Source organism: Streptomyces sp. 11x1 (assembly GCF_032598905.1).
GTDB lineage: Bacteria > Actinomycetota > Actinomycetes > Streptomycetales > Streptomycetaceae > Streptomyces.
In genome coordinates this window covers 1,998,098-2,459,470 of the sequence record NZ_CP122458.1, presented here as the reverse complement: position 1 = coordinate 2,459,470, position 461,373 = coordinate 1,998,098, and the positions used below count along the sequence as shown (strand labels likewise).

Sequence of the window (461,373 nt, the reverse complement as noted above, 5' to 3'; positions counted from 1 at the left end):
CTTGGACCGGGTGAAAATCATGGACCGGCCCGTCCGTACAGGACTGCCGCGGGCGACGAGGTGCGGACCAGGGCGAGCGGACTCGCCGCCGCTCGGCCGCGTCCGGGACAGCCCGCCGTCACCTCGCGAGAACGCATCGACCGGTCCCAGGGGCAACGGTCGACGCTGCGGGGTTCTCGCACATGGCCATGAGGCGCTCCGCACCCGAACCCCAAGACACTGCGACGCTCCGCGCCGCCACCACACGATGCGATTCTTCCCAGGTGTGAACGCCTGGGAAGAATCGCAAGAATCCCGCTGAAATCCTGAGCCGGGGGCAGTTCCGTGAAGGCGGGGACGCCCTGCCGAGGGCGGCGGCTCACCTCACCCTCCGCCGGCGGCATCTCAACGACGGGATCGTCCGGCTGGTCGATCAGTGTTCGAGCTGAACGGGACCCGCATCCGCGGTCGGTCTCCTCGGCCAGAGGCGTATCCGTCTCGGCCTGTGCTCGGTGAGGGATGAGGTGATCTCCTCCACGTCGTACAGGTCGCAGGCGGCCTCCAACTCACGCATGGAGATGTTCAGCGCGTGCAGAAGGGACAGCGTCTGAAGGAAATTCCCCGGCCACCGGTTCCACTCCTCGGCCTTCATGTATTCAGCGGAATCCATGCCGATGGCCCGAGTCAGCCTCGTCACGCTGAACTGTCGGGCGAGCCGATGCTCTGCCAGAGTACGAGGCTGAACAATGCCCATCAATTCGGTGGTCCGGCACCACAGCACATCCGCCAAAGCGAATAGTTGCGGCTCGGTGGGGAAGTGCGTACCGCTCTCCCAGGCGACAACCAATTCGGGATCGACAGGGGCGTCCAATACGTCCATCTGCCGTGCCACGTCATGCGGCGACAAACCCGTGCGCTCTCGTGCTGCCATGGCGTTGGCTGCGCAGAACGGCGGTCGATCCATAACTCGGTTCTTCCTTACTGTGGGGCATTTGTTCATGAGAGGAATGCAGGTGCCGCCCCAGGCGCGCCATCGATCACCACCCCGGACCGAGCGCCCTGAGCCGAGGAGCGGGCACAGGCCATCGCGGCAACGAGTGGGCGTCGGCCTCCGCCTCGCCGGGTCGGCCGAGCCGGGCGCCGAGCCGGGTCGCCTGTGCGCTCGGCTGGCGTCCGCCGCCTGACATGGGTCTGCTCCTCGGTCGTGGAACCAGTGGGGAGGAACAGCACGAGGTTATGGCCCAACTCCCATGAGAGCGCTTCCATTTGAGGTAGTCAGAGCTGTCCGGCCCTGGAAACCTGCCCTTTCGTGCACCCGCCCGGCACTACGAACACCCGCATCTCACCCATCGGCAGGCGATGGCGCCCCGCCCCGCCCACCGTGCACCTTGCCGCAGGCAGGAGGCGTGATCCCGGCGCTGCCGCCACCCGCGGCGGCTCGGGGGTCCAGGTCCGGCCCCGACCGCAGCATGGACAGCAGCGGCGAGGGCAGCGTCACCACGTCCCCGTTCCCGTACCCCAGCGCCTTCAGCGCGTCACCGGAAGGCACCCGGTACTTCACGCCGTCCTCGGCCACGAAGTACGTCGTGTTGCCCGCCTCCGTGCCGCCCGCACCCAGCACCCGCACCAGGGCACCACGGCCCGGCCGGACCACGACGGCGTCCACCGGCAGGCACGCCTCCGCCGACTCGCCGGGCGCCGACTGGGTCACCGGAGCCAGGGATTCGGGCGGCACCAGTACGGTGCTGACGCGGACCAGCCCTTTCACGGCCTGCACCCGGGCGCAGGCCGTCAGACCGTCCGGCACGCCGGCCGCCCGGGGCGGGGAGTCCGGCAGGCCCGCGGGGACGGCGGATCCGTCCTGGTCCTTGGGTGCCAGGTGGCCCTGGAGGGCGTCCGCGCCCAGCGGCTCGGGCTGCGGCGAGCGGCCGCCGTAGGCATTCTCCCGGGTGGCCGGGTCGCCGAGGACGAGCGTGGCCCCGGTGGTCGTCAGCGGGGCCAGGCCCTCCTTCCTCAGCAGGTAGTACTTGGGAGTGGAGCCGGGCACCTGGACCACGTACACCCGGCCCACCGTGCCGCGTGCGCCGCCCAGCGACGGCCCGGCGGCTCCGCGGCCCGGAACGGCGGGCGGGGCGAGGTCGGGACCGGGGGCCAGCGCGTCCAGGAACGCGGCGGACACCGGGCGAGGCGTGACGGAGCCGTAGCCGAGGGAGACGACCGCGCCGGAGGCCTTGTCGAGCCGGAGCCTGCTGCCGTGCCAGACCAGGTACGTCGCCTTGTCCGGACCGCTCACGACGAGCGCCTGGTCGTCGGCCATCGCCCGGGCCTCCACGGGAGCACCGGCGACAAGGGTGGTGGCCGCGGCTGCGGCGGTTGCCGTGGACCGGGCGGAGCCGAGGGCCGAGCAGACGTGCCAGGCGCCGCTGTCCAGGTCCTTCGCCGCCGGCACGGAGTCCGGGGCCCCGGGTATGCCGACCGGGGTCCCTACGGGCGTGCCGCGCAGCGTCGCGCCGCCCACATCGGTGGTCTTCAGTCGGCCCGCGCCGATCAGCAGGGCGGAGGCGTAGTTCCGCACCGGTCTGAGGCGGCCGTCGAGGTACAGGTAACGGCCTCCGGTGTCCCTGTTGACGATCAGGGTGTCCGAGGTCCGCCACGCGGTGTTGCCGCCGGGCGAGACGAGCCCGTACACCGCCGCGCCGGCCGCTACGAGCACGGCGACGACCGCACCGATGGCCGCGCCCCGGGTGGTGCGGGCCAGCGGGCTCTCCGGGGCGTCCGGGTCCGCGAGCAGCATGCCGGAGGTGAGCCTGCCGATCGCGAAGGAATGGGCCTGGACCTGGTCGCGCTTGGACTGCATGGGATGGCGTTCCCTTTCGGTTCTCCGTGCCGGTCGGCCCCGTCTTTGCCGGTCAGCCGCCGTCTGGGCCGGTCAGCCGTACTCCGTGCCCGTAGGCCGTACTCCCTGCCGGTCATCCGTTCTCTGCGCCGGTCAGCCGTTGATCGCCCGGAGGGCGCCGAAGACACCGAGCACCCACAGCGTCAGCGGCAGCAGGGCGATCGCCAGCAGCGACTGGAGCAGTTCCGCCGCGCGGCCCCAGTACGGCAGCATCCGCCGGCCCGGCACCGTCCAGGAGGCGACGGCCAGTGCGGCGGCCAGCGCCAGCAGTCCCACGACGAACACCGGGCGGTCGGCCGGGGACAACCGGGCCGCGGTGCCGACGGCCAGCAGGAAGGCTCCCCACAGACCCGGGACCACCAGGGCCAGCCGCTGCCACACATTGACCATGCCGCGTCCGTGCAGCAGCAGGAGCAGCGACAACGTGCCGGCGGTCAGCACCTCGGGAAGGCCGGGCTGCCGGACCAGGGCCGCCAGACAGCCGGCGCAGACGGCACCGGTCGCCCCGTACAGGGCCGTCATCCAGCTGCCGGCGAGCTCGGTCCGGGTTTCGACGTCGCTGCCGCTGTAGGGCTCGATGCCCTCCTGCAGCTGCTGGGCGCTGGTGGGCAACGGGGGCATCCGCATGCCGGCGAGCTTGAAGGACAGGGCCGGTACGAAGCCGCCCAGGACGACGGCCACCGCGGCCACCGCGGCGCCCGCGCCGTCCACCGGCACGTCGACGACGCTCATGAGGACCCCGGCGGAGACGGTGGCGATCGCCACCACGGCGGTGGCGATGAAGAGCGGGATGTAGACGGCCGCCGCGGCCACCGCCAGCGTCGCTCCGCCGGCGGCCGTCGCACCCGCGGCCAGCAGCCGCGCGCCGAGGACATGGTGGGAGTCGGGGCCGGAGAGGGCGCCACCGGGCAGCAGCCAGCCGGCCAGTGCCAGGCAGGGCACCGCCAGGAAGCCGAGGGTCGCGCCGGCTGCCGCGTCCCCCACCGCCCGGCTGGCCGAGGCCGCCCCGGCCAGCAGCAGCAGACCGGCCACGGCGGCGGTCACCGCACGGGGGACGACCGGGCCTCCGGGCCAGGCCAGCACCCCCAGGGCGGTCAGCACGCAGACCGCCACGGCCCCGCGGAGCAACCGGCGGCCGGCCTCGGGACTCCAGCCGTGCAGTCGTTCGCGCGTGTGGTTGGCGATCCCGTCGACGAGGTCGTCCAGCCGCACCTCGGGCAGCGCGTCGGAGTGCGGACGCAGATAGAGCACCTCGCCGTCCTTCAGGTCGAGCGACTCCAGGGTGCCTTCGTCGTCCAGGGGGCTCCCGCCCAGTCGTTGCAGCACCCAGCCTCCGTGGTCCAGGCCGTTCTCCTCCAGTTCCTCGCCGGAATAGCGCAGCACGGTCGGCAGGAGGTCCGCGACGGGAACGTCGGCGGGTACCGCCAGGTCCATGGTCTTGGCAGGGGCACGGACGGTGAGATGGCACAGGGCCGCCACCGAGTTTTCGGTCATTGGAGAGGCCACGCTTCCCAGGAATGTCATCCAGAGCTTGGTGTTGGGAGTTGAACGGATGCAGACTACTGACACCCCGAAGCATTCGTGAACGCCCTGGGGGTTTCCCGCTCTTGGCCCGACCCATGAGTCGCGCGCCACGGTTAGGAGTCCATTCTTGAGTGTCACCCTATTCCGCCGCCCTGCCCGCAGGCGCGGCCCGGAAATGCCCGAGGGTGAATTGACCCTCCAGGAGCCGCCGACCCTGCCGGAGACGGTTCCGGACAACTCGGCGGTATGGACCTATTTGCCAATGGGAATGATGTCCGTCGCCATGATGCTGGCCTTCATCCGGCCCGGCGGGAGCGGAGGCGTGCTGACCTACGTGGCGCTGGGCGTGATGGTCCTGGGATCCGTGGTCATGATCGTCGGTCAGGTGATGCGCAGGAACGGCGAGCGTAAACAGCGCCTCAGCGGCGAGCGCCGGGACTATCTGCGCCATCTGACGCAAAGCCGGCGGAAGGTCCACCGGGCCGTCATAGAGCAGCAGTTGGCACTCGCCTGGCGTCATCCCGCGCCTCAGACGCTGCGTTCGATCGTGCGGACCACACGGCTGTGGGAACGGCGCACCAAGGACGACGACTTCGCCGAGGTGCGGGTGGCCGTCGGGGACCAGCAGCTGGCGATGCAGCTGGCCCCGGTGTCCGCCAAGCCCGTGGAGGACCTCGACCCGATGTCCGCGCACGCACTGCGCCGGTTCATGCGTGCCTACAGCACGGTGCCCGATCAGCCGATCGCGCTGTACCTGCGGTCCTGGGCCCGGGTACTGCTGCGCGGCGACGAGGCGGCGGTACGCGGTCTGGTGCGGACCGTGCTGTGCCAGCTGGCGGTGTTCCACGCCCCGGAGGACCTGTGGATCGCCCTGTGTGTGAGTGACGAGCGCCGGGCGGAGTGGGACTGGGTCAAGTGGCTGCCGCACAACCTGCACCCGTACGAGCAGGACGGTGCCGGGCCCGCCCGTATGGTGGCCGGTGACCTCAACGGTCTGGAGGACCTGCTCGGCCCGGACTTCACCGAGCGGCCCGCCTTCGACCCCGAGGCCGTTCCCGACCGTAACGAGCCGTTCACCGTGCTCGTGGTGGACGGAGGCCGGGTTCCCGCCGGGCACCGGCTCGACGGCACGGGCTTGCGCAACGTCGTCGTGCTCGACCTGTCGGAAGCCCTGCGGTGGAGACCGGGACGCACCACGCTGCGGCTGGACGTGCGGCCGGACGGGATGCGGCTGGTGCGCACCGACCGCAGCCGCAAGGAGCAGTCGACGCTGTTGGGCCGCCCCGACACGGTCGGCCAGGCCGGCGCCCGGGCGCTGGCCAGGATGCTCGCGCCGTACCGGATGAGCCTGTCCGCCGACACCGCCGAGCCGCTGTCCACGGACGTGGAGCTGACCGCCCTGCTCGGCATCTCCGACCTGCACCGTCACGATCCGGCGACGTTGTGGAAGCGCGGCACGGGCACGGCTCGGCTGCGCGTTCCGGTCGCGGTGGGCGCCGACGGGGCCCCGGTCGAAGTGGACATCAAGGAGGCGGCGCAGGGCGGCATGGGCCCGCACGGCATGCTGATCGGCGCGACCGGATCGGGCAAGAGTGAGCTGCTACGCACCCTCGTGGTGGCCCTCGCGCTGACGAACTCCTCGGAGACCCTGAACTTCGTCCTGGTGGACTTCAAGGGCGGGGCCACGTTCCTCGGCCTGGACGAGCTGCCGCACACCTCGGCGGTGATCACCAACCTGGCGGACGAGGCGGCCCTGGTGGAGCGCATGCGTGACGCCGTCCACGGCGAGCTGATACGGCGTCAGGAGCTACTGAGGGCGGCCGGGAACTACTCCTCCGCGCTCGACTACGAGAAGGCCCGCGCCGCGGGAACACAACTGGCGCCGCTGCCGAGCCTGTTCATCGTGGTCGACGAGTTCAGCGAACTGCTCTCCGCCCACCGGGACTTCATGGACCTGTTCGTGATGATCGGCCGACTGGGCCGGTCCCTCGGTGTGCATCTGCTGCTGGCGTCGCAACGCCTGGACGAGGGACGCATGCACCAGTTGGAGAGCCATCTGTCGTACCGCATCGGTCTGCGCACCTTCTCGGCCATGGAGAGCCGCGGAGTGCTGGGTGTCCCGGACGCCTACCAGCTGCCGTCGCAGCCGGGCGCCGGTTTCCTCAAGAGCGGCGTGGAGGCGCTCACCAGGTTCCGGGCGGCGTATGTGTCGGGGGCGTACCGATCGCGCCGGGGCGCGGTGGTCCAGGCGCGGGTCGCCAGCCAGGTGGTGCCGTGGACGGCGGACTACGTGGTGCCGCGCTCCCCGGCCCAGCCGTCGGAGCCGGAGCCGGAGGTGGCGGAGGAGGAGGAGGAGAACGCGGCCTCCCTGCTGTCGGTGGCCGTGGAGCGGCTGCGTGACGCGGGGCCGACGGCCCTCCAGGTGTGGTTGCCGCCGCTCGGCCTGCCGCCCACCCTCGACGCACTGCTGCCCGGCCTGTCCGAGGACCCGCAGCACGGGCTGGTTGCCGCCGACTGGCCGGGACTCGGCCGGCTGAAGGTGCCGGTCGGCGTGGTGGACAAGCCGTTCGAACAGCGCCGTGACCCGCTCGTGGTGGATCTCTCCGGCAGCGGCGGGCACATCGCGGTCGCGGGCGGTTCGCAGAGCGGCAAGTCGACGGTGCTGCGCACCCTGATCGCCGCCCTCGCGCTCACCCACACCCCCCGCGAGGTGCAGTTCTACTGCCTTGACCTGGGTGGTGGAACGCTGGCCGGGCTCGCCGGACTGCCTCACGTCGGAGGTGTGGCGAACCGGCTCGACGCCGAGCGGGTCAGCCGTACGGTGGCCGAGGTGACCACCCTGCTCAACCAGCGTGAGCAGTTCTTCCTGAGCCACAACATCGACACCATGGCGACCTACCGCAGGCGCCGCGCGGCCGGTGAGTTCGAGGACGAGCCCCACGGTGATGTCTTCCTGGTGGTGGACGGATGGGGCACGCTGCGCCAGGACTTCGACGCGCTGGTCCCCACCTTCAACCAGATCGCCGCGCGGGGCCTGAACTACGGCATACACCTGGCCGTCGCCACGGCTCGCTGGATGGAGCTGTCCTCCCAGGTACGCGACCAGGTGGCGACCCGGCTGGAGTTGCGGCTGGGCGACGCCATGGATTCCGTCGTCGACATCCGCAAGGCGGGAACCGTGCCGCGCAGCCCGGGACGTGGCCTCACGACGGACGGCAAGCTGCACTTCCTGGCGGCACTGCCGCGCATCGACGGCCAGGAAAGCGCCGACGACCTCACCGAGGGAGTGGCCGGGCTGGTGGAGAGGGTCGCCGGATGCTGGTCGGGCCCTTCCGCACCGCCCGTGCGAACGCTGCCGCACCGGTTGTCCGTCTCCGAACTGCCGGAGGCGGAACTGGCCGACGGACTGCGGATTCCGCTGGGGCTCGACGAGGCGACCCTGTCGCCGGTGTGGCACGACTTCAGCCGTACGCCGCACCTGATCGCCGTCGGCGACACGGAGAGCGGGAAGACCAACCTGCTGCGGCTGGTCGCCTCGGCCATCACCGCCCGCCACACGCCCAGCGAGGCCCGCATCCTGGCGGTGGACTACCGTCGCACGCTGGTCGAGGCGGTGCCGGAGGAATACCGCCTCGGGCACGCGGTGTCGCTCGATGCCCTGCGGGAGCTGGTGAGCGGTTCGGCCCGGGCCATCAAGGCCCGCGTGCCCGGACCGGACATCACTCCGGCCCGGATGCGCCTCGCGGACTGGTGGACGGGGCCCAGACTGTTCGTGCTCGTCGACGACTACGACATGGTCGGCGGCGGCCTCGCCGTCGGCCACCCCTTCGACCCGTTGTTCGACCATCTGGCCCTGGGTCACGAGGTGGGGCTGCACCTGGTGGTGACACGGTCCGCGACCGGAGCGGGGAGGGGCCTGAACGACCAGTTGCTCAGGCGCCTGGACGAGGTCAACACGCCAGGACTGCTGATGTCCTGCCCGCCCTCGGAGGGGTACCTGTTCGGCAACATCAAGCCGCGCAACCTGCCGCCCGGCCGGGCACAGTACATCGCCCGCCGCAAGGCCGTCCTCATGCAGACCGCGCTGCTGGACGAGCCGACCGGGGAGGGCCAGGGCAAGGAATGACGCCCGGCCCGGCGAGGGGCGCCCGGGCAGGGCCCCTCGACCGGCCGCGGCGTCGCCGTCCGTCCCGGACGGATGGCGACGCCGCGGCCCCACCGGCACATCCCCGCCCCACAGCAACGATGCAGCAAGTCGGGGAAGCCCCGAGCGGGAAATGGCTCGGCCCGACGACGGTGGCAGTGGCGGTGGCCAACCAGTTCAGGCAGGCGGCGACGCCCCGTTCCCGGCCGGGCGCCACCGGCGGGCGCGGCCCTTCGGGGCGGCAACAGCGGCCCAGGCGACCACCAGAACCAGGCCGCCGCCCGCCCCCGCCACCATCAGGGCACGATGCGTCGCACGGGCGCCCGCCTCGTCCCTCTCCAGACGCACCGGCCGGGAACCGTCGGCCCTCGCGGCCCGGTCGCGAGACGCACCCGGCACGGAGGTGACAGCCCCGTAGGGGTCGAGCTGTGGTACGTCCGCCGGGTACGCGGTGGTGATCAGTCGGCGTGCTGTCCCGGCGGCGGTCAGGCCGGGGTGGGCGGACCGCACCAGGGCGGCTGTCGCGGCGGCGTAACCGGCGGCGAGTGACGGTCCGGAACCGATGAAGTGGCCCCGCCCCCGGGGACCGATGCCGAGGACGCCGTCGCCCGGTGCGGCGACGTCGGCATGCCTCGGTGTGAACGCGCCCTGCGGCCTTCGGCCCTGCACGTCGACGTCGACGACGGACAGCACACCGGTTGCGGCCGCCGGCCAGTAGTCGGCGGGCGGCGGGGCGGAGGACGTGCTGTCGCGTGAGGCGTCGGGAGCCGCGGCGGCCACGATCAGGGCGTCGTGGCCGGCGGCGTAGGAAACGGCGCTCCTGAGGGTGGCGGAATCGCGTGTCAGCGCCGGGGACACCGCGATGACCCGGGCCCCGGCGTCCACCGCCGCCCGGATGCCGGCTGCGACCGTGGTGTCCGTCGCCGTCCCGCGCTTGTCCGTGCCGCGCACGGCCACGATGCGTGCCTGCCGGGCCGCTCCGGCGAAATCGACGCCCTTCACGGGGGCGGCGGCTATCAACCCGGCCACGAACGTACCGTGGCCCACGCAGTCCTCCCCCGCCTCACCGACCGCGGTGACCCGGCCCGCCAGGGTGGGTGCCAGGAGCGAGACCCCGGTGTCGACGACGGCCACCGTCACCCCGGCGCCCGTACCGAACTCCCGTGTTCTGGTCAGCTGCAGGTTCTGCTGCTCCCAGGGCATGGCCTTGGCCACCGTGTCGGAGGCGCCGGTACAGGCGGCCCCGGCCGCCAGCCGGGACGGCATCACCGGCAGCCGTATGGGGTCCCCGGACGCCGCACCGACCGCGGCCATCGGCCCGACCACCATCGTGGACGCGGACAGAAGGCTGACGAGGACCGGCAGCGCGTGACGGCGCCTCTGGCGGCGCGTGATGTTGTGGCCGCCACCGCCACCGCCACCGGCGCCGCTCCCGGGCCGGGGCGGAAGGCCGGGCCATCCTGCGGTTCGGGTCATTCGGACACCGCCCTACCCGGCACCGCGTCCTGGGGAAGCAGCAGCCGCAGGTCCTCCAGCCCAGGGGCTGCCATCGTGCTCAGCCGACCGGCCTGACGTGTCATCATTCCCTCCAAAACCTGTCTGGCGAGCCGCGCGTTGCCGAAGGAGCGGTCACGCGGAAGCGACTCGAAGTACGAGCGCAGCACCTGGCCCGTGCCCGGCCCGCACTCGTACCCGGCGGCGGCCGCGTGCTGCCGCACGATGGTGACCAGTTCGTCCGAGGAGTAGTCGGCGAACTCCACCCGCCGGGAGAAGCGCGAGGAAAGGCCCGGGTTGGAGGACAGGAAGCGCTCCATCTCCGCGGTGTAGCCGGCGACGATGACCACGACCTCGTCCCGGTGGTCCTCCATGAGCTTCAGCAGGGTGTCCACCGCCTCCTGCCCGAAGTCCGACCCGGCACCCGCTCCGGTGGGGGTCAGGGCGTAGGCCTCGTCGACGAACAGCACGCCTCCCAGGGCCCGTTCGAATACCGCCCGGGTCAGCTGCGCCGTGTGACCGACGTACCGGCCGACGAGGTCGGCACGCGCCACCTCGACGAGCTGGCCCCGCGGCAGCACGCCCAGCGAGAGGAGCAGTTCGCCGTAGAGCCGCGCCACCGTGGTCTTTCCGGTGCCCGGCGGCCCGGTGAAGACCAGGTGGTGGCTGATGCGCGGCGCGGGCAGCCCCGCGGCTTCCCGCTGGCGGGTGACGGACAGCAGGTTGACCAGATCGGTGACGTCGCGTTTGACGGCTGCCAGGCCCACCAGGTCGCCCAGGCGGGCCAACGGGTCACCGTCCGGGCCTTCGCCTGCCCCGTCGGCGGCCGCGCGTGCGGCTTCCTCCCCGATGTCCTCGGGGAGGAGCAGTTGGAGGTCCTGGTCGGTCATGTCCGTCAGCGTGGCCAGGCGGGACGCCTGGCGGTCCACCATCCCCTCGAACACCTGGCGGGCGGCGCGGCCGTTGCCGAAGGTCGCATCCCTGGGCATGCGCTCGAAGTGCACGGCAAGGGCCTTGCGCGTGGTGTCGTCGAGCACGTACTGGTGCCCGGAACACATGCTCTCGACGATCGCCACCAGTTCGGGCACCGCGTAGTTCTCGAATTCCACAGTCCGGGAGAAACGCGAGGCCAGACCGGGATTGGAGGTCAGGAACGCCTCCATCTCGGCGGAGTACCCGGCGGCGACGACCACCACGTCGTCGCGATGGTCCTCCATGAGCTTGAGGAGGGTGTCGACCGCTTCCCTTCCGAAGTCGGCGCCGGAGCCACGGCTGTCGGAAAGCAGGGTGTAAGCCTCGTCGATGAACAGTACGCCGCCCAGGGCGCGGTTGAACGCCTCGGTGGCCTTGATGGCGGTGCCGCCGATGACCTGCGCCACCAGGTCGGCCCGCGAGACCTCGACGAGGTGTCCCGAACGCAGTGCGCCGAGTTCGGCGAGGACCGCCCCGTAGAGTCGGGCCACGGTGGTCTTGCCGGTACCGGGAGGGCCCGCGAACACGAGGTGACGGCCCATCGGCGGGGCGGGCATGCCGAGCTTGGCCCGGCGCTGGGCCAGACGGGTCAGGTTGACCAGCGTACGTACCTGGTGCTTGACGCTGCTCAGGCCGATGAGGGCGTCGAGGGTGCCGAGTGGCCCGTCCGCCCGCGTGAGCCGGGCGTCCGCGTCGGCGGCACCGTCCACCCCGGCGGAGCCGTAGGTTCCGTCGGAACCCCAGGCGTCCCGCTTGCCGTTGCCGGTGCTGGTCAGTCCGTCGACGGCGAGCCGCTCACCGGGCCTGGACTGGACGAGTCCGCCGCCGCCGTTGTCCCGGACGGTGCAGTTGACCACGGACACCGGGTCGGTGGACTCGACGCACAGACCGTCTTCCGTACTGCCGCTGATCTCACAGGAGTTGAACGAGCCGCGTCCGCCGTCGGCGACCAGGACCCCGTGCCTACCGCTGCCGGCCACCCGGAGCCGGGTCGCGGTCACCTCCCCGCCGCCCTCGACCACGACGCCGGACTCCTCGGCCTCGGTGATCTCCAGGTCCCGCACGGTCATGATGCCGTCGGCGCCGATCGACACGCCGGCGGCGGCGGGCGCGAGGACCGCTCCGCCCCCGATGTAGACGTTGCCGTCGTCCTCGGCCCTGACACCGCAGCGGCCTGCACGCTCGACGGTGCAGTCCTCCAGCCGGCCCCGGCCGTCTTTCAGGACTTCCACCCCGTGCCCTCGCGGCGCGTTGATACGGGCACGTCTGACCAGCGGGTTGGCACCCGTGCGTATGGAAATGCCGGATCCCAGGGCGTCGGTGGCATCGAGCCGGTCCAATTCGGCGGCCGAGTCCTCCTCCAGCAGCACCGCGGTCGCCGCGCAGTCCCTGACGGTCAGGCCGACCAGGACGGGAGAGGCGTGTCCGCTCACCCGGAGGGCGGGGGCCTGAGCCGCGTCCAGCCAGCAGTCCTCGTACGTGCCCCGGGAGCGTTCGGTGACCAGGAGCCCATGGCCCTTGGTCCGTGCCGTGCGGCATCGGCGGACGACGGGGTCGCTGCCACCGCTGACCACGATGCCGACGCCGGTGGTGCCGGTGACACGCACATCCTCGAGTTCCGTCCTGGCCCGGCTGGCGAGTTGAACCCCCGTGCTGGTGTCGTGCACCACGGTTCGCAGTACTCGCATGGTGCTGTTGCCTTCCAGGGCGACGGCGGGCTTGTCGGTCGAGGAGATGTCGCACTCCTCGACCGACCCCTGGGCCTCTCCGTTGGCGAGTACACCATTGCCGCGAGCATCACGAACTGTGCAGCCGCGCAGGGTCATCCGGCCGCTTTCACCGATGACCACCCCGGAGGTGCCGAGGTGCTCGATCGTGCAGGACTCGACGGAACTCTCCACCGTCGAAGTGACCACGACGCCGGCTCCCACAGGATTGCTGACCCGGCAGTCCCGTAGGGCGAGCGAGCCGGCGGCCCGGGCCACCAGGGCCGTCCAGGCGGAGCCGATGACCTCGCAGCCGTCCATGGCCACCTGTCCGCGCGGCGCGTCGATGACGGGCAGTTCCTCGTCGCGACCTCGCAGCACCAGGTCGGTGAGCATGACGGCTTCGGCCCTGAGTACCAGAGCGCTGCCGCGACGGGGCGATATCTGGACACTGCCGCGGGCCTGCTCCGCCACGATGGTGACCGGGGTGGTGATGGTGAGGTTCTCCCCGTACGTGCCGGGGGCTACGCTGACGACGGCACCGCTACGTGCCCTGGCCAAGGCCTCACCGATCGTCCGAAAGCCGTCGGATCCCTCAGGGCTGACCCTAAGTACCTGGCGTGACACGCGCATTCCTCCTTCTCGTGGCCTCGCAAGGCCACGAGCCCGCCCCCGAATTGCCTTGGGTCACCATCATGCCGGGTATCGCCCTGCCCAGCTGCCCCGATGCGGAGCAGGACTCCAGCTGCCTGAGGGTGACTTGAGCTTTATGACTACTTGGTCGCGGTCGGCTCCCCGTCGATCACACAGAGGCTGCTATGTCTTGTCAACCTGCTTGAGGATCTCCTCCTCGTTCGGCCGGTTCCTTCGTTCAGTGATCTTGAAAATCTGACGGCAGATGCTGTGCTTGAGGCACCGCTGCGCGTCGCGGGAACTCTAGCCTTCGCTGACAGGGCGGGCGACGTACGTCTTCGTGGCGCGGTCCAGTCGCGTCCTGATCAGGATGATGGTGTGCATGGCTCGGTTCAGCCGGCGGTCGCCGCCCCGGTTGAGCCGGTGTTTGTCGGTCAGACCCGAGGAGGCGGGGATCACTGTGACCTCTGCGAAGGAGGCGAAGGCCGCTTCGGAGCGGAATCGGCCCTGGTGCGGCCGGCTGACCAGGACCTGTGCCCCAGTGATCGCGCCGATGCCAGGCAACTCCAGCAGCTCCGGCGCATCTTCGTGAACGAGCTGGAGGAGCTCTTTCTCCCGTTCGCGTGCCTCGGCCTGCGGATGGCGCATGCGCTGAGCGGTGGAACGCAGTGCATGGATGGCTGTGCGGTGCTCGGCGGACAGCGCGGGGCGATCACGGAGGCCCGCGCAGTGCATCACGTGTGCCGAGGTGTCGACGGCCTCGACGCCAACCCCCGCTCGGGCTCCGCGGAGCAGATGAGCGGGTCGCATGGCCACCTCGGCCGGGCAATCCGCTGGCGCGGGGCGCGCCTTGAGCGAAGACTCGTCCCCATGGATGTCCCCCCGGACGCACCGATGTGCCGCCCCCGCCGCCCCCTGCCCTTCGTCGACGAGCACACGGTCCTCGTCGCGGCCGACGTCGAGGACGTCTGGTGGGCCCTGGCCGAGGCGCTCGACTGGGCCTTCTCCCGCCCCTCGGCGGTCCGTTACGCCAAGCTCGTCGGCTGCGCCGACCACACGGCGGGCGGACCACGCCCGCCCGTCGCGGGCGAGACGACCTTCCCCGGCTTCCGCACCGCGAGCGCGGTCCCGCCCCGGGAACTGACTCTCCTGGGCCGCCACCGCTTCTCCTCGTACACCTGGACCTTCCGCCTGGACGACGCGGAGCCGGGCGGCGGTGTCCGCCTCCGCGCCGAGACCCGCGCCACCTTCCCGGGCCCGGTCGGCGGCCTCTACCGGCTGCTCGTCCTCGGCACCGGCACCCATGTGAAGCTGACCCGCCGCCTCCTGACCACCGCCCGCCTCCTCGCCGAACGCCCCTGGAGAGGAGCACCGACAGAAGCACCGACAGAATCGCCGGGAGAATCGCCGGCATGACAACCCGTTCGACCCGTTCGGCCCGTTTCCACCTCGACCGGGTCCTCGGCGGCCGCCCGTCCGCCGAGATCGGTGATCCCGCCCTGGCCGTCGAGGGCGAGCCCCGTCGGCTGCTGGCGGTGGCGGGCACGACCGGGGCGTTCGCGGGCCTGCACGGGTTCGGCAGGATCACACCGGTCGGTGTCTACGGCGCCGACGACCTCGCGTGCCGTGCCCTTCTCCACGCCCGCCACCCCGTCCACGCGCTGGCTTTCCATCCCGCCTCCCGCTCCTCGCGGTGGGCACGGGGAACTACGACGGCGGCTACTTCTTCGAGGGCGAACTGCTCCTGCTGGACCTGGAGTCGGGCACGGCCACGTCGCTCATCGAGGACGGGCCGGGTCGTCAGGTCCTGGGCCTGGAGTGGCTCGACGACCAGCGACTACGCGTGCTGACGGCACCGCCCGACGACTGGGACGACGAGGACGCCTGGACCGAGGGGCACATCGCCGTGGTGCGCCGCGCCGACTGGAGGGCAGTACCGCCGCGATCGGTCCCCCGGACGAGGAGCTGGCCGGCCCACGGGTGGCGGCCCCGCGCCCGGACGGCCGGGAGCACACCCGCCGGACGCTCTCCGGGCTGAGCGCGGAGTGGGATCCGCGCCGCAACGTCCGCGCGGTGGAGGAACTGTCCGACGGCAGGATCCTGACGACGCTCGACGGGGTCCGACTGGAGTCCTGGCCGCCCGGGGCGGCCGCCAGTGGACGGTTCCGGACGACTCCGCCGACGGCGGCCGTGACGTCGTCGTGGTCGCCGACGAGCGATCGGCCTGGGTCGGGCTGAAGCAGGCCCGCGTGGGAGAGCCGTCCGCAGTCCGTGGTCCGGCTCGCGCTCGACGAGGGACACAGCTGGACCACCTCACCCCCTCCGCCCCGGTGGCCGTGGTGCGCGGCGCAGAAGGTCCGGCGACCCTCGCGCCCGCCGGCCCCCACGGGGAGCCGTGCACCCTTCGCGCGGGTCGCCGCGCGTCACCCGTTTACAAGCGCCGCGCTCCGCGCTAGCTTCCGAAGAAGGTGGGTGGGAGCGCTCCCATCAGGATGGCGGACCGGAACCCGTCACCCTTCGGATCTGCTCCCGCCCAACCCCCCACCTCCGCACCGCCCAACGCCCCCACCTCCGCGCCGGCAACCGCGCGGCGCCTCCGCACCGGCACCCGCACGTTCCCCACCTCCGAGCCGTACACGCAAGGAGTTCTTGTCATGCGCGTGACAATTCCACGATCGACGCTGCCCCGACGCCACCAGGCCCTCCTCCTCGTCCTGCTCGCCCTCGTGACCACGATCCCGGCGCTCGGTCTCGTCGTCACCGCCGGCAGCGGCAAGGCGGAGGCGCACGGCACTCCGATGAAGCCCGGCAGCCGTACGTTCCTGTGCTGGCAGGACGGGCTGACCGACACCGGGGAGATCGAACCGATCAACCCGGCCTGTCGTTCCGCGCAGCAGGTCAGCGGGACGACGCCGTTCTACAACTGGTTCTCCGTGCTCCGCTCGGACGGCGCCGGCCGGACCCGTGGCTTCGTCCCGGACGGTCAGCTGTGCAGCGGTGGCAACACCAACTTCACCGGGTTCAACACGCCCAGCGCCGACTGGCCGTTGACCCATCTCACCTCCGGAGCGACCGTCGACTTCTCGTACAACGCGTGGGCGGCGCACCCGGGTTGGTTCTACGTCTACATCACCAAGGACGGCTTCGACCCGACGAAGACGCTCACCTGGAACGACATGGAGGCACAGCCGTTCCTGAGCGTCGACCACCCGCCACTGAACGGCAGCCCGGGCACGGTCGAGGCCAACTATTCCTGGCGGGGCCAACTGCCCGCGAACAAGTCGGGCCGCCACATCATCTACATGGTCTGGCAGCGTTCGGACAGCCAGGAGACCTTCTACTCCTGCTCCGACGTCGTCTTCGACGGGGGCAACGGCGAGGTGACCGGGATCAAGCAGCCCGGCGACCCCACCGACCCGGTGCCGGGGGAGTGCGCCGCGACCCGGCGTACGACGGGCAGTTGGAACGGCGGCTACCAGTCCGAGGTCGTCGTCACCAACACCGGCGACGTGCCGATGCTCGGCTGGATGGTCAACTGGACACTGCCGGCCGGGCAGAAGGTCGACAGCCTTTGGAGCGGCAGCGCGACCTACACCGGACAGGACGTGATGGTGCACAACGCGAACTGGAACGGGTCGCTGGATCCCGGTGGAACCGCCACCTTCGGCTATGTGGTGCAAGGGCCGGGAGGTGATCCCGCGACCACGCTGCCCTGCCGGGTGGGCTGAGCCCGGCTCCCGTTCGCGGCACCGGCCCTGTGCGGGGGCGGATGTCGCGCTCGGGGCGGACCGGGTGGGCGGGCGGTGCGTGCCCACCCGGTCCGCGAGCCGCGACCCGGTACGGGGGAGACCGGGCGCGGGGGAGTGCGGCTGTGGGACCCCTCGGCAGGACAACGTTGTCGAGTGGTCTGGACAAGACTCTATCGTTCCAACGGGCAACCAAGTCAAGCCGGTTGGACCGAGGTGCCCGGCCGCCTCCGTCCAGGTGTCAGGACAGCAGCTCCACCTCCGCGAGCGTCGCCGTGTCGTCGAGGACGAGCCGGTAGTGGTCGTACGCCCTCGGGGCCGGTACGGAGAAGGCCCGGGTCTGGCGGTCCCAGGCGAAGGATTCGCCGGAGCGCCGGTCGAGGGTCTTCCAGGTCCTGCCGTCCGTGGACGCCTGGAGGGTCCAGCCGGCCGGGGCCTCGGTGCGGTCGGCGGAGGTCAGCGTGTACTGGACCGCCCTGGTCCGGGCGGGAGTCGGCAGCGTCACCGTCCCCACGGACGCCTTCGTCGACGAGGTGTCGTCGAACAGCTCCCCGTCGCCCTCGATCGCGTCGCTGCGCGGAGAGGGCACCTTGTCGTCCTTCGTGATCGACACCGGGGCCGCGCTCTCCCCCGTGCCCCAGCGGGAGGGCTCCGGTCCCATGTCGAACCTCAGCACACCCCCGCGTGAGAGGAGCGAGTGCGGCAGTGCGGTGGACGTCCAGGCCTTGCCGTTGACCTTCAGACCCTGCACGTACACGTTCCTGGCGCTGTTCCTCGGGGCCTCGACGACCAGGTCCCTGCCGTTCTCCAGGTGGACGGTCGCCTTGGTGAACAGCGGGGAGCCGACGGCGTACTCGCCGCTGCCCATCACCAGCGGGTAGAAGCCGAGCGCGGAGAAGAGGTACCAGGCGGACTGCTCGCCGTTGTCCTCGTCGCCGTGGTAGCCCTGGCCGATGTCGCTGCCGACGTAGAGGCGGGAGAGCACCTCGCGGACCTTCTCCTGGGTCTTCCAGGGCTGCCCGGCCGCGTCGTACATGTAGATCGCGTGGTGGGCGACCTGGTTGGAGTGGCCGTACATGCCCATCCGGACGTCACGGGCCTCGGTCATCTCGTGGATGACCCCGGGATAGGAGCCGACGAGCTCGGGGGAGGCCGTCTCCGGGGTGGAGAAGTAGGTGTCCAGCTTCCTCGCCAGCCCGCCGCGACCGCCGTACAGGTTGGCCAGGCCCTTGCTGTCCTGCGGTGCGGTGAAGGCGTACCCCCAGCCGTTGGTCTCGGTGTAGTCGTGGCCCCAGACCCGGGGGTCGTAGGACGCGGAGTCGACCCGCCAGGCACCGGTGCCGTCGCGGCCCTGGAAGAACCCGGCCTTCCCGTCGAACAGCTCGACGTAGTCGCGGGCCCTGTCGAGGAAGTACGCCGCCTCCTCCCGGTAGCGCTTCTCGCCGGTCTTCCGGTACAGCGCCTGGCCCATGCGCGCGATGCCGTAGTCGTTGAGGTAGCCCTCCAGCGCCCAGGACAGGCCCTCGTGGGTGTCGGTGCTGGTGTAGCCGAGGAAGGGGGAGGTGGCCATGCCCTTGCGGCCGACGCCCGCCGACGGCGGCACGACGGTGGCGTTCTTCAGGGCCGCCTCGTACGCCGACCGCGCGTCGAAGTCCACACCCTTGACGTATGCGTCCGCGAACGCCACGTCCGAGGAGGTGCCGGTCATCAGGTCCGCGTAGCCGGGGGAGGACCACCGGGAGGTCCAGCCCCCGTCCTTGTACTGCTGTACGAAACCGTCGACCATCTCGCCGGCCTTGTCGGGCGTCAGCAGCGCGTACGCGGGCCAGGTGGTCCGGTAGGTGTCCCAGAAGCCGTTGTTGACGTAGACCTTGCCGTCGACGATCTTCGCGCCGGTGCGGGTCGGGGTGTCCGGGCCGGTCATCGGGGAGAACGGCGAGGCGTACCGGTAGGTCGAACCCACCTTCTCGAAGCCGGAGTTGGGGTACAGATACAGCCGGTAGAGGTTCGAGTAGAGCGTGGTCAGCTGGTCGGGGGTCGCGCCCTCGACCTCCACCTTCCCGAGGACGCGGTCCCACTGCGCCCGCGCCCGGTTCTTCACCGTCGTGAAAGAGGTGCCCTCGGGGATCTCCTGGCGCAGGTTGTCCTTGGCCTGGTCCAGGCTGATGAGGGAGGTGGCGAGTCGCAGCGTCACCGTGCGGTCCGCGCCCGCGTCGAAGCGGAGGTGGCCCTTCACCCCGGTCGAGCCGCCGTCCGTGACCGGCGCGTCGAAGACTCCGTACACGAAGAGCCGGGTCGCGCCCGTGGACAGCCCGGACTTCACATCCGAAAACCCGGTGACGACCCCGGCGTCCTTGTCCAGGGTCAGCCCCGCCTGGTCGGTCACATTGTCGAAGATCACGCTCGCGTCGTCGCCGGGGTAGGTGAAGCGCAGCGCCGCCGCGTGGTCCGTGGGTGCCATCTCGGCCCTGACACCGTTCTCGAAGCGCACCCCGTAGTAGTAGGGCCGGGCCGTCTCGTTCTCGTGCCGGAAGGCCAACGCCCGGGATGTACGGCTCAGTTCGGGTGTCCCGGTGGCCGCCGAGGGCATCACCTGGAAGGTCTGCCGGTCGCCCATCCAGGGGCTCGGCTCATGACTGGCGCTGAACGCCTGGACGGTCGGCAGGTTGTCCGCGTTGTTGCCCCGCGCGTAGTCGTACAGCCAACTCAGGGAACCCGCGTTGGTCACCGGCGTCCAGAAGTTGAAGCCATGGGGCACCGCCGTCGCCGGGAAGTTGTTGCCGCGGGAGAAGCCGCCGCTGGAGTTCGTCCCCCGGGTGGTCACCGCGTAGTCGGAGAGATGCGCCTTCGGCCGCTCGGGCGCCCGGACCCGCAGCGTCACGTCGTCGAGCCAGCCGCGGAACCGCGCCGGGCCCTTCGGGGAGTCGTACGCCACCAGGATCCGGTCCACGGTCCGCCCGGCCGCGACCGACCCGATCCGCGCGACCACGTCGTTCCACTGGTTGACGTACAGCACCTTCGCCGCGCCCTGCCCGCGCGGCGACAGCGGAAAGCCGTGGCCGTCCACCGCTCCCAGCTCGCTGAGGGAGGTGCCGTCGGTGAAGACCAGGTCGACCGAGACGTTCGTGGCGTCGTAGTCCAGGTCGCCGTCCGCCAGCGACGGGAAGATCCGGTAGGCCAGCTCGGTGTCGCGCTCGACGGCCACGTCCACGTCGAAGATCTTGTTGTACGAGTGGGCCGGCCCGTCCGCGGTGTGGCGGCCCGCGTACCGCAGGGCCCGCTTGCCGGTGAAGCCCGCGCCGGCCTTCGCGGTCGCGGATCCGCTCGGGCCCCGGTCGACCAGCGACAGCATCTCCTTCGGCGGGGGCGCCTGCCCGCCGCCCGTGGAGAACCGCACATCGGCGAGCTGGGTGATCATCGAGGCGCCGTTGTTCCGGGTGATGTCGAGCCGGAAGTGCCGGTACCCGGCCACCGCGCCCTGGGGGATGTCGTACGACTTCGTCTGGAACCGTTCCGCGAAGCTCTCGCCGGAGCGGGTGTCGAGGGTCTTCCACTCCTTGCCGTCGGTGGAGCCCTTGAGGGTCCAGTCCCTCGGGTCGCGGGTCTCGAAGTCGTTCGCCGACGTGAGCGCGTAGGTCACCACCTCGGCCGGTCCGGCGAGGTCGAACTCGGCCCAGCCGGTGGGCTGGAAGGTGAGCCACTTGGTGGCGGACTCGCCGTCGACGAGGTTCTCCTTCACCTCACCGCCGTCGGTGTTCTCGCCGCTGGCCCGGACCTCGGTGACCCGGTCGGTGATGTCGCCCGGAATGCCGGTGGTGTAGCCGCCGTCGACGCCCGAGGCCCGGGGGGAGCCGTCCGGGGCGGTGTCGACCGTGCTGATCCAGTCCGGGGCCGGGTCGTCCGGTTCGAACGAGGAGCCGAACTCCCGCGCACCGGCCGCCGGCCGGTCCGGTAACGCCACGGCCGCCCCCTGCGAGGCCATCACCAGAGCGAACGCGACGGCGCCGAACACCGCCGTGGAACTCCTTCCGTGCCGCATCAGCAGCACCCTCCCTACGTCCAGCAGACTGTTTCCGATCAAGAAGTGACCGAAAGAGGACAACGTTGTCGACTGTGTAACGCGGGGACCAGTAGGGGTTGAAGTGACGAGTGATGTCAAGGGTGTTGACTGCGCCATCCGGACCGAATGGCGGGGATTTTTCGGTCAGGTGACGCAAGGCCGCTCATATTTCCGAGAGGTCTCAACTCGGAAAAGACCGAAGGTGAACCTTGCATTCGATCTTGCCCCTCTGGCGGGAAGTGGACTATACCTGTCGGCGTCCGCATAGTGGTCGCACGACGTGGACGGCACTACCTGGGGGGAATTACCGGTGGTCGCGGACGTGTCCGCGCTCCGACCGCCGTGTTGCCCCTGTTGAATCCTCACGCACGACCCCAGCTTGAACCGACCGCGGTGCCGGGAGGATCCGGTTCACCGCCTGAGTCCTGGAGAAGGCGAGGACTTGAGCATGGGATCCACTACCGCTGAGCCCGACCACGGCCCCGAGGGCACCGGCACCACCCACCCCGAGGGCGTCGGCCGCCGCGATCTGATCAAGCGGTCCGCCGCGCTGGGCCTGATCACCGTCCCCACGATGAGCTTCCTGTCGGCGTGTGCCAGCGGGGGCGGCGGGGACGACACCTCCGAGGACACCCAGGGCGAGTCCTCCGAGTCGAACCCCTTCGGCGTCAAGAAGGGCAGCAAGCTCGACGTCGTCATCTTCAAGGGCGGCTACGGCGACGCCTACGCCAAGGCCTGGGAGGCCTCCTTCCAGAAGAAGTGGGGGGTCACCTCCACCCACACCGGAACCCAGGAGATCACCGGCAAGCTCCAGCCCCGGTTCAACGCGGGCAACCCGCCGGACATCGTCGACGACTCCGGCGCCCAGCAGATCCCGATCGACGTCCTCTACAAGAACGACCAGCTCCTCGACCTCGCCGCGGTGCTGGACGCCCCCTCGATCGACGACCCGGCCAAGAAGGTCCGCGACACCCTCATCCCCGGCACGCTCGACGCGGGCATGCAGGAGGACAAGGTCGTCGCCCTCAACTACATCTACACGGTGTGGGGCCTGTGGTACTCCGGCAAGCTCTTCAAGGAGAACGGCTGGGAGGAGCCCAAGACCTGGGCGGACTTCCTCACCATCTGCAAGGAGGCCAAGGCCAAGGGCATCGGCGGCCTCGCCCACCAGGGCAAGTACCCGTACTACATCAACGTCGCCATCATGGACCTGATCGCCAAGACCGGCGGACTGGAGGCCATGAAGGCGATCGACAACCTCGACCCGAAGGCGTTCGTCGGCTCCGACGCCGCGAAGGCCGGCGTCGAGGCGATCTACGAGGTCGTCGAGAAGGGCTATCTGATGCCCGGCACGAACGGCCTCACCCACACCGAGTCCCAGACCCGCTGGAACCAGTACAAGGCCGTGTTCATCACCTCCGGCTCCTGGCTGGAGAACGAGCAGCTCAAGCAGACCCCGGACGACTTCGACATGACGTTCATGCCGATGCCGCTGCTGCCGGACAGCGTGATGCCGTTCGAGGCGATCCGGGCCGGCTCCGGCGAGCCGTTCATCATCCCGGCCAAGGCCAAGAACCTGCCGGCCGCCCAGGAGTTCATGCGGATGATGCTCTCCAAGGAATGGTCGACCCTGTTCGCCAAGGAGGCCAACTCGCTGACCATCCTCAAGGACGGCGTCGACGCCGGCGTGCAACTGCGGCCGGGCACGCAGTCGACGGTCGAGGCATCCAAGGCCGCCGGTGACAATACGTTCCGTTACCTGTACACCGAGTGGTACAGCGAGATGGACACGGCGATCCAGAACGCGTCGAACGAACTGATGGCGAAGCGGATCCAGCCGGCCGAGTGGTTGAAGCGGGCGCAGGCCGCGGTGGACAAGCAGGCGAAGGACCCGGATTCCAAGAAGAACCGCCGGGACTAGTGGGGCGTCGGAGCGCCGAGGGAGCTGCGCACTGTGGTGAGCTGCGGGTTCGTCGTGGCTCACCGCGCAGTTCCCCGCGCCCCTGAAAGGACGGGGCGCGCTTTTCGTCCCCTCGAACCCGAGGCAGGAAAACGCCAATGCGTAAAGGACAGAACCGGTTCGTCGCGGGGTTTCTCCTGGTCCCCGTGGCGCTTTATCTGATCTTCGTGATCTGGCCGTACATCCAGACGTTCGGCTATTCGCTGACGGATTGGAAGGGCCAGTCCCAGACCTTCTCCTTCATCGGCCTGGACAACTACACCGCGTTGTTCGAGGACGACATCTTCCTCCAGGCGATCTGGCACAACATCCTGTTCCTGGTGTTCATCCCGGTCATCACGATCCTGCTCGCGCTGTTCTTCGCCTTCATGCTGAACGCGGGAGGACGCGGCCGGGCCGGCGGGGTGTCCGGGGTCGCCGGGTCGGGCTTCTACAAGATCGTGTACTTCTTCCCACAGGTGCTGTCGCTGGCGATCCTCGCGGTGCTCTTCGGCGCCGTGTACCGCAGCGACAGCGGCGGCATGCTCAACGGCCTGCTGATGAAACTGGGACTGGTCGACGAGAGCAGTCCCGTCGAGTGGCTGAACGAGCCGAACATGGTGCTCTGGGCCCTCATCCTGGTCGTCGTCTGGCACGGCGTCGGCTTCTACCTGGTGCTGTTCTCCGCCGCCATGCAGGCCATCCCGAGGGACATCTACGAGGCCGCGCTGATCGACGGCGCCGGCCGCGCCCACACCTTCTTCCGCATCACCCTGCCGCTGCTGTGGGACTCCGTGCAGACCGCCTGGGTCTACCTCGGCATCGCGGCCATGGACATGTTCATCCTGGTCTCGACGATGACGGCGGGGGAGTACGGAGGCGGCCCCGACCATCACAGCGAGGTCATGGCGACCGTGATGATGCGGAACTTCCTGCTGTACGGCAGGAGCGGCTACGCCTGCGCGATGGGCGTCGTGATGTTGCTCCTCACCCTGATCGTGTCGGTGGTCATGCTGCGGGCCACCCGTCGCGAGCGCGTCGAGTTCTGAGCGGGAGAGACGACAGAAGATGAGTGCACCCCTCAAGACCGCCTCGCGCGGCGACTCGGTCCCCACCGGCCCGACCGTGACCAAGCGGGGGTCCGGTGGTCCCGGCGACGAGCGCGGGGAAGGCGTCGTCCTCAACGTCTTCTCGCACGGGTTCCTCGCCCTGTGGGCCCTACTGATCGTGCTGCCGCTGCTGTGGCTGGTGCTCAGCTCCTTCAAGACCGACGCCCAGATCGGCGGCTCGGCCTTCGGCTGGCCGCAGAACTGGTCCCTGGACGTCTTCTCCCGGGCCTGGGACAAGGGCATCGGCGACTACTTCGTCAACACGGTCATCGTGCTGGTCTTCTCCGTGCCGCTGACCATGCTGTTCGGCTCGATGGCCGCGTACGTCCTGGCCCGCTACCCGTTCCGGGGCAACCGGCTGCTGTACTACTTCTTCGTCGCCGGCGCGATGTTCCCCGTGTTCCTGGCCCTGGTGCCGTTGTTCTTCATGGTCAAACGGCTGGACATGCTGAACACCTACCAGGGGCTGATCCTGGTGTACGTCGCCTACTCGCTGCCGTTCACGGTGTTCTTCATGCACGCGTTCTTCCGGACGCTGCCCACCGCCGTCTTCGAGGCCGCCATCCTCGACGGAGCCTCGCACACCCGGACGTTCTTCCAGGTCATGCTGCCGATGGCCAAGCCCGGACTGATCAGCGTCGGGATCTTCAACACCTTGGGGCAGTGGAACCAGTTCATCCTGCCCACGGTCCTCATGCAGCCGCAGAGCGGCGACGATCCCGAGCGGTACGTCCTCACCCAGGGCCTCATCCAGCTCCAGCAGCAGCAGGGCTACGCCTCGGACCTGCCCGTCCTCTTCGCCGGGGTCACCATCGCCATGATCCCCATGCTCGTCGTCTATCTCTCCTTCCAGCGACAGGTCCAGGCCGGCCTCACCTCGGCCACCCTCAAGTAGCCGATCCCAGGACCCCAAGTAGCCGCAGAGTGACATCTAGTGGTCATTCGGCGGTCTCAGTTTCCGTCAAGGACTTGACTGCGGTAACCCGTTCAGCGGAGCTTGGAGTTCACAACTTGTAAGTGACCTGGGTTCCGTGGCTGTGACCCGGGTCACCCGGGCGGCGTGCGGGCCGCCCGGTCCGGGACGGGAGTGGATGAGTCGATGGAGACTCCGGGGTCGCAGTCGTCGCTGCACCGAGCAAATCTCGAGCGCGTCGTTCGGGCGGTGCGCCTCGCCGGGTCGCTCACGCAGGCGGAGATCGCGAGGACCACCGGCCTGTCCGCGGCCACGGTCTCCAACATCGTGCGCGAACTCAAGGACGGTGGAACCGTCGAGGTCACGCCCACGTCGGCGGGTGGCCGCCGGGCGCGCGCAGTCTCGCTGAGCGGGGACGCGGGCATCGTGATCGGCGTGGACTTCGGGCACACGCATTTGCGCGTCGCGATCGGAAATCTCGCCCATCAGGTCCTCGCCGAGGAGGCCGAGCCGCTGGACGTGGACGCCTCCTCGGCGCAGGGGTTCGACCGTGCGGAGCAGCTGGTCACCCGGCTGATCGAGGCCACCGGGGTGGATCGTACGAAGGTCGCGGGCGTGGGGCTGGGGGTGCCCGGCCCGATCGACGTGGAGTCCGGGACGCTCGGCTCCACCGCGATCCTGCCGGGCTGGACCGGCACCAAGCCCGCCGCCGAGATGCAGGACCGCCTGGGTGTCGCCGTGCACGTGGACAACGACGCCAACCTCGGTGCCCTCGGTGAGCTGGTCTGGGGCAGCGGCCGGGGTGTGCGGGACCTGGCCTACATCAAGGTCTCCAGCGGCGTTGGTGCCGGTCTGGTGATCGATGGCAAGATCTACAGGGGCCCGGGTGGCACAGCGGGCGAAATCGGGCATATTACTCTTGATGAATCCGGCCCGGTCTGCCGCTGTGGCAACCGCGGCTGCCTGGAGACCTTCGCTGCCGCGCGCTATGTGCTGCCGCTCCTCCAGTCCAGCCACGGCACCGATCTGACCATGGAAGGGGTCGTACGGCTGGCGAGGGACGGGGATCCGGGCTGCCGTCGGGTGATCGCCGACGTCGGCCGACACATCGGAAGTGGAGTCGCCAATCTCTGCAATCTGTTGAACCCGAGCCGCGTGGTCCTCGGTGGCGATCTCGCCGAGGCCGGAGAGCTGGTTCTCGGACCCATAAGGGAGTCGGTCGGCCGGTACGCGATCCCGAGTGCCGCACGTCAACTCTCAGTGCTGCCAGGGGCACTTGGTGGCCGTGCCGAGGTCCTCGGGGCCCTGGCGCTGGCCCTCAGTGAGATGGGTGATTCGACCCTTTTGGACGGGACCCTCTCCGCGGCAACCCCTGTCTTCACTTAGAGAACGAAACACGCCGTTGCCAACCCGTTAAGGATTTACTTCTTGACGTCGCACGTGTGGCCGAGTTGACTTCCAGCCACCTCGGCCGCAGCGTTGCGGCCCGTGTCAGGGAGGCACAACCCAAAATGAACGCAACGATGCGTAGAGTCGTGATCGGTGCCACCGCGGTTTCGCTGGCGCTCTCCGTGGCCGCCTGTGGCAAGGCCGGCGACGACAACGACTCGGACAGCGGCAGCACCGGTGGCGGCGACAGCAAGACGATCGGTCTGCTCCTGCCCGACAACGTCACCGCGCGCTACGAGAAGTTCGACCGTCCGTACTTCGAGGACAAGGTCAAGGAACTCTGCGACGACTGCACGGTCGAGTACGCGAACGCGGCCGCCGACCCCACCAAGCAGGCTCAGCAGATGAGCACCATGGTGACCAAGGGCGTCAAGGTCATCGTCGTCTCCGCCCAGGACTCCGCCGCCATCAAGTCCTCCATCCAGTCCGCGGTGGACAAGGGCGTGAAGGTCATCGCCTACGACCGTCTGGCCCAGGGCCCGGTCTCGGCCTACGTCTCCTTCGACAACGTGAAGGTCGGCGAGCTGCAGGGCGAGGCCCTCATCGCCGCCCTCGGCGACAAGGCGACCCCCAAGGCCAAGGTCGTCATGATCAACGGTGACGACGCCGACCCGAACGCCGGTCAGTTCAAGGAGGGCGCGCACAAGGCCCTCGACGGCAAGGTCGACATCGCCTACGAGCAGTCCGGCCTCTGGAAGGACACCGTCGCCGCCCAGAAGATGTCCGCGGCCATCACCCAGCTGGGCGCCAAGAACATCGCCGGCGTCTACGCCGCCAACGACGGCATGGCCGGTGGCATCGCCAACACCCTCAAGGGTGCGAAGATCAGCGGCATCCCGCTGACCGGCCAGGACGCCGAGCTCGCGGCCATCCAGCGGATCGTCGCCGGCACGCAGTCCTCCACGGTCTACAAGGCCTACAAGCCGGAGGCCGACACGGCCGCCGAGCTCGCGGTCAACCTGCTGGAGGGCAAGGACATCAAGTCCCTGGCCGACACCGAGGTGACCAGCGGTTCCGGTGACAAGGTCCAGGCGAAGCTGCTGGTCCCGGTCTCCGTGACCAAGGACAACATCAAGGACACGGTGGTCAAGGACGGCCTCTACACGGTCGCCGACATCTGCACCCCCGAGTTCGCGAAGGCCTGCAAGGAGGCCGGCCTCGAGTAGTCGCTCGGGCCCTCGGCCGCGCGGGGTCGTCCCTGGGACGACCCCCGCGGTCCCGTAGAACCTGTCCGGCGCCCGCCCCGACTTCAGACCCCGCTTCCGGGGCGGGCGTCGGACGGAACCGCTGCCGACAGAGCAGCGGACTTCACATGTTCACCTTGTAAGCCTTGTGCGTCGGTCCCCATCCCGGGGCCGGGCACATTCCTCCGCGCTGGTCCCAAGCGCGGCATCCCCGCCGGTCAGGCGGCGAAGGAGATGGTTCACGTGTCCGCTACGCCCGTGCTGGCGTTGCGCGGAGTCTCCAAGCGATTCGGTGCGGTGCAGGCACTCACCGACGTCGAGCTGGAGGTCCACGCCGGTGAAGTGGTCGCCCTGGTGGGCGACAACGGCGCAGGAAAGTCCACCCTGGTCAAGACCATCGCGGGTGTCCACCCCATCGATGAGGGCGTCATCGAGTGGCAGGGTGACCCGGTCAGGATCAACAAGCCGCACGACGCCCAGGGCCTCGGTGTCGCGACGGTCTACCAGGACCTCGCGCTCTGCGACAACCTCGACGTCGTCGGCAACCTCTACCTCGGCCGCGAGCTGCTGCACCGGGGCGTCATCGACGAGGTGACGATGGAGAAGAACTCCCGGGAGCTGCTGTCCACGCTCTCCATCCGGATCCCGAGCGTACGGATCCCGATCGCGAGCCTCTCCGGCGGTCAGCGCCAGGTCGTCGCCATCGCCCGCGCCCTCATCGGTGACCCCAAGCTCGTCATCCTGGACGAGCCCACCGCCGCCCTCGGCGTCGAGCAGACCGCGCAGGTCCTCGACCTGGTCGAACGGCTGCGTGAGCGCGACCTCGCCGTCATCCTCATCAGCCACAACATGGCCGATGTCAAGGCGGTCGCGGACACCGTCGCGGTTCTGCGCCTGGGCAAGAACAACGGCTCCTTCTCCGTGAAGGACACCAGCCACGAAGAGATCATCGCCGCGATCACCGGTGCCACGGACAACGCCGTGACCCGTCGCGCGGAGCGGCGCACCACGGAGGCGGCAAAGTGAGTGACACGTCCAAGACCGTGAAGAGCGATTCCGCGACCGTCGGCGAGGGCCAGACCACGGTCGCCCCCGCCGACGACCCCACGGCGGCGCCGGTCACCGTCGTCGACCCGCGTCTGCTGGTCCGCGAAGAGGGCCTCAAGGGCTATGTCACCGAGTTCAAGCGCAAGGTGAAGGGCGGCGAGCTGGGCTCGCTGCCGGTGGTCATCGGTCTGATCGTCATCTGGACGATCTTCCAGCTTCAGAACGATCGTTTCCTCAGTGCCGACAACCTCTCGAACATCAGCTACTTCCTCTCGGCCACCGGCATGCTCGCCATCGGCCTGGTGTTCGTGCTGCTGCTCGGCGAGATCGACCTGTCCGTGGGTTCGGTCAGCGGCCTGGCCTCGACCCTGTTCGCCGTGTTCGCGGTGAACGAGGGCATGAACTCCTGGTTGGCACTGGTCCTCGCGGTCATCACCGGTCTCGCCATCGGCGCGCTGCACGGCTGGTTCTTCGCCAAGATCGGCGTACCCGCGTTCGTCGTCACCCTGGCCGGCTTCCTCGGCTGGAACGGTCTGATGCTGTGGCTGCTGGGTGAGAGCGGCACCATCAACATCCCCTCCGACGAGGGCCCGGTCCGTCTGCTCGGCCAGAGCTCCTTCTTCATGGACCAGGCCATCATCGGCGCGTACATCCTGGCGGGCCTCGCCGTGGCGCTCTCCCTCGTCGGCAACGTCAACGAGCAGCGCCGTCGTCGGGCCGCGGGTGTGCCGTTCCGGCCGACCAGCGAGATCCTGCTGCGCGTCGGCGCGCTCGCGCTGGTCTCCTTCGCCGGCGCCGCCGTGCTCAACAACGCGTCCGGTGTCTCCAACGCGCTGGTGATCTTCCTCGCGGCGCTGGTGATCGTGGACTTCGTCCTGCGGCGTACGACGTACGGCCGTCAGGTGTTCGCGGTCGGCGGTGGCATCGAGGCGGCCCGCCGGGCCGGTATCAATGTGCCGATGATCCGGATCACCGTGTTCGCCATCTCCGGTGGCTTCGCGGCGATCGGCGGTATGTTCTTCGCCGGCCAGACCGCGAGCGCGACGCTGTCCGCCGGTGGCGGCAACACGCTGATGCTCGCGATCGCTGCGGCCGTCATCGGCGGCACCAGCCTCTTCGGCGGGCGCGGGTCGGTGTGGTCGGCGCTGCTGGGCATGCTGGTGATCCAGTCGATCCAGACCGGTCTCGACCTGCTGAACATGAACACCTCGATCCAGTACATGATCACGGGCGCGGTGCTGCTGGGTGCGGTGGTCATCGACTCCGTCAGCCGCAGGAGCCAGAAAGCGGCGGGGCGCGCGTAGCCGTTTTGCGGAGGGGCGCCGTTGGGGGGCCTGTCCGTTGCCGGCCGCGGGTCGTTCGTGGCTGGTCGCGCCCACGCGGCGGAGCCGCATATCGAAACAGCCCCGCGCCCCTTCGGGGCGCGAATGTGCCCGGTGCCTTCAAGGCGCCGGGCACTTCCGCTTGTTGTCGGACGTTTCGTACGGGTACGTCTGCGCAGGATGGTCTACGGCCGTTCGTGTGACACGGGACCCGACCGCCCGGCGGTCGGCCCGGTGCGCGGAAGATTAGACTTCGACGAGCCCGGTAACGCTCGAACAGCACTATCGCAAGGAGGCACGGGTGCCGCTGCTGACCCGCATCAGGGGACCGCGCGATCTGGACCGGCTCAGCCTGGAGGAGTTGGACCAGCTGGCGGAGGAGATCCGGACCTTCCTCGTCGAGGCGGTGTCGAAGACCGGCGGTCACCTCGGCCCCAACCTCGGCGTGGTCGAGCTCACCATCGCCCTGCACCGGGTCTTCGACTCGCCCAAGGACAAGGTGCTGTGGGACACGGGTCACCAGTCCTACGTCCACAAGCTGCTGACCGGCCGCCAGGACTTCTCCAAGCTGAAGATGAAGGGCGGCCTGTCCGGCTACCCCTCGCAGGCCGAGTCCGAGCACGACGTCATCGAGAACAGCCACGCCTCCACGGTGCTGGGCTGGGCCGACGGCCTCGCGAAGGCCAACCAGGTGCTCGAACGCGACGACCACGTGGTCGCGGTCATCGGTGACGGCGCGCTGACCGGCGGTATGGCCTGGGAGGCGCTCAACAACATCGCCGACGCCAAGGACCGCCCCCTGGTCATCGTCGTCAACGACAACGAGCGCTCGTACGCGCCTACCATCGGCGGCCTCGCCAACCACCTGGCCACGCTGCGGACGACGGACGGCTACGAGCGTTTCCTCGCCCGCGGCAAGGACCTGCTGGAGCGCACCCCGGTCGTCGGCCGGCCGCTCTACGAGACGCTGCACGGCGCCAAGAAGGGCCTGAAGGACTTCATCGCCCCCCAGGGCATGTTCGAGGACCTCGGCCTGAAGTACGTCGGTCCGATCGACGGGCACGACATCGAGGCCCTGGAGTCCGCGCTCTCCCGCGCCAAGCGCTTCGGCGGGCCGGTCATCGTGCACTGCCTCACCGAGAAGGGCCGCGGCTACCAGCCCGCCCTCCAGGACGAGGCCGACCGCTTCCACGCCGTCGGCAAGATCCACCCGGACACCGGTCTGCCCATCACCTCCTCCGGCGCCGACTGGACCTCGGTCTTCGGCGAGGAGATGGTGAAGCTCGGCAAGGAGCGCGAGGACATCGTCGCCATCACGGCGGCCATGCTCCAGCCGGTCGGACTCGACAAGTTCGCCAAGGCCTTCCCCGAACGGGTGTACGACGTCGGCATCGCCGAGCAGCACGGCGCCGTCTCGGCGGCGGGCCTCGCCACGGGCGGACTGCACCCCGTCTTCGCGGTGTACGCAACCTTCCTCAACCGCGCCTTCGACCAGGTCCTGATGGACGTCGCCCTCCACAAGTGCGGTGTGACGTTCGTCCTGGACCGGGCGGGTGTCACCGGCACCGACGGCGCCTCGCACAACGGCATGTGGGACATGTCGATCCTCCAGGTCGTCCCGGGGCTCAGGCTGGCCGCGCCGCGCGACGCCGACCAGGTCCGCGCCCAGCTGCGCGAGGCCGTCGAGGTCACCGACGCGCCGACCGTGGTGCGTTTCTCCAAGGGCGCCGTCGGCCCCGCCGTACCCGCGCTGCGCCGGGTCGGCGGCATGGACGTGCTGCGCGAGCCCGGCACCGACACCCCGGACGTGCTCCTCGTCTCCGTCGGCGCCCTCGCGCCGATGTGCCTGGAGATCGCCGACCTGCTCGACAAGCAGGGCATCACCACGACGGTCGTCGACCCCCGCTGGGTCAAGCCCGTCGACGAGCACATGGCGCCGCTCGCCGACAAGCACCGTGTGGTCGTCACCGTCGAGGACAACTCCCGCGTCGGCGGCGTCGGTTCGGCCGTCGCCCAGGCACTGCGCGACGCCGGCGTGGACATCCCGCTGCGCGACTTCGGCATCCCGCCGCGCTTCCTCGACCACGCCTCCCGCGCCGAGGTCATGGCCGAGATCGGGCTCACCGCGCCCGACATCGCCCGCCAGGTCACCGGGCTGGTCTCCAAGCTCGACGGCCGCCTCGACGGCGCGCCCGCCGAGGCGGAACCGGCGCGCGACTGACCCACCCGTTCAGCCCGAATGGGCCGGTTTCGCCATCCTTTACGGTGGTGAGACCGGCCCATTCGCGTGAAATCGCTCGCGCCGGGGCATACGCTCCCCCAGCTCTCGGCTTCGCTCGACCCGGGGGGACCCCCATCGCCCCCTCTCGATCAGGTCGAGGACGACAAGCGTGGGAGGTACGCCCGTGAGCAGCACACTCTTCCGGACGAAGAAGGTGGAGCAGTCCATCCTCGATACCGAGGAGCCAGAGCACGCGCTCAAGAAATCCCTGTCCGCGCTGGATCTGACCGTCTTCGGCGTCGGTGTCATCATCGGCACCGGCATCTTCGTCCTCACCGGCACGGTGGCCAAGAACAACGCCGGTCCCGCCGTCGCCCTCGCCTTCGTCGTGGCCGGCGTCGTCTGCGCGCTCGCCGCCCTGTGCTACGCGGAGTTCGCCTCCACGGTCCCGGTCGCCGGATCCGCGTACACCTTCTCGTACGCCTCCCTCGGGGAACTGCCCGCCTGGATCATCGGCTGGGACCTGGTCCTGGAGTTCGCGCTGGGGACGGCGGTGGTGGCCGTCGGCTGGTCCGGCTACATCCACTCGCTGATGGACAACGCCGGTTGGGACCTGCCGGCCGCGCTCGGCACGAGGGACGGGGCCGACGGCTTCGGCTTCGACATCCTCGCCGCCGCGCTCGTCCTGATCCTCACCGCCATCCTCGTGGCCGGCACCAAGCTCTCCGCGCGGGTCACCTCGGTCGTCGTCGCCATCAAGGTGACCGTCGTCCTCACCGTGATCATCGCGGGCGCCTTCTTCGTCACCGCCGACAACTACGACCCGTTCATCCCCAAGGCGCAGGAGGTACCGGCGGGCGACAGTCTCCAGTCCCCGCTGATCCAGCTGATGTTCGGCTGGGCGCCCGCCAACTTCGGGGTGATGGGCATCTTCACGGCCGCCTCCGTCGTCTTCTTCGCGTTCATCGGCTTCGACGTCGTCGCCACGGCCGCCGAGGAGACGAGGCACCCGCAGCGCGACATGCCCCGGGGCATCCTCGGCTCCCTGCTGATCTGCACCACGCTGTACGTGGCGGTCTCGATCGTCGTCACCGGCATGCAGCACTACACCGACCTGTCCGTGACCGCGCCGCTCGCCGACGCGTTCAAGGCCACCGGGCATCCGTGGTTCGCCGGCTTCATCAGTTTCGGCGCCGCCGTCGGTCTGACGACCGTGTGCATGATCCTGCTGCTCGGTCAGACCCGGGTGTTCTTCGCGATGAGCCGCGACGGACTGCTGCCGCGCTTCTTCTCCCACGTCCACCCCCGGTTCAAGACCCCGCACCGGCCGACCATCCTTCTCGGTGTGGTCATCGCGATCGTCGCGGGCTTCACCCCGCTGAGCGAGCTGGCCGAGCTGGTGAACATCGGCACGCTGTTCGCCTTCGTGGTCGTCGCGATCGGTGTCGTCATCCTCCGCCGGACCCGGCCCGACCTGCACCGCGCGTTCCGCACGCCCTGGGTGCCGGTCGTCCCGATCCTCTCGGTGTGCGCCTCGCTGTGGCTGATGCTCAACCTGCCCGCCGAGACCTGGCTCCGGTTCGTGGCCTGGATGGCCCTCGGCATCGTCGTCTACTTCGTCTACGGCCGCTCGCACAGCCGGCTCGCACGTCCCGAGAAGACGCCCGCGGGCGGGGTCGGGGGGCCGCCGGGAGGCGGCACCCCGTAGCGACCGCGCGGCCTCGATCCGCTCTCCGGCCTCGTACGTCCCGCTTCCGGCGGGAGGCACGAGGCCGGAGGCGTGCCGTACCAGGGGCGGTTCCTCGACCGACGGACCGACGGACCGACGGACCGACGGACGGCTTGGTCAGGCGTCCCCGCGCACCGTCCGCGGTCCGGCCACCTCGGCGCCCAACTCTCCCACCCTGCGCCGCAGTTCACGGTCGGCGGTGACCACGAGGCAGGGGCGGTCGCGCGCCTCCTCGGCGACGAGTTCCACGATGCGGTCGTCACCGTTGCCGGGCGCCGCCTCGACCCGTACACCGGGCACCGGCTCCACCCCCCGGGCGGCGCCCTCGACGACCATCACGAGCTCGACGGGCCCCTCCCGGCCGGGAACCCCGTCCCGGGCCAGACGGTCGCGCAGCCGCTCCGCCGCGCCGCGCCGGTCGTGCCACCAGCCGTCGGGGACGGAGCCGATGACATTGGCGGCGTCGACGATCACGAGCAGAGGCGCGTCCATGAGGGACAGGGTCGCATGCCGGGCGGCCGGGCCGGGTCGGCGAAACGTTGATCCTATGATGGGGTCCGCTCGGTCTTCCGCCTGTCGTGCGAGAAGGCGGCAGGGGAGCCGCGCCGAGCGTCATCGGAAGGGGCGGGTCACGTCATGCGGACCAGATCCGGGCGCGGTGCTGCCCAGGGGGCGGCGGCCGACAACTCGGCGAGCGGCGCGAGCGCGGGGCACCGGGCCGAGACCACGCTCGACGGTTCCTGGCTGGTCCTCGGCAAGGACGGCAGGCTCACCGCGTACGCCCGTGCCCGCACGGGGCTGTTGCGCTGGACGCAGACACGGCCCGGGGGCGCCGAGTGGACCGCGCCGGACCTCTTCCCCGTGTCGGGGCTGACCGACCTCCACGTCGTGCAGGGCAAGGACACCTATGTGCACTTCCTCGGCCGCCGTGAGGTGCCCAAGGCCGACGGGCCGCCCGCCGTGGACGTCGTGCATGCCATCCAGTACCAGACCGGACGACCCGTCACCGAGTGGCGTTCGCTGGGCAATCCGCACAAGGACGCGGCGAAGGCGGTGCGCTTCGGCAGGCCCACCGGCGCGGTGAGCGCCGGCGGCAACGTCCATGTCCTCGCCCGCAACGCGGGCGGCGGCGTCATGCTGCGCCGGGAGCTGGCGGGCGGCAAGTGGAGCGCCTGGACCGACCTCAAGGGCCGCCTGGTGCGGGACCCGGTGGCCGTGGTCGCGTACGCGTCCGGGCACGTCGAGGCGCTGGCCGGCGGCCAGGACCTGGTCATGCGCTGGACGCAGGAGAAGCCGGACGGGAACTTCGGCCAGGCGCCCACCGTGCCGCTGTCCGTGGCGCCCGGCAGCCTGGTGGGTCTGGAGACCGGGCCCGACCGGGCGACGTACTACTGGACCGACCCGGAGACCGGAGGCGTCGTCGCGTACCGGCCGGGCGGCCCGGTGATCCCGCTCGACGGGGCTCCGGCCGAGGGGCCGGTCGCCGTGCTGCGGGTGCCGCTCGACGGGTACGACTGCACGGTCCTGGCCCGTCGCGGCGGCGAGGGGCGGGCCCTGCTGGCGGCGTGCGGCACGGAGAACGAGGAGGCCGGGGTCTGGTGGGCGCCGACCCGCGAACACTGCATGGGGACGCCGGCGTTGGCCCGGGACGCCCATGGGCGGGTGGTGCTCGGGGTGATCGACCCGGGGGGCGCGTTGCGCATAGCCCGGCAGAACGACGAGACGGGCTTGGCGCTGGCGCCGTCGGTCGCGGTCTGACGGGGCGTTCGCGCCCGCGTATGCGCCCACGCGGTATTGCGACCACGCGTCTGCCGAGGGCGCTGGTTCGGCGGGTGCGGGTGCGGGTGCGGCTGCGGGTTCGTGGAGGGTTGCTCGCGCAGTTCCCCGCGCCCCTTACGGGGCCGGTACGGGAAGAGGGCCCCCGCCCGTAGGCGGAGGCCCTCAGCCGTGTCGATGGGTCACGCGGGGACCGAAGCCACCCCGGGCTCGAGGAACTTCTTGCCGTTGACCCGCTCGCTGACGCCCTCGCGGTCCAGGTACGGCGTGATGCCGCCCAGGTGGAAGGGCCAGCCGGCGCCGGTGATCAGGCAGAGGTCGATGTCCTGCGCCTCGGCGACGACACCCTCGTCGAGCATGAGCCCGATCTCCTGGGCGACGGCGTCGAGCACACGGGCCCGCACCTGCTCCTCGGACAGGACGGAGTCGCCCTGCTTGAGGAGGGCCGCGACCTCGGGGTCCAGCTCCGGCTTGCCGGAGTCGTAGACGTAGAAGCCGCGCTTGCCCCCCTTGACGACGGCCGCGAGGTTGGGGGAGACCGTGAAGCGGTCGGGGAAGGCCCGGTTGAGGGTCTCCGAGACGTGCAGGCCGATGGCCGGGCCGACCAGCTCCAGGAGCACCAGCGGCGACATCGGCAGGCCCAGCGGCTCGACCGCCTTCTCGGCGACCTCGACCGGCGTGCCCTCGTCGATGACGTTCTGGATCTCGCCCATGAAGCGGGTCAGGATGCGGTTCACGACGAACGCCGGGGCGTCCTTCACCAGGACCGCGGTCTTCTTCAGCTTCTTGGCGACGGCGAACGCCGTGGCCAGGGAGGCGTCGTCGGTCTGCTCGCCGCGGACGATCTCCAGGAGCGGGAGGATCGCGACCGGGTTGAAGAAGTGGAAGCCGACGACCCGCTCGGGGTTCTTCAGCTTCGACGCCATCTCGGTCACCGACAGCGAGGAGGTGTTGGTGGCGAGGATCGCGTGCGCCGGGGCGACCGCCTCGACCTCCGCGAACACCTGCTGCTTGACACCGATCTCCTCGAACACGGCCTCGATGATGAAGTCCGCGTCCGCGAAGCCCTCGGCCTTGTCCAGGACACCGGTGACCAGGGCCTTGAGGCGGTTGGCCTTGTCCTGGTTGACCCGGCCCTTGAGCAGCAGCTTGTCGATCTCGGCGTGGACGTAGCCCACACCCTTGTCGACGCGCTCCTGGTCGATGTCGGTCAGCACGACCGGCACCTCCAGGCGGCGCAGGAAGAGCAGCGCGAGCTGGGAGGCCATCAGACCGGCGCCCACGACACCGACCTTGGTGACCGGACGCGCGAGCGACTTGTCCGGGGCGCCGGCCGGGCGCTTGCCGCGCTTCTGCACCAGGTTGAAGGCGTAGATGCCGGCGCGCAGCTCGCCACCCATGATCAGGTCGGCGAGGGCGACGTCCTCGGCGTCGTAGCCCTGCTGGAGGTCGCCGTTCTTCGCGGCGGCGATGATGTCCAGCGCGCGGTACGCGGCCGGGGCCGCCCCGTGCACCTTGGAGTCCGCGATGAACCGGCCCCGGGCGACGGCCTGGTCCCAGGCCTCACCGCGGTCGATCACCGGGCGGTCGATGACGATCTCGCCCTTGAGGACGGACGCCGTCCAGAGGAGCGACTGCTCCAGGAAGTCCGCGCCCTCGAAGATCGCGTCCGCGATGCCGAGGTCGTAGACCTGCTCGCCCTTGAGCTGCTTGTTCTGGTTGAGGCTGTTCTCGATGATCACCGAGACGGCCTTGTCGGCACCGATCAGGTTCGGCAGGATCGTGCAGCCGCCCCAGCCCGGGACCAGGCCCAGGAACACCTCGGGGAGCGAGAACGCCGGGAGGGCCGCGGAGACGGTCCGGTAGGAGCAGTGCAGACCGACCTCGACGCCACCGCCCATGGCGGCACCGTTGTAGTACGCGAAGGTCGGCACGGCGAGCGCGGAGAGGCGCTTGAAGACCTCGTGGCCGCCCTTGCCGATGGCGAGCGCGTGCTCGTGCTCCTTGAGCAGCTCGACGCCCTTGAGGTCGGCGCCGACGGCGAAGATGAACGGCTTGCCGGTGACACCGACACCGACGATCTCGCCGGCCGCGGCCTCCTTCTCGACCTGGTCGATGGCGGTGTTCAGGTTCGCCAGCGACGCCGGGCCGAAGGTGGTCGGCTTGGTGTGGTCGAAGCCGTTGTCCAGCGTGATGAGCGCGAAGCGCCCGGCGCCGAACGGCAGGTCGAGGTGGCGTACGTGCGCGGACGTCACGACCTCGTCGGGGAACAGTTCGGCCGCGCCCTTGAGAAGCTCAGCGGTGGTGCTCACTTGTCGCCTCCGGCGTCCTTGTGGTGCGGGTTCTCCCAGATGACGGTGGCGCCCATGCCGAAGCCGACGCACATGGTGGTGAGGCCGTAGCGGACCTCCGGCTGCTCCTCGAACTGGCGGGCGAGCTGCGTCATCAGACGCACACCCGAGGAGGCCAGCGGGTGACCGAAGGCGATGGCGCCGCCGTACTGGTTGACGCGCGCGTCGTCGTCGGCGATGCCGTAATGCTCCAGGAAGGCCAGCACCTGGACGGCGAAGGCCTCGTTGATCTCGAACAGACCGATGTCGGAGATCGACAGGCCCGCCTGGGCGAGCGCCTTCTCGGTGGCCGGGATCGGGCCGTAGCCCATGACCTCCGGCTCCACACCCGCGAAGGAGTAGGAGACGAGGCGCATCTTCACCGGGAGGTTGTTCTCGCGGGCGAAGTCCTCGGACGCGATGAGCGAGGCGGTGGCGCCGTCGTTCAGACCGGCCGCGTTACCGGCGGTGACCCGGCCGTGGACCCGGAAAGGGGTCTTGAGGCCGGTCAGGTTCTCGATGGTCGTGCCGGGCCGCATCGGCTCGTCGGCGGTGACCAGGCCCCAGCCCGTCTCGCCGGCCTCCGCGTTGGTGCGGCGCACCGAGATCGGCACCAGGTCGGCCTGGATCTTGCCGTTGGCGTACGCCTTGGCGGCCTTCTCCTGCGAGCGCACGGCGTACTCGTCGGCGCGCTGCTTGGTGATCGTCGGGTACCGGTCGTGCAGGTTCTCGGCGGTCATGCCCATGAACAGGGCGGACTCGTCGACCAGCTTCTCGCTGACGAACCGCGGGTTCGGGTCGACGCCCTCACCCATCGGGTGGCGGCCCATGTGCTCGACACCACCGGCGATGGCGACGTCGTAGGCGCCGAAGGCGACGGAACCGGCGACCGAGGTGACGGCGGTCAGGGCGCCGGCGCACATGCGGTCGATGGAGTAACCGGGCACCGACTGCGGCAGACCGGCGAGGATGCCGGCCGTACGGCCGATGGTGAGGCCCTGGTCACCGATCTGCGTGGTCGCGGCGATGGCGACCTCGTCGATCTTCGCGGGCTCCAGACCGGGGTTGCGGCGCAGCAGCTCCCGGATCGCCTTCACGACGAGGTCGTCGGCGCGGGTCTCGTGGTAGATGCCCTTCGGGCCCGCCTTGCCGAACGGGGTGCGGACGCCGTCGACGAAGACGACTTCCTTGACGGTACGAGGCACGATGGCTCTCCTCCAGAGGTGCGGGACGGCACTGCTGCGACGCGCAACCGCTGAGCGCGCGCTCAGGCCCATGCTACTTGCGAGTAACAGTGCTGCCCACCCCTGGGGGAGGGAGCGGCGAAGGTCACACGTGTTCTCCATGTTACCGCCGGTTACATGGAGCGCCCTCAGAGGCGCGAGGCTGTATCGACATGCGGCTCCGCCGCGTGTGCGCGACCGGCCGAAACGAACCCGCGGTCCGTACGGCGCTCAGGGGGCAGTCGCGGTGGACCCTCTCGGAACCAGCACAGGCGTAGCCACCGGATGCGAATCCCCACCCCCACCGATCACCTCGAACAACGTCCGCGCCACCTCCGCCCCGAACCCGTGCACGTCATGACTCATCGCGGACAGCGTCGGCCGCGTCAGCCGGCACAACTGCGAGTCGTCCCACGCCAGCAACGACACCTCCTCCGGCACCCGCACCCCCATCTCCGCCGCCACCGACAACCCCGCCACCGCCATGATGTCGTTGTCGTAGACGATCGCCGTAGGACGATCACCCCCCGCCCCGGTCAGCAGCGACCGCGTCGCCCGCGCCCCCGCCTCCCCGGAGAAGTCGGTCGCCACCTGCCGTGCGCCGGCCAGCCGCAACTCCCGGGCCGCCTGGTCGAACGCCGCCGTACGAATGGCCGTGTGCCCCAGCGCGGCCGCGCCTCCCACCCGCGCGATCCGCCGGTGCCCCAGCGCCGCCAGATACCGCACCGCCTCCGTCACGGCGGTCGCGTCGTCCGTCCACACCGACGTGAGCCCGCCGGTCAGCGAGGGATGCCCGACGGCCACCGCAGGCACCCCCAGCCGCTCCACCGCGGCCACTCTGGGGTCGTCCGCGCGGAAGTCGACGAGGATCGACCCGCTGACCTGCCGCCCCCGCCACCACGCGTCCTGGAGCCCCACCTCCTCCTCCAGGTTCCGCACCAGCCGCAGCAGCAGCGAGCAGGACCGCTCGGTCAGCACGCTCTCCACACCGGAGACGAACTCCATGTAGAACGGTTCGAGCCCGAGCTGCCTGGCGGGCCGGCAGATCGCCAGCCCCACCACGTCGACCCGCTGACTCGACAGAGACCGCGCCGCCAGGTTGGGCGCCCAGCCGAGCTCCCGCGCCGCCGCGAAGATCCGGTCCCGCGTGGCGTCGGACAGCCCCGGCTTCCGGTTGAACGCGAGCGACACCGCCCCCTTGGACACCCCGGCGAGTGCCGCGACGTCCCTGATGGTCACGCGCGGGGTCGGTGCCGGCGGCGGACCGGGCGGCGGTGACGGTGGCGGAGTCGGCGAGGTGCTCATCGGGCGGGCTCCACGCAGTACAGGGCCCGCCGCGCGTCCTCCACGTCCGGCACGGCCTCCAGTCCGCGCACCCCGATGGTCACCCGCTCACCCGGCAGCAGGGTGACCAGTCCGGTGTCGGCCCGCGCCACGGGCCCCAGCCGGTCCGCCTGCAGCAGCAGGTCCCGCACCAGCGTCCGCGCCGTCACGGTCACCCAACCCGGCCCGACCTCGACCTCGAACTCCGGCCTCGCATAAGGCACTTCACGATCCGGCAGGGGGAAGTGCACCGCCCGCAGCGACTTCTCCCCGTCACGCCCGTCGGCCACCAGGAACTCCTTCGCCCCCACGGGCTCCACCTCGCGCGGCACCCGCACCTCGGCCACCGTACGCGCGGCGGCGGACACTTCCACCGCCGCCTCGGCGAGGACGTTCCCCTCCACGGTGATCCGCCGCAACCGCAGACCACCCGGGGCCCACGGCTCACCCGACTGGTTCACCACGGCCAACACCAGTCCCGTGCCTCGCACTTGAAGCGTCAGCAGCCGGTCCGCGTACAGCCGGCGCAGCTCGTGGTACAGCGGCTTCTCCCGCCCGTCCCCGTCGACCGCCGCCCACGAGGTCACCGGCCAGCAGTCGTTGAGCTGCCACACGACCGTGCCCGCGCACACCGGCCAGTGCGACCGCCAGTGCTCGATCCCGGCCGCGATCGCCCGCGCCTGGTTGACCTGCGTCAGATAGTGCCAGCGGTCGAAGTCCCCGTCCGGCACGACGAAATGACGCGCGAGCCCCCGCTGAAGCTTCCCGTTCCCGTCCTCGGCCTTCTGGTGGTGCAGCATGCCGGGGGAATCGGGCGCGAGTTCCTCACCCGGCAGCGCCCGCCGCAAGGTCGCGTACGCGGGCGGCGCCTGCCACCCGAACTCGGCGACGAACCGCGGCACCTCGGACCGGTACTCCGCGTAGTCCTCCCGGTTCCACACCTCCCAGGAGTGGTGCGTGCCGTGCGCCGGGTCGTTCGGATGCCGGTCCCACGACCCCGACCAGGGGCTGCCCGCCGTGTACGGCCGGGTCGGGTCCAGCTCCGCGACCACCCGCGGCAGCAGCCCCAGGTAGTACCCCTCGCCCCACGACTCCCCGGCGAGCCGCTCCTCCCAGCCCCAGTCCCGGAACCCCCACAGGTTCTCGTTGTTGCCGTTCCACAGCACCAGCGAGGGGTGCGGCATCAGCCGTACGACGTTCTCCCGCGCCTCGGCCTCCACCTCGCCCCGCAGCGGCTGCTCCTCCGGGTAGGCCGCGCACGCGAACGGGAAGTCCTGCCAGACCAGCAGCCCCAGCTCGTCGCAGACGTCGTAGAAGTCCTCGCTCTCGTAGATTCCGCCGCCCCAGATCCGTACGAGATCGACACCGGCTCCGGTCGCCTGGCCCAGCCGCTCCCGGTACCGCTCGCGCGTGACGCGGGAGGGAAAGACGTCGTCCGGGATCCAGTTCACCCCGCGCGCGAACAGCCGCTCCCCGTTGACGACGAGCGTGAACGCGGTCCCGTGCTCATCGGCGCCCCGGTCCAGCTCCACAGTCCGGAACCCGACCCGCCGCCGCCAGACATCGAGCGCGTCACTCTCGCCGTAGAGGGTCAACTCGACCTTGTACAGGGGTTGTTCACCGTAGCCGCGGGGCCACCACAGCTCCACGCCCGGCACCTCCAGCCGTACGGTGCCGCTCGTCCCCTCGACCTCCGCGACCGCGGCGACACCCCCCACCCGGGCCTCCAGCCGCAGCCCCGCCTCGACGGCCGCCCGCTCCACGTCGACGAGCAGCTCCACCCGGCCCGTCGTCCCCTCGACGGTCACCAGCGGCCGCACCCGGGCGATCCGGGCGGTGGACCACCGCTCCAGCCGAACGGGCCGCCAGATCCCCGCGGTCACCAGGGTCGGGCCCCAGTCCCAGCCGAAGGAGCAGGCCATCTTCCTGATGAACTGGAACGGCTGCGGATAGGCGTTCGGCCGGTCGCCGAGCCGTTCGCGCACCGCCTCGGCCTCGGCGTACGCGGAGGCGAAGCGCACCGAGAGCAGACCGCTCATACCGGTGACGTCGAAGCGGTACGAGCGATGCATGTTCCGTACCGAGCCGAGGAGCCGTCCGTCGAGCCGGATCTCGGCAGCGGTGTCGAGCCCGTCGAAGACCAGATCGGTCTGGTCGTGCCCGCCGGCCGCGCCGCCCCCGGGCAGCTCGACCTCGTACGTCCACTCGCGGCGCCCCACCCACGCCACCGCGTCCTCGTTCCGGCCGAGGAAGGGATCCGGGATCAGGCCCGCGGCCAGCAGATCCGTGTGCACGCACCCGGGCACCGCGGCGGGCAGTGGTCCCTGGTCGTGCCGGAGGATCCAGCCCTCGGCGAGCGGTGTGGCGTCCAGCATGCGCACTCCCTAAACCGGTCCAGTCAGTGAGCCGACACAGTCGCGAAATCTTTCGGCAGCCTTGGCGAAATAGGGACTTTACCGGTTCAGTGACGGGCTGCCAGAGTGCCGAACCAGCCATCCCACCCGTGCTCGTCCGTCCCGAACGGAGCTGGTGCACATGAACCACCGGAAGACGCTCACCGGAACACTGCTGGCGGCCGCGCTCCTCGCGTCGGGCTGCACCGGCGGCGGAGGAAGCGCGAAGGGCGCCGACGCCGAGGCGGCCGACGACCCGGCACAGGTGTCCGGATCCATCACGGTCCTCACCCACCGGACGGACCTCGTGCAGGACGGCACGATGAAGAAGTACGCCGAGGACTTCAACAAGACCTATCCGAAGGTGAAGGTCACGTTCGACGGGATCACCGACTACGAGGCCGAAGTCAAGATCCGGATGAACACCGACAACTACGGCGACGTCCTCATGATCCCGTCCGTGATCCAGAAGAACGACTACCCGAAGTTCTTCGCCTCGCTCGGTACCCAGAAGGAACTGAGCGAGAAGTACCGCTTCACCGGCTTCACCGCGGTCGACGGCAAGGTCTACGGACAGAGCCCGATGGGCGCGACCCCGGGCTTCCTCTACAACAAGCGGATCTGGACCGAGGCCGGAGTCACCGAATGGCCCACCACCCCGGCGGAGTTCCTCACCGCCCTGAAGGCCGTCAAGGCCAAGACCGACGCCGTCCCGTACTACACCAACTTCGCCGCCCAGTGGCCGCTGACCCAGTGGACGTACGTCAACGGCTCGGTCAGCTGCGACACCGAGGCCACCACCCGCCTCGCCGAGGGCAACCCCTGGGGTGAGGACGGCGAACTACGCGTGGCCGACCGGCTGTTGTACGACATCGTCGACCAGGGCCTGATCGAGAAGGACCCGGCGACCACCAACTGGGAGAACTCCAAACCCCAGTTGGCCAAGGGGGAGATCGCCACGGCCTGGCTCGGCAGCTGGGCGGTCATCCAGTTCCGGCAGGCGGCCGAGAAGGCCGGGGCCGACCCCGACGACATCGGCTTCATGCCCTTCCCCGCCCGGGTCGACGGCAAGGCCTGCGCGACCGCCAACCCCGACTACAACCAGGCCGTCAGCATCCACTCCGGGCACAAGGAGGCCGCCCGCGCCTGGGTCGACTGGTTCACCGAGAAGTCGGGCTACGCGGCGGACAACCTCTCCATCTCCACACTGAAGGACGCCCCGCTGCCCGAGGTGCTCAAGCCCTACGAGGAGCAGGGCGTCGAACTGATCGAACTGGACGACACCGCGGGCGGCAAGGTCAAGGCCATCGACAGCGCCTCCGAGGTCGGCATCAACGGCCCCGCCTACCGCCAGGAACTGGTCGACATCGCCCGCGACGCCAAGGACGGCGACATCGACGACTTCCTCGACGACCTCGGCAAGCGCTGGACCGAGGCAGCGAAGACCGTGGGGTCCTGATGCCCCAGGCGCGTACGACACACCCCTCGCACGCGACGGAGAGGGCGGCGCGGCCCCAGGCGGCTGCGCCCCGGCCCCCCACGCCCCGGCGCGCCCCTCGCGGGGCGCGCCTGCGGCGCGGGCTCACCCCCTGGCTCTTCCTGGCCGTCCCGCTGGCCCTGCTGATCACCTTCACCTACGCGCCGGTCGCCAACATGCTGGCGTACAGCTTCACCGACTGGGACGGCGTCAGCCCCGAGTTGCACTACACCGGCACCGACAACTACGTCGAGATCTTCACCCGCCCCGAGCTGTTCCGGGTCTTCCTCGTCAGCGGCTACTACCTGGCCGCGTCGGCCGTGCAGATAGCGCTCGCCCTGTACTTCGCGACGATCCTCAGCTTCGACGTCCGCTTCCGGAATCTCTTCAAGGGCGTCCTGTTCTTCCCGTACCTGATCAACGGCGTCGCGATCGGCTTCGTCTTCCTCTACTTCTTCCAGGACGGCGGCACCCTCGACTCGGTCCTCGCCCTCTTCGGCCACGAGCCGGACCGCGCCTGGCTGGGCACGGAGACCTCCGCGAACGTCTCCCTCGCCGGCGTCTCGGTGTGGCGCTACCTGGGCCTGAACTTCGTGCTCTTCCTCGGCGCGATCCAGTCGATCCCGGGGGAGCTGTACGAGGCGGCCGAACTCGACGGCGCGAGCCGCTGGCACCGGTTCCGGTACATCATCGCGCCCGGCATCCGACCGGTCCTGAGCCTGAGCGTGATCCTGTCGATCTCCGGCTCGCTCTCGGTCTTCGAGATCCCGTACATCATGACGGGCGGCGCCACCGGCACCGAGACGTTCGTGATCCAGACCGTCAAGCTCGCCTTCCAGTTCAACAAGACGGGCCTCGCGTCAGCCGCCGCGGTCGTCCTGCTGCTGATCATCCTGGCGGTGACGTGGCTGCAACGCCGACTGGTCCCCGATGACAGGGTGGACCTCGTATGACGACGCCGACACCCGTGCTGCGCAGGCGAGTCGCCCGCTCGCTCACCTATCTGTCCCTGGTCGGCGCGTCGGCCGTGGTCCTGCTGCCGCTGCTGGTGGTCCTGCTGACCTCGCTGAAGACGGAACGGGAGATGGCGGCCGGCGACGGCGCCCTCACCCTGCCGGACAACTTCCTGAACCTGGAGAACTACGTCACGGCCTTCCGCGACGGCGAGATGCTCGCCGCCTTCGGCAACACGGCCTTCATCCTCTTCTTCGCCATCACCGGAACGGTCCTCATCGGCTCGATGGCGGCCTACGCGATCGACCGTTTCACCTTCCGCTTCCGGAAACTGGTCGTCGCGCTCTTCCTGGTCGCCACCCTCGTCCCCGGTGTCACCACCCAGGTCGCCACCTTCCAGATCGTCGACAGCTTCGGCATGTTCGACACCCTCTGGGCGCCGATCGCCCTCTACATGGGCACCGACATCGTCTCGATCTACATCTTCCTGCAGTTCGTGCGGGCGATCCCGGTCTCCCTGGACGAGGCCGCCCGCCTGGACGGCGCCAACGCCTTCACGATCTACCGCAGGATCATCCTGCCCCTGCTCAAACCGGCGATCGCCACGGTCGTCATCGTCAAGGGGATCACGGTCTACAACGACTTCTACATCCCGTTCCTCTACCTGCCGTCCGACGACCGAGGCGTCATCTCCACGTCCCTGTTCCGCTTCAAGGGCCCCTTCGGAGCCCACTGGGAGACGATCTCGGCAGGAGCGGTCCTGGTGATCCTGCCGACCCTGATCGCCTTCCTGCTGCTCCAGAGATTCATCTACAACGGCTTCATGAGGGGAGCGACGAAGTAAGGGTGCCTGGACAGCCGCCGGAACCCCTGAGGGGCGCGGGGCTGTTTCGACATGCGGCTCCGCATGCGGCTCCGCCGCGTGGGCGCGACCAGCCACGGCGGCTCCGCATGCGGCTCCGCCGCGTGGGCGCGACCAGCCACGAATTACCCGCACCCGCCGAACAACGCAACCTCTACGGCGACTAGGCACCCTTGGTCTTCGCCACCGCCGCCATCGCCCCCACCAACACCGGCGTCACCAACTCCACCTGCCAGGCCCGAGCCCCGTATCCCGCCAGCGCCGCGGAGATCGACTCGGCGTCAGCCGTGGCCGGCGGCTCCCAGCACAACCGCCGCACCGTGTCCGGAGTGATCAGATTCTCCTGCGGCATGGTGAGCTGCTCCGCCAGCGCGGACACCCCGGCCCGCGCCGCGGACAGCCGCGCCGCCGCCGCAGGGTCCTTGTCGGCCCACGCCTTCGGCGGCGGCGGCCCCGTCACCGGCTGCCCGTGCGCCGGCAGCGCGGAGTCCGGCAGGGCCCTGGCCCGGTCCACCGCGGCCTGCCACTGCTCCAGCTGCCGTCGTCCCATCCGGTGTCCGAACCCGGGCAGCGCGGCCAGCGCGTGCGCGTTGACCGGCAGGGCCAGCGCCGCCTCGACGATCGCCGCGTCGCTCAGCACCTTCCCCGGCGACACGTCGCGCCGCCGGGCGATGCGGTCCCGCGCCTCCCACATCTCCCGGACGACCGCCATCTGCCGGCGCCGCCGCACCTTGTGCATGCCGGACGTCCGCCGCCAGGGGTCCTTGCGGGGTTCGGCGGGCGGCGCGGAGGCGATCGCGTCGAACTCCTGCCGCGCCCACTCCAGCTTCCCCTGCCGGTCCAGCTCCTTCTCCAGGGCGTCCCGCAGGTCCACCAGGAGTTCCACGTCGAGCGCGGCGTAGCGCAGCCACGGCTCGGGCAGCGGGCGGGTGGACCAGTCGACCGCGGAGTGGCCCTTCTCCAGGACGTAGCCGAGGACGCCCTCGACCATCGCGCCGAGACCGACCCGGGGGAAGCCCGCGAGCCGCCCGGCCAGCTCGGTGTCGAAGATCTGCGTCGGCACCATGTCTATCTCGCGCAGACAGGGCAGGTCCTGGGTGGCCGCGTGCAGCACCCACTCCACGCCGGAGAGCGCCTCGCCGAGGCCGGAGAGGTCGGGGCAGGCGACGGGGTCGATGAGCGCGGTGCCCGCGCCCTCGCGGCGCAGCTGCACCAGATAGGCCCGCTGACCATAGCGGTAACCGGACGCGCGTTCGGCGTCCACGGCGACGGGGCCGGAGCCGGCGGCGAAGGCGGCGATCACCGCGGCGAGCGAGGATTCGTCGGCGATCACGGCCGGAATGCCCTCCCTCGGCTCCAGCAAAGGGATCGGCGCCCCCGCTTCAGAGGATCCGCCGTCGTCCGGAGGGGCGCCTCCGGTGGTTCGCAGGGTCCTGTCTGCTGCGGTCTCTTGGGCGTCGGTCACCTGTCAAGGGTATCCGTGTATGGACATGGCCCGCCGACGGAACGTTCCGCCGACGGGCCTTGTGGGGTCGTAAACCAGTCACGTGTCACACGTGTCAGTGAATGTTCCCGGCGAACCGGGAGGGACTGGATATATGGGGGAAATGCCGTCCTCTCGCCGCTTCGGAGGTCCCGGTGTCAGTGGATGATCCCGGTGCGCAGGGCCACCGCCACCATTCCGGCACGGTCACCGGTGCCGAGCTTGCGTGCGATTCGGGCCAAGTGGCTCTTGACCGTGAGCGCGGACAGGCCCATGGAGACGCCGATCGCCTTGTTCGACTGGCCCTCCGCGACCAGGCGCAGCACCTCGACCTCGCGTCCCGACAGCTCCCGGTAGCCGCCCGGGTGGCTCGGGGCGCCCGGGGGGCGGCGGTGCATACGGGCGGCGGAGCCGATGGGGGCGGCACCGGGGCGGGTGGGCAGTCCGATGTTGGTGCGGGTGCCGGTGACGACGTATCCCTTGACGCCGCCGGCGAGGGCGTTGCGGACGGCGCCGATGTCGTCGGCGGCGGAGAGGGCGAGGCCGTTGGGCCACCCCGCCGCGCGGGTCTCGGAGAGGAGGGTGAGGCCGGAACCGTCCGGCAGGTGAACGTCTGCGACGCAGATGTCACGCGGGTTGCCGACGCGGGGACGGGCCTCGGCGATGGACGAGGCCTCGATCACGTCGCGGACCCCGAGGGCCCACAAGTGCCTGGTGACGGTGGACCGGACCCGGGGATCCGCCACCACCACCATGGCGGTCGGCTTGTTCGGACGGTAGGCGACCAGGCTTGCGGGCTGCTCGAGGAGAACGGACACCAGGCCTCCTGGGGTGCGGGACGGGGGCCGGCTCGCTGGGCTCGTGGGGTCGAAGCCGGGACGAACCGTGCTTTCAAGGTCACAGAGGTCTTCGGCATCAAACCTCTGCTCCTTTAGAGAATGATCACGATTTGGTGAGTAACAATACGTGCAATTAGGACAAATCTTCGATCATTCGAAGACCGAACGGTGTCGCTTCATGTCGATACAAGGCCGAAAGTGGCCGTATCGACAAAGTGATGGTTTCGATCGGCGTGGTGGCTCGCACGCGAAAGGACCGTGCTCCGGCGGAGCACGGTCCTTCGAGGCGGGAAGGGTTCAGCGGGACTGCGGGCCCCGCCGTTGCGGCAGCGACACCACCGCCGCGTCCCCGGGGTCGACCGCCGGAGGCAGGCCCGCGATCTGGGCGAGCAGGTCGCACCAGGAGGCGAGGTGCGCGGCGGTGTCGGGCACCCCGCCCAGGACCTCGCGCGGGGTCCACGACGCCCGGATCTCGATCTGCGACGCGGCCGGCCGCGTCGCCAGCCCGCCGAAGTAGTGCGAGCTCGCCCGCGTCACCGTCCCGCTCGGCTCCCCGTACGACAGCCCCCGGGACTGCAGCGCGCCGGTCAGCCACGACCAGCACACCTCCGGCAGCAGCGGATCGGCGGCCATCTCGGGCTCCAACTCCGCACGGACCAGGGTCACCAGGCGGAACGTGCCCTGCCAGGCGTCGTGGCCCGCCGGGTCGTGCAGCAGCACCAGCCGGCCGTCGGCCAGGTCCTCGTCGCCCTCGACGACCGCGGCCTCCAGGGCATACGCGTACGGCGCGAGCCGCTGGGGCGGCTTGGTCGACTCGATCTCGATCTCCGGCCGCAGCCGTGGGGCCCGCAGCGCTTCGACGGCGGAGCGGAACGGCAGCGGTGCCGTCTCCCTCGCATCGCGCTCCCCCTCCCTCGCGTCGTCCATCCCGCCAGCGTCGTCCGACAGTCGTCCCTGAGCCGCAGCCATGCCGGAACATTAAGGGGAACGGGGCCCGGGCGCAGGGCAAGACACCCGTGCGCTGGGTCACGGTCGCATCGCGCTGAGCGAACGCGGGCCGCGCCGACCCGTCGTCCACGGGGCGGGCCGTCGCTGTCAAGCGGGCGTGCGAGACTTTGCCTCGTGAGTGCCAACGCCAGCCCCTCGGGCCACCAGCCGACCGCCACGTACAACTCAGCCTTCCTGAAGGCGTGCAGGCGCGAGCCCGTGCCGCACACACCGGTGTGGTTCATGCGGCAGGCCGGGCGCTCGCTCCCCGAGTACCTGAAGGCGCGCGAGGGCATCCCGATGCTGGAGTCGTGCATGCGGCCCGAGCTGGTCACGGAGATCACCCTCCAGCCGGTCCGCCGGCACCGGGTGGACGCGGCGATCTACTTCAGCGACATCGTCGTCCCGCTCAAGGCCATCGGCATCGACCTCGACATCAAGCCCGGCGTCGGACCGGTCGTCGAGAAGCCGATCCGCAGCCGCGCCGACCTCGCCCAGCTGCGCGACCTGACCCCCGAGGACGTCTCCTACGTCACCGAGGCCATCGGGCTGCTCACCGCCGAACTCGGCGAGACCCCCCTCATCGGTTTCGCGGGGGCCCCGTTCACCCTCGCCAGCTACCTCGTCGAGGGCGGCCCGTCCCGCACGTACGAGAACGCCAAGGCGATGATGTACGGCGACCCCGAGCTCTGGGCCGACCTGCTGGACCGCCTCGCCGACATCACGTCCGCGTTCCTCAGGGTGCAGATCGAGGCGGGCGCCTCCGCCGTCCAGCTCTTCGACTCCTGGGCCGGAGCGCTGGCCCCGGCGGACTACCGCCGCTCGGTGCTGCCCGCCTCCGCGAAGGTCTTCCGGGCCGTCGAGTCCTACGGCGTCCCCCGCATCCACTTCGGCGTCGGCACCGGCGAACTGCTGGGCCTCATGGGCGAGGCCGGCGCGGACGTCGTCGGCGTCGACTGGCGCGTCCCGCTCGACGAGGCCGCCCGCCGCGTCGGCCCCGGCAAGGCGCTCCAGGGCAACCTCGACCCGACCGTCCTGTTCGCCGGCACGAAGGCCGTCGAGGCCAAGACCCGCGAGGTCCTCGACACCGCCGCCGGCCTGGAGGGCCACGTCTTCAACCTCGGCCACGGCGTCATGCCCAGCACCGACCCGGACGCCCTGACCCGCCTCGTGGAGTACGTCCACACGCGGACGGCCCGCTAGGCGGTCACCCCTCGCGCCCGGGCCTCACCACCCCGGCCGCGCCCGTCTGCCGAAGAGCAGGCCGCGTGGCTCGGGCGGGGGTGGGGTGCCGGGGCGCAGGGGCCAGGCGAGGAGCATGCCGGCGACGAAGCCGACCAGGTGGGCCGCGTAGGCCACCGTGCCGATGTCGGAGACGCTCTCGCCGGACGAGTACACGGCCTGGAGCACGAACCAGGAGCCCAGCACCAGCCACGCGGGCAGTCTCAGCGGCAGGAAGACCAGGAACGGGACGAGGACCCAGACCCTTGCCTTCGGGTAGAGGACGAGATAGGCGCCGAGGACCCCCGCGATCGCACCTGAGGCGCCGATCAGGGGCTCACCGGAGTCGGCGTTGAGGAGGGCGTAGCCGTACGACGCCGCGTACCCGCAGGCCACGTAGAACAGGGCGAACCGTATGTGGCCCAGCCGGTCCTCGATGTTGTTGCCGAAGATCAGCAGGAACAGCATGTTGCCCAGCAGGTGCAGCCAGCCGCCGTGCAGGAACAGGGCGGTGAGGACGGACAGCGCGGGCGACTTGTCGTAGCCCGGCGGGCCGAGCGCGCAGCCGCCCGACGGGGCGAGCTCGCCGGTGGGCACCAGCCGCGGCAGCTGATGGCGGATCAACTCCTGGGGTATCGCCGCGTACTGCTCCAGGAACGCCTGCGTATGGCACAGCCGGGCCACTTCGCTGTCGCCCGGCACGGAGCCGGCTAGACCCGGCATGAAGACGAAGACGAAGACGTTCGCGGCGATCAGGGCGTAGGTCACGTAGGGCGTGCGGCCCGCGGGGTTCACGTCATGGACGGGGATGACCACACCGGACTTGTGCCCCGGATATGCGGCCGGAATCAGCATCTCGGGGGTGGTGCGGGCCGGGCGTGGGATCGGTGTCGGCGCCGGTGAACATGCGGGGCGGGCGGTGCGTATGACTTCTCAACCGCGGATCTACGTATCTACGTGAGGAACAGGCGATGAACGACCGAGTTACTCCGCCGATGCACGCCACCCCCGATGGTGAGGCCGAGATCTCGTTGGTGGTGCGGCTGCCCTGGGAAGACGTGGCCGCGCTCGGCCAGGAGGCCGGGCGGCTGGCCGCGCGGATGCAACGGCCGGTGACGCTGGACGAGGCCGTGAGCCATCGGTTGCGGTCGGCCCGGCCGGCGGCGCACGCGAAGCCAGCCGCGGCCGCGGCCGCGGCGGCGCAGACGACGCCGGCTGCGGTGACCTCCGCTGTGACGTCGGCGGCGTCGGTGTCCTCGTTGCCCTCGCGTCCGCCGGCGGATCAGGCTCGGCAGGCCATAGATCGGATCACCGGTACGTCGGCCATGTGACGGGGGGTGGGAAGACGGGGGATCGCCGTAGGGGTGCTGTGTGTTGCCGGGTGCGGGCTCGTCGTGGCTGGTCGCGCAGTTCCCCGCGCCCCTCGAAGGCCTGCGGCTCGGCCCCTGATGCCAGGCGCCCATATCGTGGGGCAGTCCCTCATCAGGAGGCACCCCTCCTCACCGCCGTCGTCGCCTTTCTCGCCGCTACCAGGATCGGGTCCCAGACCGGGGAGAAGGGCGGCGCGTAGCCGAGGTCCAGTGCGGTCATCTGTTCCACCGTCATGCCCGCGGTGAGGGCCACCGCCGCGATGTCGACGCGCTTGCCCGCGCCCTCCCGGCCGACGATCTGGACGCCCAGGAGACGGCCGGTGCGGCGTTCTGCGAGCATCTTCACCGTCATGGGGGCGGCGCCGGGGTAGTAGCCCGCACGGCTCGTGGACTCGACGGTGACGCTGACGTACTGGAGGCCGGCCCGGTCGGCGTCCTTCTCCCGCAGGCCGGTGCGGGCGATCTCCAGGTCGCAGACCTTGCTGACGGCGGTGCCGACGACACCGGGGAACGTGGCGTAGCCGCCGCCGACGTTGGCGCCGATGATCTGGCCGTGCTTGTTGGCGTGGGTGCCGAGCGGGATGTGCCGCTCGCGGCCCGAGACCAGGTCCAGGACCTCCACGCAGTCGCCGCCGGCCCAGATGTTCGCGTGGCCCCGCACGCGCAGGGCGAGATCGGTGAGCAGCCCGCCGTGGTCGCCCAGGGGCAGTCCTGCCGCCTTCGCCAGGGTCGTCTCGGGGCGTACGCCGATGCCCAGCACCACCACGTCCGCCGGGTACTCGGCGTCCTCGGTGGCGACCGCGCGGACGCGGCCGTCGTCGTCGGTGCGCAGGGCGGTGACCTCGGCGTCGTCGACCATGGTGATGCCCAGGCCCTCCATGGCCTTGTGCACCAGCCGGCCCATGTCCGGGTCCAGGGTGGACATCGGCTCCTTGCCGCGGTTGACGACCGTGACCTCGTACCCCCGGTTGATGAGCGCCTCGGCCATCTCCACACCGATGTATCCCGCGCCGACGACCACCGCGCGACGGCCCTCGGTGGCGGTGAGCGTGTCCAGCAGGGCCTGACCGTCGTCCAGGGTCTGCACCCCGTGCACCCCGGTCGCGTCGACGCCGGGCAGGTCGGGGCGGATCGGGCGGGCGCCGGTCGCGATGACGAGCTTGTCGTACGCGGTCCAGGACTCGGTGCCCGTGTCGAGGTCCCGCGCCCGCACGCGGGAGCCCTCGACGTCGATCTCCACGACCTCCGTACGCATCCGCAGGTCGATGTCCCGGGCCCGGTGCTCCTCGGGCGAGCGGGCGATGAGCCGGTCGCGGTCGGGGACGTCACCGCCCACCCAGTAGGGGATGCCGCACGCCGAATAGGAGGTGAAGTGGCCCCGTTCGAACGCCACGATCTCCAGGGCGTCGGGGCCCTTCAGCCGGCGGGCCTGCGACGCGGCGGACATGCCCGCCGCGTCGCCTCCGACGACCACCAGGCGTTCCCTCGAACGTTCTTCAGCGCGGCTCGTGTTCATGGGAACAACGCTACGGGGGTCCCGCGTCCGGGGCCCGCGTCACCCCCGCTCCTGCCGCTCCTCGCGCTCCTCCTCGTCCGGCGCGGAGGCCGGGAGCGAGGCGGCCGCGCCGGCCGTGGCCGCCGCCGGCGCGGGCCGGCGGGAACGGGCGAGGCGGTACCACACGAGCAGCAGGAGCGCCGCGGCCACCGCGAAGGGCAGGACGGCGGCGAGCGCCAGGCCCAGCCAGCGGAAGACGGCGACGAACGCGTTCCACCCGCCGGCCAGGGCGTCCGCGAAGCCGGGGTCGTCGTCGACGGCGGCCTTCTTCACCGCGGTCTCGGACAGGGAGAGCGTGATCGTGGCCAGGCTGGTGCGGTCCTTCAGGGACTTCTGCTGGGCCAGCAGGGACTCCAGGTCGGCCTGACGAGTGCTCAACTCGCCCTCCAGGGTGACCACGTCGCCGAGTTTGGTCGCCTTGTCCATCAGTTCGCGGATCCGGGTCACACTCGCCCGCTGCGTCTTGATGCGGCTCTCCACGTCGACGACCTGGTCGGTGACGTCCTCGGCGTTCGTCCTCCGCTCGATCAGCTTGCCGGTGCCCTCCAGTTCGGTGAGGACCTCCTCGTACTTCTCGGCGGGCACCCTCAGGACGACCCTGGTGCGCTCGCGGTCCTTGCCGTCCCGGGTCGTGGACTCGCTGCCGACGAACCCGCCCGCGCCCTCGACGGCGGTGCGGGCCTCGTCCAGGGCCTTCGGCACGTCCTTGACCCGCACGGTCAGGGTGGCGGTACGGATGATGTGGCTCGGGCTGACGTTCGGTATGTCGGAGCCCTTGCCCTTGCCGGTGTAGTCGCTGCTGCCGCTCTGCTCGGAGAGGGCACCCTCCTGGCGGGCCGCGCCGTCGTCGGCCGCGGATTTGGCCTGGCCGCTCGTGGCGTCACCGCGGTCGCCGGAGCAGCCCGTCACTGCCAGGGCGGCGGCGAGGAACAAAGCCGCCAGGGCCGCCGCGGGCCGCCGGGAACGTCGTCCGTGTGCCTCTGCCATTGATCCGTGCGTCTCTGCCATTGAGATGTGCCCCCGAGGGTCGAGAAATCGCCTGTCTGCCTTGCTGACGGTCCTTTGACGCCGGAGCGGGCCGGAACGTTGGGCATGGGTCGTCGCGAAGCGGTCACGGTCGGGACTCGGCGGGGCCACGGCCGAGCCCCCGGTGGGCGGGACCGGCGCCATGGCTGTCGGTGACGTCTGAGAGGGTGGGAGCATGAGCGGATCACGTACGGACGTCGGGCGCGACGCCGGGCACGTCGTCGTCATCGGGGCGGGGATCGCGGGGCTGGCCGCCGCGCACGGGCTGCTGGACCGGGGCGCGAGAGTGACCGTCCTGGAGGCCTCGGACCGGGTCGGCGGCAAGCTGCTGCCGGGCGAGATCGCGGGCGCCCGCGTCGACCTCGGCGCCGAGTCGATCCTGGCCCGCCGGCCCGAGGCGGTCGCCCTCGCCCGGGAGGTCGGCCTCGCCGGCCGGCTCCAGCCGCCCGCCACCGCCACCGCCTCTCTGTGGACCCGGGGCGCCCTGCGCCCCATGCCCAAGGGGCACGTCATGGGCGTCCCCGGCACCGCGTCCGCCCTGGCCGGGGTCCTCTCCGAGGAGGGCCTGGCGCGCGTCGAGCGCGACGCCGACCTGCCGCGCACGGAGATCGGCGACGACGTGGCGGTGGGGGAGTACGTGGCCGCCCGCCTCGGCCGCGAGGTCGTCGACCGCCTCGTGGAGCCGCTGCTCGGCGGGGTCTACGCGGGCGACGCATACCGCATCTCGATGCGTTCGGCCGTCCCGCAGCTCTTCGAGGCCGCGCGGAACCACACCTCCCTGACCGAGGCCGTCCGGGGCATCCAGGAGCGGGCGGCCGCCGCCCGGCAGACCGGCCCGGTCTTCATGGGCATCGAGGGCGGCGTGGGGCAACTGCCGCTCGCGGTCGCCGAGTCGGTACGGGCCCGCGGCGCCGAGATCCTCACCCGCGCCCCCGTCACGGAACTGCGTCGGCGGTCATCGGGCGGCTGGCGCGTCGTCGCCGGAGGCGGCCCGGGCACGGGAGGCGCCGCGGACTCCGACGCCCGTGTCCTGCACGCCGACGCCGTCGTCGTGGCCGTCCCCGCGCCGGTCGCCGCCGGTCTGCTGCGCGCCGAGGCGCCCGAGGCCGCCACCGAGCTCGGGGCCGTCGAGTACGCCTCGATAGCCCTGGTCACCCTCGCCTACCGCCGCGCCGACGTCACCCTGCCCGAGGGCAGCGGCTTCCTGGTGCCGCCGGTCGACGGCCGCACCATCAAGGCGTCCACCTTCGCCTCCCAGAAGTGGGGCTGGATCGCCGACGAGAACCCGGACCTGCTGGTCCTGCGCACCTCGGTCGGTAGGTACGGCGAGACGGCGATCCTGGAGCACGACGACGCCCACCTGGTGGAGGTGTCGAGAACCGACCTGCGCGAGGCCACCGGCCTGACCGCCGCCCCCCTGGAGACCCGCGTCACCCGCTGGGACGACGGCCTGCCGCAGTACCCGGTCGGCCACCACGCGCGCGTGGCCCGCCTCCGCGAGCACCTCGGCAAGCTGCCCGGGCTCGCGGTCTGCGGCGCGGCGTACGACGGCGTCGGCATCCCGGCGTGCGTCGCGAGCGCCGCCGCCGCGGTCGACCAGATCCACGGTGACCTGCGGGCCGTGCGGCACCTCACGGCCCACCCGGTGCAGAGCCTGCACGGCGGAGCGGGAGAATGAGACCCATGAGCGACGACGCCCCCACCACCGAGTCCGGCCGGATCCCGAACAAGGGCAAGCTGGCCAAGGACCTCAACGAGGTCATCCGTTACACGCTGTGGTCCGTCTTCAAGCTGAAGGACGTGCTGCCGGAGGACCGCGCCGGTTACGCCGACGAGGTCCAGGAGCTGTTCGACCAGCTCGCCGCCAAGGACGTGACCATTCGCGGTACGTACGACGTGTCGGGTCTGCGCGCCGACGCCGACGTCATGATCTGGTGGCACGCCGAGACCAGCGACCAGCTCCAGGAGGCGTACAACCTCTTCCGCCGCACCCGGCTGGGCCGCGCGCTGACCCCGGTGTGGTCGAACATGGCGCTGCACCGCCCCGCCGAGTTCAACCGCTCGCACATTCCGGCGTTCCTCGCCGACGAGACGCCCCGCGACTACGTCAGCGTCTACCCCTTCGTGCGCTCCTACGACTGGTACCTGCTGCCCGACGAGGACCGCCGCCGGATGCTCGCCGACCACGGCAAGATGGCCCGCGGCTACCCCGACGTCCGGGCCAACACGGTCGCCTCGTTCTCGCTCGGCGACTACGAGTGGATCCTCGCCTTCGAGGCCGACGAGCTGTACCGCATCGTCGACCTGATGCGGCACCTGCGTGCCTCGGAGGCCCGGATGCACGTCCGCGAGGAGGTCCCGTTCTACACCGGCCGCCGCAAGTCGGTGGCGGAACTGGTCGCGGGCCTCGCGTAGCCCGGCCTCGTGCAGAAGACCGGCCTCGCGTGGACCGTCTCCCGCGCCCCTGCTCGTTCTCAGGGGCGCGGGGAACCGCGCGATCAGCCTCTGAGGGCCCGCAGCTCCGGGACGGCCGCTCCGCCCCGCACGGCTCTCGGCTCCTGTTCGGGCCGCGCGGCGCACGCCGCCCTCCGTTCCGGCAGCCGCCCCCGCAGCAGGTACGCCTCCAGGTACCGGTTGACGCAGGTGTTGGACCCGCCCGCGACGCCGTGGTTGCCCGCGTCCCGCTCGGTCACCAGCACCGCGCCCCACAGCCGCCGGTGCAGCTCGATCGCCCCGTCGTACGGCGCGGCGGCGTCCCGCTCGGCCGCCAGGATCAGCGTCGGCGGCAGCTCCCCGGGCCCGGTCCGTACGTCGAGCGGCTGCTGCCGTGGGCCCTCCCAGTAGGCGCACGGCAGGTTGGTCCACACGTTGTCCCAGGTCTCGAAGGGCGCGGTCCGCGCGAGCCGGGTGTTGTCGCGGTTCCAGTCCTTCCACCGCGTCGGCCAGGGCGCGTCGTTGCACTCCACGGCCGTGTAGACGGCCTTCGTGTTCTCCTGCTCGGCGGCGGCCTCCGGGTACGGACCGGCGATCTGGATCAGCGGCTTCGGGTCGCCCTTCAGATACGCGGAGAGCGCCAGGGCACGCTGCGGCCAGTGGTCGTCGTAGTACGCGGCCTGGAGGAACGCGCCCTGCAACTGGCCCGGGCCCACCGTGCCGCCGGCGGGCCGGGCGGCCAGCCGCGCCGACGCCCGCTCGTAGCTGCGCAGCACCTTCCGGGGGGTGTCGCCCAGCCCGTAGACCCGGTGGTGCTTGGCCACCCAGGCACGGAAGTCCGCCCAGCGCCCCTCGAACGCGGCCGACTGGTCGAGGTTGTTGCGGTACCAGATCTGCTCGGGGGCCGGGTTCACGGCCGAGTCGAAGACCATCCGGCGGACGTGCGAGGGGAAGAGGGAGGCGTACAGCGCCCCGAAGTACGTCCCGTACGACGCCCCCATGAACGTCAGGCGTGGCTCGCCGAGCGCGGCGCGCAGGACGTCCAGGTCACGGGCGTTGTTGAGGGAGTGGTAGTGCCGCAGCGCGCTCCCGCTCCGCCGCGCGCAGCCTCGCGCGTACGCCTTGGCACGCGCGACGCGTTCCTTCTTGTACGACTCCGAGGGGTGCGTCGGCGCCGGTGCGGGCCCCCGGTGCAGGTGCTTCGGGTCCTGGCAGGACAGCGGTGCCGAGCGGCCGACCCCGCGCGGGGCGTAGCCGACGAGGTCGTACGCGGCGCCGATGCGCTTCCAGTCCGGGAGGTGGCCGATCAGGGGGAAGAACATCCCGGAGGCGCCGGGCCCGCCCGGGTTGAACACGAGCGCTCCCTGCCGGGCGACCTTCCTCCCCTTGGCGTCCTTCCCCCGGGCCTCGATCCGGCTGACGGTCAGTGAGATCTGCCGTCCGTCGGGCCGTGCGTAGTCGAGCGGCACCTTGACCGTCCCGCACTGCACCGTGGTCGGCAGCCCCTCCGCCGCCGGGCACTTCCCGAACCGGATGCCCTCGTCCGCGGCCCGCTCGGCCGCGACGGCGACCGCGTCCGCCGCCGTCCGGGTCATGTCCCCCTCGGCGGGCGCGGCGCCGAGGCCGCTCAGCACCACCGCCCCGACAGTCCCGTAGAGCACGGCAGCCCGCATGGCGAATCCCTCCGAAGCACGACAGCGACAAAGGGATGTTTGGCGTTAAACAGGGCGAATGTAAAGGACTGTCAGGGAGTGTCGCCGTCGCTATCGCCGTCGCTATCGCCGTCGCTATCGCCGTCGCTGCTCGAAGGCGGCCCGCAGTTCCGGGGACCCGACCGCCCCCACGCCCCAGACGGCCACGGAGACGAGATCCGCCAGGTCTCCGCCGCCCCGGCCCGCGACGGTCCGCAGCACCCGCGCCCCCTCCGGGGTCGCCCAGCGCGTACCCGGCTGCCTCTCGACCCGCGCGATGACCAGACAGCTGAGCGTCAGCACCAGCGGCAGCGCGAACCACAGCGCGACCAGCACGCGGTGTTCCTCGAACCCCTGCGCGGGCAGCAGCAGTGCCAGCGCCCCGAGTCCGCACACGCTCAGCGCGGCGCCCCGTACCTGGGTGACCGCGTCGGCCACGCTCGTGCGCGCGGCGTCGGGCACGGCCAGCCCTGCCGCGACGAGCCGGTCGGAGAGGCGGCGTACGGAGTCCGCGGCCGCGGCGGTCCGCCGTACGGGCGCTATCCGGGCCTGCCCGCCGGGGCCTATCGCGCCGATGACGGAGCGCTCCAGGTCGTCCCGTCCGTCCGGGTCCACGACCGTCACCCAGCCGGTGTGGGCGAGCAGGAGTCTGCGGTGGCCGGCCATGGAGACCAGGATGAGGTCGGCGACGCGGGCCGGCCCGCCGGACAGGAACGCCGCCTCGTACAGGGTGAGCCGGTGGCAGTGGTGGGCGTGGTCGACGCTGACGTCGGACTCGGCCGCCGCCGCGCGCATCGAGGTCAGACAGAGTCGGGCACAGGACACGCCGGCGGCGGCCCAGGCCAGCAGGAGGAAGAGGACCCAGAGCATGGCGCGTTTCTATGCGGCGGCCCCGGGCCGCACCCCCCGATGTCCGCAATCCGCAAGGAAGACGCCCGCTCTCTTCCGTTTGTTCGCGGCCACGGCCCGCAATTGCCAGGACCGGGCGGTGGCGGGCGGATCGGCGGGAGCGGTGCCGGGGCTCCCGCCTGGCTCAGTCGTCGTCCACCGGGCCGTTGGCCGCAGGGGGCAGGCTGTAGGTCGGTGACGGGTTCGGGCGGGGTGGGGTGGGTGAGGGGGTCACCGGGACCGGGGCGCCGGGGTCGGTCAGCGGGGTCGGCGGTGGGGGGGAGTTGGTGAGGGGCGGGGCGCTCGCGGACGCGGCGTCGCGGGCGATCGCGTCGTAGTCGACGAGCCCGGTGGCCTCCAGGACCTTGATGTGGTCGAGGACGGTGGTGTTGGCGTCTTCGGCGAGGTCACGGACCAGCGAGTTGCGGGTGGTGGCCCGGACCTGGGCAACCACGGAGAAGACCTTGCCGTGCGCCAGACGCAGGATGTTGGCGAACTCGCGGTCGTAGGTCTCGCCCTGCGCCGCCGTCAGCGTCTCCAGCCACTGCTTCTGCTGGTCGCTCGGCTGGTTGGGCAGGGGCACGGCGAGGCGCCCGGCGACATTGCGGACCCGCGCGTCGAGGAAGGCGTGGCCCTCGACGAGATGCTCGCCGGCGGTGCGTACGGCCTGGGTGCCGCCCTTGGTCTGGGCCTGCTGCCCGGCCGGCAGCTCCCACAGCCCCGCCAGTCTGACCTTGGTGATGAAGTCCCGGTCCAGGGCGGACAACGGGCCGTACTGCGTCGTCACGGTGGACGCGTTGAGCACGCTCACGCCGGTCCCGGAGCGGTCCGCGTACGACCAGATCGGGAAGAGCAACGCGACGAGCGTCGCCGTCAGTCCGGCGACGATGAGTCCTGTGCCACTGAACAGTCCTCCTCTGCCGTTGGTGGTTCGCATGGTGCCTCCTGCTCGCGGCACCGCACGCTAGTGCGCAACGGGTGCTGATCGGCCTACACACCGGCATGTTACTGCCCGGTCTACGCCAACTGTCGTATGAGGAGGAACGGCTGAGGAGGGGACAAAGCGCGCTTGATGGGGTACGCGAAGGGGTGGATGAATCACACCAAACGCGACGCACGGGACGGTAAACCCGTGCCGGGGGCACGGGTCTGTTAATCGCAGCACATTCGGGGTCGAACGCCCCGGCTCATCGGCGTAGCAGCACCCTGCGGGTCGCGCGGGCCAGCCGGGCCGTCGGCCGCTGGGAGAGCGGTGTGGGGCCCGAGCGCTCCAGCCACCAGCGACGCACCTCGCGCAGCACGTCCGCGTCGTCGGGGCGGCCCGTGAGCAGCACGTGCTCGGCGAAGGAGAGGGCGTCCCGCCGATAGCCGTCGGTCATCGGGTGGCCCTGCGCGTACGCGACGAAGGTCGATCGGTACGACGATCCGAGAATCTCCGGGAGCTCCGGTGCCACCTTCGCCACCACGTCCGCCCGCTTGGCCGCGAGGGCCCTCGCCTGGACGCCCAGCCGCACCCGGTCGAACCCCTCGGGCACCGGGGTCCCGGCGACCAGCGCGGACAGCAGCGCCGCCTGCGCGAGGCCGAGCCGCTGCCGGGCGGCGGGTTCGGCCTCGGTGACGGGCGTGGTCTTGGTGACGGGCTCGGTCTCGGCGGCGGGCTCGGTCTCCGTGCCTGCCGCCGCCCCGAGCGCGCCCGACTTCCGCCCGGGGCCGCGTACCTCGGCCTTCTCCAGCACCCCCCGGATCGACCCCAGCTCGCGCTCCAGCTCGCCCGGCTCGGGGAAGTTGTCGTCGCGCTCCAGGAGTACGCCCGGCGGGGACACCCGGGAGGCGAGGTCGGCGAGGATGTCGAGGACCTGCTGCGGGACGGGGTGGGCGTGGCTGTCGTGCCAGACCCCGTCGCGCTCGAAGCCGCCCGCGACATGGACGTACGCGATCGCCTCGACCGGCAGCTCGTCGAGCGCCTTCGCGGGGTCCTCGCCCCGGTTGACGTGGTTGGTGTGCAGGTTCGCCACGTCGATGAGGAGCCGGACGCCGGTGCGGTCGACGAGGTCGTACAGGAACTGCCCCTCGGTCATCTCCTCGCCCGGCCAGTTGATGAGCGCCGCGATGTTCTCCAGCGCGAGCGGCACCGGCAGTGTGTCCTGGGCGATCCGGACGTTCTCGCACAGCACGTCCAGGGCGTCCCGGGTGCGCGGCACCGGCAGCAGGTGTCCGGCCTCCAGCAGCGGCGACGCGGTGAGGGCGCCGCCCGCCCGGACGAAGGCGACGTGCTCGGTGACGAGGGGGGCGCCCAGTGCCTCCGCGCGCTCGGCGAGGGAGCGCAGGCGCTGCTCGTCAGGGCGGTCGGCGCCGCCCAGACCGAGGGAGACACCGTGCGGCACGACCGTGACGCCCCGCTCGCGCAGGCGCAGCAACGATTCGGCGATGTGGCCGGGACAGACGTTCTCGGCGACGACCTCGACCCAGTCGACACCGCCGTCCGTACCGGCCATGCGTTCCACGGCGTCGGCGATCTCCGGCCGCCAGCCGATCCCCGTCCCCAACTGTGCGATCTGCTCCATCGTCCCGTCCCCTCCTCGGTCACGTCGGCCACGGCTTCACCAGGACCCTGTGTGTCTCCTTACGGCGGACCTGTGTTCCGGCGTGACGGAGTCATGGCCCCGTCAGCCGGGGCCGAACCCCGTGGAGGGGACCTTCAGAGCAACATTTGAGCTTTCTACTGGACCTGCGGCTGCCCCTGGTCCTTGTTGATCTCCTCCGGGTCCGGACGTCCGGTGGGGACGTTCCCGGACTCGAAGGGCGACGGCTTCGACTGCAGGTCCGGGTTGGTGGACGGCACCGCCGGGGGCGCGGCGGGCGGCACCCGGCCGGGAACGGGCGGCGGCGGGCCGGTGGGGCTCGCGGTACCGCTGACCGAGTTGTCGGCGATCGTCGCGAAGTCGACCTCGCCGGTCTTCTCCAGGATCGTGATGTGGTCCAGCACGGTCTGGTTGGCGTCGGAGGCCAGCTGGCGGATCAGCGTGTTGCGGGTGGAGTTCCGCACGGAGGCGATCGCCGGGAAGATCTTGCCGTGGGCGGCCCGCAACAGGTTCGCCCAGGTCTTGTTGTACTCGGCCTCGGTCTTGCTGGCGGTCATCTGGTCCAGCCAGCCCTGCTGCTCCGCCGTCGGCTGGTTGGGCAGCTCGACGCCCAGCTTCGCCGCGATGACCCGGGACCGCTTGTCGAGGTCGGTGTGGCCCACGATCAGGTGGTCGGCGGCCTCCCTGACGGACTGGCTGCCGCTGCGCTCCAGCGCCTGCTGCCCGGCGGGCAGCTCCCACAGGCCCGCCAGCCGCACACGGATGAGCAGGTCGCGGTCGCCGGGGGTGAGCGGCCCCCACTGCGTGGTCACCGTGTCGCCGGTGAGCGCGGCCGCGGCTGTCGCGTTGCGGTTGGGGTACGAGTAGAAGATGGGGTAGGCGACCGCGGTGAGCGTGCCGGCGATCGCCAGGGCGACGAGGACGGAGCCCTTGGAGCGTCGCAAATGAGCCTCCGGGAGGAAACCAACTGATCGTTGGGGACTGAACTGTTGCTTGGGCGCGGATGGTGTCCGCTGGGATACCGCTGATACCGTTGTGACTGTCCGGTCCCGGGCCGCCGCCCGGGGCGGGGCCGGGGCGGCGTCAGATCGTGCCGTTGGCGATCGCGTCGAAGTCGACCTGGCCGGTCTTCTCCAGCACCGTGATGTGGTCGAGCACGGTCTGGTTGGTGTCCGAGGCCAGCTGGCGCACCAGGGTGTTCTCGGTCTGGTTCCGGATCGCTCCGATGGCCGGGAAGATCTTGCCGTGCGCGGAGCGCAGCAGGTTGGCCCAGACCCGGTCGAACTGGTCGTCGGTCGCGTTGTCCATCTGCGCGAGGAAGCCCACCTGCTGCTCGTTCGGCACGTTCGGCAGCTCGACGCCCAGCTGCGAGGCGACGTTGCGCACCCGCTCGTCGAGGTCCTGGTGACCCACGATCAGGTGGTCGGCGGCCTCCCTGACCTCCGGGCTCTTCGACCGCGCCATCGCCTTCTCGGCGGCGGGCAGCTCCCACAGGCCGGCCAGCCGGACACGGATGATCAGGTCGCGGTCGGCGGCCGTCAGCGGTCCCCACTGGGTGTTCACCGTGCTGGCGGCCATGTTGGCCTGGGCGGTGCCCGAGCGGTCGGCGTAGGACCATACGGGGAACGCCAGCGCGCCGACGGTGACGACGAGAGCCAGGCTGGCGATGACCGAGCCGTTGAGACGCCGCAAAGTGATCCTCCCGGGTGATGCCAACTGGTCGTTGGAGCAGTTGCTTGGCCAGTACCGGGAAGTACGTGCGGGGTGCCTGTGGTGTTCAACGCCCTTTGAACCGGCTGAGGACGGGTGGGGCGCCGGGCGGTGGCCGATCGGCTGGGTGAGGCTTACCGGGGCGGCCCCCTCCGCCGCGCACCGGCGGCGGCCTGCCGCCCGGCGGACGGGGCCTCCCCGGCGGCGTGCCAGAGCGCCGCCGACCGGGCGATCCACGCCGACAGCGCCACCAGGAGCGCGCACAGCGCGAGGGACCACAGCACTGCCGCCGCTCCCGGGACGAGGGGACGATCCGTCAGGACGATGCCGCTCTGGGGCGCGAGCGGCACACCCCCGACCAGCCCGAGACCCAGGCCCACCGTCGGCAGCAGAACCGCCCGGGTGCCACCGCCGAACAGGGCGGCCCGCCAGACACCCAGTCCGATCACGGCGAGGGCGGCGGGCGCACACAGCAGCACGATCGTCCAGCGCGCGTCGAGGGCGTCGATCCGGTTGAACATCAGCCACAGAAGGGTGAGCAGTCCGCTCGCGGCGACCGAGACGGCCAGCCCCGCGGTGAAGCGTTCGGTGAAGCGGAGCCGGAACAACTCCCGCGGCCGGGCGATCTCGGCGGCCCGTGCGGCTGCCGACGGATGCACGGCCAGTGGCCCGAGGCGCCACCGGCAGGCGGGTCGGCCGCGCTCGGTACCGACCACGTCCAGCAGCCCTGGTCCGGCGCCCCAGGCTGCGGCCCGCACGTCGGCCCCGTAATCACGTGGTGGGTCAGGAACGCAACGCGGTGTGGTCCGCGACCACCGTGCAGGAGCCCGGGGCGATCTCCGTGAAGCCCGCGTCCCGTACGACCGGGAGGGCGGCGGTGGTGAGGGTCCGCCAGTGGGCGGGGGTGGCCGCGCGGACGGCGAGGGGGAAGCCCGCGTCACGCCAGGCGGTACGGGCCGCCTCGTCCAGGTCCCACCACGCGAGCTGCGCGCCGTGGCCCGCCTGGGCCATCGCCTTGCCCGCCGACATCGTCACCTCGGGGTTGAGCCACAGCACCGGGGCCGCGGGCTCCGGGCCGGCCGGCGGCTCCGGGTCGTCGAGGTCCGTGCCGGAGACCTGGAGGCGGGCCAGGTCCTTGGGCCAGCCGTCGAGCGGGACCGGTGGGAAGACGCGCACCTCGGCCGACTTGCCCGTCACCGTGATTCCCGGCAGCGCCTCGGCCCGTCGCCACTCCGCGCCGCGCGCCCGCCGGACCACCTTGCGGATCCGGGCGTCCTGCCAGCTCCGCATCGCCTCGGCCCACTCCCCGTCGCCCAACGACCGCGCGTCGCTCAGCATCACCAGCACTGCCCGCGCCGACGTCTCCAACGCGTCCGTACGCGCCGGGGGCGAGGCCTTCTCGATGCGCGCGACCAGCGGCAGCACGAACTGCGGCGCCTCGTCGCGGGAGGTCCGCTCGTCCCGGAAGGGGCTGTCCGGCGTGGGGCTGTCCTGAGGGGTGTCACTGGTGGTCACCCGCCCAGTCTGCCAGGCGGACATCTTGTTCCCGCGCCCCTGCTCGCCCGCCTGTACGGGGACTTGTACGAGGATGGGGGCATGGAACGTGAGTTACTGCTGAGGCTGGAGGGAGTCGGCCGACGGTACGGCTTCCGCGGCGACTGGATCCTGCGCGGCCTCGACCTGGAGATCGCCGCCGGCGCGCTGATCCGGGTGGAGGGCGCGAACGGCACCGGGAAGTCGACACTGCTCCGGGTCCTCGCCGGGCTCGACGCCCCCACCGAGGGCCGGGTGACGGGGCGCCCGCGCACGGCGTACGTCCCCGAGCGCTTCCCCGCCGCCCTGCCGTTCACTGCCGTCGAGTACCTCACCCACCTCGGTGCCGTGCACGGCCTGGACCGCCCCTCCGCCGCCCGGGCCGCCCATGCTTGGCTGGAGCGCTTCGGGGCCGCCGAGTACGCCCGTACGCCGATGGCGGAGCTCTCCAAGGGCAGCAGCCAGAAGGTCGCCGTGGCCCAGGCGCTGCTGGCCGAACCGGAGTTGCTCGTCCTCGACGAGGCGTGGACCGGCCTGGACTCCGACGCCCGCGAGGAGATGGAGCGGGTGGTGGTGGAGCGGACCGCCGCCGGTGCCGCGGTGGTCTTCGTCGACCACGACCCCCGGCGGCTGGTCGGGGCGCCGGACGCGACGTACGCGGTGGTGGGAGGGGCGCTCGAACCCCGGGTCCCGCAGGGCGCCGCCCCCTCGGTCTCCGTGGTCGTCGAGGGACGGAGCCCAGTGGACACACAAGTCCCGGAGGCCGTGGGGAAGTTGGCGACGGTCGTCGAGGAAATGGTCCACGGCACGCACCGGTTCACGGTCCCGCAAGCCCGATCCGACGAGCTGCTGCGGGCGTTGCTGGACGCCCGACCGCCGTGGCACGTGGTGAGCGTGACGCCGAAATCCGCACCCCTGCCCGAAGCGCGACCGGAAGCGACGCCGGAACCCGAACTGGAAAGCTCCTGATGACCGCCCTCCTCCGCTACCAGGCGGCCCTCCTCGTCCGCTCCCAGCGCTGGCTGCCGCCCGTCATCCTGTACGCGGCGTTCCTCGCCATCGGTGTGCAGCGCGGACAGCCCGTGCTCGACTCGCTCGGCTACACGGCCGCCGCGCTGCTGCCGGTATCCGCCTGGCTGATGCGGATCTGCGTCACCAACGAGCCGCCCGCGGCCCGCAGTTGTACCGGTGCGGCGGCCGGTCCCGGGCGCGCGCACCTGGCCTGTGTCCTGGTCGCGTTCTCGGCGGCCGCGCTCCTCGGGACGGCGGCCACGGTCCTCGTCACGTTCATCAGTGCCCCCACGAGCACGGACCACCAGACGCGGGTCGAGGCGCTCCCGGCGGGCGGCGCCGGACTCCTCGCGGCCCTCGTCTGCGCCCTCCTCGGCACGGCCGTCGGCGCCCTCACGAACTGGCCACTGCTGCGTTCACCGGGCCGGGCCGTCCCCGCGCTCCTGCTCGGCGCACTGCTCGCGCTGGTGATGGCCGGCTCCCCGGCCAGGGCGGCGGTCACGGCCCTGGTCGACGGCTCGCGGCACGCGACGATCCCGGTTCCCGTCCTGCCCCTGCTCGCGGCCGGGCTCCTCACGGCGGCCGCGACCGCCGTGGCGTGCGCCCTGACCAGACGCCGCTCAGCCTGAACAGGCGATCCGCTCGGCCTCCCGCCACTCGCAGACCGGGCACAGAGTGATCCCCTTGTGGGACTCCGGGTACTCGGTGGGCTTCCGGCACAGGACGCACTCGGCGAGGGCGCCGCTGTGGTCGTGGTCGCTCATGCGTCCAGCGTAGAGCGGCCTCGCCCGGACCCGAACAGACCTGTGCGGGCCTACGCGGGCCCGCTCAGGGCGCCGCCACCGCCTTCGCCGCCGTCGTCCCCACCAGCTCCGACACCTTCACGAACCGGAAACCGCGCTCCCGCAGCGCCGGCACGATCTTCCGCACGGCCCGCTCTGTGACCGGTGCGGCGCTGCGCGTGCAGTGCATGACCACGACGGACCCAGGCCGCACCCCGTCCAGCACCTCCCGCACCACCTCGTCCGCGTCCGTCGCGAACGCGTCGCCGCTCGCCACGTCCCACTGCACCGCCGTCACCCCGGACGCGCTGAGCCTGCGCAGCGCGCGGCTGTCGTAGCAGCCGCCGGGGAACCGGAAGTACGGCATCGGATCCCGGACCCCGGCCTCGCGGAACACCCGGTACGCCCGCTCCAGGTCCGCCCGCATGCGCGCGGGTGCCATGGTAGGCAGGCCGTAGCAGTTCTCCGTGAAGGCGTGATGGCTGTACGAGTGGTTCGCGACCTCGAACAGGGGGTCCCGTCCGATGGACCGCGCCTGGATCGGGTACTCCTCGACCCACCGCCCCGTCATGAACAGCGTGGCCGGGACCTTCAGCTGACGCAGCGCGGCGATCAGCTCCGGATTGTCGAACCGTTCGCCCGCGGCGGCTCGCCCGCCCTGATCCGCGGTCATGTCCGCGTCGAAGGTGAGCGCAACTGTCTTGTCAGTGCGGCTGCGCAGACCGTGCTCGAACACCGGGGTCAGCCCTGCCGGACCCGGCGCGAGTGTCGGCGGCCGGGACGCCGTCGCCACCGAGGGGCTGGCGGTGGCGTTGACGATGCGCGTCGAGGCGTGCGGGGTGCCGCAGGCGGCGAGGGCGGCACCGAGCGCGCCGAGTGCGCAGAGCGCGGTGATGCTACGTACGGGACTGATCACCGCACGAAAGTACGGCGATGGGGTCAGCGGACAGTCGTTTCAACTGCCCAACGCGGGGGAGTCCGCACCGAAGTCACCCGCCTGGGCGATGAAGGGGGCCCAGGCGGCGGCGGAGAGGGTGAGCGCGGGCCCGCCGGGCCGCGTGGAGTCCCGGACGCGGACGGCGGAGGGGAGGGGGGCGACTTCTACGCAGTCGTCGCCCTGATCGCTGCTGTAGCTGCTTTTGAACCAGGCCGGTGCGGCGGTGCTCATAGCGCTCCTCGCATTCGCTCCAACAGGCCCATGGAGTCCTGCGGAGAGAGGGCCTGCGAACGCAGTCTCGCATAGCGCATCCCGAGTGCGGCGACGTCTTTCCGGTCAGTGATCAGGCGTCCGGTCTCCTGCCCCTCGGAGTACGCGTAGCGCTTGCCGTCCGGGGTTTCGAGCAGGCGGATGGGGCCGGCCAGACCCGCGTGGTGCGTGCTGTTCGCAGGCATGATCTGGAGGGTGACGTTGCGGAGTTCGCCGACCGACAGCACGTGGTCGAACAGGCTGCGGGTGGCGTCCCGCCCACCCAGGCGCCGCATGAACACGGCCTCCTCGATGATGAAGTCGAAGGTGGTGTGCGGCCGTTCGCGGAGGAGCCGCTGCCTGTCCGTGCGGGCCGCCAGCCGACTCTCCAACTCGGTGTCGGAGAGCGGCGGGACACGGTTGCCGAAGAGATCGCGCGCGTACGTCTCCGTCTGCAGCAGTCCTGGGATCAGACGGCACTCGTACGTGCACAGGCTCACCGCGTGCCGCTCCAGCTGAGCCCAGCGGCGGAACCACGACGCCAGCCCCGGTTGTCGCGAGACGTGCTTCGCAGCCCTCAGCAACGCGCCCGTGTTGCCCAGCACACGATCCGCCCGCTCCACGAACACCTCATCCGCCATCCGCCTGCCCAGCTCGATGGAGGCCACGGTGTGCACGCTGAAGCTCACCAGCGGAGCGAACTGCTCCCGCGTGAAGCCGTGATGCTCGCGCAGCGCCTGCACGAACGCCCCGAACGTCTTCAGGCTGTCGGACGGGTCCGGCTCCCAGTCGACACCCATGCTCGGCCACCTCCAGATGAGTCGGATCTCCCCACGATCAACTCACCCAGAGTCACGAACGGTTACGCGTACTGCCCATCGAACAGGCGTGTACGGCCCGGAGCCGTACATGTTGGCCGCGCGCCACGTCTACCAGTCGGTGAGGTCCACCAGGAGATCGCAGTGCGGGTCGTCGGGGCTGGGCCGGTGCCGTTCCTCCTCCTCCACGAGTGAGGCGAGTGAGGCGATGAGGGCGGTGAGGGCGTCGGTGAGACGGATGTCGGCGCCGATGACACGCCGGCCGTCGGGGTGCCGCACGTAGAGCCGCAGCAGGCCGTCGCCCCGCATCAGGAAGCCGATCAGGAAGGGGTCCTCGTCGTCGCCGGGGTCCGACAGGGCGCGCAGCACGCCGAGAACCCGGTCCGGCTCGGACTCGGGGGCGGAGGTGATCCGCTCCGGGCGGAGGCGGATCAGCGTCATCCCCATGACGTCGCCGATGTCGTCGCTGCTGTAGAGCTGGGTTCCGGCCAGAGTGGTGCGCAGGATGCCGGGGATGTACGCGGGGGCCACGACATCGTGGGGGATCTCGTAGAGGAAGGTGATGCCGTCCTCGTCGTCGCCGGCGCGGACGGCGATCCGGACGGCGCCCGGGGCGGGCAGCACGCCGAGCAGGCGGCAGCCTTCGGAGAGGGGAGCGTTCAGGTAGTACAGCAGCAGACGACTGACAGCCGCCTGCTGCTCCCGGTCCTCATTTTCGGAGTGCGTCACCTCTTCAGCATGCGGGGTGGGACGAGCCGGCGGGTGTCGTCAGCGGCGCCACGGCCCCGTGACCGCGAAGGTCGTGCCCGGGGTGTAGCAGTTGACGTACATCGTGTCGCCGTCGGGGGAGAAGGTGACGCCCGCGAACTCGCCCCATTCGGGCTCTTCGGGGGTGCCGATGTCCTGGGCGTTGCGGGCCATGGCGTAGACCTCGCCGCGGCGCGTGACGCCGTAGACGTGCTGGGCGCCGTTGCCGTCCTCGCAGACCATGAGGCCGCCGGAGGGGGCGAGGCAGATGTTGTCCGGGGATTCGCCGGGGAGTTGGAGGTCGGTGTCGGGGCCGAAGGCGATGACCAGGGTCAGGGTGCGGTGGTCGGGGTCGTAACGCCAGATCTGGCCGTAGTGGTCGGCGGCCGAGCCGTCCGAGCTGCGGGCGAAGGAGGAGACGAAGTAGACGCAGCGACCGCCCCAGTAGCAGCCTTCCAGCTTCTGGGCGTGGGTGATGCCCTTGGGGCCGAAGTCCTGGTGGCGGATGGCGGTCTGGGCGGCCAGGGGGTCGGGGACGTCGACCCATTCGATGCCGTCGAAGCAGGCGCCGGGCTCTTGGACGGGGGAGAGGTCGGGGACGCCCGGGACGCGCATCGCCTGCAGTCGGCCGCCCGCGCGCAGTGAACCGAGGCCGCCCTTGGGCTTGTTGGGGAGGAAGCGGTAGAAGAGGCCGAAGGGGCGCTCGAAGGCGTCCTCCGTCTCGTAGACGACTCCCCGCTGCGGGTCCACCGCGATCGCCTCGTGCTGGAAGCGGCCCATCGCGGTGAGGGGCACGGCTCCCGAGCGCCGCGGGTCGGCCGCATCGACCTCGAAGATGAAGCCGTGGTCCTTGGTGTAGCCGTTGGTGCCGGCCTTGTCCTCGTTCTCCTCGCAGGTCAGCCAGGTGCCCCAAGGGGTGGGCCCGCCCGCGCAGTTGACCGCCGTGCCGGCGATGGCGACCTGCTCCGAGAGCACCTTGCCCCGGGCGTCGATCGTGAGGGACGTACAGCCGCCCTTGGCCGCCGGGTCGTAGGTGAGGCCCTGGATCGTGGGGACCGGGATACGGCCGTTGTGGCGGTTCTCGTGGTTGCGGACGAGGTGGACACGGCCGTGTCTGCCGGGGAAGGCGGACATGCCGTCGTGGTTGCTGGGCACCGGGCCCTCGCCCGACCTGAGGGGGTCGCCCTCACGGGAGAGGATCCGATAGCGGAAACCTTTCGGCAGGTCGAGCAGGCCGTTCGGGTCGGGGATCAGGGGGCCGTAGCCGGAGTGGCCGAGGGTGCTCTGCGCGGTGGCCGTGCCGACGAAGAGCTCGGAGAGGGCTCCGGTGAACGCGATGCCTGCGATACCGGCGCCCGAGCGGGCGAGGGCCTGACGGCGGGTCACTGACACGGGGGACAACCTTCCTGCTGGCGGACAGGATGTGACCCGCCCGTGTGTATCACGTGGTCAGCGCCACGTGAACCACGCGCGTAGAGGTCGAGCGCGGAGTCGTCCTTCGTGTCACTCGGTCGGAGGGGGTGGGAAAGGTGGGGCGGAGGGAGGTGGGGGAGGGGTCTGAGGGCGCGAGGGCGGGGGGGGGGGGGGGGGGGGTCGGCGAGGGGCCCGCCTGGGAGCGTTCCAGGAAGCGGAGGAGTTCCACGGGGAAGGGCAGGACCAGGGTGGAGTTCTTCTCGGCGGCCACCGCCACCACCGTCTGCAGCAGGCGGAGTTGGAGGGCGGAGGGGGTGTCGGCCATCTCCTTCGCCGCCTCGGCCAGCTTTCTCGACGCCTGCAGTTCCGCGTCCGCGTTGATGATGCGGGCGCGGCGTTCCCGGTCGGCCTCGGCCTGGCGGGCCATGGAGCGTTTCATGGTGTCGGGGAGGGAGACGTCCTTGATCTCGACGCGGTCGATGGTGACGCCCCACTCCACGGCGGGGCTGTCGATCATCAGTTCCAGGCCCTGGTTGAGCTTCTCGCGGTTGGAGAGGAGGTCGTCGAGGTCGCTCTTGCCGATGATGGAGCGCAGGGAGGTCTGGGCCATCTGGGAGACGGCGAAGCGGTAGTCCTCGACCCGTACGACCGCGTTCGCCGGGTCGACGACCTTGAAGTAGACGACCGCGTCGACACGGACGGTGACGTTGTCGCGGGTGATGCCCTCCTGGGCCGGGACCGGCATCGTCACGATCTGCATGTTGACCTTGCGGATGTGGTCGAGGCCGGGGACGACCATGGTGAAGCCGGGGGTTCTGGGGGCGCCGCGCAGTCGGCCCAGGCGGAAGACCACGCCTCGCTCGTACTGCTTGACGACTCGGGCGGCGGCGGCGACGTAGACGACCGCGGCGGAGCCGATCGCCGCGGCGGTGATGAGCAGCGTCTCGACCATGACGACCCCCTTGAGTCGTCCGGTGTGTGTGCGAGTACCACGATATGTCGGAGGCGGGGGGTGGGGCGACTGTCGGTCGGGAGCGGGGCGGGGCTGGAAGTGCTCCGGCGCTGGGGTCGGGCGGGGGTGGGAGTCGCTTGCCGCGCTTACAGGGTGCCGCCTGCGCCCACCCGTGCCGCCCCAGCGGCACGATTGCCCGCAGACGGGGTGAGCCGGTCGGAGCTTGTGGAGGGGGCGGGCCGGAGTCCGCAGGCGGGGTGAGCCGGTCGGAGTTTGTGGAGGGGGCGGGGCGGAGTTTGTGGGGAGGGCGAGTGTGTGGGGGACGAGTCGGCGCCCCGGCCGTCAGGCCGGGGCACCGGGGGCTGGCTGGGTCAGGGTGTGGCTGACGTGGCCTTTTCTGGTTCTGGGACTGTCATGCGTACCGGTTCCGTACCCGTCGCGCTGTGGCGGGCCGCCCAGTTCTCCAGGGCGGTGCGGCAGGCGTGGTCCAGGTGGTGGAGGCCGGTGAGGTGGAGTTCCACCGGGCGGTCCTGTGGGAGGGACTCCAGGTCGTCCAGTATCTTCGGCAGGCGGAGGAAGGTCGCGTTGCCGGAGAGGTAGGCCTGGACCGGGCCGGCGCCCTTGTCTATGACCTCCAGCTTGATGTGAGAGGCATCCCAGGCAGTCTTGGCCACGGAGAGGGCCAGACCGATCAGCACGCCCTCGAACATGTTGACCGCGACGATCGCCACGGCCGTGGCGACCAGGATCAGCGCCTCGCCCCGGTGGCCGCGCCACAGGGAGACGACCCCCCGGAAGGGGATCAGTTTCCAGCCCGCGTGGACGAGGATGCCGGCCAGGGCCGGCAGCGGGATCAGCGCGAGCGCCCCCGGCAGCGCGGCCACGAAGAGCAGCAGCCAGACGCCGTGCAGGACGCGGGACGCCTTCGTCTTCGCACCCGCCTGGAGGTTGGCGGAGCTGCGCACGATCACCGCCGTCATCGGCAGCGCGCCCAGCAGCCCGCACACGGTGTTGCCGGCGCCCTGGGCGATCAGCTCCTTGTCGTACTCGGTGCGCGGACCGTCGTGCATCCGGTCCACGGCCGCCGCGCTGAAGAGGCTCTCGGCGGAGGCGATGAGGGTGAAGGCGAGGATCGTGCCGAGAAGGGCCACGTCGGCGAGCCGGCCGAAGGCGTCCGGGCCGGGCGGCTGGATCACGTCCAGCAGGCCCTTCACCTCGACGTTCGCCACCGGGAGGCTGAAGGCCAGACTGGCGCCGGTGGCCAGCAGGACCGCGGCGAGCGCGCCGGGCACGAGCTGGACCTTCTTCGGCAGGCGCTTCCACAGCACCATCGCGGCGATGGTGCCCGCGCCGACCGCCAGCGAGGCGAGCGCGGTGGTGCTGCCGACGGCATCGACGAAGGCGCCGGGCAGGTCCGCGATCTTGTCGATGCCGGAGGCGGGGGCCTTCAGGCCGGCCGCCGCGTAGAGCTGGCCGGCGATGATCACCAGGCCGATGCCGGCGAGCATGCCCTCGACGACGGAGACGGATATCGCCCGGAACCAACGGCCCAGCTTCAGCGTGCCCATGGCGAGTTGGAGCAGACCGGCGGCGAGCACGATGACTCCGAGGGCGGGCAGCCCGAACTGGCGGACCGCCTCGAAGACCAGCACGGTCAGACCGGCGGCGGGGCCGGAGACCTGGAGGCTGCTGCCGGGCATCATTCCGGCGACGATGCCGCCCACGATGCCGGTGACCAGGCCGAGTTCGGCCGGTACCCCGGAGGCGACGGCGACGCCGACGCACAGCGGGAGGGCGACCAGGAACACGACGAGCGAGGCGCCGAAGTCCTGTCGCAGATGGGGAAACCTGGAGGACGGGGACGGGGGAGAGGTCGGGGAGTTCACCTCGGACACCTGGCCGCCGGTCACAGGGTCTCGAACTTGTCGGAGTCCACGCGGTGTTCGCGCACGGCACCCGTGTGGACCTCGTAGTACCAGCCGCGCAACCGCAGCCGACCGTCCGCGAGGCGCTTCTCCACGCACGGGTAGGAGCGCAGGCGCAGCAGCTGGCTGAGGACGTGGTTCTGCACGCCGTCGGCGACCGTCGGGTCCTCGACCGCCCCTGCCGGGCGGGGGGTGGCGCTGGTCAGCCAGTCGCGTACGGCCGGTACGGCGTCCAGGTCGTCGCCGCGCACCAGGGCGCCCACGGCGCCGCAGTGCGAGTGTCCGCAGACCACGATGTCGGTGACGCCGAGGACCTCCACGGCGTACTCGATGGTGGCCGTCTCGCCGGTGGGGCGGTCGGCGGTGTACGGGGGGACGATATTCCCGGCGGTGCGCAGTTCGAAGAGCTCGCCGGGGCGGGCGCCCGTGATCAGGGCCGGGACGACCCGCGAGTCGGAGCAGGTGATGAACAGGACCTCGGGGGACTGGCCTTCGGCCAGCCTGGCGAACTCCTCAGGGCGCTGTCCGAACGTACGGGCGTTGTCGATGAGGGGCTGCATGATGTGGTGACTCCTCCTGGCGCGCCTCGTGGCGCGTCGGGCTTGCACGACAGAGTGGGGGGAACAGGCGCTCCGCGGCTCAGCAGCGGAAGACCTGGAGAGCGGCCGGGGTGTGGGCCGTGAGGGGTCTCGACGCCCGGTGGTGCGGGGCCGAGGGCCGTTCGGGTGAGCTCGCGGCCGCCGGGTTCTCCCCCAGCGGCGGACGCGCGGGCGTTTCGGGAACGGTGTGCGTGGTGAGGCGATGCCGGTCGCGTGTGCGATGTGGACCGGTCGGGTCCTGTGAGGGTGCGCATGTGCGGTGGGTGGCCGCGGTGTCACGCAACGGCTTCGCGGTGGGGGTGTTTCCGGGCTCGGCTTTGGCCTTGGCGTGACCAGGTGTGTGCGCGGCTGCGAAGGATGTGGTGGGAGCGAAGAACGCCAGGGTGAGCAGGACGGCGGCTAGGGCCGAAAGGACGGTCCGGGTCGTCGCACCTCGCAATATGAGCCTCCTCGCTGGCAGTTCCGGGTGTCTCCCATGCGTCGACACTTGCTCGACTTGGTCAACCGATGGTCAACCACTGGTCAAGAAACACGTTAACCCTGCAAAGTTGTTTGCAGGGTTAACTTAACGTTGCGAGCTGAAGAGAGCCTGAAAAGCGAGGGCGGGTTGGCTGGAAACAGCCCTTGACCTGGGGGAGTTCCGCTGGGTCGGGCTACGGCCGTTGGTGGTGCGCTCAGTGCTTCACGAGTCGCTCGGCGTCGCGCGCGAGGGCGGTGAGGCGGGAGATGGCGCGGAAGTACTTCTTGCGGTAGCCGCCGTTCAGCATCTCCTCGCTGAACAGCCGGTCGAAGGGCAGCCCGGACGCGAGCACGGGTACCTCGCGGTCGTACAGCCGGTCGGCGAGCACCACCAGCCGCAGCGCCGTGGACTGGTCCGGCACCGGCTCGACGTCCGTCAGGCAGACCGCCTTCAGACCGTCCGTCAGGGCGCCGTACCGGCTGGGGTGGACGCGCGCGAGGTGGCCCAGCAGGTGCGGGAAGTCGTCGAGCGAGGCGCCCTCGGTGGCGTACGCCGCCTTGGTGACCTCCTCGTCGGAGTACGGAGCCGGGGCCTCGGGCAGACCGCGGTGGCGGTAGTCCTCGCCGTCGATGCGCAGGGAGCGGAAGTGGGCCGACAGGCCCTGGATCTCGCGCAGGAAGTCGACCGACGCGAACCGGCCCTCGCCGAGCTTGCCCGGCAGTGTGTTCGAGGTGGCGGCCAGTGCCACGCCCGCGACGACCAGCTTGCCGAGCAGGGTCGACACCAGGACCGTGTCGCCCGGGTCGTCCAGCTCGAACTCGTCGATGCACAGCAGGCGGTGCCCGGAGAGGGTCTGGACCGTCTTCTGGAAACCGAGGGCGCCGACCAGGTTCGTCAGCTCCACGAACGTGCCGAAGGCCTTCAGGGAGGGCTCGGCCGGGGTGGCGTGCCAGAGGGAGGCGAGCAGGTGCGTCTTGCCGACGCCGTATCCGCCGTCCAGATAGACGCCGCGGGGGCCCGCCGGGACCTTGGCCTTCGCCTTGCCGAGGCCGAAGAAGCCGCGTCGGCCGGCGCCGGTCGCGTGCGCGCCGCCGAGCCCCGCCGCGAAACCGCTCAGGACACGGACGGCCTCGGTCTGGCTGGGCTGGTTCGGGTCCGGGATGTAGGTGTCGAAGCGCACCGAGTCGAAGCGGGGCGGCGGCACCATCTCGGCGACGAGCCGGTCCGCGGGGACATGGGGCTCGCGGGTGCACAGGGACGCGGGAGCCGCTTCGGGTATCGAACCGAATCCGGACACGGTGGCTGAGGACGACGACACGGTTACCGAGTCTAAGGGTCGTGCCACACTGCACGACATGCGACGCCTGTTCCCTGTGACCGAAGAGACAGCGGCCCGGACACCGGAAGCGACCGGTGGGGCGATTGCGGCCGAGGCGCCGACGGCGGTCGGCGGTGAGGGCCCGGCGGGCGCCCGGACGCGGGGCGCGGGCGACGGCCGGCCCTCGGCGGCCGGGGCACCGGCGGACGGGGCGTCGGACCTCGTCGAGCGGGAGTGGAGCCTCGACGAACTGGCGGCCGCGTACGCCTACCCCGAGCCCGCGCCCGGCGGGCGGGAGCCCTGGCTGCGGGCCAACATGGTGTCCACCCTCGACGGCGCCGCCCAGCACGACGGGCGCTCGCAGCCGATCTCCAGCGAGGCCGACATGCGGATCTTCGGCACGCTGCGAGGGCTCGCGGACGTGGTGATCGTCGGCGCGGAAACGGTAAGGCAGGAGGGGTACCGTCCGGCACGCGCGCGGGAGGCGTTCGCCGAGGCGCGCCGGGCGGCCGGACAGACGCCCGCGCCCGCCGTCGCCGTGGTGAGCGCGAGCCTTGACCTGGACTTCTCGCTGCCGCTGTTCACCTCGCCGCTGACGCCCACGCTGCTGCTCACCGGTGCCGCCGCGGCCCCGGACCGGGTCGCCACCGCCGAGAAGGCGGGGGTCCGCGTGGTGGTCGCCGGGGACGGGATGGGCGTCGACCCGGCCCGTGCCGTACGCGCCCTCGCCGACCTGGGGCTGACCCGGCTGCTCACCGAGGGCGGCCCGCGGGTCCTGGGTCAGCTCGTCGCCGCCGACGTCCTCGACGAGCTCTGTCTGACGGTGTCGCCGATGCTCACGGCCGGGGACGCGCAACGGATCGCCGGGGGACCCTCGGTGGCGGTGCCCAAGCGCTTCGCCCTGGTGTCGCTGTTGGAGGAGTCCGGGTTCCTGTTCGGTCGTTACCGTCGTACGTGAACGTGGGTCGGTCGTACGTGAAAGCGGGCGGAATCTACCGTTCCGTTTAGCTTTCGCCGGGCACACTAGAACTCTGAGGAGTGAGGGCCCCCGGGGCCCTCCGAGGAGAAGGGCGCCTGTGGTGTCGTTCACGAGCGTATTGATGATCGAGAAGGCTCTGACGTCGGCGGACGTCGAGTTCGTCACGACCCTGCACGGCGACGAGCGGGCCTCCTTCCACGTGCTGCTCCAGCCGCGCGGAAATCAGGCCGACCGGTTGCTGCGGGCCATCGACGACCTCGCCCTCGGTGAGCTGGACGAGGCGGCGCGGGAGGGGGAGACGCCGGAGGGGGAGCAGGCGATGGACGCCGGGGAACGGGCCCTGGAAGTGTCCTTGCAGGCACTGCGGGGGGCCGGGAGCACGGCGCAGGGGCGGTTGATCGAGGATCATCCGCTGGACGCGTTGAAGTCGCTGGTGGAGGAGGTCTCGGCCGATGAGGTGTTGGTGCTGACCGATCCGCATTACGTGGAGGAGTTCTTTCACCGGGACTGGGCCTCGCGGGCTCGGCACAAGGTGGGGGTGCCGGTGTTGAAGTTGTTCTCTCATGCTCGGGTGTGAGGCCGGGGGTGCCGTAGGGGTTGCCGTGTTCTGTCGGGTGCGCGTGCGTCGTGGCTGGTCGCGCAGTTCCCCGCGCCCCTGGCTGCGCCGCCGGCCAGGGGCGCGGTCCGTGGGCGGCTGCTGTACGGGCCTCCGTACAGCAGGCAATAGGCTGGGGGCGTCCGTCGGCTTCGTACGTCACCTGGAGAACACGCATGGCACCCGGCCTTCCCAGCGCCATGGAACGACCGCACTTCATCGGGATCGGTGGGGCCGGGATGTCGGGGATCGCGAAGATCCTCGCGCAGCGAGGGGCGAAGGTCGCCGGGAGTGATGCCAAGGAGTCGGAGACGGCTCAGGCGTTGCGGGCGCTGGGGGCCACCGTGCACATCGGGCACGCGGCGGAGCATCTCGCGGACGACGCGACCTGCGTGGTCGTGTCCTCGGCGATCCGGGCCGACAATCCCGAGCTGGCCCGCGCCGCCGAGCTCGGGATCCCTGTCGTCCACCGGTCGGACGCGCTCGCCCGGCTGATGGACGGGCTGCGGCCGATCGCCGTCGCCGGGACGCACGGCAAGACCACGACGACGTCCATGCTGGCCGTGTCGCTCGGTGAGCTGGGGCTGCGGCCGTCGTACGCCATCGGCGGCGACCTCGACGTACCCGGGTCGAACGCGCTGCACGGCGACGGGGAGATCTTCGTCGCCGAGGCCGACGAGAGCGACCGGAGCTTCCACAAGTATGCGCCCGAGGTGGCGATCGTCCTCAACGTGGAGCTCGACCACCACGCCAACTACGCGTCCATGGACGAGATCTACGAGTCCTTCGAGACGTTCGCCGGGAAGATCGTGCCCGGGGGCACACTGGTGATCTCCGCCGACCACGAGGGCGCGCGGGAACTGACCTCCCGGCTGTCCGGGGTGCGCACGGTGACCTACGGCGAGCGCGAGGACGCGGACGTCCGCGTTCTGTCGGTCGTGGCGCAGGGGCTGAAGAGCGAGGTCACCGTTCTGCTCGACGGGCAGGAGATCGTCTTCACGGTGTCCGTGCCCGGGCGGCACTACGCCCACAACGCCGTCGCCGCGCTCGCGGCCGGTGTCGCGCTCGGTGTACCGGCGGACGCGCTGGCGCCCGCGCTGGCGGCGTACACCGGTGTGAAGCGGCGCCTGCAGCTGAAGGGCGAGGCGCGGGGCGTACAGATCATCGACTCCTACGCGCACCACCCGACCGAGATGACCGCCGACCTGGAGGCCATGCGGGCCGCCGCCGGGGACGCGCGGATCCTGGTCGTCTTCCAGCCGCACCTGTTCTCCCGCACCCAGGAACTGGGCACCGAGATGGGGCAGTCCCTGGCGCTCGCGGACGCGTCGGTCGTCCTCGACATCTACCCGGCCCGCGAGGACCCGATCCCGGGGGTCACCAGCGAGCTGATCATCGACGCGGCCCGGACCGCGGGCGCGGACGTCACCGCCCTGCACGACAAGGCCGAGGTGCCCGCCGCGATCGCGGGAATGGCGAGGCCCGGTGATCTCGTTCTCACCATGGGCGCGGGTGATGTGACGGACCTGGGCCCGCGGATCCTGGACCGTCTTTCGAGCTGAGGGGCTGAGGTGCATGTCGTACGACGTCGAGAAGCCGGACGAGCAGTGGCGTGCGGAGCTGACGCCGGCCGAGTACGCCGTGCTGCGGCAGGCCGGCACGGAGCCCGCGTTCGTCGGTGAGTACACCGACACCAAGACCAAGGGCGTCTACTCCTGTCGCGCCTGCGGTGCCGAACTCTTCACCTCCGACACGAAGTTCGAGTCGCACTGCGGCTGGCCGTCCTTCTACGACCCGAAGGACAGCGACGCGGTGGAGCTGCTGCAGGACCGGTCGCACGGGATGGTGCGCACGGAGGTGCGGTGCGCCCGGTGCGGGTCGCACCTCGGGCACGTCTTCGAGGGTGAGGGGTACGCCACCCCCACCGACCAGCGGTACTGCATCAACAGCATCTCGCTGAGGCTGACCGCCGACGAGAGCTGATCGTAGGCGGTACCGGGGTTGACTACGTGACTACTGTGTGAAGGGTGTTGACGCGAGAGGTCTCTCGGACCGAGCCGGGGGGCCTACCGTGAACGGACTGGTGTACTTTCTGGCGGCCGCCACCCTGTGGACCGGCTTCGCCGCCCAGATGCCCAGCCTGTGGCGCGACCGGCGTGATCCGATGAAACGCGCGCTCTGCGCCGTGATCTTCCTCGCCGGATTCTGCTTCGCCCTCGGCGCCCCGCCCACCGTCGGCCTCGTCAACCGCCTCGTCGGCGTCCCCAACGCCGCCGCCTGCCTCGCCTACGGCGCGGTGAACGCCTTCTCCGCCGCGTCCCTCGTACTGATCGTGCACTGGCGGGGTGCCGACGACCCCGCCCGGCTGCGACGGGTCTCCCGCCGGTGGCTGCTCGCCTATGCCGTGGTCATCGCGGCGCAGACGGCACTCTTCGCCGTCGGGGACGCGCCCGTCGAGCGCCTCGCCGACTTCGACACCTACTACGCGGACACTCCGTTCATCCGCGAGATGATCGTCCTCTATCTGGTGGCCCACCTGGCGGCCGCCCTCACCACCACGTTCCTCTGCTGGCGCTGGACCTTCCAGCTCAGCGGCTGGACACGGCGGGCTCTGGCCGTGCTGGCCGTCGGGTGGCTGTGCACCAGCGCGTACGGCGTGCTCAAGATGGTGGCCGTCGTGGGCCGCTGGACCGGGCAGCACTGGGACCCGCTGAGCACGCGGCTCGCGCCGATGCTGGTCACCGTCGGCGCGGTCCTCACCTCGGCCGGCTATGTCCTGCCGCTGCTCGGACCGCGCGTCGACAGCCTGGTCGCCTTCCTGCGGCTCGGGCCGCTGTTCCGGCTCGTCGGCTCCGGGAGCGCCAGCCGCATCGGGCGGAACGTGCTGCTGTCCTGGCGTTCCCTCGGCGACGTCGAACTGCGGCTGACGCACCGGACGACGGCCATACGGGACGGACTGCGGGACGTGTCCGTCCACTTCGACGAGGCGGTCCGTGAGCGGGCCTACCGGCAGGCGCTGTCCCTCGGCTCCAGTGCGGGTGAGGCGGAGGCCATCGGGGACGCGGCGATGGTGGCCGTGGCCGTGATGGCGGGGACGCGGGAACGGGTCGGGGGGCCGCGTCAGGGAGGCATTCAGGGGGGCTTGGATTTCGCCGCTCTGGACGTGCTCGTGGGGATCGCTGGGGGGCACGTGGGGCCTGCGGGTGCGGGTGCGGGTGCGACGGCCGGGGGGCAGGGGCTGGATACGGGACAGTCGGCGTTGATCCGGATGTCTCGGGCGGTGCGGGCGGGGGTTGTCGAGGGGGCGGTACGCGCGGAGCGGGCGAGGGGCTGGTAGAGAATTGTTCTTCGGCTGCGGGCCGGTGGGCCCTCTCGCGCCCACGCGGCGGAGCCGCATGTCGATACAGCCCCGCGCCCCTTACCGGGCGGGGGTGTTGAGGTTGTTCAGGATGTCCCGTTCCTTCGGGGTGAGAGGCGGGCCTGACAGCGGGGGGAGCAACGGGCCCAGGGCCGTGGACAGGAGGAGGGTGGGGTGGAGCAGGTGGAGGGCGTCCGCCTGGAGGGTGGTCACTCTGCACATCGCCGCCGAGACCCGGTACGAACCGGTGGCCACGCGCGTCATGCGGCCGGTGTAGGCGGACAGCAGACGGTCGGCGAGCGTGGGGGACTTGCCCCGCACCCCCGGGAACCACTGGTCCTGGCCGACCGACATGGTCCACGCCGCGTTCACCACCTTCGCGGCGGCCCGCTGCACCCGCCGGGCCAGACCGGCGGCCCCGACACCGGTCCGGTCCAGCTCCCGGCCCAGCTCGCGCGCGCCCAGCGCGGCCACCGACATGCCCTGCCCGTAGACCGGGTTGTAGGTGGCGACGGCGTCCCCGAGTGCCACCAGCCCCTCGGGCCACCGCTCGGACTTCTCGAAGTAGCGGCGTTCGTTGCGGGTGCTGCGGCTGAGGGTCACGTCGGTCAGGGGTTCGGCGCCCGCGATCAGCCGGCCCACGAGGGGGTGGCGCAGGCCCAGGGCGAAGGGGACGAAGTCCTCCGGTGAGGCGGTGGGTTCGCCGCCCCGCGTGCCGGCGAGGCTGACCAGCCAGCGGTCGCCCTCGATCGGCAGGAGCAGCCCCGACCGGCCGGGCCGGCCGCCCGCCGGGTCCGCCGTCACCTGTGCCGGAGGGAAGTCCGCAGCGCCGACGGGGGTGCGGTAGAGGCGGGTCGCGTAGACGAGCCCGGAGTCGACCACGTCCTTGCGGATGCCCGTGATGCCGAGGTCCGCGAGCCAGTGCTCGACACGGGTGCCGCGTCCGCTCGCGTCGACGACCAGGTCCGCGCGCAGACGCTCCTCGGGTGCGCTCGTCCGCGTGCCCCCGCTCCGCTCTCCCCCGGCCGTGAACCGGACGCCGGTGACGCGCTCGGCGGTGCCGAGGAGGCCGGTGGCCGAGGCGCGCCGGACGCCGACGCGGGTGGTGCTCGCGAGAACGGCCTCCCGTACGGTCCGGTCGATCAGGTCGCGGCCGGCGATGAGCAGGGGGTGGGTGTCGTGGTGGCGGGAGCGGCGGTACCAGCCCTGCGGGCCCAGGGCGACCAGGCCGGAGGTGAGACCGCGCTCCCGGGCACCCGCCGCCAGCAGCCGTTCGCGGACCTTGCCGCCCGGCACGAGTTCGTCGATGGCGTCACGGCCGCTGGGCAGGAGGATGTGGGCATGGCGGCCCTGCGGAAGCCCTCGGCGCGGTCGGGGTTCGTCCGGAAGCTCGTCGCGCTCCAGCACGATCACCTCGTCGACGGACCGGGCCAGAGCCGCGGCGGCGAGCATGCCGCCCATGCTCGCCCCGATGACGACCGCGGTACGCGGCATGGGGTCCCCCTGCCCTCGACTGTGCCTGCCCGCACTCGACGGAAGCCTCAGCGGGCGCCCGTGTCGCTGCGGGCCCTGGAAGCGTCCTGAAGATCTTGAAAATGCGCCCGGCTTGCCCTACTTGATGGCGATTGACGTTTACCGGCAATCCAGGGTGAGTCGGGCGGCCAGAGCAAGATCTTCAGGACGCTTCTAGGCCCTGTCGTCACATTCCCGCCTGCCCCGCGACGCCATGCACGTGCTTCTCGACGCACCGGGCACCGACCCGAGTACGTCCGGTACGCGGGTCAGTGCCCGGCACGCCGAGAGCACGCTCCCCCGGTCTCGGCTGCGCTCGACCGGGAGGTACCCCCACGACGCCGCCAGGCCGCCCTTCGGGCGACGGCGGGAATGTGACGACAGGGCCTAGAAGATCAGTCCAACCGTGCTCCGCACAAGGGGAGTCGATGTGCGGCAGGGCCCGCCCGCGGGTGTCCGTGGGCGGGCCCTGGTTCTGCGGGCCTGGCTGTTCCGCTCGTCAGGCGGTGGCGCGTACCGCCTCGCGGATCACCGCCGCGACCTCCTTGGGGCGGGAGACCGCCACGGCGTGCGAGGCGCCCTCCAGTTCGGTGACGGTGGCGCCGGCGCGCTTGGCGCCGAAGCGCTGCACGTCGGGGTTGATGGCCTCGTCCGCGTCGGCGACGACTGCCCAGGACGGCTTGGTCCGCCAGGCGGCGGTGGCGGCCGTCTCCGTGAACACCGAGGTCGAGAGCGGGCGTTGGGAGACGGCGAGGATCTCGGTGACCTCGGTCGGGACGTCGGCGGCGAAGATGCCGGGGAACGCCTCGGGCTTGATGGTGACCTCCACGGCGGGGTCCGCGCCCTCGACGGGGTAGGTCCGTTCGTCGAGGTTGGCGACCAGCGGGGACAGCGGGAAGCGGTCCTGCAACTCGCCGAGGCTCTCGCCCTGTTCGGGGACGTACGCGGCGACGTAGACCAGGCCGACGACGTTCTCCGCCGTGCCCGCCACGGTGATGATCGCGCCGCCGTAGGAGTGGCCGACGAGGACGACGGGGCCGTCGACCTGGGCCGCCGCCGACGCGACGTACGCGGCGTCCGAGGCCAGACCGCGCAGCGGGTTCGCCAGCGCGCGGACCGGGATGTCCTGGCCGCGCAGCTCCTCGACGACGCCGGCCCAGCTGGACGCGTCGGCGAAGGCGCCGTGCACGAGGAGGACGGTGGGGGTGGGGGACATGGGAGGGTCTCTCCGTTCTGTGGGCCCACCGGTCGACCGCGTGATGTCGGCTGTGTGCCGGGCGACCGTGGGCAGTTGGGCAGTGCAGCTGTCGGACTGCGAGGCTGAGGGCAGTCGGTCTGCGGTCCGCGGCCTGCGGACCGCGTGGCTACTTGGCGTGCAGGGCGGTGCGCAGGGTCGTCGTGGCCAGGGTGATCGCGGCCTCGGCGGCGTGGGTCTCGCGCAGCGCGTTCAGCATGACGAAGTCGTGGATGATCCCCTGGAAGCGCACGGCGGTCACCGCCACACCGGCCTCGCGCAGCTTGTTCGCGTAGGCTTCGCCCTCGTCGCGCAGGACGTCGGCCTCACCGGTGATCACGAGGGCCGGGGGCAGGTCCTTGAGCTGGTCGGCGCTCGCCCGCAGCGGGGACGCGGTGATCTGCGCGCGCTCGGCCTCGTCGGTCGTGTACTGGTCCCAGAACCACTGCATGCCGTCACGCCGCAGGAAGTAGCCCGTGGCGAACTGGTGGTAGGAGCCCGTGTCGAAGGCCGCGTCCGTCACCGGGTAGAACAGCACCTGCTGGACCAGCGGGACGTCACCGCGCTGCTTGGCCATCAGGGTCAGCGCGGCGGTCATGTTGCCGCCGACCGAGTCACCGGCCACCGCCAGCCGGGCCCCGTCCAGGTCCTTGGAGGAGCCCTGCTCGACGACCCACTTCGCGACCGCGTAGTTCTGCTCGACGGCGACCGGGTAGCGGGCCTCGGGGGAGAGGTCGTACTCGGGGAAGACGACCGCGGCCCCCGCGCCCACGGCCAGCTCGCGCACCAGCCGGTCGTGGGTGTGGGCGTTGCCGAACACCCAGCCCGCGCCGTGGATGTAGAGGATCACGGGCAGGACGCCCTCGGCCCCGGCGGGCCGGACGATCCGGGCCCGGACACTGCCCGTGGGACCGCCGGAGACGGTGATCCACTCCTCGTCGATCTCCGGCTTTGCGATCTCGCCCGACTGCACCTCGTCGACCGCCTTCCGGCCTTCGGCGGGCGGCAGTTCGAAGAGGAAGGGCGGGTTGGCGGTGGCCTCGGCGAAGGCGGCGGCCGCCGGTTCCAGGACCGGGCGGGTCGGTTCGGGGGTGTCGGACATGTGGTTCTCCCGATGGGTCGTGATGACGTGCGGGCGCGCTCGCTTCGAGGCGTCGTACGGGCTGCGCTCGGTTCGGTGGCGCACGCCGGCGGCGCGCGGTCGTGGGTCGCACGGGCGGCGCCACGGCCAGCACGCTAGGCCGGGAGGCGGCCGCGGAATGGCCCGCCAGCGCACCGAAGTCGGTCCGGGAGCGCACGACATGGGCGGTCTCGGGGCCCCGTGCGCTGTGAGGACGAACGAGGTGCGCCGCCGGACCAGGGGGAGACGACCGACCCGCCTAGCTTTCCGGCATCGCCCGGCGATCCGCGTCGGCGGACGCCCTTTTCGGAAGGCATGCCCATGGCTCACATCGACACTGGCACTGGCATCGACATCGATGCCGTCACCGCCACTCCCGGTCCCGACCTGCTCACCCCCGACAACTGCGCGGTCCTGTTCGTGGACCACCAGCCGCAGATGTTCTTCGGCACCGGCAGCGGTGACCGCACCGCGATCATCAACGCGACCGTGGGGCTGGCCAAGGCCGCCAAGGTCTTCGACGTGCCGGTGGTGCTGAGCACGGTGGCCGCCGAGTCCTTCTCCGGGCCGCTCCTCCCGCAGCTCGCGGACGCCTTCCCCGACCGCAAGACCGTCGACCGCACGACGATGAACGCCTGGGAGGACGTCGCCTTCGTCGAGGCGGTGAAGGCGACGGGCCGCCGGAAACTCGTCATCGCCGGTCTGTGGACCGAGGTCTGCGTGGTCATGCCCGCCCTGTCCGCACTCGCCCAGGGCTATGAGGTCTACGTCGTCACCGACGCGTCCGGCGGTGTCAGCCCGCAGGCCCACGAGCACGCCGTGCAGCGGATGATCCAGGCCGGCGCCGTACCGGTCACCTGGGTGCAGGTGCTCCTGGAGTTCCAGCGCGACTGGGCCCGTACGGAGACGTACGGGCCCACCACCGAGGTGGTCAAGGAGCACGGTGGCGCCTACGGCCTCGGGATCGTCTACGCCCAGGCCGTCATCGGCGAGCACGCGGCGGGCTGAGCCAGGTCCGGTCCCGTCGGCGCGGGCGGGGCTAACGGTCGTGGAGCCGTGTGCCCCGCCGAGTCCCGCCACTCGCTCGGCGACATGCCGTACGCCGCCCGGAACACCCGGCTGAAGTGGGTCGCGCTGAGGAAGCCCCAGCGGCCGGCGACCGAGGCGATGGTCCGGCGGTTGCGGACGCCGAGCACGAGGTCGCGCCGGCACTCCTCCAGGCGGCGGCGCTGGACCCAGCGGCCCACGGACATCCCCTCGTCCTGGAAGAGCCGGTGCAGATAGCGCACCGAGATGTGGTGGGCCCCCGCGATCACCTCGGGCGACAGGTCCGCGTCGGCGAGATGCGCGTCGATGTACCGCAGGACTCGCGCCATCAGCGGCGAACGGCCGACCGGTGTGTCCCCCCGGTCGCCGCCTTGCGCACCGGTGCGGGCCCGGCCCAACTGCTCCGCTGCCAGCGTGGCCAACAGGTTCACGGCGTTCCGGGCGAGCATCTCGCCGACCGGGGGCTCCGCCGAGATCGCCGAGACCGCCGTGTCGGCCAGCTCGGACAGGAACGGCGACAGCAGGGTTCCCAGCCGGGTGGACCGGGCCACCGGTTGCGCGACGACGCGCCGCAGGTCGTCGCCGCCGTCCTCCAGCCCGAGCTCCTCGCGCGCGACCAGGAAGACCTTGAGGCGGCAGTGCTCGGGGAAGTCCAGCAACGGCGGGTGGTTCGCGTCGTAGAAGCAGATGTCGCCCGGGTGGAGCGAGAGGTCCGGGATCCGGGCGGCCGACGGCTCCCGGGTCCCGCGCAGCCCCACGAACAGGTACGTGCCCCCGGCCCGCGCGGTCAGCCGGTACGCCCCGGCTTCCGGCCGTCCCTCCCCGGGCAGCTCGGCGGCGTTCCCGCCGAGGATGCTGATGCGGAGACCCGCCGGGGTGATGGTGCGGAGACTGGTCGGGGCGATGGTGCCGATGTCGGACCTCGTCATCTGTGCCTACCTCCAAGGCCGTTCGAGCACACCGTGCAGTGACTTCACCCGGAGCCTAGGAAGGGGGATGTGAAAAAAGAGTGACCGTGAAGTGACGGCGGTCGGCACCGGTTGCTAGGGACTGCCGTACGCGTCGGTCAACTCGGCGGAGAGGGCGCGCAGCAGCTCGTGCTGGGTGTAGCGGCCGGGCGTGCGTTCTACGACGAGGTGCGCGTCGGCCAGGCCGTCAAGGATCTGCCGGGCCGACCGGATCGGGAGTCCGGCCAGAGCCGCCGCCGTCTCGGCGTCCAGATCGGGGCCCGGGTGCAGGGACAGCAGACGGAACAGGCGGGCGTGCTCCGGCGGTAGGCGACGGTAGGAGCGGGTGAGGACGGCGCGGAGGTCGGGTGTGCCGCCGGGTGAGATGAACGCGTCGAGTCCGCGCGGGGTTTGTCGTAGTTCGGCGACGAGGTTCGTGAGGTTCGCGAGGGGGAGGACGGGTGCGGATTCGGGGGAAGGGCGCGGCCGGTGGGTGGCGCGGGCCGCGATGATTGCCAGGGCGAGTGGCAGTCGGCCGCACCGGCTCACGATCTCGTCGACCGCCTCCGCCTCCGCCTCCGCCCCCGCCCCCGTCTCCGTCTCCGGTTCCGGTCCGGCCGGTGGGCCGGTGGGGCCGAGGTGGGCCGTCAAGGCGGTTCGGGCGTCCGCTGTCGGCGGCAGGTCCAGGCGGAGGGGGTGGGCGCCCGAAGCGATGAGGCCGGAGAGGCCGTTGCGGCTGGTGACCAGGGTCAGCGAGCCGGGCGACGCGGGCAGCAGCGGCCGTACCTGCTCGGTGTCGGCCGCGTCGTCCAGCACCACCAGCAGGCGCCGGCCGGTCAGCAGGCTCCGGTACAGCCCGGCGAGCGAGTCCGTGCCGCTCGGCAGACGCGCGGGCGGCACCCCGAGCGCGGTGAGGAGCGCGCGCAGTGCCGCGGCCGGCTCCAGCGGGGGCTCCACCGGGTCGAAGCCCCGCAGCCCGAGGTGGAGTCGGCCGTCCGGGAAGCGCTCGGCGACCGTGTGTGCCCAGCGCACCGCGAGTGCCGTCTTGCCGATCCCGGGCATCCCGCTGATCAGCACGGTGGTCGGCGCCCTTCCGGAAGGTCCGGCCGGTCGTGTGGTTTCCTCGCCGGTCTCCTCAACGGCCGTGAGTTCCGCCAGACGACGGAGTTCTGCCCGTCTGCCGACGAAGACGGGGGGAGGGGGCGGCAGTCGCGTGAGTGGTACGTCCGGATCGGCCGGCGGCGATCCGGCTGCCGACCATGGTGGGGCGGGCGGTTCAGGCTGCGTGGTAGGTGGTGGAGGTGTGGGGGAGTGAGGCGGAGGCCGGTCTGGCGTGGTCCACTCCTGTCGGAGCATCCTCGTGTGGGCCGAGGTCAGGTGCGTGCCCGGTGTCACGCCCAACTCCTCGGCCAGCAGGCGTCGTACGCGCTCGTAGGCGGCCAGTGCCTCCGCCTGGAGACCCGACGCGGCCAGGGCCATGACGAGCGCGGCGTGCAACGACTCGTCCAGGGGGTCCAGTTCGAGGGCCTGGCGCAGTCGGGGCAGCACCTGCTCGCTCCTCCCGCACAGGAGCGCCGCGTCGGCGGCCATCCTGGTCGTGCGGAGCAACTCGCGTTCCACTTCGCCGAACACGGCATGCTCCCGGACGGCGGCCGGGATCCCTCTGGCCACCGGCCCCCGCCACTCGCGCAGCGCGTCCACGAAGTACCCCGCCGCAGCCTCCGACCGCCCGGTGGCCGCGGCCCGCTTGCCCCGATTGGTGAGCGCGCGGAAACGCAGCAGGTCGACGGCGTCCTCGTCGGCCTCCAGCAGATAGCCCCCGGCGCGGCGCAGCAATCGCCGTCCGGGTGCGCGGGGCGGCAGCCCGGGTTCGAGCAGGCGCCGCAGCGAACCGGCGTACCGGCGCACCACGTTCCGCGCACTCGTCGGCGCCCGTCGCGGCCACAGGACGTCGACCGCGTCATGCAAAGGCACCACTTGGCCCACGCGTACGACCAACAGGCCGAGCAACGCTCGCTGTTGGGGGAATCCGAGGTCGAGTTCCTCCTCACCTCGACGCACCCGGAGCGGCCCCAGCACGTCGAACCTCAGCGATCCGGCCTGTGGGCCGAGGGGGCGGTGTCGCACGGCGTCGGTCACGTGGTGCGCTCGCTCGTGGTGAGCAGGGCCCGGACCTGGTCGGCGTCCGGGTGGCCGAGGGTGATGAGGACGGTGAGAGCCTGCTGCCGTACCTCGAAGGCGCCGGCGTGGTCGCCCATCGCGGCATGGGTGTCACCGATGTGGACGAGCGTGCAGGCCTCCAGGTAGGGCACACCCAACTCCCGGTAGAGGGCGAGCGCGTGGCCGTAGCCGAGGAGGGCGTTCGGGTGGCGCCCCAGGTGGTGGTGGGCGTACGCGATGGTGTGCCAGGTCGCGGCCTCGCCGTAGCGGTCGCCGAGTTCCTGGAGCAGGGCCAGGGCCCGATGGCAGTGGCTCAGCGCCTCCTGGTGCTCGCCGAGCAGCGCGTGGTACCAGCCGACGGAGTTGAGGACGCTCGCGTACGCGGCGCGGCGGCCGCTGTCCCGGAAGAGCTCCATGGCCAGCCGGTTGTGACGGAGGGCGCCGGGCAGGTCCCCCTCCTGGTCGTGGGTCCAGCCGAGGCTGCGATGGGTGTCGGCCCGCCCGACGGTGTCGCCCGCGTCGGTGAAGAGCGCCAGCGCGCGGTCCAGACGGAGCCGGGCCGACCCGTGCAGACCGAGCCGGCTCTCCGCCCGGGCCAGCGCGCGCAGACCCCTGGCCTCCCACACGGGGTCCGCCGTCCGCAGCGCCGCGTCGAGCGCGATCCGTTGGACGGTCGTCCAGTCGTGCCAGTGCCCTCGCCGGTCGAAGTACGGCTCCAGCGACCAGGCGAGCAGGCACGCCACCTGGTCGCGGCCGGACCTGGCCGCCGCCCCGACGACGGCCAGCAGCGTCGGGTACTCGGCCGTCAGCCAGGCCAGCGCCTGCGGATGGTCGGCCAGCGGTTCGGCGCGGACGCCGGGCGGCGGCGGACCCGGCGGCATGGGATCCGCGTGCGGGGCGAGCAGCGGCTCGGCGGCGTGCGCGGTGTGCAGGTAGTACGCGTACAGTCGCTCGGTGGCCGCCTCCCGCGTGTCCGCCGGGTGCCCGGCCTGGGCATCTTCCTCCGACTGCACGGCCTGGTGAGGTACCTCCGGGTGTCCGGCCGGGTGAGGTGCCTCCGAGAGTTCGGTCGGGTGCTGCTCCTCCAGGAGTTCGGTCGCGTGGGCCCGCAGCAGGTCGTGCAGGGCGTAACGGCCTGGCGCGGGCTCACCCACGAGGTGGACGTCGGCCAGTTCGGCGAGGAGCGACCGGGCGCGGCGCACGGACAGCCGGGCGAGCGACGCCGTCGCCGCCGCCGAGAAGTCCGGGCCGGGATGCAGCGCGAGCAGCGGGAAGAGGAGCGCCGCCTCGGCCGACACTGCTCCCAACGACCACGAGAACACCGCCCCGACGTTCGCGGCCGCGTCCGTCCGGCTGAACGCGTCCAGACTGCCGTGCGCCGCGCGCAGCTCCGCCGCGATCGCCGACAGCGGGAAGTCCGGGTGCGTGGCGGCCCGTGCCGCGACACAGGCCAGCGCCAGCGGCAGTCCTCCGCACAGTGCCGCGATCTCCGCCGCCGCCCGTGTCTCGCCCGCGAGGCGCCCGGCCCCCAGCCTGCGTTCGAGGAACGACCGGGCCTGCGTGGCGTCCAGCGGACGCAACGCCAGCGTGTGCGCGCCGTGCGCGGAGACCAGGCCCGTGAGCTGGTTGCGGCTGGTCACGATGGTCAGGCAGCCGGGCGTCCCGGGCAGCAACGGCCGTACCTGCTCGGTGTCGCGGGCGTTGTCCAGCAGTACCAGGAACCGCCGTCCCGCCAACAGGCCCCGGTACAGCGCCGCCTGGGCGTCGACACCGTGCGGCACGCGTTCCGGCGGTACGCCCAACGCGTCGAGGAAGATCCGCACGGCTTCCCCGGCGCTCATCACCCCGCCCGAGGGCGCGAACCCCCTGAGGTTGACGTAGAGCTGCCCGTCCGGGAAACGGTCCGCGACCCGATGGGCCCAGTGCACGGCGAGCGTGGTCTTCCCGATGCCGGCCATCCCGCCGATGGCGCTGATCACGACGGTGCCGGCGGGGTGCGCGTGACCACCGCCGGTGCCGCTGTCGCCGCCGGCGCCGCCCCCGCTGTCGGTACCGTTGTCACTGTCGGCGGTTCTGTCGCTGTCGGTACCGCTGTCGCCGTCCCCCGTGAGGAGTGCCAGGACCTGGTCCAGCTCGGCGCGACGGCCGGTGAATGTCGGTAGATCGTGGGGGAGTTGGGCGGGGACGGTGGTCGGGGCCGTCTGTGGGGCCGAGGTCGAGGTCGGCGTCTGGGTCGGGGGCGCGGCTGGGACTGGGGTGGGGGCCTGGGCCACGGGTGCGGGGGAGGGCGACGGCTGGGGGCCGGTGAGGGCGGCGGCGCCCTCGGCGCCGGAGGAAGGGGGAGCTGCCTTCGGCGAACTACCGCCGTGCGCAACGGAGTTGTTCTGACCGTCGCCTTCGCGTGGCACCTCCTCGCCGGGCTCGTCCTCCGGCCGCGCAGCGGCGTGCGGACCGTCCGCGTCCCCGCCCCCGGCACGCCGACGGCCGCCGTACGACGCCTCCTCCCGCCGAGGTCCCACGTACGACGTGCCCTCGACCAGCCCGGTGCCGTCCAGGACGGCCCGGTGTGCGTCGCGGAGTTCGGGCCCCGGGTCGATGCCCAACTCCTCGGCGAGCTTCGCGCGGGCGGCCCGATAGGTGCTCAGCGCCCGCTCCTCGTACCCGGTGGCGGCCAGCGTGCGGACGAGTCGGGCCAGCAGCGGTTCGTCCAGCGGTGCGTCGCGCACGGCCTCCTGGAGCAGGGGCAGTACGACGGCCGGGGTGCCGGCCCGGAGCGCCGCGTCGGCCGCCTCCCGCACGGCCACCGTCCGTTCACGGTCGACCGCCGCGAAACCGGCGCGCTCCCGGACCTCGGCGGGCAGCCCGACTCCGGCCGGTCCCCGCCACAGTGCCAGGGCATCCGTGAGCAGTTCCACGACGCGTGCCGCCGACCCACGCGGGTCGGCCGCGACCCGACGGGCCTCGTCCCGCAGTTCGCGGAACCGCAGCAGATCGAGGGAGTCGGCGTCGACCAGGAGCCGGTATCCGCCGGCGTCCCGTATCAGCCACCGCCCGGCGGCACGGTTGGGCAGCCCCGGCTCCAACAGTCGCCGCAGCGACCCCACATGACGGCGGACCACGTTCACCGCGCTGGCCGGCGGTCGACCGCCCCACAGCACGTCGACGATCTCACTCACCGTGACCGGCTGTCCCGCCCGCACGAGCAACAGCCCCAGCAGCGCCCGCTCTTGAGGAGGGCCCAGTGCCGGTTCCACCCCCGCCCGCTCCACGCGGACCGACCCCAGCACCGCGAACCGGACCGGCTCCAGCGCCAACTGCCCCTCCCGATATCTCGTATCTCGTATCTTTTCTTTCTCGCGCCCCATGACCATACGTGAGGCCGCGAGTTACCTAGAGTTGCACGAGAGTTCCGGCTTCGACTCGACCCTTGACTCCCGTGGAAAGCGCTTGCCACACTCGCGGCCCGCCCTAGGAATCGCCTGCCGAAACGAGTTCGACGAGAAGGACGCGACGGACGGTGAGCGCGTGGCAGGCGGGCCGAACCCCCCACAGGAGAAGCCGAGATGGGACGCAGAGCCGTAGCCCCCACGACCACGCCCACGCCCACGCCCACGCCCACGACCACGCCCACAGCCCCCACCGCCGTCGGCGCTTTCGGTGACGCCGCACGTCCGACCCCCCGCCGCACCCACACTCGCACCCGATCCCGCGCCCTCGTCACCGCCGCGTGTGCGACCGCCCTGCTCACCGGTGCCGCCGCGCTGGCCGGGCCCGCGAGTCCGGCCCAGGAACTGGAGGCGGCCCCGGCCGCCGAGGCGCGGGTCGCGGCGGCGTGCGGCGAGGGTTCGTACCAGGCCGAGGCCGTGCTCAGCGGCGGTACCTGGACCGCTCGGCGCGGCAGCACGGTCACGTACACCGGAACCGACATGCGCGCGGCGATGCAGGCCGCCGTCAACAGCCTCACCTCCGGGCGCACTTCGAAGGAACGGGTCGTCGTGCGCGGCTCCGGGTCCATCGGGGCGGGCTCCCGGGTCTCGCTGCCGAGCTACACCGTGCTCGACGTGTGCGGCACGATCAACGTCACGGGCACGGGCTCGGGCGACCAGGCGCCGGTCTACTCCCGGGGCACCCGTGACATCGAGGTCCAGCACCTCAACCTCACCGGTACCCCGCTGTACGGGATCTTCCTGCGCAACGTCCAGAACGTCGTCCTCGGCCAGCTCGACATGCGTCTATCGCGCGGCCTCGGCGTACGGATCGACAACCGGGGCGACACCAGCCAGTGGACGCGCAACGTCAGGATCGACAACGTGTACGTGGCGGGCGCGAGCAGCCACGCGGTCGAGACGTATGGCGTCGACGGGCTCACCGTCGGGACGGTGACCGCCCGGAACGTGGGCGAGTCCGGGCTGCTCCTCAACCAGACGATCAACGCCACGGTCACCAAGGTGGACGCGGACGGGGCGGGCGCCGGCACCGGGTACGCGGCGTTCCGCATGGCCAACCGCAACGGCCGGGTGGGCAGCGCGTATCCGACCAACATCCGGGTCGGTGAGGTGGTCGCGCGCGGCGGCGGACGCGGTGTCTTCTGTGTCTCCGAGAGCGGTGGCGCGGTCATCGACCGGATCAACCTCACCAACACCGGCAACAACGCGATCCTGATCGAGAACTGCTACAACGTGAACCTCGTGGCCCAGAGCGGCACGGTCTCCGGCGGGGGTGAGATCCGGCTCGCGGCACGGTCGGAGTTCGCCAACAACCGTGACATCACCGTGCAGAACCTGACGGTCACCAACTCGTCCATCAGGGAGAGCCCCTGCGGCGAGAACACCACCTTCCGCAACAACCGCCTGGTCAACAGCGCCCAGACGATCTGCTGACCGGCCCCACCGCAGGGCGCGCCCGGCACCCGCTCCCGGGCGCGTCCACCCCTCCGCTCCGGGCCGACGGGAGCGGGGGGAGTGCAGGGACGAGGGCGCGATCAGGGTGCCGCCGCGTAACAGCGGACGGCCACCGTCTGGTCCGGGCCCCACCGCTGTTCGACCGTGGCCAGCAGTCGCCAGCCGAGCCGTTCGTACAGGGCCGCCGCCGCGGTGTCGGACGCCACCACGTCGAGCACCGGGTGCAGTCCGCGCTCCCGCGCCTCGGAGGCCGCGCGGGTGAGGAGCGTCGCCCCGAGCCCCCGGCCACGGGCCGACGGCGCGACGAAGAGACGGCTGATCACGGCGATCCGGTCGGCTCCCGTCCCCGTCCGGGCACTCCACAGCCCTGGCGCGGCATCGCCCGCGTCGCTCCGGGACAGACCGACGTGACCGGCGATCCGGCCGCCCTGTTCCACCACCCAGGAGGCGACGAGCGAGGGCGGCGACAGCCACTCGGCGGGTCGTTCGGGCCAGTTCACCGGGTAGCCGTCGCGTGCGTGGACCTCCGCGAGCACACGGACACAGTCCCCGAGGTCGCCACCGGCGCGAAGTCGCACACGCCGGTCCGGATTCTGGGGGCGCGCGTCAGCGTCGGACGCGTTCTCGGCGGGTGCGTCGGCGCTGGGCGTGCGCTCGGCGGATGTGTCGGCGTCGGATGCGTTCGCGGTCAGTGGGTCGGCGCCGGGTGAGTCGTCACCGGACACGTTCCCGTCGGCCGCGTCGCCGCCGGGCACCTTCTCGCCGGACACGTTCTCCCCAACTGCCTTCTCGCTCTTCACCGCGGCATGGAAGCACGTGGCCGACTCCGGCGACCACCCGCTTTTACTCGGGCCCCGGCGGAACGCGCGTGCGTCCCGCCTCGCTACCACCGGCCTCCCTCAGGCCCCGCCCGATGCGCCCGCACCGCTCGTCACCCAGGCTCGCGGGCAATCTTGACGTTGGTGATGTTACCGGTAACACTGCCAGTGGCCCAGTCACGGAGAGGCGGAGTCCCGCGTGCCCGACACACCGACCGCGCGAGAGGTGAAGCACATCCGACCGGCCCCGGAGACGAGGGTGTTCAACCCTGCGGCCGTGGTCGCGTCCTGTGTCGGCTTCGTCCTCATCGGCGCGCTGCAGGCGCTGTACGGCCCCGCCATCCCCGCCTTCCGCGACGCCCACGACCTGTCGCCGTCGGCTGCCGGGCTGGGGCTGAGCGCCCACTTCATCGGCGGTGTCGTCGGCGTGCTGCTCTTCGACCGGCTCTTCGGCCGCATGGGCAACCGCCGGATCCTCGGCGCCTCCTACCTGCTGATGGCCCTCGGCGCGGCGGGCTTCGCGCTCGCCCCGAACTGGCCCGCCGGACTGGTGGCCGCCCTGCTCGCCGGACTCGGGTTCGGCGGCATCGACTACGGCCTCAACCAGCTCTTCGCCGTCGGCTTCGGCCACCGCTCGACCGCCATGCTGAACATCCTCAACGCCCACTTCGGCATCGGCGCGATCCTCGGCCCCGCCCTGATCGCCGCCGTCGGCGCCGAGCACTACCCGGCGCTCTTCCTCGCCTTCGCCGCCGCCAACCTGCCCCTCCTGCTCTGCCTGCGCGGCGTACGCGACCAGGTGTCCCCGCCCGCCTCCGCCGCACCCGCCACGACCACCGCACCCGACGCGGCCCGCGCTCCCGCCACGGCGGCGGGCGGCTCGGTGCTCGGCCGCAGCCTGGGCTCGGTGCTCGCGGTGTTCGTCGCCCTCTACGTCCTGCACGTCGGCATCGAGGCGGGCGTCGGCGGCTGGGAACCCACCCACCTGGAGACGGTCGGATACGGCGCCGGGGCCGCCGCGACCGCCACCGCCGTGTACTGGCTGATGATGACGGTCGGCCGTTTCCTGGTCGCCCCCATCGCCCTGCGCCACTCCCCCCAGACGATCATCACCGTCTCCTGCGCCGGTATGACGGTCTGCCTGCTGCTGGCCTCGGTGCCCTCACTCGCCCCCTACGCCTACGCCGGCGTCGGCCTGTTCATCGCGCCGATCTTCCCCACCGGCCTGCCCTGGCTGAACGCTGCCGCACCCCGCGCCCGCCGGGCCGGAGCGCTCGTCATCGCAGCCTCCATGATCGGCGGAGTGGCGGCCGGCCCGGCGCTCGGCAAGGCCATCGAGTGGTCCGGCGTCCGCGCGGTCCCCCTGCTGCTCGGCGCGGTCTCGGCCGTGTGCCTGGCGGCCACCCTCTGGCTCATCCGGGCCACCCGCTCCAGCTCCGGTTCGCCGTAGCCCAGTCGCTTCCCGCCACCCTGCCCGCACGTCCCAGCCGAAGGGAAACAGCCTTGCGCTCGCCCGCTCTGACCACGTCGTCCGACGGTTTCCTCCTCGACGGTGAACCGTTCCGGATCATCTCCGGCGCGATGCACTACTTCCGCATCCACCCCGACCTGTGGGCGGACCGGCTGCGCAAGGCCCGCCTGATGGGCCTCAACACCGTGGAGACGTACGTCCCCTGGAACCTCCACCAGCCCGACCCCGACAGCGCCCTCGTCCTGGACGGCCTGCTGGACCTGCCCCGCTATCTGCGGCTCGCCCGCGAGGAGGGCCTGCACGTCCTGCTGCGCCCCGGCCCGTACATCTGCGCCGAGTGGGACGGCGGCGGTCTGCCCTCGTGGCTCACCTCGGACACGGACATTCGGCTGCGCTCCAGCGACCCCCGCTTCACCGACGCCCTCGACCGCTACCTCGACATCCTGCTGCCCCCGCTGCTGCCGTACATGGCCGCGAACGGCGGCCCGGTCATCGCCGTCCAGGTGGAGAACGAGTACGGGGCGTACGGCGACGACACCGCCTACCTCAAGCACGTGCACCAGGCGCTGCGGTCGCGCGGGGTCGAGGAACTGCTGTTCACGTGTGACCAGGCGGGCTCCGCCCACCACCTGGCCGCCGGGAGCCTGCCCGGCGTCCTGTCCACCGCCACCTTCGGCGGCAGGATCGACGAGAACCTGAAGGCGCTGCGGGCCCACATGCCCGAAGGGCCGCTGATGTGCTCGGAGTTCTGGATCGGCTGGTTCGACCACTGGGGCGAGGAGCACCACGTGCGGGACGCGGAGAGCGCCGCCGCCGACCTCGACAAGCTGCTGGCCGCCGGGGCCTCCGTCAACATCTACATGTTCCACGGCGGCACCAACTTCGGTTTCACCAACGGCGCCAACCACGACCAGTGCTACGCCCCGATCGTCACCTCCTACGACTACGACGCCGCCCTCACCGAGTCCGGCGACCCGGGCCGCAAGTACCACGCCTTCCGCGAGGTGATCTCCCGCCACGCGCCGGTCCCGGACGAGCCGGTCCCGGCACCCGCGCCCAGACTCTCCGGCCTCACCGTGGAGCTGGACCGCCGGGCACCCCTGCTGCCGTACGCGACCACCCTCGCGGGCGCCGCCGTGGCGCGCAGCGAACACCCGCTCACCATGGAGGAGTTCGGCCAGCGCTCCGGTTACGCCCTGTACCGCACCACGCTCCCCGAGGCGGGCGACGGCCTGCTGCACTTCGCCGGCGGGGTCGGCGACCGTGCCCAGGTCTTCGTGGACGGCGCCCCCGTCGGCGTGCTGGAACGCGAACGGCATGACGAGACGCTGCCGCTGCGCGTCCCGCGCCCCGGCGCCACGCTCGACGTACTGGTCGAGAACATGGGCGGCGTCAACTACGGCCCCCGCATCGGCGCCGCCAAGGGACTCCTCGGCCCGGTCACCTTCAACGGCACCTCCCTGCTCGGCTGGGACACCCACCGCCTCCCGCTGACCGACCTGTCCACGGTCCCCTTCGCAGCCGCCGACGCGACCCCGGTCACCGTCCCCGCCTTCCACCACGGCACCTTCGACGTCGACACCCCCGCCGACACCTTCCTGTCGCTGCCCGGCTGGACCAAGGGCCAGGCCTGGATCAACGGCTTCCACCTCGGCCGCTACTGGAACCGGGGCCCCCAGCGCACCCTGTACGTCCCCGGCCCCGTCCTGCGCCCGGGCAGCAACGACCTGGTCCTGCTGGAGCTCAACGCCACGACCAGCACGCGCGCGGAGTTCACGGACACGCCCGACCTGGGCCCGGTGAAGCCCTGATGACGCGGCCGCACCGCGTGCGCCTCCGAGGGAGCGGCGCCCCCTCGCGGCGGGGCCACCTGCCCTTCGCCGACGCGCCCGGCGTGCCCGACCCCATCGAGGTCGGCAGCCGGGTGCTCACGCGGGGCGGCCGCCCCTGGTTCCCCGTCTCCGGCGAGTTCCACTACTCCCGCTACCCGGCGGGGGAGTGGGAGGAGGAACTGCTGAAGATGAAGGCGGGCGGGGTGACGGTCGTCGCCGCGTACGTCATCTGGATCCACCACGAGGAGCGCGAGGGCCGCGTCCGCTTCGACGGCGATCGTGACCTGCGCCGCTTCGCCGAACTCTGCGCCCGCCACGGCCTGGACTTCGTCCCCCGTATCGGCCCGTGGGTCCACGCCGAGGTACGCAACGGAGGCCTGCCCGACTGGGTGCTGGTCCGCACGGACTCCCCGCGCACCGACGATCCGGCCTACCTCGCCCCCGTCCGCACCTGGTACGCGGCCGTCGCCGAGCAGCTCCGGGGCCTGGGCCGGGCCGACGGCGGCCCGATCGTCGCCATCCAGATCGAGAACGAGCTGTACGACCAGCCGGACCATCTGCTCACCCTGAAGCGCATGGCCCAGGAGGCCGGTCTGGCGGCACCCCTGTGGACGTCGACCGCCTGGGGTGGGGTGCGGCTGCCGCCGGACGAACTCGTCCCCCTCTACGGCGGCTACCCCGAGGCCTTCTGGACCGAGGCGGACGGCGGCTGGCCCGACACCTGCCGCAAGCACTTCTTCTTCACCCACCAGCGGGACGACGAGGGCATCGGCGCGGACCTGCGCCCGACGACGGTGCGGGGCGGCGACCCGGAGGCTTCGGCGGACCGATTCCCCTGGGCCACCTGCGAGTTGGGCGGCGGCATGGCGGTGGCGTACCACCGTCGTCCGCGTGTCGAGGCCGCCGACGTCGGCGCCCTCGGCCTCACCAAGATCGGCTGCGGCTCGGTCTGGCAGGGCTACTACATGTTCCACGGCGGCACCAACCCGCCGGGCGACCTCACCCCCCTTCAGGAATCCCACGCCACCGGCTACCCCAACGACCTCCCCCGCCTCAGCTACGACTTCCAGGCCCCCCTCGGCGAGTACGGCCAGTACCGCCCCTCCTACGACGAACTCCGCCTCCAGCACCTGATGCTGGCGGACTTCGGCGCGCTGATCGCCCCCATGGAGTCCGTCCTGCCCGAGTCGCTCCCCGTGGGCCAGGACGACCGGGGGACACTGCGCTGGGCGGTCCGCGCCGACGACCGCTCCGGCTTCCTCTTCGTCAACAACCACCAGCCGCACGAGCCGCTGCCGGACCACCCGGACACGTCCTTCGAGGTGGAGTTCCCCGGGGACGGTGAGGTGCTGTCGCTGCCGAGCGCACCCGTCACCATCCCCCAAGGGGCCTATTTCTGCTGGCCGTTGCGGCTGGAGGTGGCTGGGCTGCGGCTCGACTGGGCCACCGCGCAACCCGTCTGCACGGTCGACGACGGCCGTGGCCGTACGATCCTGGTCCTGGCCGCGACCGACGGCATCGCCCCCGAACTCGCCCTGGACCTGCGCACCGTGACGACCGTGTCCGCGCCGCCGGGCGCCGAGGTCACGACCGCGGGCGACCGGGCCCTGGTGACGGGGCTGCGCCCCGGCACGGACGCGCTGGTGGAGGTCGACACCGCCGACGGCCGCCGGGTCGGCCTGCTGGTCCTGGACGCGGCGACGGCCCGCACCGCCTACCGGGGGCCCGCCTGGGGTGCCGAGCGGCTGGTCCTGTCGGCCGACGGCGGTGTGGTCTTCGACGCCCACGCGGACGAGATACGCCTCCACTCCGCGGTCGGGGAGCCGTCGTTCGCCGTCCTGCCCGCACCGGAGCGGGCGCCGGTGATGACCGGGGCGACGGTGAAGGAGGCAGTGGACGGGGTGTTCGTCCGCTACACGCTGGTGGTGGCGGAGGAGGACGGGCGACGCGGCTCCGGTGGGGCGGACGGTGCGCTGCCGGTCACGCTGGTCCGCCCTCCCGGTGCGGCACCTCCGGTCACGACGGGTGTACTGGGGCGGGCGAGTGTGCCTGCCGACGAGCATTTCGACACGGTGGCCGCCGAGTACGAGGTCGTCCTGCCGGACGATCCGCCGCCCGGCGCCCTCCTTCGTCTGCACTGGACCGGTGATGTGGCGCGGGCGTACGCGGGGGAGCGTCTCGTCGCCGACCAGTTCTTCTCGGGGCGGGTCTGGGAGATCGGTCTCGACCGGTTGCCCGCGGGGGCGTTGCGGCTGCGGGTGCTGCCGCTGGGGGAGGGGGCGCCGGTGTATGTGCCCGGTCGGGTGGGTGGTTCGCTGGTGCCGGCGGAGGTGCTGGGGGCGGAGTGCGTCACGCCCCGAACCTGGCCCCTCGGCCCGGGCTGACCCCCGGGATTCCCTCGCCCCCGCCGCCCCTACCCGTCCCATCCCCAGGGGCTGCGCCCCTATGACCCCCATCTGCGGGTCCGGTGGGGGCTGGTCGCGCAGTTCCCCGCGCCCCTGCCAAAGCGGGGCTGCGCCCCGGCTCCTCCAGGCCCGCAGGGCCTGGAGTTTTTAGGGGCGCGGGGAACTGCGCGAGAAGCCCCACCGGGCGGACGTCTGGGGGTCGAAGGGGCGCAGCCCCTGGGGATGGGACGGGTAGGGGCGGCGGGGGCGAAACCCTCGGACCTATCCTGTGGCCCCAAACCCCACCCCACCCCGCCCAACCCCCACCCCCCGTCGAAAAGGAAGCAGCCGCATGCCACCAGGCACCACGGACGGCGGTGCGGCCGGAGGCCCCGGCGGAGCCCGCCGCAGCCGCCGTAACTTCGCCGGCTCCCGCCCGGTGATGGACGACGTCGCCCGTCTCGCCGGTGTCTCCAAACAGACTGTCTCCCGCGTCCTCAACGACAACCCGGCGGTCCGGGCGGAGACCCGCGAGGCCGTGCTGGAGGCCATGCGGACGCTCGGCTACCGCCCCAGCCGCAGTGCCCGCTCACTGGCCAGCGGCCGCACCCGAATGCTCGGCGTGATCTCCTTCGACGCGGCCCGCTTCGGCCCCGCCTCCACCCTGACCGCGATCAACACGGCCGCCCAGAGGGCGGGGTACCTCGTCAGCTCCATCGCCCTCGACACGGCCGACCGGGACACCGTCGTGCAGGCGGTGGACCGGCTGTCGGCCGAGGGCGCGGACGGGATCATCGTCATCGCCCCCCAGCGGCCCGTCGCCACCGCGCTCGCGCGGGCCCGCCCGGACACCCCGCTGGTGATGCTGGACAACGGCCTCGGCGACGGCACCCCCGTGGTCTCCTCAGACTTCACGGCGGGCGCCCGGCTGGCGACCCGGCATCTGCTGGACCTCGGCCACCGCACCGTCTGGCACATCGCGGGCCCCACCGGCTGGACGTCCGCCGACCGACGCGCCGCGAGCTGGCGCGAGACCCTGCGGGACGCCGGCGCACGCGTCCACGAGCCCCTGGTCGGGGACTGGAGCGCCGACTCCGGCTACGCGCTGGGCCGGAGCCTCGCGGCCCGCCCGGACGTCACGGCCGTGTTCGTCTCCAACGACCAGATGGCGCTGGGTCTGCTGCGCGCCCTGCACGAGGCGGGACGCCGGGTGCCGGACGACGTGAGCGTGGTCGGCTACGACGACATCCCGGAGGCGGCGCACCTGTTGCCGCCGCTGACGACGATCCGTACGGACTTCTCCGAGATCGGCAGGCGGGCGCTGCGGCTGCTGCTGGCGCAGTTGGACGATCCGGAGGACGTGGGGGAGGGGTTGGAGAGGGAGACGGTGATTCCGGTCGAGCTGATCGTTCGTGACAGTACGGGGACGGCGGGATAGGTTCCGGGCGCCTACGGGGCTGCCATGGTGGGTTTTCGGGCGACCGCGGGTTCGGTGGGGGCTGGTCGCGCAGTTCCCCGCGCCCCGTCAGGGGCCCCTGGCGGGCCCCTGACGGGGCGCGCCCTGGCCCGGGGTGAGAGAGCAGGGCCAGGCGCACGCCGTCCTAGCTCACGGCTTTCTCGCGATCGCGCCGTACATCGCGATGTCCTCGTCGCGGATGTTCTGCTCGCCCGTGCCGTCCGGGTGCCACTTGTGGATCTGGACGATGCCCGGCTCGACGAGTTCCAGGCCCTCGAAGAACTCGTGGGCCTCGTCGATGGTGCGCAGCCGCATCGGCATGTCGCGGGCCGCGTACTCGCGGGCGACCCGGCCCACCTCCTCGGGGGCGAACTCGGCGGTGCCGATCGTCATCGCCAGATAGCTGCCCGAGGGGAGGGGTTCGAGGAGCCGGCGGACGATGCCGACCGCGTCGTCCTCGTCCAGCACGAAGTGGACGATCGCGATCACGGTGAGCGCGACCGGCTCGTTCAGGTCGAGGGTCTCCCGGAACTCGGGAGAGCCGAGGACGGTCTCCGGGTCCTGGAAGTCCGCCTCGATGTAAGCGGTCCTGCCCTCGGGGGTGCTGGCCAGTAACCCCTGGGACAGCGTAAGGACGATCGGGTCGTTGTCCACGTAGACGACCCGGGACTCGGGGGCCACCGACTGGGCTATCTCGTGGAGGTTGGGGGAGGTGGGGATGCCGGTTCCGATGTCGAGGAACTGGCGCATGCCCGCCTTCTCGGCGAGCCAGCGCACCGCGCGGTTCATCCAGTCGCGGTTGGCGCGCATGTGGACCGGCAGCGCCGGCCACTCGTGCGCCATCGCGTCACCGGCCTCCTTGTCGGCCGGGTAGTAGTCCTTGCCGCCGAGGATGTAGTCGTAGATACGCGCGGAGTGCGCGTGCTCGGTGTCGATCCGGTCGGCCGGCCATCCGTTGTCGGGCAACGCCGTCCCTCCCATCAAGTTGTTCTGTCCAGGTGCACGATCGGGCAGGCCCCGGGGGTTCGACAAGTGCCGGAACCCCCGGATCCACAAACAGGTGGTGCGTCAACGAGGCGTGAGAGCAAGAAAGTTGTGCGGTTCAGAGCAGGAAGTCGGCCTCGCCCGCCTTCACGCCGGCCAGGAAGGTGGTCATCTCACGGGGGGTGAAGAGCAGCGCGGGGCCGTCCGGGTCGGTCGACTGGCGTACGGCGACCCGGCCGTCGGCGAGCTTCTTCACCTCGACGCAGGCGCCGCCCGCGTCGTCGCTCCACGGCCGGTGCCAGTCCTGGGCGCCGAGGTCGCGGGCGGGCATGCCGTTGCGGACGTCGTTGTGTACTCCGGGGGTCGTTGCCTGGGATATGCGGTGGTGCACGTCAGAGCTCCTTGCGTAGCGCGCCGAGGAGGGCCTCGGTCTTGCGGGCGGGCGCCGACTGGGCGCCCAGCCGGTCCATGGCCTCTCGGTAGACGACGACGTCGTCCCCCTTGTCGAGATACACCGCGCCCACCAGACCGCTGAGGTAGACGATGTCGGGCAACTCGGGAGCCCTGAACCGGAAGAGATGGAACGCACCGGCCCGCATCGCCGGGTGCGGGCCGTTGTGGAACGGCATGAGCTGGACCGTGACATGCGGCAGCCGGTTCAGCTCGATCAGATGGTCGATCTGGGCGCGCATCACGTCCGGTCCGCCGACCGGCCATCTGAGCACCGTCTCGTCCATCACCACCCACAGCCGCGGCGGCCCCGCACGGGTGAGCAGTTCCTGTCGGCGCATCCGCAGCGCCACCCGCCGTTCGGTGTCCTCCGTCGCCGCGTGCGGGTTGCCGGCGCCGAGCAGGGCACGGGCGTACTCCTCGGTCTGGAGCAGGCCGTGCACGAACTGTGCCTCGTACGCGCGGATCTGGAGCGCGGCCTGCTCCAGGCTGAGGTAGGCGGCGAACCAGTCGGGCAGGACGTCGCGGTAGGTGTGCCACCAGCCGCGTTTGTTGGCCTCGCGGACCGACTTCAGGAAGGTCTCGATCTCCTGCTGGTCCCGTACCCCGTAGACCTGGAGCAGTTTCTCGACATCCGGCAGGCGCAACCGGGCGACCTTGGCGGACTCCAGACGTCGGATCGTGGAATGGCTGACACCGATCGCCTCACCCGCCTGCTCGAAGGTCAGGCCGGCGCGCGTGCGCAACTCCTCCAGCTGTCTGCCGAGGATCATGCGTAGGACGGAGGGGGCGCCGCCCCAGTCCGTTTCCGCGGTCACGCCCACCACCCCTCACACCGTGCCACAGAGGTCATGTCGAACTCGATTACGGGTCCTGCGCGCTTTCGTTCAAAGAATGCGCGTTGTTGTGCGAGTCGCTTCGAGAGCGCAGTCTGACACGATCTTGGCTCGATCGGGGGCAGCATGCGACCCACAACTTGCAAATTTCAACTTGCTGGTTGCGAGGTGTTGTTCACGGATGCCACAGTGGACGTACCGTCACGGCCTTGGCGAACACTCGGGCCGCGCGGCCAGGTTGGGGGAGATGTGGCCGCAACTCAGCGCTGTTCGACGCGAGTTGCCAGAGCTCGTGCCGAGTGGCGAGACGGCCGTGGCACCGGCACTCCACCGGTGCGAAGGGCCAACGAAAGGCATACGGCGATGGCTCCGCCCACCCTCCCCCAGTCCCCGGACCGGTTAGCCCCGACCATGTACCCACCCCTTGGCACAGAGGCGTACGAACCCCACCGCGCGGGCGTGTTCGGACTGCCCGCGGTGCCCGCCTCCGCGGGCGAGGCGCGCAGAATCGTGCGCGAGCTGCTCGACGAGTGGGAGGTGCGTCCGGAGATCCGTGAGGACGTGCTCCTGATCACCTCCGAGTTGGTCACCAACGCGTTGACCCACACGGACAGCGAGTGGATCGTGTGCCGGCTGCACTTCACCGGCCGTCGGCTGCGGATCGAGGTGGAGGATCAGAACAGCGGTCACGCACAGCCTGCCCGGCGCCGTCCGGGCCCCGACGACCAGAATGGGCGCGGACTCATGCTGGTCGGCATGCTCAGCAGCGACTGGGGGGTGCGCGACACCCCACAACGGTCCGGTCGTGTCGTCTGGGCGGAACTGCCGTCGGAGGGCCGGGAAACCGCCGAGCCCGCCCCTCCGACGGCCTCGCACGAGAGCGGAGGGTTTCCGTTGACCGACCCGTCCTGGACGTAGACGCTCCGCCGGGAGAGTCGGATACGGCGCCCTGGGCCCCGCCCTGCCGTCCGCCGAGGCGCGCTGTCCGGGCTAGCTGCCACGCGTCCGCGGGGGCGCGCGTGTCGCCGTTGGTCTGTGGCGTCGTCGTGGCGGGTCGCGTAGTTCCCCGCGCCCCTTTCGGGCGCGGGAGTCCGTCGGACGTACGCTGCCTTCACGTCAGACCGTCGTCGCTGGAGGCGCCGTGCGCAGCGAGTCCGAGATCGATGTTCTTGTGCTGGGCGGGGCGGGCGTGGACACCATCGTCTACGTGCCCGAGCTGCCGCTCCCGTTCGCCGACAGCCATCCGGTGCCGGCCGTCGAGACCCGGGCCCGACAGACCGGCGACTTCATGGCGGTGGCCACGCACGCGCTCGGGCTGCGCACGCACCACTTCGACCTGCTCGGTGACGACCTCCCTCTCGACTGCGCTCGAACCGGGGGGACCCCCATGGAGACCTGGTCCGCGCCCTCCACCGCGACCGGGGCATCCCGCTCACCGAGGCGCCCCTGCCGGGCGGCACCCGGAGCGCGGTGAACCTGGTCGGCCCGGACGGACGCCGCTGCTCGCTCTACGACGGCAGCCGCAGCCAGGAGGTGAACGAGCTGCCCCCGGACACGGTCCGCGCGCTGGCCGGGGCCAGCCACCACGTCCACGTCTCCATCAGCCGGCCGTGCGCGGCCTCGCTGCCCGTTCTGCGCGAGCTGGGGGTCACCGTCTCGACGGATCTGCACGACTGGGACGGCGTCAACCCGTACCACGAGCCGTTCGCCCTCGCCGCCGACCTCGTCTTCCTGTCGGCGGCCGCGCTCCCCGACCCGGAGAAGACCATGCGCCGCGTCAGCGAGCGGGGTCGGGCCCGGACCGTCGTCGCCACGGACGGGGCACGGGGCGGGTACCACCTCGTCGACGGCGAGCTGAGCCATGTTCCGTCGGTGGCCCCGCCGACCCCGGTCGAGGACTCCAACGGGGCGGGCGACGCCTTCGCGGCGGGCTACCTCTTCGGCCGCGTCACCGGCGAACCACCGAGTCGGTGAGCCCTCTTCGGCGCCATCGCGGGCGCGTACGCCTGCACCGTCCCCTCGACCCGCACCGATGCGATCCGCCGGTCCGAACTCCTGTCCAGAGCACCCAAGTTGACCGCCTGACCCGCCGTGCGGGGGTTCAGCCCGGGCGGAGCCCCGCCGCCACCAGGCGGGCCTCCATCCTGCGGCGGGCCGCGCCGAGCACCGCCAGCAGGAGTTCCTTGCTGGAGTGGCGCTGCCGTACGTCGCAGAGCAGGACCGGGACCTCGGGCGACAGGTCGAGTGCCCGGCGGACCTGTTCGACGTCCACCTCACGCTTCCCGTCGAAGCAGTTGACGCCGACCGCGAAGGGGATGTCGCGGGACTCGAAGAAGTCGACCGCGGGGAAACAGGCGTCGAGCTTACGGGTGTCGGCGAGGACGACGGCCCCGAGGGCACCGCTGCACAGGTCGTCCCACATGAACCAGAAGCGGTCCTGTCCCGGCGTGCCGAAGAGATACAGCACCAGCTCGGGGGAGAACGTGATGCGGCCGAAGTCCAGGGCGACGGTGGTCGAGACCTTCTTCTCGACGCCCCTCATGTCGTCCACGCGTCTGCCCGCCGCGGTGATGTGCTCCTCGGTCGCCAGCGGGGTCACCTCGCTCACCGAGCCGACCATCGTGGTCTTGCCGACGCCGAAACCGCCCGCGATGAGGATCTTCAGGGCGGTGGGTACGACCGGCCCGGAGCTGACGGACACCATCCATCACCCTTTCGACGAGTTCCAGGCCCGGCCGCTCGCGCGGTTCACGCGTCCTGCACGTAAGCGGAGGGGGTTTCCGAACGGGGCGCCGCGCTCAGGTATTTGCCGACCTGTTTGACCAAGGTGCCCATCTCGAATGCCATCATGCCGACGTCCACCTCCTCCGAGGCGATCGCGGCGAGCCGCGCGCCCCGCCCCGCGGCGGTGACGAAGAGGAACGCCCGCTCCATCTGGATGACGGTCTGCTGGACCTCGCCGCCCTGGAAGTGACGGGCCACGCCCCTGGCGAGACTGTGCATGCCCGAGCCGACGGCCGACAGGTGCTCCGCGTCGTCGAACCGGATGTCCTTCGACTTGCCGATGAGAAGGCCGTCCCCGGAGAGCACGATGGCACAGTGGATCTCGGGTATGCGTTCCACGAGTCCGTCCAGCAGCCAGTCCAGTTGGGGACCGGGTCGTTCCTGCTCAGTCATGTCGTGCGTGTTCCTCACGGTCGGTCGGCGCCAGGGGCGGCGCCGGGTCGTCGGGGCGCCGGGGCAGCGCCCGTCAGGAGGCCTCGGGACCTGGTCGGGGTGCCGGTCGGCCGTCGGTGCTGTGGATGCCGTGGTCGTCGCGCGGTTCGGCGAGGCGGGCCCGCGTCGAGCCCCGCTGGATCGCCACCATGACGCGGGCCAGGTCCTCGGGGCTGAGCGTGTCCTCGGCGTCGTCGCCGTCGGCTGCGGAGGGGACCTCGGGTGCGTTCTCGTTGGGCCGTGGCGCGGGCGGGGCGTTCCGGGCCCGCCGGGGCAGGCCCTGCGGGAGGGGCGCGGCGCCGGTCCCGCCGCGGGGCGTGTCACCGCTCATCGGGGCCGCCGGTTCGCAGCGCGTGTGGTGCCGGTGGGGGTCCCGCCGCGCGACTCGGTGCGAGCGCGGGGGAGGGTGCCTGGCATCTGATTCCTCGTACGACAGTGAACGTCCGACGGCGGTGGGGGTGCGCCCGCGAGCCGCCCGGCATCCTCTGTGCCCGGCTTGACACACCGTCGGCGGAAGTCGGCGGGCGACGGAACGGTATCAGGACCCGGGGCCCGTCGTCAGCACTTGTCCGGTCCCGGGCCCGCTCGACGGCCCGACCGTAACTCGTCGCGGGGCGGGCGCACTTGGCGCGGGCCCCGAGACGGCCGGAGGGTGCCGGGGACGGAACGGCGGAGCAGAAGGTTCCGGAGGGCTCGGGGAAAGCGGACTTGTCGACACGACAGCCCCGCAGGATCGGCACTTCGTGGCCACAACCACCCTCCCGGGGGGTGGCTTGAAATCTATGATGACCTGCTCAAACCCCCACGCGGGGCGCCGCGGTTTGGTATTTGGCGGTGCACAGTGCGAACACGCCTTGCGCTGTAAGGGGTTTGGCTGGTCGCCAGGTCTGCCGTCGCCTGGTCCCGAGTTGAGGCAGTCGTGCAAGTTCGGCTCGGAAAGTATCAAAATGTGGACATCGCTGTACTCGTATCTCACATTTGGGCTCATAATTCAACTGTCAATGTTTCGGCCAAACCCCCTAAACGATCTTGGCGTAAGAGGTTGATTTGTAGACCATGTTCCAGTCGGTCAGACTCGCAACCGAACCATGATCGGCGCACAGCCACCGCGTCTCCCCCGGGCGCGGGTAAACGCCTAGAAGGGCTTGGCGTGGAACACGTCTTCACAACCCAGGATCACGAAGATCTGCGGCATCGCGTACGCGAGTTCGCCGAGCGGGTGGTACGCCCCCTGATACCCGAGATGGAGGCATCCCGCACCGCGCTGGTGGGGCTCTCCCGTCTGATCGCCCAACAGGGCTGGATCGGTGCCACGATCGACCCCGTTCACGGCGGCATGGGCGCGGGCCACCTCGCCAAGACCATCATCATCGAGGAACTGTCCCGGGTGAGCGGCGCGATGGGGGCCATGGTCCAGGCCTCCCAGTTGGGCGTCGCCAAGATCATCCACTTCGGCGACGACAGCCAGAAGCGGCACTGGCTGCCGAAGATCGCCGCGGGAGAGGTGCTGCCCACCATCGCCGTCACCGAGCCGGGGTCGGGGGGCCACGTGGCCGGCATGGAGAGCAGCGCGGTACGGGACGGCGACGACTACATCCTCAACGGCCGCAAGGTCTTCGTCGGCAACAGCCATGTGGGCGACGTGCACGGGGTCGTGGTGCGCACCGGACCGGGCTCGAAGGGCATGACGGCCTTCCTGGTGGAGTCCGACCGTCCCGGCTTCTCCCTGGCGCCCCAGGTGCCCTCCATGGGCCTGCACGGGTTCAGCTTCGGGGAGCTCATCTTCGACAACTGCCGGGTACCGGCCGCCAACCGGCTCGGCGAGGAGGGCGAGGGGCTGGCCGTCGCCTACTCCTCGTCGGTGCTCTACGGCCGCCTCAACCTGACCGCGGTGTCCCTGGGCATCCACCAGGCGGTGTTCGAGGAGACCGCGCGGTACTGCGGGGAGACCCAGCGCTACGGCAAGCCGCTCGGGCACCTGCCCAACATCAAGATCGAGCTGGGGCGGATGCTGCAACGCCTCACTCTCGCCCGGCAGAGCGCCTATCTCGCCGCGCACCTGCTGGACAACGGGCGGCCCTGCGACGTCGAGTTGATGTCCGCGAAGCTCTACAACGTCGAGGCGTCCATCGAGTCGGCCCAGGAGTCCGTCAAGATGCACGCCGCGTGCGGCCTGTTCACCGACCGCCCGTTGGAGCGCTATCTGCGCGACGCCTTCCACATCTACGCGCCCGCCGGCACCTCCGAGATCCAGGGCCTGCGGCTGGGCGAGTTCGCGCTCGGCGAGAACAAGGGCGAGTGGTCCGAACGGCTCGCCGAGCTGGTCCGTACGCCACAGGCCGATGAGCGGCAACAGGAACCGGTCCCGGTCGGAGAACTGGTCTGAGAACCGGCCGAAACGATTTCCGCGGGTCCGGGCGCGGCACCGCGCCCCGCAAGGGGCGCGGGGAACCGCGCGAGAAGCTCCACCGACCCGCAGGTCGTGACGGCGGTCACACCCGGCGTGCGGAAACGCAGAGAACCGCGGACACGACGACGTGTCCGCGGCTTTCGTCTCCCGGGGGCCGGAACCCCCCGGCCCGTCTCTCCTCGACCGGGACGGACCGGCGGCGCCGGATCGGCCTCAGTGGCCGCCGGCGATGGCCTGGATCCGGTCGGACATCTCCTGGGCCATGTGCTTGATGATCTCCAGTCGCTGCCGTCCCCACGTACGGGAGTCGGTGTCGACGACGCAGATCGTGCCGAGGTTCATGCCGCCCAGCGTGTCGACCAGCGGCGCCCCCATGTAGGAGCGGATGCCGATCTCGTCGACGACCGGGTTGCCCGCGAACCGCGGGTAGTCGCAGACGTCGTCGAGCACCAGGGCCGCCGTCCGCTTGACGGTGTGCGGGCAGAAACCGTGGTCCAGGCGCATCTCCCGGCTCATCGAGGTCTCGGCCGCCTGCCCCTGCGCGATGTTCACGGGGCCGGCGTCCGGCGTGTAGAGCCCGGCGAAGAACTGACGCCGGTCGTCGACGAAGTTGACCATCGCGTACGGTGCGTCCAGCTCCAGGGCCAGCCGGCGCGCGAACGCGTCGAACTCGGCCCGGGGGGTGTCGGCGAGCCCCAGCTGGGCGAGCCTCGCGGCACGCTGCGGCGCCCCCGGATCCTCGGGGGTGAGGAGCAGGCGGTCGAGCGGTGGCTCATAGGCGGAATAGGGGCTGTTCATCAGAACTCCGTTCGAGATCGGCCGAGTTGAGCGGGTGTCAACGCAGCGCGGGCGGCTGGTGCGAAGCCACGGGTGGGGTCATGGCGAGCAGATGCTGCACGAGTTCGACGAGCACGCCCGTACCGGAGCTGCAGTGCCGGGCGTCGCAGAACACGATCGGTGCATGGGACTTCAGGCCGATGGCGTCCCGGACCTCCTCGACGGAGTACTGGTAGGCGCCGTCGAACTCGTTCACCCCCACGACGAACGGGATGCCGCGCACCTCGAAGAAGTCCACCGCGGGGAAGCACGCGTCGAGCCGACGGGTGTCGGCGAGCACCACCGCGCCCAGCGCCCCGTCGGAGAGCTCGTCCCACATGAACCAGAAGCGTTCCTGCCCCGGCGTGCCGAACAGGTACAGGACATGGTCCGAGCCGAGGGTGATCCGGCCGAAGTCGAGGGCCACCGTGGTGGTGGACTTCTCCTCGATCCCGGCGAGGCTGTCCGTGCCGGCGCTGGCCGTGGTGATGACCTCCTCGGTGCTCAGCGGCGCGATCTCGCTGACCGCCCCCACGAAGGTCGTTTTGCCCACCCCGAATCCGCCCGCCACGAGGATCTTCAGGGCGGTCGGGAACGGGTCAGAGTCGTGCGCGTAGGCCATCAAGCACCGCCTCCAGAACTTCTCGGTTGGCGGCGGAGGCCGCCTCTACGGCACGGGGCGCCCGTGCGGTGAGCGCCTCGTGCTGCACCAGGTCGGACAACAGGACTTTGGTGACCGCGATCGGCAGGTTCATCCGCGCGGCCACCTCGACCACCGGCACTGGCCTGACGCACAGCCCGAGCACCATGTCGTGATCGGGGCCGAGGTCTGCGAGCGGCCGGACACCGGTGGCCATCACCAGAGTGAGCAGGTCGAAGGATGTCGAGGGTCGAGTGCGCCCGTTGCTGACGGTGAACGGCCGGACTAAGCGTCCGGCCTCCTCGTCCAGGAACAGCTCGTCCGTCATCGCGTCACATCCCCGCGCCGGACGGCGCGATGGTCGAGCGGCGGGCAGGCGTGGCCAGGAACGGCTGCACGGCCCGGATGAGCATGCCCATCTCGTAGCCGAGCGTCTCGGTGTGCGTCGACGCGTCCGCGGTGACCGCCAGCACGGCGCCGTGGCCCGCGGAGGCCACGATGAGGATGCCGTTGTGCAGCTCCACGATGACCTGGCGCACGGTGCCGCCGTTGCCCAGCACCCTGTCGTGACCGAAGGAACGGCCCAGGGAGTTGAGCCCGGAGGCTATCGCGGCCAGCCGGTCGGCGTCGTCGGTGCTCAGATCCACATGTGCCTTGCTCAAGCCGTCGGACGAGAGCAACAGGACCTGCCGGGTACCGGGAACGGTCTTCTTGAGGTTGTCCAGCAGCCAGTCGATGTTCTGCCCGGTGGGGTGGCTATCGCTCACCATGGTGGGGTTCTTCTCCTTGCGGTTGGGGCGAGGCCCAGCGCGCGTCGTCGACGGGGATCGCGTCGGAGGTCGCGCCGGCGAGACCGAAGCCTCGATTGATTCCGGCCAGGAGGCCGGGGCTGAAGTTCAGCTCCTGCTCGGTGGTGTCGGGACGTGGCAGGGGGCCCTGGCGGAGTTCGGGCGCCAGGTGCTCCATCGCACGCCGCTTGGGCAGGTTCGGCCTGCCGGACCCGCCGGATCCGCGCGGTGCGGCCGCCGGGCGGTCGTACCCGGAGGGGCGGTACTCCGACCGTACGTCGGAGACGGGCTGGGCCCGCTCGTGCCGGGCGGCCGCCGGGGGCGGCGCGGGCGCGGCCGACCGCTGCGGCATGCCCGGCGGGGGACCGGCCTGGGAGGCGGTGTGGGCCGGGGGAGCCGCGTGCGCGTGCGACGGTGCGGCGGCCGGAGGAGCCGCGTGCGGTGGTGAGGGCTGCCAGGCGGGCGGGGGCGTCTGAGCCGGCCGGGGGGCGGCGGGCGGCCGTGCCTGGACCGGGGCCTGCACGGGTGCCTGCCCCTCCTCGTCGCCCAGCAGCCCCTGCGGGAGCACCAGGATCGCCTGCACACCGCCGTAGATGTTGCCCTGCAGCTGGACCGCGATGCCGTGCCGACGGGCCAGCGAGGAGACCACGAACAGACCGATCCGGCCGTCGGCGAGCAGCTTGGCGACGTCGATGCGGGCCGGGTCGGCGAGCAGGGTGTTGATCCGGTCCTGGTCCTCCTGGGGTATGCCCAGGCCGCGGTCCTCCACCTCGATGGCGATGCCGGCGGTCACCCGGCGGGAGCGCAGGAGGATCTGGGTGTCGGGGTGGGAGAACATCGTGGCGTTCTCGACCAGCTCGGCCAGCAGGTGGATGACGTCGGCGACCGCGTGGCCGCGCAGCGTGCCCTCGATGGGCGGCACCAGTTTGACGCGGGAGTACTGCTCGACCTCGGCGATGGAGGAGCGCAGCACCTCGGTCAGGGTCACCGGGTTCGTCCACTGGCGCCGGGAGACCGCCCCGCCGAGCACCGCGAGGTTCTCGGCGTGCCGGCGTATTCGGGTGGCCAGGTGGTCGATGCCGAAGATCCGGCGGAGCAGGTCCGGGTCCTCGACCTGGTTCTCCAGGTCGTCCAGTTCACGGATGGTGCGGTGCACCAGCGACTGGAGCCTGCGGGCCAGGTTGACGAAGACCTCGACCTTGTCGCTGTTGTCGTCGGAGGCCGCCTGGAAGTAGCTCGCCGCCCAGACGAGGGCCTCCCGGGCCCGGTGCTGGGCCTCGGTGACGTCGTACTCCAGCTTCTGGTACGGGTCCTCGCCACGTGGGGCCTGGTAGGCGAAGCCGCGCGAGAGCAGCTGTTCGCCGCGCTTGAGGCGGGTCAGGTCCTCGTCGAGCGCCCAGTTGCCGTTGGTGATGGCCTGGCGCAGCGACTCGGCGCGCCGTGCGTCCGACCTCGCCCGCTTCCTGGCCGACAGCACGGCTCCGGCCAGACAGCCGCAGCCCAGGACCGCACCGCCCGCCAGCACTCCCCAGGTGGCGGCGTCGGCCGTACCGTCCTGGAGCCGCAGGACCGTGCCCGTGACGGCGGTGGATATTCCGGCCATGAATGCGGCCGGAAGAACGGCGAGCCGTGTCAGTCGGGACTGTGCTGCGGAGGAGTTCGCGGAATCCGACACCCCGGGCTTTCCGTGCCGGTGACGGGACGGGGGAGTGGTGGTGTCCCGCCGACCGTGATCCGGGGTCGTTGCGAAGGGTGGGGGTTCAGGCATCGGAGTCCTCTCGATCAGCCAGTACGCGACAGAGTAGCGAAGAACGTCAACTATCTGACCAGCGGTCCTAGACCCTCAGGGGAGGCCTGCCACCTGAGGTGCCGTCAGCGCGGCAAGGGTCCGCGACGCCTTTCTACCGTCTCCGCGCAAGGCGGCGCCGGTGCAGTTCTTCACACCTCCGTCACGACGTCGCGCCAGCTGTGAAAGAGGGGCTGCCGGGAGGGGGGTCACCTGCGGATTCGGCCGTTCCTGGCGTCGTTCCCGGCTGTGGCGAACGCATGATTCTCGCCATCAGGCGGTGCGTTGCCTCGTGTCAACGACCGCCCGGACGAGCGGAGTCGGGCGCGAAAGAGGCGAGGTCGCACACCGTGGGCACGACGCACTCCAGGAACATTCACACCACGAGGGCCGGAAAGCGACCAGGGGTCGATGGTCGGCCATGCTTTGATCAAAATTTAGACTTCAACGGAACGATACGGAAGTCCGGTGTGAGAACCTACTCACACGTGGCTCCAGTTGTCCCGATCCCGTCCGAACTCCCTGATCACGACGCGAAGTTGAGTCAGCGTATGCTCTGGCGCATCTCCCGGGGGCTGACGCCGTAGCGTCGCCGGAAGGCCGTGCTCAAGGCGCTCGCCGAGGAGAATCCCGCGGCGTAGGCGAGGTCGGTTATCGTCAGGTGCTCGCACTCCGCGCACAGCAAGCGGTCCCGGACCAGGCGCAGCCGCTCCTCCCGGATCAGCTCACGGGGCGTGGTGCCCGCTTGCTGCAGGGCCAGTTGGATCTGGCGCAGCGACCAGCCGAGGGCGCGCGCCACCGCCGTACCCGTGAGATTCGGATCCGCCGCGTGGTCGCGCACATAGCGGCGGACCATCGTCTCCACCTCGCCCAGCTGCCCGGGGACGTCGGGGCGGTCGTCGCCTGCGGCCAGCATGCACACCAGCTCCACCACCCGGTCGGAGACGGCGTTGAACTCCGGGTCGGTGAGGTGCTCGCGCTCCTCGTGCAGCTCCGTCAGCATCGAGCCGACGATACGGCCGAGACCGGTCGCGAGGTTCAGTCCGCTGGCCACCGGCGACCTGGTGTTGAGCCGGCCGTCCACCTCACGGGCCGGGATGGTGAAGATGAACGCGTCGATGGCGTCGCTCTGCAGGCACTGGAACGGTGAGGCGAAGGTGACCAGCGCGGCCGTGCCCGGGGTCAGCCGGGCCTCCTCGCCCTCCTGCCGCAGCACGATCTCACCGCTCATCGGCAGCAGCAGCCGGTAGTCCTCGTCGGGATCCTGGCGTACCTGACGCATCGTGCGGGTGTACTCGATCTCGTCGGACCGGTACTTCACCAACTGATACGTGTCGGTGCGCTGCCGGAGCGTCTCGCCGCGGAAGTTCTCCGCCCGCGCGTATCTGAAGCCCATCCGGGACTGGTACGAGCCGATCTGCTCGGTCCAGAAGTCGGCACGCTCGCGCGGGGCCAGCTCCTCGGTGGTCAGCGCCTCGACGCTGTAACTTCCCGCGGGCAACGCTCTCCCTCCTTGGTGCCGGGCACCCGACGATGTCCTCGTTGTCTTTCACGGTCCCCCGTACGAAAATCTTCAACTTCTGCTTGATCAAAGACAGTTACCGTACGGTCGGACACGGAGGGCACCCTAGCGTGGCAAGCGGTTGCCGTGCCGCCCGGCCGATTGGCTGAATATGCCTTTGGGAACCTCTCCCTGCGCATCACGCCCCTTGCGCCACTCCTGCGCCCTGTGACAACTTCCCTGCGCGTCACGGAAAGTGCCCGTGCGGTGGCGCCGCTAGCGTCGTGCGCTCCGTCAACTCCCGCCGGCGTCCCGGGACCCTCCGACGCCGGGGGACTTGAGGACGTTAGGACTCGTACTTCATGACCGAACCGATATCGCAGGCGGTGATCTGGGCCCTCGCGGCAGCCCTGTTCGCCACCGCCGTACTCCTGCTGCGCCAGCACGGGATCACCAGGCGACAGCGCGGAAGGAACGCCGATCTGGCCGATGACGTGCGGGCCCGGGACGAGGAGCTGCGCCATCTGGTCACGGTCCGCCTGCCGGCCCTCGCCGACCACCCCGGCCAGAGCGTGCCCGGCGTCGGACCGCTCGACGGCCGTCTGGCCGGTACGGACTTCGGCAAGGGCCTCGACGAGGTGCTCGCCCGCTTCTCCGGCGCCGTCGAGCACGCGCAGCACCGGGCCGACCAGTCCGCCAAGGCCGCGCTCAAGGCGTCCATGCGCTCCATCCAGGCCCTCGCCAACGAGCAGCAGATGTCCATCTCCGAGATGCAGGAGCGGCACGACGACCCCGACGTGCTGCGCGACCTCCTCGAAGTCGACCACACCAACGCGCAGTTCGGGCGGCGCGCCCAGGCCATCGCCGTCCTCTGCGGCTCCTGGCCGGGCCGGCAGCGGGCCACCTCCCCGCTCGTCGAGGTCGTCCGGGGCGCCACCTCGCGCATCCGCGACTACCGGCGCGTCCGCGTCCACGGCCAGGTCGACCTCGCGGTGGAGAGCCGCGCCGTGGAACCGGTCGTCCTCGCGCTCGCCGAGCTCCTCGACAACGCCGCCCGGCACTCCCAGCCCAACACCACCGTCGAGGTCAACGTCCAGACCGTGCACAACGGCGCCTGCGTGATCGTCGACGACGCCGGTGTCGGTATGGACGCCCACGGCGTGCGGCGCGCCACCCTGCTGCTCTCCGGCGACGCCGAGGTGGACGTCACCCGCCTCGACGACCCGCCCCAGTTCGGCTTCGCCGTCATCGGGATGCTCGCCCGGCGCTACGGATTCACCGTCTCCGTGGACACGCGCTCCCCGTACGGCGGTGTCCGCGCCGTTGCCTTCCTGCCCACCGCGCTGCTCACCCACGTGGAGGCCCCCGCCCCGGAGCCGCGACTCGCCCGTACGCCCGTGACCGAGGCCGCCCCCGGCCCCCGCCAATCGACCGTCGAGACCGCCCCCGCCGCGACCACCGAGGGCGGACTGCCCAAGCGCCGTCGACGCACCCCCAGGCGGACCGCCGCCCCTGAACCGGAGCCCGTGGCACGGCCCGAGGAGCCCCCCGGCCGCTCTCCCGAGGAGAACGCCCGCCTCATGGGCGCCTTCGCCCGCGGCACCCGGTTCGGCCGCGCGGCGGGACGCATCCTCGACGAGGAGGAGTACGTGCCGGACCGCGACGGTGACCACGACCGCGACGGTGACCGCGACGGTGACCGTGACCGAGACGGTGATCGCGCCGCGGCGCCCACCTCCCACCAGAACGAAGGGACCCCCCACGCATGATCGAGCCCACGAACAACGAGCTGGGCTGGATGCTCGACGACGTGCTGAAGGTTCCCGAGGCGCGGCACGCCATCCTGCTCTCCGCCGACGGCATGCTCCGTGCCCACTCCGCCGACATCGACCGCGACGACGCCGAGCGCCTCGCCGCCGGGCTCTCGGGGCTGCAGTCCATCAGCCGCAGCACCTCCGAGTTCTGCGGGCCCGCCGACCGCCCGTGGCGACAGACCCTGATCGAGTTCGGACACGGTTTCGTCTTCCTCGTCGCGGCCGGCGAGGGCGCCTATCTCGCGGTCTCCACCGGCGACGAGGTCGACATGGAGGCGGTGACGTACCGCATGCACAAGCTCGTCGACCGCCTCGGCAAGGAACTGACCAGCCCGGCACGGCTGGACACGGGCAGCAGGGCATGACCCCCCGCCGGCCACGGGGGCGGCTGGTGCGGTCGTACGTCGTCACCGACGGCCGCGCCCATCCGACCCGCAACACCCTGGACCTGGTCACGCTGCTGGTCGCCGCGACCGATCTGCCGCTGACCGGGCTCAGTCCGGAGAAGCGCCGGGTGATGGACCTGTGCCGGCCCGGCTCGCTCTCCCTGGCCGAGGTGGCGAGCCGTCTGGAACTGCCGGTCAGCGTGACCAAGGTGCTGGTCGCCGACCTCATGGACAGCGGTCACGTCGCCACCCGCGCCTCGTCCCCCGCGCTCGAACAGGCTCGCGCGGGTGCCTCCCTCTCGGCCGCCCGGCCGTCCGACGCGAAAATCCTCCAGGAGGTCCTCGATGGGCTCCGCGCCCGCCTCTGACGACGTCTATCTGCGACCCACGGTGAGAACGGCGGCCAAGCTGCTGGTCGTCGGTCACTTCGCGGTCGGCAAGACCACGTTCGTCGGCACGCTCTCCGAGATCCGGCCGCTGCGCACCGAGGAGGTCATGACCGAGGCCGGCGCGCTCGTCGACGACCTCGCCGGCACCCGTGACAAGACCACCACCACGGTCGCCATGGACTTCGGCCGGCTCACCCTCGACGACTCCCTGGTGCTCTACCTGTTCGGCACCCCCGGACAGCAGCGCTTCACCAGGCTCTGGCAGGACATGACCCGCGGCGCCCTCGGCGCGCTGGTCCTCGCCGACACCCGCAGGCTGTCCCACTCCTTCGAGGTGATGGGCGTCCTGGAGGAGCTCGACCTGCCGTACGCCGTCGCCGTCAACGACTTCGACGGCGCGCCCGTGCACGGCCTGGACGAGGTGCGCGAAGCGCTCGACCTGCTGGACGAGACGCCGCTGGTGCGCTGCGACGCCCGTGACCCGGACTCCTCCACCCGGGCGCTGATCGCCCTCGTCGCATACCTCCTGGACCGCAAGACCGAACTGGAGCCCGCGTGACCCCCGCACCGCAGTCCGGTCCCTCCGACCCCCTCGGTCCATCCGGCACATCCGGCCCGTCAGGTCCGTCCGGTCCGCCGCCGGGTTGTCCGGCCCACCAGCCCATGTACGGGCCGGAGTTCGCCGCCGACCCAGCCGCGTTCTACAGGAGGGTGCGCGCGACCGGCCCGACCGCACCCGTCGAGCTGGCCCCCGGCGTACGGGCCACGCTGGTCACCTCCTACGACGCCGCCCTGCACGTGCTGCGCAGCACGGAGACCTTCTCCAAGGACCCACGCCGCTGGAACGACCTCGCGGACGGAACCGTCCCCCCGGACAGCCCTGTCGTCCCGATGATGATGTACCGGCCCAACGCCCTGTTCTCCGACGGGGAGGAGCACCGGCGGCTGCGCGGTGCCATCACCGACAGTCTCGCCCGCGTCGAGCCCAACACCCTGCGCGGCTATGTCGAACGCAGCGCCGACACCCTCATCGACCGGTTCGCGCCCACGGGCGAGGCGGACCTCCTGGGGGAGTACGCCCAGGTGCTGCCCCTGCTGGTCTTCAACCACCTCTTCGGCTGTCCGGCCGAGCTGGGGCTGAAGCTGGTCGAGGGCATGTCCGGCATCTTCGACGGGGTGGACGCCGAGCGCGCGAACGAGCTGCTCACCACCACGCTCTTCGAGCTGGTCACGCTCAAGCGGAAGCAGCCCGGGGCCGACGTGACGTCCTGGCTCACCCTGCACCCGGCGGGACTCACCGACGAGGAGATGATCCACACCCTCGTCGTGCTCATGGGCGCGGGCACCGAGCCGCAGCAGAACCTCATCGCCAACGCGCTGCGGCTGCTGCTCTCCGACGACCGGTTCGCCGGTGATCTGTCCGGGGGCAGCCTCCCCGTGGAGGACGCGCTCGACGAGGTGCTGTGGACCGATCCGCCGATGGCCAACTACGCCGTGCACTACCCGAAGCGGGACGTGGTGTACGAGGGCGCGCTGCTGAGGGCCGGCGATCCGCTGGTCGTCTCGCTGGCGGCGGCCAACACCGACCCGGCTCTGACGAGCAATCAGCGGACGGGCAACCGGGCCCACTTGGCGTGGAGCGCGGGCCCGCACAACTGCCCCGCGCAGAGCGAGGCCCGGCTGATCGCGTCGGTGGCGGTGGAGAAGCTCCTGGACCGGCTGCCCGACGTCGATCTCGCCGCGCCCGTGGAGGCGTTGGAATGGCGTCCGGGCCCCTTCCACCGGGCCCTGGCGGCACTGCCGGTGACCTTCCCGCCGACGACGACGGTGGTCACGCAGCCCCCACGCCCCAGGCCGGCCACCCCGAACCGCCCCCAGGGCCCGAACGGCACCCCCCGCCCCCCCGCCCCCGCCCGCCCGAGAAGCGGCTGGTCCCGCCTACTGGCCTGGTGGCGCGGAGAGTAGGGGGCCGCGCCCCCGGCGGTGGCTCCGGGAAGAGGCGGCAGGGCCGGCGCCGGGCTTCGTCAGGTGCGGCGGACCGGTAGGTGGCGGTGACCGTTGGAGATGAAGGACTCCACGTGACCCAACTGGTCCTCCGTGGCCACCAGTTCCAGTGCCGGGAAGCGGGCGAAGAGTGCCGGGAGTGCGATGCGGGCCTCCAGGCGGCCGAGCGGGGCGCCCAGGCAGTGGTGGACCCCGTGGCCGAAGGCGAGGTGTTCCTTGTCGGCCCGGGTGACGTCGAAGGCGTCGGCCTCCTTCCCGTGCCGCTCGGGGTCGCGTCCGGCGGCGGCGTACGCGGCCAGGATCGGCTCGCCCTTGGCGATCACCACCCCCTCGGGCCCGCCCAGCTCGGCGAGGGCGAGGTCCTCCACGGCGTAGCGCAGCGGCAGGCTCGCCACCGGCGCCTGCGTCCTTAGCGTCTCCTCGATCACGTCGTCCCAGGTCGCCCGGCCCTCCCGGACATGGGCGAGCTGCTCGGGGTGGGCCAGCAGGGCGTGGACGGCCTGGTCGAGGAGGTTGACGGTGGTCTCGTGCCCGGCACTGATCATCAGCACCAGCGTGTCGATGAGTTCCTGCTCGCTGAGCCGGGTCTCGTCCTCGTCGCGGGCGGAGATCAGCCCGGAGGTGAGGTCGTCGCCGGGCGACTCCCGCTTGGCGGCGACGAGTTCGGCCAGCACGGCCTGCAACCGCCCGAACGCGGCGGTCATCTCACCGGGATCGGCGGAGGTGTCGAAGATCCTGTCCACCAACTCGCGCAGTTCCAGGCCCCGTTCCTCGGGCAGCCCGAAGAGTTCGGTGATCACCTGGATCGGCAGCGGATAGCAGAACTCCTCCCGCAGATCGACGGTCCCGGCGCGCAGGAAGCCCTCCTCGATCCGGTCCAGCAGCCCCTTGGTGATCTCCTCGATACGCGGCTGCAGGGCGTTGGTGCGGCGCGCGGTGAACGCCTTGGCGACCAGCGTGCGCAGCCGTTTGTGGTCCCCGCCGTACGCGGTGAACATGTTCTGCACGGCGACCCAGGTGAACAGCGGCCACTCCGGCGTGATCTCACCGGCGGCGAACCGCGGCCAGTGCTGCCGCGCGTCCTTCGACACCCGGGGGTCGGTGAGCAGCCGCTTGAGCAGCTCAGGGCTGCTGACGGCCCAGGCCTCGACGGCCGGCGGCCCCGGCAGCACGACCCGGGTCGCCGGACCCGTCTCGCGGATACGGGCGGCCTCGCCGTGGATGTCACGGCCGGTCGGGTCGATCACTAAGGGGCTCGGGTGGCCCATGGGGGTCCTCCTGGGTCGAAGACGGTCCAACAGCGCAACGTGCAAGCCCGGTCACGCTACGGCTCGACGGCACGGCCGGGCGAGATCGTGTCCCGCGCGCTGCGTACGACGGCAACTTCCCTGCGCGTACTCGCAAGTCGGCCGCGGAGACCGCTCCTAGGATCGGGCCCACCTCCCCCATGAAGAGCCGGTGAGTTCCATGATGGTCAGCAGGGCCCCGCGCTGGATGTGTGCCTACAGTCCCGAAGTACGCACCGTGCCCGCCGGGCGGTGGTGGAACGCCGTACGGGTGCCGGTGGCCCTCGGCGCGCGGGCCCTCGCGTCCCTCGGGGACGAGAGCGGCGCCGTCATCAAGGACGGCTACGGCGGCATCATGTACTGGCTGGTCCCGCCGGGCGACGCGTCCGCCTGGCACCTGCCCGACGTCCAGGTCCTCGGCCGGGGCAGTCACGTGGCCGTCCCGCCGCTACGCCGTACCGCCGGCCCCGGCCTCTACTGGTGCGTCCCGCTCACCCACGACACCTACTGGACGAACACGGCCCGGCTGCACCGGGCGCTGACGACAGCGTCGGCTCCCCTGTAAACGCCGAACCCCGCACCCCCCAGGGGGCACGGGGAACCGCGCGAACCACCACAACGGCCGGTACTCGCCGAACTACCGCGACTACCCGAGCTCTGCGGCGTGCTTCTCCGACTTCTCCGAAGCCGAAGCCGAAGCCGGCGCCTGCGCCGAAGCCCGCGCCGCCTTCTCCGCCCGCTTCGCCGACCGCTTCTGCCTGGGTTCCTGATCGGGCAGCCAGCCGAAGGCCAGCGTGCTGCCCACCGCCCCCATCAGCAGTCCGACGACGAACCCGCCGATGTTGGACGTGAGCCACGTGCCCAGCGAGAGCATGATCCCGAGGATGGAGTAGAACAGGCGCTGAGCGGGATTGAAGATGATCAGCAACCCGCACACGATCATCAGCGAGGGCAGGAGATAGCCCGCCAGCCCCTGCATGCCGATCTTCAGGATGACCGGGAGCGGCGCCTTCATCGTCAGCAGGATCTCGGCGCCGCCCAACGCCAGCAGCAGGCCACCGGCGAACGGCCGGTGACCTCTCCATTCCCGGAAGTCGCTCACTAGTCGCAGCCCTCGCTCCGGAAGTTCATGTGCAGGTCGGGGAGCTTGAAGACGGCAGCCGTGGCGGCGTAGTTGTGCTGGTACAGGTCGGTGATCGTGACCGTGTCGGCCTGCTGGCCGTAGACGCCGGGCTGACCCTTCTGGTCCACCTTGTCGAACGTGCTGGAGTCACGGCCGATCTCGATGTTGTTGAACGAGGCGTCACCCGAGATGTCGTCGGAGTCGATCGCCAGGTTCTTCACGCTCACCGGCGTGCCCTTGTTGCCGGCGGTGAGGACCAGCTGGATGCCGCCGAGGTCCACGCTCTGGCAGAGGTTCGTCAGCTTGCCGTTCTTCACGACCGAGGTCACGACCAGCACCTGACCGCCGGTGTCACCCTCGTTCGGGCTGTTCTCGATCATGTGGTCCAGCGCGCCGAACTGGGCGAAGCCCTCGCCGTCGAGCTTGTCGGCGGTGACGACGAACGGCATGCCCGAGATGGCGAACTGGACACCCAGAGCGCCCTGCGCGGTCATGATCATCAGACCGGCGGCGACCGCCGTGGCCGGCACCGCCATCACCGCGGCGCGCTTCAGGCGGACCCGCCCGCGTCTGCCGGACGCTTCGGGACCCTCGGGTCTTTCATTGGTGGACGCCGTGACGTCCGAGGACGAGGCCATGTGTGCTCCCTGGACTTCCAAGTCATTGCAGTTGGGGCAACGGCACGTTGTCCTGGCGCGGACAGCGGTTGCGGCGCACGCCCGAGAGCACCTCCCGTGGTGCAAGGGCTTACTTGCTACGCCGCAGTAGCCATTCGGGAAGTTACCGGTGGTTACTTTCAAGGGTCAAGGTGCTTGTGGCAAAAGGATGTTGGTTGTGCCGTCCCTGTGAAAGCTGAACATCTCTCACCTTTGGTTTTGTCTCCGGAGGCCACTGATCTCGGCCAACTCCGAACCGCTGCTTGGCCATCAACTTGCTTGCGATGCCTTGACGTTGACTCTTCTTCAGGTCTACAACTCTCCCGGGTTTCCCCCACGGATCCGTGGCGCCGGATCCGACGCGCAGCGCCTGTCACCGTCCCGAACGCCCCGTCGTCGACGGGGCGTGGTGACCCACCTGAACGCGCTGCGCGGCCCACGCAGCACCACCCCTCGCCGCGGTGCCGGGCACGGTCGCCTTCCCTCCACTGGGCCGTGTCCCGGTCCCCGGCTGTCGCTGCCGGTCCGTCACGTACGGAGAAGGCGTGCCACGGATCGGCGGCGACCGTACGGCGCCGTGCGGCATCGCCGCGTTCCCCCGCGCGAACGGTGACCACTCGCGCGCCATCACCGCAGTCCACGCACCGTCGAGGGCTGTCACCCGCACTTGCCGAGGGCCCGACCGGCCCTCGCTTCCCGAGAAGAGGCACCCCCATGCGTACGCGATCCCTCCTTGCCCTCGCCGCCGGCACCGCCGCCCTGCTGGTGTCGGCCGTCAGCCCCGCCTCCGCCGCGGACACCGTGCTCACCACCGGCGGCCCCGCCGGTGACGCGGTCGCGGTCGGCGACGTCCTGAGCGCCTCGCTGGCCTCCGGCACGGCCGCCACGTTCCGCTCCAGCGCGACCGGGACGAGCGGCGTCTCCTGTGCCGCGTCGACCTTCACCGCCACGGTCACCGACAACCCGGCGGCGCCCGGCACGGCCACCGAGGCCGTGGACGCCCACACCTTCGGCAGCTGCACCAGCAACGTCTTCGGTGTGACCGGCGTCACCAGTGTCACCGTCAACAACCTGCCCTACACCACCTCCGTGACCTCCGACGGTGTCGTCACGGTCAGCCCGGCCTCGGGCTCGGTCATCCAGACCACCGTCGTGCTGCGCACGCTGCTGGGCACCATCAACTGCGTCTACCAGGCCCCCAGCATCACCGGCACCTCCAACAACACCGACAACAGCATCAACTTCACCGCCCAGGCCTTCACCAAGACCTCGGGCTCCTCGCTGTGCTTCGCCAGCGGCTACTTCACGGCGAAGTACGCGCCCGTCGCGGACACCGCCCAGGGCGGCGCGACGGTCTTCACCAACTGACCGCACCAGCAGGTCGGTCACCGGTCCGGCGGTCGGTGACCGGCCCGAGGCGCTGACCGGTCGTCCGGTCAGTCGCCTCGATCGGCGGCCCGGTCGCTTGCCCGATCAGCCGTCGACGCGAGAGCGGCGCCCTCGTCCGCGGAGATGGAGGGCGGCGCCCACGGTGAGCACCAGGATCGTGGCGCCGCCCGCCACCAGCGGTACGGAGGTGCCGCTCTCGTCGGTCGTGGAGGCAACGGGACTGCCGGCGTCGGCCGCCCGCGCCTCGCCCCCGGCGTCGTCGGGGCCGGCGGCCGGTGTCTCGGTGAACGGCGTCGGCGCTGTCGTCGCGGGCCGGGGCTTCTCCTCGCTCGCCTTCCCGGTGGTCGGCTTCCCGGCCGCGGTCTTCTCGTCCTCGGCCGGCGTCCCGTCCGAACTCCCGCCGTCCGAACCGGAGTCGGCCTGTTTCGCCTTCGGGAACACCACGTCCGAGCACGAGTAGTAGGTGTCGACCGTGCTCGTGTTCTGCCAGATCGTGTAGAGCACATGGTGCCCGGCCCGATCGGCCGGCAGCTTCGCCGAGAACCGGTACGAGCCGTTCCGCAGCGGCGGGTCGGTGATCGAGGCGAACGGCTCCTCGGGCAGGTCGGACCACTTCAGCGGCTTCGTGGGGTCGTACCCCGGCTTCGTCAGGAACAGCTTGAAGGTGCCGGTGTGCGGGATCGTCGACCGGTACGTCAGATCCAGCGTGGCCCCGGGGGAGAGGCGGGTCGAGGGCCAGTCGGCGCGGGCCAGGTCGAGCCCCCGGTAGGCCGCGAGCCCTCCGCTGCACAGCCGCCCGTCGGGGACGACCTCCCGGTCCCGCCCGTTCACACCGGCGATCCGCATGTTGTCCCACGCGGTGAAAGGCGCCCCGTTCGCGGCGACGGCGGCCTTGCACGCCGCCGTGCCCTGACTGTCCCCCTCCGGCGAGCACGCCGAGACCCGGCTCACCGGATCCGTCGGCGCACCGTGCGCAAGAGCCGGTCCGGCGGCGCCCACGGTGAGAAGCAGAGGGGCCACCGCGGTGGCCGCGGCGGCCATGACGACGGCGCGGCGGCCGGTGGCCCGACGGGTGGTCGCGGGGCGGCCGGTGCCACGACGGGCGGTCGCGCGGTGGGCGGACAAGCGGTACATCCGGTACGTCCGATCCATGGAGGTCGAGGGCTGACGGTCGGTGCACCGTGTCGTACGAGACCCATGAGCGCCGCGTTCAACGCCCCGAGCCTGTTCGACCGGTCGGATCCGGCCAGCGGGCCGTGCGGCGGCAGAGCGACGGCAAAACCGGCGAAGCGGCACATCGAGCCACGACTCCCGGGCGGCGTAGGGGAGTTCCCCAGGGGTCGAGGGTTTTCCCCGTATCCCCATGACCTGGGCTTTGCCTAATGTCATCGCACAGCCGAACCATAGGTAACCCCTGGTGGGACGGCCCGCGCTTGGCCGGTTTCTGCGCCAACCCTTTCCGGACCCCCCGCCGCTTCGATGAAGAAGCGCTTCACCGCCGCTCCTCCCCTGACATGAGCAGGCCACGAAAGGCGAAGCCCTTGCGTACTTCTCCCTCTCGTACCGCAGGACGGAAGCTCATCTCCGTCGCCGCGGTCTCCGTCGCCCTGGTGGCGGGCATGACCTCCTCGGTCGCCGTCGCCCAGGCCCCGTCCGCGAAGGCAGGCACCGCCGCCCCCGCCGTGGCCGGCGCCACCGAGGCCGCGCCCGGCACCGTCGCCGAGCGCCTGATCGTCGGCTACAAGTCCGGCGCCGCCGAGGCCACTTCGAACAAGGCTGCCGACGCCGATGCCATCGCCAAGGGCAAGGAGGCCGGCGAGAGCCTCGACTTCCAGCGCCGGCTCGGCAGCGGTGCCGCCCTGGTCGACCTGGGCGACGACCTCACCAAGACGGACGTCGCCGACGTCATCTCCGAGTACCAGGCCGACCCGCAGGTCGCCTATGTCGTCCCGGACCGCCTGAACAAGGCGCTGGCCACCCCGAACGACACCGAGTACACCAAGCAGTGGGACCTCTACGAGTCCACGGCTGGCATGAACCTGCCAGGCGCCTGGGACAAGACCACCGGTTCCGGTGTGACGGTCGCCGTCATCGACACCGGTTACGTCGCCCACTCGGACCTCGCCGCGAACATCGTCGGCGGCTACGACTTCATCGCCGACACCACCGTTGCCAACGACGGAAACGGCCGTGACAGCAACCCGGCCGACCCCGGCGACTGGACGGCGGCGGGCGAGTGCGCCGCGGGCGACCCGGCCAGCACCTCCTCCTGGCACGGCACTCACGTGGCCGGCACCATCGCCGCCGTCACCAACAACAGCAAGGGTGTGGCCGGTGTCGCCTACGGCGCCAAGGTCTCCCCGCTGCGGGTCCTCGGCAAGTGTGGCGGCTACGACTCCGACATCATCGACGCCATCACCTGGGCGTCCGGCGGCACCGTCTCCGGCGTGCCCGCCAACACCAACGTCGCCAAGGTCATCAACATGAGCCTCGGCGGGGGCGGCGCCTGCACCTCCGCGACCCAGACCGCGATCAACGCCGCCGTCAACCGCGGCACCACGGTCGTCGTCGCGGCCGGCAACAGCAACGCCAACGCGGCCAACTACTCGCCGGCCAGCTGCAACAACGTGATCTCGGTGGCGGCCACCAACCGCGCCGGCTCCCGCTCGTACTACTCGAACTTCGGCTCGGTCGTCGACATCGCGGCCCCCGGCGGCGAGACCCGCACCGTCGAGACCGGCGGCATCCTGTCCACGCTGAACGCGGGCGCCTCGACCCCCGGCAGCGAGTCGTACGACTACTACCAGGGCACCAGCATGGCCGCCCCGCACATCGCGGGCCTCGCCGCGCTGGTGAAGTCGGCGAGCTCCGCGCTGACCCCGGCCCAGATCGAGTCCGCGATCAAGACCAACTCGCGTGCTCTGCCGGGTACCTGCTCGGGCGGTTGTGGCGCCGGCCTCGCCGACGCGGCCAAGACGGTGCAGGCGGTGACCGGTGGAGGTTCCACGGGGGGCACCACCTTCACCAACACCACGTCCCTGTCCATCCCGGACAACGGCGCGGCGGTCGAGTCCTCGATCTCCGTCACCGGCCGCACGGGCAACGCCCCCTCGGCCCTCCAGGTCGGCGTGGACATCACCCACACCTACCGCGGTGACCTGGTCCTGGACCTGGTGGCCCCCGACGGCTCGACCTACCGTCTGAAGAGCTCCAGCTCGGACTCCGCGGACAACCTGGTCACCACCTACTCGGTGAACGCCTCCAGCGAGGTCGCCAACGGCACCTGGAAGCTGCGCGTCCAGGACGTCGCCGCAGTGGACACCGGCCGGCTGAACAGCTGGCAGCTGACCTTCTGAGTCCCGGGCCGTCAGGCCCGTGATTCCGGCCGAACGGCCGGACCCGATGGACCGCCACCCCCCACTGCCGGCGGCCGACCGATGCGAGCGGGCATCGGTCGGCCGCCGGCGCATGCACGCCGGGCGTTAGCGTATGCGCATGGCGACAGAGAAGTCCGAGGAAGCGAAGCAGACGTCGGCCGGGGGATTCGGTGCGGCCCCGGTCATGACGGTGTGCCCCCGCTGCGGTGCCTCGGGGTCGTCGGTGCGCACGGTTCCCGATGCCTGCGCCGCCCCCGACTCCCCGGGCTCCGGCCTCTCCGACCGGCTGGCGAAGGCCCCGGGCGTGGAGTCGAGGTTCGACAGCTTCACGCACTTCCTGGAAGGCATGGTCCTGGCCTTCGTCTGCGCGGGCCTCGCCCGGCACGGAGTCCAGAACGACAAACCCCTCTTCACGACCGGCGGCGCCGCCCTCGCCGTCCTCCTCTTCGTCGGCACCCTCTGGGTGGTCCGGGGCGAGGCCCGCGAACGCGCCACCGTCGCCGCGGGCAGGCCCCGCGCCGAGGAGCTCTGGGCCGCCGCCTGCTTCTGCGCGTCCTGCGAGTCCGTCTTCTACCCCACCGGCAGCCCGTGGCCGGGTCCGCTGACGACGGACCAGTTCCGCAAGTACGTCTGGACCGAGGCCGGCTTCACCAAGCAACTCGACGAGAAACTGAAGCAGGTGGAACTGCCGCCCCGCACACCCGCCGGCCCCACCGCCCCCGGAGGAGCCCACGGCCATGCCTGAAGCCCCCGCCTCCGCCCCGGTGGTCCGCGGCGACGACCCGGCCTCCTTCCCGCACAGCGTCCTCGCCGAACGGCACCCCGCCCTCATCCGCAAGGTCCAGGACGCCACGCCCTACGGTCCCCAACAGCGCCGCGCGCTGGACGAGTTGCTGCACGACACGCTCCACGGCACCGTCGCGCCACCGGCCGACGACGACTGGTGGGACACCTGGGACGCCCGCCGCTATGCCGGCAGCTCCTGGTTCTCCCTCCCCTTCCTGGCCGCCGAGAGCTGTTTCTACCGCCAACTCCTGCGCGCCGTCGGCTACTTCGACCCCGGCCCCTGGCAGGGAGTCGACCCGTTCCGCCCCTTCAAACTGGCCGAACTGGAGACCCCCGAGGCCGCCGCCGAACTCACCGCCCTCGGCCCCCTGGCGGAACGCCCCCTGCCCGACCAGCTCGACGCCCTCCTCCACGGCTCCCTCTGGGGCAACCGGGCGGACCTCGGCTTCCGTCTCCAGAGCACCGAGGAGAAGGCGACCGACTCCCCGTTGGTCGCGGACGACAGCGACGCGCTCCTCTCCCTGCTGTCCGGCTCCGCCGGCCGCACGCTCTGCCTGGTGGCCGACAACGCGGGCCGCGAACTCATCCCCGACCTGCTGCTCGTCGACCTCCTCCTCACCCACGGCCACTTCGACCGCGCCCTGCTGCACCTGAAGCCGTACCCGTACTTCGTCTCGGACGCCACCACCGCCGACACCCTGGACGCGGTGCGCCACCTGATCACGGCGAAGACCGACGCAGGGCACCGACTGCACGCGGCGCTCCGCGAAGGCCGCCTGATCCTGCGCACCCACCCCTTCTCCTGCGCCCCGCTGCCCTACGCGGACATGCCCGCCGACCTGCGCGCGGACTTCGCCTCCGCCGACCTGACCGTGATGAAGGGCGACCTCAACTACCGCCGCCTGGTGGGCGACCGCCTCTGGCCCCCCACCACCCCCTTCGCGGAGGTCACTTCCTATTTCCCGGCCCCCGTGGCGGCCCTGCGCACCCTCAAGTCGGACGTCATCACAGGCCTGACCCCAGAAACGGAAACCACCCTCACGACAACGGAGGGCCACCACTGGCGCACGAGCGGCACGAGGGCCGTGATCCAGCTGCGCATGTGACGGGGAGCGGGGCACAGCCCCAGCTCCTCAAGGGGCGCGGGGAACTGCGCGAGAACCCCCACCGGACGGACGTGTGGGGGTGGAGGGGCGCAGCCCCTGAGGACGGGACGGGTAGGGGCGGCGGGGGCGAGAACCCCCCAGGTTCACGCGATGGTGTGATCATGTGCCCCCATCCGGATGCCGGCCGGAGGCCACGGGTAGGGCCCGCCCATGACGCAGCCCTTCGAACTCCCGCACTTCTACCTGCCGTATCCCGCACGGCTGAACCCCCACCTCGAAGAGGCCCGCACACATTCCTCCGCGTGGGCCCGGCAGATGGGCATGCTGGAGGGCTCCGGCGTCTGGTGCCAGGCGGACCTCGACGCGCACGACTACGGTCTGCTGTGCGCGTACACCCACCCCGACTGCGACGGTCCGGCGCTCTCGCTCATCACCGACTGGTACGTGTGGGTCTTCTTCTTCGACGACCACTTCCTGGAGCTGTTCAAACGGTCCCAGGACCGCCCCGGCGGCAAGGCCCACCTCGACCGACTCCCGCTCTTCATGCCGCTGGACCTCGCGACTCCCGTACCGGAGCCACGGAACCCCGTGGAGGCGGGCCTCGCCGACCTCTGGGCGCGGACGGTTCCGTCGATGTCGATGGACTGGCGTCGCCGCTTCGCCGTTGCCACCGAGCACCTGCTCAACGAGTCGCTGTGGGAGCTGTCCAACATCAACGAGGGCCGGATCGCGAACCCGGTCGAGTACATCGAGATGCGCCGCAAGGTCGGCGGCGCGCCCTGGTCGGCCGGTCTCGTCGAGTACGCGACCGCCGAGGTCCCCGCGTCGGTCGCGGGATCGAGGCCGCTCAGGGTCCTGATGGAGACGTTCTCCGACGCCGTCCATCTGCGCAACGACCTGTTCTCGTACCAGCGCGAGGTCGAGGACGAGGGCGAGAACAGCAACGGCGTCCTCGTCCTGGAGACCTTCTTCGGCTGCGGCACCCAGCAGGCCGCCGAGACCGTCAACGACATCCTGACCTCCCGGCTCCACCAGTTCGAGAACACCGCGCTCACCGAAGTTCCCGCCCTGGCACTGGAGCAGGGCCTCACCCCGGCCGAGGCCGCCGCCGTCGCGGCGTACACGAAGGGGCTGCAGGACTGGCAGTCCGGCGGCCACGAATGGCACATGCGGTCCAGCCGGTACATGAACCAGGGCGCCGAGTCCGCGCGCGGCCCGCTCGACCTCGGCGGCGCGGTCCTCTCCGGCCCCGCCCTCCTCGCCCAGCCCGGCTTCGGCACGTCCGCCGCCGGCGTCGGCGCCCTGCTGGCGACCGCCGCCGCGGAACGGCTGCGCGCCCACACCCATGTGCCGTACCAGAAGGTCGGGCCCTCACGACTGCCCGACTTCCAGCTGCCGTTCCAGGTCGAGCTCTGCCCGCACCTGGACGGCGCCCGCCCCCGCCTCACCGCGTGGACGCACGCGATGGGCATGCTGAGCGAGGGCGTCTGGGACGAGGAACGGCTCGCCGCGGCCGACCTGCCGCTCTGCTCGGCCGGCCTCGACCCGGACGCCACCCCCGAGCAACTCGACCTCAGCTCCGCCTGGCTGGCCTGGGGCACCTACGGCGACGACTACTACCCCCTCGTCTTCGGCCACCGCCGCGACCTCGCCGCCGCCCGTCTGACCACGGCCCGGCTCTCCGACTGCATGCCTGTCGACGGGGAGCCGGTCCCCGTCCCGGTCAACGGCATGGAACGGGGCCTCATCGATCTCTGGGCCCGTACGACGGCGACGATGACCCCCGACGAGCGGCGTGGCCTGAAGGAGTCAGTCGACAGGATGACGGAGAGCTGGGTGTGGGAGGTGTTCAACCAGATCCAGAACCGCGTCCCCGACCCCGTCGACTACCTGGAGATGCGGCGCGCCACCTTCGGCTCCGACCTGACCCTCAGCATGTGCCGGATGGGCCACGGCCCGCAGATCCCGCCCGAGGTCTACCGCAGCGGCCCCGTCCGCTCCCTGGAGAACGCGGCCATCGACTACGGCTGCCTCATCAACGACGTCTTCTCGTACCAGAAGGAGATCGAGTACGAGGGCGAGGTCCACAACGCGATTCTCGTCGTGCAGAACTTCTTCGGCTGCGACTACCCGACCGCGCTCGGCGTGATCCATGACCTGATGACCCAGCGGATGCTGCAGTTCCAGCATGTCGTCGCCCATGAACTCCCGGTCGTCTACGACGACTTCGCGCTCTCGCGGGAAGCGCGCGCCATCATGGACGGCTATGTGGCCGACCTGCGGAACTGGCTGGCCGGCATCCTCAACTGGCACCGTCAGGTCGACCGCTACAAGCCCGAGTTCCTCGCCCGCCGGGCCCACGGCTTCGTCCCGGACCGGCCACCGGTTCTCTCCTTCACCCCGGCTCACGCGGGCTGACGCGCCGCCGCCCTGGTCGCGTGTTCGACCGCGGCCCGGGCGAACGCGCGCACGATCGGGTGCGGGCGGCTGCCGTCGCCGGCCAGCTCCGGCTGGAAGAGCGTCGCCAGGAAGAAGGGGTGGCCCGGGAGTTCGGCGATCCGGACGTGGCCGTCCTCGTCGTGCCCCGAGAACCGCAGACCGTGGGCGCGCAGGGTGTCGAGGTGACGGGTCGGGCCGTACGCGCAGAAGTACCGCTCGACCGACTGCTCGGCGTTCATCACGGACTGCGCGAGCGAGCCGGGTTCGATGACGACCGTCCCCTCGTGCCCGACCAGGGAACAGGCGAGCGGCTCGATCAGGAAGTCCTCGGCGTCCGGCTCGCTCTCGGCGTGCGCGACCCGGGTGAGCCCGCACACGTTCCGGGCGTACTCCAGCAGCGCGTGCTGGAAGCCACCGCACGTGCCGAGGAACGGGACGCCCTCCTCCCGCGCGGTACGGATGGCGGAGAGCACCCCGGCCTCACTGCGGTAGGGGCTGCCCGGCACCACCCACACCGCGTCGAACCCCCGTACGGCCGCCGCGTCGGCGGCGGCGTCCTCGGAGGGGATCCAGTACGCGTCGAGGACGAGCCGGTCCTGGCCGGTGAGGGCGTCGAGGAGGAGTGGGATCCGGCTGTGCGAGACGACGTCGGGGGACCGGTCGCCGACGACGGCCAGCCGGGCGGACGGGTTGGACGGGGCGGACGCGGACGGGGCGGTTGGGGAAGAGGCGGGCCGGGAAGGGGCGGGCTGCGCCGCGTTGTTCGTCATGCACGTCATCCTGGGCGCGGCCCCGACTTCACGTCCAACGATGATTTACGCATCCCCGATAAGTAGTCCTGATGAGCAGTCCTGGTGAGGGCCGCCGACGAACCCGCGGCCGGCCGGTGCGCGATCCTTTCCGCCATGGACCCGCATCTGCTGCGTACGTATGTCACCGTGGCCCGACTCGCCTCCTTCTCCGAGGCCGCGCGCGAGCTGGGCTACACCCAGTCCGCGGTGTCCCAGCACATCGCCGCGCTGGAGCAGGACCTCGGTGCCCCGCTGCTGACCCGGCGCCCCGTGCTGCCCACGGCGGCGGGCGAGCGGCTCCTCGAACACGCCGGGCCCCTGCTGCTGCGTCTGGAGGCGGCCCGCGCCGACGTCGTCCGGATCGCGTCCGCACCCGAGCACGGGCTCACCCTCGCGGTGACCCCGACGGCTCTCGGCCCCCGTGTCCTCGCCGTGCTGCCCGCAGCCGGCGTGACCCTGCGGACCCTCGCCCGCGACGAGATCCCGGCGGCCGTCGCCACGGGCGCCGCCGACCTCGGTCTGGTCGACGGGCTCGCCGCCCCCAGTGACCCTCTCCGACTCCCCGACGTGGCACCCCTGACCACCCGGGGCGTCGGCGAGGAACCCGTCTGCGTCCTGCTGCCCGCCGACCACCCCTTCGCACGCCGCCCCGGCCTCCGCCTCACCGACCTCGTCGACGCCCGCTGGCTCGACGCCCCGGGCGCCGGCCTCCCGCTGGACCGGCTCCGCACCGCGAGCGGCACCGGCGGTGTCCGCACCGCCCTCCGGTACGAGGGCACCGACCTGCGCACCCTCACCACCCTCGCCGCCGCCGGACACGGACTGACCGTCCTGCCGCGCGGCTTCGCCGTCGACGTCCCCGGCGCGGTCGCCGTGCCCCTCGTCGCACCACGCCTCGTGCACCGTACGGAGATCGTCCACGGCGGAACGCCCGGCGGGGCGGCGGCGGCACTGGTGCGGGAGCTGACCGGCGCCAAGCGGCTCTAGACACCCGATGTGACGGGGCGTCAGTCTCACTCTTTCGTGGCTCGTCGTGCCATGGCGCCCCGGGTAGGTCTCCGGCCGGAGGTGGCCACCATGGAACAGACAGCGTTGCGGCCCAAACCCATGCCCGGCGGGGAGCCCTGCGGCGACCGCCCGTCCGGCCCGACCCGGCGTCCGCACGCCGCGCCCCGCCGCGCCCGGCAGCGACTCGTCACCCTGCTGCTCGCCCTGGCCGCTTGCGCCGCCCTCGTCCTGTCGGGCGTCGGGCTGGGCACGATGGGCGCCACGGTGATCGGCATGAGCAGACTTGCGGAGCTGCGGGAGCGGGCCGCAGGCGAGCGAGGAGCCGTCGGCCGCCCCGGCGCCGGGGCCGACGCTGGCCACCGGGCGCGGGGCGGCCTGCCCAAGTCGGCGCCGGGGCAGGGGAGTTCGGTGTCACCCGGCATCGGCGCGCCCACCCGCCCCACGCTCGGCGTCGAAGCCGTCGATGCACCCGCGCCCGCGCCTGCATCCGCCCCCGCATCCGCACCCTCCATCGCTCCCACGTCCGCGGGGCCGGCGGGTCGCGGCGCGCTCGTCGTCGGTGTCCACGTACCCGGCCCCGGCCACGCGGCCGGCCTGGTCCGTGGTGACACCGTCCTCGCCCTGGGCCACACCCGGACCGGCTCGGCCTCCGACCTGGCGCGGGCCGTCGCCGCCGCGCGCCCCGGGGTGGCCCTGAAACTCCTCGTGCGCCACGCGAACGGCACCCGGCGGTACCTGGTCGCGGTCCCGGGCGTCGTGACCTGAGCGGCCCCGCCGCCCCCTACGCGGCCACCCTGAAGTGACTGGTCAGCCGCCCCTCGTCGTCCAGGACATGGAAGGCGAACCCGGGCGGTGCCTCCCGGTCCGCGACCGCGTCGCCCTCCCAGGGCAGCCGCAGCGTCCAGGTGACCCCGGGTCCTACGACCAGCGGACGCCCGGCGAAGGTGGTCGCTGCCGGTGTGTGGGCGTGACCGGTGATGATCCCCGCGATCTCCGGCCGGCGTTCCAGCAGTCGGCCGAGCTTCGCGGACCGGCCCAGCCGGTACCGGTCCGGGAGTGGGTGGTGGAGCGCCACCGGCGGGTGGTGGAAGGCGAGCAGGACGGGCCGGTCGCCGTCGAGCCCGTCCAGGGTCTCCTCGATCCAGGCGTGGGTCTGCGCGTCCAGTGCGCCCTCGTCCTGCCCCGGGACGCTGGTGTCGCACATCAGGACGGCCGCGTCCGGGAAGACGTGCACGCTGTTGACCGGCCCGTCGGTCGGCGGCTCCCCGAGCAGCGCCTTGCGGTAGGGGGCCCGGCTGTCGTGGTTGCCCGGGCAGGTCAGCACCGGGAAGGGCGCCCCGCCCCCGCGCAGCCCCAGCAGACGGGCCGCCTCCTCGTACTCGGCCTCCGTGCCGTGGTCCGCGATGTCCCCCGTCACCAGCAGCGCGTCCACCGGGCCCGGCAGCCCCCACAGCAGATCCCGCACCCGCTCGGCCCGCCGGCTGGCTCGGTCGCTCCCGTCCAGATGCAGATCACTGATGTGCGCGAGTACGAGCATCGTCGTACGCCTCCCTCGGGCGTCGCCTTAATGGAACACTCGAATCCAAGCATTAGTGCTAATGGGAAGGCAACACGCAAGCATTAGTGGGGGTTGGTGGGGGAGAGCTCGGCCGCGGTGTGGAACGCACTGGCCGGAGCCGCCGCGCGGGCCGTACGACAGTTGACGCCACGTGCCAATCGGCTCGCGTGCGGTGCGGCGGAGGGGCAGGATGCTGCCCGTAGCCCCAGGGAACTCCGAGCACGCGGAGGCATGGATGAGCGCCCCCTTCACCACCGACGACCACCGGGCCCGGATGCGGCGCGCGGCGCGGGCCGCGGCGGACGCCGGGCTCGACGGGCTGCTGGTCGCGCCCGGCCCGGACCTGGTGTGGCTAACGGGGCACCGGCCGCCCGAGACCGAGCGGCTGACGATGCTGGTGCTGCGCGACGGTGAGGACCCGGTGCTGGTGGTGCCCACCCTGGAGGCCCCCGACGCCGCCGGGGCACCCGGCGGACCCGCGCTGACCCTGCGCGACTGGGCCGACGGCCAGGACCCCTACGAGGCGGCCGTCTCCGTCCTCGGGCCCCGCGGCCGCTTCGGCATCAGCGACAACGCCTGGACCCTGCACCTGCTGGGCCTTCAGCGTCGGCTGCCGGGCACGGCGTTCGTCGCGCTCACCGAGGCGCTGCCCATGCTCCGGGCCGTGAAGGACGCGGCGGAGCTGGAGCTGATGGCGGCGGCCGGCGCGGCGGCCGACCGGGCGTACGACGAGATCCGGCAGGTGCCCTTCGCCGGGCGCCGCGAGAGCGACGTCGCCGCCGACCTCGCCGACCTGCTGCGGCGGTTCGGGCACTCCCAGGTGGACTTCAGCATCGTCGCCTCGGGCCCGAACGGCGCCAACCCGCACCACGAGGCGGGCGACCGGGTCATCGGGCACGGCGACATGGTCGTCCTCGACTTCGGCGGCCTCAGGGACGGCTACGGCTCCGACACCTCCCGTACGGTCCACGTCGGCGAACCGGCCGCCGAGGAACGCGAGGTGCACGACCTCGTGCGGGCCGCCCAGGAGGCGGGGTTCCGAGCCGTGCGTCCCGGCGCGGCCTGCCAGGACGTCGACCGGGCCGCCCGCGCGGTCATCGTCGAGGCCGGGTACGGCGACCGCTTCATCCACCGCACCGGGCACGGCATCGGTGTCACCACCCACGAGCCGCCGTACATGATCGAGGGGGAGGAACAGCCCCTGGTGCCCGGCATGTGCTTCTCGGTCGAACCCGGTGTCTATCTGCCGGGCCGTTTCGGCGTCCGCATCGAGGACATCGTGACGGTCACGGAGGACGGCGGCCGGCGCCTCAACAACACATCCCGGGAGATGGCGGTGGTCGAGTGACCCTTCCCGTACCCCCGCTCCCCTGACCCCCGGACGACGGCGCGACCATGACCCAGGCACCGACACCCACCGCGGACAGCGTCCGCAGGCTGGTCCGTTCCCTGCTGAAGAACGGGGCGGGCAGGACCGGCGGCAAGGGCGCGGGCGGCCCCGACGTGCGACCCGTCGCCGGGGACGACACGCACGGCACCTGGTGGGTCGGCACCCGCCATGTCCTTCGCCTCGTGACCGACCGGCACGGCGTCGGACCGCAACGACGCGAACTGCGGCTGCGGGACCTGGTCCGCCCGCACATCGGCGTCGCCGTGCCGGTGAGCGTCGCGCACGGCGAGTGGTCCGGAGGGCTCACCTACACACTGGACACGCGGCTGGCCGGGGGCACGGCCGAGGAGCACGAGGTGTCCGCCGTGGGCGAGGCCGACCTGGCGGCGCTCCTCACGGGGCTGCGCGAGGTGCCGCCGCGGCAGGCCGAGGCGCTCGGGGTGCCGCGGCTTGCCGCGCGCCCGCTGGAGGCGCTGCGGGCGGCGGCGGGACGGGCGGCGCGCCTGCTCGCCGAGGCCGACGAGTTCGACGCGCGGCGGCTCGGGCAGCTGACGTCGGCGACGGCGGCGCAGCTGACGGCGCCGGCCGCCGTCCTGGTCCACCACGGGCTCACCGGCGACCACCTCGTCGTCAGCGCCGACGGCCGGGTCCGGGGGGTGCTCGGCTGGACCGACGCGGCCGTCGGCGACCCCGCCGAGGACATCGCCGGCCTCGCCGCGGCCGTCGGCTCACCGGCCGCCGTCCGTGCCGCGACGCTGGCCGGCTACGGCGTCCGCCCCTGTCTGCGCGGACTCTGGCTGGCCCGCTGCGACACGGTCGTCATCCTCGCGGAGGGCCTTCAGGGGCGTGCCGCCGTGCCCCTCCCCGTCCTCCGTCACCGGCTGCGTCGCGCGTGGGAGCCGATCCTGCTGGAGAGGGTGACGGATCTGCGCGGTGAGGACTGACGAAGCAGCGCCTCAGGGCTCGGGGGCGCGCGTCACAGGGCGACCGCGGGTCGGACGTGGCTGATCGCGCGGTTCCCCGCGCTCCTGAAGGGGCCTGCGGCCCCTGGTCGCCTCACGCCACCGTCAGCACCACGCACGACTCCCCGCCCAGGGTCAGCACCCCATCGGCCCCCGGCGCCTCCACCGGATCCCACGCCGCGAGGACGCGCGCGTGGGGCACCCCGACCGGGACCTCGGCCGTCTCCTTGCCCAGGTTCAGTGCCACGAGGACATCGCCCCGGCGGAAGCCGAACCACCGGGCCTCCTCGTCGAAGGCGACCTTGACGTCGGAGAGGTCGGGGTCGGAGAGATCGGGCAGGGAGTGGCGCAGGGCGATGAGAACGCGGTACCAGGACAGCATCCGGGCGTGGGGCTCGCGCGCGGGCTCGGACCAGTCGAGGCAGGAGCGGTCGCGCGTCGCGGGATCCTGGGGGTCGGGGACGTCCTCCTCGGCCCAGCCGTGCTCGGCGAACTCCCGGCGCCGGCCCCGCCGTACGGCCTCCGCGAGCTCCGGATCGGTGTGGTCGGTGAAGAACTGCCAGGGCGTGGACGCGGCCCATTCCTCGCCCATGAAGAGCATGGGCGTGAAGGGGCCGGTGAGGACGAGCGCCGCCGCGCAGGCCAGCAGGCCGGGGGAGAGGGTCGCCGCGAGCCGGTCGCCCTGGGCGCGGTTGCCGATCTGGTCGTGGGTCTGGGTGTAGCCCAGCAGCCGGTGCGCCGAGACGCTCGTACGGTCCAGGGGGCGGCCGTGGCGGCGCTCCCGGAAGGACGAGTATGTGCCGTCGTGGAAGAAGCCACCCGTCAGGGTCTTCGCCAGGCCCGCCGGGCCCGCGTGCGCGAAGTCCGCGTAGTAGCCCTGGGACTCCCCGGTCAGCGTGGTGTGCAGGGCGTGGTGGAAGTCGTCGTTCCACTGGGCGTGCAGGCCCAGCCCGCCGTGTGCGCGCGGGGTGATGAGGCGCGGGTCGTTGAGGTCCGACTCGGCGATCAGGAACAGCGGCCGACGCACCTCCTCGGCGAGCGCGTCCACCGCCGTCGCCAGCTCCTCCAGGAAGTGCAGGGCCCGGGTGTCCTTCAGCGCGTGGACCGCGTCCAGCCGCAGCCCGTCGAGACGGTAGTCGCGCAGCCAGGCCAGCGCGCTCCCCCGGAAGTACGCCCGCACCTCGTCCGAGCCCGGCGCGTCCAGATTCACCGCCGCGCCCCACGGCGTGTGGTGCCGCTCGGTGAAGTACGGCCCGAAGACGGGCAGGTAGTTGCCGGAGGGGCCCAGATGGTTGTGCACGACGTCGAGCACCACCCCGAGGCCCAGTCCGTGGGCCGCGTCCACGAACCGCTTCAGCGCCTCGGGACCGCCGTACGGTTCGTGCACGGCCCACAGCGAGACGCCCTCGTAACCCCAGCCGTGCGTCCCGGGGAAGGGGCACAGCGGCATCAACTCGACGTGGGTGACGCCCAGTTCGGCGAGGTGCCCGAGACGTTCGGCCGCCGCGTCCAGGGTGCCCTCGGGTGTGTACGTGCCGACGTGCAGCTCGTAGAGGACCGCGCCCGGCAGCCCGCGTCCGCGCCACTGCGAACGCCAGGTGTACCGCCCCTGGTCGACGACCGCGCTGAGTCCGTCGGGGCCGTCCGGCTGCCGGCGCGAGCGCGGGTCGGGGCGCACCGGACCGTCGTCGACGGCGAATCCGTAGCGCGTGCCGTCCGGCGCCTCCGCCTCGGCCGTCCACCAGCCCGGCCGCTCCGGATCGCGCTCCATGGCGTGCGTGGCGCCCGCCCGGTGGAGGGTCAGACGGTCGGCCTGCGGTGCCCACACCTCGAACTGCACGGAACGGTTCTCCCTCGGCTGCCGGTCGTGGTCCTGGGTAGTCAGGGGGTTGCTCGTCCATCGTGGAGCAAACGAGATCGTCGCGCGCCGGGATCGGTGCTTTTGTTCTCGCGAGTCGTACCGTCCTCCCGCATGTCCGCGGATGGTCACCGTTCACGGGTTGTCTGGACACCTCCCACCTCGCTGACCGACAATCACACGCGTGACGTCGTCCTTCGAGTTCCACACGTACCCCGCGCGGCTGTCGGACGCGGAGCGCGACCGCGCGCTGAGGGTGCTCCGTGACGGCGTCGCGCTCGGCCGTCTGTCGCACGACACGTTCATCCGGCGGATGGAGCTGGCCCTCACCGCCCGCCGCTCCGACGAACTCGTCGCGCTCACCGCCGACCTGCCCGTCGAGAACCGCTGGTCCCGGCTGGTGCTCGGCACCGTGGGCGCGGTCTCCGGCTTCGGCGTGAAACTGCGCAGGGCCTGGCAGGCCGAGCGGCTCCCCAAGCTCCAGCTGCCGCACCCGGCGGGCGGCCACGCCCTGCGCATAGGCCGCGACCCGGCGAATGGGCTCCGGCTCAGCCACGAGACGGTCTCCCGGGTGCACGCCGAACTGAGCCGGCAGGGCGGCATGTGGATCCTGCGCGACCTCGGCTCCACCAACGGCACCACCGTCAACGGCCGTCGGGTGATCGGCGCGGCCGTCGTCCGCGACGGCGACCAGGTGAGTTTCGGCCGGATGGTCTTCCGCCTCTCCTCCGAATGACCTTGTGACCGACCCCACGGCAAAGCTCTGGCCTGGGATTTACGCAGCGAGTTTGTCAACTGCCCTTCCGTTCCAGGGTGTTGACGTACCTTCTCAGTCATGACTGACTGTGCTTACACCATGCACACCAGGTGAACCGACGGCACCACATTCGTGGAGGTGTGCCCTGCCGCCACTCCTCCGCTACCCGACCGTCGACGAGTTGTCCGCCCGCGCCGCCGCCCTCGTCGCCCGCCATCCGCACCGCGCCCGACTCCGCCGCGTGGGCATCTCACGGGCGGGCACCCCGATGTGGCTGCTCTCCGTCGGACACGGCAGCCGCCACACCCTGATCGTCGCCGGCCCGCACGCCAACGAGCCCGTGGGCGGCGCCACCGTCCTCCGGCTCGCCGAACGGGCCCTGGCCGAACCCCGGTTGAGCGACGCCGCCGACACCACCTGGAACCTGCTGCTGAGCCTCGACCCCGACGGCTCCCGCCGCAACGAGGGCTGGCTCCGCGGCCCGTACACCCTCGGCCACCACTTCCGGCACTTCTTCCGCCCCGGCTTCCTGGAACAGCCCGAATGGCTGCCCGACGGCGCGGCCGGCGCCGTGCTGCCGGAGACCCGCGCCCTGCTCGACCTCCAGGACGAACTGCGGCCCTTCTTCCAGTGCTCGCTGCACGGCGTCGACGTCGGCGGCGGATTCGTCGAACTCACCCGGGAACTGCCGGGCCTCGCCGAGCGCGTCGCCCGCATCGCCGCCCGCCTCGGCATCCCCCGCGAGCTGAGACCGTACGACACCCTGTACTGGCCCTGCCTCGGCCCCGCCGTCTACCGCATCCCGCCCCCGCGCCGGGGCGACCTGGCCGCCGCCATCACCGAGGCGGCCGTCGAGTCCACCTGGTTCCACCCGCACCGCCACGGCACGGTCACCGCCGTCGTCGAGGCGCCGATGTGGGGCGTGGCCGCCGTCGAGGACGCCTGCCCGGCGCCGGACGCCGACGCCGTACTGCGCACCGTCAGCCGTGCCCTGCGCCAGGACACCCGGCTCCTGGAGGATCTCCTCACCCGCGTCCGCCCCTCGGTGAGCGGTACCCCGGACGCGGCCCGGCTGCTCGCCCCGGTCGACGACTACGTCCTGGTCGGGCCGGGCGTCGCCGACTCCTGGGACCCCGACGTCCACACCACCGCCCGGCCGCTGCCCCCGCTCGACATCGCCCGGCTCACCACCCTCGCCCTCTCCGGCCGTCGGGTCGCCCTGCGCACCGCCGGGCTGCTGCACCAGCTGGTGACCCGTGCCGGTCACGACCCGGCCGGCGTGCTGCCCGAGCTGGACCGCCTGATCGACAAGTGGTGCGCCGACTACCGCGACGGATACGGGGCCCGCTGGATCCCCGTGGCCCACCAGGCGGAGTACCAGGCCCGCGTGGTCCTCGCCGCGTTCGAGCTGGCGGCCGGGCGCCCGCACCAGCCGGGGCCCGCCCCGCAGGGGCCCTGCCCGGACGCCCACGCGGACTCCCGTTCGGGTGGGCCGGATTGGAGTTCCGAGCCGGCCGTGCCGATGCACCGGGAATGACGAACCGTTCCTAGGGGCTGAGCGGGGGTGAGTCCGTTCAGCCGCGCGCTCCGAACGGTCTTGGGCGAGCTCGTCCCCGGCGTACTCGACCCCGGGTGGCGACACGCATCCTGTGCGTGGTCCGGGCCCGGGAGGCCAGTTCCCTGCGCGACCTGGCCAGAAGGGTATGGCCAGAGGCGACGGGGAGGCCCTGAACCATCACACCGGTGAAACAGGGGCCCCGCACACTGACGCCATACCTCGCGTCCCAGATCGCACGATCACGCTAACCCAAACGGCCCAGGACACCGCAAGCCCGGAAACCGGCCATCACACGATCGAGGTAATTCGACCTCGGACGCACTCCTTGGCCAGCAGCTCGTACCCCTGCGTGATGGCGGCCCGAACGGGAGCGGTTTTCGCCTCGGACTGACGGCCGCCTCCGAGGGGCGCGGGCAACCGCGCGACCAGCCACTGACGGCCCGCGGTCGCCTGACCGCACGACGGGGCACAGCGGTGGGCGCGCTCAGCGCAGCCCCACCGCGTCCCGCGCACACGCCGCCGCCGCCAACACCGTCCGCACCTGGTGCTCGACCTGGTCGCCCACCGGCACCCACCGCGCACGGAACCGCTCGGTGAAGGACTCGCACCACTCGGCGACGAGCGCTTCCAGGAGCGGCGCCCCCGGGTCGTCGGCCTCCCTCAGCACCCGCAGCAGCATCGCCGCCGCCCGCAGCGGAAGCCGCCGCCCGAACGCGTCCACACTGCCCACGTACGCCGTCGACAGATCCGCCGGCGGACCGTCCCTCCAGTCCCGGGCCAGCCCCGGTACCAGCGCCAGCGCCCACCGGGCGGCCCGCAGCAGCGGCCCCTCGGGCCCCGGCAGCCGGGGCAGCGCCTCGGCGAGGACCCCTTCCACCCGGCCCGCGTCCGTCAGCAGCCGCCGGGACAGGTGCCGCAGCGCCGCCGCCGGGGCCGGGTGCGGGGCGGTGTCGTCCACCAGGTCGCTCGCCCACATCGGCACCTCGACGACCGCCGTCAGACCGCCGTACCGGTGGGTGTGGTACCAGGTGCTGCGCCGGGCGTCGTCCGGCATGCTCGGGTATGCCGCGAGGCCGCCGGGCCGGGGCATCACGAACACCCCGGGCCCGGACACGGGCCAGCCGGCGGCGTCCGACGCGCTCCTCTCCACCGGTATCCCCAGCTCGGCCGCGGACTTGGCGAACGGCTCGGCGAGCCCCGGCACGTCCTTCGTCAACTGCACCCAGCTGCCGCCCAGATCGGTGCCGTGCAGGGTCACCTGGAGGTAGGGCCGCAACTCGTCCAGCACACCCATCAGGGCGTACGTCTCCGGCGGCAGCCGGTCCGGCGGCAGCACGGACGGCGACCACTCCGGCTGCTCGGGACCGGCCGGCCGGAAGAACCCGAGGTGGTAGTCGAGCAGGGTGCGCGGCAAGGGAGTGGTGTGCAGGCTCGCCCCGTCCGGGTCCGCGCAGAGCACGAAGTGCCAGGACACACCGGACCGCAACCGCCCGTCCCGCGCCACCCGTTCGGCCAGGGCGAGCACCGTGGAGCCGCCGGTCGGCTCATTGGCGTGGGCGCCCGCGACGACCAGGACAGCGCGTCTCGCACGCCCCACGGACAGCAGACACAGCGGGCGGCCGGCACGCGAGGAGCCGATGCTCCGCAGTGCGCACAGCGTCGGCCGACGGGCCGTCAGGGCTCTCGCCGCCGACTCCAGTTCAGCCACCGTGGGATATCCGAGCTCCGACAGCAGACCCACCCCCGTCCCGACCGCCTGGCACCCAAGTCCGCGCGCCCGACCGGGCCGGGCGGGGGACATGACCAGTTTCCCCGCATGGCAGGGGCGGCTCCCAGGGGCGCCCAGTCGCATTCACCGTCATCCGGTACGAGGTTCACCGCTACCCGACATGAGGTGCACCGCTACCCGGCACGGGGTCCCCGCCACCCGGCCCGGACCCACCGAACCCGGTCCGGGCCGACGCAACCCGGTCCGGGCCGACCGCAACCCGGTCCGGAGTCGCCGTAGCGGGTTCGGGTCCACCGTCGCCTGGTTCGGAGTCGCCGTAGCCGGTTCGGGGCCGCCGTCACCCGGTTCGGGGTTTCCGCCCCCGGTTCGGGCCCACCGCGGGCCCGGTTCGGACCGACCACAACCCGGTTCGGGCCCACCGCCAGCCGGTACGCGCGTCACGCGCCGACCCGCTCCAGCAGCGCGACCGGCAGGGCTTCGAAGAGGTCCGCCAGCCGCACCTCACCCGAGAACTCCCGCTCCCCGCCCAGCACTTCGCCCCACCGTCCCTCGGGCAGCGTCAGCCGGGTGTCGCCCCAGCCTCCGGCCTGGGCCAACCGCAGCGACAAGCGGGTCACCGCCGTGACCACCTCGCCCGAGCGGCTGAAGGCGACACAGTGGCCGGCGCCCGCCCCCTCCGCCGCCAGCGGCACGTACGTCGCCGTCTCCCCGAAGACCTCCGGCCGCCGCCCGCGCAGCCGCAGCGCCGCCCCGGTGAGCCGGAACTTCTCCGACCCCTCCTCGTGCGGAGCGAAGGCCCGCCGGTTGTCCGGGTCCACCAGGGCCCGGTACTCGGCCTCCGTCCCCTGGTACACATCCGGCACCCCTGGCATCGTCAGCTGCACCAGGGCCGCGCCGAGAACGTTCGCCCGCACATGGGGCGCCAACTCCTCGCGCAGCGCGGCGACCCGGGCGTCCAGGGCCGGTCCCCGCGCGACGAACTCCGCCACCTCCTGTTCGTAGGCAGGGTTCTGCTCGGTCCAGGAGGTGTGCAGCCCCGCCTCCCGCACATGCTTCAGCAGGGCCCCCTGAAGCCGCTCCTCGGCGGCGGGGCCGAGCCCGAACGCCGTCTGCCAGGCCGCCCACGCCAGCTGCGGATCCGGGACCCCCGGGCCGTCCCGCGTCACCTCCGCCAGCAGTTCGGCCCACCGCCCGGGGCACTCCGCGAGCACCGCGATCGCCGCCCGTACGTCCGCGCTGCGCTTGGTGTCGTGGGTCGACAGCACGGTCCCCGTGGCCGGCCAGTCGCGCTGCACCCGCGCGCAGTAGGCGTGGAAGTCCTGGGGCGACACGGCCGGACTCCCCGGATCGCCCCCCACCTCGTTCACCGACAGCAGCGGCACATAGCGGTAGAACGCCGTGTCCTCCACCGACTTGGCCCGCAGCGCCGACGAGGTCTGCGCGAACCGCGCCCGGAACTCCACCTCGTCCGACCCGTCCCCCCGGCCCAGCACCAGGTCCCGTACGGCGTCCACCGACCGGGCCTCCTCGGGCACCACGAACAGCGCGCGCGCCTCGGCCGCGGCCTCCTCGGTGACGACGAGGGAGGCGTCCTGGGAGGTGTACGGCCGGTACACCTCCATCCGTGCGAGCAGCTCGCACAGCGCGGTGCGCAGCGCCCACGGCGCCTGGTCGCGCAGCGAGAGGTCCAGGGAGCGCTCGCACAGCCGGTGCGCCACCCCGGTGAGCCGCTCCACCTCCGCGACCAGTTCGTGCGTGAGCACCCGGTACGCGGCCCGCCGCACGGTCGCGTCCCACTTCCCGCCCCGGTCGGACTGCGCGGCCGTGAAACGCCGGTACTGACCCAGCAGTTCACCCGCCCCCGCCGGATCGGTGAAGAGCCCGTCGATGTGCCGCAGCGCGTCGTAGCCGGTGGTCCCCGCGACCGGCCAGGCCCCGGGCAGCGCCTCCCCGTCGGCCAGGATCTTCTCGACGACGGTCCACCGTCCGCCGGTCGCCTCGTGCAGCCGCCGCAGATAGGCGTCGGGATCGGCGAGCCCGTCGGGGTGGTCGACCCGCAGCCCGTCGACGACCCCCTCGTCCAGCAGCCGCAGTACCTTCGCATGGGTCGCGTCGAAGACCTCCGGCTCCTCGACCCGCACCCCGATCAGCTCGGAGATGCTGAAGAACCGCCGGTAGTTCAGCTCCGTACGGGCCAGCCGCCACCACACCGGCCGGTACCACTGCGCGTCCAGCAGCTGAGGCAGCGGCAGCTTCTCGGTGCCCTCCCGCAGCGGGAACACATGGTCGTAGTACCGCAGCTCCCGCCCGTCCACCACGAACTGCTCGATCTCCGCGCCCAGCGGCCCGCCGAGCACCGGCAGCAGCACCCGGCCGCCCTGCGCCTCCCAGTCGATGTCGAACCACCGCGCGTACGCCGATTCCGGCCCCTCCCGCAGCACCTCCCACAGGGCCCGGTTGTGCCGGGGCGCCATGGCCATGTGGTTGGGGACGATGTCCAGGACGAGCCCGAGCCCGTGGCCGCGCGCGGTCCGGGCCAGCTCCCGCAGCCCCTCCTCGCCCCCGAGCTCCTCCCGCACCTGCCCGTGATCGACCACGTCGTACCCGTGCGACGACCCGGGAACGGCCTCCAGCACGGGGGAGAGATGCAGGTGGGACACACCGAGCGAGGCGATGTACGGCACGGCGGCCGCGGCGGCGGAGAAGGGAAAGCCGGGCTGAAGCTGAAGCCGGTAGGTGGCGGCAGGCACGACAGAGGTCATGGGTTCCTACGTACCCGCCACACCGGACTTGGAGCACCCTGACACGCGAGGCCATGCTTTTGAGGGGCGCGGGGCTGTATCCATGTGCGGCTCCGCCGAGTGGGCGCGATCAGCCACGCACGACCCTGGTGTCGGCAACGGTGATCAACCCCTACGGCGAATCCCCCTACGCCGGCCTCCGGAACACCACCAGACTCCGGTCCACCAACTCCACCCGCTCCCCGGCCGCCACCTTCGGCCCGTCCACCGGCACCGCGTCCTCCCGCCCCGTGTCCACCACCATCTGCCACTGCGGCCCGTGGTTCACCGGCACCACGAACTCCAGCGGCTGCGCGGACGCGTTGACCATCAACAGGAACGAGGCGTCGCTGATCCGCTCGCCTCGCGGACCCGGCTCGGAGATCGCGTTCCCGTTCAGGAACACGCTCAGCGCCCCGGCCTGCGAGGAGTCCCAGTCCCGCTGCACCATCTCCCGCCCCTCGGGCGTGAACCAGGCGATGTCCGACAGCTCGTCGTGCGTGCCCTCCACCGGCCGTCCGTGGAAGAACCGCCGCCGCCGGAAGACGGGGTGGTCCTTCCGCAGCCACACCATCGCCCGGGTGAACTCCAGCAGATCCCCGAAGACCCCACCGTCACCGTCACCCTCGTCCCCGTCCGCACCGGAGGGCCACGGCACCCAGGACACCTCGTTGTCCTGGCAGTACGCGTTGTTGTTGCCGCCCTGGGTCCGCGCGAACTCGTCGCCGTGGCTGAGCATCGGCACCCCCTGCGACAGCATCAGCGTCGCGATGAGGTTCCGCATCTGCCGGAACCGCAGGGCCGTCACCCCGGGGTCGTCCGTCTCGCCCTCGGCCCCGCAGTTCCAGGACCGGTTGTGGCTCTCCCCGTCCCGGTTGTCCTCGCCGTTCGCGTCGTTGTGCTTCTCGTTGTAGGAGACGAGGTCCCGCATGGTGAACCCGTCGTGGCAGGTCACGAAGTTGATCGAGGCCAGCGGGCGGCGCCCGTCGTCCTGGTAGAGGTCGGAGGAGCCGGTCAGCCGGGACGCGAACTCCGCGAGCGTACGCGGCTCGCCCCGCCACAGGTCGCGCACCGTGTCCCGGTACTTGCCGTTCCACTCGGTCCACAGCGGCGGGAAGTTCCCCACCTGGTAGCCGCCCTCGCCGACGTCCCAGGGCTCGGCGATCAGCTTCACCTGGGAGACCACCGGGTCCTGCTGGACGAGGTCGAAGAACGACGACAGCCGGTCCACCTCGTGGAACTGCCGGGCCAGGGTCGCCGCGAGGTCGAAGCGGAACCCGTCGACGTGCATCTCGGTGACCCAGTACCGCAACGAGTCCATGATCAGCTGCAGCACGTGCGGGGACCGCATGAGCAGGGAGTTGCCCGTGCCCGTCGTGTCCATGTAGTAGCGGGGGTCGTCCGTCAGCCGGTAGTAGGACGGGTTGTCGAGGCCCTTGAAGGAGAGCGTGGGACCCAGGTGGTTGCCCTCGGCGGTGTGGTTGTAGACCACGTCGAGGATGACCTCGATGCCGGCGTCGTGCAGGGCCCGGACCGCCGACTTGAACTCCAGCACCTGCTGACCCCGGTCGCCCCAGGAGGCGTAGGCGTTGTGCGGGGCGAAGAAGCCGATGGTGTTGTAGCCCCAGTAGTTGCTGAGGCCCATGTCGGCCAGCCGGTGGTCGTTCACGAACTGGTGTACGGGCATCAGCTCCAGCGCTGTGACGCCCAGTTCGGTCAGATGTTCGATGATCGCCGGGTGGGCGAGCGCCGCGTAGGTGCCGCGCAGCTCCTCGGGCAGCCCCGGGTGCCGCATGGTGAGGCCCTTCACATGGGCCTCGTAGATCACCGTGTGGTGGTACTCGGTCCGGGGCCGCCGGTCGTCGCCCCAGTCGAAGTACGGGTTGACCACGACCGAGGTCATCATGTGCGGTGCCGAGTCGAGGTCGTTGCGCTTCTCGGGCGCCCCGAAGTGATAGCCGTACACCTCCTCCCCCCACGTGACCGAGCCGCTGATGGCACGTGCGTACGGGTCGAGCAGCAGCTTCGCGGAGTTGCAGCGCAGCCCCCGCTCCGGCGCGTACGGGCCGTGCGCACGGAAGCCGTACCGTTGCCCCGGCATCACACCGGGCAGGTACGCGTGCCGCACGAACGCGTCCGTCTCGCGCAGTTCCACCGCCGTCTCGGAGCCGTCGTCGTCCAGCAGACACAGCTCTACTCGGTGCGCGGCCTCCGTGAAGACCGCGAAGTTGGTACCGGCGCCGTCGTACGTGGCGCCGAGCGGATACGCCTGTCCAGGCCAGACCTGCATGGATACGACTCTTCCAGTTGTCGCGCGCCGCTGGGAGCGACTCCGGATGGAGTCTCCCCCAATCTGATGGAACCTCCTAGGACATACGTCCCTCCTGCCCAGAGTGGACACATCGTGACGCCCCGAGGGGCCCCCGGAGTCGCGCCCCGGTGGCCCGATCGCTATGAATCGGCTCACTCCTCGCGCGGTAGCGCCCCGGAACGACCAAGTCACGTGCGGTAGTTGAGAAACGACCTGTCCATCCGGCTGTATCGTCACCCGCTACCGGAGTACCCTTCCTTGATCGTTGCGTAGGGGTGAGCTCGGGGGAGCGGAAGGCGGTGCGTGGGTGGGCTCGGGAGGGCTGGAGTTGCCTCCTGGTGACGCGGGCGACACGGGTCACGAGGGGGACCCCACGGATGTCCCACCCGGCGCGGTGTCCCTGGCGCGGCCGATGGAGCGGGGCTCCATCGGCCCTGAACTGGACTGGAACGCCGACGCCTGGCTCGAAGTGCGCACGCGCGCCCAGCGGGCCGGCCGTGCCTACATCTGGCTGAACCTCGTCGAGCAGCGGCTGCGCGCCGTGGTGGCCGCCGTGCTGCGGCCCATCTACGAGCCCGTCCACGGCGACGACTGGGTGGTCGCCGCCGCCGGACCCGCCGGACAGGAGTGGGTGCAGCGAGCCGTAGCGGTCCGCGAGGTCAGCCGCCGCAAGGGCTATCTGCTCGACCCGGCCGACGACAACGTGCTGAGCTTCCTCACCCTGCCGCAGCTGCGTGAGCTGATGGTGCAGCACTGGCCCTGCTTCGAGCCGTACGTCGACGAGCGGCGCGACGTGGAACTGGCCCTGGACGAGCTGGAGGTCACCCGCAACGTCGTCTCCCGCAACCGGGCCCTGTCCGAGGCCGTCCTCGCCCAGGCCGAGCGTGCCTCCGCGAAGCTGCTGGAGATCCTGGGCGCCGGCAGCGACGTGCCCTCCGCGCGCCGGCTGCCCGTCGACGCGGTCGAGGACCTCGTCGGCGACCGGTACGCGGACGTCGTCGGCGTCCACCCCGACCGGGTGCGGCTGCTGCGACAGTTCCCCGCCGAGGACCTCTTCGGCGGGGCCCGCCGCCTGGACGCCATCGGCATAGGCCTGAACCTCCTCGTGCAGAACTTCTCCGGGCGGCGGCTGGTCCGGCTCGCCGAGTCCGGCTGCCGCGTGCGGTTGCTCTTCCTCAACCCCGCCTCCAGCGCCGTGAAGCGGCGTGAGCGTGAACTCGGCATAAAGCGCGGCGAGTTGAGCCGTGCCGTGGAGATGAACATCCTCCATATGCGCCGGGTCCGCTCCCGGCTGCGCGACCCCGGCGCCTTCGAGATCCAGGTCTTCGACGAGACCCCGCGCTTCACCGCGTACCTCGTCGACGGCGACGGCACGGACGGGGTCGCGGTCGTCCAGACCTATCTGCGGCGCACCCGGGGCATGGAGGCGCCCGTCCTCGTCCTGCGCGGCGGCAACCGGGTCCTCAAGGCGGACGAGAACGGCGAAGTCGGCCTTTTCGATACATACCGCGAGGAGTTCGAAGTGGCGTGGGCGGACTCCCGACCGGTGTCGTGACGGCCGCGACAGAGGTCGTGCGCAAGGCCGCGACGCAGTGCCCGCACGCCCGGGGCACGGCGAAGCGGAATGCGCGCCTCGGATTGTCAGTGGCCCGTGCGATGGTGGTGGTCACTGGGGGAAAGCACCACCAAGGAGGGGGGCCAGCATGGGTTGGCACCGGCAGCTGCTGATCGGCTTCGACCTGGAGACCACCGGGACGGACCCGCGCGAGGCGCGCATCGTCACGGGCGCGGTCATCGAGGTCAAGGACGGGGAGCCGGTCGGACACCGGGAATGGCTCGCCGACCCGGGCATGGAGATCCCGGAGGAGGCGGTGGCGGTGCACGGCATCACCAACGCCCGTGCGACGGCCGAGGGCAGACCCGCCGACCAGGTCGCCGACGCCATCGCCGACGTCCTCGTCTCCTACTGGAGGACGGGCGTCCCGGTCGTGGCGTACAACGCGGCCTTCGATCTGACCCTGCTCTCCGCCGAACTGCGCCGGTACGCCCTGCCGTCCCTGCGCGACCGGCTCGGCGGACTCGACCCGGCGCCCGTCGTCGACCCCTACACGATCGACCGCTCCGTCGAGCGCTACCGCCGGGGCAAGCGCAACCTCGAAGCGGTCTGCGGCGAGTACGGCGTCCCCCTGGACGCCGCGCACAACGCCTGCGCCGACGCCCTGGCCGCCGCCCGCCTCGCCCGTGCGATAGCCCAGCGCCACCCGAAGGTCGCCGCCCTCGGCCCGGCCGAGCTGCACCGCCGCCAGATCGAGTGGTACGCGGAGTGGGCCGCCGATTTCCAGGCGTTCCTCCGCCGCAAGGGCAACCCGGAAGCGGTCGTGGACGCGCTCTGGCCGCTGCGCGAACTGGAGGACGAAACGGTATGAACGCCGACGAGATCTCCCTGCGCGAAGTACGCGACAGCGACCTGCCGTTCTTCTGGAGCCACGCCCGTGACCCCGAGGCGCAGCGGATCGCCGCTTTCACCGGTGAGTACCACTCCGACCGGGAGCTGTTCGACGGTCACTGGGCGAAGATCCGTGCCAACCCCGACATCCTGGCGCGCACGGTGGTCGCCGGTGGCGAGGTCGTCGGCAACGCGGCGGTCTACGGCCCGCCGGACGAACGCGAGGTCACCTACTGGATCGACCGCGCCCACTGGGGCCGAGGTATCGCCACCGCCGCCCTCGCCGCGCTGATCGCCCTCGACCCGACCCGTCCGCTGTACGCCCGCGCCGCCGCCGACAACACGGGCTCGGTCCGCGTCCTCCAGAAGTGCGGCTTCGTCGTCACGGGCCATGAGCGCGGCTTCGCCCTGGCCCGCGACGCCGAGATCGACGAGGTGGAGCTCATACTCCGGGCCGGCTAGGCACCGCGCGGCGGTCAGGAAGGACACCAGCGGGCCGCGCAGGCACCGCCCGGGTCAGAACGGATACCAGCGAACCGTCTCGTCCCCGTCGCGCAGCGAGGCGACGCGGCGTTCGAACTCGGCCAGCGCCTTGGGGTCGCTCGGCGCGTGCTGCGCGACCCAGGCGCAGCTGGCCGTCTCACGGGCACTCCGCAGCACTGAGCAGCCGTCCCACTCCCGTACGTCCCAGCCGTAGGCGGCCGTGAAGGCGTCGTACTCCTGCGTCGGCAGGCCGTAGCGGTCGTGGGAGAGGGCCATGACGACGAGGTCGTGCTCGCGGAGGTCACCGGAGAAGGTCTCCAGATCGACGAGGACCGGGCCGTCCGGGCCGATGTGCACGTTGCGGGGGAGCGCGTCGCCGTGGATCGGGCCCCGGGGCAGACGCGGGGTGAGAGCGGCCGCGGCCGCCTCGAAGCCGTCCCGACGTTCCCGGAGATACGCCGCGTCCGCCGGGTCGATCGCGTCACCGGCGAGCCGCAGCCAGCGCTCCACACCGCCCAGCAGTTCACGGCGGGGAAGGGCGAAGGCGGGGGTGGGGAGGGCGTGGACCGGGCGAAGGAGTTCAGCCAAATCACGCGGCCCCGCGGGGCGTACGGGATCGGGCAGGCGGTGCCACACCGTCACCGGGTGTCCCTCGACGAGCAGGGCATCCGGCTCGGCGGGCCGCACCGCCGGGACACCCTGCGCGGCCAGCCACTCCGCGATGCGCACCTCGCGCCGGGCCCGGTCGAGGAGTTCGGCGTCACGGCCCACCTTCACCACCAGGTCACCGGCGGCGAACACCGCGTTCTCGCCCAGCGCGAGCAGCCGCGCCTTTCCGGCCGCACCGGGCAGCACGCCGGCCGCGACCACCACGTCCCGGGCCCGAGCCTCGTCCATCCGTCGCCTCCCTGTCCGTACCGCCGACGCGCGCTCGTGGCGTCGGCTTCACGCCATCCGGCGGCCAGTCTCGCATTCGCACAGGTCGGACCGTGTGCGCGGTGTCTTGACGCCCTGTCATGCCCTCAGCACCATGACGGACATGACCTTGGCGACCGCGAAGCCGCAACGCCCGCGACCGGCCAAGCGGCGCACCCCGGCGGACGGCCGGGACCGGCGCCTGATCGACCACGGTGCCTGGTTCCTGGTGCTGCCCGCGCTGATCCCCATCCTGGTGCTGAGCGTCGGACCGCTGCTGTACGGGATCGCGCTGGCGTTCACCGACGCCCAGTCCGGCCGCACCGAGCCCACCCGGTGGATCGGCACCCTCAACTTCCGGGACCTGCTGCACGACACCCTCTTCTGGGACTCGTTCCGCATCGGGCTGCTGTGGGCGGTCGGGGTCACCGTCCCGCAGTTCCTGCTGGCCCTCGGCCTCGCGCTCCTCCTGAACCAGCCCCTGCGGCTGCGCTGGCTGGCCCGCGCGCTGGCGATCATCCCCTGGGCCATGCCCGAGGTGGTCGTCGGGATCATTTGACATCCTCCCCCTCTTAAAATAGGGGGATTCCAGCTCATATGGGCTGAGGTTCACGGGCGCTCGAACGGCTGGTGGCCGTTGTCACCCCTCCGGCACCGGCTGTGCGCCGGGGGCGGGGGATTCCGCCCTGTCCTGCCGCGATGTTGATACTGGCGTTGGTGTCCGCGTTGCAGGTGAAGCCGCAGGAGGAACAGACGAACCCGGCTTGGCTCTTGCGCGAGTTCTTGTCGATCCATCCACAGGCACTGCACCGCAGGCTGGTGTAGGGGGCGGGAACGTCCTCGACCCGGCCGGGGGCCTTGTGCCCGGTGCGCTGCCGCAGCAGCCCCCAGCCCTGGGCCAGGATCGCCCGGTTCAGGCCGGACTTCTGCGCCACCTGCCGGCCGGGCCGCTCCACGGTCCCCTTCGCGGAGCGGGTCATCGTCTTGATGTTCAGCTTCTCGAACCGGATAAGGCCGTAGGAGCGGGCGAGCATGGTGCTGGTCTTCTCGCACCAGTCCTTGCGCCGGTTCGTCTCCCGTGCCTTGAGCCTGGCCACCTTCGCGTACTCGGCCGCCTTCTCCGAGCTGCCCTTGGGCGCGCGGGTCGCCCGCCGCTGGTGTTTGCGGATCTGTGCGCCTTCCTTGACGGTGAGCTGGGGGCAGTTCAGCTTCCGTCCGTCGGAGAGGGCGGCGGTGATCGTGACGCCCCGGTCGATGCCGGTCACCCCGCCCGTGCCCGGCCCCTCGACCGGGCCGGGGATCACGGCGAACGCGATGTGCCACTGGCCGTTGCGGAAGGTGACCCGGAACGTCTTGGCGTCGGGCAGCTTCGCGCCTTTGCCCTTTGCGCTGAGGCGGAAGCGGACCCAGCCGCAGCCGGGCACCCTGACCTGCGCCCACCGCCGGTTCAGCCTCTGCACGACCACTGAGCGGCCCATGACCTGCTTGCCGGTCTTCGCGTTCAGCCTGGGCGACCCGTCCGCGTGGTGTTTCGGTACGCGGTCGGTGCCGATGCCCCGGAAGCCCTCGTGGACGTGCTTCCTGCGCCAGGTCGGCTCACCGAACCCCGAAGTGAACCGGGCGTTCTTGGCCCGGGCGAAATCCTTCAACGCCTGCTGCTGCACAGCCACGTTCCCCGACCCCAGCCACTCGTTCTCCCGCCGGGCCTCGGTCAGCTGACGGCACTGCTCCGCGAAACCCGGCGCGCTCTTACGCCACCGCCGCCAGTGCGCATGCTGCTCGACAGCGAGATTCCACACGTACCGGGCGTGCGCGCAGTGCGTGAGCATCCGCTCGGCCTGCGCGCGCGACGGATACATCCGGAATCGTGACATGCCACGAACCTAGACACCCCGTTCCCCTCCCGCCCACGCCTTCGACCGGCATCACTCGTGAGAGTGACCGGCAACGCTTTCGTCTACCTGGGAAACCCTGACCCCAGTGCCCAACCGCCGACACCGCGAGCAGCCGAGGCCAGCGCCACCGCCGTCCTTCCGAGACGTCGAATCGTATTGGCGGCGATTCAGCTGGACCTGTCCATCCATGCGGGAGCGGGCATTCCCCCCGGCGCTGAAGGACCGGACGCGGTGCGATCGGTCTGGGTGAGCTGAGGAGACGTTCGGAGCCGGACGGGACCTGGTGTCGGCCCGCTGTCAGCGCTAGGGCGAGAGGGTGCGTCGTCGGGTGCGGCTCCGGTAGGGGGCTGGTCGCGCAGTTCCCGCGCCCCTCAAAAGACCACCTCCACTCACCCGCACCCGACAACCCACCCACAAACCAGTTGCACGATACGTCTCGTCTCGCGTACCGTCACCTTCATGACCTCCCATATCGCCATGTTCTCCATCGCCGCCCACGGTCACGTGAACCCGAGCCTCGAAGTGGTCCGCGAGCTGGTGGCCCGCGGCCACCGGGTCACGTACGCGATCCCGCCGGCCTTCGCGGAGAAGGTCGCCGAGACCGGTGCCGAGCCGAGGCCCTGGCACTCCACGCTGCCCGGCCCCGACGCCGACCCGGAGGCGTGGGGGAGCACGCTCCTCGACAACGTCGAGCCCTTCCTGGAGGACGCGATCCAGGCCCTGCCGCAGCTCGTCGCGGCCTACGAGGGTGACGAGCCCGACCTCGTGCTGCACGACATCACCTCGTACCCGGCACGCGTCCTCGCCCACCGCTGGGGCGTCAAGGCGATCTCCCTCTCCCCGAACCTGGTCGCCTGGGACGGCTACGAGGAGGAGGTCGCCGAGCCCATGTGGGCCGAACCCAGGAAGACGGAACGCGGCAAGGCGTACTACGCCCGGTTCCGGGCCTGGCTGGAGGAGAACGGGATCACCGAGCACCCCGACCCGTTCGTCGGCAGGCCCGCCCGCTCCCTCGTCCTCATCCCGAAGGTGCTCCAGCCGAACGCCGACCGGGTCGACGAGAGCCGCCACACCTTCGTCGGCGCCTGCCAGGGCGACCCCTCGGCGCAGGGCGACTGGCAGCGGCCGGCCGGCGCGGAGAAGGTGTTGCTCGTCTCGCTCGGGTCGGCCTTCACCAAGCAGCCGGACTTCTACCGCGCGTGCGTGCGGGCCTTCGGTGAGCTGCCCGGCTGGCACATGGTGCTCCAGGTCGGCCGACACGTCGACCCGGCGGAGCTGGGGGAGATCCCGGACCGGGTGGAGGTGCGGGACTGGGTGCCGCAGTTGGCGGTCCTCCGGCAGGCCGACGCGTTCATCACCCATGCGGGTGCCGGTGGCAGCCAGGAAGGGCTCGCCACCGCCACCCCGATGGTCGCCGTGCCGCAGGCCGTCGACCAGTTCGGCAACGCCGAGATGCTCCAGTCGTTGGGTGTCGCCCGCCATCTGCCCGGAAAGGAGGCGACCGCCGAGGCCCTGCGCGAGGCGGTCCTCTCCCTCGTCGACGACCCCGACGTGGCGCGCCGACTCAAGGAGATCCAGCGGGAGATGGCGGGCGAGGGCGGCACCCGGCGGGCCGCCGACCTCATCGAGGCGGAACTCGGAACCCCGTGACAGGGGAACTCGGTAACCACCTGATAGCCGGGCAAGCCGGTTGGTTCCACGCCTGTCGTGAAATCACGGCACTTATTAGGTCACGATCAGGTCACTCAGTAACGCTCAGATAACGTCCGGTCCGCGCGGAACGCGCACTGACTCTGTTGCCGGGTTCGACCGTTACCCCCTCCGAAAGGTTGTGTTCGGCGCTTCTTGTGCCTCGGGTGAACGACTTCCAAGCTGATGATGAACTCATTTCGAACGCCAGGAAGTTGACCCATGCGCCGAGACATACCCGACCTCGCGGAAGTGCGCCGCGTCACCCAGAAGAGGCGGGACGCCTGGTGGACCGTGCTGCTCGTGGACCCGGTCGCCACCCCCCTGGTGCGGCTGACCGCGAAGTACACGAGGATCACGCCCAACCAGCTGACGTGGGGCGCCTTCCTGCTGGGTCTGGTCTCGGCCGCCTTCTTCGCGCTGGGCGACTGGCGCTGGCTGATCGCCGGCGCCGTCGTCTACCACCTGAGCTTCATCCTCGACTGCATGGACGGCAAGGTCGCCCGGCTCACCGGCCAGGGTTCCGTGTTCGGTGCCTGGCTCGACTTCGTCTTCGACCGCGTCCGGGTCGCGGCGTGCTCGGTGGCCCTGATGGCCGGGCAGTACCAGCGCACGGGGGAGACCTTCTACATCTGGCTCGCCGCCGCCGTCATCGGCTGCGACGCGCTCCGCTACATCAACTCCCTGGAGACCTTCAAGGTCCGCCACACCATGCGCAAGCAGATCAAGGCCCGGCTCCGCGAGGCCCGCCGTGCCGAGAACGAGCGGGAACTCGCCTTCATGGAGGACCTGCTGCGCGAGAACCCCGAGGCCGACATCGAGCAGGACCTGCGCACGGCCGCCGCCGAGGTCACCCAGGCGGCGCCGCAGGCCCAGGTCGTCGACCTGCACCAGGAGTTCCGTCGCCGCTTCCCCTTCTACCTGCGCGTCCGGTCCTTCCTGCTGCGCCACCGGGTCCGCCCGCATCTGATCAGCGGCATCGAGTTCCAGATGGGCGTCTTCATGATCGGCCCGATCGTCGACTCGGTGATGACGGCGACCATCGTCTCCGGTGTCCTGCTGCTCGTCTTCGAACTGGCCATCGTCTACAAGCTGTTGCTCTCCACCCGCGACTTCACCCGGACCCTCGACTCCTTCGACCGGGGTGACGTCGCCACGGCGGCCTGAGCCACCGGGCACGGACAGGTGCACGGACACGGACGTGGGCCGGGGCGGCGATGCCACCCCGGCCCACGACCGCGCTCAGGACCCGATCAGACCCGTACCCGCTGGTCCCGGGCCGGCGGGGTCGACTCCGGCCCCGTTCCCGTTCCCGGCTCCGGGGACTCGTCGTGGGTGAGGTCCGGCAGTCGGTTCAGCCACTTCGGCAGGTACCAGTTGCGCTCGCCCAGCAGGGCCATCACGGCCGGCAGGAGCACGCCGCGGATGACCGTCGCGTCGATGAGGACGGCGGCCGCGAGGCCCACACCCATCTGCTTCATCGACTGCATGGACAGCGTCCCGAAGATCGAGAAGACGGCGACCATGATGACGGCCGCGCTGGTCACGACCCCGGCCGTGGTGACCACTCCGTGCCGGATCGCCTCCTTCGTCGTACGACCGCGCAGCCGCGCCTCACGGATCCGCGAGACCACGAACACGTGGTAGTCCATCGACAGCCCGAACAGGATCACGAACAGGAACAGCGGCAGCCAGGTGATGATGGCGCCCACACCCTCCGCGCCCACCAGCGAGGCACCCCAACCGTGCTGGAAGACCGCGACGAGGATGCCGTACGCGGCGCCCACCGACAGCAGGTTGAGCACGATCGACGTCGCCGCGATCGTCAGCGAGCGGAACGACAGCAGCATCAGCAGGAAGGCGAAGACCACGACGAAGGCGAAGACCGGGACCACGGAACCGACCAGCTGGTCGTTGAAGTCCTGGTTGCCCGCGACCTGTCCGGTGACAGGCGCCTCGACGCCCTCGACCTTGCCGAGCGTGGCGGGCCGTACCTCGTCGCGCAGCTTGTCCAGGCTGGCGCCCGCCTTGTCCTGGTCGGAGCCGCCGACCAGCGGCACGTACACGAACGCCACGTTCCGCTCGTCGTGCACCTTGATCTCCACCGGGCCGCGCGAGGCACCCGAGGCGACGGCCTCCGCCTTGAAGTCGGCCAGCGCCGCCCGCACCTCGGGAGCGTTGATGTCCTTCGCCTTGACGACCACCTCGGCCGGCTCGGAACCGCCGGGGAAGGCTTCGTTGACCCGGTTGTAGGTCTGCACGATCGGCAGCGAGTCGCCGAACTCCTGGTCCAGGGTCAGGTTCTGCGTCTTCATCCCGAGCGCGGGCGCGGCCACGGCGAGCAGCGCGCCGGTCGCCACGACCAGCGACAGCGTCGGCTTGGCGAGCACGACCCGCAGGACGGCGTTCCAGAAGCGGCTCTCCGCACCGGCGCCGGAGCGGCCGCTCTTGCGCCGCTTGTCCGGGTGCAGGAACGGGATACGGCCCTTCTCGACCCGACCGCCCAGCAGCGACAGCAGCGCGGGCAGCACCGTGACCGAGCCGACCATGGCGACGGCCACGACCATCAGGGATGCCAGGCCCATCGCCTCGAACTCGGCGAGCCCGGTGAACAGCATGCCCGCCATGGCCACGCACACCGTGACACCGGAGACGATGATGGCGCGGCCACTGGTCGCGGCGGCCACCCGCAGCGCGGTCCGCGCGTCCCGGCCCGCCGCCCGCTCCTCGCGTTCACGGCGCAGATAGAACAGGCAGTAGTCGACACCGACGGCCAGACCCACCAGCAGCATCACGGAGTTGGCGGTGTCGCTCATCGGGATCACATGGCTGACGATGGCCATGAGCCCCATCGTCGCGATGATCGCGGTGATCGCCAGCGCCACCGGCACCAGCGCCGCGACGACCGCGCCGAACGCGATCAGCAGGATGCCGAGCGCCACCGGTACGGCCGAGTACTCGGCCTTCTGGAAGTCGTCCCCGAAGGCGTCGTCGAACGTCTTCATCATCGAGGCGCCGCCGATCTCCTCGATCCGCAGCGTCCCGTGCTCCTTCTGGACGTCCGCGACGGCCTTCAGCACCGGCTCGATCCGCTCGCCCGCCGTGTCCGACGCGCCCCGCACGTCGAACTGCACCAGCGCGCTGCGGCCGTCCTTCGAGATCGTCCCCGTGTCGTACGGGGAGGTCACGTCGGCGACCTCCCCGGTCTTCCCGACGGCCTTCATCACGTCGTCGACGGCGGCCCGGAACGCGGGGTCCGTGGCCCGGGTACGGTCGTCCTTCGCCTGGATCAGGACCGTCTCGCCGGCGGGCTCCTCGATGCCCGCCTCCTCGACGATGTGCGCCGCCGTGCTGGTCTCCCCCTTGAGCTGATCGCTGTCCTTGACCTCGACCGAGCCCATCGCCGAGCCGATCCCCATGGTCAGCACCACGAACAGCAGCCAGATCCCGACGGCCGCCCAGCGGTGTTGGGCGCTCCAGCCGCCCGCCCGGGCGGCGATTCCCCGCACCCGTACCTCTCCGTTCGCCATGACGGGCCAGCCCCCTCGTATGCGATGGCGACCCCCTGCCGCCACCTTTCGATTCGAAGGTATGAGCTGGATAAGGGCATCTCGTCGTGCTCTCCGGTGAACCCCATCGCCCCCGGGTCCTCCGCTCGGACCCCGCTCCCTCCCCATCAGGGAGGACAGCGGCCCCTTACACCCATCCCGGCTTCTCGGGGCCGCTCCTCAGGGTGTCCCGCCGTACGGTGCTTAGGGTGAGTCCATGACGACGTACGCGGCGCTTCTGCGCGGGATCAACGTGGGCGGCAGCAAGAAGGTCCCGATGGCCGACCTTCGCACCCTGCTGACCGGCCTCGGCCACGAGGGCGTGGCCACCTACCTCCAGAGCGGCAACGCGGTCTTCACCAGCGACCACGGCGACGAGGAGTCCCTGGCCACCGAGATCACGACCGCCATCGAGGGACACTTCGGCTTCACCGTGGACGTCCTGGTGCGCGCCCACACGTATCTGGAGGCCGTCCGGGAGGCGTGCCCGTTCCCGGCGGCGGAGCTGGAGGGCAAGCAGCTCCATGTGACGTACCTGTCGGAGACGGTGGACGCGGGCCGCTTCGAGGGGATCGACCAACCGGCCTTCCTGCCCGAGGAGTTCAGGATCGGGGACCGGGCGCTGTACCTGTACGCCCCCGAGGGCCTCGGCCGCTCCAAGCTCGCGGAGACCCTGTCGAAGCCCCGCCTCCTGAAGGGCCTGACCGCCACGACCCGCAACTGGAACACGGTGGTGAAACTGGCGGAGCTGACACGGGCCGGCTGACGACGCCGACTCAGGCGGCGGTGAGCTGCCCCTGCCGGAGCGCCTCCGCGTACCGGCGCAGCAGCAGCGCGGCCAGTTCGGGGGCTGGGCCGAGCACCTCGGACAGGACGTCCGCGCCCGCCACGTCCGCGCCGGCGGCGATCCGGTCGGGCAGCCGTCCCGGCGCGATGACGTACGGCGCCACGGCCACCCGTGCGCAGCCGAGCGCCCGCAGCTCCCGTACGGCGTCCTCCGTACGAGGAAGGGACGCGGAGGCGAACGCGGGTCGCACGGCGCACCAGCCGGTGTGCCGCCACTCCCGCGCGATTTCTGCGATCACCGCGATCGCCTCCGGGTCGGTGGACCCCGCCGAGGCCAGCACGACCCCGGTCGAGGACTTGTCGGCGGGGCTCAGCCCCGCCTCGTACAGCCGGCGTTCGAGGGCCGACAGCAGCAGCGGCGACGGGCCGAGCACCTCCGCCTGGCGGACACGCAGGGACGGCGGCGCCTCGCGCAGGACCGCCGGGATGTCGGCCTTGGCGTGGAAGGCACGGGTCAGCAGCAGCGGCAGGGCCACCACATCCCGTACGCCCTCCGCCGCGAGCGACTCCAGCACCCCGTGGACCGAGGGGAGGTTGAAGTCCAGGAAGCCGGTCTCCACCCGCAGCCCGGGGCGCAGCGCCCGCACCCGCCGCACCAGGGCGTGCACGGTCGCGGCGTGCCGCGGGTCGCGGCTGCCGTGGGCGACGACGAGGAGGACCGGCTTCCTGACCATGTGGATCAGCTCTTCACCAGCAGGCCGCGGCCGCGCAGGACCCGCCGCTCCAGCGGGCTGAAGATCAGCAGGTCGATGGCGATACCGACCAGCAGGATCAGGAAGATGGCGAGGAACACCGTGGCCATGTCGATGTTGGTGCGGCCGTTCTCCAGCAACTGGCCGAGGCCGACCCCGAGATCGGGGTGGCTGGCGATGATCTCGGCCGCCATCAGCGAACGCCACGAGAACGCCCAGCCCTGCTTCAGACCCGCCAGATAGCCGGGCAGCGCGGCCGGCATCACGATGTGCCAGGCGCCCTGCAGTCCGGTGGCGCCCATGGTGCGGCCCGCCCGCAGATACAGCGGGGGCACCTGGTCGATGCCGGAGACCAGCCCGTTGGCGATCGAGGGGACCGCACCGAGCAGGATCACCGCGTACATCATCTGGTCGGTCAGACCCAGCCAGACCACGGCCGGCGGCACCCACGCCACCGACGGCAGCGACTGCAGCCCCGAGAGGATCGGACCGATCGCCGACCGCACGAACCGCACCCGGGCGACCAGGATGCCGAGCGGCGTGCCGATCGCCAGTGCGATCAGGAAGCCGAACAGGCCGCGCGAGACACTCGTCCAGACATAGCCGAGCAGTTTGCCTTCCAGCCAGGCCTGCTCCGCCGCGTCCCACACGGCGGACGGCGGGGGCAGCTTGCCCGGGTCGGTGACGACGCCGAACGACACCAGTCCCTGCCACACCGCGAGCACCAGCACGATCGCGGTGATCGGTGGCACGATCTTCTGCCGGAACGTCTGGCTGAACGGAGGCCGGCCGGTGCCGGGCGTCTCCAGGGCGTCGAGGCCCGCCTCCACCGCCCCGAGCCGGTCCTTGTCGGCGACCGGGGCGTCGATCGTGTCCGTCGCCCTCGTCTCACTGCTGGCCATGACGGCGGATCTCCTCACGAAGGACATCGGTGATCTCCAAGGACAGCTCCGCCACCGGAGCGTCCTCGATACGGCGGGGCTGGGGGATGTCGACCCGCCACTCCCGGGCGATCCGCCCCGGGCGCGAGGACAGCAGCACCACGCGCTGCGCGAGCCGCACCGCCTCGCGCACGTTGTGCGTGACGAACAGGACGGAGAGCTGGGTCTCCTCCCAGATCCGGGTCAGCTCGTCGTGCAGCACGTCCCGGGTGATGGCGTCGAGCGCCGCGAACGGCTCGTCCATCAGCAGGAGCTTGCTCTCCTGGCCGAGGGCCCGCGCCAGCGCCACCCGCTGCCGCATACCGCCGGACAGCTCGTGCACCCGCTTGCCGTACGCGCCCTTCAGCCGGACCAGGGAGAGCAGGTCCTCGGCGCGCTCGCGCCGTTCGTTCTTCGGAACTCCCCTGAGCTTCAGGGCGAGTTCGATGTTCTTGCCCGCGGTCAGCCACGGGAACAGGGCGTGCTCCTGGAACATCAGAGCGGGGCGCCCGTCGGTCGAGATGCTGCCCTGGGACGGGGCGTCGAGACCCGCCACCAGGTTCAGCAGGGTGGACTTGCCACAGCCCGAGGCCCCCAGGAGGGTGACGAACTCGCCCGGAGCGACATCGAGCGTGATGTCGTCGAGCACGAGCTGTTGCCCGGTCGGTCCGGCGAAGGACTTCGATACATGCTCGATGCGGGCTGCGTGCTCCACTGCCTCGGTGTCCTCGGCCTTGGCGAGGGTGGTGGCCATGGTCGTCACCTCCTGGGGACTCGTCGGTCTACCGCGTTACTTGGCGCCGAGACCGGCGTCGTCGACCTCGGACTCGCCCTCGGACTTCAGGACCTTGTTGAGGATCGACAGGTCGTAGATGCCGTCGAGCAGCGGGTCCTTGAGCAGACCGGCCTTGACCGCGTGGTCCGCCTCGATCTGCAGGGTGGACGCCAGCGGGTCGTCGGTGAACTGGATGGACGTCCACGCCGGGTCGAGGACCTTGGCGTCCAGTGCCTTGCCGGAGTCCTCCTTCAGCCGGGCGTTGGCCGCCTCCTTCGCCTTCTCCGTGTCGGAGTTGATGAAGGCGTTCGTCCTGACCGCGCCCCGCAGCACGGCCTCGACGACCTTGGGGTGCTCCTTCAGGAAGTCCTGCCGCACGATGATGTTCGTGATCACGAACTTCTTGTCCGGCCACAGGTCGGCCTCGTCCAGCAGCACCTTCGCGCCCTCGGCGACCAGCTTGGACGCGGTCGGCTCCGGCACCCAGGCACCGTCGATCGAACCCGACTTGTAGGCGTCCGGGACGATCTTGTTGTCCGTGCGGACCACGGAGACGTCGCCCTTGCCGCTCTCGGCGTCGACCTTCCAGCCCTGCTCGGCGATCCAGTTGAGGAACGCCACGTCCTGCGTGTTGCCCAGCTGCGGCGTCGCGATGTTCTTGCCCTTGACGTCCTTGAGGGACTTGATCTTGTCCGGGTCGACGACGAGCTTCACACCACCGGAGGCCGAACCGCCGATGATGCGCAGGCCCTTGCCCGCGGACTTGGTGTAGCCGTTGATCGCCGGGGAGGGGCCGATCCAGCCGATGTCGATCGACTTCGAGTTCAGCGCCTCGATCTCGGAGGGACCGGCGTTGAAGATCGCGTACTCGGCCTTGGTGGCGCCGAGCTCCTTCTGGAAGATGCCCTCCTGCCGCCCGACCAGGGCGGTGGCGTGCGTGAGGTTGCCGAAGTAGCCGATCCTGACCGTGTCGAGGCCCTCGATCTTCTTGGCGCCGGCGGCGACCTGGGCGGTCTCGTCGTCCTTGGCCTGGGAGCCGTAACCGCAGGCGGCGAGCGCCAGCAGGGGCAGCGCGGCGGCCACGGCGACGCCACGGCGGAGAAGAGCTGAGCGGTGTGCAGGCACGGGAGGTGGTCCTCTCGGAGGCCCGGCGGTCACGAACTCGACGGTCGTGGCCGGGAAATCAGGAAAAGGGTCTTCGTCGCAACCGGGACGTCGGGTGGGGGGACGGGGCGCGCATGCGGTGCGCGTACGTCATCGCACACATCGCGCCACGCCGCCCTGCCCGCTCCCGAGGGCGCCGCTGCCCACACGGCCGCCCTCCTTCGCGAACATCGCGTAGAAGTCCTGGGGGTTCATGTCAGAAGTCCCACCCGTCGTCCTCGGCCTCGTCCTTGACGGGCTCCGGGGAGGCGAACGACTCGCCGACCATGCCGGCCGTCAGGGTCGTGCCGTCGGCGGGGTCGATCAGGATGAACGAGCCGGTGCGGCGGGAGTCGGCGTAGGAGTCGACCGGCAGCGCCTCGGCCGTGCGGACCTTCACCCGGCCGATGTCGTTGGCGACGAGCTGTCCCGGGTGCGGGTGCAGGGACAGGTCGTCGAGCGTCAGCCGGGACGGGATGTCCTTGACGATCGCCTTGACCGTACGGGTGCCGTGCTTGAGCAGCACCCGGTGGCCCACCGTGAGCGGCTGGTCAGCCACGTGGCAGACGGTCGCCTCGATGTCCTGCGTGGTCGCGGGGGCGTCCTTGCTGGGCACCAGCAGGTCGCCGCGCGAGATGTCGATGTCGTCCGCCAGCAGCAGGGTCACCGACTGCGGGGTGTGGGCCGAGTCGACCGGCTTGCCGAGCAGGTCGATGCCGGTGACCTTCGTGGTCCGGCCGGAGGGCAGCACCGTCACCGAGTCGCCGACGCGGAAGGTGCCGGCCGCGATCTGGCCCGCGTAGCCCCGGTAGTCCGGGTGCTCGGCGGTCTGCGGACGGATCACGTACTGCACGGGCAGCCGGGCGTGGCAGTGCGCCAGGTCGTGGCTGACCGGCACGGTCTCCAGGTGTTCCAGGACCGTGGGGCCGCCGTACCAGTCCATGTTCGCGGACGGCTCCACCACGTTGTCGCCGACGAGCGCCGAGATCGGGATCGCGGTGATCTCCGGGACGCCCAGCTCGGACGCGTACGCCGTGAACTCCTCGGCGATCCGCGCGAAGACCTGCTCCTCGTAGGCGACGAGGTCCATCTTGTTCACCGCGAGGACCACGTGCGGGACCCGCAGGAGCGCGGCGATCGCGGCGTGCCGACGGGTCTGCTCGACGACCCCGTTGCGGGCGTCGACGAGGATCACCGTCAGTTCGGCGGTGGAGGCGCCGGTGACCATGTTGCGGGTGTACTGCACGTGGCCGGGGGTGTCGGCGAGGATGAAGCGGCGGCGGGTGGTGGCGAAGTAGCGGTAGGCCACGTCGATGGTGATGCCCTGTTCGCGCTCGGCGCGCAGGCCGTCGGTGAGGAGGGCGAGGTCGGGGCCCTCCTGGCCGCGGCTCGCGGAGACCCGTTCCACGGCTTCCAGTTGGTCGGTGAGGACCGACTTGGAGTCGTGCAGCAGGCGGCCCACCAGGGTGGACTTGCCGTCGTCGACGGAACCGGCGGTCGCGAACCGCAGCAGCGTGGTGGCCGAGAGCTCCTCGGCGGTGATCGTGCTCATGCCTAGAAGTACCCCTCGCGCTTACGGTCTTCCATCGCGGCCTCGGACATCTTGTCGTCGGCGCGGGTCGCGCCCCGCTCGGTGAGCCGGGAGGCGGCGATCTCGGTGATCACGGCGTCCAGCGTGGTCGCGTCGGAGTCGACCGCGCCCGTGCAGGACATGTCGCCGACGGTGCGGTAGCGGACGAGACGCTTCTCGACGGTCTCGCCGTCCTTGGGGCCGCCCCACTCGCCGGCGGTCAGCCACATCCCGGCCCGCTGGAACACCTCACGCTCGTGCGCGAAGTAGATCTCCGGCAGGTCGATGCCCTCGCGGGCGATGTACTGCCAGACGTCCAGCTCGGTCCAGTTGGACAGGGGGAAGACGCGGACGTGTTCGCCGGGTGCGTGGCGGCCGTTGTAGAGGTTCCACAGCTCGGGGCGCTGGCGTCGCGGGTCCCACTGGGAGAACTCGTCGCGCAGTGAGAACACCCGCTCCTTGGCCCGTGCCTTCTCCTCGTCGCGGCGGCCGCCGCCGAAGACGGCGTCGAACTTCTCCGCCTGGATCCTCTCGGTGAGCGGCACGGTCTGCAGGGGGTTGCGGGTGCCGTCGGGGCGTTCGCGCAGCACTCCGCGGTCGATGTAGTCCTGGACGGAGGCCACGTGCAGCCGCAGCCCGTGGCGGGCCACCGTGCGGTCGCGGTACTCCAGCACCTCGGGGAAGTTGTGTCCGGTGTCGACGTGCAGCAGGGAGAAGGGGACCGCGGCGGGGGCGAAGGCCTTCAGCGCCAGGTGCAGCATGACGATGGAGTCCTTGCCGCCGGAGAAGAGGATCACCGGCCGCTCGAACTCGCCCGCGACCTCGCGGAAGATGTGGACCGCCTCGGACTCCAGCGCGTCCAGGTGCGACAGCGTGTACGGGGTGCCGGTCTCCCCGGAGACGGCGGCGACGGTCGTCGTCATGCCAGACCCCTCTCCGTGAGCAGCTTGTGGACCAGCGCCGCGGACTCCTGGACCGTCTGGTCCTGCGACTCGATGCGCAGGTCCGGGGTCTCGGGAGCCTCGTACGGGTCGTCGACACCGGTCAGCCCGGAGATCTCACCGGCCGCCTGCTTGGCGTACAGACCCTTCACATCGCGTTCGGAGCACACCTCGACCGGCGTCGCCACGTGCACCTCGACATACGCGGCACCGCTCGCCGCGTGGCGCCCCCGGACCGCCTCGCGGCTGTCGGCGTAGGGCGCGATGACCGGCACGAGCGCCTTGACGCCGTTCCGGGCGAGCAGCTCGGCGAGGAAGCCGATGCGCTGCACGTTGGTGTGGCGGTCGGCGCGGGTGAAGCCGAGGTCAGCGGTGAGGAACTCGCGGATCTCGTCGCCGTCGAGGACCTCCACGAGGTGGCCCTCCTCGCGCAGGCGGCCCGCGAGTTCGTAGGCGATGGTGGTCTTGCCGGCGCTCGGCAGACCCGTGAGCCAGACGGTGGCTCCGGTGGCTCCGGTCGTCACTGGGTTCTCCTGGTTCGTCGCGGGAGCACGGCCCGTCCCGGGGCCTGCGTTCCCGACGGTGTCGGCGGTCTCGGCTGTCGCGGTCACAGGTGCAGCCCGCACTCGGTCTTGGCGTTGCCGGCCCAGCGGCCGGCCCGCGCGTCCTCGCCGGGGGCGACCCGCCGGGTGCAGGGGGCGCAGCCCACCGAGGTGTAGCCGTCCATCAGCAGGGGGTTGGTGAGCACGCCGTGCTCGGCCACGTACGCGTCCACATCGTCCTGCGTCCAGCGGGCGATCGGGGAGACCTTGACCTTGCCGCGCTTCTCGTCCCAGCCGACGACCGGGGTGTTGGCCCGGCTCGCGGACTCGTCGCGGCGCAGTCCGGTCGCCCAGGCGTCGAAGCGGGTCAGGCCCTCTTCGAGCGGCTTGACCTTCCGCAGGAAGCAGCACAGGTCGGGGTCGCGGTCGTGCAGCTTGGGGCCGTACTCGGCGTCCTGCTCGGCGACCGTCTGCCGCGGGGTGATCGTGATGACGTTGACGTCCATCACGGCCTCGACGGCGTCCCGGGTGCCGATGGTCTCCGGGAAGTGGTAGCCGGTGTCCAGGAACACGACGTCGACACCGGGCCTGGCGCGGGAGGCGAGGTGCGCGACGACCGCGTCCTCCATGGAGGAGGTCACGCAGAAGCGGTTGCCGAAGGTGTCCACGGCCCACTGGAGGATCTCCAGGGCCGAGGCGTCCTCCAGATCGCGGCCGGCCTGCTCGGCGAGCGCCTTGAGCTCGGCGCGCTTCGCCGCGTCCGGGTCGGTCGCCTCCTGGTCGGCCGCGTCCGCCTGGGACGTGGATGTGTCGGAATCCGCCTTCACGGCAGTCATATGTGATCCCCTCCGCTGTCGGCTCGCCGAAGCCCCCGGGTCAACAACCCGAGGAACTTCAACTGGAAGGCTCGATTGCAGGCTCCGCATTCCCACGCCCCGTGACCTTCTTCGTGGGGGCGCAGGTCCTCGTCACCGCAGTAGGGGCAGTAGAAGGGGGCGGCTCGCTCGCTCATAGGTCGCGCCCCCCGTCCGTGCGTACGCGGGTGACGACGGCACCGATCACCGCGCCGGCGCCGGCACACAGGAGGATGCCCATGACCGAGGCCATGAAGAAGCTCATGACAGGGCCTCCTCGGAAGCGCGGGCGACCCACGTGGCGAAGCGCTCGCCGTCCTCGCGCTCCTCCTGGAAGCGCTTGAGCACGCGCTCGACGTAGTCGGGCAGGTCGTCGGCGGTGACCTTCAGACCCCGCACCTTGCGGCCGAAGCCGGCCTCCAGACCGAGCGCGCCACCCAGGTGCACCTGGTAGCCCTCGACCTGCTCGCCCGCGTCGTTGAGGACCAGCTGGCCCTTGAGACCGATGTCCGCTACCTGGATACGCGCACACGCGTTCGGGCAGCCGTTGATGTTGATGGTGATCGGCTCGTCGAACTCCGGGATCCGGCGCTCCAGTTCGTCGATCAACAGGGAGCCGCGCGCCTTCGTCTCGACGATGGCGAGCTTGCAGTACTCGATGCCGGTGCAGGCCATCGTGCCGCGCCGGAACGGCGACGGGTTCACCGTGAGGTCCAGGGCCTCCAGGCCCGCGACCAGCGAGTCGACCTGCTCCTCGGTGACGTCGAGCACGATCATCTTCTGCTCGACAGTGGTCCGGACCCGGCCGGAGCCGTGCGCCTCGGCGAGGTCGGCGATCTTCGTCAGCGTGGTGCCGTCCACCCGGCCCACGCGCGGGGCGAACCCGACGTAGTAGCGGCCGTCCTTCTGCTGGTGGACACCCACGTGGTCGCGCCACCGGGCCACCGGCTGGTCCGGCGCCGGGCCGTCGATCAGCTTGCGCTTGAGGTACCCGTCCTCCAGGACCTGGCGGAACTTCTCCGTGCCCCAGTCGGCGAGCAGGAACTTCAGCCGGGCGCGGGTGCGCAGCCGCCGGTAGCCGTAGTCACGGAAGATCGAGATGACGCCCTCGTACACGTCCGCGACCTCGTCCAGCGGCACCCAGGCGCCGAGCCGCTGCCCGATCTTGGGGTTGGTGGACAGGCCGCCGCCGACCCAGAGGTCGAAGCCGGGGCCGTGCTCGGGGTGGCGGACACCGACGAAGGCGATGTCGTTGATCTCGTGCGCCACGTCGAGCAGCGGCGAGCCGGAGATCGCGGACTTGAACTTGCGGGGCAGGTTCGAGAAGTCGGGGTTGCCGATGATCCGCCGGCCGATCTCCTCCATTGCGGGCGTGCCGTCGATGATCTCGTCGGCGGCGATCCCGGCGACGGGTGAGCCGATGATCACACGGGGGGTGTCACCGCAGGCCTCCGTGGTGGACAGCCCGACGGCCTCCAGCCGCTCCCAGATCTCGGGCACGTCCTCGACGCGGATCCAGTGGTACTGCACGTTCTGCCGGTCGGTGATGTCGGCCGTGCCCCGCGCGAACTCCTGCGAGATCTCGCCGATCACCCGCAGTTGCTGGGTGGTCAGGCGTCCGCCGTCGATCCGCACCCGCAGCATGAAGTACTTGTCGTCCAGCTCCTCCGGCTCCAGGATCGCGGTCTTGCCGCCGTCGATCCCGGGCTTGCGCTGGGTGTAGAGGCCCCACCAGCGCATGCGGCCGCGCAGGTCGTTGGGGTCGATCGAGTCGAAGCCACGCTTGGAGTAGATCGTCTCAATGCGTGTCCGCACATTGAGACCGTCGTCGTCCTTCTTGAACTGCTCGTTGCCGTTCAGCGGGGTGAAGTGACCCGCGGCCCACTGTCCCTCGCCACGGTGACGGCTCACCTTGCGGCGGGGCGTGGCAGGGTTCTGCGGGGTGGCGGCCATGGTGTGTATGTCCTTCGGGAAAGGCGTGGGAATCGGCTCTGACCCGCGCTTGCGCGCGCATGCGGGCACACGCGGGCAGCGTGTGCGGCGCCTGCGCGTCCTTGCGCGGGCTGAAACAGAGGAGGGTGTGCGGCGCTGTATGCCCGGGGTCGTCCAACCCCTCGCGGTCGGGCTCAGCTCACCGGACAGATGGCGCTGGACATGCGGCCGAGGTCGACGTGCCGCCGACTCACCAAGGCAATTCCAGTTCCAGACATGACGGAAGCGTGGCACGCCTCTTTAGACCGAGTCCACCGTCATCCACATTCCGGACAAGGATGTCTCGTATCGCGAGACAATGTGATGTGGGTCATGGTGTGGACGGGGTCGCGCCGGGCCAGGGCCCCGGCGCCGCGGCGTCGGCTTCCTCGGTCACTTTGGTGTCGAACAGGGTGAAACCACGCCGCAGATAGTTCGCCATCGCGTGCTCGCCGTCCCGGGAGCAGGTGTGCAGCCAGACCCGCTTGGTGGGCGGCAGCCCCGGCCACCGCTCCGCGAGGTCCCAGGCCCGGGCCGTGGCGTACGACAGCAGGTGCCCGCCGATGCGCCGCCCCCGGAACCCGGGGATCAGCCCGAAGTAGACGATCTCCACGACCCCGCCGTCCTGCGGCTCCATCTCCACATAACCGGCGGGGGTGCCCCGGTCGTAGGCGACCCAGGTCTCCACGCCCGGCCGCTCCAGGTGCTCCTGCCACCGCGCGTACGACCACGACAGCCGGTCGATCCACAGGACGTCCCCGCCGACCGAGGCGTACAGGAAGCGGCTGAACTCGGGGGAGGGGACCTCGGCACGCACGATACGCACGTCGTCGCCCTCGGGCGCCGCGGCGGGAAGCAGATCGCTCGGCGAGGTCTGCTCCAGGGACCAGGTGGTGACGGGACTGCTGCTCATGGGCCCAGGGAACCACGCGCGCCGACCCATTTCCAAGGCCGGGCCGGGTCCCTCCGGGGCGGACCCGGCCCGCGGTGGCGCGGGACCAGGGCCTGTGCGATGTCGTGTTCACTTTCGGGTTCCGGTCCCGGCCGGGGGCAGTCCGAGGGGTCTTCTCTGCTCTTGTGGAAGGCGACGATCGATCCGGCGGGGGGCCTCCGAGCCGTCCATGCGGAACCCCATGAGTTGCGGGGGGCTGGTCGCCGGCGATCGGAACAGTGGTCACGGCAGCGGCTCTCGGCTGCGAACACGGCTTCACGGCTTCGGCGGTGATGACCTTCACGCCCGAGCCGCCGGCGTGGGAGCCTCGTCGGCTCCGGATTCTGCCGCACTCGGATCTCTCCGCGTCCCGGTCGAGTGGGTCACCACGCTCATCGCGGCGCCGACGCGTCGCCGTCCCGCACCACGTGCTTGGCGTCCGGGAGGTGGCCCTTCCGACTGCTCGGCCCAGTACAGGTCGGTGTCTGCCGGCGACCGCATGCCAGCGCGAGCAGTTCACTTCGTGGACATCTCAAGTACTCCTGGAATTACCTCGCAATTCTCGGCAGCTTCTCACGTCCCGCCGGTTTCGTGTGCCGTGTCGCCCGATGGGGCCGTACGACGAAGGAGGCGCATGGTGGCGCTACCGGTGACCACACAGCGGAAGTCCACGAGCCGGGAGGAGGACCGAGACCTGGCGGAGGAACAGTCGTTGCACGTGGCCAGCAGGTTGCATGCGTTCAATTCGGTGCGAGCTGAAGTACCTCGTGCCGGTCGAGGAGGCGGCCGACATCCGGGACGAGCTGGCCGAGCGGATGGACCGTGATCTGAACAGCCCGGTCGGCGGTCACGGCGTGTGGAGTCTGTACTACGACACCCCGCAACTGCGCTTCTGCTGGGAGAAGATCGAGGGTCTGAAGTTCCGGCGAAAGCTGCGTATCCGCCACTACGGGAACCTGGACGGAATCACCGACGAGTCCCCGGTGTGCGTGGAGATCAAGCAACGCGTCAACCGAGTCACGCAGAAGCGCCGCATCACCCTTCCGTACGGCGTCGCCCGCCGATTGTGCGACAACCGGGAGATGGTGGAGCACTCGGCCGGTGAGAGCGCCTTCATCCAGGAGGTGGCGGACCTCGTCGTACGGCTGAACCCGCGGCCCACCGCGATCACTGGGTACCAGCGTGAGGCGCTGGTCGGCCGCGCCGCGGACACCGGACTGCGGGTGACCTTCGACCGCCGCATCCGCGGCCGGGACCGGGACTTCCACTTCGGCACACCGAGCCCGGAGAACCGTTTCACCATTCCGCCGCACCTGTCGGTGATGGAGATCAAGGTCAATGAACGCACGCCGTCTGCGCATCCGTGCGATCCTGCGGCGCAGTGACATGCCACGGGGCGGCGGGGTCAGACGGTCGCCCCTGCGGTACGCCGATCTGGTGCTGGACGAGCAGACCCACGAGGTGTGGCGGGCGGGCCTGCCGATCCAGCTGTCGCCCACCGAGTTCCGGCTGCTGGTCTGTCTGCTGGCGCAGCCGGAACGTGTCGTGGGCAAGAAGGAGATTCTGTCCGAGGTCTGGCACTACGACTTCGCCGGAGACGCCCGCATCGTCGATACGTACGTACGCAATCTGCGACGCAAGATGGACCGGTTCGGACCGCAGCTCATCCAGACGATCCGCGGTGTCGGCTACTGTCTGCGGACCGCCCGCCCCGGATCGGGAGCGGCGGCGCCGTGAGGCAGCGGCTGACACGGCTGAAACCGCGCTCTTCGCGGGCACGGCTGGTTCTCGGCGTCACGTTGCCGGCCACGTCGGCGGTCCTGCTCTGCCAGGCGGCGGGACTCGCCTTGCCGCACACCTGGCTCACGGACCAGGTCGACGGTCGGCTCGGCCGTTTCCAGCCGGTGGCCGAGCTCTCCCCGGACGTGCTGGACGGACGGACGAGGGCAGGGGTGACCACCGGGAACGTCACCCTCCGGCCAGTCTGTGTCCGTCACTGTCGTAGAAGTACACCCGGTAGTCCGAGGGGGAATGGCGAGGGGGAAGGCGCCGGCCCGCGGCTGCCCCGGTCGGAGTGGGGCTGCGGTCGCTCCTCGGGGTCGAGCGCACGGCCCGGCGCATCGCCGACGGCGAGTTGCGACTGAGTGTTCCGGACCGGCATGTGGTCACCGAGGTCGGTCACCTCGGCCGTGCCTTCAACACCATGCTCGACCTGCTGTCACTGGCCGCCGACTGCATCGCAGCCGTCGCCGTGGAGTACCCCGATCGCAGCATCGGCCTGGGCGCCCTATCCGCACCAACGGTCAGGGCACGGATGTGCCCGGCCGTCCCAGCACCAATCCGCCCCTGCCCCCTGGCGCTCTCGCCTGTGCCGTCGAGGTGGCCGATGGAGGGACCGGCCTCGCCGCATCGGACGCGCGGCGAGTGTTCGATCGCTTCTACCGCGCCGGTTCCGCCCTGCCCGCCGCGGCTGGTTCCGGTCTGGGACTGGCGATCGCCTGCCGTGCCGCGGAGGCCAATGGCGGGCGTCTGGAGCTCGACACCCGGCCGGGGGACAGCTGCACATTCCACTTGCTTCTGCCGAACCGGCCCACTGCCGCATCCATGGTGGCCGCCGCCCGTCTGGAGAAGAAGCACTGCGTGCTGCTGCCGTACCCGGACGTCGGGGCGCTGGGTGAAGCGTGGGAGCGCTTTCGGCCATTGATCTGACTATCCGTCAGTTCTCGGTATTCTCCCCCTACCCCCACAGGCGGGGCGGCAACAGTGAGGCCGCGGCCCTGACCAGGGCCTGTGAGCCGCAGTCTGCCGTCCCCTCATGCCTGAGGAAGCCATGACTCCCACCCCCCACCTCACCCGACTCGCCGCCCGCACGGAGCGGCCCGCCCCGTTCCAGCCGGTCGACCGTTCGCTTCTTCCGGACGCCGGGACCACGACGGTGGACATCGTCGTGCCGGTCCACAACGAGGAGCGCGCCCTGCCCGGGTGCCTGCGCACCCTCCACGGACGTCTGTCCGAGGGCTTCCCGTTCCCCTGGCGGATCACCGTCGTCGACAACGCCAGCACCGACGAGACCCTCGCCACCGCCGGCCGTCTCGCCGACGAACTGCCCGGGGTGGGCGTCGTCCACCTGGACCGCAAGGGCCGCGGGCTGGCTCTGCGCACCGTCTGGGGCGCCAGCGACGCGGACATCGTCGCGTACATGGACGTGGACCTGTCCACCGGCCTCGACGGGCTGCTCCCGTTGGTCGCCCCGCTGGCCAGCGGTCACTCCGACATCGCGATCGGATCCCGGCTGGCGCCCGGCGCGCGTACGGTGCGCGGGCCGCGGCGCGAGTTCATCTCCCGTTGTTACAACGGCATCATCCGGCTCACCCATGGCGTCCGCTTCTCCGACGCCCAGTGCGGGTTCAAGGCGGCCCGCACCGAGGTACTCCAGCCGCTGCTGAAGGTGACCCGCGACGACGCGTGGTTCTTCGACACCGAGTTGCTCCTGCTCGCCGAGCACAACGGACTGCGCGTCCACGAGGTCCCGGTCGACTGGGTCGAGGACGTCGACACCCGGGTGGACGTGGTGCGCACCGCCACGGACGACCTGCGGGGCCTGTGGCGCATGGCGCGCCTCAAGGCCTCCGGCGATGCCCGCGTCGACATACGGCCGCGCCCCGCACCGGCCGCCGAGCACCCCGACGCCGTCCTCGCACCCCCCACGGGACGTGGCGTGCTGTCGTGGGAGGTCGGCTGCTTCATCGCGGTCGGTGTTTTTTCCACGGCCGGGCAGGCCCTGCTGTACTGGCTGTTGCGCGGTTGGTGGACTCCGGCCGTCGCCAACCTGGTCTCACTGTCCGTCCTCACCGTCCTCAACACCGAGGCGAACCGGCGTCTCACCTTCCGGCACTCCACCACCCCGCCCGCCCGTGCCCACCTCGGTGCCGGGGGCCTGTTCGTCCTCGGCTACCTGGTCACCTCCGGGGCGGTGCTGTGGTTCAAGTGGATCGATCCCGGTGCCTCACCGGCCGCCGAGACCGCGGTCCTCGCCGCGGCGTCCGTCGCGGTCACCGGCGTGCGCTTCGTCGTGCTGCGGCTGGCAGTCTTCGTCGGCCCCCGTGGCCGTACCCGATGACGAGAGCGAATCCCGACATGAGCAACTCCGGGCACCTCCGGTCCGTATCGGCGACCCCGACACCCGACAGGACGAGTCCGTCCGTCCGCCCGCTGCCGGCCTGGGCTCCCCCCGCGGCACTCGGCGCGGTCCTCGTGCTCGCGACCGTCCTGTACGGATGGGCGCTGGGCTCCCTTGGCTGGGGCAACAGCTACTACTCGGCGGCCGTGAAATCGATGGGGACGAGCTGGACCGACTTCCTCTTCGGCTCCTTCGACCCGGCGGGCGTGGTCACGGTCGACAAGCCGCCGGCCGCTCTGTGGCCACAGGTGATCAGCAGCAAGATCTTCGGGATGCACGGTTGGGCACTGCTCCTGCCACAGGTGATCGAGGGCGTGGCCACGGTCTTCGTCCTGCACCGCACCGTGCGCCGTTGGGCGGGGGAGGCGGCGGGCCTGGTCGCGGCCCTGGTGCTGACGCTCACCCCCATCACGGTGGCCATCAACCGGGACAACAACCCCGATACCCTGCTGGTCCTGCTGCTGGTGTCCGCGGCGTACGCGCTCACCCGCGCACTGCGGACGGAGGGCAGGGCCGCGACCTGGTGGCTGTGCGCGAGCGGCTTCCTGATCGGGTGCGGATTCCTCACCAAGATGCTCGCCGCCTGGATGGTCGTCCCCGCGTTCGCCGTCGCCTGGCTCGTGGGAGGAAGCGGCGCCTGGATACCGCGTGTGCGGCGTCTGCTGGGCGCGGGAGCCATCCTGGCGGCGTCCTCCTTGTGGTGGGTCGCCATGGTCGCCCTGTGGCCCGGCGAGCGCCCGTACATCGGCGGCAGCAAGGACGGCTCGGCCTGGGACCTCGTGGTCGGCTACAACGGGCTGGGACGGGTCTTCGGCTCCGGTGACGGCACGCCCCAGGGCCTGGGGGGCGGAGGCGGGTTCGCCGGCGGATTCGGCGGTGCGCCCGGCATTGGCCGGATGTTCGACACACAGGTGGGCGGTCAGATCAGCTGGCTGCTGCCCCTCTGCGCGCTGGCTCTGGCCGTCGCCGTCGGGGTGGCGGTACTCCACCGACGCGGGAAGTCGCCCGCCTCCGCCCTGCTGCCCGCCTCCGGCTGGCTGCTGTGGGGAACCTGGCTGGTGGTCTGCGCTGCCGTGTTCTCGACTCAGAAGGGCATCTTCCACCCCTACTACACCACCCAACTCGCCCCGGCCATCGCCGCCTTGTGCGGCGGGCTGACGGTCGGCCTGGTCCGCGTGCACGGTGCGGGTCTGCGCCAGGCGCCCCTGGTCGGCGTGGCGGGGGTCGTGGTGAGCGTGGCCTGGGCGGTGGCGCTGGTCCGCCGCGAACCCGACTGGAACGGCTGGCTGGTGTGGCCGGTGCTGCTCGTGGGCTGCGCCGCCGTCGTCCTGCTGGTGCTGTCCCGACGGCACAGTCGGCTGCTGACGGTGGCCGTGGGCGCGGCGGTCGCGTCGGTTCTGGTGGCTCCGGGAGCCTGGGCGGTGAGCGTGCCCGGCACCACCGGCATGGGCGGCTCCAACCCGACGGCCGGTCCGCAGACGTTCGGCCTCGGCGGAGGTGGCGGCATGCCCCGGCCGGGCGGGAACGGCGGAGGGCCTCCGCCGGGCATGCCGTCCGGGACGTCGTCGAACATGCCGGGCCTCCCCGGCGCTGACGGGTCCTCAGACCGGTCCGATGACCCCTCGTCCGGCGGAATGCCTTCCGGAATGCCTTCCGGAATGCCCGCGGGGGGAGCGAACGGTATGCCCGGTGGTCGCTCGGCGGGTGCCCCGGGCGGGCCCGGCGGTTTCGGCGGCGGGGAACTCACCGCCGACCAGCGCAAGATCCTTCAGTACGCCGTCGAGCACGCACCCGACGCACGGATCAAGCTCGCCGTCGAGGGCGGCGCCCTGTCCGCCAGCGCCTTCATCCTGGACACCGACGAGACCGTCATCGCCATGGGCGGCTTCACGAACAGCGACAACGTGCCGTCGGTGGCCCAGCTGAAGGAGTGGACCGAGAACGGCGAACTACGCTACATCCTGGGTTCCGACACCGGCCGCGGTCGGCCGGGCCTGTCGGGCGGATACGCCGAGCGGCGCGCCGACTGGATCGCCGACAACTGCACGAAGGTTCCGGAGTCGTCGTACGGCGGCACGTCCTCCCCGGCGGACGACGACGGTGTGACGGGATTCGTGGGAGGCAACGTGCTCCACGACTGCGCCGCCAAGTAGTCCGGGGCCGGAGCGAGCGCCGCCAGACGGCAGAACGGACCAGCAGCGTCATGACCGACCAGCCCGCGGCAGCGAGGCCGCGGTACCGGCTCCTCGTGGTCGAGGACGAGCCCAGCATCCGCACCCTGCTGGAGGCGACGCTTCGCCTGACCGGATACGAGGTGAGCAGTACCGACACCGGACAGTCGGCCCTCCTGGAGGTCGAACGCCTGGACCCGCACCTGGTGCTGCTCGACGTGATGCTGCCCGACCTGGACGGCTTCGAAGTGACCCGCAGACTGCGGGCGGCGGGCAACGACTGTCCGATCCTGTTCCTGACCGCCCGCACCGGCACCGACGACCGCATCAGCGGCCTGAGTGCCGGCGGAGACGACTATGTCTCCAAACCCTTCAACATCGAGGAGGTGTTGCTGCGCATCGAGGCCATCCTGCGCCGGACGGCGCCGGCCATCACAGCGCAGCCCCCGCTGCGTGTCCTGAGCTACGCCGACCTGGAACTCGACGAGGGTGCCCACGAGGTGCACCGCGCGGGGCGGTACATCGCACTGTCACCCACCGAGTTCAAGCTCCTGGCCTACCTCCTGGCGAACGCCGGGCAGGTGGTGAGCAAGATCCAGATCCTCGACCACGTCTGGAGCTACGACTTCGCGGGGGACGTCCGGATCATCGAGACGTACATCCGCTACCTGCGCAAGAAGATCGACTGCTTCGATCCGCCGCTCATCCAGACCGTGCGCGGCGTCGGCTACAGCCTCCGTCTTCCCCGTGGCCACGGAGGGGCCCCGGAGCAGTGATCCGCCTCCCGACCCGGCCGCCCGGATCACTGAGACGACGGCTTGTCCTCGGCGTCACCGTCCTCGCCACCGCGGCCGTCCTGGCCTCCCAGGCCATCGGCTACGTGGTGCTGCGATCCTGGCTGCTGGACCGCGTCGACGAGGAGCTCGTCGAGTTCCACCCGCCGGCGCCGGCCTTCTACGACTCTCTCGACGGGACACTCCCGGCGCCGGGCGAACACCCGGACGTGCTGCCGTCGGACTTCCGCGTCTACTTCTACGACGCCTCCGGGCACCGACTGAACGACTCCCTCGGCTCCGAAACGAAGCCGGGACCGCAGTTGGCCGACGACGTGCAGAACCTCGGTCTGCGGGACGGGCATCCGGAAACCGTGCCTGCCACGAGCGGTGACGGCCGGTGGCGAGCGCTGCTCAACCCTGGCCCGGACGGTATGAAAGCGGTGGTCACCCTGCCGCTCGACACCGTCGACGGCGCCGCCTCGAAGATCTTGTGGCTGAACGCCGTCCTGCTCGCCGTCACGATCGTCGCCCTGCTCGCGCTGGGCAGGTGGGTGGTCCGGCTGGGCCTGATGCCCCTGACCAGAATGGAAAGCACCGCCCAGGACATCACCGAAGGCCGGCTCAACCTGCGGTTGCCCGATACCGATCCGCGTACCGAGATCGGACGGCTCGGCCGGGTCCTGAACTCTATGCTCGACCGCCTCCAGAAGGCCTTGCTGGCCCGCGAGGCCTCCGAGGCCCGGATGCGTCGGTTCGTCGCCGACGCGGGGCACGAACTGCGTACCCCGCTCACCGCCATCCAGGGCTTCGCCCAACTCGCACTGCGCCCCGAGCACCGCCCGGCGCAGGAACTGCAGGAGGCCAACCGGTTCATCGCGCAGAACGCGGAACGCATGAGCCTGCTCGTCGACGACCTTCAGCTGCTCGCCACCCTGGACAGGGAACCGTCCTACCTGAGGGAACGGGTGGACCTGTTGTCGCTGGCGGCGGACGCCGTCACCGCGTCCGCCGTCCACAGCGCGTCCCACCCCGTCGATCTCGGCCCGCTGCACACCGCGGCGGATCCCACCGGTACCGAGGAACTCGATGTTGCCGAGACTCTCGGCGACCCACACCGGTTGCGGCAGATCCTCGAGAACCTGCTCTCCAACGCCCGCGTCCACACCCCGCCCGGCACCCGCGTCCACGTCCGTGTCGGCACGACCGAGGCGGGTCCCGGAACCGGCGGCACGGACCGGCCTGGACGCACCACCGCGTCACCGCCCCTGCCGGAGCACCTGCCGATCAGTGTGATCGAGGTGGCGGACGAAGGGCCGGGCCTCGAACCCGTCGACGCCGAGCTCGTCTTCGAGCGCTTCTACCGCGCCGACCGCGCCCGCTCTCGCATCCATGGCGGCAGCGGACTCGGCCTGGCCATCGCCGCCACCATCGCCGAGGGCCACGGCGGCCGCCTCGAACTCGAAACGGCTCCCGGCCGCGGCTGCACCTTCCGTCTGGTCCTGCCCGCAGCCGACCGCGGTCCTGAACCCCGCTGATCCCGCGCGTACGGGGTGCGGCCCTCAAGGACCGAGAACGACAGCGGCTTCCCGAACGTATGGCCGGGACCGGGAGCGCCACCCGAGGTCGATGCGGCCGGAGGAAGGGCTGCCGGGGCGGCCGCCCCGCACGCCACGACGGCGATCTCCGTAGAGCGCGGAACGCCGTCGAGCGGCTCGTCAACACGTCGAAGGCATGCCGAGGCGTCGCGACTCGATAGGACGACACCCGAGAGCCACCTCGCCGACCTCCACCTCCGCGCCTCGATGACCTGGATCAACGACCTCCTGAAGGCCGGCTGATCACAACGTCACACCCGCCCTAGTCGAGCGTGCCGGTGACGTCCGACAGCCTCACCGCGTACAGCACCCGTTCCGGGATGGGGTCGGTCAAGGTCCAGACTTCGTCGCTCTCCGGCGAGTAGGAGAGGGACGCGGTGTGCCGTCCCCAGCAGGCGTACGAGCGGATGCCCGACTTCTCGTCGGCCTCGTCCGCCGCGCACCTCGCCGCCTCGGCGCCTTCGTCGTCCTGCCGCCAGAGCGTGCCGTGGCCCTCGCGCTTCTCGGCGGCCTGGTCGACGTACCAGTCACCCTGGTGGGCGAGGACACCCCGGACACCGGAGGCCTCGGTCTCGTACGCCTCGGTGGGGACCGCCCTGCTCGCGCGTCCCGTGGCCAGCAGGCCGGTGCGGTCGGCGGTGACGTCGAGGGCGTAGCGCCAGACCCGGGCGGGCCGCTCACCGCCCGGCGCGGGCCGCTCGCTCGCGACGACGCCGGGCGGGGTCGACGTCCGGTCGAGGGAGAGCGAGCCCAGGCATGGCACGCCCTCGTCTTCCCGCGCGTCGCAGCCGCGGCCCCTCGGCGGGCTGTACGAGGCGACCGCCGGCAGCGCGTACCGGTAGTGGTGGGCCGACCAGCCGTCGCCGGACCTGCCGATGGTCTCGCTGTCGGTCACGTCGGCGCGGAGGAAACGGGCCAGGTCGAACACGTACAGGGAGTCGTCCTGGCCGCCCCGGCTCCGCGGGCCCCGCGCGGTGACGATCAGCTTGTCCTGGTACCAGGCCATGCCGCCGAGCCTGGCGCGCAACCCCTCGAAGCCCCGTTCCCCGGCCGTCGGCACGACCAGCAGGACCCAGCGGTACCTGAGGTTCGACGGATCACCGGCGTCGACGAACGCGACCCTGGCGAGCCCCTCGTCGTCGGCACCGCCGGTCCGCGTGCCGGCGCCGGACGCGGCGCCGTCGGGTGTGACGCGCTCGGCGCCGCTGTGCGTCCAGCCGGACGCGATCACCCGGTTGTCCCGGGACGTGGTGACCGAGCGGGGGATCCACCGGTCGTCGACCGCGTCACCGGGCTCCCAGCAGTACGCCCGCGCGGCAACCGGCTCGACGGGGAGATTGTCCTTCTCGGTGCTGAAGCAGTCGGCCTCGCCGCGCATCACGTGGTTCGCGCTGCCCAGCACCTCGTCCAGACCGACCCCGCCGCCCATCTCCGCGGTGAGGGTGCGCAGCCCGACGCCGTCGGCCGACGTCTCCCGGAGCTGGAGCGCGCGCAGCCCACCGGCCGACGTGATCGAGGAGAGGGCGCCCGGCGTCTCGCCGCCCGCCGCCTGCGACGTGCTGATCAGGGTGGCCGCCGCCGTGAGCGCCAGCGCGGTCCCCGCCAGGGACGCGCGGAGCGCACGCCCCCTTCTGTGTCGTCGGTGCCTGCCGCGGTGCTTCATGAAACCTCCCGGGGTCGGCCAACTGCCTACCCAGAACAAGATCTTGACGGAGAGGCAGGTGGGGCGGCCTGGCAGCGATGCTACGTCAGTGGGACACGTGTCACGCCGAGGTCCCGGGAAATACAGGGAGATCCCTCACTCCGAGACCATGATCCGTTCACCGGTACGAGGGCGGGGATGTTCGGCGAGGCGCTCAGAGGTTCGGCCCGGCTCGCTCGTGCCCCGCGGGCCCGTCCACCCGGAGGAGGCCACCCGGCGCACCACCGCGCGACCGCACCACCCCCGGCGCCACCGAATGCGGCAACAGGTCCAACGGGGTCTCGGGCAGCAGGACTTCGACATCGGCGCGCTCGGTGAATCGGTACGGCCGGTGGTCGAGGAAGGCGCCGAGATAGCGGCGCACCCGGGACATCTCGGCGCGGACCGTGACGGTGCGCCCGGGATCGCCGAACATGTCGTCGGCGAGCGCGGAGGCGCTGCGTCCGCCCCGGTGGAGGGCGAGCAGGTACAGGAGTTCGGCGTGGCGGGGCGTGAGCTCGTGGGTCCAGGAGCCCGCGCTGACGGTGACGGTGACGGTCCATCCGCGCGGGTGGGAGACGTCCAGCGTGATGTGCGTGGCGGTCGGGGCGGACGCGGGCTCCGCCACGGGCCGTATCAACCAGCCCGCCGGCAGCGGCTCGACGACGCACGCGCCGAGCGCCGGCAGCCGACAACGGCCCGGGGAAAGGGACTTCGGCAGCGCGACCCGGCTGGTGTACGGCATCCCGGTGACGGCGGCCGTCCACCCGTCCCGGTCCACGGCGATCGCGCGGCCGCCGATCCGGGCCAGCACCGGAGCCGCCACCGCGCGCAGCTGTTCGAGCGAGGCGAGGTGCAGCTCCCGCAGGTGCGCCTGGGCGAGTTTGGCGACCGAGTCGACCAGCGCGAGCGTGGACGGGTGCAGCGTCTCCAGGGGGCCGCTGATGTCGACCGCGCCGAGCAGTCGGCCGTCGCGTGGATCGATGACGGGGGCGCCGGTGCAGGTCCAGGGGTGCAGGGCGCGCACGAAGTGCTCGGCGGAGAACACCTGGACGGCACGGCGGGAGACCAGGGGCGTGCCGACGCCGTTCGTGCCGACGATCTCCTCGCGCCAGTCCGAGCCGATCCCGAGTCCCTGCCCGTCCGCCTTGCGGAGCACGGCCGCGCTGCCCTCGCGCCACAGCACCCGGGCGTCCGCGTCCGCGACCATCATGATGTGCTGCGTGGTGTCCGCCAGGGAGAGCAGTCCCTCGCGGAGCACCGGCAGGACATGGCGCAGCCGCGAGGTCCGACGACGGCGCTCGACCTCGTCGCGGCCCAGCAGATCGGACCGGAAATCATGGTCGGGGTCCACGCCACCGCGCTCCGTGCGGCCCCAGGACTCCCGGATCACGGGGCGCGGGGCGGGTTTCGAGGTCCGCCCGTCGAGGGTGGTGGCACGCACCTCTCCGAGGACCCGGGCCGCCCGGGCGGCGTCCGTGGCGGTCAGCCGCGTGACATCGGTCGGCGAATGCGGCACACGTTCCTCCCCGGCAGGCCGTCCGCTCCGCGGCCCCTGGTGGCCGCGGAAGTCCGGATCCGCACGACGGCGTCGACTGCGGGTCTCCCAGTGTGCCGCTCTTCGGCCACGGAGGGGCGGCCTCCGGCCACAGAGAGGAAGAGTTGCAACCCCCTGCAACCCTGGCGGACCGGCCCGTGCTCCTTGAAACTTGTTCAACGCCGCCCGGTGCGGCGTCTGCGCTCCGCTCCGAGGGGCCACAGAAGCGGGGGTGGTGCCGTGTCGGCGCAGCACCACCCCCGCCTCGGACGGCCCGGCCGCACCACTCGAAAGAGGGGGCGCCCGACGCGAGAACGGGCCTAACCCGTACGGCTGCTCAGCTCACCGGCCGCGCCCGGTCCACCACCGAGGCCAGATCCAGGGTGTGCGGCAGCGTGCCGAACGCCGAGCCCCAGTCCCCGCCGAGCCGGGAGGCGCAGAAGGCGTCGGCGACCGCCGGGGGCGCGTACCGCGTGAGCAACGCCCCCTGGAGGACGAGCGCGAGCCGCTCCACGAGCCGGCGGGCGCGGGCCTCGATGCCGTCCAGATCGGCGAGTTCGGTCAACAGGCCCTTGATCGCGCCGTCGAGACGGTGGTCGGCGCCGCGCGCCCGGCCCACTTCCCGCAAGTAGGCGTCGAGGGCCCGCGGTTCGCGCTGCAGGGCCCGCAGCACATCGAGCGCCTGTACGTTCCCGGCGCCCTCCCAGATGGAGTTGAGCGGGGACTCGCGCAGCAGGCGCGGCATGCCGGACTCCTCGACGTAGCCGTTCCCGCCCAGACACTCGGACGCCTCCACCACCAGCGGGGCGCACCGCTTGGTGATCCAGTACTTGGCGACCGGCACCGCGAGCCGCAAGAAGGAGCGTTCGCTGTCGTCGCCCGCCTCGGCCGCGTCGTACGCGGAGGCCAGCCGCATCGCCAGCGTCGTCGCCGCCTCCGACTCCAGCGCCAGATCGGCCAGCACATTGCGCATCAGCGGCTTGTCGACCAACCGCCCGCCGAACGCCTCCCGATACGTGCAGTGATGCACCGCCTGCGCGACCGCCTGCCGCATCAACGAGGCCGCGCCCAGCGCACAGTCCAGCCGGGTGGCCGCCACCATCCCGATGATCGTGCGCACCCCCGCACCCTCGTCGCCGACCCGGCGCGCCCACGTCCCGTCGAACTCGACCTCGGCGGAGGCGTTCGACCGGTTGCCAAGCTTCTCCTTCAGCCGCTGGATGCGGAACACGTTCCGTGAACCGTCCGCCAGCACCCGGGGCACCAGGAAGCACGTCAGCCCGCCAGGCGCCCGCGCGAGCACCAGGAACCCGTCCGACATCGGCGCCGAGCAGAACCACTTGTGGCCCGTCAGCTCGTACGTCCCGTCCTCCGCCAGCGGTCGCGCCGCGGTCGTGTTCGCGCGTACGTCGCTGCCGCCCTGCTTCTCGGTCATGCCCATCCCGAAGAGGGCGCCGGCCTTCTGGTCGGCGGGCCGCAGGTCCCAGTCGTAGAGCAGCGACGTCAGCCGCGGCTCCCATTCGGCGGCGAGCGCCGGGTCCGTCCGCAGGGCGGGCACCGCCGCGTGCGTCATGGACAGCGGGCAGCCGTTGCCGGCCTCGACCTGTGTCCACACGACGAACGCCGCCGCCCGCCGCACATGACCGCCGGGCCGGGTCCAGGCCGCCGTCAGCCCCGCCGAGACCCCCTTGCCGAGCAGCCGGTGCCAGGACGGATGGAACTCGACCTCGTCCACCCGGTTCCCGTACCGGTCGTACGCCCGCAGCTTCGGCGGGTTCTCGTTCGCGAGCCGCCCCCACTCCTGCACCTGCGCGGAGCCCGCCGTACGGCCGAACCCCGTCAGTTCGTCCCGCGCCTCCTCCAGGACCTCCGGCGCCAGATGCCGCTCGACCGCCTCCGTCAGGACCTCGTCGGCGGCGAAGACGTCGTAGTCCACCAGGGGCGGAGCCTGATTGGTCACTTCGTGCGTGCTGGATGCCATGTCCGGAACCTACCCGTCGGTATCGCGTCGTCACGGCGACGCTCACCAGTATCCGGCGGGCAGGTGTCCGGTGCCGGACCGGGACCGCTCCGGCGCCGGAGCGCGGAGGCCGGCTCAGACGGGCGCCGCGAGCTCGCCCGTCCCCAGGCCGCCCGTTCCGAACTCCTCCTCCCGTTCGAGCACGGCCTCGCCGTACTGCTCCAGCGGCCAGCCCGGCCGGTAGACGGTGTCCAGGTAGCGTTCGCCGAGGTCGGGCGAGATCGCCACCGCCGTGGTGTCGGGCGAGCCGTTGCGGGCCAGCCACTCACCGGCGCCGCTGACGACCGTGCCCGTGGAGCCCCCGAAGAGGAAGCCCCGGCGGGCCAGGCGGTGGCAGGCCCGTACGGTGTCGACCTCCTCCACCCGGACGACGTCGTCGACGTACGACGCGTCGAGGAGGGCCGGCGTCACGCTCGTGCCGAGCCCCGGGATCATCCGGCGGCCCGGCGCCCCGCCGAACGCGACCGACCCCACACTGTCCACGGCCACGATCCGCACCCGGCGCCGCCGCTCCCAGAACCACTGGGCGCAGCCCATCAGCGTCCCGGAGGTGCCGACCCCCACGAACAGCACGTCCAGGCGCGGGAACTGCCGGGCGATCGCGGGCGCGGTGGTGCGGTAGTGCGCCCGCCGGTTCGCCTCGTTGGTGTACTGGTCGAGCCACACGTACCGAGGATCGGTGGCGCACAGCGCGCGGACGTACGAGATCCGCGCCCCCAGGAAGCCGCCGTGCGGGTCCGGCTCGGAGATGACGTGCACCCGGCTGCCCAGCGCCTCGATCACGCGCCGGGTCTGCGGATTGCACCGGGAATCGGTCACGCACAGGAACCGGTAGCCCCGGCTGGCCGCGATCATGCTCAGCGCGACGCCCAGATTGCCGGACGACGACTCGACGAGCGTCGAGCCCGGCCCGAGACGTCCCTCCCGTTCGGCGGCCCGCACCATCTCGGACGCGGCCTTGAGCTTGATCGAGCCGGCGAAGTTGAACCCCTCGCACTTCAGGAAGAGCTGCTGCCCGACGACCTGGCGCAGATCGACGTACAGCTCCTCCTCGTTGAAGTCCGTGGGAACGGATATGACTGGCACCGCTGCCCCCCCTGGTTGTGCATGTCGTACTCGCTGCGCCCCGCGGTCAGCCGTGGCGGCGCAGCTCGTGGAAGAAGTCGTCCACGATCCGCAGTCCGCCGGAGCGGGCCACCTCCTCGTGGACCTGAGCGCCGACCGCGAGGTCCAGGACCCCCAGGCCGAAGGGTGAGAAGACCACCGGACGGTCCGCCGGCACGGTCGCCCGGCCGGTGAGGACGTCGTGGAGCGTCCCGTCGAGGAAGTCCCGCGCTCCGGTGAGCTGTTCGGTCAGATGCGGCGACGTGTTCGCCTTGAGGCAGTGCTCGACGTCGTCGACGAAGTTCGCCGACGCGAGGATCACCTCGGGCGCGAGATCGCGCAGCGACACGTGCAGCACCAGCGGATCGTGGGCGAACCACTTCGGTTCACGGATGTGTGGCTCGCCCGCGATCGTCGCGAAGACCACCAGGTCGCTCGCCCGGATCACGTCCTCGGCGCCGTCGTACACGGTCACCCGCCCGGCCGCGCCGGACCGCTCCAGGTACCCCCGGAAGCCGGCCGCGCTGTCCGCGGCCAGGTCGTGCACCCCCACCTCCTCGAACGCGAAGCCGGTCGCCGCGAGGAACGTGTGGATGTACCGGGCGATCAGCCCCGTGCCGACGAAGCCGACCCGCGTGGGACGCGGCGCCCCCCGGCGCGCGGCGCTCAGCCGGTCGGCCGCCAGCGTCGCCGAGGCCGCCGTCCGGGTCGCGCTGATGACCGAGGCCTCCAGACATGCGAACGGATAGCCGGTGGCGTGGTCGTTGAGGATCAGCACGGCGGAGGCGCGCGGCAGCCCGGACGCCGTGTTCTCCGGAAAGCTGGAGATCCATTTCAACCCGTCGACCTGGAACTTCCCGCCCAGCGAGGCGGGCAGCGCGATGATCCGCGAGGAGGGGCGGTCGGGGAAGCGGAGGAAGTACGACGGCGGGTTGACCGTGTCGCCCGTTCCCCCGTCGCCGTGCAACAGATAGGCGGACTCGACCAGTTCGACGATCTCCCGTTCCCGGCCCCGCAGGGCCTGCTGCACCTGGGCGCCGGAGATCACGGCGAAACCCGGAACCTCGGTCATCGGAAGCTCGGTCATCGGAAGCTCACCTCGTCCTTCGCGTCGAAGCCGCTGGCAGGGGATTGCGGCAGCCGTACCGGATCGGCCAGGCCCACCAGCACCTCGCGCGGCCCCTCGAAGGGCTCACGGCTGTGGGCGCAGCGGATGTTGTCGACGAGCAGCAGGTCGCCCGGTCGCCACGGGGTGCGGACGGTGTGCCTGTCGTAGACCTCGTTGAGCGTCGCGACGACATCGGCGCCGATCGGATCGCCGCCGCCGTAGCGGGTGTTGAAGGGCAGCCCGGCGGGCCCGTACAGGTCCACGAGGTACTCGCGGACCTCGGGGTCCATGGTCCATTCGCTGAGGAACGCGATCTGGTTGAACCAGCAGCGGCGGCCGGTCACCGGATGCCGGAGCACGGCGGCCCGCCGCTGCCGGGTGTGCAGTGAGCCGTCGGGCTGCCAGGCGAACTCGATGGAGTGCGCCCGGCAGTACGCCTCGACGACCGTCCGGTCGGCGGTGCCGAACGCCTCGGCGACCGACGCGCCGATCTCGTCGTTGTACGAACGCGTGAGCAGCCAGCCCTCCCGCTCGAACCGCTCGGTCACCTCGCGCGGCAGCGCCGCGTGTACGGCCTCGGCGTCCGCGATCCCGGTCGCCCCGCCCCGCTCGGCCGCCTGCAGACAGGCGAAGAGCAGCAGGCCGGGGAACTCCAGCGCGTAGCTCGACTCGTGGTGCATGCACATCGGCTGGTTCGACGGCCAGGTTGTCGAGGAGTGCACGCCGTCCGCGTACGACCGGCGCGGCGCGAAGGCCTCCCGCTCGGCCGTCAGGGTGCCGGCCAGCTCGTGGAAGACCGCGCCGGTCTCGGCCGCGTCCCGTAGCCCGAGGCCGCGCACCAGCAGCGAGCCGTGCTCGGCGACGGCGGCCCGCAGGGCACCGTGGTGAACGGCGGCCCAGTGGGCGGCGGGTTCGGCGGGGGAGACGGTGAGGAGCGGCGGCTTGTCGGTGGAGAGTTCGATGTCGGGCAGGGCGACGGCAGCCGGGGACGGCGTCGGCGTCGGCGTCGATGCGTTCTCCGTCTCCGTCTCCGTGTCCCCGCGGCCGCGGCGCGCTCCGCCGCGTCGACGGCTCAGAAACCTCATGACGACCTTCCTGTGGTGTCGGCGGCGGAGCGGGGCGCGGAGCGTGGTGTCCCGTCGACGGTGTCGGCGCCGGTCCTCGTGTCGAGCAGCCCGGCCAGCCCGGCCAGGGTCGGATGGGCGGCCACGTCCTTGGGGGACACCGCCCGGTCCAGGGCGATCGCCAGCTTCACCGCCGACAGCGAGGTGCCGCCCCGGTCGAAGAAGTGGTCGTGCCGGCCGATCCGGTCCCGCGGTACCCCGAGCACCTCGGCCCACACGGCGGCCAGCCGCTGCTCGGTCGAGGTGAAAGGAGGCTCGCCCGACCCGCCGCGCGCCGCGTCGAGTTCCTCGGCCAGCGCGGTCAGTGTCCGCCGGTCGGTCTTGCCGTTGGCGGTCAGCGGCAGGCTCTCCCGCCAGTGGAACACCGACGGCACCATGTACGCCGGCAGCGTCGCGGCCAGCCGGTCCCGCAGCTCCTCGGCCGCGAGCGGCCGGCCCGAGTGGAAGGCGACCAGGTGTGCGCCCCTGGCGACCACCACCGCGCCGTCCCGGACGCCCGCCACCTTGAGCAGCGCGTTCTCCACCTCGCCGATCTCGATGCGGAAGCCGCGGACCTTGACCTGGGTGTCCCGGCGGCCCAGGAACTCCAGCTTGCCGTCGGGCCGCCAGCGCCCGTGGTCCCCGCTGCGGTAGAGCCGCTCACCGGGCCGGTACGGATCGGTGGTGAAGGCCCGCGCGGTGCGCTCGGGATCGTTGACGTACCCGCGCCCCACGCACACCCCGGAGAAGACGATCTCCCCGGGGGCGCCCAGCGGCACGAGGGAGAGGTGCTCGTCGACGACGTACACGCGGACGTTGCGGACGGGACGGCCCAGCGGCACCCGGTCCCCCTCCGGAGCGCGGTCCATCACCTCGTGGTTGGTGTCGTCCGAGGTCTCGGTCAGCCCGTAGGCGTTGACGAGCGGTATTCCCGGCTCGGTGGCGAACCAGCGCTGCGCCAGCTCCTTCTTCAGCGCCTCGCCGGTGACCGACACCCGGCGCAGGTCGGGCAGTTCACGGGGATGCTGCTCCAGATGGGCGAGGACCGCTTCGAGGTACGACGGCACCACTTGGACCACGTTCGCCCGGCCGTCCGCGATCCGGTCGACGAACCGCCCGACGTCCAGGATCACCTGCTGCTCCACGAGCAGGGTCCGCCCGCCGGCCAGGGGAGCGGCCAGCAGCTGCCACAGGGAGATGTCGAAGCACTGGGGCGCGGTCTGCGCGACCACGTCCCCCTCGCGGACGTCGAGGTCGTCGAGCTTGGCGTGGAGGTGGTTGACCATCCCGGCGTGCTCGCACATCGCGCCCTTGGGCTCGCCCGTGGAACCGGACGTGAAGTAGATGTACGCCAGCCGGTCCGGTCCGATGTCCAGGCCGAGATCGGAGTCCGGGTGGGCCTCGTCGTAGGCGTCCTCGACCAGCAGCCGCCGTATCCCGGGCAGGCCGGCCAGGGCCCGGTCCAGCGTGTCCGTGCTGCCCCGTTCGGTGAGCACCAGCTCGCAGCCGGCGCGGGCGAGGACGGTGGCGACGCGTTCGGCGGGGAAGTGCGGTTCGACGGGCAGATAGGCGCCGCCCGCCTTGAACACCGCGAGGACGGCCGCCATCCAGTCCAGGTTGCGTTCGGTCACCACGGCGACGACGCCCTCGTGGCCGAGGCCCCGGACCAGCAGGGCCCGACTGAGCTGGTTGGCGCGGGAGTTGAGCTCGCGGTAGGTCCAGCGCCGGTCGCGGTGGACGGCGGTGACCGCGTCCGGGTGCGCCACCACCCGCTGCTCGAACAGCTCGTGCACCCGGCGGTCGGGCAGTTCGCGTCGTGGCCCGGCCAGTCCGTCGAGCTGGAAGCGGAGTTCGTCGTCCGCCACCAGGCTCCGCCGCCCGTGCTCGGCGTCCGGTTCGGTGGCGATCCGGGTGAGCGCGGTGACGTGGTACCCGGCGATCCGGGCGGCGGCCTCCTCGTCGAGCACGTCCGTGCGGTACCGCAGCCGCAGCGCGGGACCGTCGTCCCGGTGCACCAGCCCGACCCGGAGGACCACGTCCGCGGCGAGGTCGCCGTCGCCCCCGCTCGTGTCGAGCACGGTCTCGAACGACGGTTCGTCGAGGCCGAGTTCGTGCCGCAGGGCGGCCACCGGGAAGGCGGCGTGCGTCAGCAGCTCGGCGGTGGTCCGGTGGGTGTGCGCCAGCAGGGCCCGCCAGGTGTCGCCGGGTACGGCGGTGAGCCGGCAGGGCAGCAGCCGGCCGTCCTCCAGCCAGCCGGTGGTGATCTCGGCCTCGCCCGACAGCGTGGCGAGCACCCTGGCGTGCGCGGCGAGCAGTGCGGCCGTACCGTCCGCAGCGGTCAACAACCTGTCTTCAAGGGGCACTTCGTAGGCGGCGACCCGTTTCGCCGGGTCGGTGCTCCACCGCGGTATCGCGGTCCGCCCCCCGGTGGTGAGCACCTCGTGCCAGTACTTCCGGGCAGCGTCGCCCGGCTCCGACCGTTCCATGTTCTTCCCCCGATTACCGTGTTCCGGTGGTCTCCGTCGCCGGGTTCCCGCCCCAGCGCGCGTGCGGCGGCACCTGCTCGCCCTTCATCAGGAAGGAGTCGGGTGCCAGCACGGCTCCCTCGCCCAGCGTCACGCCGTAGTGGACGAACGCCTGGACCTCCAGCGTGCTGCCGGCGCCGATGGTGATGTGGTCGGACTTGTAGGTGCCGTCCTCCTGTGAGTGCGCCTGGATCTTGCTGCCTGCGGCGAGGGTGCAGTCGTCCCCGATCTCCGTCAGCGTCCGTTCGGTGATGTACGCCCCGTCGTCGAACACCCGGCATCCGATGCGGACCCCGAGCAGCCGCCAGACGAGGTTCTTGTACGGGGTGCCGTTGAGGATCTTCAGATGCCCGTCGGGCAGCTTCCACAGCCGCTCCTGCCGCCAGAAGACGGGGTCGTAGATGGAGCACAGCCGTGGGCGCAGCGGGCGGAAGCCGGTCAGGGTCCGTTCGACCAGCGCGTAGTAGAGGGCGTTGAAGACCAGTGCCGTCGGGGGCAGCGCGGCGAGGGCGAGCGGTGCGGCCGGGCCGTCCACGTGGCCGTACAGGTCGAAGGCCGCGAAGCCGAGGACGGTGAGCGCGAAGGTGTGCAGCCAGCGCAGGAACAGGAACAGGGCCATCGAGCGCAGGTTGAAGCGGTTCTTCGCGGCGAGCCGGCGCCCCAGCTCCGCGCCCTCGCGCAGATGGTCGAAGCGGCTGTCGCGCTCGACCGAGCGGGGTATCTCGAAGGGAGGTGAGCCGAGCAGCCCGACCCCTTCGCGTACCTCGCCGTCGAGGGGCACCAGCACCTTGGTCGCCAGCAGACAGTTCTCGCCGGTCCGGCCGCCGACCGGGTAGGCGATGGCGTTGCCCAGGAAGTTGTGCCCGCCGATCGCCGTCCGGGAGACCCGGAACGAGGTGCTGGAGTAGTCCGCGTTCATGACCGAGAGGCCGTCGGCGACCATCGTGCCGCTGCCGACCTTCACCAGGTACGGCGTCTCGTGCTGCATCGCGGTGCCGAAGTTGGACCCGGTCTGTTCGACCCGCGAGAGGTCGTATCCGAGGGCCTTGAGGTAGGGGACGATGTACGAGCTGTCGCCGCACAGCCACGTGAAGAACCTGAGGTTGGTCAGGCGGGTGATCGCGCGGTGCGTGGAGTAGTGGAAGCCGTACAGCGGATAGACGCGGTCGGGTTTCACCAGCGGGCGCAGCAGCCTCGGCACGACGAACACCAGGACGGCCCCGGCGAGGATCGAGCACGCGAACAGCGTGAGTGACAGGGCCATCGCCTCGATGTAGAAGCGGCCCGAGCCGGCGTGCAGTGATGCCGGGTCGAGCAGGGTGTGCAGCTCGGGTGCGGCGGTGAGCAGCAGATAGGTGCTGCCGACGGTCAGCGGCACGTACAGCAGCAGGGTCTGGAGCAGGGCGGCGAGTGCGTAGCCGGCCCGGCGCAGGGGGCGGCGGGGGAGCGGGGGGACCCGGATGTGGTCCACGTCCGTGGGGCGGGCCGGTGAGCCGTGCCAGCTCTCTCCGGCCGGGACGGACTCGCCGGCCCGCAGCGCGGAGGAGTGGCCGAGCTGGGAGCCGTCGCCGAGGGCGGTGCCGATGTCGAGGACGGTGTGCTCGCCGACGAAGGTGTCCCGGCCGAGGGTGACGGTGCCGGTGCGGATGCGCCCGGCGCGCGCCCGGTAGCAGAGGAAGTAGGAGTCCTTGCGGATGACGGTGCCCGCGCCGATGGTCAGCAGGTCGGTGCAGACCGGCAGGGTGCGGCTGAGGATGGTGACGCCCGGTCCGATGCGGGCGCCGAGGGCCCGCAGATACAGCACGTACAGCGGGTTGCCGACGAACAGGGCCATCGGGCTGGTGCGCAGCAGGGTCCTGACGAGCCAGAACCGCAGATACGCCGGGCCCCACACGGGGAACTCCCGGGGCTTCCACCGCCCGACCAGCAGCCACTTGGCGGCGACCGGCAGGACGCACAGGGCGAGGAAGGCGAGCGCCCCGAAGACGGCCGAACGCACATAGACCTCGACCGCTCCGGAGGCGTCCGCCACCCACTCGTATCCCTGTGCGTATCCGGAGGCGGCGAGCAGGCAGTAGCCACCGAAGAGGAGTAACTGCAGGACACCGCACAGGACGTAGCGGAACGTGCTGCCCGGGTGCACGGGCTCGGCGGGCTCGGGCGGGGCGGCCGGCGGGGCCGGTGCCTCGGTCAGCGCGGCGGCGAGGCCGCGGATCGTCGGGTGGCCGTAGACGTCCCGGATGGACACTGACGGCAGATCGGGGTGCTTCCTGACGCGGGCACAGAAATGGGCCATCGTCAGCGAATTGGCACCGAGGTCGTCGAAGAAATGGCTTTCTGCGGGCACGTGTTCGATGCGTGCGACTCCGGCGAGAATTTCGGCGAGGAGTCGCTCGACGGCGGTGTACGATTCCGCCGCGTCCGGCTCGGCCCCCTGGACCTCGCCCGGTATTTCCGCCACGGGTCGTGGCGCTGGCAATGTCATTGAATTTCTCCGCGACAGGTATTGCGATGGAAGGCGCCCGGGGGTGAACGGGACGGCGCGCGGAATGACAGAAGGAGGGGGGAGGGTTGCGGGAACGGAGAGCGGTGACGGCTGTGGCGGAATAGATCAGGCCTGTTCGGAGCCTTGACTGGGCCCCCGGTGTGCGCTGTGCCGGCATCTGGTCCGGAGGGGCGCAGCGGAATGCAATCCGGATTCTTTCGGTACATTCGCGAACGGGTCAAGGGAGGTCGGGTAATTGACGCTTTCCCGCCCCTTCCCCGATCTCGTCCGACCTGTTGGATCCGGGTCCCCGCCCTGTTCCAGCGGGGAACTTTCCAAAGGGGCGGTACAAACACACCCGCGCGTTCCACTTCCGTCCCCTCGTCGATTCGGCCAGCACGTTCATGACAGAAAAGGCGATTCGGAATCACCTTTGATTTCTGCTGGGTTTCCCTTTGTTTGCTGCCCCGTGACGCGACCGGAGGGGACCGTGCGCCGCATGCGGACCGCGGCGCGGCAGGCGGCACCGGGAGGTGAGGGCGGCACGCGCAGGCGGATACCGTTAGGGCGTGCAGCCAGCAAGTCAGTCACCCCCACCGCCGGAGAGCCCCCAGGGGCGTCTCCACCGCGCCCGTGCCCTCTACCGGGACGTCTCCAAGCGCAGGACCGCCTGGCTGCTCCTGAAGGACACCGTCAACTCCTGCATCGAGTACCGCATCCTGGGCCTCGCGGCCGAGGCGGCGTTCTTCACGCTGCTCTCCGTGCCGCCGCTGCTGCTCAGCATGATCGGCCTGCTCGGCTACGTCGACGACTGGACCGGCGCCGACACCATCGCCAGCCTGGAGCTCAACCTCCTGGAGGCGTCGCGCACCGTCCTGTCCGAGAAGGGCGTCGCGCAGATCGCGCAGCCGATCCTGGACGACGTGATGAAGGGCGGTCGCCCCGACGTCATCTCCATAGGCTTCCTGTTCGCCCTGTGGTCCGGCTCCCGCGCGGTCAACGTCTTCATCGACACCATCACCGTCATGTACGGCCTCGACGGAGTCCGCGGCATCGTCAAGACCCGCCTCATGGCGTTCCTGCTCTTCCTCGTGGCGCTGCTGATCGGCTCGATCGCGCTCCCGCTGATGGTGGCCGGCCCCGACGCCGTCGTCCGGATCGTGCCGTGGTCGGCGACCGTCGTCCAGGTCCTCTACTGGCCCGTTGTGATCGTCCTGTCCATCGTCTTCCTCACCACGCTCTACCACGTGTCGGTGCCGGTCCGTTCCCCCTGGGTCGAGGACGTCCCCGGCGCCCTGGTCGCCCTCGGCATGTGGGTGCTGGGCAGCTTCCTGCTCCGCATCTACCTGACGAACACGGTCGAGGGGGCGACGATCTACGGCTCCCTGGCGGCCGCCGTAGCCGTCCTCCTGTGGATCGGCGTGGGCGCCTTCGCCGTGCTGGTCGGCGCCGCCGTCAACGCCGCGATCGACCGTGTCTGGCCCGCCGCGGCCACGGCCGCCGCCCGCGCCGCGAACGAGCGCCTCCGCGAGGAACAGGCCGCCGAGTACGTCGCCCGCGCGGCCGCCGCCCGCTCCCACGACCCGGAGGACCCCGACATGCCCTCCGAGTTCCCCGAACGCTGGTCCCGCTTCCTTCCACCGGAGGACGTGACGTCGCGATTGCGGCCGCCGGCGAAGAAGGGGGAGGAATAGGGCCCGCGGCAGGGGGCCGTGGCCGGGCTTGGGCGGGCGGTGCGTCGTCAAGCGCCGGGTGACCCCAGTCTCTTTAGGGGCGCGGGGAACTGCGCGGGCAACCCAGCACGGTCCGCAGTCCGTGACGGTCCGCAGCCCCGTGACGGTCCGCCCCGCCCGTGACGGTCCGCAGCCTGCGACCGGCCGTGGGGCTTCGTTGGGGCCGAGGCGCTCCGACATCCACGGGCCGGCCGTGGTTCCTTACGCAGTTCCCCGCGCCCCCGGGTCGGCCGGGCGTAGCCATTGGCCACAGGGCTAGCCTTTTCGTTGTGTATGTCGAAAGGACCTCTCGGCTGGGTGGGGCCGTGGTGTGGACCGACAGCCCGAGTCGGCCGGGTGCGGGGCGGGTCCTGCCCGACGGGTGCATGGACCTGCTCTGGAACGAAGGGCGGCTGATGGTCGCCGGGCCCGACACCCGGGCGTACGTCACCGAAGGGGTGTCCGGCAGTTGGGCGGGGCTCCGGTTCTTCCCCGGCCAGGCGCCCGGCTTCCTGGGGGTGCCGGCCCACGAGCTGCGGGACCGGCGGGTGGACCTGGCCGAGCTGTGGTCACCGGCGGTCGTGCGGCGGCTCACGGCCCGGGTGAACGCGGCAGACGATCCGGCGAGCGGCCTCGAAGAGGTGGTCCTGGAGCGGGCGGCCGAGGTGGGCCGGACCGATCCGGTGCTGCGGCAGGTCGTGGAAGCGCTGGAGGCGGGCCGCGCGGTCGCAGTGACAGCCGACGAACTCGGTCTCGGGGCACGGCAGTTGCACCGGAAGTCGCTCGCCGCCTTCGGATATGGACCCAAGACGCTGGCCCGGGTGCTGCGGCTGCAACGGGCGCTCGCGCTCGCCCGGGACGGTGTGCCCTTCGCCGAGACGGCGGCCCGGACCGGCTACTCCGACCAGGCGCATCTCGCCCGCGACGTAAGGGATTTGGCGGGGCTGTCCCTCGGCGAACTGCTCGGCGGGCGGTAGCCGCGACGGGCGGCCGCCCGTGGGTGGGTGGCCGCCCGTGGGTGGGAGGCCCCCGTTCGCGGAAGGCCACCCGTTCGCGGGTGGCTACCCGTCGGTGGGCGTCGGCAGGGGCGCGAAGAGGTCGACGCCGTTGCCGTCGGGGTCCAGCACCACGGCGTAGCGCTGGCCCCACACCGCGTCCCACGGCTTGAGTTCCCCGTGGTACCCGGCACCGGTCAACTCCTCGTACGCCGCGTCGACTTCGGCCGGGCTGTCGCACAGCAGGGCGAGCCCGGCGCCGCCGCCCGACCCCGGGCGGTACGCCGGATGGAAGGAGCGGACAGTTTCCTCGGTGTCGAGCAACAGCCGTAGCCCGCCCGGCAGTCGGGCCTCGGCGTGCGGCAGGTTCTCGGCACCCTCGGGGAAGTCGAAACCGAGCCGGCGGTAGAAGGTGACGGAGGCGGCCATGTCCGAGGCCACCATCCCGATCGCGTCGAGTCGTGGAGTCATGCGGCCACCGTAGGGCGAGGGGTGACGCCCGGTCTTGAAGGAATCGGACACGTGGGCAAGCGCTCTCACGGAACGGATCCTTTGGCTCACCTGTGGAACATCTGTGCGGCAGGATGGTGGGCATGTCCATGCTCCGTACCGCGCGGGTTCTGCTGCCGTTGGCGCTCCTGCCGACGCTGCTCGCCGCCTGCGGGACCGAGGAGGTCGTGGTCGGGGACAGGGAGCCCCTGAAGCCGCTCCCCGACCGGGCCGAACTGCACGCCCGTGCCGAGGCGCTGGGCCTCGCGCCGGGGCTCGTCTACGTCACCGAGTCCCCCGGGTTCACGCTGGCCCGCCAGTCCGTCGGCGTGTACGGCGACGACGGGTTCTCCGCCGCCTACTGGTCCCACGAGAACAGTGCCCAGCTCCTGCTCCTCGTCGACCGGGGCGGGATGACCGCCGCCGGCTGTCCCGAGGAGCCGGTGGGCCAGGGCACGGGCGAGGCGGTCCACTGCGAGCGGGACGGGGACGCCTGGTACCGCACCTCGGCGGGACAGCACGAGTACGCCGTACCGGAGGACGGGCACCTCCTTCGGATCAGCGCCGCCGAGACCGCCGTCGAGCGCGAGGCCCTGCGGGCCGCCGCGCTCGCCGCCCACCACGCCACCGACGCCGAACTGGCCTTCCTCCTCCCGCCCCGCCACCGCGACAAGCCCCCGCCCCACGGCAGGCCGGTCGAACGCGGAGACCTGCCCCCGGAGGGCGACGGGGCCCCGCGCGAGAACGTGGGCGCCTCGGGCTGAGCCCCCGCCGACACGGGATGCCCGCCGGGCCCTGCCCGGTGTCGGGGGCCGACCGCCCGGCGGTGTGGCCTCAACCCCGGGGCCGCTTGTCGGAAGGATCGGCCCTCCGACCTGGCGTGTCGGTGATCAGGGCGTGCCGCCCGGCTGCTGCGGCCCGAACGCCGTCATGAAGCGGTCACGGAACTTGTCCATCCGCCAGGTCGGCGTGGAGTCGGCGGGCTTGAGCCCGTCCGTCCAGCCCCAGTCGGAGATCTTCTCCAGCACTTCGGGGTCCTTGGCGACGATCGACACCGGTACGTCGTGGCTGGGGTTGTCGCCGGTGACCGTCTTGTTGGGCTGGTGGTCGCCGAGGAAGACCAGCACGGTGTCCTCGGAGCCGTACTTCGCGACGAAGTCGACGAGGCTGGTCACCGAGTACTGGATGGACTTGCGGTACTCGTCCCGGACGGCCAGCGGATCCTTCCAGACCTCCGTCGGGTTCTTGCCCTCGGCCTTCTGGAGGGAGTGGTAGACCGAGCCGTCACCGATCCGCTCCTCGGGGATGGTGCTCGGGATCGGCGCCCACGGGTTGTGGCTGGAGGTCAGGATGATCTCCGCCATCATCGGCTCCCGGTCCTCCTTGCCGTGCTCCAGCTCCTGGAAGGCCTTCAGCGTGTACTGGTCGGGCATCGTGGACCAGCTGAACTTCGGCCCCTGGTAGCCCAGTTGGTCGGAGTCGTAGATGTGGTCCAGCCCGAAGTACTTGCCCTCGGGCCACGCCTTCTGGGTGCCGGGCACGATGCCGACCGTGCGCCAGGCGCCGGTGCGGCGGAACGCCTCGGTGAGGGTGAGCCGGTCGCTCGCGACGAGGTGGTTGTACCGCGACTGGTTCTTGATCCACAGACCGGACAGGAACGTGGAGTGCCCCAGCCAGCTGCCGGCGCCCGTGATCGGGGAGCGCAGCCAGCCGCTCTGCGAGGCGTATCCGGCGTCCTTCAGCTCCTGTGTCTTCTGCGCGAGGGTCTCACCGAGCGGTTCGCCCATCCGCGGGTCGTCGATCGCGGAACGGCCGTAGCTCTCGATGAACGTGATCAGTACGTCCTTGCCGCGCAGCCCCGTCAGCAACCGGTCCGGCGGTACGTCGGCGAAGGCGTCCACCGCGGCCTGCTTGCGGAACGCCTCGCCGTCCTTCAGGCCGTTGCTGACCGCCTCGATCCGGTTCTCGACGAGGGTGGCCGCGCTGTGCGAGGCGACGGGGACGTCGGATATCTCCAGCGTCAGCGTCGAGCAGGTGATCCACGCGGTCCCCAGGACGAGGAGCGTACGGCTCGCCGTGTGCCGGTTGCGCACCATCAGCCGGCTCAGTCGTACGACCGCGAGCGTCATCAGCACGGGCAGCGCCAGCGCGAGCGCGATCACCCCGACGGTCGCGGCCTGGGCGGCGGCCCCACCGAGCGAGTCCTTCATGAACGACAGCGCGTCGTCCAGCAGGATCCAGTCCAGCACCAGGTCGAAGGGGCGGTCCAGGGTCCAGTACGAGCCCATGTCCAGCACCTTGACGATGGTCAGCAGGCCGAGCACCACGCCGACCACCACGACCGCCACGCGGCGCGCCTTCGCGGGGAGGACGAGCAGCAGGCCCGCCACGAGGATGCCCTCCGCCGGGATCCGCAGGAACCGGCCGGGGTCGAGCTCGGTGATGTCGTTCGGCACGACGAGCGCGAACAGCACGAGCACGACGGCCAGCCCCGTGGCGGCCCAGGCGAGCCCACGCGCGGCCCGGGGGTGCCGCACGCGCCAGCCGGGGGAGGGGGCTGCGGTGGGGGCGGGGTCCGCGTCGGAGGCCGAGTCCGGGTCGGGGGCCGGGTCGGGGGCCGGGTCGGGAGTGGCTGCCTCGGGTGCGGAAGCGTCTGCGGCGGGTGCGGGTGCGGGTGCGGGTGCGGGGGCGTCCGTGTCGGGGCCTGCGGCGGCCGTCTCGGGTGCGGTGGACTCCGCCGCGGGTGCGGGGATGTCCGTCTTGGGCTCGGCGGTGGCCTCGGAGTGCTCCCGATCTGCCTTGGGGGTGGGCGCGGACTCCTCGGACTTCTCGGGTGTCTCCGCCTTGTCGGCCGGTGTCTCCGCCCGCGTCTCCGCCGTCGGCTCGGTCTCCGCGACCGTGTCCACCTGCGGAGGAGCGGCGTCCTCCGGGGCCTTGTCGTCGTCCGGTGTCGGCGTCGGTCCCGGAAGCTGCGGAGAGCGTATGTGCGACAACCCGAAGGTCCTTCCCTGTGGAGCATGTGGAGCTCGGTGCTGGTGGAGCGGAGTGGGCCGGTGCCTCGGGACCGCCGGGACACCCGATTGGCCATCCCTATCCGTACGGTCCCACGACGCCCACCGTTCACCCGAACCGAGGTCCCCCGCAACCACTTGACCGAACCGCGACGCACCCCGCCCCATCGGCTCAGACCGAGCGCGGCGCCCCCGTACTGGCCCGCTCCACCAGCCGCGTCGACAACTCGGTACGGGTGCCCTCCGGTTGGTGGCCCTCCATCATCCGCACCAGCAGCCGTAGCGCGGTCTGGGCCATCTCCGAGAGCGGCTGGCGGACGGTGGTCAGACGTGGGGACGCCCAGCGGGCCTCGGGAAGGTCGTCGAATCCGACCACGCTGATGTCGTCCGGCACCTGCAACCCCCGCTCGGCCAGTGCCTCGTAGACGCCGAGGGCCATCTTGTCCGAGCAGACGAAGACGGCTGTCGGGGGCTCGGGGAGGTCGAGCAGCTGGAGCATCCGGTGCCGGGCGGTGGTCTCCATGAAGTTGCCGTAACGGACGTACTCCGGGCGGTACGGCAGGCCCGCGGTCGTGAGTGCCGAGCGGTAGCCCGCGACCCGGGCGCTGCTGCACATCTTGCGCCGGTAGCCGGCGATCACGGCGATCCGCTCGTGCCCCAGGGACAGCAGATGGTCGGTGGCGGTCGTTCCGCCCTGCCAGTTGGCCGCGCCCACGGACAGGACGCCGGGCGGTGGCTCGAGAACCGGGTCGATCAGCACGAACGGGATGCGGTGCTGGGTGAGCCAGGAGTACTGGGCGGGGGACAGTTCGGCCAGGTTGAAGAGCACTCCGGCGGAGCCGCGGGCGGTCAGCTTGTCGAACCAGCCGTGTTCGGGGCGGGCGCCCCGGGTGCGGGTCAGGTCGGCCGAGACGACGACCTCCAGGCCTGCGTCGTGGGCGGCCTGTTCGACGCCGTGCAGTACGGCGCCCGACCAGGAGCTCTCCAAGGAGTGCACCACCAGGTCGACCATGCGGGGCGGCTTGGACGCCTCGAACCGGGGTCTGCGGACATAGCCGAGCCGGTCCAACGCCTCGGTGACCCGGCGCCTGGTCTCGGGGGCCACGTCCTCGCGGCCGTTGACCACCTTCGAGGCCGTGGGTACGGACACCCCGGCCTCGCGCGCCACCACCGCCAGCGTCGGCCCGGCCGTCGCGCTCCCGCCACGCACCATCGCGACTCCACCTCTCAGGGCCCGTCCCGAGGGCCGGTGAAATTTTCGAACAGGGCTCCGTCCACGGCCGATCCCGAGCCGCTTAGCAAGCGCTCTCTACGTTAAGCCCAACTCAACACGGCGGGAAGAAGCAGGAATTCAGAGGACCACCTCAGCCAAAACTTTCGAAACCTCGAACAAGTGGAGCCTTGTTGGCGCGCCGCTCGGAGCGCCGCAGTGGTAGCGGAGTGGCCGGACCGCACCATCTGGGCGCATCGTTTCGTGACGCCTGGCCGTCCTCTGCGAGACGGTGAGTGTGGGACGCGCGGGCGGCCGCTTCGGTCACTGCCGTCGGCGTCACGCGGCGGGCGGAGGTGCGACCACTGGTGGGTTGAGGCGGGCGAAGCCTTCCTGGCGGTGGTAGGGGAAGTGCGGGTAGGGCGCCGTCTTGTCGGTCGCCGCACCCGCCCAGCTGGTCTCCCGCTCCGGCGCCACGGCCGACCGGGTCGGGTTGTTGAGGTCAGCGGCCTCGGTACTGGTGAGCTCGCGTAATCAACTGTCGTGAGTTCCTTCGCGAGGCGAGCCAACTGATCACGCTCGGTGGCCGCGAGCCGCCCCGTCCGCTTGGGCACTCGAGGGGCCCCGTCCGGAACCGCGAGGGACGCGGCCGTCAGGGGTTGGCGCTCGAGCTACTCCTCCCACCGCTGGCCTGCTGGTCCGCCAAGGGTGGGCATCCTGAAGCGCACGCGCGCGGTGAGATCGTGGATGCGATCTCTATCTGCTCACTCAATTATGCGCAACGAAAGGTTGCATGTTCGGCCCATCCGCCTTAGAGTTATGTGCAACCAAAGGTTGCATTAGGGCGGGAGAGACGCGATGGAGTACGGCAGTATCTCGCGGGAGATCCACATCGAGGCGACGCCCGAGGTGGTCTACCAGGTGATCAGCAGGCCGGAGCACCTGCGGGAGTGGTGGCCCGACGAGGCCAAGCTGGAGACGCCGGTACCGGGTGGCACTGGGACGGTGAGCTTCGGGAGTGGGCCGGAGGTCAAGGTCGAGCCGCTGACCGTCGTGGAGGCCGACCCGCCGCGGCGGTTCGCCTTCCGGTGGGTCTGCGAGGACGGCGAGACCGCCGCCCCCGGCAACTCGCTGCTGGTGGCCTTTGATCTCGTGCCCGTCGGCAACGGCACGCTGCTGCGGTTCTCCGAGGCCGGCTTCCGCGAGAAAGGCTGGGAGGCCGCCGTGCTGGAGGAGGCGTACCAGGACCACGTCCGCGGCTGGGACTACTTCCTGCCCCGGCTCGTCGGCTACGCCGCCAAGGTGGCGACGCGATGAACATCACCGTCGTCGACGACGAGCTGTGGTCGGCCGTCGGAGACCCGATACGTCGACAGATGCTCGACCTGCTGCTCGCCGAGAACGGCGGAACCGCCACCACGCTCAGCGAGCACCTCCCTGTGACCCGCCAGGCGGTGGCCAAGCACCTCGGCGTGCTCGACCGCGTCGGACTTGTCCACGCCACGCCCTCCGGGCGCGAGCGCCGCTACGAGGTGGACGAGGCCCAGCTCTCCCGCGCCGTCGCGCAACTGTCCTCGGTCGGGGCCGCTTGGGACGCCCGACTGCACCGCATCAAGCGGATCGCCGAGGCGATCCAGCGCGGGCAGGGCTGACCAGCCCGCCTCGCGCGGAAGGAGACATCGAAAATGGCAGACATCCTGCACCGCATCGGCATCACCGTCGCCCCCGAGGACGTCTACACGGCGCTCACCACCGTCGACGGCCTCTCCCGCTGGTGGACCGAGGAGACGGACGGGGACACCTCCCTCGGCGGCGTGGTCCGGTTCCGCTTCGTGCCCGGCGGCTTCGACATGAAGGTCCTGGAGACGAGCCCAGCGGAGCGTGTGCTCTGGGAGGTCGTCGACGGGCCCGAGGAGTGGATCGGCACGCAGATCAGCTTCGACCTCAAGCAGGAGGGCGAGTACACCATCGTCCTGTTCAGGCACGAGGGCTGGCGCGAGCCGGTGGAGTTCATGTCCCACTGCAGCACCAAGTGGGCGACCTTCTTGATGAGCCTCAAGCGTCTGCTGGAGACCGGCGCCGGTGAACCCGCCCCGCACGACGTCCAGATCAGCAACTGGCACTGAGTGCAGCAGAACAGCAAAGGGGCGCGGACCCTACCGACAAGGCAGGAGCCGCGCCCCTCGTGCGTTCTGTTGCGGCGTCAGCCGCCCAGCTGGATGCCCGCCATGCGGCGTCGGTCACCCGGCTGTGGCTGATTCACCATCCCTGACGGCCTCGCGAACTGGAGTGACAGAGACGGGGTTGATACTGGTGAGCTCTCCAATTCAGCTGTCGTCAGTTAGTCGGGGTGTCCAGCCGGATGGTGACCGTAGGTGGTCCCCGGCGGCCTACCGGCTCCAGGCGCCTCCGGATTGGGCGGCCAACTTGGCGGTGGTGACTTGGTGGTAGCCGAGGGCGTCGGCGACGACAGGGACGGGCATCTCCAGGACGTGCTCGCGGATGGCAGAGACCCGGCTGGCGATGGTGGGGATGCCGAGGTCGTTGACCAGAGCCGAGAGGGCGTCGGGGTGCATCGGCTGCCCGGCCCGGCGTCCGGGGAACAGCCAGCGCGAGTCGCGGTTCGTCGCGGTGTTCATGTTGTCCCGGTTGGGGATCCAGCTGAGCAGGAGATCGGCGACTGGGGCGGGGACCGGGGAGGGTGGTTCGCCGAGTCGTGGGAGGACCTGGTTGTCATCGTGGATCACGGCGTCGATGGTGAGGCGGACGACGCGGCTGAGCGGTTGCGCGTAGAGCAGGACGATGGCGGCCGCGACCCGGGGCCGCAGCGGCAGGTCATGGTCGGTCAGGACGCGGCCGAGCAGGTCCACGCGCTTGTGCTGTGAGAGTGGCGAAGCCTGGCGGATCACCGCGGTGGGCAGTCGGAAGCGCCGGGTGAGTTTGCTGGCCATGCACCACAGTAGGAAGGGCCGGATGGTGTTGCGGCCGTGTTCGTTGTGTTCGACGTGCGCGGGACGAGTTCGGGGCGGATCCGGCCGGTGCCGTCGTCCAGTCAGCATCGCCGTGAAGACCTGTTCCTCCGGTCGCAGCAGTGCGCCCCCGTCGACAGGTGCAGTCTCGCCGCCCCCGGTATCGACCCGTTGTAACCCACCGATCCACCACTCTCCGTGACTCGCATCAGATGCGAGAAAATCGCATCCTATGCGAGTCGCCAGAGAAGCCCCAGGTCAGCCCCTCCGCAACTGGCAGCGGGCCCCAGTGGGCCGGTATCGTCACCGTCGGGAATGCTACCCAAGTTCCTTAGACCGCCCCGTGGTTGGCACCTCCACCCGGGCCGATTCGCCAACCGTCGCGAGTTCGCATCCGATGCAATTGCCGGCAGATGGAACATCGGTACAGCGGTTGACGCCAAGCCGGTGATCTTGGTCAGGCCGGGGCTTCGAGAGCGGTGACGCGGTTCGTGTACTCGCGGCGGGCCATGCGCTGGGCCGGGATCACGGCGGTCCCGGGGGCTCTTCGATCGCGGCGACGATCGCCGCGTGCTCCTCGGCCTGGTGGCGGATCGGATCGGCCAGAGGCGAATCGGCCACCGCCTGCTGATGGCGTGAGCATCGCCGTCACTGCGAGGCTCAGCCGGCCACATACGGGACAAGCTTCAGAGAAAAGAGGAAAGACCGTCGAGGAGCCTGTCCACGTCGTCGGCGGTGTTGTACGGCGCCAGGCCAACCCGCAGGGCGGGGTCCTCCAGCTTCAAGGCGGCGAAGGGCTCGTACGCGTAGAACGACCCGGCGGGGGCCAGGACGTCGCGTGCGGCCAGATGTACCTGGGCCTCGCGGGCGTCGCGGCCTTCGAGGGTCATCAGGAGGGTCGGGGTGCGGTCGGCCGCCTTCGAGTGCAGGGTGACGGCGTCGCCCAGAGCGCGCAGACCCTCTTCCAGCCTCGTGCGCAGCGCCTGCTCGTGTTCGTGCAGGGAGCCCAGCGAATGCGCGAGCTGCTCCCTGCGCGTGGCCCGCGTGCCCGGGTCGATCGCGGCGAGGAAGTCCACGGCGGCGGCGGCACCCGCCAGGATCTCGTAGGGCAGTGTGCCGAACTCGAAGCGCTCCGGCACGGTGTCGGGGGAAGGCAGGAGCTTGTCCGGGTGGATGGTTTCGAGGAGTCCGGGCGCTCCCGCGAGCACACCGCAGTGCGGTCCGAGGAACTTGTACGGGGAACAGACGAACAGGTCCGCGCCCAGGGAGGGCACGTCCACCAGGTGGTGGGCGGCGTAGTGCACCCCATCCACGTACACCAGGGCACCGACCTCGTGCGCCAGGTCGGCGATCCGGCGGACGGGCGGCTTGGTGCCCAGCACGTTCGAGGCTGCCGTGACCGCGACCAGCCGCGTCCGAGGCGACAGCGCCCGCTCGAACGAATCGAGGTCGAGCTCCGCGGTCTCGCTGTCGATCTCGATCCAGCGGACCGTCACGCCGGCGCGCTCGGCCGCCTGGATCCAGGGGCGGACGTTGCAGTCGTGATCCAGGCGGCTGAGCACGATTTCGTCGCCGGCCTTCCAGCTCTTGGCCACGTGACGGGAGAAGTCGTACGTGAGCTGGGTGGCGCTGCGACCGTGGATGACACCGCCGGCGGGCACATTGAGCAGGTCGGCATAGGCGGCGCGGAACTCCGCGACGGCGCGCTCGGCGTTGAGCTCGGACGGGCTGACAACCCCCCGGTTGGAGAGGGGGCCGGTCAGCGTCGCGGCGATGGCGTCGGCGACGGGGCGGGGGGTCTGGGTCCCACCCGGGCCGTCGAAGAAGGCGAGGCCGTGGTCGAGGGAGGGGAAGTGGGCCCGGAGGGCGGTCAGGTCGATGGCCATGGCCTCGGCTTTCGGCAGAAGTGCGGCGGTCATGCGGACGGCTGGGGGCGGCGGGCGACAGCGCAGGTGAGGCGCGTTCTTCCGGCAGGTTGCCTAGACTCTGGCACCCGGCTGCAGAACACGTAAAGCGATGGATCGAGAAGAGAAAGTTCACAATCCATGAAGCCCCAGCCCGACCTGAAGCTCCTGTCCACCTTCATGGCCGTGGTGAACCGTGGCTCCATGGCCGAAGCCGCGGCAGCCCTCGGTTACGTGCCCTCCGCGGTGTCCCAGCACATCGCCGTGCTGGAGCGCGACATGGGCATCGAGCTGCTCGTCCGCCGCCCTGGCAGCCGACTGATCCTGACCGCGGCCGGCCGCTCCCTCGCGCAAGCGACCGAGGTGCTCTTCGAGGCGACTGCCCGGTTCCAGGACGCCGCCGACGGCATCTCGAACCGTGAAATCGCCGAATTGCGTGTCGGTGCCTATCCCAGCGCGATGAGCCACCTGTTCCCCGGGATTCTGTCTGCTCTCAAGCCCCGTGGCCGCGGCGCCCGCATCCGCCTCGTGATCGTGGAGACACACGAAGGGTTGCCCAAGGTCAAGTCGGGGGACCTGGATCTGCTCATTGCCTACCGATACCTGCCCGAGGACCCACCGACCACCTCTGGTGAGTGGACCATCACCTCTCTGGGGCACGAGCCGCTGGTCCTCGTCGCGGGCCCACGGTCGGGCCGTCGCCCGTTGGAACTGGCGGAATGCCTTGAGATGGAATGGACCTCCGGCCATGCGCACAGTCCCGATCGGCGTTTGCTGCATCGGTGGGCCGGAGAACTGGGGATCTCTCTCGACGTAACGCTGGAAACCGAGGACCTGCACAGCATGCTGGCCATGATCAGAGCCGGATTGGCGGTGGGCCTGATCCCGGCCACTCTCATCAGCGGAGAGAGCGACCAGCCCGGAGTCGAACGGGTTGTCCTGCCGTCCGGGGCCGTACCGCTCCACCGTGAGGTCCTCGCCGTGAGCAGACCCGGCATCCGCCCCCCGATCATCAACGAGTTGGTCACGCTGCTGGTCGAGGCTTTGAAGAGCGTCCAGTCGTAGTACCGGCGAGGAACGCGGAGCCGATACACCCCCCGGCGACGACACACGGTCACCATCTTGCTGGAACCCACCGAGAACTGGCGACAGTTGAACAGGCGTCCTCACCAGTACCCGAGGCCTGCAGAGTCGCTGTCGCCGTTCGACCGGGCGGCCGGGGCGATCGTCAGCGGTGGGGCGAGCGCCCAGCTGATGCTCCGGACGACCGTGGCCGGACGCCAGGTAGCCGCCGCCCCGCGCACGGCGGTCGCCCCGGCGCGGTCGCCCGGCGCGCCCGCTGTCGCCCGAACGGCCGCTCAGGACCCCGCACGACCGGAATACCGCGCAGGGATGTGGTGCTCTGAGGAGGACGACGGTTGTCACGAGCGGGCGGCGTGAGGAGCTGGTGCGCGATGACGGCAGACCGGCAGGACCCCGTGGTCAGGACGCCGTACGGCGACGTGCGCGGCACGTACGAGTACGGGGACGGCCACGGGGAGCCGATCGCGGTGTTCCGGGGCGTCCCGTACGCGGCCCCGCCCTTCGGCCCCCGCCGGTTCCTCCCGCCTTCCCCGCCCGAGCCCTGGTCGGGGGTGCGGGACGCCTTCGTCTTCGGGCCGACGCCTCCGAAACCGCCGTACTCGGAGGCGTTTGCCCGCTATCTGTCGGACCCCGTCGTCCCGGGTGACGACTGCCTCAACCTGAACGTGTGGACACCTGAGCCGGGCCCCGGGGCACGGCTGCCGGTGCTGGTCTGGATCCACGGCGGCGCCCTCACCCGGGGTTCGTCGGCGGTCCCGGTCTACGACGGCGCCGCCTTCGCCCGGGACGGGGTGGTGCTGGTCTCCCTCAACTACCGCCTGGGCGTGGAGGGTTACGGCCTCTTCCCGGACGCCCCACCCAACCTCGGGCTGCGTGACCAGCTGGCCGCGCTGGAGTGGGTGCGGGACTCGATCGCGGCGTTCGGCGGTGATCCGGACCGGGTGACCCTGGCCGGCCAGTCGGCGGGCGCCATCAGCGTCGGCGCGCTGCTGGCGATGCCCCGCGCCCGAGGCCTGTTCCGGCGGGCAGTGCTGCAGAGCGGGCCGCCGGAGGCCCTGGACCGCGACAAGGTGCGCCGGATGGTCCGCCGGATGGCGAACCGGCTCAAGGTGCAGGCGACCGCCGCGGCCTTCGCCGCCGTGGACCGGGCCGCGCTCGCCGAGGCGCAGGCCGAGGTCGGCCGCCTCAGCAGCCCGGTGCTCGGCGGCCCCGCCTTCGGCATCGTCGTCGACGGCGACCTGCTGCCCACCGACCCGCTCCAGGCGCTGACCGAGCACCGCGCGGCTCCGGCCATCGACCTCCTCATGGGCTGGACCCGCGACGAGCACCGCCTCTGGCTCGTCCCCGGCGGCCTCCAGGAACGCGTCGACCGCCTTGGGACGGTCGCGCTGGCCGGCGCCCGCGCCCGCTGCCACTGCGGCCCCGAGGTCCCGCGCGCCTACCGCGACCTCCACCCTGACAAGGGCACCGCCGACCTGGTGGGTCAGCTGGTCACCGACCACCTGCTCCGGGTCCCCCTGCACCGGGTGGCGGACGCCCGCGTCGACCACGCCCGGTCCTACGTCTACGAGTTCGCCTGGTCCTCCGGCATCCCCGCCCTCGGCTCCTGCCACGCCCTCGAACTCGGCTTCGTCTTCGACACCGGCGACACCGCCGCCTCCGCCAAGCTCGCCGGCGAGCACGTCCCCCGCGACCTCGCCACCGCCCTGCACGGCGCCTGGGTTCGCTTCGCGACGGCGGGCGACCCGGCCTGGCCGGTCTGGGACCACACCCATCCGGTCCGTGTCTTCGACTCCCCGGAGGCGGGGACCGTCGTCCACGGCCCCTACGACCCCGAGCTCGCCCTCTGGACCGCGGACGCCCGGCGGCCGCGCAGAGTCCAGGGTGGCGGCACCTTCGTCACCTCCAGCGGAGGTCCGCTGCCGGCCCTGCGCCGCTTCCGCCGCAGCCCCTGAGACCGGCCCCGTCCACGGAGGGCCGCCGCTACCCGTGGTCCGCGGCCGGTTCGGCGGTGCCGTCCGTGGGCATCCGGGGTTTGGTGTGCAGGATCTCGCGGGCCTGCTCGGCGGCGCGGGTGGTGTTCTCGCTGACGAAGTCGAGGAAGCGGGCGACGTTCTCCAGACGGGCGCCGGCGGGAGTGCCGGGGCCGAGGACGCCGACGCCCTGGCGGGCGGTCTCGACGACCTGGGCGATGCCGCGGGCGCTGGCGATCATCGACTGGTACCAGACGTCGTCATCGACGATGTAGCGCTCCCGGCGGCGTTCGCCCTGCTCCCGGCGGACCATGCCCTGGCTGTCGAGGAACGCGATCGCCTTCGAGATGGAGGCCGGGCTGACCTGGAGCCGCTGGGCCAGTTCCGCCGCGGTGAGGCTGCCGCTGTCGGTGAGGGTGAGGCAGGCCATCACCCGGGCCATCATCGTGGGCATGCCCGAGGCCATCATGACGTGGGTGAACGTCTCCTCGTACTCGCGTACGGCCTCGGTGTCGCGGCCGGGAACCTGCTCGGGGGTCTGTGCCGCCCGGGGCGTGGTCCGGCGGCGCCGGTGGGCGCGGCGTTCGGTGGCGCGGTGGGCCAGGTCGGCGCGGTAGGCGGTGGGGCCGCCGTTGCGCATCACCTCACGTGTGATCGTCGAGGTGGGGCGCTCCAGGCGTCGGGCGATCTCCGCGTAGGCGAGGCCGTCGGCCAGACCTAGAGCGATCTGCTGGCGTTCCTGCTGGGTGAGCCTGCCTCCCGGCATCGCTGTCTCCTTCGTGCTCCGTGGTGCGCCGACGCCGACTATAGCGTTCACGCCCAATTCATTGCAACGTTTCGAGTGAGTATGTTGCGTTACTAGCGAGCCCGTTGCAATGAAATTGCTGCTTTGGCCTGCGAAAACACTCTATCTGTGCAACAAGAGTGTTGCTGGAAGATCGAACGCAACGTAGCTTTTCCGTTGTCGGAAACGAAGCGCGAACGGCGAGAGCCGAAGAGCGAGAGCCGAAGTGCGAAAGCTGAAGGAGAGCACCATGCAGAAGTTCGAGACCCCCGCCCCGATCTCCGCCGTCCTGAACATCCCCGCCGGGCGCGTGCGGCTCATCGCCGCCGACCGGGCCGACACCACCGTCGACGTCCGGCCCACCGACGCCGCCAAGGGCCGGGACGTCAGGGCCGCCGAACGGACCACGGTCGACTACCGCGACGGAGTGCTGCGGATCCAGGCCCCGGCGGCGAAGAGCGAACTCCTCGGCCCCTCCGGAAGTCTGGAGGTGACCGTCCAACTGCCCGCCGGCTCCCATGTCGAGGCCCAGGCGGCCGCCGCCGAGTTCCGCGGCGTCGGGCGGCTGGGCGACGTCGCCATCGACGGCGCGCACGGCCAGGTCAAGCTCGACGAGGCGGCCAGCGCCCGCCTGAACATCCTGGCCGGCGACGCACTGGTCGGCCGCCTGGACGGCTCCGCCGACATCACCAGCGGCAAGGGCGACCTGCGCATCACCGAGGCCGCCGGCGGCACCGTCACCCTGCACACCGGGTACGGCGAGATCTCCGTCGGCGCCGCCACCGGCGCCTCGGCCTCCCTGGACGCCGGCACCTCCTACGGCCGGATCCACAACTCGCTCCGGAACAGCGGGGGCACCGGCGCCCGCCTCGACATCCACGCGACCACCGGCTACGGCGACATCACCGCCCGCAGCCTCTGACGACCCCGGAAAGGGCGACACCCACCATGACGAACCAGGCCATCGCGGCACACGGGCTGCGCAAGGCGTACGGCGAGAAGACCGTCCTCGACGGTGTCGACCTGACCGTCCCCGAGGGAACGATCTTCTCCCTGCTCGGCCCGAACGGCGCCGGCAAGACCACGGCCGTCAAGATCCTCTCCACGCTCGTCACCCCGGACGCCGGCGAGATCCGGGTCGGCGGCCACCAGCACCCCCAGGCCATCCGCTCCGTGATCGGGGTGACCGGACAGTTCTCCGCCGTCGACGGGCTGATCACCGGTGAGGAGAACATGCTCCTCATGGCGGACCTGCACCACCTGTCAAGGAAGGAGGGACGCCGGGTCGCCGCCGATCTGCTGGAGCGCTTCGACCTCACCGAGGCCGCGCGCAAGCCCGCCTCCACCTACTCGGGCGGCATGAAGCGCCGGCTCGACATCGCCATGACCCTGGTCGGCGGCCCGCGAATCATCTTCCTCGACGAGCCGACCACCGGCCTCGACCCACGCAGCCGCCACAACATGTGGCAGATCATCCGCGAGTTGGTCTCCGACGGCGTCACCGTCTTCCTCACCACCCAGTACCTGGAGGAGGCCGACGAACTCGCCGACCGCATCGCGGTGTTGAACGGCGGCCGGATCGTGGCCGAGGGCACCGCCGACGAACTGAAGCGGCAGATACCCGGGGGCCACGTCCGCCTCCGCTTCACCGACCCGGCCGCCTACCGCTCCGCCGCCTCCACGCTGCGCGAGGTCACCCGGGACGACGAGGCCCTCGCCCTGCAGCTCCCCAGCGGCGGCACCCAGCGCGAACTGCGAGCCGTGCTCGACCGGTTGGACGCCGCAGGCGTCGAGGCCGACGAACTCACCGTGCACACCCCCGACCTCGACGACGTGTTCTTCGCCCTGACCGGCACCGACGTCCCCACCCCGCAGAACCAGTCCAAGGAGACCGTCCGATGAGCGCCCCCCTGGCCCCCGCCCGCCCGAACCCCGTCGCCCTCGCCGTCCGTGACTCCTCGACGATGCTGCGCCGCAACCTCCTGCACGCGCGGCGCTACCCCTCCCTCACGCTCAACCTGCTGCTGACCCCGATCATGCTGCTGCTCCTCTTCGTCTACATCTTCGGCGACGTGATGAGCGCGGGCATCGGCGGCAGCGACCGCTCCGACTACATCGCCTACATCGTCCCGGGCATCCTGATGATGACCATCGGCGGCACCGTCGTCGGGACCGCGGTGTCGGTCGCCACCGACATGAACGAGGGCATCATCGCCCGCTTCCGCACCATGGCGATCCACCGCGGTTCCGTCCTCGTCGGGCATGTCGCCGGCAGCGTGCTGCAGTGCGTCGCCAGTGTGGTGCTCGTCGGTGGCGTGGGTGTCGCCATCGGCTTCCGTTCCGCGGACGCCTCCGTCCTGGAGTGGCTGGCGGCGTTCGGGCTGCTCGCGCTGTTCTCCCTGGCGCTCACCTGGATCGCGGTCGGTATGGGTCTGTCCAGCCCGAACGCAGAGGCGGCCGCCAACAGCGCGCAGCCGCTGGTCCTGCTGCCGCTGATCTCCAGCGCGTTCATCCCGGCCGACACGATGCCGGGCTGGTTCCGGCCCATCGCCGAGTACCAGCCCTTCACCCCCGCCATCGAGACCCTGCGCGGACTGCTCCTCGGCACCGAGATCGGCCACAACGGCTGGCTCGCCGTGGCCTGGTGCCTGGGCCTCGCGGTTCTCGGCTACTTCTGGTCGACCTCGAAGTACGACAGCGAGGCGAAGTAGACCCCGGAGCCCGCCCGCCCCGCGCCCCGTAAGGGGCGCGGGGAACTGCGCGTTCAACCCCCACACACCCCCACACACCCCCACACACCCGCACGCGGCCACGCACGGCGGACGCCCCGGCCGGTCAGCCCAGGGACTTCGCGATGGTCGCGATCGCCTCGGGACCCACCCGGCAGCACCCGCCGATCAGCCGGGCCCCGGCCGCCCGCCACGCCTCCACCTGCTCGGTCGTGAACGTCGACCGCCCGGTCCAGGCCCTGGCCGACGCGTCCCAGGTCTCGCCGCTGTTCGGGTACACCACCACCGGCTTGCCGGTGACCCGCGCGGCCGTCTCGATCGCGCCGTCCACATCGTCGGGCGAGCAGCAGTTCACGCCCACGGCGACGATCTCCTCGGCGTCGGCGGCGAGCGCGAAGGCCTCCTCCAGCGGCTGACCGGCGCGGGTGCGGTCACCGGCGACGGTGTACGACAGCCAGGCGGGCACGTCCAGACCCCGGACCGCCCGCAGCAGCGCCTCGGCCTCGTCGGAGTCCGGGATCGTCTCCAGCGCGAGGACGTCAGGGTGGGCGGCGGCCAGCGCCTCCAGCCGGGGCCGGTGGAACCGCTCCAGCTCGGCCACGCTCAGCCCGTACCGTCCCCGGTACTCGGAGCCGTCCGCCAGCATGGCCCCGTACGGGCCGACCGAGGCGGCCGTCAGGAGCGGGCGCGTGATGCCCCGCGCCTGGGCCTCCACCGCCGCGTCCACGGCCAACTCGACGCTCAGTTCCATGAGTTCGGCAGCCCGCTCGCGTCCGATGCCACGCCCCGCGAAACCCTCGAAGGTGGCCTGGTAGCTGGAGGTGATCGCGACGCTCGCGCCTGCCTCGAAGTAGGCGAGGTGGGCCTCGGTGATCGCCTCCGGCCGCTCCGCGAGCAGCCGCGCCGACCACAGCGCGTCGCTCAGGTCGTGCCCGGCCGACTCCAACTGGTTGGACATGCCGCCGTCCAGGACGAGGACGTCGGCGGCGAGGGCCGAGGCGAAGGCGCCGACGCGGGGACCGGGGACGTGGGCGAAGCTGCCGGGTGCGTTGCTGGTCATGCCGTCGACGGTAGTCGAGGTGCCTGGACTGCCCCCGAGTGTGTCCAATACATGAACAGATTGACCACCATGTGGACCACGGCGGTACGATCACGCCCTCCCCGTCCCCACCCCGCCCCATCCCCCGGGAACCGCCATGACCACGACCAGCACCCCCGAGGCCACCGAGCCCGAACCGACCTCGACCCCCGGCGCGACCGCCCCGGGCCGCAAGTTCGGGCTCGCCGCCGCCACCGCCCTCGTCATGGGCAACATCATCGGCGGCGGCATCTTCACCCTCCCCGCCGCCGTCGCCCCGTACGGCACGGTCAGCCTGCTCGCCTTCGTCATCCTCTCCGTGGCCGCCGTCCTGCTGGCGCTGCTCTTCGGCAGGCTGGCCCGCCGCAGCCCGGTCACCGGCGGCCTCTACGTCTACCCGCGCGACGCCTTCGGCCCCTTCGCGGGCTTCCTGTCGGCCTGGTCGTACTGGACGATGTGCTGGGTCAGCATCGCCGCGCTCGCCGTCGGTGTCGTCGGCTACGTCGACGTGCTGATACCGCTGGGCGACAGCAAGGCGGTCCTGGCGCTGGTGGCCCTGGCCGCCCTGTGGCTGCCGGCCGCCGCGAACTTCGCGGGCACCCGCTATGTGGGCGCCGTGCAGATCGTCTCCACCGTGCTGAAGTTCGTGCCGTTGCTGCTGGTGGCCACCGTCGGCCTGTTCTTCGTCGACACCGACAACTTCGGTCCGTTCAACGCCTCCGACGAGAGCGCCCCCGGCGCGGTCGCCGGCGCGGCCGCGCTCCTCCTCTACAGCTTCCTGGGCGTGGAGTCGGCCGCCGTCAGTGCCGGCGAGGTCAAGGACCCCGAACGCACCGTGGGCCGCGCCAGCGTTCTCGGCACCCTCGCCTCCGCCGTGGTCTACATCCTCGGTACGGTCGCCGTGTTCGGACTGGTCCCGCACGAGGAACTGGTCGAGTCCGGGGCGCCCTTCGCCGACGCCGTGAACTCGATGGCGGGCGGCAGTTGGGGCGGCACGGTGATCGCGCTGGTCGCCGTGACCTCGATCGTGGGCTGCCTCAACGGCTGGGTCCTGCTCAGCGCCCAGATGCCCTACGCCGCCGCCCGTGACGGCCTCTTCCCGAAGCCGTTCGCCCGGGTCGGCAAGGGCGGTGTCCCCGGCTTCGGCGTCCTCGCCACCGCCGTCCTCGGCACGCTGCTCATCGTCGTCAACTACGCGGACGACCCGGACACCGCGTTCCGTGTCCTCGTCCTCATCACCACGTTCACCGGCTGCGTCCCCTATCTGCTCTCCGCCGCCGCCCAGTTGTACTGGCTGGCGCGCGGCACGCGGGAGCGGGTCCGCCCCGCCGGCCTGGCCCGCGACCTGATCGTCGCCGCCCTCTCCTTCGCCTTCTCCTTCTGGCTGATCGCCGGCGCCGGCTACGCGGCCGTCTACCAGGGCGCGCTGTTCCTCTTCGCGGGCATCCCGGTGTACGTGTGGCTGCGGGGGCGGCAGGAGGGGGTCGAAGGCGAGATCTAGGTTCGGCCCCCCCCGAGCCGCCCCGCGTCAGGCGTGGGTCAGGCGTGGGTCAGCAGGTGGCGGAGGCCACCCACTTGTGCGAGCGCACCCTGACGTTGGCCTGTCCGTCCCGCTCGCCGTTCTGCCGAAGGCAACCGACGAGGGTGCCGGTGTAGTTGGCGCCGGAGTAGAAGGCGACCGCCCTGTACGCGGACGACGTGCCGCGGTTGATACCGGACCTGACGTTCTGGGTGTCGGACCACGAGCACTGCACGGAACCACTCCACCAGTCCGGGTCGGCGTTGGTCCACGAACACCGGTTGCCCGTTCCGTTGGTGGCGTTCCAGACACACACGTCTCCGCTGTCGCACTCGAAGGCCAGCGGTGCGGCACTGGCGGAGTTCGGGGCGACGAGCCCGACGGCGGCCGTGACGAGAGCGAGGGCCGCCGTGGCGATGCCCCGGCGGACGCGGCGGGGGCGGCGGCTGGACTTCCGGTCATTCTCCTGCTGGTGCGAGGACATCCCCGGTCCCTTCTCCTGCTGGATCGTGCCGGTGGGCACGGCTGGCGGGAATTCATGTTTCCCGCCCCACGCGTCGCTGTCATGCTCATGTGAGGGGAGTGCAAACACGCAGGTCGGAGTCTGACGACCATGGGGAACGGGATGCTCCGCTTTCACTTCGGACCCGAAGACCTCACCAAGGTGCGCGTGGCGACCGAGCCCCACGCGCTCTGGGAGATAGCCGTCAGCCTGCACCGGCTCCAGACGCGCGAAGGCCGCTGGGCCTACGCCTCCTGGTTCCGTGACGCCCGGGCCGCGCTGCGTCAGGCCGGGCTCGACCGGACCGTGAAGAGCTTCCTGCTGCCGCTCTTCCCGCGTGCCGGATACTTCCCCGACTTCCTGACTCCGCCGGAGGGCACGCAGGGGCTGGACGCCGGGCTGGAAGCCGTCCTGGCGACCCCGGACGAGAGGGTGGACGGCGAGGTCGAGCTGCTCCACCGGGCCGTCGGCGCCCCGGCGTGGACCCGCCGGCTCGGCGAGCGGGGCATGCGGCAACAACTCGTGGACGCCCTGCGCGCCTACCACCGTGCCGTGATCGCCCCGCACGAGGAGCACATCGAGCAACGGCTGCGGGCCGAACGCGCCCGGCACACACGCACCCTGTTCCACGCGGGGACCGAGGGGATGCTCGACCAGCTGGGCCCCACGATCCGCTGGCGGCCGCCGGTCCTGGAGATCGACCCGTACCCGGACCACCGCGACGTGCTCCTCGCGGGGCGGGGGCTGCTGCTGATCCCCTCCCACTTCTGCTGGCACGCGCCCATCGCTCTGGCCGACCCCGGGCTCCCGCCCGTGCTGCTCTACCCCCTGCACCACCAGCCGGCGACGACCCGTTCCGTCGGCTCGCCGCCGCTGAACGCCCTGCTCGGCACCACCCGCGCCGCCATCCTGCGGGCCGGCGCGACCGGCTGCACCACCACGGAGGCCGCCCGCCGGGCCGGTGTGACCCCCACGACGGCGAGTCACCACACCGCCGTCCTGCGCGAAGCCGGCCTGATGGCCAGTCACCGCCACGCCAACACGGTCCTGCACACCCTGACCCCACTCGGAGCCGCCCTGCTGGAGCAGAAGCCCCGGCAGGACGGCTGAGGACAGCCGCCGGGCTCAGCCGGTGGCCGCGTGCCGCCCGCCCCGGCGCCGGTTGCTCCCGCGGCGCCTGGCCACCGGCACCAGCAGCCCGACGAGACCGCCGAGGGCGAGGGCGTACGGCCACCAGCCGAAGCCGCTGTCGGCGGAGGCGCTCGCGTTCTGTGTACGGGGGTCCCGCGCCTCGGAGCCGGAGCCCGCGTCGGCGGCCTTCACGGACGGCGACGGGCTGCCCTTCACCCGAGTGAGGACGACGTCGTTCCCGTCACCGCCCTTGTACCCGATCCGGTAGGTGCTGTCGGCCAGCTTCACCTCGGCGCCCTCGCGCAGACCGGTGAACGTACCGACGTTCTTGCCCTTGCCCGTGCGGTTGATCACGGTGATCTTCTCTCCGGGGCCGCCGACCGCGCCCAGGGCCGCGAAGTCCAGCCCACCGGCGAGCCTCACCGCCCCGTTCACCTTCAACGGCTTCTCGCGCAGCACCAGTTCGCCCTGCTCGGTCTGGGTGTAGCCCCCGGTCACCGTGAGGCCGGCCACGACGGCGCCCGCGTTGGTCACCGAGCCCTTCACCGTGCCCTTGCCCGACAGCGAACGGGTCACCCGCAGGCCGGCCGTGCCCACGTCGAGCTTCGCCCCGGGCGTCGTGAGCCGTATCGCCTCGCTGCGCGCCAGGGTCGCTCCCGAGCGGAGCGCGAGCGTGCCCTTGGTGACGGTCGTCCTCCCGGTGTACGTCACCCCGCCGCCCGTCAGGGTCGTCGTCGCGGCGCCCGACTGGGTGAGCGAGCCGCTGCCGCTCACCTTGGGCAGCGTTACGGGCTTGGAGACGTTCCGGACCACCAGCCGACCGTTGTTGACCACCTTGTACAGGTCGCCCTTGGTGTAGAGCCCGCCGTCGCCGCCCGACCTGCCGCTGCCCAGCCGCAGCACCGCGCCCTTCTCGACCGTGGTGGAGCCGTTGTAGTACTGCACGGCGGCGAAGGTGACGTCGTTGCCCTTCGTCCCCTTGATGACGATGTCCCCGGCGCCGGGAGCGGAGAGCGTGTCGTGGAACACGCCGCCGCCGATGGGGGCGCCCAGGGTGACCGGCCCGTTGTAGTCGAAGGTGAGCAGCGAACGGGACCGGGCGGCGAGGAGGTTGATGTAGACCGTCTCGGCGGTGCCCGGCATGAAGATCTTGTTCGTCGTGCCGTCGCCCCACTGGACGTTCGCGCCCTTGATGTTGGTGCCGCGCTTGTTGACGTTCTTGCGCGCGGGCGTCCAGTTCAGGGCGGGGTCGCTGAGCGAGGGGTTGGTGTCGCCGCCCCGGTCCGACCAGCTGTACTGGCCGGTGAGGACCACCTTGCTGCCCGGCCGGGACTGGACGTTGATGTCGCTGCCGTACTCGCGCTGGTAGAAGTCCATCTGCTGGGTGACGGTCCGGCCCAGTGGGGTGTCCACGGTCCAGGTGCCCTGGTTGAGGACCTTGCGGGCGTTCGGCAGCGAGGTCGCGAACTCGGGGCGTCCGGCGTTCACCTGGGTGCCGTTGTCGATGACCCCGGTGAAGGGGTGGGTGCCCGACAGGTCCCAGGTGGCCCAGAGGAACCTCGGCTGGCTGACCAGGCCCGAGCCGCTGATGGTGCCCAGGTTGTATGCGACGTCCTTCAGGGCGAGCCGCAGGGTGCCGTCGACCCGGATGTTGTTCTGGTTGAGCCGGAACGCCGGGGTGCCGTACGGGTAGTGGCCGATCACCCCGGTCGAGCCGCTGTTGCCGTACTGCAGGGTCGCGCCCTTCGCGACGGTCACGGCGGGCGGATCCGGGTGGGTGACGGTGACGTACGGGTGGTTGCCGCCGAGGACGCGCACGCGCTGCCGCTGCCGGGACTTCGGCAGGGTGAAGTCGCTGTCCCGGGTGAGGACCAGCGTCCCGGTGCCGCGCACGGTGAGGGTGCCGGTGCCGCTGAACACCCCCTCGTACGTGGTCGTCCCGGACGGCACGGTGACCACCGTGTCCCCGGCGAGTGTGACGTCCCGCCCGGCCAGGACGTCGGCGGTCGCGTCGCGCGGGCCGGCGGCGGTCGCCGTCGGGGCGCCGAGCAGCAGGGCGGTGACCGCCAGGGCTCCGGCGGCCGACGCTGTCTTGTGGATATGGGTGCGCACGTCATGGGGACGGTCCGGGGCCCGCGCCGATAACAGAAATCTCGAAGAGAAACCTCGAACAAGAATCCCGCCATCCCCCGGTTCCGTTCCTGTGAGCCTGTGTTGGTCTCGCGCAACCCGTTGACCTCCCCGTAACACGCCTTTACCTTTTCGGCGTTCGGAATGAAAGATCTTGTGCGATATGTCGAACATTTCTGTTTCCTTTTGTTCCCCCCTCCGAGAGGAAGCCACAGCCCCATGGGCCGCGACCACACCGTTCCCGAACCCCCGAACCGCCGACTGCTCCTGAAGGGCGCCCTGGCCGTCGGCGCCCTCACGGCGGTGCCCACGACCGACGCCCACGCGGCCGGTTCCCGGCACGCGGCAGCGCCGCCGTACGTCAACCCGCTGGTCCGCAACCGCGCCGACCCGCACATCAACCGGCACACCGACGGCTTCTACTACTTCACGGCGACCGCTCCCGAGTACGACCGGATCATCCTGCGCAGGTCCCGCACCCTGCGCGGTCTGTCGACGGCCGCCGAGTCCGTGATCTGGCGCAAGCACGCCACGGGCGTGATGGGCGCGCACATCTGGGCGCCCGAGATCCACCGCGTCGACGGCAAGTGGTACATCTACTTCGCCTCCGCGCCCGCCGAGGACATCTGGGCGATCCGCATCTGGGTGCTGGAGAACTCCCACCCGAACCCCTTCAAGGGCACCTGGGTCGAGCGCGGGCAGCTGAAGACGGCCTGGGAGACCTTCTCCCTGGACGCCACCACCTTCACCCACCGGGGCTCCCGCTATCTCGCGTGGGCGCAGCACGAGCCCGGGATGAACAACAACACGGCGGTCTGGCTGTCGAGGATGGCCGACCCGCTGACGCTGACCGGACCTCAGGTGCGCCTGACCACACCGGAGTTGGACTGGGAGGTCATCGGCTTCAAGGTCAACGAGGGTCCGTCGGTCATCAAGCGCAACGGCCGGCTCTTCATGACCTACTCGGCGAGCGCGACCGACGCGAACTACTGCATGGGCCTGCTCACCGTCGACGCGGACGCCGACCTCATGAACCCCGCCAACTGGTCGAAGTCCCCCACACCGGTCTTCACCAGTAGCGACACCACGCAGCAGTACGGGCCGGGCCACAACAGCTTCACCGTCGCCGAGGACGGCCGCACCGACGTCCTCGTCTACCACGCACGCCAGTACAAGGACATCGTCGGTGACCCGCTCAACGACCCCAACCGGCACACCCGGACCCAGCGCCTCGGCTGGAAGCCCGACGGCACCCCCGACTTCGGCGTCCCCGTGGCCGACTCACCCACCCCGAACACCCGGTAAGGAGAGCTGAGATGAGACGTGCGTACGCGATGCTCCTCGCGCTCTGTCTGGCGCTGGCCGGCGCCCTCGTGACCGCCGGCCCCGCCCAGGCGGCACCGCAGACCGTCCCCAACGGCACCCAGTTCAGGGACACCTCGGGCAACCCCCTGCACGCCCACGGCGGCGGAGTCATCAAGGTCGGCTCGTACTACTACTGGTTCGGCGAGAACCGCAACACCGACAACACCTTCCGGTACGTCTCGGCCTATCGCTCCACGGACCTCAAGACCTGGGAGTTCCGCAACCACGTCCTGTCCGAGGCCACCGACCCCGAGCTGGCAACCGCCAACATCGAGCGGCCGAAGGTCATGTACAACGCGGCCACCGGCAAGTACGTGATGTGGATGCACAAGGAGAACGGCGTCGACTACAGCGAGGCCCGCGCGGCCGTCGCCGTCTCCGACACCGTCGACGGCAACTACACCTGGCAGGGCAGCTTCCGCCCGCTCGGCACCCACATGTCCCGTGACATCACCACCTTCGTGGACACCGACGGCACCGGCTACATGATCTCCGCCGCCCGCGAGAACTACGACCTCCAGATCTACCGGCTCACCGCCGACTACACCGGCATCGCCGCCCTCGTCGCCGACCCCTGGCACGGCGGCCACCGCGAGGCCCCCGCCCTGTTCAAGCGCTATGGTGTCTACTTCATGCTCACGTCGGGCGCCACGGGCTGGAACCCCAACCAGCAGCAGTACGCCACCGCCACCAGCATCGCGGGCCCCTGGACCGCCATGGCCAACGTCGGCGACTCCACGACCTTCGGCTCGCAGACCGCGTACGTGCTGCCCGTGCAGGGCACCTCGACCACCTCGTACCTCTACCTGGGCGACCGCTGGGGCAACTCCTTCGGCGGCACGGTCAACGACTCCCGCTACGTCTGGCTGCCGCTGACCTTCCCGACCTCGACCACGATGTCCATGTCCTGGTCGCCGGAGCTCACCGTCGACACGGCCACCGGCACGATCAGCGGCACGAGCGCCACGTACAACACGCTGATCGCCCGCCACTCGTCCAAGTGCGCCGACGTCACCAGCCAGTCGCAGTGGCCGGGGGCCCAGATCAAGCAGTACACCTGCAACGGCGGCACCAACCAGAAGTACTGGTTCAAGTCCGTCGGCAGCGGCTACTACCAGCTGACGACCCGGCACAGCTCCCTGTGCTTGCAGGAGAACGCCAACACGGTCACCCTGGAGAACTGCGACTCCTCGAACACCGCCCAGCAGTTCTCGCTCACCACCACCGGCTCCTACGTGAACGTCAAGTCCCGCGCGACCGGCGAGTGCCTGGACGTCAACGGCGCGTCCACCGCGGACGGCGCCGCCGTCATCACGTACACGTGCAACGGGGGCACCAACCAGCAGTGGACGCGGAGAACATGACGATACGTCAGTTCTGTGGAAACGGTCAGCTCAGCAGGTCGATCGCGTCGATCGCCGTGCCCGCACTGAGGTAGGAGGTCGTCCCCGAACCGCTCACCACGTTGATCCGCAGCACGTTGTACCGACTCGTGTCCGTCAGCCAGGCGGACGCCGGCACGCTGTAGGTGAACGTGTGGTTGTTGCCCCGGTAGGACCCGTTCGTCAGGGAGCGGGTGTTCGGCTGGGTGGGCGGCGAGGGGATCGCCGAGGTCCAGGTGTCGTTCACGACGACCTGCGGCCGACCGTTGGCGTAAGCCGTCGTCACCCCGATGCGCAGGGTGTGGGCGGCTGCGGCCTGCGCCGCGGTCAGCCGGAAGTAGACGAGGAGTCCGCTGTTCACGTCCTTCCAGAGGTAGCAGGGGAAGGCCGAGGTCTCGGTCCCGCTGCCGATCACCACGTTGCCGGTCCAGGCGGCGGCCCGGGTGTCCGACGGGTGCGCGTACGTCATCAGGTCGGCGTTCTTGAAGCCGCTCGGCGTGCCGTTCCAGTCGTTGATCCGCCAGATCGCGGACGCGTTCGACGGGTCGTTGGTGGACGGGATCGCGATCGAGTTCAGCGTCGTCGTACCGCCTGCCGTGACCGTCACCGAGGTCGTGTACACCGCCAGTTCACCCTTGAAGACCGTGAGGGTGTACGTCCCCGGGAGCACCCCGGGGATGGAGTAGTAGCCGTCCGACGCGCGGGCCGAACCCCAGTACTGGGCCGCCGAGTTGGCGAGCCCCACCGTGTACGCGTACGCCGTGTTCCGGCCGGTGATGCCGACGCCCGCCACGCGGCCCCGCCCGCTCGCAGAGACGTACCCGGACAGGCCGAGCGAGTCCGCCCACGAGGTGGTCAGGGTGCCCGGGAACAGCGACGAGGAGGGCGCCCCGCCGTCCGTGAAGGCGATGACGTACGGACCCTGGAGGCCGAACCGCTGCTCCTCGGTCTGGTTCTGGCCGTAGTACAGGATCTCGTAGAGGCCGCCGCCGTCCGCGCTCTGGTGGCGCAGCAGCGAGCGGTAGAAGGGGCCGCCGGAGGCCTTCTCGTGGTTGCTGCGGACCATCCACAGGCCGACGCCGTTCGCCGACCAGCCGACGTAGTCGTAGTCCATGACCCGCAGTCTGGAGAAGTGCTTCGAGCGGGTCTGGCCGTCGGACTTCCTGAACACGTCCGAGGCCTCGATGGTGGTGCGCGCGTAGGTGTAGGAGTCGGGCTGGTCGTTGAGGAACAGGCCCGCCTTCACACGCACGATGAAGCGGGTCGCGGAGACCGAGGTGTCGGCCTTGTTGGTCCACAGGTACACGTTGTTCTCGCCGCTGCGGGCCACGTAGTAGTGCCTCAGAGTGCCGTAGGCGACGGAGACGAGGATCGTCGAGCCGGACTGCCTGATGGTGACGGTGGAGGCGCCGAGGCCGGACTCGATGTGCGAGTTCATGCCGCCGTAGCCCTGGTACTCCACGCCCCGGTAGACCAGCGACGACAGGTCGCCGTTGCTCTTCCTGACCTTGAACACGAGGTTCGCGCCGGTGTCGATCACATAGTTGGTGCCGTCGTCGGTGTAACCGAAGGCCGCCGCGCGGGCGGTGCCGGCCAGCGGCCCGGCGAGCGTGACGCCGGCGGCGGTGGCTGCGGTACCGACGACGAAGCCGCGTCGGCCGAGCGTCGTGCGGTCGGGGGATCCGGACATGGGGGGTGCCTCCTCGGAGGTGCGTGGGGGGAGTGCGGGTGATTCGGAAGGGTGACAGTTGAATCGTTTTCGCGAAAGGGCTTTCACATTGGGGAAGTTGACAATCTAGTGAAAGTGGCCGGATACCTAGAAAGCGCTTGCCAAACGATGTAGCGTCCAGCCGCCGGGTCATGTCACCCCTTCGAGGAGCCGCAATGAGACGTTTCACCGTCGCCGCGCTGACGGCGGCCGCGACCCTGGGCACCGTCCTGGCGGCCGCACCGGCCGAGGCGCACCGGGGCCGCCCCGCACCGGGCCTGGAGAACTGCGCCGCGAACGCCTGCCACTTCGACGTCCCGGCCGGCACGTACGACGTGACGGTCCGCCTCGGCGGGCAGAGCGCGGCGAGCACGAAGGTCACCGGCGAGACCCGCCGCACGCTGCTCGCCGAGACGGCCACGGAGGCCGGCGAGCCCGTCTCCCGCAGCTTCACCGTGGAGGTCCGCACCCCCGAGGGCGAGCCCACGGGCCCTGACGGCACCCCCGGCCTCGACCTCGTCATCGGCGGTACGGCGCCCGCGCTGGCCGACATCCGGGTGACCCCGGCCAAGCGCGCTCGCCAGATCTTCCTCGTCGGCGACTCCACGGTCTGCGACCAGCCCGGCGACCCCTACTCCGGCTGGGGCCAGCAGCTCCCGCAGTACCTGCGCAAGGGCGTCTCGGTCGCCAACTACGCCGACTCCGGCGAGAGCACGGTGTCCTACCTCGCCGACTCCCGGCTCTGGGCCACCGTCCAGCCGCAGATCCGCCGGGGCGACCTGGTCCTGATCCAGCTGGCCCACAACGACAAGCAGACCGACGGGGCGACCTACCGGGCCAACCTGGAGACCCTGGTCGCGGGCGTCCGCGAGAAGGGCGGCCGGCCGGTCCTGGTCACCCCGATCGTCCGCCGCTGGTTCAACACCGACGGCACGCTGAACAACGGCACCGCCCTGCTGGTCAACGGCCTCGGCGTCGACCATCCGGCAGTCACGCGCGAGGTCGCCGCGGCGGGCGGTGTGCCGCTGATCGACCTCACCGCCGCCACGAAGGCGCTCGTGGAGTCGCTGGGGACGGAAGGGTCCAAGGCGCTGTACCTGTACAACGAGAAGCGGGACAACACCCACACGTCCGTGCACGGGGCGACGGTCTACGCCGGCCTGGTCCGTGACGGACTCGTCGCCCAGGGGCTGGTGCCCGAGGGGCGGACCAGGGTGGGGTAGAGACGCCTGGGGCGTCCCGACCGGAACCGGGGCGCCCCAGGTCTGGGGGGTGGGTGGGTGTGGGGAGCGTGGGGTGCGTGGTCGGGTGCGGGTCGTCGGGTTTGCTCGCACAGTTCCCCGCGGCCTCTGAAGGACCAGGCCCCTGCGGGCCTGAAAAGCACAGGGCGCAGCCCACGCTCTTCAGGGGCGCGGGGAACTGCGCGAGAAGCCCGACCGACCCGCACCCGCCCCACGCACCCGTACTCCCGAGCTATCAGGCGCCCCCGGCCCACAGCAGAAAGCGCAGCGCATGCCCTCCCCGCAGCAGCCCCACGACGACCGCACCCTCAGCCCGTACACCGGCTACACCCGAGCCCACTGGGAGGCGGCGGCCGACTCACTGCTGGCCGCCGTGGAGCCGTACGCGACGGCCGACGGCGCCCTCTACCACCTGCCCGGCGACCGCACCAGCTGGTCCGGCCGGCTCTCCGACGGCCTGGAGGGCTACGCCCGCACCCTCCTGCTCGCAGCCTTCCGCCGGGACGAGACCGCGCTCGCCCGCTACGCCGACGGCCTGGCCGCGGGCGTCTCGGGCGTCTGGCCGCGCATCGAGGACCGGGGCCAGCCCCTCGTCGAGGCCGCGTCGATCGCCTTCGCGCTGCGCGTGACACGCGAGGAACTCTGGGACCGCCTCGACGACGGCGTCCGCCGGCGCGCGGCGGCCTGGCTCGGCGACGCGCTCACCGCCGAACCCTGGCCCTGCAACTGGGAGTTGTTCCCGGTGACCGTCGGCGGTTTCCTCGAAGAGGTCGGGTACGAACCGGAGCTGTCCCGCCGGGTCGTCGAGCAGCGCCTCGACCGGATCGAGCAGTGGTACCTCGGCGAGGGCTGGTACACCGACGGCGACGGCCGCAAGTTCGACTACTACAACGGCTGGGCCATGCACCTCTACCCGGTGCTGCACGCCTGGCTCGCCAACGACGACCACCTCCTCGCCCGCTACGGCGACCGCCTCGCTGCCCATCTCGGCGACTACGCCCGCCTGTTCGGCGGCGACGGCGCCCCGCTCCACCAGGGCCGTTCCCTCACCTACCGCTTCGCGACGACCGTCCCGCTCTGGCTGGGCGCCCTCACCGGCCGCACGCCCCTGTCGCCCGGCGAGACACGGCGGCTGGCCTCGGGCGCGCTGAAGTACTTCCTCGACCGGGGCGCCGTGGACGACCGGGGCCTGCTGTCCCTGGGCTGGCACGGCCCTAACCCCGCTGTCCTGCAAGGCTATTCGGGACCGGCGTCCCCGTACTGGGCCAGCAAGGGCTTCCTCGGCCTGCTCCTGCCGCCGGACCACGAGGTATGGACGGCGACCGAGGAACCGGGCCCCGTGGAGCGCGAGGACGAGCTGCGCCCCGTGGGCCCGCCCAACTGGCTGCTGCAGTCCACACGTTCGGACGGCCTGGTCCGCCTCCACAACCACGGCAGCGAGGACGTCCGCTACGACCCCTTCTACACCCGCCTCGCGTACTCGACCGTGACGGAGCCCGTGCCCCCGGCGCAGCCGGCTGGGACGTACGACAACAGCGTGATCGTCGACGGCGACGCCGGACGTGTCGACATCGAGCCGCTGGGCGTGGGGCGGGGGTGGGCCGCGTCCCGGCACGCGGTCGGCGACAGCGGTGTGCGGGTCACCAGCCTCGTCGTGGCCCGGGGCGCGGTCGAGGTGCGTGCCCATCTGGTGAGCGGCGCGGCACCCGGCACCCCGGTGCGGGTCACGGGCTGGGCGGCGGCGAAGGGCGTACGGGCCGAACTCGCGCCCGTGCACGGCCTGAGCCTGGAGGAGGCGGACGGGTCCGGACATGCCGGCCGGACGACGGAGGACCCCACCCTCCTCGTCGCTCTCGCCCGGCTCACCGCCGACCCCGACCCCCTGCCGTTCACGGACCTGGTGTCCGTGGCGGTGGAGGGGCCGCACGACGTGGTCGTGACGTGGGCCGACGGCGAGCGGGCGGCGTTCCGGTTCGACCGCGCGGCTGGGGCGTCGGACGGGCGAACCTCAGAGTCTTCGTGGTCGGTGAAGCCCCGTTGAGAGGTCGGGCTACGCCCGTTCCCGGTCGTCCCCGGGCCAGTGGGTCAGGGCCACGTGCAACGCCTCCACGGCCTTGTCCCAGGACAGGCCCACGTCCCGTGCCGCGCCGAAACCGCCGCCGGCCTCCAGGGCGCAGTAGCCGTGGAAGGTGCTGCGCAGCAGGCGTACGGCGTCGGTCAGGTCGGGTTCGTCGAGGCCGTAGGCGCGGAGCATGCCGTAGGTGATCTCGGCGGTGCGGCGCAGGGCGGGGGAGTCGGTGACGAGGACCTGGTCGACGGGGAGCTGTGTGGCCGCGTACCGGCCGGGGTGGTCGAGGGCGTACTCCCGGTAGGCCCCGGCGAAGGCGGCCAGCGCATCCCTGCCCGCGCGCCCGGCCACGGCCTCGGCGATCCGGTCGATCATCTCGCCGCCGGCCAGCAGGGCGACCCGAGTCCGCAGGTCCTGGAGGTTCTTGACGTGCGAGTACAGACTCGCGTCCTTCACCCCGAAGTGCCGCGCCAGGGCGGACAGGGTCACCTTCTCGAACCCGATCTCGTCCGCGAGATCGGCCGCGGCCTCCACGACCCGGTCGACGGTGAGCCCGGCACGGGCCATGGAGACCACCTCTTCACCTCGGGGACCCGGAACGCCAAGGCTACCGCCCGCCGATCAAGGGTCTGGAGGGCCGTGCGACGGCTGGAGCGCAGGTCAGCCGATCGGCGCGTACAGGACGCCCAGCTTGTCGATCTCGTCGCCCGCGCGGCCGGTGAAGCCCACGATCTGCCAGCCGGACGGGGCCGTGAAGGTCTTCGTGGCCGAGGTGGCCGTGCCGGCGGCGAGGGTGCGGCCCTTGTCGGTGCCGAAGGAGGCGGAGAAGATCCGGGTGCGGCCGTTCTTCTGGCCCTGTGTCAGCTTCACGGAGGTGAGGTGCTCGCCGGAGGCCAGGGTGAGTGAGGTCGCCGTGCCGCCGGTGCCGCCGTGGGTCAGCGTCGTACCGCCGTCGTGCGTGAGCGAGACCGCGTCGAGGCGGGAGGCGCCGCGCAGTGTCAGGGTGCGGGGCGAGAGGGTCGACGGGAGGTTGTCGGCGTCGTTGTACGCGGTGCCGTGCGGGCCGCCGAAGAAGTCGCTGGCCCGGAGCCTGGAGTTGACGGTCCAGGAGAAGTCGACCGCGTGCGGGAAGTGGTCGGAGAGGTTGGCGCCCGCGGAGTCGAGGAACTTGGCCCAGTCGTTGTTGTAGCGGGTGGCGGTCAGGTCGACCACGTTGCTGTCCCGGTAGAAGACCTTGTCGACGACCTCGCAGTCGTTGGTGGGGGCGGTCGTCGGGCAGACCAGCGCGTCGGCGCCCAGAGCGGGGGCGACACCGCCCTTGACCAGCTGCACCCACGGGTCCGTGAGTCCGTTCTCCGACACGAGGGAGCGGATGTTGTCGCCGGTGCGCGTGTAGCGGGTGTTGGTGTCGCCCATCACGATCACCGCGTTGCCCGCCGAGTTCGCCTTGATGAACTCGGAGAGCTGGGTGACGTTGGCGCGGCGGGCGGCGAGGGCCGCGTCGTCGGAGTCGGCGTTGGTGTGCACGTTGTAGAGGTCGACGAACACGCCTTCGGCGAGCCGGACCCGGGCCAGCGAGAAGCCCTTCGGGGTCAGGCAGTTGGTGCCGGTGCAGTTGTTCCACTTCACGCGCTGGAAGTCCTCGAACGCGTAGTCCGACAGCGTGTTGAGACCGTCGCCGAAGGGCACGCCGCCACTCGTGGCGGTGCGGTACGGGTGGTCGTCGCCCGCGTACAGCGCCGCGTGGTAGTTGAAGTCCTCCTGCACGTTGACGATGTCGTACGCCCCGAGGCGCGGGGAGATCAGCGGGGTGTTCGTCGCCGGCTTGCCGGAGCTCAGCCCCTCCGGGAGGCCCGCGACGTTGTAGGTGAGCACGTTGAACGTGCCGGTGGTGGCGGCCGCGGCGGGGGTCGCGCCGGTGGTCGCGAGGCCGGTGACGGCGAGCGCGGCGGCCGCGAGGGTGCCGATCAGTCTTCTCATGGGGACTCTCCGAGGGCGGGGCAGGGGTGAGGGGAAGATGAACGGTGTTCAGGTTCGATGTCAACCAGTGTGACGTGCAAGGTAAGTTGGGGAAATAGTGAGGGGCGTGGCGATTCGCCGTATCCCGGGAACCGGACGGCAACTCTCTGATCGTTTAACGTTCACTTTTCGCCTCGATCCTCCACAGACGGCGCGATCGCGTCGCAGAAGGCGGCCGCGGAAGGCAGCGGCATCCAGGAGGCGTTTCATGGGACACGGGCACGCGCACCACGGCCACGGGCATCACCACCACGGGCACGACCACGATCACGAGCACGAGGCGGCGGCCGCCCTCCCCGCCGCCTTCGACACCTCCGTGCCCGACGAGGCGCTGACCCCCGAGCAGCAGTCGCGCCGCACCCTGCTGCGCCGTGCCGGTCTGCTGGGCGCGGGCCTGACCGCCGCGAGCGTCCTCGCCCCGGCGGCGACGGCCCCCGCGTACGCCGCCCCGAACAGCCGCAGGCGCGGCGGCTTCCTGTGGCTGGCCGGCGACCACCACATCCACACCCAGTACAGCAACGACGGCAAGTACCGCGTCGTCGACCAGGTCCGCCAGGGCGCCAGGCACGGCATGGACTGGCTGGTCATCACCGACCACGGCAACGAGACGCACGCCAAGATCGGTGTGGAGAAGGTCAACCCGGACATCAAGGAGGCCCGGGCCGCGTACGAGGACACCCTCGTCTTCCAGGGCCTGGAGTGGAACATCCCGGCCGCCGAGCACGGCACCGTCTTCGTGCACCCCGGCAGGAACGAGGTCTCGGTCCTCAAGCAGTTCGAGACCGACTACGACGGCGGTGTGAAGAAGGCCACCGACTCGACGCCCGCCAACGAGGCCCTCGCCATCGCGGGCCTCGACTTCCTCGCGGAGCAGGTCCGGCGGCGCAAGGTCAAGGACATCCTGATGCTCGCGAACCACCCCGCACGCAAGGGCATCGACTCACCGCACGAGATCCGCGCCTGGCGCGACGCCACGTCCGCCCGCCACCGGATCGCCGTCGGCATGGAGGGCGCGCCCGGCCACCAGGCCGCCGGCATCGAGAAGTCCGTCGGCATGGGCCGCGCCCGCGGTCTCTACGACGGCAGCCCGGGCGCCAACTCCTTCGCCGGATATCCCCTGGAGAGCTACCGCACCTGGGGCGGCTTCGACTGGATGACCGCCACCGTCGGCGGCCTGTGGGACAGCCTCCTCGCCGAGGGCAAGCCCTGGTGGATCACCGCCAACTCCGACTCCCACAACGTCTACACGGACACCGCCGAGCGTGGCGGTCCCGACAGCGACTACACCGCCAACGGCAAGCACACCGACCCCGTCTACAGCGGCAGGATCGACCTCACCGAGGGCGACTACTGGCCCGGCCAGTACAGCCGCACCCACGTCGGCGCCGACGGCTTCACCTACGCCGCCGTCATGGAGGGCATCCGCGCCGGCCGCATCTGGGTCGACCACGGCCAGCTCATCAGCGGCCTCGACGTCCGCGTCCTGGGTGGCAGCCGCTGGGCCACCCTCGGCGGCGCCCTGCACGTCAAGAAGGGCACCAAGGTCACCCTGAGCATCGACGTGGCGCTCGCCGGTGGCCCCAACTGGGCCGGTTTCGTCCCCAAGCTGGCTCGCGTCGACGTCATCCAGGGCGATGTGACGGGCGCGGCCGCCGACAAGGACACCTTCACAGCGCCGACCGCGAAGGTCGTGAAGTCCTACGAGGTGAACAGGTCCACCGGCACGGTCCGGCTCACCTACGAACTCGGCCGGGTCGACCGCCCGCTCTACGTCCGCCTGCGCGGTAGCGACGGCAACCGCTCGGCCGTGGGCCCGATGGGTGCGGCCGTCGACCCGGCGGGCCCCGCGATCGACGTCGTAGGCGACGCCGACCCGTGGCGCGACCTGTGGTTCTACTCCAACCCGGTATGGGTCCTGCCCTCATGATCGTCACGATGGACGTCCTGACCGTGGACGCCGGGATCAGGGACCTGCGCGCGGCTGACCACCTGCTCCACACACTGGCTGCCGAACTCGGCCTCCCCGAGGAAGCGTTCGGCTGCACGCACCTGGTGCGCGGAGACCGGCCACGCGTCGCCCTGTCCCTCGCGCTCCCGTCGGAGCCGCTCCTGCGCACCGCCCAGGAGCGGCTCACGGCCCGGGGGTACGAGGTGACACCCGGCATCCCCGACCCGATGGGGCGCGCGGTGCTCTACCCGGGCGTCTCCTCCCTCACCGGCACGCTGACGATCGCGGAACTGCGCTCCCGCTCCGCGATCACCCGCGTGACCGTCCTGGGTTCTCCGGCCCGACCCGCCCCGGACACCCGCTTGGTGACACAGGATCACGTACGCCCGCACTGGCACGACGGCGAACTCGTCCTCACCGCCATGCCCGCCGTCGGCGGCACCCTGGTCCCGTTCGAGGTACCGGACCCGACACCGTGCTGCGCGGACCACTGAGAGCGTCTCTCCGGACGGGAAATGCGTATAAAGGGGTGCCCGAAGGCCGGTGGGAGAACTGTGCAACCATTCTCTCCCTTGTGATCCATGTGAGGACAGGGCGCTTTGTGCCGGCTCCATGGCTTTCATTCCGATTCGGGTGTTTTTTCGGAGTGTTTGAATTGATAACCCTTGACAAGAGCAGGCGTGTTCGCCGGAGTGCGGGCGCACGAAGATCCGGTGCGATGACGCTGCGCAAGGCCGCGGCGATCGCCGTGACTGCGGGCACCGTGCTGCTGGCCACGCCCGTGGCCTCGCCCGCGCAGGCGGTCACCGCGCCCACGGTCAGCGCCAAGGGCGCCTACCTGCTGGACAACGCCACCGGCACCAAGCTGTTCGGCAAGTACGCCGACCACGAGCGGCCGATGGCCAGCACTACCAAGATCATGACGGCCCGCGTGGTCCTCAGCCAGACCGGTCTCGACCTCGACCGCAAGGTCACCATCAGGCAGGCCTACCGCGACTACGTCACGGCCAAGGGCGCGAGCACCGCCGATCTGCGGACGGGCGACCGCGTGACGGTCCGGCAGCTGCTGTACGCGATGATGCTGCCCTCGGGCTGCGACGCCGCGTACGCCCTCGCCGACACCTTCGGCACCGGTGACACCCGGTCCGCGCGGGTGAAGTCGTTCATCGGCAAGATGAACAAGAAGGCCGCCGACCTCGGGCTGACCAACACCCACTTCGACTCGTTCGACGGCATCTCGACGACCGGCGCGAACTACACCACCCCGCGGGACCTGGCGAAGCTGGCCCGCAGCGCGATGAAGTACTCGACGTTCCGCAGCGTCGTGAAGACGACGAAAACCGTCCGCTACGCGACCACGAGCACCGGCGGCACGCGTACCTACACCTGGTACAACACCAACCAGCTGCTCGGCTCCTACTCCGGCGCCAACGGCATCAAGACCGGCACCAGCACACCCGCGGGACCGTGTCTGGTCTTCTCCGCCACCCGCGGTGACAAGACCGTCATCGGTGTCGTCCTGAACGCCACCAGCCGCTACAGCGACGCCGCGAAGATGCTGGACTACGGCTTCGGCACCAGCACCGCCCCGACCATGCAACTGCGCCGGCTGCCCGCGGACGCACAGCGGGACTGACCGGGGCGAACCGGCCGGGACGGCAGACGGGGCCCCGGGAACGGCACGCCGTTCCCGGGGCCCCGCGCCGTGCGGGTGCCCACGCCCCCGTCCGGCTCGCCGTCCTCGAACACCTGCGGCGACACGGGCCCGCCACGGCCACGCGACCCATGTCCGCGCGGCAGCATGCCGGTACCGGTGCGGGTGCGGCTGAGGAGGATGCGTGAACGGCCTGATCTCGCTGGTCGGCATGGCGGTGGTGCTGATCATCCTGCGGGACGTGTTCCACACCCTGTGGCACCCGACCCGCCACGGAGGACTGAGCCGGATCGTCATGACGGTGCTGTGACGACTGTCCTCCCGCACCACTACCCGTCGGCGCGCCGCGGGAGTCGCCGGGCCGCTCGGCGTGGCGAGCGTGGTCGCGATGTGGACATGCGGGGTGGCCCTGGGCTGGGCGGTGGTGTACTGGCCGCACATGCCGGAGGGCTTCGCCTTCTCGAACGCCCTGGAGCCGACCCAGCACTCCCGTCCGGTGGACGCCCTCTACGTCTCCCTGGTGATCGTGGGCACCCTCGGCCTCGGCGACATCGCCCCCGCCGAGGCCTGGCTGCGGGTCGTGGCACCCCTGGAGGCGCTGGTCGGATTCGCGCTGCTGACCGCCACCGTCTCCTGGGTCCTCGGCATCTTTCCCGCACTCGCCCGGCGCCGGACGCTGGCGCTGCGCATCTGCCGTCTGTGCCGGGCCGGGATCACCGACGAACAGCTCGACTCCGAGGCGGGAGCCGCCGTGCTGGACGCGCTGGCCGCCGAGATCGCCCGTGTCCGCGTGGACTTCGCCCAGTACCCGGAGTCGTACTACTTCCACGACGGGACCGGCGACACCTCGCTGGCGCTGACCATCCGCCACGCCGCCGAACTCGCCGAGCGGACCCGGCGGGCACAGCACCCCGGTGCCCGAATCGCGTCCCTCGTCCTCGCCGCCGCAATCGATGACTTCGCCACCGTGCTCGACGAGCGCTTCCTGCACACGAGGAAGCCCCGAACGGAGATCCTCGACGCCTACGCCCGCGACCACGGTGCCTGACACCACGCTCACGGGCCGGCGCCGACCACCGCCGAGAGGGGCCGGGCCGGAGTCCTGGGTGCGGCCTGTCTCCTCGTGGGCCTCGGCATCACGCTGTTCGACGTCAGCCGCTGCCGCCGTCGCCGATATCGGGCGTCCGCCCGCTGAACCGGAACCTGCCGGACACGGCAGGGTTCCGGCCGACCTCGCTCCCTCTCACACCACGTTAGGCACGCGCACGCCGGCCGAGTCTCCGATTCCTGCCCGCGGTGTCGCCGATTCCCGCCACGGAGCCGGACGATTGCCAGTCTCGTCAACGGAGATGAGGTTCTGGCGCACGACGGGCGAAGGGACAGTTCCTTACGTGGGGGTGCTGTACATGTGCATGGCATCAATGTCGCCGAGTTGCAGGCCGCGGCCTCCTCGATCCTCGCCCCGCCCGCCGTGACGGCACCGGACGCGGATGAGTTCCGGGCCGACGTCGACGCGGCGGCGGTGGGACGTCTGGCCGTGGCCCGGATCCGTGGCTTGGGGCATCTGGTCTCGCGTACCGGCCGGGCCATCACCTCCTCCGACCCCCGAGCTGCTGAAGGTGACGCTGCACCGGTCGCGGCCCGCCGTGGCGGACCAGGGCGGGCGTCAGACCCGGGTGGGCAGCGGCGACTTCGTGGTCTTCGACATGACCCGTCCGTACCGGGTCGAAGTCGTCGACGGGTGCGACGCCATGACCGTCGGCATCCCGCGCACGGAACTGGGCCGCCACTCCGACACCGTCGCCCGGCAGGCGGCCAGGAGGCTGCCCGCCGACACGGGTGCCCAGGCGGTCCTCTCCGCATTCCTGCTGGGCCTCGGCCGCCACCTCGACGAACTGACGGGTCCGGCGGACGCCTATGTGGGCGACGCGCTGATCTCCCTGCTGATCGCCGCGTTCACCGAACGTGCGCCCGGCCTGATGGACACGGCCACGAAGCTGGTGGACCGTATCCGCGTCTACGCCCTGGCGAACATCTCGGACCCGTCCTTGTGCGTCAGGTCGGTCGCCGCGGCCCATGGCATCTCGGAACGCCGGCTCCACCGCCTGTTCCGTGCCACCGGCATCTCGTTCTCGGCCTGGATCCGCCACAAACGGTTCGCACGCATCCGCCGGGACCTGCTGGACCCCGCCCACGACGGCAGCACCATCGCGTCCGTGGCCGCCCAGTGGGGCATCCACGACCCGCGCCACCTGGGGCGCGGGCTCAGGGAACAGTACGGGCAGACAGCGCGCGAGCTGCGCCAGGGGCGGGGCCCGAGCGTCAGCTGAGGCGAACTCGGTATCAGCCGAGCACCTTCCTGTACCTTCCTACTCGGTCGTCGAGAACACGAACGAGAACTCCGCCGGCTCCGCGAGCAGGTGGTACTGCGGCAGGGGGCCCGGGCCGCAGGACTGGGAGCCGATGCCCATCTGGGCGTGGTCGAGTGTGACCCAGACCGTGTCGCCTGCCTGAAGGTCCGTCAGGTGCGCGGCGGTGTCCAGCTGTTCGGTGGTCCAGCGGCGGGCCGTGAACCCGAACTCCGGGTCGCCGTCGATCCGCAGACCGCCCAGCTCCGCCCAGCGGACGTCGGGCCGGACGCCATTCTCCTGCGGACGCACGTACGGCGTCTGCAACTCATCGACCGAGGAGTGGTAACGGCTCACCATGGACGCCGACTTGGTGTCGGGGTAGCCCTCGCCGGGGCCACCGCCGTACCAGGTCACCGCGTTCGCCGACGACAGCCCGAAGCGGATGCCGAGCCTCGGCAGCGGAACGGTCCAGTCACCGTCCGGCTCCACCGACACGGTCAGCTTCAGACGGGTGTCGTCGGCGGTCCACCGGTACGTCGCGCGCAGGCCGACCTCCCGGGCGGCCGGCGCCACCCGCGTCCGTACCGTCAGCGCGTCGGCGCCCAACTCCACACCGTCCAGGCGCTGTTGCATGCGATGCAGGCCGAGTTCCCGCCACAGCCTGCTGTAGCAGGTGTTGCCGTTCCAGGCGCCCTCGTCGTTGTCGGTGGTCGCCCGCCACACGTCCAGCCGCAGCCCCGTCATTTCGACGCCGCCGATGGTCTTCAGCGCACCCGTGCGCACGTCGAAGGAGGCCGGGCCGAGATAGATCAACTTCTCGCTCGCCGTAGGACCGTCACCCGGCGTCATCGACGGCAACGGCCGTTCCGCCGCTGGGAGTTGGATCCACGCCACCTGGTGGTCCTTCTTCCCCCAGGCGGTGTCCTCGGCCAGCAGCGCCCGGACGGTCCACAGCGCCTCGCCCGCCGGTCCGCCGGCCGGCGGCTGCGGCAGCTTCACCTCGGCCGACTCGCCGGGCCGGAGGTCGGGCACGGACAGGGTGCCCGCCTCCACCGTCTTGCCGTCCACCTCGTACGCCCACTCGAAGGCCAGCGAGGACAGGTCCTGGAAGTCGTACGCGTTGCGCACCCGGACCGTACCCGCCGTACCGTCGCCCTCGATGCGGACCGGCTCGATGACCTTCTTGAACTCGATCAGGCCGGGGGAGGGCGTCCGGTCCGGGAAGACCAGGCCGTCGCAGACGAAGTTGCCGTCGTGCAACTCCTCGCCGAAGTCACCGCCGTAGGCGTAGCCCAGCGTCGGGTGCTTGATGCCGTGGTCGATCCACTCCCAGATGAAGCCGCCCTGGAGGCGCTCGTGCGCCTCGAAGACGCGCTGGTAGTCGGCGATGCCGCCGGGGCCGTTGCCCATGGCGTGCCCGTACTCGCACTGGATGAAGGGGAGTTCGCGGCGCTTGTGGGTGCCGCCGTCCAGGCGCTTGCCGATGCGCTCGACCTCGGCGTGGTCGGCGTACATGCGGGAGTAGACGTCGGTGTCCCGGCAGTCCCAGTCGCCCTCGTAGTGCACCAGGCGCGAGCCGTCGCGGCCGTGGATCCACTCGGCCATGGCGGTCAGGCCCCGGCCGGTGCCGGCCTCGTTGCCGAGGGACCACATGACCACCGAGGGGTGGTTCTTGTCGCGCTCGACCATGCGGGCCGCGCGGTCCAGCAGGGCCGGGGTCCAGCGGTCGTCGTCGACGGGGTTGTCCCGCCAGTTCTGCTCGGTGAAGCCGTGGGTCTCCAGGTCGCACTCGTCGATCACCCAGAGGCCGTACTCGTCGCAAAGGTCGAGGAAGGCGGGGTGCGGCGGGTAGTGCGAGGTGCGCACGGCGTTGAGGTTGTGCCGCTTCATCAGCAGCACGTCCTCGCGCATGGTCTCCAGGTCCAGCGCGCGGCCCTTGACGGGGTGCCACTCGTGCCGGTTGACGCCCTTGAAGAGGATCGCCTTCCCGTTGACCTTCAGCAGGCCGTCCTCCAGCACCACGGTACGGAAGCCGATCCGCAGCGGGACGCGCTCGCCCGCCGTGACCAGCTCACCGTCGTACAACCGGGGCGTCTCGGCGGTCCACGGCTCGACCGGGACCGTCACCGGCTCGCCGGTGGCGACATCGATGTCGAGGGCGGGCACGAGGACCCGGCCGTCGACGTCGGAGTCGACGCGCAGGGTCCCGATGCCGCCGACGTGGTCGTAGGAGGCGTGCACGAAGAAGTCGAGGGCGCTGCCCGCCGGGCGGTGCAGCAGGGTGACGTCCCGGAAGATACCGGGCAGCCACCACTGGTCCTGGTCCTCCAGATAGGAGCCCGCGGACCACTGGTGGACCCGGACGGCGAGGACGTTCCCCGCCGGCTTCAGCAGGTGCCCGACCGCGAACTCGTGCGGCAGCCGGGAGCCCTTGAACTCACCGATGTCCGTGCCGTTCAGCCACACCCGGGCGCACGACTCCACACCATCGAAGCGGATCACGGCGCCACCGTCCGAAGGCCACCCGTCCGGCAGGTCGAAGTACCGCAGATGGTCACCGGTGGGGTTCTCCGTCGGCACCCTCGGCGGGTCCACCGGGAACGGGTACAGGTGGTTGGTGTAGATCGGCGCCCCGAAGGCGCCGTCGCCCTGCATCACCCAGTGACCCGGGACGGCCACCCGGGCCCAGCCCTCGGCGTCGTACCCCTCGGCGGCGAACGAGTCGTCCTCCGCGTCGGCGGTCGGCGACAGCCTGAAGCTCCAGTCGCCGTTCAGCGACAGGGTCCGGGCGTCGGAGGACGCGTACCAGGCGCGGGGCGGAAGGGCCCCGCGGCCCGGTGAGACGTCCTCGACGTAGTCGGCGGACGGGGTGGCGCCGGTCGTGGCGGTGGTGCGGAAAGACATCGGTCTCCTTGCTGATTCCCTAGCCCTTGATGCCAGTCTGCGCGATGCCCTGCACCAGCCAGCGCTGGAGGAAGAGGAAGACGAACACCAGGGGCAGGATGGAAATGGCCGTGGCCATGAAGATCAGGTGGAAGTTGACGGTCTGGCCGGTCATGTAGTTCGACAGCGCGACCTGCACGGTCCACGCGCTCGGGTCCTGGCCGATGACCAGGGGCCACAGGAAGGAGTTCCACCCGCTGATGAACGTGATCGTCGCCATCGCGGCGAAGAAGTTCAGCGAGTTGGGTACGACGACCCGCCAGTACGCGCCCATGTAACCGAGCCCGTCCACCCGTGCCGCCTCCTCCAGCTCCTTGGGGAACCCCAGGAAGTACTGCCGGAACAGGAAGCAGGTGAAACCACTGAAGAGACCCGGAATGATCAGACCCCGGTAGGTGTCGATCCAGCCCAGGGACGACACCAGCACGAAGCTGGGTACGAAGGTCACGGCGGTCGGGACCATCAGGGTGCCGAGGACGGCGTAGAAGACCTTGTTGGCGTGCTTGTACGGGATGCGGGCCAGGCCGTAGCCGGCCAGCGAGCACACGAGCAGCGTGCCGACGGTGTGCAGGACACCGACGACCGCCGAGTTCCACAGCGAGCGCGCGAAGTCGACCGACGGGTCGTCGAACGGCTCGCTGATGTTGCCCCACTGGATGTCGGTGGGGAACCACTTCCATTCCTCGCCCGTGATCTCCGGGTCCGTCATCAGCGCGTTGCGGACGATCAGATAGAACGGGATGAGGAAGAGGAGCGCGGCGAATCCGGTGGCGAGGTACAGCCCGGCCGAGCCGATCACGCTGCCGCTCCGGACGCGACGTGGCTTGGCGGAGACGTCCACCCGCTCCACTCGGTCCGCCGGAGGTGTCGTGGTGGTGGTCACTTGGACTCCTCACCCCTTCCGAATCCCATGAACTTGCCCTGGAGCAGCGTCACGAGGCAGATCAGTACGGTGAGGATCAGCGCGCCCGCGCTGCCCGCGCCGTAGTCCTGGCTCTCGCCGAGGGCCTTGTGGTACAGCTCGACCAGTGGTGGTCTGCCCCAGGTGGTCTTCGACAACAGGTTGAAGAACTCGTCGAACGCCTGGTACGCCGCCACGAGCAGCAGCAGGATCACGGCGGTGGAGGTCGCCCGCAGCTGCGGCAGGGTGATGTACCAGAACGTCTGCCAGCCGGGCTTGGCGCCGTCGATCGCGGCGGCCTCGTACATCTCCTGCGGGATGTTCTGCAGGGCCGCGATGAAGAGGATCATGTAGAAGCCGGCCTGCAGCCACAGACGCACGGTCAGGATGACCAGCCAGTACCACGGCGGGTCGGGGCTGGCCAGCCACGCGGTGTTGTCGATGCCGAAGAGACCCAGGAAGGTGTTCGCGAGACCGAAGCGGACACCGTTGAAGATGGACATCTTCCAGACCAGCGAGGCGGCGACATAGCTGACCGCCGTGGGCAGGAAGAACACCGAGCGGAAGAAAGCCCGCATGAACCGCAGCCGGTTCACCATCAGCGCGAGACCCAGCGAGGTGCCCCAGGTCAGCGGCACGATGAAGGCGGCGAAGATCGTGAAGGTGACGAGGGACCCCATGAAGTCCTCGTCGGTCAGCATCGTCACGTAGTTGTCGACGCCGATGAACTCGCTCGGCGTGACCGTGAAGCGGGCCTCGAAGAACGACAGGTAGAGGCTCCACAGGATCGGCAGATAGACGAAGATCGCCAGGCCGATCAGGAACGGCCCGGTGAAGAGCCAGAAGTTGAAGGTGGGGGAGCCCCGCAGCCCCCGCCGCGGCTTGGCCGGGGAGGCCTTCGCCGGGGCGGGGCTGGAGACGCCGTCCTTGGTGATGGTCGACATGTCGTGAGTACCTGTCCGCCGGCCTATCCGAAGAGCTTCTTCAGTTCCTTGTTGACCTTCGCGTCGGCCTTGGTGAGTTCCTTGTCCGGGTCGCCGCCCTTGCGCACGCAGTTGGCGAGGACGTCATCCAGGGCGGTGATGCTCGCCTGGGTCCAGCCGATGTTGTCGAAGTGGCCGAACTCGTTGAAGAGCTTGACGCCCTCAGCGGGCAGGCCCGACTTCAGCTTGTCGGCGGACTCCGCGATCGAGGTGCGCGGCGGGATGTGGAAGCCGTAGGAGAGCGCCCAGTCCTCCTGGTACTCCTTCTGGTCGATCCACAGCCACTTCACGTACTCCTTGGTGGCTTCGAGGTTCTTGCTCTTGGCGTTGACGAACATCGACCAGCCGCCGTTGTAGACGGACTGCTTGCCGGCGCTGCCGACCTTCGGGAACGGGAAGATGCCGAGGTCGTCGCCGAGCGCCTCCTGCATCTGCGGCATCGCCCACATGCCGCACCACTGCATGGCGGTCAGGCCCTGGTTGAGCGCGGACGGGTCCCAGAAGTCGGTCGGGGCGTCGAGCAGCAGGTCACCGCTGGTGAACAGCTTGCGCAGCTGCTTGAAGCCGTCGACGACCGCGTCCGTGTGGTAGGCGATCTGGTTCTTCTCGTCGAGGTGCTGCGCGCCGGCCGACCAGATCAGCGGGTTGATCATCGAGTGCAGGGTGTTGCCGAGGTAGGCGCCCTTGACCTTGTCCGTGGTCAGCTTGGCGGCGGCCTCGGCCAGCTCCTCCAGCGTCTGCGGAACCTCCACACCGGCCTTCTCGAACAGCGACGGGCGGTAGAAGAAGAACTGCGGGTCGTCGATCATCCGGATGCCGTAGATCTTGCCGTCGACCGTGTGCGACTGGATGTCGGCCGGGTTGAAGTCGTCCTTGACCGGGTCTATCAGGTCGGTCAGGTCCGCGACCTGCCCGCTCTCGATCATCTGCAGCTGCGGGTGGAACTCGAAGCAGTCGGGGGCCTTGTCCGTGAGCAGCGAGGCGAACAGCTTGCTCTCGAAGTTGGAGCCGGTGATCCACTGCGTGGTCACGTTGGTTTCCTTGTAGGCCTTCGCGTACCGCTTGATGGCCTGCTCGGTGCCCGCCTCGCCGTACGCGTGGAAGTACTGCGTGAGACCGGCACCCCCGCCGCTGCTTCGACCGGTGTTGCCGCCGCACGCGGCCAGTCCGCCGGCCGCGGCCAGACCCAGCGCGGCCCGCAAAGCGGTACGGCGGTCGAAGTTGCTGTTCCTGAATGCCGACATGCTGACGTCCTTGTCTCGAGTACGGCTGCGGCTCTGCGCCCATGACTCGGCGGCTCAGTGCCGAATGGCTCAGTGGCTCAAAGAGGCTTGCGGTGCGGGACGTTAACCTTCGGCTAAGGCTTCGGCAAGGGGTTGGACGAAGTCTGTTCGAAGCGTTGTATTCGGTTCGGTGGTCCGAACGTCCATGCGACGCAAAGGGGTTGACGTGGGGGGAGAGGGCCGCCGGGTCAGGGTCCGGCGGCCCTCGGCTCAGGGGTGTTCGGGCAGGCGGGAGCGCTCTTCGGGCCGCCCTCGGCGGCGCACGGCGGGCCTGCTCCGCGACGCGACCGGCGCCGCCCGGGTGCCCGGTTTCTGCCCGACCGGCTGCAGCGCGCCCTCCAGCGCGAACGTCGCCGCGCCCAGGCACGCCGGATCGCTCGGGATCGGGGAGAGCACGATCTCGGTGGCCGCCATCGGACGCGGCAGCGCGTGCCGGGCGACGGCCTCGCGCACCTCCGCGACCAGCGGCTCGCCCAGGGCGGCCGCGACCCAGCTGCTGAGCACGACCACCTCGGGATTGAAGAGGTTGACCAGGTCGGCGATGCCCGCCCCGAGATACCGGGCGGTGTCCCGCACCACCTTGACCGCCACCGGGTCGCGCCGGGCCACGCCGCGGGCCAGGGCCGCGATGGTGGCCGTCTGGTCCTCGGGGTGCAGCAGCGTACTGCGCGGACTCAGCTCCCGGAGGTTCAGCATGATCCCCGGGGCGCCCACGTACGTCTCCACGCAGCCGTGGTTGCCGCAGTGGCACAGCCGCCCGTCCAGCACGATCGTCGTATGGCCCCACTCGCCCGCGCTGTTGCTCACCCCCCGGTGCAGCCCGCCGTCCAGGACGAGCCCGGCGCCCACGCCGGTGCCGAGGGTGATCACCGCGGCGTCCCCGCGTCCGCGGGCGGCCCCGAACCACAGCTCGGCCACCGCGACCGCGCGCAGCGGATTGTCCAGGTGCAGGGGGTAGGCGATGTGCTCGGTCAGCAGATCGAGCAGCGGCACGTCGTGCCAGTCCCAGTTGGGCGCGTACTCCGAGATGCCGGTGGCGCGGTCGACCTGCCCCGGCACGCTCACCCCGACGCCGAGCACCCGGGCGCCCTCGGTGCCGGCCTGCGCGACCACGGAGCCGACGGCGGCGGCCACGTGCCCCACCATCTGCTCGGGCAGGCTCTCACCGGGACGGACGTTCTCCTCGGCGCGGGCCAGCACGTTCAGCGCCAGGTCGAACAGCTCGACACGGACGTAGGTCTCCGCGATGTCGACGCCGATCAACGCGCCCCCCGACGCGTTGACGGCCACCAGTCCACGGGGGCGCCCGCCCGCCGAGTCCTCGAACCCGACCTCGGTGATCATGCGGAGGTCGAGCAGTTCGCCGACGAGCGTGGCGACCGTGGCCAGGCTCAGCCCGGTGGCCGCCGCCAGCTCCTGCCGGGAGGTGGGAGACTTGGCGATGATCTGGCGCAGCACCTCGTAGCGGTTCGCGGTGCGGATGTCGCGTGAGGTGCGCTTCACCGACGACATGATCCCCTCGATCCCTCCAGGCCATGACGAGGCCTAGTGCCCCGGCGCGGCGCCAAGGTTATGGCGAGGAGGGACTTTCTACAAGGGGTTAAGAAAGGGGGTTTACAAAGTCCCTCGGTGACTCGCTCGACTCACTCGCCGAGCACCTCCCGTACGAAGGCGTTGCGGAACTTGCCCGCCGGGTCCAGGACTTCGGCCGACGCCCGGAAATCACCCAGCCGGGGGTACAGCGCCCGCAGCTCCGCCGCCGGGACCGTGAACACCTTGCCCCAGTGCGGCCGGGCCTCGAACGGCGCGAGCACCTCCTCGACCCGCCGGACCACGGGCAGCACGGGCGCCGGGTCCGCGATCCAGGTGAAGTGGAGCGCGACCGTGTCCCGGCCGTGGGCGGGACTCAGCCACTGCTCGTCGGCGGCGACCGTACGCACCTCGCACACCTGGAGCACCGGCGCGACGACATGCCGGATCCCGTCCAGCGCCCGCAGCGCCTCCCCGGCGAACGAGCGCGGCAGCAGATACTCGGACTGCAACTCGTCCCCGCTGCTCGGCGTGAACTCGGCCCGGAAGTGCGGCAGCCGCTCGTGCCACGGGCCGGGCACCCCGAACTGCTCGGTGCAGTTCACCGCCGGCATCCCCGGCACCGGATGCATCGCCTCCGTCGCGGGCGCCGCCCACGGGAAGTCCGTGGCGGCCCGGTCCATGCGCTGCTTGACCCATGCCTGGTCGAAGCCGGAGTGCCGCCAGCGGGTGAAGAGACTGACGCTGTACGCCGCCCCCGACACGGCCGCGAAGTCCAGCCCCGCCAGCGGGAGTTCACCGTAGACCCGCTGGCCGACCTCGAAGGCCGGTTCCAGGTCGAGGGTGAGTGCGGTGACCACGCCGAGCGCTCCGAGCGAGGTCACCGCCCCGCCGAAACGGTCGTCGCCGCGCGCGAGCGTCAGCGTGGTGCCGTCCGCCGTGACCAGCTCGACCGCGCGCACCGCCGACGCGAGCGGGCCGTTCGCGTCGCCCGAGCCGTGCGTACCGGTGGCCACCGAGCCCGCGACGGAGATGTGCGGCAGGGAGGCCATGTTGTGCAGGGCGAGACCGTGGGCGTGCACCGCGCGGGCCAGCTCCGCGTAGCGGACACCGCCGCCGACGCGTACGGTCCGGGCCGCCGTGTCCACCTCGATCTCCGGGGCCAGCCCGGTCAGGGACAGCAGTACGCCCCCGGGTCCCGGCTCCGCGATCTCGTTGAACGAGTGGCCGCTGCCCAGCACCCGCACCTTTTCGCTGCCCGCGACCAGGGCCCGCAGCGCGTCCACGGACCCGGGCCGGTGCAGCTCCCCGGCGGTGTACGTGATGTTCCCGGCCCAGTTCGTGATGGTCTCGGTCGTCATGCCTGATGTCCTCCGCTGGCCGTAGCTGTCGAGGCCATCCTCTCCGCCCCGCGCCGCTGCCGGTTCATTGACCTCCCCACGACCCCCTGCCTACCGTAGAGACCGCTTACTGTCCCCTGACCTCGCCCTCTCCCAGCGCCTCCCGGCCCCTCCCGGCCCTCCCAGTCCGCCCAGCCCTCCCAGCCGGAAGGTCCTTCCTTGCCCGAGCGTCCCCGCGCACTGTTCGCCATGACGGCCGAGAACGTTCCGCAGGTCTTCCCGCCGGACGTGCTGGCCCGGCTGAGGGCGACCGTGGACATCGACCCGGCCCTGATCGCCGAGGACTTCGCCGATCCCCAGGTCCGGTCGGCGCTGGCGGAGGCCGAGGCGCTGGTCACCGGCTGGGGCTGCCCCCGCATCGACGCGACGGTCCTCGACGCGGCGCCGAAGCTCCGCGCGGTGCTGCACTCGGCGGGCTCGGTGAAGGGATTCGTCACCCCGGCCGTCTGGGAACGCGGCATCACCGTCTCCACGGCCGCCACCGCCAACGCCCTGCCCGTCGCCGAATACACGCTGGCCATGATCCTGCTCGCCGGCAAGGACATCCTCGGCAGCCGCGAACGCCTGCGCGCCGAGCGCGTCTCGCCGGGCTGGGGGTTCGTCCCCGGCATCGGCAACCACGGCCGCCGCGTCGGCGTCATCGGCGCCTCCCGCATCGGCCGCCGCGTCATCGAACTGCTCCGCCCCTTCGACCTGCGGGTGAGCCTCACCGACCCCTACGTCGACGAGGCCGGGGCCACCGCCCTCGGCGTCCCCCTGCTCCCGCTCGACGACCTGCTGCGCACCTCGGACATCGTCACCGTGCACGCCCCCGACACCCCGGAGACCCACCGCCTGATCGACCGCCGCGCCCTGTCCCTGATGCCCGACGGGGCCGCCCTGATCAACACCGCGCGCGGCGCCCTCGTCGACCACGACGCCCTCGTCGACGAGCTGCGCGCCGGCCGCCTCTCCGCGATCCTCGACGTCACCGACCCCGAGCCGCTGCCCGCCGACTCGCCCCTGCTCGACCTCCCGAACGCCTTCGTCACCCCGCACCTGGCGGGCTCCCAGGGCAACGAGGTCGCCCGCCTCGGCCTCGCGGTCACGGAGGAGGCGGAACGACTGGCCGCCGGGGAGGAGTTGGCGCACGCGCTCGACCGGGGGGTGCTGGAGCGGACGGCGTGAGCGCCGGCCCCTGGGGCCGCGTCACTGAGTGGCGCGGCCAGGCCCCGGCTGGTGGCCACAAAGCTCTCACCAGCGGCTTTCGACCCTGGTCGAAAGGGGGCGCGACCGTTCCTCGTGAGTTGGCAGGCTTCGGTGCGGGACACGCACGTGCTGAGGAAAGGACCACGTCCATGAGGTTTCGATGGCTGGTCGTCACCGCCGGCCTGGCCGCCGCGCTCGGCACCACCCTCGCGGCGCCGTCCGCGTCCGCCGCGACCAACTGCCGGCGGCACGAGGACTGCATCAGGTGGTGGTGCAACAACGTCTCCGGTGCCCCGGTGTACGGATCGGTCGGCAGCAACCGCCTCTACCCCAACCCGAACCAGGCCGTCGGGACCATGAACACCAACCCGAGCTGGTTCTACTGCAAGCTCGACAACCAGGCCTGGGCGGGCGGGCCGCACCCGACCCGCTGGCTCAGGACCGTCACCGACAACGGCCAGCCCGGCTGGATGAAGGACACCGCCATCTACAGCGAGACGAACCCGCTGCGCGACTGCTGACCCACGCGAGGCGCACCCGAGCCTTCGAGCCTCCGCTCCAGTGGGGGCTTGTCGCGTAGTTCCCCGCGCCCCTATGACTCCGGGCGCGCCCCTTGACCCCGGGTGTGAGTAGTTGAGGTACAGGAAATCCCGGTGAGATTGATCTTGCTGGGCTTCTCCTGCCGGTCGTCGTTCCGGGCCTGTGCGAGCAGCTGGGCCACCATGTCGTCGGACCCGTCCTCGGCCTGGCGGGCCAGGTCGTCCAGCACGGTGTCGCCGTCGAGGACCTGCGCGGTGAGCCGTTCCATCAGCGCCGGGTCGGTGTCGCTGCCGGGCCCGGTGATGCGGGCGCGGACCGGACGGCGCGGGCCGATGACCTGTGCATCGTCGGACCCGGCGGTGTCTTCGGGCCCTCGCACCGCACGGCATGTTCGTCCCCGAATCCTGCGTGGGGACACCGAGTTGGCCGTAGAGCCACAGCACACGGGATGGGCGGGCCGGATGCGCATGACGAATCCGGAGCCGAGGCGGTGCGCCCGTTCCTCGTACGGAGAGGTCAACTCGGTGGGTGCGCATGTGGCCGCCGGGCATGTTGCGGGACCGGCGGTCGGGCAGAGCCCGCCGACGCGGTCACCGGCGGGCTGCACTCGTTCTGGGAATGGACGTCAGTGGGCCCGAATCGCCTCCGCGGGTGCCGTCCGCAACGCCTGGCGGGTCGGGAGTTCGATGGTCAGGAAGGCGGTGGCGGTGACCATGACGGCGAGGGCGGGCAGCAGCCAGACAGGGCCCGCGGGCCAGGGGCGGCCGAGGAAGCCCTGGCCCAGGAGGGCCAAGGGGACCGCGGAGAGCAGCAGGGCGGTGGTGAGTGCGGTCGCGGCGGTCACCGCGGCCTCGCGCCGCATCATCGCGCGGATCTGCCGGGGTGTGGTGCCGTTGAGGCGGAGGGCGCCCAGTTCGACCCGGCGCTGGGCGGTGGCTGCGACCAGCTTGTTGGCGATGCTCATCAGGAGGTAGACGAGCAGGACGACGATGGTGGCGAGGTTGATCCACACCTCGGGCGGGGCGTCCTTGAGGCTGCCTGTGGAAGGAAGGCTCGCGGGTGCGAGAACCAGGCCGGGACGGGATGCGGCGAGATCCGTCACATTCTGTCGGGCCGTCGCCGTGCCGTCCGTGCGAATCAGGAGGGACTGGTCGAGTGCCGTCGTGGTGTGCCCGGCGACCAGGTCGTGGGAGAGCACGACCGTCCCGAAACCGAGCCCACGGCCGTACACGGCGACTACCTCGGCGACGACCCGTGCCCCGTCGCCGAGGACCAGGCTCACCCGGTGGCCCACCGTCGCGGAGCGCGAACGGGCGACATCACTGCTGACGGCGACTGTCGCGCCGGTCAGACGGTCCAGGTCGCCCTCCCGCACATCGAGGTCGAGGACGCCCGCCGCGTCCGGGGTGAGGATCGTCGCTGAACCTGCCTCGGCCACCTTGTCGCCGAATGCCTCGTACTCCCACACCGCGGTCGTCGTGTTGACGGGGGCGGCGGCCCGTACACCGGCCGTCTTCTGTACAGCGGCGAGCGTGTCGGCATGCAGTCCACCCAACCCCGGTGCGGTCAGGCGCAGTTCGGCCAGGGTTCCGGTGCGGGTGTCATGGTCGGTGGCGGCCAGCACGGTGGTCTGGGTGAAGGTGTATGTCAGCACGAACACGACCGCCATCGCCAGGGCGGACACGATCCCCGCGTTGCGCAGGGCGTAGGCGCGGAGGTTGGCCATCGCCAGCCAGGTCGGCGCGTATCTGCCGTGGCGCGTCGCCCGCGCCGCCACGGCACCGACACCCCGCACCAGCGCCGGGCCCGCCAGGGCCAGGCCGATCGCCCCGACGATGCCGGCGATCGAGGTGGCTGCGGCGCCGACGACCGTGCGCAGGAACAGCGGCAGGGCCGACATGGCCGTCGCTGCGACGATGAGGAGCACTCCGATGCGCGTCCGGGTCCGTGACGGCTCACGCGGCTCGCTGCGCGATTCCGCGACCGCCTCGGTGGCCGGCATCCGCGAGGTGCGCCAGGCCGAGCAGCGGGCCGACGCCTGGACAGTCAGGAGTAGCAGGAGGACCGCCGCGAGAGCGGGCAACGGGCTGAAGACGAGGGGGAGTTCGTCCGGTACGACCCCGCGGTCCGCGAGGAGCTCACGGAACTGCCCGGCGAGCAGATAGCCGAGTCCCGCGCCGGGTGCCACGGCCACGGCGGTGACAAGGGTGGACTGCGTGGCGGCCAGCCTGCGTATCTGCCCCGGGGCTGCGCCGACGGCCCGCATCAGCGCGAGGTCGCGACGCTGCCCGGCGATCGACACGGCCAGCGCGCTCGCCATCACGAACCCGGTGATCAGCACGACGATCCCGGAGAGCGAACCGGCGAGCAGCACGAGCAACGCACGGGACGCGCCGACGCCGGGCGCGACCGTGTCGCCCCGCTCGGCACCTGTGACGGTGAGGAGTCCGGTGCCCTTCAGCTTCGTACGGACCTCGGAGGCCACCTTCTCCTCGGCGCCGGGCGCGGTGCGCAGGCCCACCAGGTCGACGCGACCGGACAGACCGGACACGACTACGGCCGTCTCGTCCGCGAAGTAGACGCCCGCGCCCGGCGCGTCGATCACCGCCGAGACGCGATAGCCGGTGGCCGGGCGGGCCTGGACGGCGACCTGGACCGTGTCGCCCGGCTCGACGCCCGCCGCCGCGGCGAGGGCACCGCCCACGGCGATCTCGTCGGAGGCGTTCGGTTCGCTGCCGGTGACGCGCACGTTCGCCAGCAGCTTCGTCGAGGACCAGCCGTGCCCCGCCGCCTGGGGATCGTCGCCTGGTACGACCTGTCCGCGGGCGTCGAGGAGGGCGGCGGGAAAACCGATGTCGCCGACCGCCGCGGTGACGCCGGGCAGCCGGCCCAGTTCGCCGACCAGCTCGGCCGGTATCCTGCGGCGTTCCGGGAGCGCGAGCGGCAGGGCTCCGGCCGGGTGGAACTCCTGGTCGGCCGCGACCACGACGGACGCGGCCGCCAGCCGTCCGGCGGGCAGGTGGGAGCGGAGGCCGGACTCGGCCAGGACACCGGTGGCGGTGATCAGTGCCGCACCCCCGAGGACCGCGCAGGCCACGGCGATCAGCGCCGTGACGCGGTGTCCGACCATCTGTAGCGCGAGACGCAACACGGTTCAGACCTCTCCCAAAGCGACCATGCGGCTCGCCAGTTCGGGGGCGGTCGGTGCCTTCAGGGCCTCGACCGCCCGGCCGTCCGCCATCACCAGCACCTGATGCGCACGGGCCGCGGCGGCCGGATCGTGGGTGACCATCACCACCGTCTGGCGCAGGTCGGCGACGAGATCGCGCAGCAGGTCGAGAACCCCGTGCGCGCTGCGCAGGTCGAGCGCGCCGGTCGGTTCGTCGGCGAACACGACGGCGGGTCTCGCCACCAACGCCCGCACCACGGCCGCTCGTTGCTGCTGGCCGCCGGAGAGCTCCGCAGGCCGGTGGTTCAGCCGGTCGGCCAGACCGACCCGCTCCACCAGCGTCCGCAGCCAGTCGCCGTCCGCCTTACGTCCGGCCAGCCGCAGCGGCAGCGTGATGTTGTCCTCGACGGAGAGGGAGGGGATCAGGTTGTACGCCTGGAACACGAACCCGACGCGATCCCGGCGGAGTCGGGTACGGCGGGTTTCGTCCAGCCCCGCGATCTCGTGACCGTCGATGCGGACGCTGCCCGACGTCGGGGAGTCGAGCCCGGCGGCGCAGTGCATCAGTGTGCTCTTGCCGGAGCCCGAGGGCCCCATCACGGCCAGGAAGGTGCCGTGTTCCACGGTCAACGAAACGTCGTTGAGTGCGCGTACGCCGCCCGGATACGCCTTGCTGACGCCCTCCAGGGCGATGGCGGGGGCGGTGTTCATCGCCGGCCCCGCAGGTTCCGTACGACGAGCGTGCCCACGCACAGGACGGTGACCGCGCCGCACACCAGGTGCACCCAGGTGTCGGCGTCACCGAAGGAGGCCGCCATGTTGGCGAGCGCACTGGCCACCAACACCGTCCACAGGAGAGCGCGGGCGATGTCCCCGGAGCCGAGCCGGTCGGCGGGATCGGGGGTTGTCGTGTGCTGCATGGGCTGCTCCCGGTGTCTCGTGGGGTGGTTCCGTCGTTGTCACCGACGCTATGGATCAGCACCCCCGGCGGCCGATCCCGCAGCCCGCCCGGTTCGGGGTACAGCAGGCTGTACTTCCTCGCCGCCCGGATGCCGTCGAACTCGGCGACGGCATAGGGTCGTTCGTATGACGACGGGCACGAGCGGGGCAGGCGGTGGAGCGGTGGAGCGACTCGACAGCCGCGAGAGCCTCAAGGACATCGCGCTACGGACCCTGAGCGCCGCCGGCCAGGCGATCGCCCAGCTCGCGTCCGGGCTCAACACGGCGCTGCTCGCCCTGCTGTTGCTGCTGTGCCTGACGCTCGCCGCAGCGACCGGCGTCGTGGGTGTCGGCCTGGTGACGGCGCCCGCGCTCCTGCGCACCCTGCATGCCCTGGCGGGCCGGGAACGGGCTCGACTCAACCGCTGGGGGCCCGAGGTCGCCGCCCCCGAGCCCCCGCCCGAGCGGCTGCGGGCCGCGCTCGTCGACCCCACCACCCGCCGCGAACTGGGTTGGCTGGTACGGCACTCGACTGTAGGGACGCTGCTCGGACTGCTTGGCGTCGTGCTGCCGGTCCTCGCCGTGCGGGACACCGGGTTCCCGCTGTACTGGACGCTCATGCCCGACGGCGCGACCGCCACCTCCGTGGGCATCGGGCACGCGCGCACCTGGCTGGATGCCTTCGCCGTGATGCTCCTGGGGGTGGGCTGGGTCGCCATCATTCTGGGCCTGGGGCCCGGTATGGCACGGCTCCAGTCGGGCCCCGGCCGGCGGCTCCTGTCAGCCGGCCCTGACGCGGACCTCTCCCTGCGTGTCGCGGAACTGACCGCCACTCGTGCCGCCGCCCTGGACGCCCACGCCACCGAACTGCGCCGCATCGAACGCTCGTTGCACGACGGCGCGCAGAACCGGCTCGTCTCCGTCGCCGTACTGATCGGGGCGTCCCGTCGCATGGTGGCCCGCGACCCGGCGGGCGCCGACGAACTCCTCGAACGTGCCCAGTCCGCAGCCGAACAGGCGCTGGCCGAACTGCGTACCGTCGCCCGCGGCATCCTGCCGCCGGTGCTGGCCGACCGGGGCCTCGCGGGTGCGCTCTCCGGGCTCGCCGCGGACTGCGCTGTGCCCTGCCGGATCGACGTGGACGTGCCCGAGCGCTGCGCCGCCTCCGTCGAGGCGACCGCCTACTTCGTCGTCGCCGAGGCCCTCACCAACATCGCCAAGCACAGCGGCGCCCGGCACGCCGTCGTCACGGCACGCGGCGGCCGGGGCCGGCTCCGGCTTTCGGTCGAGGACGACGGAAAGGGCGGCGCCGGGGTCACCCCCCGGGCCGTCGGCGCCGGTGAAGGGATCGGCGGCTCCGGGCTCGCCGGCATCCGTCGCCGGATTGCCGCGCACGACGGCGCCCTGACCGTGACCAGTCCGCCCGGTGGCCCGACCGTCCTGACTGTGGATCTTCCCTGTGGAATGTGACGGCCGAAGCCCGACCTGCGGAATCCGAGCTGTGGAGCCTGACGTGCGGATTGTGATAGCTGAGGACGACGCCCTGCTCCGCGAGGGGCTCGGCCTGCTGCTGCGTGCCGAGGGGCTCGACGTGGTGGCCACTGCGGGGAACCCCGACGAGGCGCTGGATGCCATCGACGTACACAAGCCGGACGTCGCCATCCTGGACGTACGGATGCCGCCGACCCATACCGACGAGGGGATCGTCGCCGCGGTCGAGGCCCGGCGCCGACGGCCCGACCTCGCCGTGCTCGTGCTGTCCGCGTACGTCGAGCAGAGCTTCGCCACCGAACTGCTCGGCAACGGGGTGAACGGCCTCGGCTACCTGCTCAAGGAACGTGTCGGCCGCGTCGAGGAGTTCATGGATGCGCTCCGCCGCGTCGCCGGTGGCGGCACCGCCATCGACCCGGAGGTCGTCTCCCAGCTCTTCACCCGCTCCCGCCAGGACACCCGCTTGGAACGGCTCAGCCCTCGCGAACGGGACGTACTCGCCCTGATGGCCGAAGGGCTGGGCAACTCTGCCATCGCCGAGAGGCTCGTCGTCACCGACGGCGCCGTCCACAAGCACATCCGCAGCATTTTCGCGAAACTCGACCTGTCCCCGATGGACCAGGTGGACCGCCGTGTCGCGGCCGTCCTGCGGTATCTGGAGGATCTGCGGCGGTTGGCCTGAGGCGGTGGGCGGGTACGGCCACGATACCAACGTTCAACGGCTTCGGGTCAGGCCGGCAGGTCGGGGGGGGGGGGTACCTGGCGAGCATGGTCTGGACGGTCTGTTCGACGGCGTCGTGGATGTCGGAGGCTGCGGGGTTGCAGTCGGTCAGCAGCATGCGGGGCCACAGGACGCAGTTGGCGATCATGCCGAGGAACTCGTTCGCGGCGCTCGCCGCGTCCGGCAGCGATCGAGGATCTTCCTCCGAACCCCCGCACCTGCCGATCGCGTGTGCTAGACGACCATGATCGTTCTCACCGGGATTCCTGTACCTCACCTACTCGCACCCCCACCCCCACCCGCCGACGCACCCCTACCTCCCCGAGCTGGAAGGCGCCACGCCCCGAACCACCCCCCACCCCCTCCGCCCGACCGCCGGAGGCATACCGTGGGGAATGCGCGCGGGCGACCCCCGCGCGTCGTCGGGAGCGAGGAGACAACGGGATGGATGGCAGCCGCACCGCACTGGTGGAGGACCTGATGGAGAGGTTCCCGCACGTGCCACGGGAAGCCGTCTTCAAGGAGGACCTGCTCAGGGGCGGCGTGGCCTTCGACGCCTCCGCGCTGAGCGACAACGAGAAGGGCGAGGTCAAGCCGAAGTCGTACTTCATCTTCTCCTTCGACCACGGCACCCTCCCCGAGCTCGGCGAGGCCGCCCTGCGCCGCCCGCCGGAGGAGATCATCCTCACCGGCGGCCCGTACGACCTGCGGCGCACGGTCGTCTCCGTACGGGTCAACCCGTCCTCGCCCTACCGGGTGGCGTCCGACGAGGACGGCCTCCTCGGCCTGTACCTCGACGGCAAGCGCATTGCGGACGTCGGCGTCCCGCCCATGCCGGAGTACTACAAGCACACCCTCTCCAACGGAAAGTCCGTGATGGAGGTGGCCCCCACCATCCAGTGGGGCTACCTGATCTATCTCACCGTCTTCCGCGTCTGCCAGTACTTCGGCGCCAAGGAGGAGTGCCAGTACTGCGACATCAACCACAACTGGCGCCAGCACAAGGCGGCGGGCCGGCCGTACACGGGTGTGAAGGACGTCGACGAGGTCCTCGAAGCCCTGGAGATCATCGACCGGTACGACACGGCGAAGACGTCCACCGCGTACACGCTCACCGGCGGCGCCATCACCAAGACGGTCGCGGGCCGCGACGAGGCCGACTTCTACGGCCACTACGCCAAGGCCATCGAGGAGCGCTTCCCGGACCGCTGGATCGGGAAGGTCGTCGCGCAGGCGCTGCCGCTGGACGACGTCAAGCGTTTCCACGACTACGGCGTGAAGATCTACCACCCCAACTACGAGGTGTGGGACGAGTACCTGTTCAAGATGTACTGCCCCGGCAAGGAGCGGTACGTCGGCCGCGACGAGTGGCACAAGCGGATCCTGGACTCGGCCGGTGTCTTCGGCGCGCGCAACGTGATCCCCAACTTCGTGGCGGGCGTGGAGATGGCCGAGCCCTTCGGGTTCAAGACGGTCGACGAGGCGATCGCCTCGACCACCGAGGGTCTGCGTTTCTTCATGTCGCAGGGCATCACGCCCCGCTTCACCACGTGGTGCCCGGAGCCCACCACCCCGCTCGGCAAGGCCAACCCGCAGGGCGCGCCGCTGGAGTACCACATCCGGCTGCTGCAGGCCTACCGCGCCACGATGGACGAGTTCGGGCTGTCGTCGCCGCCCGGATACGGCCCGCCCGGACCCGGCCGTGCCGTCTTCTCCGTCAGCTCCTTCATGGACAGCCTCCCGGCCGTCGAGGAGGTTTCCGCCGAGTAACTACTGGTAATTCCTGAGGCGGTTGAGTCGATCGGGGACGGCGTGCGTACAACTCAACAGTGTGACCACTGGTAACCACGTTTGAAGACGTAGCTTGTCAGTTGTGTGGGAAGCGTGAAAAGCTCTGGGCCATCGCAAGGTGGTCCCCCCAACTCCCTTGGATTTAAAGGGCAGTTGACTACTTTTGCCCACTTCCCCCCTCGCTCTGTTGGATGCAGGAGACCCATGCCCGACCTGCCGAAGCCCCAGGACGCCGCCGAGGCCGCGCTGTTCTCGGAGTGCTGGGACGCGGTCCTGTCGTACGCCGACCTGTGCACGTCCGGGTCGGCCGCGGCGACCCAACTGGCCACCGAGGCCTTCACGAACGGCATGCACGAGGCACACGCCCTGGAGCACGAGGCGGGGGCCGACCGCGGTGCCGGTCGGCGTGCCCTGCGCCTGCCTCGAATACCGTTCCTCCTGACCTGGGTCAGGACCAGCGCCGCCGCCTGGGAGGCGGGCGGCCAGGGCCACCGGCTCGACCCCGAGCTGCGCCTCTGGCTCAACTCGGACAAGGCCGCCCGGTACACCGGCCCGCCGCTGTACCGGCCTCTCGCCCTGCGTGCCCTGCGGGACATGCAGGAACCAGACGCGGCCCTGCTGTGGCTCGCCGAGGTCGAGTCGCTGCCGCTGGGCTCGGTGGCCCGCCGGCTCGGCCTCGACCCGGCGGTCGCGAGCACCGAACTCGACCAGGTGCGGGCGCTGTTCCGGGACCGCTGCCACCGCGGTCAGCTCGACGCGCCCCTGCACGCCGACTGCCGCACCTACGCCCGGCTGCTGGACGCGGTCACCCGCTCGCCCGGCACCGACACCCCCGAGGACCTCTCCCGCCACCTCGCCACCTGCGTGCAGTGCGCCGAGGCCGCGGCCTGCCTCGGCCTGCACGGCGGCGGACTGCCCGCCGCCCTCGCCAACGGTGTGATCGGCTGGAGCGGACTCGCCTACCTGGAGCGCCGCCGCCGCGCTGCCGATGCCGGACTGCTCCCCGGGCGCGCGGACTCCACCGGCACCGACCGGGGACTCTCACCGGGCAGGGAGGCGAAGCCCCGGTTCAGCCGCAACGGGGTGCTCGTCGGAGCCGGCCTCGTATCCTTGCTGGCGCTCGCGGTCTCCCTCATGCCGTTCGGCGACGACGAGACCGTCGCCGAGGGCTCGTCCGCCCGGGACTCGTCGGTGGTGCAGCAGGACCCGAGGTTCCCGGTGACCGGCGCCCCGTCCGACGGCGGGTCGTCGGAGCTGCAGAGCACGTCGCGGCCCGGCGAGACCGGTTCCGGCGACACGGACGACGAGAAGGGCGAGGGCAAGGGCGGCGGCAACAGCAACGAGGAACCCCAGGGCGACGCCTCGACGCCCGCCCGGGTCACCCATCAGCCCGTGGACCCCGGCAAGTCCTCCGAGGCCACCTGCCACGTCCGCTACCAGGTCGTCAACGAATGGCCCGGCGGCTTCCAGGGCACCGTCACCGTCACCTCCACCGAGGCCCTCGACGGCTGGCACATCGCCTGGACCTACGCGGCCGACCAGCGCGTCACCCAGATGTGGGACGGCACCTTCGACCAGGAGGGCACCAAGGTCACCGCCACCTCCGCCGACTACAACAAGACCGTCGCCGCCGGCGGCACCTTCGGCGTCGGCTTCCTCGGAATCTGGGAGGGCTACGACAACCCCGCCCCCGTGGACTTCACGCTCAACGGGAAGAAGTGCGACCGGGCGGGCTGAGCGCGGAACGCGACGCACGAGGCACGGAACGCGGCGCGGAAATTCGATTGACGGGGGCCCACGGGCCCCCGCTAGGGTGAGATCACCGAGCACGGCGGCTGTTCCGGCCGCCGTCGCCACAACGAGTGAGACAGGAGGTGTCGACCGATGGCTGTCACTGCGATGGGCGCTACCCGCATCCAGGAATCCATCCAGTCCACCTCCGTGGCCGCCGGCTGACTTCTCTCTTCTCTCGCGTCCGCGGACGCCGCCGGGCCACCCCTGTGAAGGGTCACCCTTGTCTCTCTCCTCTTTCCCGGGCTCGTCCCTGTCGTCCTCCTCCTCCCACCCCCTCGTCCCGTACGGCTGGGACACCTCCTGGGCGGACGCCTTCGCCCCGTACGACGCCGAGGGCCTGATCGCCGGGCGGGTCGTGCGTGTCGACCGCGGGCAGTGCGACGTCGTCACCGCGGACGGTCCGCTGCGGGCCGACACGGCGTTCGTCACCCCCCACGACCCCATGCGGGTCGTCTGCACGGGCGACTGGGTCGCCGTGGAACCCGCGGGCGACCCCCGGTACGTCCGCACGTACCTGCCGCGCCGCAGCGCCTTCGTCCGCTCCACCTCCTCCAAGCGCGCCGAGGGACAGATCCTCGCCGCCAACGTCGACCACGCGGTCGTCGCGGTGTCGCTCGCCGTGGAACTCGACCTCGGCCGTGTCGAACGGTTCCTCGCGCTGGCCTGGGAGTCCGGGGCCCAGCCCGTGGTCGTGCTCACCAAGGCCGACCTCGTGCCGGACGCCGTCACACTGGGGCACCTCGTGCAGGACGTGGAGACCACCGCGCCCGGCGTTCCCGTGCTGACGGTCAGCTCCACCCACGGCGAGGGCCTCGACGTCCTAGCGGCGGTGATCTCCGGCGGCACCTCCGTGCTCCTCGGACAGTCCGGCGCCGGCAAGTCGACCCTCGCCAACGCCCTGCTCGGCGACGACGTCATGGACGTCCAGGCCACCCGCGACGTGGACGGCAAGGGACGGCACACCACGACCACCCGCAACCTGCTCGCCCTGCCCGGCGGCGGAGTCCTCATCGACACCCCCGGACTGCGCGGGGTCGGCCTCTGGGACGCCGAGACCGGGGTCGGGCAGGTCTTCGCCGAGATCGAGGAACTGGCCGCGGACTGCCGCTTCCACGACTGCGCGCACCTCGCCGAGCCCGGCTGCGCGGTCCTCGGCGCCGTCGAGTCCGGTGAACTGCCCGAGCGGCGGCTCGACAGCTACCGCAAGCTGCTCCGCGAGAATCAGCGCATCGTCGCCAAGAGCGACGCGCGGCTGCGGGCGGAGATCCGCAAGGAGTGGAAGCGGCGGGGTGCGCAGGGGCGCGCGGCGATGGAGGCGAAGAGGGGTGGGCACCGCTGATCTTCGGCCGCGGGTGAGTGGGGGCTGATCGCGCTGTTCCCCGCGCCCCCTTGGGCGCGGGGAACAGCGCCGTGTCCGAAATTCGCCAGCCCGGCGCGTGCGCGTCGTCGACACTTGAGGGCATGAAGGACGAAGACACCAGGTACGAGGCCGTGCGGAGCAGGGACGGCCGGTTCGACGGGGAGTTCTTCTTCGCCGTCGGGACGACCGGGATCTACTGCCGGCCGAGCTGCCCGGCGGTGACGCCGAAACGGGAGAACGTCCGCTTCTACGCGACCGCGGCCGCCGCGCAGGCCGCCGGATTCCGTGCCTGCCGACGCTGCCGGCCGGACGCCGTGCCCGGTTCGGCCGAGTGGAACGTGCGCGCGGACTCGGTGGGCCGCGCCATGCGGCTCATCGGGGACGGCGTCGTGGACCGGGAGGGCGTCGCCGGGCTGGCCGTGCGGCTGGGCTACAGCGCACGGCAGGTCCAGCGGCAGCTCACCGCCGAGGTCGGCGCCGGGCCCGTCGCCCTGGCCCGCGCCCAGCGGGCGCACACCGCCCGCGTCCTGCTGCGGACCACCACCCTCCCGGTCACCGAGATCGCCTTCGCGTCCGGCTTCGCCAGCGTGCGCCAGTTCAACGACACGATCAGGGCGGTCTACGCCATGACACCCAGCGCCCTGCGCGCCGGCGCACCCCGGAGGCCCGCCGGCCCGCGGACGGCCGGAATACCGCTCCGGCTCGCGTACCGGGGCCCGTACCAGTCCACCGCCCTCTTTGACGTCCTGGCCGCCGAAGCCGTCACCGGCGTCGAGGAGACGACCGGCGAACCAGGCCACCGCACGTACCGGCGCACCCTCCGTCTCCCGTACGGCACCGGGATCGCCGAGGTCGACGAACGACCGGGGGGCCGCCCCACCGGCCGTTCCGGCGGCTGGCTCGACGCCCGGCTCCATCTCACCGACCCCCGCGACCTCACCACCGCCGTGCAGCGGCTGCGGCGGCTGTTCGACCTGGACGCCGACCCGTACGCCGTGGACGAGCGCCTCGGCGAGGACCCCCGCCTCGCCCCGCTCGTCGCCGCCAGACCGGGGCTGCGCTCGCCGGGCACGGCCGACCCGGAGGAGTACGCCGTACGCGCGCTCGTGGGCCACGCCGATGCGGCACCGCTCGTACAGGCGTACGGCAAGCGGCTGGACGCCCCGCAGGGGACGCTGACGCACCTGTTCCCCGAACCCGCGGCACTGGCCGACGCGGGCGGTCCGCTCGGCGCCCTCGCCACCGCCCTCACCGACGGCACCTGCCGCCTCGACGTCGGCGCCGACCGGGACGCCGCCGCGACGGCCCTGCTCGCGCTGCCGGGCCTGGACGCCCGTACCGCCGCCGTGATCCGCACCCGCGCGCTCGGCGACCCCGACGTGGGACCCCCGGGCGAGACCGTGCCGGACACCTGGCGGCCCTGGCGGTCGTACGCCCTCAGACATCTTCGGACACAGGAACCGGGAGATCAGTCGTGAGCACCGAGCAGCGGACCTACTACACCGTCGTCGACAGTCCCGTCGGGCGACTCCTCCTCACCGCCGACGAGTCCGGCGCCCTCACCTCCCTCTCCGTACCGGAGCAGAAGGGCGGCAGGGTCCCGCTGCCGGGCTGGCTGCGCGACCCGGCCCCCTTCCGGGCGGCCGAGGAACAGCTCGCCGCCTACTTCGCCGGTGAGCGGAAGGAATTCCAGCTGGAGTTGCGCGGGGAAGGCACCGAGTTCCGGCGCCGGGTCTGGGCCGCGCTCGACGACGTCCCCTACGGCGCGACCATCACGTACGGGGCCGTCGCCGCCCGGATCGGCGCACCCCGCGCGGCCGTGCGGGCCGTGGGCGGCGCGATCGGCGCGAACCCCCTCCTCATCGTCCGCCCCTGCCACCGGGTGATCGGCTCGGACGGCACCCTCACCGGCTACGCCGGCGGCCTCGACCGCAAGCGTCTCCTCCTCGGTCTGGAGGGCGTGCCGGGCGTCGCGGGGCGGACGGGAATGTGACGACAGGCCCTGGCCGCGGCGGCCCGACCCGTCGCTGCCAGGATCAGCCGGTTCAGCCGCCGAACACCGTGCCCACCCACGCCCCCGTCACCACCAGGCAGGCGAAGAGCTCCGCCAGGACGCTCGAACCGCCCGAGCGCATCGCCGTACGGGTCGCGGCCCGCGCCGCGCCGGGGTGACCCAGGCGGAGCCGTTCGGAGAGGTAGATGCCGCCGACGAAACCGGGGATCGCGCCGAGCACGGGGACCAGGACGAAACCGAGGAAGGCCCCGGCCCCCGCGTACACGCCCATCCGGGGGGTCGCGCCGCTCTCCGCCAGGCGCCGGGGCGGCAGGCTCCAGCGGACCGCCCGGGACAGGAGCAGCACGGTGGTCGCGCCCACCAGCACCCACCACGCGATGGGCCGCGGGTCCTCCAGCGCCCACCACATGACCCCGGCCCAGACGAGCCAGGACCCCGGAATCCCGGGCACCAGCACTCCGCACAGGCCGAGCAGCAGTACGACCCCGACCAGCAGGAGTTCCCACGCTCCCATCTGCCCAGAGTGCCGGACCGCGGGAGAAGGCGCAGGCCAGTGCTGTCAGTCCCGGGTCACCCAGGCCCGCTCGTACGCGTGCCAGCCCAGCTGCAGCCGGGTCGTCACCCCGGCGAGCTCCATCAGGCGCTTCACCCGGCGCTGTACCGTCCGCAGGCCCAGCTCCAGCTGTTTGGCGACGCTCGCGTCGGTCATGCCGGCCAGCAGCAGGGAGAGGATCTCCAGATCGGTGTCGTCGGGAGCGTCCGGGACGTCCTCGGTGACCCGGCCGGAGCCCAGGCGCAGGGGGAGTGCCTGCCGCCAGACCGACTCGAACAGGCCCGACAGCAGCTCCAGCAGACCGCTCGCGTGGACGACGAGCGCGGCGGGCTCGGCGGTGTGCGTGGTGAGCGGGACCATGGCGAGCGTCCGGTCGGCGATGACGAGCTTCGTGGGCACCTCGTCCATGACCCGCACCCGCTCCTCCCGGTCCAGCGCGGCCGACAGCTCGGTGAGGCCGGCGTCCTCGTCCAGGACGGCCCGCTCCACCACCACGCGGTAACCGACGCCGCGACCGGTCGTCTGTTCCTCGGCGGGGTTGTTCTCCGGCCCCGAGACCGCGATGGGAGCGCCGGTGACCATCGCGCAGACCTCCTCCGTGGCCCCGAGCTGGAGTTGCAGGAAGCGCTGCGCTATGGCCGCCGAGCCGATCACCACCTCGACCAGGTCGTGCGCCGCGGGCTCGGCCGCGCTCGCCCGGTACTCCTCGGCGAGCAGGGCCGCCGTCAGTTCGGCCTTCTCCAGCTCGTGCCGCCGCTGGGTGAGCAGGGCGCCCAGGGCCACACCAGGGGGCGCGGCGACCCACCGGCCTGGGCGCGCGGACGACTGGGCGGCGAGACCGTGCCGCTCCAGTCGGCGCAGCGCGCGCTCGGTGTCGTGCTCCCCGAGCGTGAGCCGGCGCGCCAGGTCCGGTACGTCGGCGGCGCCCACGGACACCAGGGCCCGGTACGCCGACTCGTGGGTCTCGTCGAGACCGATCGCTCCCAGCATCCGGCGACCCCGCCCCTCACTCGCCGCGCCCCTTGGGCACACTTCCGCGTCGGCCCATCATCACCGCACCGCGCGTCCCGTCGGCAGGCGGGGTCCCACAGCGGAATCCCAACAACGTGCCGCACACTCGGGCCGACCGGCCGACCGGCCGACGCGCCCGCACCGCGCCCCGGTCCACCCGGCGCCGCCGGGCGGTTTCTCCTGTGGGGGGTGGCACCGCCCGGCGGTCCCGAACGCGAAGTGCTCCGAAGCGCGCGTGAAATGGTCCGCGGCGCGCTCCTGGACGCCGCACTCCCCTCCGGTTCCGGCATCCCCCGCATTTCCGTTTCCCCTATCCCCCTAATGTCCCCTGTCTCCCGCACTCCTCCCGGCTCCCTTGTCTCGCACCGGAGTTCGGCATGTAGTCCGACACGCCGACGGGCCGTCGGCTGCGCGGCCCGATTTTCCGGATGCCCCGTTTTCATACGGCTCCCGAGGTGGACAATTAGGGGCATGAGCCAGCAGGGGGAGAGGCCGACCGGTCACGAGGACGACTGGTGGCGGCAGTTGTACGACGACGCGAGCGGGGACACGGGCCCCTCGGTGGCGGCCGATTCCCTCGACGACCGCTTCGCCTCCGCGGCGAACACGGTCGGGGACGGGATGCCGGGTGAACCGGGTGAACCGGGTGAACCGGGTGCGTCGACGCCGACGGGTCCGGCGGACGCGTCGAGCGCCTCGGGTGCGCCGCCGAATGCGCGGGGAGCCTGGGGAGCGGTCCCGGGGACGTCGGGAGCCTGGGCGGCTGTGCCGGGCACGGCGGCTGCCAGAGGGGAGCCGGGAGGAGGGCCGAGCCGGACGGCCGGCTCGGGGAGTGGGCCGAGCGGGGGCGGTTCCGAAGGCCGGCCGGGCAGGGAGGGCGCCTCGGACACCGGGACGGCCCCGCCGGGCGTCCCTCGCACCGACACGTACGGCTCGAACCGCCCCCCGGGCGTCCTCTCGGACCGGGTGCCGCCTCAAGGCTCCCCCGGCGCGCCGTCGCACCGGGTGCCGCCCCAGGAGTCGCCGGGCGGCCTCGACGGGCGCGAAGGCCAAGGCCGACGCGATGCCCCGGGCGGGCGTGACGGCCGAGGCGGGCGTGACCTGAGCGGTCGGGACGCCCCGGCCTTCGGACCGGTCACCCCTCCCGACCCCGTACCCGCACCGCCCGCAGTCCCTCCGCGCCCTTCGTCGAGCCCTGCTGCCGCATCGCCGATGGATGCCGGCTCCCGCGGCTCGTCCGGGGCCGATGCCGTGCCGCCCACAGAACCTCCGCGTCCGCCGTCCGGTTCTGGGGGCGCGTCGTCTGTGGACGATGGCGGCTCACGTGGGCCGGCCGGTCCCGGTGCCGGGCCGTCCGATGTTCCGCCGCGACCTGCGTCGGTTTCCGGTCCCGACGGTGCTGCCGATGCCGGGCCTCGCCGGCCGTCCGGCACCGGCTCCGCTTCCTCTGTGGGACCCCGCTCCGCCTCGTCCGCGGAGCCCCTTTTGCGGGCGTCCTTCCCCTCCGTCCCGCGTCAGCCCCTCGACCCGTCGGCCTCCGTGCCCGTGCGGGACCCCCGGCTCGGTGGGCTCACTCCGCAGCCCGCGCCCTGGGAGCCGCCGTCGGTCCAGCCCTCGGGTCCCCTGACCTTCCCAGCCAGGCCCACACCACCGGGCTTCCGCGCGGCCATGCCATGGCGCCGGCCGCCCGCCCGGAGCCCCCAGCAGCCACAGCCTCAGCCGCCCATCCCTGCGCAGCCACCCTCCGGCCCCGGCGAAAGGCTCTCCCCGGCTCCCGAACCGGCCGACGCCCGGCCCTCCACCCAGCTCGACCTCCCCACCCCCCAGGCGGACGAGGTGTCGCTCGTCGGGGAGAGCGGGCGGGTGCGGGTCGAGTACGTGGGGTCCGGCCCGCCCACCTACGACGCGGAGCCGACCGCGTTGCCACCCGCGGACCCGGAGGACCTGGGGGACCTGGTGGCGGACACGGTGCTGGACGGCGCGCGCTACGGGGCGTGCACGCTGCGCGCCGCGTCGCTGCGCGGGGACTCCGCCCGCTACCGGGGCGAGCCGCGCCGCGACGCGCTTCTCACCGCCCGCTTCGGCCTCGGCGAACAGGCGCTCGTCCTGGTCGCCATGGCCACCGGTGCCCGGGCCACCCCGGGAGCCCACCGCGCGGCGGCCGAGGCGTGCCGTTGGATCGGCCGGGCCGTCGGGCTGAGCCATGTGCGGCTGGTGGAGGACATCCGGGCCGCCCGGCGAGGCGATCTGAAGTCGGGGCTGCACCGCCTCACCGACCGCAGCCTCGGCAAGCTCCGCGCCAGCGCCGTGGAACAGGGGCTCGACCCGGACGAGTACACGGCGAGCCTGCGCTGTCTGCTGCTTCCGGCCGACCCGGGGTGCCGTACACGCGTGTTCTTCGGGGTGGGCGCGGGTGGCCTGTTCCGGCTGCGGGGCGGCGAGTGGCAGGACATAGAGCCCCGGGTCGCCGACACGCCCGGGGCCCCGGTGGTCGGCTTCGGCTCGCTGCCGCACGAGACCCCCGACGGCGACCGCCTCACCATGGACCTCGGCATCACGACACCCCCGAGCCCGTACGAACCCGCTCCCGCCCCGCCCCGCGAACCCTTCCGCTTCCGCGCCTCCGTGGCCCGCGAGGACGACGTCCTGCTGCTGTGCACCGGCGGTCTGGCCGAACCGTTGCGCGGGGAGCCACCGCTCGCCGAGCATCTGGCGGCCCGCTGGACAGCCGCCGAGCCGCCCGGACTCGCCGCCTTCCTCGCCGACGCCCAGGTCAGGGTCAAGGGGTACACGGACGACCGTACGGCCGCCGCCGTGTGGGAGACCTGACGGTGTCCACCGGCGGGCCGGGAGGGGCGTCAATCAGCCGTGCCGGGCCGCGAGTTGGCCTGTACCAGCGCTCGATTCCGGCCAATCAACATCATCGAAGGGAATGGTCCGGCCCGGCCGGGGTATGCGGCGCTCCCACGCCAGTCGTGTCCCGCTGGCATCCGGCTGGATCGGCAGTCCCGCATGGGCAGTTGGGGTCCATGGGCGGGGTCGCGCCGGGTTGCCCGGAGAAGGGCGGGGCGACGGGTTCGTAGGGCTGTGCGGTGGTTTCACGAGACGGGAAGCGCTGTCACACGGTACCGGCAGCTGGCTTGACTCTGTGCGTTTGAAAGCGTACGGACGGTCGTTGACGATTCGACATGAGTGCCGCGATCCGGACGGGGCATGGATCCCCGTGTACGTGTTCGAGCAGGAGGGGATCAGTCATCGGGGCGTGGGCGGGGGTCATGAAGAGGCAGGCGCGAGGGGGCGGTCCCACGGCGGCAGGGGCCTTCTCGGCAGAGGTGGAGGAGACGGTCGGCGACGCGGCGGACAAGGCCGGCGCCGAACAGCTCAGGCACAGACTCGGGCGGGCCGACCTGAGGGCGGTGCCCGAGGCCCGCAGGGCACTGCGGGAACTGCTGCGGCAATGGGGGCGGCCGGGAAAATCGGAGATAGCGGAGCTGCTGACGAGCGAGCTGGTCACCAACGCGATCATCCACACCGACCATGACGCGGTGCTGACCGCGACCGTCTCGTCCGACGGACTGCACGTGGAGGTACGGGACTTCGTGGGACGCAGGCCTAGGCCGAGGGTGCCGCCCGCCGACGACAGCACGAACGGCCGCGGCCTTCTTCTCGTCCAGTCCCTCGCCGACGCCTGGGGCGTCCGGGCGCACGGGGTGGGCAAGGCGGTGTGGTTCGACCTCGACGGCGGGCTGACCTGACCCGACCTCGACATCGGACAGGGGCGCGGCTCGATGCCGCGCCCCTGTCCGATGTGTCGCTCGTACCGCGCATCCGGCTCAGCCGAACTGCTGCTCCAGGTCCTTGAGCTTGCGCTCCAGGGAGTCGAGCCGCGGCAGGGCCATGGTGTCGTCCTCCGCGGTGAGGTCGACCGTGATCGACTTGTCAGCGCCGTTGCGGACCGGCTGGAGGGAGGGACGCGTACGCACGGGCAGTTGCTCGGGCGTGGATATGGCGGAGTCCGAGGCCACCTGGGCCGCCGGGACACGCTCCACCGTGGTGTCGACCTGGCGTCCGCCACCGCCGCCACCGCCGCCGCCACGACCGGGCAGACCCCGGTGGCCCCGGCTGATCGCCTTGAGGTGGGCGCGCTCCAGACGCTCCTGCTCGCGCTTGCGCGTCCTGGTCTCTTCCTTGATCCGCTTGTCCTCGCGCACCTCGTCCACGGCCTCGTCGAGGCTGCGCACGCCCTCCAGGAGCATCAGCGACCACGCCCTGTACGTCTCACGCGGGGCCCGCAGCCAGCGCACGACACGGATCTGGGGCAGCGGACGCGGTACGAGGCCCTGCTCGCGCAGCGCGGCACGGCGGGTCTGCTTCAGCGCGCGGTCGAAGAGCACCGCGGCAGACAGGGACATGCCGGCGAAGAACTGCGGGGCGCCGTCGTGGCCGAGACCCCTGGGCGCGTGCACCCAGTTGAACCAGGCGGCCGCACCGGCGAACGTCCACACGAGTATGCGGGAACCGAGGGCGGCGTCACCGTGGCTGGCCTCGCGCACCGCGAGGACCGAGCAGAACATGGCGGCACCGTCCAGGCCGAACGGAACCAGGTACTGCCACCCGTCGGTCAGGCCCAGGTTCTGCTCACCGAAGCCGACCAGGCCGCGGAAGGAGAGCGCGGCGGCGACCGCGGCACAGCAGAAGAGGAGGATGTAGGAGGCGGTGCCGTAGAGGGCCTCCTTGCGCCGGCGGCGCTCCTCGCTGCGTTCCCACGAATCCTCTGTCTTGGCGTGCTCCCCGGAGCGCTTGCCGCGCGCGAGCACCGCAACCGCCGCCAGCATGCCCAGGAGCAGTACGGCGCCCGGAAGCAGCCAGTTCAGCGATATGTCGGTCAATCTCATCAGGGGTCCCTTGCATTGGGATAGGGCGTAACGCCCGCCATAGTGGCCCAATCCTCGCGGCCCTCAGGGGGTTTCGGGGCAAGAGACCGCCAAAGAAGTGCAATGAGTGACGCAAGGCGGCATTCTGCTCGAACTACCGCGCGAGGGACGGGAGTTGAGTGCGAGTGAGGTTACCCGTTCGAGTGGTTCCACGGAAAGTTCCTGCGACAAGTGAGGAATTTGTGAACCACCTGTAACCCAACGAGGCTCCCACCCGCAGTGAATCTTACGACACATGCCGCGGGCGATCGCCGGGGGGTGCCCGACGGGGCGCCGCCCGGCGGCGGTGAGGGGCCGTCAACCGGTGACGGCGGCCGCCAGTTTGGAGGTCCGCTCCGACTCGCAGGTGCGCGGGCAGGTGACGCAGGTGTCCTCCGGGGCCAGCGTGTAGAACATGCAGCAGCTCGCCCGGTCCCGGGTGGGCAGCGACTCGCCGCCCGGACCGGTCAGTTCACGGAAGCCCGCGGCGCCCACGTACGGCCGGGTCGCGCCGGGGAGCAGCAGTTCCAGCTCGCGGCGGCAGCGCTCCTGCTCGCCGGGGCCGAGGAGTTCGGCGACGTACCAGATGCCCTCGACGACCTCGTCGGTCGCCATGCCCCACAGCGCGCGCCCGCGCCGCCGCATCCGTGGACCGAAGCCGCCGAGGACCGGTTCTATGTGCGCGGCGAACGCGGCGCGCACCTCGGCCCGCAGTGCCTCCTCGTCCGCGACCACCCGGGCGCCGGGGTCACCGGCCGCCGGATCGTCCGGCAGGCAGCTGAACGTTTCACCGCGCACCACCAGCCGGCTCTGCTCGCGCTGGAACGCCACGTGCTCGGCGGGGAAGCGCGGCACCCGGCGCTGGAGGAACCAGGGGACCGTGAAGAGCAGGCATGCGTACCAGGAATAGCGGTGCAGTCCGAAGGCCGCCACCACGTCCGGGCGGCCCTTTCGGCCGTGGTCCCGGAGTATCTGGGCCTCGTCCCACGCCAGGAACGCGTCCAGCTCGGCTCCCGCCGCCGCGAGTCCGGCGGCGGAGACCCACCCCTCGCCCTCGGGCAATGGATCGGCGAGGGAGAGTTCTGTCACGCTGATCATGGGCAGGACCTCGGCGAGACGTGCGTACGCCGCCGCCACGGGCGACCTGCGTGAAGTGGGTGCCGGTGCCGGTGCTGACTGGGGCATACGGGGACCGCCGTTTCACCATCGCTGCCAAGTAAGGCTTACCTTACCCGAGGTGGTCGAGGTTTGAACTGAGGGCATGTGCGCCTATGGTGCTTTACGACCGGTAACAACCCGAGTAGTGACCTAACCGCCCCCATGTACCCCGTCGGCCGCACTGTTCGGCCCACCCGACACTCGACTCGGCTCGGAGGAGGACCCGTGGAGCAGGCCGGACCGCGCCCGCGCGAGGCCACGGCCGTGAGTGCGCCGGACCCCGCCGCCGCTCGTCCGGCGTCGGCCTATCGCGTGCCCGCGCAGCCCGGAGTCGCGGACGTCGACCGGGAGCGGGGCATCGCGGCGGACGGCACGGCGGCCGCGGTGCGCGGCGACAGCGGGCCCGGCGCCGACGCCGCCCGGGGAGAGCACACGCACAGCGAGGTCCCGATCCCGCTGCCGCGCGGCCAGGGGCGTCCGGTTGTCCAGCGGGCCTCCGTACGGGGGCAGATCCTCGACGCGCTGCGGGCCGCGCTCGCCGGCGGGGAGCTGAGGCCGGGTGAGGTCTACTCCGCGCCCGCACTGGGCGAGCGGTTCGGGGTCTCCGCGACCCCCGTGCGCGAGGCGATGCAGCAACTGGCCATCGAGGGCGCGGTCGAGGTCGTGCCCAACCGGGGCTTCCGGGTCGTACGGCGGGGCGCCCGGGAGCTGGCCGAACTGGCGGAGGTGCGCGCGCTGCTCCAAGTGCCGGTGATCATGCGGCTCGCGCGCACCGTGCCGGCGGACCGCTGGGGTGAACTACGGCCCCTCGCCGACGAGACGGCCCGAGCGGCGTCCTCCGGGTGCCGCGCGACGTACGGCGAGGCGGACCGGGCCTTCCACCGGGGGGTCCTGGGGCTGTCCGGCAACGAGCAGCTGCTGCAGATCACGGACGACCTCCACCGGCGTACGCAGCTGCCGTTGGGCGGCGGTCACGTGGGGGTCGCCGGGGGCGGTGGCCGGGTGGAGCTGATGGCGGACGCGGCGGAGCACATCGCGTTGCTGGACGCGTTGGTGGCACAGGACCTGGAAGCGGCGTGCTGTCTGGTGGAGAGGCATTTCGGGGTGGGGGGCTGAGGGGACGCCGGCGGGTGCGGGTGAGTGGGGGGCTTCTCGCGCAGTTCCCCGCGCCCCTAAGGGCCTACGGCCCTTCGGGCCGAAGAGCACGGGGCGCAGCGCCTGCTTTTCAGGGGCGCGGGGAACTGCGCGAGCAACCACGACGGACCGCACCCGACAACGCACCCACACACACCCCATGCCGGTCACGGCCCGTCACGCCGTCGCCGCCGGTGGTGGGGCCAACTGCCGTGCCAGCCACGTCGGTACACCCCCCAGCAGCCGGAACAACCGTCCCGCCTCCTCCCGCAGCCGTGACGCCTCCGGCTCCGTCTCGGTCTCGGCGAGGGAGACGAGCGCCGGGGCCGTACCCACGAGGTAACCCAACTCCTCCCGGATGCGCAGCGATTCGGCGAAACCGTGCCGCGCCTCGGCCAACTCCCCCTCCCGCAGCGCGAGTCCGGCGAGATGCCGCCAGGTGAAGGACTGCAGGAGCAGGTCGTCATGGGCGGTGGCACCCGCATGGGCCCGGCGATAGGCGGCGCGCGCGGCCTGCGGCGAGCGGGCGAGGTTCTCGGCGATGAGACCCCGCCGGAAGTCGAGCAGCGCCCGGCCGGGCGCGCCGGGGGCGATCAGGGCCGCCGCCCGGCCGAGTGCGGCCCGCGCCTCGTCGGAGCGGTCCCGGATCCCGAGCAGCGTGGCCGCGTACGCCAGTTGGCCGCGTTCGCAGGCCGCCGCGCCGCGCTCGTCGCCGGTGCGGGCCTGCGCCTCCGCCGTGCGCAGCGCGTCCTCGGCGTCCTCCCAGCCCTGCTCGGTGTAGAGGCAGCGCTCGACGAGCAGCGCGGTCCGCTGCAGGGACGCCCGTGGGCCGTCGGGTTCGATCAGGGCGGCGGCGTCGGCCCAGCAGGCGCGTGAGCGCAGCCGCCATACCGCGGTCTGGAGTGGATCGTCACCGGCTGTCGTTCCGTCACCAGACATGGCGGTATGCGCCACGTTGCCCTCCCCGAGCACGCCCTTGAGCTTTGAGTGGTGGCGGCATCTCAGCACGAATCCCGGGGCCCGGCCAAGGGGGTGGGTGAAGGAATTCACAAAGTCATGGGGCGCGGACGGCGCACTTCGATCTTCGTCCACCACCCCCTGGCCTCAACTCATGCGCAAGGCCAGGAAGAAGTCCAGTTTGTCCTCCAGGCGGGAGAGGTCCCGGCCCGTCAACTGCTCGATGCGGCCCACCCGGTACCGCAGCGTGTTGACGTGCAGATGGAGGCGCGTGGCGCAGCGCGTCCAGGAGCCGTCGCACTCCAGGAACGCCTCCAGGGTGGGGATCAGCTCGGCGCGGTGCCGCCGGTCGTAGTCGCGCAGCGGGTCGAGGAGCCGGGCCGTGAAGGCGCGTCGCACGTCGTCGGGGACGAAGGGGAGCAGCAACACGTGCGAGGCCAGTTCCTGGTGGCCGGCCGCGCACACCCGGCCGGAGCGGGCCGCCGCCACCCGGCGGGCGTGCCGGGCCTCCTCCAGGGCGCCGCGCAGCCCCTCGGCGGAGTGCACGGCCGCACTGACGCCGAGGGTGAGCCGTCCGTCGTCGTCGAGGCCGGCGCCCAGCGGGTTCCGTACGGCCGCGAGGAGGGCGTCGGCGTGGATGCCGGACTCGGAACCGTCGTGCTCGGAGGAGACCGCCGGGAGGGGGACGAGGGCGATGGCCTCCTCACCCGTATGGGCGACCGCGATGCGGTCGGAGGGCTCGGGGCCCGTGGACAGCGGGTCGACGAGGATCTCCTCCAGGAGCGCCTGGGTGACCGGGCCGCTGTCGACCTCGGCGCCCTCCCACTCCACCCGGGCCACGACGACCTGCCAGTGCGGCGCCGCCCCGAGACCGGGCAGCAGTACCGGCGCGGCCACCCGCAGCCGGGCCGCGATCTCGGCCGGGGCCGCCCCCGCCTGCACCAGCTCCAGGACCTCCTGGGCGAGCCGGCGCCGTACCGTACGGGCCGCGTCGCGGCGATCGCGCTCGACCGCGATCAGCTGGGTGACGCCGTGCAGCAGGTCGAGCCGTTCGGCGGGCCAGTCCCCGGCGTCGGCCTCGACCGCGAGGAGCCAGTCCGACAGCAGGGTCTCGCGCACGTCGTGGGCGCCGGAGCCCGTGCCCCGGCCCGTGCCGCTGATCGGGAAGAGCGAGTACGTGGTGGTGCCGACGGCCACGCGGTGCGGTCCGCGCCGCCCGGAACGCGTCGCCGCCAGATGCTCGGCGGACAGCCGCGCCCGCAGCTCGGCGGGGAGGGTGCCCCCGGCGTCCTCGGGGCCCGCCACGAGCCGCCCGGCGGGGGAGAGTACCCAGGCGCGCAGGTCCAGGTCGGAGCCGAGCAGGTCCAGGACCACGTCCGGGCCGCCGCCCGCCGGGCCCGAGGTCATCATCCGGCGGTGCCGGTCCACCACGGCCGCGAGGTCCCCGGCGCGCTCGCCGGAGACCTGCCGTACGACGTGTTCGGTGATGGTCGCGAAGGCGACCGACTCGTTGACCGCGAAGAGCGGCAGCCGGTGGCGAGCGCAGGCCACGACGAGGTCCTCGGGGACGTTGCCCAGCTCGGCCTCCCCGGCGGCCAGCGCGGCGACCCCGGCGCCGACCAGGATCCGGACGAAGGGCTCGGAGTCGGCGGCGTCGCGGCGCCAGGCGAGGCCCGTGAGCACCAGCTCGCCGCCGGAGAGATAGCGGCTGGGATCTCTGAGGTCGGTGGTCATCACACCGCGCACGGCGCGGTCCAGCTCGTCCTCGCCGCCGAGCAGCCTGAGGCCCAGCGCGTCGGTGTCCAGCAGTGCGCGCAGGCGCATTCTCGTCGCCGCCGTTCCTGTGTCGAGACCTGTCGGGAACAAGGATGTTTCCGGGGGAATACCAAGAGGTTGCAGAGGGCCTCTGTTCATACGAATCTACAAGATGTGGGCCCTGGCCAGCCAACTCCTTCAGAGATTCCGTGACTGACCGGGGTGGAGGAGGGCGCTGTGTACTGAGTTCCAGAACACATGAACAGCACATGAACGAGCCGGGCCCGCCGCACACGATCTGGCTCAAACAGAACGACTCGAGACGAAGAAGAGAGCCGGTCAGATGGACTTCCTTCGCCCCGCCAGCTGGGAGGAGGCGCTCGCCGCGAAGGCCGAGCACCCCACGGCTGTGCCGATCGCCGGCGGCACCGACGTCATGGTCGAGATCAACTTCGACCACCGTCGGCCCGAGTATCTGCTCGACCTGAACCGCATCGGCGAACTCTCCGAATGGGAGGTCGGCGAGGGGACGGTGCGCCTCGGCGCGTCCGTCCCGTACACCCGGATCATGGAGGACCTCCGTACCGAGCTGCCCGGCCTCGCCCTGGCCTCGCACACGGTCGCCTCCCCGCAGATCCGCAACCGCGGCGGCGTCGGCGGCAACCTCGGCACCGCCTCCCCGGCCGGCGACGCCCACCCGGCCCTCCTCGCGGCGGGAGCCCAGGTAGAGGCCGAGTCCGTACGGGGCACACGGCTCATCCCCATCGACGACTTCTACACCGGCGTCAAGCGCAACGCCCTCGCGCCGGACGAGCTGATCCGCGCGGTGCACATCGACAAGGCGGACGGGCCCCAGCAGTACTCGAAGGTCGGCACCCGCAACGCCATGGTCATCGCCGTGTGCGCCTTCGGGCTCGCCCTGCATCCGTCGTCGCGCACCGTCCGTACCGGCATCGGCTCGGCCGCGCCGACCCCCGTCCGGGCCCGGGCCGCCGAGGAGTTCCTGAACGCGGCCCTCGACGAGGGCGGTTTCTGGGACAACGGCCGGATCATCACCCCGTCGGTCGCCAAGCAGTTCGCGGACCTGTGCGCCGGCGCCTGCAACCCGATCGACGACGTACGCGGCACCGCGAGCTACCGCCGCCACGCGGTCGGTGTCATGGCCCGCCGCACGCTCATGTGGACCTGGGAGTCGTACCGCGGCACCGCCCGCGCCACGGAGGGAGTCGCGTAATGCGCGTCAGTTTCACGGTCAACGGCCGTCCGCAGGAAGCCGACGACGTGTGGGAGGGCGAGTCCCTGCTGTACGTGCTGCGGGAGCGGATGGGGCTGCCGGGCTCCAAGAACGCCTGTGAGCAGGGCGAGTGCGGGTCCTGCACGGTCCGCCTCGACGGCGTCCCGGTGTGTTCGTGCCTGGTGGCCGCCGGACAGGTCGAGGGCCGCGAGGTCGTCACGGTCGAGGGGCTCGCGGACTTCGCCAAGCAGCGGGCCGCGCACGGTGGTTGCGCGTCCGGCGCGTGCGGTACGCCCGCCACGGGAGGGACCCCGCTCGACGAGGCCAAGCGGTGGGCGGCCCAGGGGCAGGACTCGCACACCGGAGAAGGCACCGGCGAATCCCCGCGTGTGACGCTCTCTCCGATCCAGCAGGCGTTCATCGACGCCGGAGCCGTCCAGTGCGGCTTCTGCACACCGGGTCTGCTGGTCGCGGCCGACGAGATGCTGGAACGCCACCCGAACCCGAGCGACGCGGACATCCGCGAGGCGCTCTCGGGCAACCTGTGCCGTTGCACCGGCTACGAGAAGATCATGGACGCGGTCCGCCTCGCGGCCGCCCGGCAGTCCGAAGGGGTCTGATCATGGGAACCACCGGCCTGCCCACCCACCTCACCCAGGGCTCCCGCACCAGGGGCGGCATCGGCGAGTCCACGCTCCGCCCGGACGGCACCCTCAAGGTCACCGGCGAGTTCGCGTACTCCTCCGACATGTGGCACGAGGACATGCTCTGGGGCCAGATCCTGCGCTCCACGGTCGCCCACGCCGAGATCCTCTCCATCGACACGGCCGAGGCGCTGGCCACCCCCGGCGTCCACGCCGTGATGACCTACGACGACCTTCCCACCGACGTCAGGAACTACGGCCTGGAGATCCAGGACACCCCGGTCCTCGCCCACGGCAAGGTCCGCCACCACGGCGAGCCCGTCGCGATCGTCGCCGCCGACCACCCGGAGACCGCGCGCCGCGCCGCCGCCAAGATCAAGGTGGAGTACCGCGAACTGCCGGTCATCACCGACGAGGCCTCCGCAACCGCGCCGGACGCCGTCCTCGTCCACGAGGGCCGCGACGACCACCACGTCGCGCATGTCGCGCACCCGAACATCGTCCACCGCCAGCCGATCATCCGCGGCGACGTGGCGGCGGCCCGCGAGCGCGCCGACGTGATCGTCGAGGGCGAGTACGTCTTCGGCATGCAGGACCAGGCATTCCTCGGCCCCGAGTCAGGCCTCGCCGTGCCCGCCGAGGACGGCGGTGTCGACCTCTACATCGCCACCCAGTGGCTCCACTCCGACCTGCGCCAGATCGCGCCCGTGCTCGGCCTGCCCGAGGACAAGGTCCGCATGACCCTGGCCGGCGTCGGCGGCGCCTTCGGCGGCCGCGAGGACCTGTCGATGCAGATCCACGCCTGCCTGCTGGCCCTGCGCACCGGCAAACCGGTCAAGATCGTCTACAACCGCTTCGAGTCCTTCTTCGGGCACGTCCACCGCCACCCCGCGAAGCTGCACTACGAGCACGGGGCCACGCGCGACGGCAGGCTCACCCACCTCAAGGCCCGCATCGTCCTCGACGGCGGCGCCTACGCCTCCGCCTCCCCGGCCGTCGTCGGCAACGCGGCCTCCCTCGGCGCCGGCCCGTACGTCATCGAGGACGTCGACATCGAGGCCCTCGCCCTCTACACCAACAACCCGCCCTGCGGCGCGATGCGCGGCTTCGGCGCGGTCCAGGCGTGCTTCGCCTACGAGGCACAGATGGACAAGCTGGCGGCGGAGCTCGGCATGGACCCGGTGGAGTTCCGGCAGATCAACGCCATGGAGCAGGGCACCGCCCTGCCGACCGGCCAGGTCGTCGACTCCCCGGCCCCGGTCGCCGAACTCCTGCGCCGCGTCAAGGCGATGCCCCTGCCGCCCGAGCAGCAGTGGCTCACGGCGGGCGAGGCGGCGGACGTACGACAGCTGCCGGGCGGCCTGTCCAACACCACGCACGGCGAGGGCGTCGTCCGGGGCGTCGGCTACGCGGTCGGCATCAAGAACGTCGGCTTCTCCGAGGGCTTCGACGACTACTCGACCGCGCGGGTCCGGATGGAGGTCGTCGGCGGTGAACCCGTCGCCACCGTCCACACGGCCATGGCGGAGGTCGGCCAGGGCGGCATCACCGTACACGCGCAGATCGCCCGCACGGAGCTGGGCGTCACCCAGGTGACGATCAACCCGGCGGACACCCAGGTGGGTTCGGCCGGATCGACCTCCGCGTCCCGCCAGACGTACGTCACGGGCGGCGCCGTCCGGAACAGCTGCGAGCTGGTGCGGGAGAAGGTATTGGAGCTGGGGCGCCGCAAGTTCGGTACGTACCACCCCGCGTGGGCGACGGCCGAGTTGCTGCTGGAGGGCGGCAAGGTCGTCACCGATGCAGGCGAGGTCCTGGCCGACCTGGTGGACGTCCTCGGGGACGAGGCCGTCGAGGTCGAGGCGGAGTGGCGGCACCGGCCGACCGAACCGTTCGACCTGCGCACCGGGGAGGGCTTCGGGCACGTCCAGTACTCCTTCGCCGCGCACCGCGCCGTCGTCGAGGTCGACACCGAGCTGGGCATGGTCAAGGTCGTCGAACTGGCCTGCGCGCAGGACGTCGGCAAGGCGCTCAACCCGCTCTCCGTGGTGGGCCAGATCCAGGGCGGCACGACCCAGGGGCTGGGCATCGCGGTCATGGAGGAGATCGTCGTCGACCCGAAGACCGCGAAGGTGCGCAACCCCTCCTTCACGGACTACCTCATCCCCACGATCCTCGACACGCCGACCATCCCCGTCGACGTGCTCGAACTCGCCGACGACCACGCGCCGTACGGGCTGCGTGGGGTGGGCGAGGCGCCGACCCTGTCGTCGACTCCGGCCGTGCTCGCGGCGATTCGCTCCGCGACGGGGCTGGAGCTGAACAGGACGCCGGTACGGCCGGAGCATCTGACCGGCACGGCGTAGGGGCCGCCGGGCGCCTACGAGCTCGGGGGTGCGGGATCTTTGGCGACCGCTGGTCCGGTGGGGGCTGGTCGCGCAGTTCCCCGCGCCCCTGAAAAAGCAGGGGCTGCGCCCGTGCTTTTTCAACGGCCCGCAGGGGCCGTTGCTCTTAGGGGCGCGGGGAACTGCGCGAGAAGCCCCCACCGGACCAGCACCCGACAACGCACCCCACAAGCACACCCACCACGTTCGTCTCGGGCCGTCCCCCGCGTCGGGCGCACCTTCCCAAATCCCGCCGAAGCCCAGTGCAACGGCCGGGTGTCCCTGTGAACCTTGGGAGAACGCCCCCATGACCCAGCAGTCGCTCAAGCCGAGGACGGCCCCCGACGGCACCCCCGACCCGCCCGGCCGGTCCCGCCTCGACCGGTACTTCCACATCACCCACCGAGGATCCACGCTCGCCCGAGAGGTCCGCGGCGGCGTCACCACCTTCATGGCGATGGCGTACATCCTCCTGCTCAACCCGCTCATCCTCTCCGGCCCGGACGCCGCCGGCGCCACCCTCGGCCAGAAGGCCCTGATCACGGCGACCGCGCTCGCCGCGGCCGTCAGCACGCTCCTCATGGGCGTCGTCGGCCGGGTCCCGCTCGCGCTCGCCGCCGGCCTCTCCGTCTCCGGCGTCATCGCCTCGCAGGTCGCCCCGCAGATGACCTGGCCGCAGGCGATGGGCATGTGTGTGATGTACGGAGTGGTCATCATGCTTCTGGTCGTCACCGGCCTCCGCGAGATGATCATGAACGCCATCCCGCTGGCCCTGAAGCACGCGATCACCATGGGGATCGGTCTGTTCGTCGCGCTGATCGGGTTCTACAAGGCCGGATTCGTGCACCAGGGCAAGGCGACCCCGGTCAGCCTCGGCCCCACCGGCGAACTCGCCGGCTGGCCCGTCCTCCTCTTCGCGGTCACCCTTCTCACGATCTTCATGCTCCAGGCCCGGGGCGTCCCCGGCGCGATCCTGCTCGGGATCGTCGGCGGGACGGTCGTAGCCGTGCTCCTCAACGCCCTCGACGTCATCGACCCGAAGCAATGGGCGGGCGGCGCACCCGAGTTGCACGGCAGCGCGGTCTCGATGCCGGACTTCTCGCTCTTCGGGCACGTCGAGTTCGGCGGCTGGGGCGACGTCGGCGCGATGACGGTCGGCATGATCGTCTTCACGCTCGTCCTCGCCGGGTTCTTCGACGCGATGGCCACCATCATCGGCGTCGGCACGGAGGCGGGGCTCGCCGACGACAAGGGCCGGATGCCCGGACTGTCCAAGGCGCTGTTCATCGACGGTGCGGGCGGCGCGATCGGCGGTGTGGCCGGCGGCTCCGGTCAGACGGTGTTCGTCGAGTCGGCGACCGGGGTCGGCGAGGGCGCCCGCACGGGCCTCTCCTCCGTCGTCACCGGCCTGTTCTTCGCGGCCTGTCTGTTCTTCACCCCGCTCACGGCGATCGTGCCCGGCGAGGTCGCCGCGGCCGCGCTCGTCGTCATCGGCGCCATGATGATGACGAACGCCCGGCACGTCGACTGGTCCGACCGCGCCACCGCGATCCCGGTCTTCCTGACCGTCGTGATCATGCCGTTCACGTACTCCATCACCGCGGGCGTCGCCGCCGGCGTCGTCTCCTACGTCGCCATCAAGCTCGCCCAGGGCCGGGCGAGGGAGATCGGCGCGTTCATGTGGGGCCTGACGGCGGTGTTCGTCGTCTTCTTCGCCCTCGACCCGATCGAGAGCTGGCTGGGCGTGCACTAGGGGGCCGGGCCTCGCGGCCCCCCGCCGAGTACCGTCCGCGCAACCGTTGCCTGTGAGGAGACCGAGAGATGCTGGACATCGCCGAAGAGCTGTACCGGTGGGTCGGGCAGGGGCGTGACTTCGCCGTGGCCACCGTGGTGGCCGTCGGCGGCAGCGCCCCCCGGCAGCCGGGCGCCGCCCTCGCGGTGGACGCCGACGGCACGGCGATCGGCTCGGTCTCCGGCGGCTGCGTCGAGGGCGCCGTCTACGACCTGTGCCGCCAGGCGCTGGAGGACGGCGAACCCGTCCTCGAACGCTTCGGCTACAGCGACGAGGACGCCTTCGCCGTCGGTCTCACCTGTGGCGGGATCATCGACATCCTGGTGACACCGGTGCGGGCCGGCGACCCCGTCCGCCCGGTGGCCGGCGCCGCGCTCGCCTCGGCGGCGGGCGGGGAGGCGGCGGCCCTCGCCCGGATCGTCTCCGGCCCGGCGGAACTGCGGGGCCGGGCGCTGCTGGTCCGCCCGGACGGCTCGTACGACGGCGGGTACGGGGCCCACCCCGAACTGGACCGTACGGTCGCCGCCGAGGCCCGCGCCCTCCTGGATGCCGGCCGCACCGGCACCCTGGAGATCGGAGAGCAGGGCTCACGCTGCGGAGCGCCGCTCACGATCCTGGTCGAGTCCTCGGTCCCGCCGCCCCGGATGATCGTCTTCGGTGCGATCGACTTCGCGTCGGCGCTCGTCCGGATCGGCAAGTTCCTCGGCTGCCACGTGACCGTCTGCGACGCCCGGCCCGTCTTCGCCACCCACACCCGCTTCCCCGAGGCGGACGAGATCGTCGTCGACTGGCCCCACAGGTACCTGGAGCGCACCTCCGTCGACGCCCGCACGGTCCTCTGCGTCCTCACCCACGACGCCAAGTTCGACGTCCCGCTCCTGCGCCTCGCCCTGCGGCTCCCCGTCGCCTACGTCGGCGCCATGGGCTCCCGCCGCACCCACCTCGACCGCAACCAACGCCTCCGCGAAGTCGGCGTCACCGAGCTGGAGTTGGCCCGGCTCAGGTCCCCGATCGGGCTCGACCTCGGCGCACGCACGCCGGAGGAGACGGCCCTGTCGATCGCCGCCGAGATCGTCGCCGACCGGCGGGGCGGCAGCGGCGTCTCCCTGACCGGCGCGCACACCCCGATCCACCACGACACCCCACGCGCCCTCACGGAACTGCCGAGCCTCCGCGTCTCCTGACCCCGGCCGGCGTCTCCTGACTCCGACCCGTGCCGCCGACTTGACCCCCGGGACGACAGGCCCGACCGTTGCGAAGGGACAACAGCACGACGGGGGCGGACAGTTGACCACGATGACCGGTGGGGGGCGCCCGCACGGGGGCGGGGCCGAGGGGCAGGACGGCGGGCTCGCGACGGGCGCGGAGACGGAGGCGGAGGCGGACGAGCGGAGGCGGGGCGCCGCCACCGGGCCCGCCGCGGATGACGGCACGCGGTCGGGCGGCAGCACGGCCGGGAACGCCGGCACCAGGACCGCCGGGGACGGCGACGACGGCGACGCGCCCTCGGACCGTGACGCCGATGGCGGCGATGCCCCGAGCACGAATGGTGACGCCCTCAGCGGTGACGAGCCTCGCACCGCTGAGCGCGACGGGGCTGGCGGAGGCTCGGAGGGCGACGACGGCTCGGGTGGCGACGCCGACGCCGCCGCCCCCGGCAGCGACGGCACCGCTGACGACCGCCGACTCTCGACCGTCTCGACGGCGCTCCTGGGCCTCTTCCTCCTCACCGACGTCGTCTTCGTCTGCGGAGCCCTGGTGACCCTCTGGCCGGCGGTGCTGGCGACGGTGGAGCCCGGGGCGGAGCCCACGGCCACCGCGCGCTGGTCGCCGTTCGGGCTGGGGGACTGGTCGCTGACCGCCGACACCGCGATGCTGCTGGCCGTGGTCGTGTGCAGCGCGCTCGGCAGCTTCGTCCACGCGGCCACGTCGTTCGCGACGTACGTCGGCAACCGGCGGCTCTACGCGAGCTGGCTGTGGTGGTACCTCCTGCGGGCCGGCATCGGGGTGGCCCTGGCGCTCCTGGTCTATCTCCTGCTGCGCGGCGGATTGTTCGCCGGCAGCTCCGGAGCCGGGGCGCCCAACCCGTACGGCTTCTCCGGCATCGCCGGGCTCTGCGGACTCTTCTCCAAACAGGCCACCGACAAGCTCCGCGAGATCTGCGACACCCTCCTCAGCACGACGGGCGACGGCGACCGCGACCGCCGCGACGGCCTGTCCACGTCCCACAACGGCGACCCGGGCCCGTCCTGACTACGTTCCGCGTCAGGTACCCGGCCCCAGGGGCTCACCCCGGCTTGCGCGCCAGCACGTACGCCTGAGGGGTGTTCGCCGTGGTGCCCGGCCCGTCGGCCTCCCGCACGAGCCGGGCCGACTCCACGAACCCGGCGTCCCCCAGCATCCCGGCGATCCGTTCGGGCGGGAAACGGTAGACGTCGAGGTCGAGGGGGTGCCCGTAGGCATGAGTCAGGTGGGCGGACCCGTCGCCCACCTTGTACGCCATCGCGAGGAGCCCGCCGGGGGCGAGGACGCGATGTAACTCGCGGAACACAAGCGGGAGTTCGTCGGGCGGGGTGTGCACCGTGGAGTACCAGGCGAGTGCTCCCGCCAGGCAGCCGTCCTCGAAGTCGAGCGCGGTCATCGTGCCCACGTCGAACCGGAGTCGCGGATGGGCCCAGCGGGCCACGGCGACCATCTGCGGCGAGAGGTCCATGCCACAGATGTCGAGCCCCAGCGAGGCCAGATGCCCGGTGATCCGCCCCGGCCCGCATCCCAGATCCGCGACGCGTCCGCCCCCGGCACCCAGCACCCGTTCGGCGAACACTCCGAGCATGGCTCGCTCGAACGGGCTCTGCGCCAACTCGTCTCTCAGCAGCTTCTCGTAGTCGGTGGCAACCGTGTCGTAGGACTCCCGGGTGGTGGTGTGGCGGTGTGTGCTCATGCTTCGGACATTAGACGGAAGGTCTGACAACGATGCCCAACGGCGGGCCACGAAGGGCTCGTCGGAACGAGTGGCTCAGTGCGGCCGTCGGCCGTCGTCCCCGAGCAGTCCGTCCATGGCGCGGCCGAACATTCGTCTCGCCGTCCACGCCAGCGGGCCGTCGAAGAGACCCGGCAGCCATCGCACCCGCAGGTCCTCGCGCCAGACCGTGCGGGAGGCGCCGTCACCGTACGGATGGACCTCGATCTCGGCCCAGCCGGTGACGAACGAACCACGCTTGACCAGACGGCACTTACCGGGAGCTCCGGCCTCCGGTGGCTGCCAGAGAGCGACCTCCATCGAGTCGTCGAAGGCGAGCGGCCCCACACCGCTGCGGGCCACGAAGACCGTGCCCTCTCCGGTCGGCGGAGGCGTGCGCACGGTGACGCGGGTCAGCGGTACGACGTCCGCGTGCCGGGGCCAGTCGGTCAGGAGCCGCCAGGCGCGGTCCACGGGAAGCGGAGTGAGGCGTTCCAGGAGGAAGAGAACCACGGGGCGAGCGTAAGCGAACAGCCGAGGCGGAGGCGGGTGCCGGGGCACGCGGAGGGTCGCGTCGCGCCCGGATGCCCCGACGCCCACCCGGTTCTCCCGGCGCCTTCGGCTTCGGCACCCACACCTGCGCCGGCTCGCCAGTCGCCCGCGAACAACTCCGCCTGACTTGGGAGGTGTTGACCAGCCGCCTGCCGGGCCTGCGCCTGGCGGACGGCCAACGGATCACCATGCGGCCGACCTTGATCCACCGCTCCCCGGAGCGCCTCCAACTCCTCTGGTGACCCGCTGCGCCTTCTGAACGGCTCGCCACGCCCGGCCGGTCGAGGGCGAGACACTCGTGCCGCCCCGCGCCGACCGCCCCGGCGCGGGCTCACACGTCCAGCAGATCCCGCGCCGTCACCGGCACCCCCGTCTCCAGCGACCGGTTCGCCGCCAGGCCCGTCACCAGGGACCGTGCCCCGTCCGCCGCGTCGGCCGCCCGCCCCAGTGCGTCCGGCACCCGCTCCCCGAACAGGTCGGCCAGCATGCGGACATCGCCACCGCCGTGCCCTCCCTCGGCCGTCTCGACCTTCACTTCACGAGGCGGCTCCCAGAACCGGCGTACGAGCAGCTGTGTCCTGCCCGGCTCCTCGCCCGCCTCGGCGCCGTGCAGCACCGGGCTCGCCCCGGTCACGGGGACGTGCGGCCGGGTCCACGTCGACTCCTCCACCAGCAGCTCCACGCGCCCCTCGCTGCCGTTGAAGGCGATGCGGTAGCCCTCCCAGGGGGAGTAGGCCGTCAGGTGGTAGGTCAGGGTGGCGCCGGACGCGTAGCGCACCAGGACGGCCATGTCGTCCTCGATGGTCACGCCGGGGCCGAAGACGTTCTGGTCGCGGTGATAGCCGTCCGCCTCCTCGGCGTCCAGGTAGAGCGCGCTGAGGACGGGGGAGTCCGCCAGACGCAACGCGAAGGGGTCGTCCTCGGCGGCGGGGGAGCCGTGGGCGCGGGCGTAGTCGCGGGCGAGGCCCCGGCGCCGGCCCGCCTCGTCGCCGTAGAAGAAGAGGCCGCCCTGGGCGAACACGCTCTCGGGGCGGGTGCCGAGCCACCAGTTGACCAGGTCGAAGTGGTGGCTCGACTTGTGGACCAGCAGCCCACCGGAGTTGGCCTTGGCGCGGTGCCAGCGGCGGAAGTAGTCCGCGCCGTGCCGTAGATCCAGCAGCCACTCGAAGTGCACCGAGCCGACCTCGCCGATCTCCCCACTCGCGAGCAGCTCCCGCACGGCGCAGTGGAGGGGGTTGTAGCGGTAGTTGAAGGCCACCCGCACCTCGCGGCCCGTCCGGCGACACGCGTCCAGGACGCGGCGGGCGCGCTCGGCGTCGGTCGTCATCGGCTTCTCCGTGACGACGTCGCAGCCTGCCTCCAGGGCCCGCACGATGTAGTGGTCGTGGGTCCGGTCCACCCCGCACACCACCACCAGGTCGACCCGCTCGCGCCGCAGCATCTCCTCGAACTCCCCGGCGGCGTAGGCGGGTACGGGTGCGCGGCCCGGGTGGTCGGCGGCGATCCAGGCGTTGTGGACGGCCATCCGGTGCGCGTTCGGGTCGCAGAGGCCGACCAGTTCGATCCGCTCCGCGAAGCGACCCGTCAGGGCCTCGGTGAACATCCGTGCCCGGGCACCGAGACCCACCACGGCCGCACGGCGGGGTTGTAGGGAGGTGGTGCAGGGGTCTTGTTGTGACATCCGGACCTTCCCTAGGGTCACTACGGGGGGTGGAAGCGCTTTCTAGTGAAAGAGGTGACCCACTCATGCCCCGAATCAGGACGAAGGAGTCCTGGAAACCCCGTGCGGCGGCCACCGTGCTGGCGCTCTGCGCGCTGCTCACCGGCTGCTCCGGACCGGACGGGTCGGGCGGTGCCGGCGGCGAGGTCGTCCTGCGCTACACCTGGTGGGGCAACCCCGACCGGGCCGCCAGAACCCAGGCGGCCGTCGAGCTCTTCGAGAAGAAGAACCCGGGGATCGACGTCCAGACCTCCTTCGCCGGCTACGAGGCGTACAAGCAGAAACTCGCCACCCAGGCGGCCGGCGGCGACGCCCCGGACGTGATGCAGCTCGACTACCGGATGATCGACCAGTACGCGTCCGGTGGCGTCCTCCTCGACCTCGCAGAACAGCGACGCGCCCTGGACACCGCCGAGTTCGAACCGGGACTGCTCGCCACCGGCAGGGTGAACGGCAGGCAGTACGCCGTACCGCAGGGCCGCGGCACCGAGACCATGGTCTACGACACCGAGAAATGGCGGGCGGCCGGACTCGCACCGCCCCGGGTCGGCTGGACCTGGAGCGAATGGGCCGACGCCATGCGGACGGTGGCCGAGAAGACGGGGGAGCCGGGCGGCACCGACCCTGGCCAGAGCGAGGACGCCTTCGAGATCTGGCTGCGCGGCCAGGGCAGGGCCCTGTACACCGAGGACCGCCGACTGGGTTTCGACGTCGATGACTTGACCCGCTGGTGGACCTTCACCGACCGGCTGCGCAGAGAGGGCGCCGTCTCGCCGGCCGAGCAGACGACCCAGCTCGACGGCTCGGTCGAGAACACCCCGCTCGGCCGGGGCAAGGCCGCCTCCGACGTCAACTGGGACGCCCCGGCCAGCGGATACCTGGCGCTCGTCCCCACCGGGATCTCCCTCGCCCCCATGCCGGCGGGCGAGGACGGCACTGCGGGCCAGTACTTCAAGCCCTCCATGTTCATGGGGGTCGCCGCCGACTCCGGCCACCCGGAGGAGTCCGCCCGGCTCGTCGACTTCCTCCTCAACGACGACGAGGCCGCGCAGATCCTCGGCGCCACCCGGGGCATCCCCGTCAACGAGTCGATCCGCGAGGACATCGCGGCCGACCTCAAGGACTTCGACAGGACCATCTACGAGTACCAGGCCACGGTCGAAGGAAGGCTCGCCCCGCCGCCCCAGGCGCCCCCGTCGGGCGACAGCGCCCTGCAGACCACGTTCCAGCGCGACTACGACCAGGTGTCCTACGAGCGGATGTCCCCCCGTGAGGCCGCCGAGAACTACCTCATCGAGGCGAAGGCGGAGCTGAGGTCATGACCACCACACAACTGCCGACGACCGTACGGAAGAAGGGAGTTCGCCCGCCGGACCGGCCCGGACGCCCCCGTCGGCGCGAGGGCGCGGCCTGGGTCTTCCTGTCCCCCTGGGTGCTCGGGGCCTGTGTCCTGACCCTGCTCCCGATGGCCGTCTCGCTCTACCTCTCCTTCACCGACTACGACCTCTTCAGCGCCCCGAACTGGGTGGGCCTGCGCAACTACACCCAGATGTTCACCGAGGACCCGCGTTATTGGCGCTCGGTGGCGACGACCCTGATGTACGTCGTCATCGCCGTCCCGCTCCAACTGGCCCTCGCCCTCCTGGTCGCCCTGGCCCTGAGGAACATGAAACGCGGGCGGGGCTTCTACCGCTCCGCCTTCTACGCCCCCTCCCTGCTCGGCGCCTCCATGTCCATCGCCCTGGTCTGGCGGGCGATCTTCAACGACGGCGGCACCGTCGACAACCTCCTCGGCACCGGCGGCTGGGTCAACCGGCCGGGCTGGGCGCTGTTCGCGGTGGCCCTGCTGACGGTGTGGCAGTTCGGCGCCCCCATGGTCATCTTCCTCGCCGGACTCCAGCAGATCCCGGGGGAGTTGTACGAGGCGGCCGAGGTGGACGGCGCGAGTGTCTGGCGCCGCTTCCTGTCGATCACGGTCCCGATGCTGTCGCCCGTGATCTTCTTCAACCTGGTCCTCCAGACCATCCAGGCCTTCCAGGTCTTCACGCCGGCCTTCGCGATCAGTGCGGGCAAGGGCGGCCCCGCCGACTCCACCCTCTTCTACACGCTCTACCTCTACGACCGAGGCTTCGTCGCCTCCCACATGGGCTACGCCTCCGCCATGGCCTGGGTGCTGCTGTTCGCCATCGGCGCGGTCACCGCGATCCTCTTCCGCACCTCCCGCTCCTGGGTCTTCTACGCCTCCGAGGGGGACCGATGACCAGCACCACATCCGCAACGCCCCTGCTGCGCAAGCCCGTTGCCTGGCGGCGGGTGGCGCTGCACGCCGGCTGTCTGGCCGCGCTCCTCGTCATGCTCTACCCGCTGGCCTGGCTGCTGGCGACCTCCGTGAAGCCCGCCGACGAGGTCATCGCCAGTCTCGACCTGCTCCCGAGCCGACTTCAGTGGTCCAACTACGAGACCGCGCTCGACGGCGTCAACGACGTGTCGGTGGGCCGACTGCTCGGCAACTCCCTGCTGATCGCCGGTGGCGCGGTCGTCGGGAACGTCCTGTCGTGCTCCCTGGCCGCGTACGCCTTCGCCCGGCTGCGCTTCCGCTTCCGGGGGCCGCTCTTCGCCTTCATGATCGCGACGATCATGCTGCCGCACCACGCCGTGCTGATCCCGCAGTACATCATCTTCAACCAGCTCGGCATGGTGAACACCTACTGGCCGCTGATCCTGCCGAAGTTCCTCGCCACGGAGGCCTTCTTCGTCTTCCTCATCGTGCAGTTCATGCGCGGACTGCCGAGGGAGCTGGAGGAGGCGGCCCGTATCGACGGATGCGGCCCGTTCCGGAGTTTCCTCTCGGTGATCCTGCCCCTCACCCGGCCCGCCCTGATCACCACCGCGATCTTCACCTTCATCTGGACCTGGAACGACTTCTTCACCCAGCTGATCTATCTCTTCTCGCCCGAGAAGTTCACCCTGACCCTGGCCCTGAGGTCCTTCGTGGACGCGTCCAGCACCTCCGCGTTCGGCCCGATGTTCGCCATGTCCGTCATCGCCCTCCTCCCGATCGTGCTGTTCTTCCTCGCCTTCCAGCGGTTCCTGGTGGAGGGCATGGCCAACTCCGGGATCAAGGGGTGACGAGGGTGCGCCCCGTGCGGACGAAGAGGGAGCCGGGCGAGATCTTCGGCCCCCGGATGACGCTGTTCGCGGACGTACTGAGCCTGGGCGTCGCGGTGGCGGTGGTGAGCCTCCCGCTGGTGACCCTGCCGGCCGCGCTCTCCACCGCCTGCGCGGTCCTGCGGGGCGTACGGGAGGACCGCCCGGTCACGGCCGCCCGGTTCCTCGGGGCGCTGTGCCGGCGGCTGCGGCCGGGCGACCTGGCCGCCGGGTTCCTCGCCCTCGCGGGCCTGGCCCTCGCCCTGGTCGACCTGGCCCTGGCCGGTGCCGGGCTCCCCGGTGGCCGGGCCTTCGCCCTCCTCGCCGCCGCGCTCGGCACCGGCGCCGCCGTGATCGGTCTGCGGGCCTGCGCCCGTTCCGAGTCGGTCGACGACTGGCCCGGGGCGGTACGGGGCGCGGCCCGCGACGCGGTGCGCGATCCGGGCGGCAGCGCCCTGGTCGTCCTCGCCGTGGCCACGGCGGTGGCGAGCGCCTGGATGCTGCTGCCGCTCGTGTTCCTCGTACCGGGACTGCTGGCGCTGGCGCTCACGGCCGTCGACGTACGAGGAGAGGTACGAGGAGAGGTGCACGGACCAGTCGACGTGTGCGAAAAATCGGTCGCCACACGGGAGGGCGTGTGATGGGCTGACCCCCTTGACGGGCCGACGCCGTGTGACGTGTCGACGCTCCGGGCGTATCGCGAAGGGACAGGGCGAGGGTGAACAGACGGCGGCGGAAGAAACTGTCGCACCGGCTGGTGGGGGCCGCATCGATCGGTGACACCGCCGGTGTCGCCGCGTTGCTGCGCGCCGGAGCCCCCGCCGAGACGACGGACGCCGAGGGGACGACGCCCCTGTACGCGGCCGCCGTCCACGGGGCCGCCGACACCGTGCGCCTGCTGCTCGCAGCCGGGGCCTCGCCCGACACCGAGAGCGGACACGGCGCGGAGGGCACCCCGCTGTGCGGCGCCGCGTGCTGGGGGCACATCGAGGCGGTGCGCGAACTCCTCGCCCACGGCGCCGATCCCGACCTCCGCGAGGACCACGGCACGGGCCGCTCCCCGCTCGACTGGGCGGCCGCCGGCTTCCACACCGAGACGGCGGCCGTGTTGCTCACGGCGGGGGCCGTTCCTGAGGCGGAGTAGGACTCAGAACGCGTACGGCCCGAACCGGCCCCAGGCCACCACGATCGCCAGGACCAGCAGCACCAGGCTCGGTGCCGTCTCCTTGGTCTCGCCCCGGCGGAGGTGGAAGACGACCGCGCCGAGCATCGTGACGGCGAGACCGGTCGCCGCGAGCGGGACGAACACCGTGGCCATGTCGAGGAGCGCCGGAAGGATCAGTCCGATGGCGCCCAGGGCCTCCAGCGCGCCGATGGTCTTCACCATGCCCGGGGAGAAGGAGTCGACCCACGTCATGCCGGAGGCCGACAGCTTCTCCTTGGACTGGGCGGTCTTCATCAGGCCGGCGGCGAGGAAGGCGGCCGCGAGCAGGCCCGCGATGATCCAGAGAGTGACGTTCATGGCAGGTTCTTCCTCAGGAGGGACGAGAACGGGTGGGTTGAATGTTCAAGAGAAGTGGAGGCTCAAAACGTAGGCTGATCGACTTGAAGCGTCAAGTCATTCGGCGGGCCGGAACGGGCCTGGTCGATGGTGGCCGCACGTAGAGTGGGCGCCATGGAGACACCGCAGCAGTCGCGTTGGCTGACCGACGAGGAGATGGAGACCTGGCACGCGCTGGCGGGCGTGATGGTCAGGCTGCCGAGCGCGCTGGACGCGGAGCTGCAGCGGGACGCGGGTGTCAGTCACGTCGAGTACGTGGTGATGGCGATGCTGTCCCAGACCGAGGGGCGCACGCTGCGGATGAGTGACCTGGCCGGGTACGTCGGTTCGTCGCTGTCCCGGCTCTCCCACCTCGTGAAGCGGCTGGAGAAGAGCGACTGGGTGCGCCGCGTTCCGGATCCCTCCGACGGGCGCTACACCCTGGCCGTCCTCACGGATGCCGGACACGCCAAGCTCGTCGCGAGCGCGCCGGGCCACGCCGCCGCCGTACGCCGCTATGTGTTCGACGCGCTCACCCGGGCCCAGCAGCGGCAGCTGAGGGACATCGGCCGGCGCATCTGGCAGACCGTCGCGCCCGACGACCACTGCCTGCCGCCACCCAGCTGACGGCTCGTCACCCTGCCCCGGGCGCGCGCTCGACACCGACGAGCCCGGACGGCCTTTCAGCGGCCGCCCGGCGGGCCCGTGGTCCCCCGGACCTCCAGCGTCGGCGTGGTGAGGACGACCTTGGCGGGGCGTGTCGGATCGGCGATGCGGTCCAGCAGGCACTGCGCGGCGGTGCGGCCCACGTCGTGGCTGGCGTTGTCCACGGTGGTGAGCCAGAGGTGGCGCAGCCGGGAGACGTACGTGTTGTCGTAGCCGACGAGGGAGAGGTCGCGCGGCACCCTCAGGCCCAGTTCCTCGGCGGCGGAGAGCGCGCCCACACAGGCCATGTCGTTGAACGCCACGACGGCGGTGGGGCGTTCGGGGCGGTTCAGCAGCCGGACCGTGGCGCGGTAGCCGCCCTCCTCGGTCAGGTCGCCCCGTTCGACGGCCGCCAGATCGCCCAGCCCGTGCTCGCGCATCACCGTCTCGAAACTGCGACGGCGCAGCGCCCCGACCACACCGTCCCCCGCGATGTGCGCGATGCGCCGGTGGCCGAGGCCGATGAGGTGCTCGGTGGCGAGACGGGCGCCTTGCTGGTCGTCGCCCGCGACGACATCCACCTGGGGGAGCGCCGGCTCGCGGGCACCCGCCACCACCGTCGGGACGAGCCCGGCCGCCGTGCGCAGCGCCTCGGAGGGCGGCAGGGTGCCGACCGCGATCAGCCCGTCGACCCGCAGCTCGGTGAAGGTGCGGGTGAGGTCCTCCCCGAGCCGCCGGTTGAGATGGCCGTCGGCCAGCAGCATGCGCAGACCGTTGTCGTGCAGCCGGGAGTTGAGGCCGTCGAGCAGCTCCACGAACCAGGGGTTGCGCATGTCGTTGAGGAGGACGCCGACCGTGCGGGTCCGGCGCTCGCTCAGGCTGCGCGCGGCGGCGTTCGGCCGGTACCCCAGCTCGTCCACGGCGGCCAGCACCGCCTGCCGCTTCTCCTCGCGCACCTGCTGCGAGCCGCGCAGCACCAGCGAGACCAGCGACTTGGACACGCCGGCCCGCTCGGCGACGTCGCGGATCGTCGGGCTCGCGGGTCCAGGTCTCATGGCCTGGACCGTTCCACAGCGGGGTGTCCGTGTCAAAGGGCTTGACAGTGCCCGAGCATGCCCGCAGTGTGAGCGGCGTACGCTTTTGGAACGGTCCAAAGAAGGGCAGTCATGGTGCGTGGGCTCGGTGTCGCCGTCGTGGGGTTCGGCTGGATGGGACGGGTGCACACCCAGGCCTACGCACGGGTGGCCCACCACTTCCCACAGCTGGACCTGCGGCCCGAGCTGGTCACCGTCGTCGAGGAGGTCCCCGGGCGCGCCGAGGAGGCGGCCCGGCAGTTCGGGTTCGCCGGCACTGCCCGGGACTGGCGGGAGGTGCTCGACGACCCGCGGATCCAGGCGGTCAGCATCACCGCGCCGAACTTCCTGCACCGCGAGATCGGCGTCGCCATGGCCGAGGCGGGCAAGCACATCTGGATCGAGAAGCCGGTCGGGCTCACCGCCGCCGACGCCCGCGCCGTCGCCGACGCGGTCGCGAAGGCCGGCGTCCAGGGCACCGTCGGCTTCAACTACCGCAACGCGCCCGCCGTGGAAGCCGCCCGCGAACTGATCGTCGCCGGGGAGATCGGCACCGTCACCCATGTCCGCGTCCGCCTCTTCAGCGACTACGCGGCCCACCCGGAGGGGGCCCTGACCTGGCGGTACGAGCGGCAGCGCGGGGGCAGCGGGGTCCTCGGCGACCTCGCCTCGCACGGGGTGGACCTGGCGCGCTTCCTGCTCGGCGACATCGCCTCGCTGACCGCCGACACGGCGATCTTCGTCCCCGAGCGGGCCCGGCCCGCCGGTGCCACCGCCGGCCACACCCGTGCCTCGGGCGGCGAACTCGGCCCCGTCGAGAACGAGGACTACGTCAACTGCCTGCTCCGTTTCACCTCCGGCGCCCGGGGGGTGCTGGAGGCCTGCCGGGTCTCCGTCGGCGAGCAGAACAACTACGGTTTCGAGATCCACGGCACCGAGGGCGCCCTCTTCTGGGACTTCCGCCGCATGGGCGAGCTGGGCGTCAGCAAGGGCGACGCCTACCAGGACCAGTCCGTCCACACCCTCTACGTCGGTCCCGGCCACGGCACGTACGCCGCGTTCCAGCCGGGCTCCGCCAACGCCATGGGCTACGACGACCTCAAGGTGATCGAGGCGTACAACTTCCTGAGCTCCATCGCCGACGGCACCCCGCACGGCACCACCCTCGCCGACGCCGTGCACAGCGCCACCGCGCTGGACGCGATGAGCCGCTCCGCCGAGTCGGGGGCCTGGGTGAACCTCTGAGAACGGTTGAACCGCCCCGGTCTCGACGTCAGTTGCGGACGAGCAGCTGGAAGTCGAAGGAGTAGCGGGAGGCCCGGTAGACATGGGCGCCGTACTCGACGGCGCGCCCGGTGTCGTCGTACGCCGTGCGCTGCATGGTCAGCAGTGCGGCGCCCTCCGGCTCGCCGAGGCGGTCGGCCTCCTCGGCCGTGGCGATACGGGCGCCGACGCTCTGGTGGGCGCTGTGCAGGGTGATACCGGCGTTGCGCATCATCCTGTACAGGCCCGTCGACTCCAGGCGTTCGGTGTCCAGCTCCAGCAGCCCGGCCGGGACGAAGTTGGAGAGGAACGCCACCGGCTGACCGTGGGTGAGGCGCAGCCGCTCGAAGAGGTGCACATCGGCGCCTTCGGCGATGCCCAGGGCGGCCGCGACCTCGGCGGAGGCCGGCCGGATCTCGCTCAGCGACACCTTGGTCGTGGGCTGCTGGCCGGCCGCCTCCAGGTCGTCGTACAGGCTGCTCAGTTCCAGCGGCCGTTTGACCTGGCTGTGCACCACCTGCGTGCCGACGCCCCGGCGGCGTACGAGCAGGCCCTTGTCGACGAGCGACTGGATGGCCTGCCGTACCGTCGGCCGGGACAGGCCGAGACGGCCGGCGAGCTCGATCTCGTTGCCCAGGAGGCTGCCCGGGCCGAGCGCACCGCGCTCGATCGCCGACTCCAGCTGGCGGGCCAGCTGGTAGTACAGCGGCACCGGGCTGCTCCGGTCGACGCTGAGGCCGAGACTCCCTGTACTCCCCGTAGTCGCGCTGGTCACGCCCATGAGGGTATCCGTCCGTCCGGATGACAGGAACCCCTGTCAACGCATTGTCCTTACATGACCCGCGGATGCGGCTGGGGAGAAGCCGCCCCGGAGGGCGGCGCTCCGTCAGAGGTGGCGGCGCCGCTGGGCCACCTCGCGGTCGTAGGTGGTGCGCGCCTCCACGGCCGCGGGCCGCGAGGCGGTCTCCGCGACCGGGACGTCCCACCAGGCCTCGGCCGGGGGAGCCGTGGGCGTCGGGTCGGTCTCGACGTACACACAGGTGGGCCGGTCCGAGGCGCGGGCCGCCGCCAGCGCGTCGCGCAGCTCCTTGACGGTCTTGGCGCGGATGACGTCCATGCCGAGGCTGGCCGCGTTGGCGGCGAGGTCCACCGGGAGCGGGGGGCCGGAGAATGTGCCGTCGGCGGCGCGGTAGCGGTAGGCGGTGCCGAAGCGCTCGCCGCCGACCGACTCGGAGAGGCCGCCGATGGAGGCGTAGCCGTGGTTCTGGACGAGGACCAGATTGACCGGCAGGCCCTCCTGGACGGCCGTGACGATCTCCGTGGGCATCATCAGATAGGTGCCGTCCCCGACCAGCGACCAGACGGCCGTGCCGGGTGCCGCCTGCTGGACGCCGATCCCGGCGGGGATCTCGTAGCCCATGCAGGAGTAGCCGTACTCCAGGTGGTACTGGCGGGGGCCCCGGGCCCGCCACAGCTTGTGCAGGTCGCCGGGGAGCGAGCCGGCCGCGTTGATGACCACGTCCTCGTCGCCGACGACCGAGTCCAGGGCGCCGAGCACCTGGGTCTGGGTGGGCACGGCGTGCTCGTCGGCGGCGGTGCAGGCGGCCTCGACGACCCGCTCCCAGTGCTCCTTGCCGGCCCGGTACTCGGCCTCGTACGCCTCGTCCACCCGGTGGCCGGCGAGCGCGTCCGTGAGCGCTGCGAGCCCCGCCCGCGCATCGCAGACCACCGTCCGGGCGGCCAGCTTGTGGGCGTCGAACGCGGCGATGTTGAGGTTGACGAAACGGACGTCCGGGTCCTGGAAGAGTGTGTGGGAGGCGGTGGTGAAGTCCGTGTACCGGGTGCCGACACCGACGATCAGGTCGGCCGTCCGGGCCAGGTCGTCGCAGACCGCCGTGCCGGTGTGGCCGATGCCGCCGAGATCGGCCGGGTGGTCGTGGCGCAGCGAGCCCTTGCCCGCCTGGGTGGAGGCGACCGGGATGCCCGTGGCGTCGACCAGTGCCTTCAACGCCTCCTCGGCCTCGCTGTGGTGGACGCCGCCGCCCGCGACGATCAGCGGCCGTCGCGCGGCACGGATCGCCCGCACCGCCTCCGCCAGCTCGACCGGGTCGGGCAGGGGACGGCGTACGTTCCACACGCGGTCGGCGAAGAACTCCTCCGGCCAGTCGTACGCCTCGGCCTGGACGTCCTGCGGCAGCGCGAGCGTGACGGCGCCGGTGTCGACGGGGTCGGCGAGCACCCGCATGGCGTTCAGGGCGGCCGGGATCAGCGCCTCGGGGCGGGTGATCCGGTCGAAGTACCGGGAGACCGGGCGCAGGGTGTCGTTGACCGAGACATCGGCCTCCGTGGGGTGCTCCAACTGCTGGAGCAGCGGGTCGGCGGTGCGGGTCGCGAAGTAGTCGCCGGGCAGCAGCAGTACGGGCAGCCGGTTGATGGTGGCGAGGGCGGCGCCGGTGACCAGGTTGGTGGCGCCGGGGCCGATGGAGGTGGTGACCGCCTGCGCGGAGAGCCGGTTCAGCTGGCGGGCGTACCCGACGGCGGCGTGCACCATGGACTGCTCGTTGCGGCCCTGGTGGAACGGCATCGTCTCCTCACCGGCCTCGAGCAGCGCCTGACCCAGGCCCGCGACGTTGCCGTGGCCGAAGATGCCCCAGGTTCCGGCGATCAGCCGGTGGCGCACACCGTCGCGCTCGGTGTACTGCGCGGACAGGAACCGCACCAGCGCCTGGGCGACGGTCAGCCGGCGGGTGGGGGACTGGGACATCGGGACCTCACGGGTTGGGGTGGTGGTGGGGGTTTCGTACGGGTGGGCTCAGCTCGACACGCGCGACGGGGACGCCGGTCTGCAACGGATGGAGATCGATTCCGATACGGCCGTCGTGATCGGATCGAGGGATTCGGCGGGCTCGGGCATGCGCGTCGCTCCTCAGGTGGGGGATGCGGGCCGGCGGAGACCCGCCGCGCGTGGGGGTGCGCACGCCCGGGTCCGGATGTATCCCAGGTTTAGGACCCGAACCGACCCCCTGTCAAGGCTTTGTACTGACATCCTGACCTGCTCGTGAAATGATGTCTTAACAAAGTCTTGACAGGGGGGTCCGGCAGGGGTTTGTATCCCGTCCCAACGAAACAGCGCAGTCGGCCTACCGGCACAATGATCCGGACTTCGAACGTCCGGGCCTGCGCGGGCATCCGCCCGACGCTGTCCCGTTCCCTTTCCCCCTGTCGCACAGTGAGGTGCAGGAAAGATGGACCGCACGTACTCCCGCTCGCGCAGAGTGGCCCCCTTCTTCGCCATGGCAGCGGCCTCCGCGCTGCTGATAGCCGGCTGCTCCAGCGACTCCGGCGGCAAGGAGGCCGAGGAGGGCGGGTCGAACGCCGCCGCGGGCAAGGCCGACACTCCGCAGATGACGGTCGCGATGGTGACCCACGCGGGTCAGGGCGACACCTTCTGGGACATCGTCCGCAAGGGTGCCCAGACGGCCGCCGACAAGGACAACGTCAAGCTCGTCTACTCGAACGACCCGAACGCGGCCAACCAAGCCAACCTCGTGCAGAACGCGATCGACCAGAAGGTCGACGGCATCGCCGTCACCCTCGCCAAGCCGGATGCGATGAAGGACGTCATCGCCAAGGCGGAGAAGGCCGGAATCCCCGTCGTGGGTCTCAACTCCGGTATGGAGGTGTGGCAGGAGCAGGGGCTGCTCTCCTTCTTCGGTCAGGACGAGCAGGTCTCGGGCGAGGCCTTCGGCAAGAAGCTCAACGAGACCGGCGCGAAGCACGCGGTCTGCGTCATCCACGAGCAGGGCAATGTCTCCCTGGAGGCGCGCTGCGCCGGCGTGAAGAAGACGTTCAAGGGCAAGACCGAGAACCTCTACGTCAACGGCACGGACATGCCGTCGGTGAAGTCGACCGTCACGGCGAAGCTCAAGCAGGACACCTCCATCGACGAGGTCGTCACGCTCGGCGCCCCGATCGCCCTGACCTCCGTGCAGTCCGTGGACGACGCGGGCAGCAAGGCAAAGGTGGCGACGTTCGACCTGAACAAGGAGCTGACGGACGCGATCAAGGCGGGTGACATCGAGTTCGCCGTGGACCAGCAGCCCTACCTCCAGGGCTACCTGGCCGTGGACTCGCTGTGGCTCTACAAGAACAACGGCAACTACAGCGGCGGTGGCGAGGCTCCCGTGCTGACCGGTCCGGCGTTCGTGGACAAGGACAACGTGGACCAGATCGCCAAGTTCGCCGCGAAGGGCACCCGGTGATCCGATCATGACCCAAGCAACGGCACCGGCGACGGGTTCCTCCTCGTCGCCGGCTCCGCCGGCCGCCCAGAAGGACGGCCGTACCGCACAGCGTTCCCTGGGCCGGCGTCTGCTGGCCCGCCCCGAGGTCGGCGCGCTGATCGCCGCGATCGGTGTCTACGTCTTCTTCTTCGCCGTCGCCCCCTCCTTCCGTGAGGCGAGCTCGCTGGCGACGGTGCTGTACCAGGCCTCGGTGATGGGCATCATGGCCCTGCCGGTGGCGCTGCTGATGATCGGCGGCGAGTTCGACCTGTCCGCCGGTGTCGCGGTGACGACCTCCGCGCTGACGGCGGCGATCCTGAGCTTCCAGCTGACGGTGAACGTGTGGACCGGCGTGCTCGTCGCCCTGGTCGTCTCCCTGGCAGTCGGCGCGTTCAACGGCTGGCTGCTGATCAGGACGGGCCTGCCGAGCTTCCTGGTCACCCTGGGCTCGTTCCTGATCCTCCAGGGCTCCAACCTCGCGGTGACGAAGATCTTCACCGGCAACGTGGCCTCCGACTCGATCGCCGACATGGACGGCTTCGACCAGGCCAAGAGCGTCTTCGCCTCCGAGATCTCCATCGGCGGCGTCGACTTCAAGATCACGATCTTCTACTGGCTGGTCTTCGCCGCGATCGCGACCTGGCTGCTGCTGCGCACCAAGTTCGGCAACTGGATCTTCGCCGTCGGCGGCAACAAGGACAGTGCGCGGGCCGTCGGCGTGCCCGTGAACTTCACCAAGGTCGCCCTGTTCATGGGCGTGGGCGCGGGCGCCTGGTTCGTCGGCATGCACCTGCTGTTCTCGTTCAACACGGTGCAGTCCAACGAGGGCGTGGGCAACGAGTTCCTCTACATCATCGCCGCGGTGATCGGCGGCTGCCTGCTGACCGGCGGCTACGGCTCCGCGATCGGCCCGGTCATCGGCGCCTTCATCTTCGGCATGGTCAACCAGGGCATCGTCTACGCCAACTGGAACCCCGACTGGTTCAAGGCCTTCCTCGGCGTGATGCTCCTGATCGCCGCCCTCGTCAACTTGTGGGTCCGCGCCCAGGCCACCCGGAGGTGAACCACCCCATGACCACCAGCAACACCACCAGCACCCCCGAAGCGGCGGCCGACGACCAGTCGCCCGTGGTCGAACTGCGCGACACCGGCAAGGCCTACGGCAACGTCCGCGCCCTGCACGGGGTGAACCTCGCCGTCCACCCCGGCCGCGTCACCTGCGTCCTGGGCGACAACGGTGCCGGCAAGTCCACCCTGATCAAGATCATCTCCGGTCTGCACCAGCACACCGAGGGCGAGGTCCTCGTCGACGGGAACCCGGTGCGGTTCACCACCCCGCGCGAGGCCCTGGACGCCGGCATCGCCACCGTCTACCAGGACCTGGCGACCGTGCCCCTGATGCCGGTCTGGCGCAACTTCTTCCTCGGCTCCGAGTTCACCAAGGGCCCCTGGCCGATCCGCCGCCTCGACATCGAGAAGATGAAGAAGACCGCGGACGAGGAACTGCGGAACATGGGCATAGTCCTGGACGACCTCGACCAGCCCATCGGCACCCTCTCCGGCGGTCAGCGCCAGTGCGTGGCCATCGCCCGCGCCGTCTACTTCGGTGCCCGCGTCCTCATCCTGGACGAGCCCACCGCCGCGCTCGGGGTCAAGCAGTCCGGTGTGGTGCTGAAGTACATCGCCGCCGCCCGCGACCGCGGCCTCGGCGTCATCTTCATCACCCACAACCCCCACCACGCCTACATGGTCGGCGACCACTTCAGCGTCCTGCGCCTGGGCACCCTCGAACTGAGCGCCCCCCGCGACCGGGTCAGCCTGGAGGAACTCACCAACCACATGGCGGGCGGCACCGAACTGGCCGCGCTCAAGCACGAGTTGGCCCAAGTCCGCGGCGTCGACGTCGAAGAGCTTCCCGAGGAGGACGATCTCACCGCACCCGCGGGCTCCTCGAAGGACGGGGCTGCCTGACCCCGGCCGCTCCTCGTGAGCGGCCACGCGGCCGACGACATGGCGAGGGCGCCTCTCATCACGAAGGCCCCCTCGCCGGTCGGCGAACGACTTCCCGCCGGTCAGCGGACTTGGCTTGCGATCGCCTTGCTGTTCGGTTACCGGGCCGTCACTATGAGGTGTGCCGCCCGGAGCCGTACGCCCGAGGAGACGACGCCTATGGACAGGTACGAGCAGCCCTTCGCCACGAGCGTGGTCAGGGACCTGCACGACACCTCACTGGACGAGGTGCCCGAGTCCGCGCAGGAGTCCGCCATGGCAAGGATGCTCGCAGGTGGCGGAGAGCCGGTGGCCGCCTTCCAGTCGTCGCTCTGACCGGCCTGGCCGGAACGACGAGGGATCGTACCGGTGACGGTGGCGGCGCGGCCCTTCCGCCAGTTTGTGATCAAGGTGCACAGCCGTTGCGATCTGGCCTGTGACCACTGCTACGTCTACCAGCACGCCGACCAGAGCTGGCGCGGGCGTCCGGTGACGATGTCCGACGAAACGTTCCGTCATGTGGCCGGGCGGATCGCCGAGCACGCGGCCGCGCACCGGCTCACCCGGGTGCACGTCGTCCTGCACGGCGGTGAGCCCCTGCTCGCCGGCCGGGAACGACTGCGCGGCTTCGCCCGCTCGCTCCGCTCGGCGCTGCACGGCGTGGCCGAACTCGACCTGCGCATGCAGACCAACGGCCTCCGCCTGGACGACGAGTTCTGCGCGATGCTCGTCGACGAGTCCATCGTCACCAGCATCTCGCTCGACGGCGACGAGGCGTCCAACGACCGCCACCGGATCAGACGGGACGGCTCCGGCTCCTACCGTGATGCGGTCCGCGCCGTACGTCTCCTCGGCACACCGCCCCACCGAGCAGCCTTCGGCGGACTGCTCTGCACCATCGACGTCGAGAACGACCCGGTGGAGGTGTACCGGGCGCTGGCCGAACTCCGCCCGCCGGCTGTGGACTTCCTGCTGCCGCACGCCACCTGGGAGTTCCCGCCACCCCGCCCCGGCGGCGAGACCGACTACGCGGACTGGCTGATCGCCGTGCACAAGCGGTGGATCGCCGACGGCATGCCGATGCGCATCCGCATGTTCGAGTCCATCGGCCGGCTGACCCGGGGCCGTGGCAGCCTCACCGAGGCACTGGGACTGGGCAGTTCGGACCTGCTCGTGATCGAGACCGACGGTGCCCTCGAACAGGCGGACTGGCTGAAGACGGCCTACCCGGGAGCCCCGGCGACCGGCATGCACCTCGCCACCCACCGCTTGGAGGAGGCCGCCGAGCACCGGGGCATCCAGGCCCGCCGCGCCGGGCTGGACGGACTGAGCGCACAGTGCCGCGCCTGCCCCGTCGTCTCGGTCTGCGGCGGCGGCCTCTACGGACACCGCCACCGCGCCTCCAACGGGTTCGACAACCCCTCCGTCTACTGCGCCGACCTGCTGAAGATCATCGAGTACGTCCAGGCCACGGAGCGCAACGACGCCGACGTCCGCCACGGCTGGCACGGCCTGTCCTGGACCCACTTCGACGAACTGGCCGCCGGATACGGCGGCGCGGCGGCCGTCCGCTCCCTGGCGGCGGCCCAGAACAGCCAGCGCAGGGCACTGCTGGCGGCGGCCCGCCGCGCGGACACCCAGGGTCCGGATCCGGGCCGGGCCATGGCTCCCGGCCGAGGGCCGGCCCCCGGCACCCGCTCCCGCCCGGGACTGACCGCCGGGCCGACTCCGGCGGATGCGGGCGTGGTTGCGGGTGTGGACGGGACCGCAGGCATGGCTGCGGGTGCGGGTGCGGGCCCGGGAATCGGCGATCCGGTCGACTCGGGACCCGGCTGGGAGGCGATCCTGGCCCTGCCCGCAGCCGCGCTGGACGTCCTGCTGGCCGACCCGTACCTGCGCGTGTGGGCCCTCGCGTGCGGGCAGCCGGTGCGTCGGCGGGCCGAGGGGCGGCCGGCGGAGGCCGCGCTGTCGGCCGTCGCGCGCGCCGGCGGTCGGCTGACCCTGTCCGTCCCGCTGCGGCACGAGCCCGAGGGGTCGGCGATCCATCTCCCGGGGCTGGGGCGGCTGTCGCTGGGTGCCGACAGTCGTCGTCGCCCCTCCGGAACGCTCACCGTGACGGCCGCCGACACCGCGCTCACCGTCGAAGGACGGACCCTGGGCCAGGAACTGCCCCCCGACGGGATGCGCTGGCAGCCCCTGCGCCATCTGTCCGCCGACGGACTGGAAGTGGCCCTCGACGACCTCGACCCCTCCCGTGACTGCTACGGCTACAAGCCCCTGCCCCGGCTGTCCGAGGCCGAATTCCGACGGTGGGAGACGATGTTCGGGGAGGCCTGGCAGTTGATCAGGACCGAGTACCCCGAGTACGCGCAGGGGATAGCCGCCGGGCTGACCACGGTGACCCCGCTCGTGCCGGCCGCGTCCGGTGACGACGTCAGCGCCACCTCCCGGCACGCCTTCGGGGCGGTCGGCATCGCGCTGCCCCGTTCGGCCGAGGATCTGGCCATGCTGATCGTCCACGAGTACCAGCACGTCAAACTGGGCGCGATGCTCGACATGTTCGACCTGCTCGACGGTCTCGACGACCGCCGCTACCGCGTGCTGTGGCGTCCCGACGCCCGGCCCCTCGACGCCATCGTGCAGGGCGCGTATGCCCACCTCGCGGTCGCCGACATCTGGCGGCTCAGGGTCCGCCGCGGTGTGGCCGGGGTCGGCCCGGCCCTGTACGAACGCTCCCGCGTCGAGGCGGACAAGTGGCGCACGGCGGTACTGGACGCCCTCGACACGGTGGCCGGAACCGGCTCCCTGACCGCCCTGGGACACCGGTTCGTGCGTGGGCTCCGGGGCGAGGCCGAGAGCTTGGGCGGAGTGGCCGAATCCGGCCCGATCGCCGTCTGACCTCCGGTCAACTCCCCTTTTCGGCACGGGTTTGGCACGGGTGTCCGGTACAACTTGCTCGGGCCGACCCCTGGCACCCACAGCGGGTTTCGCGTTCCAATGGATCCTGGAGGAGATTCAGCTGTGATGCTCGGGGCGGGGAGACCCGAGGTGGGCGACGGGGGAGGGGAAAGGCGAGTCCATGATTCATCCGGCTTCTCAGGTGACACCGGCGTCGGATTCCTCCGATCCGTACGTGTTCTTCATGAGTTACGCACGGTTGCCGATAACGGGCACGAGGGCGAAGAAAGACCCGTCGGACATGGCTCTGGAGCAGTTTCACGCCCACTTATGCAGCGACATCATGCAGCTGACGGATCACGATGGCGAGGAATCGCCGGGATTCCTCGACCAGAGCATCGATCTCGGCGAGGACTGGCAGAGCAGACTCAAACACGCCCTGGCCACCTGCCGGGTCTTCGTGCCCATCTACACCAGTCGGTACTTCAAGAGGGAATGGTGCGGAAAGGAATGGGACGCCTTCGCCCGGCGTCAGGAGGAACAGCTTCGGACCCGGCCGTACACGGGCAACGCGATCATTCCCGTCCTCTGGGTGGGACAGCAGCATCTGACACTGCCGCCGGTCGCGGCGAAGGTGCAGTACGCCCACCCCGTTCTGGGTAAGGACTACCTGCAGTCGGGCCTCTACGGACTGAAGCAGGCGGGCCGCCACGCCAAGTACCGCAGTTCTGTGTGGGCGCTCGCCCAGATGATCGTCAAGGTGGCCCAGCAGACCAGCCTGGAACCGTGCGACACGGAGCTGTTCAAAGACCTCCGGAACGTCTTCGAGGGGGAGTAGCAGGATGCCGATGTTCTTCATGAGCTATGCGCGGGTTCCTGTTCCCCGACACCGGGACGCCTCACAGGATCCGAATCGTCTGGTCTTCCAGTTCTTCGACGAACTGTGCGGCAAAGTGGCGCGGCGCGCGAGAGTGACGCGGGAGGAGGCCGGTTTCGTAGAACGGCCGGGGACGCCGGGGGAGAAGTCGGTCCAGGCGCTTCTCGACTGCCAGGTCTTCGTTCCGCTGTACTCCAAGAGGTACTTCAGCAATCCCCAGTGCGGCCGGCAGTGGACCGCCGTCACCCAGGGGGCCACCCCGGAGGGCCGGCCGAGCATCGTGCCGGTGCTGTGGACGCCGTACTCGCCCACGTCGCTGCCGAAGAAGGTCAAGGAGCAGTACCCGCAGGTGCCGGACGGCATCGGCGAGGCAGCCGAGAACTACGAGTCCATGGGGCTGCACCAGCTGCTCCACCAGGTGCTCGAGCTGTCCGAGCGGCCGGACCCGGAGGACGAGGGCGCGGCGGACCGGGTCTCCGCCCAGGTCGCCCAGGTGACCGACTGGCTGGCCCAGCGCATCGTCGACCTGGCGGCCACGGGGCCCACCCGGCCGCGGCCGGCGGGCGGCGCGGGGAGGGCGCCGCAGCCGGAGACGCTGGCGGGCCTGGACGACGCGTTCGCCGATCCGCCCTTCGCCTCTCCGCTGCACATCACCGTGCTCGCCCCGGCCGAGGAGGGACTACCGGTCGGCCGCGACAGCACGCGCTACGGTCCGCGGGTGGACGACTGGCGCCCCTACGGCCCGGCCGTGGGACCTCTGGTCGAACTGCTGGAGGCGCTGGCCCGCAACCTGGGCTTCGAGCCCACCGTGAAGCCCTTCGACAAGTTCCAGACGGAGCTTCAGGACACCGAACTCCCCACCGCCCCATGGATCCTGGTGGTGGACCCCTGGGCGTTGGAGAACTCCCAAATGGCTCGCGAGGCAAGGGAGTTCGACCGGGCCCGGCGTCCGTGGACAGCGGTGCTGAGTACTCTGGCGGGGGACGACCTCCAGACGAAGGAGCAGTCCGACCGGCTGCGTGGGCTGCTGGCGGCCAACTTCCCCCGGTTCATCAGCGAGGGCCGGGTGGGGGAGCAGGAAGCCGTACGGGGGCTGGCCGGGGCGGATGTCTTCACCCGGTGGTTCGGCGAACTGGCCGAGGCAACCAAGATCCGGTACTTGCGGTACATTCACTCACAATTACCCCGGGGTGACAGTCGCGTGGAGGGCAGGCCATGACCGGCGAGGACGCGCGCAGGATCATCACGTTCTACTCGTACAAGGGCGGTACGGGGCGGACGATGGCGCTCGCCAACACGGCCTGGATCCTCTCCTCGGCGGGCAATCGCGTCCTGGTGGTCGACTGGGACCTCGACGCCCCCGGTCTGGACCGTTTCCTGCACCCCTTCCTGAGCGACAGTCAGCTGCGGACCACGCCGGGTGTGCTCGAACTGGTCAGCAGATCCACCCAGTTCGCGCGCTCGATGCAGAGCAGGGGCGAGACCTTCCCGCAGTTCGAGCTGGGTTCCGACTACGCGAGCGCGTCCGACCTGGAGACGGCCGACGGGATCACCCTCAACAGCTGCCTCATCCAGGTCGACTGGAACTTCCCCTCGGGCGGTCAGCTCTACTACATGCCGGCGGGCACCAAGAACAAGGGCTATCTCTCGGCGTTCTCCCAGTTCGACTGGAAGGACTTCATGGACGGGCCCCTGGCCACCAGGTTCCTGGAGGGGCTCAAGCGCGAGTTCGTCGAGAACTTCGACTACGTCCTGATCGACAGCCGCACCGGACTCAACGACATCTCCGACATCTGCACGGTCAATCTGCCGCACACCGTGGTCACCTGCTTCACCCCGAGCAGCCAGAGCATCGAGGGCGCCGCCGGGGTCGCCGAGCGCATCGACGGAATGCTGTACGGCAACCGGGACATCCGCATCCTGCCCGTCCCCATGCGGGTGGAGAACGCCGAGGCCGACCGGCTCGACGCCGCCCGGGGACAGATCCAGTACCGCTTCGACCGCATCGTGCGCAAGCACATCCCCGACCGGGACCCGGAGAGCTACTGGGGGAGCGTGGAGATCCCCTACCGGCCCATCTACTCCTACGAGGAGACCCTCGCCCCGTTCAGGGAGAAGCCTGGGGACCCCAAGAGCCTGCTCGCGGCCTACGAGAGACTCACCGAGGTCATCACCGACGGCCAGGTCGAGTCGATGCCCCGCATCGACGAGTCGCTGCGCCACAAGACCCTCGACCGGTACACCCGCCACCGCCCGCCGCGGATCTCCGACGTGTACGTCAGCTTCGTCCCGCAGGACCGCAGTTGGGCCAACTGGGCGGGTGCCGTGCTGGAGCAGGCGGGCTTCAAGGTCCACCTGGCGCAGGAAGGCACCACGGAGAGCTCACAGGTGCGGGAGGAGATCGAACGGGGCGTCGAGTCGGCCTCGCACACCCTGGTCATCTTCTCCGAGGCCTATCTCAGGTCGTCCCGTTTCCGCACCACCTGGGAGGCGGTCTACGCGGAGAGCGACCGGCGGGCGCACCAGCTGGTCTCGATGCAGGTCGACGACCAGGTGTCCCTGGAGGCCCCCTTCACGGAGCAGCTCGCCGACATGACGGGCTGCGAGGACGGTGAGGAGGGTCGTGACGCTCTGCTGACCTGGTTCGGCCGGAGCGCCGATTCCCTGTCACGCAGCCACTTCACCGGCGACGAGCCGAAACTGCCCCGCTTCCCGAAGACCGAGCCCTCGGTCTTCGGCGTCCCGCTGCGCACGTCGTCCTTCACGGGTCGTACGGAAATCCTGGAGAGCATCCGGGAGAAGCTCTGGAAGGGCGACACCCGGGCGCTGGTGCTGAAGGGCATGGGCGGGGTGGGGAAGACCCTGCTGGCCGAGGAGTTCGCCAAGCGCTACAAGAGCGACTACGACGTGGTCTGGCACATCCAGGCCGAGCAGAAGATCCTGGCCGTCGAGCAGTACGCGGGCATGGCCGAGGCGCTGGGCCTGCCCGCGCGTACCAACCCCACCGACACGGCCAAGATGGTGTACGAGGCCCTCAACCACGGTGACCGGTACGACAGTTGGCTGCTGATCCTGGACAACGTCCCGGAGGCGGACCACCTGCCCGAGTACATGATGGACGGCCGCAGAGGCCACATCCTGGTCACCAGTCAGCGCGCCGAGGGCTGGGGACGGTTCGTGGAAACCGTGGACATCCCGGTGTTCGAGCGGAACGAGAGCATCGCCCACCTGCACAGCCGGCTGCCCGACTGCGGCTGGACGGAGGCCGACCAGATCGCGGAGGCCCTGGGCGACCTGCCGATCGCGATCGAACGGGCCGCGGCCTTCATCGAGCAGACCCGGGCCGACGTACGCGACTACATCAAGAAGCTCCAGCCGCAGGCCACCGGAGCCCCCGACGACAACTCGGTGGGCGCGGTCGTCAAGTCCGGTACCAACACCTGGGAGTTCGGCCTGAGGCAGCTGCGGGAGAGCTTCCCGCCGGCGGTGAAGCTGCTGCAGATCTGCTCGTACTACAGCCCCGAGGAGATCTCCATGGATCTCCTGGAGGGCTACGAGGTCTCCCGCGCCCTGGGCGGGGTGCGCACGGTCTCCCGCGCCTACAAGGAACTCAGCAAGTTCTCCCTGGTCACGCTGGACCGCAAGGCCCGGAGCGTGACGGTGCACCGGATGATGCAGAGCGCGATGCGGGAGGCGATGACCGCCGAGGAGCGCGACGCGGCACAGGAGGTCGTCTACCGCTCACTGATCGCCGCCCGGCCGAGCGGGGACGACCCGGAGAACCCCAACACCTGGGAGAAGTACCGCATCATCTGGCCCCACCTCGGCACCCCCTGGGCCGAGATGGCCCCCGACGAGGGCATCAAGGAACTCTATGTGGACCGGGTCCGTCAGCTGCGCCGCCGGGGCGAGCTGAGTCAGGCCATGGACTACAGCCTGCGGCGGGTGGCCGCCTGGTCGGCGGAGGAGTCGCCCGACGAACGCTGGACGCTGCACATGCGCTTCCAGGTCGCCAACATCCTGCGCGCCCAGGGCAAGTACGAGGAGTCCCTCGCCCTGGACCAGGAGGTGCTGGAGCGGCAGCTGGAGGTGCTGGACGACATCGACGACCAGCACATCCTGATGACCACCAGCAGCATCGCCGCCGACCTGCGCGGCCTGGGCCGCCTGACCGAGGCCCTGCAGTACGACGAGGAGACCTACCGCAGATACGACCAGAACTACGGCGAGGACAACGCGCGCACGCTCAGCGCGGCCAACAACCTCGCCGTCGCCCTGCGGCTCTCCGGCAACTACTACCGGGCCCGCGATCTCGACCGCAGAACACTGGAACTCCGCGAGGCGATCCAGCTCCACGACCACCCTCTGACCATCGAGTCGGCGGTGAACCTCGGCCGTGACCTGCGTGACTGCGGTGACTACGACGAGTCCGTCGCGCTGCTCAGGCGCGCCTACGAGCGCTGTCTGCGCAATCCCCGTCTCACCCAGGGCTCTCCGACCGTGCTGAACACGGCCAAGGGGCTGGCCGGTTCCCTGCGCAGGGCGGGCCGGGCGGCGGAGGCCGAGGAGCTCGTACGGCACGTGCTCAGAAGCACGCCGGACGGTGAGAAGTCGACCTCGGAGGAACTGCTGCTGGAGATGAGCCTGGCCGGTGACATGGCCGCCCAGGGCCGGGTCGACGAAGGACTCGACCTGATCCGCAGGGTCCAGGAGAACCTGAGGGACAAGCTGGGGGAAGGCCATTCCCACACGGTGGCCTGCTCGGTCAACCACGCGGTGCTGCTCCTCCACGACATCGGGTCCATCCACCCGGAAGCCGCCACCGAGGCACGGGAGTTGCTCCGCGCGGCCCAGTCCAGGTTCACCGAACTCAACGGCGCGGACCACCCGTTCGCGCTCATCTGCCACGCGAACCTGGCCGTCGCCGAGGCGGCGCTCGGCCGCTGGGACGAGGCCCGCGGGATCAGCGTCGCGTCGTTCGAGATGCTCAAGGAGGTTCTCGACCCGCTGCACCCGTCGACCTTGACCTGTGCCGGGAACCTCGCCGTCGTCCTCAGCCATCTGGGCCAGGCGGAGAAGGCCCGCACCACCCATCACGACGCGCTGGCCGCGCTCAGCAAGCGCATCGGCAGGGATCACCCCCGGGTGGTGGCCCTGAAGGACTGGAAACTCAGCTGTCTCGACCTGGAGCCGCACCCGATCTGACCCGCGGGGCGGGCGCGACAGGCCCTAGGAGGGCCCGGCCTCGTCCCGGGCCCAGGCCAGCACCTGGGGCAGGGCGGGCAGCGCCGCGAAGTGCGCCGCGGAGGGCTGCAACTTGGGCGTGGCCGAGGGGATCTTCTTGGCCAGCCAGTGGAAATGGGCGACGGGGGCGAAGACGTCGTGTTCGCCGTGCCACAGCATCACGGGCACGGAACGGTCGATGTCCTTGAGATCGAAGCCCCAGGGCCGCTGGAACGCGACCAGGTCGTCCACCCAGCCCATCGGCGCGCGGGGGTCGACAGCCTCCCCCTCGCCCACCGCCGACAGGTAGTTCCTGAGGAGGGCCTGGCGGATCCCGGCGTCCTCGACGATCACCCGGTCCACGCTCGGCATCTCGCCGCGGAGGGAGGCGAGGAACACGGTGGGGTCGCGCCGGATGGTCTCGGCGTTGCGGGCCAGCAGTGCACCCAGCTCGGTCACATCGGGTGCGTGGCGCCGCAGCAGCTCGTAGGTCGACACATTGGACTCGGACATGTCCCTGTGCCACTCGGGCCAGTCGAGTCCGTCGGTGGCAGCGTCACCCGGGCTGTCGTCCTCGTTGTCGGGCTTCGGCGGAGCGAGCGAGACCAACGCGGCGACACTCGCCACCTGGCTGCCGATGTTCCGGGCCGCGCAGGCCAGGGCGTGGGGAGCGCCGCCCGATCTACCCACCACCGAGTACTTCTTGAGATCCAGTTTCTCGGCGATCGCCGCGACGTCCTCGGCGGCGTGGACCACTCTGCGATGCTCATGACGGTCGGAACCGCCGTACCCCGGTCGGTCGTACGCGATGAGGCGCACCCCGAGCTTGTGCAGGTCGAAGGTGCGCAGTCGGGGCCCGAGTCGGCTTCCGGGAGTTCCGTGCAGCAGAAACACCGGGTGTGCGTCCGGATCGCCCCAGGTCTCGAAGGCGATCGTCCGTTCGCCGAACAGCGACTTCACTGTCTTGACCACCCGATGCCCTCCCGTGCCAGCGGCTGTGGAGTGAAGCGCGGGACCTCCCAGCATTACGCATGGGAAGCCCCGCTCCTAGTAGCTGCTCAGCCGTTCTGGCTTCATGTGGCAAGAATTGGGTAAACGTGGGCCGCTCGGCTGTTCACGGCCCAAGGTAGTGCACAGGAACACGGGTCGCCGGACGAGGGGGGAATTCGTGGTGACCGAGCGAGTCATGGGGTATGCCTCCTCACCGTGCTCCCGAGGTCCTTTCCGCCCCCGAGCGCTGCCCGCACCCGGGTGAAGGAGCGACCACCCGTAAGGAGCAGTACGGACGCTGACGTTCCGGGAAGTGGTGCGACTCACGCCCCGGCGGCCATCTCGGTCCCCTGCAGCTCTGGCTCCGGGCCCCGACCCCCGCCGTCACCACCGCCCCTGCCCCTCGACTGCCGTGCGCACGGCCACAAGGGATGGGCGACGTCCGCCGTTCCCGATATGGGCGAGTACCCCGAACGGTGTTAAGGAACCCCGGGTGAGCCGGTAGTAGCCGTTGCGAGTTGAATAGTCGTCATATCGCCTATTGCGTACACCGGTTGGGGGACCGGACCAGCGCTCGCGCTGCGGTGCCCCGGGGCGGGCCTGTTGCGCCGGGCGGGTGAGGGCGGGGCACGGGACGTCCGCCGGGGCGCCGCCCCGTGACGGGCGGCTCATCCGTTTATCCCTTTAAATGCATGTATCACGTTAGATGAATGTATTTGTCGGGTCAGGAATCTGTCGGTGTCGCCCCGGGATGGGTCCATGCGCATGAGTTCGAATGCCGCTCCGGTCGTCGCGCCCGTCGCCGTCCGGGCGGCCGCGCCGTCGAGGCCCGGCCCCGTCGCCGTGGTCGCCGGAGCCTTCACGCTGGCCCAACTCCTGCTCGTGCCACCGGGGATGGGGCTCGGGTGGGACGAGACGGTGTACGTCAGCCAGGTCAGCCCGCACGCGCCGGCGGCGTTCTTCAGCGCCCCGCGCACGCGGGGCGTGCCGTTGCTGGTGGCGCCGGTGGTCGTCTGGACGTCCTCCACCGTGGTGCTGAGGGTGTATCTGGCGGTGCTGTCGGGGGTGGGGCTCTACCTCGCCCTGCGCGCCTGGCGAGGACTCTTCCCGGCGCGTGCGCTGGCGCTCGCCGGGGCGCTGTTCGCCTCTCTGTGGGTGACCCTCTTCTACGGACCGCAGGCCATGCCCAACCACTGGGTCGCGCTCGGCGCGCTCGGCTGTGTGGGGTGCTTCCTGCGGGCGCGGAACGATCCGGAGGACCGGGCGGCGTTGTGGGGCGCGGGCGCGGCCACGGCCCTGATGGCGTGGATGCGGCCCACCGACACCGTATGGGTGACCCTCCCGCTGTTCACGCTGCTGGTCCTCGTACGGCGGTGGCGCCGGCCGCGGCTCCTGGGGGTGATGGCGGCCGGCCTCGCCACCGGCGCGCTCGCGTGGGTCGTGGAGGCGTACGCCCAGTTCGGCGGGCCCGCCCGGCGGCTGGCCGACGCGTCACGGATCCAGGGCGGGCTGGGCTGGAACATCGCGGTCGACGACCAGGTGCGCAGCCTGGTGGGCCGTACGCTGTGCCGGCCGTGCACCGGCGAGCTGCCGCACCCCGCGGTCATCGCCTGGTGGTTCGTCCTGCCGGTGCTGGCCGCTCTCGGCCTGGCCGTCGCGGTCCGGGCCGGACGGGCGACGCCCACGGTGATCCCGCTGGTCTGCGCCGCCACGGCCGCCGTTCCGTACCTGTTCCTGATCGGGTACGCCGCCCCCCGCTTCCTGCTGCCCGCGTACGCCCTGCTGGCGATCCCGGTCGCCGACGCGCTGTGGGACCTCGTCAGAGGGCCGGGCGGGGCCTGGCGGCCGGTTGTGGGGGCCGTGGTGGCGCTCGGGCTCGTCGGGCATCTGGCGGTGCAGTACGCGGTGCTGGAGCGCACGGTCACCCGCACCACGGCCTTCCACCGCGACTGGGACCGTGTCGCCGCCGAACTGCGGCGCCTCGGTGTACGGCCCCCTTGTCTGCTGACCGGCGACTACGCCATCCCCATCGCCTACTACGCGGGCTGCTCCTCAGGCCACACCAGCGGCAACAACGCCAACATCACCCGCGACGGCATCCTGCGCACCGCCGACCGTATGCCCGTGGCGGCGCTCGTCGCAGCGGGCGGCGGACCACCGGAGTACGCGCGGGGGTGGCCGGCGCGCGAGGTCGCGGGGTTCCGGCTGCATGTGGCGCCGCCGGGAGGCCGGGTGCTCACGGGGCCCTGACCGCGGCGCCCGTGACGAAGCCGCCCTTGGCCGTGTCGAAGACGGGGCGGTAGGTGTCCCAGTCCAGGGCCGGGGCCGAGAGGTAGATGTCGTACTCGCGTTCGCCCTCGCGGCCGTATCCGAGGTCGATGGCGCGGAAGGCTCGGGCCCGGCCCTGGAAGGTGAACTCCCAGATGGCCGCCGGCTCCCCGCGGAAGGAGGTCCGCTGCATCCGCAGCCGCCGGTACGAGCCCGGGTAGTTGACCTTGGTGTTGGCCTCGATGTCCTCGAAGTGGGCCATGGGGTGCGAGCCGGCGGGGTCCACGATGCCGACCGTGAGTTCGGCGAGTCCGGTCTCGTCGGTGTACGTGAGCGACTCGGACGTCCGCTTGCCGGCCTTCCAGCCGTCCGGGACGGGGAAGGAGATGCCGAGGGTCTCGTCCGTGACCAGGTGGAAGCCGTCGGGTACGGGCGAGGCGGAGGGGGAAGGGGTGGCGGAGTTGCGGCCGCTCGGGGGCGCGGACTGCCGGGCCGGGTCCCCGGTCACGTAGAGCGCGGGGCCGACGACCGTCGCGGCCACGGTCACCGCGACGGCGACCGTGACGAGCAGTCGGCGCTTCTTCCGACCCGCGCCGACGGGCCGCCCACCGTCCGCGGCGCTTCCGTCACCAGTGGCGAGGCTCCCTGGGCCGGTGTGCCGACCCCCGGCCCGGTCACCGCCGGTGTCGTGCACACGGGTCGCGCGGACCCCGGCCTCGGCAGCGCCGGTCCCGAACCCGTCGTGCCCGCCTCCGTCGTGCGCGAGCCCGTACGAGGGTCCGGTGGGCGAGCCGCCGGTGGACGTGCCTCCTCCGGCCAGGGCTCCGGCCCCCGGCGTCGGCAACGGCAGCGCGACGGTCGGCTGGCCGGAGACCACGGCGCGGAGGGCTCGTTCGGTCTGTTCGGTGGTGGGCCGGTCGGCGGGTTCCTTGGCCAGGAGTGCCTCGATGAGGGGACCCAGGGCGCCGCCCCGCTTCAGGGGCTCCAGGGGGTCCACGGCGATGGCGTACGCGGCCTCCATCGCGGTGAGGCGGCGGAACGGCGGCCGGCCCTCGACCGCCTGGTAGAGCGTGGCCCCGAGGGCCCACAGGTCCGAGGCCGGGCCGGGCTTCTGGCCGCGGATGCGCTCCGGGGCCATGTAGTGGATGGAGCCGACCATCTCGCCGGTCTTGGTGAGGGTCGAGGCGTCCGCCGTCATCGCGATGCCGAAGTCGGTGAGGACGACCCGGCCCTCGGCCCCGAGCAGGACGTTGCCGGGTTTGACGTCGCGGTGCAGCACACCCGCGGCGTGCGCGGCGCGCAGCGCGGCGACCATGCCCAGACCGATACGGGCCGCCTCCTCGGGCAGGAGGGTCCGGCCGTCGGCGAGGAGATCGGCGAGGGTGGGCGCCGGGACGTACTCCATGACGATGCAGGGCCGGCCGTCAGCGTTCATGTCCAGGTGGTCGTCCACCACGTCATGGACGACGATCACGTTCGGGTGCGCGATCCGGGCCGCGCTGCGGGCCTCGCGGCGCGTGCGCTCGTACAGGGTGAGGAGGTCGTCCGGCGACAGATGCGGCTGCACGTGCAGCCGCTTCAGCACGACCTGACGGTCGAGGACCTCGTCCCCGGCCCGCCACACCGTGCCCATGCCGCCACGGCCTATCTGCTCCGTGAGCCGGTAGCGCCCGGCGACGAGCCGCCCTACGTCCGACACCACGTGCCCTCCGCCAGCCCTGCGTACGTTCGATTCGCGACGTCACAATATCCGGACCCGGGTAAGGAGCAGGGAGGAGGACCGCTCCGGAGCGGCCGGGGCGCACGCGGGGTGGGAGGGCGCGCGGTGGGGCGTGAGCGGTTGTTCGGCGTACCGTCGTGACTGTGGACTCCACGGCTGACGGTCTCGTGGCCTGTGTCGCGCGTGAGCTCCTCCCCAGAGCGGAGGAGCTGACCGCCGAGGTGGAGCAGTGCCTGCGCCGCGAGATGCCCGAACTATGGGCGCACCCCGACGCCATGGCGTCGGACAATGTCGCCGACCACGTCGTCGCGGTGCTGTCCGCCCTGCAGTACGGCCTCGGCCCGGGCGGCATCGAGGTGTCGTCCGACGAACTGGAGCGCGTACGCCGTGTCGCCCGGCACGGTGTCCCCGTGAGCGCGGTCCTGCGGGCCTTCCGGCTCGGCGAGGGAATCATCCTCGACCACCTGCTGGCGGAGATGCCCCGGTGCACCGACGACGCGGCCCTGGTCAGCGAGGCCGCGCGCCGCCTGGTCGTGGCGGCGACCGGGTACGTGGACCGTACCTCCGAGCAGGGCGTCGTCGCCTACGAGCAGGAGCGGGACCGGCGGCTGCGCTGGCGGCTGTCCATGGTGAACGAGTCGAGCGTCCGCATCGGCACCACGCTGGACATCGCCCGCACCACGCAGGAGCTGGCGGACTTCGCCACCGAGCACTTCGCCGACCTCGCCACCGTCGACCTGCTCGACTCCGCTCTCGGTGCCCACGGCGCCTCGCCGGACGACCCGCCCGCGTCACCCGTGCTCCACCGGGTCGCCCAGCGGTCCGTGGCGCACCCCGGCCCGGCGCCCACGTCCGCTCCCGGACCGCCCCACACCTTCCCGCCCGGGTCCCCGCCGTCCCGCGCCCTGGCCACGGGCCAGCCGTCCAGGCACCGCCTCGACGGCGGCAACCGGGCGCCGTACGGGGCCGCCGGGTTCGCGGGCGAGGACGGCGCTGAGGGTGGCTGCGGGGCGGTGGACGGTGAGGGCGCGGTGGAGACCGACGGCGACGGGGGCGGCGACGGCGACGGCGGGGATGGCCGGCGTGGACGGGTCCACTCCACGCTGGTGGTGCCGTTGCGGGCGCGCGGTGTCACGCTCGGGGTCGCGCAGTTCTGCCGGGACCGCAACCGGGACGCCTTCGACGACGAGGACCTGCTCCTCGCGCAGGAGATCGCGGCGAGGGCGACGATCGCCGTCGACAACGCCCGCCGGTACACCCATGCCCGCGCCACCGCCCTCACCCTGCAACGCAGCCTGCTCCCGCGCCGCACGCCGAAGCAGTCCGCCGTCGATGTCGCCTTCCGCTACCTCCCCGCCGACGCGCAGGGCGGCGTGGGCGGGGACTGGTACGACGTCATCCCCCTCTCCGGGGCCAGGGTCGCGCTCGTCGTCGGCGACGTGGTGGGGCACGGCATCCACGCCGCCGCCACCATGGGGCGCCTCAGGACCGCCGTACGCACCCTGGCCGACATCGATCTGCCACCCGACGAACTCCTCACCCACCTGGACGACGTCGTGCTCCGCCTCGCCGCCGAGGTGGACGAGAACGACGAGAACGACGAGAACGACGAGAAGAGCGAGAAGAGCGAGAAGGACGAGAAGGGCGAGAAGGGCGAGAACAGCGCGGACGGCGAGGGCGGCGAGGGCGGGACTGTCCGGGGCACCTCCGCCGGGCCCATGTCCCCCGGTCGGACCGCGCCCGGTCGGACCGCGCCCGCAGCCCCCGCTGCGACGGGTGCCGTCGCGGGAGGCGGGGACATCGGGGCCACCTGCCTGTACGCCGTGTACGACCCCGTATCGCGCCGCTGCACCGCCGCTCGTGCGGGGCACGTGCTGCCCGCCGTGGTCGGCCGGGACGGCACCGTCGACATCCTGGAGCTGCCACCGGGCCCGCCGCTCGGTTTGGGCGGGCTGCCGTTCGAGGCGGCGGAGTTCGAGCTGCCGGAGGGCAGTCTGCTCGCGCTCTACACCGACGGTCTGATCGAGGCACGGGACCACGACATCGACGCGGGCCTCACCCGGCTCCGTGACGCCCTCGCCCGGCCGGCCCCCTCCCTGGAGGCCACCTGCGACGCCGTGCTCGAAGCGCTGCTCCCGGCCAGACCGCCCGACGACGTCGCCCTGCTCCTGGCCCGGACCCACGCCCTCGGCGCGGGCCAGGTCGCCACCTGGGACCTGGACGCCGAGCCCGCGGCCGTCGCCCGCGCCAGGGCGCACGTCACCCGGCAGCTGGGCGAGTGGGGCCTGGAGGAGCTGGAGTTCACCGCCGAGCTGGTGGTCAGCGAACTGGTCACCAATGCCATCCGCTACGGCCGGCCCCCCGTCCGGCTGCGGCTCATCCACGACCGCACCCTCATCTGCGAGGTCTCCGACTCCGGTGGTACCACCCCGCACCTGCGCCGCGCCCGGGTCTTCGACGAGGGCGGCCGGGGCCTCCTCCTGGTCGCCCAGCTGGCCGAGCACTGGGGCACCCGCCGCGCCCGCCGGGGCAAGACGGTCTGGGCCGAACTGAACGACTCCGCCGTCCTCGCCTTCCCGGAGCCGGCCGCCCTCCAGGACAGGGCCGACGGCCACCCCGCATGAAGCGGCCCGCCGGTCGTCCGGCGGGCCGCTTCGCGGAGGTCGGGGCGCGGGGGGAAGTCGCCCCGACCGGGCCCGCGGAGCCGTCGGCTCACATGTGCACCGCGGGGACGGCCTCGGGGTCGTGCACGGGGGCGCCGCGCCGGTAGAGCAGGAAGCTGACGGCGACACCGGCCACGAAGAAGACGGCGGACCACCAGCACGCGGTCGAGTAGGCCTCCAGACCGGCCTGGGCGGCGACGGCGGGGTCCTTCGGGTTCCGGCCGACCAGATAGTCCGCGGCGGCACTGGTGGAGAGCGTGTTGAGCAGGGCGCGGCCTTCGCGTCGTCCGGCGCCCGGGGTGTCACTCCGAGCGGGTCGGGAGGCGCAGCTCCACCTCGTGGCCGCCGTCGGCAGTCGGGCCCGACTCCAGGGTGCCGCCCCAAACGGGGTGGCGCGGTCGCACCGTGTCGAGCAGGTCGCCGGCCGCTCGCCGTGCCGGTGCCGCCGTCAGCTCGGCGAGGCGGCGGAAGGTCTCCTCGGCCGGGCGGGCGGGCCACTCGGGGGGCAGGTGCCGGGCGGGGAGCCGGGGGTCGGTGCGGATGGTCCACAGCCACTCGCTGACCAGCCGCAACCGGGTGCCGATGGGGTCGTCGCCCGAGCCGCCCCCCGAGCCCAGGAGGGCCGTCCAGCGTTTGTCGAAGGTGACGTAGCGGGCGGCGATGCGCTCCAGGTCCCAGGTGTCGCGGATCATCAGCTCGATGTCGGTGGCCACGTTGGCCTGTGCGTGGAAGATCTTGAGGTGCTCGGCGAGCCCGAGCTCGGTGACCTCCCCGGCGATGTCGACCTGCCCGGGGGCGATCCAGAGCCCGCTGTAGAGGGCGCCGAACCCGGACCAGGTCAGCCGGGAACGCAGGTCGTGCCGCTGGCGTTTCCACGAGTCGGGGAGGGAGAAGCCGAGGAGGGTCCAGGTGCCGTCCCAGTCGTCGTTGACCGCGCCCTGCTGCCAGATGCGGACGCGGCCGTCCCGCAGGACGCGCGTCGCCTGAGGGGTGAGGCCGAAGTACATCTTGCGGCCCTCGCGTTGGCGCCGCAGCAGTCCGCGGTTGACCATCCGGGTCAGGGTGGACCGTACGGCCTGTTCACCGACGCCGACCCGGCCGAGCACGTCGATGATGCTGCCCGAGTACACGCACAGATCGCCGTCGCCCTCCTCCAGCACGTGGTTGCCGAAGAAGGCGAGCATGAGCGACTGGGGGCGAGGCTGCGGACCGGCCGAGGTGGCGCTGTCCGGGCCGTCGCTGTCCGGGGTGTCCAGGATGTCGTAGTCCTCCACGGGGGCAAGCGTACGGCCGCCCGCCGGAGCTCCGGCGGGCGGCCGTACCAGGTCACGGGCGCCCCGTGAGGGATGCGGGAGCCGTGCGCGCGCTGGTCGGGCGCGGGCCTGTGGGGCTTCTCGCGCAGTTCCCCGGGCCCCTGACGGGGTGCGGTCCGCCCCGCCCGGTCCCTGGCCCCCGCCATGCGTCGTTCAGGAGGCCACCTCTTCCTTCGCGGCGCCCCTGGGCGCGGCCTCGGCCTCGCCCAGCGACTCCCGGTGCGTCTCGCGCACGAACCACACCGTCACCGCCGTGATCGCCGCGCCTCCGCAGATCAACAGCGACACCGGCGTGCTGGAACCCCCGTTCGCGGCCACCAGGCTCCCCGCGATCATCGGCGAGAACCCCGCCCCGATCAGCGTCGCGAGCTGATAGCCGAGCGACGCTCCCGTGTAGCGGACCCGCGTCCCGAACATCTCCGTCAGCAACGCCCCCAGCGGTCCGTACATCACCGACTGCGCGATGCCGTGCCCCAGCACCACCGCCATGATCAGCAGTCCGGGTGAGCGTGAGTCCACCAGCGCCAGCACCGGAAACGCCAGTGCCGCCGAGGCCAGCGCACCCGCCAGGACCACCGGGCGGCGCCCCACCCGGTCCGACAGCGCCGACGCGCACGGCAGCACCACCAGCGCCACCGCCGCCGACACCGTCAGCGCCCTGAGCACCTCCGGCCGCGGATATCCGATCCCCGTCGCGTACGCGATCAGATAGCTCGTGAGCAGCGACTGTGCCGTGAACGCGCCGATCCCCACGCACGCCGCCAGCACCAGCGCCCGCGGCCGGCGCATCACATCCAGCAACGGCAACCGCGCCCGGTCCTTCTTCACCTGGGTGAACAGCGGACTCTCCACGACCTTGAGCCGCACGAACAGCCCGACCCCCAGCAGCACCACACTCAGCAGGAACGGCACCCGCCACCCCCACGCCGCGAACTCGTCCCGCGGCATCGCCACCACCAGCGTGACCACCAGCGACGACAGCAGCGAACCCAGGGGCGCACCCATCTGGGTGAAGCTCGACCACAACCCGCGCCGCTTCTCCCCGGCGTGCTCGACGACCATCAGCGTCGCACCGCCCCACTCGCCGCCGATCGCGATGCCCTGCAGCACCCGCAGCGCGATCAGCAACACAGGCGCCCACACCCCGATGGTGTCGTAGGTGGGCAGCAGACCGATCAGGAAACTCGCACCGCCCATCAGCCCCATCGTCAGCAGCAGCATCGACTTGCGGCCCAGCCGGTCACCGAAGTGCCCGAACACGATCCCGCCCAGCGGCCGGGCCACGTACCCCGCCGCGAACGTGCCGAACGCGGCGATCGTGCCCACCGCCGGATCCGCGCCGGGAAAGAACAACTCGCCGAACACCAGCGCGGCGACCGTGCCGTAGACGAGGAAGTCGTAGAACTCCACAGCGGTACCCAGCAGCCCGGACAACGCCACACGGCGCAACTGCCGCGTGCGCTCCGCCTGTTCGGTCTGCTCGGGGTTCGGGGGCGGTGGAGCGACGGGGGACGAAGGCATCGCGGTCTCCCTAGAGCGGGGGGAAGGACACCGTGAACTTAGGTGCATGCCTGACTGTCGTCAATAAAGTGCACAACATTGAGCGGCGGGGGCGGCTCCGGGACAGTGGGGGCCGTCAGTCCGTCACGCCAGGGAGGCACACACGTCATGACCGTCATCGCCGTCATCGGAGCCGGGCCGGGTCTCGGCGCGGCCGTCGCCCGTCGCTTCGGCCGTGAGGGGTTCGCCGTGGCGCTCGTCGCCCGCGATCCGGAGCGCACGAAGGCGCTCGCCGCCGGCCTCGCCGACGAGGGTGTCACCGCGCAGGGGTTCGCCGCCGACGTGCGCGACCCGGAGGCCCTGACCGCCGCACTCGACGCGGCGCACTCGGCGCTGGGGCCGATCGAGGTCCTCCAGTACAGCCCCCTGCCGCACCCGGACTTCATGCTGCCGGTGCTGGAGACGAGCCACACCGACCTGGTCGGCCCGATCGAGTTCTCCGTCTACGGCGCGGTCGCCGCCGTACGGCAGGTGCTGCCCGGTATGCGCGCCCTCGGCCGGGGCACGATCCTGTTCGTCAACGGCGGTACGGCCGTGGTCCCGCACCCCGACCGGGCGGGGACGTCCGTCGCGTTCGCTGCCGAGAGCGCGTACGGCCACCTGCTGCACGACACCCTCGGGGCCGAGGGCATCCATGTCGCGCAGCTGGTGGTGCCCGGCGCGATCGTTCCCGGGCACCACCGCAAGGACCCGGCCGTCCTCGCCGACACCCTCTGGGGCATCCACCGCGACCGCCACGGCTTCCGGCACTTCGCCGACGACCTCGACGCCTGACGGTCGGCGCGCGGACGCCCGGGGGCGGTGTCAGGCTGAAGGCACAGCATCGAGAACGCGAAGGGGAATCTTGTGATCACCACTGACCTGACGCCCGGCTCCCCCTGCTGGCTGGACCTCGGCGTCCGCGACCTGCCGGCCGCGGCGGCCTTCTACCGGGCGGTGCTTGGCTGGGAGTACGAGCCCATGGGCGGGGGTGAGGGGGAGGAGACGGAGGGCGCGGGCGGAGTCTTCCGCAAGGACGGCAAGGTGGTCGGCGGGCTCGGTGAACTCACCGAGCAGGGCGCGCGTTCGGCCTGGATGATCTACTACACGGTCACCGACGCGGACGCCACGACGCGGGCCGTGGAGAGCGCCGGCGGCACGGTGCGGGTGCCGTCGAGGGACCTCGGCGACTGGGGGCGGATGGCCCAGTACAGCGACCCGCTCGGCGGCCAGTTCGCCGTCTGGCAGCCGGGCACGAACGCGGGCTTCGAACTCGCGGACGAGCCGGGCTCGCTGACCTGGACGGAGCTTTACACGACCGACGCCTCGGCGGCCAAGGAGTTCTACGGCGGTGTCCTCGGCTGGCAGTTCGGCGAGATGCCCATGCCGGGCGACGCGGGCGCGTACACGCTCATCACGCCCGCCGGGCTTCCCGAGGAGCGGATGCAGGGCGGCCTCATGCAGCTGCGGGCCGAGGACCTCGCCCTGAACGACGGACGGCCGTACTGGCACCCCGTCTTCGCCGTCGCCGACTGCGACACGGCCGTGGCGGCGGTCACCGGGCACGGCGGCAGCGTGCAGATGGGCCCCGAGGACATGCCGGGCGTCGGCCGGCTCGCCGTCTGCCTCGACCCGTCGAACGCGGACTTCGTCCTCCTCGCCGCCGAGAGCTGACTCCTCGCGGCCCTTCTGCGCCTCCCGCGCCACCGTCCTCAAGGCGGTGGCGTGCTCACCGTTGCGGAAATCGCGATCGGCATCCATCATCCCATCAACAGGAATCCTGTTGATTCAATGTTGGAGCGATGGGTGGGTGCGATCATGTCGTTCGGTGCCAGAATCCAGGCCAGAGGGGTGCAGCTGCTGCTCAGTGGCGTCATGACCCGTGTCCACCAGGACCTGCGCTTCACCGACGTCCCGAAGCGGACGGAAGCCCTCCGGGTGGAGACAGGCGCCGGGCCGGTCGACTGCACCGTCTACCGCCCGCCGACGACCGCCCCCGCGCCCGCTCCCGTGTACGTCAACTTCCACGGCGGCGGCTTCATCGTGGCCCGCCCCGAACAGGACGACCACATCTGCCGTTACATCGCCGCCACGGCCGGCTGTGTCGTCGTCAACGTGGACTACGCCGTCGCCCCGCAGCGCGTCTTCCCCACCGCCGTCACCCAGGCCTACGACGTCGTCGAGTGGATCGCGGAGAACGGCGAGGCTCATGACTGGGACGGCTCGCGGATCGCCGTCGGCGGACACAGCGCGGGGGCCAACCTGACCGCCGGGGTCTGCCGGACGGCCCGCGCCCGGGGCACCTTCACACCCCGCCTCCAGATCATCGACTCCGCGCCGCTCGACATGGTCGCCGACCCGGCCACCAAGCGGTCCCGCATCGCCAAACCGCTGCTCAGCCCGCAGCTGATGCGGATCTTCACCGCCGCCTACGTCCCGGATCCGGCGGATCTCGCCGACCCGCTGGCCTCGCCCGGACTCGCCGACGACCTCGCCGGACTGCCGCCCGCCCTGGTCATCACCGCCGAGAACGACCGCCTGCGCGACGAGGGCGACGCCTACGCCGAGGCCCTGACAGCCGCCGGGGTCCCGGTCACCCACCGTGTCTTCGAGGGCGTCGACCACTACTTCACCCACACCGGCCCGGTGCCGGCGGGCAAGGCAGCGATCGACCTGATGGCCACGACCCTGCGCACTGCCCTCGACGCGACGGTCCCCGACGCGGCCTGACGACGGTTCGCATGCGGCGACGGCTCGCGCCGGACGGCGGCCGCTTCCGAGGGCCGCGCGTCCTCGGGAGCGAATACGCTCGACTGCGCGCCCCATGGGCGGGGAAGCGATCACCACGCGGAACCGGGCCCGTCGGCGACCCGGCCCGAACGACGGCGTCCATCTGGGACCGGCCGAACCGACGCCGAATCGACGAAAGGCATGATGTGCGGCTGCACACCCGGGAATGGGGCGCCGGTGAGCGGATCGCCCTGCTTGTTCACGGCATCATGTCCGACTCCCGCACCTGGCGCCGGGTCGCCCCGGCGCTCGCGGACCTCGGCTACCGGGTGATCGCCGTGGACCTGCGCGGCCACGGGCTGTCAGCGCGCGGCGAGTACAGTCCGCGGCTCTTCGCCGACGACCTCGTCGACACCCTGCCCCGACAGGCCGACCTGGCCCTCGGGCACTCCCTGGGCGGGCTCGCCCTCTCCCTCGCCGTCGAACGGCTGCGGCCCCGGCGGGCGGTCTACTCGGACCCCGCCTGGTCGTCCGCCGACCCCGACCGCCGCGTCGGCCCCGAGGTGTTCGCCTCCTTCAAACGAGCCACCCGCGCACAGACGGCCGCGCTCAACCCGCGCTGGGACCCCGAGGACGTCGACATCGAGATGGCCACCCTGGCCGCCTGGGACGCCGGCTCCGCCCACTTCCTCGGCGGCCGCCCGCTCAGCGGCTTCGTACCCGACCGCCTCGTCGTCCCCTCCCTCCTCCAACTCGCCGACCCCAGCTACCTGGTCGGCCCCGAGGACGCCGAGCGGCTCAGGTCCGACGGCTTCGCGGTCCGGACGGTCCCCGGAGCGGGCCACACCATCCACCGGGACGACTTCGACGGCTTCATGACGTCCCTCGACGGCTGGATCTGACGGTCGCGCGCCCTCTCCACTGCGGCCACCGGGGCGGCCTCTGCAGTGCCGTGGCCAGGCCCTGTCGTCACATTCCCGCCTGCCCCGCGACGCCATGCACGCGCTCTCGACGCACCGGGCACTGACCCGAGTACGTCCGGTACGCCGGTCAGTGCCCGGCACGCCGAGAGCACGCTCCCCCGGTCTCGGCTGCGCTCGACCGGGAGGTACCCCCACGACGCCGCCAGGCCGCCCTCCGGGCGACGACGGGAATGTGACGACAGGGCCCAGAAGCGTCCTGAAGATCTTGAAAATGCGCCCGGCTTGCCCTACTTGATGGCGATTGGCATTTACCGGAAATCCAGGGTGAGTCGGGCGGCCAGAGCAAGATCTTCAGCGGTCTCCTAGGGAGCGGTGCGGGCGCGCTCGTACAGGACGGGGTCGTGCGCGTTGACGACGGTCAGATCGGCGTCACGGCGGCGGTGCAGTTCGACGAGGCGGGCGTGGTTGGCGCGCACCTGCTTCAGGTCATGCGCCAGCAGGTTCTCCACGGCGCGCAGGGCACGGGGGACGGGGGCGCGTCCGTCGATCGTCCCCCGGTGGAAGAACGCGTCGCCGGCGTGCAGGATCCAGCGGCTTCCGGTGTCGACCGCGACGCAGGCGTGGCCGCGGGTGTGCCCCGGAAGGGACACCAGGACGACGCCCGGGGCGACGGCGTCGAGCTCCTTGGCGGCGGCGAAGCCGCGCCACGCCTCGCCGTCCGGCGTGTGCTCGACGATCTTCGGCCCGTGGGCCCACTGCGCCGACCGGTACCGGGACCGCTCCCGCCGGGACGGGGAGACCATCGCCCCCAGGGCCTCGGCCGCGGTCGTGTGGACCTGGGCACCGGGGAAGTCGGAGATGCCGCCGATGTGGTCGTGGTCGAAGTGGGTGACCACGATGTGCCGTACGTCCTCCCGCCGGAACCCGAGGGCCTCGACCTGACGCGCCGCCGTCTCCTCGGCCCTGAGTACGGGCCTGATCAGACGCCGGGAGGGCCCCAGCCGACGGCCGGGCTCGGCGATGTCGCTCAGCCCGAACCCGGAGTCCACCAGCACCAGTCCGCCCGGTGCCTCGACCAGCAGGACGTGGCACACCAGCGCGCCGGTGAGCGGGAGCATCGTCCCGCAGTTGAGGTGGTGCACCTTCACGGCCGTACCGCCTTCGGGGTGTCGGGGAGAGGCGAGCATGCGCGCGGGGCGCGGCTCGCTCCACGGCCTCCGGGGGAGGCCCGGCGACAGCGTACGGGCCGCGTCCGGGCCTGCGTACGGCGAGTCCCCTGGCCGTTGACGGCCCGGCAGACGACATCGCTGCCCTGCCGGTAGGGGACCCGCAGCGCGGCGGAGCGCGGCATCGCCGGGTCCAGCCGACCCGGGCCGGCAGCGGCCGCGGGTCCACGCCGTACGCGTCGACGACCAGGACGAGGTGGCGCAGGACGTTCGGCGCGACCGGCGCCCCCGCCCGTCGCGGCAGCGGCCGCGACGGCCTCCCCGGCCCTCACCAGCCCCCGGCCTCATCCCTCGTCGGCGGGCGGCGGGCCCCAGGCCGCCCCGGTGCGCAGGCGGTACGCGGCCACGGCGGACTCCACGGTGGGGTAGAAGTGCCGGGGGTCGATGGTGCGGGTCAGGCCGTAGCGTTCGATCTTGCGGCGTACGGGGTCCTTGAGCTCGGCGAACACCAGGTGCACATGCCGGGCGTTGAGCTCCTCGTCGAGTTCCTCCAGCACGTCGGCGGCGGTGGTGTCCACGTCGGTCATGGGCTCCGCCGCGATCACGATCCAGCTCGGCCGCGGCTCGGCGGCGGCCAGGCGTCTGACCTCGTCGCGGAAGGCCTTGGCGTTGGCGAAGAAGAGCGGCGCGTCGAACCGGTAGATCACCAGCCCCGGCAGCTGCCGGGCCCGCGGGTAGGAGCGGACGTCGTGGTAGCCCTCCAGGTCGGGCACCCGCCCCAGTACGGTGTTGTACGGCCACCAGGCGCGGCGGAAGACGTTGAGGACGGACAGCGCCACGGCGACGGCGATCCCGGGCAGTACACCCAGCAGCGCCACGCCCACGAAGGCCGCGAGGCAGAGCAGGAACTCCGCCGGGCGCTGGCGCCACAGCCGTACCGCCCCCGGCAGGTCGGCCAGGGAGAGCGACGCGGTGATGACCACGGCCGCCAGCGCCGGCTGCGGCAGATCGCGGAACAGCCCCGGGACCAGCACCAGCATGAGGACGATCAGCGCCGCGCCGACGACCCCGGTGAGCTGGCTCCTGGCCCCCGCGCGCTCCGCCACGGCCGTCCGGGACCCGCTCGTGCTGACCGGGAAGCCCTGGAAGAGGCCGGCCGCCAGATTCGCGACCCCGACCCCGGTCATCTCCAGGTTGCCGCGGACCTCCTGCCCCGTGCGGGCCGCGAAGGCCGACGCGTTGGAGATCGTGTCGGCCAGGGACACCAGGGCGATGCCCAGTGCTCCGCCGAGGAGCGGTACGAGGTCGGAGAGCCGGATCTCGGGGATCGTGAACGGCGGGAAACCCTCGGGCAGTTCGCCGACCAGGCTGACGTCGCGGGCGCCGAGGTCGAAGGCCGTGGCCGCGGCGATCGCCAGGACCACCATCACGAGCACCGCGGGGACCTTCGGCAGGAAGCGCTGGAGCACCAGGATGACGGCGATCCCGCCGCAGCCGACCGCGGCGGCGGCCGGCACCACCGCCCCGTCGGCGAGTTCCCGGACGAAGCCGGCGCCCTCGCCGATCAGACCGTCCGCCTCCACCTTGAAGCCGAGCAGCTTGGGCAGCTGACCGATCAGGATGGTCAGCGCCAGGCCGTTCATATAGCCGATCATCGTCGGCTTGGAGATCAGGTCGGCGATGAAACCGAGCTTCGCCACCGACGCCAGGATCATGACGGCCGCCACCATGAGCGCGAGCATCGACGCCAGCGCGACGGCTCGGTCCGGATCCCCGTCCGCCGCCACCAGGGGCAGCACGGTGGCGGCGATCATCGGCCCGAGTGAGGAGTCCGGGCCCAGCACCAGGATCCGGGACGGCCCGCACACCGCGTACCCGAGCAGGCAGAGCACCGTCGTGTAGAGGCCGGTGATCGGCGGCAGGCCCGCCAGCTCGGCGTACGCCATCCCCTGGGGGACCAGCAGTGTGGTCAGGACGACCCCCGCGACCAGGTCCTTGACCAGCCACTCGCGCCGGTAGGACGCCACCGCTTCGACCCCGGGGACCGCCCGTACCCGGGCGAGCAGCCCTCGACTCTCGCGCTGCGTTGTCACAGACCGCCCCGTCCTTCCGTCCCGGCACCGCGCACAGCGTGGCACGCGAACGGCCGGGACCCCGGCGCGGACGGTGAGGTGTCGGCCTGCCGGACGGCGACGTCAGCCGAGGTCGAAGAGGTTCGGCAGCCGCAGGAGGTACCGGGTCCGGTCGTGGCGCTTGAGCGCCTCGAACTCGGGTGCCCGGTACAGCGGGGTGACGGTGCACCGCTCGGCGGACGAACCGATCCGGTCCAGCAGGGCGTTGACGGCCTGCCGGGCGGAGGTGTTGGCGCCCTCCATGGTCGCCAGGTCGATGGGTACGGCCACGTAGTCGCCGGACAGGAAGAGGTTGGGGATCCTCGTGGCCGAGCGCGGGCGGTGGTGGAAGGTCCCCGTCGGATGGATCAGCAACTGCTCCTCGTTGACCGGGTTCGGGGTGCCGAGTCCGTCCACGGCCGGGTCGAGGAACCAGGAGTGGAGCACGGAGTCCTTCAGGACCGTACGGCCGGTGTCGTTGAGCGCGGCCTTCAGCTGCGCCCACACCTCGCGGGCGACCTCGGCGCGGGTGCACTGCTTGGCCGTCTTCCCGTACAGGATGCCGGGCCGGTCCCACTCGGAGACGTCCACGGAGAGGCAGTCCGCGACCGTGCCGTCCCCGAAGTCGGCGGGGAAGTCGTGGCCCGGCCAGTGCTGCGCCTGCGCGATCGCCGTCAGCGACCAGGGGGAGTCGATGAGGTCGAGATGGCCGTGCAGGATCGGCGTGCGTTCGGTCAGATAGAACTGGATGCCGGTCATCCAGTCGGTCTGCAGCCGGTCGCACGCGGCGAGTTGGGGGTCGGCGGCGCGCACGGCCGGGTTCCAGGTGCGCCGGGCGTGCTCGACCGGCATGGCCGAGATGTAGTGGTCGGCGGTGATGGTCCGCCGGGTGCCCGTCGGATCCTCGATGACGGCCGAGCCGATCCGGCCACCGTCCGGGGTCAGGTCACGTACGGTCCAGCCGATCCGGAACTCGACCCCGAGGGACCGCAGATGGGTCACCCACGGGTCGATCCAGGCCTCGTTGGTGGGCGCGTCGAGGATCCGGTCCAGCGGGCCGTCCGCGCCCCGCCCCAGCAGGTTGAAGGCGAAGGCCTCCAGCAGGGTGGCGACGGTACGGGTGCTGGCCTCCTCCGCCTTGGTGGCCACGATGTTGCGGGTGATGCCGACCGCGAGGATCCGCTGGTAGTCGTACGACATCTGCCCGGCGCGGACGAACTCCCACCACGGTGTCCGCTCCCAGGTCTCGTCGCGGCGTTCGTCGCAGCTGGTGAGGAAGACCAGGAAGCGGTTGGCGAAGTAGAGGGCCTCGTGCAGGGGAAGTTTGAAGGCGGTGTCCAGCAACGCGGTGACGGCTCGGCGGATCTCGTCGGGGGTGAGGTCGGCGGGGCTGTTGTCCGGCCAGGGGAGCGGGATCCTGATGTCCTCGCGGCCGCTGGACCGGGCGAACAGCATCTCCTTGGGGGCGACGAGGTTGTCGTGCACGCCATGGGCGTTGCCCGGGAAGGGGATGCGGCGCATGGTGTCGGGCAGGTTGTGATAGATCCCCGGGATGAAGCGGAAGCCGTGCTCCCCGGGCAACGGGGCACGGCCGCCCGTACCGCTGCCCGGTACGTCCATGCTGCGGGCCTTGCCGCCGAGCGCCTTGCGTTCGTACACCGTCACCCGGAAGCCGCGCTCGGCGAGTTCGTGCGCCGCCGTGAGACCGGCGACGCCCCCGCCCAGGACCGCCACGGTGTGTGGAGCGGCCTCTTGCCGCGCCTCATCCCGTGCCTCCGCCCGCGGCGCGGTGCCGAGGGCGACGGCACCACCGGCGGCCGTCGCCGTACCCAGGAAACCTCTGCGTGTGGTGCCGCCCAGCGTGTCCATCGCCCACCCCTTACCGTCGGTAACCATTGGCGTACGAAGATAGGAGCGCCACAGCGATCCCGAAAGACGACCGACACCGCCGGCGTCACTTTGGCTTGATGCCGCGTCAGGCCACCGCAGCCGTCCCTCGCCGGCCCCTGCCCCGCCACCCCCTACGCGGCCGGTGTGGTGTGCGTCACCGCGGCCGGATTGAGTGGCAGGCCAGGGGCGTGCACGTACCCTCCCGTGACGCGTGGGACCAGGACTGCGAGGATGGGGCGCGATGACCGCTGGGGGGTGTTCCCGCATGCTCAGGGCCGCCGTGTTCGCGGCCGTCTGCGTGTTGCTCACCTCCCTCGGGCACGTCCTGATGTCGGGGGCCGCGGTGCCCTGGTGGGCCATGGTCGCGGGGACGGCGGTGACCGGCGGCGCGGCCTGGTGGTCGGGCGCCCGGGAGCGCGGCCCGCTCCTGGTCGGCTCCGCCACGGTCGCCGCGCAGGCGTTCCTCCACGCGATGTTCTCGCTCGCCCACACGGTGGTGCGGTATCCCCGGGGCGCCACGGGCCCGGCCACGGACGCGTTCGGCCACGCGACGGGTGCCCCGCCCGTCCGGTCCGCCATGGCGACGATGGACCACACGACGGGAACCCCGCCCGTCTCACCTTCGACGGAGCACCTGGTCGCGGCGGTCACGCACGGGCTGGAGCACATCATGGGCGGCCTGCCCTCGACGGGCATGCTCGCCGCCCATCTGCTGGCCGCGCTGCTGTGTGGCCTCTGGCTCGCCCACGGTGAGCGTGCCGCCTTCCGTATCCTGCGGGCGCTCGCCGGATGGCTGACCGCGCCCCTCCGCCCGCTCCTCGGACCGTCCGCGCCGGCGTACCGTCCGCCGACCCGCGCCCGCCGCGCCCGTACGGACGGTGCGCCGCGCCGCCATCTCCTCATCCACGCGATCACCTCCCGGGGGCCACCGGCCGGGGCCGCTGTCGCCGTCTGACGACAGCCGGTTTCCCGGGGCGTCCGCGAGCACGACGCGCTGTCGGCTCCACGCCCCGGACACAGGCCGCACCCCCGAGCGCGCCGATCGGCACCGGCCGATCCGCGCGCGCCGGGGCTGCCCCGTGTCCCACCACGCCAACAGCTCACCCATTCAAGGGAGTTCCCCGTGCACCGCTCCACCCTGCTGCGTACCCTGCGTCGATCCGGCGCGCTCACCGCGGTCGCCCTCGCGGCCGTCGTCGCCGTCGCGGGGCCCGCCGCGGCCCATGCGGACGTCGAGGCGAAGGGTGCCCGCGCCCTCGACCAGAACGTCGAACTGACCTTCTCCGCCGCGTCGGAGTCCACCACGGCCGGCATCACCAAGCTGGAGGTGATCCTGCCCGAGGGCATCGCCCCCGCCGGCATCACCTACGAGAAGGGCCCCGACGGCTGGAAGCTCAGCCCCACCAGCCGGGGCTACACCGTCTCGGGCGAGAAGCAGGCGGTGGGGGAGGACGTCGAATACGTCGTCACCGTACGGCAGTTGCCCGACGCGAAGTCACTGGTCTTCAAGACCCTGCAGTCCTACAGCGACGGCAAGGTGGACCGCTGGATCGAACTGGAGGAGGAGTCCGGAGACGGCCACCACGGCCACCCGGCACCCCGGCTGGACCTGAAGGCCGCCGCGCCCGGCGCGAAGCCCGTCAGCCCCACGCCCACCCCCTCCGAGGAGCCCACGACGGCGGCCCCCACGAAGGAGGCCACGAAGGAGCCGGACGCCGAGAAGCCGTCGGCGGAGCCCGCGGCGGCCGGCACGGACGGCGACGACGGTCTCTCCCCGGCCGTGCCGCTGGGCATCGGCGCGGCCGTCCTCGTCGCGGTCGGCGGCGGAGTGTGGTGGCTGCGCGGCCGCCGCGGCGGAACCGCCTGATCGCGGACCCACGCGAGCCTGGCTCCGGGACGAGCCCGGCCTCGGGGGATCCCCGTCCGCGGGCGAGCCCCTTCCCGGAGCGGGCCGTGGCCGCGACCGGCCGCGGACGCCCGCGGCGCCGGACGGTGAATCGGCCGGGAGGGGGTATGCGGATGTCGGTCAACAGCCGTGGGGAAAGGATCGAGGATGACCGACGACGCCTATCTGTTCCTGCTCGACGACGAGTCCGTACCGCTCGGCGTGGCCCCCGCCGCCGTCCAGGACCTCGCGTGCATGGAGACGCCCGCGGTCCGCGCGTGGCTGGACGCCCACGGGACCACGCCGACCTCCGCGCGCCTGCGCCTGCTGCCGCCGGAGGAGACGGCCGCCATCCCCGAGGGGGCGGAGCGGGTGCCCGTCCCGCTGAGCGACGAGGAACTGAGCCGGGTCCGCCACCGGTTGGCGCCGGAGCCGCTGGCCCGGATCGAGGAGGAACTGCTCGCCTACCGCGACTGCGCGGACGGCCGGGACGGCCTGATCGGCCGCGCCCTGGCCGCGGGAGTGCCGCCGCACCGCATCGCCGAGCTGACGGGGATGGACCCCGCCACGGTGACGGCCGCGGCGAACGGCTGAGCTGCCGCGATGGGAACCGTGGTCCATGTCCCGCAGACGCGGGACATGATCGGGGAGGAGCTCTCCGGCGACGAGGCGCTGACCGCGCTCAGGCGCTACGGGGGCCGCCGGCTGCTCCTCGACGCATTCGCCCGGTTCCGCTACGCGGACGGTTTCAGCCACTCCCGTTCGCTCGCGTTCCAGGTGGTGCTGGGCCTGGTGCCGTTCACCATCGCGCTGGTCGGTGTGGCCACCACCGTGCACACGGAGAGCGTGGGGCGGATCATCGAACTCACCGTGGGCCGGATCGTGCCGGGCGCCAGCGCGAGCCTGGTCGAGGACGCGCTGGACACCACCGCCCGCAGCGCCGGTTCGGGTGTCTGGAACGCCGTCGCCATGTGGCTGGGGCTCGCCTTCGCCCTGCTCAACCTCGCCTCGGCGATGGGGCAGGTGGAGCGGGGCGCCAACCGCATCTACGGCATCGAACGCGACCGGCCCTTCCTCGCCAAGTACGGGCGGGCCCTGCTCCTCGCGCTCGCCGCGGGCATGCCGATGATCCTGGGCTTCCTCGTGCTCGTGGCCGGGGACGCCGTGGGGAACGCGGTGGTGGAGGCCCTCGGCTGGTCGCGGGCGTGGCTCGGCCGGTGGGGCCCGCTCGAAGTGCCGCTGGGCGTCCTGCTCGCCTGGGCCGCGTCGGCGGTGATCTTCCGCTGGGCCCCGCGCAGGGACCAGCCGGGCTACACCTGGCTCGCGTTCGGCTCGGCGGTCCACCTGGTCCTGTGGGTCACGGCCACCTGGCTGCTGGCGCTCTACGTCGCGAAGAGCGGGTCCTTCGGCGCCGTGTACGGGCCGCTGACGGCGTTCGTCGCCCTGTTGCTGTGGGCCAACCTGACGGGCGTGGCGCTCTTCCTGGGCATCGCGTTCGCCGCCCAGCTCGAAGCGGCCCGCGCCGGCATCACCGAAGCCGTACGACCGGATCCCGGGCCGGGGCTGTGATGCCCGGCTCGGGACCCGGCAGGCCCTCCGGCGGCCGACTCGGGAGGCATGCATGGGACCATCGCGGGTACGGGCGCGTATGTGAGGGGGGAATGAGGGCGGGACACGTGGGATCGAATGCCGACGGCGACGGCTGTAGCGGGCCGGACACCTATCTGATGCGCGCCGGATACGCCTTGGGCGGCGAGGACGGCTGCATCGCCGATGCCCGCCACCACGCCCTCGCCTTCCTCGACCGTGCCCACGCCCAACACCACCTGCCCGTCTCAGCACGGGTACGGGACCTCACGCAGCTGGTGGTCAGCGAACTGGTCACCAACGCCCGCAAGTACGCCCCCGGGCCGGTGCTCCTGGAGCTGCGGGTCACCGCCGACAGCGTGGACATCGTCGTGTGGGACAGCGATCCCACGGTGCCCGCCGCGCAGGCCGCCGACCCCGACCGGATCGGACAGCACGGGCTGGAGATCGTCAAGGCCGTCACCGAGGACCTCTTCGTCGAGCGGGAGCCGGTCGGCAAGCGCATCACGGCACGTATAGCCCTGGCCGATCCGTCCGGTGGCGGCCGGTAGCGCACGGGCCGCGGTGGTTCGCGGGGCGGACGCCGGAGGGGCTCGGCGGACGTCAGAGGACCACGGCCATACCGACGAGTCCGATCACCATCAGCGCTGCCAGCACCAGGATCAGGACGAGGGACATCGAACCCCACCCCCTGCGCGGTTCGGGCGGCTCCGGGTGGGAGATGCCGTAGGTCCCCCCTTCGCCCGGCGGAGTCTCACCGGGCGGCACACCACGGGGGGCGTCGGCTCCCGGCATCCGTCGGGGGCACCGGGATCAGGGGTCGTCATGGCACACGCTCCTTCGGTGGCACTACTTGTTGGGCTTCGTGGAGCTGATGTCGCCGAGGGCCGACTCGGGGTCGCGCTCGATGGCCAGGTCCCCGAGGGAGACGATGCCCACCGCGTGCTGCTCCTCGTCGACGACCGGCATCCGGCGGACCGAGTGCTCACGCATCAGTTCCACCGCGCGGCGCACGTCGTCGTCCGGGCCGACCGTGACGAGGTCGTCGCTGCACGCGTCCGCCACGGTCGTCCGGTTCGGGTCGCCGCCCTCGGCCACCGTGCGGACCACCAGGTCGCGGTCGCTGACCAGCCCTCGCAGCCGATCGCCCTCGGTGACCAGGACGGCGCCGATGTCCTCGTCCCGCATCATCCGGGCCACGGTCGCCACCGGCGTCCGCGGCTCGACGGTCACCGGGGCGCTTGTCATCAGGTCGCTGACATGCGGAGTCATGGGAACCCATCCCACCGTGGAGTGGGACGGCACCTTTACCGCCGCTCGGTCTCGCGAGTACCCGTAACCGACAAAACCCCACGCGGTTGCTTCGGATGCCTCCCCATGGGCACCCATCCGTCTCGAACACCCCTGAAGTGAGCTCGACCACCCGGAAGTGAGCGAGGTGTCAGAGATGTCCAATCCGCAGCAGCCGGAACAGCGGCGCAGTGACAAGGGCGGTGCCACACCGCAGGACAGCGCCGAGCTGAAGGCGCGGCAGTCGGACGCGAAGCGCGGCGGCCATGCCCACGGCACGGACAAGGGCGACAAGGGCGGAGGCAAGGGAGGGGGAGTGCCGCCGGGTCAGCAGCCCGATCACCCGTAGTCGCTGTGTGCTCCTCGGATCCCTGGGCACTCGGGTGAGGCCCGTGTACGGGTGATGCGGGTGGTGCAGGTGATACCCGAGATGCGAGCGAGACGGAGGTGACCGATGGCGGCGCTCACGCTGGTGTCGACGTCGACGCTGTTCCTCACCCCGCCGGGTGTGTACGCACCGCAGTGGGACACGGAGTTGCTCACACGCGCCCTGTGCCGAGAGAGTGTCGACTCGTCCACCGACGTGCTCGACCTGGGGACCGGCAGTGGCGCCGTCGCCGTACAGGCCGCGCGTCTGGGTGCCCGGGTGACCGCCGTCGACATCTCCTGGCTCTCCGTGTTCACGGCACGCGTCAACGCGCTGCTCGCCCGGCGGCGCGTGCGCGTCCGGCACGGTGACCTCACCACGGCGGCCACGGGGCGCACGTACGACCTGGTGATCAGCAATCCGCCCTATGTGCCCTCGCCCGCCGACCGGATACCGCGCGGAGGCCGGGCCCGGGCATGGGAGGCCGGCCGGGACGGCCGTGTCTTCGTCGACCGCCTCTGCGCGGCGGCACCCGGGATGCTCCGCCCGGGTGGGGCTCTGCTGGTCGTCCACTCAGGCCTGTGCGGCAGCGACGCCACGCTGCGAAGCCTGGAGGGCGGCGGGCTGCGTGCCTCGGTCGTCGACCGCGCCGAGGTGCCCTACGGCCCGGTACTGCGTTCCCGCCGCCCCTGGCTCGTCCGCCAGGGTCTGATCGGCGAGGGCGACGACCAGGAGGAACTGGTGGTCATCCGTGCGGAACGCCCCTGACCGAGCAGTACGCCCCTGACCGAGCAGTACGCCCCTGGCCGTGCGGTACGCCCCTGGCGGCCTGTACGCGCCTTCGGCGCCCATCGGCATCCCCTCGGCCCTTGACCTCTTCTTCGCTCCCCGGCTCCCGTCGCGTACGACGGGAGCCGGTCACGTCCTGTTCTGGCGCTGGTCGCTGCTGGCGCGGCGGAGCCGGTCGGTGTGGCGGGTGACGTCGTCGACGCGGGCTGCGATGTCGGGGTGGCCCGGCGTCAGATAGGTGTGCGTGTCAGCCAGGGGGGCGATGAGGGCGGCGGCGTCGTCGGCGGCGAGGGCGGCGGTGAGTTCGACGAGGGGGGTGCGGGCGGCGGCGGGGAGGTCGGTCAGCGCGGTGATCCGCCCAGCGAGCCCGCGCAGGTCCGCGGCGTTGGCGCGGGCCCAGGTGGTGACGGTGCGGTCGGCGGCGCGGCGGTCGCGGGTGGCCTGTACGCGCTGTTCCCCGGTGGAACCGGGACGTCCGGGCCGTACCCGAAGGTAGCGGCGCTCGGCCGCCTGACGGCTGGAGACGCCGAGGGGGTGGGCGAGGTCGGCCCAGCTGGCGCCCGCCTCCCGGGCCGCCTCGATCAGACCCGCTTCCCACTCGGCGAGTTGATCCCGGGCCTCGCGGAGCATCAGAAGCGCCGCGAGGGCCTGCTGCGAGCTGGCCGGGTCGGGTTCGGGCCGGTCCCCGTCCTGGGGTGTCCGGGCCGAGTGCAGGGCCTCGTGGATCGTGTCCAGGGCCGCGGCGGCCGCGAGGAAGGACGTGGGTGTGAGACCGCCGGGGCTGCCGTGGTCGGAGGCGGGCTGATCGGCGCTGTTCATGGGCCCTCCGGTGCGGTGTCTTCCGAGGTGTCGGCTGAGGTGATGGTGGGTTATGTCGTCGCCTCGACGACTTTCTACTTGTCATCACTTGGATGACATGTTACAACGAAGGCAGGTGAAACGCATTGGCAGGAACGTGCCTGACCCGAACACTGGAGGTGTTTGCGATGTTGATGCGCACCGATCCGTTCCGTGAGCTGGACCGCCTCACCCAGCAGCTCCTGAACACGACCGGCACCTGGTCACGCCCGTCGGCGATGCCGATGGACGCCTACCGCGAGGGCGAGGAGTATGTGATCGCCCTCGATCTGCCCGGTGTCTCCCCGGACGCGATCGATGTCGACGTCGAGCGGAACATGCTGACCGTCAAGGCCGAGCGGCGCCCCGTCACCAAGGCGGACGACGTGCAGATGGAGCTCTCCGAGCGACCCCTGGGTGTCTTCTCCCGCCAGGTCGTGCTGGCCGACACCCTGGACACCGAGCACATCAAGGCGGACTACGACGCGGGTGTGCTGACCCTGCGGATCCCGATCGCCGAGCGCGCCAAGCCCCGCAAGGTTGCCATCGGCGGCGGCACCACGCACCGGGAGATCAGCGGCTGAGTCCCCTGTCGGCGGCCCGGACGAGCGCCCCGGGCCGCCGCGCCTCGCCCGCGACCCCCACCACGCTCACCCTCCTGCGACCCCCCCCTCGACCCTCCCGGACGAGAAAGGCGACCGCTTCACGATGTTCACCCTGCAAGAGCCGTGCCGGCACACCGTGGGCATGACGTTCGAGCAGATGCTGGAAAGAGTGCGCTACGAAGGCGCCTACCCCACCCGCGCCCGGGCCGAGGAGGCCGTGCGCACCGTCCTGGCCGCCTTCGGCCGACGGCTCACCGGCGACGAGCGCGTGGAACTCGCGGCCAGGCTGCCGCACGAGGCCGCTCGCTGCTTCACGGCGGAGATCCCCGACACCGAACCCGTCACCGGCTGGGGCTTCGTCAAGGACCTGGCGACCCGCACGGGTGGTACGCCGGCCACGACCCGCTGGGACACCGGCACCGTCCTGCGGATCGTCGCCCAGCTCGCGGGCGACGACCTCCTCGACCGCATCCTCGCCCAACTCCCACCCGGCTACGCCCTGCTCTTCGGCCGGGCCGAACTGCCCCCGGCACCCACGCCCTCCCTGGCCTCCGCAGGAGCCCCGACCGGCACGACGACCCTCTGAAGCCCGACGACCCTCCGAACAGCGGCGGGCCGGCCCCTCGTGGACGTGTGCAGGCCCCGCCGCTCTGGGAGGCTGAGGGGCATGACGGCGCAGAGCGTCGGGCACGTGCCGGTCTCGGTGGCCGAACTCGACGTGGACTTCGTGGTCTTCTCCGGCCACAAGACGATGGCCCTGCCCGGTTCCGGCGCGGTCTGGGCGCGCGGCCGGCACGGACCGCCGTTGCGGCCCGGCGGCTGGAACGGCATCCCCAACACGGTCGGAGTGGCGGGACTCGCGGCCGCGCTCGACTGGCTGACCGCCGCCGACCCGGCCCGCATCGAACGCTGGACCGTGGCGCTGACCACGCTGCTGACCGACCGCCTGGCCCGGATGGACGCCTACGAGGTGCTCGGCTGCCGGACGAGCCTCAGGGCCGACAGCGAGGTGCAGCGGCGCCGCAGCCTCGTCACCTTCCGGCATCGCGGGATCGGCTCGCAGGACCTCGGCTTCATCCTCTCCAGCCGAGGGTTCATGGTGCGCTCCGACGGCCACTGGCAGGCGGGCCGCGACCCGGAGGACGGTTCGGTACGGGTGAGCCTGCATGTGCACAACACCCCTGAAGAGATGGAAGAACTGCTCACCACCCTCGCCAGTCTGCAATGATTTCCATTAACAGGAACGGTTTCCGGAGACGGGGGCAGTGCGACAGGTATGGGTCTGAGTACGACGACGGCGGCGCGCTGGGTGGAGCGCTGGGAACGCCAGCAGCAGTTGTACGCGGTCGACCGTGAGGAACGGTTCGAGGTCATCGCGGATCTGGTCGAGCATGTGACCCGCGACCGGGCCGTGCCGCTCGTCCTCGATCTGGGCAGCGGCCCGGGGTGTCTGGCGGCGCGGCTCGCCGCCCGACTGCCGACCGCCGACGTGCTCGCCGTCGACGCGGACCCGCTCCTCCTGGAACTGGGCAGCGCCCACTACGGGCCCACTCTGCGCTACGTCAGAGCCGTGATCGGTGAACCCGGCTGGCTCGACGCGCTCGCCCTGGAGCGCCCGGTGGACGCGGTGGTGTCGACCACCGCCCTGCACTACCTCGGCACGGGGACCCTGCGGGGCGTCTACCGGGAACTCGCCGGGCTGCTGCGGCCCGGCGGCATCCTCATCAACGGCGACCACATCAGCCCCGACTCCACGAAGGTCTCCGAGCTCGCCCTCGACATCGGCCGCCGCCGGAGCGAACGCTCCGCCCTGCCCCTCGTCGAGGACTGGGACTCCTGGTGGGCCGGCGCCGCCGCCGACCCCGAACTCGCCCGGCTCCTCTCACACCGCGCGGACGCCGGACGCCCCCACTGCGAGGGCAACGACCTGACCCTCTCCGGTCACGTCGCCCTCCTGCGCGACGCGGGCTTCGAACACGTCGGGCCCGTCTGGCAGGTGGGCCCCAGCCACGTCCTGGCGGCCCTGCGGTGACGGCCGCCTAGACGGTCGCGAGGGAGACCTCCGTCGACTTGAACAGCGCGGTGACGGCGGAGCCCGCCGCCAGACCGAGTTCGGTGACCGCGTCCTTCGTGATCGCGGCGGTCAGTTCGCCGCCCTCGACCGCGACCCTCACCGCCGCCATGGCGGAGCCCGCGGTCACCTCGCGCACGGTGCCGGGGAGCCGGTTGCGGATGGACAGCCCGTCCACGGGGCCGGTGGCCAGCGACACCTCCGTGGCCTTGACCAGGGTGCGCACGGCCGTGCCCGCGGTCAGGCCGAGGGCTTCCACGGCGTCGAGGGTGATCGCGGCGGTGACCTCCTGTCCGCCGTCGAGGCGGACCCTGACGGTCGCCATGGCCTCCCCCGGGGTGACGGTGGTGATGGTGCCGTGCAGTTGATTGCGGATGCTCAGGCTCATGAGGGAACGCCTCGCAGCGGGTGACGGATCCGACCGGTGCGGACGGCCGGCCTCTGGACGGCCGTGCGGCCCACCGTAGCCCCGGGAGGCGCCTCGCGCCCGCGAGGCGACACCCGCGCCGTCCCTCGTCAGGCGGGGTAGGCGTGCGTCTGGCTCGCCTTGACCGTCGCCCAGATCTCCGTGCCCGGGTGGATGCCGAGCTCCGCCGCCGCGACGGTCGTCAGATCGACGGCCAGGGCGAGTTCACCGGCGAGGGAGGCCCGGATCTGGTCGCCGTGGGCGTCCATGCCGGTGACCTCGCAGTGCCAGAGGTTGCGGGCGCTGGAGCCGGTGGGCCGGTCCCGGTGGAGGGTGACGGCGCTGGGCGGAAAGGCGACGAAGACCGGGCCGGTCAGGTCCTCCGTCGTAGTGATCGCCGGTCCGTCGGGGAGGTGGACGGTGTGGCCGCGCGCCTCACCCCGGTAGAGGTTGAGGCCGACGAGGTGGGCGATGTAGTCCGTACGGGGATGGCGGGCGATGTGGGAGGGGGTGCCCTCCTGGACGACGTGGCCGTCCTCGATGACGACGAGACGGTCCGCCAGGACCATGGCGTCCAGCGGGTCGTGGGTGACGAGCACGGCGACGGCCTCGAAGTCGGCCAGGTGGCGCCGGAGTTGGGCGCGGACGTCGAGGCGGGTGCGGGCGTCGAGGGCGGCGAGGGGCTCGTCGAGGAGGAGCAGCCGGGGGTGGGTGGCCAGGGCGCGGGCGAGGGCCACGCGCTGCGCCTGGCCGCCGGAGAGCCGCCGGGGCTTGTTTCCGGCCTGGGCGGCGAGGCCCATCCGCTCCAGCCACTTCGCTGCCCGCGCCCGCGCCTCCGCCTTGCTCGCGCCGTGGCAGCGGGGGCCGAAGGCCACGTTGTCGAGGGCGGTGAGGTGCGGGAAGAGGAGATAGTCCTGGAAGACCACGCCGACCGGGCGCGACTCCGGTGGTCGGCCGTCCAGCTCGGCGCCGTCCAGTCGCAGCCGGCCACCGTCCGACAGCGGCACGAGCCCGGCGAGGGCCCGTAGCGCCGTCGTCTTGCCGGCGCCGTTGGGGCCGAGCAGCGCCACCACGTCACCGGGCGCGGCGGTCAGTGTCACATCGAGACGGAACGACGCGCCGCGTACGACCACCAGCCGGGCGTCGAGACCCTCGCCGGGTTTCCCGTCGTCGGTCATGAGGCGGTCATCCATCGGTCACGCAGCCCCCCGAGCACCGCGATCGACACGGCCAGCAGGACCAGGCTGAGGGCGATCGCCGCCTCCGGATCGTTCTGGAGGGCGAGGTAGACGGCGAGGGGCATGGTCTGGGTACGGCCGGGGAAGTTGCCGGCGAAGGTGATGGTCGCTCCGAACTCGCCCAGCGCGCGGGCCCACGCCAGTACGGCGCCCGCCGCGACCCCGGGCGCGATCAGCGGCAGCGTGACCCGGCGGAACGCCGTGAACCGGGAGGCCCCCAGCGTGGCCGCGGCCTCCTCGTACCGGGGGTCGGCGGCCCGTAGCGTGCCCTCCACGCTGATGACCAGGAACGGCATCGCCACGAACGCCTCGGCCACCACGACCCCGGCCGTGGTGAACGGCAGGGTGATCCCGAGCCAGTCGTCCAGCCACTGCCCGACGACCCCGTTGCGGCCGAGCGCCATCAGCAGTGCCACACCGCCGACCACCGGCGGCAGGACGAGGGGGAGGGTGACGAGGGCCCGTACGAGACCGCGTCCGGGGAAGTCCACCCGGGCCAGCAGCCAGGCCAGCGGCACCCCGAGGACCAGACTCACGGCCGTGGCCGCCGTGGCGCACACGAGCGACAGCCGCAGCGCCTGCCACACCTCGGGGCTGGTGAGCAGGTCGGGCATGCTGCGCCAGGGCGCCCGGATCAGGAGGGCGACGAGCGGGAGGACGAGGAGGACGAGGCCGATCAGCGCGGGCAGGAGCAGGGGGAGCGGGACACCCCCGTGGCGCCCGGGGAACCCTCCGCGTCCGGGAAGCCACCCGCGTCCGGGGACACGCCGGCGCCGCGGACCCCCGCCCAGGGTGTCCGCGGTGCCGGCCCCCTCCGGAGAGGAAGAGGCGGAAGGAGAAGGGGACGTCACGGCTCCAGGAACCCGGCCTCGGTCAGGACCTTCTGGCCCTCGGTGGACCGCACGAGCGCGATGAACGCCTTGGCGGCGTCGGTGTTCTCCGACTCCTTGAGCAGGGTGATGGGGTAGTCGTTGATGGCGTCGGCGGACTCGGGGAACTCCACGCCCCGCACCTTCTCACCGGCCGCCCGCACATCGGTCTTGTAGACGACCGCCGCGTCGGCCTCCTTCAGCACCACCTTGTTGAGCGCGGACCTCACGTCCTCCTCGTACGACACCGGCGTGAGCTTCAGCTTGCTCGCGTCGAGGGCCTTCCGCGCCGCGGCGCCGCAGGGCACGGCCTCGTCGCAGAGCACGACCTTCAGATCGGAGCCGGTCAGATCCTCGAGGGAGGAGATCCTGTCGGGGTTGCCGGGGAGGGTGGCGATCTCCAGCTGGTTGCGGGCGAAGGTCTCGGGGGTGCCGGAGGCGTCACCGGCATCGGTCACGACGGCCATCGTCCTGGGGCTGGCGGAGGCGAACACGTCCGCCGGGGCGCCGCCGGTGATGCCGGCGGCGAGCGCGTCGCTGCCGCCGAAGTTGAACGTCACCTTCGTCCCGGGGTGCTCCTTCTCGAACTGCTCGCCCAGCGTCGTGAAGCTCTCCTTGAGCGAGGCGGCGGCGAAGACGGTCACCTCCCCGGACAGCTCGTCCGAGCCGGAGGAGTCCGGCTTCGCGGAGGAGTCGGAGTCGGAGGAACCACAGGCGCTCAGGGCCAGCAGGGCGGCGCCACCGACCCCGACTGCCCGCAGGGTCAGCCTGGTCGTACGGGTCCGGCGTACGGCACGGGTCGTCACGGGTCCACTCCCTCTGGTCCTGCACGGACTGAACGGACTCGGCGACGGTCAACGCCCCTGATCAACTGGTCGACGCTCGCCGTCCCCGATTCCGTAGCCAGGTCTGCGCAGATGATAATGCCGCAAGTGCCAGGTGTAAGCCATCAGTGTCATCGCATGAGCCGGGCTTTCTGATGCTAGGCATGGCATGTGCGTTCGCACGAGAGGGCTGGGCGGCCGACGGGGTCAGCGGCGGGACATGTAGAGGTCGAAGGCCTTGTGCAGGACCTTGTTGAGCGGGAAGTCCCACTCGCCGAGGTACTCGACGGCCTCGCCGCCGCTGCCGGACTTGAACCGCAGGAGTCCCAGCAGGTGGTTGCTCTCCTCCAGCGTGTCGGTGATGCCGCGGAAGTCGTAGACGCCGGCGCCGAGCGCGTGGGCGTCGGTCATCATCCGCCACTGGACGGCGTTGTTGGGCTGCACCTCGCGCTTGCGGCTGGTGGAGGCGCCGTAGGAGTACCAGGTGTGTGTGCCGACGGTCAGCATCGTGGCCGCCGCGAGTACCTCGCCCTCGTGATGGGCGAGGTACAGGCGCATACGGTCGGTGTCCTCCGAGGTCAACGCGGTCCACATGCGCTGGAAGTACGCCAGGGGACGGGGAATGAACCGGTCCCGCCCGGCGGTCTCCACGTAGATCTCGTGGAAGGCGGGCAGATCCTCGTACGTGCCCCGCACGACCGTGACGCCTGCCTTCTCCGCCTTCTTGATGTTGCGGCGCCACTGCTGGTTGAGACCCTGCTGGATCTCCGCCAACGACCGCCCCGCGAACGGGACTTGGAAGACGTAGCGCGGCTGGCCGGCGGCGAAGCCGTCCTCGCCTCCGGGCTCGGCCGTCCGCCAGCCCATGCGGCGCAACCGGTCGGCGATGCCGGCGGCCCCCGGCTCGTGCACGGTGGCCTCCACGTCCCCCAGCCGCCTCGCCCCCGGGTCGGCGATCGCCGCCTTGACCGCCTCGGCACTCCAGCGACGGGTCACCACCGGCGGCCCCATCTTCACCGAGAACGCGCCCTGCTCCTTCAGATACCCGAGCATCGGCTCCAGCCAGCGCTGAAGATCCGGCGCGGTCCAGTCGATGACCGGCCCCTCGGGCAGGTAGGCGAGGTACCGTCGCAACTTCGGCAAGGGCCGCAGCAGCACCAGGCCCACGCCGACCAGCCGGTCGCTCTCGTCGAACCAGCCGAGGCTCCGCGCCCGCCAGTCCGGCTTCACATCGCCCCACGAGGGCACCTGCATGTGGCTGACCGAGGGCCGGGCCCGGACGAAGTCCAGATGATCCTCACGGGTGATCGCCTTCAGGCGCAGGCTCATACGCGGCGCTCCTTCGCTCGGCGCACCAGCCTACTGAAGGCGCGGGGCTCGTCCGGGTCTGCGCACGTACGCGAGTCGCCGTCACGCCCGGAGCAGGCATGGGCCGCCCCCGCGCGGTCACCGCCGTGCCCTCGTTGTCCACCGTGGGCATGGGCCAGGGCCCTCCGGTGCGAAGGGCCCTCAAGGCGGTGCCGGCGTCAGTTCTGGCAACCGCATCCCGAGGTGGTCTTGGCCTCGATCACGGTGAGGCCGGGGTCGACGGCGGTCTCGGCCGGCGTGCAGCAGGCCTCGACGCCGCAGCACGCGGCACTCGACTCGGCGGCCGGACGGCCGCTTTCGGCGGTCACCGGCTTCGTGGCGCGGACGATCGCGGAGTGCATGCCGTCGGCGACCGGGTGGGTCGGGGTGATCTCGACGTCGGTGAACCCGGCGGCTTCGAGTCCGGCGCGGTATTCGGCGAACGAGAGGGCGCCGGCGATGCAGCCGACGTGGTCGCCGCGCTCGGCCCGCTGGTCGGGCGTGAGGGTGTCGTCGGCGACGACGTCGGAGACGCCGATCCGGCCGCCGGGCCTGAGGATGCGGAAGGTCTCGGCGAAGACGGCGGGCTTGTCGGTGGACAGGTTGATCACGCAGTTGGAGATGACGACGTCGATCGTGTGCGCGGGCAGCGGGATCGCCTCGATGGTGCCCTTGAGGAACTCGACGTTCGTCGCGCCGGCCTTCGCCGCGTTGGCGAGAGCCAGGGCGAGCATCTCCTCGGTCATGTCCAGCCCGTACGCCTTGCCGGTGGGGCCGACGCGGCGGGCGGAGAGCAGGACGTCGATGCCACCGCCGGAACCGAGGTCCAGGACGCGTTCGCCTTCGCGGAGTTCGGCGACGGCGGTGGGGTTGCCGCAGCCGAGGGAGGCGGCCACGGCCTCGGCGGGCAGGGCGTCGCGCTCGTCGGCGGCGTAGAGGGTGGAGCCGAAGTTCTCGTCGACCTCGACGGGCTCGGGTCCGCAGCAGGCGGTGCCGCCTTCGGTGACCTGCACGGCTGCGGCGGCGTACCGCCGGCGGACGGCTTCGCGCAGGTCGGTGGTGGTCTGCTCGCTCATGACTTCACTCCTGGATGACGGGCATGGCGGTGCACGGAACGGCTTGAACGGCTTGTATTGACGTTCATTGATACAACCGTGCGCCTTGAATCGAAAAACGTCAACATAGAGGCATGTCGAAACAAGGGATTGCGGTGATCGGCCAGGACGCCGCCTGCTGCCCAGGGCTGTCCGCCGCGCCGCTGGACGAGGACCAGGCGGCCGACCTCGCGAAGATCTTCAAGGCGCTGGGCGACCCGGTGCGGCCGCGGCTGATGTCGATGATCGCCTCGCGCGGTGAGGGCGGGGAGGTCTGCGTGTGCGAGCTGACCCCGGCCTTCGACCTGTCCCAGCCGACGATCTCCCACCACCTCAAGCTCCTGCGCCAGGCGGGTCTGATCGACTGCGAGCGCCGCGGGACCTGGGTGTATTACTGGGTGCTGCCCAACGTCCTGGACCGGCTCGCCGCGTTCCTGACCACCACGCGGCCCGCCGGGGCCGCCGCGTGAGCGCGCCGCTCGGCCGCCGGGTTGCCGCCGAGGCGATCGGGACCGGGCTTCTGGTGGTGGCGGTGGTGGTCGGCTCCGCCATCCAGGCCACCGAGCTGTCCCGCGACGTCGGCGTGCAGCTGCTCGCCAACTCCCTGGCCACCGTCTTCGGTCTGGGCGTGCTCATCCTGCTGCTGGGGCCGGTCTCCGGCGCGCACTTCAACCCCGCTGTGACCCTGGCCGCCTGGTTCACCGGTCGTCGCACCCCCGGCGGTCTCGCTCTGCGGGACGTCGCGGCGTACGTGGCCGCCCAGATCACGGGAGCGGTCGGCGGGGCGGTCCTGGCCGACGCGATGTTCGCCGAGCCGCTGGTGAGGTTCTCCACCCACGACCGGTCCGCCGGTCACCTTCTCTGTGCTCGATGCCGGGGCGGCCTCAGGGGAGAAGGGCACGGGACACGTCCGGGCCACCGACGAAACGCACTGATCAGGCCCCACGAGACCGACGCACGCGCCAGACGTCCGTCACCGGTGACCGCAGAGCGCCTGTCGATCCGGCAGCGCGCCGCCGGTGGTGTCGCGCCGCCGGTGGTGTCGCCGGCGTGGGCGGCCACGGGTCCGGTTACGGCTGGTCGCGTGGTTCGCCGCGCCCCTGACTCGGCGTTGTTCCCGCCGTCTGCGAAGAGAGGCCCGCGCGCAGCTGCAACGGTGCCATGCCGTGCCAGCGGCGGACGGCCCGGCGCAGGGCGCGTTCGTCGGAGAAGCCCGCCTGGCGGGCCACCTCGCGGAGGGTGAGGTGAGGGCGGTGCAGGAGCAGTTCGACGCGCTCCCGGCGGACGCCCTCGACGATCGCCTCGTAGGAGGTGCCGCAGTCGGCCAGGCGGCGGCGCAGCGTCCGCTCGCTCGACGCGTGTCGGCGGGCCTGCTCGGAGAAGGAGGGGACGAACGGGAGGCTCTGCGCGACGGAGATCTCCAGGATCTCCAGCAGGTCCTGCTGACGACGGCGGGAGGCCATCTGCCCTTCGAGGAGTTCGAGGGTCGCGGCGTAGGTGACCGGATCGCGGCCCGGCATCGGCCGGTTGATCCATGCCTGCGGTACCACCAGCCGGTTGTGGGAGGCGCCGAAGTGCAGGGGGCAGCGGAAGAGGTCGCGGAAGGGCTGGACGTCGCGCGGGGCGGCGAAGGCGAAGTGGACCTCCTGGGGTGCGAGGTCGGCGTCGGCGGCGAGGCGGCCGAGGGTGACGACGCTCGAAAACGCCTCCTCGACGAGGAAGACGGCGACGTTCGGGTCGATCATCGGGTCCGGGAGGTCGGCCCGGATCACGTAGTCGGAGCCCTCCCGGCCCGCCGACCAGACCGTCATCGCCCCGGACACGTTCTGGAAGCGGACCCCCGCCTCGATCGCGACCTGGAGGGTGTCGCTGGCGAGCATGGCGAAGCCCACCAGACCCCAGGCGGTGAGGTGCTGCGCGGCTCCGACCCGCAGGCCCAGGTTCTCGTCCCCGGTGAGTTCGACAGCGCGCCGGATGACGGCACTGCCCTGGCGGTAGGAGACGCGCAGGGCCGCCGAGCGCATCAGGGTCTCGGTGAGACCGACCTGGGACAGTTCCGGCTGTAGGTCGACTCCGTACTCCTCGGTGATCTGGTCCAGATAGCGCAGAATGTTCGGGGAGATCGTCGCCGACGTGCTACGGGTGGTGCCGTTCTCCGGACGGGTTGCCTCGGTCATGGCTTCTCTCCAGGGCCGTACTCGCGACCACCTTAGGCATCTGCGTCCGGTTTCGGCCGCGCTAGCGGGTACGGATCCAGACGGTCTTCTCCCTTGTCCACTGCGCGAAGGCGTCGGTGGACCGCTCCGCCCCGCCGAATCCGGACTGTTTCCAGCCACCGAAGGGGGCGGTGATGTCGCCCTCGCTGTAGGAGTTGACGGAGACCACTCCGGCCTGGATGCCGCGGGCGAGGCGGAAGGCGGTGTCGAGGTCGTGGGTCCACAGTGAGGCGGCAAGGCCGTAGGGGGTGGCGTTCGCCGTCCGGATCGCCTCCCGCTCGGAGGCGAAGGTCTGGACGGTGACCACGGGGCCGAACAGTTCCTCGGTGAGGACCCCGCTGCCGTCGGGGGCGCCGACGACGACGGTGGGTGGGTAGTACGCCCCGTGCGGGTGCAGGCCCGCCGGCAACCCGGCGGTGTGGGCCACGGCTCCGGCGGCGACCGCCTCGTCCACGGCGCGGGCGACCCGGTCTCGCGCCGCAGTGCTGATCAGCGGACCCGTGCGGGTGTCCGGCTTGGCCGGGTCGCCGATGACCAGGGCCCCGGCGGCGGCCGTGAACCGTGCGACGACCTCGGAGGCGATGTCCTCGTGGACCAGGATCCGGGAGCCGGCCGTGCAGTTCTGTCCCATCGTCAGGAACGCGGCTTCGATCATGTCGTCGATGAGGTCGACGCCGAAATCGAGCGCGTCCGGCATCAGCACCTGGGGGCTCTTGCCGCCCATCTCCAGGGAGACCCGCTTGAAGTTGGTCTCCGCGGCGTCGGCCAGGATCCGCCGTCCGGTCGCCGTCGAGCCGGTGAACGAGAGCGTGCCGATCCCGGGGTGGCGGGCGAGCGCCCGGCCGGCTTCCGCGCCGTAGCCGGGCAGCACGGCGAGGGTGCCGTCCGGCAGCCCCGCCTCCGTCGCCAGCCGGGCCACGTGGAGGGCCGAACGCGGGGTCGCCTCGGCAGGCTTGAGCAGCAGGCTGTTGCCCGCGGCGAGCGCGGGCCCGATCTTCCAGGCGGCCATGGCGAGCGGGTAGTTCCAGGGGAGGACGGCGGCGACCGCTCCGACGGGTTCCCGGCTCATCAGACCCAGGTGGTCGTGGCTGGTGGGGGCGGTGCGGCCGAAGACCTTGTCGGCCGCCTCCGCGAACCAGCGGATCGACTCGATCGCGCCCGGCACATCGCCGGTACGGCACTCCGTGATGGGTTTGCCCGCGTCCTCGCAGTCCAGGCGGGCCAGGATCTCGGCATCGCGTTCCATCAGCTCGGCGAGGCGCAGCAGGACCGCGGCCCGCTCCCGGGGCGGCCGAGCCGCCCACACCCCGCTGTCGAAGACGCGGTGCGCCTGGTCCACGGCCGTGTCCACCTCGCCCGCGGTGGCGGCGGGCAGGGTGTCGAGGATCTCCCCGGTGGCCGGGTTGATGACGGTGAGCAGGCGGTCGTCCGGGCGGGTGTTCGTGTCGGTGTTCATGTCGGCGTTCGTGTCGGTGTTCATGGTCATGCCTCCTGCACCAGTTCCCAGCGGCCGTCGACCTGCCGGGCCAGTCCTCTGCGCCGCAGGTCCTCCAGGTACCGGGCAAGGCCGCGTTCGCCGCGCTTGCGGAAGAGCGGGAGAAGGCTGGGGAGAAGGTTCGGCACCAGCATGGAGAAGCGGACCAGGAGCGCCTCGCCGACGCGTGGATACGCCTCGAGCCGCGGCCGGTCGAGCAGGCTCACCACCGCGGCGACGACGTCGGACGGCTGCTGCGGCGGGTCCTGGAACTGCAGGGAGTTGCCGCCGTCGACGGCCTCCCGGCGCAGCATCGGGGTGTCGGTGGCCGACGGCAGCACCGAGCCGACGCGAATGCCCTTGGCGCCCAGGTCGAGGGCGATGGACAGCATCGCGCCGCGCAGCCCGAACTTCGACGCCGCGTAGATCGGAGTCTCCCCCTGGGGGAAGATGCCGGCGAGGGACACCGTGGTGACGACGCGGGGATCGGCGGAGGCCTTCAGCAGGGGAATGGCCAGCCGGGTGGCCACCAGCGGGGAGATCATGTTGAGGTCGATCTCCCGCTCGATGGTCTCCACCGGGCGCACGTCGAACCGCTCGGTGCTGGTCATGCCGACGTTGTTGACCAGCACATCGAGGCGGCCGAAGGCGGCGGCGACCTGTTCGAAGAGGTCCGCGACCCCGGCCCGGTCCAGCAGGTCGCAGCCGAGGCCCAGGTGACCGGCGCCGGGCAGGGTGTCCGCGACCCGCCGCGCGCGCTCACCGTCGATGTCGACGACGACGCACACCGCGCCGCCGATCGCGAACCGCCGGCACAGCGCGCTGCCGATGCCACCCGCGCCGCCGGTCACCAGCATCACCTTGCCGGCGTAGTCGTAGCCGCTCATGCCACCGTCTCCTTGCTGCGGACCACCGGCACCGCCGGAGCGCGTCCCTCGGTGGGCCAGCCCATGGCGGCGGCGACCTTGGTCAGGTACTTGGCGTACGCGGCGCTGTCGACGTAGCCGGTGTGGCGCGGGGAGTCCACGAACCGCAGACCGCCGGTCAGGTCCGGACGGTCGCTGCGAATCATGCGGGCGAACCGGGTGGCGTTCGGCAGGCCCTGGCGGGTGTCCTGGACGAAGCCGGCGATCAGCTGCGCCTGGGCGTCGAAGAGCTGGTAGGCGCCGGAGTTGGTCTCGATGAAGCCGACGCCGAACAGCCCCTCGTGCTCGCGGGAGAACGACGACAGGTACAGGTCGGGGTGCTGCTCGTCGCCGAAGTAGGCCTGCGCGACGGGCACCTTGTGCACATAGCCGGTCGCCAGCAGGATCAGGTCGAAGTCGTTGCTGCTGCCGTCGGTGAAGTGGACGGTGCGGCCCTCGGCGCGGAGGACGCCCGGCCGCGCGGTGATGTCGCCGTGCTGCAGGTGGTGCAGGAGCATCGAGTTGACCGTGGGGTGGGTCTCGAAGAGCTTGTGGTCCGGCTTCTGCAGACCGAGGCGGGTCGGGTCGCCGTTGACGATCCGCAGGAGCGCGCCGAACAGCCTCTGCTCCAGCCACTTCGGCATCCGGGGACCGACGCCTTCGAGCGTGTCCACGGGCCTGCCGAACAGGTGCTTGGGGATGAACCAGTAACCGCGGCGCATGCTGATCTCCGCATGGTCGGCGGCACGGGCCGCGTCGCAGGCGATGTCGCAGCCGGAGTTGCCCCCGCCGACCACCAGGACCCGCTTGCCGCGCAGTTCGTCGCTGCTGCGGTAACCGACCGAGTGCCGGATCTCGCCGCTGAAGTCACCCGGGATCTCGGGAATGTTGGGGTGCCACTGCGAGCCGGTGCAGACCACCACCTGCGCGTGTCGGCTGGGGCGCCCGTCGGCACGGGTGACCGTCCAGGTGCCGTCCGCGTTCTTCGCCACGTCGCGCACCGCGGTGCCGAACTCGATGCGTTCCGACAGCCCGTACGCGTCGGCGAACGACGTCAGATACGACAGGATCTGCCGCTGCGGCGGGTAGTCGGCGAAGTGGTCGGGCATCGGCCAGCCGCCGAAGCCCGAGAGCGTCTTGCTGGAGATGAAATGGGCCGACTCGTACATCGGGCTGCCCGGGTTGTCGATGTCCCACAGGCCACCCGGACCGGTGTGCCGCTCGATGTGCGTGTAGGGAAGCCGTCGCTCACCGAGCGCCCGTGCCACTGCCAGCCCAGCGGGACCGGCACCGATGACACACGTGTCGAATTCGGACTCCTTCACGAGTCCACCTCCTCTCGTCGCCACTGTCGGCGTGGGAGGAACTTAGGCAGCACGCAAGCACCGGCGGACTGGCCCGTGCGGCCACAAAGGGGGCCGCAGCGGCCAGCCCACTGACCGCCCCGGCGCGCCACAGACCGATGCCCCTGCCGCCCAGCCGACGGCGAACCCGCCCCGTGGGACACTCCCAGCCCGTCCGCTTCATGACCGCCGGGCTGTCGGGCTGTCGGGCTGTCGGCTCCCGGCCCCCAGCCCCCGGCCGTTCGTTTCCGGTCGCGCGCCCTCGGTCCCTGACCCTGGGCCTTTCGCTCTTGGCCATGGGGCTGTTGGCTCCTGGTTGCCCGGGGCCGTCGGTTCCTCTGCACGGGCCCTTCGCTCCTGGCTCCTGGGCTGTCGACTTCCGGCCACCCGAGCCATCGGCTCCCGGCCGCCCGAACCGTCGGCTCCTCGGCACCAGCCGCCGTGGGCTCTTGCCTCCGAAGTCATCGGCTACCGGCCCCGGGCCGTCCGCTGCTGGCCGCCAGGGCCCCCCATGTGGCCGCCGGTGTCCTCCGGCGGGGCGGCCCGGATTTCTACGGTTGCTCCCATTCGCGCACGCCGACCCATCCACGGTCGTGACAGGAAGAGGGTCCCCCGTGAACGCATCCGTCGGAGCGACGGCTCCGCCCCGGTCCGCGAGCGGCGGCTCGCTCGCGGGGGCCCGTCGGGTCACGACCACCGTGTTCGCCGCCCAGGGCGTGGCAGTGGCCGCCGTGTCCACCACCGTGCCCGCCGTGGCGAGCCGTCTGGGGCTGTCGTCCCTGGCGATGACCGCCCTCACGATCGCCCTGACCCTGGCTGCGGGCGCCGGCAGCTTCGCGGGTCTGGCCGCCGTACGTCGCTCGGGTCCCGTCGCCGTCATGCGCGCGGCGGTGCTGACCGCGGTCGCGGCCCTGCTGTCCGTGGCGTGGGCACCCGGCCCGGCCGCCGCCTCGGCGGCCTACGTCCTCTTCGGGCTGGCGCTGGGCGCCATCGACGTGTCCGTCAACACCCGCGCGGCCACCGTCGAACGCCACTACGGGCGCAGCATCCTCTCCTCCTTCTACGCCGCATGGAGCGCCGCGGGCGTGGCTGCCGCGCTGCTGACGGCGGGCGCCTCCCGGCTGGGCTGGCCTGTCCAGTACGTCCTGACCGCGCACGCCGTACTCGTGGCACTCCTGGCGCTGACCGTCCGGCCCCACGCCCTCGCGCCCGTGCCCTCCTCGTCCAGCGACCGACCGGCGCCGGACGAGGAGGGCACGGGGCGGCGGGTGTGGGCGCGGCTCGTCCCGTTCGGTGTCGTTCTGCTCGTCGCCTACGTCGTCGACTCCGCGGTCTCGGCCTGGTCGACGGCCTACCTTCACCAGACGCTCGCCGCGTCCCTGGCCACCGCGCCGCTCGCGTACGCGGCCTACCAGGCGGGCACGGTGACCGGTCGGGCGGGCGCCGACCTCATGGTGCGCCGGGTCGGGCCGGTGGCGGTGGTCCGCGCCGCGGCCCTGCTCACGGCCGTCGCCCTGGCCGGTCTGGCGGTGGCCCCGAGCTGGCCGTACGCGGTCGTCGCGGCATGCTGTGCGGGCCTCGGAGTCGCCGCCCTGATCCCGTTGTGCGTCGCCGCGGCCGGCCGGCTGCGCCCCGGTGGCCCCGAGACGGTGCTGGCCCGGCTCAACGTCTTCAACTACGTCGGCGTGCTCGTCGGAGCCGGCGCGAGCGGGGCGCTGGGGGCTACGGGCCACTTCCGCATCGCCTACGCGATACCCGCTGCCCTCGCCGTGGCGCTGGTGGCCACGGCGCGCTTCTTCCGTCCGACGGCACCCGAGCCGGCTGCATGCTGGACAACCCGTCGCCCGGGCACGGCCCACGTCCTTCCCGTGGCCGTGGACAGAGGTCGTAGGCCCTGACCGCGGTTTCCCGCCCGACTTGCCGTTCAACTGCCCCTCGGGGGTGGCCTGCGGGGGGACTGGCACGAGCCTGCGTCCGCCCGGTGTCCGATGTCCGGCGTCACGCGGTGCGCGGTGGCCGACGGGGGTCGGAACCGGCGCAGCGGACGCATGTGGTCGACGCCGGGCGGATCTCCAGGCGCTCGGGCGGGATCGTCGTCCCGCAGTTCTCGCACTGCCCGTACTCGCCGCGTTCGAGGCGTTCCAGAGCCCGGTCCAGCTCCGCCAGGTGCTCGCGGGCCTGCGCCATCAGGGAGGCTACGTGGGCCCGCTCGAATGCGGTGGTGCCTCCCTCGGGGTCGTGCTCGTCGTCCACCGCGATCAGGGCGTTCGCCGCGACGATCCCGTCGAAGTCGCGGCTCAGCGCTGCCGCGCGGGCGAGGGTCTCGGCGTGGGCGGCCGCGAGGCGTGCGCGGGCGGCCGAGAAGGTGGACGGGCCGGGGTCGTCAGGACGGTGGTGGGATGCGTCGCCCATGCTGCGAGAACGTCGATACGCGGTGCACGATTCCCAGGCGACGGGCGACAGGCGACAGGCGACAGGCGACAGGCGACAGGCGACTGAATCGCACCGGCTTGACTGGAGACTCCATTCGGACCGGTGCTGTTCAGTCTGGCGGGCAGGAGCCTTTCCAGTAGGTCCTCTCGGAGGTCCTGGCCGAGCTCGCCGTCGCACGGGCGGACGAGACGGACGCCGACACCGTCAACCGGGAGCGGCTGGTGGCAGCGTCCTTACCAGGATCTCTGCTTCTGCGCTGCGGCGAATTGTCGTTGAGCTCGGCCTGGAACTCCGACAGGCCCCGGAGGAACTTGAACAGTCCGAGACCGTCACCCGTCTACCCGCCTCAAGCCGATGGATGCACCCGTTCGAATCCATGGTGCGCGGGTCGGCGGGGCCATCGGGCGGGACGATCACCGACGAGGGGCGACTTGTTGGGATCGCACCTTGCAGGGGCCTTCGGTCACTGTCGGGGCGAGGGTGCGCACTGTCCCGTTGTTCAGGCCGTCTTCTGCTTGTCCGTGGGTTCGCGGTCGTCCCGGTCCACGACGCCGGATTCCATGATGGCGGTGCTGCTGTAGAGGGTGGAGGGCTTGGTCCCGGCTGTGTGCGTGAGGTAGGAGCGCGAGCCGAGAAGTGTGAAACTGTTTCGGTCGAAGATCCACTCGTCTCGAGTTGCGGTGCCGGTCTCCTCGCGGGTGATTCCGATCCCGTGGCGCCCGGCAGCGTCGGTGGCGTCGGGAGTCACGCTCACGCCTGGGATCGTAGCGACGGTCTTGTACAGGGCCGCTGCATTGGCCGGCGGCATGACTGTTTCGTTCAGGAGATCGCCGATCTTCCTGAAGACGGCCTGGTCCTTCGATTCGTTTTCGAGGGGTCGAGTCTGGGCGTAGAGCAGTTTGCGCAGAGCGTCGGTGTCAGTGGGCAGCTTGGCCAGCCACTGGTAGGTGGGCCGGTCGATTCCGGCTGGGAATCCCTGCTCGGCACTGCCGTCAGGGGCGGCCATCTCGATGGGAATCCGCTGCCCAGACATAGGAACACCCTTTCCGGACTCACGGATCACCCCGGTGCGAGTGATCGGTGCGGAGTCCTGCGACACCCAGATTTCGCGGCGGTGTGGAGCGCCGAGCTTCACTGGGCCGTCGAAGGTGCCTTCGTTGCTGCGGACCAGGCTTCGGACGTAGACGAATTGGTCGTCGCGGACCGGTTTGACGTCGACTTCCATGGACGCGGCGGCGATGCGGTCGAGCGTGAGCACTACGCCGTTCGCTGCGGCGTGCTTCGCGTCGGTCGCCTCTGCCTTGACGCCAGGTTCCTGCTCCGTGCCGGGAAGCGTGAGGATCAGAGCGCCGGCGAGGACCATGGCAGTGGCGGGCAGCAGGAAGACCGGACGCAGCCACCGCCGCTGAAGCGCAGGCGTCGCCGGGGTGGGGGCGGCCATCTGCTCCCGGTCGATCTCGCGCAGCAGCACGTTCCGGTGGTGGAGGTGGCGGGTGGGCGTGAGGTCCCATTCGGGTGCGTCCGGCAACAGCCCGCGCAGATGTGCGGCGTCGTCGCCGGAACCGGCATGGCGGTTTGAGGCAGTCATCGGTATTCCTCCTGTGAGCGCGCGGCCGCGAATGCGGCCTGCTTCTTGACCTCTCCGCGGGGGCCGTGCAGTTCCATGTTCTGTACGCTGAGCCGATCGAGCCGGCGGCGGGCGCGCGCGAGCCGGGAGCGCACGGTGCCCAGGGGAATATCCAGTGCCTCGGCGCATTCCTGGTAGGTGAGGCCGGACCACACGCACAGGACGAGAACTTCACGGTCCTGGCTGCGCAGTCCGCTCAGGGCACTGCGGACCGCGGCCAGCCTGCGAGCGTCGTCGATCCGGCCCGCGCTCTCCTCGGCGAAGTCCGTCACCGCAGGTGGAGCCGGTTGGCGTGAGAGGAACAGGCGCTGTCGGCGCAGGCGGCGTGTGGCATTGTGCGTCTTATGAGTGGCGATCCCCAGGAGCCACGGTCTGAGCGACCCGCCCTCGAGGTTCAGGGAAGCTCGGGTCCGCCACGCGGCGAGGAACGTCTCGGACATGATGTCCTCCGCCAGCGACCAGTCCCCGGTCAGCCGCAGCCCATGGTTGTACACCGCACGCGCGTGTGCGTCGTACAGGGTGCCGAACGCATCGCGGTCCCCGGCTCTTATGCGCGCACGTAGCTCATCATCTCGATCTGTGTCTCTCACACCATGTACTCTCCGCAGCCCGGCCGGGGTTTCCATGGCCTGCGTCACACCCCTTCCGAGCCAACCGTTCCCGAACGATGTCATCGCTATCCCGGGCGGCTGAGAGTTCCGGACCGTGTGGTACTCGCCGGCGTCCTGTACGTGCTGCGGACCGGTGTCGCCTGGCGCGACGTTCCCGCGGAGATCGTGGGGTGCTCCGGGGTGACGGCCTGGCGTCGGCTGCGGGACTGGACCGAGGCCGGGGTCTGGCCGCGCCTGCACGCGACCCTGCTGACCGAGCTGCGCCGCGCGGGCTCGTTGGACCTGGACGACTGCGCCGCGGACGGGTCGCACGTCCGGGCCCTCAAAGGGGGGATCACGTCGGCCCCTCGCCCGTGCCCGTCCCAGCTCCAGGCACCACCTGATCGTCGACCGCCACGGAACCCCGCTCGCCGTCACCCTCACCGGCGGCAACCGGCACGACGTCACCCGACTCCTGCCGCTGCGCAACGCCATCCCGCCGATCCGGGGAGCTCGGGGACACCCCCGCTGCAAGCCCCGGCGCCTGGAATCCGCCGTACGCCGACCGGGGCTACGACTTCGACAGGTACCACCGCCTGCTGTGGAAGCGGGGCATCAAACCCATGATCGCCCGACGCGGGGTCGCCCACGGTTCCGGACTGGGCAAGGTGCGCTGAAACGATCAGTAAGTCGGCCGATCAGCCCGCAAGTCGGTCGGCAGGCCGGCCGCCACGTCGGTTGGCCATGCGGCCACTCCACCCCGTCCGAACCCTCCCGTCCCTCCCATCCCTCCTGTCCCTCCTGTCCCTCCTGTCCCTCCTGTCCCTCCCTTCCCTCCCAATCGATCACGGTCGTCGGTGGCACCCTCTAGGATCCGGAGCATGGCGCTGACGACGCACGACGTGGATCGGTTCGAGGCGACGAGGCCCCGTCTGGAGGCGATTGCCTACCGCCTCCTCGGCTCGGCGGGCGAGGCGGAGGACGCCGTGCAGGAGACGTTCCTGCGCTGGCAGGCGGCCGACGTCGACCGGGTCGAGGTGCCCGAGGCCTGGCTGACGAAGGTGCTCACCAACCTGTGCCTCAACCAGCTCACCTCGGCCCGCGCACGCCGGGAGACCTACGTGGGCCAGTGGCTGCCCGAGCCGCTGCTCGCCGGCGACCCGATGCTCGGTCCCGCCGACACCGTCGAGCAGCGCGAGTCCGTCTCGTACGCAGTCCTGACCCTGCTGGAGCGCCTCACCCCCAACGAGCGGGCGGTGTACGTGCTGAAGGAGGCCTTCGACTACCCGCACCGGGAGATCGCCGAGATCCTCGACGTCAGCGAGGCGGCCAGCCAGCAGATCTTCCACCGCGCGAAGAAGCACGTGGCGGCGGGCAAGACCCGTACGGAGATCGACGAGGCGGCGGCCAGGCGGATCGTCGAGGAGTTCCTCGCGGCGGCCACCAGCGGGAAGACCGAACCGCTGGTGGCGCTGCTGACCTCGGACGCCATCGCGGTCGGCGACGGCGGCGGAAAGGTCCCGGCCCGCGCCAGGGCGTTCGAGGGCGCCCTCGCGGTCGCGAAGTTCATGCGGGGCCTGTTCAAGCCGGCCCCGCAGAAGCGGTCCCTGGTCGGCGGCTCGCCCGAGATCCACATCTCGACGGCCAACGGCGGTCCCGCGGTCCTCGCGGTCGTCGAGGGCCGCGTCGTCGGGGTCATCTGTCTGGAGATCGGTACGGACGGCATCGTCGCGTTCCGCAGTCAGGTCAACCCCGACAAGCTGGAGCGCGCGACCGAGGTGTGGGCGGCCACCGACCACGGAGAGCCGCTGTTCCACGCGTTCTGAGCCTCTGCGCGCCTGCCCGCCCGCGTCGTCCTGAGCCCTCACAGCGGGATATGACCTGCTTCACATTCTCTTTCTGTCAGGAAAACGCGGGCTGCCCGGTTCAAGGGGCGAGACCGAGCAACGGCAAGCCTCTGACCCGCGCAGACAGGAGCAAGAAATGCAGCAGCACCGCATCATCGTCCTCGGAGCCGGCTACACCGGAGCCTCCGCCGCCGGTCGCCTCGCCAAGCGGCTGCACCGCGCGGACGTCGCGATCACCCTCGTCAACGCCGAGCCCGACTTCGTCGAGCGCGTCCGGATGCACCAGCTCGCAGTCGGCCAGGAGCTCAAGCCCCGCCCCTTCGACGAGCTGTTCGAGGGCACAGGCGTCGAGGTGAAGCTCGCCGAGGTCGCCGGTGTCGACGCCGACCGCAGGACCGTCACCGTGGTCGACGCGCAGGGCGCCGCGCGGCAGGAACTGGAGTACGACACCCTCGTCTACGCCCTCGGCAGCGGCTGGAACCCCCAGGGCGTCCCCGGCACCGCCGAGCACGCCCACGAGATCTCCAGCCGGCCCGGCGCGCTCCGGCTGCGCGAGCGGCTGGCCCGGCTGGACGCGGGACAGCCCGTGGTGATCGTCGGCGGCGGGCTCACCGGCGTGGAGGCCGCCACCGAGATCGCCGAGGCCCGCCCCGACCTGGATGTCGCCCTCGTGGCCCGCGGCGGCTTCGGCGACTGGCTCTCCGACAAGGGGCGAGGGCATCTGCGGAAGGTCTTCGCCGGGCTCGGCATCACCGTGCACGAGCACACCGCCGTCACCGCCGTCGAAGCCGACCGCGTCCTGACCGATGGGACGACCGTCCCGGCCGCGGTCACCGTCTGGGCCACCGGCTTCGCCGTCCACCCGATCGCCGAGGCCAGCACCCTGGAGGTCTCCGGCACGGGCCGGATCGTGGTCGACGGGACCATGCGTTCGGTCTCGCACCCCGAGGTGTACGCCATCGGTGACGCGGCCCTGGTGATGGGCCCCGGCGACAAGCCGCTGCGGATGTCGTGCGCCTCCGGCGTTCCCACCTCGTGGCAGGCCGCCGACACCATCGCGGCCCGCCTGACCGGCGGAAAGCTCCCGAAGATCGGGATCCGCTACTACCAGCAGTGTGTCTCGCTCGGCCGCAAGGAGGGCCTGATCCAGTTCGTCACCGCGGACGACCGGGCCGTCCCGAAGGCCCTCACCGGCCGCCTCGCCGCCGTCTACAAGGAGCTCATCTGCAAGGGCGCGGCCTGGAGCGTCGCCAACCCGACGGTGGGCATGCCGGTCCGCCGCCGCCGCACGGTACAGCCGACCGGCAGGGTGGACCAGGCGGCCCGGGCGGGCCGCACGGACGCGGGGGGCCCGGCAGGGCAGGGGGACTCGACGGAGAAGGTCGCGGCCTGAGCCGGACGGCCCGGCCCACCCGGCCGCACGACGGAACGGGGCCCTCGACCAGAGGGCCCCGTTCCGTCGTGCGGCCGGGTAGCTCGTCAGCCGGCATGTACGCGCGGTCGGCGTGCGCGGTCGCGTTCCGCCTCGCGCAGGACCTCCCGGGTGACGGGGGCGACCTCGCCCTGGCCGAAGAGGAAGAACCGGAGAAAGTGGCGAAGGTGCTCGGCGGTCAGCGCGGTCGACCAGTCGGTGACGACCTGGCCCTGGTGACGACGTGCCACAGGCCGGCGAGCCCAGGAGGGTGAGGACGAAGAGCTTGCCCTTCCAGAACGTCAGCAGGCGTTCCAGCATCGCGATGGAGCCCTCGCCCCGGGGACTCTCCTCCGCCACCCGCCGGTACACGGGAGGGCTCCCGCGAGGGTGACGACGACCAGCACGATGGTCGCGATGGGGGAGAGCAGACCGGCCGCCGGCGCGGCGATGCCGGGCTGGTAACCGGGAGTGGAGAAATAGTCGACGCCCCTCAGGCACATCACCCACCACCAGGACTGCCCCCCGGCGCGCGGGCTCAGGCCGGGCGTGCGGTCCGGCGTGGCCGCCGCCCTTGCCCATGTCGGACAGACCCTCCAGCATCCAGGTGTGCAGGAGCCGTTGAGAGCGATCGGTGGCGGCCATCGGCGTGCTCCCGGTGCATGGCTCCGTACGGGAAAAGCCATCAATCGGACGGCACCCCCAGCGTACGCAGAGAGTGACGTCCGGGCCCGTGGGAAGCGTGCTCCGAAGGCGTCAAACGTCCGTCAAGACCTTCGCGCCTTCGCGCCTTCGCGCCTTCGCGCCTCCGTGTCTCCGTGTCTCCGTGTCTCCGCGCTTTCGTGCCGCCGTCAGCCGGTGCTGCTCAGAGGCTGCGGGCGGTGATGTCGCCCTGCATCGTGGTGGCGCGGATGTCGAGCTCGGCGGTGCCGTCGTTGCGGAGGGCGTTGCTGACGCGGCCGTACTCGGTGCCGGCGTCCAGAGCGGCCGACACGTCGGAGGCGGCGCCGACCGTGATGTCCCCGGACTGGGTGAGGAGCACGACCTCGCCGCGCACGGCCTCGGCGATCCGGATGGAGCCCCGCTGCGTGCTGATGTCCGCGGGGCCGCCCAGCCGGCCGACCTCGACGTCGCCGTCGATCGCGGTGAGGCGGAGGCTCGCGACCTCGTCGACCTTGATCCGGCGGTAAGCGCCCGCGAACGCGACGTCGCCGAGGCGTCCGTCGGTCCGCAGCTCGGCGCTCTCGGACCTGGCCTCGACGTGCGAGCCGACGGGCAGGTGGACGGTGACCTCCAGGGACCCGGAGAAGCCGACCAGCTTGCTGTCGGGGGCAGCGGTGGTGATGTGCAGGACACCGTCGGCGTACGAGACGGTGGTGCGCGCGGCGGTCTTGACGTCGCGCCCCTTGGACGGGTCGGCGGGCAGGACCTCGACGGTGGTGCCGGCTCCATCGGTGGCGACGAACCGCACGCGCCCGGCAGGGATGTCCAGGACGGCGGAGACGGGGGCGGGGGTCTCGAACTTCTGCATCATGCTCTCCTGTGAACCAAAGTTTCCGATGAAGGAAAAGCTACGTTGCGTTCGTGGACCGAGCAACATAGTTGTTGCGGGATATCGCTGTCATTGCAGGTGAGATTGGTGATTTCGTTGCAGTGGGCTTCTCGCTAAATGCAATGACAGTCGGAGATTCGTTGCAATGAAATGCATGTGAACGCTGCACTCGCTCTCGACGCGCGAGAGCGCCGAACAGATCTGGCGCGGACCGGGCCGTATGGGTTCCGTCAAAGTCGGCGGCCTGCCCGTAAGGGACCCGTCAACGGGCGGACTGTGCGGCCGAAGAGGGGCTTTCCTCTAGTCGTCCGATCCTGTTCCGACCCTCTCCTAGGAGTTCGCGATGGCCGATGTGGCCTTCGTCGTCGTCACGGTCGCGGTGTTCGCGCTGGTGGCTCTGGTGGCCAAGGGGGTGACCCGGCTGTGAGCGTCGAGCATGTCGTCGGCCTGATCGCGGCCGTCTCCCTGCTGGGCTATCTCGTCCTCGCCCTGATCTTCCCGGAGAGGTTCTGACAGTGACATCAGCTGCTGCCGCAGCGGGGGGCATGGGGCCTGTGCTCGCGGGCGTCCTCCAGTTGCTCGCCCTGATCGGCGCGCTGGCTCTCGCCCACATCCCCCTCGGCACCTACATGGCCAGGGTCTACTCCTCCGACCGGCACTGGCCCGTCGAGAAGTGGATCTACCGGTGCATCGGTGCCGACCCCGACACCGAGATGCGCCGGCCCGCGTATCTGCGCGGCGTCCTGGCCTTCTCCGTGGTCGGTGTGCTCTTCCTCTATCTGCTGCAGCGGATCCAGGGCATCCTGCCCGGCTCGCTCGGCTTCGCCTCGGTCGACCCGGCGCAGTCGTTCAACACGGCCGTTTCGTTCGTGACCAACACCAACTGGCAGTCGTACTACGGCGAACAGACCATGGGACATGTGGTCCAGGTCGCCGGGCTGGCGGTGCAGAACTTCGTCTCCGCGGCCGTCGGCATCGCCGTCGCGGTGGCCCTCGTACGGGGCTTCGCACGCTCGCAGGGTGGTGAACTCGGCAACTTCTGGGCCGATCTGGTGCGCGGCACCCTGCGCATCCTGGTGCCGCTGTCCGTGGTCGCCGCGCTCGTGCTGGTGGCCTGCGGCGCGATCCAGAACTTCTCCGGCATCCACGAGGTCGGCCAGTTCTTCAATGGGCACAGCATGGGCGGCTCCCAGCAGTGGAACGGCGGCGCGGTCGCCTCGACGGAGGCCATCAAGGAGATCGGCACGAACGGCGGCGGCATCTTCAACGCCAACTCCGCCCACCCGTTCGAGAATCCGACGCCGTTCACCAACCTCTTCGAGATCTTCCTGCTGCTCGTCATCCCGTTCTCCCTGACCCGCACCTTCGGTGTGATGGTCGGCAGCGTGCGGCAGGGGTACGCGATCCTCGCCACCATGGCCACCATCTGGGTCGGTTTCGTCGCGCTGATGATGTGGACCGAGTTCGCCCACCACGGCCCGGCGTTGCAGATCGCGGGCGGCGCGATGGAGGGCAAGGAGCAGCGCTTCGGGGTCGGCGCCTCGTCGATCTTCGCCGTGTCGACGACGCTGACCTCGACCGGCGCGGTGGACTCCTTCCACTCCTCCTTCACCGGCCTCGGCGGCGGCATCACCCTGCTCGGCATGCAGCTCGGCGAGATCGCGCCCGGCGGCACCGGCTCCGGCCTCTACGGCATGCTGATCATGGCGGTCATCGCGGTGTTCATCGCCGGGCTGATGGTCGGCCGTACCCCCGAGTACCTGGGCAAGAAGATCGGCACCCGCGAGATCAAGCTCGCCGCCTGCTACATCCTCATCACACCGGCCCTGGTGCTGGTCCTCACCGCCGTCTCCATGGCCCTGCCGACCCCGCCGAACTCCATGCTGAACCCCGGAGCGCACGGCTTCTCCGAGGTGCTGTACGCCTTCACGTCCGCCGCCAACAACAACGGCTCGGCCTTCGCCGGGCTGAACGCCAACACCGACTGGTACAACACCATGACCGGACTCGCGATGCTGCTCGGCCGTTTCCTGCCGATGGTGTTCGTGCTCGCGCTGGCCGGTTCCCTCGGCGAGCAGCGGCCGGTCCCGGCCACGGCGGGCACGCTGCGCACCGAGAAGCCGCTGTTCACCGGTCTGTTGGTGGGCGCGATCCTGATCATCACCGGTCTGACCTACTTCCCGGCCCTCGCGCTCGGGCCGCTGGCCGAGGGGCTGGCGTCATGACCACCCGCACAGAGAAGTACGAGGACTCGATGTCCACAGCCCCCCCGACCCGGGCGCCGCACCATGATGTGCCGACCGGTCACAAGGACGAAGGACGGGTCGGCGCGGGCCTGTTCGACCCGAAGCAGTTGCTCGGGTCGCTGCCGGACGCCTTCCGCAAGCTCGACCCCCGGGTGATGGTCAAGTCGCCCGTGATGTTCGTGGTCTGGATCGGCTCCGTGCTGACCACGGTCTTCTCCTTCAAGGATCCGGGCGACTGGTTCGGCTGGACCATCAGCGCATGGCTGTGGCTGACCGTCGTCTTCGCCAACCTCGCCGAGGCCGTCGCCGAGGGCAGGGGCAAGGCGCAGGCCGACACCCTCCGCAAGGCCAAGACCGACACCGTGGCCCGGAGGCTCACCGAGGGCGGTGCCGACGGTGCCGAAGAGCTGCTTCCCGGAACCGAGTTGAGGATCGGCGACCTGGTCGTGTGCGAGGCCGGCGACATCATCCCCGGCGACGGTGACGTCGTCGAGGGTGTCGCCTCGGTGGACGAATCGGCGATCACCGGCGAGTCCGCGCCCGTCATCCGGGAGTCCGGCGGCGACCGGTGCGCCGTCACCGGCGGCACCAAGGTCCTCTCCGACCGGATCGTCGTCAGGATCACCACCGAGCCGGGCGAGACCTTCATCGACCGGATGATCGCCCTGGTCGAGGGCGCGGCCCGGAAGAAGACCCCCAACGAGATCGCGCTCAACATCCTGCTGGCCTCGCTGACGATCGTGTTCCTGCTGGCGGTGGCGACCCTGCCGCCGTTCGCGGTCCACGCGGGCACCCACCTCACGATGGTCGTGCTGGTCGCCCTGCTGGTGTGCCTCATCCCGACCACCATCGGCGCGCTCCTGTCCGCCATCGGTATCGCGGGCATGGACCGGCTCGTGCAGCGCAACGTCCTGGCGATGTCCGGCCGGGCGGTCGAGGCCGCCGGTGACGTCTCCACCCTGCTGCTCGACAAGACCGGCACCATCACCCTCGGCAACCGGCAGGCGGCGGAGTTCGTGCCCGTCCCCGGCACCACCGAGACCGACCTCGCCGACGCGGCCCAGCTCTCCTCACTTGCCGACGAGACCCCGGAGGGCCGCTCCGTCGTCGTCCTGGCGAAGACCGAGTACGGGCTGCGCGAGCGGAGTCGGGGCGAGCTGGCCGGTGCCGAGTGGATCACCTTCACCGCCCAGACCCGGATGTCGGGCGTGGACGTCGACGGGCGCAAGGTCCGCAAGGGCGCCGCCGGATCGGTCATCGCCTGGGTGCGCGAGCAGGGCGGCACGGTCTCGGAGGACGCCGGCACGCTGGCCGACCGGATCTCCGAGGCCGGCGGCACGCCGCTGCTGGTGGCCGTCGAGGACAGCGACGGGGCACGGGTGCTGGGCGTCATCCACCTCAAGGACGTGGTCAAGGAGGGCATGCGCGAACGCTTCGAGGAGCTGCGGCGCATGGGCATCAAGACGGTCATGATCACGGGCGACAACCCGCTGACCGCTCGTGCGATCGCCGAGGAGGCGGGCGTCGACGACTTCCTCGCCGAGGCCACCCCCGAGGACAAGATGGCTCTCATCAAGCGCGAGCAGGCCGGCGGCAAGCTCGTCGCGATGACCGGCGACGGCACCAACGACGCCCCGGCCCTCGCCCAGGCGGACGTCGGCGTGGCCATGAACACCGGGACCTCCGCCGCCAAGGAAGCCGGGAACATGGTGGACCTCGACTCCAACCCGACCAAGCTCATCGAGATCGTCGAGATCGGCAAGCAACTGCTCATCACCCGGGGTGCGTTGACGACCTTCTCCATCGCCAACGACGTGGCGAAGTACTTCGCGATCATCCCGGCGCTGTTCGCGGCCGTCTACCCGGGCCTGGACAAGCTCAACATCATGGGCCTGTCCTCGCCGGACTCCGCGATCCTCTCGGCGGTCGTCTTCAACGCGCTGATCATCATCGCGCTGGTCCCGCTGTCCCTGAAGGGCGTGCGGTACCGGCCGGTCAGCGCGGACAGACTGCTCCGCCGCAACCTGACCGTCTACGGCCTCGGCGGGCTCGTCGCGCCGTTCATCGGCATCAAGCTCATCGACCTGCTCATCTCTCTGATCCCCGGGATCGGGTGAAGGACATGAACAACTCCTTTGCGAACACTGCCCGGTTGCTGAGCGCGGGCCTGCGGGCTCTGCTCGTGCTGACCGTGCTCACCGGCATCGTCTATCCGCTGGCCGTCACTGGTGTGGCGCAGGCGCTCTTCCCCACCAAGGCGAACGGCTCCGAGGTGACGTACGACGGCAACGTCGTCGGGTCCTCGCTGATAGGCCAACAGGGCTACAGCCTGGACTACTTCCAGCCCCGCCCGGCGAACGGACTGGGTGAGAACTCGCTCAACACCCGCTACAAACTGATCCTGTCCGGCGCCACCAACCTGTCCGCGGACAACAAGGACCTCATCAAGCAGGTCGAGGACGCCAAGGCGAAGGTCGTCAAGGACAACTCGGTGCCCGGCTACACCGTCAGGCCGTCCGAGGTTCCCGCCGACGCGGTCACCTCCTCCGGCTCCGGTCTCGACCCGGACATCTCCCCGGCCTACGCCGATCTCCAGGTCCACCGCGTCGCCGAGCGGAACAGCCTGACCGTCGCCCAGGTGCGGAGGCTGGTCGACGAGCACACCCAGGGCCGCACCCTCGGCTTCATCGGCGAGCCCCGGGTCAACGTCCTCGAACTCAACATCGCGCTCAAACACCTCGCGGCGAACAAGTGATCGCCCCGACGCGACGCAGGTGGGTCGGCGGCCATGCGCCTCACCCTCACATCCAGCCCGAACCAGACAGCGCCCGGGGAGGAGAGATCTCCATCCCGGGCGCTGCCCCGGCTTCCGTCTCGGCTCAGGCCGAAGCCGCCCCGTCAGGGGTGACGGCGTCGCCGCGGACGTCGAGGTGAACCTGGTGGACCTGGTCGACCTGGTGGACCTTCTGCATGCACTCGATCAGGACCCCGCCCGAGATCCAGGCGGCCTGCGCCTCACGACATCACCACGTGAGACATCCTCACAACTCCCTGCACCCAGAAGTCGATCTGCAGTACCGGAAGTTGATGGTGTGTCAGGCGGGAAGGGGGTAACCGCGAAACGGAATCGCTTCCAGTTCGGTTCCATTAGATCACCCGCTTCAAAAGGACGACGCATGCGCAGATCACGCAGAGTGCTGATCCGGCTGGCCACGGGCTTGATGGCCCTCGCGGTGCTGGGCGGTGTGGCGACGCCGGCTTCCGCGGACGGGCCGGCCTCGTCGCAGACGGGAACGCGGCAGTACAGCGCGGACGACGACTACTTCGCCGTCTGGTCCCGCGCGGACGCATTGAAGCTCCGGCAGGACAAGACCAACACTGCCCCCGCGTGTCGCCGGACTTCCCGGTGATGACCGACAAGGTGTGGGTGTGGGACACCTGGCCGCTCACCAAGCTCAACACCCGGACCGCCACCTATAGGGGCTGGCACGTCATCTTCTCGCTGACGGCTCCGCGCTCGGTGCCGTTCGGCGACCGGCACTGGCACGCGAAGATCGGCTACTTCTACTCGCGTGACGCCAAGAGCTGGAAGTACGGCGGTGATCTGTTCCAGCCCGGCACATCGTTCGGCTCACGTGAGTGGGCCGGCTCGACGGCGCTCGTCGGCGACAAGGTGTACTCCTTCTACACCGCTTCCGGGCGCGACAACGGCGGCGTCGACCCCAACGACGCACTGCAGCGTCTGGCGCAGACGACCGGCAAGATCCACGCGGACAGGAAGCGCGTGTGGTTAAGCGGCTTCCAGGACCACCGCATCATCGCCGAGGCCGACGGCGAGCTGTACCAGACCTTGCAACAGTCCCAGGCGGGCCCGATCATCTACGCCTTCCGTGACCCGTTCGTCTTCCGGGACCCCCGGGACCGCAAGATCCACCTCCTGTTCGAGGGCAACACCGCCGGTGTCGCCGGCACGTACCGGTGCACCAAGCGCGACATAGGTGACGTCCCGGCCGGTCACGAGGTGCCGGAGGACGCGAAGTACTACACGGGCAACATCGGTCTGGCCACTGCTGACAGCGGCAGCATGGACAACTGGCGGCTGCAACCCCCGCTGCTCTCGGCCAACTGCGTGAACCAGCAGACCGAACGGCCCCACCTCGTCATCCGCAACGGCAAGTACTATCTGTTCACCATCAGCCACACGTTCACGTTCGCGCCGGGGCTGAGCGGCTGGGACGGCCTCTACGGCTTCGTCGGATCGTCCCTGCGCAGCGACTACAGGCCGCTCAACGGCAGCGCGCTGGTCCTGGGCAACCCGGAGGACGCCCCGACGCAGCAGTACTCGCACTACGTGATGCCCAACGGGCCGGTGGAGAGCTTCATCGACACGGTTCCGACCGCCGACGGCGGGACCCGCTTCGGCGGCACCCTGGCCCGCACCCTCCTGGTGTCTTTGAAGGGCGACAAGACCAAGCTCATCGGGCAGTTGGACTACGGCTTCATCCCGTGAGCAACCCATAGTCGGGCAACCCGCCGTGGTCGGCCACGCCACACATGGCCCCACGGCGGGTGTGTCAATGCGACGGGTCCGGCGGTAGTCGGTGGTGACGCCGAGGAGCCGGCTCGCACCCGACAGGCGGCGGTGCCGTGTCCGGTGTGCGGGACGCCGACGGTGAAGGTGCACGGTCATCACCGCCGGGCGGTGACGGACGTACCGGTCGTCGGCCGTCAGGTCGTGGTCCCCTGGATGTACGGCGGCTGGTCTGTCCTGTCCTGGCCTGTGGATGGCAGACCTTCCGCGAGCAGATTCCCGGACTGCTGGAGCGTCATCTTCGCCCAGAAACCAAGGCGGCGGCCATGCGTTTCTCCCCGTATCCTCCCCAGGGCCGATTCCGCCACGATCCGTGACCGGTGCGAGAGCAAGGACCGCACAAGAGCTGAGCTCGGCAAGGGGGGGAATCAGAGCCAGTCCCGCCGCTTGAAAAGCACGTACAAACTGGCACACACGACCCCCATGAGGCCGATCGCGAAGGGGTAGCCGAAGCTCCAGCCCAACTCGGGCATGCTTTCGAAGTTCATGCCGTAGATAGTTCCGACCAGTGTGGGAGCAAACAGGATCGCCGCCCACGACGAGATCTTCTTGATCTCCTCGTTCTGTTCGAAGCCCGCCTCCGCCAGGGCCCGCATCTCCGCGTTCTGCTGCTGCGTGACGAGGGTCGCGTTGACCGTGAGGATCTCCGTGAGGGCCTGGCGGAAGCCGTCCACGCGCTCGCTGGTGTGGGTGACGTGGTCGGCGACGTCACGGAGGTAGCGCTGGAGCTCCTCGTCCGTCTCGTACTTGGTGAAGCCGGCCATGAGGCCGTGGAGCATGCCGACCAGGGGGCGCGTGGCGCGCTGGAACTCGACCATCTCGCGCGAGAGTTCGTAGATGCGGCGGGAGACCTCCGGGTCGCCGCGGAAGACCTCCGTCTCGATCTCGTCGATGTCGTTCTGCACCCCCGCGACGACGGGCGCGTACCCGTCGACCACCGCGTCGAGGATGGCGTAGAGGACCGCCTCGGGGCCCAGCTTCAGCAGTTCCGGGTCCTCCTCCATCCGGCGGCGCACGGCCGACAGGTCCGGTGCCGCCCCGTGCCGGACCGTGATGACGAAGTCCGGCCCCACGAAGACGTGCAGCTCGCCGAAGTCCACCTCCTCCGGCGCGTCGAGGTAGCGCGCGGCGCGCAGGACGACGAAGAGGGTGTCGCCGTAGCGCTCCAGCTTCGGGCGTTGATGCGCCTCCATCGCGTCCTCGACCGCCAACGGGTGCAGGTCGAACTCGGCGGCCAGGGAGAGGAGTTCGGCCTCGGTCGGACGCGCGAGGCCGATCCACGCCATGCCCGCCGGGGCCCGGCGGAGTTCGCGGAAGGTGTCCGCGAGGGTCGCCGGGGAGGAGACACGTACTCCGTCCTGGTACAAGGCCGCCTCCACCACACTGGCCGCCCGCTCGGCCTCGGGCGGCGGCGCCGGGTCCGGGCTCGGTGTCGTCGGCCCGCCGGGCGGTGTCGGCGGAGAGGGCAGCGCACGGCGCCAGACGGACTTCCGGCCGCTCTTGGAAGTGGGGCCGGTACTCTTCGGCGCCGGGCGGGCGCGTCGATCGGCCATCGCGGATGCCTCCCGAGGTGCGCGGACTCGTAGGACTGTGTGATCACCGATCAGGATACGGACAGGACGCGAACAGGGTACGGGGAGGGTTAGGGATGGTTCCGGATGATGCGGCCGGGTTCTGCGGTCGCGCCCTGTTCGGGCGGCACTCGGGCGGCACTCGGGCGGCTCTCGGGCGGAGCGCGGGCGGAGCGCGGGGCGGGCCGGGCGTACGCGACACCGTCGCGCCCGTTGGTACCGGTGGCCGTGCCGGCGGCGGTGAAAACCGTGCGCCCTCGCCATCGAGGACAGAAGTTGTCCGCAATGCCCGCTAGCGTGCACAGCATGACGAACAAGGCGCCCCAGACCGCCGCTCCCCGGCTCGGTACCCTCGCTCTCAATCGCGCGACCCTGGCCCGTCAACTCCTCCTGGGCCGGGTGGAGATGTCCGCCCACGACGCCGTCGAGCACCTCCTCGGCCTCCAGGCGCAGAACGTCCAGCCGCCCTACTACGCGCTCGCGGCCCGCCTGGACGGCTTCGCGCCGGAGCAGTTGTCGGGGCTGATGGCTGATCGGGAGGTCGTCCGTATCGTCAGCATGCGGTCCACGATCCACACGCACACGGCCGAGGACTGCCTCACCCTGCAGCCGTTGGTGCAGCCGGCCCGGGAGCGGGAGCTGAACCTGTTCCGCAAGGGTCTGGTCGGCGTCGACCTCGACCGGCTGGAGGCCATCGCCCGTGAACTCGTGGAGGACGAGCCGCGCACGCTGAAGCAGTTGCGTGAGGCCCTGGTCATGGAGTGGCCCGACGCCGACCCGTTCGCCCTCGGTCTCGCCGCGCGCTGCCGGCTGCCGCTCGTCCAGGTCACCCCGCGCGGTCTGTGGCGCAGGAGCGGACAGGTCGCCCTGACCACCGCCGAACACTGGCTCGGCAGGCCCGCCCAGGAGGCCCCGGCACCGGAGGCCGTGGTCCGGCGCTATCTCGCCGCCTTCGGGCCCGCCTCCGCGAAGGACATGCAGACCTGGGCGGGACTGACCCGGCTGCGCGAGGCGTTCGAACGGCTGCGCCCGGAGCTGGTCACCTTCCGGGACGAGCGCGGCACCGAGCTCTTCGACCTCCCGGACGCGCCCCGCCCGGACCCGGAGACTCCGGCGCCGCCCCGGCTGCTCCCCGAGTTCGACAATCTGCTTCTCTCGCACGCCGACCGTTCCCGGGTCGTGCCACCCGACCTCAAGGGTCGTTCCTGGCAGGGGAACCAGGCCCACCGCACCTTCCTCGTCGACGGTTTCCTGGCCGGCATCTGGAGGCTCGACGGCGACGACGCCCACGTCGTCACCCTCGAACCGTTCGGACGCCTCACCGGCCGGCAGCGGACGGAGCTGGTGGAGGAGGCCGCCCGCCTGCTCGAGACGCTGCACGGCACCGGCTCGTACGACATCCGCTTCGGCACGGTGGCAGCCACCGACCGGTGACCCGCCGCCCTCGTCGCACAAGTGGAGAGGGGGCGCCCCGAACCGCTCGTGGCAGGTTCGAGGCGCCCCCTGATATCACCTGAGGACGTGCCTCAGGAGTCCGTGGGCCGACTTCTTCCCGTCAGGAGTTGACCTGCGCGGCCACCGTGTTGGAGAAGGTCGTCAGCCGGGTGTAGATACCGGGGTACTGCGCGTCGGCGCAGCCGTAACCCCAGGAAACTATGCCTGCCAGGACGCCCCCGATCATCAGGGGACCGCCGCTGTCGCCCTGGCAGGTGTCAACGCCACCGGAGGAGTAGCCGGCGCAGACCATGGAGCTCGCGATGAACTCGGAGCCGTAGGACCTGGAGCTGCCGCAGACCGAGTCGGCCACGACCGGCACGGTCGCCGTGCGCAGCTGGTTGGAGGAGGAACCGCCCGAGGAGGTGGTGCCCCAGCCGACGATGCGGGCGGTGGTGCCGGCCGCGTAGACGCCCGTCTGGGAGGCGCTGACGTAGGGCACCGTGGTGTACGGCTGCGCGACGGCGAGCGTCAGCACCGCCACGTCGCTGGTCATGTTGGAGCTGTTGTAGCTCGGGTGGATCCAGATCTTGCTGAGCGTGCTGACGGTGCCGTTCGTGCCGTTCCGGTAGGTGCGGCCACCGACGACACGGGTGTTGGAGGTCGTTCTGCCGACCATGCAGTGAGCGGCGGTGATCACCTTGGTGGGCGAGACGAGGGTGCCGCCACAGAACTGGCTCTGCGAGGCGTTCGTGATCTGCATGACGTACGGGTACGCGCTCGCGGTGGTGGTGGTGCCACCCACGATGGGCTGGGGAGCGGCGACGGCGCCGGGCGCGGTCAGAAGTGCCGCAGCGGCGGCGGCGGCGGCGGTCGCAGCGGCGGCGACCATCGACTTCTTGGCGCGGTTGAACCCGAACATGGTTCTCCTCATGGGGGGTTGCCGGTGGGGGACGCGCGGGTGGGGGGAGTGCACAGAGCCTGCGGTGCCGCCCCCGCTCGGGGGAGCCGAGCGGGGGCGGCGGGCCGGTCTGTGTGCCCTGGCGTGCGGCACGTCACAGAAACTAAGAGCCGGAGCGAGCCCCTCCCAAGGGGGGATCCCCCTAAGGGAGTTGAGGAGGGAAAACCCTCGATGACCCGGGCCGGGGTTTGAGCCTAGGCTGGAGCCGCAAGGTCGCCGCCCCGCACGGATGCCTCCACAGTCCGCCCGCACGGATGTCTCCCCGGCGCGGCAGACGGCACGCAGACGGGAAGACGACGCGACAGGGCCCAGGTCCCGGGAGGGGCTCGTCAGCCGGTCCCGGGGAGGTCAGTTCGTACGGTGTCCCGCCGCCAGACGCACGATGTCCACACGCGACCGGATACCCAGCTTCCGGTAGACGCGTGTGAGGGTCGCCTCGACCGTCTTCACGCTGATGTACAGCCGGCCGGCGATCTCCCGGTTGGTCGCGCCCTCCATGACCAGCTCCGCGACCTGGCGTTCCGTCGCCGCGAGCACAGCGAGGGCGTCCAGCGCGGACGGGGCGATCACGGGCTGCGGCGGCGCCGGGGTGACCGAGGCCTCCTCCACCTGGCGCAGCCACGGCAGGGCGCGGCACCGGCGGAACAGCCGGGACGCCTCGTCGTACGCGCCCGGCGCGGGCGTCCCCCCTGGCCGCGCGGCACCGAGGCCCTGCGGGGCGGCGCGCAGCCCCGCCAGGGCGTACGCGGCCCGCGCCTCCTCCAGGCCGTAGCCGAGTTTGGCGAGCCGGTCCTGGGCCGACGTCAACTGCCGTACGGCGGCGTCCTGTTCACCCCGTGCCGCCCGCACCAGGGCCTCGGCGCGGTCGAGCACGGCGAGCACGCTCTCCCGGCCGAGCCGCAACGCCTGCTGCCGCGTGACGTCGACGACGTCCTGCGCCTCAGCCAACTCGCCCACCCGCACCAGGGCTTCGGCGAGGTCGCCGTGCCACCGGCCGCGCGCGGGATCGTTGATCCCCAGCCCGTCCTCCAACTCCCGTACGCGGCGCAGGGACTGGACCGTTCCCGGCGCGTCGCCCGCCACCAACTGGGCGTGCCCGAGGGCACCCAGGGCGCGGGAGAGGTACATCAGGTCGCCGTCCTGCTCGGCTCGGTCGGCGGCCTCGCGGGCGAGCGCCCGGGCCCGCTCCACATCGCCGCCGGCGGCCTCCGTGAGCGAGGTGAGCATGGCGGACGCGCCCTCGCCGATGCCGGAGTCCCGGGCCAGGACATAGCCCTCGCGGGCGAGGTCGAGGGCCCGGCCGCAGTGCCCGGAGCGCAGCTCGGTCTCGGCGAGGAAGCGCACGTAGTGCACCTCGCTCTCGACCATGCCGCGCCGGCGGACCTCCCGCAGCAGCGAGGTGATCGTGGCGCGGGCCTCGCCGAGCTGGTCGCTCATCAGCAGCCAGCGGAAGCGGGTCGCGCCCGCCCCGTTGTGGTGGCACGCGAGCAGCGGGTCCTGCGGCTCCTTCAGCGCCCGCTTGATCGTCATGGGCGCGTCCGGGTGGCCCATCAGCATCTCGGTCTGCGCCTGGAAGGCGAGCGCGAGCAGTTCGGTGCGTCGGTCCTCGGCGCGTCCGGCCAGCTCGGCGGCGCGCGCGGCCTCCTCCCGGCTCTGCGCGAAGTCGCCCTCCAGGACCAGCGCCCGCCAGGCCAGCTGGTAGCGGACCAGCCCGAGCAGCCGCGGGTCGTCGCCCGCGTCGGCGAGGACCTGCGGGTAGACGGCGTCGACCTCGGCGAGGGACTGCCCGGCCGCGTCGATCACCACCATCCAGGCCCGGACCCGCTCGGCGGGCTCGGTGGCCCGGCTCAGCACCTCACGGGCGATGTCGCGGCCGAGGTCGTTCTCCCCGGCGGTGATCGCGTCCTCTGCCGCCTGCAGACGCCGCTCGTCCGGGCCGGGTGTCGCGTCCGCCGGGGTGTGCCGGGCCGAGAGCAGACCCAGCTCGGCGGCGACCGAGGGCGCGCCCCGGTCCCGGGCCACGGCGGCGGCCTCGCCGAGCCGTGCGGCGACCTGCGGATCGGTGCCCTGGGTGGCCAGCGCCAGGTGCCGGGCCCGCTCGATGGGGTCGACGGCGGCGGTGGACAGTGCGGCGTGGGCGGCCCGCCGCTCCTGCGCGGTCGCCTCGGCGTACAGCGCCGCCGAGACCAGGGGGTGCGCGAACCGCACGCCCGGCGCCTCCCGCTCCGGCGCGAGCAGGCCCAGCTCGACGGCCTGCGCGGTCTCCGCCTCGGCGTTCTCCCGCCCGGCGGCGCGCAGCAGCGCCACCGTGGGCCGGGCACCGGCGCTGGCGACCAGCAGGGTGCGGCGGGCCTCGGCGGAGAGCATGTCCAGCCGGTTCAGGACCAGGGTCCGCAGCGAGGTCGGCACGGGCAGCGGCTCGCCGGGGCGCGGCGGGGTCGAGCTGTCGGCGAGAGCACGGCCCAGCTCCAGCGCGAACAACGGGTTGCCGCCGCTGGTGCGGTGGATGTCGCGCACGGTCGAGCGGGGCAGACCGGTGTAGCCGCGGTTCTCCAGCAGCTCGGCGACGTGCGCCCGGGACAGCGGGGCGACGCGCAGGGCGAGGGTGTCGGGCGGGGACGCGCGTAGATACCTGTCCTGCTCGTGGCCATGGGGGTCCGTCGACGTGCGTACGGCACACAGCATGCGCACCGGCAGCTCCCCGAGCCGCCGCGCGGCGAATCCGAGCAGCTCCACACTGGCCGGATCCAGCCACTGGAGGTCGTCGGCGACGATCAGCACGGGGCCCTTGGCGGCCAGCGCGCGCAGCGTCGACAGCACCGCCAGCCGCAGGGCCAGCCCGTCACGCTGGAGCGTGGACTCGCCACGGCCGGTGAGCGCGGACTCCAGCGCGGTGCGCTGCGGCGCGGGCAGCTGGTCGGAGACCTCGTCCATGACCAGCCCGAGCAGGTCGGTCAGGGCGAGGAACGGCAGATGCGACTCGGACTCGGTGGCCGAGCAGCGCAGCACCGTCCGCGCCGATTCGTCGTATTCGGCGGCCAGGGCGCGCAGGACGGTCGATTTCCCGATGCCCGCGGAGCCGTGCACCAGCACGCTGCCGCCCCGCGAAAGCTGCTCGCGCGCCCCCGCGAACAGCTCCTCCCTGCCAATGACCAGGTCGGGGCGGGGTCTCCCAGGCTCCTTGAACTCCCGTCGCACGGGCCACCGCTCCCCTCGAGTGTCGTGTCCGGGCCAATATTAGGCGTCCTGTCTTTGAATTTCGGAACGCGGCCCGGTGTGGGAAATAACAGGAAGGGTACGGCATAGGGAATTTCACAGCCCCGTTACATGAATGCTCCCGGGACGCGACAGCCTCGCCCCGGAGGGGGCGCCCCGTCAGGGGCGCGGGGAACTGCGCGACCAGCCCCCACCGGCCCGCACTGCGCACCGCACCGCACCACACCCCGCTTCGTGCACCGCACCGCACGCCGCTTCGCTATGGCAACACCCCGGCCCGGCGGGCGGCCACCACCGCCTCCCACCGCCCGTGCGCCCCGAGCTTCCGCATGGCCGACCGCAGATACGCCTTCACCGTCTCGGGGCGCAGCCCCAGACGCTCCGCCACGACCTGGTTGCTCGCACCCGTCGCCACGCACGCCAGCACATCCGTCTCACGCGCCGTGAGGACGACCCTGGGCACATCCTCCGGCGGGGCGCTTCCCCCGCCGGTCACGCCGGCGAGGCGCCCGCACACCCGCAGCAGCTCCGTCCGCAGCTCCGGATCGTCGACGCGCGGGGCGAGGGCGCGCAGCGCCCCGTGTGCCTCCCGGACCTCCTCCCACGCCCCGGCCGAGCCCCCCTCGGGCGTCGGGGCGGTCGCGGCCAGCAGGGTCCGCACCTCGTCGCGCACCACCAGCGTCTGCTCCATGTCCCGCGCCGCGTCCAGCGCGGCCGACACCGTGCGGTCGCCCAGCGGCTGTGCCGCGCGCAGGGCGCCGTACAGCACGCCGCGCACCTGACGCCGTACGACGACGGGGACCGCGAGGACGGAGCGGATGCCCTCGGCGGCGACCGCGGCGTCGTACTCGTGGCTGATCCGGCGCGACGCGGAGTAGTCGGTCACCCGGCACGGCCGGGCCAGGGCCACCGCCTTGCCGCCGAGACCGTTGCCGGAGTGCACGGCCAGACCTTGGAGCGAGGTGGTCCGGTTCCCCTGGAGTTCGCTGATGCGCAGTTGCCCGGGACCGGGCTCGACGAGACCCGCGAAGGCGAGCGGCAGCCCGGTGGCCCGCCGCAGCCGGTGCAGTGCGCCGCGCAGGTCCGCCCGGCCCGACCAGGCCGGCCCGACGGAACCCGAGGGATCCAGTGCCACGAACTCGCCCCTTCCGCGCGGCGCACCCCCGTTCGGGGGTAGTGAGACGTGTATCACGCATTACACGATGTCAGGCAACGGTCCGGCAATGAGGAGGACACATGTCGGCGAGGACGAGCGCCACGGAGGAGTTCCGGGCGGCCCGGGACTTCTTGCTGGCCCATCGCGAGGACTACGCCACGGCCTACAAGGGTTTCGACTGGCCCCGCCCCGAGTACTTCAACTGGGCGCTCGACTGGTTCGACGTGATCGCACGTGGGAACGACCGGACGGCCCTGCACATCGTGGAGGAGGACGGCACCGAGATCCGTCTCACCTTCGCCGAGATGTCCGAACGTTCCTCCCGTGTCGCCAACTGGCTGCGGGACCGGGGCGTCCGCGCCGACGACCGTGTCCTCGTGATGCTGGGCAACCAGGCGGAGTTGTGGGAGGCCGCCCTCGCCGCGATGAAGCTGCGCGCCGTCGTCATCCCCGCGACGCCGCTGCTCGGCCCCGCCGATCTGCGGGACCGCGTGGAGCGAGGCCGGGTCCGGCACGTGATCGCGCGGGCCGAGGAGGCGGCCAAGTTCGCGGACGTGCCCGGCCGTTACACCCGCACCACGGTCGGCGGCACGGTCGATGGATGGCGGCCGTACGAGCAGGCCTACGCGGCCCCCGCCCGCTTCGAGCCGAACGGCGCGACCAACGCCACCGACCCGCTGATGCTGTACTTCACCTCGGGCACCACCGCCCGGCCCAAACTGGTCGAGCACACCCATGTGTCGTACCCCGTCGGCCACTTGGCCACCATGTACTGGATCGGTCTGCGCCCCGGCGACGTCCACCTCAACATCTCCTCGCCCGGCTGGGCCAAGCACGCCTGGTCCAACCTCTTCGCCCCGTGGAACGCGGAGGCGACCGTCTTCCTCCACAACTACGCGCGGTTCGACGCGAGCCGGCTGCTCGCGGAGATGGACCGCGCGCGCGTCACCACCTTCTGCGCCCCGCCCACCGTGTGGCGCATGCTCATCCAGGCCGACCTCGGTCAGCTGCGGACCCCGCCCCGTGAGGTCGTCGCGGCCGGTGAACCCCTCAATCCCGAGGTGATCGAGCAGGTCCGCCGCGCCTGGGGCGTCACCGTCCGGGACGGCTTCGGCCAGACCGAGACCGCCGTCCAGGTCTCCAACAGCCCTGGCCAGGAGCTGAAGACCGGCTCGATGGGCCGGCCCGCCCCCGGCTACAAGGTCGTCCTCCTCGACCCCGTCACCGGCGCCCCCGACGCCGACGAGGGAGAGATCGCCCTTGACCTCTCGGGCCGCCCCGTCGGCCTCATGACCGGCTACCACGGAGATCCCGACCGTACGGCGGAGGCCATGGCCGGCGGCTACTACCGCACCGGCGACATCGGCTCCCGGGACCCCGACGGCTACCTCACCTACGTGGGCCGCGCGGACGACGTGTTCAAGGCCAGCGACTACAAGATCAGCCCCTTCGAGCTGGAGAGCGCCCTGCTGGAGCACGAGGCGGTCGCCGAGGCGGCCGTGGTCCCCGCGCCGGACGAGGTGCGGCTCGCCGTGCCGAAGGCGTACATCGTGCTCGCGGCCGGGTGGGAACCGGGCCCGGACACCGCGAAGGTGCTCTTCGAGCACTCCCGGACGGTCCTCGCCCCGTACAAGCGCCTGCGCCGCATCGAGTTCGCCGAACTCCCGAAGACCGTCTCCGGCAAGATCCGCCGTATCGCGCTGCGCGAGGCCACGGCCGCGGGCTCGGACGCGGAGTACCGCGAGGAGGACTTCCGGTGACCTCGTACGCCCACGGGACGAGCGCGACCCCGCTGCTCGGCGACACCATCGGCGCCAACCTCGACCGGGCCGTCGCCGCCTGGCCGGACCGTGAGGCGCTCGTCGACGTGCCGTCCGGGCGGCGCTGGACGTACGCGCGCTTCGCCTCGGACGTCGACGAGCTGGCGTACGCGCTGCTCGCGAGCGGTGTGGCCAAGGGAGACCGGGTGGGCATCTGGGCGGTCAACTGCCCCGAGTGGGTGCTGGTGCAGTACGCCACCGCCCGCATCGGCGCGATCATGGTGAACATCAACCCGGCCTACCGCACCCACGAGGTCGAGTACGTCCTGAAGCAGGCCGGGGTCTCGTTCCTGTTCGCCTCCCTCAGCCACAAGACCAGCGACTACCGGGCCATGGTCAAGCAAGTGCGCGGCAACTGCCCGAAGTTGAGGGAGACCGTCTACGTCGGAGACTCGAGCTGGGACGCGCTGCTCGCGCGCGGGACACCGGTGCCGTACCCGGACCTGTCCTGCGACGAGCCGATCAACATCCAGTACACCTCGGGCACCACGGGCTTCCCCAAGGGAGCGAACCTCTCTCACCACAACATTCTCAACAACGGTTATTTCGTGGGGGAGTTGCTCGGTTATGGCGAGCAGGACCGGATCTGTGTGCCCGTGCCGTTCTACCACTGCTTCGGCATGGTGATGGGCAACCTCGCGGCGACCTCGCACGGCGCCTGCGTCGTGATCCCGGCCCCCTCCTTCGACCCGCGGGCCACCCTGGAGGCCGTCGAGCGGGAGCGCTGCACCTCCCTGTACGGCGTACCGACCATGTTCATTGCCGAGTTGAACCTCTCCGACTTCGCCGCCCACGACCTCTCCTCCCTGCGCACCGGCATCATGGCGGGCTCGCCCTGCCCGGTGGAGGTCATGAAGCGGGTGGTCGCCGAGATGCACATGACGGAGGTCTCGATCTGCTACGGCATGACCGAGACCTCGCCCGTCTCCACCCAGACCCGGCGCGACGACGACCTGGCTCACCGCACCGGCACCGTGGGCCGCGTCCTGCCGCACATCGAGGTGAAGATCGTCGACCCGGCGACGGGGGCGACACAACCATGCGGTAGCGCGGGGGAGTTGTGCACCCGTGGCTACAGCGTGATGCTCGGCTACTGGGAGGAGCCGGAGAAGACCGCCGAGGCCGTCGACGAGGGACGGTGGATGCACACCGGGGACCTGGCGATGATGCGCGAGGACGGGTACGTCGAGATCGTCGGCCGGATCAAGGACATGATCATCCGTGGTGGCGAGAACATCTACCCGCGCGAGATCGAGGAGTTCCTGTACGGCCACCCGAAGATCGCCGACGTCCAGGTGGTGGGCGTGCCGCACGAGCGGTACGGCGAGGAGGTGCTCGCCTGCGTCATCCCGCGCGAAGCCGCCGAACCGCCCACCCTGGAGGAGTTGCGGGCCTTCTGCGACGGGCGGTTGGCGCACTACAAGATCCCCAGCGCGCTGCGCGTCCTGGACGCCTTCCCGATGACGGTGTCGGGGAAGGTGCGCAAGGTCGAACTGCGCGAGCGGTACGCCGCCGGATAGTCACGTAGCCCATGGCCGCGCGTTCGGTGCGGCGTGGTCGTCGCTCAGGTGCTCGCGCCGGTGGCGGCCAGTTCCGTCGCCGTGCGGTTCATCGGCTGCGGGGTGCCCGTGAGATCCAGGACGAACAGGGAGACGCCCAGGCCGTCGGCGCGGTCGCGGGCGTCGTCCGCGTACCCGGCGAGGGAGAAGTACACGCAGTCGGTGGACTCGGCCATGGCGGTCAGCCACAGGCATTCGACGTCGCGCAGCGAGGCCGGGCGCACCGACGGGTCCACCTGGGCCAGGACCCCCCGCGCGGCGAGCCCTATCCCCGCGGGCTGGCGTTGGTCGGCGCGGCGGATGTCCTGGTAGCCCAGCCAGCGCAGATAGAGGGCGACGGCGGTGACCGCGTCGCGGGTCGTGCGGATGGTGACGGGGTGGAAGGCTCCCCGGGGGCCGTCGTCAGCTCCGGTCGTCCTGCGGGTGTCGCCCGGGCCCAGCGGCCGCAGGGCGCCGGCCACGGGCACCCGCAGCACGGTCCCGCAGGAGCAGCCGAGCTCCGGGTGGGGCCACTGGTCGGCGCGACCGCAGTTCCCGCAGCGGACGGTGACCCAGTCCTCGTCCCAGGTGCGGTGGGTGACCGCGGTGGGGGCGGCGCGGTGGTCGAGGGCCGGGGCGACCGGGGCGCCGCACGCGCAGGGGTAGGCCGGGGCCGCGTACCGGTGCTCCCGCCCGCAGTCCGGGCACCGCATCGCCATGCTCTCGCTCATGCTCCCCACCCCACCGCCGGGCCTGTCGAAAACGCCTCCTCATCGTCCTCCAGCACGGGCTGTGCCGGCAGGGAAACACCCTGAGACACCCAGGTGGTTTCCGCTGCCCATGCCCTTGACGCCCCCTACCCCGGCACCTACATTGCTTCCAGATAGTAGAAAATACTTTCCGAATTGCGGAAGTGCTCACCGCGGGGCGCGACGGGAGCGCGAGTCCGGCAGCTGAAGCAGGAGTACGCAATGGCACGTATGACCGCTGCCCGCGCGGCAGTCGAGATCCTCAAGCGCGAGGGAGTCCGTGACGCGTTCGGGGTCCCCGGCGCCGCGATCAACCCGTTCTACGCGGCCCTGAGGGCGGCCGGCGGGATCCAGCACACCCTCGCCCGGCACGTCGAGGGCGCGTCGCACATGGCCGAGGGGTACACCCGCACCCACCCCGGGAACATCGGGGTCTGTGTCGGCACCTCCGGGCCCGCCGGGACCGACATGATCACCGGGCTGTACTCGGCCATCGGGGACTCCGTCCCGATCCTGTGCGTCACGGGCCAGGCGCCCACGGCCGTCATCCACAAGGAGGACTTCCAGGCGGTCGACATCGCCTCCATCGCGGGGCCCGTCACCAAGATGGCCGTCACCGTCCTGGAGGCCGCGCAGGTCCCCGGCGTCTTCCAGCAGGCCTTCCACCTGATGCGCTCCGGCCGACCCGGGCCCGTCCTCGTCGACCTTCCCGTCGACGTGCAGCTCACCGAGATCGAGTTCGACCCGGACACCTACGCGCCGCTGCCGGTCTACAAGCCCGCCGCCACCCGCGCCCAGATCGAGAAGGCGATCGGGATGCTGAACGCGTCGCAGCGACCGCTGATCGTCGCCGGCGGCGGGATCATCAACGCCGATGCCTGCGAACTCCTCGTGGAATTCGCCGAGTTGACGGGTGTGCCGGTGGTTCCCACCCTCATGGGCTGGGGCGCCCTGCCCGACGACCACGAGCTGAACGCCGGCATGGTCGGCCTCCAGACCTCGCACCGCTACGGCAACGCCACCTTCCTGGAGTCCGACTTCGTCCTCGGCATCGGCAACCGCTGGGCCAACCGGCACACCGGGAAGCTGGACGTCTACACGGCCGGGCGGACGTTCGTCCACGTCGACATCGAGCCCACCCAGATCGGCAGGATCTTCGCTCCCGACTACGGCATCGCCTCGGACGCCAAGGCCGCGCTCGAACTGTTCGTCGCGGTGGCACGGGAGCTGCGGGCGGCCGGCCGGCTGCCGGACCGCTCCGCGTGGGCGGCCGACGCGCAGGACCGCAGGGCCCGCCTCCAGCGGCGTACGCACTTCGACGACATCCCGATCAAGCCGCAGCGTGTCTACGAGGAGATGAACAGGGCCTTCGGGCCCGAGACCCGGTACGTCTCCACCATCGGCCTCTCCCAGATCGCCGGTGCCCAGATGCTGCACGTCTACCGCCCGCGCCACTGGATCAACTGCGGTCAGGCGGGCCCCCTGGGCTGGACCGTGCCGGCCGCGCTCGGCGTCGCCAGGGCCGACCCGGAGGCGTCCGTCGTCGCCCTCTCCGGCGACTACGACTTCCAGTTCATGATCGAGGAGTTGGCCGTCGGGGCGCAGCACCGCATCCCGTACGTCCACGTCCTGGTCAACAACTCCTACCTGGGCCTCATCCGGCAGGCCCAGCGCGCCTTCGACATCGACTTCCAGGTCAACCTGGAGTTCGAGAACGTCAACTCGCCCGAGCTGGGGGTCTACGGCGTCGACCACGTCAAGGTCGCCGAGGGCCTCGGCTGCAAGGCGATCCGGGTGACGGACCCGGCCGACCTGGGCGCCGCGTTCGGGCAGGCCAAGAAGCTCGCGGCGGAGTACCGGGTGCCGGTGGTCGTCGAGGCCATCCTGGAGCGCGTCACCGACATCGCGATGTCCACGACGAACGACATCGCCGACGTGGTCGAGTTCGAGGAGATCGCGACGGAGCCGGGGCACGCGCCCACGTCGATCAGGGCCTTGCGGGGGTGAGACCGGCTCGGCCCGGGAATGCCGACGCCCGGAGGGCCGGGGCCCGCCCGCCGAGGTCCGCGGCGCGCCAGGAGCCGTCTCCATCACGCGTTCACGGGGTCCCGCGGCGAGCATCGCGCAACCGGTCGGCATCCCGCGAACGGGTGATGTCCCGGCCCTCCTGGCAAGGCAGGCTCCGAGGAGGCCGCAGCAACGCACACGACCGCTCGGCCGGATCCGTGACGGGGGAGGAACCAGCCGTGGGCATCTTGGTTCAGAAGTACGGAGGGAGTTCGCTGGCCGGGGCGGAGAGACTCCGCAGGATCTCCGAGCGGGTGGCGACGACCCGTCGTGCCGGACGGCGCACCGTGGTCGTCGTCTCGGCCCGCGGAGACACCACCGACGACCTCCTGGCCCTGGTCGACGAGGTCGGAGGGCGGGACGCCGCACGGCGTGCGCCCCGGGAGACCGACCAGTTGCTGGCGACGGGCGAGTACGCCTCGGCCGCGTTGCTGGCCCTGGCGCTGGAGCGGCTGGGGGTTCCGGCCGTCTCCCTCACCGGGCCGCAGGCGGGCATCCGGGCGGTGGGCCGCCACGGTGAGGGCATGATCGACACCATCGACACCGGGCGGCTGCGGGGCTGTCTGGACGAGGAGCGCGTGGTCGTCGTCGGGGGCTTCCAGGGGATCAACGACGTCGGTGACGTGGTCACCCTGGGCCGCGGTGGATCCGACACCACGGCCGTGGCCCTCGCGGCGGCCCTCGACGCGGGCAGCTGTGAGATCTACACGGACGTGGACGGCGTGTACACGGCCGATCCCCGTCTGGTGGAGTCGGCCCGCAGGCTCCCGTACGTGGCCTCGGACGTCATGGTCGAGATGGCCTTCTCGGGAGCGAAGGTCCTGCACTCCAGGTCGGCGGAACTGGCCGCGGCCAAGGGAGTCGAGTTGCACGTCAGAAGCTCTTTGGTGGAGAGGGAGGGGACCGTGGTGGGTCAGGGGGACACCGGGCTGCTTGAGACGGGAGGCGCGATCAGCGCCATCACGTCCGACACGGACGTGGCGCGCGTTCTCGTGCACTGCAAGGGCAAGGGCGATCCCGTCTCCACGATCCTCGGCATCCTGGCTGGAAACGCGGTCCCGGTCGACCTCGTCGCCCGGTCCGGTCCGCAGGAGGAGGAGTTCCGGATGGGCTTCACCATTCGGCACAGCGATGTCGAGCGGATCAGGGAGCCGCTGGAGAGGGCCGTGGCCCCCTTGGGCGGCGGAGTCCGGGTGGACACGGATGTCGCCAAGGTGTCGCTGATCGGGATGGGCCTGCTGAACCGTCCGGAGTATCTGGCCCGTCTGACCATGGTGCTCTCCGGGGTGGGGATCGCCACCAGCTGGGTCTCCAGTTCCCAGCTGCGTGTCTCGGTGATCGTTCCCCGCCACGACCACGTGGAGACCCTGAAGCTCCTGCACACGGAGTTCGGCCTCGCCGAGGCCGCCACCGACGGGTGACGTCGACGCGTGGCGAACGGAAGTCCGGCGGACGTCCGCCGGACTTGCGCAGGACGGACACGACGGCGCCACGGCCTCCGGGCCGTGGCGCCGTCGTGTCCGTCCTGCGCGTCACTCCGTCAGGAGTGCCGACTCGGCGTCATAGCCGTACAACCACTCCTGCGCGCGCAGGTTCTGGGCGCCGGCCAGAACCTGGTCGCGCTCGCGCTGCCCCTGTCCGTCGGAGAGATGGAAGGTACGGGCGTTCACCCGGGACATCCGCTGGAGCTGGTCGGTGCGCGGTCGGCGCACGCGCTCGTAGCGGGTGAGCGCCTCGGGGATGCCGTCCCGCGTGACCCCGCGCAGGCAGTCGGCGAGCACGACCGAGTCCTCGATCGACTGGTTGGCACCCTGGGCCTGGAAGGGAAGCATGGGATGCGCCGCGTCCCCCACCACCGCGATCCTGCCGGTGGTCCAGCGCGGGAGCGGGTCGCGGTCGTGCAGGGCCCAGCGACCCACCCTGCCCAGCGCCTTGAGGACGGTGAGCACCTCCTCGTCCCAGCCCTGGTACGTCTGGACGAGGTCCTCGACACGGCCCTCGGCGGTCCATGACTCGACCGACCGGTCCCCGGCCGGGGCCGTGGCCCCGACACTGATCCACTTCCCCGCGCTCACCGGATAGCACACGCAGTGCTGGTCCGGCCCCAGCCACAGCCGTACCTTCGGATCCTCCACGAGGAACGGCAGGTGATGCCCCGGCACCAACCCTCGGTACATGGACTGCCCGGAGAACCTGGGCTCGTCCAGGGCGAGGGTGTCACGCACCACCGAGTGGATGCCGTCGGCGCCGATCACCACGTCCGCCTCGTGCACCGAGCCGTCCTCGAAACGGAGCCGCACCGCCTCCGGCAGTTCCTCGACGCCCACGCATCGGCGGCCGATGTGCAGGTTGTCGTCGATGCCGTACAGCAGCGCCTGATGCAGGTCGGCGCGGTGCACCGTGTAGTACGGCGCCCCGTACAGGTCCTCGCAGGCGTCTCCGAGTTCGGTGCGGCTGAGCAGCCGGCCGTCGTCCCAGCGGCGCATCTCCACCGCGGACGGGCGCACCGCCGTCGCGCTCAGCCGTCGATCGAGACCGAGACGGTGCAGCAGGCGGGTGGCGTTGGGCGCGATCTGCACGCCGGCGCCCACCTCGCGGAGGTTCTTCGTCTGTTCGAAGACCTCGCTGCGGATGCCGGCCCGCCCGAGGGCCAGGGCCACGGTGAGGCCGGCGATGCCGGCACCCACGATCGCGATGCGGCTCTCGCCGTGACTCCATGTGGGGTCTCTTCGACTCTGAATCATGATCACAACTCTCGACGAGCGGTCTCAGTAGTAGAGGACGGCCTTGTTCCAGTCCTCGTCGGGACCGAACAGACTTCGGGGCTTGACGACATCGGGCATGCCCGTGAGCACGTCCCTCGGCACCAGGCCGCCCGGCGCGACCCCTTCGACCCGGCACTCGACGCCCAGCTCCCGGCTTACCGTCGCCGCGAGTTCGGCACATGCCGCGGCCTCGTGCGCGGCCTCGACCTCGATCTCGACCCGCAGGTGGTCGGAGGCTGTCTGCGCCCGCCAGAAGAGCACGCCGTAGGCGTCCGGGAGCCGGTACACGAGGTCCTCCAGCCAGTGCTGGGTGACCAGGGTCCCGCCGATCCGGTGTCCGTAGACGGCCCGCCCGAGGACGGTGACGGTGGGCAGCACCCAGCCGCAGGGACACGGGTCGTAGGACACCTCGACGGCATCCTCCAGGTTGTAGCGCAGCAGCGGCATGGCCTCCCGGTGGAGCGGTGTCACGACGAGCTGCCCGGTGCCTTCGGTGCCGATCTCCCCGGTCTCCGGGTCCCGTACCTCGAACAGGACACGGTCGGCCCACAGATGCAGCCGACCCTCGGAACACTCCCCGGCCAGGCTTCCGGTCTCGGTGGAGCCGTACTCCTCCACCACCGGCACACCCCACACCCGGCTGATCCGGGCACGCCGGGCCGGGCTGAGCGGCTCGCCGCCGACGAACAGCGCGCGCAGTGCCGGGAAGTCCTCGTCGGGGCGGAGCCCCACGGCCTTGGCCGCGGCGGCCCACAGCAGGCACTCCGTGGGCATCGACCAGGTCAGCGTGACGCCGAGGTCGTGCAGCGCTCTGACCACCCGTGAGTACGGCATGGCCAGTGAACGGTTGTCGCCCGGGACCACCGTCGCACCGTGCGACCGCCCCGCCGCGTGCGCCAGATGCCCGGTGAGGAGCATGGCGTAGGGGGTGCGCACCAGCAGGGTGTCCGATGAGCCGATGGCGACCCGCTTGCGGGCGAAACGCTCGGCGAGATCGACCCAGTCGTCCTCCGTGTAGTAGGAGGGCGTCGGCCGGCCGGTGGAACCGCTGGACTCGTGGTACGTGGCCAGTTCGCTGTTGGCGACGCCCAGCATGCCGAACGGGTAGTTGTCGCGCAGGTCGGTCTTGGTGGTGGTGGGCAGTCGGCGGAAACCGGCGAGATCGTCCGGTATGCCGTCCGGGCCCAGCCGGGACCGGTAGAAGGGCGACTTGGCGGCCCGCGCCAGGACATGGGGCAGCACCGCCCGCTGTCGCGCCGCGAGTTCGTCGTAGGTGGCCCAGTCCCCGATGCGGGGCAGCTTGTCCATCGTCGTCACTCCGTTCCCTCCAGTCCGAGAAGACGGCACGCGTTGCGCCACGCGATCTTCTGCCAGTCGTCGTCACCGATCCCCAGACGGCGGAGCTTGGTCAGCTCCACCTCCGGATGCTGCAGCGGGGCCTCGGAGCCGAACAGCACCCGGTCCGCGCCCAGTTGATCCACCGCGGCGCGGGCCACGCAGGTGTAGCCGCCCGATGTCTCCAGCAGCACGTTGCGCAGCGGAGCGATGGACTCGACCGCGTACAGGTCGATGTTCCCGATGCCCGCGTGTCCGAGGACGAAGGTGACCTCGGGGTGGCGGGCGGCGAGCGACACGAGGTCGGCGACCCTGCTGCCCGGCCGTTCCAGGCAGACCGTGTAGACGCTGTGCCCGACGTCCCGAGCCACCTCGACGAGGCCGGCGGTGCGCGGGTCGTCCAGTGCGACGCCGTGCACCGCCGGGGAGATCTCCACGCCGCGGAAGTGCGCCGCGGCCCGGCGGTAGTGCTCCGGGTCCCGGTGCGGGTTGGCGAAGTAGAAGGGGATGAGCCGGCCGCCGGACGCGGCGCAGGCCCGCAGCACCGCCTCGTTGTCCGCGTCGGACTCGATGTGCCCGCCCTCCACCAGGAACCGGGAGAGCTGTGCGAGCGGCATGGTGCCGCCCGCACAGACCACCGCGCGGCCTATGCCGCACTCGTCCATGGTGGCGAGCAGACGGTCCGGTGCCCCGGCCACCGGCGCGAGCCGGACGTGGAAGTCCAGCACCGGTCGTCCGTCCGTCGCCACCGACATGACAGGACTCACTTCTCGAGGCAGAACTCGTCGATCGGGTAACCGACGTGCCGGTCCTCGGTGGGCAGGTAGCCCAGCACCTTGTCACCGGGCTTGAGTTCGGTGCTGTTGAGGACGACGCCGCCGGGGCCGAGCACCCGCACGTGCCAGTCGTCCTGGAGGATGAGGTTGACCCGGCGGCCGTTCGGCGCGACCGCGTCGACGGAGATGAGCGGACGGGACTCGATCTTGACCCGGCCGACCGTCACCATCCGGGTCCGGCCCTTGATGTCGACGGCCATCACCTTGCTGCCCGCCTTGAGTTCGCTGAGGTAGCTGGTGCGCTCGTCCTTGGACAGGGTGTAGGAGTGGATGGCGCCCGCGTTGACGCGGAACGGGCGCGTCGGCATGTAGGGCAGCGGATGCGTCTCGCTGACGCACAGGATCATGCCCTTGGAGTGCGAGCCGACCAGGATGCCCTCGTCCTCGCGGAAGTAGGTGCAGGTGTCCACGCAGGCACGCTCACCCATGCCGATGTGCGCGGTCTCCACCACCTCCAGCTCCGTCAGGTCGAGGTCGGGCACGTCGGCCTGTGCAGCGGCCTTCAGCTTGGCCGCCTCCCCGACCGCCTTCGGCGCCATCATCACGCCGTCCGAACCGTGCTCCAGGACACCGAAGATGATCTCCGCCTCCTCGACGTCCTGTGCGACGGTGACCAGGCTGCCGGTCGCCCGGGCGGCCGCGGCGATGACGATCTCCAGCGGGATCTTGGTGGGGTCACGGAAGAGCAGCAGGCTCCACCGCTCCGTACGCGCCGACTCGCAGGCGTCCTCCAGGGTCGGCGCGTCGATGATCTCCACGAAACGGCCGAACTCCACCCCGGGGTGCTTGATGGCCAGTTCGGCCGGGGTCACACCGTGCCGGGCGGGGTCCACCACGACCACCGTGGCGTCGCCGAAGTCGTCGGGGAGGTCCTTGCCGTGCGGGAAGAGGATCCTGGTGACCGTGGGAGGCAGGTCCGCCAGATCCTTGGTGTCGTCCGCGACGATGCCCTCGACGCGGTGGTGCAGCGCCTCCTGCAGGATCGCCTCCTTGGCCTCGCCGAGGTCTCGCACGTCCAGCCAGCTGATCTTCATGTTCCGTACTCCCGTAGAGTTTTGGGGTGGTGGAGGGGTGACAGATGTCGGTGCGGTGGCTCAGCCGGCGAGGGTCTGCAACTGCCCCGGGTGCGAGCCCTGCGTGGAGTGCCGGTCGCCGAAGGAGTGGTCGTGGACCTGGTGCAGGCGCTGCGCGATCTCCCGCGTCATCGCGCCCGGATCGGCGGACTGGAAGATGTTGCGGCCCATCGCGAAGCCGCTGACGCCACCGCGCAGGGCCTCGTCCACATAGGCGAGCACGTCGGGCACGGTGGTCTTGCGGGGTCCGCCCGCCACGATGACCGGAATGGCGGCGTCCTTGACCACGTCCGCCATCTCGTCCGGTGAGCCCACGTACGGCGTCTTGACGATGTCGGCGCCGAGTTCGGCGGCCACGGTGATGGCGTGCGACACGAGGGCCGGGTCCCGTGGATCGGTGACCTTCGGCCCCCTCGGGTAGATCATCGCCAGCAGCGGCACGTTCCACCGGTCGCAGACGTCCGACACCCGGCCGAGGTCCGCGATCTGCTGCTGCTCCTCGGCCGAACCGAGGTTGACGTGGACGCTGACCCCGTCGGCGCCGTACCTCAGGGCCTCGTCGACGCCGCTCACGAGGTACTTGGCGTCCGGGTCCTGCGCGTGGATCGTGCTCGCGCTCAGATGGACGATCAGCGAGGTCCGCGAGAACCGGGCCGGGTGCACATGACGCAGTCCGCCCTTGTGCAGGACCACCGCGTCGGCGCCGTTGTCGGTGATCTGGCCGACCAGGGTGTCGAGTCCGCCGTCACGCGTGATGATCGGCCCGTCGCTGATGGGGTGGTCCAGCGGCACGACGAGCAGTCGGTCGCCGTCGCCGCCGTACAGGCGCCTCAGCCGGAGTCTGCGGCCGAAAGAAAGATTGGTGAACATCACACATCCCCTCCCTGCGGATGTCGAGCAGGGAACCCCCGTAGTTCCTGGGTCCGCGTCACTCGGGTTTGCCGTGTTCCTTATGACGAGAATCCTTCGCCGACCGGCGGTGGCGTGACATCGCTCGTTCACGTGATCCCGCCCCCGCGTGTCACGCGACATTCGGGCCGGACGGCTCACCCGGTGCGAGTGTCCTGAGATGACCGGTGTGTGCGTGACCCGTACGACCGTGCGGAGGGACCAGGAGCACTACATGCAATACACATATATGTGCCACCGGGGGTCGAGAATTTCAGCCATGATCGAGCCGGGAACCACGAGAAATCCCAGCTCGCGGAATGTTCGGCAGCGGTTACGGTGGGCATCGAAAGCATGTGCCGACGACGAGCCGGGCCGGGAGAACAGGGCCCGTCGTCGGTCGATCACCACGGGGGAACGAGACAGAGCATGGTTGTGAAGAACGCGCGCCCAGCCGTCGGTCGGGACACCGAACTGGGCTTACTGCGCGAAGCGTTGCGGGCCACGGCGTCGGGCAGCGGACGGTGCCTCGTGGTGGAGGGACCGCCCGGCATCGGCAAGAGCCGACTGCTGCAGGAAGCGGCCCGCGAGGCGGAGCGGCTGGGGATGACCTTCGCCCTGGGCCGTGCCACCGAGCTCGACCGGGTGGCGCCGCTCGCGGTGTTGCTGTCCGCGCTGCGGGACAGCGTGCCTCCGGTCGTGGACCGGGCGGACATGGCGGCGCTCCGCGGCCTGGGCAGCCAGGAGGCCGACCGCTTCTGGCTGGTCAGCCGGCTCGGCGACCTCATCGAGGAGCATGCCCGCACCCGTCCGCTCGTCATAGCCCTGGACGACGCCCAGTCCATGGACGAACTCACGGCGTTCACCCTGCAGATCCTGGTGCCCAGGCTGCGCGCCTGTTCGGTGCAGTGGCTGCTGGCACGGCGCTCGCCGTCGGCCCAGGAGTCGAGATACGACGTGGTCGGTCGGCTCCTCCAGGACGGTGCGGAACATGTCGTCCTCGGACGACTCGACCCCGATGCCATCGTCCAGCTCTGTTCGCACGTGCTCGGCGCGGCGCCGAGCCCCGACCTGGCCGCTCTCGCCGCGCGCAGCGACGGCAACCCCTTCCTGCTCGAACAGTTGCTCAGCGCGCTGGAGGACGACGACCGGCTGCTGCGTGTGGACGGCATGGTGGAGGTCGTCGGGAACGACGCCCTGCCCGACGACTTCCTGAGCGCGGTGGACTACCAGCTGCGCCACCTGTCCGCCCCGACACGCCGGCTCCTGGAAGCGGGCTCGGTGTTCGGGCGCCCGTTCCTGCCGAGCGAAGCGGCCGGTCTGCTCGGCGAGCGCGGCTTCGCTCTGCTGCCCCGGGTGGAGGAGGCGGTGGAGGCGCACGTCCTGGTCGACGACGGCACGGCACTCGCCTTCCGGCACGACCTCATCCGGGAGGCGGTCTACGACTCCCTCACCGGATCCGTCCGGCGGATCCTGCACCAGGAGGCCGCCACGGTCCTGGAGGCCGCGGGCAGCCCCCGCGCCGAGACCGCGCTGCACCTGATCCGCGGCGCCAGCCGCGACAACCCGCACACCATCGACGTGCTCTGCGCGGCAGCGGACGAGGTGGCCCCCACCTCCCCCAGCACGGCCGCCGACCTGGTTCTGGAGGCGCTCGGCCTGCTGTCCGCCGACGACCCCGGGGCGCCCGGCCTCATCGCGCGGGCGGTGAGTCTGCTGGCTTCGTCCGGCCGCATCACCGAGGCCCGTGACCTGGGTGCCGAGGCGCTGCACCGCAACATCAGCCGGGCACAGGAGGCCTCGGTGTACGTCGGGCTGGCCGAGGCGCTGAAGCACGCCGGCCAGGACGCGATGGCGGTCGAGTACACCCGCCGGGCCCTGACCCGGCCGGGCGTCCCGGACGCGGTCCGGGGGCAACTCCTCGCGGTCCAGTCGCACGCCCTGCTCAACGGCGACGACGTGAGAGGCGCGGAGGCCTCCGCGATCGAGGCGATGGCGGTCGGCGAGCCGGACACGGTGGTGTACGCGGGCGCGGCTCTCAGTGTCGCCGCGCGCATCCTGGGCCGGGTCGACGAGGCCGTCTCGCTCGCCTCGGACGCCGTGCAGCTCGCCGACGACACCGGCGGCGACGCGCGGCACCGGCATCCCCGGCTGTGGCTGGGCCGGGCACTGGTCGCCGCCGACCGCTTCGGCGAGGCCGACGCCGTCCTGGAACTCGGGGAGAACGACACCCGAGCGCTGGGCTCCGCCTGGTCACTTCCCCTGTGGCACTACGGCCGAGCCGAACTTCGACTCATGGCAGGCCAGTTGAGCGATGCCCAGGCCGAGGCCCTGGCCGGGAAGGCGGTGGCCGAACAGCTCAGCGCGCTGGCCATCGTGCCGTCCCTCCTCACCATTCTCGGTCAGGTGGCGATACACCGGGACGAACTGGTGCGGGCCCGCAAGCTGTTCACGGAGGCGCACCGTATGGCCGAGTCCGGTTACGGGGTCGTGCCGGAGGACATCGCCTGGCTGCAGGCCCAGTTGTCGTACGCCGAAGGGGACCCCAAAGCCGCGGTCACGGCTCTGTCGGGGGTGTACGAAAGACTCGACGAGCGCCCGCTGCTGCTGACCCAGGTCGCGTGGGCGGCGCCCGCCCTGGTGCGCTTCGCGCTCGACGCGGGGGCGTCCGAGGAGGCCCGGGCCGCGGCGGTCGCAGCCCGCAAACTCGCCGACGACACCCCGAAGACCCTCTCGCTCGCTGCCGCCGCCCACCACGCCGAAGGTCTCCTCGCCGACGATGTGGCGATGCTGCACGCGGCGGTGGACGCCTACCGTGCCGGCCCGCGCCATCTGGCGCGGGCCATCGCTCTGGAGGACGCCGCGCACGCCGAGACCCGGGCGGGGCGCCGGGGCCGCGCGGTGGCCCTGCTGGAGGAGGCCCTCGGCCGGTTCACCGACTGCGGTGCGACCCGGTCCATGGCACGGGTCCAGCGGGCACTGCGCGGCCTGGGCGTACGCCGCAAGAAGTGGCAGTCCGCGCAGCGGGCGCAGACGGGCTGGGACAGCCTCACCGGCGCCGAACTGCGTGTGGTGCGCCTGGTCGCCGAAGGGCTGACCAACCGGGCCGCCGCCGAGCGGCTGTTCCTGTCGCCGCACACGGTCGACACGCATCTGCGTCACGCCTTCGCCAAGCTGGGTGTCTCCAGCCGGGTGGAGCTGGCGCGGCAGGCGATGCTGCACGACGGAGGCGGTGAGGGGACCACCGCCTGACGCGCCGGGGCGTGACCGTCCCCGGCGGTCACGCCCCGGGCCCGGACTCGCTCCGCGAGCGAACGAGGGTGTCGACGATGGGCTGCACGATCCCGCCGAAGTAGCGTGCGGTCGACTCCACGAAGGAGCCGTCCCTCTGACCCTTGGCCTTCCCCTCCGCCGAGAGCAGCACCCTGATCGTGAGCGTGGTCGCCCCCTGCTCGTCCCGCCCGATCTCGTTGTGGATCTCGGCCAGGTACGGGTCGTCGATCTGGTGGAAGACCATGAGCCGGCGATCGTGGAACACGACCCGCTCACGGGCCTTGGCCCGGCCCGCCACCGTGATCTCCCGCAGCAGGCCGTCCTCGTGGCGCTCCAGCACCTGGCACCCGGTGATGCCCGCGATGAACGGAACGGGATTCTCCGCCTTGCGCAGGAGGCCCTGCCAGACCTCCTCGGGGTCCAGCCGCCGTCTTCCCCCCTCGTCCTCTCCGACGACCGGAAGGGTCCAGCTCAGCTCGGTCATGCGTGCTCGCCTCCTGTGGTCCGGCAACTGGCGGACGCCGTACGCCAACTGCCACGGCCGCCCCGCCGACGAGCAGCCTCCCCCCGCTCGCCGCCCGAGAGCATCCCCGGTTCTCGTGAGCTTTTCCCGGCGTCGGGCCGCCGGTACTCCTGCCGGAGCGTCCGAGGATCACGTGAAGACGCGATGTGGCGGACGAGGCGTGGTTGACAGGCTGGTGATCCCGCCGCAGGGGCCGGTCGCAGCACGGGTCGCGAGCCGTCCATGGGCAGGCGGGACCGATATTCGATGGGGGAGCAGTACATGAGTGGGATATCGCGTCGAAGATTCCTGGTGACCTCCGCGGCGGCGGGGACCGTCGTCGGCGGTGCCCCGACGGCCCTCGCGGCCACCGCGGAGGCGCGGGAGGCGGTCGCCTACGGTCCTTTCACCGTCACACCGGCGGACCAGCAGTACGGGGACCTGGTCCGCGGGTTCAACCAGCGGTGGGTCGGCAAGCCCGACTCCGTCCGCGTCGTGAGTTCGGCCGGCCAGGTGCTGAGCGCCGTCCAGGAGGCCGTGGGCGCGGGCAAGCGGATCGCCGTGCGCAGCGGCGGGCACTGCTACGAGCCCTGGGTCAGCGACGGCATCAAGGTCGTCATCGACATGTCGCAGATGAACCAGGTGTACTTCGACTCCTCCCGCCAGGCGTTCGCGGTGGAGGCGGGCGCCACGATGGTGCAGATGTACAAGGCCCTGTACAAGGGATGGGGGATCGTCCTGCCCGGCGGTACCTGCCCCTCGGTCGGGGCGGGCGGCCACGTGGCAGGCGGCGGCTACGGGGCGCTCTCCCGGCGGCACGGGCTCATCGTCGACCACCTGTACGGGGTCGAGGTGGTCGTGGTGGACTCCGGCGGCAAGGCCCGGCTGGTCACGGCCACCAGGGACGCCTCGGACCCCCATCGGGACCTGTGGTGGGCGCACACCGGTGGCGGCGGCGGCAACTTCGGTGTGGTGACGCGCTATCTGTTCCGGTCCCCGAACGCCACGGGCTCCGCGCCCGAGAACCTGCTGCCCAAGCCTCCGGCCTCGCTGCTGGTCAGCTCCGTCTCCTGGTCCTGGGCCGACCTGACCGAGCAGTCGTTCGGCCGGATCCTGAAGAACTACGGCACCTGGTGCGAGCGGAACAGCTCCGCGTCCTCTCCCTACGCCGGGCTGTTCAGCCAGCTGAAGCCCGCGCCCAAGGCCGCCGGATCCTTCTCCCTGACCACGGAGATCGACGCGACCGTCTCCGGCGCGGACCGCCTGCTCGACGACTTCCTCGCGGCCGTGAACCAGGGCACGGGTGTCTCCTTCCAGGTCGACGAACGCCGCACCCTGCCATGGCTGCACGGCGTCGAGTGGCCCGGCTTCACCGGCGGCGGCGACCCCACCAACCGCTTCAAGGGCAAGTCCGCCTACATGCGCAAGACCTTCACGGACGCCCATGTCGCGGCGTTCCACAGGCATCTGACGCGCTCCGACTACCCGTACCCCGGTGCCCTGGTGCTGATCAGTTCGTACGGCGGCAGGGTCAACTCCGTCTCCCCGACCGCGACCGCGGTGTCCCAGCGCGACTCCGTCATGAAGTTGATGTACGTGAACTTCTGGCGGGACGCGGCGCAGGACTCCTGGCACGAGGCCTGGATCCGCGAGTTCTACCGGGACGTGTACGGCGGCACCGGCGGTGTGCCCGTGTCGAACACCGTCACCGACGGCTGCTTCGTCAACTACGCCGACGGAGACCTCTCCGACCCGGCGTGGAACAAGTCGGGCGTGCCCTGGCACGACCTGTACTACGGCGTCAACTTCCCACGGCTGCAGCAGGCCAAGGCCAAGTGGGACCCCAAGAACGTCTTCCGGCACGCCCAGTCCGTACCACTGCCGGGCTGAACCGGGCGCACGGAAGCGCTGTCACCACCTGTCATCCGCTCTGACCAAGGAGTCAACAGAGATGAGTCTCAACGGCAAGGTCGCCATCGTCACCGGCGCGTCGCGGGGCATCGGCCGTGCGACGGCCGAGCGCCTCGGCCGCGAGGGTGCCGCCGTCGTCGTCAACTACCAGAGCAACGCCGACGCGGCGCAGGAGACGGTGAAGGCCATCACCGGTGCCGGCGGCAAGGCCGTCGCCGTCCAGGCCGATGTGTCGGTCTCCGCCGACGTGGCCGCTCTGTACGACACCGCGGTCAAGGAGTTCGGTGGCGTCGACATCGTCGTCAACAACGCCGCGACCGTGGCCGCCGCACCGGTGGAGTACATCAGTGAGGAGGACTTCGACCGGCTGGTCGCGACCAATCTCAAGAGCGTCTTCCTCTCCCACCAGCAGGCCACCAAGCACCTGAGGGACGGCGGCCGGGTCATCAACCTCTCCGCCGGACTGCCGTCGGGCGCCATCGCCTTCCTCGGCGCCTACGGTGCCACCAAGGTGGGTGTCGAGGTCCTCACCCGGTCCCTCGCCCACGCGCTGGGCGAGCGCGGCATCACCGTCAACGCCGTGGCCCCGGGCCCGACCGACACCGACATGCTCGCTCCCGAGGCGCGGGCCAACCTCGACACCCTGATCGCCCAGACCCCGCTGCGCAAGCTCGGGCAGCCGGGCGACATCGCCGACGTCGTGGCCTTCCTCGCCGGTGAGGACGGGCGCTGGCTCACCGGCCAGACCATCCACGCCAACGGTGGTTTCGCGTAACCACCGCACCGACCGCGCGAATGCCGCGGTCCCGGACCCTCTCACGGGTCCGGGACCGCGGCATTCCCGCATGTCCGCGGTTCAGGCCGCGGTCACCGTACGGGCCGCCGTGAGCCGTACGGTGTTCACCGTGGCGGCCGCCGTGTCGTAGAACAACAGGTCGTTCTCCGCGATGAAACCTGCCTCCTGCCGGCTCCGCTCCAGGCCCGCCGCGGACAGCGTGGCGGTGAACGTGAAGGTGAGCAGGCCCTCCGCGTCGACGCCGATCTCGTTGGTGATCTCGGTCAGCAGCGGGTTGTCCAGCTGGGTGAAGACGATGCGCCGCCCCCGCTCCAGAGTCACCCGCTCCCGCAGCAGTACCGAATGGTCGCCACGGAGCGCGATACGCCGCACGAAGCCGCCCTCGAACTCCTCCAGCACCTCCGCGAAGCTGATCGACGGCACGTACGAGACCGGGTTGGCCGCCTTGTGCACCAGGCTCTCCCAGAGCTGGTCGCGGTCGATCTCCGGGTGTTCGGGAAGGCTCGGGTCGTTGACGGGCAGCGTGTACTTGAAGATGATCACGGGTCGGCCTTTCGCGCGTTCCGGCGGCAAACGTTCTTGCCCTTCGCCGCAGCATGGCGCCAGCGCTCGCGTCCGGACATCACAGTTTCACGCGATCTGCCGCGGCCGCCTCTCGACCGCCCAAGTGCCCCGCGCGTCACGAAGGATGGCGTGATGACGTGATGCCCGGGGCACGGCGTCTGCCGACGATTGACCAGTGTGACCGCGCCACTGCTCACGTCGCAGCGAGCCGCAGCAGGCACCGACCCCGATGACACGACGAATGGGACACCTTCATGACCAACGACATCACGCCGAGCCGGAGCGGGGCCGTCGACGCCGGCTCCCCGGCGTCGGGGACGGCCGACAAGGCCGGCGGCCGCGGTCCCTGGGCGATGTTCTCGGTGCTGGCACTGATCGAGTTCATGTCGGTGATGGACGCCTCGGTGGTGAACATCGCGCTGCCCGCCATCAGGGACGACCTCGGCTTCTCGGCCACCGGCCTGGCCTGGGTCGTCGACGCCTATCTGCTCGGCTTCGCCGGCTTCCTGCTGCTGGCGGGCCGCGCCGCCGATGTCATCGGCCGGCGGCGGCTCTTCACCGCGGGCGTGGCCCTCTTCACGCTCGCTTCGCTGGGCTGCGGACTCGCCGCCGACGACTGGCAGTTGGTCGTGGCGCGGCTGCTGCAGGGACTGGGGGCGGCGCTGGTCACCCCGGCGGCCCTCGCGTTGATCACGGACATCTTCCCGGAGGGGCCGGACCGCAACAAGGCGCTCGGCCTCTTCATGGGCATGGGCGGTGTCGCCGCGCCGGTCGGCCTGGTGCTCGGCGGACTGCTCACCACGGCCGGCTGGGAGTGGATCTTCATCATCAACGTCCCGATCGGCATCGGCATCCTCCTGGCCAGCCTGCGGCTGCTCCCGGCCACCGGTCCCCAGACGGACGCCCGGCTCGACGTGGTCGGCGCGGTCACCGCCACCGGCGGTCTCCTGGCCCTCATCTTCGCCATCGCCCGCGGTGGTGCCGAGGGCTGGGGCTCGGCCGCGACCCTGGCCGGGTTCGCCGGCGCCGCGGTGCTGCTGGTCGCTTTCGTCGTCCGTCAGCGCACCGCCGACGATCCGGTCCTGCCGTCCGTGCTGCTGCGCATGCGTCCCCTGGTCATCGGCAATGTGGCCTTCGCTCTGGTGGGCACCCTGCTGATCTCCACGTTCTTCATCATCACGATCTATCTGCAGCAGGTGCGCGGCTACGGTCCGGCGAAGGCGGGCCTGTCCTACGTGCCCATCCCGCTGGCCATGCTGGCCGGCACGCAGGTGGCCCCGCGGGTGCTGCGGTTCGGTCCGCAGAACGTCCTGATGGGAGGCGTCCTCGTCCAGGCCCTGGCTCTCGCCGCCTGGGCGGCGGTGATCGACGTCGACGCAGGCTATGTCACGGGCTTCCTGCTGCCCGCCGTGCTGTGGTCCTTCGGCCTGGGCGTCTCCATCGTCTCGTCCTTCGTGGTGTGCACGATGGGGCTCACCGGCCCGATCGCCGGTGCGGGCTCGGGCCTCGCGACCACGACGTACCAGGCGGGCGGGGCGATCGGCCTCGCCGGACTCGTCGCGATCGCCGACGCCCGCACCCATGCGGTGACGGACACCCAGGAACCGCTGGAGGCTCTCGTGTCCGGCTACCAGTTCGCCCTGTGGTGCTCGGTGGCCGTGGCCGTCGTCGCGGCCCTGCTCACCCGGTTCATCCGCTTCGACGCCCGGCCTCACACCGGGGCCCAGCCCTCGTAGCGACCGGGATCGGGGCCCGGACCGCGACCGACGGTGCGGTGCCCCGACCCCGACACCCCGTTGCCTTCTCCCGCGCCGATCTCACAGGAGCATCCGTGCCCGACCACGCTTCCGCCCTCCCCGACAGCACACCCGTCCTGATCGTCGGCGCCGGACCGGTCGGTGCGACCCTCGCGCTGGAGCTGGCCCACCACGGCGTGCGCAGTACCGTCGTCGAGCGTTCCACGACCGTCTCGGCGCACCCCAAGATGGACTTCATCAACGGCCGCAGCATGGAGTTGCTGCGCCGCCTCGGCGTGACCGACGAGATTCGCCGGCGCGGTGTCGCCGCCGACGAGCCGTTCGACTTCCTCTGGATCACCGACCCCGGGCAGTCGCCCGTCTCGGTGTGGACCTACCCGTCGGTGGCGGGGCTGCGCGAGAGGTTCGCCGAGGTCACCGACGGCTCCGCGCCGCTCGAGCCGTACCAGCGGCTCCAGGGCTCGCTGCTGGAGGACGTCCTGCGCCGGCAGGTGCGCGAGCATCCGCTGATCGACCTGTGCGAGGGCTGGGCCCTGCTGGATCTGGCCGACGACGGGGACGGGGTGTCGGCACGCCTGTCCGACGAGGTCCGCGGCACCGAGCGGACCGTGCGAGCCGACTATCTCGTCGGGTGCGACGGGGGCGGCAGCACGGTGCGGCGCCGCGCCGGTATCGCGACGCAGCAGAACGGCCCGAGCACCCGCCACTGCGATGTGTACTTCCGCAGCGAGGACCCGGCCCTGTTCCGCCACGGACCGTCCTTCCTCACGATCACGGCCGGCGGGGCGACCCTGGTCAACCGGGACGGCGGACGTACCTGGACCGGTACGTTCGTCCTCCCCGAGGACACACCCGAGCCCGAGGAGCCGCTCGCCGTCGTCAAGGAACGCCTGGGATTCGACTTCGCGGTCGACGAGGTGCTCAACGTGGCGCACTGGTACGGACGGCTGGCCGTCGCCGACTCCTACCGCAGCGGCAGGGTCTTCCTCGCGGGGGACTCGGCGCACCAGTTCTATCCGACCGGCGGGCACGGTGCGAACACCGGACTCGGCGACGCCTGCGACCTCGGATGGAAGCTCGCCGCCACGCTGAGCGGCTGGGCCGGTCCGGGCCTGCTCGACTCCTACGAGGCCGAGCGTCGGCCCGTCGCCCTGTTCAACCGGGAGATGTGCGCCAACCTGCTCGCCGTGTGGATGAGGTTCCCGCAGCTGGCGGCCGCCGGGGCGGCACGCCCACAGCTGGCGGCGTACCTCGACAAGGAGAGCTTCCAGATCGACAACATGGGCATCCACTTCGGCTACCGCTACACCGGCTCCCCGGTCGTGCGGCACGAGGACGCCCCGGAGCCCGACTGGCAGTGGCAGGCGATCGTCCCGAGCACCTGGCCCGGTGGCCGCGCACCGAACGTGCGACTGACGGACGGCACACCCCTGTTCGACCGGCTGAGCAGCGGGTTCACCCTGGTGGACCTCTCCGGTGAGAACCGGGGCAAGGACCTGGTGGAGCAGGCACGGCGCGGCGGCTTCCCGGTCGACCTGCTGACCGTCGACAGCGCCGCCGTACGTGCCGTGTGGGAGCGCGACCTGGTGCTCGTCCGGCCCGACCACCACGTGGCCTGGCGCGGCGACGAGGCACCCGCGTCCCGGGAGTGGGGGGAGCTGCTGAACCAGGTCACCGGCAGCTGAACGACACAGGTAACTCAATCAACGGGGGAAGTGAATGTCAGGGATCGCCGACAGGTCCGCCACTCTGGCCGCCTGGACGGACGACCGCGCGGCCGAGGGCGTCCACAGGGACGCGGATCCGCCGCCGGCACGGCAGCAACCGGCCTGGGCGGATCGGGAGCTGCTCGTGCGGGTGAGACGCCGGCTCGCCGCCGCGCCCGCGCTGGTCAGGGTCGAGGACACCGACATGTTCCGCCGCTTGCTCGCGCGCGTCGCGGCCGGCGAACTCCAGGTGATCCAGGCCGGAGACTGCGCCGAGGTGCCGATGGAGTGCACGGCAGGATCCGTCGCACGCAAGGCGGGCGTGCTCGACGCGCTGGCGGGCGTGATGAAGACCGCCTCGTCCAAGCCGGTGCTGCGCGTCGGCCGGATCGCGGGTCAGTTCGCCAAACCGCGCTCCCTCGCGACCGAACTGGTGAGCGATATGGAACTCCCGGTCTACCGCGGCCACATGGTGAACGATCCGCAGCCCACCCCGCACGCCAGGCGCCACGACCCGGCCCGGATGCTGATGTGCTACCAGGCCGCGAGCGACGCGATGACGTTCCTCGGCTGGACCGGTGACGAACCGCCTCGCCCGTCCGGCCCCCGGCCGACACCGGAGCCGCCCGTCGAGCCGAAGGTGTGGACGAGCCACGAGGCCCTCGTACTGGACTACGAGGTCCCCCTGCTGCGGCGCACGGACGACGGGCGACTGCTGCTCGCTTCCACGCACTGGCCCTGGATAGGCGAGCGGACCCGCCAGCTGGACGGCGCCCATGTCGCGCTGCTGGCCGACGTGGCGAACCCCGTCGCGTGCAAGGTGGGGCCGACGATGACCCACGACGAGCTGGTGGCCCTCTGCGAGCGCCTCGATCCGGCACGCGAGCCGGGCCGTCTGACGCTCATCGCGCGCATGGGCGCCGAGGCGGTGACCGCGAAGCTGCCGCCGCTGGTCGAGGCGGTCCGCAGGGCGGGCCACCCGGTCGTCTGGCTGACCGATCCCATGCACGGCAACACCGTCAGCGGGCCGGACGGTCTGAAGACCCGGTTCATGGAGTCGATCCTGCACGAGGTCCGGGAGTTCCAGTCGGCGGTTCGCACGGCCGGCGGCGTCCCCGGCGGCATGCATCTGGAGACCACCCCCGACGAGGTCACCGAATGCGTGGCCGACCACACGCGGCTCGACCAGGTCGGGGTCAAGTACACGAGTCTGTGCGATCCGAGGCTGAACCCCCGGCAGGCCATCGCGGTGGCCGCCGAGTGGCGGGGATGAGCGCAGGGTCGAATTCCGCGAACGACGAAGTCAACGGGGAGGTTCGTAGGGATGGAAGGCAGGACAGCAATCGTGACCGGCGCCGCGGGAGGAATCGGCGAAGCGGTCGTCCGGAGTCTGGGCGAGCGGGGCGTCAGGATCGCGGCGGTCGACAGGGACACCGACGGGCTCGAGGAGACGGTGGGGCGACTGACCGCGGAAGGACTCACGGTGGAGGCGTTCTCCACGGACGTGACCTCCGGCACGGCGGCCGACGCGCTGGTGGAGGCGGTGGAACACCGGGTGGGGGCGGTGGACTACCTGGTGAACGCGGCGGGAGTGCTGCGGCTCGGTGAGGCCCGGAAGCTGACCGACGAGGACTGGCTCAGCACCTTCGCCGTGAACACCACGGGCGTGTTCCACATGTCCCGGGCGGTGGTCAACCGGATGGTCGAACGCGCCCGAGGGGCGATCGTCACCGTCGCCTCCAACGCGGCGGGCACGCCCCGCACGGACATGGCCGCCTACTGCGCGTCCAAGGCCGCCGCGACGATGTTCACCAAGTGCCTGGGCCTGGAGGTCGCCCGGCACGGCATCCGCTGCAACGTGGTCGCCCCGGGTTCCACCGAGACCCCGATGCTCACCTCCATGTGGCAGGACGAGTCCGGGCCCCGGCACACCGTCGAGGGCCGCCCCGAGGCGTTCCGGGTGGGCATCCCGCTGGGCCGGATCGCCCAGCCGTCCGCCGTGGCGGACGCGGTCGTCTTCCTCCTGTCCGACCAGGCGTCCCACGTCACGCTGCACGCCCTCACCGTCGACGGAGGCGCGGCGCTCGGCGCCTGACATCGCACGCACAGCCTTGTCCGGCCGCGCAGGCAAGTCCGGGCGGCCGGGACATCCTGATCACACGGGAGACGTTCATGTCCGGCATACCCCCTGTCCATTCCTACCCCCTGCCCATCGCGAGCGACCTGCCCGGCAACACGGCGTCCTGGGTGCCGGACGCCGGCCGCGCGGTCCTCCTCGTCCACGACATGCAGCGCTACTTCCTCAAGCCCCTTCCCGCGGACGGGGCGCTCCGCGACGAGTTGGTCGGCCGTGCCGCACGACTGCGCGAGCGCTGTGCCGCCGTCGGCGTCCCGGTGGCGTACACGGCGCAGCCCGGAGGCATGGACGAGCGGGAACGAGGACTGCTGAAGGACTTCTGGGGCCCCGGGATGCGCCCTGCCCCGGAGGACCGGCAGATCATCGACGAGCTGACGCCGGCCGCCACGGACCGGATGTTCACCAAGTGGCGATACAGCGCCTTCTTCCGCTCCGGTCTGCTCGACTGGATGCGGGAGCAGGGCCGTGACCAGCTCATCCTGTGCGGGGTGTACGCGCACGTCGGGGTGCTGATGACGGCCGTCGAGGCGTTCAGCCACGACATCGAGACGTTCCTGGTGGCCGACGCGGTCGCCGACTTCTCCGCGAGACACCACCGGATGGCGCTGGAGTACGCGGCCGAGCGCTGCGCGGTGGTCCTCACCACCGAGGCGCTCGTCAGCTCGCTCGACACGGTGGTGACCGCACCGTGACATCGCCTGGAGCAACCGCACCGCAGGATGTGCTGGACCGTGTCCTGGTTCCGCAGCCCTCGCCCTTCGCGTTGCTGCACCGGCCCGAAACGGTGGGACCGGGGCTGCTGGAGGTGGTGATCGGCGACGTCTCGGCGGTGGGCTCACTGGCCGAACTCCCCGTCCGGGCCCGGCCCGCGGGCCCGGGACGGGCGGCACACGAGGTGCTGGCGCTGCTTCCCTACCGTCAGATCGCCGAGCGCGGCTTCGCCTGCACCGACGACGGCGAACCGCTGCTGGCCATGACGGTCACCGACCAGGACGTGATGACGGTCGCCGAGGCGGTGCGCCGTATCGCGGAGGTGCCGATCGAGGTCACCGGCAAGCACTTCGACGTGGACGACGAGACGTACGCCGAGATCGTGCGCACGGTGATCAGGGACGAGATCGGCGAGGGCGAGGGCGCCAACTTCGTCATCCACCGCTCGCTCGTCGCGGACATCACCGACTACACGCTCGCGCACGCCCTGTGCTTCTTCCGCCGGCTGCTGGAGTACGAGCAGGGCGCCTACTGGACGTACCTGGTGCACACCGGCGAGCGCACCCTGGTCGGTGCCAGCCCGGAACGGCACATCAGCCTGCACGACGGCGTCGCGGTGATGAACCCGATCAGCGGCACCTACCGCTATCCGGCGAGCGGTCCCACGCTGCCGGACGTGATGGCGTTCCTCGCCGATCCCAAGGAGACCGACGAGCTGTACATGGTCGTCGACGAGGAACTGAAGATGATGGCCCGGATCTGCCCGGACGGTTGCCGTGTCACCGGGCCGTATCTGAAGGAAATGGCCCGGGTTGCGCACACCGAGTACTTCGTCGAGGGGCGTACCTCGCGCGATGTGCGCGAGATCCTGCGCGAGACCATGTTCGCGCCCACCGTCACCGGCAGTCCGCTGGAGAGCGCCTGCCGGGTGATCGGCCGTCATGAACCGCGGGGGCGCGGCTACTACAGCGGAGCGGTCGCCCTGATCGGACACGACGACGACGGCGGGCGCACCCTCGACTCCTCGATCCTCATCCGCACCGCCGACATCGGCGGCGACGGCCGGTTGCGCATCGGTGTGGGTGCCACGCTGGTACGGCACTCGGACCCGGGGTCCGAGGTGGAGGAGACCCGTGCCAAGGCCGCCGGGCTGCTCACCGCCCTGGAGAGCCACCGCCCGTCGGGTTTCGGCGCACATCCTCACATCAACGCGGCGCTGGCCCGCCGCAACGACATGATCGCGGGGTTCTGGCTCGCCGATGCCACCGAGCGCGAGCGCCCGGACTCCGCACTCGCCGGCCGCAGTGCGCTGATCGTCGACGCCGAGGACACCTTCACCTTCATGCTCGACCAGCAACTGCGGGCGCTGGGGCTGGCCGTGACCGTTCGCCGCTACGACGAGCCGTACGACCTCGACGCCCACGACCTCGTCGTCATGGGACCCGGGCCGGGCGATCCACGCGACATGGACCATCCCAAGATCGCCCACCTGGCCGCCGCGACCGGACGCCTGCTGGACGGCCGACGGCCGTTCCTGTCCGTCTGCCTCAGCCACCAGGTCCTCTCGGCCCGTCTCGGCTTCCCGCTGCGGCGACGCGAGGTGCCCAACCAGGGAGTACAGAAGGAGATCGACCTCTTCGGGAGCCGCGAACGCGTCGGCTTCTACAACGCCTTCGCCGCCTGGAGCGACGAGGAGAAGGCCGACTGTCCCGGAGTGGGCGTGGTCGAGATCAGTCGCTCGCCGGACACCGGGGAGATTCACGCCCTGCGCGGACCGCACTTCTCCTCCTTGCAGTTCCACGCCGAATCCCTGCTCACCCAGGACGGCCCACGGATCCTGCGCGAGGCGGCGACCCGCGTCCTGCTCGGCCGCGCCCGCGGCCGAGCAGGCTGATCCGGGACGTCACACGACCGTTCGGCATGAAAAGGCCGAGCGCCCGCGGACGACCCCCGACGTCCGCGGGCGCTCGGCCCGCCCCTCCGACAGCGCGACCCCGTACGGACGGGCCGCTTCGTCGCGCTGTCGCTCAAGGCATCCCCGTTCCCCCGGTTCACCCCCGATCCCCGGGCTCCGGGCCCCCGTTTCCCCCGTTGGTTCCCCCGTGGGGCTCTTCCCCCGTACCCCCGTTTCCCCCGTGGGGCTTTTCCCCCGTCGAGGCCCGCCGCCCCCGTGCCGACGGGCCTCGTGTGTCGAGAATGTGCCCTGCCCCAGGGGCAGTTGAAGCCCCCAGGCGTGCTTTCAGAGGTTGATTTGAGGGTTCCGTAGACGCTCTACGCAGCCTTGCGTAGGCAGCGGGCCCTGACGTCCGCCGGTGATCGGGGTGTCGCACCCTGATCGCGAAAGACCCGGCACCGGCCGGGCGGTGCACGGGCGGAGCGAATTCGACGGGTCGGATCGACGGGTCGGACCGCGGCGGCCGCGGCGGCTCCGGTCTCGCGTCCCTCACGTCGAGACGCGGGCCGGGGCCTTCACCACCGCACTGGCGCGCAGCGCCGCCGCGGTCCGTGCCCTGCCCGCGAGCGGCCGACGCTCACCTCTCATCCGGGTCGGTCGGAAACGGTCGCGGGCGGTGCGTCCGGTGGCTGATGGGTGTCCACCAGGGACCGGATGCCGATCGGGAATGGCAGGGGATGGAGGAAGTCGATCGCCGGGGCGGGGCGCACGACACCCCCGCCGGCGACGGCCCGAGCTTCACCCCCGTCAGGGGTCGTACGGCCGTCGAGGCGGGCTCGCCGACGTCGCTCAGGAAGTCGGCGTACCCGGGACGGCGGTTCCGGCCCGCGGCGTCGCCTGGGCGCGACAGGACAGATGTCGGCGCCGCCGCGGACCGGAAGTGCGTGGGGTGACGCCTCAGACCTGGGCGCCGGAGAGGCGTTCCACGCCCCGCAGCAGGGCCGAGTGGTCGAGGCCGCCGTCGCCCTGGGCGCGCAGCGAGGCGACCAGTTGGGCGACCACGGCGCCGACCGGCAGGGCGGCGCCCACGGTGCGGGCCGCGTCGGTGACGATGCCCATGTCCTTGTGGTGCAGGTCGATGCGGAAGCCCGGTTTGAAGTCCCGGTTCAGGAAGTCGTCCTTCTTGCGGGCCAGCACGGTCGATCCGGCGAGCCCGCCACCCAGGACATCGAGGGCCGCCGTCAGGTCGACGCCCGACTTCTCCAGGAAGACCACGGCCTCGGCGCACGCCTGGATGTTGACGGCGACGATCAGCTGGTTCGCGGCCTTCACGGTCTGCCCCGCACCGTGCGGACCGCACAGCACGATCGTCCGGCCGAGCGCCTCGAACAGCGGCACGGCCTCGTCGAAGTCGGACCGGTCGCCGCCGACCATGATGGACAGCACGGCCTCGACGGCGCCCGCCTCACCACCGGAGACCGGGGCGTCGAGCACCCGGATGCCCTTCTCCTGCGCGGCCTTCGCCAGGTCGATCGAGGTCTGCGGGGTGATGGACGACATGTCGATCAGCAGGGTGCCGGGGCGGGCGTTGGCCAGGATGCCGTCGGGGCCGTACGCGACGGCCTCGACCTGCGGGGAGGCGGGCACCATCGTGATGACGACGTCGGCGTCGCGCACGGCCTCGGCGACGGAGTCCGCCGCGGTCCCGCCGGCGGCGGTCAGCCGGTCCAGCTTGTCCTGTTCCAGGGTGTGGCCGGTGACGTCGTAACCCGCCTTGATCAGGTTCTCGGACATGGGGGAGCCCATGATGCCGAGCCCTATCCACGCGACCTTGGGGAGATTGCTCATGGTGAGGGTGCCTCTCTGACTGCTCTGCTACGGCGGTGGGGTGGGCCTCAACGGCCTCAGCGAGCCGCGCGGGCCTCCCGGGGGAGCCACTCGAAGGCCTCGGAGCTCGGCCGGTCGCCCGGCTTGTACTCCAGGCCGACCAGGCCCTCGTAGCCGGCCTTGCCCAGCTGGTCGAGGAGGTCTTCCAAGGGGACGGCCCCGGTGCCGGGGACGCCGCGGCCGGGGTTGTCGGCGATCTGCACATGCCCGGTCCGCCCGGTGTGCTCGGCGATCACCCGGGGGAGGTCCTCGCCGTTCATGGACAGGTGGTAGAGGTCCATCAGGAAGCGCGCGTTGCCGAGGCCCGAGGCCTCGTTGACCTTGTCGACGACGCCGACGGCGGCCGGGGCCGACACCAGGGGGTAGAGCGGTGACTCCACCTTGTTCAGGGCCTCGATCAGCAGGATCGCGCCGATCCGGTCGGCGGCCCGCGCGGCCAGGACCAGGTTGTGCAGGGCCAGGGCGTCCTGCTCGGCCGGGTCCACACCGGCGACGCGGTTGCCGTACAGCGCGTTGAGCGCCCCGCAGCCGACGGACCCGGCGAACTCCGCGACCACGTCGACGTTGGCGCGGAAGCGCTCCGCTTCCTCGCCCGGGATCGACAGTGCGCCGCGGTCCGGCCCCGGCAGCACCCCCGAGTAGAAGTTCAGCCCGGTCAGCCGTACACCCGCGTCCTCGAACGAGCCCCGCAGGGCGTCGAGTTCGGACCGAGGGGGAGTGGGGGAGTCGACCCAGGGCCACCACAGCTCGACCGCGGTGAAGCCGGCCGCGGCGGCGGCCGCGGGGCGCTCCAGGAGTGGGAGTTCCGTGAAGAGGATCGACAGGTTGACGGTGTAGCGCTGCTCCGCGAATCCCATGGGGCCTCGGACGCTCCCTTCCGTGCACTCTCTGAGTTCAACCGGATCATATTCCGTATGATGGAACTTAGTTTCTGCTTAATGGAAGATTGCCGTCGGTGGCCGGAGCTTGTCAAGAGGGCTCGGTGCGAAACGGCACCGCGCGTCAGGTTGTGCGCGTGCGATGGAGAGCGGGGTCCTGCTTTGCGGCCGCGGTCCGGTGCCGTCAGGCGGTCAGCAACTCCACGCGGCGCATCACCTCTCGGCAGAACGCGCCCACCCCGTTCGGGTCGTCGGTGAACTGCGAGGGCTTGACGCAGAAGGTGGTGAAACCTTGGGCCGTCTGCTCGGGGATGGCCTCGAGGGCCTGCGCCAGGTCGGCGCAGGAGCTGTCGTCGGGGAACACGGCGCGGGTGCCGCCGATCATCTCCAGGTCGGCGATGTCGCGGCCCGCGGCGGCCATCGCGGTCCGCAGCTTCCGCATGTGCTCGGGCGTCACCTTGCCCAGCGGGTTGAAGGCGTGGCCGTACCGGACGATCCTGCGGACCATCGCGTCGTGCATGCCCGCGCCGCCGAAGCACAGCCGGGGGCCGTCCGGACGGTGTGCCTTGGGCTCGAAGTAGACATCCTGGAAGGCGTAGTGGTCGCTCTCGTGGGACACGGGGGAGGGGCCCCACAACTTCGCCCAGATCTCCAGGTGTTCGTCGAGGAGCCTGCCACGCCGGGAGAACGGGACACCGAGTGCCGCGTACTCGTCCCGGCTCCAGCTGACGTTGGGCAGCACGATCAGACGGCCCTCGGAGAGAAGGTCGAGGGTGCCGAGCTCACGGGCCAGGAGCAGGGGATGCCGCAGGGGAGCGATGACCGCCGACGCGGCCAGACGCAGGCGCTCGGTGACAGCGGCGATCGCGCTGAGCAGCATGAGCGAGTTGGGCCATGGGGTGTGGGGGTCCTGGTTGCCGGGCAGGGCGTAGTCGCGGGGGTTGCCCATCACGCCGGCTGCTCCGGCGTCGGGGCCGAGCACGATGTGTTCGCTGATCATGACGGAGTCGAATCCGGCGTCCTCGGCCTCGCGGGCCCAGCGGATCACGGTCGGCAGATCCGCGCGGCCTGCGGTCATGGTCCAGTTCTCGCTCAGGACGAGCTGCATGCGGGGAGTGGTCATCGTGGCGATCCTCGGGACGAGTGTGTGAGGGCAGACGTGAGGGGCGGCCGCTCGGTCGGGTTCGGGCGTCCCGGCGGCCGCCCCATCTGGACGGCTGGGTCAGGCGGTCAGGCGAGGGTGACCTCAACCGGCAGTTTCTTGATGCCGTTGACGAAGTTGGAGCGAACGCGCGGGACTTCGCCCGTCAGACGGATGTCCGCGATCCTCGGGATGAGCTCCTCGAACATGATGCGGATCTCGGTGCGGGCGAGCAGGTTGCCCAGGCACAGGTGCGGGCTGCCCTTGCCGAAGGTCACATGGTCGTTGTCGGCGCGGGTGACGTCGAAGTCGTACGGGTTGCCGAAGACCTCCTCGTCGCGGTTGCCGGAGGCGTACCACATGACGACCTTGTCGCCCTCCTTGACGTGCTTGCCGCCCAGTTCCACGTCACGGGTCGCCGTGCGGCGGAAGTGGTAGACGGGCGACGCCCAGCGCAGGAACTCCTCCACCGCCGTCGGGATGAGGGAAGGGTCCTCCTGAAGCCGGGCCAGCTGCTCGGGGTGCTGGAGCAGGGCGAGCATGGAGTGGGTGATGGTGTGGCGGGTGGTCTCGTTGCCGGCCACGACGAGGAGCAGGAAGTAGTTGTCGAAGTCCTGCGGAGAGAGCGGCACACCGTCCCTCGGGGTGGTGTTCACCAGCTTCGACACCAGGTCGGTGCCGTCGCCGCCGCGCCGCTGCCGGGCCAGCTCACGGCCGTACTCGAAGACCTCCAGCGAGGCGGGCGAGCGGAACGGGAGGTGCCGGTACTGCTCGCTCTCCGCGCTGTCGAGCAGGACGTCGGCGTAGTCGGGGTCGGTGTTGCCGATGATGCGGTTGCCCCAGTCGATGAGCTGCTGGTTGTCCTCCGGCGGCACGTCGAGGAGGCGGGCGAGGACGTTGATGGGGAAGTCGGCGGAGACCTCCTTGACGAAGTCGAAGCTCCCCTTGGCGAGCGCCGCGTCCAGCGTGGTGGCGGTCAGGCCGCGCAGGAAGTCGGTGTAGCTGTTGATGACGTTCGCGCCGAACTGGCGCTGGAGCAGGCTGCGCAACGCGCGGTGGCGGACGCCGTCCAGTTCCAGGATGGAGGCACGCGTCTTGATCTGGTCCTCGTCGACCTCTTCGAGGTTGACGAACTTCATCGAGGTGAAGGTCTCTGCGTCGCGGTCGACGCGGGCGATGTCGGCGTGTCGTGTCACCGCCCAGAAGCCGGAGTTGGGGGCCCCCTCGGGCTGCCAGTGCACCGGGTCCTGGTGGCGCAGGGTGTGGAACATACGCCACGGGGTGATCCCGTCGGTGAAGTTGTCCAGGTCGGCGAGGTTGACGTCCGCCAGCGGCATCGGCTCGTGCACGGCGGCGGTCGGGGTCTCGGTCGTCATCGGATGGCTCCCAGTCGTCACAGGTGGTAGGCGTACTCGGTGAACTCCCAGTCGGTGACGTGCCGTTGGAAGCGTTCGATCTCGTTGCGCTTGTAGGAGAGGAAGGAGTCGGTGAAGTCCTTGCCGAGGACGTCGGTCAGTTCCGTGTCCGCTTCCAGGGCGTCCAGTGCGGCCGGCAGGCTCATGGGCAGCACGGCCGCCCTGGCGGTGTCGTAGCCGTACCCCTCCAAGGGGCCGGGGGGCTCCTCGCCGGCCAGGACCCCGAGCAGCGCGGCGGCGACCGTGCCCGCGATCAGCAGGTACGGGTTGGCGCTGGCGTCACCGAGGCGCAGTTCGAGTCGGGCGCCGGAGCCGCGCTCGGGCGGGATGCGGACCATGGCGCTGCGGTTGTCCAGGCCCCAGTCGATCAGCCAGGGCGCGAGGGTGTCCGGGCCGAAACGCTTGTAGGAGTTCACGGTCGGGTTGGCCAGTGCGGCCAGGGCCGGGGCGTGGGCGAGGATGCCGGCGACGGCGTGGCGGGCGGTGGCGGACAGCCCGTACGGACCGGCGGGATCGTCGAAGGCGTTGCCGGCGCCTGCCTCGTCGGAGCTGTCGCAGGACAGATGGAGGTGGAAACCGGAGCCGCCGGCGTCGTTGAACGGCTTGGCCATGAAGGTGGCGAGTTTCCCCTCCTTCCGGGCCAGCTCCTTGATGGCGGACTTGAAGCGGAAGGCGCGGTCCGCGGCGGACAGGGCGTCGGAGTGGGTGAGGTTGATCTCGAACTGGCCCCCGTCGAACTCGTGGTTTCCGCTGGTCACGCCGATGTTCATGTCCCGCAGCAGACGCAGCGTGCGGAGCAGGTGATTGTCGCCGTCGGCGCGCAGGCCGGCGGTGTAGACGACGCCGGCGGCGCCCGAGTATCGCTTCCAGCCGCTCGGGGAGGCCGGGTCCTCGTCGCCGAGGAAGTACTCGAGCTCGGGGCCGACCACAGGACGCAGGCCGTGTTCGGCACACCGGGCGAGGACGGTGCGCAGGAGATCGCGGGGTGACTCCGGTGCGGGCAGGCCGGTGGCCGGGTCGGTGACCTCGGCGAGGCAGGAGGCGACGCCGGGTTCCCAGGGGAGGGGGACCAGGGTGTCCAGGTCCGGTCGCACGGTGATGTCGGGCAGGCCGGCGTCGAGACCGCCGGAGACGGGGACCACGTCGCCCTGGGGGCTGGTGTGGTAGACGGCCCGGCAGAAGGCCAGGCCGTGGTCACACGCCGACGGCAGGTGGTCCAGCAGGATGTCGCGTGCGCGGTCGGTGCCGATGAGATCGGGATAGGTCACGCGCACCACGTCGATGCCCTCGGCGGCGAGCCGCTGCATGTGCTGACGGAGGCTGGGGGTTGGGGCTGCGCTCACCGATGTCTCCTCGGGCGCTTGGGGGTGTGGGTGGCGAGGGAAGTCAGAGGGCCGGTGCTGGTGGAGGCACAGGGGTGACTTGTTTGGTGCCAAACGGTATGGGTGCTACGGACGCCCCGCAAGAGGGGATGGAAAAAAATTATCCGCATGGATAGGTATTGACCAGGGCTGGGTCGCTTCCTATGTTGTTTGAAGCCAAATGAGTAAGGGTTCGGCCAGTCGGCCGGGCCCTTGGCCGGGGCCCGGCCCACAGCGGTCGGGCCCCTCTTTCCTCCCCTCGCTCCCCGCCCCGACGCCCTCACTTTCAGGAGGACCGGCCATGAAGGTCGTCGTCGACATGACCAAGTGCCAGGACCACGGCCAGTGCGTCTTCGCCGCCCCCGATGTCTTCTCCATGGACGACAGCGGCCACCTGGCCCACGTCTCCGACCCCGACGACGCGCTGCGCGACGAGGTCGAGGAAGCCGCCGACGTGTGTCCGCTCCAGGCCATCCGTATCGAGGGCTGACCATGACGCCGAGGAGTGCACGCATCGTCGTGGCCGGCGCCTCCATGGCCGGCCTGCGCGCGGCCGAGCAACTGCGGGCCGCCGGCTGGACCGGAGCCATCACGCTCGTCGGTGACGAGCCGCACATGCCCTACAACCGCCCGCCCCTGTCCAAGGAGGTTCTCGCCGGCAAGGCCGCCTTCGAGTCGCTCTCCTTCCGCCCGCGGGCGAGCGTGGCCGACGCGGAGTGGCGGCTGGGCACCAGAGTCGTCGCCGCGCGGCTCGCGGAGAACATCGTCGAGTTCGACGACGGCGAGGCACTGTCCTACGACGGTCTGGTCGTCGCCACCGGAATGCGGCCCCGGCGCCTGCGCTGCCCCGGCCCGCTCGCCGGCCGGCACACGGTCCGCACCATCGACGACGCGCAGGGCCTGCGGCAGGCACTGACCAGGCCCGGAGCCCGGGTGGTCGTCGTCGGAGGCGGCTTCATCGGCTGCGAGGTCGCCGCCTCCGCCGTCGCTCTGGGCGCCCGCGAGGTGACCGTCGTCGACCCGCTGCCGCTGCCGATGGTCGGCCCTCTGGGCGAGCTCCTCGCCAGGGCCCTGCTGAAGCGTCACGAAGAACGCGGTGTGCGCTTCGCCCTCGGCACGGGCGTGACCGGCTTCACCGGCGACGACCACGTCACCGGCGTCGCCCTCGCCGACGGCACCGTCCTGCCCGCCGACGTGGTGGTCGAGTCGGTCGGCTCGGTCGCCAACACCGAGTGGCTGGACGGCAACGGCCTCGACCTGAGCGACGGCGTGCCCACCGACGAGCATCTGCGCGTCGGCGGACGGCCCGACGTGGTGGCCGTCGGTGACGTCGCCCGCTTCCCCAACGCCCGCTACGACGGCGTGCCGCGCCGTGTGGAGCACTGGTGCATCCCCACGGACACCGCCAAGCACGCCGCGAAGACCCTCGTCGCCCACCTGACCGGCGCCGGCCACGAGCTGTCCCCGTTCGCGCCGCTGCCCACCTTCTGGAGCGACCAGCACGACTTCCGCCTGCAGTCCTTCGGTGCACCGGTACTCGGCAAGGAGGACGTGCGCGTACTCGAAGGCGACCTCGACGGTGACGTCGTCGTCGGCTACCACGCCGGCGGCCGGCTGGCCGGTGTCGTCGCCCTCGGCGGCCAGGCCGCGGCGGCCGCCGCTTCCCGCTACCGCGCCGAACTGCTCAAGCAGCCCGCCCTCATCGCCTAAGGACTTTGCTGATCATGACCACCGTCCGTGGATTCTTCTTCCCCAAGACGGCGAGCGGAGCCTCGTCGCTGGTCCCCTCACCGCCCTGGCGGTACTCCGGTGACCTGCTCACCGTCGAGTACCGCACCGACCCGGCACGTGTGCGCGAACTGCTTCCCGAGCCGCTGGAGCTCGCTGACGAGGACCCGGGCGCGGTGGCGCTGATCTGGGCCGACTGGCAGTCCTGCTCGGCGTCCGGCGTGGAGCTGCTCGACCCGGTGCTCTCCCAGTACAAGGAGGCCTTCGCGGTCGTCCGCTGCAAGTACCGGGGACAGACCTACTCGCGCTGCGTCTACATCTGGGTCGACAAGGACTTCGCCATCGCGCGCGGGCTGCACCAGGGCTACCCGAAGAAGCTCGGCTCGATCCACCAGACGCGCCCGCACCCGTACGGCCCCGCCCCGCGCATCGAGGCGGGAGCCCGTTTCGGCGCCACGCTCGCCGCCGCCGACCGGCGCCTCGCCCACACCGTGGTCACCCTGCGCGAGCCGTCGGAGACGAACGGCTTCGTCAACGCCCATCCGATGGCCCACCACCGCTGGCTGCCCTCCATCGAGAAGGGCAAGGGCCTCGCCCTGGACGAGCTGATCGAGTCGGGCGCCGCGTCCTTCGAGGCGGGACAGGCCTGGCGCGGCGACGCCGAGCTGGAGCTGTTCGAGGCGCCCACCGAAGAACTGGCCCGCCTGGAGATCCGCGAGCCGATCGCCGCCTACTACCGCCAGGTCGGCGTCGTCTGGGACGGCGGCCGACTGCTGGAATCCGGCACCTCCGGCGCCGAGTAGACCCCACCACCTCGTGAGACCGGAGGAACAGAGCATGAGCGAACACACCATCACCGTGGCCGGGGTCTCCGTCGACACCCGGCACTGGATCGGCGGCGAGCGCGTCGCCTCTACACAGACGTTCGAGGACATCTCGCCCATCGACGGCGACACGATCGGCCACATCTCCCGGGGCACGGCCATGGAGGCGGCCGCCGCCGTGGCCGCCGCGAAGGCCGCGTTCCCCGCCTGGGCCGCCACCTCCCGCGCGCAGCGCGCCCGCATCCTGCACGCGATCGCCGACGGGGTCGAGAAGCGGATCGAAGAGCTCGCCATCGTCGAGACCACCGACAACGGAGCCCTGCTGCGCTCCCACCGCCGCGGAGTGATGCCGCGCGTGGCGCACAACTTCCGCTTCTTCGCGGACTGGCTGCTCCAGCTGGAGCACGAGGACTACGAGACACGCGGCCACACCAACCACGTCACCTGGGACCCGGCGGGCCCCTGCGTCCTGATCACCCCGTGGAACGCCCCGCTCATGCTGGCCACCTGGAAGGTCGCACCCGCCCTCGCCGCCGGCGACACGGTCGTCCTCAAGCCCGCCGAGTGGTCCCCGCTGACCGCCTCCCTGCTGGCCGACATCGCCGCCGAGGCCGGACTCCCGGCAGGTGTCCTCAACATCGTCCAGGGCTACGGCTCCGAGATCGGCGACGCGCTGACCTCGCATCCGGACGTGCGCCGCATCAGCTTCACCGGCTCGGTGCCCACGGCCAGGCGCATCGCGCAGTCGGCGGCCGCGAACCTCACGCCCCTGAGCCTCGAACTGGGCGGCAAGTCGCCGCTGCTGGTGTTCGCCGACGCGGACCTGGACCTTGCCGTCGACCTGGCGGTGGAGCAGTACGACAACGCCGGACAGGTGTGCCTGGCGGCCACCCGGCTGCTGGTCGAGGAGTCGGTCGCGGGGGAGTTCACGCGCCGGTTCGCCGAGAGGGCGAGCGCGCTGAAGCAGGGTGATCCGCGCGACGAGACCACCGACATCGGGCCCAACATCCACCCCCGCCAGCTGGAGAAGATCGACGGCTTCGTGCGGCGGGCCGTGGCCGCCGGTGCCCGCGCCGTCATCGGGGGGCACCGGGGGGACGGCCAGTACTACGCGCCCACCCTGCTCACCGATGTCGACCAGGATGCGGAGATCGTGCAGGAGGAGGTCTTCGGCCCCGTCCTGACGCTGCAGACCTTCGCCGACGAGGACGAGGCCGTCCGGCTCGCCAACGGCACCCGCTTCGGGCTGGCCGCCACCGTCGCCACCGGCGACCCGGAGCGCGCCGAACGCGTCACCGGGCAGCTCGTCGCGGGCACGGTCTGGGTCAACTGCTTCTTCGTCCGCGACCTGCAGGCACCCTTCGGCGGCTCCCGGCTCTCCGGCGTCGGCCGCGAGGGCGGCACCTGGAGCTTCGACTTCTACTGCGACCTGAAGAACACGGTCACCGCACCGAACGGATGGACAAACCATGGGTGAGATCGTCGGGGCGGGCCTCCTCGCCCACGTCCCCACCATCGTGCTGCCCGAAGAGGACCGGCTGGAGCTCAACGAGGGCAAGGAGATCACCCTCGTCACGGGCCTGAACCAGCTCCGGAAGGATGTCTTCGAGCGGGACGACTACGACACCGTCGTGGTTCTCGACTCGCACTGGGCGACGACAGTCGAGTTCGTGGTGACCGCGCAGCAGCGGCGGGCGGGGTTGTTCACCTCGGAGGAACTGCCCCGGGGCATGTGCCGTATGCCGTACGACTTCCCCGGTGATCCCGAACTGGCCCACAACATCGAGAAGTTCGCGGACAAGCACGGCACCTGGATCACCGCGATCGAGGACGAGTACCTGCCGATCTACTACGCCACCATCAACCTCTGGAAGTTCCTCGGCGAGGGACTGCCGGACAAGCGGTGGGTGACCATCGGCGTGTGCCAGACCGGCGACATGGAGGACCACCTGCGCCTCGGCCGCGCCCTGGCCGACGGTATCGCCGCCACCCCGGGGCGACGCGTGCTGCTGATCGCCTCCGGAGCCCTGTCGCACACGTTCTGGCCGCTCAGGGAGTTGCGCGACCACGAGGCCAGCGACCCGGTGCACATCTTCACGCCCGAGGCGCGCGAGGCCGACCACGAGCGCATCGCCTGGTTCAAGGAGGGCCGCCACGACCGGGTCCTGGACACCATGGACGAGTTCTGGAAGTACAAGCCGGAGGCGAAGTTCTTCCACTACCTGATGATGGCCGGCGCCCTCGGCGAGCGCGCCTGCGTCGCCAAGGCCCGCCAGTACGGCGAGTACGAGAACTCGATCGGCACCGGCCAGGTCCACCTCTGGTTCGACCGCCCCGAGGGTGGCTGGACCGCATCCCACACCCCCGCACAGGAGTCCGCTCATGCCTGAGTACCGCCGCATCCTGCTCGACGGCGCCGCCGTCCAGGTCACCGTCGACGGTGACGAGCTGGTCGCCGGGGACGGCCGCCGCGTCAAGACCGACGAGGCGCACCACCTGCCGCCGGTCGTCCCCTCCAAGGTGATCGCCGTCCACCTCAACCACCGTAGCCGCGTCGAGGAGTTCGGGATCGAGCTGCCGGCCACGCCCACCTACTTCCACAAGCCGACCTCGGCCCTCAACGCCCACAAGGGCGCGATCGTCCGGCCCGAGGGCTGCAAGTGGCTCAACTACGAGGGCGAGGTCGCCATCGTCATCGGGAAGACCGCGCGCAACATCTCCCCGGCCGCAGCGGGCGAGTACATCGCCGGCTACACGATCGCCAACGACTACGGCCTGCACGACTTCCGTGACACCGACGCCGGCTCGATGCTCCGGGTCAAGGGCTCCGACACCCTGTGCCCGCTCGGTCCGGGGCTGGTCACCGACTGGGACTTCCACGGCAAGAGCCTGCGGACGTATGTCAACGGCGAGGTCGTCCAGGACGGTTCGACCGACGAGATGCAATGGGACATGCACTACCTCGTCGCCGACATCGCCCGCACCATCACCCTGTACCCGGGCGACGTCCTCCTGTCGGGCACACCGGCCAACTCCCGGCCCGTACGGCCCGGTGACGTCGTAGAGGTCGAGGTGGAGGGCCTCGGGCGGCTCACCAACCACGTCGTCACCGGCCCCACTCCCGTCCGCGCCGACGTCGGCGCGCAGCCCACCGAGTCCGAGGAGGTGCTGTCCACCGCGCTCGGCGGCGACTGGGAGTTCCGCGGCATCCGCCCGCCGAAGCGCTGACGCTCCTGCGAGGGTCTGCCGGTCCCGGCGTACGGGTAGGGTCGCGCTCATGAGCGATTCCGCCGAGAAGCCGGCCGTCAGGCCCCGCAAGCGCGTGGACTACGGGACCGGCCGTGAGGCCCTGCTCAACGCGGCCGTGCGGGTGGTGGCCCGGGGCGGGCTGCGCAAGCTCACCTATCGCGCCGTCGCGGAGGAGGCGGGTGTCACGCACGGGCTCGTGGTGCACCACTTCGGCTCGCGGGACGCGCTGATCGAGGCAGCCCTGGAACACGCGGTGCGTACCAGCGCGAGTACGAGCTCCCTGGAGCCCGGCACGGGCGACATCGCCGACTTCGCGGCGGGACTTGCGGACATGGTCACCCGCGAGCCGGCCCTGCAGACGTTCCAGTACGAGCTCATGCTCGAATCCCGGCGCAGGCCCGAGCTGCTGCCGCAGATCCGCGCGCTGTACGACGAGTACTTCCAGGCCACGGAGAGGGAACTGTCCCGCAGCCTGCCCGACGGCACCAGCCCTGCCCTGACCCGGCTCGTCTTCGCCGCCCTGGAGGGCCTCGTGCTGCACCAGCTGGTCTTCGACGAGCCGGACGTCACCGAGGCCGCGCTGAAGGAGCTGCGGTCACTGCTGACCCGGAAGCCTGGAGAGGCAGAGTAGCCGCCCATGTCGTTGTCCCTGCCACAACAGCAGGTCAGACCGAGTGCCCCGAACGGCACCGCCTTCACCGAAGCCGGACAGCCGCTGCCATTCAGTGAGCAGATCCGGCGTCCAGCGATCGCCGAGGTCGAGCCTCCTCAAGGGCAGGGCCCCACGCCTTGCGGCACTCCTGCACGTCTCTGCCGATCGCTGCGGGGGAGTCCGTTAAGGTCGTGTCGGAGCGGCTGGGGCACACCGACGCCGCGATGACCTTGAACGTCTACAGCCATCTCTTCCCTGAGTCGGACGAGCGGACAAGGGCGGCGGTGGACCGGGCTCTCCGTACGGTGACGGGCGAAGGTGCCCCCGCTGTGCCCTCTCCATCGGAGGGTTGAGGGAAGGTGCAGGTCAGAGTGTTTGCCTTGGGGGCACAGTGCGATTGAGAGTGGAGTTCACGACCGAGCCCTTCGACCTCGACGAGGCCCCGGCGCACGCGCTCGTGGCGCGGGAGGTCGTCGAGGCGGCCGACCTGGACGCGGTCGACGTCGGCCCGTTCGGCAACACGGCGGAGGGGCGGGCCGACGCCGTGCTGGCGGCCGTGGACGCCCTGTTGCGCCGGACGCTGGAGTCCGGCGCCACTCGGATCTCGCTCCAGGTCAATGTTGTCGGGGAGGGCGGCGAGTGACCGGCGCCGACGACGAGCGTTTCGTCGCGGCGGTCAAGCCGCTGGTCGACGCCATGGGCGGTCTCATGCTCCCGCCGGACGAGGCCGGCCCCGACGACGTCGTCCTGGCCTGGGCGGGTGCGGACGTCGTCGCCGTACGGCTGCCGCAGCTCGCCGAGTCGCTGGATCACATCCTTGCCACGATGGAGCGCCAGAAGGGCAGGCCGCTCGCCGACCTCGACCGCAAGGCCAAGCAGGAGGTCGTACGGACGCTGGAGGCGCGCGGCGCCTTCTCGGTGCGCCACGGCGTGGAGACCGTCGCGAGCGCCCTCGGGGTCAGTCGCTTCACCGTCTACAACTACCTCAACCGTGACAAAGAGGCCTGAGTCCCGCGAGCGAGTGCCGTAACCGCGATTTTTCAACAAACTGTTGACGCAATGTCGTCGCGGGGCGTTAGCTTGCCGTAGCCAGTCCAGCACCACGGCACGGAGGCTCCCGTGACTTCGCGTACTTCGCGTTCCTCGACACCGGGCCTCGCCCGTTTCAACGCCCTGGAGGAGCACGTGGCCGTCGCCGCGCTCCACGAGGCGTGCGCCTCGGACGCATGGGGGCGCAGACTCCTCGCCGGCCGCCCCTACGCCGCCGTCGAGGACCTCCTCGCCGCCAGTGACGCGGCCATGGCCGAACTGGGCGAGGAAGACCTGACGCAGGCCATGGCCGGGCACCCCCCGATCGGCCGCCCGAAGCCGGGCGACCCGACCTCGGCCCGGGAGCAGCGCGGCATGGCCGGCGCCTCCGACGAGCTCAGGGCGGAGATGCTCGAACTGAACCTGGCCTACCAGGAGAAGTTCGGCCATGTCTTCCTGATCTGCGCCACCGGCCGGACCGGCGAGCAGATGCGCGACGCGGTCCGGGACCGGATCGGCAACGCGCCGGAGCGGGAACGCGAGATCGTCCGCACCGAACTGGGCAAGATCAACCGCATCCGCCTGGCCCGGCTCGTCGACGTCGAAGAGGAAGCCCGATCATGAGCACCAGCACGACCGCCTCGGTGTCCACGCACATCCTGGACACCTCCGTCGGCCGCCCCGCCGCGGGCGTCGCCGTCCACGTCGCCGCCCGCTCCGGACGGGAAGCGGACTGGCGGGTGCTCGGCGGCTCGGCGACCGACGCCGACGGCCGCTGCAAGGACCTCCCGGCCCTGCCGGAGGGCACCACACAGGTGCGACTCGACTTCGAGGTCGAGCCGTACCTCGCCCGGAACGCCGCACAGACCGTGCACAAGCAAGCCGATGCGCAGCAGGACGCCCCCGCGATTCGGGACAGCGGTGCCGTGTTCTTCCCCGAGGTCGTCATCACCTTCACGGTGACGCCCGGCGAGCACTACCACGTACCGCTGCTGCTCAACCCGTTCGGCTACTCCGTTTATCGAGGGAGCTAGCTATGCCCATCCTTGGACCCAACCAGTACGGCAAGGCCGAGAACCGCGTCGTACGCATCACGCGGGACGGCGCCACCCACCACATCAAGGACCTCAACGTCTCGGTCTCGCTGAGCGGCGACATGGACGAGGTCCACCTCTCGGGGTCGAACGCGAACGTCCTGCCGACGGACACCACCAAGAACACCGTGTACGCCTTCGCCAAGGAGCACGGCATCGAGTCCGCCGAACAGTTCGGCATCCATCTCGCCCGGCACTTCGTGACCTCCCAGCCGGCCATCCACCGGGCCCGTATCCGTATCGAGCAGTACGCCTGGGAGCGCATCGAGCACGGCGGCGAGGGCGCGCACTCCTTCGTCCGGCAGGGCCAGGAGACCCGGCTGACCCAGATCACCCACGACGGCTCGTCGTGGGAGGTCGTCTCCGGTCTCAAGGACCTCACGGTCATGAACTCGACCGACTCCGAGTTCTGGGGTTACGTCAAGGACAAGTACACGACCCTGCCCGAGGCGCACGACCGCATCCTCGCCACCGAGGTCTCCGGCCGCTGGCGCTTCAACTGGACCGACGACGAGCAGCCGATGCCCGACTGGGAGACCTCCTACGAGCAGGTGAAGCAGCACCTGCTCCGGGCCTTCGCCGAGACGTACTCGCTCTCGCTCCAGCAGACCCTCTACCAGATGGGCGTACGGATCATCGACCACCGCGCGGAGATCGACGAGGTCCGCTTCTCCCTCCCGAACAAGCACCACTTCCTGGTGGACCTGGCCCCCTTCGGGCTGAAGAACGACAACGAGGTGTACTTCGCCGCCGACCGCCCCTACGGCCTGATCGAGGCCACCGTCCTGCGGGACGGGTGCGAGGCGAGGATCCCGGCGGACCTGACAAACCTCTGAAGGGCGCACCATGACATCAGTTCAGCGCATCGTGATCGAGAACTGTTCGATCGCGACCGTGGACGCCGACGACACCGAGTACGCCACCGGCCATCTCGTCATCGCCGGCGACCGCATCGAGTCGCTCGGCAGGGGGCGGGCCCCCGAGGACCTGGCGGACGTCGTACGCCGTATCGACGCGACAGGCCACCTCGTGACCCCCGGCCTGGTCAACACGCACCACCACTACTACCAGTGGATCACCCGGGGCCTGGCCACCGACCACAACCTCTTCGACTGGCTCGTCGCGCTCTACCCGACCTGGGCCCGCATCGACGAGCAGATGGTCCACGCGGCGGCCCAGGGCTCCCTGGCGATGATGGCCCGCGGCGGCGTCACCACCGCGATGGACCACCACTACGTCTACCCGAAGGACTCGGGCGACCTGTCGGGAGCGATCATCCGCGCCGCCCGCGAGACGGGCGTCCGCTTCACCCTGGCCCGCGGCTCCATGGACCGCGGAGAGAAGGACGGCGGCCTGCCCCCGGACTTCGCCGTCGAGAGCCTCGAAGGCGCCCTCGCGGCGACCGAGGCCACCGTCAAGGAGCACCACGACGCCTCCTTCGGCGCGATGACCCAGGTGGCCGTCGCGCCCTGCTCGCCGTTCTCGGTCTCCACCGAACTGATGCGTGAGGGAGCCGAGTTGGCCCGTCGCCTCGGGGTGCGGCTGCACACCCACGGTTCGGAGACGGTCGAGGAGGAGAAGTTCTGCCACGAGCTGTTCGGCATGGGCCCGACCGACTACTTCGAGTCCACGGGCTGGCTCGGCGAGGACGTGTGGATGGCCCACTGCGTCCATATGAACGACTCCGACATCGAGGCCTTCGCCCGTACGAAGACGGGTGTCGCCCACTGCCCGTCGTCCAACGCCCGGCTGGCGGCGGGGATCGCACGGGTCCCCGACATGCTGGCGGCCGGCGTCCCGGTCGGCCTCGGCGTCGACGGCACGGCCTCCAACGAGTCCGGAGAACTCCACACCGAGCTGCGCAACGCGCTCCTGATCAACCGCCTCGGCGCCCACCGCGAGGCCGCCCTCACCGCCCGCCAGGCCCTCCGGCTCGGCACGTTCGGCGGCGCCCAGGTCCTGGGCCGGGCGCGGGAGATCGGCTCCCTGGAGCCCGGCAAGCTCGCCGACCTGGTCCTCTGGAAGCTCGACACGCTCGCGCACGCCTCGATCGCCGACCCGGTGGCCGCCCTGGTCCTCGGCGCGGCGGCCCCGGTGACGGCGTCGTTCGTGAACGGCCGGCAGATCGTTGCGAACAACCGCCTGCTGCACGTCGACGAGGACGCGATCGCCCGCTCGACGCGGCAGGAGGCGCGGCGGCTGGCGCGGATCGCCGCCGGGGCCTGACCTGCTGAGCTCTGGTCGAGGGGGACGGCCCTCGGCCAGAGCCGTGGACCTCGGTGAGGTCCACGGCAGCCGTCTCCGGGGCGCTCACGCGCCTGCGCGCCCCGGAACGGTGTCCCGGGCGGGCCGTCCCGGGCGGGCCGCACGCGCCGGGTCCGTCAGGAGAGGGCCGCGAGCCGGTCCCGGACCCGGGTCGCGACCGTGTACGTGTCGCCGGTCGGCTCGGTCGCGAGGGTCCCCGGGTTCCGCGCCCAGCGGTCCTCCAGGGCGAACCAGTCGATCTTCGCCGGTGCCCGGCCCGCGGCCAGCGCGACCCTCAGCTCCTCGAAGTACGTCGACCAGCGCAACCGGTACAGCCCACCGACCAGTCCCGCCCACTCCCGGTTGGCGTAGTCCCGCAGCCCCGTGTCCGCTCCCTTCCGTGTTCCCCACACGGTCAGCAGCGACAGGCTGTCGTACGCCAACTGGTCCCGCTCGGCGGCGTCCGCGCCCCAGGAGCGGGCCTGTGCCACCCAACGACCCAGCAGATGGCGGGAGTCGGTGGCCACCAGCTCGTCCAGCAGATCGATGAGCGACAGCCAGTCCGCGCTCGACCTCGCGAAGAGGGCCGCGTCCTCGGCGTCGTAGGCCGCCTTGATCTGCGGCAGCATCACCCGGCTGCGGTTGGCGAGGGCCTGGCGGGCCACGTCGAGGAGGTCGCGGCGATACGCCGCCGAGACCCGCAAGCCGGTCCGCACCAGCAGCAGTTCGTCCAGGGCATGCTCGAACTCGGCCGCGCTGTAGCGGAGTTGCTTGGGGGACCAGCGTCCGGCCCGTACGACGTTCAGGGCCGGCCGGGCGCCGAACAGGCCGTCGGCACCCTCGCTCCAGGAGTCGGCGCGTGTGGTGCCGTACGCGGTGCGGCGCAGGATGTCCCAGGCGGCCCCGGCGTGCGGATCGAGGGCGCCGTACCGGGCGTGCGCCCACTCGGCGAACCAGGTCTTCAGGTCCAACTCGCCCTCCCGCCAGGCGAGTTCCGAGAACAGGGTGAAGGCGGCCGGGTTGTTGTCCGCCGCCTCCGGCATCAGGGCGATCCCCTGGAGCCGGCTGCCGTCCTTCGTGCGCCACTTCTCGTACAGCGCGGCCCAGTCGGGGGTGTTGGCGCCGAGCGCGGTGTGCCCGCCGAAGTTCCAGATGGAACCGAAGGCGTACGGGGTGTCGCCCCAGTCGGCCTCGCGGTCGGTGACCGTGGGGAAGCGGTCGGAGAGGCCGTCGACGACGAGCATGCGCTCCTTGTCGACGGCGTCGACGATCGCCCGCGGCGGGTTGTGCTGCCAGCCGAGGATCACCCAGGTGGCCCCCGGACGCGCCCGCTGGAGCGCGCGCTCGACGCCCTTCGCCGCGTCGGCCACGGGGACGTCGCCCGGGTCGCCGCCCTCGTGCAGCAGATCCATCTTGTACAGCGTCGACGGACCGAACATCTCGTCCTGCACCCGGTAGAAGGCCGCCGCGACCGTGGCGAACTCGGCCCCGCGCGGGTCCAGCCAGTCGGGGCGCGCGAAGCCCATCCACTCGCCCTGCGGCACGGTCCGTGCCCCTGGGACCCGCTCCGCGAAGCCCGCCGGGACCGTCCCGAAGTAACCGGGGAACACCGGTGTCATCCCCAGCTCCCGGGTCCGGTCGGCGATCCGGCGGCCGAGGACGGCCCGCGCATCCAGGAGCTGCCGGGAGACGGGGGAGGGGAAGGCGGAGAGGTTCTGCAGCAGCCACCACGGCTGGTGGGCCGGGCCCGGCACCCACGCCCGCAGCTCCTCCTCGCCGTACCCGAACTCCTGGAACACCCGGTGGTACAGCGCGTCCGCGCCCGCGTAGACGAGGACCTCGTTGTAGCCGTGCAGCGCCAGCACGTCCAGCTCGCGCTCCCAGTACCCCCAGTCCAGGTACGCGCCGGTGTAGCCGTCGTTGGTGTCGTTGAGGGCGAAGCGGTGGACGACGTTCGCCCGGCGGCTCACCGCCTGGTCGAGGCCCGGCAGCTCGCGCGGCAGGAGGTCCGTCTGCTCGCCCGCCCAGTTGATGTCGGCGTACGCGACGTGTTTCAAGTACCAGTTGAGGCCGGTGAGTTGCGTGGCCGGCGTGTCACCGGCGACGGTGATGCGGCCCGTGCTCCCCGACACGCGGAAGGTGTCCTTCTCCCTGCCCTCCAGGAAGGTGATCTGCCGCCAGTGGTCCGGCAGCAGCCTTCTGGCCGCCACCGAGGCCGTGCGCTGTGCCTTGTCGGTGCGGGGCGCGTCGTCCGAGGGAATCGCGCGGGCCGAGGTGCAGGCGGCGGTGGAACCGGCGGCGAACGCGGTGAGCAGGGCACGGCGGGCGAGCGGCATGGTGTCTCCGGGGTGCGGTGGGGGCGGTGGGGGGCGATGGGTGGGGGTACGCCGTGGGAGGAATACCCGCCGACACCCCACTTGTGCGCGGACACGCGGCCACACGGGGGAGAACCCGACGTGAACGGCCGCTTCCTACACCAATATGAGTAGATTTCCTGGTTCGGGAACCGCTCCTCGCGACCGACGCGTTGTCGGAAAACAGGGATTTATCTGAATGATCGCTTTGCGTCCGGTGAGGGCCGGTACCGGCGGGGAGAACCAGTAAGTCCGGTTGTGGCCGTTCGCGGAGCCGGGGGACAGAACGGGGACACACATGGTGCACCGACACCATCGCGAGACCTACTACGTCGTCAACGAGGGCCGGATCCTGGAGTTCGAGAAGGGGGCGGCGGTCGCGCGCGTGCCGAGCGCGACCGAGCAGCAGATGGCCTTCCGCTTCTCCCGGTTCGGTGAGAAGGGGGTCCAGCTCGACGAGGAACTGCTCGGCAAGCTGGCCGTGGCCATGACCACGGGCACCGGCGGCGCCGACCCGGACTCGGGGGAGCCCGGCGCGTCGATCCCGGCAGGGTTCACGTATCTCGGTCAGTTCGTCGACCACGACCTGACCCTGGACCGCACCCAGGTGGGCCTGGGCGAGCCGGTCCCGGTCGAGGACCTGGTGCAGGGGCGCAGCCCCGCCCTCGACCTGGACTCGCTCTACGGCATGGGCCCGCGCCACGCGGGCAGCGCCCGTTTCTACGAGCCCGGCGGCCGCCTGCGCATGGGCACGACGCTCGGCGTGGACTTCCCGCCCGAGTCGACGTCCAACATCGACCGCGAGGGCTTCGATCTGCCGAGGGCCGGCGAGGCGGCCGGCGGCACCCGGGCCGACCAGCGCGCCCCGCTCATCCCGGACACACGCAACGACGAGAACCTCGCGGTCGGCCAGCTCCACCTGGCCTTCATCCGCTTCCACAACCGGGTCGTCGACCACCTCGCCGACCGCGGAGTGCCCGAGCACCGGCTGTTCCAGGCCGCCCGGGAGCTCGTCGTGAAGCACTACCAGTGGGTGCTGCGCACCGACTTCCTGCCGCGCATCGTCGACCCGGACATCGTCGAGCGGGTCTTCGAACGCGGACGCAGGCACTTCGAACGCCCCGGGTACGTCCGCCCCGGCGACTTCCCGACGATGCCCATCGAGTTCTCGGTGGCGGCCTACCGCCTCGGCCACAGCATGGTGCGCGGGGCCTACCAGTGGAACAGCGTGTTCCGCGCGGGCGGCCCCGGTCCGATCGCCTCGCTCGGGCTGCTGTTCCGCTTCAGCGGGACGGCGGGGAACCTCACCCCGGGACCGGACGACCTGAGCGACCTCGACGACCCGGACTCCGGCGAGAACCTGCGGCTGCCGAGCAACTGGATCGTCGACTTCCGCCGGCTGTTCGACTTCGGCGAGATCGGCCGGGACGACCTGGTCGTGCCGGAGCGCGAGTTCAACGTGGCCAAGCGGCTGGACACCCTGCTCGTCGACCCCCTGTCCACGCTGCCCACCGGCACCTTCGACGGCCGGGGCCGCCCGGCCCCGCCGCCCATCCAGCGCAACCTCGCGTTCCGCAACCTGGTGCGGGCCTCGATGGTCGAGCTGGCCACCGGGCCGCAACTGGCCGCCCAGATGGGCTTCAAGCCCCTGACGGAGGACCAGATCCTGCGCGGCAACGGCGGAGCCGCGCTGGAGGGCTTCACCGACGCCGAGCGCACCCAGCTCGTGGAGCACACCCCGCTCTGGTTCTACGTGCTGCGCGAGGCCGAGGTGAACGAAGCGCGCCCCGGCAGCCTCACCGGGGTCGGCGGCACCCTCGTGGCGGAGGTCTTCCACCGGGCGATGGAGGGCAGCCGGAGGTCGATCGTGAAGCACCCGGGCTGGCGCCCGAGCCTCCCGTCCCACCGGAAGGGCAGGTTCACCATGGCGGACCTGCTGCTCTTCGCCTTCGAGAACGACCCGGAGCTGCTGAACCCGCTGGGCTGAGCGGCCACCGGCCGTGAGTCCCCGGCGTCGTGGACCGGGAGCGCCAGCCCTCGGCCCACGACGCCGGGACCCGTCGTCTCGTCGAGCCCGGGTCGGCGACGCCGGGACCGCGACCCTGTCGAGCCCCGGTCGGCGGGGCGGTCCGTCGCCGGGCCTACAGCCCGAACAGGGTGGGGTCCGTCGCCAGGACCCGGAAGTACTCCCGGGGGTCGGCCACCAGCTTGCGGATCCTCAGATCCATCAGCCCGCCGACACCCGTGATCTCGGCGGCCACCGTGCCGTCCGTCCTGCGTACGGTCTGCTCGATGCGGAACGTCTTGCCCTCGCCCCACACGAACACGCACGTCACCTCGACCTCGTCACCGGCCAGCAGCTCGCGCCGGTAGCGGACCGTCGTCTCCAGCGCAACGGGTCCGACCCCCTTCGCCAGCAGATCGGCCTGACGTATCCCGGCGGCCTGCAGCAGAGACCACCGCGCGTGTTCGCCGTACTGGAGGTACACGCTCTGGTTCAGGTGCCCCTGCACATCGGTCTCGTACCCGCGCACGGTCACCGGAACGTAAAACGGCTCGGCCATGACTCCCCCTACCTGAGGCGAACGGAACGCCCCCTAGCGTACTGAGCGCTTGCTCAGTCGACCCCGCCTCGCCCCGCCCCGACCCCCGCCTCACCCCGGCTCGATCCGCTAGACGCGTCTCGGCGAAGCCAACAGATAGCGCTCGCGCGTCCGGGGATCCGTGTGCTCGCCCGCGTGCCAGCCCGCCTCTTCCAGCGTCGCCCTGCAGGCCCGCAGCGCCTGCGCGTCGGGCTCCCGTACGGCGACGGCCTCGGGCTGGGGCGTGGCCCGCACGCGGTAACCGCCGCCCGCCGGGTCCGTTCCGGCGGGCGGGTGGCCCGCGGCTTCCAGTGCCAGCGCGGCGGCCTGCACCAGATGCGTGCGCTCCCAGCCGCAGGGGCGGTCCGTGGCGCCGCCGGTGTTCGTCATCCGGCGCAGTTCCAGAAGCCCCTGCCAGGCGCTGTGGACCTCCCGGGCCCGAGCCGGTCCGGTGGCGGCGGCCTCCTCACCGCCGACTCGCGCGGCGAAGACGCCGGTTCCGGCGGGAGGGGTGTCCGTCCGGGCTTGCTCCCGGGGGGCCGTCTCCGGGACCGGTGCCGGTGCCGTCTCCCGTATGCGATGCCCGGCCGGTGTGAGGAAGTGGTCGTGCGGCGGGCGCGGATGCCGGAAGGCCAGGCCCCGCTTCACCAGGGCCGCGAGCTGGTGCTCCGTACCCGTCAGCCGCCCGGTCACGGGCTCGGCGGCGTCGATGATGCGCCGCTGGGCGGCGGTCGGCGGTCGTGTCACGGCACCCTCCCTCACCCGAACCGGCCATGGGTCACGCCTACGGATACGGAGACTACGAGGGGGGTCTGACATTCCACCCCGCGAGGACCGGACGCCCGTGCTCCGTGCCGAGCCGGCAGACCGTGCCCGTGGCCAGCTGGAACAGCGCGCCGCCGGAGGCGGGCAGCCCGAGATAGCGGGCGGTGAGCACGCGCAGGAAGTGACCGTGGGCCACGAACACCACGCTGCCCTCCGTGTTCGCCAGCGCCGCGTGGGCCTTGGCCAGCATGCGGTCGGCACGGGCTCCGACCTCCTCCGGGCTCTCCCCGGGGTGCTCCGGAGGCCCCGGCGCCACGCCGTCCGTGAAGAGGAACCACTCCGGCCGCGTGCGGTGGATCTCGACGGTGGTGACGCCCTCGTACCCGCCGTAGTCCCATTCGACGAGGTCGGCGTCGACGCGCGCTCCGGTGAGTCCGGCCAGGTCGGCGGTCTCCCGGGCGCGCTTGAGCGGGCTCACGAACACGGCTCCGATGCGGTGCGAGCCGAGCAGCGGGGCGAGGCCGCGTGCCTGCTCGCGGCCGTGGTCCGTCAGTGAGATGTCGGTCCAGCCGGTGTGCTGCCCGGACACCGACCACTCGGTCTCACCGTGCCGCACAAGAAGAAGATCACCCATGCCCCCAGGCTACGAGTCCGCGGCGCCCGACGGCGTCCCGCGCCTCACAGGGCACGGGCCCACCGCTCCAACTCCGTGAACTCCGCCTCCCGTAGCCCCCGGCGCGGATCGATCCGCAGCAGCAGCGCGGCGGTGTCGTGGTGCTCGGCCACATGCCTGACGTCGAGGTCGGTGATCATGTCGTCGACCCAGACGAACGGCCGTCCCGCCGCCCACTCCAGAACCTGCCGGGTCTTCCAGTACAGCCCGTCCGGGTCCTCGGCGAAGAGGTCGGCGAACTCGATGACCGGCAGATCGCGGGGCAGCCCGATCACCGGGCCGATCATCTCGTTGGCCTCGTGCATCCAGGTCGTCGCCCACGCCAACTCGTAGGGCAGCGCGAGCAGTCGCTCGCCGTGCGCCGGATTGAGCCGGATCCGCAGGCCCCGGCGCAGCCGCCGGGAGCCCGGTTTCTGCCGGGAGGACCAGTAGGCCGGGCGCACCCGGTGGGACTCATAGCCGCGAGGACGCCACAGGCGGGCGCCGAACGGGTTCAGGGGGCCGTCGACGTCGAGGAGGAGCAGCGGACGCTCAGTCATGGGGAAGGGCTACCCATGCCGGGTGGGCACCGATGCCCGGACGCCCGCGTACGCCGACACCCCGGTCGGCGTACGCGACGGTGCCGTACCGACGTCCACGGCCACCCGCCGTCGACGGCCACCGGTTCCGGCCGTCGGCTACTGCCGGTACCCGCTCAGGAAGCGGCCGATCCTGCTGATCGCCGCGTCCAGGTCGTCGGCGTGGGGGAGGGTGAGGATGCGGAAGTGGTCGGGGGCCGGCCAGTTGAAGCCGGTGCCCTGGACGACCTGGATCTTCTCGCGGAGGAGCAGATCCAGGACGAACTTCTCGTCGTCGTGGATCTTGTGGACCTTGGGGTCGAGCCGGGGGAAGGCGTACAGGGCGCCCTTGGGCTTCACGCAGGAGACGCCGGGGATCTCGTTGAGCTTCTCCCACGCCACGTTGCGCTGCTCGTGGAGGCGGCCGCCGGGGGTGGTGAGGTCGGTGATCGACTGCCGCCCCCCGAGCGCGGCCTGGATGGCGTACTGGGCGGGCGCGTTGGCGCACAGCCGCATGGAGGCCAGCATCGTCAGGCCCTCCAGGTAGTTGCGGGCGTGCTGCTTGGGGCCGGTGACGACCAGCCAGCCGGAGCGGAAGCCCGCGACGCGGTACGTCTTGGACAGACCGCAGAAGGTCAGGACGACCAGGTCGGGGGCGAGCGCGGCGGCCGAGTGGTGGACGGCGTCGTCGTACAGGATCTGGTCGTAGATCTCGTCGGCGAAGACCATCAGGCCGTGACGGCGGGCGAGGTCGAGGATGCCCTCGATGATCTCCTTGGGGTAGACCGCGCCGGTGGGGTTGTTCGGGTTGATGATGACGACGGCCCTGGTGCGGTCGGTGATCTTCGACGCCATGTCGTCGAGGTCCGGGTACCAGTCGGCCTGTTCGTCGCAGAGGTAGTGGACCGCCTTGCCGCCGGCGAGGGTGGTCACCGCCGTCCACAGGGGGAAGTCGGGGGCGGGGATCAGGATCTCGTCGCCGTCCTCGATCAGCGCCTGTACGGCCATGGAGACCAGCTCGGAGACGCCGTTGCCGAGGAAGACGTCGTCCACGTCGACGTCGAGGCCCCGCTCCTGGTAGCGCTGGGCGACCGCGCGGCGGGCCGAGAGGACACCGCGCGAGTCCGTGTAGCCGTGGGCCTGCGGGAGCATCCGGATCATGTCCTGGATGATCTCCTCCGGCGCCTCGAAGCCGAAGAGCGCGGGGTTGCCGGTGTTGAGGCGCAGGACGCTGTGTCCCGCCTCCTCCAGCGCGTTGGCGTGCTCGATCACGGGGCCGCGGATCTCGTAACAGACCTCGCTGAGCTTGCTCGACTGCCGGAACTCCATGCGCCCTCGCCCTCCGGTTCGTTGTGATGCTTGGTTTTACCAAGTAGGTGCTTGGAAAGTCCAACGACATGTCTAGACTGCGTCCCATGTCACCTCGCCGAAGCTACGACCAGTACTGTTCCGCCGCGCGGGCGCTCGACCTCGTCGGTGACCGTTGGACCCTGCTGATCGTGCGCGAACTGCTGGCCGGGCCGCGCCGCTACACGGATCTGCACGCGGACCTGCCGGGCGTCAGCACGGACGTGCTCGCGTCGCGACTGAAGGACATGGAACGGGACGGTCTGTCGACACGACGCCGGCTGCCGCCGCCGGGAGCGGCGTACGTGTACGAACTCACCGGCCGGGGACGGGAGTTGCTGCCGGTGCTGCAGGCGCTGGGGGCGTGGGGGGAGTCGGCGCTCGGGGAACGCCGGGCCACGGACGCGGTTCGGGCGCACTGGTTCGCGTTGCCGCTGCTGCGGGGGCTGCGCGAGCTGGCCGGGAGTGGTGCGGGCCTCGTCGAGGTCCGGCTGGAGGAAGGGGCGTTCCATGTGTGGGCCGGGGCGGAGGCGGAGGAGGGGCCGGTGTACGGGGACGGGCCCGCGCCCGGGGAGGCGGACGTACGGCTGACCCTCGACACGGACACCTGCGGTGCGCTCGGCCGGGGGGAGTTGGGGCTGGGGGATGCGGTGCGGGCCGGGCGGGTCGAGGTGGAAGGGGAGGGGGCGCTGGCCAAGGAGTTGCGGGAGGTGTGAGGGGTTGTCGAGCGCCGTGGGTGAGCTTCGGGTGCGTGGGGCTTCTCGCGCAATTCCCCGCCCCCCTTCAGGCCCTGCGGGCCTGAAGGGGGGCGGGGGCTGTCGGCTTGAACCGGCAGGGGGCTTGGGGGTTGAAAAGCGAGGGGCGTAGCCCCTGCTTTTCAGGGGGGCGGGGAACTGCGCGAGAAGCCCCACCGGGCCGCGGACGAGATCGGTGGGGCGGCCCGGCGAACTCCCTACCGGACGGCGCGTCAGGCGCCCGGCGGTGGGACGCGACCCGGGCGGCCCGACCCCCGCGTCAGCGAGTACCCGGCGATACCCGCCAGCGCGGCCAGCACCGCCCCCAGCGCGGTCCACACCCACCGGTCGCTCCACCAGCCGGAGGCCCACCCGTCGTCGGGTTCGAGGGACGAGAGCACCGCCTCGGCCGAGGAGTCCTCGTCGTCCTCCTGCCGGGACGTCACCGCGATCCCCGGGACCAGCGGCTGGGCCAGCGACCCGTCGACCGCCGCCGACCCGCCGATGTCCTTGGAGTCGACCTCGACCTCGGCGCCGACCGGCAGCCCCAGATCGGCCGTGGCCAGCCGGGTCGTGGTGAGCCGGAGGTAGTACGTGCCCGGCAGCGGGTCGTCGGCCCACTCCTCCGACCACGCGCGGACCGTCCGCAGGGTGCAGGACAACTCGACGGACCCCGCCCCCGCTCCGGCGGTCCGGGTCTGCGCCCCGTACTGGCAGGCCTGGCGGCGCCGCAGCCCGTCGTACACGTCGATCTGCCAGGTCGAGGAGGACTCGGCACCCTCGGGCAGCTTGACGGTCGCCCGCACGGTGGGCCGTTGCCCCGCGTCGGCCGGGAACGACCAGTACAGGTAGTCACCGGTCGAGGCGTTCGCCGTCGCGGTCTGCCCCTGTTCGAACTCCCCGGCCGTACGGAAGGACGTGCCCGCCTCGGTGGGCGCGTCACCGCCGTCCGAGGGGCTCGCGGACGGCGTGGAGTCCGCGACCGCCGGGGAGACGGCCAGGCCCAGCGCCAGCAGGGCCGCGCTCAACACACGTGTGATCCGCATCAGTTGGTCCTCCAGACCGCGACCCGCCAACGTGACAGCCAGCCCCACAGCACACCCGCGAGGAACCCGACGAGCACCAACACACCGAGCAGCCACCAGCCGCGGCCGAGGCCGAAGGAGGCCACGTCGGCGGCCTGGTCGGGCCCGTCCACGACATCGACGGTGATCTCCAGCGGCAGACCGGGCGTGGTCTTCACACCGCTCGCCGGCGAGTAGGAGTGGGTCACCTGGAGACAGACGGTCTCGGCGACGTCCTCGTCCTCCTCGCCGTCGGCCTCCGGCTTCGGGTGCCGCAGACCGGCGGAGATGACGTCGGTACGGCCGGTGTCGGCCGCCTCGCCGCGCACGATCTCGCGGTTCTTCGTGGTCACGGCGCGCAGCAGCACCCCGTAGTCCGGGTTGACGTCACGGTCCGCCGCGACGCTCACCGAGGCCCGCAGCTCCTGGCCCGGCTCCACGTCCACGCGGTACCAGCGCTGCTGCCCGAACTCCTGGCGGTCCGTGTAGAGACCGGACGTCAGCGTGGGCGCCTGCGCGCACGCCTCGGCGCCCTCCACGGCCTTCGGCACCACCACGGGGTCGGCGGCTCGGTCGACCAACTGGTTGACCCGGTCGGTGAGTTCGTCCCGGTGCTCGATCGAGGTGTACGTGCCGCCGGTCGCCTCGGCGATGCAGCTGAGCTGGACGCGCAGCTTGGCGTTCGGGACCAGGCCGAGCGTGTCGATGGTCAGGCCGATGCCCTTCGCCGCGATCTCACGGGCCACCTCGCACGGGTCGAGCGGGGCACAGGTGTCCTCGCCGTCGCTGATCAGCACGATCCGCTTGGTGCCCTCGCCGCCCTCCAGGTCGTCGGCCGCCTTCAGCAGCGCGGGGCCGATCGGGGTCCAGCCGGTCGGCGTGAGCGTCGCCACCGCCGTCTTCGCCTCCGTGCGGTCCAGCGGCCCCACCGGGTAGAGCTGCGCGGTGTCCTTGCAGCCCGTCTTCCGGTCGTCGCCCGGGTAGTTGGCGCCCAGCGTGCGGATGCCGAGCTGGACCTCCTCGGGCGTGGCGTCCAGCACCTCGTTGAACGCCTGCTTCGCCGCGGCCATGCGGGACTCGCCGTCGATGTCCTTGGCCCGCATCGAACCGCTGACGTCCAACAGGAGGTTGACCTTGGGCGCGGTGGCCGTGGTCTCGTCGGCGACAGCCGTGGACGGGACCGCGATCCCGGCCGTCAGGGCGGCGAGCAGGGCGAGCACCCCTGCTGCCAGCCGTTGTCTTGTGATCATCGGCGGATCCTATTGATCCGGGGGGCCGTGCTTCAAAACGAGACCCGCTGTCCACGGGCCGTTCACCGCAGCGGACTCGGCACATCCGCCCAGATGTCGCCGGGCCGCTCCGGCGAAAGTCGCATCAGCGTCAACGCCTTCGTCGGTACCGGCCCCTCCAGCAACGTACCCAGATCCGCGGTGCGCGGCAGCTCCCGTACGGCGGCGGCGAGCGCCTCGCGCAGGACGGGCGTCGAACCGGCCGTCGCACCGAGCGTGCCCGTGATCAGGGCGCCGAACAGCTTGCGGCGCAGGGTCCTCTCGTCGTCCGTGACGATGCGGCCGGTCATCGCGGGCGCCGCGATGCCGTGCCGGGCGAGGCGTGCCGGGCTGACCCGGATGTCCGCGAGGTCGCGGTAGACGAGACGGCGGGGGGCACCCGACGGGGACAGGACCACCAGGAGGTTCTGGCCATGCGCCTCCAGGGCCACACCCACGTCGAGCAGCCGGAGGGAGACCGTGAGCGCGAGACGGGTGAAGTCCGTCAGCCAGGACGGCGACCGCGGCAGCTCGGTCGTCGCCAGGGCCGCCACCGGCAGGATCCGTTCACCGGCCGCCGTGTCCGCGTACGTGTCCGGTGACTCGCGCAGCACCGCCGCGAGATCCGGCGAACCGGCGGTGACCGCGCCGAGTGTGCGCGTGACGTGCAGCAGTCCTTCGGTGCGGGCCGCGACCTCGGCCATGAAGTCCGACACGATCGCCGAGGTCTCGATCGAGTAGACCGAGATGTCCCGCACGGAGGAGGTCAGCCGGGCACTCAGCGCGGTCTTGACGTGCGGACCGCCGTCCGCGAGGGCGAGGGTGCGCAGCGACATCAGCGGATGCGCCTCGATCGCCTCCCCCAAGGGGCACTTGAGGACATGGGCCGCCTGCCACGGATGCACCGGGACCAGTACCCGTCCGCCGTCCCGCAGCACGTCCGGCCACGCCCCGACGACCAGCGCGTCGTCGACGGGCGCCAGCCCCAGCCGTACCACCTGCCGGTGCTCCGGCCCGTAGGCGAGCTGGTCGCCGACCGAGAAGCCGGGCCGGGAACGGCAGTTGGGGTGGAAGGGGTGACCGTCGACGATCGCCTGCTCCCACTCCCAGCCCGCCCTCGGGGCCGGGACAGCCAAGGGGGTGAGCTGCGCACCCCGGTTGGCGCGCGACAGGGCCAAGGAGGCCACACTGTGGTCGAGTTCGGCGGCGAAGGCGGCACTGTGCGGGACGGCGAGCGCGCTCATCAGCCGTGCCGGACGGTCGTACGGGCGCTCGTCGAACCACACCTGTTCGACCCGCGCCGCGGTGCCGTACGGGTCCACGGCCGGGCCGTGCAGCCGCCGGCCGTCGGCGAGGTGGAGCGTGACCCCGTCCGCTCCGGCCGTCTCCCGCCGCACCACCCAGGGCAGCGGTTCGTGGACGAGGCCGCGCCACAGCCGGGTCAGCACCGCCGCCCGGGCGCCGGGCAGCGCGGTCGTGTACGGCAGCGTCAGATCAGGGCGTACGGCGCCCAACTCGGCGCCGAGCGAGGCCTCGGCGTCGGCTTCGGCGTCGATCGCGGGGGGACGGGCCACGGAGGGGCTCCTCGGGTGCGGGTGCAGGGACGACGAGTGCGGGCGCGGTGTCGGGCGGGTACGGGTGGCGACGGGGATGTCGGTTCGAGCGTCGGCGTACGACCACTGCCCGTCCGCCTCCTCCGCGACGCGTGACGGCATCGCGGGCGGACGCCTCATGGCTGCTTCGCGACGAGGCGTGAGGGGCAGACATACTGATCACGAGTGCACCGTAAGGAACGAATGGACCCCGTGGACGCCAACCCGCCCCGCGACAGCATCGGCGCCGTCGCCGACGCCCACGCCGCCGCACCCCTGCTCAACTGCCTTCTGCGGGAGGCGGGGGAGTCGGCCCGTGCGCCGGAGGGAGGGCCGGACGGAGAGCCGGCCGGGTCGTCGGGCGTGACCGTGGTGCACCGCCTCAGGGGCAGCGGCCGCCTCCTGCGGGTGCGCGGCTCCCGCCGTCCCACCCACCCCGAGGTGCGCACGGAGGGCGGCTGGCACGCTCTCACCCACACCGACCTCGTCAAACTCGTCGCCGAGGAACTGCGTGCCCTCGCCGGCCTCGCCAACTCCGAACTGCCCGCCGAGATGCTGGACAGCCGAGAGGCCGTGGCCGCCCTCCTGGCCCGGCGCGCCCACGCGCCGGTGCCGGAGGACCCGTACCGGCGCTCCGAACAGTCCCTGATCACCGGTCATCCGTACCATCCCGCGCCCAAGGCGCGCGGCGGCGGGCCGGCCACCGCCTGGCTGCCGTACGCGCCGGAGGCGTATGTCCGGTTTCCGCTGACCCTCCTCGGCGTCCGTGAGGACGCGGTGGTCGAGGAGGGCGACACCACCGCCCTCGACACCCTGGGCTCGGCCCCGCCCGGCTATCGGCTTCTTCCGGCCCACCCCTGGCAACTCGACCTGGTGGGCGACGAGTTGACCGAGGCGTTCGCGGACGGTCGACTCGTACGGCTGGGCCGGACGCGGGGGGAGACGTGGCCGACGGCGGCGATCCGCACGGTGTACGTGCCCGAGGCGGGACCAGAGGCGGTACCTGAGGCCGTCGGCGGTCCCGGCTCCGACCTCTTCCTGAAGTTCAGCCTCGATGTGCGGATCACCAACGACATCCGCCGGCTGTGGCGGCACGACCTGCTCAGGCTGCGCCGCACCGACCGGGCGGTCACGGGGGCCTTCGCCGGATCGCCGGGTGCCTGGCTGAGCGACCGCGGCTACCGCACCGCCGCCTTCGCGTTCGAGGAGCTGGCGGTGTTGGTGCGGGACGGCCTGGGCGGCCATGTGCCCCCCGGCACGACACCCGTCCTCGCCGCCGCCCTCACCGAGAGCGCCGGGGCCTTCCCGGGGAACCCGCTCCTGCGCGCCACCGACCCCGAGGCCTGGTGGGACGCGTATCTGCGGGCGGTCGTCCCCCCGGCCCTCGCCGCGTTCCACGGCCACGGCGTCGTGCTGGAGGCCCACCTGCAGAACACGGTCGTCGCCTGCGACGCCTCGGGCACCCCCGTCCAGGTGGTCTACCGCGACGCCGAGGGGGTGAAGCTCCTCCCGGACGTCACGCGCGCGGCCGGCTGGGAACGGCTGGTCTACTGCCTCTTCGTCAACAACCTCCTGGAGATCGCGGCGGCCCTGACCGAGCACCACCCGGCGCTCGACCCCCGGCCCGCCGTACGACGAGAGCTGGAGCGCCACGGCCACGTGCCGGAGGTCGCCGACCTGCTCGACTCGCCCACACTGCCGGGCAAGACGAACCTGCTGCTCAGATGGACGGGGGCGGACGGCGCGGCTGCGCGCTACCTCCCCCTGCCCAATCCGTTCCGCCGACCGCCCGGTCGCGGCGGCCGGTGACCGCCACGTCGCGCACATGACGTCGGCGAAGCGCACGTCGACGTCGGGGGGTGGTTCCGGCAAGGGAGCCTCACGACGTGACGTTCGCGTGCAGTGTCGCCTCGCCCGTGACCCGTACGCCCGTCTCCTCCCCGAGCCTCACCGGCGGCTGGCCCGGGACGCGGATCTCGATGGGCGAGCCGTGGTCCGGGACGGTCACGGTGACCATGGCGTCGTGGCCGTAGTAGCGGATGTCCGTCACCTCGCCCCGGACGGCGCCCTCGGTGTCCGGGGCGGTGAGCCGGAGTTGTTCGGGGCGCAGGAGGACCGTGCCTTTTCGGATGCCGGTGGGCCGGCCGGTGAGGGGGACGCGGCCCAGTGCCGTGTCGGCCGTGTTGTCGCCGCCGGTGGTGGCGGGGAGCAGCACCGCCTCCCCGACGAACGCCGCCACCCAGGGGTCCGCGGGCCGGCGGTAGAGGTCCTGGGGTGTGGCGCACTGGACGACCCGGCCCGCGTGGACGACCGCGACGAGGTCCGCGGTGGACAGGGCCTCCTGCTGGTCATGGGTGACCAGAACCGCCGTCGCGCCCGTTGCCCGGAGCGCCGCGCGCACATCCGCCCGCACTCCCGCCCGCAGGGCGCTGTCCAGGGCGTTGAACGGCTCGTCGAGGAGGACCAGTTGGGGCCGCGGGGCCAGGGCGCGGGCCAGGGAGACGCGTTGTTGCTGGCCGCCGGAGAGTTCATGCGGCATGCGGTCGCCGTAGCCGGCGAGGCCGACCAGGTCCAGCATCTCCTCCGTGCGGTTCCGGCGTTCGGTCCGGTCGGCGCCCTTGAGGCCGAAGGCCACGTTGCGGGCCACACTGAGGTGCGGGAACAGCGCGCCCTCCTGGGGCACGATGCCGATCCGGCGGCGCTCCGGCGGCAGGTGGACCCCGGGGCCGCCGACGACCCGCTCGCCGAGTCGTACGGTGCCCGCGTCCGCGCGCAGGTAGCCCGCGACGACCCGGAGCATGGTGGTCTTGCCGCAGCCGGAGGGGCCCAGGACCGCGACCAGGCTGCCGGACGGCACGGTGAGGTCGAGGCCGCGCAGGACGGGTGCGTCGGGGCCGTAGGACTTTGTCAGGCCCTCGATCCGGAGAGCGTTCATGGGCGGTGCCTGCCAAGGAGGTAGGAGGGAACGGCCGCGAGCAGGATCAGCGTGGCCGCGTAGGGGGCAGCGGCCGCGAACGAGCCGGCGCCCGTCTCGGTCCACAGCCGGGTGGCCAGGGTGTCCATGCCCGTCGGCCGGAGAAGGAGGGTGGCCGGGAGCTCCTTCATGCAGACCACGAAGGTGAGGGCCGCCCCGGCCGCCACACCGGGCGCGGCCAGCGGCACGGTGACCTCGCGCAGCACCTGCCAGGGGCGCCGGCCGAGCGAGCGGGCCACGTCCTCCAGCACGGGCGGTGCCTGGAGGACGGCGGCGCGGGTCGCGGCGACCGCGACGGGCAGGAAGAGGACGGCGTACGCGCCGACCAGCAGCGGCAGTTTCTGGTAGAGGGGGTAGGCGTAGCGGACCGCGAAGAAGACCAGAGACAGGGCGACCGTGATGCCGGGCAGCGCGTGGCCCGCGTAGGCCGACTGCTCCAACAGCCGCGCCCCGCGCCCCTTGTGACGGGCCGCGATCACCCCGACCGGCAGGGCGAGGACCGTGGTGAGGGCGGCACCCGCGGCGGCGACCCCGAGGGTGGCCAGGGCGGTGTCCGTGAGCAGGGGCAGGTCCCAGGTGGCGGAGGTGCCGGCGGCCAGCCAGTAGCCGAGGGTGGCGAGCGGGAAGACGACAGCCACGGCGGCCACGGCGGCGCACCACAGCAGGGCGACCGGCCGCCACCGGCCGAGGGGGAGCGCGGCGGCCGGGCGGGCGGTCCCGCTGCCGGTCCGCGCGTGCCCGGCACGTCCGCGCGTACGGGCCTCGGCGGCGACCAGGGTCACCGTCATCACCACCAGCACGACGCTGAGCGCGGCTGCCGGGGTGCGGTCGAAGGAGGCGCGGTAGGAGGTGTGGATGGCGCGGGTGAACGTGTCGTAGCGCATGAGGGAGACCGCGCCGAAGTCGGAGAGGACGTAGAGCGCGACGAGCAGGGCGCCGCCCGCCGCCGAGGGACGCAGCTGGGGCAGGGTGACGCGCCAGAACGTCCGCAGGGGTCCGTGTCCGAGGGAGCGGGCTGCCTCCTCCAGCGCCGGGTCCGTGCCGCGCAGCGCGGCGGCGACCGGCAGGAGGACGTACGGGAAGCTGACGAGGGTCAGGGCGAGCGCGGCGCCGCCGAAACCGGCGAGGTCGGGCTCGGCGGCCAGCCAGGCGAAGGCGGCCACGTAACTGGGCACGGCGAGCGGCAGCGTGGCCAGCACCGACCAGGCGCGGGCGCCGGGCAGCGCGGTGCGCACGGTCAGCCAGGCCAGGGAGACGCCGAGCACCAGACAGGCCGCCACGACGACGACGGTGAGGCCGAGGCTGCGGCCGAGGAGGGCGAGGGTGCGCTCGTCGGCGACGACGTCCCAGGCGAAGGCGGGCCCGCGTTCGAGGGCGCGCACGGCGAGGTAGCCGAGCGGCAGCAGCGCGAACAGCGCGGCGGCGCAGGCGGGGACGAGCAGGACGAGCGGCGGTCGGCGCCCGGCGTCGGAGGTGGCCCCCCGGGCGGCGCGGACCCGTCGGCGCCCGGCCGGAGCGTCCGCGCCGGCCGGGGGTGCCGTGGATGCGGTGGTGTTCACGAGTGTCAGACGAGCCCGACGTCCTGGAGCATCGCCAGGGTCTCCTGGAGGGAGTCCAGCTTGCCGAGGTCGATGTCGGGGGACTCCAGGGACTCGAACGGCGGCAGCCCCTCGACGGTGCTGGTGACACCCGCGGCCAGCGGGTACTCCTTCGTCTTGTCGGCGAAGTAGGTCTGCGCCTCCTCGGAGAGGAGGTGGTCGACGGCCTTCTGCGCGGCCTCGGTCTGTCCGCTGTCCTTCAGGATGCCCGCGCCCGCCACGTTGATCAGCGCGCCGGGGTCCCCGCCGGGCAGGAAGTGCAGCTTGGCGTTGACCTTGTCCTCGCCCTTCTCGGCGACCCGCTCGTACCAGTAGTAGTGGTTGACCAGGCCGAGCGAGACCTCACCGGCCTCGATCGCGTCGAGGGTGGCGAGGTTGTGGGCGTAGGTCTTCGCGCCGTTGGCCTTCAGGTCCGTCAGCCACTCACGGGTGGCGTCGTCGCCCTCCAGGACGCGCATGCCGGTGACGAAGGCCTGGAAGGAGGCGTTGGTGGGCGCGAAGCCGACCTTGCCCTTCCACTGCGGCTTCACCACGTCGTGGACGCTGTCCGGAACCTGATCCTCGGTGAGGTCGTCGGGGTTGTAGGCGATCACCCGGACGCGTCCGGACAGACCCACCCAATCGCCGTCGCCGCCGCGGTAGGCCTCGTCCACCCCGTCGAGCGAGGACTGCGGGAGCTTCTTCAGCATCCCCTCCTTGGAGAGGGCGCCCAGGGCGCCGGCGTCCTGGGAGAAGAACAGTCCCGCCTTCGTGCGTTCGCCCTCCTCCAGGATCTGGGCGGCGAGCTCCGCACTGTCGCCGTAGCGCACCTCGACCTTGGTGCCCACCGCCTTCTCCAGCTTGTCGAGCAGCGGCTTGACCAGCTTCTCGTTGCGTCCGGAGTAGATGACGAGGGTGGAGTCGCCCCCCTCCCCGGCTGTGCTCGTGTCGTCGTCGGAGCCGCAGGCGGCGAGGGCGGGGAGCAGCAGGCCGGCCGCGACGAGCGCGGTGATCCGGCGAGCCAGGGGGCGTCGCATGGTGGTGTGCCTTCCTGCGGGAGCCACCGGCGAGCCGCTGGGTGCGGGGTCGGTCGGCGGGTGGGGAACTGATGTTTTCAAGCCAACTGTGAACATGCTATGAATAAGGTAAACCTTGCCTAAGCGTCAAGGGATCTGTGCTCTTTGCGGACGCTGCCGCAGAAAGGTTGCGCGCCCGTGATCTCACCGCCCGAGCCCCTTCGCGCTCCCTCCCGGCCCCCGGCCGCGAGCCCTTTCTCGACTCCGATCCCCCTGTCGGCACCGCCGGTCCGGCCCTCCGCCGGACCGCACGGAGTGACCTTCGCGCGCCAACTGGCCGCCCACGGCGACCGCGTCGCCTTCATCACGCCTTCGGGTGAACTCAGCTATCGAGAGCTCGCCCGGCGGGTCAGTGCCACGGCCAAGCGCCTCGGTCCCGTCCGCCGTCTGGTCCTGCTGGCCGGGGCCAACCGCGTCGACGCCCTCGTCGTCCATCTCGCCGCCCTGTCCGCCGGGCACCCGGTCCTGCTCGTCCCCGGGGACAGCGACAGCACGATCGACGCGCTGACCGAGGCGTACGACCCGGACGTGGTGGCCCGTCAGGACGAGCGCGGCCACGTCACCCTCCACGAACGCAGGCCCGGCACCGCCCACACCCTCCACCCGGACCTCGCGCTGCTGCTGAGCACGTCGGGCTCGACCGGCTCCCCGAAGCTCGTACGCCTGTCGCACGACAACGTGCAGGCGAACGCCGCGTCCATCGCCGGGTACCTCGGCATCACCGACACCGACCGCGCGGCCACGACCCTGCCTCCGCACTACTGCTACGGCCTCTCCGTCATCCACAGCCACCTGGTGCGCGGCGCCGGGCTGATCCTCACCGACCGGTCGGTGGCGGACGCCGGTTTCTGGGAGGAGTTCCGCGCCGCCCGCGGCACCTCGCTGGCCGGCGTGCCGTACACCTTCGACCTCCTCGACCGCGTCGGGTTCGCCGACATGGAGCTGCCGCACCTGCGCCGCGTCACCCAGGCGGGCGGCCGGCTGGCGCCCGAACGGGTCGCCCGCTACGCCGAGCAGGGGCGCCGGGCGGGCTGGGAACTCTTCGTGATGTACGGGCAGACCGAGGCGACGGCCCGCATGGCCTATCTGCCGCCGCACCTCGCCGCGGCCCGCCCGGAAGCCGTCGGCGTGGCGATCCCCGGCGGCTCCTTCCGCCTGGCACCCGTCGACACGCCGACCGAACCGGACACCGCCCAGAACCCCGACGCGGACGACGTCGGCGAACTCGTCTACTCCGGCCCGAACGTCATGCTCGGCTACGCGCAGGGCCCGGCCGACCTCGCCCTCGGGCGCACGGTCCATGAACTGCACACGGGCGACCTGGCACGACGCGCGCCCGACGGGCTGTACGAGATAGTCGGGCGCCGCAGCCGGTTCGCGAAGATCTGCGGCCTGCGGATCGACCCCCAGCGCGTGGAGGCCCTGCTGGAACGGCACGGGATCACCGCGTTCTGCGTGGGCGACGGGGACGCGCTGGCGGTGGCGGCGCTGACGGACGGCGTCGAGAGCCACTCCGACGAGACACGCGTGCGCCGCCTGGTGGCACAGGAGTGCGGGATCCCGCCGCGAGCCGTCCGGGTGCGCGTCGTTCCGGAACTGCCCCGCCTGGCCAGCGGAAAGCCCGACCACGAGGCCGTACGCCGTCTCACGCGTCCGCGATCCCCGGCGGCGGACCCGGCGGGCGCGGCCGGCGAGGCGGGCGCGGACCCGGACGCCGCCCCGTGGAGCACCGACCCGGGAGCCGCGCTGCGGAGCCTCTACGCCGACATACTCGACCGCGACGACGTCACCGACGACAGCAGCTTCGTCGCTCTGGGCGGCGACTCGCTCTGCTACGTGGAGATGTCCCTGCGGCTGGAGGAGGCCCTGGGCACCCTCCCCACGGACTGGCCCGCGCGGCCGATTCGCGAACTCGCCTCCCTGGCAACGGAGTCGGGGGACCGGGCGGAGGACACCGGGGCGCGCGAGACCTGCTCCCGAGGTGCCCGGCGTTCCGTGGAGACCGGGATCGCGCTACGGGCGATCGGGATCGTCCTCGTCGTCGGCTCGCACATCCCCGTCTTCACGCTCCAGGGCAGCGCGCACATCCTGATCGGTGTCGCGGGCTACAACTTCGCCCGCTTCCACCTGACCGCCGCCGCCCACCGCGACCGCGTACGCCACCTGTGGCGCGGCGTCGCCCGCATAGCCCTGCCCAGCATGGTGTGGATCTCCTGCGCGGTCCTGCTGACCGGCCTGTACGACCCGGCCAACGCCCTGCTGGTCAACAGCCTCCTCGACCAGGGCACCGAGCGTCACGAGTGGCACTACTGGTTCGTGGAGGCGCTGGTCTACTTCCTGGTCGTGCTGGGCGCGCTGCTGGCCGTGCCGCTGCTGGACCGGCTGGAGCGGCGCCACCCGTTCGGAGTCCCGCTGGCGCTGGTGGCGATCGGCCTGGTCGGCCGCTACGACCTGCTGGGCCTGGCGCCCGCCCGCTTCCACCTGGGCCCGGCCGTGGTGTTCTGGCTGTTCGCGCTGGGCTGGGCGGCCGCACGGGCGACGAGCGCGCGGCAACGGCTCCTGCTGACCGCGGTGCTCCTGCTCACCACGCCCGGCCTGTTCCAGGACCAGCCGCAGCGCACGCTCCTGGTCGTCGCGGGCCTGACCCTGCTGATCTGGGTGCCGACACTGCCGAGCCTGGGTCCGCTCAACCGCGTCGCCGGCGTCCTGGCGAGCAGTTCCCTCTACATCTATCTGACCCACTTCCAGGTCTACCCCTTCCTCCGCGACGACTTCCCCGTCCTCGCCCTCCTCGCCTCCCTGGCGGTCGGCATCGGATACGCCACGGTCGCCACCCGCGTGGTGCGCAGACTCCGACCGGCGGGCAGCCACCCGGCCGAGCCGGATAAATGCTTTGAGCGGGACGGCTCCCGGTTGCTAGGTTCGTGGCGGACCGTGAAGTCGTCGTAGGGAGGTGAGCCCCGTGAACCCAGTCACCCGTGGGTGCTCCCTCAACTCGTCACGGTCCGGCGGCTGACGTTCGGTGTCGCCGGGAGCGCCTGAGATCGAGGCACTCCTGGAGGGAGACTCCGATGAGAGCGAAACCCCGCATTGCCGGTCCGGGCGAGAACGCCGTGATGATCACGCGCGTCGCGGACGGGCAATGGCACGCACTGGAAGACGACCTGGTGGTCGGCCGCGGGCACGCACGGCACCGGCCCGACGGACGGCTGTACGTCAGCATCGACGCCTGGCACGACGAGCCCTTCGACCGGCTCGCCGAGGCGATGTCGGCGGACCTGCCGGCGCCGCTGCACACCGTGGTGGACGAGGCCGACGTGGAGCTGACGGCCCGCCTGCGGCGGGCCGGATTCACGATCCGGCGCCGCGAGTGGGAGTACGTCGTGCCGACCGACCCGCGGGCCACAGGGCTCGACGAGGTCCTGCCGCCTCCCGGCGTGACGATCGTCCCCGCCGGTCGGGCGGACGAGGCTTTGCTGCGGGCGGTGGACCGCGCGATCCGTGACGAGGTCGAGGCGACCGTCGGGTGGCATTCGATGCCCGCGGAGGTGGTGCACGGCCCCGACGGCGACACCGTCGTCGACCCGTCGACGTACACGGTGGCCGCGGCACCGGACCGCTACCTCGGGCTGATCCGGGTGGTGATCCCGATCCGGCCGCGGATCGGGCTGCTCGCGGTCCGGGCCGGCGAGCGGCGCCGGGGCATCGCGCGAGCGCTGCTCGCGCACGCGCTGGACACCCTGCACCGCGCCGGGTTCACCGAGGCGTGGACCGAGGTGCAGGAGTCCAACCACGCCGCCTCGGCGCTGTTCGAAAGCGTCGGCGCCCGGCGGGCCGGCAGCAACCTGGAGCTGGTGCGATGACGAGGAACAAGAACGTCATCGAGGTCGAGGGCAGGGTCGTCGAGTGCCTGCGCAGCGCCATGCTCACCGTGGAGCTGGAGAACGGCCACCAGGTGCTCGCCCACATCAGCGGGAAGATCCGCAAGAACTACATCAAGATCATGCTGGAGGACCGGGTGCTGGTGGAACTCCCGCCGTACGACCTGACCCGCGGCCGGATCGTGTTCCGGTACCGGAACTAGCCGCGGTCGGCACCCGCCGGTAGCCGATCCCGAGCCCCGGTCACGGCGACGCCGTGACCGGGGTCCGCCGGGCGGGCGACGGCGCCTGGTTACTATGTGCCTTCATACCGAAGGCCGGGAGCGGAAGATGTTGAGAGAGGTCACCGCGACCCGCTACGTCGCCCCCCTGCGTGCCGGTGGCTCCGTGCCCGGCGTCGTCGAGGCCGACGACCTGGGCACCTATGTCGTCAAGTTCACGGGCTCGGCGCAGGGCCGCAAGGCGCTGGTCGCCGAGGTGATCGTCGGGGAGCTGGCACGGGCGCTCGGGATGCGGTTCCCGGAGCTGGTCCTGGCGCGCTTCGACCCGGTGATCGCCGAGAGCGAGCCGCACCAGGAGGTGCGGGAACTGCACGCGGCGAGCGCCGGCCTCAACCTCGGCATGGACTATCTGCCGGGCGCCGCGGACTTCACCCCGGAGATCGCGCGGGAGTTCCGCGTCGACCCGCTGGAAGCCGGCCGGATCGTCTGGCTCGACGCCCTCACGGTCAACGTCGACCGCACCGTGCACAGTTCGAACCTCATGATCTGGCCCACCCTCGGCATCGCGCCCCCGCGCCTCTGGCTGATCGACCACGGCGCGGCCCTCGTCTTCCACCACCGCTGGGACGCCTCGGACCCCACCAAGGCCTACGACTTCCGCCACCACGCCCTCGGCCACTACGCCCCGGACGTGCGCGCGGCCGACGCGGAGCTCGCGCCGAAGGTGACCGAGGACCTGCTGCGGCGCATCGTCGCGGAGGTCCCGGACGGCTGGCTGCCCGTCGAGGACGGCTTCACCTCGCCCGACGAGGTCCGCGACGCCTATGTGCGCTACCTCCACGCGCGCGTGGCCGCCTCCGCCGACTGGCTCCCCACCGACTTCCCCACCCGGGAGGAACTCGCCGCCGAGGAGGCCCTCCGCGCGGCGAGAACACAGCGAGGCCGACCGGACTGGCTGAAGCGGGTACCCGACCTGCACGGCAAGCCGGCGGCGGAACAGGATTGGTCGGTGCACCTGGGATGACGCGGACACAGCGGGTCGAGATCGAGTACTGCACCCAGTGCCGCTGGCTGCCCCGGGCCGCCTGGCTGGCCCAGGAGCTGCTGACGACCTTCGAGACCGAACTGACGGAGCTGTCCCTCAAGCCCGGCACGGGCGGCGTCTTCGTGGTCCGGGTGGGCGACGAGGTCGTCTGGGACCGCCGTGACCAGGGCTTCCCCGAGCCCACCGCCGTGAAGCAGGCCGTACGCGACCGAGTGGCCCCGGGAAGGTCCCTGGGCCACTCGGACAGGATCGGCGGGTCGTAGCTCAGCCCTTGAGCTGCTCGTACGCCGGCAGGGTCAGGAAGTCGACGTAGTCCTCGTCGAGGGAGACCTCCAGCAGGAGGTCGTGGGCCTGCTGCCAGTGCCCGGCGGCGAACGCCTCCTCGCCCAACTCGGCCCGCAGGTTGGCGAGTTCCTCGGCGGCGACCTCGCGGGCCAGCTCCGGCGTGGCCTTCACCGTCTGTCCGTCGCGCTCGAACTCGACGCCCGCGTTGATCCACTGCCAGATCTGGGAGCGGGAGATCTCGGCGGTGGCCGCGTCCTCCATCAGGTTGAAGATGGCGACGGCGCCGAGGCCGCGCAGCCAGGCCTCGATGTAACGGATGCCGACCTGGACGGCGTTGACGAGTCCGGCGTACGTCGGCCTGGCGTCGAGGGAGTCGACGGCGATCAGATCGCCGGCCTTGACGTCGACGTCGTCGCGGAGGCGGTCCTTCTGGTGGGGCTTGTCGCCGAGGACGGCGTCGAAGGAGGCCATGGCGATCGGGACCAGGTCAGGGTGGGCCACCCAGGAGCCGTCGAAGCCGTCGTTCGCCTCACGGTCCTTGTCGGCCTTGACCTTCTCGAACGCGACCTTGTTGACCTCCTCGTCGCGGCGCGACGGGATGAAGGCGGCCATGCCGCCGATCGCGTGCGCGCCGCGCTTGTGGCAGGTGCGGACGAGGAGTTCGGTGTACGCGCGCATGAACGGGGCGGTCATCGTCACCGCGTTGCGGTCCGGGAGGACGAACTTGGCGCCGCCGTCACGGAAGTTCTTCACGATGGAGAAGAGGTAGTCCCAGCGGCCCGCGTTCAACCCCGAGGCGTGGTCGCGGAGTTCGTAGAGGATCTCCTCCATCTCGTACGCGGCCGTGATCGTCTCGATGAGGACGGTGGCGCGGACCGTGCCCTGGGGGATGCCGAGGTGGTCCTGCGCGAAGACGAACACCTCGTTCCAGAGGCGGGCCTCCAGGTGGGACTCCGTCTTGGGGAGGTAGAAGTACGGGCCCTTGCCGAGGTCCAGCAGGCGCTGGGCATTGTGGAAGAAGTACAGCCCGAAGTCGACGAGCGCGCCGGGCACCGCCCGGCCGTCGCCGACGCTGTCGACGAGGTGGCGCTCGTCGAGGTGCCAGCCGCGCGGGCGCATGACGACCGTCGCCAGCTCCTCGTTCGGGCGCAGCGCGTAGGACTTGCCGGTGCGCTCGTCGGTGAAGTCGATGTTCCGGGTGTAGGCGTCGGCCATGTTCACCTGGCCGAGGACCACGTTCTCCCAGGTGGGCGCGGAGGCGTCCTCGAAGTCCGCGAGCCAGATCTTCGCCCCCGAGTTCAGGGCGTTGATCGTCATCTTGCGGTCGGTGGGGCCGGTGATCTCGACACGGCGGTCGTCCAAGGCGGCCGGGGAGGGGGCCACCTTCCAGGAGTCGTCGGCGCGGATCGCGGCGGTCTCCGGGAGGAAGTCGAGCGTGGAGGTGCGGGCGATCTCGGCGCGCCGCTCCGCGCGGCGGGCCAGCAGCTCGTCACGTCGGGGGGTGAACCGGCGGTGCAGCTCGGCCACGAAGGCGAGGGCGGCGGGGGTGAGGACCTCGTCCTGACGGGGCAGGGGCTCGGCGTCGACGATGGCCAGCGGGGACGGCGCTGGTGCGGACATGAGCTGTCACTTCCTTCAGCGGGCGTGGCACCGGGTGTCAGTCGACCCGGGTCGGGCTGTGGGCGCCCCCGGATGGGCGGGACCCTTCTGAGCTGTGGATAGTAGTTTCCTCATGGTGGAAGTTCAATGTTTTGTTGATGTCGAGATTCTTCGGGTCGAGGCAGGGTGGCGCTGAGTGTCACCCTGTTCACTCAAGGTGGACGAGGTCCGCCTCGGTGTCGATGTCGTACGGCCGTGCCACGTCCCCGCACTCGACGAGGGTGATCGTGTCGCCGTGCTCCTTCAGATAGACGCGGGCCCCTCGGTCGCCGGTGGCGGTGGCGGTGATGCCGGCCCAGTGGTCGGCGCCGAAGAGGACGGGGTGGCCCCGCACGCCGTCGTACGCGGCCGCCACGAGCGACCCGCGCGAACCGTGCGCGGCGAGGACGCGGGCCACCGCCTCCGGCCCGATGCCCGGCTGGTCCACCAGCGACACCAGGGCGGCGTCCGCTCCCGTCCCCGTCAGTGACTCCAGTCCGGCTCGCAGCGAGGAGCCCATCCCCTCGGCCCAGTCCGGATTGTCGACCAGCACGCAGCCGGGCAGGTCGGCGCGGGCGCGCACGGCCGACGACTCCGCGCCGAGGACCACATGGACCCGGGTGCAGCCGCCCGCCCGCAGTACGCCGACCGCGTGTTCGACCAACGGGCGGCCGCGGTGGGTGAGCAGGGCCTTGGGGCGACCGCCGAGGCGCCGCCCGCCACCGGCGGCCAGCAGCAGGCCGACGATCACGCTCTCGGACGCCGGGCGGGCCGGGTCAGGGGCGGTGTCACGGGACTGGTGGTGCGTCATGTCCCCTGCATACCCGACCGGGCGGGGGCGTCCCGTGAAGCCCCACGGACCGGGTGCCGTCTTTGTGGTGCCCGGGGACTGAATTTCGGTCCCCGTGGTGGCGCTCGCCACACCGATTGGCGTTTACTGGCCCGCGCCACCCCCGGCGCCCGACCGACGCCACGGGGCGGGCGGCCGTGCGCCGTCGCACGGCCATGACTCGTGCACGAAGGCGTGGGCGAGGGGGGGAGAGGGCTGTGTTGCGGAGCTTGGGGCAGAGGCCAGTGACCGGCGGTGACGAGGATCCGAGAGTGGCGGAGCTGAGCTCGGCCGTGTCCCGGCTGCGTCGTGAACTGGCCGCGCATCCGGCGGAGTTTCCCGACCGGGGCATAGCGGAGGACGAGCTGGCGGCGCTCGCGGCGATGGCCGTCACCGGGATGCCGGAGGTTCCGCGGTTGCGGCGCTCGCTGTTGCTGATCGCGGGGTCGATCGGGTCGGTGAGTGCGTTGGCGAAGGGGTTGGCGGATGTGCGTACGGCGGTGGAGTTGTTCGGGGAGCCGCCTCGTCGGTGACCGTCGCTTCTTCCGCCCCCGCCGCCCCTGCCCGTCCCATCCTCAGGGGCTGCGCCCCTTTGACCCCCAGACGTCCCTTCGGTGGGGGCTGGTCGCGCAGTTCCCCGCGCCCCTGAAAAGACGGGGCTGCGCCCCAGCCTTTTCAGGCCCGCCGGGCCTGAATCCTTCAGGGCGCGGGGAACTGCGCGACCAGCCCACGCACCCGCACCCGACGAGGTTCCCGAAGGCGCCCCCGCCGACGTGACCGACGGCCCGCCGCTCAGCTGCCCGCGCCCGAACTCGCCAGCGCCTCCGACAGTTCCACCGCCACCTGCTGCAGCACCGGCACGATTCGTTCCGTCGCCGTCTCCGTGACGCGTCCCGCCGGGCCGGAGATCGAAATAGCCGCGGCGGTGGGGGAGTCCGGGACGGAGACGGCGAGGCAGCGGACGCCGATCTCCTGTTCGTTGTCGTCGACCGCGTACCCCAGCCGGCGGACGTCCTCCAGGGCGCTCAGGAAGCCCTCGGGCGTGGTGATCGTCTTGTCCGTGGCCGCCGGCATGCCCGTACGGGCCAGCAGCGCGCGCACCTCGTCGGCCGGGAAGCCGGCGAGGAGCGCCTTGCCGACCCCCGTGGAGTGGGGGAGGACGCGGCGGCCCACCTCGGTGAACATCCGCATCGAGTGCTTGGACGGCACCTGGGCGACGTAGACGATCTCGTCGCCGTCCAGCAGCGCCATGTTCGCCGTCTCGCCGGTCTCCTCGACGAGACGTGCCAGGTACGGGCGGGCCCAGGTGCCGAGCAGCCGGGACGCGGACTCGCCGAGGCGGATCAGGCGCGGGCCGAGGGCGTAGCGCCGGTTGGACTGCTGGCGTACGTAGCCGCAGACGACCAGCGTCCGCATCAGCCGGTGGATCGTCGGCAGCGGCAGGCCACTGCTCGCGGACAGCTCGCTCAGGCCCACCTCGCCGCCGGCGTCCGCCATCCGCTCCAGCAGATCGAAGGCGCGCTCGAGGGACTGGACACCACCGGAGGACGACTTGGCGGAGTCGGTCGTGTGGGCGCTGGCGCTGGACATCGGCACGGGCGCGGTCCTTTCGAGATGGCGGGCGAGGTCGCAGCCTACCCGGCAGTTCGTTGACTACGAGCTCGTACGTCATTAAGTTCTGCTCAGTGGAATGGTAATTCCGTCTTGTGAAAACAACCAGGATGCGTGCCGTGGGAGGCAGAGTGGAGGGTGTGCCCTTGACGGGGGCGCGAGGCGGGTGAAAACTCCTTCAACAGAACGTTGAATTCCGTTACGTGGAAGTAAATACCGTTAAGCGGAAGTGAAGAGCGGTACGGCGAGAGGGGTCCCGGTGTCCGAGGCTGAATTGGTGTTGCGCTCGACGCGCGTCATCACCCCCGACGGATCGCGCCCCGCCGCGGTCGCCGTCGCCGACGGCAGGATCACGGCCGTACTCCCCCACGACGCCGACATACCGTCCGGCGCGCGCCTGGAGGATCTCGGCGACCACGTCCTGCTGCCCGGCCTCGTCGACACCCACGTCCATGTGAACGACCCCGGACGCACCCACTGGGAGGGCTTCTGGACCGCCACCCGCGCGGCGGCGGCCGGAGGCATCACCACCCTCGTCGACATGCCTCTCAACTCCCTCCCGCCGACCACCACGGTCGACCACCTCCGTACGAAGCGCGAGGTCGCCGCCGACAAGGCCCACATCGACGTCGGCTTCTGGGGCGGCGCCCTGCCCGACAACGTCAAGGACCTGCGCCCGCTGCACGACAGCGGGGTCTTCGGCTTCAAGGCGTTCCTGTCGCCGTCGGGCGTGGAGGAGTTCCCGCACCTCGACCAGGACGGACTCGCCCGCTCCCTGGCCGAGATCGCGGGCTTCGGCGGACTGCTGATCGTCCACGCCGAGGACCCCCACCACCTCGACGCGGCTCCCCAGCAGGGCGGCCCCCGGTACGCCGACTTCCTCGCCTCCCGCCCGCGTGACGCCGAGGACACCGCCATCGCGGCCCTCGTCGCCCAGGCCCGGCGGCTCGACGCACGCGTCCACGTGCTCCACCTCTCCTCCAGCGACGCCCTCCCGCTGATCGCCGAGGCGAAGCGGGAGGGCGTACGGATCACCGTGGAGACCTGCCCGCACTACCTCACCCTCACGGCCGAGGAAGTCCCGGACGGGGCGAGCGAGTTCAAGTGCTGCCCGCCCATCCGGGAGTCCGCCAACCAGGACCTCCTCTGGCAGGCCCTCGCGGACGGCACCATCGACTGTGTGGTCACCGACCACTCCCCGTCGACCGCCGACCTCAAGACCGACGACTTCGCCACCGCCTGGGGCGGCATCTCCGGCCTGCAGCTGAGCCTCGCGGCGGTCTGGACGGAGGCCCGCAGGCGCGGCCACGGCCTGGAGGACGTGGTCCGCTGGATGTCCACCCGCACGGCCGCCCTCGTCGGACTGGACCGCAAGGGCGCCATCGAGCCCGGCCGCGACGCCGACTTCGCCGTCCTCGCCCCGGACGAGACCTTCACCGTCGACCCGGCCGCGCTCCAGCACCGCAACCGGGTCACCGCCTACGCCGGCAAGACCCTGTACGGCGTGGTCAAGTCCACCTGGCTGCACGGTGAACGCATCGTCGCCGACGGCGAGTTCACCGAACCGAAGGGACAACTCCTCACCCGCACACCCTGATTCACCCACGCACCCGCGGCGGCCACCACCGAAAGGCAGACCTGATCATCGTGACGGCGCAGCACCACACCCCGCTCGCGAGCTTCACCGGCGACGCGAACCCCTACGGCGGCGGCGACCCGTACGCGGACTACCGCACCGCCGACTTCCCCTTCACCCAGTACGCCGACCTCGCCGACCGCAGGCTCGGCGCGGGTGTGATCGCCGCCAACGACGAGTTCTTCGCCCACCGGGAGAACCTGCTGGTGCCCGAGCGCGCCGAGTTCGACCCCGAGCACTTCGGGCACAAGGGCAAGGTCATGGACGGCTGGGAGACGCGCCGCCGCCGGGGTGCCTCCGCCGAGCATCCCTGGCCGACGGCCGAGGACCACGACTGGGCGCTGATCCGCCTGGGCGCGCCCGGGGTGATCCGGGGAATCGTCGTCGACACGGCCCACTTCCGCGGCAACTACCCGCAGGCGGTGTCCGTCGAGGGCGCCTGCGTGGCCGGTTCCCCGTCGCCGGAGGAACTGCTCGCCGACGACGTGAAGTGGACGACGCTCGTCCCGCGCACCCCGGTCGGCGGCCACGCCGCCAACGGCTTCGCCGTCTCCGTCGAGCAGCGCTTCACCCACCTCCGCCTGAACCAGCACCCCGACGGCGGCATCGCCCGCCTCCGGGTCCACGGGGAGGTCGTACCGGACCCGGCCTGGCTCGCGGCTCTCGGCACCTTCGACGTGGTCGCCCTGGAGAACGGCGGCCGGGCCGAGGACGCCTCCAACCTCTTCTACTCGCCCGCCACCAACACCATCCAGCCCGGCCGCGCCCGGGTGATGCACGAGTGCTGGGAGACCCGGCGCCGTCGCGACCAGGGCAACGACTGGATCCGCTACCGCCTGGCCGCCCAGGCCGAGATCCGCGCCCTGGAGATCGACACGGCGTACCTCAAGGGCAACGCGGCTGGCTGGGCCACGGTCTCGGTGAGGGACGGGGACGACGGCGAGTGGACGGAAGTCCTCCCGCGCACCCGCCTCCAGCCCGACACCAACCACCGCTTCGTCCTCGCGGCCCCCGCCCTGGCCACCCACGCCCGCGTCGACATCTACCCCGACGGCGGCATCTCCCGCCTCCGCCTCTTCGGCTCCCTGACGGACCAGGGCAGCACCCGCCTGTCGACCCGCCACCAGGAACTGGGCGGCTAGGCCCTGTCGTCAACTTCCCGTCGTCGCCCGAAGGGCGGCCTGGCGGCGTCGTGGGGGTACCTCCCGGTCGAGCGCAGCCGAGACCGGGGGAGCGTGCTATCGGCGTGCCGGGCACTGACCCGCGTACCGGACGTACTCGGGTCGGTGCACGGTGCGTCGAGAGCGCGTGCATGGCGTCGCGGGGCAGGCGGGAATGTGACGACAGGGCCTAGCCCGGCCCGCCCGCGGCCAGCGGTGTGAAGGTCGCGGGCAGGCCCGTCGGTCCCGGTTAACTCCCGGAAAACTTAACGGACGTGCCCGGAAAATCATGGAACTTGTCATTGACATGTCACTGTCTACGCGCGTCATCATGAGGCCATGCGATTCCCCCCACGAGCACCACGCATCGGAGTGGCGGCCGCCCTCCTGTCCGCCCTCCTCGTCGGCGGCACCGTCACGGCCACACCGGCGGCCGCGGCGGTCGGCAGCATCTGCTACAGCGACCTGCCGTCGCAGGCGCACACCACGCTCGACCTGATCGCGCGGGGCGGCCCCTACCCGTACGCGCAGGACGGCAGCGTCTTCCAGAACCGTGAGCGCGTCCTACCGTCGCGGTCCACCGGTTACTACCACGAGTACACGGTGAAGACCCCCGGCTCCTCCACCCGCGGCGCCCGCCGCATCGTCACCGGTCAGGCCCACGAGGAGGACTACTACACCGCCGACCACTACGCGTCCTTCGACCTGGTCGACCACGACTGCTGACCAGGCCGGCCAACACCCCGCGCGACCGTCCGTCCTTCCCCCACCGGACGGACGGTCGCGCGGTCACCGGTCAACGGGACCTCCGGCTCTCCGCCGCCGCGAACAGGGCGATCGCCAGGACGATCAGCGCGATGCTCACATAGATCTCGTAGCCTTCCAGGGCGCTCCACCGCTGCGTCACCCCCCACCTCAGCTTGCCGGTGAGTTCGTACACCAGACCGCCGGTGCCCTGCAGCAGGGCGATGAACCCGAGAAACTCCAACAGCTCCTTCATGTCCAGGATCCTCGCCCCGCGGTCCCCCCACGTTCATCGGCCGCGGGGCGAGGTCCGCGCGACGGGAGTACCGATCCTCGGCGCGACGCACAGCCGAAAGTCGACGGCGCCACGACTTCGGTCGTGATCACCGCCGTAGGGGAGGTGGCGGGACCCGGCTCCCCATAGATTTGTCGACCGTGAGCGGTGACAAGACGGTACCCGAGCCCCCGAACTTCCCGGGGCGGAACTGGCTGCTGCCGTCGGCCCTCCTCGACTCCGGCCCCGACACCGCGGACGGCCGACCCGGACGGCCGCCCAGACGCACCGCCCGCGACTGGGCCGTCGACTTCACCTGCTTCCTGCTGGCCGTGTTCCTCGGCCTCCTGGGCGCGGACACCGTCAGGAACGAACCCGACCTGCCGCCGGCCTTCGCCGCGTTCGACCAGGTGCTGGGCGCGCTCGCCTGCGCCGCCGTCTGGCTGCGCAGACGTTGGACGGTCGGCCTCGCCGTGGCGATGGTCCCCGTCTGCTTCGTGTCGAACACCGCGGGCGGCGCCGGTCTGATCGCCTTCTTCACCCTCACCGTGCACCGGCCCTTCCGGTACGTGGCCTGGATCGGCGGCGTGTCCCTGCTGCTGACCCCGCTCTTCTTCTGGCTGCGCCCCGACCCCGACGTCCCCTACCCCTGGGCGGTCCTCCTCGTCTTCGTCCTCACCGCCGCGATCGTCGGCTGGGGCATGTTCGTGCGCTCCAAGCGGCAGCTCATGCTGAGCTTCCGGGACCGCGCCCGACGTGCCGAGACCGAGGCGGCACTCCGGGCCGAACAGGCGCAACGGCTCGCCCGGGAGGCCATCGCGCGCGAGATGCACGACGTCCTGGCGCACCGCCTGACGCTGCTGAGCGTCCACGCGGGCGCGCTGGAGTTCCGGCCCGACGCGCCGCGGGCCGAGATCGTCCGCGCGGCGGGCGTCATCCGGGAGAGCGCCCACGAGGCGCTTCAGGACCTGCGGGAGATCATCGGGGTGCTCCGCGCGGGCGATGCCGACGACGCGGGCCGTCCCCAGCCGACCCTGGCCGCGCTCGACACCCTCGTCTCCGAGTGCCGTGAGGCCGGGATGAAGGTCGTCCTCGACCAGCACGTCACCGACCGCGCCGCCGTCCCCACCTCCGTCGGCCGCACCGCCTACCGCATCGCCCAGGAATGCCTGACCAACGCCCGCAAGCACGCCCCCGGCGCCGAGGTCACCGTCACCGTCACGGGCGCCCCGGGCGACGGACTCACCCTCTCCGTACGCAACTGCGCGCCCCCGGGGGAGGTCCCGCCGGTGCCCGGCTCCGGGCAGGGCCTCATCGGCCTCACCGAACGCGCCACGCTGGCCGGGGGCCGCCTGGACCACGGCCCCGAGGAGGACGGCGGCTTCGCGGTGCGCGCCAGCCTGCCCTGGGACTGACCCCGGGCACCACCCCGACCGGACACCACTATCGGGGTGCGCCGCACCATCTCCTGCCCCATGATGGCCAGTTGACCCGTACGACCGCCTCGGCACGTACGGCACACAGCACTGGAGCGTCCCGGGAACGGGACGGGAGGGGACAGCGGAGTGAGTTTCGGGGGACGGAATCCGTATCAGCCATCCTGGCCGCCACCGGACGACGGACCGTACCCACCGCATCCCCCTCACCTCCCGCATTTCCCACCGCATCCCCCCTACGGCCTGCCGCCCACCCTCGTGCGAAGGCTGCGCGAGGACGAATGGCCGCCGCTCAGGGAGTTCCTCAGCGGGCTCCGGCTGCACGGCTGCCTGTGGGTGCTGGCCGCGATGTGCGCGTGGCCGATGGTCGTCGGTCTGCTGGTGGGCTACCCGCTGGCCCGCTCGGCGCGCCGCCCCGCCCGGCGGATCTTCCCCTCCCGCTCCCGCCACCGCCCCCCGGACGACGACGTGACGCGGTTGCAGCGCAGACGCGCCTGGACGGCCACCCTCATGTCACTGCTGATCCTGGCGGTGTACGGGAAGCCCGAGGACGTCGACCAGGCCCAGCAGCAGTTCATGATGCGGCTGACCATCAGCCCCTGGCTGTTGCTCCTGAGCGCACCCGTGGTCGTCGCGGCCCTGTTCCGCTGGTCGTCGCCCGACGCGCGCCGGGCCATGCGCGCCCCGCTGCGCACCGCCGGGAGATCCGCCGTGTGGTACGTCGGCGCCTTCACGACGGTCCCGCTCCTCTGCGGGGCGATCTACTACACCCGCGTCCACCTGGCACCCGACATGAACCTGTGGTCGCCCCTCGCCCTCCTCGTCCCGCTGCTCTGGGTGCTGCTCTTCATCGTCTTCGCCACCGGGCCCGCCGTCCGCAGCGCCTTCAACACCGTCGATGTGCACCCCGCGCTCCCCGCGCTGCTCACCGGCGCCCTGGTCTGGGAGTTCTCCGCCATCAACCTGGCCGTCGGCGGACTGCCGCCGGGCCCGCCGCCGGTCCAGCTCGCCGCCCTCGTCGGCGGCCCGGCCTCGGTGACGGCCGTCGCGTGGTGGGAGATACGCCGGCTGCGCACCCGCCACGGCGTACGACTGCGCGCCTGACGGGCGGCCCTGACGGGCGGCCCCGGCCCGGGTCACGCCGTACGCGGTACCACGCGCTGCCCCACCGACCCGTACACCCACGCCGACGCCTCGTCGATGAAGTCGCCGGGGAAGCCCAGGCGGAAGTCGGTGGTCTCCTCCAGCCGGGCCAGGACCTCCTCCGGGAGGACCAGCCGGGCGGCGCCCAGGTTGTCCATCAGCTGTTCGACGCGGCGGGCGCCCAGGACGGGGTGCACGGCGGGGGAGTGGGCCATGGTCCAGGCGATGGCCACCTGGGCCGGGGTGGCGCCGAGTTCGTCCGCGGCGGACTGCACGGCCTCCGCCACCGCCCGCTCGCGCGCGCCGATCGCCTCGGCGGACAGCCGGGTCGCCGTGCCCGGCGCCACCCCGCCCGGACGGGTGTACTTGCCGGACAGCACGCCGTTCTGCAACGGGCTCCACGCCGCCACCGACATGCCGAACGCCTCCGCCATCGGCAGCAGCTCCCGCTCGATGTCCCGGTTGAGCAGGCTGTACGGCACCTGGAGCGCCGACAGCGGCGACCAACCCCGCCACTCGGCCAGCGTGTTGGCGCGCGCCACCACCCACGCCGGGGCGTCCGAGATGCCGACGTACAGCACCTTCCCGGACCGTACGGCGTCGTCGAGGGCGCGCATCGTCTCCTCGACGGGGGTGTTGCGGTCCCAGATGTGCACCCAGTAGAGGTCGATGTAGTCCGTCCCGAGGCGCCGCAGACTCGTCTCCAGGGACAGGGCGAGGTTCTTGCGGTGGTTGCCCGCGGCGTTGGGGTCGGCGCCGTCCCGGGACACGGTGTACTTGGTGGACAGCACGAACCGGTCGCGCCGCCCCTTGAGCAGCTCACCGACGATCCGCTCGCTCTCCCCGCCCCGGTAGTTGACCGCCGTGTCGATCACATTGCCGCCGGCCTCCGCGTACACGTCGAGGATCCGCGCGCACTCCTGCGGGGGCGCCCCCACCCCGCCCTGTTCCCCGAACGTCATGGCGCCCAGGAACAGCTCGGAGACCCGCAGCCCCGTCCGGCCCAGGAGTCGGTAACGCACCCAAAACCTCCGTCAGTTGAATGCCGTACCGGCCGACACTAACGGGTCGGGCCGAGGCGACGCGGCGGTCCGGGCGAAGCGCCCTACGGTGGTGCTCCATGACCGACATCCGAACGGTGGGCCGATGACCGCGATCCGACTGCTCCTCGTCGACGACGACCCCCTCGTGCGCAGAGGCCTCTCGCTCATGCTGGGCGGCGCCGAAGACATCGAGATCGTGGGCGAGGGCGCCGACGGCGACGAGGTGGAGGCCCTCGTCGACCGTACGCGCCCCGACGTCGTCCTCATGGACATCCGGATGCCGACCCTCGACGGTCTCTCGGCCGCCGAGCGGCTCCGCGCCCGCCCGGACGCGCCCGAGGTCGTCGTCCTCACCACCTTCCACGCCGACGACCAGGTCCTGCGTGCTCTGCGGGCCGGTGCGGCCGGCTTCGTCCTCAAGGACACCGCTCCGGCCGAGATCGCCGAGGCGGTACGGCGGGTCGCGGCCGGCGACCCCGTGCTCTCGCCCGCCGTCACCCGCCAGCTCATGGCACATGCCGCGGGCCCCGGCCCCGAGACCCGCCGCGCCACCGCCCGTTCGCGGGTCGCCGCCCTCAACGACCGCGAACGCGAGGTCGCCGTGGCTGTCGGCCGCGGCGCCTCCAACGCCGAGATCGCCGCCGAGCTCTTCATGAGCGTCGCCACGGTCAAGACCCATGTCTCCCGCGTCCTAGCCAAGCTCGGCCTCAACAACCGTGTGCAGATCGCCCTGTTGACCTACGACGCCGGGCTGCTGGAGGAGGACGGGCACCCCTGACGGACGGCGGGCACCCCTGACCCACGGCGGGCACTCCTGACCGAGGCGGGCACTCCTGAGCGACGGCGGGCGTTGGACGGGTGAAGGGGGAGCCATGGGGCATGAGCAGGTGATCGATCTCGGTGAGTACGGACCGGGGTTCACCGAGAACCCGCATCCCGTCTACGCCGAACTGCGGGCGCGCGGTCCCGTCCACCGGGTCCGGCTGCCCAAGCATGACGCGCACCACGAGGCCTGGCTCGTCGTCGGGTACGAGGAGGCGCGGGCGGCACTCGCCGACCCCCGGCTGTCGAAGGACGGCTCGACGATCGGGGTGACCTTCCTCGACGAGGAGCTGATCGGCAAGTACCTGCTGGTGGCCGACCCGCCCCAGCACACCCGGCTGCGCGGGCTGATCGCCCGGGAGTTCACCGGGCGCCGGGTCGAGCGCCTGCGGCCGAGGGTCCAGGAGATCACCGACGCGCTGCTGGACGAGATGCTGCCGCGCGGCCACGCCGACCTGGTCGAGTCCTTCGCGTACCCGCTGCCCCTCACCGTCATCTGCGAACTGCTCGGGGTGCCCGAGATCGACCGGGCGGCCTTCCGCAAGCTGTCGACGGAGGCGGTGGCACCCACCAGCGGGGAGAGCGAGTACGCGGCCTTCGTCCAACTCGCCGCCTACCTGGAGGAGTTGGTCGAGGCCAAGCGGTGCGCACCGCCGGCCGACGATCTGCTGAGCGCGCTGATCCGGACGACCGACGAGGACGGCGACCGTCTGTCACCCGCGGAGCTGCGCGGGATGGCCTTCATCCTGCTGATCGCCGGCCACGAGACCACCGTCAACCTGATCACCGGTGCCGTTCACGCCCTCCTGACGCATCCCGGGCAACTCGCCGAGGTACGGGGCGACATGAGCCTCGTGGACGCCGTCGTGGAGGAGACGCTGCGCCATGAGGGGCCGGTGGAGAACGCGACGTTCCGCTTCGTCGCCGAGTCGCTGGAGATAGGGGGCACGGTCATCCCGGCGGGGGACTCGGTGCTGATCGGGCTGGCCGCGGCCGATCGGGACGGCGCCCGTTACCCCGGCCCCGACCGCTTCGACATCCACCGCGACACGCGCGGTCATCTCGCCTTCGGCCATGGCATCCACTTCTGTCTCGGTGCGCCGCTCGCCCGGCTGGAGGCGCGGGTGGCTCTGCGCGCGCTGCTGGGGCGGTGTCCCGGGCTCGCGATGGACGGGGTGCCGGGGGAGTGGCTGCCGGGGATGTTGATACGGGGAGTTCGGAGCCTGCCGGTGCGCTGGTGAGGCGGGTTCCTCGCCCCCGCCGCCCCTACCCGTCCCTCCCCCACTCTCGGCTTCGCTCGAGCGGGAGGTGCCCCCACCCAGGGGCTGCGCCCCTTCGACCCCAAGCGTCCGTCCGGTGGGGGCTGGTCGCGCAGTTCCCCGCGCCCCTAAAAGCCCCAGGCCCTGCGGGCCTGAAAAGCACGGGGCGCAGCCCCTGTTTTTCAGGGGCGCGGGGAACTGCGCGACCAGCCCCCACCGGGCCGGCAGCCGCGATCACACGCGAACCTCCCAGAGACGTCGCGCTACTCCCGACCCCCAGGAATCTCCCCCAGGTTGACCGGCCGATGCTCCCGCCGGGACAGCTCGCACGCCTCCGCCACCCGCAGGGCCTGCAGGGCCTCACGGCCGTCGCACGGGTTCGCCCGCTCCCCGCGCACCACCTCCACGAACGCGCCGATCTCGGCTTCGTACGCGGCCGCGAACCGCTCCAGGAAACCGGTCCACGGCTTGTCCGCCGGCGGCGGCCCGCTCGGCTCGGCGGACGCGACCGGCGTACGGTCGTCCAGCCCGACCACCACCGTGTCCAGTTCCCCGGCCAGCTCCAGCCGTACGTCGTACCCGGCCCCGTTCACCCGCGCCGCTGTGGCCGAGACGAGCGTGCCGTCCTCCAGCGTGAGCACGGCCACCGCCGTGTCGAGATCGTGCGCCTCCCGGAACATCGGGTGCCCGACGTCCGACCCGGTCGCGTACACCGTGCCGACCTCGCGCCCCGTCACCCACCGCACGATGTCGAAGTCGTGGATCAGACAGTCCCGGTAGATCCCGCCGGAGACCGGCAGATACTCCGGGGGCGGCGGCGTCTGATCGGCAGTCAGCGCCCGTACGGTGTGCAGCCGTCCGAGCCGGCCCGCGCGCACCGCCTCCCGCGCCGTGACATAGCCCGAGTCGAAGCGCCGCTGGAAGCCCATCTGCAGCACCGTCCCCGCCGCGTCGACCTCGGTCAGCGCGCTTAAGGTGCCCGGCAGGTCGACGGCGATGGGTTTCTCACAGAAGACCGGCAGTCCCGAGCGTGCTGCCCGACCGATCAGTTCGCCGTGGGCCGACGTCGCGGCCGTTATCACCACGGCGTCCACGCCCCAGGTGAAGATCTCGTCCACGCCCGGCGCCGCCGTCTCGCCGAGGCGATCCGCGAGGTCATGGGCCCGAGCCCGGTCGACGTCAGTGATGATGAGGGAGCCGACATCACGGTGGCGGCTGAGGGTGGTCGCGTGAAACGTCCCGATGCGACCCGCCCCGATGAGTCCGATGCGCATGGGAAACAAAGTGGGGTCGTACCTGCCGCCGTGTCAATGGTTTGTCCGGACAACCGAACCACGCGGCTTCCCGTCACCCGGGACCGCGGTTACGCTCGGCCCGTGCCGAAACCAGAAGTGGATCCGACCGTGTCGCTCCAGCTCAGCGTCGACCGCAGCAGCCCGGTCCCGCTCTACTTCCAGCTGTCCCAGCAGCTGGAGGCCGCGATCGAGCACGGCGAGCTGACCCCGGGCAGTCTGCTGGGCAACGAGATCGAACTGGCCGCCCGCCTGGGCCTGTCCCGGCCGACAGTTCGCCAGGCCATCCAGTCCCTGGTCGACAAGGGACTGCTCGTACGCCGCCGCGGTGTGGGCACCCAGGTCGTGCACAGCCAGGTCAAACGCCCCCTGGAACTCAGCAGCCTCTACGACGACCTGGAGGCCGCCGGCCAGCGCCCGGCCACCCGCGTCCTGGTCAACACCACCGTCACCGCCTCCGCCGAGGTGGCCGCCGCCCTGGCCGTCGCCGAGGGCGGCGAAGTCCACCGCATCGAGCGACTCCGTCTGGCCCATGGCGAGCCCATGGCCTACCTGTGCAACTACCTTCCGCCCGACCTGCTCGACCTCGACTCGCCCCAGCTGGAGGCCACCGGTCTCTACCGCCTCATGCGGACCGCCGGCATCACTCTCCACAGCGCCCGCCAGACCATCGGCGCGAGAACGGCCACCCCGGAGGAGGCCGACCGCCTCGCCGAACCCGAGGGCGCCCCCCTGCTGACCATGCAGCGCACGACGTTCGACGACACGGGCAGAGCGGTCGAATACGGCACCCACATCTACCGCGCCTCCCGCTACTCGTTCGACTTCCAGCTGCTCGTGAGGGCGTAGGAGATCTCCGTGCCGCGCCCCTGGAAAGCGCGGGGCGCAGCCCCTGTTTTTCAGGGGCGCGGGGAACTGCGCGACCAGCCCCCACCGGCCCCGCACCCGAAAAACAACCCATGGCACCCCCCGCCCCCACGCCGCACCGAGCGGAGCGCTAAGGCAGAATCGGCCCGATGAGCACTTACCGCGACTTCACCCACCGCGGCTCCGCGCGGGCCACCGTCCTGCGGACCGTGGGAACGCGCGAGCGCCGCTCCCACCTGACGGCCCCGCGCGTCCCCACCGTCGGCATCGACATCGGCGGCACGAAGGTGATGGCGGGCGTCGTGGACGCCGACGGCAACATCCTGGAGAAGCTCCGCACGGAGACCCCGGACAAGTCGAAGAGCCCCCAGGTCGTCGAGGACACCATCACGGAACTGGTCCTGGACCTCTCCGACCGGCACGATGTGCACGCCGTCGGCATCGGCGCCGCCGGCTGGGTGGACGCGGACCGCAACCGCGTGCTGTTCGCCCCCCACCTGTCCTGGCGCAACGAGCCGCTGCGCGACCGCCTCGCCGGCCGGCTCGCGGTGCCCGTCCTGGTCGACAACGACGCCAACGCCGCCGCCTGGGCCGAGTGGCGGTTCGGTGCCGGCCGCGACGAGGACCACCTGGTCATGATCACGCTCGGCACCGGCATCGGCGGCGCGATCCTGGAGGACGGCCAGGTCAAGCGCGGCAAGTTCGGCGTCGCGGGTGAGTTCGGCCATATGCAGGTCGTGCCCGGCGGCCACCGCTGCCCGTGCGGCAACCGGGGCTGCTGGGAGCAGTACAGCTCGGGGAACGCCCTGGTCAGAGAGGCTCGCGAACTCGCGGCGGCCGACTCCCCGGTGGCGTACGGGATCATCGAGCACGTCAAGGGGAACATCGGCGACATCACCGGGCCGATGATCACCGAGCTGGCCCGCGAGGGCGACGCGATGTGCATCGAGCTGCTCCAGGACATCGGCCAGTGGCTCGGCGTCGGCATCGCCAACCTGGCCGCCGCCCTCGACCCGTCCTGCTTCGTCATCGGCGGCGGTGTCTCGGCCGCCGACGACCTGCTGATCGGCCCCGCCCGGGACGCCTTCCGCCGCCATCTCACCGGCCGCGGCTACCGCCCCGAGGCCCGGATCGCCCGCGCCCAGCTCGGGCCCGAGGCCGGCATGGTGGGCGCCGCCGACCTCGCCAGACTCGTCGCCCGCCGCTTCCGCCGCGCCAACCGGCGCCGGGTGGAACGGTACGAGCGTTACGCGCGGTACGTGGAGGCCCGCCGCACGACCCAGGACACCGCATGACCGCCGTGGTGCCCCACCAGGGCTCCTCCCCCGAGGAACCGGAGCGGCCGGCCGAGGACCGCCGTCACGTGATCCGCCGCCGGGCGATCACCCTGGCGATCATCGTGCTGCTCATCGGCGTACCGGCCGGCTATCTGGTGATCTCCGCCAACCAGAGCCGCGACAGCGGCAAGGACAAGGAGAAGAAGTACTCGGCGACCGGCCTCACCGCCCACTGGCCCTCCCGGATCCAGCAGCGCCTCTTTCAGGTGCCGATCCCGCCGTACTCCAAGCACGTCGCGTACTACGAGACGAACAACTGGCGGACCAGCCGTCTCTACGTGCAGTTCTACACGAGCAACGAGGGCCTGGAGAGCTTCCTCGACCAGATCGGCGTCGGCACCGGCGACCTGGTCGAGGACAAGGCGGCGATCAACGCCCGTGACCGGGGCATCGTCGGCTGGGACTTCACCGGGACCGGCCCCTGGTACGGCCTCGTCAACGTCCAGAAGAACCCCGCGCCCACCCACAACATCGTCGTGAACCGGTCCAACCCGGACCATCCGATGGTGTACGTGGTGTCCCGAACCGTCCCCTGACCTGACCTGCCCGGACACGGTCGCGGCCGGGCCTTCGCCCGCTCGTCGCGGCCGATTGTCAGACCCCGCCCGTAGAGTCGGAGACAGCTGATCGAGTCGCATCGTCGAGCCGCGTGGCCGAGCCACGTGGTCCAGTCGCACGGCCGAGTCGAGAGCGGCTGACGGGAGCCGGACCGGAGAAGGCTCATCCGACGAGGGGCGGGAGGTGACCGGAGATATGCGGGACATGGCTGTTCCCGAGGCCGACACGGCCGTACCCGCGGGGACGTCCGTCCCCGCCGTGGCCGAGCGGACTTCCGTCCCCGTCCGGCTGGCCGCCGTCTTCCTCCCGGCCCCGCTGCCCCGGCACAGCAGGTTCGCCTTCTGGGACCCGGCGGGCGCGGAGCCGCCCCCGGGCGCCGCCGAGGACCTCACCGTCGTACGACCTCACGGCTCCGGCGCCCGCCGGGGCACCGTCCCCGCACTGTGCCTGCCGGTCGGCGAGGCCCTTCCCCTGCTCACCCGAGCCCGCCGCGACCCCGCCGCCCACCCCGCCACGGCCTGCTGGGGCGCGGCCGCGCTGCACGCGTTGCGGCTGGTCGCGCGGGGGAGGCTGCTGCCCGGGCTGACCGCCGACGGATACGACGCCTGGCGGGCGGGACCGCTGGACCCGGACGACATCGCCCACCTCAGAGCCGTCGCCGCGGCCCTGCCGTACGAGGGCCACGCCGTCCCGCTGCCCGGCAAGGGGCCGCTCCGGCTGCCCGAGCCGGAGGCACTGATGCGGTCCTTCCTGGACGCGGTCGCCGACACCCTCCCACGCGGCCCGGCGGCGCCCTACGTCTCCGGGAAACCCTTCGCCGCGTACGCCGGACAGCGCCTGCCGCACGCGCGCGACTGGGCGGCCGAAGTCGCCGCGGGCATGGACGCGGGCGTACGGATCTCCCTGCGCCTGGACCTGTCGGCGTACGACCTCTTCGACGACGTCGAGCGGGCCCCGCGCGCGGGCGCCGCCGTCGTCCAGGTGCACAGCCTCGCCGACCCCACCCTCGTCGTCGACGCGGCGGCGCTCTGGGCGGGCGACGCGGACGCGGCGTTCGGGCCCCGCGCGCGCGTGGACGCCGCCCTCGCCGTACGCCGCGCGGCCCGGGTCTGGCCGCCCCTGGACCGCCTCTGCGAACAGGACGTCCCCGATGTCCTCGCCCTCTCCGAGGACGAACTGTCCGACCTGCTCGGGGTCGCCGCGACCCGGCTCGGCGCGGCCGGTGTCGAGGTGCACTGGCCCCGGGACCTGGCCCACGACCTCAGCGCCCGCGCCGAGGTACGCCCCGCGCCCGGCTCCGCCACGGACGGCACCGGCTTCTTCGAGAGCGAGGAACTGCTGCGGTTCCGCTGGCAGCTGGCGATCGGCGGCGACCCGCTCACCGAGACCGAGATGGACACCCTCGCCGAGGCACACCGCCCGATCGTCCGCCTCCGCGACCAGTGGGTCCTCGTCGACCCGGCCCTCGTGCGCAAGGCCCGCAAGCGCGAACTGGGCCTGCTCGACCCGGTGGACGCCCTGTCCGTGGCCCTCACCGGCCAGGCGGAGGTCGACGGCGAGACGGTGGAGGCGGTACCGGTCGGGGCACTGGCGTCCCTCCGCGACCGCCTGACGGCCGGCCTCGGCCCGGTCGAACCACCGGCGGGCCTCGCGGCCACCCTCCGCGACTACCAACTCCGGGGCCTGGCCTGGCTGGACCTCATGACCTCTCTCGGCCTCGGCGGCTGCCTCGCCGACGACATGGGTCTCGGCAAGACGATCACGGTCATCGCGCTGCATCTGCGCCGGGCCCGCCCCGAGCCCACGCTGGTCGTCTGCCCCGCCTCCCTGCTGGGCAACTGGCAGCGGGAGATCACCCGCTTCGCCCCCGGTGTCCCCGTGCGCCGGTACCACGGCACCGACCGTTCCCTGGACGACCTCGACGGCGGTTTCGTCCTCACCACCTACGGCACCATGCGCTCGGCCGCCCCGCACCTGGCCGACCAGCACTGGGGCATGGTCGTCGCCGACGAGGCCCAGCACGTCAAGAACCCCTACTCGGCGACGGCGAAGGCCCTGCGCACGATCCAGACGCCCGCGCGTGTGGCCCTCACCGGCACGCCGGTCGAGAACAACCTCTCCGAACTGTGGGCCCTCCTGGACTGGACGACCCCGGGGCTCCTCGGCCCGCTGAAGTCCTTCCGGGCCCGGCACGCCCGCGCCGTGGAGAACGGCGAGGACCAGGAGGCGGTCACCCGCCTCGCCCGTCTGGTCCGCCCGTTCCTCCTGCGCCGCAAGAAGTCGGACCCCGGCATCGTGCCCGAACTCCCGCCCAAGACCGAGACGGACCACCCCGTCCCCCTCACCCGCGAACAGGCCGCCCTGTACGAGGCCGTCGTCCGCGAGTCGATGCTGGCCATCGAGACCGCGGAGGGCATCGCCCGCCGGGGTCTCGTTCTGAAGCTGCTCGGCGCCCTCAAACAGATCTGCGATCACCCCGCGTTGTATCTGAAGGAGGAGGCGGGAGCCGCCGCCGGAGACCGCCTGGCCGCCCGCTCCGGCAAACTCGCCCTGCTGGACGAGCTGTTGGACACGGTGCTCGCCGAGGACGGCTCGGCGCTGGTCTTCACCCAGTACGTCGGCATGGCCCGGCTGATCACCGCCCACCTCGCCGCCCGCGCGGTCCCCGTCGAACTGCTCCACGGCGGTACACCGGTCAGGGAGCGCGAGCACATGGTGGACCGCTTCCAGAGCGGAGCGACACCGGTCCTCGTCCTGTCGCTGAAGGCGGCGGGCACCGGCCTCAACCTCACCCGCGCGGGCCATGTCGTGCACTTCGACCGCTGGTGGAACCCGGCCGTCGAGGAACAGGCGACCGACCGCGCCTACCGCATCGGCCAGACCCAGCCCGTCCAGGTCCACCGTCTGATCACCGAGGGCACGATCGAGGACCGCATCGCCGAGATGCTGGAGTCCAAGCGCGCCCTCTCCGACGCCGTCCTCGGCTCCGGTGAGGCGGCCCTCACGGAACTGACCGACCGAGAACTGACCGACCTGGTGTCGCTGCGGAGGTCGTCGTGAGCGGGGGTACGGGGACGCCGGGCGGGGTGCCCGGCCGGGCCGGGGCGAGCGCGCGGAGCGGGGAAGAGGGCCGGGGAGCCGAGGTGGAGGGGACTCCTCCGGCGGAGACGGACGATGCGCCGCTGTCCGACGCGGCAGAGATGGGAGAGCCTGCGGAGGTGGGAGAGCCGGCAGGTTCGGGCGGGCCTGATTCCGGTGCCGGGCCCCGCCCTGCCGACGCGGCTCGTCGGGCGCTGCGGGCGGCACGGGGACGGGACGGGCAGGGAGCTGAGCCCGGCGACGGCCAGGGCTCGGCGGCCGCGCCCGGTACCGGCGTGGCCGGGCCGAACAGCGCGGCGGACGTCCGGACGGCGGCGAGGCCCGGCGCCCGGCCCGGAGACGTGGCACGAGAGGCCCTGCGCAGGGCGCGGTCGGCGGATGTGGAGGGGCCGACGGAGGAGTGGGGTGTGGCCGCGCTGAGCGGAGCGAGTGCCTCCGGCGCGCGGACGGCGGAGGACGCCTCGGCGCAGGCGAGCCCGTCGGACGCACCCACGCCCACCACCGGTGAGGGCGAGGACGGTCCGTCCGGCGCAGTCCCCGGCTCAGCAAGTGCCACTGGCTCACAGCCCGGTTCGCCGGAGAGGCCGAGCGCCGTCCCCGGCGAGCCAAGTGCCTTCGACGCTCACTCCGATGACGGTGCGGCCGTGCGGGCCGGCGAAGGCGATGCGGCCGGCGCCGGGCGGGGTGACGCGGGCAGGGCCGGTCGGCGGCCCGGTGACGTCGCCCGGGAGGCTTTGCGGGCGGCGCGTGATGCTGAGCGGGCCCGGGTCGAGGCGGAGGGCGTCCGGGCCGGGGCCGCGGGCCAGGGTGGCCGGGCCGCGCGGCGGGGCGGGTCGTCGTCGGCCCGGTCGCGGGCGGACCGGGGGGCGTCGCCGAGCCCCGACAGTGGTGGGATCGGTGACGGGGGCGGCGAGGCAGCGGGACGCG

377 protein-coding genes and 14 pseudogenes (1 of these 391 running past the window's edge) are annotated in these 461,373 nt (G+C 71.5%); 205 read left to right on the top strand and 186 right to left on the bottom strand.

Annotated elements, in window-relative coordinates; translation table 11 throughout:
* Window positions 1–412: 412 nt before the first annotated feature.
* The 3 genes from P8T65_RS10880 to eccD all read right to left on the bottom strand — a co-directional run bounded on the left by P8T65_RS10880 (window position 413) and on the right by eccD (window position 4,369).
* On the bottom strand, window positions 413–943 hold the full coding sequence (locus P8T65_RS10880; RefSeq protein WP_316725215.1) for a helix-turn-helix transcriptional regulator: 531 nt from the start codon (window positions 941–943) through the stop codon (window positions 413–415).
* A gap of 378 nt (window positions 944–1,321) precedes the next feature.
* On the bottom strand, window positions 1,322–2,836 hold the full coding sequence (eccB, locus tag P8T65_RS10875) for a type VII secretion protein EccB (protein ID WP_316725214.1): 1,515 nt from the start codon (window positions 2,834–2,836) through the stop codon (window positions 1,322–1,324).
* 132 nt (window positions 2,837–2,968) lie between these two features.
* Window positions 2,969–4,369 (bottom strand): type VII secretion integral membrane protein EccD, encoded by a 1,401-nt coding sequence (eccD, locus tag P8T65_RS10870; protein ID WP_316725213.1) that lies wholly within the window; start codon window positions 4,367–4,369, stop codon window positions 2,969–2,971.
* 205 nt (window positions 4,370–4,574) lie between these two features.
* Between eccD and eccCa the strand changes: the two genes are divergently transcribed.
* Window positions 4,575–8,525: a type VII secretion protein EccCa gene (eccCa, locus tag P8T65_RS10865; protein WP_316731545.1), complete on the top strand. Its 3,951-nt coding sequence runs from the start codon at window positions 4,575–4,577 to the stop codon at window positions 8,523–8,525.
* Window positions 8,526–8,720: 195 nt separating this feature from the next.
* Here the strand turns inward: eccCa and P8T65_RS10860 are convergent, their stop codons facing one another.
* The 3 genes from P8T65_RS10860 to P8T65_RS10850 all read right to left on the bottom strand — a co-directional run bounded on the left by P8T65_RS10860 (window position 8,721) and on the right by P8T65_RS10850 (window position 14,158).
* Complete coding sequence (locus P8T65_RS10860) at window positions 8,721–10,019, bottom strand: S8 family serine peptidase (protein WP_316725212.1); 1,299 nt, start codon at window positions 10,017–10,019, stop codon at window positions 8,721–8,723.
* Window positions 10,016–13,348, bottom strand: coding sequence for a right-handed parallel beta-helix repeat-containing protein (locus tag P8T65_RS10855; RefSeq protein ID WP_316725211.1), 3,333 nt, complete (start codon window positions 13,346–13,348; stop codon window positions 10,016–10,018). Before P8T65_RS10855 ends, P8T65_RS10860 begins: the two co-directional genes overlap by 4 nt.
* 303 nt (window positions 13,349–13,651) lie before the next feature.
* A complete protein-coding gene (locus P8T65_RS10850) occupies window positions 13,652–14,158 on the bottom strand; it encodes an IS110 family transposase (protein WP_316725210.1) in 507 nt (168 codons plus the stop codon).
* 60 nt (window positions 14,159–14,218) lie between these two features.
* On the opposite strand from P8T65_RS10850, the gene P8T65_RS10845 reads away from it, so the two are divergent.
* The 3 genes from P8T65_RS10845 (at window position 14,219) to P8T65_RS10835 (ending at window position 17,076) form a co-directional block, all read left to right on the top strand.
* Entirely contained in the window at window positions 14,219–14,764 is a 546-nt protein-coding gene (locus P8T65_RS10845; protein ID WP_316725209.1) for a hypothetical protein, read from the top strand.
* A gap of 277 nt (window positions 14,765–15,041) precedes the next feature.
* A complete protein-coding gene (locus P8T65_RS10840) occupies window positions 15,042–15,386 on the top strand; it encodes a hypothetical protein (RefSeq protein WP_316725208.1) in 345 nt (114 codons plus the stop codon).
* A 616-nt stretch (window positions 15,387–16,002) separates the two neighbouring features.
* Entirely contained in the window at window positions 16,003–17,076 is a 1,074-nt protein-coding gene (locus tag P8T65_RS10835; protein ID WP_316725207.1) for a lytic polysaccharide monooxygenase, read from the top strand.
* 259 nt (window positions 17,077–17,335) lie between these two features.
* On the opposite strand, the gene P8T65_RS10830 is transcribed toward P8T65_RS10835, so the two are convergent.
* Window positions 17,336–21,133, bottom strand: a complete 3,798-nt coding sequence (locus P8T65_RS10830; protein ID WP_316731544.1) for a GH92 family glycosyl hydrolase — start codon at window positions 21,131–21,133, stop codon at window positions 17,336–17,338.
* A 469-nt stretch (window positions 21,134–21,602) separates the two neighbouring features.
* On the opposite strand from P8T65_RS10830, the gene ngcE reads away from it, so the two are divergent.
* The 9 genes from ngcE (at window position 21,603) to P8T65_RS10785 (ending at window position 34,046) form a co-directional block, all read left to right on the top strand.
* Entirely contained in the window at window positions 21,603–23,075 is a 1,473-nt protein-coding gene (gene ngcE, locus P8T65_RS10825; RefSeq protein WP_316725206.1) for an N-acetylglucosamine/diacetylchitobiose ABC transporter substrate-binding protein, read from the top strand.
* 137 nt (window positions 23,076–23,212) lie between these two features.
* A complete protein-coding gene (locus P8T65_RS10820; protein ID WP_086801846.1) occupies window positions 23,213–24,142 on the top strand; it encodes a carbohydrate ABC transporter permease in 930 nt (309 codons plus the stop codon).
* A 19-nt stretch (window positions 24,143–24,161) separates the two neighbouring features.
* A complete protein-coding gene (locus P8T65_RS10815; RefSeq protein WP_184900485.1) occupies window positions 24,162–25,097 on the top strand; it encodes a carbohydrate ABC transporter permease in 936 nt (311 codons plus the stop codon).
* Window positions 25,098–25,301: 204 nt separating this feature from the next.
* A complete protein-coding gene (locus P8T65_RS10810) occupies window positions 25,302–26,501 on the top strand; it encodes an ROK family transcriptional regulator (protein ID WP_316725205.1) in 1,200 nt (399 codons plus the stop codon).
* A gap of 125 nt (window positions 26,502–26,626) precedes the next feature.
* A complete protein-coding gene (locus P8T65_RS10805) occupies window positions 26,627–27,730 on the top strand; it encodes a sugar ABC transporter substrate-binding protein (RefSeq protein ID WP_399098698.1) in 1,104 nt (367 codons plus the stop codon).
* Window positions 27,731–27,982: 252 nt separating this feature from the next.
* Window positions 27,983–28,774 (top strand): ATP-binding cassette domain-containing protein, encoded by a 792-nt coding sequence (locus P8T65_RS10800; RefSeq protein WP_316725204.1) that lies wholly within the window; start codon window positions 27,983–27,985, stop codon window positions 28,772–28,774.
* The gene (locus tag P8T65_RS10795) at window positions 28,771–30,099 is read left to right on the top strand and encodes an ABC transporter permease subunit (protein ID WP_316725203.1); all 1,329 of its coding nucleotides are present in this window, start codon (window positions 28,771–28,773) and stop codon (window positions 30,097–30,099) included. The genes P8T65_RS10800 and P8T65_RS10795 overlap by 4 nt, the downstream gene beginning before the upstream one ends.
* Window positions 30,100–30,418: 319 nt before the next feature.
* On the top strand, window positions 30,419–32,338 hold the full coding sequence (gene dxs / locus P8T65_RS10790) for a 1-deoxy-D-xylulose-5-phosphate synthase (RefSeq protein ID WP_316725202.1): 1,920 nt from the start codon (window positions 30,419–30,421) through the stop codon (window positions 32,336–32,338).
* A 184-nt stretch (window positions 32,339–32,522) separates the two neighbouring features.
* The gene (locus P8T65_RS10785; protein ID WP_316725201.1) at window positions 32,523–34,046 is read left to right on the top strand and encodes an amino acid permease; all 1,524 of its coding nucleotides are present in this window, start codon (window positions 32,523–32,525) and stop codon (window positions 34,044–34,046) included.
* A gap of 138 nt (window positions 34,047–34,184) precedes the next feature.
* Here P8T65_RS10785 and P8T65_RS10780 read toward each other — a convergent pair whose 3' ends face one another.
* Complete coding sequence (locus P8T65_RS10780; RefSeq protein WP_316725200.1) at window positions 34,185–34,559, bottom strand: NTP pyrophosphohydrolase; 375 nt, start codon at window positions 34,557–34,559, stop codon at window positions 34,185–34,187.
* Between the two features lie 144 nt (window positions 34,560–34,703).
* On the opposite strand from P8T65_RS10780, the gene P8T65_RS10775 reads away from it, so the two are divergent.
* Window positions 34,704–35,825: a hypothetical protein gene (locus P8T65_RS10775; protein WP_316725199.1), complete on the top strand. Its 1,122-nt coding sequence runs from the start codon at window positions 34,704–34,706 to the stop codon at window positions 35,823–35,825.
* Window positions 35,826–36,025: 200 nt separating this feature from the next.
* Here P8T65_RS10775 and P8T65_RS10770 read toward each other — a convergent pair whose 3' ends face one another.
* The 4 genes from P8T65_RS10770 to P8T65_RS10755 all read right to left on the bottom strand — a co-directional run bounded on the left by P8T65_RS10770 (window position 36,026) and on the right by P8T65_RS10755 (window position 43,094).
* The gene (locus P8T65_RS10770; RefSeq protein WP_316725198.1) at window positions 36,026–38,155 is read right to left on the bottom strand and encodes a 3-hydroxyacyl-CoA dehydrogenase NAD-binding domain-containing protein; all 2,130 of its coding nucleotides are present in this window, start codon (window positions 38,153–38,155) and stop codon (window positions 36,026–36,028) included.
* Window positions 38,152–39,378: an acetyl-CoA C-acyltransferase gene (locus tag P8T65_RS10765; RefSeq protein WP_086801864.1), complete on the bottom strand. Its 1,227-nt coding sequence runs from the start codon at window positions 39,376–39,378 to the stop codon at window positions 38,152–38,154. The genes P8T65_RS10770 and P8T65_RS10765 overlap by 4 nt, the downstream gene beginning before the upstream one ends.
* Before the next feature lie 249 nt (window positions 39,379–39,627).
* Window positions 39,628–40,701 carry a LacI family DNA-binding transcriptional regulator gene (locus P8T65_RS10760; protein WP_316725197.1) on the bottom strand — a complete coding sequence of 358 codons (1,074 nt, stop codon included), beginning with the start codon at window positions 40,699–40,701 and terminating at the stop codon, window positions 39,628–39,630.
* Window positions 40,698–43,094 (bottom strand): glycosyl hydrolase 2 galactose-binding domain-containing protein, encoded by a 2,397-nt coding sequence (locus P8T65_RS10755; RefSeq protein WP_316725196.1) that lies wholly within the window; start codon window positions 43,092–43,094, stop codon window positions 40,698–40,700. Before P8T65_RS10755 ends, P8T65_RS10760 begins: the two co-directional genes overlap by 4 nt.
* 160 nt (window positions 43,095–43,254) lie before the next feature.
* Here P8T65_RS10755 and P8T65_RS10750 point away from each other — a divergent pair, with 160 nt between their 5' ends.
* From P8T65_RS10750 to P8T65_RS10740, 3 genes are read left to right on the top strand one after another with little or no spacing between them, the layout of a single operon-like run.
* A complete protein-coding gene (locus P8T65_RS10750) occupies window positions 43,255–44,571 on the top strand; it encodes an ABC transporter substrate-binding protein (protein WP_316725195.1) in 1,317 nt (438 codons plus the stop codon).
* Window positions 44,571–45,542, top strand: a complete 972-nt coding sequence (locus P8T65_RS10745) for a sugar ABC transporter permease (protein ID WP_316725194.1) — start codon at window positions 44,571–44,573, stop codon at window positions 45,540–45,542. The genes P8T65_RS10750 and P8T65_RS10745 overlap by 1 nt, the downstream gene beginning before the upstream one ends.
* A complete protein-coding gene (locus tag P8T65_RS10740; protein ID WP_399098693.1) occupies window positions 45,539–46,387 on the top strand; it encodes a carbohydrate ABC transporter permease in 849 nt (282 codons plus the stop codon). The genes P8T65_RS10745 and P8T65_RS10740 overlap by 4 nt, the downstream gene beginning before the upstream one ends.
* Before the next feature lie 181 nt (window positions 46,388–46,568).
* On the opposite strand, the gene P8T65_RS10735 is transcribed toward P8T65_RS10740, so the two are convergent.
* The 3 genes from P8T65_RS10735 to P8T65_RS10725 all read right to left on the bottom strand — a co-directional run bounded on the left by P8T65_RS10735 (window position 46,569) and on the right by P8T65_RS10725 (window position 49,654).
* Window positions 46,569–47,870: an HRDC domain-containing protein gene (locus tag P8T65_RS10735; protein ID WP_316725193.1), complete on the bottom strand. Its 1,302-nt coding sequence runs from the start codon at window positions 47,868–47,870 to the stop codon at window positions 46,569–46,571.
* A gap of 176 nt (window positions 47,871–48,046) precedes the next feature.
* Complete coding sequence (locus tag P8T65_RS10730) at window positions 48,047–48,706, bottom strand: response regulator transcription factor (protein WP_033529424.1); 660 nt, start codon at window positions 48,704–48,706, stop codon at window positions 48,047–48,049.
* Window positions 48,707–49,024: 318 nt separating this feature from the next.
* Window positions 49,025–49,654, bottom strand: a complete 630-nt coding sequence (locus P8T65_RS10725) for a DUF3000 domain-containing protein (protein ID WP_316725192.1) — start codon at window positions 49,652–49,654, stop codon at window positions 49,025–49,027.
* 195 nt (window positions 49,655–49,849) lie between these two features.
* Here P8T65_RS10725 and hemE point away from each other — a divergent pair, with 195 nt between their 5' ends.
* Window positions 49,850–50,917 carry a uroporphyrinogen decarboxylase gene (hemE, locus tag P8T65_RS10720; protein WP_316725191.1) on the top strand — a complete coding sequence of 356 codons (1,068 nt, stop codon included), beginning with the start codon at window positions 49,850–49,852 and terminating at the stop codon, window positions 50,915–50,917.
* A 24-nt stretch (window positions 50,918–50,941) separates the two neighbouring features.
* On the opposite strand, the gene P8T65_RS10715 is transcribed toward hemE, so the two are convergent.
* A complete protein-coding gene (locus tag P8T65_RS10715; protein WP_230214058.1) occupies window positions 50,942–51,751 on the bottom strand; it encodes a rhomboid family intramembrane serine protease in 810 nt (269 codons plus the stop codon).
* A gap of 155 nt (window positions 51,752–51,906) precedes the next feature.
* On the opposite strand from P8T65_RS10715, the gene P8T65_RS10710 reads away from it, so the two are divergent.
* On the top strand, window positions 51,907–52,266 hold the full coding sequence (locus tag P8T65_RS10710; protein ID WP_316725190.1) for a hypothetical protein: 360 nt from the start codon (window positions 51,907–51,909) through the stop codon (window positions 52,264–52,266).
* A 151-nt stretch (window positions 52,267–52,417) separates the two neighbouring features.
* Here the strand turns inward: P8T65_RS10710 and P8T65_RS10705 are convergent, their stop codons facing one another.
* A complete protein-coding gene (locus tag P8T65_RS10705; RefSeq protein WP_316725189.1) occupies window positions 52,418–53,821 on the bottom strand; it encodes an FAD-dependent oxidoreductase in 1,404 nt (467 codons plus the stop codon).
* Between the two features lie 39 nt (window positions 53,822–53,860).
* Window positions 53,861–54,847, bottom strand: a complete 987-nt coding sequence (locus P8T65_RS10700) for a DUF4349 domain-containing protein (protein WP_316725188.1) — start codon at window positions 54,845–54,847, stop codon at window positions 53,861–53,863.
* A 214-nt stretch (window positions 54,848–55,061) separates the two neighbouring features.
* Here P8T65_RS10700 and hemG point away from each other — a divergent pair, with 214 nt between their 5' ends.
* Together hemG and hemQ are read left to right on the top strand one after the other, a co-directional pair.
* Complete coding sequence (gene hemG / locus P8T65_RS10695; protein ID WP_316725187.1) at window positions 55,062–56,564, top strand: protoporphyrinogen oxidase; 1,503 nt, start codon at window positions 55,062–55,064, stop codon at window positions 56,562–56,564.
* Between the two features lie 5 nt (window positions 56,565–56,569).
* A complete protein-coding gene (gene hemQ, locus P8T65_RS10690) occupies window positions 56,570–57,301 on the top strand; it encodes a hydrogen peroxide-dependent heme synthase (protein ID WP_230213123.1) in 732 nt (243 codons plus the stop codon).
* Window positions 57,302–57,384: 83 nt separating this feature from the next.
* Here hemQ and P8T65_RS10685 read toward each other — a convergent pair whose 3' ends face one another.
* The 8 genes from P8T65_RS10685 to P8T65_RS10650 form a co-directional block, all read right to left on the bottom strand.
* On the bottom strand, window positions 57,385–58,992 hold the full coding sequence (locus tag P8T65_RS10685; RefSeq protein ID WP_316725186.1) for an alpha/beta hydrolase: 1,608 nt from the start codon (window positions 58,990–58,992) through the stop codon (window positions 57,385–57,387).
* A gap of 114 nt (window positions 58,993–59,106) precedes the next feature.
* The gene (locus P8T65_RS10680; RefSeq protein WP_316725185.1) at window positions 59,107–59,880 is read right to left on the bottom strand and encodes a TIGR04222 domain-containing membrane protein; all 774 of its coding nucleotides are present in this window, start codon (window positions 59,878–59,880) and stop codon (window positions 59,107–59,109) included.
* Window positions 59,881–60,043: 163 nt separating this feature from the next.
* Window positions 60,044–60,835, bottom strand: coding sequence for a DUF4142 domain-containing protein (locus P8T65_RS10675; protein WP_316725184.1), 792 nt, complete (start codon window positions 60,833–60,835; stop codon window positions 60,044–60,046).
* A gap of 250 nt (window positions 60,836–61,085) precedes the next feature.
* On the bottom strand, window positions 61,086–62,462 hold the full coding sequence (locus P8T65_RS10670) for a DUF692 domain-containing protein (protein ID WP_316725183.1): 1,377 nt from the start codon (window positions 62,460–62,462) through the stop codon (window positions 61,086–61,088).
* A gap of 155 nt (window positions 62,463–62,617) precedes the next feature.
* On the bottom strand, window positions 62,618–63,424 hold the full coding sequence (locus P8T65_RS10665) for a DUF4142 domain-containing protein (RefSeq protein ID WP_316725182.1): 807 nt from the start codon (window positions 63,422–63,424) through the stop codon (window positions 62,618–62,620).
* A gap of 139 nt (window positions 63,425–63,563) precedes the next feature.
* The gene (locus tag P8T65_RS10660) at window positions 63,564–64,172 is read right to left on the bottom strand and encodes a DUF4142 domain-containing protein (RefSeq protein WP_316725181.1); all 609 of its coding nucleotides are present in this window, start codon (window positions 64,170–64,172) and stop codon (window positions 63,564–63,566) included.
* Between the two features lie 152 nt (window positions 64,173–64,324).
* Window positions 64,325–64,948, bottom strand: a complete 624-nt coding sequence (locus P8T65_RS10655) for a hypothetical protein (protein ID WP_316725180.1) — start codon at window positions 64,946–64,948, stop codon at window positions 64,325–64,327.
* Window positions 64,949–64,973: 25 nt separating this feature from the next.
* Window positions 64,974–65,729: a peptidyl-tRNA hydrolase gene (locus tag P8T65_RS10650; protein ID WP_316725179.1), complete on the bottom strand. Its 756-nt coding sequence runs from the start codon at window positions 65,727–65,729 to the stop codon at window positions 64,974–64,976.
* A 57-nt stretch (window positions 65,730–65,786) separates the two neighbouring features.
* On the opposite strand from P8T65_RS10650, the gene P8T65_RS10645 reads away from it, so the two are divergent.
* Window positions 65,787–66,692 carry an ATP-binding cassette domain-containing protein gene (locus P8T65_RS10645; protein ID WP_316725178.1) on the top strand — a complete coding sequence of 302 codons (906 nt, stop codon included), beginning with the start codon at window positions 65,787–65,789 and terminating at the stop codon, window positions 66,690–66,692.
* Window positions 66,692–67,363: an ABC transporter gene (locus tag P8T65_RS10640; RefSeq protein ID WP_230213147.1), complete on the top strand. Its 672-nt coding sequence runs from the start codon at window positions 66,692–66,694 to the stop codon at window positions 67,361–67,363. The genes P8T65_RS10645 and P8T65_RS10640 overlap by 1 nt, the downstream gene beginning before the upstream one ends.
* On the opposite strand, the gene P8T65_RS10635 is transcribed toward P8T65_RS10640, so the two are convergent.
* The 10 genes from P8T65_RS10635 to zapE form a co-directional block, all read right to left on the bottom strand.
* A complete protein-coding gene (locus tag P8T65_RS10635) occupies window positions 67,355–67,498 on the bottom strand; it encodes a hypothetical protein (protein ID WP_316731960.1) in 144 nt (47 codons plus the stop codon). The two genes, P8T65_RS10640 and P8T65_RS10635, sit on opposite strands and share 9 nt — an antisense overlap.
* A 64-nt stretch (window positions 67,499–67,562) precedes the next feature.
* Entirely contained in the window at window positions 67,563–68,432 is an 870-nt protein-coding gene (locus tag P8T65_RS10630) for a polysaccharide deacetylase family protein (RefSeq protein WP_316725177.1), read from the bottom strand.
* Between the two features lie 39 nt (window positions 68,433–68,471).
* Entirely contained in the window at window positions 68,472–68,684 is a 213-nt protein-coding gene (locus tag P8T65_RS10625; protein ID WP_184900559.1) for a DUF397 domain-containing protein, read from the bottom strand.
* Entirely contained in the window at window positions 68,681–69,502 is an 822-nt protein-coding gene (locus tag P8T65_RS10620) for a helix-turn-helix transcriptional regulator (protein WP_316725176.1), read from the bottom strand. The genes P8T65_RS10625 and P8T65_RS10620 overlap by 4 nt, the downstream gene beginning before the upstream one ends.
* A gap of 129 nt (window positions 69,503–69,631) precedes the next feature.
* Window positions 69,632–70,249: a hypothetical protein gene (locus P8T65_RS10615; protein ID WP_316725175.1), complete on the bottom strand. Its 618-nt coding sequence runs from the start codon at window positions 70,247–70,249 to the stop codon at window positions 69,632–69,634.
* Window positions 70,250–70,288: 39 nt separating this feature from the next.
* Window positions 70,289–71,653: a PhoX family protein gene (locus tag P8T65_RS10610; RefSeq protein WP_316731541.1), complete on the bottom strand. Its 1,365-nt coding sequence runs from the start codon at window positions 71,651–71,653 to the stop codon at window positions 70,289–70,291.
* Window positions 71,654–71,708: 55 nt separating this feature from the next.
* Window positions 71,709–72,632: a slipin family protein gene (locus P8T65_RS10605; RefSeq protein ID WP_316725174.1), complete on the bottom strand. Its 924-nt coding sequence runs from the start codon at window positions 72,630–72,632 to the stop codon at window positions 71,709–71,711.
* Window positions 72,633–73,003: 371 nt separating this feature from the next.
* On the bottom strand, window positions 73,004–74,518 hold the full coding sequence (locus P8T65_RS10600) for a SulP family inorganic anion transporter (RefSeq protein WP_316725173.1): 1,515 nt from the start codon (window positions 74,516–74,518) through the stop codon (window positions 73,004–73,006).
* Between the two features lie 20 nt (window positions 74,519–74,538).
* Entirely contained in the window at window positions 74,539–75,117 is a 579-nt protein-coding gene (locus tag P8T65_RS10595; protein WP_230213161.1) for a carbonic anhydrase, read from the bottom strand.
* Between the two features lie 713 nt (window positions 75,118–75,830).
* The gene (gene zapE / locus P8T65_RS10585) at window positions 75,831–76,973 is read right to left on the bottom strand and encodes a cell division protein ZapE (protein WP_399098683.1); all 1,143 of its coding nucleotides are present in this window, start codon (window positions 76,971–76,973) and stop codon (window positions 75,831–75,833) included.
* Between zapE and P8T65_RS10580 the strand changes: the two genes are divergently transcribed.
* The 5 genes from P8T65_RS10580 (at window position 76,972) to P8T65_RS10560 (ending at window position 81,845) form a co-directional block, all read left to right on the top strand.
* Window positions 76,972–77,892 (top strand): pyrimidine reductase family protein, encoded by a 921-nt coding sequence (locus tag P8T65_RS10580; RefSeq protein WP_316725170.1) that lies wholly within the window; start codon window positions 76,972–76,974, stop codon window positions 77,890–77,892. The genes zapE and P8T65_RS10580 overlap by 2 nt on opposite strands.
* Window positions 77,893–78,034: 142 nt before the next feature.
* Window positions 78,035–78,490, top strand: coding sequence for an indole-3-glycerol phosphate synthase (locus P8T65_RS10575; protein WP_316725169.1), 456 nt, complete (start codon window positions 78,035–78,037; stop codon window positions 78,488–78,490).
* A 194-nt stretch (window positions 78,491–78,684) separates the two neighbouring features.
* Complete coding sequence (gene murC / locus P8T65_RS10570; RefSeq protein WP_316725168.1) at window positions 78,685–80,070, top strand: UDP-N-acetylmuramate--L-alanine ligase; 1,386 nt, start codon at window positions 78,685–78,687, stop codon at window positions 80,068–80,070.
* Window positions 80,071–80,083: 13 nt separating this feature from the next.
* Window positions 80,084–80,491, top strand: a complete 408-nt coding sequence (gene msrB / locus P8T65_RS10565; protein WP_184900575.1) for a peptide-methionine (R)-S-oxide reductase MsrB — start codon at window positions 80,084–80,086, stop codon at window positions 80,489–80,491.
* 88 nt (window positions 80,492–80,579) lie between these two features.
* The gene (locus P8T65_RS10560) at window positions 80,580–81,845 is read left to right on the top strand and encodes an MAB_1171c family putative transporter (protein WP_316725167.1); all 1,266 of its coding nucleotides are present in this window, start codon (window positions 80,580–80,582) and stop codon (window positions 81,843–81,845) included.
* Between the two features lie 81 nt (window positions 81,846–81,926).
* Here the strand turns inward: P8T65_RS10560 and P8T65_RS10555 are convergent, their stop codons facing one another.
* From P8T65_RS10555 to P8T65_RS10545, 3 genes are all read right to left on the bottom strand, one after another.
* Window positions 81,927–83,360, bottom strand: a complete 1,434-nt coding sequence (locus tag P8T65_RS10555) for a pyridine nucleotide-disulfide oxidoreductase (protein ID WP_316725166.1) — start codon at window positions 83,358–83,360, stop codon at window positions 81,927–81,929.
* 517 nt (window positions 83,361–83,877) lie between these two features.
* Window positions 83,878–84,594 carry an alpha/beta fold hydrolase gene (locus tag P8T65_RS10550; RefSeq protein ID WP_184900579.1) on the bottom strand — a complete coding sequence of 239 codons (717 nt, stop codon included), beginning with the start codon at window positions 84,592–84,594 and terminating at the stop codon, window positions 83,878–83,880.
* Between the two features lie 148 nt (window positions 84,595–84,742).
* On the bottom strand, window positions 84,743–85,714 hold the full coding sequence (locus P8T65_RS10545) for an alpha/beta hydrolase (protein WP_316725165.1): 972 nt from the start codon (window positions 85,712–85,714) through the stop codon (window positions 84,743–84,745).
* 339 nt (window positions 85,715–86,053) lie between these two features.
* Here P8T65_RS10545 and P8T65_RS10540 point away from each other — a divergent pair, with 339 nt between their 5' ends.
* Window positions 86,054–86,740 (top strand): hydrolase, encoded by a 687-nt coding sequence (locus P8T65_RS10540; RefSeq protein WP_316725164.1) that lies wholly within the window; start codon window positions 86,054–86,056, stop codon window positions 86,738–86,740.
* Here the strand turns inward: P8T65_RS10540 and P8T65_RS10535 are convergent.
* The 3 genes from P8T65_RS10535 to P8T65_RS10525 form a co-directional block, all read right to left on the bottom strand.
* Window positions 86,701–87,708, bottom strand: a complete 1,008-nt coding sequence (locus tag P8T65_RS10535) for a helix-turn-helix domain-containing protein (RefSeq protein WP_316725163.1) — start codon at window positions 87,706–87,708, stop codon at window positions 86,701–86,703. The genes P8T65_RS10540 and P8T65_RS10535 overlap by 40 nt on opposite strands.
* Window positions 87,709–87,822: 114 nt before the next feature.
* The gene (locus tag P8T65_RS10530; protein WP_316725162.1) at window positions 87,823–89,865 is read right to left on the bottom strand and encodes an AfsR/SARP family transcriptional regulator; all 2,043 of its coding nucleotides are present in this window, start codon (window positions 89,863–89,865) and stop codon (window positions 87,823–87,825) included.
* Complete coding sequence (locus P8T65_RS10525) at window positions 89,862–93,200, bottom strand: BTAD domain-containing putative transcriptional regulator (protein ID WP_316725161.1); 3,339 nt, start codon at window positions 93,198–93,200, stop codon at window positions 89,862–89,864. The genes P8T65_RS10530 and P8T65_RS10525 overlap by 4 nt, the downstream gene beginning before the upstream one ends.
* A gap of 249 nt (window positions 93,201–93,449) precedes the next feature.
* On the opposite strand from P8T65_RS10525, the gene P8T65_RS10520 reads away from it, so the two are divergent.
* Window positions 93,450–94,766 carry a hypothetical protein gene (locus P8T65_RS10520; protein ID WP_316725160.1) on the top strand — a complete coding sequence of 439 codons (1,317 nt, stop codon included), beginning with the start codon at window positions 93,450–93,452 and terminating at the stop codon, window positions 94,764–94,766.
* Between the two features lie 101 nt (window positions 94,767–94,867).
* Here the strand turns inward: P8T65_RS10520 and P8T65_RS10515 are convergent, their stop codons facing one another.
* On the bottom strand, window positions 94,868–95,323 hold the full coding sequence (locus tag P8T65_RS10515) for a GNAT family N-acetyltransferase (RefSeq protein ID WP_316731540.1): 456 nt from the start codon (window positions 95,321–95,323) through the stop codon (window positions 94,868–94,870).
* A 481-nt stretch (window positions 95,324–95,804) separates the two neighbouring features.
* Between P8T65_RS10515 and P8T65_RS10510 the strand changes: the two genes are divergently transcribed.
* From P8T65_RS10510 to P8T65_RS10495, 4 genes are all read left to right on the top strand, one after another.
* Entirely contained in the window at window positions 95,805–97,055 is a 1,251-nt protein-coding gene (locus P8T65_RS10510; RefSeq protein ID WP_316725159.1) for an MFS transporter, read from the top strand.
* 53 nt (window positions 97,056–97,108) lie between these two features.
* Complete coding sequence (locus P8T65_RS10505) at window positions 97,109–98,887, top strand: beta-galactosidase (RefSeq protein WP_316725158.1); 1,779 nt, start codon at window positions 97,109–97,111, stop codon at window positions 98,885–98,887.
* Window positions 98,887–101,292 carry a beta-galactosidase gene (locus P8T65_RS10500; protein ID WP_316725157.1) on the top strand — a complete coding sequence of 802 codons (2,406 nt, stop codon included), beginning with the start codon at window positions 98,887–98,889 and terminating at the stop codon, window positions 101,290–101,292. The genes P8T65_RS10505 and P8T65_RS10500 overlap by 1 nt, the downstream gene beginning before the upstream one ends.
* Before the next feature lie 352 nt (window positions 101,293–101,644).
* Entirely contained in the window at window positions 101,645–102,730 is a 1,086-nt protein-coding gene (locus P8T65_RS10495) for a LacI family DNA-binding transcriptional regulator (RefSeq protein ID WP_316725156.1), read from the top strand.
* A gap of 168 nt (window positions 102,731–102,898) precedes the next feature.
* Here P8T65_RS10495 and P8T65_RS10490 read toward each other — a convergent pair whose 3' ends face one another.
* The 3 genes from P8T65_RS10490 to P8T65_RS10480 form a co-directional block, all read right to left on the bottom strand.
* Window positions 102,899–103,714 (bottom strand): SAM-dependent methyltransferase, encoded by an 816-nt coding sequence (locus P8T65_RS10490; protein WP_316725155.1) that lies wholly within the window; start codon window positions 103,712–103,714, stop codon window positions 102,899–102,901.
* 136 nt (window positions 103,715–103,850) lie between these two features.
* The gene (locus P8T65_RS10485) at window positions 103,851–104,063 is read right to left on the bottom strand and encodes a DUF397 domain-containing protein (RefSeq protein WP_045559951.1); all 213 of its coding nucleotides are present in this window, start codon (window positions 104,061–104,063) and stop codon (window positions 103,851–103,853) included.
* Between the two features lie 61 nt (window positions 104,064–104,124).
* Window positions 104,125–105,000 carry a helix-turn-helix transcriptional regulator gene (locus P8T65_RS10480; RefSeq protein WP_230213194.1) on the bottom strand — a complete coding sequence of 292 codons (876 nt, stop codon included), beginning with the start codon at window positions 104,998–105,000 and terminating at the stop codon, window positions 104,125–104,127.
* Window positions 105,001–105,429: 429 nt separating this feature from the next.
* Here P8T65_RS10480 and P8T65_RS10475 point away from each other — a divergent pair, with 429 nt between their 5' ends.
* Together P8T65_RS10475 and P8T65_RS10470 are read left to right on the top strand one after the other, a co-directional pair.
* Window positions 105,430–105,936: an ATP-binding protein gene (locus P8T65_RS10475; RefSeq protein ID WP_316725154.1), complete on the top strand. Its 507-nt coding sequence runs from the start codon at window positions 105,430–105,432 to the stop codon at window positions 105,934–105,936.
* 223 nt (window positions 105,937–106,159) lie between these two features.
* Window positions 106,160–107,103 (top strand): annotated as a pseudogene (locus tag P8T65_RS10470) (adenosine kinase).
* A 16-nt stretch (window positions 107,104–107,119) separates the two neighbouring features.
* Here P8T65_RS10470 and P8T65_RS10465 read toward each other — a convergent pair.
* The 3 genes from P8T65_RS10465 to P8T65_RS10455 all read right to left on the bottom strand — a co-directional run bounded on the left by P8T65_RS10465 (window position 107,120) and on the right by P8T65_RS10455 (window position 108,565).
* Complete coding sequence (locus tag P8T65_RS10465; RefSeq protein ID WP_316725153.1) at window positions 107,120–107,722, bottom strand: ATP/GTP-binding protein; 603 nt, start codon at window positions 107,720–107,722, stop codon at window positions 107,120–107,122.
* Window positions 107,723–107,766: 44 nt separating this feature from the next.
* Entirely contained in the window at window positions 107,767–108,195 is a 429-nt protein-coding gene (locus P8T65_RS10460; protein ID WP_316725152.1) for a roadblock/LC7 domain-containing protein, read from the bottom strand.
* A 73-nt stretch (window positions 108,196–108,268) separates the two neighbouring features.
* On the bottom strand, window positions 108,269–108,565 hold the full coding sequence (locus P8T65_RS10455; protein ID WP_316725151.1) for a hypothetical protein: 297 nt from the start codon (window positions 108,563–108,565) through the stop codon (window positions 108,269–108,271).
* Between the two features lie 819 nt (window positions 108,566–109,384).
* Between P8T65_RS10455 and P8T65_RS10450 the strand changes: the two genes are divergently transcribed.
* A complete protein-coding gene (locus tag P8T65_RS10450; protein WP_316725150.1) occupies window positions 109,385–110,620 on the top strand; it encodes an acyl-CoA dehydrogenase family protein in 1,236 nt (411 codons plus the stop codon).
* A gap of 237 nt (window positions 110,621–110,857) precedes the next feature.
* Here the strand turns inward: P8T65_RS10450 and P8T65_RS10445 are convergent, their stop codons facing one another.
* The 6 genes from P8T65_RS10445 to P8T65_RS10420 form a co-directional block, all read right to left on the bottom strand.
* Entirely contained in the window at window positions 110,858–111,442 is a 585-nt protein-coding gene (locus tag P8T65_RS10445; protein ID WP_184900606.1) for a GAF domain-containing protein, read from the bottom strand.
* Window positions 111,443–111,479: 37 nt separating this feature from the next.
* On the bottom strand, window positions 111,480–112,082 hold the full coding sequence (locus P8T65_RS10440; protein ID WP_184900608.1) for an ATP/GTP-binding protein: 603 nt from the start codon (window positions 112,080–112,082) through the stop codon (window positions 111,480–111,482).
* Entirely contained in the window at window positions 112,060–112,428 is a 369-nt protein-coding gene (locus tag P8T65_RS10435) for a DUF742 domain-containing protein (RefSeq protein ID WP_033529367.1), read from the bottom strand. Before P8T65_RS10435 ends, P8T65_RS10440 begins: the two co-directional genes overlap by 23 nt.
* A 4-nt stretch (window positions 112,429–112,432) precedes the next feature.
* Window positions 112,433–112,870 carry a roadblock/LC7 domain-containing protein gene (locus P8T65_RS10430; protein ID WP_184900610.1) on the bottom strand — a complete coding sequence of 146 codons (438 nt, stop codon included), beginning with the start codon at window positions 112,868–112,870 and terminating at the stop codon, window positions 112,433–112,435.
* On the bottom strand, window positions 112,857–114,656 hold the full coding sequence (locus tag P8T65_RS10425; RefSeq protein ID WP_316725149.1) for an ATP-binding protein: 1,800 nt from the start codon (window positions 114,654–114,656) through the stop codon (window positions 112,857–112,859). Before P8T65_RS10425 ends, P8T65_RS10430 begins: the two co-directional genes overlap by 14 nt.
* 562 nt (window positions 114,657–115,218) lie before the next feature.
* The gene (locus tag P8T65_RS10420) at window positions 115,219–116,175 is read right to left on the bottom strand and encodes an AraC family transcriptional regulator (protein WP_316725148.1); all 957 of its coding nucleotides are present in this window, start codon (window positions 116,173–116,175) and stop codon (window positions 115,219–115,221) included.
* A gap of 362 nt (window positions 116,176–116,537) precedes the next feature.
* Here P8T65_RS10420 and P8T65_RS10415 point away from each other — a divergent pair, with 362 nt between their 5' ends.
* The 5 genes from P8T65_RS10415 (at window position 116,538) to P8T65_RS10395 (ending at window position 120,729) form a co-directional block, all read left to right on the top strand.
* Window positions 116,538–117,944 (top strand): ATP-binding protein, encoded by a 1,407-nt coding sequence (locus P8T65_RS10415; protein ID WP_316725147.1) that lies wholly within the window; start codon window positions 116,538–116,540, stop codon window positions 117,942–117,944.
* Window positions 117,941–118,354 (top strand): roadblock/LC7 domain-containing protein, encoded by a 414-nt coding sequence (locus P8T65_RS10410; protein WP_033529364.1) that lies wholly within the window; start codon window positions 117,941–117,943, stop codon window positions 118,352–118,354. Before P8T65_RS10415 ends, P8T65_RS10410 begins: the two co-directional genes overlap by 4 nt.
* On the top strand, window positions 118,351–118,743 hold the full coding sequence (locus P8T65_RS10405) for a DUF742 domain-containing protein (RefSeq protein WP_316725146.1): 393 nt from the start codon (window positions 118,351–118,353) through the stop codon (window positions 118,741–118,743). The genes P8T65_RS10410 and P8T65_RS10405 overlap by 4 nt, the downstream gene beginning before the upstream one ends.
* Entirely contained in the window at window positions 118,721–119,323 is a 603-nt protein-coding gene (locus tag P8T65_RS10400) for an ATP/GTP-binding protein (protein ID WP_230213217.1), read from the top strand. Before P8T65_RS10405 ends, P8T65_RS10400 begins: the two co-directional genes overlap by 23 nt.
* 104 nt (window positions 119,324–119,427) lie before the next feature.
* Window positions 119,428–120,729, top strand: coding sequence for a cytochrome P450 (locus P8T65_RS10395; protein WP_316725145.1), 1,302 nt, complete (start codon window positions 119,428–119,430; stop codon window positions 120,727–120,729).
* 59 nt (window positions 120,730–120,788) lie between these two features.
* Here the strand turns inward: P8T65_RS10395 and P8T65_RS10390 are convergent, their stop codons facing one another.
* Window positions 120,789–122,036 (bottom strand): cytochrome P450, encoded by a 1,248-nt coding sequence (locus tag P8T65_RS10390; RefSeq protein ID WP_316725144.1) that lies wholly within the window; start codon window positions 122,034–122,036, stop codon window positions 120,789–120,791.
* Window positions 122,037–122,235: 199 nt separating this feature from the next.
* Between P8T65_RS10390 and P8T65_RS10385 the strand changes: the two genes are divergently transcribed.
* On the top strand, window positions 122,236–122,619 hold the full coding sequence (locus P8T65_RS10385; protein WP_316725143.1) for a hypothetical protein: 384 nt from the start codon (window positions 122,236–122,238) through the stop codon (window positions 122,617–122,619).
* A gap of 81 nt (window positions 122,620–122,700) precedes the next feature.
* Here P8T65_RS10385 and P8T65_RS10380 read toward each other — a convergent pair whose 3' ends face one another.
* Together P8T65_RS10380 and P8T65_RS10375 are read right to left on the bottom strand one after the other, a co-directional pair.
* The gene (locus tag P8T65_RS10380) at window positions 122,701–123,156 is read right to left on the bottom strand and encodes a DUF6114 domain-containing protein (protein ID WP_316725142.1); all 456 of its coding nucleotides are present in this window, start codon (window positions 123,154–123,156) and stop codon (window positions 122,701–122,703) included.
* Window positions 123,156–123,815, bottom strand: coding sequence for a DUF6230 family protein (locus tag P8T65_RS10375; RefSeq protein ID WP_316725141.1), 660 nt, complete (start codon window positions 123,813–123,815; stop codon window positions 123,156–123,158). Before P8T65_RS10375 ends, P8T65_RS10380 begins: the two co-directional genes overlap by 1 nt.
* 732 nt (window positions 123,816–124,547) lie before the next feature.
* Here P8T65_RS10375 and P8T65_RS10370 point away from each other — a divergent pair.
* Complete coding sequence (locus P8T65_RS10370; protein ID WP_316725140.1) at window positions 124,548–125,201, top strand: Tat pathway signal sequence domain protein; 654 nt, start codon at window positions 124,548–124,550, stop codon at window positions 125,199–125,201.
* Window positions 125,202–125,306: 105 nt separating this feature from the next.
* Here P8T65_RS10370 and P8T65_RS10365 read toward each other — a convergent pair whose 3' ends face one another.
* Window positions 125,307–126,356, bottom strand: coding sequence for a lytic polysaccharide monooxygenase (locus tag P8T65_RS10365; RefSeq protein ID WP_399098670.1), 1,050 nt, complete (start codon window positions 126,354–126,356; stop codon window positions 125,307–125,309).
* A 407-nt stretch (window positions 126,357–126,763) separates the two neighbouring features.
* On the opposite strand from P8T65_RS10365, the gene P8T65_RS10360 reads away from it, so the two are divergent.
* The 4 genes from P8T65_RS10360 (at window position 126,764) to cyc2 (ending at window position 132,909) form a co-directional block, all read left to right on the top strand.
* The gene (locus P8T65_RS10360) at window positions 126,764–128,578 is read left to right on the top strand and encodes a S8 family serine peptidase (RefSeq protein WP_316725139.1); all 1,815 of its coding nucleotides are present in this window, start codon (window positions 126,764–126,766) and stop codon (window positions 128,576–128,578) included.
* 139 nt (window positions 128,579–128,717) lie between these two features.
* A complete protein-coding gene (locus P8T65_RS10355) occupies window positions 128,718–129,344 on the top strand; it encodes a hypothetical protein (RefSeq protein WP_316725138.1) in 627 nt (208 codons plus the stop codon).
* The gene (locus tag P8T65_RS10350; RefSeq protein ID WP_316725137.1) at window positions 129,337–130,491 is read left to right on the top strand and encodes a damage-control phosphatase ARMT1 family protein; all 1,155 of its coding nucleotides are present in this window, start codon (window positions 129,337–129,339) and stop codon (window positions 130,489–130,491) included. The genes P8T65_RS10355 and P8T65_RS10350 overlap by 8 nt, the downstream gene beginning before the upstream one ends.
* A 210-nt stretch (window positions 130,492–130,701) precedes the next feature.
* Entirely contained in the window at window positions 130,702–132,909 is a 2,208-nt protein-coding gene (cyc2, locus tag P8T65_RS10345) for a germacradienol/geosmin synthase Cyc2 (RefSeq protein WP_316725136.1), read from the top strand.
* On the opposite strand, the gene P8T65_RS10340 is transcribed toward cyc2, so the two are convergent.
* Window positions 132,897–133,700: a glutamine amidotransferase-related protein gene (locus P8T65_RS10340; RefSeq protein WP_316725135.1), complete on the bottom strand. Its 804-nt coding sequence runs from the start codon at window positions 133,698–133,700 to the stop codon at window positions 132,897–132,899. The two genes, cyc2 and P8T65_RS10340, sit on opposite strands and share 13 nt — an antisense overlap.
* A gap of 135 nt (window positions 133,701–133,835) precedes the next feature.
* Between P8T65_RS10340 and P8T65_RS10335 the strand changes: the two genes are divergently transcribed.
* Together P8T65_RS10335 and P8T65_RS10330 are read left to right on the top strand one after the other, a co-directional pair.
* Entirely contained in the window at window positions 133,836–134,708 is an 873-nt protein-coding gene (locus tag P8T65_RS10335; RefSeq protein ID WP_316725134.1) for a LysR family transcriptional regulator, read from the top strand.
* Between the two features lie 90 nt (window positions 134,709–134,798).
* Window positions 134,799–135,494, top strand: coding sequence for a PDZ domain-containing protein (locus P8T65_RS10330; RefSeq protein WP_316725133.1), 696 nt, complete (start codon window positions 134,799–134,801; stop codon window positions 135,492–135,494).
* Between the two features lie 16 nt (window positions 135,495–135,510).
* On the opposite strand, the gene P8T65_RS10325 is transcribed toward P8T65_RS10330, so the two are convergent.
* Window positions 135,511–136,266 (bottom strand): phosphodiesterase, encoded by a 756-nt coding sequence (locus P8T65_RS10325; protein WP_316725132.1) that lies wholly within the window; start codon window positions 136,264–136,266, stop codon window positions 135,511–135,513.
* Between the two features lie 256 nt (window positions 136,267–136,522).
* On the opposite strand from P8T65_RS10325, the gene P8T65_RS10320 reads away from it, so the two are divergent.
* On the top strand, window positions 136,523–137,635 hold the full coding sequence (locus tag P8T65_RS10320; RefSeq protein WP_316725131.1) for an aminopeptidase P family protein: 1,113 nt from the start codon (window positions 136,523–136,525) through the stop codon (window positions 137,633–137,635).
* Window positions 137,636–137,682: 47 nt separating this feature from the next.
* Window positions 137,683–138,621 (top strand): aminoglycoside phosphotransferase family protein, encoded by a 939-nt coding sequence (locus P8T65_RS10315; RefSeq protein ID WP_316725130.1) that lies wholly within the window; start codon window positions 137,683–137,685, stop codon window positions 138,619–138,621.
* 112 nt (window positions 138,622–138,733) lie between these two features.
* On the opposite strand, the gene treZ is transcribed toward P8T65_RS10315, so the two are convergent.
* Complete coding sequence (treZ, locus tag P8T65_RS10310) at window positions 138,734–140,479, bottom strand: malto-oligosyltrehalose trehalohydrolase (protein ID WP_316725129.1); 1,746 nt, start codon at window positions 140,477–140,479, stop codon at window positions 138,734–138,736.
* 202 nt (window positions 140,480–140,681) lie between these two features.
* Between treZ and P8T65_RS10305 the strand changes: the two genes are divergently transcribed.
* Window positions 140,682–141,233 carry a DUF1707 and FHA domain-containing protein gene (locus P8T65_RS10305; protein ID WP_230213259.1) on the top strand — a complete coding sequence of 184 codons (552 nt, stop codon included), beginning with the start codon at window positions 140,682–140,684 and terminating at the stop codon, window positions 141,231–141,233.
* A 202-nt stretch (window positions 141,234–141,435) separates the two neighbouring features.
* Window positions 141,436–142,791 carry a M14 family zinc carboxypeptidase gene (locus P8T65_RS10300; protein WP_316725128.1) on the top strand — a complete coding sequence of 452 codons (1,356 nt, stop codon included), beginning with the start codon at window positions 141,436–141,438 and terminating at the stop codon, window positions 142,789–142,791.
* A gap of 505 nt (window positions 142,792–143,296) precedes the next feature.
* On the opposite strand, the gene P8T65_RS10295 is transcribed toward P8T65_RS10300, so the two are convergent.
* The 3 genes from P8T65_RS10295 to glgX form a co-directional block, all read right to left on the bottom strand.
* Window positions 143,297–144,553, bottom strand: a complete 1,257-nt coding sequence (locus P8T65_RS10295) for a M14 family zinc carboxypeptidase (protein WP_316725127.1) — start codon at window positions 144,551–144,553, stop codon at window positions 143,297–143,299.
* Between the two features lie 425 nt (window positions 144,554–144,978).
* The gene (gene treY, locus P8T65_RS10290; RefSeq protein WP_316725126.1) at window positions 144,979–147,303 is read right to left on the bottom strand and encodes a malto-oligosyltrehalose synthase; all 2,325 of its coding nucleotides are present in this window, start codon (window positions 147,301–147,303) and stop codon (window positions 144,979–144,981) included.
* 166 nt (window positions 147,304–147,469) lie between these two features.
* Window positions 147,470–149,611, bottom strand: a complete 2,142-nt coding sequence (gene glgX, locus P8T65_RS10285) for a glycogen debranching protein GlgX (protein ID WP_316725125.1) — start codon at window positions 149,609–149,611, stop codon at window positions 147,470–147,472.
* 328 nt (window positions 149,612–149,939) lie between these two features.
* Between glgX and P8T65_RS10280 the strand changes: the two genes are divergently transcribed.
* The 3 genes from P8T65_RS10280 to P8T65_RS10270 all read left to right on the top strand — a co-directional run bounded on the left by P8T65_RS10280 (window position 149,940) and on the right by P8T65_RS10270 (window position 152,540).
* Complete coding sequence (locus P8T65_RS10280) at window positions 149,940–151,187, top strand: SAV2148 family HEPN domain-containing protein (protein WP_184900654.1); 1,248 nt, start codon at window positions 149,940–149,942, stop codon at window positions 151,185–151,187.
* A 148-nt stretch (window positions 151,188–151,335) separates the two neighbouring features.
* Window positions 151,336–152,058 carry a 3'-5' exonuclease gene (locus P8T65_RS10275; RefSeq protein ID WP_316725124.1) on the top strand — a complete coding sequence of 241 codons (723 nt, stop codon included), beginning with the start codon at window positions 151,336–151,338 and terminating at the stop codon, window positions 152,056–152,058.
* A complete protein-coding gene (locus P8T65_RS10270; protein ID WP_316725123.1) occupies window positions 152,055–152,540 on the top strand; it encodes a GNAT family N-acetyltransferase in 486 nt (161 codons plus the stop codon). The genes P8T65_RS10275 and P8T65_RS10270 overlap by 4 nt, the downstream gene beginning before the upstream one ends.
* 54 nt (window positions 152,541–152,594) lie before the next feature.
* Here P8T65_RS10270 and P8T65_RS10265 read toward each other — a convergent pair whose 3' ends face one another.
* On the bottom strand, window positions 152,595–153,458 hold the full coding sequence (locus tag P8T65_RS10265; RefSeq protein WP_316725122.1) for an aminoglycoside phosphotransferase family protein: 864 nt from the start codon (window positions 153,456–153,458) through the stop codon (window positions 152,595–152,597).
* 142 nt (window positions 153,459–153,600) lie between these two features.
* Between P8T65_RS10265 and P8T65_RS10260 the strand changes: the two are divergent.
* Window positions 153,601–154,032, top strand: a pseudogene (locus P8T65_RS10260) (carbohydrate ABC transporter permease); the annotation flags it as partial.
* Window positions 154,033–154,069: 37 nt separating this feature from the next.
* On the opposite strand, the gene P8T65_RS10255 reads toward P8T65_RS10260, so the two are convergent.
* Window positions 154,070–155,350 carry a transposase gene (locus P8T65_RS10255; protein WP_316725121.1) on the bottom strand — a complete coding sequence of 427 codons (1,281 nt, stop codon included), beginning with the start codon at window positions 155,348–155,350 and terminating at the stop codon, window positions 154,070–154,072.
* Between the two features lie 443 nt (window positions 155,351–155,793).
* Here P8T65_RS10255 and mgt point away from each other — a divergent pair.
* Both mgt and P8T65_RS10245 read left to right on the top strand, forming a co-directional pair.
* Window positions 155,794–157,021: pseudogene (gene mgt / locus P8T65_RS10250) on the top strand (macrolide-inactivating glycosyltransferase).
* Between the two features lie 261 nt (window positions 157,022–157,282).
* Window positions 157,283–158,227 (top strand): CDP-alcohol phosphatidyltransferase family protein, encoded by a 945-nt coding sequence (locus P8T65_RS10245; RefSeq protein ID WP_316725120.1) that lies wholly within the window; start codon window positions 157,283–157,285, stop codon window positions 158,225–158,227.
* Window positions 158,228–158,313: 86 nt separating this feature from the next.
* Here P8T65_RS10245 and P8T65_RS10240 read toward each other — a convergent pair whose 3' ends face one another.
* The gene (locus tag P8T65_RS10240; protein ID WP_316725119.1) at window positions 158,314–160,590 is read right to left on the bottom strand and encodes an MMPL family transporter; all 2,277 of its coding nucleotides are present in this window, start codon (window positions 160,588–160,590) and stop codon (window positions 158,314–158,316) included.
* A gap of 235 nt (window positions 160,591–160,825) precedes the next feature.
* Between P8T65_RS10240 and P8T65_RS10235 the strand changes: the two genes are divergently transcribed.
* Complete coding sequence (locus P8T65_RS10235; protein WP_316725118.1) at window positions 160,826–161,374, top strand: DUF1697 domain-containing protein; 549 nt, start codon at window positions 160,826–160,828, stop codon at window positions 161,372–161,374.
* 10 nt (window positions 161,375–161,384) lie between these two features.
* Here the strand turns inward: P8T65_RS10235 and P8T65_RS10230 are convergent, their stop codons facing one another.
* The 12 genes from P8T65_RS10230 to P8T65_RS10175 all read right to left on the bottom strand — a co-directional run bounded on the left by P8T65_RS10230 (window position 161,385) and on the right by P8T65_RS10175 (window position 171,775).
* Entirely contained in the window at window positions 161,385–162,128 is a 744-nt protein-coding gene (locus P8T65_RS10230) for a sirohydrochlorin chelatase (RefSeq protein ID WP_316725117.1), read from the bottom strand.
* A gap of 5 nt (window positions 162,129–162,133) precedes the next feature.
* Window positions 162,134–163,048, bottom strand: a complete 915-nt coding sequence (locus P8T65_RS10225; protein ID WP_316725116.1) for an ABC transporter permease — start codon at window positions 163,046–163,048, stop codon at window positions 162,134–162,136.
* Window positions 163,035–163,820, bottom strand: coding sequence for an ABC transporter ATP-binding protein (locus P8T65_RS10220; RefSeq protein WP_184900681.1), 786 nt, complete (start codon window positions 163,818–163,820; stop codon window positions 163,035–163,037). The genes P8T65_RS10225 and P8T65_RS10220 overlap by 14 nt, the downstream gene beginning before the upstream one ends.
* A gap of 36 nt (window positions 163,821–163,856) precedes the next feature.
* Entirely contained in the window at window positions 163,857–164,966 is a 1,110-nt protein-coding gene (locus P8T65_RS10215; RefSeq protein ID WP_316725115.1) for an aliphatic sulfonate ABC transporter substrate-binding protein, read from the bottom strand.
* Window positions 164,967–165,201: 235 nt separating this feature from the next.
* Window positions 165,202–166,536: a GTP-binding protein gene (locus P8T65_RS10210; RefSeq protein WP_316725114.1), complete on the bottom strand. Its 1,335-nt coding sequence runs from the start codon at window positions 166,534–166,536 to the stop codon at window positions 165,202–165,204.
* 2 nt (window positions 166,537–166,538) lie between these two features.
* Window positions 166,539–167,477, bottom strand: coding sequence for a sulfate adenylyltransferase subunit CysD (cysD, locus tag P8T65_RS10205; RefSeq protein WP_316725113.1), 939 nt, complete (start codon window positions 167,475–167,477; stop codon window positions 166,539–166,541).
* On the bottom strand, window positions 167,474–168,019 hold the full coding sequence (gene cysC / locus P8T65_RS10200) for an adenylyl-sulfate kinase (RefSeq protein ID WP_316725112.1): 546 nt from the start codon (window positions 168,017–168,019) through the stop codon (window positions 167,474–167,476). Before cysC ends, cysD begins: the two co-directional genes overlap by 4 nt.
* An 83-nt stretch (window positions 168,020–168,102) precedes the next feature.
* Window positions 168,103–168,873 carry a phosphoadenylyl-sulfate reductase gene (locus P8T65_RS10195; RefSeq protein WP_316725111.1) on the bottom strand — a complete coding sequence of 257 codons (771 nt, stop codon included), beginning with the start codon at window positions 168,871–168,873 and terminating at the stop codon, window positions 168,103–168,105.
* Window positions 168,870–169,049: a hypothetical protein gene (locus P8T65_RS10190; protein ID WP_316725110.1), complete on the bottom strand. Its 180-nt coding sequence runs from the start codon at window positions 169,047–169,049 to the stop codon at window positions 168,870–168,872. The genes P8T65_RS10195 and P8T65_RS10190 overlap by 4 nt, the downstream gene beginning before the upstream one ends.
* Window positions 169,050–169,152: 103 nt before the next feature.
* Window positions 169,153–170,844 carry a nitrite/sulfite reductase gene (locus P8T65_RS10185; protein ID WP_316725109.1) on the bottom strand — a complete coding sequence of 564 codons (1,692 nt, stop codon included), beginning with the start codon at window positions 170,842–170,844 and terminating at the stop codon, window positions 169,153–169,155.
* 173 nt (window positions 170,845–171,017) lie between these two features.
* Window positions 171,018–171,101 (bottom strand): putative leader peptide, encoded by an 84-nt coding sequence (locus P8T65_RS10180; RefSeq protein ID WP_309474722.1) that lies wholly within the window; start codon window positions 171,099–171,101, stop codon window positions 171,018–171,020.
* Window positions 171,102–171,193: 92 nt separating this feature from the next.
* Complete coding sequence (locus P8T65_RS10175) at window positions 171,194–171,775, bottom strand: GNAT family N-acetyltransferase (protein ID WP_316725108.1); 582 nt, start codon at window positions 171,773–171,775, stop codon at window positions 171,194–171,196.
* Window positions 171,776–172,511: 736 nt separating this feature from the next.
* Here P8T65_RS10175 and P8T65_RS10170 point away from each other — a divergent pair.
* The 9 genes and pseudogenes from P8T65_RS10170 to P8T65_RS10130 form a co-directional block, all read left to right on the top strand.
* Window positions 172,512–173,145 (top strand): annotated as a pseudogene (locus tag P8T65_RS10170) (VTC domain-containing protein); the annotation flags it as partial.
* A gap of 1 nt (window position 173,146) precedes the next feature.
* Window positions 173,147–173,530, top strand: a pseudogene (locus P8T65_RS10165) (winged helix-turn-helix domain-containing protein); the annotation flags it as partial.
* Between the two features lie 337 nt (window positions 173,531–173,867).
* Window positions 173,868–173,945, top strand: a pseudogene (locus P8T65_RS10160) (hypothetical protein); the annotation flags it as partial.
* Window positions 173,946–174,217: 272 nt separating this feature from the next.
* The gene (locus tag P8T65_RS10155) at window positions 174,218–174,502 is read left to right on the top strand and encodes an ATP-binding protein (RefSeq protein ID WP_316725107.1); all 285 of its coding nucleotides are present in this window, start codon (window positions 174,218–174,220) and stop codon (window positions 174,500–174,502) included.
* Between the two features lie 121 nt (window positions 174,503–174,623).
* Window positions 174,624–175,913, top strand: coding sequence for a bifunctional glycosyltransferase family 2/GtrA family protein (locus tag P8T65_RS10150; RefSeq protein ID WP_316725106.1), 1,290 nt, complete (start codon window positions 174,624–174,626; stop codon window positions 175,911–175,913).
* Window positions 175,914–175,930: 17 nt separating this feature from the next.
* Window positions 175,931–178,126 (top strand): glycosyltransferase family 39 protein, encoded by a 2,196-nt coding sequence (locus P8T65_RS10145; protein WP_316725105.1) that lies wholly within the window; start codon window positions 175,931–175,933, stop codon window positions 178,124–178,126.
* Window positions 178,127–178,176: 50 nt separating this feature from the next.
* Window positions 178,177–178,920 carry a response regulator transcription factor gene (locus tag P8T65_RS10140; protein WP_316725104.1) on the top strand — a complete coding sequence of 248 codons (744 nt, stop codon included), beginning with the start codon at window positions 178,177–178,179 and terminating at the stop codon, window positions 178,918–178,920.
* Complete coding sequence (locus tag P8T65_RS10135; protein ID WP_316731537.1) at window positions 178,920–180,455, top strand: HAMP domain-containing sensor histidine kinase; 1,536 nt, start codon at window positions 178,920–178,922, stop codon at window positions 180,453–180,455. The genes P8T65_RS10140 and P8T65_RS10135 overlap by 1 nt, the downstream gene beginning before the upstream one ends.
* 98 nt (window positions 180,456–180,553) lie before the next feature.
* Window positions 180,554–180,758: pseudogene (locus P8T65_RS10130) on the top strand (hypothetical protein); the annotation flags it as partial.
* Window positions 180,759–180,777: 19 nt separating this feature from the next.
* On the opposite strand, the gene P8T65_RS10125 reads toward P8T65_RS10130, so the two are convergent.
* From P8T65_RS10125 to P8T65_RS10090, 8 genes are all read right to left on the bottom strand, one after another.
* Window positions 180,778–182,178 carry a hypothetical protein gene (locus P8T65_RS10125; RefSeq protein WP_316725103.1) on the bottom strand — a complete coding sequence of 467 codons (1,401 nt, stop codon included), beginning with the start codon at window positions 182,176–182,178 and terminating at the stop codon, window positions 180,778–180,780.
* Window positions 182,179–182,371: 193 nt separating this feature from the next.
* Window positions 182,372–183,715: a GAF domain-containing protein gene (locus P8T65_RS10120; RefSeq protein WP_316725102.1), complete on the bottom strand. Its 1,344-nt coding sequence runs from the start codon at window positions 183,713–183,715 to the stop codon at window positions 182,372–182,374.
* Window positions 183,716–184,070: 355 nt separating this feature from the next.
* A complete protein-coding gene (locus P8T65_RS10115; RefSeq protein ID WP_316725101.1) occupies window positions 184,071–185,714 on the bottom strand; it encodes an acyl-CoA dehydrogenase family protein in 1,644 nt (547 codons plus the stop codon).
* Between the two features lie 114 nt (window positions 185,715–185,828).
* Window positions 185,829–186,839 (bottom strand): 2,3-diaminopropionate biosynthesis protein SbnA, encoded by a 1,011-nt coding sequence (gene sbnA, locus P8T65_RS10110; RefSeq protein ID WP_316725100.1) that lies wholly within the window; start codon window positions 186,837–186,839, stop codon window positions 185,829–185,831.
* Between the two features lie 46 nt (window positions 186,840–186,885).
* On the bottom strand, window positions 186,886–187,929 hold the full coding sequence (gene sbnB / locus P8T65_RS10105; protein ID WP_316731536.1) for a 2,3-diaminopropionate biosynthesis protein SbnB: 1,044 nt from the start codon (window positions 187,927–187,929) through the stop codon (window positions 186,886–186,888).
* A gap of 11 nt (window positions 187,930–187,940) precedes the next feature.
* Window positions 187,941–189,050, bottom strand: coding sequence for a TauD/TfdA family dioxygenase (locus tag P8T65_RS10100; protein ID WP_316725099.1), 1,110 nt, complete (start codon window positions 189,048–189,050; stop codon window positions 187,941–187,943).
* Window positions 189,047–191,554: an amino acid adenylation domain-containing protein gene (locus P8T65_RS10095; RefSeq protein WP_316725098.1), complete on the bottom strand. Its 2,508-nt coding sequence runs from the start codon at window positions 191,552–191,554 to the stop codon at window positions 189,047–189,049. The genes P8T65_RS10100 and P8T65_RS10095 overlap by 4 nt, the downstream gene beginning before the upstream one ends.
* A 13-nt stretch (window positions 191,555–191,567) precedes the next feature.
* On the bottom strand, window positions 191,568–194,054 hold the full coding sequence (locus P8T65_RS10090; protein ID WP_316725097.1) for a Pls/PosA family non-ribosomal peptide synthetase: 2,487 nt from the start codon (window positions 194,052–194,054) through the stop codon (window positions 191,568–191,570).
* Window positions 194,055–194,647: 593 nt separating this feature from the next.
* On the opposite strand from P8T65_RS10090, the gene P8T65_RS10085 reads away from it, so the two are divergent.
* Both P8T65_RS10085 and P8T65_RS10080 read left to right on the top strand, forming a co-directional pair.
* On the top strand, window positions 194,648–195,772 hold the full coding sequence (locus P8T65_RS10085) for a YihY/virulence factor BrkB family protein (RefSeq protein ID WP_316725096.1): 1,125 nt from the start codon (window positions 194,648–194,650) through the stop codon (window positions 195,770–195,772).
* Window positions 195,773–196,080: 308 nt separating this feature from the next.
* A complete protein-coding gene (locus tag P8T65_RS10080; protein WP_316725095.1) occupies window positions 196,081–196,767 on the top strand; it encodes a helix-turn-helix domain-containing protein in 687 nt (228 codons plus the stop codon).
* Window positions 196,768–196,851: 84 nt separating this feature from the next.
* Here P8T65_RS10080 and P8T65_RS10075 read toward each other — a convergent pair whose 3' ends face one another.
* Complete coding sequence (locus P8T65_RS10075) at window positions 196,852–197,256, bottom strand: VOC family protein (protein WP_316725094.1); 405 nt, start codon at window positions 197,254–197,256, stop codon at window positions 196,852–196,854.
* 128 nt (window positions 197,257–197,384) lie between these two features.
* On the opposite strand from P8T65_RS10075, the gene P8T65_RS10070 reads away from it, so the two are divergent.
* Window positions 197,385–198,038: a hypothetical protein gene (locus tag P8T65_RS10070; RefSeq protein ID WP_316731535.1), complete on the top strand. Its 654-nt coding sequence runs from the start codon at window positions 197,385–197,387 to the stop codon at window positions 198,036–198,038.
* 126 nt (window positions 198,039–198,164) lie between these two features.
* Here P8T65_RS10070 and P8T65_RS10065 read toward each other — a convergent pair whose 3' ends face one another.
* The 3 genes from P8T65_RS10065 to P8T65_RS10055 form a co-directional block, all read right to left on the bottom strand.
* Window positions 198,165–200,267: a sulfatase gene (locus tag P8T65_RS10065; protein WP_316725093.1), complete on the bottom strand. Its 2,103-nt coding sequence runs from the start codon at window positions 200,265–200,267 to the stop codon at window positions 198,165–198,167.
* A gap of 190 nt (window positions 200,268–200,457) precedes the next feature.
* Window positions 200,458–201,498 carry a LacI family DNA-binding transcriptional regulator gene (locus P8T65_RS10060; protein ID WP_316725092.1) on the bottom strand — a complete coding sequence of 347 codons (1,041 nt, stop codon included), beginning with the start codon at window positions 201,496–201,498 and terminating at the stop codon, window positions 200,458–200,460.
* 336 nt (window positions 201,499–201,834) lie between these two features.
* The gene (locus tag P8T65_RS10055) at window positions 201,835–201,972 is read right to left on the bottom strand and encodes a hypothetical protein (protein WP_316731959.1); all 138 of its coding nucleotides are present in this window, start codon (window positions 201,970–201,972) and stop codon (window positions 201,835–201,837) included.
* A 381-nt stretch (window positions 201,973–202,353) separates the two neighbouring features.
* Between P8T65_RS10055 and P8T65_RS10050 the strand changes: the two genes are divergently transcribed.
* From P8T65_RS10050 to P8T65_RS10040, 3 genes are read left to right on the top strand one after another with little or no spacing between them, the layout of a single operon-like run.
* Window positions 202,354–202,812 carry an SRPBCC family protein gene (locus tag P8T65_RS10050; protein WP_316725091.1) on the top strand — a complete coding sequence of 153 codons (459 nt, stop codon included), beginning with the start codon at window positions 202,354–202,356 and terminating at the stop codon, window positions 202,810–202,812.
* Window positions 202,809–203,147 carry a helix-turn-helix domain-containing protein gene (locus P8T65_RS10045; RefSeq protein WP_316725090.1) on the top strand — a complete coding sequence of 113 codons (339 nt, stop codon included), beginning with the start codon at window positions 202,809–202,811 and terminating at the stop codon, window positions 203,145–203,147. The genes P8T65_RS10050 and P8T65_RS10045 overlap by 4 nt, the downstream gene beginning before the upstream one ends.
* A 33-nt stretch (window positions 203,148–203,180) precedes the next feature.
* The gene (locus P8T65_RS10040; RefSeq protein WP_316725089.1) at window positions 203,181–203,621 is read left to right on the top strand and encodes an SRPBCC domain-containing protein; all 441 of its coding nucleotides are present in this window, start codon (window positions 203,181–203,183) and stop codon (window positions 203,619–203,621) included.
* Between the two features lie 264 nt (window positions 203,622–203,885).
* Here P8T65_RS10040 and P8T65_RS10035 read toward each other — a convergent pair whose 3' ends face one another.
* Window positions 203,886–204,446 carry a hypothetical protein gene (locus tag P8T65_RS10035; protein WP_316725088.1) on the bottom strand — a complete coding sequence of 187 codons (561 nt, stop codon included), beginning with the start codon at window positions 204,444–204,446 and terminating at the stop codon, window positions 203,886–203,888.
* Between the two features lie 704 nt (window positions 204,447–205,150).
* Entirely contained in the window at window positions 205,151–206,350 is a 1,200-nt protein-coding gene (locus tag P8T65_RS10030; protein ID WP_316731534.1) for a cysteine desulfurase-like protein, read from the bottom strand.
* 159 nt (window positions 206,351–206,509) lie between these two features.
* On the opposite strand from P8T65_RS10030, the gene P8T65_RS10025 reads away from it, so the two are divergent.
* Window positions 206,510–207,433 carry a LysR family transcriptional regulator gene (locus P8T65_RS10025; RefSeq protein WP_316725087.1) on the top strand — a complete coding sequence of 308 codons (924 nt, stop codon included), beginning with the start codon at window positions 206,510–206,512 and terminating at the stop codon, window positions 207,431–207,433.
* Window positions 207,434–207,822: 389 nt separating this feature from the next.
* On the top strand, window positions 207,823–209,406 hold the full coding sequence (locus P8T65_RS10020) for a carboxylesterase family protein (RefSeq protein WP_316725086.1): 1,584 nt from the start codon (window positions 207,823–207,825) through the stop codon (window positions 209,404–209,406).
* A 28-nt stretch (window positions 209,407–209,434) separates the two neighbouring features.
* Here P8T65_RS10020 and P8T65_RS10015 read toward each other — a convergent pair whose 3' ends face one another.
* Entirely contained in the window at window positions 209,435–210,190 is a 756-nt protein-coding gene (locus P8T65_RS10015; RefSeq protein ID WP_316725085.1) for a helix-turn-helix domain-containing protein, read from the bottom strand.
* A 268-nt stretch (window positions 210,191–210,458) separates the two neighbouring features.
* Here P8T65_RS10015 and P8T65_RS10010 point away from each other — a divergent pair, with 268 nt between their 5' ends.
* From P8T65_RS10010 to P8T65_RS10000, 3 genes are read left to right on the top strand one after another with little or no spacing between them, the layout of a single operon-like run.
* Complete coding sequence (locus P8T65_RS10010; RefSeq protein WP_316725084.1) at window positions 210,459–211,130, top strand: DUF4097 family beta strand repeat-containing protein; 672 nt, start codon at window positions 210,459–210,461, stop codon at window positions 211,128–211,130.
* A 26-nt stretch (window positions 211,131–211,156) separates the two neighbouring features.
* Window positions 211,157–212,110 (top strand): ATP-binding cassette domain-containing protein, encoded by a 954-nt coding sequence (locus P8T65_RS10005; protein ID WP_316725083.1) that lies wholly within the window; start codon window positions 211,157–211,159, stop codon window positions 212,108–212,110.
* Window positions 212,107–212,919 carry an ABC transporter permease gene (locus P8T65_RS10000; protein ID WP_316725082.1) on the top strand — a complete coding sequence of 271 codons (813 nt, stop codon included), beginning with the start codon at window positions 212,107–212,109 and terminating at the stop codon, window positions 212,917–212,919. Before P8T65_RS10005 ends, P8T65_RS10000 begins: the two co-directional genes overlap by 4 nt.
* 124 nt (window positions 212,920–213,043) lie before the next feature.
* Here the strand turns inward: P8T65_RS10000 and mmuM are convergent, their stop codons facing one another.
* Window positions 213,044–213,997: a homocysteine S-methyltransferase gene (gene mmuM, locus P8T65_RS09995; RefSeq protein ID WP_316725081.1), complete on the bottom strand. Its 954-nt coding sequence runs from the start codon at window positions 213,995–213,997 to the stop codon at window positions 213,044–213,046.
* Window positions 213,998–214,133: 136 nt separating this feature from the next.
* Here mmuM and P8T65_RS09990 point away from each other — a divergent pair, with 136 nt between their 5' ends.
* Window positions 214,134–215,516 carry an amino acid permease gene (locus tag P8T65_RS09990; RefSeq protein ID WP_316725080.1) on the top strand — a complete coding sequence of 461 codons (1,383 nt, stop codon included), beginning with the start codon at window positions 214,134–214,136 and terminating at the stop codon, window positions 215,514–215,516.
* A 49-nt stretch (window positions 215,517–215,565) separates the two neighbouring features.
* Here P8T65_RS09990 and P8T65_RS09985 read toward each other — a convergent pair whose 3' ends face one another.
* Window positions 215,566–216,057, bottom strand: coding sequence for a peptidase inhibitor family I36 protein (locus P8T65_RS09985; protein ID WP_316725079.1), 492 nt, complete (start codon window positions 216,055–216,057; stop codon window positions 215,566–215,568).
* A gap of 102 nt (window positions 216,058–216,159) precedes the next feature.
* Between P8T65_RS09985 and P8T65_RS09980 the strand changes: the two genes are divergently transcribed.
* Window positions 216,160–217,146 (top strand): DUF5937 family protein, encoded by a 987-nt coding sequence (locus P8T65_RS09980; RefSeq protein ID WP_316725078.1) that lies wholly within the window; start codon window positions 216,160–216,162, stop codon window positions 217,144–217,146.
* A gap of 15 nt (window positions 217,147–217,161) precedes the next feature.
* Here the strand turns inward: P8T65_RS09980 and P8T65_RS09975 are convergent, their stop codons facing one another.
* Window positions 217,162–219,279: an autotransporter gene (locus P8T65_RS09975; protein WP_316725077.1), complete on the bottom strand. Its 2,118-nt coding sequence runs from the start codon at window positions 219,277–219,279 to the stop codon at window positions 217,162–217,164.
* A gap of 237 nt (window positions 219,280–219,516) precedes the next feature.
* Here P8T65_RS09975 and P8T65_RS09970 point away from each other — a divergent pair, with 237 nt between their 5' ends.
* Both P8T65_RS09970 and P8T65_RS09965 read left to right on the top strand, forming a co-directional pair.
* A complete protein-coding gene (locus P8T65_RS09970; protein WP_316725076.1) occupies window positions 219,517–220,602 on the top strand; it encodes a glycoside hydrolase family 43 protein in 1,086 nt (361 codons plus the stop codon).
* 11 nt (window positions 220,603–220,613) lie between these two features.
* Window positions 220,614–222,026: an RICIN domain-containing protein gene (locus P8T65_RS09965; protein ID WP_316725075.1), complete on the top strand. Its 1,413-nt coding sequence runs from the start codon at window positions 220,614–220,616 to the stop codon at window positions 222,024–222,026.
* A 25-nt stretch (window positions 222,027–222,051) separates the two neighbouring features.
* On the opposite strand, the gene P8T65_RS09960 is transcribed toward P8T65_RS09965, so the two are convergent.
* The gene (locus P8T65_RS09960) at window positions 222,052–223,734 is read right to left on the bottom strand and encodes a rhamnogalacturonan lyase B N-terminal domain-containing protein (protein ID WP_316725074.1); all 1,683 of its coding nucleotides are present in this window, start codon (window positions 223,732–223,734) and stop codon (window positions 222,052–222,054) included.
* A 194-nt stretch (window positions 223,735–223,928) separates the two neighbouring features.
* On the opposite strand from P8T65_RS09960, the gene P8T65_RS09955 reads away from it, so the two are divergent.
* Window positions 223,929–224,975 (top strand): rhamnogalacturonan acetylesterase, encoded by a 1,047-nt coding sequence (locus P8T65_RS09955; RefSeq protein ID WP_316725073.1) that lies wholly within the window; start codon window positions 223,929–223,931, stop codon window positions 224,973–224,975.
* 289 nt (window positions 224,976–225,264) lie between these two features.
* Window positions 225,265–227,034 (top strand): DUF2264 domain-containing protein, encoded by a 1,770-nt coding sequence (locus tag P8T65_RS09950; protein WP_316725072.1) that lies wholly within the window; start codon window positions 225,265–225,267, stop codon window positions 227,032–227,034.
* Window positions 227,035–227,043: 9 nt separating this feature from the next.
* On the opposite strand, the gene P8T65_RS09945 is transcribed toward P8T65_RS09950, so the two are convergent.
* The gene (locus P8T65_RS09945) at window positions 227,044–227,628 is read right to left on the bottom strand and encodes a WHG domain-containing protein (protein ID WP_316725071.1); all 585 of its coding nucleotides are present in this window, start codon (window positions 227,626–227,628) and stop codon (window positions 227,044–227,046) included.
* Between the two features lie 93 nt (window positions 227,629–227,721).
* On the bottom strand, window positions 227,722–229,041 hold the full coding sequence (locus P8T65_RS09940; RefSeq protein WP_316725070.1) for a jacalin-like lectin: 1,320 nt from the start codon (window positions 229,039–229,041) through the stop codon (window positions 227,722–227,724).
* A gap of 247 nt (window positions 229,042–229,288) precedes the next feature.
* Here P8T65_RS09940 and P8T65_RS09935 point away from each other — a divergent pair, with 247 nt between their 5' ends.
* The 6 genes from P8T65_RS09935 to P8T65_RS09910 all read left to right on the top strand — a co-directional run bounded on the left by P8T65_RS09935 (window position 229,289) and on the right by P8T65_RS09910 (window position 235,012).
* Entirely contained in the window at window positions 229,289–231,007 is a 1,719-nt protein-coding gene (locus tag P8T65_RS09935) for a PHP domain-containing protein (RefSeq protein ID WP_316725069.1), read from the top strand.
* The gene (locus P8T65_RS09930) at window positions 231,004–231,522 is read left to right on the top strand and encodes a hypothetical protein (protein ID WP_316725068.1); all 519 of its coding nucleotides are present in this window, start codon (window positions 231,004–231,006) and stop codon (window positions 231,520–231,522) included. Before P8T65_RS09935 ends, P8T65_RS09930 begins: the two co-directional genes overlap by 4 nt.
* A 224-nt stretch (window positions 231,523–231,746) precedes the next feature.
* Window positions 231,747–232,664 (top strand): serine hydrolase, encoded by a 918-nt coding sequence (locus P8T65_RS09925; RefSeq protein WP_316725067.1) that lies wholly within the window; start codon window positions 231,747–231,749, stop codon window positions 232,662–232,664.
* Window positions 232,665–232,866: 202 nt separating this feature from the next.
* On the top strand, window positions 232,867–232,992 hold the full coding sequence (locus tag P8T65_RS09920) for a hypothetical protein (RefSeq protein ID WP_316725066.1): 126 nt from the start codon (window positions 232,867–232,869) through the stop codon (window positions 232,990–232,992).
* Between the two features lie 78 nt (window positions 232,993–233,070).
* Window positions 233,071–233,730, top strand: a complete 660-nt coding sequence (locus P8T65_RS09915; RefSeq protein WP_316725065.1) for a potassium channel family protein — start codon at window positions 233,071–233,073, stop codon at window positions 233,728–233,730.
* Between the two features lie 571 nt (window positions 233,731–234,301).
* Complete coding sequence (locus tag P8T65_RS09910; protein ID WP_399098643.1) at window positions 234,302–235,012, top strand: helix-turn-helix domain-containing protein; 711 nt, start codon at window positions 234,302–234,304, stop codon at window positions 235,010–235,012.
* Between the two features lie 39 nt (window positions 235,013–235,051).
* Here the strand turns inward: P8T65_RS09910 and P8T65_RS09905 are convergent, their stop codons facing one another.
* The 6 genes from P8T65_RS09905 to P8T65_RS09880 form a co-directional block, all read right to left on the bottom strand.
* On the bottom strand, window positions 235,052–237,937 hold the full coding sequence (locus P8T65_RS09905) for a glycoside hydrolase family 2 TIM barrel-domain containing protein (RefSeq protein WP_316725063.1): 2,886 nt from the start codon (window positions 237,935–237,937) through the stop codon (window positions 235,052–235,054).
* 19 nt (window positions 237,938–237,956) lie between these two features.
* Window positions 237,957–238,859 carry a carbohydrate ABC transporter permease gene (locus P8T65_RS09900; protein ID WP_316725062.1) on the bottom strand — a complete coding sequence of 301 codons (903 nt, stop codon included), beginning with the start codon at window positions 238,857–238,859 and terminating at the stop codon, window positions 237,957–237,959.
* Window positions 238,856–239,821 (bottom strand): sugar ABC transporter permease, encoded by a 966-nt coding sequence (locus P8T65_RS09895; RefSeq protein WP_316725061.1) that lies wholly within the window; start codon window positions 239,819–239,821, stop codon window positions 238,856–238,858. The genes P8T65_RS09900 and P8T65_RS09895 overlap by 4 nt, the downstream gene beginning before the upstream one ends.
* A 23-nt stretch (window positions 239,822–239,844) precedes the next feature.
* Window positions 239,845–241,104: a sugar ABC transporter substrate-binding protein gene (locus tag P8T65_RS09890; RefSeq protein ID WP_316725060.1), complete on the bottom strand. Its 1,260-nt coding sequence runs from the start codon at window positions 241,102–241,104 to the stop codon at window positions 239,845–239,847.
* A gap of 249 nt (window positions 241,105–241,353) precedes the next feature.
* Entirely contained in the window at window positions 241,354–242,655 is a 1,302-nt protein-coding gene (locus tag P8T65_RS09885; RefSeq protein WP_316725059.1) for an ROK family transcriptional regulator, read from the bottom strand.
* A 131-nt stretch (window positions 242,656–242,786) separates the two neighbouring features.
* The gene (locus P8T65_RS09880; RefSeq protein WP_316725058.1) at window positions 242,787–244,034 is read right to left on the bottom strand and encodes an FAD-binding protein; all 1,248 of its coding nucleotides are present in this window, start codon (window positions 244,032–244,034) and stop codon (window positions 242,787–242,789) included.
* A 198-nt stretch (window positions 244,035–244,232) separates the two neighbouring features.
* Between P8T65_RS09880 and P8T65_RS09875 the strand changes: the two genes are divergently transcribed.
* Both P8T65_RS09875 and P8T65_RS09870 read left to right on the top strand, forming a co-directional pair.
* A complete protein-coding gene (locus tag P8T65_RS09875) occupies window positions 244,233–245,240 on the top strand; it encodes a hydroxyacid dehydrogenase (protein WP_316725057.1) in 1,008 nt (335 codons plus the stop codon).
* A 170-nt stretch (window positions 245,241–245,410) separates the two neighbouring features.
* Window positions 245,411–245,782, top strand: a complete 372-nt coding sequence (locus P8T65_RS09870; RefSeq protein ID WP_316725056.1) for a hypothetical protein — start codon at window positions 245,411–245,413, stop codon at window positions 245,780–245,782.
* A gap of 71 nt (window positions 245,783–245,853) precedes the next feature.
* On the opposite strand, the gene P8T65_RS09865 is transcribed toward P8T65_RS09870, so the two are convergent.
* From P8T65_RS09865 to P8T65_RS09850, 4 genes are all read right to left on the bottom strand, one after another.
* Window positions 245,854–246,180: a hypothetical protein gene (locus P8T65_RS09865; protein WP_316725055.1), complete on the bottom strand. Its 327-nt coding sequence runs from the start codon at window positions 246,178–246,180 to the stop codon at window positions 245,854–245,856.
* A 246-nt stretch (window positions 246,181–246,426) separates the two neighbouring features.
* Window positions 246,427–248,952 carry an FtsX-like permease family protein gene (locus P8T65_RS09860; RefSeq protein ID WP_316725054.1) on the bottom strand — a complete coding sequence of 842 codons (2,526 nt, stop codon included), beginning with the start codon at window positions 248,950–248,952 and terminating at the stop codon, window positions 246,427–246,429.
* A 3-nt stretch (window positions 248,953–248,955) separates the two neighbouring features.
* Complete coding sequence (locus P8T65_RS09855) at window positions 248,956–249,681, bottom strand: ABC transporter ATP-binding protein (protein ID WP_316725053.1); 726 nt, start codon at window positions 249,679–249,681, stop codon at window positions 248,956–248,958.
* Entirely contained in the window at window positions 249,678–249,890 is a 213-nt protein-coding gene (locus P8T65_RS09850; RefSeq protein ID WP_316725052.1) for a hypothetical protein, read from the bottom strand. The genes P8T65_RS09855 and P8T65_RS09850 overlap by 4 nt, the downstream gene beginning before the upstream one ends.
* A 166-nt stretch (window positions 249,891–250,056) precedes the next feature.
* On the opposite strand from P8T65_RS09850, the gene P8T65_RS09845 reads away from it, so the two are divergent.
* Window positions 250,057–251,379 (top strand): sensor domain-containing protein, encoded by a 1,323-nt coding sequence (locus P8T65_RS09845; protein WP_316725051.1) that lies wholly within the window; start codon window positions 250,057–250,059, stop codon window positions 251,377–251,379.
* Between the two features lie 43 nt (window positions 251,380–251,422).
* Window positions 251,423–252,082, top strand: coding sequence for a response regulator (locus tag P8T65_RS09840; protein ID WP_184900821.1), 660 nt, complete (start codon window positions 251,423–251,425; stop codon window positions 252,080–252,082).
* An 85-nt stretch (window positions 252,083–252,167) separates the two neighbouring features.
* Here P8T65_RS09840 and P8T65_RS09835 read toward each other — a convergent pair.
* Window positions 252,168–252,398 (bottom strand): annotated as a pseudogene (locus tag P8T65_RS09835) (TetR/AcrR family transcriptional regulator C-terminal domain-containing protein); the annotation flags it as partial.
* Between the two features lie 167 nt (window positions 252,399–252,565).
* Here P8T65_RS09835 and P8T65_RS09830 point away from each other — a divergent pair.
* From P8T65_RS09830 to P8T65_RS09810, 5 genes are all read left to right on the top strand, one after another.
* On the top strand, window positions 252,566–253,891 hold the full coding sequence (locus P8T65_RS09830; RefSeq protein ID WP_184900824.1) for a radical SAM protein: 1,326 nt from the start codon (window positions 252,566–252,568) through the stop codon (window positions 253,889–253,891).
* Window positions 253,892–254,116: 225 nt separating this feature from the next.
* On the top strand, window positions 254,117–255,649 hold the full coding sequence (locus P8T65_RS09825) for a cellulose-binding domain-containing protein (RefSeq protein WP_316725049.1): 1,533 nt from the start codon (window positions 254,117–254,119) through the stop codon (window positions 255,647–255,649).
* A 277-nt stretch (window positions 255,650–255,926) separates the two neighbouring features.
* Window positions 255,927–257,045, top strand: coding sequence for a ribosome small subunit-dependent GTPase A (rsgA, locus tag P8T65_RS09820; RefSeq protein WP_316725048.1), 1,119 nt, complete (start codon window positions 255,927–255,929; stop codon window positions 257,043–257,045).
* Between the two features lie 122 nt (window positions 257,046–257,167).
* The gene (locus P8T65_RS09815; RefSeq protein ID WP_316725047.1) at window positions 257,168–258,544 is read left to right on the top strand and encodes an AlkA N-terminal domain-containing protein; all 1,377 of its coding nucleotides are present in this window, start codon (window positions 257,168–257,170) and stop codon (window positions 258,542–258,544) included.
* Window positions 258,541–259,059, top strand: coding sequence for a methylated-DNA--[protein]-cysteine S-methyltransferase (locus P8T65_RS09810; RefSeq protein ID WP_316725046.1), 519 nt, complete (start codon window positions 258,541–258,543; stop codon window positions 259,057–259,059). The genes P8T65_RS09815 and P8T65_RS09810 overlap by 4 nt, the downstream gene beginning before the upstream one ends.
* 52 nt (window positions 259,060–259,111) lie before the next feature.
* On the opposite strand, the gene P8T65_RS09805 is transcribed toward P8T65_RS09810, so the two are convergent.
* Complete coding sequence (locus P8T65_RS09805; RefSeq protein WP_316725045.1) at window positions 259,112–259,594, bottom strand: DUF456 domain-containing protein; 483 nt, start codon at window positions 259,592–259,594, stop codon at window positions 259,112–259,114.
* Between the two features lie 45 nt (window positions 259,595–259,639).
* The gene (locus P8T65_RS09800; protein ID WP_316725044.1) at window positions 259,640–260,623 is read right to left on the bottom strand and encodes a helix-turn-helix domain-containing protein; all 984 of its coding nucleotides are present in this window, start codon (window positions 260,621–260,623) and stop codon (window positions 259,640–259,642) included.
* Between the two features lie 492 nt (window positions 260,624–261,115).
* On the opposite strand from P8T65_RS09800, the gene P8T65_RS47230 reads away from it, so the two are divergent.
* Together P8T65_RS47230 and P8T65_RS09785 are read left to right on the top strand one after the other, a co-directional pair.
* A complete protein-coding gene (locus P8T65_RS47230) occupies window positions 261,116–263,473 on the top strand; it encodes a protein phosphatase 2C domain-containing protein (RefSeq protein WP_399098636.1) in 2,358 nt (785 codons plus the stop codon).
* Between the two features lie 446 nt (window positions 263,474–263,919).
* Complete coding sequence (locus P8T65_RS09785; protein ID WP_316725042.1) at window positions 263,920–264,399, top strand: ATP-binding protein; 480 nt, start codon at window positions 263,920–263,922, stop codon at window positions 264,397–264,399.
* Window positions 264,400–264,477: 78 nt separating this feature from the next.
* Here the strand turns inward: P8T65_RS09785 and P8T65_RS09780 are convergent, their stop codons facing one another.
* On the bottom strand, window positions 264,478–265,539 hold the full coding sequence (locus P8T65_RS09780) for a DUF2637 domain-containing protein (protein WP_230213338.1): 1,062 nt from the start codon (window positions 265,537–265,539) through the stop codon (window positions 264,478–264,480).
* 336 nt (window positions 265,540–265,875) lie between these two features.
* Window positions 265,876–266,742: a (2Fe-2S)-binding protein gene (locus tag P8T65_RS09775; protein WP_316725041.1), complete on the bottom strand. Its 867-nt coding sequence runs from the start codon at window positions 266,740–266,742 to the stop codon at window positions 265,876–265,878.
* Between the two features lie 198 nt (window positions 266,743–266,940).
* Here P8T65_RS09775 and P8T65_RS09770 point away from each other — a divergent pair, with 198 nt between their 5' ends.
* Window positions 266,941–267,831, top strand: a complete 891-nt coding sequence (locus P8T65_RS09770; RefSeq protein ID WP_316725040.1) for a GntR family transcriptional regulator — start codon at window positions 266,941–266,943, stop codon at window positions 267,829–267,831.
* Between the two features lie 195 nt (window positions 267,832–268,026).
* On the opposite strand, the gene P8T65_RS09765 is transcribed toward P8T65_RS09770, so the two are convergent.
* Entirely contained in the window at window positions 268,027–268,803 is a 777-nt protein-coding gene (locus P8T65_RS09765; protein WP_316725039.1) for a hypothetical protein, read from the bottom strand.
* A 150-nt stretch (window positions 268,804–268,953) separates the two neighbouring features.
* Entirely contained in the window at window positions 268,954–270,630 is a 1,677-nt protein-coding gene (locus P8T65_RS09760; RefSeq protein WP_316725038.1) for a PucR family transcriptional regulator ligand-binding domain-containing protein, read from the bottom strand.
* A 274-nt stretch (window positions 270,631–270,904) separates the two neighbouring features.
* Here P8T65_RS09760 and P8T65_RS09755 point away from each other — a divergent pair, with 274 nt between their 5' ends.
* From P8T65_RS09755 to P8T65_RS09730, 6 genes are all read left to right on the top strand, one after another.
* Window positions 270,905–271,795: a xanthine dehydrogenase family protein subunit M gene (locus P8T65_RS09755; protein WP_316725037.1), complete on the top strand. Its 891-nt coding sequence runs from the start codon at window positions 270,905–270,907 to the stop codon at window positions 271,793–271,795.
* Entirely contained in the window at window positions 271,795–272,415 is a 621-nt protein-coding gene (locus P8T65_RS09750; RefSeq protein WP_316725036.1) for a 2Fe-2S iron-sulfur cluster-binding protein, read from the top strand. Before P8T65_RS09755 ends, P8T65_RS09750 begins: the two co-directional genes overlap by 1 nt.
* A gap of 2 nt (window positions 272,416–272,417) precedes the next feature.
* Window positions 272,418–274,805: a molybdopterin cofactor-binding domain-containing protein gene (locus P8T65_RS09745; protein ID WP_316725035.1), complete on the top strand. Its 2,388-nt coding sequence runs from the start codon at window positions 272,418–272,420 to the stop codon at window positions 274,803–274,805.
* 325 nt (window positions 274,806–275,130) lie between these two features.
* Entirely contained in the window at window positions 275,131–276,576 is a 1,446-nt protein-coding gene (locus P8T65_RS09740; protein WP_316725034.1) for an NCS2 family permease, read from the top strand.
* 68 nt (window positions 276,577–276,644) lie between these two features.
* Window positions 276,645–277,799, top strand: a complete 1,155-nt coding sequence (locus P8T65_RS09735; protein WP_316725033.1) for an XdhC/CoxI family protein — start codon at window positions 276,645–276,647, stop codon at window positions 277,797–277,799.
* Between the two features lie 112 nt (window positions 277,800–277,911).
* Window positions 277,912–278,868 carry a hypothetical protein gene (locus P8T65_RS09730; RefSeq protein WP_316725032.1) on the top strand — a complete coding sequence of 319 codons (957 nt, stop codon included), beginning with the start codon at window positions 277,912–277,914 and terminating at the stop codon, window positions 278,866–278,868.
* A gap of 34 nt (window positions 278,869–278,902) precedes the next feature.
* On the opposite strand, the gene P8T65_RS09725 is transcribed toward P8T65_RS09730, so the two are convergent.
* From P8T65_RS09725 to P8T65_RS09710, 3 genes are all read right to left on the bottom strand, one after another.
* Complete coding sequence (locus tag P8T65_RS09725; protein ID WP_316725031.1) at window positions 278,903–279,556, bottom strand: class I SAM-dependent methyltransferase; 654 nt, start codon at window positions 279,554–279,556, stop codon at window positions 278,903–278,905.
* A gap of 75 nt (window positions 279,557–279,631) precedes the next feature.
* A complete protein-coding gene (locus P8T65_RS09720) occupies window positions 279,632–280,087 on the bottom strand; it encodes an SRPBCC family protein (protein WP_316725030.1) in 456 nt (151 codons plus the stop codon).
* Window positions 280,088–280,457: 370 nt separating this feature from the next.
* Entirely contained in the window at window positions 280,458–281,807 is a 1,350-nt protein-coding gene (locus tag P8T65_RS09710) for a Gfo/Idh/MocA family oxidoreductase (RefSeq protein ID WP_316725029.1), read from the bottom strand.
* A gap of 65 nt (window positions 281,808–281,872) precedes the next feature.
* On the opposite strand from P8T65_RS09710, the gene P8T65_RS09705 reads away from it, so the two are divergent.
* From P8T65_RS09705 to P8T65_RS09685, 5 genes are all read left to right on the top strand, one after another.
* Entirely contained in the window at window positions 281,873–283,168 is a 1,296-nt protein-coding gene (locus P8T65_RS09705) for an ABC transporter substrate-binding protein (protein ID WP_316725028.1), read from the top strand.
* Window positions 283,165–284,106: a sugar ABC transporter permease gene (locus P8T65_RS09700; RefSeq protein ID WP_316725027.1), complete on the top strand. Its 942-nt coding sequence runs from the start codon at window positions 283,165–283,167 to the stop codon at window positions 284,104–284,106. Before P8T65_RS09705 ends, P8T65_RS09700 begins: the two co-directional genes overlap by 4 nt.
* Entirely contained in the window at window positions 284,103–284,975 is an 873-nt protein-coding gene (locus P8T65_RS09695) for a carbohydrate ABC transporter permease (protein ID WP_316725026.1), read from the top strand. The genes P8T65_RS09700 and P8T65_RS09695 overlap by 4 nt, the downstream gene beginning before the upstream one ends.
* A 5-nt stretch (window positions 284,976–284,980) precedes the next feature.
* Window positions 284,981–285,634, top strand: coding sequence for a hypothetical protein (locus tag P8T65_RS09690; protein ID WP_316731532.1), 654 nt, complete (start codon window positions 284,981–284,983; stop codon window positions 285,632–285,634).
* A 77-nt stretch (window positions 285,635–285,711) separates the two neighbouring features.
* On the top strand, window positions 285,712–286,137 hold the full coding sequence (locus P8T65_RS09685) for an ankyrin repeat domain-containing protein (RefSeq protein ID WP_316725025.1): 426 nt from the start codon (window positions 285,712–285,714) through the stop codon (window positions 286,135–286,137).
* A gap of 3 nt (window positions 286,138–286,140) precedes the next feature.
* Here the strand turns inward: P8T65_RS09685 and P8T65_RS09680 are convergent, their stop codons facing one another.
* The gene (locus P8T65_RS09680; RefSeq protein ID WP_316725024.1) at window positions 286,141–286,515 is read right to left on the bottom strand and encodes a DoxX family protein; all 375 of its coding nucleotides are present in this window, start codon (window positions 286,513–286,515) and stop codon (window positions 286,141–286,143) included.
* Between the two features lie 153 nt (window positions 286,516–286,668).
* Between P8T65_RS09680 and P8T65_RS09675 the strand changes: the two genes are divergently transcribed.
* Window positions 286,669–287,160 carry a MarR family transcriptional regulator gene (locus P8T65_RS09675; protein ID WP_316725023.1) on the top strand — a complete coding sequence of 164 codons (492 nt, stop codon included), beginning with the start codon at window positions 286,669–286,671 and terminating at the stop codon, window positions 287,158–287,160.
* Window positions 287,161–287,216: 56 nt separating this feature from the next.
* Here P8T65_RS09675 and P8T65_RS09670 read toward each other — a convergent pair whose 3' ends face one another.
* Entirely contained in the window at window positions 287,217–288,233 is a 1,017-nt protein-coding gene (locus P8T65_RS09670) for a LacI family DNA-binding transcriptional regulator (RefSeq protein ID WP_316725022.1), read from the bottom strand.
* A gap of 111 nt (window positions 288,234–288,344) precedes the next feature.
* On the opposite strand from P8T65_RS09670, the gene P8T65_RS09665 reads away from it, so the two are divergent.
* Complete coding sequence (locus P8T65_RS09665) at window positions 288,345–289,496, top strand: Gfo/Idh/MocA family oxidoreductase (protein ID WP_316725021.1); 1,152 nt, start codon at window positions 288,345–288,347, stop codon at window positions 289,494–289,496.
* 28 nt (window positions 289,497–289,524) lie between these two features.
* On the opposite strand, the gene P8T65_RS09660 is transcribed toward P8T65_RS09665, so the two are convergent.
* Both P8T65_RS09660 and iolD read right to left on the bottom strand, forming a co-directional pair.
* Window positions 289,525–290,295, bottom strand: a complete 771-nt coding sequence (locus tag P8T65_RS09660; RefSeq protein ID WP_316725020.1) for a GntR family transcriptional regulator — start codon at window positions 290,293–290,295, stop codon at window positions 289,525–289,527.
* 105 nt (window positions 290,296–290,400) lie between these two features.
* Entirely contained in the window at window positions 290,401–292,278 is a 1,878-nt protein-coding gene (gene iolD, locus P8T65_RS09655; RefSeq protein WP_316725019.1) for a 3D-(3,5/4)-trihydroxycyclohexane-1,2-dione acylhydrolase (decyclizing), read from the bottom strand.
* Window positions 292,279–292,759: 481 nt separating this feature from the next.
* Between iolD and P8T65_RS09650 the strand changes: the two genes are divergently transcribed.
* The 8 genes from P8T65_RS09650 (at window position 292,760) to fxsT (ending at window position 304,766) form a co-directional block, all read left to right on the top strand.
* Window positions 292,760–293,776: a sugar ABC transporter substrate-binding protein gene (locus P8T65_RS09650; protein WP_184900886.1), complete on the top strand. Its 1,017-nt coding sequence runs from the start codon at window positions 292,760–292,762 to the stop codon at window positions 293,774–293,776.
* A gap of 7 nt (window positions 293,777–293,783) precedes the next feature.
* Entirely contained in the window at window positions 293,784–294,860 is a 1,077-nt protein-coding gene (locus P8T65_RS09645) for an ABC transporter permease (protein WP_316725018.1), read from the top strand.
* 8 nt (window positions 294,861–294,868) lie between these two features.
* On the top strand, window positions 294,869–295,768 hold the full coding sequence (locus P8T65_RS09640; RefSeq protein WP_316725017.1) for an ATP-binding cassette domain-containing protein: 900 nt from the start codon (window positions 294,869–294,871) through the stop codon (window positions 295,766–295,768).
* A gap of 198 nt (window positions 295,769–295,966) precedes the next feature.
* Complete coding sequence (fxsA, locus tag P8T65_RS09635) at window positions 295,967–296,122, top strand: FxSxx-COOH cyclophane-containing RiPP peptide (protein WP_005482117.1); 156 nt, start codon at window positions 295,967–295,969, stop codon at window positions 296,120–296,122.
* A gap of 33 nt (window positions 296,123–296,155) precedes the next feature.
* The gene (locus tag P8T65_RS09630) at window positions 296,156–298,684 is read left to right on the top strand and encodes an FxsB family cyclophane-forming radical SAM/SPASM peptide maturase (RefSeq protein WP_316725016.1); all 2,529 of its coding nucleotides are present in this window, start codon (window positions 296,156–296,158) and stop codon (window positions 298,682–298,684) included.
* A 181-nt stretch (window positions 298,685–298,865) separates the two neighbouring features.
* Window positions 298,866–299,522: a TIR-like protein FxsC gene (locus P8T65_RS09625; RefSeq protein ID WP_184900894.1), complete on the top strand. Its 657-nt coding sequence runs from the start codon at window positions 298,866–298,868 to the stop codon at window positions 299,520–299,522.
* Between the two features lie 4 nt (window positions 299,523–299,526).
* Window positions 299,527–300,780, top strand: a complete 1,254-nt coding sequence (gene fsxC / locus P8T65_RS09620; RefSeq protein ID WP_316725015.1) for an FxsC protein — start codon at window positions 299,527–299,529, stop codon at window positions 300,778–300,780.
* A complete protein-coding gene (gene fxsT / locus P8T65_RS09615; protein WP_316725014.1) occupies window positions 300,777–304,766 on the top strand; it encodes an FxSxx-COOH system tetratricopeptide repeat protein in 3,990 nt (1,329 codons plus the stop codon). Before fsxC ends, fxsT begins: the two co-directional genes overlap by 4 nt.
* Before the next feature lie 24 nt (window positions 304,767–304,790).
* Here fxsT and P8T65_RS09610 read toward each other — a convergent pair whose 3' ends face one another.
* Window positions 304,791–305,756 (bottom strand): alpha/beta hydrolase, encoded by a 966-nt coding sequence (locus P8T65_RS09610; RefSeq protein ID WP_316725013.1) that lies wholly within the window; start codon window positions 305,754–305,756, stop codon window positions 304,791–304,793.
* 777 nt (window positions 305,757–306,533) lie between these two features.
* Here P8T65_RS09610 and P8T65_RS09605 point away from each other — a divergent pair.
* Complete coding sequence (locus P8T65_RS09605; RefSeq protein ID WP_316725012.1) at window positions 306,534–308,024, top strand: hypothetical protein; 1,491 nt, start codon at window positions 306,534–306,536, stop codon at window positions 308,022–308,024.
* On the opposite strand, the gene P8T65_RS09600 is transcribed toward P8T65_RS09605, so the two are convergent.
* A complete protein-coding gene (locus P8T65_RS09600; protein ID WP_316725011.1) occupies window positions 308,011–309,744 on the bottom strand; it encodes a serine/threonine-protein kinase in 1,734 nt (577 codons plus the stop codon). The two genes, P8T65_RS09605 and P8T65_RS09600, sit on opposite strands and share 14 nt — an antisense overlap.
* 161 nt (window positions 309,745–309,905) lie before the next feature.
* Between P8T65_RS09600 and P8T65_RS09595 the strand changes: the two genes are divergently transcribed.
* Window positions 309,906–312,386 carry a SpoIIE family protein phosphatase gene (locus tag P8T65_RS09595; RefSeq protein ID WP_316725010.1) on the top strand — a complete coding sequence of 827 codons (2,481 nt, stop codon included), beginning with the start codon at window positions 309,906–309,908 and terminating at the stop codon, window positions 312,384–312,386.
* A 341-nt stretch (window positions 312,387–312,727) separates the two neighbouring features.
* Here P8T65_RS09595 and P8T65_RS09585 read toward each other — a convergent pair whose 3' ends face one another.
* Both P8T65_RS09585 and P8T65_RS09580 read right to left on the bottom strand, forming a co-directional pair.
* On the bottom strand, window positions 312,728–313,699 hold the full coding sequence (locus P8T65_RS09585; protein WP_399098622.1) for a PaaX family transcriptional regulator C-terminal domain-containing protein: 972 nt from the start codon (window positions 313,697–313,699) through the stop codon (window positions 312,728–312,730).
* A 192-nt stretch (window positions 313,700–313,891) separates the two neighbouring features.
* Complete coding sequence (locus P8T65_RS09580; RefSeq protein WP_316725009.1) at window positions 313,892–315,259, bottom strand: MFS transporter; 1,368 nt, start codon at window positions 315,257–315,259, stop codon at window positions 313,892–313,894.
* Between the two features lie 147 nt (window positions 315,260–315,406).
* Between P8T65_RS09580 and P8T65_RS09575 the strand changes: the two genes are divergently transcribed.
* The 4 genes from P8T65_RS09575 (at window position 315,407) to P8T65_RS09560 (ending at window position 318,909) form a co-directional block, all read left to right on the top strand.
* The gene (locus P8T65_RS09575; RefSeq protein ID WP_316725008.1) at window positions 315,407–316,072 is read left to right on the top strand and encodes an SDR family NAD(P)-dependent oxidoreductase; all 666 of its coding nucleotides are present in this window, start codon (window positions 315,407–315,409) and stop codon (window positions 316,070–316,072) included.
* A 72-nt stretch (window positions 316,073–316,144) separates the two neighbouring features.
* The gene (locus P8T65_RS09570) at window positions 316,145–316,951 is read left to right on the top strand and encodes a VOC family protein (RefSeq protein WP_316725007.1); all 807 of its coding nucleotides are present in this window, start codon (window positions 316,145–316,147) and stop codon (window positions 316,949–316,951) included.
* A gap of 144 nt (window positions 316,952–317,095) precedes the next feature.
* A complete protein-coding gene (locus tag P8T65_RS09565; RefSeq protein ID WP_316725006.1) occupies window positions 317,096–318,007 on the top strand; it encodes an alpha/beta hydrolase in 912 nt (303 codons plus the stop codon).
* A gap of 206 nt (window positions 318,008–318,213) precedes the next feature.
* On the top strand, window positions 318,214–318,909 hold the full coding sequence (locus P8T65_RS09560; protein WP_316725005.1) for an alpha/beta hydrolase: 696 nt from the start codon (window positions 318,214–318,216) through the stop codon (window positions 318,907–318,909).
* Window positions 318,910–319,292: 383 nt separating this feature from the next.
* On the opposite strand, the gene P8T65_RS09555 is transcribed toward P8T65_RS09560, so the two are convergent.
* From P8T65_RS09555 to P8T65_RS09545, 3 genes are all read right to left on the bottom strand, one after another.
* On the bottom strand, window positions 319,293–320,078 hold the full coding sequence (locus tag P8T65_RS09555) for an MBL fold metallo-hydrolase (RefSeq protein WP_316725004.1): 786 nt from the start codon (window positions 320,076–320,078) through the stop codon (window positions 319,293–319,295).
* Between the two features lie 362 nt (window positions 320,079–320,440).
* Window positions 320,441–322,162, bottom strand: coding sequence for a SulP family inorganic anion transporter (locus P8T65_RS09550; protein WP_399103035.1), 1,722 nt, complete (start codon window positions 322,160–322,162; stop codon window positions 320,441–320,443).
* A gap of 129 nt (window positions 322,163–322,291) precedes the next feature.
* Window positions 322,292–324,067 (bottom strand): FAD-dependent oxidoreductase, encoded by a 1,776-nt coding sequence (locus P8T65_RS09545; RefSeq protein WP_399103032.1) that lies wholly within the window; start codon window positions 324,065–324,067, stop codon window positions 322,292–322,294.
* A gap of 271 nt (window positions 324,068–324,338) precedes the next feature.
* On the opposite strand from P8T65_RS09545, the gene P8T65_RS09540 reads away from it, so the two are divergent.
* The 5 genes from P8T65_RS09540 to P8T65_RS09520 all read left to right on the top strand — a co-directional run bounded on the left by P8T65_RS09540 (window position 324,339) and on the right by P8T65_RS09520 (window position 328,120).
* Window positions 324,339–325,052: a hypothetical protein gene (locus P8T65_RS09540; protein ID WP_316725001.1), complete on the top strand. Its 714-nt coding sequence runs from the start codon at window positions 324,339–324,341 to the stop codon at window positions 325,050–325,052.
* A gap of 168 nt (window positions 325,053–325,220) precedes the next feature.
* Window positions 325,221–325,964, top strand: coding sequence for a DUF1775 domain-containing protein (locus P8T65_RS09535; protein ID WP_316725000.1), 744 nt, complete (start codon window positions 325,221–325,223; stop codon window positions 325,962–325,964).
* Between the two features lie 186 nt (window positions 325,965–326,150).
* Window positions 326,151–326,576: a DUF6003 family protein gene (locus P8T65_RS09530; protein ID WP_316724999.1), complete on the top strand. Its 426-nt coding sequence runs from the start codon at window positions 326,151–326,153 to the stop codon at window positions 326,574–326,576.
* A gap of 9 nt (window positions 326,577–326,585) precedes the next feature.
* A complete protein-coding gene (locus P8T65_RS09525; protein WP_316724998.1) occupies window positions 326,586–327,551 on the top strand; it encodes a YihY/virulence factor BrkB family protein in 966 nt (321 codons plus the stop codon).
* A gap of 107 nt (window positions 327,552–327,658) precedes the next feature.
* On the top strand, window positions 327,659–328,120 hold the full coding sequence (locus P8T65_RS09520; RefSeq protein ID WP_316724997.1) for an ATP-binding protein: 462 nt from the start codon (window positions 327,659–327,661) through the stop codon (window positions 328,118–328,120).
* 52 nt (window positions 328,121–328,172) lie between these two features.
* Here P8T65_RS09520 and P8T65_RS09515 read toward each other — a convergent pair whose 3' ends face one another.
* Together P8T65_RS09515 and P8T65_RS09510 are read right to left on the bottom strand one after the other, a co-directional pair.
* Window positions 328,173–328,364 carry a DUF6480 family protein gene (locus P8T65_RS09515; RefSeq protein ID WP_316724996.1) on the bottom strand — a complete coding sequence of 64 codons (192 nt, stop codon included), beginning with the start codon at window positions 328,362–328,364 and terminating at the stop codon, window positions 328,173–328,175.
* Window positions 328,365–328,418: 54 nt separating this feature from the next.
* Window positions 328,419–328,841 carry a CBS domain-containing protein gene (locus tag P8T65_RS09510; RefSeq protein WP_316724995.1) on the bottom strand — a complete coding sequence of 141 codons (423 nt, stop codon included), beginning with the start codon at window positions 328,839–328,841 and terminating at the stop codon, window positions 328,419–328,421.
* Window positions 328,842–329,016: 175 nt separating this feature from the next.
* Here P8T65_RS09510 and P8T65_RS09505 point away from each other — a divergent pair, with 175 nt between their 5' ends.
* Together P8T65_RS09505 and P8T65_RS09500 are read left to right on the top strand one after the other, a co-directional pair.
* Window positions 329,017–329,208, top strand: coding sequence for a hypothetical protein (locus P8T65_RS09505; protein WP_184900938.1), 192 nt, complete (start codon window positions 329,017–329,019; stop codon window positions 329,206–329,208).
* Between the two features lie 105 nt (window positions 329,209–329,313).
* Window positions 329,314–329,994 (top strand): HemK2/MTQ2 family protein methyltransferase, encoded by a 681-nt coding sequence (locus tag P8T65_RS09500; protein ID WP_316724994.1) that lies wholly within the window; start codon window positions 329,314–329,316, stop codon window positions 329,992–329,994.
* Window positions 329,995–330,144: 150 nt separating this feature from the next.
* Here the strand turns inward: P8T65_RS09500 and P8T65_RS09495 are convergent, their stop codons facing one another.
* Window positions 330,145–330,834, bottom strand: coding sequence for a type III effector protein (locus tag P8T65_RS09495; protein ID WP_316724993.1), 690 nt, complete (start codon window positions 330,832–330,834; stop codon window positions 330,145–330,147).
* Window positions 330,835–331,001: 167 nt separating this feature from the next.
* Here P8T65_RS09495 and P8T65_RS09490 point away from each other — a divergent pair, with 167 nt between their 5' ends.
* The 4 genes and pseudogenes from P8T65_RS09490 (at window position 331,002) to P8T65_RS09475 (ending at window position 333,489) form a co-directional block, all read left to right on the top strand.
* Window positions 331,002–331,436: an Hsp20/alpha crystallin family protein gene (locus P8T65_RS09490; protein WP_184900944.1), complete on the top strand. Its 435-nt coding sequence runs from the start codon at window positions 331,002–331,004 to the stop codon at window positions 331,434–331,436.
* A 163-nt stretch (window positions 331,437–331,599) separates the two neighbouring features.
* Entirely contained in the window at window positions 331,600–332,043 is a 444-nt protein-coding gene (locus P8T65_RS09485; protein WP_316724992.1) for a DUF2267 domain-containing protein, read from the top strand.
* Between the two features lie 87 nt (window positions 332,044–332,130).
* A pseudogene (locus P8T65_RS09480) lies at window positions 332,131–332,685 on the top strand (aminotransferase class V-fold PLP-dependent enzyme); the annotation flags it as partial.
* 48 nt (window positions 332,686–332,733) lie between these two features.
* A complete protein-coding gene (locus P8T65_RS09475; RefSeq protein WP_316724991.1) occupies window positions 332,734–333,489 on the top strand; it encodes a class I SAM-dependent methyltransferase in 756 nt (251 codons plus the stop codon).
* Between the two features lie 7 nt (window positions 333,490–333,496).
* On the opposite strand, the gene P8T65_RS09470 is transcribed toward P8T65_RS09475, so the two are convergent.
* From P8T65_RS09470 to arsM, 6 genes are all read right to left on the bottom strand, one after another.
* A complete protein-coding gene (locus tag P8T65_RS09470; protein WP_316724990.1) occupies window positions 333,497–333,916 on the bottom strand; it encodes a TOBE domain-containing protein in 420 nt (139 codons plus the stop codon).
* A gap of 128 nt (window positions 333,917–334,044) precedes the next feature.
* Entirely contained in the window at window positions 334,045–335,112 is a 1,068-nt protein-coding gene (locus tag P8T65_RS09465; protein ID WP_316724989.1) for an ABC transporter ATP-binding protein, read from the bottom strand.
* Window positions 335,109–336,023 carry an ABC transporter permease gene (locus P8T65_RS09460; RefSeq protein WP_316724988.1) on the bottom strand — a complete coding sequence of 305 codons (915 nt, stop codon included), beginning with the start codon at window positions 336,021–336,023 and terminating at the stop codon, window positions 335,109–335,111. Before P8T65_RS09460 ends, P8T65_RS09465 begins: the two co-directional genes overlap by 4 nt.
* Complete coding sequence (gene modA, locus P8T65_RS09455) at window positions 336,020–336,847, bottom strand: molybdate ABC transporter substrate-binding protein (protein WP_316724987.1); 828 nt, start codon at window positions 336,845–336,847, stop codon at window positions 336,020–336,022. Before modA ends, P8T65_RS09460 begins: the two co-directional genes overlap by 4 nt.
* 225 nt (window positions 336,848–337,072) lie before the next feature.
* The gene (locus P8T65_RS09450) at window positions 337,073–338,194 is read right to left on the bottom strand and encodes a peptidoglycan bridge formation glycyltransferase FemA/FemB family protein (protein WP_316724986.1); all 1,122 of its coding nucleotides are present in this window, start codon (window positions 338,192–338,194) and stop codon (window positions 337,073–337,075) included.
* Between the two features lie 197 nt (window positions 338,195–338,391).
* Complete coding sequence (gene arsM / locus P8T65_RS09445; protein ID WP_316724985.1) at window positions 338,392–339,288, bottom strand: arsenite methyltransferase; 897 nt, start codon at window positions 339,286–339,288, stop codon at window positions 338,392–338,394.
* A gap of 113 nt (window positions 339,289–339,401) precedes the next feature.
* On the opposite strand from arsM, the gene P8T65_RS09440 reads away from it, so the two are divergent.
* Both P8T65_RS09440 and P8T65_RS09435 read left to right on the top strand, forming a co-directional pair.
* The gene (locus P8T65_RS09440) at window positions 339,402–339,776 is read left to right on the top strand and encodes a metalloregulator ArsR/SmtB family transcription factor (protein ID WP_316724984.1); all 375 of its coding nucleotides are present in this window, start codon (window positions 339,402–339,404) and stop codon (window positions 339,774–339,776) included.
* A pseudogene (locus P8T65_RS09435) lies at window positions 339,773–340,168 on the top strand (aquaporin); the annotation flags it as partial. The gene P8T65_RS09440 and the pseudogene P8T65_RS09435, both read left to right, overlap by 4 nt.
* 208 nt (window positions 340,169–340,376) lie before the next feature.
* Here the strand turns inward: P8T65_RS09435 and P8T65_RS09430 are convergent.
* The 4 genes from P8T65_RS09430 to P8T65_RS09415 all read right to left on the bottom strand — a co-directional run bounded on the left by P8T65_RS09430 (window position 340,377) and on the right by P8T65_RS09415 (window position 345,226).
* Complete coding sequence (locus tag P8T65_RS09430) at window positions 340,377–341,483, bottom strand: AraC family transcriptional regulator ligand-binding domain-containing protein (RefSeq protein ID WP_316724983.1); 1,107 nt, start codon at window positions 341,481–341,483, stop codon at window positions 340,377–340,379.
* A gap of 61 nt (window positions 341,484–341,544) precedes the next feature.
* Complete coding sequence (locus P8T65_RS09425; RefSeq protein WP_316731530.1) at window positions 341,545–342,978, bottom strand: aldehyde dehydrogenase family protein; 1,434 nt, start codon at window positions 342,976–342,978, stop codon at window positions 341,545–341,547.
* 26 nt (window positions 342,979–343,004) lie between these two features.
* Complete coding sequence (locus P8T65_RS09420) at window positions 343,005–343,883, bottom strand: SDR family oxidoreductase (protein ID WP_316724982.1); 879 nt, start codon at window positions 343,881–343,883, stop codon at window positions 343,005–343,007.
* Window positions 343,880–345,226, bottom strand: a complete 1,347-nt coding sequence (locus P8T65_RS09415) for an NAD(P)/FAD-dependent oxidoreductase (RefSeq protein WP_316724981.1) — start codon at window positions 345,224–345,226, stop codon at window positions 343,880–343,882. The genes P8T65_RS09420 and P8T65_RS09415 overlap by 4 nt, the downstream gene beginning before the upstream one ends.
* 632 nt (window positions 345,227–345,858) lie before the next feature.
* On the opposite strand from P8T65_RS09415, the gene P8T65_RS09410 reads away from it, so the two are divergent.
* Entirely contained in the window at window positions 345,859–347,142 is a 1,284-nt protein-coding gene (locus P8T65_RS09410; protein ID WP_316724980.1) for an MFS transporter, read from the top strand.
* Between the two features lie 100 nt (window positions 347,143–347,242).
* Here P8T65_RS09410 and P8T65_RS09405 read toward each other — a convergent pair whose 3' ends face one another.
* The 3 genes from P8T65_RS09405 to P8T65_RS09395 all read right to left on the bottom strand — a co-directional run bounded on the left by P8T65_RS09405 (window position 347,243) and on the right by P8T65_RS09395 (window position 349,894).
* Window positions 347,243–347,656, bottom strand: coding sequence for a TraR/DksA C4-type zinc finger protein (locus P8T65_RS09405; RefSeq protein WP_316724979.1), 414 nt, complete (start codon window positions 347,654–347,656; stop codon window positions 347,243–347,245).
* A gap of 520 nt (window positions 347,657–348,176) precedes the next feature.
* On the bottom strand, window positions 348,177–349,265 hold the full coding sequence (locus P8T65_RS09400; protein WP_316724978.1) for a CU044_5270 family protein: 1,089 nt from the start codon (window positions 349,263–349,265) through the stop codon (window positions 348,177–348,179).
* The gene (locus P8T65_RS09395; protein WP_316731529.1) at window positions 349,262–349,894 is read right to left on the bottom strand and encodes an RNA polymerase sigma factor; all 633 of its coding nucleotides are present in this window, start codon (window positions 349,892–349,894) and stop codon (window positions 349,262–349,264) included. Before P8T65_RS09395 ends, P8T65_RS09400 begins: the two co-directional genes overlap by 4 nt.
* A gap of 3 nt (window positions 349,895–349,897) precedes the next feature.
* On the opposite strand from P8T65_RS09395, the pseudogene P8T65_RS09390 reads away from it, so the two are divergent.
* The 3 genes and pseudogenes from P8T65_RS09390 to P8T65_RS09380 form a co-directional block, all read left to right on the top strand.
* Window positions 349,898–350,568 (top strand): annotated as a pseudogene (locus P8T65_RS09390) (IS5 family transposase); the annotation flags it as partial.
* Window positions 350,569–350,775: 207 nt separating this feature from the next.
* A complete protein-coding gene (locus P8T65_RS09385; RefSeq protein ID WP_316724977.1) occupies window positions 350,776–351,720 on the top strand; it encodes an RNA polymerase sigma-70 factor in 945 nt (314 codons plus the stop codon).
* 157 nt (window positions 351,721–351,877) lie between these two features.
* Window positions 351,878–353,134: an FAD-dependent oxidoreductase gene (locus P8T65_RS09380; RefSeq protein ID WP_316724975.1), complete on the top strand. Its 1,257-nt coding sequence runs from the start codon at window positions 351,878–351,880 to the stop codon at window positions 353,132–353,134.
* An 86-nt stretch (window positions 353,135–353,220) separates the two neighbouring features.
* On the opposite strand, the gene P8T65_RS09375 is transcribed toward P8T65_RS09380, so the two are convergent.
* The 3 genes and pseudogenes from P8T65_RS09375 to P8T65_RS09365 form a co-directional block, all read right to left on the bottom strand.
* Window positions 353,221–353,403, bottom strand: coding sequence for a hypothetical protein (locus P8T65_RS09375; RefSeq protein WP_316724973.1), 183 nt, complete (start codon window positions 353,401–353,403; stop codon window positions 353,221–353,223).
* Window position 353,404: 1 nt separating this feature from the next.
* Window positions 353,405–353,797: pseudogene (locus tag P8T65_RS09370) on the bottom strand (amino acid transporter); the annotation flags it as partial.
* A gap of 220 nt (window positions 353,798–354,017) precedes the next feature.
* Window positions 354,018–354,683 (bottom strand): DUF4097 family beta strand repeat-containing protein, encoded by a 666-nt coding sequence (locus P8T65_RS09365; protein ID WP_316731528.1) that lies wholly within the window; start codon window positions 354,681–354,683, stop codon window positions 354,018–354,020.
* Between the two features lie 444 nt (window positions 354,684–355,127).
* On the opposite strand from P8T65_RS09365, the gene kdpF reads away from it, so the two are divergent.
* From kdpF to P8T65_RS09330, 7 genes and pseudogenes are all read left to right on the top strand, one after another.
* Window positions 355,128–355,217: a K(+)-transporting ATPase subunit F gene (gene kdpF, locus P8T65_RS09360; RefSeq protein WP_316724971.1), complete on the top strand. Its 90-nt coding sequence runs from the start codon at window positions 355,128–355,130 to the stop codon at window positions 355,215–355,217.
* A 32-nt stretch (window positions 355,218–355,249) separates the two neighbouring features.
* Window positions 355,250–356,929: a potassium-transporting ATPase subunit KdpA gene (gene kdpA, locus P8T65_RS09355; RefSeq protein WP_316724970.1), complete on the top strand. Its 1,680-nt coding sequence runs from the start codon at window positions 355,250–355,252 to the stop codon at window positions 356,927–356,929.
* A complete protein-coding gene (kdpB, locus tag P8T65_RS09350) occupies window positions 356,926–359,067 on the top strand; it encodes a potassium-transporting ATPase subunit KdpB (RefSeq protein ID WP_316724969.1) in 2,142 nt (713 codons plus the stop codon). Before kdpA ends, kdpB begins: the two co-directional genes overlap by 4 nt.
* Before the next feature lie 5 nt (window positions 359,068–359,072).
* The gene (locus tag P8T65_RS09345) at window positions 359,073–359,705 is read left to right on the top strand and encodes a potassium-transporting ATPase subunit C (protein WP_316724967.1); all 633 of its coding nucleotides are present in this window, start codon (window positions 359,073–359,075) and stop codon (window positions 359,703–359,705) included.
* A 421-nt stretch (window positions 359,706–360,126) separates the two neighbouring features.
* Window positions 360,127–360,360: a hypothetical protein gene (locus P8T65_RS09340; RefSeq protein WP_316724965.1), complete on the top strand. Its 234-nt coding sequence runs from the start codon at window positions 360,127–360,129 to the stop codon at window positions 360,358–360,360.
* Window positions 360,339–361,460, top strand: a complete 1,122-nt coding sequence (locus tag P8T65_RS09335; protein WP_316724963.1) for a glycoside hydrolase family 68 protein — start codon at window positions 360,339–360,341, stop codon at window positions 361,458–361,460. Before P8T65_RS09340 ends, P8T65_RS09335 begins: the two co-directional genes overlap by 22 nt.
* A 111-nt stretch (window positions 361,461–361,571) precedes the next feature.
* A pseudogene (locus tag P8T65_RS09330) lies at window positions 361,572–361,777 on the top strand (transposase family protein); the annotation flags it as partial.
* A gap of 132 nt (window positions 361,778–361,909) precedes the next feature.
* Here P8T65_RS09330 and P8T65_RS09325 read toward each other — a convergent pair.
* Window positions 361,910–363,094, bottom strand: a complete 1,185-nt coding sequence (locus P8T65_RS09325) for a magnesium and cobalt transport protein CorA (protein ID WP_316724962.1) — start codon at window positions 363,092–363,094, stop codon at window positions 361,910–361,912.
* Window positions 363,095–363,418: 324 nt separating this feature from the next.
* Between P8T65_RS09325 and P8T65_RS09320 the strand changes: the two genes are divergently transcribed.
* Entirely contained in the window at window positions 363,419–364,546 is a 1,128-nt protein-coding gene (locus P8T65_RS09320) for a winged helix DNA-binding domain-containing protein (RefSeq protein WP_316724960.1), read from the top strand.
* A 121-nt stretch (window positions 364,547–364,667) separates the two neighbouring features.
* Here the strand turns inward: P8T65_RS09320 and P8T65_RS09315 are convergent, their stop codons facing one another.
* The 3 genes from P8T65_RS09315 to P8T65_RS09305 all read right to left on the bottom strand — a co-directional run bounded on the left by P8T65_RS09315 (window position 364,668) and on the right by P8T65_RS09305 (window position 369,858).
* Window positions 364,668–365,468: a serine protease gene (locus P8T65_RS09315; RefSeq protein WP_316724958.1), complete on the bottom strand. Its 801-nt coding sequence runs from the start codon at window positions 365,466–365,468 to the stop codon at window positions 364,668–364,670.
* Window positions 365,469–365,855: 387 nt separating this feature from the next.
* Entirely contained in the window at window positions 365,856–368,705 is a 2,850-nt protein-coding gene (locus P8T65_RS09310) for an AAA family ATPase (RefSeq protein ID WP_316724956.1), read from the bottom strand.
* Window positions 368,706–368,982: 277 nt separating this feature from the next.
* Window positions 368,983–369,858, bottom strand: a complete 876-nt coding sequence (locus tag P8T65_RS09305; RefSeq protein ID WP_316724954.1) for a LuxR C-terminal-related transcriptional regulator — start codon at window positions 369,856–369,858, stop codon at window positions 368,983–368,985.
* Between the two features lie 101 nt (window positions 369,859–369,959).
* Here P8T65_RS09305 and P8T65_RS09300 point away from each other — a divergent pair, with 101 nt between their 5' ends.
* Together P8T65_RS09300 and P8T65_RS09295 are read left to right on the top strand one after the other, a co-directional pair.
* The gene (locus P8T65_RS09300) at window positions 369,960–371,639 is read left to right on the top strand and encodes an AMP-binding protein (protein ID WP_316724952.1); all 1,680 of its coding nucleotides are present in this window, start codon (window positions 369,960–369,962) and stop codon (window positions 371,637–371,639) included.
* Complete coding sequence (locus P8T65_RS09295; RefSeq protein ID WP_316724950.1) at window positions 371,636–373,219, top strand: AMP-binding protein; 1,584 nt, start codon at window positions 371,636–371,638, stop codon at window positions 373,217–373,219. The genes P8T65_RS09300 and P8T65_RS09295 overlap by 4 nt, the downstream gene beginning before the upstream one ends.
* A gap of 44 nt (window positions 373,220–373,263) precedes the next feature.
* Here the strand turns inward: P8T65_RS09295 and P8T65_RS09290 are convergent, their stop codons facing one another.
* Window positions 373,264–373,968 (bottom strand): hypothetical protein, encoded by a 705-nt coding sequence (locus P8T65_RS09290; protein WP_316724948.1) that lies wholly within the window; start codon window positions 373,966–373,968, stop codon window positions 373,264–373,266.
* A 240-nt stretch (window positions 373,969–374,208) separates the two neighbouring features.
* On the opposite strand from P8T65_RS09290, the gene gcl reads away from it, so the two are divergent.
* Window positions 374,209–375,993: a glyoxylate carboligase gene (gene gcl, locus P8T65_RS09285; RefSeq protein WP_316724946.1), complete on the top strand. Its 1,785-nt coding sequence runs from the start codon at window positions 374,209–374,211 to the stop codon at window positions 375,991–375,993.
* A 239-nt stretch (window positions 375,994–376,232) separates the two neighbouring features.
* The gene (locus P8T65_RS09280; protein ID WP_316724944.1) at window positions 376,233–377,474 is read left to right on the top strand and encodes an aspartate kinase; all 1,242 of its coding nucleotides are present in this window, start codon (window positions 376,233–376,235) and stop codon (window positions 377,472–377,474) included.
* 111 nt (window positions 377,475–377,585) lie between these two features.
* On the opposite strand, the gene P8T65_RS09275 is transcribed toward P8T65_RS09280, so the two are convergent.
* Genes P8T65_RS09275 through P8T65_RS09255 form a run of 5 tightly spaced genes read right to left on the bottom strand, consistent with a single transcriptional unit; the run spans window position 377,586 to window position 382,932 of the window.
* The gene (locus P8T65_RS09275; protein WP_316724942.1) at window positions 377,586–378,797 is read right to left on the bottom strand and encodes an FAD-dependent monooxygenase; all 1,212 of its coding nucleotides are present in this window, start codon (window positions 378,795–378,797) and stop codon (window positions 377,586–377,588) included.
* 24 nt (window positions 378,798–378,821) lie between these two features.
* Window positions 378,822–380,126: an AMP-binding protein gene (locus P8T65_RS09270; RefSeq protein WP_316724940.1), complete on the bottom strand. Its 1,305-nt coding sequence runs from the start codon at window positions 380,124–380,126 to the stop codon at window positions 378,822–378,824.
* Window positions 380,127–380,131: 5 nt separating this feature from the next.
* Entirely contained in the window at window positions 380,132–380,908 is a 777-nt protein-coding gene (locus P8T65_RS09265) for an amidohydrolase family protein (RefSeq protein WP_316724939.1), read from the bottom strand.
* Between the two features lie 8 nt (window positions 380,909–380,916).
* The gene (griH, locus tag P8T65_RS09260; protein ID WP_316724937.1) at window positions 380,917–382,023 is read right to left on the bottom strand and encodes a 3-amino-4-hydroxybenzoic acid synthase; all 1,107 of its coding nucleotides are present in this window, start codon (window positions 382,021–382,023) and stop codon (window positions 380,917–380,919) included.
* A gap of 60 nt (window positions 382,024–382,083) precedes the next feature.
* Window positions 382,084–382,932, bottom strand: a complete 849-nt coding sequence (locus tag P8T65_RS09255) for a 2-amino-3,7-dideoxy-D-threo-hept-6-ulosonate synthase (protein ID WP_316724935.1) — start codon at window positions 382,930–382,932, stop codon at window positions 382,084–382,086.
* 447 nt (window positions 382,933–383,379) lie between these two features.
* Between P8T65_RS09255 and P8T65_RS09250 the strand changes: the two genes are divergently transcribed.
* On the top strand, window positions 383,380–386,202 hold the full coding sequence (locus P8T65_RS09250) for an AAA family ATPase (RefSeq protein ID WP_316724934.1): 2,823 nt from the start codon (window positions 383,380–383,382) through the stop codon (window positions 386,200–386,202).
* 28 nt (window positions 386,203–386,230) lie between these two features.
* On the opposite strand, the gene P8T65_RS09245 is transcribed toward P8T65_RS09250, so the two are convergent.
* On the bottom strand, window positions 386,231–386,707 hold the full coding sequence (locus tag P8T65_RS09245; protein ID WP_316724932.1) for an AtaL-like protein: 477 nt from the start codon (window positions 386,705–386,707) through the stop codon (window positions 386,231–386,233).
* Between the two features lie 300 nt (window positions 386,708–387,007).
* Between P8T65_RS09245 and P8T65_RS09240 the strand changes: the two genes are divergently transcribed.
* Both P8T65_RS09240 and P8T65_RS09235 read left to right on the top strand, forming a co-directional pair.
* Window positions 387,008–388,615, top strand: coding sequence for an FAD-binding protein (locus P8T65_RS09240; RefSeq protein ID WP_316724930.1), 1,608 nt, complete (start codon window positions 387,008–387,010; stop codon window positions 388,613–388,615).
* Between the two features lie 61 nt (window positions 388,616–388,676).
* Entirely contained in the window at window positions 388,677–389,411 is a 735-nt protein-coding gene (locus P8T65_RS09235) for an SDR family oxidoreductase (RefSeq protein ID WP_184901018.1), read from the top strand.
* 81 nt (window positions 389,412–389,492) lie between these two features.
* On the opposite strand, the gene P8T65_RS09230 is transcribed toward P8T65_RS09235, so the two are convergent.
* Window positions 389,493–389,975, bottom strand: coding sequence for an SRPBCC family protein (locus tag P8T65_RS09230; protein ID WP_184901019.1), 483 nt, complete (start codon window positions 389,973–389,975; stop codon window positions 389,493–389,495).
* A gap of 275 nt (window positions 389,976–390,250) precedes the next feature.
* Between P8T65_RS09230 and P8T65_RS09225 the strand changes: the two genes are divergently transcribed.
* The 6 genes from P8T65_RS09225 to P8T65_RS09200 all read left to right on the top strand — a co-directional run bounded on the left by P8T65_RS09225 (window position 390,251) and on the right by P8T65_RS09200 (window position 398,201).
* Window positions 390,251–391,732, top strand: a complete 1,482-nt coding sequence (locus P8T65_RS09225; RefSeq protein WP_184901021.1) for an MFS transporter — start codon at window positions 390,251–390,253, stop codon at window positions 391,730–391,732.
* Window positions 391,733–391,827: 95 nt separating this feature from the next.
* Complete coding sequence (locus tag P8T65_RS09220) at window positions 391,828–393,438, top strand: FAD-dependent monooxygenase (protein ID WP_316724929.1); 1,611 nt, start codon at window positions 391,828–391,830, stop codon at window positions 393,436–393,438.
* A gap of 34 nt (window positions 393,439–393,472) precedes the next feature.
* The gene (locus P8T65_RS09215; RefSeq protein ID WP_316724928.1) at window positions 393,473–394,732 is read left to right on the top strand and encodes a 3-deoxy-7-phosphoheptulonate synthase; all 1,260 of its coding nucleotides are present in this window, start codon (window positions 393,473–393,475) and stop codon (window positions 394,730–394,732) included.
* Window positions 394,733–394,783: 51 nt separating this feature from the next.
* Entirely contained in the window at window positions 394,784–395,554 is a 771-nt protein-coding gene (locus P8T65_RS09210; protein WP_316724926.1) for a 2,3-dihydro-2,3-dihydroxybenzoate dehydrogenase, read from the top strand.
* A 77-nt stretch (window positions 395,555–395,631) separates the two neighbouring features.
* The gene (locus P8T65_RS09205; RefSeq protein ID WP_316724924.1) at window positions 395,632–396,288 is read left to right on the top strand and encodes an isochorismatase family protein; all 657 of its coding nucleotides are present in this window, start codon (window positions 395,632–395,634) and stop codon (window positions 396,286–396,288) included.
* Window positions 396,285–398,201, top strand: coding sequence for a chorismate-binding protein (locus tag P8T65_RS09200; protein ID WP_316724922.1), 1,917 nt, complete (start codon window positions 396,285–396,287; stop codon window positions 398,199–398,201). The genes P8T65_RS09205 and P8T65_RS09200 overlap by 4 nt, the downstream gene beginning before the upstream one ends.
* Before the next feature lie 957 nt (window positions 398,202–399,158).
* On the opposite strand, the gene P8T65_RS09195 is transcribed toward P8T65_RS09200, so the two are convergent.
* From P8T65_RS09195 to P8T65_RS09175, 5 genes are all read right to left on the bottom strand, one after another.
* Window positions 399,159–400,049: a 2-hydroxy-3-oxopropionate reductase gene (locus P8T65_RS09195; protein ID WP_316724920.1), complete on the bottom strand. Its 891-nt coding sequence runs from the start codon at window positions 400,047–400,049 to the stop codon at window positions 399,159–399,161.
* A 56-nt stretch (window positions 400,050–400,105) separates the two neighbouring features.
* On the bottom strand, window positions 400,106–400,945 hold the full coding sequence (locus tag P8T65_RS09190; RefSeq protein ID WP_316724919.1) for a TIM barrel protein: 840 nt from the start codon (window positions 400,943–400,945) through the stop codon (window positions 400,106–400,108).
* A gap of 205 nt (window positions 400,946–401,150) precedes the next feature.
* A complete protein-coding gene (locus P8T65_RS09185) occupies window positions 401,151–402,089 on the bottom strand; it encodes a TIGR03619 family F420-dependent LLM class oxidoreductase (protein ID WP_316724918.1) in 939 nt (312 codons plus the stop codon).
* A gap of 107 nt (window positions 402,090–402,196) precedes the next feature.
* Entirely contained in the window at window positions 402,197–403,483 is a 1,287-nt protein-coding gene (locus P8T65_RS09180) for a cytochrome P450 (RefSeq protein ID WP_316724916.1), read from the bottom strand.
* A gap of 17 nt (window positions 403,484–403,500) precedes the next feature.
* Window positions 403,501–404,829 (bottom strand): glutamine synthetase family protein, encoded by a 1,329-nt coding sequence (locus P8T65_RS09175; protein ID WP_399103028.1) that lies wholly within the window; start codon window positions 404,827–404,829, stop codon window positions 403,501–403,503.
* A gap of 355 nt (window positions 404,830–405,184) precedes the next feature.
* On the opposite strand from P8T65_RS09175, the gene P8T65_RS09170 reads away from it, so the two are divergent.
* From P8T65_RS09170 to P8T65_RS09105, 14 genes and pseudogenes are all read left to right on the top strand, one after another.
* The gene (locus P8T65_RS09170) at window positions 405,185–405,373 is read left to right on the top strand and encodes a ferredoxin (protein ID WP_316724911.1); all 189 of its coding nucleotides are present in this window, start codon (window positions 405,185–405,187) and stop codon (window positions 405,371–405,373) included.
* A gap of 2 nt (window positions 405,374–405,375) precedes the next feature.
* Complete coding sequence (locus P8T65_RS09165) at window positions 405,376–406,593, top strand: FAD/NAD(P)-binding oxidoreductase (protein WP_316724910.1); 1,218 nt, start codon at window positions 405,376–405,378, stop codon at window positions 406,591–406,593.
* Window positions 406,594–406,607: 14 nt separating this feature from the next.
* Window positions 406,608–407,414 (top strand): acetoacetate decarboxylase family protein, encoded by an 807-nt coding sequence (locus tag P8T65_RS09160; protein ID WP_316724908.1) that lies wholly within the window; start codon window positions 406,608–406,610, stop codon window positions 407,412–407,414.
* A 34-nt stretch (window positions 407,415–407,448) separates the two neighbouring features.
* Window positions 407,449–408,912, top strand: a complete 1,464-nt coding sequence (locus P8T65_RS09155; protein ID WP_316724906.1) for an aldehyde dehydrogenase — start codon at window positions 407,449–407,451, stop codon at window positions 408,910–408,912.
* Window positions 408,905–409,825 (top strand): 3,4-dihydroxyphenylacetate 2,3-dioxygenase, encoded by a 921-nt coding sequence (locus P8T65_RS09150; RefSeq protein WP_316724904.1) that lies wholly within the window; start codon window positions 408,905–408,907, stop codon window positions 409,823–409,825. The genes P8T65_RS09155 and P8T65_RS09150 overlap by 8 nt, the downstream gene beginning before the upstream one ends.
* Window positions 409,818–410,663, top strand: coding sequence for a fumarylacetoacetate hydrolase family protein (locus P8T65_RS09145; protein WP_316724903.1), 846 nt, complete (start codon window positions 409,818–409,820; stop codon window positions 410,661–410,663). Before P8T65_RS09150 ends, P8T65_RS09145 begins: the two co-directional genes overlap by 8 nt.
* Before the next feature lie 49 nt (window positions 410,664–410,712).
* Window positions 410,713–411,315: a TetR family transcriptional regulator gene (locus P8T65_RS09140; protein WP_316724901.1), complete on the top strand. Its 603-nt coding sequence runs from the start codon at window positions 410,713–410,715 to the stop codon at window positions 411,313–411,315.
* A gap of 149 nt (window positions 411,316–411,464) precedes the next feature.
* Window positions 411,465–411,689: pseudogene (locus tag P8T65_RS09135) on the top strand (tyrosine-type recombinase/integrase); the annotation flags it as partial.
* Window positions 411,690–411,727: 38 nt separating this feature from the next.
* Complete coding sequence (locus P8T65_RS09130) at window positions 411,728–411,979, top strand: hypothetical protein (RefSeq protein ID WP_184901060.1); 252 nt, start codon at window positions 411,728–411,730, stop codon at window positions 411,977–411,979.
* Window positions 411,976–412,344 carry a helix-turn-helix domain-containing protein gene (locus P8T65_RS09125; protein ID WP_316724897.1) on the top strand — a complete coding sequence of 123 codons (369 nt, stop codon included), beginning with the start codon at window positions 411,976–411,978 and terminating at the stop codon, window positions 412,342–412,344. The genes P8T65_RS09130 and P8T65_RS09125 overlap by 4 nt, the downstream gene beginning before the upstream one ends.
* Window positions 412,345–412,455: 111 nt before the next feature.
* The gene (uraD, locus tag P8T65_RS09120; protein ID WP_316724895.1) at window positions 412,456–412,989 is read left to right on the top strand and encodes a 2-oxo-4-hydroxy-4-carboxy-5-ureidoimidazoline decarboxylase; all 534 of its coding nucleotides are present in this window, start codon (window positions 412,456–412,458) and stop codon (window positions 412,987–412,989) included.
* Window positions 412,986–413,399: a hydroxyisourate hydrolase gene (gene uraH / locus P8T65_RS09115; RefSeq protein ID WP_316724893.1), complete on the top strand. Its 414-nt coding sequence runs from the start codon at window positions 412,986–412,988 to the stop codon at window positions 413,397–413,399. Before uraD ends, uraH begins: the two co-directional genes overlap by 4 nt.
* Before the next feature lie 2 nt (window positions 413,400–413,401).
* Window positions 413,402–414,295: a factor-independent urate hydroxylase gene (gene pucL, locus P8T65_RS09110; protein WP_316724892.1), complete on the top strand. Its 894-nt coding sequence runs from the start codon at window positions 413,402–413,404 to the stop codon at window positions 414,293–414,295.
* Between the two features lie 10 nt (window positions 414,296–414,305).
* Window positions 414,306–415,685, top strand: a complete 1,380-nt coding sequence (locus P8T65_RS09105) for an 8-oxoguanine deaminase (protein ID WP_316724890.1) — start codon at window positions 414,306–414,308, stop codon at window positions 415,683–415,685.
* A 155-nt stretch (window positions 415,686–415,840) separates the two neighbouring features.
* On the opposite strand, the gene P8T65_RS09100 is transcribed toward P8T65_RS09105, so the two are convergent.
* Window positions 415,841–418,039 carry an alpha-N-acetylglucosaminidase gene (locus P8T65_RS09100; RefSeq protein ID WP_316724888.1) on the bottom strand — a complete coding sequence of 733 codons (2,199 nt, stop codon included), beginning with the start codon at window positions 418,037–418,039 and terminating at the stop codon, window positions 415,841–415,843.
* 316 nt (window positions 418,040–418,355) lie between these two features.
* Here P8T65_RS09100 and P8T65_RS09095 point away from each other — a divergent pair, with 316 nt between their 5' ends.
* The gene (locus P8T65_RS09095; RefSeq protein WP_316724887.1) at window positions 418,356–420,044 is read left to right on the top strand and encodes a heme peroxidase family protein; all 1,689 of its coding nucleotides are present in this window, start codon (window positions 418,356–418,358) and stop codon (window positions 420,042–420,044) included.
* 154 nt (window positions 420,045–420,198) lie between these two features.
* On the opposite strand, the gene P8T65_RS09090 is transcribed toward P8T65_RS09095, so the two are convergent.
* The 5 genes from P8T65_RS09090 to P8T65_RS09070 form a co-directional block, all read right to left on the bottom strand.
* On the bottom strand, window positions 420,199–420,621 hold the full coding sequence (locus P8T65_RS09090; RefSeq protein WP_316724886.1) for an acyl-CoA thioesterase: 423 nt from the start codon (window positions 420,619–420,621) through the stop codon (window positions 420,199–420,201).
* A 108-nt stretch (window positions 420,622–420,729) separates the two neighbouring features.
* Window positions 420,730–421,386 carry a hypothetical protein gene (locus tag P8T65_RS09085; RefSeq protein ID WP_316724885.1) on the bottom strand — a complete coding sequence of 219 codons (657 nt, stop codon included), beginning with the start codon at window positions 421,384–421,386 and terminating at the stop codon, window positions 420,730–420,732.
* Window positions 421,387–421,438: 52 nt separating this feature from the next.
* On the bottom strand, window positions 421,439–422,038 hold the full coding sequence (locus tag P8T65_RS09080; RefSeq protein WP_316724884.1) for a histidine phosphatase family protein: 600 nt from the start codon (window positions 422,036–422,038) through the stop codon (window positions 421,439–421,441).
* Window positions 422,039–422,082: 44 nt separating this feature from the next.
* Window positions 422,083–422,616 (bottom strand): HAD domain-containing protein, encoded by a 534-nt coding sequence (locus P8T65_RS09075; protein ID WP_316724883.1) that lies wholly within the window; start codon window positions 422,614–422,616, stop codon window positions 422,083–422,085.
* Window positions 422,617–422,754: 138 nt separating this feature from the next.
* The gene (locus tag P8T65_RS09070) at window positions 422,755–423,963 is read right to left on the bottom strand and encodes a pyridoxal phosphate-dependent aminotransferase (protein WP_316724882.1); all 1,209 of its coding nucleotides are present in this window, start codon (window positions 423,961–423,963) and stop codon (window positions 422,755–422,757) included.
* Between the two features lie 86 nt (window positions 423,964–424,049).
* Here P8T65_RS09070 and P8T65_RS09065 point away from each other — a divergent pair, with 86 nt between their 5' ends.
* Window positions 424,050–424,697 (top strand): winged helix-turn-helix transcriptional regulator, encoded by a 648-nt coding sequence (locus tag P8T65_RS09065; protein WP_316724881.1) that lies wholly within the window; start codon window positions 424,050–424,052, stop codon window positions 424,695–424,697.
* Window positions 424,698–424,948: 251 nt separating this feature from the next.
* On the opposite strand, the gene P8T65_RS09060 is transcribed toward P8T65_RS09065, so the two are convergent.
* The 3 genes from P8T65_RS09060 to P8T65_RS09050 all read right to left on the bottom strand — a co-directional run bounded on the left by P8T65_RS09060 (window position 424,949) and on the right by P8T65_RS09050 (window position 428,780).
* Entirely contained in the window at window positions 424,949–425,761 is an 813-nt protein-coding gene (locus P8T65_RS09060) for a hypothetical protein (protein ID WP_316724879.1), read from the bottom strand.
* Window positions 425,761–427,029, bottom strand: coding sequence for a VWA domain-containing protein (locus P8T65_RS09055; RefSeq protein ID WP_316724877.1), 1,269 nt, complete (start codon window positions 427,027–427,029; stop codon window positions 425,761–425,763). Before P8T65_RS09055 ends, P8T65_RS09060 begins: the two co-directional genes overlap by 1 nt.
* A 62-nt stretch (window positions 427,030–427,091) precedes the next feature.
* Window positions 427,092–428,780, bottom strand: coding sequence for an IucA/IucC family protein (locus P8T65_RS09050; protein ID WP_316724875.1), 1,689 nt, complete (start codon window positions 428,778–428,780; stop codon window positions 427,092–427,094).
* A gap of 63 nt (window positions 428,781–428,843) precedes the next feature.
* Here P8T65_RS09050 and P8T65_RS09045 point away from each other — a divergent pair, with 63 nt between their 5' ends.
* Entirely contained in the window at window positions 428,844–430,448 is a 1,605-nt protein-coding gene (locus P8T65_RS09045) for an IucA/IucC family protein (RefSeq protein WP_316724873.1), read from the top strand.
* A 70-nt stretch (window positions 430,449–430,518) separates the two neighbouring features.
* Here P8T65_RS09045 and P8T65_RS09040 read toward each other — a convergent pair whose 3' ends face one another.
* From P8T65_RS09040 to P8T65_RS09030, 3 genes are read right to left on the bottom strand one after another with little or no spacing between them, the layout of a single operon-like run.
* A complete protein-coding gene (locus P8T65_RS09040) occupies window positions 430,519–431,574 on the bottom strand; it encodes an ABC transporter ATP-binding protein (RefSeq protein WP_316724871.1) in 1,056 nt (351 codons plus the stop codon).
* On the bottom strand, window positions 431,571–433,172 hold the full coding sequence (locus P8T65_RS09035) for an ABC transporter permease (protein WP_374116959.1): 1,602 nt from the start codon (window positions 433,170–433,172) through the stop codon (window positions 431,571–431,573). The genes P8T65_RS09040 and P8T65_RS09035 overlap by 4 nt, the downstream gene beginning before the upstream one ends.
* A gap of 5 nt (window positions 433,173–433,177) precedes the next feature.
* Window positions 433,178–434,227, bottom strand: a complete 1,050-nt coding sequence (locus P8T65_RS09030; protein ID WP_316724869.1) for an iron ABC transporter substrate-binding protein — start codon at window positions 434,225–434,227, stop codon at window positions 433,178–433,180.
* A gap of 294 nt (window positions 434,228–434,521) precedes the next feature.
* On the opposite strand from P8T65_RS09030, the gene P8T65_RS09025 reads away from it, so the two are divergent.
* From P8T65_RS09025 to P8T65_RS09005, 5 genes are all read left to right on the top strand, one after another.
* On the top strand, window positions 434,522–437,215 hold the full coding sequence (locus P8T65_RS09025; protein ID WP_316724867.1) for an AMP-binding protein: 2,694 nt from the start codon (window positions 434,522–434,524) through the stop codon (window positions 437,213–437,215).
* A 122-nt stretch (window positions 437,216–437,337) separates the two neighbouring features.
* Window positions 437,338–438,129 (top strand): GNAT family N-acetyltransferase, encoded by a 792-nt coding sequence (locus P8T65_RS09020; protein WP_316724865.1) that lies wholly within the window; start codon window positions 437,338–437,340, stop codon window positions 438,127–438,129.
* Window positions 438,126–438,350 (top strand): translation initiation factor IF-1, encoded by a 225-nt coding sequence (infA, locus tag P8T65_RS09015; RefSeq protein WP_316724863.1) that lies wholly within the window; start codon window positions 438,126–438,128, stop codon window positions 438,348–438,350. Before P8T65_RS09020 ends, infA begins: the two co-directional genes overlap by 4 nt.
* Window positions 438,351–438,477: 127 nt before the next feature.
* Window positions 438,478–439,392 (top strand): HipA family kinase, encoded by a 915-nt coding sequence (locus P8T65_RS09010; protein WP_316724862.1) that lies wholly within the window; start codon window positions 438,478–438,480, stop codon window positions 439,390–439,392.
* Window positions 439,389–439,676: a SelT/SelW/SelH family protein gene (locus tag P8T65_RS09005; RefSeq protein ID WP_184901107.1), complete on the top strand. Its 288-nt coding sequence runs from the start codon at window positions 439,389–439,391 to the stop codon at window positions 439,674–439,676. Before P8T65_RS09010 ends, P8T65_RS09005 begins: the two co-directional genes overlap by 4 nt.
* Window position 439,677: 1 nt before the next feature.
* On the opposite strand, the gene aceB is transcribed toward P8T65_RS09005, so the two are convergent.
* Both aceB and P8T65_RS08995 read right to left on the bottom strand, forming a co-directional pair.
* Window positions 439,678–441,318, bottom strand: coding sequence for a malate synthase A (gene aceB, locus P8T65_RS09000; RefSeq protein ID WP_316724860.1), 1,641 nt, complete (start codon window positions 441,316–441,318; stop codon window positions 439,678–439,680).
* 187 nt (window positions 441,319–441,505) lie between these two features.
* The gene (locus P8T65_RS08995; RefSeq protein ID WP_316724859.1) at window positions 441,506–442,147 is read right to left on the bottom strand and encodes a nucleotidyltransferase family protein; all 642 of its coding nucleotides are present in this window, start codon (window positions 442,145–442,147) and stop codon (window positions 441,506–441,508) included.
* A gap of 236 nt (window positions 442,148–442,383) precedes the next feature.
* On the opposite strand from P8T65_RS08995, the gene P8T65_RS08990 reads away from it, so the two are divergent.
* Window positions 442,384–442,698 (top strand): DUF5955 family protein, encoded by a 315-nt coding sequence (locus tag P8T65_RS08990; protein ID WP_230213488.1) that lies wholly within the window; start codon window positions 442,384–442,386, stop codon window positions 442,696–442,698.
* Window positions 442,699–442,957: 259 nt separating this feature from the next.
* Here the strand turns inward: P8T65_RS08990 and P8T65_RS08985 are convergent, their stop codons facing one another.
* Complete coding sequence (locus P8T65_RS08985) at window positions 442,958–443,755, bottom strand: IclR family transcriptional regulator (protein ID WP_316731527.1); 798 nt, start codon at window positions 443,753–443,755, stop codon at window positions 442,958–442,960.
* Between the two features lie 280 nt (window positions 443,756–444,035).
* Here P8T65_RS08985 and allB point away from each other — a divergent pair, with 280 nt between their 5' ends.
* The 3 genes from allB to P8T65_RS08970 all read left to right on the top strand — a co-directional run bounded on the left by allB (window position 444,036) and on the right by P8T65_RS08970 (window position 447,298).
* Window positions 444,036–445,373, top strand: coding sequence for an allantoinase AllB (gene allB / locus P8T65_RS08980; RefSeq protein WP_316724856.1), 1,338 nt, complete (start codon window positions 444,036–444,038; stop codon window positions 445,371–445,373).
* A gap of 50 nt (window positions 445,374–445,423) precedes the next feature.
* Entirely contained in the window at window positions 445,424–446,554 is a 1,131-nt protein-coding gene (gene alc / locus P8T65_RS08975) for an allantoicase (protein ID WP_316724854.1), read from the top strand.
* A gap of 357 nt (window positions 446,555–446,911) precedes the next feature.
* Window positions 446,912–447,298: a ribonuclease domain-containing protein gene (locus tag P8T65_RS08970; protein ID WP_184901117.1), complete on the top strand. Its 387-nt coding sequence runs from the start codon at window positions 446,912–446,914 to the stop codon at window positions 447,296–447,298.
* A 70-nt stretch (window positions 447,299–447,368) separates the two neighbouring features.
* On the opposite strand, the gene P8T65_RS08965 is transcribed toward P8T65_RS08970, so the two are convergent.
* Complete coding sequence (locus P8T65_RS08965; protein WP_316724851.1) at window positions 447,369–447,572, bottom strand: hypothetical protein; 204 nt, start codon at window positions 447,570–447,572, stop codon at window positions 447,369–447,371.
* Between the two features lie 170 nt (window positions 447,573–447,742).
* Here P8T65_RS08965 and P8T65_RS08960 point away from each other — a divergent pair, with 170 nt between their 5' ends.
* Window positions 447,743–449,005, top strand: a complete 1,263-nt coding sequence (locus tag P8T65_RS08960) for a histidine kinase (protein WP_316724850.1) — start codon at window positions 447,743–447,745, stop codon at window positions 449,003–449,005.
* A gap of 279 nt (window positions 449,006–449,284) precedes the next feature.
* The gene (locus P8T65_RS08955; protein ID WP_316724849.1) at window positions 449,285–450,130 is read left to right on the top strand and encodes a hypothetical protein; all 846 of its coding nucleotides are present in this window, start codon (window positions 449,285–449,287) and stop codon (window positions 450,128–450,130) included.
* Between the two features lie 32 nt (window positions 450,131–450,162).
* Here P8T65_RS08955 and P8T65_RS08950 read toward each other — a convergent pair whose 3' ends face one another.
* Window positions 450,163–451,191 (bottom strand): aldo/keto reductase, encoded by a 1,029-nt coding sequence (locus P8T65_RS08950; protein ID WP_230213547.1) that lies wholly within the window; start codon window positions 451,189–451,191, stop codon window positions 450,163–450,165.
* 124 nt (window positions 451,192–451,315) lie between these two features.
* On the opposite strand from P8T65_RS08950, the gene P8T65_RS08945 reads away from it, so the two are divergent.
* Together P8T65_RS08945 and P8T65_RS08940 are read left to right on the top strand one after the other, a co-directional pair.
* Window positions 451,316–451,990 (top strand): response regulator transcription factor, encoded by a 675-nt coding sequence (locus tag P8T65_RS08945; protein ID WP_316724847.1) that lies wholly within the window; start codon window positions 451,316–451,318, stop codon window positions 451,988–451,990.
* A 94-nt stretch (window positions 451,991–452,084) separates the two neighbouring features.
* The gene (locus tag P8T65_RS08940; RefSeq protein ID WP_316724846.1) at window positions 452,085–453,275 is read left to right on the top strand and encodes a cytochrome P450; all 1,191 of its coding nucleotides are present in this window, start codon (window positions 452,085–452,087) and stop codon (window positions 453,273–453,275) included.
* A 281-nt stretch (window positions 453,276–453,556) separates the two neighbouring features.
* On the opposite strand, the gene P8T65_RS08935 is transcribed toward P8T65_RS08940, so the two are convergent.
* The gene (locus tag P8T65_RS08935) at window positions 453,557–454,567 is read right to left on the bottom strand and encodes a Gfo/Idh/MocA family oxidoreductase (protein ID WP_316724845.1); all 1,011 of its coding nucleotides are present in this window, start codon (window positions 454,565–454,567) and stop codon (window positions 453,557–453,559) included.
* A 129-nt stretch (window positions 454,568–454,696) separates the two neighbouring features.
* On the opposite strand from P8T65_RS08935, the gene P8T65_RS08930 reads away from it, so the two are divergent.
* The 5 genes from P8T65_RS08930 to P8T65_RS08910 all read left to right on the top strand — a co-directional run.
* Window positions 454,697–455,434 carry a GntR family transcriptional regulator gene (locus tag P8T65_RS08930; protein ID WP_184903873.1) on the top strand — a complete coding sequence of 246 codons (738 nt, stop codon included), beginning with the start codon at window positions 454,697–454,699 and terminating at the stop codon, window positions 455,432–455,434.
* Window positions 455,435–455,601: 167 nt separating this feature from the next.
* Window positions 455,602–456,747 (top strand): ROK family glucokinase, encoded by a 1,146-nt coding sequence (locus P8T65_RS08925; RefSeq protein WP_012999673.1) that lies wholly within the window; start codon window positions 455,602–455,604, stop codon window positions 456,745–456,747.
* Window positions 456,744–457,325: a sugar kinase gene (locus P8T65_RS08920; RefSeq protein WP_316724843.1), complete on the top strand. Its 582-nt coding sequence runs from the start codon at window positions 456,744–456,746 to the stop codon at window positions 457,323–457,325. Before P8T65_RS08925 ends, P8T65_RS08920 begins: the two co-directional genes overlap by 4 nt.
* Window positions 457,326–457,542: 217 nt before the next feature.
* Window positions 457,543–460,407, top strand: coding sequence for a DEAD/DEAH box helicase (locus P8T65_RS08915; RefSeq protein ID WP_316731526.1), 2,865 nt, complete (start codon window positions 457,543–457,545; stop codon window positions 460,405–460,407).
* On the top strand, window positions 460,404–461,373 hold the start of the coding sequence (locus P8T65_RS08910) for an SWIM zinc finger family protein (protein ID WP_316724842.1). Its footprint extends 1,730 nt past the window's final position; the window shows 970 of its 2,700 coding nt (coding positions 1–970); its start codon is at window positions 460,404–460,406; its stop codon lies beyond the right edge, outside the window. The genes P8T65_RS08915 and P8T65_RS08910 overlap by 4 nt, the downstream gene beginning before the upstream one ends.

Bases quoted from the DNA above. Each gene is read 5' to 3' on its own strand.
- P8T65_RS10535 (WP_316725163.1), bottom strand. From the start codon at position 87,708: ATGACGAGGTCCGACATCGGCACCATCGCCCCGACCAGTCTCCGCACC.
- P8T65_RS10005 (WP_316725083.1), top strand. From the start codon at position 211,157: ATGACGAACCAGGCCATCGCGGCACACGGGCTGCGCAAGGCGTACGGC.
- P8T65_RS09640 (WP_316725017.1), top strand. From the start codon at position 294,869: ATGACCACCAGCAACACCACCAGCACCCCCGAAGCGGCGGCCGACGAC.
- P8T65_RS10810 (WP_316725205.1), top strand. From the start codon at position 25,302: ATGGAGACTCCGGGGTCGCAGTCGTCGCTGCACCGAGCAAATCTCGAG.
- P8T65_RS10315 (WP_316725130.1), top strand. From the start codon at position 137,683: ATGACCCAGGCACCGACACCCACCGCGGACAGCGTCCGCAGGCTGGTC.
- P8T65_RS09525 (WP_316724998.1), top strand. From the start codon at position 326,586: ATGGGAACCGTGGTCCATGTCCCGCAGACGCGGGACATGATCGGGGAG.
- P8T65_RS09090 (WP_316724886.1), bottom strand. From the start codon at position 420,621: ATGGCCGAGCCGTTTTACGTTCCGGTGACCGTGCGCGGGTACGAGACC.
- P8T65_RS09970 (WP_316725076.1), top strand. From the start codon at position 219,517: ATGGGCCGCGACCACACCGTTCCCGAACCCCCGAACCGCCGACTGCTC.
- fxsA (WP_005482117.1), top strand. From the start codon at position 295,967: ATGGACAGGTACGAGCAGCCCTTCGCCACGAGCGTGGTCAGGGACCTG.
- P8T65_RS10540 (WP_316725164.1), top strand. From the start codon at position 86,054: ATGGCTCACATCGACACTGGCACTGGCATCGACATCGATGCCGTCACC.
- P8T65_RS09075 (WP_316724883.1), bottom strand. From the start codon at position 422,616: ATGACTGAGCGTCCGCTGCTCCTCCTCGACGTCGACGGCCCCCTGAAC.
- P8T65_RS10100 (WP_316725099.1), bottom strand. From the start codon at position 189,050: ATGAGGTTTCTGAGCCGTCGACGCGGCGGAGCGCGCCGCGGCCGCGGG.
- P8T65_RS10115 (WP_316725101.1), bottom strand. From the start codon at position 185,714: ATGGCATCCAGCACGCACGAAGTGACCAATCAGGCTCCGCCCCTGGTG.
- P8T65_RS10340 (WP_316725135.1), bottom strand. From the start codon at position 133,700: ATGACGAACAACGCGGCGCAGCCCGCCCCTTCCCGGCCCGCCTCTTCC.
- P8T65_RS10020 (WP_316725086.1), top strand. From the start codon at position 207,823: ATGACGGCAGACCGGCAGGACCCCGTGGTCAGGACGCCGTACGGCGAC.
- P8T65_RS09175 (WP_399103028.1), bottom strand. From the start codon at position 404,829: ATGCAGCGGCTCGCCGCCGAGGGCATCGACGTGGTGCGCGTGACCTAT.
- P8T65_RS09945 (WP_316725071.1), bottom strand. From the start codon at position 227,628: ATGGCCCGTGCCGGGCTCACCGTCGACCGGGTCGTGGAGGCCGCGGCC.
- P8T65_RS09870 (WP_316725056.1), top strand. From the start codon at position 245,411: ATGAGGTTTCGATGGCTGGTCGTCACCGCCGGCCTGGCCGCCGCGCTC.
- P8T65_RS09195 (WP_316724920.1), bottom strand. From the start codon at position 400,049: ATGAGCAATCTCCCCAAGGTCGCGTGGATAGGGCTCGGCATCATGGGC.
- P8T65_RS09665 (WP_316725021.1), top strand. From the start codon at position 288,345: ATGGTGCGTGGGCTCGGTGTCGCCGTCGTGGGGTTCGGCTGGATGGGA.
- P8T65_RS09290 (WP_316724948.1), bottom strand. From the start codon at position 373,968: ATGAGCGAGAGCATGGCGATGCGGTGCCCGGACTGCGGGCGGGAGCAC.
- murC (WP_316725168.1), top strand. From the start codon at position 78,685: ATGGCACCCGGCCTTCCCAGCGCCATGGAACGACCGCACTTCATCGGG.
- P8T65_RS09500 (WP_316724994.1), top strand. From the start codon at position 329,314: ATGGCGGCGCTCACGCTGGTGTCGACGTCGACGCTGTTCCTCACCCCG.
- P8T65_RS09215 (WP_316724928.1), top strand. From the start codon at position 393,473: ATGTCAGGGATCGCCGACAGGTCCGCCACTCTGGCCGCCTGGACGGAC.
- P8T65_RS10175 (WP_316725108.1), bottom strand. From the start codon at position 171,775: ATGAGCAGCAGTCCCGTCACCACCTGGTCCCTGGAGCAGACCTCGCCG.
- P8T65_RS09300 (WP_316724952.1), top strand. From the start codon at position 369,960: ATGTCGGCGAGGACGAGCGCCACGGAGGAGTTCCGGGCGGCCCGGGAC.
- P8T65_RS09245 (WP_316724932.1), bottom strand. From the start codon at position 386,707: ATGACCGAGCTGAGCTGGACCCTTCCGGTCGTCGGAGAGGACGAGGGG.
- P8T65_RS10190 (WP_316725110.1), bottom strand. From the start codon at position 169,049: ATGAGCGAGCGAGCCGCCCCCTTCTACTGCCCCTACTGCGGTGACGAG.
- P8T65_RS10370 (WP_316725140.1), top strand. From the start codon at position 124,548: ATGCGTACGCGATCCCTCCTTGCCCTCGCCGCCGGCACCGCCGCCCTG.
- P8T65_RS10265 (WP_316725122.1), bottom strand. From the start codon at position 153,458: ATGGACGAGGCTCGGGCCCGGGACGTGGTGGTCGCGGCCGGCGTGCTG.
- pucL (WP_316724892.1), top strand. From the start codon at position 413,402: ATGCCCATCCTTGGACCCAACCAGTACGGCAAGGCCGAGAACCGCGTC.
- P8T65_RS09950 (WP_316725072.1), top strand. From the start codon at position 225,265: ATGCCCTCCCCGCAGCAGCCCCACGACGACCGCACCCTCAGCCCGTAC.
- P8T65_RS08965 (WP_316724851.1), bottom strand. From the start codon at position 447,572: ATGAAGGAGCTGTTGGAGTTTCTCGGGTTCATCGCCCTGCTGCAGGGC.
- P8T65_RS08995 (WP_316724859.1), bottom strand. From the start codon at position 442,147: ATGACGCACCACCAGTCCCGTGACACCGCCCCTGACCCGGCCCGCCCG.
- fxsT (WP_316725014.1), top strand. From the start codon at position 300,777: ATGACCGGCGAGGACGCGCGCAGGATCATCACGTTCTACTCGTACAAG.
- uraH (WP_316724893.1), top strand. From the start codon at position 412,986: ATGAGCACCAGCACGACCGCCTCGGTGTCCACGCACATCCTGGACACC.
- P8T65_RS10495 (WP_316725156.1), top strand. From the start codon at position 101,645: ATGCCACCAGGCACCACGGACGGCGGTGCGGCCGGAGGCCCCGGCGGA.
- P8T65_RS10040 (WP_316725089.1), top strand. From the start codon at position 203,181: ATGGCAGACATCCTGCACCGCATCGGCATCACCGTCGCCCCCGAGGAC.
- P8T65_RS10640 (WP_230213147.1), top strand. From the start codon at position 66,692: ATGACCGCCCTCCTCCGCTACCAGGCGGCCCTCCTCGTCCGCTCCCAG.
- P8T65_RS09700 (WP_316725027.1), top strand. From the start codon at position 283,165: ATGACCACCACACAACTGCCGACGACCGTACGGAAGAAGGGAGTTCGC.
- zapE (WP_399098683.1), bottom strand. From the start codon at position 76,973: ATGTCGTGCAGTGTGGCACGACCCTTAGACTCGGTAACCGTGTCGTCG.
- P8T65_RS09695 (WP_316725026.1), top strand. From the start codon at position 284,103: ATGACCAGCACCACATCCGCAACGCCCCTGCTGCGCAAGCCCGTTGCC.
- P8T65_RS10835 (WP_316725207.1), top strand. From the start codon at position 16,003: ATGCGCGTGACAATTCCACGATCGACGCTGCCCCGACGCCACCAGGCC.
- hemQ (WP_230213123.1), top strand. From the start codon at position 56,570: ATGAGCGACGACGCCCCCACCACCGAGTCCGGCCGGATCCCGAACAAG.
- P8T65_RS10355 (WP_316725138.1), top strand. From the start codon at position 128,718: ATGGCGACAGAGAAGTCCGAGGAAGCGAAGCAGACGTCGGCCGGGGGA.
- P8T65_RS10710 (WP_316725190.1), top strand. From the start codon at position 51,907: ATGAACGACCGAGTTACTCCGCCGATGCACGCCACCCCCGATGGTGAG.
- P8T65_RS09680 (WP_316725024.1), bottom strand. From the start codon at position 286,515: ATGAACGTCACTCTCTGGATCATCGCGGGCCTGCTCGCGGCCGCCTTC.
- P8T65_RS09940 (WP_316725070.1), bottom strand. From the start codon at position 229,041: ATGAGAAGACTGATCGGCACCCTCGCGGCCGCCGCGCTCGCCGTCACC.
- P8T65_RS10050 (WP_316725091.1), top strand. From the start codon at position 202,354: ATGGAGTACGGCAGTATCTCGCGGGAGATCCACATCGAGGCGACGCCC.
- P8T65_RS08920 (WP_316724843.1), top strand. From the start codon at position 456,744: ATGACCGCCGTGGTGCCCCACCAGGGCTCCTCCCCCGAGGAACCGGAG.
- P8T65_RS10855 (WP_316725211.1), bottom strand. From the start codon at position 13,348: ATGCGCGTGTCACGCCAGGTACTTAGGGTCAGCCCTGAGGGATCCGAC.
- P8T65_RS10575 (WP_316725169.1), top strand. From the start codon at position 78,035: ATGATCGAGAAGGCTCTGACGTCGGCGGACGTCGAGTTCGTCACGACC.
- P8T65_RS09965 (WP_316725075.1), top strand. From the start codon at position 220,614: ATGAGACGTGCGTACGCGATGCTCCTCGCGCTCTGTCTGGCGCTGGCC.
- P8T65_RS10335 (WP_316725134.1), top strand. From the start codon at position 133,836: ATGGACCCGCATCTGCTGCGTACGTATGTCACCGTGGCCCGACTCGCC.
- P8T65_RS10830 (WP_316731544.1), bottom strand. From the start codon at position 21,133: ATGCGGCACGGAAGGAGTTCCACGGCGGTGTTCGGCGCCGTCGCGTTC.
- P8T65_RS09185 (WP_316724918.1), bottom strand. From the start codon at position 402,089: ATGACCACTCCCCGCATGCAGCTCGTCCTGAGCGAGAACTGGACCATG.
- fsxC (WP_316725015.1), top strand. From the start codon at position 299,527: ATGCCGATGTTCTTCATGAGCTATGCGCGGGTTCCTGTTCCCCGACAC.
- P8T65_RS09785 (WP_316725042.1), top strand. From the start codon at position 263,920: ATGAAGAGGCAGGCGCGAGGGGGCGGTCCCACGGCGGCAGGGGCCTTC.
- P8T65_RS09080 (WP_316724884.1), bottom strand. From the start codon at position 422,038: ATGGGTGATCTTCTTCTTGTGCGGCACGGTGAGACCGAGTGGTCGGTG.
- P8T65_RS09225 (WP_184901021.1), top strand. From the start codon at position 390,251: ATGACCAACGACATCACGCCGAGCCGGAGCGGGGCCGTCGACGCCGGC.
- P8T65_RS09040 (WP_316724871.1), bottom strand. From the start codon at position 431,574: ATGAACGCTCTCCGGATCGAGGGCCTGACAAAGTCCTACGGCCCCGAC.
- P8T65_RS10410 (WP_033529364.1), top strand. From the start codon at position 117,941: ATGATCGAGCCCACGAACAACGAGCTGGGCTGGATGCTCGACGACGTG.
- P8T65_RS10220 (WP_184900681.1), bottom strand. From the start codon at position 163,820: ATGGCCACCACCCTCGCCAAGGCCGAGGACACCGAGGCAGTGGAGCAC.
- P8T65_RS10185 (WP_316725109.1), bottom strand. From the start codon at position 170,844: ATGGCCGCCACCCCGCAGAACCCTGCCACGCCCCGCCGCAAGGTGAGC.
- P8T65_RS10140 (WP_316725104.1), top strand. From the start codon at position 178,177: ATGACCGACCAGCCCGCGGCAGCGAGGCCGCGGTACCGGCTCCTCGTG.
- P8T65_RS10235 (WP_316725118.1), top strand. From the start codon at position 160,826: ATGACGACGTACGCGGCGCTTCTGCGCGGGATCAACGTGGGCGGCAGC.
- P8T65_RS09805 (WP_316725045.1), bottom strand. From the start codon at position 259,594: ATGGGAGCGTGGGAACTCCTGCTGGTCGGGGTCGTACTGCTGCTCGGC.
- P8T65_RS10745 (WP_316725194.1), top strand. From the start codon at position 44,571: ATGCCCCAGGCGCGTACGACACACCCCTCGCACGCGACGGAGAGGGCG.
- P8T65_RS08970 (WP_184901117.1), top strand. From the start codon at position 446,912: ATGCGATTCCCCCCACGAGCACCACGCATCGGAGTGGCGGCCGCCCTC.
- P8T65_RS10255 (WP_316725121.1), bottom strand. From the start codon at position 155,350: ATGTCACGATTCCGGATGTATCCGTCGCGCGCGCAGGCCGAGCGGATG.
- P8T65_RS10365 (WP_399098670.1), bottom strand. From the start codon at position 126,356: ATGTACCGCTTGTCCGCCCACCGCGCGACCGCCCGTCGTGGCACCGGC.
- P8T65_RS10580 (WP_316725170.1), top strand. From the start codon at position 76,972: ATGCGACGCCTGTTCCCTGTGACCGAAGAGACAGCGGCCCGGACACCG.
- P8T65_RS09060 (WP_316724879.1), bottom strand. From the start codon at position 425,761: ATGCGGATCACACGTGTGTTGAGCGCGGCCCTGCTGGCGCTGGGCCTG.
- P8T65_RS09730 (WP_316725032.1), top strand. From the start codon at position 277,912: ATGACCGGTGGGGGGCGCCCGCACGGGGGCGGGGCCGAGGGGCAGGAC.
- P8T65_RS08935 (WP_316724845.1), bottom strand. From the start codon at position 454,567: ATGCGCATCGGACTCATCGGGGCGGGTCGCATCGGGACGTTTCACGCG.
- P8T65_RS10035 (WP_316725088.1), bottom strand. From the start codon at position 204,446: ATGGCCAGCAAACTCACCCGGCGCTTCCGACTGCCCACCGCGGTGATC.
- P8T65_RS10330 (WP_316725133.1), top strand. From the start codon at position 134,799: ATGGAACAGACAGCGTTGCGGCCCAAACCCATGCCCGGCGGGGAGCCC.
- P8T65_RS09890 (WP_316725060.1), bottom strand. From the start codon at position 241,104: ATGTCGGCATTCAGGAACAGCAACTTCGACCGCCGTACCGCTTTGCGG.
- cysD (WP_316725113.1), bottom strand. From the start codon at position 167,477: ATGACGACGACCGTCGCCGCCGTCTCCGGGGAGACCGGCACCCCGTAC.
- P8T65_RS09190 (WP_316724919.1), bottom strand. From the start codon at position 400,945: ATGGGATTCGCGGAGCAGCGCTACACCGTCAACCTGTCGATCCTCTTC.
- P8T65_RS09100 (WP_316724888.1), bottom strand. From the start codon at position 418,039: ATGCCGCTCGCCCGCCGTGCCCTGCTCACCGCGTTCGCCGCCGGTTCC.
- P8T65_RS09145 (WP_316724903.1), top strand. From the start codon at position 409,818: ATGCCTGAGTACCGCCGCATCCTGCTCGACGGCGCCGCCGTCCAGGTC.
- P8T65_RS09155 (WP_316724906.1), top strand. From the start codon at position 407,449: ATGAGCGAACACACCATCACCGTGGCCGGGGTCTCCGTCGACACCCGG.
- mmuM (WP_316725081.1), bottom strand. From the start codon at position 213,997: ATGACCAGCAACGCACCCGGCAGCTTCGCCCACGTCCCCGGTCCCCGC.
- P8T65_RS10520 (WP_316725160.1), top strand. From the start codon at position 93,450: ATGGGACGCAGAGCCGTAGCCCCCACGACCACGCCCACGCCCACGCCC.
- P8T65_RS09095 (WP_316724887.1), top strand. From the start codon at position 418,356: ATGGTGCACCGACACCATCGCGAGACCTACTACGTCGTCAACGAGGGC.
- P8T65_RS10700 (WP_316725188.1), bottom strand. From the start codon at position 54,847: ATGGCAGAGGCACACGGACGACGTTCCCGGCGGCCCGCGGCGGCCCTG.
- P8T65_RS09250 (WP_316724934.1), top strand. From the start codon at position 383,380: ATGGTTGTGAAGAACGCGCGCCCAGCCGTCGGTCGGGACACCGAACTG.
- P8T65_RS09265 (WP_316724939.1), bottom strand. From the start codon at position 380,908: ATGTCGGTGGCGACGGACGGACGACCGGTGCTGGACTTCCACGTCCGG.
- P8T65_RS09880 (WP_316725058.1), bottom strand. From the start codon at position 244,034: ATGACGACCGAGACCATCACGAACTGGGCCGGGAACATCACGTACACC.
- P8T65_RS09275 (WP_316724942.1), bottom strand. From the start codon at position 378,797: ATGATTCAGAGTCGAAGAGACCCCACATGGAGTCACGGCGAGAGCCGC.
- P8T65_RS09210 (WP_316724926.1), top strand. From the start codon at position 394,784: ATGGAAGGCAGGACAGCAATCGTGACCGGCGCCGCGGGAGGAATCGGC.
- P8T65_RS09750 (WP_316725036.1), top strand. From the start codon at position 271,795: ATGCGCGTCAGTTTCACGGTCAACGGCCGTCCGCAGGAAGCCGACGAC.
- P8T65_RS08925 (WP_012999673.1), top strand. From the start codon at position 455,602: ATGAGCACTTACCGCGACTTCACCCACCGCGGCTCCGCGCGGGCCACC.
- P8T65_RS10405 (WP_316725146.1), top strand. From the start codon at position 118,351: ATGACCCCCCGCCGGCCACGGGGGCGGCTGGTGCGGTCGTACGTCGTC.
- P8T65_RS09070 (WP_316724882.1), bottom strand. From the start codon at position 423,963: ATGGAGTTCCGGCAGTCGAGCAAGCTCAGCGAGGTCTGTTACGAGATC.
- P8T65_RS09465 (WP_316724989.1), bottom strand. From the start codon at position 335,112: ATGACCGACGACGGGAAACCCGGCGAGGGTCTCGACGCCCGGCTGGTG.
- P8T65_RS10845 (WP_316725209.1), top strand. From the start codon at position 14,219: ATGGATGTCCCCCCGGACGCACCGATGTGCCGCCCCCGCCGCCCCCTG.
- P8T65_RS09345 (WP_316724967.1), top strand. From the start codon at position 359,073: ATGAACAACTCCTTTGCGAACACTGCCCGGTTGCTGAGCGCGGGCCTG.
- P8T65_RS10465 (WP_316725153.1), bottom strand. From the start codon at position 107,722: ATGGTGTCCGTCAGCTCCGGGCCGGTCGTACCCACCGCCCTGAAGATC.
- P8T65_RS09240 (WP_316724930.1), top strand. From the start codon at position 387,008: ATGAGTGGGATATCGCGTCGAAGATTCCTGGTGACCTCCGCGGCGGCG.
- P8T65_RS10675 (WP_316725184.1), bottom strand. From the start codon at position 60,835: ATGCGAACCACCAACGGCAGAGGAGGACTGTTCAGTGGCACAGGACTC.
- P8T65_RS10425 (WP_316725149.1), bottom strand. From the start codon at position 114,656: ATGCCTGAACCCCCACCCTTCGCAACGACCCCGGATCACGGTCGGCGG.
- P8T65_RS09575 (WP_316725008.1), top strand. From the start codon at position 315,407: ATGACCGTCATCGCCGTCATCGGAGCCGGGCCGGGTCTCGGCGCGGCC.
- eccCa (WP_316731545.1), top strand. From the start codon at position 4,575: ATGCCCGAGGGTGAATTGACCCTCCAGGAGCCGCCGACCCTGCCGGAG.
- P8T65_RS09625 (WP_184900894.1), top strand. From the start codon at position 298,866: ATGATTCATCCGGCTTCTCAGGTGACACCGGCGTCGGATTCCTCCGAT.
- P8T65_RS10460 (WP_316725152.1), bottom strand. From the start codon at position 108,195: ATGACTGAGCAGGAACGACCCGGTCCCCAACTGGACTGGCTGCTGGAC.
- P8T65_RS10030 (WP_316731534.1), bottom strand. From the start codon at position 206,350: ATGGCCATCGACCTGACCGCCCTCCGGGCCCACTTCCCCTCCCTCGAC.
- hemG (WP_316725187.1), top strand. From the start codon at position 55,062: ATGAGCGGATCACGTACGGACGTCGGGCGCGACGCCGGGCACGTCGTC.
- P8T65_RS09740 (WP_316725034.1), top strand. From the start codon at position 275,131: ATGACCCAGCAGTCGCTCAAGCCGAGGACGGCCCCCGACGGCACCCCC.
- ngcE (WP_316725206.1), top strand. From the start codon at position 21,603: ATGGGATCCACTACCGCTGAGCCCGACCACGGCCCCGAGGGCACCGGC.
- P8T65_RS10270 (WP_316725123.1), top strand. From the start codon at position 152,055: ATGAACGCCGACGAGATCTCCCTGCGCGAAGTACGCGACAGCGACCTG.
- P8T65_RS09930 (WP_316725068.1), top strand. From the start codon at position 231,004: ATGATCGTCACGATGGACGTCCTGACCGTGGACGCCGGGATCAGGGAC.
- P8T65_RS10150 (WP_316725106.1), top strand. From the start codon at position 174,624: ATGACTCCCACCCCCCACCTCACCCGACTCGCCGCCCGCACGGAGCGG.
- P8T65_RS09010 (WP_316724862.1), top strand. From the start codon at position 438,478: ATGTTGAGAGAGGTCACCGCGACCCGCTACGTCGCCCCCCTGCGTGCC.
- P8T65_RS09515 (WP_316724996.1), bottom strand. From the start codon at position 328,364: ATGCCGGGAGCCGACGCCCCCCGTGGTGTGCCGCCCGGTGAGACTCCG.
- P8T65_RS09850 (WP_316725052.1), bottom strand. From the start codon at position 249,890: ATGCAGCACACGACAACCCCCGATCCCGCCGACCGGCTCGGCTCCGGG.
- P8T65_RS09005 (WP_184901107.1), top strand. From the start codon at position 439,389: ATGACGCGGACACAGCGGGTCGAGATCGAGTACTGCACCCAGTGCCGC.
- P8T65_RS10230 (WP_316725117.1), bottom strand. From the start codon at position 162,128: ATGGTCAGGAAGCCGGTCCTCCTCGTCGTCGCCCACGGCAGCCGCGAC.
- P8T65_RS09645 (WP_316725018.1), top strand. From the start codon at position 293,784: ATGACCCAAGCAACGGCACCGGCGACGGGTTCCTCCTCGTCGCCGGCT.
- P8T65_RS10740 (WP_399098693.1), top strand. From the start codon at position 45,539: ATGACGACGCCGACACCCGTGCTGCGCAGGCGAGTCGCCCGCTCGCTC.
- P8T65_RS09565 (WP_316725006.1), top strand. From the start codon at position 317,096: ATGTCGTTCGGTGCCAGAATCCAGGCCAGAGGGGTGCAGCTGCTGCTC.
- P8T65_RS10225 (WP_316725116.1), bottom strand. From the start codon at position 163,048: ATGGCCAGCAGTGAGACGAGGGCGACGGACACGATCGACGCCCCGGTC.
- P8T65_RS09205 (WP_316724924.1), top strand. From the start codon at position 395,632: ATGTCCGGCATACCCCCTGTCCATTCCTACCCCCTGCCCATCGCGAGC.
- P8T65_RS08945 (WP_316724847.1), top strand. From the start codon at position 451,316: ATGACCGCGATCCGACTGCTCCTCGTCGACGACGACCCCCTCGTGCGC.
- treY (WP_316725126.1), bottom strand. From the start codon at position 147,303: ATGACCTCTGTCGTGCCTGCCGCCACCTACCGGCTTCAGCTTCAGCCC.
- P8T65_RS10070 (WP_316731535.1), top strand. From the start codon at position 197,385: ATGCTCCGTACCGCGCGGGTTCTGCTGCCGTTGGCGCTCCTGCCGACG.
- P8T65_RS09420 (WP_316724982.1), bottom strand. From the start codon at position 343,883: ATGAGCGGCTACGACTACGCCGGCAAGGTGATGCTGGTGACCGGCGGC.
- P8T65_RS10025 (WP_316725087.1), top strand. From the start codon at position 206,510: ATGAAGCCCCAGCCCGACCTGAAGCTCCTGTCCACCTTCATGGCCGTG.
- P8T65_RS09150 (WP_316724904.1), top strand. From the start codon at position 408,905: ATGGGTGAGATCGTCGGGGCGGGCCTCCTCGCCCACGTCCCCACCATC.
- P8T65_RS09485 (WP_316724992.1), top strand. From the start codon at position 331,600: ATGACGTTCGAGCAGATGCTGGAAAGAGTGCGCTACGAAGGCGCCTAC.
- P8T65_RS10210 (WP_316725114.1), bottom strand. From the start codon at position 166,536: ATGAGCACGATCACCGCCGAGGAGCTCTCGGCCACCACGCTGCTGCGG.
- P8T65_RS10555 (WP_316725166.1), bottom strand. From the start codon at position 83,360: ATGCCGCGTACCGCGGTCGTCATCGGGGCGAGCATGGGCGGCATGCTC.
- P8T65_RS10320 (WP_316725131.1), top strand. From the start codon at position 136,523: ATGAGCGCCCCCTTCACCACCGACGACCACCGGGCCCGGATGCGGCGC.
- P8T65_RS09955 (WP_316725073.1), top strand. From the start codon at position 223,929: ATGAGACGTTTCACCGTCGCCGCGCTGACGGCGGCCGCGACCCTGGGC.
- infA (WP_316724863.1), top strand. From the start codon at position 438,126: ATGACGAGGAACAAGAACGTCATCGAGGTCGAGGGCAGGGTCGTCGAG.
- P8T65_RS10045 (WP_316725090.1), top strand. From the start codon at position 202,809: ATGAACATCACCGTCGTCGACGACGAGCTGTGGTCGGCCGTCGGAGAC.
- P8T65_RS09760 (WP_316725038.1), bottom strand. From the start codon at position 270,630: ATGCGCCTGCGCGCACTGCTGGACACCGACGCGCTGGGCCTCAGGCTG.
- P8T65_RS09775 (WP_316725041.1), bottom strand. From the start codon at position 266,742: ATGCCCCAGTCAGCACCGGCACCGGCACCCACTTCACGCAGGTCGCCC.
- P8T65_RS09745 (WP_316725035.1), top strand. From the start codon at position 272,418: ATGGGAACCACCGGCCTGCCCACCCACCTCACCCAGGGCTCCCGCACC.
- P8T65_RS09710 (WP_316725029.1), bottom strand. From the start codon at position 281,807: ATGTCACAACAAGACCCCTGCACCACCTCCCTACAACCCCGCCGTGCG.
- P8T65_RS09780 (WP_230213338.1), bottom strand. From the start codon at position 265,539: ATGAGATTGACCGACATATCGCTGAACTGGCTGCTTCCGGGCGCCGTA.
- P8T65_RS09845 (WP_316725051.1), top strand. From the start codon at position 250,057: ATGACGACGGGCACGAGCGGGGCAGGCGGTGGAGCGGTGGAGCGACTC.
- P8T65_RS10645 (WP_316725178.1), top strand. From the start codon at position 65,787: ATGGAACGTGAGTTACTGCTGAGGCTGGAGGGAGTCGGCCGACGGTAC.
- P8T65_RS09315 (WP_316724958.1), bottom strand. From the start codon at position 365,468: ATGTTCGGGTTCAACCGCGCCAAGAAGTCGATGGTCGCCGCCGCTGCG.
- P8T65_RS10145 (WP_316725105.1), top strand. From the start codon at position 175,931: ATGAGCAACTCCGGGCACCTCCGGTCCGTATCGGCGACCCCGACACCC.
- P8T65_RS09160 (WP_316724908.1), top strand. From the start codon at position 406,608: ATGACCACCGTCCGTGGATTCTTCTTCCCCAAGACGGCGAGCGGAGCC.
- P8T65_RS09340 (WP_316724965.1), top strand. From the start codon at position 360,127: ATGCGCAGATCACGCAGAGTGCTGATCCGGCTGGCCACGGGCTTGATG.
- P8T65_RS09925 (WP_316725067.1), top strand. From the start codon at position 231,747: ATGACGCTGCGCAAGGCCGCGGCGATCGCCGTGACTGCGGGCACCGTG.
- P8T65_RS10240 (WP_316725119.1), bottom strand. From the start codon at position 160,590: ATGGCGAACGGAGAGGTACGGGTGCGGGGAATCGCCGCCCGGGCGGGC.
- P8T65_RS09490 (WP_184900944.1), top strand. From the start codon at position 331,002: ATGTTGATGCGCACCGATCCGTTCCGTGAGCTGGACCGCCTCACCCAG.
- P8T65_RS09400 (WP_316724978.1), bottom strand. From the start codon at position 349,265: ATGACTGCCTCAAACCGCCATGCCGGTTCCGGCGACGACGCCGCACAT.
- P8T65_RS09935 (WP_316725069.1), top strand. From the start codon at position 229,289: ATGGGACACGGGCACGCGCACCACGGCCACGGGCATCACCACCACGGG.
- P8T65_RS10430 (WP_184900610.1), bottom strand. From the start codon at position 112,870: ATGGTGAGCGATAGCCACCCCACCGGGCAGAACATCGACTGGCTGCTG.
- P8T65_RS09405 (WP_316724979.1), bottom strand. From the start codon at position 347,656: ATGGGCGACGCATCCCACCACCGTCCTGACGACCCCGGCCCGTCCACC.
- P8T65_RS09800 (WP_316725044.1), bottom strand. From the start codon at position 260,623: ATGCTGGGAGCGATCGGTCTCGACGAGACCCACGAGTCGGCGTACCGG.
- P8T65_RS10010 (WP_316725084.1), top strand. From the start codon at position 210,459: ATGCAGAAGTTCGAGACCCCCGCCCCGATCTCCGCCGTCCTGAACATC.
- gcl (WP_316724946.1), top strand. From the start codon at position 374,209: ATGGCACGTATGACCGCTGCCCGCGCGGCAGTCGAGATCCTCAAGCGC.
- P8T65_RS10545 (WP_316725165.1), bottom strand. From the start codon at position 85,714: ATGTCCGACACCCCCGAACCGACCCGCCCGGTCCTGGAACCGGCGGCC.
- P8T65_RS09650 (WP_184900886.1), top strand. From the start codon at position 292,760: ATGGACCGCACGTACTCCCGCTCGCGCAGAGTGGCCCCCTTCTTCGCC.
- sbnB (WP_316731536.1), bottom strand. From the start codon at position 187,929: ATGACCGAGGTTCCGGGTTTCGCCGTGATCTCCGGCGCCCAGGTGCAG.
- P8T65_RS10670 (WP_316725183.1), bottom strand. From the start codon at position 62,462: ATGGAGCAGATCGCACAGTTGGGGACGGGGATCGGCTGGCGGCCGGAG.
- P8T65_RS09830 (WP_184900824.1), top strand. From the start codon at position 252,566: ATGGATGGCAGCCGCACCGCACTGGTGGAGGACCTGATGGAGAGGTTC.
- P8T65_RS10815 (WP_184900485.1), top strand. From the start codon at position 24,162: ATGAGTGCACCCCTCAAGACCGCCTCGCGCGGCGACTCGGTCCCCACC.
- P8T65_RS09385 (WP_316724977.1), top strand. From the start codon at position 350,776: ATGGCGCTGACGACGCACGACGTGGATCGGTTCGAGGCGACGAGGCCC.
- P8T65_RS09030 (WP_316724869.1), bottom strand. From the start codon at position 434,227: ATGCGACGCCCCCTGGCTCGCCGGATCACCGCGCTCGTCGCGGCCGGC.
- P8T65_RS10605 (WP_316725174.1), bottom strand. From the start codon at position 72,632: ATGGTCGAGACGCTGCTCATCACCGCCGCGGCGATCGGCTCCGCCGCG.
- cyc2 (WP_316725136.1), top strand. From the start codon at position 130,702: ATGACGCAGCCCTTCGAACTCCCGCACTTCTACCTGCCGTATCCCGCA.
- P8T65_RS09990 (WP_316725080.1), top strand. From the start codon at position 214,134: ATGACCACGACCAGCACCCCCGAGGCCACCGAGCCCGAACCGACCTCG.
- eccB (WP_316725214.1), bottom strand. From the start codon at position 2,836: ATGCAGTCCAAGCGCGACCAGGTCCAGGCCCATTCCTTCGCGATCGGC.
- P8T65_RS09440 (WP_316724984.1), top strand. From the start codon at position 339,402: ATGTCGAAACAAGGGATTGCGGTGATCGGCCAGGACGCCGCCTGCTGC.
- P8T65_RS10620 (WP_316725176.1), bottom strand. From the start codon at position 69,502: ATGGGTGTCGACTGGGAGCCGGACCCGTCCGACAGCCTGAAGACGTTC.
- P8T65_RS10375 (WP_316725141.1), bottom strand. From the start codon at position 123,815: ATGGCCTCGTCCTCGGACGTCACGGCGTCCACCAATGAAAGACCCGAG.
- P8T65_RS10685 (WP_316725186.1), bottom strand. From the start codon at position 58,992: ATGCGGGCTGCCGTGCTCTACGGGACTGTCGGGGCGGTGGTGCTGAGC.
- P8T65_RS10595 (WP_230213161.1), bottom strand. From the start codon at position 75,117: ATGCAGCCCCTCATCGACAACGCCCGTACGTTCGGACAGCGCCCTGAG.
- P8T65_RS08915 (WP_316731526.1), top strand. From the start codon at position 457,543: ATGCGGGACATGGCTGTTCCCGAGGCCGACACGGCCGTACCCGCGGGG.
- P8T65_RS10445 (WP_184900606.1), bottom strand. From the start codon at position 111,442: ATGAACAGCCCCTATTCCGCCTATGAGCCACCGCTCGACCGCCTGCTC.
- P8T65_RS09530 (WP_316724999.1), top strand. From the start codon at position 326,151: ATGACCGACGACGCCTATCTGTTCCTGCTCGACGACGAGTCCGTACCG.
- P8T65_RS08940 (WP_316724846.1), top strand. From the start codon at position 452,085: ATGGGGCATGAGCAGGTGATCGATCTCGGTGAGTACGGACCGGGGTTC.
- P8T65_RS09105 (WP_316724890.1), top strand. From the start codon at position 414,306: ATGACATCAGTTCAGCGCATCGTGATCGAGAACTGTTCGATCGCGACC.
- P8T65_RS10805 (WP_399098698.1), top strand. From the start codon at position 26,627: ATGAACGCAACGATGCGTAGAGTCGTGATCGGTGCCACCGCGGTTTCG.
- iolD (WP_316725019.1), bottom strand. From the start codon at position 292,278: ATGTCCCAGTCCCCCACCCGCCGGCTGACCGTCGCCCAGGCGCTGGTG.
- P8T65_RS10395 (WP_316725145.1), top strand. From the start codon at position 119,428: ATGTACGGGCCGGAGTTCGCCGCCGACCCAGCCGCGTTCTACAGGAGG.
- P8T65_RS09055 (WP_316724877.1), bottom strand. From the start codon at position 427,029: ATGATCACAAGACAACGGCTGGCAGCAGGGGTGCTCGCCCTGCTCGCC.
- P8T65_RS09450 (WP_316724986.1), bottom strand. From the start codon at position 338,194: ATGAGCCTGCGCCTGAAGGCGATCACCCGTGAGGATCATCTGGACTTC.
- P8T65_RS09905 (WP_316725063.1), bottom strand. From the start codon at position 237,937: ATGTCTTTCCGCACCACCGCCACGACCGGCGCCACCCCGTCCGCCGAC.
- P8T65_RS10075 (WP_316725094.1), bottom strand. From the start codon at position 197,256: ATGACTCCACGACTCGACGCGATCGGGATGGTGGCCTCGGACATGGCC.
- P8T65_RS09235 (WP_184901018.1), top strand. From the start codon at position 388,677: ATGAGTCTCAACGGCAAGGTCGCCATCGTCACCGGCGCGTCGCGGGGC.
- P8T65_RS09255 (WP_316724935.1), bottom strand. From the start codon at position 382,932: ATGTTCACCAATCTTTCTTTCGGCCGCAGACTCCGGCTGAGGCGCCTG.
- P8T65_RS09895 (WP_316725061.1), bottom strand. From the start codon at position 239,821: ATGTCGACCATCACCAAGGACGGCGTCTCCAGCCCCGCCCCGGCGAAG.
- kdpA (WP_316724970.1), top strand. From the start codon at position 355,250: ATGGGGCCTGTGCTCGCGGGCGTCCTCCAGTTGCTCGCCCTGATCGGC.
- P8T65_RS10860 (WP_316725212.1), bottom strand. From the start codon at position 10,019: ATGACCCGAACCGCAGGATGGCCCGGCCTTCCGCCCCGGCCCGGGAGC.
- P8T65_RS09045 (WP_316724873.1), top strand. From the start codon at position 428,844: ATGGACCCCGTGGACGCCAACCCGCCCCGCGACAGCATCGGCGCCGTC.
- P8T65_RS10635 (WP_316731960.1), bottom strand. From the start codon at position 67,498: ATGAGCGACCACGACCACAGCGGCGCCCTCGCCGAGTGCGTCCTGTGC.
- griH (WP_316724937.1), bottom strand. From the start codon at position 382,023: ATGAAGATCAGCTGGCTGGACGTGCGAGACCTCGGCGAGGCCAAGGAG.
- P8T65_RS10325 (WP_316725132.1), bottom strand. From the start codon at position 136,266: ATGCTCGTACTCGCGCACATCAGTGATCTGCATCTGGACGGGAGCGAC.
- P8T65_RS10650 (WP_316725179.1), bottom strand. From the start codon at position 65,729: ATGTCCGCCTGGCAGACTGGGCGGGTGACCACCAGTGACACCCCTCAG.
- P8T65_RS09170 (WP_316724911.1), top strand. From the start codon at position 405,185: ATGAAGGTCGTCGTCGACATGACCAAGTGCCAGGACCACGGCCAGTGC.
- P8T65_RS10475 (WP_316725154.1), top strand. From the start codon at position 105,430: ATGTACCCACCCCTTGGCACAGAGGCGTACGAACCCCACCGCGCGGGC.
- P8T65_RS09325 (WP_316724962.1), bottom strand. From the start codon at position 363,094: ATGGCCGATCGACGCGCCCGCCCGGCGCCGAAGAGTACCGGCCCCACT.
- P8T65_RS09140 (WP_316724901.1), top strand. From the start codon at position 410,713: ATGAGCGATTCCGCCGAGAAGCCGGCCGTCAGGCCCCGCAAGCGCGTG.
- P8T65_RS09425 (WP_316731530.1), bottom strand. From the start codon at position 342,978: ATGAACACCGACACGAACACCCGCCCGGACGACCGCCTGCTCACCGTC.
- P8T65_RS09670 (WP_316725022.1), bottom strand. From the start codon at position 288,233: ATGAGACCTGGACCCGCGAGCCCGACGATCCGCGACGTCGCCGAGCGG.
- P8T65_RS09065 (WP_316724881.1), top strand. From the start codon at position 424,050: ATGTCACCTCGCCGAAGCTACGACCAGTACTGTTCCGCCGCGCGGGCG.
- P8T65_RS09540 (WP_316725001.1), top strand. From the start codon at position 324,339: ATGACCGCTGGGGGGTGTTCCCGCATGCTCAGGGCCGCCGTGTTCGCG.
- P8T65_RS09660 (WP_316725020.1), bottom strand. From the start codon at position 290,295: ATGGGCGTGACCAGCGCGACTACGGGGAGTACAGGGAGTCTCGGCCTC.
- P8T65_RS10350 (WP_316725137.1), top strand. From the start codon at position 129,337: ATGCCTGAAGCCCCCGCCTCCGCCCCGGTGGTCCGCGGCGACGACCCG.
- P8T65_RS10125 (WP_316725103.1), bottom strand. From the start codon at position 182,178: ATGAAGCACCGCGGCAGGCACCGACGACACAGAAGGGGGCGTGCGCTC.
- P8T65_RS10415 (WP_316725147.1), top strand. From the start codon at position 116,538: ATGACCGAACCGATATCGCAGGCGGTGATCTGGGCCCTCGCGGCAGCC.
- P8T65_RS10680 (WP_316725185.1), bottom strand. From the start codon at position 59,880: ATGCTCTGGGTCCTCTTCCTCCTGCTGGCCTGGGCCGCCGCCGGCGTG.
- P8T65_RS10390 (WP_316725144.1), bottom strand. From the start codon at position 122,036: ATGGGCCACCCGAGCCCCTTAGTGATCGACCCGACCGGCCGTGACATC.
- P8T65_RS09980 (WP_316725078.1), top strand. From the start codon at position 216,160: ATGCTCCGCTTTCACTTCGGACCCGAAGACCTCACCAAGGTGCGCGTG.
- P8T65_RS10440 (WP_184900608.1), bottom strand. From the start codon at position 112,082: ATGGCCTACGCGCACGACTCTGACCCGTTCCCGACCGCCCTGAAGATC.
- P8T65_RS10245 (WP_316725120.1), top strand. From the start codon at position 157,283: ATGCGCCGAGACATACCCGACCTCGCGGAAGTGCGCCGCGTCACCCAG.
- eccD (WP_316725213.1), bottom strand. From the start codon at position 4,369: ATGACCGAAAACTCGGTGGCGGCCCTGTGCCATCTCACCGTCCGTGCC.
- P8T65_RS10880 (WP_316725215.1), bottom strand. From the start codon at position 943: ATGGATCGACCGCCGTTCTGCGCAGCCAACGCCATGGCAGCACGAGAG.
- P8T65_RS47230 (WP_399098636.1), top strand. From the start codon at position 261,116: ATGAGCCAGCAGGGGGAGAGGCCGACCGGTCACGAGGACGACTGGTGG.
- P8T65_RS09165 (WP_316724910.1), top strand. From the start codon at position 405,376: ATGACGCCGAGGAGTGCACGCATCGTCGTGGCCGGCGCCTCCATGGCC.
- P8T65_RS10275 (WP_316725124.1), top strand. From the start codon at position 151,336: ATGGGTTGGCACCGGCAGCTGCTGATCGGCTTCGACCTGGAGACCACC.
- P8T65_RS10800 (WP_316725204.1), top strand. From the start codon at position 27,983: ATGGTTCACGTGTCCGCTACGCCCGTGCTGGCGTTGCGCGGAGTCTCC.
- msrB (WP_184900575.1), top strand. From the start codon at position 80,084: ATGTCGTACGACGTCGAGAAGCCGGACGAGCAGTGGCGTGCGGAGCTG.
- P8T65_RS10485 (WP_045559951.1), bottom strand. From the start codon at position 104,063: ATGCCCGCCCGCGACCTCGGCGCCCAGGACTGGCACCGGCCGTGGAGC.
- P8T65_RS09505 (WP_184900938.1), top strand. From the start codon at position 329,017: ATGTCCAATCCGCAGCAGCCGGAACAGCGGCGCAGTGACAAGGGCGGT.
- P8T65_RS09510 (WP_316724995.1), bottom strand. From the start codon at position 328,841: ATGACTCCGCATGTCAGCGACCTGATGACAAGCGCCCCGGTGACCGTC.
- P8T65_RS10775 (WP_316725199.1), top strand. From the start codon at position 34,704: ATGCGGACCAGATCCGGGCGCGGTGCTGCCCAGGGGGCGGCGGCCGAC.
- P8T65_RS09470 (WP_316724990.1), bottom strand. From the start codon at position 333,916: ATGAGCCTGAGCATCCGCAATCAACTGCACGGCACCATCACCACCGTC.
- P8T65_RS10820 (WP_086801846.1), top strand. From the start codon at position 23,213: ATGCGTAAAGGACAGAACCGGTTCGTCGCGGGGTTTCTCCTGGTCCCC.
- P8T65_RS09705 (WP_316725028.1), top strand. From the start codon at position 281,873: ATGCCCCGAATCAGGACGAAGGAGTCCTGGAAACCCCGTGCGGCGGCC.
- P8T65_RS10385 (WP_316725143.1), top strand. From the start codon at position 122,236: ATGATGGTCAGCAGGGCCCCGCGCTGGATGTGTGCCTACAGTCCCGAA.
- P8T65_RS09675 (WP_316725023.1), top strand. From the start codon at position 286,669: ATGGAGACACCGCAGCAGTCGCGTTGGCTGACCGACGAGGAGATGGAG.
- P8T65_RS09475 (WP_316724991.1), top strand. From the start codon at position 332,734: ATGGGTCTGAGTACGACGACGGCGGCGCGCTGGGTGGAGCGCTGGGAA.
- P8T65_RS10780 (WP_316725200.1), bottom strand. From the start codon at position 34,559: ATGGACGCGCCTCTGCTCGTGATCGTCGACGCCGCCAATGTCATCGGC.
- P8T65_RS09855 (WP_316725053.1), bottom strand. From the start codon at position 249,681: ATGAACACCGCCCCCGCCATCGCCCTGGAGGGCGTCAGCAAGGCGTAT.
- kdpB (WP_316724969.1), top strand. From the start codon at position 356,926: ATGACCACCCGCACAGAGAAGTACGAGGACTCGATGTCCACAGCCCCC.
- P8T65_RS09365 (WP_316731528.1), bottom strand. From the start codon at position 354,683: ATGCAGAAGTTCGAGACCCCCGCCCCCGTCTCCGCCGTCCTGGACATC.
- P8T65_RS09755 (WP_316725037.1), top strand. From the start codon at position 270,905: ATGGACTTCCTTCGCCCCGCCAGCTGGGAGGAGGCGCTCGCCGCGAAG.
- P8T65_RS10180 (WP_309474722.1), bottom strand. From the start codon at position 171,101: ATGTCTGGAACTGGAATTGCCTTGGTGAGTCGGCGGCACGTCGACCTC.
- P8T65_RS09825 (WP_316725049.1), top strand. From the start codon at position 254,117: ATGCCCGACCTGCCGAAGCCCCAGGACGCCGCCGAGGCCGCGCTGTTC.
- P8T65_RS10705 (WP_316725189.1), bottom strand. From the start codon at position 53,821: ATGAACACGAGCCGCGCTGAAGAACGTTCGAGGGAACGCCTGGTGGTC.
- aceB (WP_316724860.1), bottom strand. From the start codon at position 441,318: ATGTCCGCACCAGCGCCGTCCCCGCTGGCCATCGTCGACGCCGAGCCC.
- P8T65_RS08985 (WP_316731527.1), bottom strand. From the start codon at position 443,755: ATGTCCAGCGCCAGCGCCCACACGACCGACTCCGCCAAGTCGTCCTCC.
- glgX (WP_316725125.1), bottom strand. From the start codon at position 149,611: ATGCAGGTCTGGCCTGGACAGGCGTATCCGCTCGGCGCCACGTACGAC.
- P8T65_RS09430 (WP_316724983.1), bottom strand. From the start codon at position 341,483: ATGACCGAGGCAACCCGTCCGGAGAACGGCACCACCCGTAGCACGTCG.
- P8T65_RS10755 (WP_316725196.1), bottom strand. From the start codon at position 43,094: ATGCTGGACGCCACACCGCTCGCCGAGGGCTGGATCCTCCGGCACGAC.
- arsM (WP_316724985.1), bottom strand. From the start codon at position 339,288: ATGAGCGAGCAGACCACCACCGACCTGCGCGAAGCCGTCCGCCGGCGG.
- P8T65_RS10750 (WP_316725195.1), top strand. From the start codon at position 43,255: ATGAACCACCGGAAGACGCTCACCGGAACACTGCTGGCGGCCGCGCTC.
- P8T65_RS09815 (WP_316725047.1), top strand. From the start codon at position 257,168: ATGAAGGACGAAGACACCAGGTACGAGGCCGTGCGGAGCAGGGACGGC.
- P8T65_RS09020 (WP_316724865.1), top strand. From the start codon at position 437,338: ATGAGAGCGAAACCCCGCATTGCCGGTCCGGGCGAGAACGCCGTGATG.
- P8T65_RS09915 (WP_316725065.1), top strand. From the start codon at position 233,071: ATGTGGACATGCGGGGTGGCCCTGGGCTGGGCGGTGGTGTACTGGCCG.
- P8T65_RS09270 (WP_316724940.1), bottom strand. From the start codon at position 380,126: ATGGACAAGCTGCCCCGCATCGGGGACTGGGCCACCTACGACGAACTC.
- P8T65_RS09180 (WP_316724916.1), bottom strand. From the start codon at position 403,483: ATGACGACCGAGACCCCGACCGCCGCCGTGCACGAGCCGATGCCGCTG.
- P8T65_RS10060 (WP_316725092.1), bottom strand. From the start codon at position 201,498: ATGGTGCGTGGCGGGAGCGCGACGGCCGGGCCGACGCTGGCGGTGGTG.
- P8T65_RS10195 (WP_316725111.1), bottom strand. From the start codon at position 168,873: ATGACTGCCGTGAAGGCGGATTCCGACACATCCACGTCCCAGGCGGAC.
- P8T65_RS10550 (WP_184900579.1), bottom strand. From the start codon at position 84,594: ATGTCCCCCACCCCCACCGTCCTCCTCGTGCACGGCGCCTTCGCCGAC.
- P8T65_RS10500 (WP_316725157.1), top strand. From the start codon at position 98,887: ATGACGCGGCCGCACCGCGTGCGCCTCCGAGGGAGCGGCGCCCCCTCG.
- P8T65_RS09495 (WP_316724993.1), bottom strand. From the start codon at position 330,834: ATGAACAGCGCCGATCAGCCCGCCTCCGACCACGGCAGCCCCGGCGGT.
- P8T65_RS09580 (WP_316725009.1), bottom strand. From the start codon at position 315,259: ATGCCTTCGTCCCCCGTCGCTCCACCGCCCCCGAACCCCGAGCAGACC.
- P8T65_RS09380 (WP_316724975.1), top strand. From the start codon at position 351,878: ATGCAGCAGCACCGCATCATCGTCCTCGGAGCCGGCTACACCGGAGCC.
- P8T65_RS10725 (WP_316725192.1), bottom strand. From the start codon at position 49,654: ATGGACGACGCGAGGGAGGGGGAGCGCGATGCGAGGGAGACGGCACCG.
- P8T65_RS09960 (WP_316725074.1), bottom strand. From the start codon at position 223,734: ATGTCCGGATCCCCCGACCGCACGACGCTCGGCCGACGCGGCTTCGTC.
- P8T65_RS10455 (WP_316725151.1), bottom strand. From the start codon at position 108,565: ATGAGCGGTGACACGCCCCGCGGCGGGACCGGCGCCGCGCCCCTCCCG.
- P8T65_RS09050 (WP_316724875.1), bottom strand. From the start codon at position 428,780: ATGAGGCGTCCGCCCGCGATGCCGTCACGCGTCGCGGAGGAGGCGGAC.
- P8T65_RS09735 (WP_316725033.1), top strand. From the start codon at position 276,645: ATGCTGGACATCGCCGAAGAGCTGTACCGGTGGGTCGGGCAGGGGCGT.
- P8T65_RS09605 (WP_316725012.1), top strand. From the start codon at position 306,534: ATGCGCATGAGTTCGAATGCCGCTCCGGTCGTCGCGCCCGTCGCCGTC.
- P8T65_RS10095 (WP_316725098.1), bottom strand. From the start codon at position 191,554: ATGGAACGGTCGGAGCCGGGCGACGCTGCCCGGAAGTACTGGCACGAG.
- P8T65_RS10760 (WP_316725197.1), bottom strand. From the start codon at position 40,701: ATGAGCACCTCGCCGACTCCGCCACCGTCACCGCCGCCCGGTCCGCCG.
- P8T65_RS10435 (WP_033529367.1), bottom strand. From the start codon at position 112,428: ATGACGGACGAGCTGTTCCTGGACGAGGAGGCCGGACGCTTAGTCCGG.
- P8T65_RS10000 (WP_316725082.1), top strand. From the start codon at position 212,107: ATGAGCGCCCCCCTGGCCCCCGCCCGCCCGAACCCCGTCGCCCTCGCC.
- P8T65_RS10850 (WP_316725210.1), bottom strand. From the start codon at position 14,158: ATGCGACCCGCTCATCTGCTCCGCGGAGCCCGAGCGGGGGTTGGCGTC.
- P8T65_RS09885 (WP_316725059.1), bottom strand. From the start codon at position 242,655: ATGTCGTCGGTGAAGCGCACCTCACGCGACATCCGCACCGCGAACCGC.
- P8T65_RS10400 (WP_230213217.1), top strand. From the start codon at position 118,721: ATGGGCTCCGCGCCCGCCTCTGACGACGTCTATCTGCGACCCACGGTG.
- P8T65_RS09725 (WP_316725031.1), bottom strand. From the start codon at position 279,556: ATGAGCACACACCGCCACACCACCACCCGGGAGTCCTACGACACGGTT.
- P8T65_RS09320 (WP_316724960.1), top strand. From the start codon at position 363,419: ATGACGAACAAGGCGCCCCAGACCGCCGCTCCCCGGCTCGGTACCCTC.
- P8T65_RS10015 (WP_316725085.1), bottom strand. From the start codon at position 210,190: ATGCCGGGAGGCAGGCTCACCCAGCAGGAACGCCAGCAGATCGCTCTA.
- P8T65_RS10625 (WP_184900559.1), bottom strand. From the start codon at position 68,684: ATGAGCACCGCCGCACCGGCCTGGTTCAAAAGCAGCTACAGCAGCGAT.